Here is a 461,373-nt window from a genome sequence, read left to right on the forward strand (position 1 = left end):
TCCGCTATGCTAAAAGTTTACCGTTAATTTTTATCGTACTTTTAGGCAATTCTTGGTACTGGTTTTATGGTGCAACTTATCTCACACAAATCCCGCAGTTAACACAGCAAAACCTACATGCCAATGAAAATGTTGTTAGTTTATTGCTTACATTTTTTTCTGTCGGCATTGGCGTAGGTTCGTTACTGTGCCGTAAAATTGGCGGTGCAGAAGTGAATATCAAAATGGTACCGCTTGGTGCGATTGGCTTAACGCTATTTGCACTCTATTTAGCAGCTAGTTTGGCTTTTGTTCCAGAACGTACCGGTGATCTGATTGCGATTTCTGATATGTTTAATTCAGGGGCAATTTATTATCATGTCATGCTTGCAGTCACCTTATTGGGCATAAGTGGAGGTTTTTATATCGTTCCACTTTATGCCATGATGCAAGCCTATGCCCCAAAATCACACCGTGCGCGTGTGGTTGCGGCAAACAACATTTTTAATGCAATATTCATGGTTTCATCGGCAATTTTTTCTATTCTCATCTTAAGTATTTTGAAAATAGATATTAAAATCTTATTCTGTATCACAGCTGTGCTGAGTGCTATTTTTAGTACTTGGTTATTAATTCGTTTAAAACCATTAATAGCGACAACTCAGGTTTCTTTGGAGGACTAATATGCGTCAATATACTGGCATCGATAAATTGATCAATTCATTTGACCAAGCTTTAAGAAGTTTAGTACCTGGTGCAACTTCGGCACAAAGAAGCAATCCGTCCAATGCAGTCGAAACCAAACTGGCTGTCAGTGAAGCACGCCATGTTGCAGGCTTAATGCGCGTCAACCATAGTGGTGAAGTCTGTGCTCAAGCGCTTTATCATGGGCAAGCCTTAACGGCCAAACTTCCAAATGTACGTCGTGAAATGGAATTTGCAGCAATTGAAGAACAAGATCATTTGGCTTGGTGTGAAGATCGTTTAAAGGAACTCGACAGTCATACCAGTTTGTTGAATCCTGTATGGTACGGTCTTTCTTTTGGTATGGGTGCGCTTGCTGGCATTGCAGGTGATAAATACAGTTTAGGTTTTGTGGCTGAAACTGAACGCCAAGTCAGCTTACATTTACAACACCATATCAGTCAGCTTCCAGCTCAAGACGAGCGCTCACGTAAAATATTGGTGCAGATGAATGAAGATGAACTGCATCATCGTGATACAGCATTAACTGCTGGTGGTGTAGAGCTGCCTATTCCAGTGAAGATCACCATGACTGCTATTTCTAAACTGATGACCAAGACCAGTTATTTTATCTAATTTATCTAACAGTCTGATTTAACTGATTTACAAGCCCACTTGCTGGGCTTGTTTTTTTAGTATTTTAATAAGGTCTGCTTAACCCACATTTTGATGTAGAGATGTAGGTTAAAAATAAAAAATTACTCAGCAACGCCCAAAAGTAATTTAGCCGTATTCGGTGCCAATTTTACAGTTGCGACAGGCAATAAAGATGGATTGAGCGGATATTGAGTTCCATCAAATTTCAACATCACTTGCCCATGCTTTCGGCTATAAACCAGCACTTGCTTCCAACCATTATGCATATATGTTGTAGAGTAAACTGGCGTATCCACCAAGGTTGTTTTACTTAAAAAGTCAAACTGGTGATTAGATTTTCCTTGAAAGATCAGCATTGTACAACCACCAGACCCACACCAATCTTGCCCTTTTAAAAGCACGATGGCTTCATCTTGCCCATCTTGATTGAGATCATCAAATGCCACATCAAATAAAGCTTGATCTTGTGTATAAGCATTCACTTTTTGCTTAAGATTGTTATCCCGCTGTTGTAAGCTTTGCACTTCACTTACAGCTTGTACTGGTGTAACAGATTGTTCAGGTAAATGGCGACATGCACTAAATAAAAGCACACAACTGAATAATGCCAAGGGCTTAAAATACATTGTTTTTTAACCTATTTATTTTAAAGACTATAAAATGATAACTGGAAATTGATCTGCGGAATGTTTGAATAATGCATCCTCCCAAAGATCAGACATCGGCACTTTAACATCCAACGCCAATGGTAGTTTCTTTGGATTAAATTGCATTGCAGTTAAATGAGATCCCCATGCAATGAGATCAATATCCAAGGAAATTTGATGTGATGGGCGTACACGACCTGAGTCTGCTTCCATCTTTTTTAATAAAGACAGCATTTCATCTACAGACAGCTGACTTTGAACCAAACATGCAGCATTCCAATAATCTGCACCAATTCCATCACGGCATGGAATCAAATAGATTGGAGAAAATGACACCATTCCCAAATGGGCAATCTGAGCAAATGCTTTTTGAAAATTTTGTTGTGGATCGCGATTACTCGCTAGAGCTAGGGCGAATATCATTTCGGTGTCGTTCAAGACGAATTCCTACAGAATTTGCTTGCGGGATAATGGCAGGCTTACGGATCGTAATCATAATCGATTCAATAGGTGGAAAGGTAGAGAAAAGCGTATTCAACACTAATTTGGCCGCATGTTCGATCAATTTTGGCGCAGCTTCTTGAATCACTTTGGCAGAAATTTCACAAATTTCTGCATAGTTCAACGTATCGACCAATTCATCTGAGTTAGACGCTTGTTCTAAACTGGTTTGAATGTGGAGATCCAACATTAAAGGTTGGATAATTTGCCGTTCCCAATTGAAGCAGCCAATCACCGTCTCAACTTTCAACCCTTCAATGATAATTGCATCCATGACGTTTATAAATTCTCAGTTTAAATAAAAAAATACCCTTTTAAAAAAGGGCCAAGTAAGATTATACAATCAGACCTAGCCAGCTTTTCACAAAGGGAAAACATCTATATCAATGTTTTAACAACGATACAGGATCAATATTTTGCACCATCTGTAAACGTTGGTCAGCATAAATATCGGTATATGGCGCAAGAACACGCATAAAACGATCAAAATAGAGCATTTGCTTAAATAATAAGGCGAAGTCACGTGGGAAACGAATACCATGACGCTCGCCTACACCCACCATGTCCATCATGATGTCATTTAAATCAGATGGGTTTGACGTCATAATTTTTTGTGGATCCGCAAGCAGTACACCACTAAATAAACGTTCTAAATCTTCTGCCAAAACCTGAGTGTCGACTTGAGTACTGGTCATGCCCATACCCAACATATTTTCAGCCATCAACTTGTAATCAGTCTTTTGCAAAGCATCCATAAATGCCATACATGCTTGCCAAACTTCAGGTTTTAACTGTCCAACGATACCAAAATCAATAAAACCAATACGGCCATCTTCAAGCAACATCAGATTACCTGCATGCAAATCAGCATGGAAAGACTGGCATAACATCAAACTACCAAACCAAGTATTCATGGCGGTAATCAGCACTTGAGATGGATCTTTCGCGACCTTTCTCACTACATCAAAATCAGTCAGTGGCACGCCATACAAGCGTTGCATGGTAAGTACACGACGTGTTGAAAATTGATGATAGACCTTTGGTGCTGTTGCTGCGGTGTTTTGCGACACATTGAGATAATTCACAAAATCATCTAAATTTTGTGCTTCTTCAATAAAATCAACTTCACGTACCATCCGTGTTTTAATTTCATCAACAATATCGGCTAATGAAGCGAATTTTACTTTTGGAATTGCTTTTTCCAACACCTTTGTTGCCCAATGCAATACATTTAAATCGGTATAAAGAATAGTTTCTACACCTGGTTTTTGCACTTTAATTACAACATCTTCACCGGTCACCAATTTGGCCGCATGAACCTGAGCAATGGACGCTGAAGCAAGAGGCTTTTCATCGATGGATGCAAAGATTTCACTTAAATTACGTCCAGCAAATTCTTGTTCCAACACGTCTTGAACATAGCTAAAAGGTAAATAAGGCGTTTGATCTAAACAGCCTTGAAACTCTTCAACATATTCACGAGGAAATAAAGATGGTGTACTGGCAATAAATTGACCCAATTTAATATAAGTTGAGCCTAATGATTCAAAAGTTTCACGCATCAGTTTGGCATTACTTGGTTTTTCAGTGGCGTATTTAATGCCAGCTTTGGCTGCGATAACGGCAGTTACCCCAACTCGGGCAACTGAACGCAGACCATCTAAAAAGATATTATTTTTCATAATGTCAACATTAAATTGAATTTGTATAAGTGTAGCAAATTAATCAGCATTTGCAGTATGGCTTGCCTGACAGTTTGTACAATCTCTATCTTTTTCAAAGGCTAAAATTCGTTGTTTCATTGTTAATCCATCCCATAGCATCAATTTTTGTTTCAGTGGGGTTTTCGCTAAACCTAAATATAGAAGTGCATGATGTGCCTGTAAACTTGCCATGACATTGGGTGTGGTGGCCAATACACCAGAATCAGCACAACGTAGACTTTCATTATGTTGTTGCGCTTTGGGAAATAAGCATTCATAACAAGCTGAGTCACCGTCAACCATAAAAAGCTGACCTTGGAAACCAATCGCAGACGCACTAATCAGCGGGATATGCAGCTGGGTACAGATGTGGTTCACCAGATAACGGGTGGTAAAATTATCGCAACCATCTAAGACTAAATCTTGCTGAGCAATCAATGCCTGCGCATTATTTTCATCCAATTTACTGGTATAGCTTTCTACTTGGATAAAAGGATTAATTGTTTGCAATCTCTTGGCCAAGATCTCCGATTTATAAAACCCGACATCTTGCGCAATATAGGCAATTTGTCTTTGTAAATTACTGATTTCTACAGTATCAGCATCGATCAGACTAATTTTTCCAACACCTGCACGCGCCAACAATTCGGCAGTGGTACACCCTATTCCACCGCAACCAACAATCAGCACATTGGCGAGTTTTAATTTTTCCTGTGCCTCAATATCCCAACCATCCAGCAGAATTTGACGGGAATAGAGATGCATTTCAGATTCGGTAAGTTCTAGATCGTGTTCAAGCATTGGTGGATAAACTTTTCAATTTTAATCAGTATAAAGTAAAAATTTTATAGAGGAGCAATAACTAAAAATAATCTTTAATCCTTTGGGTTAAGTTTTAGCAATTCGCTCAATGTTTTCAACAGGTCATTTGCAAAATCATCATGATATGGTTCAACACAGAATACAGTTAGACTTAAACTCATTCCTTTTCTATAACCTAGCATTTTATGATATTTATTCTCAAAAATGATTCAAATATTGAAAAACTATAAAAATCAATCTACATTAATACAGAAAATTTTTTCAAGCTGGATAAAAATATGGAACTGGATCGTTACGACAAACAAATTTTAGAAATTTTAACCCATGAAGACATCAATCTAAATGAATTGTCAGAACGTATTAACCTGTCGGTAAGTTCTGTCCATCGTCGTATCAAACACTTGATCGAAACAGATATCATGACCAATCTAAAGCGTGATATTAATTTTGAAAAATTAGGCTTTAAATTACATGTCATTTTACAAATTTCCCTAAGCAAACATGATACTGACACCTTTGCTAAATTTTTAGAAGAACTCGAAAACATCCCAGAAGTGATTAACGCCTTTTTAGTGACTGGGCAAACCGCTGATTTCCTTGTAGAAGTTATCGCAAAAGATATGGAGAATTACAGTGAAATTTTACTCAAACGTATTGGTAAAATTGAGCACGTGGTTGCACTACATTCAAGCTTTGTGATTAAAGAATATAAACGCGTGTTTAATTGTACTGGCCTACTCAATCGAATTTAAATTATGTATTGAGCCAGTTTAGTTTCTACACGATGAATAGAATGCACTTAAAAGTTTACGAAGCAAAGTTGCTCTCATTAGTCTTAAACATTGGTTTTATGATGTTTTAAATAAGTAGAATTTAAAAATCAAAGATATCAGATTGTATTTGAATGGATCTTTTTATGAGATTTTATTTAGCCGAAGAATATCAACCACTATGTAATGCACGGTTTGCGTATTATCAAACTCAAATCAAAGCACTTTTAACCAATGCAGAGATTGAGCACATTGGCGCCTCTTCGATTCCAAATGCAATCTCTAAAGGAGATTTAGACATTTATATTGCAGTAGATCAATCTGAATTCAATGATGCCATCCAAAAGCTTTGCCACTTAAACTTTCAAGAAAAATTAGCAACACTGAGAACGGATCAACTGTGTATGTTAGAATCGCTCAATGGTGATGATGTCGCCTTTCAATTGGTTGTCAAAGGTTCTGAATTTGAGTCATTTATTCAGTTTAGAGATAAACTCAGGCAATCGCCTGAACTAGTGCAAACGTACAATAATCTAAAAAAGCGTTGTGAAAATTTAGATATGATCGATTATCGGATTGAAAAAAATAAATTTATTTCCGCTGTTTTAAATCAGCAATAAATTCTCTCAATAAAAAACGCACCCAAAGGTGCGATTAACATTCAATTAAATCAATATGTTGCATTTTTGTCGCACTCAATATTTTCATTTATTAAATTAAAAAAATAATCATGTTTTATTAAAAATTTATCATTATTGCACTGCCTGAATCACTCTTAACTAGATAAGATTTATTACTGATGCTCAGATTGTCAGTATCCGTAATGTTCTCTTTTAAATTCTGTACGAATTCCAGTAAATTAAGATTAACAAAATTTAAGGCTACCATAACAATTTGGGGCAAAATTTTGCCCATTAAGCTGAAGGTTAGATAAATTCATTTGTAGGGGAGCAACATTTGATAAATTTACATTTCCAATATTTGCATCAAGTCCATTTCCACTAATAATTCCACCAAGATCATTGGTTCTAGCAGGATATTGCTGTAAATAATCTCCAGCTTTCGTAGCAAATTGACCAAGCAATGGCTCAATACTTAATTTTTGGGTTGGTTCTACTCGACCTATACTGATAGGATCTGCAAGTGCTAACCACCAACCTGGCTGTGCAATATTTAAGGATTCAGAACCTGGCCACAATAAACTCTGATTTTGTAAGCTTAAAGATGCAGCCGAATTCACCTGTAAGCTATGAATAAAGCCAAGAGCTTCTTGAAAATTTACAGTCGCTTTCGCACCACTTACTGAACCACTCATTTTGATATTAGTAAATTGACGCCCTGTTGGTGCTGCTAAACAAGCTGGAATTAAAAAAACCGTGTTTTGACATCCTGTTATCTTAGCGTCTACGGGATTACCAGCTGTGTATACTGCTGTTGTGGTTCCATTTGCATCAAAGGTTGTTCTACCTATTGCTGGATAATCATTTCCTGTCCCTAAATTGATAGTTGGAATATCAACAGATGCAGATAAACCAACTGATGTCTTACGATTTCCTACAACAACAATTTGGGAGGTTTCAAAAGGAAGGTTATTCATTTCTGGAATACTGAATCCCCCTCCAGTTGTGATAAAACTTGCATTTGCTAATCCAATTGCAACTAAATTGCCTTTAATTGGATATGTAGCTAGATTCATAAACTGTGCAGCAGTATCGGCATATCCTTTAATTTTACTTTGTTCTGCAACAGTAGTACCAATACCTGACTGTACTTTCATGTATCCAGAGAAACTATTTAGTCCATTCGCAACAGATGAATTTTCTGTTCCCAAAGTCATCAGACCTAGTATTTTTTCGGCACTCAGTCTCAGTCCTACCATTTCTCTTGTTGATGACTGACCAGGATTTTTAATTGCAAACTCAATGAAAGGGTTGGTTAATTTTGCACTGGAACTTGCTCTGCCAGAATTAGTATCAGAAATACCACTTAAACTTAAATTATCAATATCAATGTCACATCCACCAGCCCCGTTCAATCCCCCACAACCTAGCTGTAATTTTTTAATATTAGCATTCAACTCTAGTTCTGCTTCCAAACCTAAGCGATAAAAACCGATATTCTGGCTACCGCCAGTACGCTGTCTTTCCAAGTTATCTGAATCATTAGGTGCAATAAAAGACATACTCATTAAAGCCTGACCAGTAGTCGCTGACATTTCACTTTCTGACATAGGTTGAAAAGTTTCAGAACTTGCATAAACTGAATGGTTGCTAAAACAGATTAACCCCAAAAAAGCATTTGATAAAAATACCTTTTTCATTATAAAAATCCTTTTTTCATTGTAAGAATACTTATTAGTTTAAAAATTCAAACAATTACTTTTATTAATAATTGCAATGTAATTTTGATGTAATTGTATACTTTTTTTTATTCTTCTCAAACTCTTTTTAATTTACCTAAACATTCTAATGTATAAAAATTTTGGCTATTGAAGACTGTGGTACATAACTAAAAAGAGAACCCCAGCATTGCCCACCGTAAGTAGGTTTTTATCTCAAAATCCGATCTTAAATTCACCATACGCAAGCTTTATAATTGTTTTGGCAAAATTTTCAGTGTTAACTAAAATCGACAGTGCATCAGAAATTTCATTCAGGCTAAAAGAGTATTCAAATCGTCCAATTTCAATTAGATCTTTGATTGATTGATCAACAGAAGCAATATTGATCTCATCTTGTTGAAGGATTTTATTTAAATTTAGTCAAATAAAAAATAACTTATAAACTATTGTTTTTTATTTAATAAATTAAATTTAAACACGTAATAATAAAAAACGCACCCAAAGGTGCGTTTTATCAACTCAAATCAGACTTAACTGTCTAATTCGGCCAATACTTCATCTGTGAATTCAACGTTGGTATATACGTTTTGAACATCATCAAGATCTTCAAACATATCAATCATTTTCACAATGAGTTTTGCTTGATCCACATCAGCAATCAATGCTTTTGTTGATGGGCTCATAACCACTTCTGCATTATCAGATTTTAAACCAGCAGCAGTCAAAGCATCTTGTACATCACCAAAACTTTCTGGTGTAGTGATCACTAAGATTTCATCTTCGTTCACTTCTATATCTTCAGCGCCAGCTTCCAAAGCCACATCCATGATTTTATCTTCCAAAGAAACATCTTCAAAAGTAATCTCACCACGTTTGGTAAACAAGTATGCCACTGAACCCGCCGTACCTAAGTTACCATTGGTTTTAGAAAAACAATGACGTACATCAGGCACAGTACGATTAAGGTTATCTGTCATGGTTTCTACGATAACCGCAACACCACCCACACCATAACCTTCATAAGTGACTTCTTTTAAATCATCGTTGTCTTCACCACCAGCACCACGTTGGATAGCACGGTTGATCGTGTCACGTGTCATATTCACTGAAAGTGCTTTTTCGACAACAGCACGTAGACGAGGGTTACTTCCCACATCAGGACCGCCAAGTCTTGCTGCTGTGGTTAATTCACGAATATATTTGGTAAAAACTTTACCACGACTTGCATCTTGTTTTGCTTTGCGATGCTTAATATTGGCCCACTTGGAATGACCCGCCATGCGAAATATGCTCCTGTAGATTGGCTTTATGCCATATCAAATTGCGGCAATTCTACCATAAGCACTTTTTTATGAGAAAGTGCTTATTTTTTAGATTTAATGTAAATTAAGAATTTTTTGCTTCAGGAATCACAATATCGAGCCCTGTATGTTGTTTATATAGACGTTTAATTTCTGCTAAGTCTTGATCTAGATCTGTTGGGTAAATTTTTCCAAAGATCCCACCCTGTTTTGTTTTTGAGTTTGCATACATCAAAACAATAGGAACACCAGCTGCTTTTGCGATATGCCAAAAACCAGTACGGATCGGTTTACGTGCTTGCCCTCGTTCTGCGCGAGTCGCTTCTGGCGCAATCACCAAATTAAATTCTTCATTACTCTGAAACAGATCAACCATTTGTGAAACGATGTCTTTGTTTGACTTACGGTCTACAGGAATACCACCAATTTTTTCTAAAATCGGTTTTAAAGGCCCTTTAAATAATTCTTTTTTAATTAAAGTATGGATTTTAATGTCATGAATTTGAAAAATTGCCAATGACAATACAGCATCCATCATGGATGTATGTTCAAAACCGATAATGACTTGTTTTTTTTCTAATACACTTTGATCAACTTCATATGACCAACCTGAGAGCTTAAAAGTAAGTTCTCCCAACATCTTTTTCATAAATACCTAACATCATAAAATCATAATTTGCGAATTGTCCGAGTAAAAGCTTAAAAAGACAATCTCTATTGTGCTTATTTTTTACATTTGTATATTTATTTTTGTCATTTTAAAGACTTGTTTTGCTATACCGAAATGGGTGATTAAAATGTAAAATCGTTAAATCCACCAATGTCATCTAACTCACTTTAGAACAAAAATATAAATTCTTCATAAAAAACATTCATATAAATTATAGTCTCAATAATAAAACTCAAATCAATATTCTTTATCTTGTTAAAATCATTTAGACTTTAGTCTTAATTGCGCCATAAGCTCAAAAATTTTACCTGCAAAAGGATTGCAATATGTTGATGCCTCTCTTTGGCGTAAGTGCCTTAGTCTTTGTTTTGATTTGTACATGGAGCGTATTTGAAATTTATATAGAAAAACGAAAAAAGTAATACTGCATATTATTACCGCTCAATAGCCACAAACTTCGCTAGATCATCGTATACCGCAACACACTCAGCAGCAGCTCTCATTGACTCAAAACTTAGATCATCGTTAAAAGCACTCGATTAATTTTCAATTGTGGTTAAGTTTCTAATCATTCGACTCTATTTCAGTCATTCTCACCAAAAAATAAATCAGACTCATCAAGCATTAAAACTGCTTCTAAAAATTTCGCTCGACAAAGTTAAAAAATCACTTTAAATAGATACACTTACTTCTAAAGCATATAAAATAAATGGGGATCTATGAATAATTTACTACATATCTATGCATTTTGTGTGGTTTTGCTTTTTTTTAAAATGCTTGCAATCTCTTGTTATCAAGGATTTTATCGTATAAAGAATAAAGCGTTTAAAAATACCGAAGATGCTAATTTTGTCAGTGTTCAAGCCAGACCCGAAGAACTACCACAAGTGACCAGAGCCAGCCAAGCTTGGGCAAATGATCTAGAAAATATTCCCGTGTTTTGGGTGCTTGGAGGGCTTTGTATAGCATTGAACCTAAGCAGTGATTTCATTGTCTGGGTCTTTTCTATTTTTACGATTACAAGAATCACACATACAGTCACCTATCTCAGTGCAATTCAACCATGGCGCAGTATTTCTTATGCTGTTGGAATAATCTGTCTTATTATTTTGGCGATTCAAATCGTAATCACATGTATTGGATTTTAAACAAATGCAAATCAATAGGCATTAACTGATCTTTTTATGCTTTATTCGCTGTTTTATAATCATTCATTTCTTTATAAGTTGTATTTTATAGCGGGGAAAATAATACAACTTATATCGATAATTCATCAAAAATATTCTATGAATAATAATTAAATTTAGATTTACTAATTTATCTTATAATTTTTTCAATATAATCAAAAGTAAAGTAAATTTATCAAAAAGTAAAACTATGTCACTATTTTGTAATACTTTATTTATATGAAAAATATACTTAAAAATACATTATTTTCAAACAACCCTATGATTTTATGTTTTTTATATTACTTTTCAATCATTATTAATTAACTTTTAAGTCTTAATACTGTTTTTAAATTAGAGTTTTTACTCTACTTATTGGTTATTTTATGTAATTTTAATAATCTCATTGTCAAGAAGACAGTGATTGTATTTAAAAGGATGAATCAAAGTGAAAATAAAAAAGATCTTTCAAAAAGCCATCGTTACAACCTCACTCTTGTGTATTGCGGGAATAAGCCAAGCTGAAGATTTTAAACGCTTCTCGGTTTCTTCAGGTTGGTTGCATATGTCATCAATGGGGAAAGCACAACCTTTTAGGATTAATACCTCTGTGGGTAATGGTACTAAAGCTGCTGTGGGGGTAATTACAGGCCAAACCATTTTAAATAATGTCGATCAATCTCGTATTGATGCGATGGACCCCAACCTAATTAGCTTGCTCAATGCACCAAGTAATGAAGAAGGACGATATTTATTTGATGACCTGCTGGATGTAATCATGGCAGACGACCCAACCTTAATCGACCAATTAACAGGAATTGCTGAAATCAATGGGATTGCCAATTGGTCAGCGGATGCTGGTTTGGAAGTTGAGGATGTAGACACGCTAGGTATGATGTTTACTTATAATGTCACTGACAATGTTGCCGTTCAATTGATTGCAGGGATTCCACCAAAAGTTGATCTAAAAGGGAAAGGTACTGTCTATGCACCCTTTTCAGCGACATCTCAGCCACTTCAAGGCTTAGTAGGCGATTTGTATTTAAAAAACAATCTTTTGATTACAGATTTGGATAGTTATAACACTGCTGCATCTGCTAGAGCTTGGACGCCTGCCATACAAGCGCAGTACTATTTTGGTAAATCTGGTGTCAATAAGTTCAGACCATTTGTAGGTGCTGGTTTAATGTATGCCTACTTCAACGAGATCGAAATCAATTCAGGGATTGAAAATGATTTGATACGTGCTGGACATATGATTCAAAACATTCATGATGGTAAAGCAGGTGCTTCTCTAGAAGGAAAACAATCAAGCGGCAACATGAAAGTTAAGGTAGATGCTACTGATGCCATTGCACCGATTGTTACTGCTGGTTTTACCTATGACTTTAAACAAAACTGGTTTGCGACTGCCTCTATTTCGTATGCGAAGTTAGACAATACTGCAACCATTACAGTCCTCAACACCAACAACAATGCAAAGCTTATTCAGGCTAAAACTAAAATTGAGATCGACCCACTAATCACTTACCTTGGTGTAGGTTATCGTTTCTAAGTCTATCTGTTAAAACCTGAAGCCATTACAGCAACTTAAATACTGTAATGGCTTCATTTATAATTAATTTCAAAAAATTACCATGTATAAAATTTAATTCATTAAGTAATTATTTTGGCTGTCTTGTAGCCTTTTCATTTCAGACCAAGACTCACCTTCCTATTTCATATAAGGTAAATATTCAAATCACATTTCAATAGGAAAGTATCAAATGACTTCTATCAATGTTGAAAGTATTAAGAATCATGCCGATGTTATTGCGTCTTGTGGAACCAAAGTTGGTGAGGTAGATCACCTTGTTGGAGCAGACCAAATCAAGCTGACTAAACATGGCGATGGACATCACCATCTCATCCCAACATCTTGGGTTGGTGAGATAAAAGGCGAAAAAGTTATCTTAACTAAAGATTCTCAAGAGGTTAAAGACACTTGGCTAGAAGTATAGATTTGGCCTATTACAACTGACATTATATTCAATTTTATAGGTGTCTCGTTCTGAAGTAGATTGACACTTATTTCATATAAAACGCTCGATGAATTTCATTGAGCGTTTTATATTTGATTAAATCTTATTTTTAAGACTTTCGTATCTTCATCTAACCTTAATTGGCGTTGTCTTTCGCCTTCATTGATAAGATCAAGGCGTTTGCCCCAGTATTGAATTGCATATTGATATTCACTCTTTTTGCTTGTTGATATATTTTCTATTCTAGAATTTATAAGTAGTAATATGGATAATGACTAACGGTGTAATATTTCAAATAACCCTATAAGTAAACTTTAAAAATCATCTTTAGGATGCTCTCATTTAGTTTTTGGAAATTAATAGTTTATTTAGCAAATAAAAAATCCACCGAGGTGGATTTAATCAGTTAAGAATGCTGTGTTTTTCTTTTCCCACCACCATCCTGCTTATTTACAGTCGCCCAAGCAATACGTGCTGCATCTTCATCTGAGCGACCTTGTTTTTTCTCACTTTCATAAATATGTTGAGCTTGTCTTTTCTGCTTTGCTGTATATGCTGATTTATCACCTACAGACATAATCACTTCTCCATATAACGTTAAATAAAAGCATTGTTTTTATAGCATGGATTATTTTATTCGCTGTTTAGTGTTGTAAGTACTTGTGAATTTAAACCCTGCTTGTTTATTTTAACTCAATATATAATACCAATTAACACTATGTTTTTATTTTAAAAATAACTAGCCATTATTTTAAAGCATCATTTCATTTAATACTTAATCTTTCATTTAATCTACATTGATCACTTTTGAACAACATTTATTCACACAGTATTGATGAGATTAGTCCACCATATAAATTAATCACTTGATAAATCTTAGAGGTTAATATGCAACATGATAACAACCCATCAACCGCTCAAGAAAGATCTGAAAAAGCACAAGAAAAGCGTAGAATCCCTAAATATATTTTACTCTTAGTGGGTCTATTTTTAATTGCGATTGTGATCTATATGCTTGCGAGCTGGCAAGGCTAAGTTAGAGTAATGTGCAGCTATTTTTAAACGACCTATTTTTGATTGTATAGTCCATAATTGATCTTGCTTGAAGAGACTTTAAATTGAGGTAATCCATAAAAGCTTGGTTTGCTATAGCTGCTGTAGACTTCTTTTTCTCGATATTTAATTGTTGTTGCTGCTCTAATATTTTTTGCTTTTTATGGTTGGGATTTATTCCTTATGCCATTTGTAGCAATTTCCCCTGTGCTAAGTCATGCGCTTTCCCTAGACTGATATTTCCATATAATCCAAAGTCGTGTGCACAGATTTACCAAGAACTTTCTTTCAGCGATAGTAAGTTTTATCGCTGTTATGTACACGTACAACAAAGCCAATCAACTCCTTGTCTCGATAAATCGCAGATCTAAGCTCCAATTGATCAATAAATGTCTTTGTCAGCTTTACTCTTGGTGTTGACCTATATAGAATCTCTAGCTGTCGCAATGCTAAACACTATATCAAGCTATTCTCTACAGTCTACTTGTAAAAAAAACTTGATAAACTCTAAAATCTTAGATAGTATTGCACACGTTCCAAGTAGTTGATAATTAATCAATTCACTTGATGAAGGGCCTGTAGCTCAGTTGGTTAGAGCAGCGGACTCATAATCCGTTGGTCCCCAGTTCAAGTCTGGGCGGGCCCACCAAATAAGATAACCACTTAGGTGCATTAATCCTAAGTGGTTTTTTAATATCTGCTTCTTTATTAAGTTATCTATAAGCAATTCAATAGGCTTCTTTCATAAGTCATTTCTAAACCATTGATCAACACACTCCTTGATCCTAACCATCAATACCAATATAAATCACTCAACATGATCATTTTTGATTTATGAAAGATCGAATAAAATGCGCATTAAATTTTTACGCAAAAAATAATAATTTATGCAAGACTAGTACTACGCCTACATAAAACAACAGCTCTATTTTATCAATGAGAATGCGATGGTTAAGCTATGTGGTCAGTTAATCTGTGTGTCTGAACAAGAATTAAATATCGTAATCAAGTATCTTCCAGAACATATCAAGTTAACCAGACAAGAACGAGGTTGTGTTTCTTTTGAAGTTAAACAAAGTCAAAATCCCTTAATTTGGGATGTGCATGAAGTTTTTGAGAGTCGACAAAGCTTTGAAAATCATCAACGTAGAATATCAGGTTCTGTGTGGGGAATTAAAACCCAACATATTCAAAGATTGTATGAAATAACCCTCGATTAAAGGGCTATCTCAAAAATTTAAACTTTGCCTAGCCTGCTCTATCCACTTATTCTAATTCTTTTAATATCGCCTCATTAAAGGCAGGAATATCATCTGGACTGCGCGAGGTAATGAGTACCCATCCACCCGTATTACAACGATGAACTTCTTCATCTACCCAGTTTGCACCTGCATTCTCTAAATCTATGCGAATACTTTTATATGAAGTCAAATTTTTATCTTTAATTCGTTCTGCATTGATTAAAGCCCATGGTCCATGACAGATGGCAGCAATCGGTTTCTTATGGTCTGTAAAGGATTGAATGATTTTCTTAGCATTCTCATCAATTCTCAATTGATCAGCATTGACCGTTCCCCCAGGAATAACCAGCAAATCATAATCACTTGGATCTACTTTTTCCAAAATCGCATGCGGACTATATGACACCGATTTTTCATCATCATGAACAACGGTTCGTACATCATTTAATTCAATCGCAGCGTGTATGCTTTCTATGCCCTTGCTCGTCAAGAAGTCTAAAGGTTTTTTAAGCTCATCATGCTCAACGCCAGAATTGGAAGTGATGAATAGTACTTTTTTAGTCATTTTCTTACTCCAACAATACGGTATATTTCAAGCTAACAAAAAATATGATTGTAGATGTACAAGTTTTAGCTTCTTATTGTTAAATGTTTTAGGATATTGTTTTAAGGCTTGTTAGATATCCTTTTTGTTATTCTATCTATACTGCTATTAAGCAACCTATGTATCAAACGATCAAATAACACTACAACAAAAACTACAGAAAAGACCAAAAATTATTCATTCAAAAAATGGCATAACTATTGCTTTTTCAAGTGACCTTTTAGTTATGAATCTCCTCAATGAAGCTCATTAAACGCTCTTTATTTTTACAAGTAATGATTGCATTGGTGATTGGCTGTTTATTCGGTTACTTTTTGCCTCATATTGCGATCAATTTTCAAGTGTTTGGTAATGGCTTTGTCAAACTTGTCAAAATGTTGATTGCTCCACTTATATTCTGCGTCATTGTGTTAGGAATCTATGGTGCAGGAGACTTAAAAAAAGCTGGGAAAGTAGGAATAAAAACGCTGATTTATTTTGAAATCATGACCACTATCGCTCTAATTTTAGGATTAGCCGCAGCCTACATATTTAAACCTGGGCATGGTATGCACGTGGATATTTCAAGTTTAGATGCGTCCCAAATGACCAAGTACAATGAAAATATCCATGCAGTTACAGGCGTATCTGATTTCTTTTTAAATATGATTCCTCAAACTGCTGTGGGTGCATTTACGGGGAATGATATTCTGCAAGTGGTTGTCTTTTCAATTTTATTTGGCGTTGCATTATCTATGCTGTCTAAAGATGTCAGTGAACCTGTCGCCTCTTTTATTGACAAAATATCTCAAGTTATTTTTAAAATCATGTCCATCATCATCAAACTGGCTCCTATCGGCGTTTTTGGTGCAATTTCTTTTACCGTAGCAAAGTTTGGAATAGAAACTTTACTTAATCTGGGCTATTTGGTTTTAATTTATTATGCAACTGTGATTTTCTTTGTGATCGTCATACTTGGTCTGGTATTAAAACTCTTAGGCTTCAATATTTTTAAGCTCATTCGCTATTTTAGAGAAGAAATCACCATTGTATGTGGAACATCATCTTCTGATTCGGTATTACCGCAAGTGATGTATAAACTAAAAAAATTAGGGATAAAAGACTCTATAGTAAGTCTGGTCATTCCTTCGGGTTACTCTTTTAACTTAGATGGCTTTTCAATTTATCTCACCCTTGCTGTTGTATTTATTGCGCAAGCGACAGGCGTTCATCTAACAATTTCAGACCTCATCATGATTCTTTTAATCACCTTGTTTACCTCAAAAGGAGCACATGGTATTCCTGCATCAGCAATCGTTGTACTCGCTGCGACTTTATCTAGCTTTCCTGTTATCCCGGCGATTGGCTTGGTATTGATCCTTTCAGTGGATTGGCTGATTGGTATTTTAAGAGCAGTAAGCAACTTGATTGGGAATTGTGTCGCAACTTTAGTGATTGGTGTATGGGAAAATGATGTTGATAAGAAACGTGTACATCAAATGTTAGATGATCCGAACTGGGCAAAAAATGAATTGGGCAGTTAAAACGCAATTAACACATAGTGGGGAAAAATTAGAGTTTTATCTTACAGCAAAACCAACGCGCTATTACCAACTATACTATAACCAACAGAATACGCTTTAGATAAAATCCTTTAACGCTATCTTAAGCACACATATTTCATAAAAACCATTTCCGCATTGAGTCGCTGAAATGGTTTTTTATAAATCATGGCATTTACTTAAACTAAAGTCCTCAATTGAAGACCACTCCAGAAAGCACAGCAAAAAGAATCGTACTGATCATCATGACGGATCATTTGATATGGCTATGCTGTCATTAGCCATACGGTAATGTCCCCATAATACAATCACCAACACCATATCCCCTGCGCATAATGCAACGAGAAAACCCGATCTTAGCCCATAGCCATCAACCATTTGTCCAGAGATTGCTGCGCCTAGTGCCACGCCAACATTTAACCCAGCCAGTAACCATGTCATACCTTCCGTCAGGCGATGTTTTGGCACAATGCGCTCAACCAGTGCCATTGCGACGATCATTGTCGGTGCAAAAAATATCCCTGCCAGTAAAACACTACTTGCCAGCATCGTAATACTATTCACCCATAATAAGGGTAATGTACTCGCTGCAGTTGCCACGCCTCCGAGTAATAAGAGATGCTGTAAAGACATTTTCAATTTAACTGCACCAAATAATAAGCCAGCTAAACATGAACTTAACGCATATGCAGAAAGTACCAAACTGGCAGCTGCAGGCTGACCAAGATGTTCAGCAAAGGCGACACTAACGATATCAATCGTGCCTACAATGATCCCCATTCCAACCATTAACAATGTCAGCAAGCGTATCTGAACAAGCATAATGATTGAGCCGGAACGCTTATGAGTTAAATCTTGTGTGTCGATTTGGGGTTCTGTACCTCGTTGTAACACCAGTAAAAAAACACCGATAATCAACAACAATGTTGCAACCAGTAAACTTGCTTGTGCTAACACTGCTATCGATAAGCCAACAGACAATGGCGGGCCAATAATAAAGGTGACTTCATCTAGTACTGTTTCTAGTGAGTAAGCGGTTTGTAATTGAGCTTGTCCAGCATATATTGCCGTCCAACGCGCCCTTACCATGGCAGATATACTGGGCATAAAACCCGCCAATAATGCCCCCACAAACAACGTCCAATCAGCTGCCCGCCACCATGAAGCAAATACCAATATCAGTAAACCGATACTGCTGATCGTTGTTACGATAGGCAGTATGCGGCTTTGTCCATATTGATCAACTAACTTTGATACTTGTGGCGACACTAATGCGTATGTCAATACGAATACCGCAGACACTGCACCAGCCAGCGCATAGCTCCCCCTCAGTTGAGATAACATAACAATGATACCGATGCCGGTCATCGGTAAGGCAATCCGAGCCAATAGACCAGCCAAAGCAAAACCTTGGGTACCCGTGATAAAAAATAGTTCTCTATATGGACCAATCATCAGACTCTCCTGAATACAATCTCTTGCAAACATATAAGGATTCAGTAAAAATACATACACTGCGTATGAATAAAGCATACATTCATACGCAGCGTATGTAAATAATCATACGAAGCGTATGTAAGGAGAAGTTGATGGTTCGTCGTACTCGTATTGAAATGGAAGAAACCCGTGCTGCACTGATTACGATGGCTCGAAAAGTCTTTAGTGAACGCGGTTATGCCGATACCTCAATGGATGATCTCACCGCACAGGCAGGTTTCACTCGTGGTGCGTTGTATCACCATTTTGGTGATAAAAAAGGATTACTGGCTGCAGTCGTTGCACAAATCGATCATGAAATGGATCAACGTTTAGATGTGATCTCCGAACAAGCTAAAGATATTTGGTCAGGATTTAGTCAGCGTTGTTATACTTATCTAGACATGGCAATAGAATCAGAATATCAACGCATCGTACTGCGCGATGCACGAGCGGTATTGGGTAGTGCATCTATAGATTCGCAACAACACTGTATTGATTCGATGCAAAGACAGATAGCGCAACTTATCCAGCAAGGAATCATTGAGCAAGCTGATCCGCAAGCACTTGCCTGCTTAATTTATGGTAGTTTAGCTGAAGCCGCGTTTTGGATAGCTGATGGTGAAGACCATAATCAAAGACTCAAGTCTGGAAGAACAGCACTAAACCTTTTACTCCGCGGGTTATTGATTAAAGTAGATCAATAAAAATTCTGATTGCTATGAATACAGGATTTAAATTGAAACTTGATATTCAGAATAATAAAGTCAGAGAGTTAGAATCGACATCCCTATTGTTGGCTTCAATTTAGGATTGGTTTTTAGCTTAAACCGATCCTGATTTTAACCATATACCTTTTGTCTGCTATACGATAAATTAACTGTAATTCTGAATTTTCGAGGTTTTTTTGAACTGGAATAATATAGAGATCCATTTTTCTCAAGTTGTTTTAAAACCATTTACATCTTTAGATGCTGATGAGGTATTTCAGCATATTACTCCCACCTTAACTCGATATATGGCTTGGGATCCTCCGCAAAACCGTCAAGAGTTTAATGAGATCTGGCATAAATGGCTAGAGAATATTAACGATGGGAATGAGTTAATTTTCGTCGTCAGAAACGTTGCTAATCATGAGTTTCTTGGCCTTGCAGGATTGCATCAAATACAAACGGAAACACCTGAATTAGGCATTTGGATTCGAGAAGATCGACATAAGTCAGGATTTGGTAAAGATGCGGTAACAAGCATGGTTCATTGGGCTTCAGTCAATTTGAGTTTTAAAAATTTTATTTATCCTGTAGCTGTTGAAAATTATGCCAGTCGTCATATCGCAGAATCTTTAGGTGGGGTTATTTCTGAATATAAAAAGAAACCTAAATATGATTCAGTGACTTATGTTATTCCTCCTCATACTGAATAATACAAATAGATAGATTAAATTGTTTATGATTTATTGATGCAGGATATAGAGTATCTTTGCAGTTTTATCATCAACTCTCGCGGTAATAGTGGCATTTTCATGTAAAAGTCGATACGATAATGAGAATTATTGTTATTTATATGGAATAAATCATGGCGCTGAATGCACATCGCACTTTTATTCAAGTAAAAGAGAAAATATATCTAGGTCCAAACTATGTTCGTATTATTTTTGACTGTGCAGATGTAGAGAAATTCAAATACACCAGTATTGGTGATAACAATAAAATTTTTATTCCAAGGCATGATCAAACTGCGATAGAAATTCCTGATTTTGATTTTAATCAGCGTAAATGGATTGTCAGTAATCCTGAGATGATGCCAGAAATTCGGACTTATACCCATCGAGATATTGATTTAGTCAACAAAACCCTAACCATCGAGTTTGCAATGCATGGTACAGATACGGTGGCTTGTCACTGGGCAGATCGTGCTCAACCTGGAGATCAAATTGGCGTAACCATGTCTACTGCCGCTAAAAATTCAATCCCTACAGGGCTGAATCATTATCTCATTATCACTGATGGGACTGGACTTGCAGTTACTCAAGCGATCTTAGAAAAATTAACAGCTGATGCCAAAGTATATGTCATTGCAGAAGTGGCAACTGTAGAAGATCAAATCGAACTACATACACAAGCTGATTTAGAGCAAACATGGCTGTTCAATCCAAACCCGCTTCAGCAAAGTTTATTGGCTGACGAATTGTTACGCCATCCTGAATTCATTAATCTACCAGCAAGCCGTTTTGCACATATTACCGCTGAACTACAAGCCGTACGCGCATGTCGTAATATCTTAAGAAAACAAAGTGATTGGGGCAAAGAGGATTGTTATGCCTGTTCTTACTGGCAGATTGGGAAAGCAGATAATGAACGGCAGTCTAAAGTGCTAGATGATTAAGCCCAAAGTGAATAAATGATCAATCCCGAAATCTGATTTATATTATTCTGAGTAGATGCGTTAAAACCTTATAAACTAGGGTTTATAAGGTTTTTCATTTAACTTACTCAACAATGAATATCGGTTTTTAATTCCCGTTTAAAATTTTTTCTAATAATGCTTTTTTTCCAACTCGATGTAAATTCAGTGCCAACAACTGCCCCTCATAAAAAGAGTCTTGCATAATAAAACAACGATATTCATTGATTTGATCTGTTAAACGATTGACAAGGTCTTCTGGACAATGTTCAACTAATTTTTTAAAGGCTTGATAGGACTCTTCAATTTTTCCAAGTTTGTATGCATTTAAGCACCATTCATATAGTGACCAAAATTTATAAATATCTTTCTTTAAAAATAAACGATTACCTTCCGGCATTTTTATTTCACTGGCTTGTTTGGCAAAACAGTAAGCCAATTCAGGATGATGATCCCAACTATGCCGTCTAGCCGAATGATACCAACACTCAGCTCTGTGTGGATCATGGGCTATTCCCATCTGCCAATACGATAGTGCATCTTTGTAATTTTTTTCACTTTCATAAAGTAAACCCAATTGCTCAAAACTACAGTATTTTTCATCATACCAACCTATATCTAATTCAGCCCGCTTTAGATACCATTCTATTGCTTTATCTATCTGTCCTGCATCTTTATATGATTGTGCACAATAGAATGCATAACGTGGTAATAAATCTGGATCATCACCAGAGATATAAGCCATTTCAAGGATTTTGGCATCTTTTAAGTATTTGTCTTTATCTAAACTCCGATTACCCTTTCGACCTGAAATAACGACATAAGCGCCTTGAACTTCCCCTACCTCTTGCTCATTTTTATTTTCTAAATATTCATGTAAAACACCGCGCCAATGATACTGAGCATTATTTTTAATAATGAGTTTTCTTAAATATTTTACCGAGAGATCTTCATTGGAAAGTTGAAAATAATAAGCATCTTTCTGTAAAGTCGGTAGACTTAACTCACCTGTTACTGAATCATCTGCATCAAAAATAAGAATGTAATCACTTTTTCCAAGACAAGCTTTTAAAGCAATATTACGGTTATAACTAAAATTTTGCCAAGCTTCATAAATTATCTCACCTTGAATATTTTTCGCTTTAAAAAAGTTTTCGATAATCTCTGGTGTACGATCACTAGATCCAGTATCTGAAATCACCCAGTAATCCAACTTAAAATGTTGACATATATTTTCTAATGTTTGTTCAATGATATGACTTTCATCTTTTACAATCATATTTAAGCAAAGTGACATATTTTTTCTCTTTGATTCTATTTACATACTTCTATATGAAAGAAACCTTGCATTGCAAGGCTTCTTGATGGATTTCTTTTAAGAACACTTAAATACTAGAATTAGAAATTCACTTTCCAACCAATATTTCCAATGAAATCGCTATAGTTATTACTACCCATCTGATATGAAAGATTAAACCATGCATAACTGTTTTTGCTTGTTTGCCCTTCAACACCAAATTTAACTTCACCCAAATTTGAGTTGCCAGAAATGCCATAGTAACTATTATCTAACTTCACAAGTTTGTCTTCAGAATTATAAATCCAATTTAATGCGACGTATGGGCGATAGTTTGAGCTAGCTGCAATATCTGTAGGGACCACAAGAAAGGCTTTTGCTCCAAGACGAGTTTGAATATTGCCCTTGCCTTCATCAATTAACGTACCTGTAGATTTTTCTTTAAATGAATCTAATCGAACATCTTGGTAAATAAATTGACCTTGTGGTTGAATCCAATAACTAACGCCTTCACTTTGTCCAAGTTTATAGCTAGAACCTGCTTCTATTGAGGCCGTAATTCCTGAAGAATCATATTTTTCTGTTCCAAAATCTTGTCCAGATACTTCATTTTTAAACTTACTCCACATTGCCCATGTATCGACATATGCACCAGTTTTTTCAGTCGGATTTTCAAACCAAGTTCCATACAGACCAAAGCCATAACCATCGAGTTTTGAAGATGATTTGTAATTTGTAATTGATGATTTGGAATCACTGCCTGCATTACCATAAGCAGCCATTAAGCCGACATTATATTCATCTTTTTCGCCAAAGTTTGCCAAACCTAAACCTGCATGTAAAACATAATGATGACCATCGGTATCAATCTGTCCAGATTTATCTTCAAATTCATTATAGCCCCCTACAGCTCTTAACCAGAGTTGACCGACATCATCTTTATTCATATTGGTGTATTCACTTGCACCAATACGATCTTCTAAACGATGGACAAATAAGTTATTGGCAATATTGGCATTAAAAGTATAACTACCAACCTCTGGGCGAATGACTGGTTGATGTGGACCTGTACTGCCTGTTGGACCAGTTGCTCCTGTATCCCCAGTTGCACCTGTAGAACCTGTGGCTCCAGTTGCACCTGTAGAACCAGTTGCGCCCGTAGAACCTGTGGCTCCAGTATCACCCGTTGCACCGGTAGAACCAGTTGCGCCCGTAGAACCTGTTGCACCCGTAGAACCCGTTGCACCTGTAGAACCAGTCGCTCCAGTATCACCCGTTGCACCTGTAGAACCAGTTGCGCCCGTAGAACCTGTGGCTCCAGTATCACCCGTTGCACCGGTAGAACCTGTGGCTCCAGTATCACCTGTTGCTCCAGTAGAACCAGTCGCTCCAGTATCACCCGTTGCACCTGTAGAACCAGTTGCACCTGTAGAACCAGTCGCTCCAGTATCACCCGTTGCACCTGTAGAACCAGTTGCACCTGTAGAACCAGTTGCACCTGTAGAACCCGTTGCGCCCGTAGAACCTGTGGCTCCAGTATCACCCGTTGCGCCTGTAGAACCAGTTGCACCGGTAGAACCCGTTGCACCTGTAGAACCTGTGGCTCCAGTATCACCCGTTGCACCGGTAGAACCTGTTGCGCCTGTAGAACCTGTGGCTCCAGTAGAACCTGTGGCTCCAGTATCACCCGTTGCGCCCGTAGAACCCGTTGCACCTGTAGAACCTGTGGCTCCAGTATCGCCCGTTGCGCCCGTAGAACCTGTGGCTCCAGTTGCACCTGTGGCTCCAGTATCACCCGTTGCGCCCGTAGAACCTGTTGCGCCTGTAGAACCTGTGGCTCCAGTATCACCCGTTGCGCCCGTAGAACCTGTGGCTCCAGTATCACCCGTTGCACCTGTAGAACCTGTTGCTCCAGTAGAACCAGTCGCTCCGGTAGAACCCGTCGCTCCAGTATCACCTGTGGCTCCAGTAGAACCCGTCGCTCCGGTATCACCCGTTTCACCTTTCATATTGAAACTTTCAAGATACCAATCACCATTCGCATGCTTATTTAACAGATATTCATAGCCGCCTTTTACAACACGGCGTTGTAAAAGAAATTCACCATTAGATACACCATCGATGTCATACATCAAAATGGATTCTTTTCCAGTTGGATCAACCAGATTTAAGTTATTGACCCAAACCCAATCAATACCTTTATCAATCACATTACCCGTAATTTTGACGTTATCTGTATATGATTTACCATCTACACCTAAATCACCACTCTGTCCAAGACCCGTTAAATAAGAGTCCATTAGCCAAGTATTATTTCCAGTTGTATAGTCGCCAGTAATGGTTAATTTGTCTCCAGCCACACCATTAGCCAGATCAATTTGAGAGTTGGATGCAACAACGTTTCCTTTTAAGTTAAAAGCAGATTGTGTATTTGTAAGTAGATTACTGCGATTCACATCATGAGCAACAAGTTGTGAATTTATTAAATTTAATGTTGTAAAGTTCGCTTGAGTACTATTTCCATTCGCTTCCAATTGCCAAGTCGCGTTATTTTTTAAATTGAGATTTAAAGTAGAGCTGTCTGTTTTATTTACAAGTCCCTGCATATATCCGTTTTCAAAATGATAATTGACTTGGCTTGGCGTTGTACTTGCTCCTTGAACATCAATCAAATACGCATTATTTCCCGTATTAGAAATCAGTGATGTGTTATCACCTCTAGCAGAGAAAATATAGTTTTTTTGGTTTGTTCCTACAGTAATTAAACTTGCCGTACTTGTAGCTGTTTTATTAATGATTAAATTATTAAATGTTGTAATTGTTTGATCTGTAGCTTGACTTGAATTACCACTAATATTAATAGCTTCCCTGCCTGCTTTAATCTCAGTACTAGAGGTAGCGGCATTGGCATCCAGTAAAGCGCCCTGCCAAATAATATCAATTGCAGAATCATTAAGCGCTTTAGTCGTATCTATGATCATTTTTCCTTTGGAGTATAAACGACCTTCGCCTGTACCAATTGCTGCTGTTTTCCCTAAACGAATAGCGTTTGCGCGAGTAGATGTACTCTCAATACTGATATTGCTATTATTTAAATGAACTTCTGGTACCACGCCACCTTGTTCAGAACCAGAAATATAAATTCCTATTGCATCATTTTTTTGATTTTTAATATCAATGTTTAAATCTTTATTCACCTCTACATAGCCAGCAGCACCATTACCAGAAGATTGTGGTGCTCCTTGAATTGCACGAATACCGACAACTAACGGATAATTTGATAAAAAGGATGGGTTATTATTTGCACTCATTTTAATATTTAAATTATCAAATATAGCTTTGGACCTCATCCCATTAAAAGCAGCTGTTTCTGCTGAATTAACACTTGACCCCACAACTACACCATAGTGCTCAAATCGTTCATTAAATGTTGGCCCTTTGGGTAAATCTAGCATGGTAAGATTCAATGTACCAATAGTTGAAGTACCCCCATGCGATACTCCCAGTCCTATTTTTGCAATATTATCCCCATTTGGATTGCTACTATTACTATCTAAATTTGTAATCGTGAGATCGAGTTTTTTTCCAGCGGCATTAAAAGAAGATGTAAAATTAGGTGCAGTTCCATAGACTGAAATCCCCCCCGATCCCTTGAGTGTTGTAGTTAAATCATTGGTCAGCGTTATGCTTCTGTTGGCATTTTGGCTATAAACTAAAAACCCAGTATTCCAAATACTTGTATTTCCTATTTCAGGTAAAATAGTAGATACCTCACAGTTAATATTTGCTCCAGTATTATTTGTATTATTAACCGTAACAGAGCCATTTGTTCCTTGCGTACACTCTACAGCTAAACTCGCTGAGGAAATCAGAACACCACCAATCAATAAAGTCACTTTCGATGATGATTTCCCTTTTCTCCCAAGCTCTGAACATACTACCCAAGCATTTAGGCTTACATTCCATATTAGTTTATAAATTCTATTCATGTGGTATTTCCTTGTATATTATTCTGTGATGTATTTTGCATTTTATAATTAACATATCAACAAAATAAAAACAACACAAATCACATACCACTATAAAATCAACATAAATTACAATTACTTATAAATGAATAAATTATACCATTTGATAGTATTTTCAAATAAAATAGAAAGCTGAAAAAATAAAAAAAACTGTATAAGATTTATTCAAAAAATAAACATAAAACCTTTGCCTGTGTAAAGAGTGAAGACCTTAAATCATAAGCATTACAGTGTTTAAAATAGACAGCACACATGTTTTTTGTATTCATGTAATCGCTCCCTCTTTTGAGACGTATAAAGATTAAATAAAAAATTCGGGAAGAAATAACTGTTGTGGCGCCGCTCATATAATCCATAGCAATACCATAGACAAAGCCAGACAAACATCAAAACCAAAACTATATTATTCAAGATCCAGCTATAGATACAGGCGATATCATTAATTTAATCTTTAAACCGTTTTCTCGTTCATATAGCGCCAATATCGCTTTGGTACATATTGAATATGTAGTTTAATGTTTTTCCGCGCTGAAATATTTACACTGTTAAAATAATCTTTCCAAAGCTGATCATATAGAACCTCTTGATGATCTAATTCAACACTAAAATCTTGACTAGAACCTTGATGAATCTTTTGATCAATCTCTAAGACATTCATATTGACTTGATGAACCTGTCTTAAATCATAATAGATACCAAAATCTCGTTTTTCATCATAAATAAGCCAGCGCTGGTCTTGATATCTGGCTTTAAAATGCTTTTCGATCAAAGGCAAAACATTGAAATCTGGCTTAACCAAGCTTAAAAATAATTCATCTTTACATTTTTTAAAGCGAACAAAAGCTTCCATACGGTGCTTTTCTCTTCCCACTTGTTTGGCCCATTTTGACAGTGCCAAAACATCTGGATGACCAAAATCTCGATCAATCGCTTTTTGAGCGAAGAATGCATAAACACTAAAATTAAACAGATGTTGAAAAGCATCTTCCTGTTCAGATAAAAAAGTATAGTAAAAGTTACGTAACCCACTTGCTGAAACTTTTAACTTTAGGCCTTGCCAAACTCTGTTGGCTTGAGCGTCATTGGATTCAACAAAAATCGTTTCATCAAATAAAGCGGCTTGAGTGTTGTTTTCACTTGAGACAATGACATCAAACTCTTTAAATTGAAATGCACGAAATACACAGCACAAAACCCCTGTCATGGTCCCATCAAAAATATATTTCGCCATTTAGAATAACAAATCCAACTGGGGTGAAAGTTGTTGAGTATATTTTGAATGCCCTGTCTGTAATATTTTCTGGCGAATTTGGCTGGGTAATTGATCTTTTAAAAATGGAGGGGTATCAGCACAACGAATAAAATGCATTGCCCTGTTATAAGCAATCCCCAATTTTTTGATTTGATCAATATGAATTTTACCAAAGCGACGTGCTTGAACAATTTTCTTAGCTGACCGGACCCCAATTCCTGGGACTCTTAAGATCATTCGATATTCAGCTTGATTGATATCGATAGGAAATTGTTCAGGATGACGTAATGCCCAACTCAGTTTTGGGTCGATATCTAAATCTAAATTTGGATGCTTTGCATTAACAATTTCATTTGCTTCAAAACCATAAAACCGCATTAACCAATCAGATTGATACAGTCTATTTTCACGCAGTAATGGCGGTGCTGAACCTACCGAAGGCAACGCTTTTTCTTCATCATTAATCGGAATATAGCCCGAAAAATATACCCGTTTGAGTTTAAACTCTTTGTAGTGACGATCAGCCATTAAGATAATATCCTGATCCGTTTCATTATGTGCACCCACCACCATTTGAGTTGTTTGTCCTGCTGGAACAAACTTCGGCACAGTTTTTATAATTTTTCTTTCATCTTTAAATTGAATCAAACGGTCTCGAACAATGCCCAAATCTTTTTGCACTTCATCATGGGTTTTTTCAGGGGCAAACTTTTTAAGACCTTCTGCGGTAGGCATTTCTAAATTGATACTCATCCGATCTACATAAAGCCCTGCCTCATGGATAATCTCCTGTGAAGCACCTGGAATTGTTTTCAAATGAATATAGCCATTAAAGTTTTCTTCTAATCGTAACTTTTTAACGACTTGTAGCATACGCTCCATGGTATAGTCTGCTGACTTAAAAATTCCTGAACTGAGAAACAGCCCTTCGATATAATTTCTTCTATAAAAATTAATGGTTAAATCAACAACTTCTTGTACCGTAAAAGCAGCTCGTTTGACATCATTAGAACGGCGAGAAACACAATATGAACAATCAAAAATACACACATTGGAAAATAAAATTTTAAGCAGCGATACACATCGACCATCTTCGGTATAACTATGGCAAATTCCAGCCCCAGTATTACCTAGCCCACTGTCTTTATTTTTGCGGTTACTGCCACTGGATGAACATGACACATCATACTTCGCAGCATCTGCTAAAATTTGCAGTTTTTCTCTAATACGCTCTGTCATCACTCACACCTAATTTTCCGAATGAACTTTAGTGATTATATAAATTATGAGCGGTCAACAATGGTGATTTCTTTATTGTTGCGACATCAGCTGTCGTATAAATATGAAGCATTAGGGTCTGTTGACAATTCGTCTATGTTTGCGACTACGTGTGTTTTTTAGGCGATACTAGGCGCGAAATACGTAATTTAGTCATTCTAAATGAGTAGTTCGTAACGACGTAGCGGCAAAAAACACGCTAGTCCCGAAGGGTTGTGGCTAAAATTATCTCAGCCTACGTTATGAAACTCGAAAATAGTCTCGCTATTCTCTTCGTTTCATGCCTTGCCTGCTCAATTTTAACCTACAACGCAAGCCATTTATGAAATGTCAACAGACCCTAAATAGAAATTATTGTGCTAGGAAAAACCTAAATTATTGCCCATTCAATTGAATGGACAATAATTTAAGCAGAAACAATTACATTTTTTAAGCTTGAGCGGAAAGTGGAACACCAAATAATCGATCAAAAGACCAATTAAAAATAAATGTATAAATTGGAATGATAACAATTAAAGCAGCATCTAATAAAAATGCCTCTAGAAAACTAATATTCATCCACCATGCAATCAATGGAATAAGAAAAACTACTAAGGTTAATTGAAATCCGATCGCATGAACTACACGGCGTTTTACTGTACGTTGACGTAAAGTTTGGCGTTTTTCCCATGCTTCAAAAATTAAGTTATAAATAAAGTTCCAGCTCACAGCAATCGTGGTAATCAGGAAAGCCAAAGGCCCTGTATGGGTTAATTGTGTACCCGAAAGTAGTGCCAGCCCCAAAGAAGAAATACCCAGTCCAATGATTTCATAGGTACTTACATAAATTACTCTACGTTTAAGACCTTGCATAAACTTACCCAAACAGATTTTCAAAAAAGCTATTTTAATTTCAGTTATAATAATAGATAAAGACAATAGCTTTCAGTTTGACTGATACCAATTATGAATTTCACCAGCGAAAATATAGAATTATTTGTAAAAGTACTGGATACAGGCTCTTTTTCTGCTGCGGCTCGTGCCTTAAATCGAGTACCATCAGCCGTCAGTATGGGTATTGCAAATATTGAAGCAGAATTAGGCTTACAACTGTTTGAAAGAACACCCCGCAAAGTGATTCCAACAGCGTCAGCACTTGCCCTAGCCCCACAGGCAAGGATTATCTCAGAACAATTAAAACAATTGAGTAAACATGCTTATGAACTGTCCTTAGGTTTGGAGAGTACTTTAAAAATAGGTGTTGTATCAGATGTAAATAATCAAAAACTTTTACAATCTATTGATAAACTTGCATCAAAATACCCACTGCTCAATATCGAAATCATTACTGCACCACAAGATGATATTTTGCATTTACTGTATTCAGAACAAATCACAATCTGTTTAGCGGGTTCAGGGCAACATATTAAAATGCAAGAACATTTGCAGTTGGTCAGCATGGAGGTTGTTGTTGCAACAATCTCTGCAAATCATGCCTTGATGAGTCAAGCAGTTCATCCTATTTATATTGAGGATTTGGTTAATGTTCGGCAAATTGTTGTTGCGAGTAGTGCGCTTGATATTGCAGATCTAAGATCGGTAATTGCTGCATCTTATTGGCGAACCAATGATCTACAAACGGCGATTGATATGGTTGAGATCGGCTTAGGATGGGGAAATTTCCCATATTCATTGGTCAAATCACATATTGATGCTGGGCGTTTAATCCAAATTGATTTTAAAAATACCTACAATCAACTTTCCGTTCCGATTTATCTGATTTGGTTAAAAGATAAAGCACTCCCTAAAGCATCGCGGGAATTAATCGAGTTAATTAGACAAAGTCTAAATGAACATAACGACGCATTGAGTAACAGGAACAGTCTTTGACTCAGCGCGCGTTAATGATTTTATTTTATCCAGTTTTCATTGTAAATTTATTAGAATTGAATGAAATTCTATAAAAAATTTGACTTGCGAAGCTCAGCACTTACAATACGCCTTTTAGATTTCTAGTATTACCTAAATCATGTCAAACGATCAAATTGAAGCACAAATTGTAGAATTAGACAATTTGCAAGAACACCGTGAAATTGTGACATTTATGCGTAGATCGTCACCGCTCAATACTTCACAACGTACTGCGCTTGAACAACATCGTGATTTAATTTTGGAATACCCTGTCGGCGATTTACGTCAACACTTTGAACATCCTGAACGCCCACTTACGGTAGAAATTGGTTTTGGTATGGGCCGCTCTTTGGTCCTGATGGCAAAAGCCAATCCTGAACGTAATTTTGTTGGAATCGAAGTGCATGTGCCTGGTATTGCGCAATGTGTTTATGAAGCAGGTATGGCAGAAGTTAAAAACCTACGTGTTTTAGATGCAGATGCAATCCAAGTTCTGCGTGAAATGCCTGACAATAGTATCAATACAGTTCAGCTTTATTTCCCTGATCCTTGGCAGAAAAAACGTCATTTTAAACGCCGTTTTGTTTCTCATGATCGTATGCCATTGGTTGAAGAAAAACTCGAAATCGGTGGTACATTCCATGCTGCAACAGACTGGGAACCGTATGCTGAATGGATGCTCGATGTTTTAGACAATCGTCCTCGTTTAGAAAATTTAGCAGGCAAAGGCAATAGCTATCCTCGTCCTGAATGGCGTCCACAAACCAAGTTTGAACGTCGTGGTATTGAGGCAGGCCATAAGATTAATGACTTTATTTTTAAGAAAATAAATTAATCCAAATCACTCTCCTTCTAAATTTATCTGTAGCATTAAATATCAAATATTTAATGCTATTTTTTTGTCTAATGTTGTCTATTTAAATTGGACTCATCCTAAAAGATTTTAGCTAGATTTTTTATGCTAAAAGTTAAGCTTTGTTCCCAATGCCAAGACCCAAGCATTGTTGACATCATGTGTTGCACCAGGGTGAACGATATATTGCAGGCTTGGGCGTAACATCAACCATTTTGTTGGATAATAACTATAATTTAATTCAATATTATATTCGGCATCAGCATTAAATTGTTTCTTGTCTTCTGCAAAACGATCATTGATATGAATACGATTCAGTGCAAAACCCAAATTATCCTCAGCTCGGCTGCTTATCACCCCATAATACTTTAAACCGATCTGTTGAGACTGATCCACCTTGTTGGTGGTACGGCTATGGAATGTAAAATTGGCAAAACTGTGTAAGCCCTGCTTTCCTACACCAACAGAAGTAAGTTGCTGGTCAAAGTTAAACCAAGCGCCATAAGTATGATTTTGTTGTTGCCTCGTCCGTATATCCTTTTGATTTTTAGCTTCATCTGCGCTGTTATACATTGCCCCTACACGATAAGTCCCTGCTAATCCATTGATTAATGATTTCGGTTGCCAGATCATCTCTATGGGAATGGTGATACCATCAGCGTGATGGGTACTCAGATTCCAGCCATGACGTTCTAAAGCATTTTGAGGGTTATATTCATAAACGCCGATTTGTACGGCCAGATCTGGGTGAAATTGATATTTTAAACGGCCACCCCATTGAGAAATTGGAGAGTTATACCAAATTCCGCTTTGCCATTTCCCCATTTGCGCAGCACAAAATGAATTATTTTGAAATTCACAAGACATCACATTGAAATCTGTACCCATTCCCAAACGCCCTAATTTAATACTGAGCCCCTGTTGTTTAAAATTTTTCTCCAAAGAAAACTCGGTCAGTCGACTTTTACTGTTACCACGACCATAATTTGCTTGAACATTGGCAATCTGTGGTGCAGATGGATCAGAAATATCTTCCGAAGATAAACTTTCTCCTTGTCTTGCTGTGATTGTTGCTCTTAATGTCATCCCCTCCCAATTTGCCAGCTTTTCTAAATCTAAAGTTGAACCAATTAAAAATTGACTGGCATATTTAGGATCATTCCCCGAATTGTAGCCACCATCGGCTAAATAAGCGCTGTCTACAATCAAGTTTGCATCTAATTTAATCCCTTGCGTTAAAAGTTCAGTCCGCATCCCCTGCCAATCACCAAACAAATAAGGACTATTTTTGTCTAAGCTGTGTTGAGCAGCATGCAACTGCATACTGAGCAATGAAACAAAAGGAATCATACATTTAATTAAATTTGACATAGGTTTACCTTAATTTTGCAAAGTCCATAATTAAAATAAATGACAGATGCTGGCTTTGCTGTTTGACAAGACATGGCTTAATTTTTGGATTTCTCAAAAATGTGAATGATGAATGCGAGTTAAATCAATCAAGGCTTGATTTAACTAAAAATGATTATTCCAATAGGTATTTGAAGGAATTTTTAAGCGCCTACGTGATCACCATAATCATGACAAAAACACCATCAAGCATGATTAATCATTGAAGTTTATTCATCATTAAGCCACTAGCTTGGTTGGACAAATCTTTGCTTGGCTGCGAGATAAGACAGATACAACACAGGTGCGACAAAGAAAGCGACACTCCAGAAATCTAGATACACATATAAAAAAGCACCTAAAAATGCGCCAATCACAAAACCCACCACAATGCTGAAACTGTGCTGTAACTTTTGCATATTGCTATGGTTCCGATCTCTTAAATAATTAGAAATATCTATACCTAACTGTGTTGTATTTCCCGTCATCATGGTGCTCGGACTAATATGTTTAATTAAGGTTTTACTTGAAGTGTTACGAATAGCTAAGGCGATCAGCCCTAAACCACCGGTAATTGCGACGGTGACACTATTGGCATCTTTAAACGGTTCAAAATATAAACCCGCAAGCATAAACCCAAGCAAAAAAATTGCTTCCCCCAAAAATAAATAACTTAAAGTGGTATGTTTTTGTACGCTACGATCAATCCAATATTTGGTGATGGCAACAGTCAGAATAAATAAGGGAATTGCCCCAAGCTTAATCCAAATCCCTGGCCCACCTTTGACCCAAGCAGCGCCGGCTAAAACTAAGTTTCCTGTGACATGTGCAGTAAAAAAACCAAACAGTGCGATAAAGCCAATGGTATCAATTGCGCCACCCACAATTGTCAATAACAAAGGATCTCGACATGTTTTCCAAAACCCACTCGGTGGCGTCGTTTGTACATTTTCCATGTTCTACTCGTCATTCAATAATTAATTAGAATTAGGATCTGTCAAAACCTAAGCTTTTTTATAGTTGTCCCGATTGATGTAAATCATCAGTAACAAAACTGGGGGAAGCAAAAATAACCACAGCAATGCAAATTTATATACGATTGCAGCAACTGCGCACCCCAGTGCAAAACTCAACATGGTTGGAAAAATTGCAACAATACTCTGTCGAATTTGCAGTCTTTTTTCCTGAGAAGGTTTGGAAAAAAGCTCAGCAATATTTAACATCAATTGTGTTGTAGCGCCCGTCATCACAGTTGTTGGTGATTCTTTTGTCCAATGGATACGATGCATCGCATTTTGAATCGCCATAGCCGCCACTAATAACATACCGACAGAGAAACTCATGACGGTATCGTATTTAGGAAAGGGTAAATAAAAATAGGAGCATACGGCGACAATACTAAGAAGCAAAAACATCAGCTTGAGAAAAAACGCATATGAACTGTTTTGATGGCGGATAAACTTTTGATCCAACAATTTTACCGATAAAACCGTAATACAGAACATCGGTAATGCTGCCAATTTAGCCCAAGCACCTGTTTGGCTCTCGGAGACTAAAGCCGCGCCTAATGTTACAAAATTACCTGTCACGTGGGCAGAAAATAAGCCATGCAATGCGAGAAAGCTTGCAGTATCGACATAGCCTGCATTGAAGCTCAATAATCTACTTAGTCTGAATTGCATCGTTTGCCCCTTTCTCCTGTTATTGCATCACCCTATCGTTAGGATAATAAGTTTTTAATCATTGGCATGAGTTGTTCGCCAATAACCATCCCCAATAAACCGCATAGGGCCACAAAAGGTGGTGCTGGAGATTTCACATTTAATAGGTAATACAACACGCCAACCAACAACCCAACGGCCAAAGAGATCAGATAGATTTTCATAAATTTCTCCCCAATAAAATTCCACCTAGTTTCAGATGGAATTTTTTAGGTTGGTTTTAAAAAGCAAAACAAGAACAGCCTAGTGCGCCCCAAAATGATTTTTTATCCTGATCATTGATAGGAACGTCAAGCATCCATGCATGCGAATGTCCATGCATGCCACAGCTGCTAGAACATGCACACACTGCTGAATTTTTTTGTAAGGGTTGTAAGGAAGGCGCATTACGATTTTCAGAGTGGCGCCACTGCCCGCCAAATCGCTTGACTGGTGACCAATCAGGCGATGCGGGTGGAATCGGTGGATCTTGTTGCTTAAATTCGGCACCCGCATAGACCACTTTACCGTCCATCACCGTCATGACTGATTCAATAAATTGAATTTCATCGTCCTCAACAGTGAGATAGTCATCTGAAAGTACAACAAGGTCCGCATGTTCACCTGCGACTAAAGCGCCTTTATTACTTTGCTCGCCTGAAAACCAAGCCGATCCTTTGGTCCATAGTCTTAGCGCTGTCTGACGATCAAGTAAGTCTTTCTCATCATATAAAGCAAAGCCACCCACAGTTTTACCTGTGGTTAACCATGCCAAACAGACCCAAGGATTATATGATGCAACACGCGTCGCATCTGTTCCTGCTCCCACTGGCACACCCAGCTCAAGCATTTTTTTTACCGGAGGCGTGTCTTTGGCTGCATCGGCACCATAACGCTGAACAAAGATTTCGCCTTGATATGCCATACGGTGTTGAATGGCAATTCCACCACCAAGTGCACCGATCCGTTCTATGTTTTTTTCTGAAACCGTCTCTGCATGGTCAATAATAAAACGGGTTTCAAATGGCTTTTTACCATTGACACGTTCAAAAACATTGAGCAATCGACTAATGCTTTCATCATAGGTGGCGTGAATTCGAAACGGCCATTTCTTCTCAGACAAATGTTCAACAATGGCTTCTAATTCCGTTTCCATTTTTTCTGGAAGATCTGGGCGAGGTTCATAAAAATCCTCAAAATCACCAGCTGACCAAGTCAGGTTTTCCCCCGCACCATTCATCATCAATAATGCATCGCCATCACCGGGAAACGTCATTTCTGTCCATCGTTGATAATCTTCTAACTCTTCGCCGGCTTTTTGTGCAAAGAGGTTATAAGCAATACGAACGGTCATTTGATCTTTTTCATGCAATTGATTGATCACTGCATAGTCATCTGGATAGTTTTGCCCGCCCCCTCCGGCATCAATCGCAGAAGTGACACCGAGTCGATTTAACTCACGCATAAAATGTCGGGTAGAATTCACTTGATCTTCGACGGGTAATTTGGGTGCCTTACCCAGTGTTGAATACAGAATTGCAGCAGAAGGCGTTGCCAATAATAAACCTGTTGGCTCGCCTTTTTCATTGCGCTCTATTCTGCCCCCGGGTGGATCAGGAGTATCTTTATTAAAACCTAAGACATCTAATGCTGCTCTGTTCAGCATTGCGCTTGCATATAGATGCAGAATAAAAACTGGGGTATCAGGTGCAGCTTTATTGATTTCAGCTAAAGTTGGTAAACGCTTTTCTGCAAATTGGAATTCAGTCCACCCACCGACAACACGGACCCACTGTGGTGCTGGCGTATTTTCTGCCTGCTCTTTGAGTAAGTTTAAAGCATCTTTAACAGTCGGTACTCCTTCCCAACGCAACTCCATATTATAGTTAAGCCCGCCACGGATAATATGGAGATGGCTATCATTTAAACCGGGAATAACGCGACGACCATTTAAATCAATCACTTTTGTCGAGGCTTTGGCCAACTTCATGATGCTATTTTCATCACCTGTGGCAAACACTTTTCCGTCAGCAATCGCGATTGCATCCACTTCAGGCTGTTTCGGGTCGAGTGTAGTAATTTTGCCGTTCTTAAGAATTAACTGTACATCTGTCATGTTCATCTCCATGTAGATGAATATTTATATCCATAAGGTTTATTTTGCTGACACAGGTGCAATAACTTCATGTTGCGTTGTGGTTCTTTCTGGCGCTTTATGTACCATGGTATATGCATAATCTACGCCCATACCGTATGCACCCGAATGTTCACGCACAATGTCCATCACTGCATCATAAGTTTCACGATGTGCCCAATCACGTTGCCATTCAAGTAAAACTTGTTGCCAGGTTACAGGAACCACGCCTGCTTGAATCATCCGTTGCATCGCATAATCATGTGCTTCTTTTGAAGTTCCACCTGAAGCATCGGCAACCATATAAATTTCATAATCACCTTCCAGCATCGCGCCAAAAGCGAATGTAATATTGCAAACCTCAGTCCATAAACCAGATACGATAATTTTTTTACGATGATTGGCTGCCAATGCATCACGAACCTTTTGGTCATCCCATGAGTTCATAGAGGTTCTTTCGAGCAAAGGTGCTTCAGGGAACACATTTAATAATTCTGGAAAAGTGTGTCCCGAAAAACTTTCTGTTTCTACTGTTGTAATAGTGGTCGGAATATTAAAAACCTGAGCGGCTTTAGCCAATCCCACCACATTATTTTTTAAAGTTTGACGATCAATTGACTGTACGCCAAAAGCCATTTGTGGTTGTTGATCAATAAAGATGATTTGACAGTTTTGAGGTGTAAGTTGTTCTAAAAATGCTTTATTCATTTTGATTCGCAACACATTTATAAAGGAATTTATATAAAAGCAAAAATACACGTAAACCACTAGACACTATTTTAAATACAAACTGTATCCTAAAAAGATACAATGATTGATCAGCATAGGATGATGCGTTACTTTAGGGGCTGTTGAGATTTCATAAATGGCTTGCGTTGTAAGCTAAAATTGAGCAGGCAAGGCATGAAACGAAGAGAATAGCGAGACTATTTTCGAGTTTCATAACGTAGGCTGAGATAATTTTAGCTACAACCCTTCGGGACTAGTGTGGTTTTTGCCGCTACTTCGTTACGAACTATTCATTTAGAATGACTAAATTTCATATTTCGTGCCTTGTATCATCTAAAAACCACTCGAAGTCGCAAACATAGACGAATTGTCAACAGACCCTGATCATTCAAGTGAAGAGTACTTTAAAATTAAATGGATAAATTAGACTGTATCAATACGTTTATTAGTGTCGTTGAATATGGAAATTTCAGCAGTGCATCACGTCACTTAGGCATTACCAGAGATCAAGTTGCGAAAAGAATTTGTCATCTGGAAACTATTTTTAATACAGTCCTGTTCATCCGCAATACCCGCAAAATGGATTTAACTCATTCAGGTGAAAAATTTTATCAACACTCTAAAGTCATTATGAGTGAGTTTGAATGGGCAACCAGTGACTTTACCCATGACCAGAAATATCCCGAGGGTAAACTCAGAATCAATGCACCTCATTCATTTAGACATACGCATCTTACCGAGATCATTTCTAAATTTATGACGCAGTATCCCAACATCAAAATAGACTTGTTTCTTTCAGATAAGTTCTTAAATATCAGTGAAGATCAATATGATATTGTTCTCAGAATCAGTCAAGATATTGATCAGCGTAATGCCCACCTGTTTAGTACCTATCATCGACATTTTTATGCAACTACAGCTTACTTTGAAAAATTTGGCGTACCCAATACAATCGATGAGTTAAAACAGCACAGTCTATTGTTGTATTCACAAACGGATTCAAGCACTAAAATTGTGCTGAGTAAGAATAAAAAAGAAGAGACTATTTACTGTACGCCAAAATTGACATGCAACAGTGGCGATTTCCTTTTAGATTTTTGTAAACAAGATCAAGGCATTATATTTTTACCCGATTTTTTAGCAAAAAAAGATCAAGATGCCGGAAAAATTATGCGTTGTTTAGAGGATTATCATTCAAAGCAACTTTATTTTATGCAATTACGCCTTCTCAACAAAAGATTCCAAAAAAAGTGAAGCTCTTTTTAGATCATCTCAAAAAACATTTATCTGATCGCTAATATATAAAGCACTTCAATAAAGCGTTGTGTATGCAAATACTCAGCATCTAAACTTGCAAACTTGACACAGATTTGAATTTTGGACTAAACACATTGTTCTGTAATCGGGTCTGCATATATTCAGCATAAACCGATAGTTTTTCATAAATATGTTCAGAATAAAACATATCTTCGACTAGGTTTTGCGCTTGAGCTAGATCATAAAGACCTGATAAATTTAAAATTTTAGCATTTATTTCTGAAAATTTACGACATAAAGCCACATGAAAATCATCTTTATATTTAAACAAAAGCTTCTGCATATTTAATTTATGATCATGATGATCTAATCGCAGATTTAGACCATCTTGATCATTTTCGGGATTTACCAAGAAAATTCGAACCTTAAAAAAACATTCTATTTCAAACAAATAATCTGGATTGATCGGTTGATCTGTAATTAAAAAGATACGATCAACTTCTGCCTGAGTCAGTGCTTTGAATAACTGAAAATATACGAACTCCTGCGCATCCCATGTTTGATCTTGTAGATCTAAAAATAAGTTTAAACTTTCTAGAACGACATCATCCTTGGTCAAGTTCATGGTTTTTTCAACCTGATAGTAAGGTTTTAAAATATCTTGAACTTGTGCAGTCAGAAGCGTTGAGTAAAGCACTGTTTGATTTAAATTCGCCAAAATAAACGGTGAAAACAAATAAGCCAAACTCAAATGATTTGAAGTAATTGCAGATTGGATAATTGCTGTACTTTTCTTTTTTGAAAATTCACGTAAGACTTTGGCACGCAACAATGTTGCTTCTAGATTTACAAATCTTTGATTGAGATGCTCTATCACATTTTCAGAGCAACCATGCTCACATAAAACTTGTGTGAGCACATTCAACTGAGTCGTCACAAACATATCCCTGCCTCATTCTATACTGCATCGCGTGCGACTATTTTGGAAAGAAATCAAAAAGAAATATAGCCACAAAATTTTAGAAAAAATATATAACAGATAGAGCTGTGCTGATTGCTTCTGTTATAGTTATTTTAAATACCCACTTGCATTGACCTATGTATAAATCTGAACAACTGGCCCATAGCCTAAAATTATTGATTGAAAATGGGACGTGGAAAGCACATGAAAAGTTACCCTCACTACGTCAACAGGTTGAACAGTCAGGTTTAAGTCTGATTACGGTGATGAATGCTTATCAAGAGCTCGAAGCGCAAGGCCTGATTTATTCAAAAGAAAAGTCAGGGTATTTTGTTGTCGAACAAAGCTCAGATCACCCGACTACATTACATGTGATTAATGAAACAGTTGAAATTAACTCAATTGTTTTCAAATATTTAAAATCAACCCAGTCTGAACACATTATCCCTTTAGGGTCTGCCTTTCCCAATAGCCAATTGCTCTACTCCGCTAAACTGATACAAACGCTTGGACAACTTGCTCGACAACGGCGTAGCTATGAACAAACACCCAGTCTACCACCCGGAAATTATCAACTGAGAAAAATTATTGCTCAAAAATATGCTATGCAAGGCATCCCCACGGATCCATCTGATATTGTGATTACGTCTGGAGGTTTAGATGCATTAAATCTTTCATTGCAAGCACTTACACAAGCTGGGGACTATATTTTATTACAGCAGACGATTTTTTATGGGGCATGGCAAGCGGCTGAACGACTTGGATTAAAAGTAATTACCATCCCAGAACATCCTGAACATGGCATTGATTTAGACGCATTCGAACAGGCAATTTTAAAATATCCAATTAAAGTATGTTTGATGATGTTAAACGGTCAGAATCCAATTGGCTTTACTGTGAGTGATGAAATTAAATTAAAATTGGCGAAGTTACTCAACCAATATCAGATTTATTTGATTGAAGATGATGTCTATGAAGAACTTTACTATGATCAGAAAAAACCCCTCTCGATGAAGTATTTTGATCAACAAAATTGGGTACTACATTGTTCTTCTTTTTCCAAAACATTAGGTGCAGGTTTTCGTATCGGTTGGGTCTATGCAGGTAAATTCTCTGAACATATTCAACACACTCAACTTATGAGTACCCTTTCAGTCAACTCATTTATCCAAAATGCTTTGGTTGAATATCTTTCCCATCGTCATTATGAAAAACATTTAAAAACTTTACGATCCACCTTACAACGCTATAAAAAACAATATTTTAATTATTTAAAAACTCATTTACCTGAACAATGTCATGTTAATTATTATCCTTCAGGGTACTTTTTATGGATTGAATTACCTGAACAAGTCGATAGTAATGAGATCTATCAGCGCATGTTAGAACACGGTGTCAGTGTCGCGCCGAGCAGCTTATTTAATATTAGCAATCAACAAAATCACTTTATTCGGATGAATTGTTCATTTGAAATGAATGAAAAGATTCAAAATGCATTAAACCAATTGATTTATATTATTGGTAAATCAGTGACGACATAAGCTGAATTTTTATAACAGATTCATCATTACTTACCTATCTGTTATAGTTTTTTTCTAATTTTTTGTATCTACAGTGTGAACACGTTTCTATCCATAATGAACCTATATTAAGCAGAAAGAGATTTTGCGATGAATGATGACAAAAGCCCTAAAAAACCACAATATGCTGATAGCTCGATTTCAGACAAAGCCTTTAAACGCATGATCATCTGGTTTTTTATCTACTGTAGCCTGTTTTGTATTGGTGTTATTGTCACAATCGGTGCAGATCACGCTGCTTTAAACTAGATCTCAATTGATTTAAAAAGATACGATTGATAAAACACTCACTTAATCAAGTGAGTGTTTTTTCTGTATCTGTTGGCTTAAAAGTGTATAGGCATCTTTAAGATCTTCCCGCCCCATATCCTGTAACATGCGCTGATGCATATTTAAAATATTCACATCTCCACGCCTTGCAGGACCCGTCTGCATTGTTTCAGGATCATTTTGAGTGGCTTTTTTTGCTGTTTCCAAAATTAATGGATACAGTAAATTAAAATCGACCTGCTGGGCATCGACAACTTGTTTAGCCATGTCATAACAATAATTTGTAAAATTACAGGCAAATACTCCTGCCAGATGTAAGCTCAGCCGCTGCGCTGAATTATATGGATAAACCTGATTACTTAGACTATTTGCTAGCGTTGTTAAAATAGACAAATCTTCTTGCAAAGCCGTTTCAATAAACAACGGGGTATTCTGCCAATCCACTTCACGTTCAAAGCTAAAAGTCTGTAAGGGATAAAAAACCCCAGATTTTACATGGTGTTCAGTCAATATATTGAGATTGGTACTGCCAGAAGTATGAACAATCAAAACATCCGAAAGTTGTGAATGAATCGTTTGGATGACTTGAGCAATGGCTTGGTCACTCACCGCAATAATTAATAAATCAATTGCAGGCTCTATACAATGCACAGCATCAATAGCCTGAGCATTCATCTGCTGGGCTAAGCGTTGTGCATTGTTTAAATCACGACTATAAATCTGAACAATATGATGTTGTTTTGACAATGCTTTTGCAAAATGTGTAGCAACACGACCTGAACCAACAATACTAATACGCATATCAACATCTAAAACTTTAAATATAGTTACAGCATGCCAATAAAAAAGGGATGAATCAATTCATCCCTCTCAGATTATGATGATTACATCAATTTAATGCATTGTTTAAATAAATAATTCGCTCAGCGGTACGTTTGTTAAAACACTTGGTATATTGCATCTCTTTATTTTGTTGAGACATCGCATCATCCCAATATTGACGTTGTTGCTGATAGGTTTCAATTTCACTGTCTGGAATATCACCAAAACTTTTCTGTGAAATGACTTTACAATCAACATCACGTTTTTCAAACCATTCTGTTTGATCTTGCTTAAATTGTGCTTTTTGTTCATCACTCAAACTGTCCCAAGTCTGGTTTAAACGATCAACTTGTTTGAGCTTTTCTTCATCTAGCTCTTTTTTGCGGATATCCATGGCTTTTTGTGCAAGCGCTGTTTGCTCTGCATTTTCAATTTGGTTGACCTGCTCGCGTTCACGCATATCTTTATTTTCTTTCATATAGGCTGCGTATTGCACCGCTTTTACCGTAACAAAAGTTACCCCTTGAATAACTGCATCCTGATTAAGCACATCAAGGGTTAAACCATCTTTATCTGTTTTCACAACATTGTAATTAAACTTGCCTTTTAACTGATCATTGGCTAGTACCAATTTAGATTCACCAGCTTCGATATACTCACGTATACTGCGATAGCCATCACCTTCACATCCCTCCTCACAATCTTGCCCAAATTCTGCATATGAATTTTCAGCACGCTGTTGTAAGCCTTTCGGGAATTGAACCACTAACTGACTTTCACATTCCAGTTGATTGGTTTTAGATGAGTCTTCAGTGATCGTACGAACATTCTTCACTTCAAACTTTAAAGCATTGTTAATTTTCTGAAGTAGTGCTTGGTCAGCTTCATAACCAGAATTTTTAATATTGTCTGCGACTTCACGCAAATACTCATCTTTCAAATATTTTTGAATTTGATTGATATTATCTTGATTGGTACAGCTCCACTCTGCAAGTTCAGCATTACCTTCATCTTTTTTCTTTTTGAAGTAATCACAGCCTGACAGCATCAAGGTACTAGAAATCGCAGCAATCATAAATAATGGGTTTAATGATTTATTCATTGTTTATCCGATCATATTTTTATGTGGCTCATTTAACCAAATAATTGAAGAATTTTCGAGTAAAAAATAAAAAGCTTCTGGATATTCAGAAGCTTTTTATACAATTTATGCCTGTTTTAACACCGAACATACCGCTCAAAAAGATTATGGCGTCGTTGCACCAAGTACTTCAAACTCGATACGGCGGTTTTTAAATTGCCCTTCTTTGGTTGAATTATCTGCAATTGGATTGTCTTGACCATGTCCTTCAGCAGTTAACTGTGAGGTATGTACGCCCTTTTCAACCAAATATGCAACAACCGATTTTGCACGTTTTTCAGATAATTTTTTGTTTGAATCCGCATTCCCAACATTATCGGTATAGCCTTTAACCACGAGTTTTGCATCTGGTAGTTGTTTTAACAAATTCGCTGCCTTATCCAAAATCGCTTTATTGGCTTCTGGAATACCTGAAGAACCTGTCGCAAAATTAATTACCTGTAAATTCAATGCAGCTGCAATATCATTTACATTTGCTTTATCCGCCTGAATGCTTGACAGCGCTTGGTCTGCTTGTGAGTTACTTGTATCTATATTTACAGCACTGCTTGTTGCAGCTGCATTTGCATCGGCTGTTTGCTCTACAGAAATATGTAGATTAGGAGCAATAGCTTTTAACTCATCTGCCAATTTTTGTGCTTGTGCTAAATCTGCTGTTTGAATGGTAAGTTGATCACCGATCCAAGCCAGTGAAATATTTGGAATGCCTTTAATTTTAGCCAACACCTGATCTACAGCATTTTGATCCGGCAAATCAGCGGCATAAGCACTGCTGGCTGTGAGTTGACAATGATCGGTTTGACCAAACACAGAGGCAATACTGGTTTTTAAACTGTCCAATAAAGATTGACTGCTCGATTGTGCCTGACAACTTGCTAATTTACCTTCAGCATCTGTTGAAATTTGCAGTTCAGCGGCTTGCACATCAGCAACAGCTTGTGAAGCACCACTGCTTACTGGATCACCCCCTACTGGTGGTTTGCTACTGCATTGTTTAAATAACAATGCGGCCAATCCGGCAATCACCAACAAAGCAATAATTGGCAATAACCAATTGGATTTTTTAGGTTCATCTTGGATCGAATTTGTTGTGATTGTAGACGTATCAAGGGGTACTGGTGTTGGAGATACACTTTGTACAGGTATCGGTGCCACAGGTTCTACAGGCGGGATAACTGCCTCAGCCACGGGTGCAGCTTGCGTTGTGGCTGCGAAACCAAGACCACCTACACTTAAACCCAATGTAGCAAATAATCCTGTTGCCCAAGCTGGCAAAGCATCCTGAATATTGTTCCATTGCACTTTGATAAAATCAAAAATTTCATGCTTATCATCTGAACCTGCTTGATCTGCAAGCAATGATAAAGTTGGAGCAATAGAGTGGTTTAATGTGGTTTCAATTTCTTGGGTTGGTGCATTGCCCGCAACCAGTCCTAAAAAATGTGTGACTGTTTCTGGTTGATGACTGAAAATATCGCCTAAGCGAGGATTTAGATTTTGTTGAAGTGTATTAATAAGTTCTGGTTTTGATTTTAAAACAGAGAGGAGAATGGGATAAAAGGCACTTAAAGCACCGATTTTTTCATCTTGAAACTGAAGATCACCCTGTAAAACTTTTGTGGTCACCCGTTCTTTTAGAAGCTCAATAATATTCATAATTTTGGACACTCCGATTTCATTGTTGTATTTGTCACATTAAAAATCATTTTATTGATCATTTTTTATTCTAGTGATTAAATTCTAATAGTTATAATAGCTTTTTGTAGCACAGCGTGTTCAATATCTATTTGAAAAGCCAGCTTATGCTGGCTTTTTGTTTCAATTTTTGCGCTTATGTAAATTTTACAGCTTAGGCAGTAAACGTTTGCAGTACTTTACCGACCATTTTTTGATTGATTAATGGCGTATTTTTTCCATGAGATAAAATACTGTCATTGTTAACAACCCATTCTAGATCTGGATCAACCAAAGCCCAACCCGACTCTTTGACCCAACGATCCGTCATATTGGCCACTTTTGCAGGGGCAAGCGTAACTTTTTCAACCCATTCTAAAGGCTCAAACAAACCTTCACGAACCAATTGCACCCCAAAAGACACATAGGTATCAAATGCGCTAATACCGGGTAAAGTCTCAGCAAAAGGCGCTAATTTCGCAGAACCACTCAAAGGTTCATGATGGGTACAAATCGCATCAATCACACCGTCTTTGACACCTTGACGCAGTAATTCTTTGTCTTTTTCAGCACGCAATGGTGGGCGCACATGTGCCAAAGAATTAAAACCATCAATCAAATGTTCTGTTAAATGCAATTGATGCATTGCAACATCTGCCGTCACAGGCAAACCTTTGCTTTTTGCAATTTTAATCAACTCTACAGATGCACCACTTGAAAGCAAACCAAAGTGCGCTTGGACACCTGTTGCTTCAATCATCAATAGGTATTTCGCAATAGCAACTGTTTCAGCCAGTGCTGGAATCATCGGTAGTCCCTGACGTGAGGCAATAAACCCCTCATGTACACAACCGTCTTTTGCGATCTGATGCTCTTCTGGATAAAACACCACGGTCATGTCTAAACCAGCCGCATATTCCAAGGTACGCAGAACCACATCATCATCTTTAAAAGTAGCATAGGCGTTTGAAACGGCAGTACAACCACCTTTTTTTAAACCTGCCATATTTGCGGGTTGTTTACCATTTAAACCTTGGGTTTGCGCACCAATCACTTGTAAATGAATACCACCATCTAACATGGCTTTTTCTACAAGTCCATGAATCAAAGCACCATTGTCTTGCACGATCGGCTTTGAATCAGGTGGGGTAAATACATGCAAAATACCATTTTCACGTGCCGCTTTACCTTCTGACTTCAAGGTACCATGCTGTTGCTGACCTGGCTCACGTAATCGTGCACACAAATCAACCATAGTCGGTATCAACCATTTGCCTTGTCCATCAATGGTATCCACGACATTGGCAGATGATTCGACTATTTTTCCATGTTCAACATAAACCGTTTGTACAGTGTCCGTTTTTTTAATTGGGTCTAAGACACGTACATTTTCAATTTTTACACTACTCATGACTTTATCCTTAACCTTAAACCGCAATCGCTTCTAACAAACCTTTCTCTTGCAACTGACCTTGCATTGCCAAAGCCAAAACAGCCATTCGCACCGCAATACCATTGGTCACTTGATGCAAAATTACCGACTGTGTACCATCAGCAATACTAGAATCAATCTCTACACCGCGGTTCATCGGTCCCGGATGCATAACAATACAATCAGGTTTAGCCATGGCAAGACGATCTTTATTTAAACCATACATTTTGTAAAATTCAGCTTGTGACGACAAAGCTGGTGAATCAATACGTTCATTTTGAATACGAAGAGTAATGATCACATCACAGTCTTTAATGCCTTCATCCATTTTATTGAACAATCGAACGCCTTCACCATATTCATCAAAACCACACGGAAGCAAAGTATTTGGTGCAATTACACGGATATCTTTACAACCTAAAGTCTGTAATGCTGCGATATCTGAACGTGCCACACGCGAATGCTTAATATCACCAATAATCGCCAGACTAATGTCTTCAAAATTCTTTTTCGTTTCACGGCGAATGGTTAACATATCTAACATTGCTTGAGTTGGATGAGCATGACGCCCATCTCCAGCATTGATGATTGCAACGTGTGGACAAACTGTTTCAGCAATAAAATGTGCTGCGCCTGATGAAGAATGACGTACAACAAAAATATCTGCTGCCATCGCTTCGAGGTTCCATAGCGTATCGCGCAATGTTTCCCCTTTTGAAGTACTTGATCGTGCGATATCAATGTTCAATACATTTGCAGATAAGCGTTTTGCAGCCGCTTCAAAAGTAGTTCGTGTACGTGTCGAATTTTCAAAGAATAAGTTCATCACTGTACGACCTTCTAAAAGTGGTGTCGTTATCAGTTGATTTTGATCATTTATAAAGGAATGGGCTGTATCTAGAATTTTGGTGAGGGTTGCTTTAGAAAGACCTTCGATGGTCAGGAAATGCTTTAAGTTTCCGTCATTATTGAGTTGAATCTGACTCGGTGTATGCAATGCCGCCAAGTGCATGAGAGATTCCTTAGAGGTTAAGTTAACGTATTATACAGATTTTCTTTTTCTTTGGCAGTTGAAGTTTTGGACAAATAGTCATAAAAGTCAGCGATCAAATTTTAAATTTGATCTGCTTTAAGTCTGCAAGTTTGAGTGTTAAGTTGATCAATTTTTCTCGAAGTTGCTGAATCATATTGAGGTAGTCAATATCTGATTGATCTTTTAACAGCTCAATATAAGCATCTATTCTCAGCAAGGCTTGATTACGCCATTTAAGTAATTCTGCTATGGGATGGTACTTCTGTGAATCAAAATCATGCAGTTGATATTCCGATATTTGTATATTAGTTAATGTCGCATCATATTCTTTTACACGTTTTAAGCACTTTAAGGTATCTTTTAAACGAAAGCGGATCTCGTGTTCACAAAGAAATTTTAAATATGGCAAATCCTGTTGAGCAGCAAAATATTGTGCCAATGGCAGAGTAAAATCCTCATAAGGATACCAACGCCCATGCGCACATGAGATCAATTCTTTATATTTTTTCTGTTCAACCCACAGTTTAAACACAACAGCCTTTGCTTGATGATAATGACTTAATCGCAGCTCAGTTTGTTGTGCCGACTCATCAGCCGTACCCACGTAAATCATTTGGTGGTTTTTTAAATATTTGCTAATTTCTGCATTGAATTTCGTATAACTCAAGTGATTGTCTCACAGCTTATCCTCAGCTTAAAAATACTATAAATGAGTTTTAATTTTTATCATACTTTATCAATTAAGCTCTAACGCTATAGCTAGAGCTTATTGCCCAACTTATCTCAATGCACCAATATAGTGATGTGAAACTTGTGCTCGATAAATTTCTTCTTCTGTTGCACCAGAAACATATGCGTCCTCGCTTTGTTCAACTTGGGTTGTCGTTACTGTATTCACAGAGGAAGCTGGTTGTTCCTGTTCTAATAAATGCTGTAAGCGCAAGGCATGACGATTTAATTCTGGATCTTGAGTCGCCAATGACATATCAATCACATACTGTGCATAGCTTTTATTATCCACTAAATACATCACATCAATCACACGCCCTGTCACACGTCTTAATCGCGTTAAGATTAATGCCCCAATGGAAAACGCATCTGCATGTGCAATAAATCTGCTGTTGTTAAGATCTTGCATAGAAATCCCCGTATTTATTAATTCATTAAAAATTCAATTAAATTTCTGAGCCAATACGATGGATAATTAAGCAAATTGTGTACCAAAATCACACCATAAAATGAATTAATAATGTATACACATTATTCTCTATTTAAACGCTTACCGACTAGAACCCACCCCACACATTGAGGACCTTCAAATAGATCTAGAAATTGCCCCGTATGCACTTTGCGCTCATCATGAACTATATTCAACCTGTCAAAAAACTCAGAAACGAGAATATAATTTCTCTTAATCAATATTTTAAATTAAATCAATTACATGAGAAAAATAAATTGTTTAATTCTAAAAATCTTGCAATGCCACACCTTACATTCAAAGTTTAAATAGCTTTGCGTAGGCGATGCCTCACTTTTCAGAGATGAAAAGTGACAAAAATCTTCCGTCGTGCGAGGGGTACGTCCTTTACCCCCGCCCAACGGCGACATCCCTGTCGCCCCACTATAGGATCACCATCTATGATTCAAAAATACAAAAATGAATTGATAACCAAGAGTTTCTAAAAGTTCATACAAAAACATAAGCTTCATTTATGATCAATGACTTGATGCAAATCAGTAATACTTCAAATATTTCAGAGCTTTGCTCAATGTTTCGATTTTTTTGCTTTTTAGTCATTTGACCTAGCCTATCAACTAAAACATCATGATTATCAGCGACACTATTCTGTTCAATACATCAGTGCAATTGTAAAAATAAATCCATGTTTAAGCCTTACATTGAATGTAAGAAAGTTAAATCAAATTTTAATGATAAAAATAGCGCCAACACATTTCCAATGAAATCAAAATTAATAACACACCCATCACGATATTAAAAAGACGTGCTCGATTTCCTGTATTTAAAAAGCTTGCTAACTTTTCACCAGCAATCCCCCACAGCAATAAAGATAGATAACAGACGACAAAATAAATCACTACAAAAACCAATAAAACAGCATGGATATGCCCCGTTGAAAATAGCCCTGTACCCGCCACTGCGGCAATCCATGCTTTGGGATTTAGCCATTGCATCAACGCACCCTGTATAAAGGTTGGTATTTTTGCTTCATTATGGGGTTGACTTGAGATAATGGTCCCTTTTGCACGTAGAATATTGAGTCCAATCCACAGCAATAAAACTGTACCTAAAATCGTGATCACATCAAGAAGTACAGGATAGATCACAATCATTTGATACAAACCAAAACAGACTGATGCCAATAACAAGGTAAAACCAATGGTCGCCCCTGAAATAAATGCAAAAGTTGCTTTTACACCATAATTCATACTGCTGGTTAAAATGGTCAAATTCACAGGTCCTGGTGAAATCGACATAGACAGCGAAAAAATAAACATTGAAACAATAAGACTGAGCATTTTTTAAATTCGTTATTTGATCTTATCTACATATTGATATTTGAATATATTTCAAGCAAAAAAACCAAATTTTTAACTGAATTTGGTACTTTTTTTAAAATTTCGGACTTAAAAGGCCATTCTATAAGTTTTCGTCATCAAAATACGCTAAAATACGCGATTGCTTTTTTAATGTCTTTGGAAATATTCATGAATTCGAAACCACGTCTTTCTACATATTGGGTTACCTGTGCAGATGGACTAGAAACCTTACTGCAAGAAGAAATTCAAGGTTTAGGGATTCAAGATATTGAAAAATTTCCTGGACGTTTGATCTTTAAAGGCAAACTCGAAGATGCATACCGTGTTTGTATGTGGTCACGTTTGGCTTCTCGTGTACTAACACCGATTCATGTTCATGAACTTGAATTTACCCATGACGCACGTGACGTTGCAGAAGAACTTTATGAAGGTGCGATCAATTTTGATTGGTCACTTATTTTTGCACCACAAAGTACTTTCGCAATTCGTCTTCACGTAGAACGTGATATTAAAGTCAACACACAGTTTGCGACTTTACGTGTTAAAGATGGTGTGGTTGATTCCTTCATGGAAGCTGTCGGTAAACGTCCAAGTATCGACATTAAACAGCCTGAAATTACCCTGTATGTGCTTGCTGGAAAAACTGAACACACCTATTGTTTAGATTTATCTGGAGATTCTTTACATAAGCGTGGCTATCGTCGTTTTATGACAGATGCGCCGATTAAAGAAAACCTAGCCGCCGCTATCCTACAAAAAGCACAGCTTAAACAACGCAATCCAGAAATTATTCTTGACCCAATGTGTGGTTCAGGAACCTTTATTATTGAATCATTGATGATCCTGACTGATCGTGCACCTGGTTTAGTGCGCCGTTTCGGCTTTAATGGCTGGAATGGACATGATCATGAGTTATGGATGTCGATTAAAGCTGAAGCAGCTGAACGTCATAAAGTTGCCCTAGAACAACCTTTACCTAAATTCTATGCCTATGATGCAGATTGGGAAGCAGTAAAAGCAACCAAACAAAATATTATTGCTGCTGGATTTGAGCAACAACTGGATCAAATTCAAATTGAAGAGCGTACTTTAGCAGATTGGCCTGATTTCCAAGCAGAAGGCAAAACTTCATTTATTGTCACCAACCCACCTTATGGTGAGCGTTTAGGGGAAAAAGCCTCTAACCGAGCTTTATATCTGGGTCTGTCAGCACTTCTACAAAAGAATTTCCCCAATCAACATGCTGCCGTTATCGCAGCGGCTGTTGAACAAGCTGATGTATTGGCATTTAACAATCCACAAATCTTACGTTTAATGAATGGTAAATTGCCAATTTATATTCGTTTTGGTGATATTAAGCCAGCAGCTGTGGTTAAACCCTTCCTTGCAGATTGGCAACCTCAACAATTTGAAAAAATTGAAGGCGCAGAAGACTTTACCAATCGTTTGCAAAAAAATATGCAAGCTTTGAAAAAATGGGCTGTAAAAGAAGATATTTATTGTTTACGTCTCTATGATGCAGATTTACCAGACTTTAATGTCGCTGTAGATTTGTATGGTGATCGTCTACATGTTCAAGAATATGCACCACCAAAAACCATTGACCCAGAAAAAGCCAAAAAACGTTTTAACCTTGCTTTGGCTTCAATCCGTGCCGTAACAGGTCTAGGTCGTGATGCGATCTTTATTAAAACTCGTGCCCGTCAAGAAGGTAAAACTCAGTACGCAAAACAAAGTACTGCATCTAAACGTTTTATTGTGCAAGAAGGTAAAGCCAAAATTTTAATCAACTTGACTGATTATTTGGATACTGGATTATTCCTAGATCACCGTCAAATGCGTCTACGTATTGCAGCTGAAGCTAAAGGAAAACATTTCCTGAACCTGTATAGTTATACTTCTACAGCAAGTCTACACGCTGCTTTAGGTGGTGCTGCAAGTACGACAAGTGTTGACTTATCCAATACTTATCTAAATTGGTCTAAAGAAAACTTTGTCTTGAATGGCTTAACGGTTGATCATCCGGATGAACAGCATCAATTCTTCTCAAGCGATTGTTTTGAATGGTTAAAAGAAGGTCATGAACAATATGACATGATTTTTATTGACCCACCAACCTTCTCAAACTCAAAGAAATTCTACGGTACTTTTGACGTGCAACGTGACCATATTTCTTTACTTAAACGTGCAATGAATCGTCTAACCACAGAGGGAACGTTGTATTTCTCAAATAACTACCGTGGTTTTGAGATGGACGAAGAAATCGATGCAATGTTTGATGTACAAGAGATCACCAATGAAACGATTGGCTTAGATTTCAAACGTAATCAAAAAATCCATAGAGCATGGAAAATTAAACACTTCCCTGTTTAATCATACTAGACCTCGGGCTTATTTATAAGCCACGGGGTCAATTTCATGTCCTATATAAAGTGTGACACGATCTTGGGTTGTAATTCGAACATCATGGCGTTGATATGGATTATAGCCAACCTCAATTATTCTATATTTTTCAAGTGGCTTTAAATATTTATCCCCAGGTTGATTTGGATCTGGGTCTTTTTTCTGCCACTCGAAATCAGTTAACACGGTAGAATAAATTTCATCTTTTTTAGCATCGTCTGACCTTTCCTGAGCAACTTGTTTATGCAGGTTATTTTGCTCTTCGACAGGTTGTTGTGCATTATCCTTGACAGCTTTAATAATAATGGGTGACAGTTTAACCACACCTACAGATTGCTCGGCAAGATCTTGATCATCTAATTTATCTGCCAATGCCTCTATCGAACTAAATGCCATCAAGAGAAAACCGAGTATTTTTAAATAATCAGATTTGTCCTTATCTTTGATCATCATGATCAACTTTTCCTTTCTTATTATTCCTCATTGAAAAACTATCAATTTTTGACCGTTTTTTCAATAAATTCATGAAAAACCCGATAATAGGTAAAACCGAAATAAACACGCATAAATATCTGATGATTAAAATAATATGATAAAAAGCCAAGACTATGCCAATTGCTGGTTTAGGATGGTTTATAAATCTATGCATCCCTATAGCTCTGGATGCTTGATTGAAGGATTAAACAGGCACTAAACCTTTGCATCAATTCTATGATGTGTAGTGTTTTCCCTATTATGCGAAAGTCTTAATGTGGCATTCTGCTGCTCAATCAACCTCATTTCCCCTTCACAAGTGCTATCCATCAAGATTACTTCCCCTTGCACCAATGCTTACACTTATGTAGAACGCGAAAATCCTACTGATCGGAATCTGTAACGCAAAAATATAAATGCTTATCCAATAAAAAAGCCAACCACCTTACGGTAGTTGGCTTCGGTTATACTGCTGGATAAATTAACTTAATTTTAATTTACCAAAATCAAGTTGACCATTTTCAGCACTGATTAAGATGGTATCACCTGCTGTAAATTGACCGGCAAGGATTTGCTGAGCCAATGGATTTTCAACCTGTTGTTGAATTGCACGTTTAAGTGGACGCGCACCATATACAGGATCAAAACCAGCATCAATCAGAATATCAAAGGCCTGATCATCGACTTTCAATCCAATGTCTCGTTCAGATAAACGTGAACGTAAACGATCCAATTGAATATCCGCAATGCCACGAATTTGTGATTTTTTCAACGAGTGGAACACCACCAATTCATCGATACGGTTAATAAACTCAGGACGGAAATGTTGTGATACGGCATTCATCACCGTTAAACGAACATCTTCATCACTAGCACCTTCACCGAGTTCACGTACATCACTTGAACCTAAGTTCGATGTCATCACAATCACGGTATTTTTAAAGTCAATCACACGGCCTTGTGAGTCTGTTAATCGACCATCATCCAACACTTGTAATAAGATGTTGAATACATCTGGATGGGCTTTTTCAACTTCATCAAATAACACCACACTGTACGGTTTGCGGCGTACTGCTTCAGTTAAAACACCACCTTCTTCATAACCCACATAACCCGGAGGCGCACCCACCAAGCGACTCACCGAATGCTTTTCCATAAACTCTGACATATCGATACGAATAATCGCATCATCACTGTCAAATAAGAAGTTACCTAAAGCCTTGGTTAACTCAGTTTTACCCACCCCTGTTGGTCCAAGGAATAAGAACGAACCACTTGGACGATTTGGATCAGATAAGCCCGCACGTGAACGACGAACTGCATTTGAGACAGCAACCACAGCTTCATCCTGTCCCACCACACGGTTATGTAAGAAATCTTCCATATGAAGCAATTTCTCACGCTCGCCTTGTAGCATTTTTGACACAGGAATACCGGTTGCAGCACTGACCACTTCTGCAATTTCATTTTCAGTCACTTTGGTACGAATCAGTTTCGGTTCTTCATTGACTTCCGCAACCTCTTCTTCATTCAAACGTTTTTGCAACTCTGGAATCACGCCATATTGCAAACGACTTGCTTCTGCCAAATCACCTTCACGTTGCGCTTTTTCAAATGCAGTACGTGCTTTATCAAGTTCGATTTGCGCCTGATTTGTACCATCGACTAGACGCTTTTCTGCAATCCAAATTTCTTCCAAATCACTATATTCTTTTTCAACATCTGCAATTTGTTTTTCCAAATGCTCAACTTCAGCTTTACTGACTGAATCTGCATCTTTTTTCACCGCTTCCAATTGCATTTTTAATTGGATTAAACGGCGGTCTAAACGGTCAAGTGGCTCAGGTTTTGAGTCAATTTCCATTTTGATACGTGATGCTGCTTCATCAATCAAATCAATCGCCTTATCTGGCAATTGACGGTCTGTAATATAGCGATGTGACATTTTCGCGGCTGCAATGATTGCAGAATCGAGAATTTGCACACCATGATGCGTTGCATATTTGTCTTTTAGACCACGTAAAATTGCAATGGTGTCTTCAACACTTGGTTCATCCACCAGAACTTTTTGGAAACGACGTTCCAAAGCTGCATCTTTTTCAATAAATTGGCGATACTCATCCAGTGTTGTTGCACCCACACAACGTAATTCACCACGTGCCAATGCAGGTTTTAACATATTACCTGCATCCATTGCGCCATCACCTTTACCTGCACCAACAAGCGTATGTAGCTCATCAATAAATAGGATGATCTCACCATCAAATTTAGCCAGATCTTTGAGTACTGCTTTTAAACGTTCTTCAAACTCACCACGGTATTTTGCACCAGCCAACAACGAGCCTAAATCTAATGATAAAACACGTTTACCCTTTAAGCCTTCAGGCACTTCACCATTGATAATACGCTGTGCCAGACCTTCCACAATCGCTGTTTTACCGACACCCGGTTCACCAATCAATACAGGATTATTTTTAGTTCGACGTGACAACACTTGGATGGTACGACGAATTTCTTCATCACGACCAATCACAGGGTCAAGTTTGCCTTCCGCAGCACGTGCCGTTAGATCTACGGTATATTTATTGAGTGAATCTCGCTGATCTTCATGGTTATTTGCCATAACTTGTTCGCCACCTCGAATATTTTCAATTGCTTTGCGTAGTTTGTCGGTTGTTACGCCTACACTGGTTAACAATGTTTTGGTTGCACCTGTTTCAGCAAGTGCCAAGATCACCCAATCCGTAGATAAAAATTCATCTCCTGCTTTTTGAGCAAAACTATCTGCCAAATTAAGCGCACGCACAGCTTCAGGATTTAAATTGATATCCCCAGTCGGTGTCCCAATTTTTGGCGCATCTGTTAAGGCTTTTTGCAGTTTTGTTTTTAACTCAGGTAGATTGGCGCCTGACTGTTGCAACAGGCTAAGATTGGATGGTTCTTCCAATAAAACAGAAAGAATATGAATACCCTCAATTGCGGTATTATCATTACCCATTGCCTGAGATTGTGCATCAGATAAGGCTTGCTGCAGGCGGTTCGTAAATTTTTCAAATCGCATTCTTGTTATTCCTCACAACAAATTTTGTACTTGAATAATAAATGGGAACGTTTTTTTCGATTTCAATAGCAATAGTGAATTAATTTATATATTTTTCAAAAACTTACCAAAACACTTGGAATAGATTTCAGTATTAATATCTGTGCTGAAACGTTATTTTTCAAGTAAGATGATGGAAAAATATAGAAGATTAGTTTTTTAAGCGTTTGTATTTTCAACGATATGCTTTTAGAGTAAGGAGTATTGAGAGATTTTAGTATAAGAACAATGTTGACTTTCGGTAAATCATTCTCTGTATTAATTGCAGTATCTGCACTGTATGCCTGTGGCTACAAATCGCCAAATAGTGAAGAATTTCCGCACCAACATATCCAGCAATTAACACCAAATATATCAGGCATAGAATTCACATGGTTTAAAACCTCTGATGATATGAATAGAAAAGCCATCAATGAAAATTTTATTGTCTACAATTGCCCTGAAAGTCATGTAAAACAAAATCCTGTAAAGAATTTTAAAATATGTACTTACGATCTAAATCATGATCAACAGATTCAGCCTCATTTCATTGCTGCGCAAACAAATCAATTGATCAATCAAATTGTCGCCTTAAATCACAATCACTTTCTCATCACTATAAAAACCTTTCAATCTGGTGTGAATGATCCAATGCAAGCTTATTTGTTCAATGCACAGACACAAAATTCAACGGCCATGACTTCATTTTCCTATACTGCATTTGCTCAGACAATTTTAGAGCAAATGGTGCAAGAAAAAATATATCAAAAGAAAGTCTTAGAATATGGCACAACGGTTTATTTTGATCCTCAATATATTTCGGCCAAAGCAACCGCAGAAGCTCAAAAAGAACATAAACAACAGCAGCAATCTGTAATCGAAAATTTCAAAGATATTTTTAGAGACAAGCCTGAACAACCAAAACGTGATTTTTCACCAGATGATTATCCTGCTCAACCTGCTGAACCTTTTAATTTAAAACTCATTCAACAGTTAAAGCTTTATCTACAACAGCACCAAGCAGAATGTTATTTAATTCTTAATCACGAAACACAGCTCTTAAAAACACCACAAAGTTATCTCTATAGTCGTGATTTTTCCAAATTTCTGCCACAGTTAGCAGATGAAATAAGACTGCCTGAATGCAAAAAGCCAGTAGAGTTATCCACTGTAAATGCCAAATATCTAAAATATCAAAGTATTGATGACGTTCAAGGTTCAGGAAATCATTATATATTCTGGTTTACACCGATTGGCTATGATGTATTTGAAATCAAACAACATGGGCAAAATAAACAATTTAAGCTGCCCATTGACACTGCTTGGATATATCAAATTAGAAATAAACTGATCATCTCGGTTGATCAAACTTACTACATCATTCCACTTTCTGAATGAAGCATTTTAACCGCATAAAAATTTTATGCTACGCAACCTATTAAGCTTTCAATGCATTTACACTTCTGACTTGGTTGCAGAACTTTGAGAAACCGCACTATTTGCTGCAACGCTTTGGGTAATCCATACATTTCCACCGATTACAGCGCCTTGACCAATAGTAATACGCCCAAGAATAGTTGCACCTGCATAGATCACCACATTGTCTTCTACGATTGGGTGACGTGCATATTCTTTTTGTAAACGCCCAGAATCATCAATTTCAAAACGTTTAGCACCAAGCGTAACGGCTTGGTAAATCCGCACATTTTTACCAATAATACAGGTTTCACCAATCACCACACCTGTACCATGATCAATAAAGAAACCTTGATCGACTTGTGCGCCTGGGTGTATATCAATGCCAGTTTTTGAATGTGCAATCTCAGCAATTAAACGTGCCAACAGTGACAAGTCTTTTTTATAAAACTCATGTGCAATACGATGGTAAATAATTGCCAAAATACCGGGATAACACAATAAAACCTCATCAACACTTCGTGCAGCTGGATCACCATCATAGGCCGCAATCACATCTGTATCTAAAATACGGCGTAGATCTGGTAATTTTTGTGCAAATTCACTGACGATACTTTGTGACAATACCTCAATCACATCGGCATTTTCGTTATGCTTTTTATATTTATAATCATAGGTTAAATTGAGTTTGACTTGCTCCAATAAGGAATGCAAAGTTTTCTCAAGTGCATGTGCAATATAAAAATTTTCACTTTGTTGGCGTAGGTCAGGTGGCCCCAGTCGCATGGGGAACAAGATGCCACACAGATCATTCATGATTTTCTTAATTTCATCTTTTGAAGGTAATTCCCTACCGCCAAAGTCTTTTAAGCTTTTACGTTGAGTACGCCATTCATTTCGAGCTTGTTGTAGCTCATCCACAATATTGGGGATATTCCATTGGGTCATATATTTACCTACTGAAATGACTTTTCACAATCCATGCGCTTAACATGAAATTTTATTATTCACTTTGAATGAACAGGGTCTGTTGGCAATTCGTTTATGTTTGCGACGACGAGTGTTTTTTAGGCGATCCGAGGCACGAAATACGAAATTTAGTCATCTAAACTAGTAGTTCGTAACGAAGTAGCGGCAAAAAACACTCTAGTCCCTCAACTACACTTTAGACTGCAAACAAAGCAGTGCTTTGTTCTTACTCTGGGTTATCGTTAAAATTATCTCAGCCTACATTATAAAACGCAGAAATAAGCTGGCTATTCTCCTTATCCCATGCGTTACGACATATACGCTCATGCTCATTTTAACCTACAACGCAAACTATAATATGAAATGCTAGCAGACCCTTGATACTATTTTATTAGCAATCTTGTAGATAAACATTCTTCGTATAAAGATATCTTTAAAAATCATTTAAACCTTATTTCAAAATAAGAATAAGCAATTCAATTTTTATTAATTTATTGAATATATAAAATCATTATAGTTGTTATCAATACATCTGATACATGATGACTTAGACGTGATTTAAGTCTGAAAAAGGCAAATGAAATGACAAGTTTAAATCAACAACACTTTACCGAATTAACAACGGCTCAAATTGAAAATATCTTTGAACAAGCAAAACAACGTGTTGAAGATCATTATCTAGAATTTACGGGAACGATTTTACCTCATGAAGCATGGGCTTTGTTTAAAGCAGGACATGTGGTGATTGTCGACGTACGCACCAACGAAGAACGTAAATTTGTCGGCTATGTAGAAGATACCGTGCATATCCCTTGGGCAACAGGAACTGCGCTGAACCGCAATCCACGCTTTGCCAAAGAACTTGAAACTAAAATTGGAAAAGACAAGATTATTCTTCTGCTTTGTCGCAGTGGTAAACGTTCCGCTGCTGCTGCAAATGTGGCTTTTAATGCGGGTTTTGAAAATATTTACAATATTGAACAAGGCTTTGAAGGCGACCTTGATGAAAATGATCATCGTGGTTCTTTTAATGGATGGCGTTTCCACAATTTACCTTGGCGTCAGGAATAAGGCTTTTGCTTTATTCCCCTTATGATTTTTATCAATCCTCGAAAATGGCAATAAAACGCACGCAATAAACCTCAAATTAATCCAATAAATATACAGCGCAATTAAACCCCAAGAGCAAAATTTTTACTTTATTGGAGAAGATAACAACAGCATTTTTAAATCAAACCAGTAATCAATAATTAATTTCCAATACCACCAAGGATTAAAACATGGCTAAGAACCAAGAAGTCACACGCCAAGCGTTGAATGATCAAGCAGCTCGTCAACTTGCCAATGCGACAAAAACAGTACCGCAACTCTCCACCATTACACCACGTTGGCTAACACATTTATTGCAATGGACCCCTGTTGAAGCGGGTATTTACCGTGTCAACAAAGTCAGCAATACCGATGACATTCAGGTGGCGTGTACACAACGTGATGAAGCAACACTTCCACAAACTTTTGTCGACTATGAAGTTAATCCACGTGAATACTTTTTAAATGGTGTTTCCACTGTACTGGATATTCATACCCGTGTTTCTGACTTATATAGTAGTCCTCACGATCAAATCAAAGAACAGTTACGCTTAACCATCGAGACCATTAAAGAACGTCAAGAAAGTGAATTGATCAATAATCCTGAATACGGCTTATTGGCAAGTGTTGCAGATGAACAACGTATTTCCACTTTGACAGGTGCACCCACACCAGATGATTTTGATGATTTACTGCGCAAAGTTTGGAAAGAACCGGGCTTCTTCTTAGCACATCCCGATGCGATAGCGGCTTTTGGACGTGAATGTACCCGTCGTGGTGTTCCACCACCAACCGTAAGCCTATTTGGTTCACAGTTCATCACTTGGCGCGGTATTCCACTGATTCCTTCAAATAAAATTCCAGTTGAAGACGGCAAAACCAAAATTATCTTGTTACGTGTCGGTGAAAAGCGTCAAGGTGTTGTTGGCTTATTCCAACCAGGTCTTGCAGGTGAACAGGCACCGGGCCTATCTGTACGCTTTATGGGCATCAATCGTAATGCAATCGCCTCTTACTTAATCTCCTTATATTGTTCTCTTGCTGTGTTGACAGATGATGCACTCGCTGTGCTCGAAGATGTGGAGGTAGACAAGTACCATGACTATCCAACAACTTACAAGTAATCAAGCCACTCCAGATATTTCTTCTGATCATATTGCTGATGCACCCATCAGTGAATCTGTCATTGCTCAATTGGCTGCTGAATTTTTTTCGGCTTTACCCAAACAAAACCCACAAGGTTTTAACTTTGATCTACCCGATCAACGATCTCAAGGTGTTAGCCATCAACCACAGCCTAAAGATCCTATTGCTGCATTGTCTGGACGTATACCTGCCATTGTGCAACAGGCAAATTTAAATCCAGATTCTACACATCACTATGTAGAACCGACCGCCGATCATCCTGAGCGTAGAATTCTATCTTCCTCGCCCATCGTTGGGGGTGCAAATACTCCTGATCCATTTGCTATCGGACAAAAGCTAGATTTGTCATTGAATCCTACACAAATCACACAACAGACTGCTCCATCAAACCTAACAACGACTGCACCACATCAAGCTCAATCAAGTTATTACTTTTTGGATCTGCCTCACCCTGAAGTTGCCAGCGCCCAAACAGTAAATACAAATGTGGCTCAAACTGATGTGCTTAAAAATCCATATGCTTTTGATGATTATCATGTGACTGATGACCAGCAATTAAAAAGTGTATTACAAGATCGTAACGACAAACCTGCAACCGCAGCGTCTGGTTATTATTTTCTTCAATCACCTACCATTGAAGCTCTTCGTCCGCATTCAGATGTGCAAATACCAGCGAATACTCAGAACTATCAACCCATTGATATTTTGCAAATCCGTCGGGATTTTCCCATCCTACAAGAACGTGTAAATGGTAAGCAATTGGTTTGGTTGGATAATGCAGCCACCACCCATAAACCTCAGGCGGTCATCGATCGAATTTCATATTTCTATCAACATGAAAATTCGAATATTCACCGTGCAGCACATGAACTTGCAGCACGTGCCAGTGATGCTTATGAGTATGCGCGTGATGTTGTGGCTCGCTTTATTGGGGCCGCTTCAGCAAAAAATATCGTCTTTGTTCGAGGTACAACAGAAGGTATTAATTTAATCGCAAAATCGTGGGGTAAACAGAATATTCAAGCGGGAGACGAAATCATTGTGTCCCATCTTGAGCATCATGCCAATATTGTACCTTGGTACCAACTCAGTAAAGAAACTGGTGCAAAACTCCGTGTGATTCCTGTAGATGATACTGGTCAGATTCAGATTGAGGAATTTGTAAAATTGCTCAATCCTAGAACCAAACTGGTTTCGATTACACAGGTTTCTAATGCCTTGGGTACTGTAACGCCTACTCAAGAAATTATTGCATTGGCGCATGCAGCGGGTGTGCGAGTTTTGATTGATGGTGCTCAGTCTGTTTCACATATGCCCACCAATGTTACTGCCTTAGATGCCGATTTCTTTGTGTTTTCTGGGCATAAAGTTTTTGGCCCAACGGGTATTGGCGCTGTTTATGCCAAGTCTGAATTACTTGATAGCATGCCTGTATGGGAAGGCGGCGGAAATATGATTCAGGATGTGACGTTTGAGAATGTGGTCTATCAACCTGCCCCAAATAAATTTGAAGCAGGTACGGGGAATATTGCAGATGCTGTTGGCTTAGGTGCTGCCTTAGAATACGTAGAAAGCATTGGAATCCATAACATTGCACGTTATGAACATGACTTGCTTGAATATGGTCAACATGCGCTACAAAGTGTTTCTGGTCTACGTCTGATAGGTACTGCATTAAATAAAGCCAGTGTGATGTCTTTTACACTAGCAGGCTATGAAACGGAAGAGGTCGGGAAAGTACTCAACCAATATGGTATCGCCGTGCGTACTGGGCATCATTGTGCCCAACCGATCTTACGCCGTTTCGGTGTTGAACGTACGGTACGCCCTTCTCTTGCGTTTTATAATACCACTGAGGAAATTGATTTATTGGTTTCAGTATTGCATCAACTGCGCCGTGCTAAACCTTATAAATCTTAATTTTAAACTTTAGCGTTTACTTTTTAGTTCTTAATGACTTTATTGATCGATCATAATCACATGCTTAATTAATTAGGCATGCGATTTTTCGAGGTGGTGATTGTATGATCTATTTTTGAATGGAATGTGTAATTCATCCAATGACTAAAAATATCCTCTCAATTCGATAAAACGCTACACTCCAACAAACTAATTAAGTCGCTATTTAGCTTAAATCAGATTGATTTACCATTATTTTTATCAACCTATTTTTGCAACATTTTTAAGACTATATTACTCATAACTTTAAAATAAATATATCGGCTGTACCTGTTAGTAAGGGCAGTAATTTTTCACGGATGTATTCTTGCTAAAATTTTTACTAATATGCTGGCTCCATATAGCGCGCTTTTTATCGAGCCACTGCAATGCTTCAACATCAGCTAAAGAGGGTTTCGGAGCAAATGGTTTGTAATCTGTCACAAATTTCCCCATCCAACAATAACCAAAAAAATTCTTAGGATCCGTATGGTCTTCTACAACATACTTTTCAGGAAATTGTTGTTCATACGCATACATTGAAAACAGTTTTGCTAATGAGGATTTATATATTGCATCAGAAACTACATTTTTTTTGGTTACATCAGCAGCTCGATATACTGGAATATCGTAACTAATAAACACTTCACTTGTTTCAATATATTTTTGTACAAAGTCCACTTCTGACTCATTTGCAGAACAACCCAAAGTAATAAAAGGTAGTAAAGCAAAGAGAGTTAATTGTCTAAAAATCATATTATTCTATTCATCTCTTATCATATTCTTGCAATTGGGATACTGAACCCTCACCTCGATACGTCCCATCCAAAGTTAATTGCTTAAGCATAGCTGGGTGATAATCAGTGTTAAAAATAGACTTAAAGGTTGCCCTATTTACATAAAGTGGAGAATAACCATTTTCTGCTAATTGCTGAATATTACTCATAGCTTCAGGTAATTTCAGGTTATTTTTAACACCTAAAGCTTTAAATATATCCATTAAGCCAAATGGCGGAACTTTCAAACGCAAAGAAAAAGTAGCTTTTTCAAACTGCATTACAAGCTTGGTCGCATCTTTCAAAGCATGTTTTCGCACATATTGTTGAAACTTTATATACATCATGGTGTTGAATGAAAGCTTATTAATCATTCCATCACCAAATTTATTTATGTCATATTCCAAGCCAAAGCGCAAAGCTAAGAAAAATTCTACCTTATTTATTTCTTGAAGTGCTTTCCAATGATCTTCGTCAAAGAAAAAATTGTAAGGTGCAGCAATGTAGTAATTACCAACTTTAAACGCTGGATTACACGTTACAGTGGGATAGTTACAAACTTCAATACCCTTAGGAAACATACCCTTATCAGTTACAATAACGTCAGCCATAATTTTTTACCCTAAGTCATCATCTAGTGGAGGCATTGGTTTAGAAAGGTCATAAATAATTAGCTCTACTTGTTCCTCTTGATCACCTGAATCAATATGAACTGTATTTCCATCTTCATCAGTTTTCCCCTCAATAACTTCACCGTTTGCACGTTTCAATTGGTATGGAAAATCAACCAACGGTTTCTGAGTAGCTTTATCTAATAATTGATACTGCAAACCAAAATTTGTTGAGATTACTTTATCTATAAAGCTATTTTGTAAAGGCTCTTTTGAGCCTGAAGAACGAATATAAAGAGAACCTTGACTTGTTCCAACAACATGATCTTGTTTAGGTAAAATTTTAGCTCCACAACTTAATAGATCGTCAACGTAAGCGACTGGTTTTCCGTCCATAATAATATGGTTATGACTCGGTTGTATTGTCGACCAGCATTTACACTTAGGACAAAAGTGACCATCCCCTGCACATAGAAATAGATTTCCCATTTGGGATGTTCGCTGTTGAGTTGCTTGAATGATGCCTCCATGATTTGTCATAGAGTTATGAATTGCAAAACCTTTAGCCATGATTAACACCTTCTTGGCACAAAAAGCCTTCAGGGGTCTTATCACCAATAAAGATATTTATAGCTACAGAGATGTTAGGGCTATCTACAATCTCATCACCATTCTCTAAGGAGCTTCCCACCAATGCAGCGGACTGACCATTTATAAGGCAACCCTTGCCAGCTCCTGAAATGATTTTAGAAATTGTCCCATCTGCGTAAATAACATCGTCACCAACTAAAGCAATAGGCAATCCACCTATTCGGCTTTGCAATGCACTCGCTTTAACTAACCCACCATTTTTAGTTTTAGCCCCATTTACCGCAAGGTAATAGATTTTTTTGGGCCTATGTCGAAAATAAAGCTGCTCTGCTTTTATTGTTTGCTTTATGTCTTCTTGAGACATCTGTTTGAACTGTTCAATTGGTAATTCATGTAAAAATTTAGGTTTCGTCATACTTAGTCCAATTATTGTTATTCAATGAAGGCATAAAGATTAAAACATAAGATCAAACATTAAGACAAATTTAATAGAATTGTTAATTATATTAAATAATGTAAAATTATTTACTCAAATTAATCACAGTCTTTTATCATGCTCATTTTCTAATTATCTGGCTTATTATGTTTATGGCCAATCGCTTTAAGTAATTCACTTACATCTGTCTTGTCTTATAATTTAACAATCACATGCTTGAGCATCTGAATAAAAAAGCGAGATACTACAAAAAATTAAACCTTGTATGTTATTTATGCCTTCAATCAAAAAACTTTTCCTACTATCTAGCTTAATTATAGCAACTCAAGCCTTCGCCTTACCTCAAGACTCACGTCGTGCAGGTGGCATAGCGGTTATTCCTGTTGCTAAAACTGTGTTAAATGTCACTTACCAAGATAAACCTGTCTTGATCGTGGATGGTGAAAATGCAGTAAATCATATTGTTTTTGGAATTCCGCTTTCAGCGCCATTGGGTTCACTGCAATTACAAAGCTCTACAGGCCCAATTAATATTGAAGTGAAGCCATTTAAATATGCTGAGCAACGCCTCAATGTAAAAAATCAGGATTACGTCAATCCAAATCAGGAACAACTTGATCGTTATAGCCAAGAAGCGAAAGAACAAAACAGTGTTTACAGCTCATTTAGCCCTGCACAATGGAAAGACTTTCCCAAATTTATCCGTCCTACAGCAGGAAAATTTAGTAATTCATTTGGTCGTAAACGTTTTTTTAATGGTGAAGAACGTGCTCCACATTCTGGTTTAGATATCCCTGCTCCCATTGGACAAAAAGTGGTTGCGCCTGCTGCGGGAACAGTGGTTGCGACTGGCAATTATTTCTTTAATGGAAATACTGTCATGATTGATCACGGACAAGGTCTGATCAGTATGTTTTGTCACCTCAGTAAAATCAATGTAGAAAAAGGGCAAATCTTGAAACAAGGAGATTTATTGGGATTGGTGGGTAAAACAGGACGAGTAACAGGCCCACATTTACACTGGGGAATGAGCTTAAATAATGCCAGAGTTGACCCACAATTATTTTTATCACCTTAATTTAGCAAGAAAAATGCGAAGAAACCTTTGAACGCTTGTTTCAAAAATGCTTATTTTTGAACAAATACACATTTTGTAATAATTTATTTTTTTAATTTTGATCGGATAAGTCACCAACTTAAGCAGCCAAAACACGTTAAAAAAAAGCCAATCTTTTGATTGGCTTTTTTAAAATTAATTCCGTTATTCCGCGGAAATAATTTCAAAATCATGGGTGATTTCAACACCACCATCTGACAGCATTTTACTTGCTGAGCAATACTTTTCGGCTGATAATTCAACAGCTTTAGCTACTTGCTTCTCTTTTACATCATGCCCTGTTACCACAAAATGTAAATGTATCTTCGTGAATACAGCGGGAATCGTGTCTGCGCGATCCGCTTTGAGCTGACAAACAACATTTGTTACATTTTGCCTAGATTTCTTTAAAATGGTCACAATATCGAATGAAGCACACCCACCAAGTCCCATTAATATGAGTTCCATAGGACGTGGTCCACGGTTTTCACCACCATATTCAGCAGAACCATCCATCACAATTTGATGACCACTTTCTGATTTTGCTTCGAAAGCAACATTCTCTAACCAATGAACGCTAGTTTGCATTGCAACTACCTAAAAAAAGCTATAAATTTACGGGGTACCTGTACACTAGCATAAAATGAGTTGATAAGGAATTTCATCTCTACTGCTTCTACGTGACGAGTTCAATTTAGATCAACAGATCTAGTTATTATCCAATTCGGAATTTTTAAGCATGTCTTCTAATTTTGCACAACTTAGTACAGATGCTTTGTCTCCTGGTCAACTACCTGAGTCAGTCAAAGCTTTGCTCAAAAGAGCCCACATCAATCGTTTTCCAAAACGCTCAACGATTATTGATGCAGGTTCAGAGTCAAAATCACTGTATTTAATTTTAAAAGGTTCAGTTTCAATTATTTTACGTGAAGATGATGAACGTGAAATTGTTGTTGCATATTTGAACCCTGGGGACTTTTTTGGGGAAATGGGATTATTTGAGCAGAATCCACAACGTACTGCGGAAGTAAGAACCCGTGACGTATGTGAAATTGCTGAAATTTCATATGACAATTTCCACGAAATTAGTAAACAATATCCTGACTTAAGTTATGCCGTATTTGCACAACTTGTTCGTCGTTTAAAAAATACAACACGCAAAGTAACTGACCTTGCATTTATTGATGTATCTGGTCGTATTGCGCGTTGTTTAATTGATCTTTCAGCACAGCCTGAAGCGATGATCTTGCCAAACGGCCGTCAAATCCGCATTACTCGCCAAGAAATTGGTCGTATCGTGGGTTGTTCCCGTGAAATGGTTGGTCGTGTTCTAAAAACACTTGAAGAACAAGGCATGATCGAAACCGACGGTAAAGCCATCCTTATATTTGATGTATCTTTGGAAGAATCTAATTTTTCTGAAGACGAACTAAGCACAGATGATGAATAAAGCTTGAGAACAAATTTGAGAATTTAATTCCTTAAAGAATTATGTTGAATGGGATAAATATCAAATATTGTCAAAAAGTTAAAATATAGTTTAAAAGCAAACTCCCGAGTTTGCTTTTTTCATGTTGCGATAAATACACAGAGAATTACTGTGAGCTGGTCTCATGACCATGTTATAAAACAAGACCAAGCTAAAATGAGCATTTTATAAAAAATCAGATAACTTTATCTTATTTTGATAATTAGAAACATTCTTTCACTTAGTTATCAAATTTAAATTACGTTATTATTCTCATAAGATACTGAATATTAATTTTGAAGGACATAAAATGAAGTCAAATCGTTTAGGGCATTCTGATCTTGTGGTCCCTGAAATTTGTTTAGGTACCATGACCTTTGGTGAACAAAATAATCAGAATGAAGCATTTGAACAACTTGCTTATGCACTCGATCAAAATATTCATTTCTGGGATACTGCTGAAATGTATCCCGTACCCCCTAAACCAGAAACACAGGGGTCGACTGAAAGCATCATTGGGAATTGGATTGCTCAAAACGGTCAGCGTGACAAACTTATCATTGCCACAAAAATTGCAGGCCCCCAACAAGGTGGCAGTCAAATTCGTGATGGGCATACCAAGTTTATAGAAGCAGAGATCAGTAGTGCTATTGATAGCTCGCTCAAGCGCTTACAAACAGACTATATAGATCTTTACCAACTGCATTGGCCACAACGCCCTGTTAACTTCTTTGGCACGTTGGGTTACAGCAATCAACTCGCAGCACGTACACAAGAGATTACCCCGCTTGCTGAAACCTTAGAAGCACTCTCAAAAGAAGTGAAAAAAGGACGTATTCGCCATATCGGCCTGTCTAATGAGACACCTTGGGGTACCTTAAAGTTTTTACATTTAGCTGAACAATTGGGCTTAGAAAAAATTGTGAGTGTACAAAACCCTTATAGTTTGCTTAATCGTACTTATGAAATTGGGATGTCTGAGATCGCACAACATGAGGGCGTCGGCTTACTTGCTTACTCACCGTTGGCCTTTGGTTACCTAACTGGAAAGTATCGCCACGGCGCACTCCCTGAAAAAGGACGTATTACGCTTTTTTCTCGCTTTAGCCGCTATAGCAATCCACAAAGTGATTGGGCAACTGAACAATATGCACAGCTTGCAGAAAAACATGGTTTAACACTTACCCAATTGGCTTTGGCATTTATTAAACAACAATTTTTTGTGAGTAGTACCATTATTGGTGCGACTACGCTCGACCAACTGAAAGAGAATATTCAGGCCTTTGATACCCAATTGTCTGAGGAAATTTTATTGGAAATAGATGCGATTCATCAGCAGCAGCCAAACCCCGCACCTTAAGCACTGGTTTTAAAACACGTGTTGTTCTACATTGTTTTCAATAAAAAAGGATGCATAAGCATCCTTTTCTATTCGATAGGTTTTATCAAAAAACTTATCTTCCGCCTCGTGCAGTATAAACTGCCATTGCAGCAGGTAAATTCTTTTTCATTGCATTGATACGATTGACATCAGATGGATGTGTTGACAGTAATGCAGAACCTTTTCCTCCACCCTGTTTCGCCATTTTTTCCCACAAGGTAATTGCCGCTTGAGGGTTATAGCCAGCTTTCGCCATCATCATTAAGCCACCCTCATCTGCACGACTCTCTAAACTACGTGAGTACGGTAAGCCTACCCCGACTTGGCTTCCCAAATCGAGCGCTGCATTGCCTAATTCACCAATTTGGCTGCCTGCATAAGATTTACCAATACCAACTGCAAGATTGGTCAACGCTTGCGCACCTAATTTTTGTTTAGAGTGTTCCTCTAAAGCATGGGTCATTTCGTGGCCCATCACCGCAGCAACTTCAGCTTCAGATAAATTGAGTCGATTTACAATCCCTGTGTAGAAAACCACTTTACCACCGGGTGCAACATAAGCATTGATTTCATCTGACTTAAGTACTGCCAATTGCCAGTCAAATCGTTGACCCGTTTGGTTCATTTGATCAGCAAAAGGTTTTAATCGAATAAATGCTGCATTTACTTTTTTATAAGTTGCAGAAGTTGTATCTAGAGTCTTATTCAAACGTGCTTCTTGCACTGTTTTATTAAAGCCTTGCGTTGCATTTAAATTAAGCGTTGCAGAATCAGCACCTGCCATATCTGCGATAGTTGAGCACCCTGAAATTGAAATGGCAGTCGCCGCACAAAGACTAAGCATTAATTTATTGTTCATTATAATCAACTCCATGGAGAACAAATAAAAGCATTGTGGATTATATGCAAATGTTACATAAGGATAAATCAATAAAATCCATTAATTCATATTAATTATGTAAGTGAAATATCACAAAAATTGAATCGCCAACCAATATATGAGACAAATTACATTCAGCGTCAAATATATGTTTTTCAATGGAATAATCTTTTGTTCTAAATGTTGATCATTTCTTTTGATCAACAAAAACGCATTCTGGATCAAAATAATAGGAACCAGTACACATGCAACCATCACACTCAAACCAAGCAATGCATTATTGATGATATTCAGATCATTGGTTTGTGCCTGAATAATCAGCATTGCGATCGTTGGAGCACCGCCCATAGCAAAAATCAGAGAATAAAATATCGTGCTCGATATATTCTTTTGCATCCTACAAACTCAATGTGTATCTAAAAATACATTTTAACAAGCTAAACTTGAAAACCTAGTCTAATTGATATCGACTTTAGTCTTTTTTAGCTGTAAATAAAAAGCCCGATTTACATCGGGCTTAGCGTTCTGCGATCAAATTACTTTTTAATCACAGATTGATAGATTTGCTTTGCTTCAACCATGTTTTTGTTTAAATCTGAAATACGGTCGTTATTTGATGGGTGCGTTGAAGTGAACTTCTGTACACCATTATTACTACCACCATCAATCTTGTTCATTTTTTGCCAAACGCTGATTGCTGCTTCAGGATTATAGCCAGCTTTCGCCATAAGCATTAATCCACCACGGTCAGCAGACGACTCTAAACTACGTGAATATGGCAAACCTACACCATATTTACTTCCGATATCTAAAGCTTGAGTGCCGACTGAGCCCAATTTATCGCCTGCATAAGTTTTGCCCATTTTCACAGCAAAATCTGTAATTGCAGTTGCGCCAGCACCACGTTTAGAATGCTCTTCTAAGGCATGGGTCATTTCATGTCCCATAATGGCAGCAATTTCAGCATCAGTCAGTTTCAATTGATTGACGATACCTGTAAAGAACACAACCTTACCACCAGGCATAACAAATGCATTGAGTTCATTGGATTTAAGCACGCTCAATTGCCAGTCAAATTTTTGACCCGTTTGATTTGCTTGATCAGCAAAAGGTTTCATCTTTAAGAAAACAGCATTAACTCGTTTATATGTTGCAGATGTTGTATCAAGTGCTTTTTGTGCCTTTGCATCTTCAACAAGAAGTTTATAATCTGCTGCTGCATTGAGGTTTAAAGTCGCAGAATCATTACCCGTTAATTCAGCAACAGTGGTACACCCTGTTAAGCCTATAGCCAACCCTAAGCCAAGTAATAGTTTCTTGTTAATCATTATTTTCACCAAATTTCATAGATCTTATTGCAAGCTTCAAAACGAAGCTCAGCTCTTAGCGGCTGAATTATGTTGTATTTTACAAAAAAAATCAAAATATAATCACACTTTATTTAAAACACCTAAAAAGAATAACAATAAAAAAGCTCCCGAAGGAGCTTTTTAAGATTGAATCAATTAAGCATCAAATGGATGACGCATCACAATTGTTTCATCACGATCTGGACCTGTTGAAATGATGTCGATAGGACATTCAATCAACTGCTCAATACGTTTTACATAGTTAATTGCGTTTTGTGGCAATTGATCCAATGATTTCGCACCAAACGTAGACTCAGACCAACCAGGCATAGTTTCATAAATTGGTTTTAATGTTTCAAATGCAAGTGCATCTGTAGAACCTACACAACCTGAATCTGCTGCTTCATAACCGATACAGATTTTTACTTCTTCCAAACCATCTAAAACATCAAGTTTAGTTAAGCAAATACCTGATAATGAGTTTACATCTACAGAACGACGTAAGATTTCAGCATCAAACCAACCACAACGACGCTGACGACCAGTCGACGCACCAAATTCCGAACCCACAGTACCCAAATGTTTACCAACAGCATCGCCAACATCATTGGCAGCATCATAAACAAGCTCAGTTGGGAATGGACCCGCACCTACACGAGTTGTATAGGCTTTGGTGATTCCCAAAACATAGTCAAGATGCAATGGACCAAGACCTGAACCAGAACTTACCCCACCAGCAGTAGTGTTCGATGAAGTTACATACGGATATGTACCATGATCAACATCAAGAAGTGAGCCTTGCGCACCTTCAAACATGATGTTTGCACCATCTTTACGATAGTCATGCAATGTTGTAATCACATCTAAAACTAATGGCTTAACCACTTCGCGCCATTGATCACAAAGTGCCAACACATCTTCAACTTTAACTGCTTCAACACCGAAGAATTGAGTCAATTGGAAGTTATGGTATTCAAGAAGCTCTTCAAGCTGTGCTTTAAGATGTTCGCCACCACGAACTAAATCCGCAACACGGATAGCACGACGCGCTACTTTATCTTCATAAGCAGGACCAATACCACGACCTGTTGTACCGATTTTGGCATTACCACGTTTCTTCTCACGCGCTTGATCAAGTGCAATATGGTGAGGAAGAATCAACGGACAGTTTGGAGAAATACGCAGACGTTCACGAACGGGTACGCCTTCTTTCTCAAGAATATCCATCTCTTTGATCAATGCTTCAGGTGAAAGTACAACACCATTACCAATTAAGCAAAGTACGTTTTCACGTAAAATACCTGATGGAATGAGGTGAAGAACTGTTTTCTTACCACCAACGACGAGCGTATGCCCTGCGTTATGTCCGCCTTGATAACGTACTACCGCAGCTGCTTGATCTGTGAGCAGGTCAACGATTTTACCTTTACCTTCGTCGCCCCATTGGGTACCGAGTACCACAACACTTTTGCCCATAATAGCCTCATTACATCATGCTGTTAAAATAGAAAACCAAATCGAATGACATGAACATTCAATCTGATACTTAAATTGTTTCGATTTTCCACTCACCTGCAACATTCACCATCTGGTGGGTTGCATTTGGAACTGAGTTTAAATCGTCATTACCCAATAATTGAATTACACTTAAACCTTGTTGACGTGCTACGGCAATCGCATCCAGCAAAGTGGATTCGGTACCTTTTGGTGCAACCACTTTTTCAATCTGCTGACGTTGACCCGCACTTAAGGAATACAAGTCACAAGAAAAGCCTGTTGCAGGACGCGCGCGTCCAAAGTGTTCACCAATACCATCATAACGACCACCTTGTGCCAACGGTGCAGCACGGTTCGGTGCATACACGGCATACATTAACCCAGTGTGGTAATGGTACGAACGAAGCTCTACAACATCGATACCAATATTGAGTTTTGGCCAACGTGCTTGGATTTCTGTATATGTTGTTTTAAGTACCTCAAAAGCATTTTTAAATGCTTCATCAGCAAAAATCTCTGCGCTAATATTCGCTTGCAATGCATCCAGATCACTTGCATAACGACCTAAAGCATAAAAATCAGAACCAAATTCTAAATCTTGAGTGAATTCAGCAAGTTCTGGTAGTGCTTTGCGCTGATACAAATCAGATAAGTGGCTTTCTGTTGATTTATTTAAACCCACATGTTTTACCAGACTTCTAAACAGTCCTACATGCCCTAAATCAAGATGGATACCATCAGCTAAACCCGCGGTATTAATCAGATTGAGCATCACGTCGATCATTTCAACGTCTGCGTCAATACTGTCTGATCCAAATAACTCTGCACCTAACTGAAGTGGTGCACGTGTGGTATTAAAACCTTGTGGTTTAGTATGAAGTACAGTTCCTGCATAGCAGTAACGCGCCACACCTTGTACTTGATGTACATGGGCATCAATACGAGCCACTTGTGGTGTCATATCGGCACGCACACCAAGTAAACGACCTGAAAGTTGGTCGATGACTTTAAAAGTGGCTAAGTCTAAATCTTGATTCGATTCGGAGAGAGAAGAAAGAGATTCGATGTATTCGATGAATGGCGTATACACCAGCTGATAACCTCGTGATGCGAGGAAATCTAAAGCTTCACGGCGCAATTTTTCAATTACTTGCGCTTGCTCTGGTAATACATCAGCTACACCATCAGGTAATAACCATGTCTCTGAAATGGGCATGTTGTAAACCTAAATCCTGTCAGCGCGGAAGTAATCCGCATAAAAAAATCGGGAACACACCCGATTTCTCTTATTTTAGCACGATCATCTGCGCCATGCATTAATAAAATAACTTTTGATGCCTAGATAATTTGACCACTTATGCATAATTTAGGCAAAAAACCATCTATTACACACTATCCCACTTCAATTCTTTGTATTTATTTAACTTTTCACACAAGTGTTGATTGCTATTTGCGTTGTTGAAAATATAATTTATTCGTTTAGAAAAACAGCATCTATTTAAAGCAACTGAAATACTAAAAACTGGGGAAGTATGGAACTACATAGCAACTTATATTACACGCATCCAAATACGGAAATCATGCAAAAGCTAGGCCGTTTATTTCAAGAGCATCGCGGTGAGCAAGACAAATTTATTGCTGTTGCAGTTGAGCTTAATTCACAATTGGGGCAAGAACTTGCAGAAGATCTTTTAAATACAGTTGACAATATTGAGTTTGATTTGGGTCCTGAATCATTACACGCTATTGCAGGCTATTCAGTTGCCCATTTTGTGCATGGTTCTTCAGGCGATGAGTTTATCGAAGCAATCTTACTTTTCTTAAAAGCATTGCTCCCTGAAATTCACACACTGGCTTGGGGTTGTGGGGATGATGACCCGTGGGAATTCTGGTTTAAATTTGAAGGCGATGAATTGATTCGTGAAGATGATGAACCTTTCAATGATCCTGAACAAGATGAAGAAATAAAATCCTCCATTTATACATGGTGGCATACAGGCTTACCTGAAAAAATCAAAGAAGGTTTCTTAAACCAAGCATAAATTTTTATTCAGATTTAAAGGGAAGTACAAAATCGAATCACTGTACTTCCCTGTTATTTTAACTCTTTCAACTATTTTAAATAGTCCTCGATACTGACCACTTGTGAAAACATTTGAAAGGCTGACAAACAGGCTGTTTGTACATCTTCTGCCTCAACCGTTCTGCCTGAATAGCTCAATTGACGCGTCGCTGTAGCGTCTGCAATGATCGTCGGTTGATAAGCAAATTCTGCCGCTGCACGTGACGTCGCATCAACACACATATGCGTCATCATGCCACTAATCACCAATTTATCAACATTCAGTCGCTCTAATTCTGCTCTTAGAGTGGTTTGAAAAAAGCTATTGGGATAATGTTTTTCAATCACAATTGAATCAGCCTTAACGCGTAAACCCGAATGTAGTGCTACACCCATCGTTCCTGCTTGAAAAAATGTAGCATTAGGTTGATTGGCAATATGCTGTATATAAATAATCGGCTGCTCACGCTTTATAAATAGATCTTCCAAACGATTGATGTGTTTTAAAGCCTGTTCCGCGCAGAACAACTCCATCTTCCCTTGAGGAAAATAATCGTTTTGGACATCTATCACTAATAATGCTGTTTGACTCATGGTGTTTCCCTAACCCTTGTGTTGATGTTTTTATAAGATTAATCAAAACAGCTGGCGATTTGCAGTCACTCATGAAAGAATAATCGATTAGAAACTTTCAAACTGAAAATTTGTTCAATTCACTATGTTGCCAAATGACCCAATTGACCTCAAAATTTTAAAAATACTAAAAACTGATTCTCGCTTAAGCAATAAAGAGATCGGAAAATTAGTACACCGTACAGGGCAAGCTGTAGGAAGTCGCATTGCGCGAATGCAAGATGAAGGAACGATTCAGAAATATACGATTACGCTACAGCATCAATCTACACAATTTATACGTGTGATGATGCAGAATAATGAATTTGAACAGTTTGAAGCATTTATCGCTCAATTTGAGTCAATTGAAAGTTGCTATAAAGTCTGTGGTTCCGCTTGCTATATGCTGGTTGCGCATTTTGATAGTCATGCAATCAATTTATTTATCGAGCAACTCTCTGAATGGGGACAATATTCAGTAGATAGTGTCGTAAGAGCAATTGAAACTCAGCCTTAATTTTTATACCCAAATCCATATCATGTAAGAATAACAAATGAAATCTTCAGAAAAAACATTACGCGAACATAGTAAATTTCTAAGTTTAGTACTTCGGCATCAACCAGAAACCATTGCAATCCAACTCGACTCCGAAGGCTGGACGGATGTACATATCCTTTTGCAGCAAATGATCAAACACAAAAGACCGCTTAAACTCGTAGAGTTGATTGAGGTTGTTGAAAGCAGTGATAAAAAACGCTTCCAGCTCTCACCTGACCAAAGCAAAATCCGCGCAGTACAAGGTCACTCTAGTGCTCAGGTTCAACGTGAGTATGCTGCTATCACGCCGCCCGATACACTTTTTCATGGCACAGCAACTCACTTTGTCGACAGTATTTTAGAAAAAGGCTTAATTTCAGGTGAACGTCATCATGTGCATTTATCTGCTGATTTAGTCACAGCCCAGAAAGTGGGACAACGACATGGCAAAGTCATCATTTTCATACTAGACACCAAACAGATGCACCAAGATGGTTTCCAGTTTTATTGTGCTGAAAATGGGGTTTGGTTGACTGAACAAGTGCCGATAAAATATTTAAAGTTATTCGAAAGCGAATCAAAAAACTAATCTAGCGGTAAGGCTGTGGTCTGTTTGATCTTTTGTAAAGGGATTTCAGTTTTGACATTCTGGATCCCTGGAATTTTATTTAAATGATTAATTTGAAATTTACGATATGCCTCTAAATCAGAAACCACAATACGTAAGAAAAAATCACAATCACCTGCCATAAGTTGACATTCAACAATTTCAGAAATATTCATAATGCTTTCGATAAATTGATTGACTGCTTGTTCATCCTGACTCTTTAACCAAATTCGTGCAAAGACTGTCAAACTGAGATCTACTTTGTGTGGATTGACCAATGCAACATATTGGTCAATGATCCCCTCATCCTCCAGTTGCTTTACTCGTCTTAAACAAGGTGAAGCGGATAAACCTATCTGTTCTGCCAATTCATTATTTTGTAGTTTTCCATTACGTTGTAATGCACACAGAATACGCCGATCTATCTGATCCAATTTCATAAAATTATTTCTAGCAGATAAAACTAAAAAATAACATATTCCAGCAATAATATTGCAAAAATTATTTTACAGGCAGCAAGTTTAGCGAAATATAGCGAATCATTTGGCATAAAATAAAAATCACCTTGTTTTAGCGACCATTGAGCGACTCATGTTAAGTTTTAAGAACACTACGACTGAACTGACCTATTCAATTGAATTTAGAGAGTTTGTACGTGGGCTTAAAACCTCTATTCCAATGCTACTGGGTATTATCCCTTTTGCACTGGTTTTAGGAACACAAGCAGCGCAAAAAGGATTTTCTGCCTTAGAAGTTCCATTGTTAACAGGACTCAATTTTGCTGGTGGTTCTGAGTTCGCCATTATTGAAGTTTGGACGCAGCCTCCTCAATTGTTGTTTTTAATTCTGATCACTTTCCTGGTCAACAGTCGCCATATTTTAATGGGCGCGAGTTTAGCACCCTATATTCGACATTTGCCCAATCGTAAAGCCCTTCCATTATTATTTTTTATGTGTGATGAGAGTTGGGCCCTTAGCATTACGGATTCACACAAACAAAACCCTCGCAATCCCTATGCAGGATTTAGTGTGTTTTTTTATATCGGCCTTTGTTTTGCGTTATATGTTATGTGGGTGGTTTTTACCACTATGGGAGTCGGCATTGGCTCTTTCCTTGGTGATGTCACAAAGTTTGGTTTTGACATGGCATTCCCCGCAGTTTTTCTGGTGCTTTTACGCGGAATGTGGAAAGGTTTTAAACCTGCACTGCCTTGGTTGATTAGTCTAATCGCTGCTGCACTGGCCTATTATTATCTACCCAAAGGCTGGTATGTATTGATTGGTTCTATTTCAGGAATTTTTGCTGCGTTCTTATTAATTGGAGATGAAGAATGATTCATATGACAACATTCATCGCCATTGTTTGTGTAGGATTAACAACCTATTTAACTCGAATCTTAGGTTATTTACTGTTAAAAAATAAACACCTCAGCAAAAGAACCACGCGAATTTTACAGGTGATCCCCGGCTGTGTTTTGATTTCAGTGATTGCACCCTACTTTGTTACGGATCAACCAGCCAACTTGATTGCAATTATCATCACACTGTTCGCAGCTTGTTATTTTTCATTATTGCCCACTGTACTGATCAGTATCATTGCAACAGGGATTTTGCGATACGTTATGCTTTAAGTGATCTGAATAGCCAATATCCCTGACTTGATGCAATTCAAAACCTCAATTAAGGTTTGAATTTTGCTGTAATATTTTAATTAATTCAGCGTTTTGAAACTCAACTTGAGTCAAACGTGTTGAGGTATTGTCTAAAACTTGCTGCTGTACATGCATTTTTTTAGCCAAATCTTGCATAATTTGTAAGGCCTGTTTGAGATGTTGCTCTTGTGCATGGATCTGTTGCTCATGATTCTGCACATGTTTAAGCCATTCAAGGTTTTCTTTCTTTAACTTTCCCATTTGCCAAATCACAAACATCATGGCCAGATAAAGAATCACAATAACCAAATATATAAAAAACATCATTCACCCCCAACAAAACACGTCAATCTTTGTCTTGATTAAACTCAAGTCATTAAAGTTATTTTAAAGTGATAAATATTAGATTAATAAAATGATTCACACAAATCTAACAAGCGATTTGCATAGCCCCATTCGTTATCGTACCAAGCAAACACTTTCGCCTGTTGCCCCACGACCATGGTTTGAGTCAGATCAACAATCAGTGAATAAGGTGAATGATTAAAATCACTTGAAACCAATTGCTCATCTGTGACAGACATAATTTCAGCATAATCATATTTTGCTGCTTGAATTAAGGTTTGGTTAATTAAATGAGCTGTTACAGGCGCTTTAGCAATAAATGTTAAATCAATGGCGGCAACATTAATTGTTGGTACACGGATTGAAAAACCATCAATACGGTTTTCCATTTTGGGCATGACTTGTTTTAATGCACCCAAAGCAGAAGATGTAGTTGGAATAATATTTTGTCCTGAAGCACGTGCGCGGCGTAAGTCTCGATGTGCATGATCCAGTACAGATTGATCTGCTGTGACCGCATGAATTTCAGTCATTAATGCGCTGTCAATTCCAAATGCATCATCAATAATTTTGACCAAAGGGACTAAAGCCTGTGTAGTACATGACACACCCGAAATAATTTGATCACTAGTTTTAACATCATGATGATTTACCCCATAAACGATGGCAGCATCAACAGTATCAAAAGGTGCTGCACCGATAATGATGCGTTTTGCACCTGCTGTTATATGCTGTGTTGCAGCGGCTCTTGATCGAAACAGCCCTGTACATTCTAAAACAACATCAATATTTAAATCTTTCCAAGGCAATAATTCAGGATTGGCTTGTCTTAAAATTTGCACTTTCAGTTTAATTTGTCGTGCGTCAATCGACATATAAAGCTGTCCATGTTCTTGTACGATATTCACTGCACCGTCAAAGCGACCATGGGTAGTATCGTATTTAAATAAATGAACCAGCGTTTCAACATCTGCAATATCGTTAATGGCAACAATTTCAAAATGGAAGTTTTTCGGATTTTCAAACCAAGCGCGTAATACATTCCGTCCAATTCGCCCGAATCCGTTTATTGCCACACGTTGCATCAGATGTCCTTTTACAGCCAAACTACTTTATGCGCTATATGTTATAAGATTTAGCGTGACTACTGTTAGAATATGCTTTATTTAGTCATAAAAATTTCTCAAAAATAATTTTTTGATTCAGCTAGGATAAAAATAAATGTATCCATCCATTAAAAATATTTTTAAACTAAATCAATTATTTTATCTTTACTGCATGATTTTACTAGCCTTTCTATACACACAACCAACACATGCACAAAATGCCTATTCAAACTGCTCAGAAACTCTGACTCAACAACTCATTCAAAAATTCAACTTAAACACACAACAAAATTTAGATGCGCGTTATCCTGTATTCCAAACCTGCTTAACGATCAGTAAACACCAACAGATTATTGCAATCAGCAATCCTGTTGCTATGCAATCTGACTTTGCGGATTATGATTTAAATTTATATTTGATCGATACCGCATCTTCAAAAATTTTAAATCATTATACTTATCCAAAAACCATCTCTTCCGATGCCAGTCAGTTTGAAAATTTAAAATTTGATATCAATCCTTACTCTAAAACTCCCCATACTCATGTTATTGGATTGGCCTTAACTTATGGGCATTCTGGGGGAATGTATTATACAATTCGTGAATTAAAACTATTTCAAATCAATGCTGCTAAAGTTCAGCTCGTTTTAGATAATTTTATGACTAATTACTCAGCTGGCGAAAGACCATCTCTATGTGAAAATAATGCACAAACCGAGACTCAAATTTTGCTTAATCCATTAAAACAGCAAAGTCATGGTTTAGCAGATATTCAATTAACTGAAAAATCCGAACGTATAACACTTGATGAGAAAAACTGTAAAACACACCGTATCGTCAAAAAACAAAGCCATATTATGAAATTCGATGGGAAAAAATATCGTTTTAAGCAGCTCAAATTTTTAGACTTTGGAATTTAATTAAATTTTGCAATTAAAAAGGTTAGATCATGAAAACATTACAAATTGTATTCAACACTGCATTGCTTTTGATTACTGGAAATAGTTTTGCAGCACCTTATCAACATTGCTCAGACCAACAGCAACAACAATTGATTCAACAATTTAAATTGGTCAATCAGCGTTTTGCCAATACTGAAGCCAAAACATATAAAAGCTGTATCCATTTAGACAATCAACAAAAAACTCAGCTTATTGCAATCAGTCAACCAATTGCTTATAAATCTTATGATGAAATGGAACATGATCTAAATTTATATTTAATTGACTCTTCTCAGCATAAAATTCTGCAAAAGTATAAAGCACCAGAAACTTTTTACTCAGATGCAGATCATTATGATGGTGCACAACTCCATACGACCCGTTTTTCAACATTAACTGATATTGATGTCGTGGGTATTGAAACTTCATCGTCGCATCAAGGTGGTTTCACTTATAGTCACAGTAATTTAACTTTATTTAAAGTTAATCCTAAACAACCCATCAAAGAAATTGGCGGTATCAGTATGAATGATAGCGGCGATGAACGAATTGGAAACTGTCCAGAGAATAGTAATTCAGAGGTCAGAAGTATCCTCATATTATCAAATAAAACGACACATGGCTTACAGGACATGATTTTAAAAGAAACCAAAAACCAGACCAAAACCAACTATAAAACCTGCACTTCGGTAAAAAAACAATATAAGCAACAACAAACGCTTAAATTTAATGGTCAAGTATATAAATTTCAGCATCATAACTTTTTAAGTATTGATCCTTTTTAAGCAAGCTTAAATCCGATAATGGCAATGTGGCTATATTTTAAATTTATACAACCAAAATTTACCCCAGACGAAAGTTGAAAATGTATAGAAATACCAATAATTCACCTTAAAATCATTGGTGGACACTACATTTTCCGTTATACTTTGGCGTTTTTAAAAATAAGCCCGTGTGGTGACTGAGCGCAAAAATCAGACTCAGCAACGCACTTTTAGCCAATACGAAAATTAAGGAGTGACTTGGTTGTGAGTACTCGTTTTATGACAACTGCTGAAATACGTGAAGCATTTTTGCGCTACTTTGAATCGCAAGGACATACACGTGTCGCGTCAAGTTCACTTGTACCTGCCAATGACCCTACTCTGCTTTTTACCAACGCAGGGATGAACCAGTTTAAAGACTGTTTCCTTGGATTAGAAAAACGTGACTATGTTCGTGCAACGACGTCGCAAAAATGTGTCCGTGCAGGCGGTAAGCACAACGACTTAGATAATGTCGGTTATACAGCACGTCACCATACATTTTTTGAAATGTTAGGTAACTTCTCTTTTGGTGATTACTTTAAGCGTGACGCGATTCGTTTTGCTTGGGATTTCCTTACAGGCGAAGAATGGTTAGCACTCCCTAAAGATAAATTATATGCCACTGTTTATCATACAGATGATGAAGCGTTTGACATTTGGAACAAAGAAATTGGCTTAGCTGCAGATCGTATTATCCGTATTGGTGACAATAAGGGCGAAAAATACGCTTCTGATAACTTCTGGGCAATGGGTGATACTGGCCCATGTGGTCCTTGTTCTGAAATTTTCTTTGACCATGGCGATCATATTTGGGGTGGCTTACCGGGCACACCAGAAGAAGATGGCGACCGTTTTATTGAAATCTGGAACAACGTTTTCATGCAGTTTAACCGTACTGCTGATGGCGTACTGCATAATCTTCCTGCACCATCTGTAGATACAGGCATGGGCTTGGAACGTATTTCTGCTGTTTTACAGCATGTCAATTCAAACTATGAAATTGATCTGTTTCAAGACCTATTAAAGTCTGCTGCTGAAATTATTGGTGTTGATACATCTGAAGCGGTTGCAACTGCACAAGCAAACAATAAACCTATTGAATACCCTGCTTCACTTAAAGTGGTCGCAGACCATGCACGTTCATGCTGCTTCCTGATTGCAGATGGCGTTAACCCTTCAAATGAAGGTCGTGGTTATGTATTGCGTCGTATTATCCGTCGTGCAGTACGTCATGGTAATAAAATGGGTGCAACGGGTACATTCTTCTACAAAATGTTGCAACCATTAATCGATGCCATGGGCACTGCTTATCCTGAGCTTGAACAACGTCGTAATGTGATTGAAGCAGCTTTGATTCGCGAAGAAGAATTATTTGCCAAAACGCTTGAACAAGGTTTAAAGCTGCTTGAAGGTGAGTTAGCCAACCTCAAAGATAAAACCATTCCGGGCGAAACCGTCTTTAAACTTTACGACACTTATGGCTTCCCTGCTGATTTAACCGCAGATATCGCACGTGAGCGTGAACTGGAAATTGACGAAGCTGGTTTTGAAGTTGAAATGGCAGCACAACGTCAACGTGCACGCGATGCAGGCAAGTTTGCTGTTGACTATAACAGCATTGTGAAAGTAGATAGCGAAACTCAATTTGATGGCTATGAAGCAACTCAAGGTCAAGGTCAAATTATTGCGATCTATAAAGATGGCGTACAAGTTGATGAAGTCGTTGAAGGCGATGAAGCACTAATCGTATTGAACCAAACACCGTTCTATGCAGAAAGCGGTGGTCAGATTGGTGATACAGGTCTGTTCAAAAACGATACTGGTATTTTTGAAGTTCAAGATACTAAAAAATCTGGTGGCGCGTTTGTTCACCAAGGAATCGTGACAATGGGAAGCCTAAAAGCGACTCAAAATGTTGAAGCAATTGTAAAAGCAGATCTTCGTGAAGCAACTGCACGCAACCACTCTGCAACTCACCTTTTACATGCTGCTTTACGTCAAGTATTGGGCGAGCACGTACAACAAAAAGGTTCGTTGGTCGCTTCTGACATTTTACGTTTTGACTTTGCCAATGACCAACCGGTGACATTCGAACAAATTCAACAGGTTGAACGTATTGTAAACCGCGAAGTAATTGCAAATACCGCCGTTTCTACTGAACTTTTAGACATCGATGCAGCAAAAGAAAAAGGCGCAATGATGTTGTTCGGTGAAAAATATGGTGATGAAGTTCGTGTACTTTCTATGGGTTCAATCCAAGATGAGAAAAATTTCTCTATTGAACTTTGTGGTGGTATCCATGTAAAACGCACTGGCGATATTGGTCTGTTTAAAATCACCTCTGAAAGTGGTGTTGCAGCAGGTGTTCGCCGTATTGAAGCTGTTACGGGTACCAAAGCGCTTGAAATCGTTCAAAAATTTGATGCAGATATTTTGCATATCAACGATTTATTAAAAGCACAGAAAGATCAAACTGTTGAAAAAGTTCAATCAACGCTTGAAACAGCACATCAATTGCAAAAACAAATTGAGCAATTGAATCAAAAATTGGCGAATTTCCAAGCCTCTGATTTAATCAGTCAAGTGACGGAAATTGCGGGTCGCCAAACACTTATTGCCACAGTTCAAGGACAAGATGCGAAGTCTGTTCGTCATCTTCATGACAGTGTCAAATCAAAATTAGATAATGCAGTGATTGTGCTTGCGGCTGTAGAAGGTGACAAAGTTAGTCTTATCGCATCTGTAGCTAAAGATTTCACTGCAAATCTAAAAGCGGGTGACATCATCAAACACTTAGCAACTGAGCTTGGTGGTAAAGGTGGTGGTAAACCTGACTTAGCACAAGGTGGCGCGCCACTAAACGAGAAGTTTGAACAAGTGATGGCAGATTTAACTGCTTGGCTTGCTCAAAAATAATACTTCACCTTTTGTGTAACTGACCCTAATGCCGATTAGGGTCATGGCTTATATGGAACAACTATGGCATTAATCGTTCAAAAATATGGCGGTACTTCTATGGGTACTCCCGAGCGCATTTTAAATGTTGCTCGTCGTGTAAAGCGTTGGCATGACCACGGCCACAAGGTTGTAGTGGTTGTATCCGCAATGAGTGGTGAAACAAACCGCTTATTGGCTTTAGCGAAAGCCATTACCGAAACCCCTGATCCTCGTGAACTAGACCAAATGGTGTCTACGGGTGAACAGGTAACGATTTCAATGTTAGCAATGGCGCTCAATTCAATTGGTGTTGAAGCTAAGTCACTCACAGGTCGCCAAGTTGGTATCAAAACTGACAGCGCGTTTACCAAAGCCCGTATCGAATCTATTGATACAGATGTGATGACAAATCATTTGGATGCAGGTCGTGTCATTGTTGTTGCAGGCTTCCAAGGTTTCGACATTGATGGCAATACAACAACTTTAGGCCGTGGCGGTTCTGATACTTCTGGTGTTGCACTTGCTGCGGCATTAAAAGCAGATGAATGTCAGATTTATACAGATGTGGATGGGGTTTATACCACTGATCCTCGTGTTGCACCTAAAGCAAAAAAAGTTGATCGTATTTCATTTGAAGAAATGCTTGAAATGGCATCTCTCGGTTCTAAAGTATTGCAAATTCGTTCTGTTGAATTTGCAGGAAAATACCAAGTGCCTTTACGCGTATTATCAAGTTTTGATAATGACAATGATGGCGCATTCGACGAAGATTTCAAAAACAATGTCGGAACACTAATCACTACTGAAGCGGAAGACAATATGGAACAGCCAATTATTTCTGGTATCGCATTTAACCGTGACGAAGCTAAATTAACAATTTTAGGTGTACCTGATGAACCAGGTATTGCGTCTAAAATCTTATCGCCTATTGGTGCTGCAAACGTTGAAGTGGATATGATCATCCAAAACGTTGAAGAAGATGGCACAACTGACTTCACTTTTACCGTGAATCGTGGTGAACTTAAAAAAGCCAAAGCAATCCTAGAAGAAACGGCTACAGCGATTGGTGCGCGTGAAGTTGCTACGCGTGATGACATTGTTAAAGTGTCGATTGTTGGCGTTGGTATGCGTTCTCATGCAGGTGTTGCAAGTAAAATGTTTACTGCACTTGCAGATGAAGGGATTAATATCCTGATGATCTCAACTTCTGAAATCAAAATTTCTGTGATTATTGAAGAAAATTACTTAGAACTTGCAGTTCGTTCACTCCATACAGCCTTCGGTTTAGACCGTGAACATGGCGAATCGAGTGCGCGTGCATAATTTTTGATCAAATATAGCTACTTATTCGCTGTTTTGACCAAGAAAAAATCAGAGCCACTATAGTGTTTTCTATAGTGGCTCTGTTATATTAGTTTTGAGGTTTTAGAGAAATTTCAATAGAGCAATGTGAAAATGAAAAACTTGTCACATTATTCTGTTAAAATTATCGGTGCTATTTAAAGTTGTGTTTTCTAGTTTTTAGAAATTCATCGCAGGTTTAGCGTTTAAGCAAGGAGATAAACATGCTGATTCTGACCCGCCGTGTCGGAGAAACTTTGATGATTGGGGATCAAGTCAGTGTTACTGTGCTTGGTGTTAAAGGCAACCAAGTTCGTATTGGTGTAAATGCCCCAAAAGAAGTTTCTGTACATCGCGAAGAAATTTATCAACGTATTCAACATGAGCGTGCTATGCACGAGCATTTGCAACATATTGATCAAGATTATCAGCCTTCTTTTGAAGATGATAATTCGCAAAACACCTATAATCGTTAAGATTATAGTTGTTTTGGAAACTAAAGCGGCTTTTAAGCCGCTTTAAATTTTTATTGATCAGTAAAAAACATCATCCGTTTTATTCAAGACCTAGTGCTTTTCTGACTGGTGAATAGCTACGACGATGTTGATCAATCACACCATGTTCAGCAATGGCTTCAAAGTGTGCTTTGGTTGGATAACCTTTATGTTTTGCAAAACCAAATTGCGGATATTGCTTGTCTAATTCAACCATTTCATGATCACGCGTTACTTTGGCCAAAATACTTGCCGCACTGATCTCAGCATGTAAAGCATCCCCGCCTACCACCGCATCACAGCTCATGCTTAAGCCTTTAGGAACTTTATTGCCATCTACAAGCACATGCTCTGGTACAGTTTTGAGTGCCTCTACAGCACGTCGCATCGCCAATAATGAAGCTTGTAAAATATTCAGTTCATCAATTTCTTGATGTGTTGCTTCAGCAATTGCCCAAGCAATCGCTTTTTCCTGAATTTCAATGAATAACTTTTCACGTTTTTTTTCAGTTAATTTTTTAGAATCATTTAAGCCTTGAATTGGCTTGTTTGGATCTAAAATTACTGCAGCCGCGACCACAGAGCCAACCAATGGACCTCGTCCTGCTTCATCTACACCAGCAACTAACATTTTCTTTCCTATCATAAAAGAAGCTCAACAGGTTTTATCTGAGTTTATACATCATCATCTTGAGATGATGACAGATTGAAAGCCCTTTTCTTTGTACATAAATTCAATCGACTGATCAAAATTTAGAATATTTTGCTTCGCGTGAATGATGCCATATAAAGAAAACAGCATCAGTCCTAAGACCATGAATTTATCAATATAGAAAAATCTGTATCAATAAATTCATATGTCTTTGATGCTTTAATGCAATTATCTCATCGCTTCCGCAACACATGCATTAATTGTTTTTGTCACCACATTTGAAACAATCGTAGCACGCGCTTGAGGGTCTAAAGCAGCTGTTGCCAAATCTACAGTACTGACACTTTGTGGTACTTTTTCACTGACACAACCACAAATTTCACTTTGTACATTGTTTTTCTGATCTGAAGTCATGACTTTTGTTGCAGTCTTCCAAGCAGGTAAATTATTCAGTTCAGTTGTACATTTCGCATTGATCGCAATTTTAAGCGCAACACCACCTAACTGCTGAGTTGTTGACGCTGCTGCAGCACCTGTTGGGTCATTGGTCGCGCAAGCCGATAGAGCTAAAGCGATTGAAGCAAGAAAGACAACGCGTTTTTTCACAATTTTTTCCTTTTTATGAGATAAAGCTGGGCTATTTTGCCTAAACTTATACTTGGATTAAACTAAAAATTTGAATAATCACCTCATTAGACGCTAAATGGATAAATATTTCACAATTATTGCTTTAAGCGTTGCAAATTTAAAACAATACGTTGAGTTTTTAGAACTGATTTCTTTTAATAAAATCCATATTATAAGCACTAAATTAAATCGGAATCTGTGTCATGCAACAAAAATCACAATACTATACAAGGACAGCACAATGGTTGCATTGGATTATGGCAATCATCTTTATTACCGCTTGGGTCATTGGTTTTTATAGTGGCAATTTTTTAAGCTATGATGTCGATGGGCCGTTTAAAGGTGATGTCATTACCTTACATAAGAATATTGCATCGGTGATTATCTTTTTGGTGATTATCCGTATCTTTTGGCGTTACACTCACCCTGCACCTGAACTACCTGAAACCATGTCACCATTGATGAAAACTTTGGCTCATTTAGGTCATTTGGGTTTATATTTCATGCTATTGGCATTGCCAATCACAGGATGTTTATTTAGCTGGAGTGCTGGTCATCCTGTGCCTGTATTGTACTTATTTGAGATTCCAAGACTTGTACAAGATAACCCCGATTTAACAGCGATTGTAAAACCTTTACATATTTATATTTCATGGGCTGCAGGCTTACTTCTTGTCGGACATGTTCTGGCTGCGCTCAAACACCATTTCATTGATAAAGACAATGTATTGAAAAGTATGACACGACAAGGTTAGTCGAACATAAATTAAAAAATCTAGCAAAGCACATCAAAACGGTGTGCTTTTTTATATTTTTATTGTGGTTTAAATTTATGCTGCTTAAATTCTAGATCTTTACTTTAATGCTTCCTTTGCACAACCTTTTAAACTATTCATCACCGCTTGTTGAATCAACTTATTTTTTGCAGGTTCATTAAACGTTGCCATAACCAGCTGTTTAGCAGGGACATCATTCAAAGCATTCTCACTGACGCAGCCACAGATTTTTTGCTGTGCATGTTGCTGTTGTGCAGCTGTCCATAAAAATGAGGATACTTGCCAAATCTTTGACGCTTTTAATTCACTGGCACACTGCTGTTCGATTAAAGGTTTTAACATCTTATGCGTAATCGTTTCTGTACTTGAATCAGCACATGCAACAGTCACAGGTAAAATAATGAATAAGGTTAAACTTGTTAAAAATTTCATTCTATTTTCCTCATGAAAAAAAAGCAGTGTTCACACACTGCTTTTATAGGCTTAAAGAATATAGCTTGATTTAAGCCAATTGATCAATTTGATTGTTCCATTTTTGCTTTTCTTCATTTGAAATAAATGATGCTTCAAATGAATTTTTTGCCAATTGCTTTAACTCTGTATTGGAAAGATCTAGCGCTTCAGCAATCGAAATAAAATTATCATTCATATAGCCACCAAAATAAGATGGGTCATCTGAATTGACAGTCACATGTACACCTTTTTGCAATAAACGGTGAATATTATGTTGTGCCATATCATCCACCACACACAATTTTAAATTGCTCAGTGGGCAAACAGTCAAAGGCATCTTTTCTGCAATTAAACGTTGCATCAGTGCTGGGTCTTCTTCTGAACGCACCCCGTGGTCAATACGGTTTACTTTTAATAAATCTAAAGCTTCCCAGACATATTCAGCAGGCCCTTCTTCTCCCGCATGCGCAACCACCAAAAAACCGTCTTTACGTGCTTGAGCAAAAACTCGTTCAAACTTAGCTGGTGGATGCCCAACTTCGCTTGAATCTAAACCTACAGCAATAATTTGATCTTTATATGGCAAGGCTTGCTTTAACGTTTCAAATGCTGCTTCTTCACTTAAGTGACGTAGGAAACACATGATCAAATGAGAGCTTATACCCAACTTTGTTTGAGCATCATCGCATGCACGCTGTAGGCCATTGATCACCGTTTCAAAGGCAACCCCACGGTCGGTATGTGTTTGTGGATCAAAGAACATTTCAGTATGTACAACTTTATCCTCTGCACATTTTTCAAAATATGCCCAAGCTAAATCATAAAAGTCTTGTTCATTGATCAGTACATTGGCACCTGCATAATAAATATCAAGGAAAGACTGTAGATTATGAAAGTTATATGCTTGTTTGACTTCTTCTACAGATTTATATGGGATATCAATTTGATTACGCTGAGCTATCGCAAACATCAGCTCAGGCTCAAACGTGCCTTCGATATGTACATGGAGTTCTGCCTTGGGTAAGGCACGAATAAGTTCTAATCTATTCACGTTTTTCCTCAAACTTATTAAATTAAATTTCAATCATCCAAATCGCTTGGATTCATTTCAATCTGATTAAAACAAAAAAGGGTGCAAACTTGAGTTTACACCCTTTTCTTACTTAAATTTATTAACCACCAAATGCAACGAATTTAATCACCCAGAGCACAGCAATGATCCAAACCATATATGGAACTGTTTTGGCTTTACCTGTAAATAATTTAACCAATGCATAGCTGATAAAGCCCATTGCGATACCGTCTGCAATAGAATAAGCAAACGGCATAAATACAATGGTTAAAAATGCTGGAACTGCCTCGGTAATATCATCCCATTCAATATTAATGATGCCTTGAATCATCAACACACCAACGAATAATAATGCTGGAGCAGTCGCAAATCCAGGAACAGATTGTGCCAGTGGTGCTAAAAATAAACACGCTAAAAATAAAATACCAACAACAACTGCAGTTAAGCCTGTACGACCGCCTGCAGCAACACCCGCCGATGACTCAATATAAGGCGTTGTTGATGATGTCCCCAAAGCAGCTCCGGCAACAATTGCAGTTGAATCAGCAAATAGCGCCTTTTTCAAACGTGGTAATTTACCGTCTTTCAGTAAACCAGCACGATGTGAAACCCCGACCAATGTTCCAGTTGAGTCAAATAAATCAACCAAGAAAAATACGAAAATCACACCCACTAAACTTACCGTAAATAAGTTTTCAAAATTCATTTGCATGAATGTTGGTGCAATAGAAGGGATTGAACCAACAACCCCTTTAAATTCATTTAAACCTAAAGCTGTTGCAATACCAGTGACCGCTAAAATACTGATAATAATTGCGCCACGAATTTTATAGTGGTGCATAATCACGATCAGGAAAAAACCCAGTAATGTCAGTAAAACTGTAGGTTGTTTTAAATCGCCCAAACCCACCAAAGTTGCTTGATTTGCAACAATAATGCCTGAGTTTTTCAATGCAACCAGTGCAAGGAATAATCCAATACCGCCACCGATTGCAAATTTCAATGACATTGGAATCGCATTGACAATGGCTTCACGGATTTTAAACATGCTAATTGCGATGAAGACAAGTCCGGAAACAAATACAGCAGCCAAAGCGGTTTGCCATTCAACGCCCATACCTAAACAAACGGAATAGGTAAAATAAGCATTCAGCCCCATACCTGGTGCAAGTGCAATCGGATAGTTTGCAACAACCCCCATGACCAAACAACCAATCGCAGCGGCCAAACACGTTGCCACAAATACGGCGCCATGATCCATACCTGTTTCTGAAAGAATCAATGGGTTAACAATGATGATGTAGCACATTGTTAAAAATGTCGTTAAACCTGCCAGTATTTCGGTTCTAAACGTTGTTTTGTTTTCGCTCAGTTTAAATAAGCGTTCAAGCAAACCCGCTGAAGGATTTGGATTCGTCATTGTTGAGCCCCTGTTAAGTTTGAGCTATTCGTTGATAAAATCGAGTTCATTTAAAAAAATGCTAAATGCCGTCAATTAAGGCCATAATTCAGCATTCAATAAACATACCAAAATGACATTTCCGATAAAAAACTTGAATTAAAAAAGCTGCAGATTAGCAGCTTTCGTTTTCTAGAAGGTTTAACGGTCGTTATCGATTACATATTACAAATTATAACATACAGTTTAAATAATTTTATCAATCTGACGCTTTTAGTCATCCAATTCATGTGAACTCAGAAGTTTAATGCTTTAAGGATATACAGTGCCTAAATCAAATCACAGTATTACTTACTTTGAGATGATTGTGATTATTAGGATTAGACTCAATTTTCCGAATGGTTAAATTCGCATCTTTGATAATATCTTGCATTTCTTGTTGTTTTTTTTGTTGCGAATCGACATAAGAAAAATAGCCTAGAAATATCACACTACTCAACACGAAAAAAGTTACAAGCTTTACCATTTCAAAATCAAATCAAGGTATAAATTTCGCTGATTATACACATAAACGTGACACAAATAACACTTTAACAATAAAATTGCCTGACAAATCACAAGTATTAACTTGCACTTTCATAGTGCATACTAAATTTTAGAGCCTGCTATACATCTAAAATGGTGCTATTTATTTTAAATAATGATTAAAAAACAACATTAAACTTAATCAATCAAACACAGCTTTTAAACACATAAAGCTTTCAATAACAGGAGTTTAGATAGCTTAACTCACACACTTTAAAATGCATGTAAGCTTTTAAAGTGTGTAAGCTTTTAAATCAGTAATGTTTAAATATGCTATTCAAATATTTAAGCCAAGTCACTTAAGTTTTTACATCGTGCCTTCAACTTATAGTGCCACCTAAGGCTGCAATCAGTTGGGCTGTATTTTTTAACTGCAACTGCTTGAGCTGTAAAGTTGCCTGTTCCGCCTGTAAGGTTAAATTCTGTGCTGTAACCACCTCTAAATAACTGACTAAGCCAGCATTATAGCGACGAGTTACAACTTGTTCATTTTCTAAAGCAAGTTTAAATAGTTGAGCCTGCTCAGATTGTTGCTGTTTAAAACTGGATGACTGTAAAAGCGCGTCTTCCACCTCTTTCCAGCCCGTTAAAACAGCCTGTCTATACGCTGCTGCTTTTTCAGCATAACTCGCTTGTGCTTGTGCAATCTCAGCCTTACGTTTTCCACCGTCAAATATCAATGCCGTTGTTTGTAAGCCCGTCGACCACAAATACTGTGGTGCTTGAAACAGTTGACTCAACACACGGCTATTTAATTCACCGGTTAAACCAATACTGACATCAGGTAACCATGCTGTTTGAGCCAAGCCCAATTGGGCATGTGTTGCCGCCAATTCACGTTCAGCACGGATCACATCAGGACGCTGGATCAGCATCCGACTTGGTAGCTGAGTGGGTAATACTGGAACTTGAAAGTGCTGTTTCTGTTTGGCCAATTGAAATTGAGCAACTGTTTTACCTTGTACCACAGCTAAAATATTTTCTTGTAAATCACGTTGCCGCTGGGTTTCTATCTGCTGGATTTGCACTTGCTTGAGCTGTGTTTCAGCCTGTATCACATCCGCACGCGCGATCATTCCAGCAACATATTGGTTATTTAAAATTTTGACGGAACGCTGATAACTGTTTTGGGTTTGTCGTAAAACATCCAACTGTGCATCCAGTATTCGGATATTCCAATAGGTTTCTGTGCCCAATAATTGTTGATTGAGTTTAATTGCGGCTAAGTCAGCCTGTGAAGCCTCTAAATTTGCCTGTTGCCCTTCAATCGCTTTAGCGACTCTGCCCCATAAATCAGGAATCCAACTGACCTGAACACCCGTCGTAAATTGGTTGTTTGGCGTACTGTCCTTTGTTCCACTACGTTGTGCAGAACCATTTAACTTTAAACTTGGCAAACGGTTAGCGCGTTGCTGCTCAAGTAAGGCATTGGCTTGTTGATAGCGTGCTTCAGCTTGTTTCAGACTCAAATTTTCTTGATTCAATTGTTGCATCAATTGACTGAGAATAGGATCTTGAAAGATTTCCCACCAAGTGTTGGCATTGACGTCTAAGCTTGAGGTTTTTTTCCAATTTAAAACAGCATATTTATAATGATCATCCGTTTGAAGGACTGGCACTTTATATTCAGGCGGATGCAACACAACAGTAGAATTGCATGCAGTCAATATCAAGAACACACTAAGGCACATGACATTTTTAACGATTAAACTCTGCATTATATTTTCCTATTTACCTCAATGAAGTGCGTATTTATTTTTTAATTTCAAACAAGATTCAGCACATTTTTCCAACACCAAATACAAGACAGGCGTTGTATACAATGTCAACAATTGACCCAAGGCTAAACCACCTACAATGACCACCCCCAAAGGCTGACGTAGCTCTGCCCCTTCTCCCCAGCTAAGTGCCAGTGGAATTGCACCCAGTAACGCGGCAGTATTGGTCATCAGAATTGGACGGAAACGAAGTGCTGCGGCAGATAAAATAGCCTGATATGCAGTCTTGCCTGCTCTTCTTTCTAATAAAGTAAAATCAATTAAAAGAATGGCATTTTTTACAACAATTCCGATCAATAAAAACATGCCCAAGAGTGCAATTAAGGTGAATTGGAAATTAAATAACCATAAAGTCAACAAAGCCCCCAAAGCCACTGCGGGTACTGTCGATAAAATTGTCAACGGATGAACCAGACTTTCATAGGTAACCCCGAGAACGATATAAATAAGTAAGATCACCACACAGACAAGTAACGGCGTAGATAAACCAGCCTGCAAACTTTCTGCCTCGACATCTTTATCTGTCATGATAAAAATTTCATTGGGTAACATGACTTCGGGTAAGACACTACGAATAGCTGCATCCGCTTGTTCATAGCTATAGCCTTGTTTAACCACATAACCAATCCCCATTGCGGCATATTGGTTGCGTCGATAAACCCGATCATTGGTGATGCCATAAGACCATGTGGCAAAATTACTGAGTGGTACAGCAATGCCTTGTTGGTTTGGAATGCGTACATTTGCCAGCGCTTCAGGGTGTTCAGTAAAGTGTTTATCGACTTCCATCACCACATAAAACTGTTGGGTTTGATCATAAATAGTCGAAATTTGGCGCTGCGAAAATGAGTTATTGAGTACACTTGAAATATTGTCTATATCCACACCCAAACGACGTGCTGCTTCACGGTCTATGTCTAAAGTCACATGCTGAGCACCTTCATCGCCCATGGTTTCAACTTCTTCTAACTCTGGAAGCTTCTGCATTGCCTGAGCAACTTTAGGTACCCACTGACGTAGCAACGTAACATCATCAGATTGCAGTAACAACAAATAATCTTGCCCACTTCCACTTGAAAATGGATCATCCAATTCTAGCTCCTGTTTGACTTGTGCAGAAAAAATCGCACCTGCCAGCCATGGGGCATTTTTTTTAATTCTGTCTACAATTTCATGTGAAGATTTGCCATCTCGCTCTGCTTTGGGTTTTAAACTCACCATTAAAAAAGAATTGGTGATTCCGCCAGCACCACCAGACGTACCAATCACATCTTTGACTGCGGGATCCTTTAATAGACTTTCGCTAAAGGTGGCGATTTTAGGCTGCATAATTTGAAAGGAGAAGCCATCATCCCCCCGAATAAAAGCTTCAACCCGTCCAGTATCTTGCTCAGGTAATACTCGTTTGGGTAATGTTTGATAGACATATACAGAGGCAGCGATTGCACCGCCCCATAGCAGAATGACCAAATAACCATGTTTAATCATCCATTTCAGTGAATGCAAATAGAGTTGACTCAAACCCTGCATCAAGCGATGGCTATAGCGATATAAAGCCTGGTGTTGATAACGCTCCAATGGTTTTAAACAGCGTGCAGATAAGCTTGGCGTAAGGACTAGGGAGACAAATACAGATAAAATAATGATAAAAATCAGTGTTAAAGAAAACTCTCTAAACAATCGTTCGATTACACCTCCCATAAATAGCACGGAAATAAAGATCACCACCAAAGCCAAATTCATTGCCAGCAAGGTCAGACCGACTTCTCGAATACCATTTAAGGCAGCCTGTATAGGCTGTTCACCCTGTTCTATATGACGTTCTATGTTTTCCAAAACCACAATTGCATCATCAACCACAAGTCCAATCGCAACAATCACCGCCATAATCGACAAGTTATTCAATGAAAATCCAGCGAGATAAACCAGACTGCATGCGCCAATCAAAGTCACCAGCAAAGCAATACTTGGTACAAGAGCACTTTGCAGACGACCTAACATCAGAGCAACCACAATAATCACCAAAAGCATGGAAAATAATAAAGTATCTCTTGCTTCATTTAAGCCTGCTCGAATAATTTCTGATCCATCCATCACTGTGGTCAGTTGCGAATCTGCTGGAATTAATCTGCTTAACTCTGGTAGTTTTTCTTTGATCTTTTCAATTGTGGCAACGGTATTTGCATTGGGCTGACGGCTGATTTTGATAATGACCGCGGGTTTACCATTGTGAAAACCACTTACATAACGGTTTTCGACCGAATCCTGTACCTCAGCCACATCTTTTAAACGGACAACGGTCTGACCATTTTGATGTACGATCAAATTGGCAAAATCACCCGCTTTTTTTAAATGACTTGGAAGCTCAACTTGCCAACGCAACTGTTCAGTTTCAATTACCCCTAAGGGTTGTACTGTATTACTTTTTACAATCGCTTCACGAACTTGCTCCAAAGACACCCCTTGTGAAATCAAGGCATTTGGATTGAGTTGAATTCGCACAGCTGGCATAGATGCCCCGTCAATGACAACTTCCCCAACCCCATTAATTTGCGCAAGATTTGGCTGCAGCTGATTGCTGGCAATTTCATAGAGTTTGCCCGCAGAAAGATGTTCTGAACTCAAAGCCAAATAAAAAATTGGACTCTGGCTTGGATTGATCTTGAAATATTCAGGAGGGCTTGGCATTCCAGAAGGCAGCTGTGACATCGCAGCATTGATTGCAGCTTGGACCTCTCTGGCGGCTTCATTGATGTCAGTGTTTAAATCAAAATGCAAAACCACTTGGGTTGCGCTTTGATTACTTGAAGAATTAATCGCTTTTACCCCTGAAACGCCCATCATGGCACGCTCTAACGGCGTCGCCACGGTGGCAGACATGCTTTCAGGACTTGCACCCGGTAAATTTGCTCGCACCACAATCGTTGGAATATCTGCCTGTGGTAAAGCGGCTACAGGTAAGCGAAAATAGGCCAATATACCCAATAATACAATTGCGATTCCCAGTAAAATACTCGCAACAGGTCGGTGAATAAAGGTCGAGAGAAAGGTCAAAACTCTCTCCTTGTCGTATCATGATCTGTGGGTAAATCATCTACAGATATATCTGAATTGGAGTGTTGCAATGAATATTGCAGACGATCAAAAAATAAATAAACCACTGGTGTCGTAAATAACGTCAGGACTTGACTTAAAATCAGACCACCCACCATGACGATCCCAAGAGGCTGACGTAATTCAGCCCCTGAACCCGATGCAAGCATCAACGGAATTGCCCCAACCAGTGCCGCAAGTGTGGTCATTAAAATTGGGCGAAAACGCATTAGTGCAGCTTGATAAATCGCTTGCTGTGCTGACAATCCGTCATGACGTTGTGCAGCCAAAGCAAAATCCACCATCATGATGCCATTTTTCTTGACCAGACCAATCAATAAAATGATTCCAATCAAGGCAATCATATCCAATGGCCGATTGACCATAAACAATGCCAACAAAGCACCAATTGCAGCAGAGGGCAAGGTAGAAAGAATGGTTATCGGGTGAATAAAACTTTCGTACAGAATACCTAACACAATGTACATGGTCACTATTGCTGCAATCACCAACCAGAACGTATGTTGTTGCGAGTTATCATAGGCAGCGGCTGCACCTTGCAGTTTTACTTTGACTTCTGGTGGTAAATTTAGACGCTGTTGTACGCGATCAATCGCTTTGATCGCATCCCCGAGCGCGACCCCTGATGCAAGATTAAAAGATATCCCATTGGCTGGAAATTGTGATTGCTGTTGCAGAATAATAGGCACGCGTTTTTGCACAATATTGGCAACGGAACTGAGTAATATCGGTTCTCCTTGCTTATTGTGAATATAGGTTTGCCCTAAAGCATTTATACCTTGAGTGAATGTTGGGTCAAGTTCTAAAACAATACGATATTGATTAGATTGCGTGTATAAAGTTGCAATCTGGCGCTGCGCAAATAAATTTTGTAAAGCTAAACTGATATCTTCAATGTTTAAACCCAAACGTGCTGCAGCATCTCGATTGACATCAATAAATGCTTGTAAGCCTTGTCCGCCCTCTTCACTGGTGACTTGGGCAAATTCAGCTTGTTGTCGTAAAGCATCAACAAATGTAGGGGTCCATTCGGCTAAATCTGTCGTTTTAGCAGCGCTTATACTCAGTTGATATTGAGTACGACTAATTTTATCTTCAATACTCAGCTCTTGTACTGGTTGCATCCAGCCTTGAATCCCTTCAACTTGAGCGAACTGTCCTCTAAGTCGTGCCATAATTTGATCTACAGGATCTCTTTCAGCATGCGGCTTTAGATTAATTAAAATACGTCCATTACTCAGTTTTGGATTATTGGCATCTATACCAATAAATGAAGACAAACTTTCCACAGCAGGATCTTTTAAGATCTGCCCCGCAAGTGCTTGTTGACGCTCACTCATGGCTTGGAATGAAATATCATCAGGCGCTTCAGTCACCACCTGTATGACCCCACTGTCCTGTACAGGGAAAAAGCCTTTGGGAATCATCCAATACAGCAGACCTGCTAAAATGACGCTACTCAACATCACCGCAAGAGTCAGTATTTGATGCCGAAAAACCCACTGTAAAGTTTTACCGTATTGCTGGATAATTCGATCTAGACTCCAGCGACTGTGTGAACTGGAATGATTTGCATTTTTTAATAAATATGCGCACATCATTGGCGTCAATGTGAGTGATACCACCAATGAAATTGCGATTGCTGCTGCTAAAGTGACAGCAAATTCATGGAACAGACGCCCAACCACATCCCCCATAAACAGTAATGGGATTAATACTGCGATTAGGGAAATCGTCAGGGAAATTAAGGTAAAGCCGATTTCTTTAGCCCCTTTGAGCGCGGCTTGTAATAAGCTTTCTCCGGCCTCTCGATGTCGTGCAATATTTTCCAACATCACAATTGCATCATCGACTACAAAACCTGTCGCAATGGTGAGTGCCATTAAAGTCAGATTATTGACAGAAAAGCCTAAAAAATACATGACGACAAAAGTACCAATAATCGACAGTGGTACGGCAATGCTGGGAATAATCGTAGCGGATAAATTTCTTAAAAATAAAAAAGTCACCATCACCACCAAGCACACGGCAAAAACCAATTCTTTTTGCACATCATCAATGGAGCTGCGAATACTCTCAGTTCGATCGGTTAACACTCGAATTTTGACATTTTCAGGCAGATTCTTTTGTAGTTCAGGCAATATTTGCTTAATCTGATCTGCAACTTGAATCACATTGGCATTCGGTTGGCGCTGTACATTGACTAAGATTGCAGCTTGACTGCCTGCCCAAGCCGCCATATAGCGATCTTCGCTCCCTTCTATGACTTTTGCCACATCTCTAAGACGTATCGGTGCGCCATTGTTCCAGCGTAAAATTAGATTTTCATAATCTGCAATCGAACGAATCTGATCATTGGCATCCAACATGGTGGTGCGATATGGTCCATCAAAGCTGCCTTTGGGTTGATTTGCATTGGCAGAATTAATTGCGGATCGCACATCTTCAGCACTCATTTTATAGGCAGCAAGTGCCGCAGCATTCATTTGCACGCGTATTGCTGGACGTTGCCCACCCGCAAGGCTAACCATTCCGACACCTGAAAGCTGAGAAAGCTTTTGTGCAACTCGGGTGTCCACCATGTCGTAGACTGTTGTTAAAGGTAAAGTTTCTGAGCTGAGGGCAAGGGTAATCACAGGAACATCAGCAGGATTTACTTTACGGTAAATCGGTGGTGCTGGTAGATCATTGGGTAATTTACTACTGGCGGTACTGAGTGCTGACTGTACTTCCTGTTCAACGACACCAAGCTCTGCGCTCAGTTCAAACTGCAAGGTAATAACAGATGCGCCCACTGAACTACTGGAAGACATTTGCTTTAAACCAGCAATTTTGCCCATTTCTCGTTCGAGTGGTGCGGTGATTGTGCGTTGTACCGTATCGGGATTGGCACCAGGTTGAAAAGTATAGACTTGAATAATTGGATAATCGACCTGTGGCAAGGCAGAAACAGGTAGCAATCGCCAAACCAAGAAACCACTCAACAGCAGTGCTATCATCAATAATGTGGTTGCGACTGGACGTAAAATAAAGAACCGTGAAATATTCATGATTTATCCAGCAGTTGGCTTGGCCGTAGAAATTGGCTGTTGATTTTCTGCAACAATTTGAACTTCTTTGCCTTCCGAAAGACGATCAATTCCTTCAAGTACTACTTTTTCGCTACCCTTTAATCCGTCTAAAACTTCAATTTGACCATTTGAGGTCATCCCCAGTTTTAACATGCGAATTTCGGCTTTGTTTTGCGGATTGATAATATAAACATAGCTGCCTTTTGCACCATGTTGTACGGCATCACTCGGGATACTGATTGCATTTTGAATGGTTTGAGTCTTTAAACGCACATTGACAAACTGATTTGGAAATAAAGCATCATCCTGATTTGTAAAAATTGCTTTTATTTTTAAAGTTCCAGTACTGATATCAATCTGATTATCTATTGCTTGTACATGCCCTAACGCTAGTTGTTTTTGTTCTGTTTTATCCCAAGCACTTACCAACACCTTATCGCCATTTTTTAAGGATTGACGCAGATTTACTAAATGGTTTCCTGCCACTGCAAATTGCACAAAAATTGGATGCACTTGAGTGATACTGACTAAACCAGCACTTTCATTGGCTTGAATAAGGTTGCCAGCATCTTTCTGCCTAAATCCAACCCGCCCCTCAATAGGTGCATAAATTTTAGTATAAGACAGCTGTAGTTTTGCAGCATCTACTTGCGCCTTGTTCGCCTGTATCTGACCTTTAAGCTGGTTGACCAGCGCCAATTGCTGTTCTACTTGTTGTTTCGCAATCGAATCTTGTTTAAACAGCAATTGATAGCGCTGCAACTCTGTTTCAGCATTGTGCAACTGTGCTAAATTCTGCTGCCGTGTTCCTTCAGCCTGTGCAAGTGCGACCTGAAATGGCGCTGGATCAATTTGTGCAAGGAGCTGTCCTTTTTTTACGGTTTGCCCTTCTTTAAAATAAATCTGCTGTAAAACCCCAGCAACCTGACTTTGTACATTCACAGTATGCGTAGGAATGACTGTACCAATTGCTTTGATTTCAACCTGTAAATCTTGTCGTTGTACTGGCACAGTTCGTACGGGTACAGGTTTACTCCATTGGCTATATTCCTCTACGGGTTTGGATGAGGTTTTTTTCCAATAGAAGCCTGCTAGTCCGAAAATAATCAGCAGCATAAATCCAATTAAATATTTAAACTTACGGCCAATAAAACTTTTTTTTGGGTTTACATTTACAGATGGCTTACTCATAAAAACTCTTATTCATACAGTCGCAGAACGATCAAAATTTACAATTGCGAAATAAATAAAGTGAAATTTCAAAGTTATTCATCATTTATCAATTAGATAATTAAAGTGAAATTTCACAAGTACCAACCACCCATCCCATTAATAATCAAGAATAAATAGTCTTTTAGCTCGCTAATTATCATGTTGCATTTTGTAATTTCTATTATTGCATTTAATAATCATTATCACTATCATTATTTTCAACACCTCCCTTTAACCAATAAAACTCCATGTTGTTGGCTTTTCAAACAGGCAACGCTTATGAATTTGAACGTACAAAAGCAGCAATGGTTTGATCATATTTATCAAGACCATCGAAATACTTTACTTTTGTGGTTCAAACATAAACTTCACAACCATCACCACTCTGAAGATCTTAGTCAGGAAGTTTTTTATCGTGCATTAAAAAGTAACTACTGTTTTGAAAATATTAGAGAACCCAAAGCATGGTTATTGGGAATTGCGAAACACGTGATTATTGATCATTGGCGCCACCAACAAGTTGAACACTTATATCTAGATGCACTAATACATACACCACAGGATGGCTATCCATCTGTAGAACATGAAATATGTATTCGAGAAAGTGTCTATCAAGTTCAACAAACGCTAGAAAAGCTACCCGAACGCGTCGCACAGGTTTTTTTATTATCACAAATGGAAGATATGACTTACCGCGCAATCGGTGAAAAACTTAATATTTCTGAAGCCACAGTAAAACGAGATATGAAACAAGCTTTTTTAGCCTGTTCTAGTATTTATACTACGACATTTAACTCATAATCTTTTTACTTATAAAACAAACGATTCAATAAAAATAAGTAGATAAAGCCGATTAGGTATATTTAAAAATCCATCTCGAACTTACATGACATCGATCTATTGATCATACAAATAGTTAAAACCCTCTCCCCTATTCGCGCCTGCTCGCTATTGTTGTTACATCCAACGATATCCCTCATTTAAATCATAAAAAAATGAGCTTTTTTTAAAATAAAAACGACTAAGTAGATGAATATGACTCATACGAGAATCTAATGAAGGAACATCAAAGCAAACATGCTTTAGCAATTGCAATTCGAACTGCAATTTGGGGCGGATCTATTTGTTTAATACATGGATCTGTATTTGCAGCACCGAACCCATCTGATGGCCAAGAACAAAACTCTACTCAGCTTCCTACCATCACTGTATCTGCCAATAATACCAATAGCCTTACAACCGAAGGCTCTGGTTTATATACCGCTAAAGCTACTACCGCATCAACAGGCTTGGCACTCAGCCTAAAAGAAACACCGCAATCAGTTAGTGTCATGACCCAGCAAAGAATGCAAGATCAAAACCTTACACAACTGACTGATGTTGCAAACCAAGTTGCAGGATTAACCGTTAGCCAGTCTGGAAATGTAGGTTCCGATACTTCACCAATTTATTCACGCGGTAAAAGTGTAGATAGCTATTTACTTGATGGTGTAAAACTTCTAAGTACCTACTCTTCTATTTTTCAAAGCCAAGACAGTGCACTTTTCGATAGAATTGAAGTGGTACGAGGAGCGACAGGTTTAATGACTGGTGCAGGTTCCGCCAGTGCTAGTATTAATATGGTTCGGAAAAAACCATTACAAGATTTTAAAGCATCAATCAGTACAGATCTTAGTTCATGGGATTCATACCGTTTCGATGGCGATATCTCAACACCTCTTAATCAATCGGGTACGCTTCGTGGACGTGCTGTCGTTGCTTATCAGAACTCGGACTCATACATAGATCGCTTCAATGAAGAACGCAAAGTGGCCTATGCGGTTGTTGACACTGATTTGTCAGATAAGACTCAAGCAAGTCTAGGCTTAAGCTATCAACAAATTTATATTACTGGACAAGCTCGTGGTGGTTTGCCTGCTTTTTATAGTGATGGGACACGAACAAACTGGTCGCGATCAGATTCAGCAGCACCCAGCTGGTCTTACTCAGATCGAACAACCACTTCACTCTTTGCTGATATCAATCATCAATTTAATGATAACTGGAAATTAAAGGCTTCATTAGCACGTATCATTACGGACTCAGATGAATTAGTTGGCTATGCAAGTGGTGGAACACCCAACAAAGAAACTGGTAGTGGGGTTTCGATTTATTCTACTCACTGGGCTTATAAACCAATTCAAGACTTGTTTAATGTCAGCTTAAACGGCTCATTTGATTTATTTAACCAAACCCATGATGTGATCTTTGGTTCAACATTAACCAGAAGTGAAAATAGCCAGCCGTACTTTACCAATTGGTGGATTGAGGGTTGGAGTGGAAATATTGATAATATATATAAATGGGATGGGAATACGCCTGCACGTCCAAATAATCCTGCCGTAGGATGGACCAAAGAAAATAATACAAGTTCATCATTTTATACCGCAGCTCGGTTTAAATTAAGTGATGATTTAGCACTGTTGCTGGGATCACGCTTAGAAAATTGGAAGTTAAAAAAAGAAGACAATAGCTATGAGAAAAACACAATTACAATAACCAATCGAAAAGAAGAAAATAAACTGATCCCTTATCTTGGCTTAGTTTATGATCTCAATCAAAATTGGTCTGCTTATGCAAGTTATACAAATATATTTTCTCCACAAGATCTAAAAACAAGAGCTGGGGATTATATAGACCCATTAGAGGGAAATAGTACAGAACTTGGAATCAAGGGTGCTTTTTTTGACAATCAACTTAATCTAAGTGGAGCAATCTATGAAAATAAAGAAGATAATTTTGCGGTCGCGATTCCTGAACAGCCAGATGGCTCGCATTTAGCACCTGATGGATCTCAAGCATATATAGCAGAATCTGGAACCAAGAGTCGTGGTATTGAATTAGAAGCCACAGGAAAACTCTCAGATACTTGGCAAATCTCCTCAAGCTTTGCCCGAAATTTAAGCCGAGACCGTAATGGCAAGCTATTAAACTCTAATATTCCAAGTAATACTGCCAAACTTTATACAACCTATAAACTTCCTTATCTTAATGAAGCAATAACAGTTGGCGGAGGTATTCGTTGGCAAAGTGAAATTCAATCAGCAGATCAGAAATTTACCCAGAGTGAATACAGTGTTGTTGATTTAATGGCACGTTATAAAATAAACAATAAATTAACAGCCAATCTCAATATAAATAATCTTTTTGATAAAAAGTATTATTTAACAACAGGTAATAGCTACTACGGTGCACCAATTAATTTTAGAATGGGGTTAAAATACGATTGGTAATTCGAAAAACTAATTATAATTAGTTAAACATTAGACTTCTTTCATAAGACCATTTTAAAACATAGATTGAGATAAAATCCCCCTCATCCTAGCCTTCTCCCACTGGGCATAGGTATCTACACAATTAAATCTATTTAAGTTAAATTGGAGAGCATGCTCTCCAATTTAACATTCCACACTTAGATAACCGATTAGTTAAACGCTACGGAAGTCTTGTAAAACTTAATATGAATCCACTTGCTTCATTAGCCCCAGCGCTTAAAGATATTGCCTCTACCCAAAAGACTAGCTTTGCTACAACCCAAGCAGTTTGGCGTTTCTTAAATAACGAAAACGTTTCATTTCAACAACTCAATCAGCCTCTTCAGAAACTTGCGCTTGAACAAATCGCTCTATCGAATCACCACTATGCCTTAGTTGCTCATGATTGGTCTCAACTACAATATTTCAAACATAACAACAAGTTAAATAGATTCAAAAGAACACATGCAAGTGACAAAGGCTATGAATTACAAAGCAGTTTATTAATTGATGCTGAAACGGGTTTACCCATTGCACCATTAGATCAAACTTTATGTGATGCTACTGGACGTTATTCAACATTTACTGATGGGCATAAAATAAAAGAAACCCACTTAAATGCACTATGTGAACAAATCGAACATATTGAGTCTTTACCAATAGAAAAGAAACTCGTACATATTATTGATCGTGAAGGAGATTCAATTGCTCATCTTAGATTATTGAATCAACAAGAACATTTATTTCTTATTCGAGGTAAAGAAGGAAATCGTGTTGAATATCAAGGAGAAGATGTTAAGTTAAGGGAAGTGTCAGACCAAATACCAACTACACAAACCCATACAATTCAATATAAAGGGAATTGCGAACAACTCTATGTTGGTGAAACTCAAATCAGTATTACACGTAATGCAAGACCAATGCAGAAAGACGAAACGGGAAAAAGAGTTCCACCACAAAAGGGAAAGTCATTAACCGTTCGACTGATTGTAGTTGAAGTTAAAAATAAGCAAGGAAAATCACTTTCTCGTTGGAGCTTATTAAGTAATGTATCATCAGAAATTCCAAGTATAGAATTGGCAACTTGGTATTACTGGCGTTGGAAAATAGAAAACTATTTTAAGTTGTTAAAACAGGCGGGCCATGACATTGAGTCATGGCTACAAACAACTCCGCAAGCGATATTAAGACGACTCTTAATTGCAAGTATGGCATGTGTGTTAACTTGGCGAATACAGCGAGAAAATGATGAGAAAAATTCAAGAGTTAGAGTCTTTCTAACACGTCTATCAGGAAGACAACAAAAAAGAGGAACAAGGGAAAGTGCTCCTGCAATTTTGGCTGGTCTGTCAATATTACTGAATACACTACAATTATTATCTGAACATTCGGTTGATGACCTTAAGCTGATTGCTGAAATTGCATTAGAGTCTCTACAAAAAGATGTGTAGATACCAATGCCCAGTGGGAGAAGGGACTTTCAATACCAATATGATTCACTCTACATGATCATTTTTTGATTTATCAAAGATCTTTATTGATTTAGCTTTAAATAAACCAATGAGTTAGATGTAGAGAAAGTTAACTTAAAGGTGACTTTCTCTACAAATTCAAATGTTATCAATATAACTAAAATTAACTCCTCTGCTGGTATACCTCATCTATTGTTCTTCTGTTGATTGTTAAACTACCTATATGGCAGTGAACCAGCAAAGATTCTGCAAGGTCACAATGTTTATTTTCTAAGCTGCCTATATGGCAGTGAACCTGAGCAGTTTGCATCTACGCGAACTATTGTATTTCTAAGCTGCCTATATGGCAGTGAACCTTGAGCAACCTCTAAATCTAATGTCATGGGTTTTCTAAGCTGCCTATATGGCAGTGAACTATAATTTTAAATCAAAAAATACGCTGATAACAGCAAGTTAAATATAAAAACCATAAAATACCCAAAGTTTTTTAAAAAATATATAACCTACTGATTTTATTAAACTATAAAATTATCAAAAAAATATTGGGGGAAATTTTTGGTGCGAACAAAAAATTCCTAAATACTGAAGATCATTCTTTACTATTTTATATACAGCACTTGATTCATCGAAATAAAATCACTTCCTAATAAAAATACATAACAAAAAACCATCCGAAGATGGTTTTTATAATACAAGATTTATTATTGAAGTGAAGTCAGTCTTCTCTTCAATATGATTGATTAGAACTTAAAGGTTGCGCCTACAAATACTTTTTGACGTTCAACGAAATATGCGTCTGCACCATTTGACAATTTTTTATCAAGTAAGTTAGTAAAACCACCACGTACAGTAAGCTTATCATTGACTTGATAATTACTTGCTAGATTTACGATTGTATGTGGTTTTTGCATCGTAGGAGTAGCGCTTTTATCAGTTAAATATTGCTTACCTAAATATTGCGCAGACAATTCTACATTGAGTGGATCTATCGGTTGCCAATTTAGGGCTGAATTTACCGTTAATTTTGAAGTGGTCAGTAAGGTTGCACCAGTATCTTCATTTTTTGCTTTTAAGAAATACGTTGCATTATTATTCCATTTTAGATTGTCTAAAACTGGGAAATTTACAACCATTTCTAGACCACGCGTTACTGCATTTTGAATATTTTCATTTCGAGTAAACCAAATACCACCTTCGTGACCTAACGGCGAATAAGTGATTTTATTTTTAAAATCTGTATGAAAGAATGTCAAACCTAAATCTGTACCAAAACCAGTATAATTTACACCAATTTCATAGTTTGTGCTTTCCTCAGGCTTAAGGTTTGGATTACCTGTCATAAAGCAGCTACCACCCGTATAGGTATCTGGCTTTTGCTTACTGTCATACCAAATTTTACCTCTTAACCCATTGCAACCATTCCCACCAGATTCAGTTGCCCCACCAGGAGATGATTCTTTCACAGTTGGTGCACGGAAACCTTTTGCGATCCCCCCTTTAATCACAAGATCATCCATTGGACTATAAACTAAATAACCTCTTGGACTATGATGCTCACCATATTTATCATCATGATCTAAACGATTCCCTACTGTTAATGTCAAATTATCGAGAAGTGAAATATTGTCTTCAAGAAATAATGCCCAATTTTTATTATCCACCTTAGGGTCGGTATAGCTTTTCCCATCCCAACTGCCACCAGGTAGAGTACCAATCGTATCAGTATTGGTTAATTCTTGTTTTTTCCATTGACCGCCAACAGTTAAGACTTGCTTAAACATTAGCTCAAATGGCATGGTTAAGCTACCCTCAACAATCAATTCATTTGATTTACTCGTAACCTTATTAATACTTGAATCATAATCATTGTAGTATGCGCTTAACTTAGATTTACCAATTGCCCACTCACCATCATGCGATACGCTAAATGAATTATGTTCTAATTTTTTAGCTCCCCAACTAGTCTCCTGTTCTGCACCTGTTTTGGCGTTAATTTGAGAACCTTTTTCATTCTTTTGAATACTGTGCCCTGCTTCAAAACTGAATGACTGTTTATCTGTTGCCTGATAGTGCAACATCGCATTGTAGTTTTGATCTTGAGAACCTGTGGTTCCGTTACCTGCTGAATATTTCTTATCTGCCTCTCGTTCAGTCATCCCTGCAGTCAAGCGCAGACCTAAGGTATCCGTTAATGGACCAGCAGCCATGACACCTGTTTGTAAAGAAGTTCCTAAATCAGACGAAGTTGTTGGCTGAGTATAATTTAAAGTGACATTACCGCCCCAAGCATTGGGAATCTTCTTAGTAATAATATTAATTACACCTCCCATGGCATCTGAACCATATAAGGAAGACATTGGACCACGAACGACTTCAATTCTTTCAATCATATCAGGAGTAATCCAGTTTAAATCCTGACGACCTAAATCTGGACGATAACTTACATCTCTTGAAGACCCGATGCGTTTACCATCAACTAAAATCAGTGTGTAATTGTCTGGTAAACCACGCAATTTAATCTTAGAACCTTCCTTCGAAGGACTAATTCCACCTGTTACCCCAGGGACTTTACTTAATAACTCTCCAAGACTACCCACAGGTTGTTTTTCGATATCTTCGCTTGTAATAACACTAATACTTGCTGGTGCTTCTTTAACATCTACTGCCTGACTACTCGCAGTCACTACAATTGTTTTTAACTTTGTCGCATCTTCAGAAGTATCTTTTGCATATACTGAAATTGACATTGCGGTGAGTATAGAAATTGACAGTGTTTGAAATCTTAATTGTTTATTCATGTTAATACGCAACTTAAATTAAGGAGGAATTGTGAAAGAATTGTTGCGCATTGTATTTGAGCAAAACACCAAATGCAATTGCTAATAATAATAATTATCATTTATTTAATTTTAATTTATGGTCAATTAACAGAAAAATACTTAATCATAATCATATGAAAAACAACGCTATAAAGATCAAAACCAAGCTGAAGTTTTGTCAAAAAAGAATTCAAAAAATCTATTTATCGTATTGTTTCTAGGCTTTATTTTCAAAAAAGAGCTTACAAGCCATAAAACGGCCTGTAAGCTCTCTTTTGCTTATTTACTCAATATCATCAAGCTCAAATTGGTCAGCTTTACAGAATCAAATATATTAAAAATTTATAAATATCAGAATCATCAATAATTAGTACAACATTTTTGATCAATCTTACTCAGTTTTCTCTGATTCAATATAAATAAGACCCGCTTTTCCCCCTAAAAAGCACAGTCCTATTTTTTTGATAAAATTGATAATTTAAATATTACTTTTTTGGTAAAGTCGGTTTAGTCGCGTAATCAACACCATGCTTTTCTAAATACTCACGAATCAGTTGGCGAACCACTTGTGAAGGCTTTAGATCCTGACGGTTGCACAATTCTTCAAAAGCTTCCTTTTTGTTCGGGTCTATCAAAATAGTTAATCTTGCTGTTTTATTTTCCATATCCCCAATCTCTTAATTTATTTAGAAATAGAATTCTAATAACATTTATGAGATTTTCAATGATATTTTTTTATTTTATGGTATTCATATTTATAACTTTACATTCATAGACTTAAGTCGACTATTTCACTCAAGATTTAACATCTTTATATAGCCTATATTCGGGCTGTATTTATATGCTAAATATGCATTCTATTTTCTTAGTATTGATGATTTAAAATGGCTATTACATCGTATCCAATATAATAGCCAATTGCTGCTTTTAAGAAAAATCTAACTCTTTTTCAAAAATTCGAAGTTCATGTCTTGCCATCGCTAAGTTTGATTTTTGGCGATCCAATACCAGATATAAAAATAAATCGCTATTCTTTTCAAGTGGACGTAATAAATGGTACTGCTTCCCGAGTGTGATCAAAACATCATCAATCGTATCTTTCAAATCTAGCGCTTTTGCTGTTTTAATTTTTGCTCTTAAAACTTCCGTATTTCCAGCAGCAGCAAGCTCTAAATCGATCCCCGTTCCTTGAGCGGCAAGTGATAATCCGCTTGTATAGTCTACAAGTGCTGCTGCTGTGAAGCCATCAATTTCAGCCAATGGATTTAAGTCAATTTTAGCCATTATTTTTTAACCCTTTTATTCAATATAAGATAATTTATATAGATTTATAACGCTATATAACCACATGAAAATATCATAAAATGATAATAAAATATTATATTATTATAATAATATGTGATTTTTTTAATATTTTTCAGCACCTTGACACAAAAAAGCCCTCCAATGAGGGCTCTATCAAACTTTTGTACTTTTTAACTCAGTGCTTACATCCTTATAGTAGAATTAGATCTTGCTCTTTTAGCGACTTTGATAATTTTTGTTTGTTTTATTTTTCTTAGGCAAATAGTAAATAAGAAATCAGAGAAAATAATTACAGACCCAAAATATCCAATTAATTTTTAAATCCAACACCATGATTGCATAGCATTTTTTGATAATAAAAAATAGCCAAAAGTACTCTTACTCAAAACCACAAAATTAGTCGTCATTCTGCTTGAATGATATTTTCATTTGTTTAAAAACCAAGCCTGATGCAATAAAACCGAGGCATCCAATAACGATAAACTCAACAATAGCTTCCGTTAAACCGAGAACAAAAAAAACTATGGATAAGACTACCGATACAGTAAAAACGATCTTCCCAAACATTAGAATTAAGCCACTTTAAAGATCAATGTTAATTTAACTATAAAATCATAGTATATAAGTTTTATGAAATTAAATAAGTAACTATAAATTTCTGTGTAATCGTCACTGCACTGAGCTCAATGATTGTCTATGTTTTGGATTTGTAGTCTTGCTTTAATCCGCTTTATTTTTATAGCGTTAGATGAAAATCCTATTTTTAGAAAAAATCTGAATAAATTATCAATCTATTAAATTTAACTGTCCATCCGTTATTTTTAAATTAAATGAAGTTAAGAATTTAGCAGTTCTGTTCTCTTGAAGGTCAATCCCAGAAATAACAACAGTAAATTTTCCTGTAGACAAGCTCTTAGTTTCTTTAAAGGTTTTATAGTTTTTTAAAATAACGCCATACTCCAAACATTGTTCTGATTTTAAAATGAATTCGTTTCCTATATTTTGAGTAGGCACATAGATGCTCCAAATAGCATCACCGTGGTATTTCAAAACACCGATACTTTGTAACGCTAAACCTTTACGGGCAATACTGCTACTCTGAAAGATAGACCCTTTAGGCTTGTATTTATCAACTGCGAAACATAAGTTATTGTTTTTTGTAGTCACGATTACAGGACCATCACCAACCCGATCAGCGATTGCGTTACTGGTAACTGTTAAGCTCAATAAAAACGTAAATAAAACTAATCTTAGATTATTTCTTTGGAAGATTGCTAACATCACTAGGATCCTTTAGAAACTCAGACAAGGTCAGTAGGAAGGCACTTTGAGGGTATTTTTTACTATAAACTCCAATCTGAAAAATATATAACATCGCATAATCAGCAATAATATCTGGTTGCTGTTCCATATTGTAATCACATAATTTTCGACTAGCATCTAAACTATAATCATATGGATTATATAATAATCCCCAAAGACTTTTTGGATGTAAAAGCAATCCTTTTCTTTTTACAGGGTAACCTAATTGATATTGCCAAACATGCCCCATTTCATGAATAAATAAATGCATAAAATTGGGATCGACCGAATAATCATCCACATACACTCCTATAGCATAGTACATTTGCCCATTAGGTGTCATTGCTGCATTATTTGGTTGTAGACCTAACCAAAGATATTCCTCATTATGAATAAATATTTTTGAATAATCGACACTTCCCTTAAACACTTTTTCTGCAATACTTACTTCGCCCTTTGTTAAAGGTCTTTTCGAAATCTCTAATATACATGTCTCTAATGAACTCCCAAAAGCCTTGGTATTTGTCGTAAAATCAAGTTCACTCCTTTTCTTTGGAATAAGTGGATTTTTTTCCTCACCATCGAATGTAACTTTCGTTATTTTAACAGATCCAACAGTTTCAATTCTTGCCGTTTTCCCTGCTGCATCTGTTATACCACTTCTCGTAGTCCCATCAGCTAACTTTAATTCATATTTAATATTTGCAAAAGGTTCTCCTTTTACAGTTTCAAATTGAATTTGAGTATCATGATCAGCACTCTTATTATTAAAAAAACTTTCTTCAACGTTTTTTGTACTATTATTCGGTAAAAAGTTAGAAAAACTGCCTAAGCCACCACCATTATCACCAACAACTAAATTCTGTTTAGGTAGTAATTTACAACCACATGATAGTAAATCATTTGCCCTTGCAGCAGACTTCCCGAAAACGTTCATGTGCGGATCACCAGTGACTATTGTCGCTACAACTTTATGCTTTGGACAAGAAGCTTTATCACCTACACAGGCTATAGGAATTCCTTCAACCAAAAATGCAGAATTACCAGTTAAAACTTTCCCACCACCAGTAGTAGGACAACCAATTGTTATATATGGTGTTGCCATTCTTTACCTTTAATTAATTTTTCTAATAATTAATATTCACATTTCTACATAATTTATATTATTAATTCAAGAAAAATATCTAAAAATAAAAAATACAGATAACATATATTTTCAAAGCTCCTCGTCCTAATCACTAAAAATAAACAAATTATCAATTAATTATGTTAATACAATCCTTTTTACACATATGCTTTTATACATATGATTTAATTGAATTCTTCTATTATTAAATAACAAGTTCCGAATATTTTTGTATAAGTTGATTTGATAAAATCTGAAAAGATAGTTTTTCTACAGCACATACTTCCCTCAGATACGTGCCATTTGGTTGCTAAAACACTAAAGTTACAAACTGTTCTACTACGTTTAGATTGCTGCATAAACAATACTTCAAATGCTTTAATCAAAAGTTTTACCCGCTACTCAAGATCAAAAAACACTTTTTTATCTCAAATTTTAGATGCACTTTTCATGTAAATCCGTATTGATGATCAGGAAATTATTGACCTTGTCATGATAAAATCATTTTTTAAAAGTAATTCAAAAATCGTTTGGAAGAATTTTTCATGAAACTTATAGTAATTTTATCTACTTTTACGGTTTTACTTTCCGGTTGTGCTGCAATGAGTGTTGAACAATGTAAAACTGCAAATTGGTTTAACGTTGGTGAAAAAGATGGCGCTGCTGGAAATAAATCCCACATAGATAAATACTATTCCTCTTGTAAAAAAGCCAATATTACTCCTAGTCAAAATCTTTATGAAATGGGTTACTTAAAAGGTATAGGGGCTTACTGTCAACCTGAAAATATCTTTTATGAAGCTTTAGAAGGTCGCGGTAATTTTAGAGTTTGCCCTGCAGAGAAACGTGAATCCTTACGTCATTATTATCAAGTGGCCAGTAACTTTTATCATGCGAATTCAGAATTTAATACTTCACAAAACAATCTAGATTACTATCTTGGAAAATTAGACAGCAAAGATCTATCTGCCAAAGATCGCGACGACTATAAAAAGAAATTATCTGATCTTCGTAGCAATAGCAGTCAAGTACGCTCACGTTATCAAGACGCACTTCGGAATCTGGAACGCTTTAAAGCTGAGCATGATCTCTATTAGTTTTAAACAAAGTCACAAACAACTACTCACGAGCGATTTCGAACACTGCTTTGGAATAAGTTATTCGAATAAAAAAGCCTCACATCACTGTGAGGCTTCCCCTTAATTTTGCGCTGATTAAGGATTATTGTATGTTTATTCACTATAATGAATTAACAATCACAGTTTTACTAAATAACGTGAAATGTGTCAATTTTAAATCATAAAATAAGCATACTTTTTCAACTATTCACCATCATTCAATGATACAGACTTGTTTTCTTAATGGAGTATCTCCTGCAAGATCGTCATTAGATGAACCAATACCATGTGTAATGCCATTTTCATCATAAAATGACAAAAATGTATAAGTTTTATTTTTATCACAGTCTACATAATTGATCATTTTCATATACTTAAAAGAATTACCCTGCCTATCCTTAGCGACTCTTAGCATAACTGCTTTATATTTAGGCTGGTCCAATTTCGGCTCTCTTTTTACAAGAAAAAGCGACTTTTTTATTTTAGATGTATGTTTATCATCTAGCTCTTTTTTAAACTTTTCAATATCTAATTTTTCTTCAAGAAAAGTTGGTTTTATTGGATCAGCAAAGCTAAATTTCGAATTCAATATAAGAAATGCCAAGAGAATTTTTTTCATCATTGATTTAAGTGTCATCTGCAAAAAAGTTCAATCACTTAATTTAAAACCCCAACTTTTGATGGGTACATTTGCGAATTAATTTTAAAGACTTATATCAATATCAATGTTGTCAGCAATATCAGAAACAATATCTTTACTCGTATTCACAATCAACCGACCTGTTTCCAAGATCAGATCAACGGCATCCAAAGGATTGATCGAATTCACGATATCATTCATTACGCTAGAATCTTTTTGCTCTGGTTGAGATTGCTGTTCTAAATCTTGATTTTCTAAATTATTCACTTTGTTCTTCCATAAGCCTCGCATAAGAATTCCACAATGAATTCAGGGGCTATTCAGTTGACTACATCACGATAGCAGAACTATGCCATATTGCCTCTACGCGGCCAATAGCTGACATCTATTCACTGATTTGATCCTGCAAGTGCAGAGTCTTAGATTGATCTTGTTGATATGTATCTTATTTTCGACATATGATTCAACCCACAATAAAACGAGACAGACTATTGAAATGATTTTCATCGTTGGGACTGCCTTGATTGAAAAATTAAACCCTAGAAAAAAGTAAAATTTGGTTCGTTTAGGTGATGGAATAAAGTTGTGGTTATTTCCTTCAGGAGACATTAAAACTTACAGTGTTTTAATTCCAAAAAACAGAAAATATTTTTTCTTTACCTGCATTTTTGATACTCACCTTGTAGCCCGCTTTCTTAAATTCTTCACCCAGATTAACGATGTCATGTTGTGCGAAATCTGTAGTGATATATTCACTTACAAACAACTCTCCTTCATCGGCTTTTAATCTAATTTGTGTTTTCAAAAATCTTTTAAGCTGCTCAATTGAAAAATATGGCGCTTGATTGGAATCTGTTTTAGTCTCATTCATTTTAGGTATTGGCATTTAAAAACTCACACTCGCAAAGTAAAAAAATATTATGAACAGCTTAACTTTGAATTGAGTATAAAAATTGAAATATCATGTATTCCATGTCATTTCATTTACATGATTATTTTTTAACAACTTTTAGACAATGATGACACACCGCCAACTCTCCGTCTTTACAATAATGCGTATCAATCACACGATGAAAGCCAAACATACATTTTAATAACTGGATCAAAATCTATCCCTCCATAAAGTAAAAAGCCCATCTCAAGATGAGCTTTTCCATTGAGCAGTTTTATTTTGGAAACCATACGCCAGTTGGCACATTTCCCAACAGGTGTACCAGTAAAGTTAAGGCAATAAATACGGAAAAGAAAAAAACGATGTTTATTGATTTGTCTATCATGATTTCACCCTCATTTTATTGTTGTTTCTTTTTTATACAATAAATTATGTAAAATATCAAACAATTTAAGTAACTTAAAATATATTTTTTACCATTTGTTAAAATAAATTATCAAACAATCAGAATAAAAAAATCATGGATTATCCAAAATGATCACCATTTCACTGTAACCCAAATGCAGCAAGGCAAAATTAAAAAATATAAAAAAAGACGCCTTAGCATCTTTCATTTATATGAAGTTTATTTAAACAATAATATTTAATTTTTTAAGTAAAAAATTTTTAATAATTTCATTCTCATCTAATAACATCAGTTCATCAGATACCCAAAAAATATAAAATACGTTTTTAAACTGAATCTTTCTTTTAAAATAGTTTGTTGTTGAATTGGGTAATTTGCCTTTTACTTTAAAAGACTTTTTATTATCATTTCCTAGCAACTTACTTCCATGCCAGGGACCGCCTATACAAATATTCATAAGAATTAATTTTAAAGATGTTGTTCTGAATTTACATCAAATCTATAAATAAACAACCTATACCTTCGTATAAATTTTAAGCAAAACAATAATAGGCCACATCATTGGATCAAATAGCGCATTATTTGAACTCCAATGATGTCAAGTTAGAAAGCAGAACATCCGTTTACAGTAGCTATTCCAAATATGAATTCATTCATATTTATTAAAAGTGTGCTTAAAATCACATTAAATCCTCAATATTCTTTCAATAAAGCTTAACTATTCAGCTTTCCATCGATACTAATATTCATTTTTCAAATCGTTTTATGCTTTTAGATAGAAGCAAGATACTTATCATTTATTGATTAGGCTAAAATTAATAAACCCACCTAAAAAATAGGTGGGTTTATTAAAGACTTAAATACCAAGTCAAAGTGAAAAGCACAACCTTCTTCACTGGTTAAATTTTACACAATTCATATTAAGATTCAAGAAAATATTTTACCTTTTGGTAAAGCTTGATATATGTATCGTAAATTTTATGTAACAGGCTGCTTAAATCCTTAGCAAATCGCCTAAGGATTGTCGGTCTAAGCGATCTAAAGCTTAAATTTTCATGGATTACAATAACCACGCGCTTGATTCAAATATGTCATATCACACATATAAAAACTGGATTCAACATATTGATTAAATATAATAATTTATAATTCAAAAACGTAGCCCCATAAATTTTCCAATCGCCCCGTAAGTGAAAGTAAATATGAAATATTTAGAGTAATAAGCCTATTACTATAATACTCATACATAAAGTCATTCGCTTTTTAAAAATTTTTTAAGCTTTGGTTATTTATACTTATACGATCATTAATTGGGTTTTGACAAATGATTGACAATCTCACCTATTTTGCAAAAGTTATAAGAGCATATTTTGTCTCAGATAAGCAATATTTAACCAAACGTTTTATTAATAAACTTGGCTATATTCCCAATTTTGATCAACCCAAAAGTTTTAATGAAAAAGTTACAGCAAGAATGATTTTTGAAAGAGATCCATTACATACCTTATTGGCTGATAAATTGGCTGTAAGAGAAGTGATCAGCAATAAAATTTGTTCTTCTCATCTAGTCCCATTGATCGGTGTATACCAATCTTTCAATGAAATTGACTTTAATCGACTGCCTGATAGATTTGTTTTGAAATGCAATCATGATAGCGGCAGCGCAATCGTCTGCAATGATAAGTGTCAATTTGATCAAAGAAATGCGGAAAACAAATTAACGCATCATTTAAAGCAAAATATGTATTTCAGGAAAAGAGAATGGCATTACAAAAATATTAAGCCATCAATTTTAGCTGAACAATATGTTGAATTATTGATTGACCAAGAAACTAAATTAACCATTACCACATGTAGAGTCCATTGCTTTGAAGGTCAACCCAAATTTATCGAAGTGGATGTACAAGATAGTCTCAAAAATGAATATTCAAATATTTACGATACATCGTGGACACTCCAACCATTTACAGTTGATTTAAAAAGCAATAGCCCTGCATATTTAAGAAAACCAGCTCGGCTAGGCATTTTAATTGAGTTATCACAAACGCTCTGCCTGAAATATGGTTATAGTCGAATAGATTTTTTGATATCAAAAAATAATATCTATTTCAGTGAAATAACCCTAACACCTAATGCTGGAAGAATGGTCATTGAACCCAAAGAATGGGATATGAAACTTGGTAGTTATTGGCATTTATTTTAGAATGATGTAAAAAATACCCACAAAGAGCTGGACTTGTGGGTATAAATCATAAAAATGAGTAAAAAACACACGAAGTTTAGTTCAATGAAAATATGACTTATTGCATGTAGTTTATATATCGCTACACAATAAATTTAAACTCAAATTTTCCTTTATAATCAATACTATCTAAATAATCTTTGATGTCATGTGCTATATTCTTAAAGGTTTCTAAAACATCACTTGGTGGATCAATAACGACTTCAATTTTATAATTTTCATCTTCTTTTTTTGTAGTATGTGTATATACGCCATCACAACTCATTTTTAATTTTAGATAATCCTCTAGCGTTTTAGTTAAATGATTTGTTACCAGCTCAATTCTTGAAAATTTGTGCATATCCCCTCTTTCCTAAATCACTAGTCATAACCAGATAAAGAATTTCGTATCTCCCCAATCAAATACTCTTTAACTTATCAGATAGACCAGTTATCCAGACGTTGGTGCTTAAGTTACGATTCACTATATCGTATTTTATAGATATACTAATTCAATCTTAGGTTGAAAATCAACTACTATTCTTTTGAAATTTCTACTATTTTGAGATTTAATGCCAATAAAAAAACCATTTTTAGTTATTTTCCCCTTCTATTCTTATATTTCCTAATATATTTATACCCATGTAGTTCTTAAAAAAGATTTTTCATAAATCAAAAAATGATCATGTTGAGTGAATCCGATTGATATTGAAAGTTCCTTCTCACTTTGGGAGAAAGCTAGGATGAGGAGGATTTTATGTTGATCTATGGTTTTAAAAAGGACTTATTCAGATGTCTAAAGTATAAAACTAAAAGTCATATCTACAATGGTTGCAACTGTTCATATTATTTTACTTAGCCTTAATCTAAGTGCGAGCCAGTCCATGTATGACCTAATTTAAGTACAACCTAATCTAAGTTTGATGAATAAAACACGAAAATATTTTATCTTCAAATGACAACAAAATCAAAAATGTTATTGATTTAAATGAATTAATATTTAGAAAACTCAGGATAGTGATTTTAAAACCAATGACAATAAATCATTTATCATCATGCGTTCATCTATTTTCATACAAGACTCATTTAGAGACGATTATAACAATATCTTAAAATTCTTATAACCAATAGACACTTAAATAAAAATTACTGATTAAATTAAGAAACTGATAGACATTTTTTAAAGTTTTTTAAATGAATACTTTTTGTTTCATAACATTTCCAGCATATAAGTCTATCCATAAAAGTGTTATAGTATAACAATTCAAAAAAGAGCTTTTCATGACAAATCCATATATCAATAGCAAGTTCTATATTTTAATTTTGGTCTTATTTATATCAATTATGACCACTAATGTAATCCACAATGACTTTTCAGACACCTTATTAACCATAATTAACTGTTTTATCATTATAAAAATATTACATGTATTGTCTATTCAACTTTTAAATACAATCTTTAAAATTTGCAGTCCTTAATTCATTTAAATTATACAGTTATATTTATTCAATATAGATAAATAAAATGATCTACAGCAACGGCCAAAATATTTAAAATAAAAATACTTATAAGTACAAATAAGTTTAGGAAATGCTAAAATCGTCAATTTAATTTTTATAGAAAAAAACCCTCAAATGAGGGCTCTTATACACTTCTTCTTAGTATCCAACAGTAAAACGTTGATTAATATGGTTGTTATTTTCAATTTCATCAGATAATGCTATTGCAAAATCTTCAGCTGAAATTTTACTGCCGTCTTTACCAATTATAAGTCCATCTTTGCCTAAACGAAATTCTCCTGTACGTTTTCCTGGACCAAACTCTGCCGAAGGTGATATAAAAGTCCATTCAATATCATCGACTTGTTTAAGTTTTTCAAGGAAATTTACAGCAGCTTCTGCTTCAGGTTTATACGCAGCAGGAAAGTCATCTGTATCCAATAAGCGTACATTTTTGTTGGGAATAGTCAATCCACCAGCACCACCAACAACCAAATAACGCTTAACTTTAGAATCCCGAATTGTGTTAATCAATGCATTCGCATCTAAGCCATGAAAAGGAACAGCACTTATCACAACATCTTGCCCTTTTAGAGCTTCTACAAGCGCTTCATGATCATTTAAGTCCACATCTACGGATAAGACACGCTCTGTATCTGGTACTTTATGTGTATTACGTGCGATGGCTTTAACGTAATGACCACGTGAAACAAGCTCTTCTAAAATACGTGAACCCGCCATACCTGTTGCACCAATTAAAGCAATCTTCATAATCGTTCCTCACTTATTTAAGATAATTCAAAAATCTTAATCAAATAGCTTTATAAACCATTAAATATAAAACTTATAATGTTTAAAATTTTATAAATAATTTACACATGAAATAATTAACAATTTATAGATTAAGATTGATAATCCATTATCACCTATATAACTCCATTTTGAATTATTAGTTAAGTTTATTTTCTGTCAAAATCATGTAAACATTGTCACTTTTTAATAGCTCTCATGTATAGGTATTTATTTTAAGTATAATGATTTTAGTAACTGGGTTTCACTTGAATAAAGTTTATGCCTTATTTTAAAATATACCTATTAAGATGGCTGAGTTGCCTTAGCTTCCCCCATTAAAGGTGGTCAAGAAACAGAAAAACGTTATGATTATTCACTTCCAGTAGCTAAACACACAGCCCTAAATTTTTGCATCTTTAAAAACTACCATGAGTGTAGCATCTTATATTCAGGATGTAGTTTTGATTAGTTAAGTTATTTTATGAGGTGACTCTTAATCACTTTAGACCGATTAAATTAAGGCTAAAATTATAAAAATGAATTGGAAAGCTTAGAATATTTGATTCAACTGCTTCTCATCATTTGTCGTTGCTGGCGAACTAATCCTAGCAGCATCTTTCTCTCAAGTATTTCTTCTTCAGAGAATGATAAAGAATCTTTTAATATTTCAATAGGTAATGAACTATTTTCAATCAAATAGCAGTCTTGATCAGTTGACCACTCTGAAATCAATGCTGCTTTTTTTCGCTTATGTCTATGATGCATATAGATACCCTTAATCAAAAACCTTATAGATTTATTTGCCGATCAACCCATTCCAAAAATTTATTTTTATTATTTATTTCAGGTGCGTTGACTATTACTATATTTTTTTTACTGCCAAATTTACCCGAGATTTTGTTTGGTTTCTCAAAATTGAACTCATCATCTGTGCCCTCATTTAAAGCTCTGAAATATTCAGCGATCTTCTCAAAATTTGTTTTACTATTAAAGTCAGGTCTTAAAAGTAAAAAATTATAAATTTGTTCTAAAACAAAATCATAGTTAATATTTTTCATAATGTGCTCAGTTCAAATTTATTTAAATGATTTAAGTACTTTCAAATTGATTATATCTAACGATAGAATGATTAAATTCTATCGTTAGATGGTTTATAGTGACTATACCTTTCCACGAGAAATAAAACCAATCACAGTAAGGATAACAGCTACAACTAATAGAATAACTGCAAAATCTTTTGAAAGACCTGCTACACCACCAAATCCTAAAAGACTTGCTATAAGTGCTATTACAGCAAAGATAATCGCCCAACGAAACATACTATATTACTCCCTAAAATATATTTTGATTTAAAATAACACTATAAATTAATATTTCAATTCAAGTGTTATTTTATGTGATTAAAATGTTCTAGTTTATAATATTTACAACTCAAAACCACATTAACACTTAAACCCACCAATTAAGATAAACTTATAATTCAAGATAAAAATAAAAAAAACATTAAAAATTACTTCTTATATAATTTATTAAGAATAAAAAAGCGATCGACATGTGTATCCTTTAATTTCGGCATAATCATTTTTATAATCAATAAAACAGAGCAAGAAATAAAAAGCATGACGATGACTTCAACCGAGTAACTTATCATGAATAAAAGGCTATAGAATCCTAAGAAGTAAGATAGACTTAGGAATACCTTTTGCAAATAAATTGTGATGAATACCCCATACAGTAAAGCTGATAAAAACAAGTTGAGTTTTTTATTCATCCCCAATTGATCAAAAATAATAATAAGCAATGAAATACTTAAAACAGAGACAATAAAAATAACAATATTTTTTAAAATTTGCATTTCATCCTCTCTCATTTCATATTTATAAAAATGCTCCCCCCTTAGTTGTCCGACTAAGGGGGAAGACTCCCCCAATACACAACACTTTTATTCAACGCATCATTTTTATAATGAATTATTTTAATTTAAGCGTTAGCGACAATCACCTTAAATTAATATTCAGATTTATAATAATGATGAGCACTTGTGGTGTATCTAGGCAGTATAAATAATATGAAATTTAGCGATATAATCCATGGCTTACATGATTGTGAGAAATTTCGTACATTTGTATGTTTTTTAACCACACGAAATTAAAAATATATTTATTAAATCTATTATTTTCAAATATTTAATTTTAACAATAGGCTAAATTTATTTTGTAAAGTAACAAAACACTCAAACAGTGTTAAAAAACTTTACATTTCCTGTTTCGACCCATTGGTACGATTTGTTAGCTTTTGATTAATTATCAATGTATTGTAGTCATCGTTACTAATCTTTCTATGTGAATACATAAAGCTTATTAATAAAATTAAAGCGTTAGCACTAGTTCGAAGTAATTATTTATCGTGGAAGCCTTCTAATGGAATTTGTAAGAGTTTTATATGCAAGTAAAGCTACGAGTACTCATCCAAATCTTAAGAATGATTTGATAGAAATTCTTAACACAGCTGTTGATTTCAACTCTCGTAATGAAATCACAGGTGTTCTTTACTATGGACATGGATATTTTGTTCAATGTCTTGAAGGTCATAAAAGTAAGGTTGATGATCTGTTTTATAATCAAATTTTAAAAGATCAACGTCATCAAAATTGTGAAATTTTATATTACGAAAAATGTGACATAGCTTTGTTTAAGCATTGGAATATGAAATTTGCCCCTGTCAATAAAAGACTTGGTGACTTTTTCCTAGAAAATCATCGTGATGATTTCAATCCATTTCTTCTTTCTAGTGAGACAATCCCTTCTTTTATCGACCTTTTAGCTGGGGAATACGCTATGGAACCATATAATTTTGATATCAATGAATAAGGTTTTTTATACGAATCTACGCAACTTGAGGAAAGATGTATGCTACTTCGATTGTGCTATGCGAGTACTCGAAATCAATTAGCCAATGACCTTATTGAAGATTTAAATGCTATCTTAAATACTGCGCGTGATTTTAATGGAAAAAATAAAATTTTTGGTGTTCTATACTATGCCAATAATCATTTTTTTCAATGTCTTGAAGGTGAAAAGTCTATAGTTCAAGCGTTATTTCAAAGTATAAAAAATGACGCTAGGCATAATAGCATTATTGAATTTGAAATCATGGATATTGACAAAATTAGTTTTAAAAACTGGTCAATGAAATACGTGCAAAAGTGCTCAAAAGTTGATTTATTTTTTAATCAGCTTGGATATGACTCATTTACGCCAGCTGCCCTCAATAATGCTCATTTAAATAGCTTATTAAATGAGCTTTTGAAAGAAAAGCAAACTCGAGTGCGTAAAAAGGTCGGTTTAAATCAGCGAGGAATCTCCTCTTTTCTTTAAATATCAAATGAGAGGGTTATGGACCCTCTCTTTTAAAGAATTTTAGAGTTTGACCGATTGACTCGCACCCAGTTGCTCTGATTCACCAGATATAGATGCTTTCTTCTAATTTAAAAAAGCGACAAGCTTCCCAGCGCCATTACAAACCGAGACTAATTAATGAATAGATTAATCTCTTGATGGCCGCTTGTTAAGTTTTCACTTTTAATTTCCTATACCTATAGAGATGTATTGTTACCATCCCTAAATAGATAAAATTAAATCGTTTTTTACATTAGGTTAATGTTTTAAATTATTATGAAAATTATTTATCTTTAATATAATTAAGTTTTATGAGTAATTCATTTTATTGTTATTATTAATACTAACTACTTTAAAGTTATAATTTTTATAATTAATATTTTCGTTTATTCTTGCATGATCAAGTTCATCCCATAATTCAAAGTAAAAAAATTCAGATGTGTCTGAGTAAATCCAAAACCATAAAGTAGACTCATCTTTTTTGACTGGGTCATAAATACTATCTTTAACTTTGACAAGTTTATGTAAATGAAATTTATCATCTTGAAGTACTATTTCATGAATACTCAATAGTATGATTCCTGCAATTTAAAATCATTTAGACTATAACTCATTTTTATTTCTTTTTTTTATTATGATTTTTTTAAAAATGTAATTTAATGATTAAATGTACATATATCTTTATATATGTAAGTTAAATTTAAGGTAGGTTTGAAGCACCTTAGTACTTAACTTAAATACGCCAAGCATTGCTACATGGTCTCGATATTTTTATTTTGTTACTAACTTATTGCAAATATGTTGAATATACCGCCATTTCCTGCAATTTTTCTGAATTCACGAATAATAGAGATGCAACAAAAGCAAAAAAAAAGACCTATAAGCTTTTGAATTGCTTATAAGTCTTTAAAAATCTTGGTAGGTATATCCAGACTCGAACTGGAGACCTCTACGATGTCAATTATCATATATTTTATTTATTTTCAATTACTTAAAAAATCCTGATGCAATTCTGGTGAAGTTTTTGAATTTTAGACCAGCATTTATATAGGCAATTAAAGCGTGTTCTCTCAGGGCAAATAATTTATTGAATCACCCACTTTGTTTGAACTTTTGGGTATGGTTAAAAAGCTGTAACTTTTGTAACCTAAATCAATAATCCTATATATCTATATGATTTATAAATACTTATTAACAATATACTACTGTAACTTTAGCGTAACTTTTCTGCAACTGGTTACACACTTTTACAGTAACCGAGAGTTACAAAATATATTATTAATAATCAATATCTTATATGGATTTCTAATTTTTAGGTTTCGCTAAGTTACACTATTAGTGTAACCGAGCAAGTCATTGTATTTAATAAATTAAAAATGCGTTTTAGTACCCTTTTGGGGTTCGGTTACACTTTTTGCGATTTTTATTTTTCTCCGTAGACCTTTCGATTTTCCTGTTTTTTAAAGGTTCTTTTTATAGAGTGCAGGGATCAGAAGAAATTAGGGAAATTATGCAGAACATCTTTTCTACCTACTTAACCTTTCCAAAGCCCTGTCTATAACAGAGCTTGGAAGGATTTTGAGAGTATAAAATTTAAAGTGAATCCGACACAAGAAGCCTGCAGGTGACGTGGGGGCTACCGCCCGCGCCAACCCTAAAACTGCAATTTCTTGTATATTTTTCAGTCAGAACACTTCAAGCCTTAAAATTCTCAATTTGTTGGTAAATTTCATAGATTTGCAAGTGTAGACCACACATGATGGCATTGAACTCATCACTTGGGATTCCAGCACATAATCCATTCTTGATATGGCTGAAATATGAAGCCCAAGCTTTTCTATGAAGTCAGTAACGTTCTCTAAGAGGTCCTTCTATATTCTTGGGAACATTGCCTTGTTTGAGTAAAAGAATCATTTTGCACCGCCTTTCACCCATTGGATGAGACGTATTTTAAAGCTTTGTTTTTGCGAAAAGTCTGGAGCAGTTAAACGTTGATAACAGATTTCATCTAAGCATAACAGTGCCTTAGTTTTTTTATTCATATTAGAATACCTGTGTTTGGTTTTGTTATGCCATCCCAGCGACCAAACTAGGGTGGCAGACCGAACGGGGTTGGTCGACCGTGAAACACAGGTAAAACGGCAGGCGTTAGCCTCCCCATCCGATCCACCATAACAACGGGTGTACCGAATTATAGACAAAAAAAATCCGCAAGTAGCGGTTGTCTACCATATGTTTCTAAACGAGCGACCAAACTCGACCACCATGTGGGTGGTATTTTTAGAGTAGCTTAGATACTATATGCGAGTCAATACTTTATAAAAATTTTTGAAATAGGTAAATAAGATGGCTTCAAAACACTATGAATTGAGTGATTCAGATAAAAAGCATTTGACAGAAATTGCTAAAAGACGAGTAGAAAGTCTTCTAGAAGGTCAAACCGATTCCTTAAAAGAAATTTTATATCGAATTTCAGCATCTCAAGACGGATCTAAAGTATACGCAACAATTATTTATGATCGTGGCATTGACCTTAACGGAAATACAAAATATTTTACACATTCTGCCAAAGATACTTTCGAACGCGTATACGATGTACACAAAGGATATGTTTGGCAAGTGCATTTTTTAGCGGGAGATTAATATGCAGGCGCTTCCTGAATACCACCTCGTCCATTTTGGTATTTAACGATTACCTCCTCAAAATTGAGGAGGTAAAATCTGGATCGCATTCGCGCTTTAAATTTTCAATCGCACGAATAACATTATCATGTCGTTTGCCAAAGATTTGAGCGACTTTAAGACTATCTGTTTTGATTTGTTCTTTTTCTATAAATACAGCTTGGTTTAATTCAAATAAATCGTTCATGATGCTGCCCCCTTCATCAAGTGAAGCAGTTTATCAATAAGCTTTGTTTTTGCGCAAAGTCTAGAGCAGTTAGACGTTCATAGCAGATTTCATTTAGACGAGATTGTGCTTGAGTATCAATATGCATAGTAGTATACCTTCAAGTTCAAAGGATATTTCTTCTGCAACCCCACGCCAATAGGGTGACAGACCGAACGAAGTTGGCGTACCGTTGAACTTAAAGCAAGGACGGTGGACACAAGTGTCCCATCGTCCGATCTACCATAACAAGGCACATCGAACCTTCAGACATAAAAATACCGCTTAAGCAGCGGTTTGTCTGCTTCAAATTCATAACGAGACGCCAATCTCGACCCACCATATGGGTGGTATTTTTAGAGTATCTTAGATACTATGTGTGGGTCAAGGGCTAAATTTACCAAATAAAGACCGGGTCTTTCTGAAACGTAATATTTGGATATCGTTAGTTGTAGCAAAATCCTGAATTTTATTAATAATCATATCTATATCATCGAAGTCACAATAAAAATAAATGCATACACCATTTTCTTCATCACTGCTAGTTTCAGCATTCCGTACATTTATTATTTCTTTAGTAAAATCTAATATAGCTAATACATCACTAAATATGGTTCCATCCGCAAAATATATCGTGATTTTTATGTTATATTTTTTATTATTCTTAATATCATTAGGCTGGGTATAACTATATTTTGAATTCATATTAACCGTTCTATCTTTTGCAATAGAATGCTTGATTCCTTGTAACTCAGACATCAAAACCTGAAAATACTCCTTGTCTCCAAAATTAGACGTATCTTGCAAACTTGCAGGATTCGTAATTGAAAGCAACTTAATTATTGAATTTACGCTTTTTCCGTCTTTTACTGCCTTTTTAGTTTCGTCCAAGACTTCTTGAATAGTTCTCTGATCAGCTAATACATCTCGATAGTCCAAACCATTACGATATTCCACATATCTGAAAATATTAATGTCAAAAATTCTAGGAGTTCCCTCTTCTTGAACAAGAATTGTTGGTTTATCGAAAGCTTGTCTTAATCCTAATTCAAAAAGTACGTTTGGGTTACGTGTGCTTAAATCACAAATTGCCATAGGCGATTCAAGTAACTTTTGAAGAATATCGAGCTGAATTAAGTTTGCTTGTTTCGTATCATCTGCACGAACTGGTTTATAACCTGCTGCACGACAAGCAGGTGCGAGAATGTCTTCATACACTCGTTTGAAGTGACCTTGCTTATAGTCAGGATGATCTGCAATAGGCATGATGATGAAACAATCATTATTTTCTGGCTGTTCTACTGTTGGTGCAGTTTCTGGAGTTTTTTTTGCTGTCATGGGTTTTTAAGTTTAAGATTTATCATTCCTTAGTAGTATCTTAGTTACTCAAAATAAGTCAATAATGTTATTATCTTTTTTTATAATTAAAAAGGGTTTCAAGTTTGAACACTACAACAGAACAAGCAGTAAAATTTCCTTGGATTAAAGATCAACTTCAAACAATTGAAACACCATTTAAAGATGACTTTTGGGGGCGTGAAGCTTTAGCAGAGCGATTGACCGATTACGTATCACGCTTACATGTTGGTGCAACAATTGCTATAGACGCTGAATGGGGAGCAGGAAAATCTTGGTTTGTTCAAAACTGGAAGGCCAAATTAGAACAAGATCAATTTAAGGTTATTTATTTAAATGCATTCAATCAAGATTATGTGGATGACCCTTTTTTAACTATTTCTATGGAAATAGCTAATGCTATAAAACAAGATACAAATGCTTTTGAATCCATAAAAGCAACTATTGGTCAAGCATATCGTGCAATTTTACCTAATTTACCTATGTTATTGTGGTATTTGACTACTTCATTAGTCGGTATTGGTGCAGTAGCTAAACCCGTAGCTGATGCCGTAGCTACTTTGAAATCTTCTGAAGAATTTGGAGAAAAAGCTGCGGAACTTTTAAATGAAAAACTCCAAGAACATCTTTCTGCCCAAGTTGAGAATTATGAGAATGAAAAACAATCACTAGACTACTTTAAAACTCAACTAGCTCAGATAACATCAGAACTTGATAAGCCGTTGATTTTTATTGTTGACGAGCTTGATCGTTGTAAACCTGAATTTGCAATTCGTCTTATCGAACGTATTAAACATTTTTTTGATATACCGAATGTTGCATTTGTTTTAGCAATTAATAAAACTCAACTAGAAGAAGCTATCAATAGTTTTTATGGTTTTACTTCTGCTTCAAACTATTTAGAAAAATTCATTGATTTTTCAATCTTGCTCAAAAATCAAGATATCAATGGAAGTCGATATCAAAAAATATTAGAGCAATATAATTATGACCTACAATTAAATATTGAAAATGAAATAAACGATTACTATACAAAAATTTGTATGGTTTATAAACCAAATCCTAGACAACTTTTACGTATTTTAAATAGATTTTCTCTATTAAAAGCAAGCTCTGATAATAGACAATCATTATTTTTATTTATCATACTAATTTATAGAGAACTTAACCTAATAGATAACTATTGTGAAGATGAATTCTTAAAAGATTTCTGTAAAAGACAAGAGTCTTTTTTTGCAAAGGGATTTATACATTTTAAAAGTAGTTTCGCTAGCTGGGATGTTAATCGTAATGGTGACCAACTTCTACACTTTCTCATTCAGATTATTTATAAAAGCGATTCTAACAGTTTATTTGAACCATTATTCCTTTATTTTGACGGTGTTAAGCTTAAAAAAATCAGACATCAACAAAATAAAGTTTTCTATTTCCCTTCTAATCTACAAGATCAAGATATTGATTTGGTTGAAGCCTGGTATAAATATATTTACATGATTACTGATTAACTTTGAATAGATATGGAAAATTTAGATAAGAACCTACCAATTATTCAGCAATTGCTAGGTGAGCAACTTGGTCATGTATTTGGTATAATTATAGTTATTGTGTTCTTATACAACTATTTTTTTAAATCAGAAATTTTTCAACATTTTTTTATTTTTATAAATTTCAAGTCTTGGAAAATATCTAAAGAAATCTTAGTTATTAATGAAATTATAAGCAATAGCTCTATTCACGCCACAACTTTAAAAAATTTAGAATACAGATTAAATGTTTTATATTTGCAAAAGTTTTTAAACATCAATGAACCTGACCTCAACAAACTTGAATACTTAAATGGATATAAAGACGTTAAGAAAGCCATTGTAAGATATAAAAGATGCAGTAAAAAATTAGTTTTCGTTTTAGAAAAAAATGCATTATTTTTAAGTGGAAAAAACTCCACAAAAATAACTGAAAAACAGGCTGATTTCATTATTAACTGGGCATTTTTATTCTATTTCTCATTAACTTTCCCGCCTGCACTTTGTATTCCGTATTTAATACATAAACAAGATAATAATTTACAGACAATAAATTATATTCTTTTGTATCCATTTACTTTTATTCTATTTTGCTCTTGGGTTTTTTTAGTTGCTTTTGTGGTACGCTTTTTTTTCCAACGAGCAAATGCCGTAAAATTACTTAATATGGATAGAATTTAATAGCTTATAACCGTTAAAATATTGGCAATAGCATTGAGTATTGATGCGCATTGCCAACTCAAAATCATAAGTATGGCCATAAACCCTATTATATATGTCCATATTCGTAAATTTTTACTTTGTGATAATTTATCCATTTTGAATTTAACTTCTTAAAAAATAAGCAAGTGCGCAAATAAATGGACTAGCAGCAACTAAAAGTATTGCCGTCCCAATACAGAATCTTAAATATGGAGATAGATTTCCTTCCATTTTCATGCCCTCTTTAGGATGAAATTTAAACTTACCTTTGGTAAACTTACTCATATGTTCTCATTAATTCTTTGACAATTTATGGGAAATAAAAAAACCCGAGACGCCACATCTTGAGTTTTTTGCTGTTTGATTTCATTATTCACTTTTTCATAAAGTCATTTAAGCGATCAGTTTTGTATCATCCCCTCTAACAAATTAAGGTTATTTATAAACTTCTGCATATGACTTGAAACTAATAAGGCTCAAACCTATCCATTCATTGATAGAGTCAGCTATACGATGTTGTAAAGGAATAATCTCCGCATTCCAATGAACTTCTGCCGCTTCTTTGATTGAACCAAAACCACCAGTATTGTTGGGAATAACCCCAAGTAATTGAGGCGGTGTTCGCATTGCTGCCAGTATGTCATCCCTGATCCTAGACAAAATAATGGACATGTATTCCCTCTAAAGCTAACGTAAAGTTAACTTTGGAGATGTAAAAATGGCTAAACGCTTTAGTCCAGAATTTAAACAACAAGCAATAGATTATGCACTTTCGAATTCACATGAGTCTGTAGCTACAATCGCCCAGAAATTAGGTGTCGGCTATTCAACATTAGATAAATGGATTCGTGAAGCTAACCCAACAGGTTCAACCAAACGTCAACTTTCACCAGAGCAACAGCGTATTCTCGATTTAGAAAAAGAAGTCAAACAACTCAGGGAGGTCAATGATATTTTAAAAAAGGCGCATGTGTACTTCCTGACAGATCATGCCAAGAAAAGTACACGGTAATTCAAGGTCTAGCTGTGACTGAGATTACGGTTTCTTCTGCCTGTAAATGTCTAGGTGTTAGCACTTCGGGATACTATGCTTGGCGAAAGCGACAGATGTATGTCAATCAGAAATATACTGATTTAAAAGCTGTTTATTGGCAGCACCATGCTCGCTTAGGAGCACCTTCATTGACGCATGACATGCATGATTTAGGTTACTGCATGAGTGAGCGTACAGTTGGAAGAATGTTGAAAAAACTAGGTTTACGTAGCAAGATTGCACGTAAATATAAGCATACAACAGATTCAAATCATCGCTTGCCCACAGCACCAAATTTGCTTGATCGCCAGTTTACAGTCATGCAGCCAAATAAAGTTTGGACAACAGACATTACTTATATCCGTACCAAAGAAGGTTGGTCGTACTTATGTGTGATGCTAGATTTATTTAGTCGTCGAATTGTTGGTTGGCAAACCAGCCATCGAATAGACCTTCAATTGGTGTGTGACACATTTAATTATGCGCTTGCACGTCAAGGCTATCCAACGAATATCATGGTCCATTCAGACCAAGGCAGTCAGTACTGCAGTCGTGATTTTAGAGCACTATTATTAACGAATAATTGTATTCAAAGCATGTCACGCAGGGGGAACTGCTGGGATAATGCAGTGACCGAGAGCTTCTTTCATACATTGAAAGGTCATGTGGTGCATGGCAGTCTGTTTGCAACTCGAAAAGAGGCGAATACTGTCTTGTTTGACTATATTGAGATTTATTACAATCGGGTCAGAAGACATTCAGCAAACGGCTGGTTAAGCCCAGAAGCCTTTGAACAGAAATATTTTAAGACTTTACAGGGATCGGTTGTCCACAATACTGTCTAGGATCACCCGTGTGATCGACTTGATATGCGCAAACTCGTCCTTTGCAGCAACTTCGGATACAGGTATAAGCTTGATACCATCTGGCTTTCCGCTTGGAGAATATAAAAATAGATTTCTAAAATTCCCTGGTCCCTTACTGTCTTTCAAAGCTTGGCGCAAATTATTGACATCATCCTCACTCTGTTGCGGATCGGTCAGATATAAAATAAATCCAGCATGAGAACCATTGTTGTAATACTTACGACGAAACAATGTGGCAGATTCATTTAATAAAGCTGACTGTATAGCCGCCAAGTATTCAGGTGTGCCATAGATTTCTTGATTGATATCACATTCACGAATCTGAAAAACCGTGTCACGCTCAAAATGATGATATTTCCAGTTTTCAGTTACCATCAGAAATTCTTTTGGATCTTGTTTACGACGCATATATTTTGCTAAAGGTGTAGTTATTTCCACGATTTGATTGGTACGGCTTTTAATGACTTCGATATACCCCGTACCAAATACAAGGAAATCCATCACCAATTGTTCAAATGCTTTTGTAGACATCAATTTGTTAGGTTTAAAAGCTGACACCAATTGATTACGCTTATAGATAATTGCGATCGATAAATAAGGTGTACTTCTAAAAGACTTTGCCAACCCTTCCAAACTCACTGGGGGTTCATAATACGTGCCATTCCAATACACCTGAAACATACTCATCAGATCATGCGTATTCAACACTGGTTCAGGATCACCAAAGGTAAATGCCTGAATACTTGATTGAGGACTAAAAGTTTCTTGGGATTGGATGTCATTCATTAAAAAATTTCCATTGCAGCAGTATTGTGGAAGTTACGCCCTTCAAGTGGTTCATTGGCAAAAACATGCATACACGACCATGCAAGGTCAGCATGCCCTACTTCTTCAGAACGTGAAGCTTCAAAAGTGAATTGTCGACCTGATCCAGTCATGGTCTTTTTAATCGCCATGAAGCTTTGCGCTACATCCGTCCAGCCTGCATCAAACTCAAACCGGTTTTGATTTAGTACATCCATTGTCTTAAGAACCAACATGGTTTTAACTTCGACGGAATAACTAAATGTTGTCAGTGCTGGGAAAAATTGTTTAACCAATTGAGCAACACCTGTACCCATACCGGTTGTATCCATACCGATATAAGTCACACGATAGTTTTCACAAACTTTTTTGATATAAGCAGCTTGTGCCTTGAAGTCCATACCTTTGAATTGATGACGCTCGAGCAGCCGAAATTTTGGGCAATTGATTGAGGGTGGCGCTATGATGACTAGCCCTGCACTATCACCGGTTTCAGCAGGATCATAGCCGACCCAAACCTCCTGATAGCCAAATGGTCGTAAGGCAAGTGGTTTAAAATCTCTTTCCCAAAGTACCCATGAATCAATCATGCATGCTTGCATAACAGATAATGGAAATACCGAATGCCCATCATCCATGAACATACACATTAATAAATTGGCAAAGCTTTCTGCCGAATACTCAAAGCGTAATTCATCTATATCAAACAGATCACAACCGCCTCGTTCAGCATCCAAGATTGTAACGATCTGACGCCAGATTTTATCTTCACAAAGACGACCATCTTTTAAAGCTTCATGACTAACATCAATATTCAGCCGTTTATCACGTGTACGACCCTTATTGAATATTTCTCCTGTCCAAAAGCTATAAGCTTCATGACTTTTTGATGAAGGGGTTGAAAAATAGGTTTTGCTCCAACGCTTGTGCATTGCCATACCAGACGCAACTTTTTGCAGTGTCTGGAAGCCATGTACCCAAAAATATTCATCAAAGTAAAAGTTACCGTGGAAGCCTTGTGCTGTTTTAGCATTTGTTCCTAGAAATATTAAATCTGAAGATGGACCTTCTTCAAAATTCAACGTAATAGGATCTCCCTGTAAATCCAAATCAATAGATTCAGCAGCAAAGGCTTTGATATAAGATTTAAATACATGAGCTTGGGCTTTCGATGCCGAGAGAAATATCTGATTACTCCCTCCTGTGATCGAATCAACGAAGGCTTCACGTGCAAAATAGTAAGTTGCACCGATTTAACGGCTTTTAAGAATATTTCGAGATCTTTGATTTTTAGCCCGATACCATACTTTTTGATAATCAAATAAACCTTCTGAGAAATCTTTTTGAACCTTTTCAATCATTGCCGGTGTAATTAAATTTCGCTTTGGCATCTTTTTCGGTTTGGCATTTCTATTCTTAATATTTGGATTAATATCCGATTCGTTTCCGTTTTCAGTAAGATATTTTTCTCTACGGGTATATTTATCTTTTTGTCGCTCTAGAAGATCAATTTCCTTGAGATCACCAGGAGTTTTTTTATCCAATAAATACAAAGTACACAGACGAGCTTCAAGTGCTTGTGCTGCCATGCCTTCAGGCGCTTCTTTATCCCACTCATCACGTGATTTCCACGAATGAACTGTTTTTTCATTTTCTTGCAAACATTCCGCAATACTACTGATACGCCAAACCATCCAGTAAAGAAACTTAGCCTTTACTCGGTTATCAAATGTGAGTTCAAAACGTTCATTGTCAAATGTATTCATGTGCTCATTAAAGCAATGCCAATATGACAATGCTTGAACTACATTTTGTTGCATCCCCTCTTACAAACTGTGCTTATTTACTAATTGTTCAGTGCTTTTGATCATGAAGCTTATTCAATGATTAACACAGAGTATTAAAAAAATATTCTTAACTATATAAAGATTGAATTTTTTTTGTTTAAAAACATTACATATTTTATTTAAAAAAAACAATTTACACAGGCATAAGCATGGCCCAGTAGAATAAATTATAAATTAAATTAAGAGGTTCTTTGAAATACTAAATACTTGCTTTGCCAACTATACAAAAAATTGATAAATTAAGCTTAGACCAAAACAGTTTAAAATAAAAGTGAAATGCTCTATTCTAAGTGTCCTAATTCAAATCCTCACAAGCATTTAAATTTTTGAAATCATAATGCAACTACTACCCTTAACTTAATAGCTTGAATTACAAACAATCGATAAAGATCATTTTAGTTTTTTTCAACAAATTAAACCATGCAACTTATTCAAAAAATTTATTAATCCAACTCTAAAATTCATTTATTTTTAATCATTTATGCATATCTTTTTACTGCGCGCCAATTGATACTAAAATCAGTGAAAATTTCATCATTTTTATCAAAAAAGATAACTCCCTTAAAATAACATCTATGAATCATTTCAAAATTAGTTATCTCTGAAGTGTCTTTAAACTTAAGATCCAAATTCCAGATAACTATGCGCAAATCAAAATAAATATCAATTTTATACTTATCATCTTCTTGTTGAAGAATTGAAATTATTTCTATATCTTCAATTCCTTCAAAAATGTTAACAGTTGAATCATAAATTTCATCAACTGGATTAATATTAGGTATTGCATTTAAATACGTATGTATTACATCCAATGAGTCATCAAATAAGATATCAGCTATAGATTGTTCAATTTCAGATTCAATTTCTGGTAACCATTCCTCTACAAAATCACCTAATTCTTGGCCGTGTAATTGATTACTAATTGTAAATTCAAAATTATGAGAGCTTTCTCTCAAAGTTTTATATTCATCATCAGTAAATCTGAAAATCACATCACCCCATGGTTTCTTCTCAACATTCCCGTCCAATTTCACAAGATCAAATTTTTTTGCACGCAGAAGATTCATAGGATTGTATTTTTTTAATTTTTCATATTGCGTATCAAAACTTAAGGTTAAAGCTTCCCAAATTAGCGTAACATATGATGGACCACCTTCAAATGAAGAGGAGATAATACCTATAACATTACCTTCTGAATCAACAACAGGTCCGCCACTCATCCCGCCCATAGTATCCATGTCTACTTCAAAACATGGGGCAGGCATTCTGCTACCACGTCCTTGTGGATATGCTTGAGTTACAATGCCTGATGACACCATTGGCGTTACAAGCATAGTACTATCTTCATTACCTTGATGCCTAAAACCAAAAGCCCAAACACGATCACCAATTAATGGTTGAGATATTTTCATAGGAGCAAGCATTAGTGGTTGGTTAATTTGTGGCTCTGAATTTAATGTACATGTAACAATAGATAAATCAGATATTAATTCTTGATGAACATCTTCTTGCTTTTTGCTTACTACTGATTTATTCGCAATTGGAAGCCAAGCCCTTGCTCCTGTAGATAAGAACGTCATAAACATAGGAGTTTGCTTTTTTAGATGAAACTCTTCTAGAACATGTGTTGCGGTCAATAAAAGCCCTGGAGCAATCATAACTCCACTACCAATAAAATGTGGTGTTTCTTCATCCATGTTAACTACGGCAACAAGAGAATCACCTGCTTCATGCAAGGATTCCATAGATCCTAGACCATCTGTTGCTGAATATTGCATATTGTTCCAATTCTTATTCAATGTAAATAATTTATCACTATTTTCTGTAATAAGAACTGAAAAAGGATCTTGAGTTAATTTTGTCATTTATTTATGCTTTTAAATAAAGTTTAAAAAAGTATTATACATAATAATCAATTAATTAATCTTATTAAAAATCACTCATAGCAATTCACAATTCTTGATTCATAAGAGTTGTAATTTTTTATTTTCTATAATAAATGCTTGAACTACATTTTGTTGCATCCCCCTCTTACAAACAGTGCTTATTTACTAATTGTTCAGTGCTTTTGATCATGAAGCTTATTCAATGATTAATACTGAGCAGTTAAAAACCATGTCACAGAAATCTAAATTTTTTCGGGTTGCAACTTAAGGCAATACGATTGACGGTCGCAAGATCGAACGTTCTTGGCTTGAAGACATTGCCCAAACCTATAACGTCTATACATATGGCGCACGTATCTGGGTAGAACATTTGCGCAGTCTAATGCCTGATTCTGTTTTTGGCGCTTATGGCGATGTCGTTGCTGTCAAAACAGAAGAAGTTGAAATCAACGGTGAAAAGAAACTTGCATTATTTGCTCAAATCGAAGCAACACCACAATTGATTGAGTTAAATAAAAAAAGCCAAAAAGTATTTACTTCGATTGAAGTCAATCCAAATTTTGCCAATACCGGTAAAGCATATCTTGAGGGAATGGCTGTCACGGATACGCCTGCTTCCTTAGGCACTGAAAAACTTCAATTCAACTCAATGGCAATGACCTTTGGCAACAATGCCAAAACCAATCTATTTTCTGTTGCCCTTGAAACTCAACTTGAGTTTGAAGATGACAGTAAAAATATCTTTGCAGGCATGCTACAAAAATTCAGTGATTTGTTTGCACCGGAAATCGAAAAACAAGGTACAGATGCAAAAGTAAATTTCACAGAAGTAAAAAAAGTCTTAGATCAAATTGCCGAAACTTTTGGAAAACAAAATACTGCTTTCGCCAACCTTCAAAAAGAGTTTGATGAACTAAAGCTCAAGTACAACGGGCTTGAACAAAACCATAACACGTTATCAGAAGCCTTCAATAAGCAACCTCACCCAAACCATCATAAGCGCCCTGAAAGTACTGGAAATCAGGGCTCAACCACTGCTGTTAGCTATTAATACGGAATTCTAAAACCATGCGTAACGATACACGAAAAAAATTCAATCATTATATGGGTGAAGTTGCTCGTATTAATGGAGTAGATAGTGCAGCAGTACTCTTTACTGTTGCACTATCTACTCCTGTTCAAAGCCTTGAACAAAAAATTCAACTCTCAAGTGAATTTCTAGGTCGGATTAATATTATTCCAGTAAACATCTTTACGATCCTGATCTTGCGGATGTTTTACTAAAAACGACAAAGCGAGGACGTCTTAGAACTCGTTAGGAAATAAAATACCCGCTCATGAGCGGGTTTATTTTTCTTTAAGCTACATGATTGAAAGCATCAATCAGATCTTGAGCATTCGGGTTATAGTAAGTATTCACTAAGACATCTATCTTTTTATGTCCGGTAATTTTGGCCAGAACTTCCACTGGTAACTTTTTAACTCTTACGAGTCGGCTGATCGCTTCATGACGTGTATCATGAAAATGTAGATCATTTAATCCTATCAATGCTTTGCGCTTCTCCTACATTAAACGAAAAGCATTTTCAGACTGAGGAATGACTTTATTGCCTGTGTGTTTTATCAGCGTTAAAAGTGCTTTGGCTTCTTCAGATAAAGGGACATTTCTAGGTTCCCCATTCTTTGTTTTAGGTAGATGAATATGATCTTTATGAACATCTTTCTTATGAAGTGAAAGAAGCTCTCCTCGTCTAACAGCTGTTTCTATAGCAAATAAAAATCCCCAAGCTACAAAATGTTGTGGTAGGACTGGTACGTCTCCCATTTCATAATTCATTGCTTTAAGTATTAAATCAATTTCTGAAGGATGAATACGTCGAGCACGTGCTTTTGGCTTCTTAGGTTTTGAAATCAACAACCAAGGATTTTCTTCTAATAGAAAAAGCTCTTTTTGGGCATAAGTAAATACTGCACTATAAAAAGAGATCTCTTTCAATACTGTATTTGCACCAACCTCAAGCGATCGCTTATTTCTCCAGTTGGTTAATTGTTTGGGATTAATTTCATAAATAGATGTTCGGGAGAGAAAACCAAATTTTTCATCAAATTTACTTAATTGCCCTTTCATCCAGTCACGTGAACTTCTTGACTCTTTAAATTGACCAACGTTGTTATAGTACTGATCTAACAATTCTCTAAACGTTATTTTGGGCTTTACGCCTTTTTCTTCATCATTTTGGGCAATTTTAGACTCTAATATTGTTCTTGCTGCCCATTGTTCACATTCTTTAATGGTATCACGTGTACAAGAGATTCTTTTTCCATCTATTTGAATTTGTATGCGGTAAGCATCACCACGTTTAATCGGTTTTGGTAACTTCATTCATCCTCATCTTGGTGCATTCTTGGTGAAGTCTAGTAATTATTTCTATGATTTTTTGATAAATCTAGTCAAAACAAAAAAATTCTAACCATAAAAAAAGGCTTACAAGTCTTTGAAAATACTTGTAAACCCTTTAAAAATCTTGGTAGGTATATCCAGACTCGAACTGGAGACCTCTACGATGTCAACGTAGCGCTCTAACCAACTGAGCTATACACCTGAAGTGCTGAGAATATTATTCATTTTTTAATAAGATGACAAGCCTTATTTCTTTACTTTTAATGCATTCGCACACTCTTTAAGCAATTTCTTGATATTTTGAATATCGTGTTGATTTTCATTACCTAAATAGACAATTTTTTGAAAAATCTGATTCACTTGCTCAAACAGATGTTTTTGTTCAGTCCTCAAGGCTAAACGCTGCATCCATTGTTGAAAGGTTTCTGATTCAGCTTTTTGATCAACCTCAGATAATTGATGATTAAATTGAGCAATGATTCGCTCAAGCGCTGACATTTGACGAGTGCGCCAAAATTGCGTCACACCCCAATAGAGCAACAGTAATCCAAGAATTCCAAAAATTAAAACCAAACCATAACTATAAGCCGATGTTAAGCCAAGCTTCTTCATCCAGCCGCTTTGCTTCTCTGCATCGTAACCAACAACCTTACTCTGCCATTGAAAACTAGCATAGTCACTCCAAACACGCAGCGTTCTAAGCAGCGATGAATGCTGAAAACGTAAATTTGAATAGCCCGCATCACCAAAAATCGAACGATCGTCATTCATCACATTTTGCATACCACGATCAATACGCATCGGCGCAATGATGGCTGTTGGATCAATACGTTGCCATTGCCCGTGTTGATATACCTCAGCCCATGCATGTGCATCTAACTGGCGTACTTCCCAACTTTGACCATCAGGAGACAGCTCACCACCTTGGTAGCCTGTGACCACACGCGCTGGAATTCCAACATAACGCATCAGCAAGACAAAGCTTGAGGCATAATGTTCACAAAACCCCTGCCGAGATTGAAACAAGAACTCATCAACGCGGTGATTCCCCAACCTTCCTGGGGCAAGTGTATAAACAAAATTTTCTTTCTTGTACCAGTTCAATACATTCTGAATATAAACTTCAGAATTGGACTGGCTCTGCTGAAACAGATTTAAAGCAAACTTCTGGGCCTGTAGATCACTCTTTTTCGGATAACTGAGATTATTTTTCAGCATCATCTGTTCAAAATGTGCATCCTGAATATCTCTAACCTGACTCCCCACCCACTGCAATTCAATTGGCTGGGTACGCTGTACCAGTCGTTTAGGTGTAATCGACCAGTCTTGGTGTAACTCAAAACGTTGTTCTATTGGAATCGACTTTTCCAAACCAGTAATCCATTGCTGACTTGGATCACTGGCAAGATATTGATAATGAAATCCATCAATCTGCCCTGCGATCTTGGAATAAGCTTTTACCTGTTTATTGGCAAACTCACTTGTCCACGTTGTACCATCATAACGATCAAGCACCATCGCTCGCCAATACAGCTCATTACGATTTGGCAATTGCTGCATATTGCCAATAACTCGAAATGCCAATGCACTTGACTGTGAAAGCTCAGCAATATCACCCGGTGACATGCGATCACTTAATCCCGTTACCGCTTTATTATTGGGAATGGGGATTTGCCAAAGTGGTGGCAAACGCGGGAAAAACATAAACAGTAAAACAAAGAATGGAAGCGCCAAAGCAATAAATTTAAGGATATGCAATGAATCACTTTTAAGTGACTGAAAAATTGGTTGCTCTATTTCAAAATTGGCAATTTGTACACGATACAGTCCAACCAAACAACTGATTAAACAACATAAAACTAACAGTGCCATCCAAAAGGCTTGGCTGTGTAAAAATAAACTGGCACTGACGAACAAAGCAAAGTTAAACAGAATAATAAAGTCACGCTTTGATTTGGTTTCCAGTGCTTTAGCAAATAAAAATGTGGAGAGAACGGCTGTGCCTGCTTCTACGCCTAAAAAAGTGCGGGAATCAAAGTAAATGATAAGTAAGGCTAAAAGTGCAAAAACTAATTTTGGGGTTTGTGTAAATAATCGAGGCAGATTATAGACTTGATGTTTATTGGTTTTGTCATAATACAGTGCCAAAGCCACGATATTCATGAGGAATAAAATAGACAATGCCACAGGCATATAAGCCAGCTGTGCCAGCCAAATCAAACTCAGCACAACTAAAATTGAAATTTGTATCGATTTATTCATTGTTCATCCTCATGCTTGCGCCAATAAGGTTTTGATATGAATATTGTGCTGTTCACCAATCCCGTTTTCAGTTTGTGCATGCGGTAAAATGATGCTGTACGGCGTTTCCGTCTGATGACATCGATCGACCAACTCCATCATAAAACTTAGCTTCTCTTCATGGTCTGCGCTTGGCATTTTGCTATATTCAATTTGCATCGCATGGGTATCAACCAAATCATCGAATTGCTTTACAAATAATCCTTGTCCACGCGCGGCCTGTTTCCAAGAAATGCTTTGCAATGAATCACCTGATTTAAAAGTCCTTAACTCTTTAAATTCATCTAAATCAGGTTCACCCGTATTGGAATAATTCTGTGATTGATGGGTTAAAGACTTCGCTTCAGGGGCAATCCAGTAACTGTCAGTTAAATAGATATAAGTCCATGCCCGCACTAAACCAAGCGGATAAGTGGAGTAAATTTGAATTGGGGGAACTGAAAATTCACCTCGTTGTTGTGGGATAAAATTCAATTCAAAACTTTGTTGTTTTTCTTCAAATAGAAAAGATTGTAATTGTTCATCAATTTTAAAGTTTAAAAACTTAGGCGTAGCACGGTCTTGTTGTAGGTTAATTCTCACTTTAAAAGCTTCATTGACCTTACCCACCTCATCGACAACCACATCTAATGTAATCGCATGTAATTGTTTAAAACTGAGATAGAGACTAATACATAAAATCGCACTGATTAAAAAACAAAAACCAAGAATTAAATTGTTGGCATAATTAATCCCAGCGATAAAAGTAATCAGAATAAGGACCAGATACAGAAAACCTTGCTGGTACATAAACACCAACACTTGGTTTTGTTTCAGTGTACGGGTTCCTGTATAGCGAAACCGAAGATGCAGCCATTTAACAAATCGTTGACCTAACATAAGCGTTTCCAATTAGCCCTTTACAGGAACTTTTTGCATAAGTGCTCGTGTCTCAGACTCACCTAATCCTATACGATGCGACACCACAGCAACAAACACTGCCTGTACATCATCTGCAATTACAAATTGTCTTTTTTCAATCAAGGCATAGGCTTGTGCTGATTTTTTTAATGCCAATAACCCACGTGGAGATAAGCCATGACGACCTTTACGTGTTTCTTCTGCTAGATCAAGCATATATTCAAAAACAATATCACTTAATGTAATTTGATTTACCACACATTGTAATTGCAAAATTTCTTGATGTTGGAAAATCGCTTGCAACTTTTCAATCAAATCATGGCGCGAGGTTTGCTGCAATAATAGTTTTTCTGCTGCGCGTGATGGGTAGCCTAAAGACAGTCGCATCAAGAAACGGTCAAGTTGTGACTCAGGCAAACTATAGGTTCCACTTTGAAAAAGTGGGTTCTGCGTTGCAATCACCCAAAATGGTTGTGGTAAAGGGTAACGTGTCCCATCTATAGTGACATTGCCCTCCTCCATTGCTTCAAGCAAAGCACTTTGGGTTTTAGGGCTACAGCGGTTAATTTCATCTGCAAGCAGAATTTGGGTAAAGATTGGACCATGTTTAAACTCAAATTGATGCTCTTTTTGATTAAACATATTGATCCCAATCACATCACTTGCCAGCATATCATTGGTAAACTGAATCCGTTGAAAATCGAGACCTGCAAGACGAGACAAGCTGCTGGCTAAGGTGGTTTTTCCAAGTCCGGGTAAGTCTTCAAAAAGTAAATGTCCACCAGCCAATAGACTACAGAGTGCCAGTTTAGTCTGATGACTTTTATCTAAAATAATTTGGTTGATTTGACTTAAAAAATCATCAATTTTTGGGTAAAACTGAGTGAGGTCTAAATTTGATACAGTGCTATGTTGTTCTGATGCTTTTACTTGTGTTGTTCCCCAAATCACCTTTTATTTCCCCAATAAAATTATTGTAACTTCCTTAACATACACGGTTTTAAGGAATACTCAATCTTGACTGCAATAAATCCTTATTTTCACTTGCTGAATACACTTCAAAATTTATAGCTTCCCCCATCAACCAAAATTTTAAACTTTTAATTTTGCGGCATGTTCTAACTTTGTTTTTAAATCGTGCGCACCAATTGAAAATTCACTTCCTGAAATTTCAGCCTGTTTAATCAATTCGATTAAGGTTTTATTGATAGGCGCTTGTTTACCTAATTGTTGGGCGAGCTGAACAACTTCGCCATTGATCCAATCCACTTCTGTTGTTCGCCCTGCCATTAAATCATCTTGCATAGATGAACGCGCCAAGGGATCGATTGCCAACATTTTACGGCTTAATATTTTAAAAATGAAATTGGGCAAACTGATTATTTTAGGCAATAGATGTGCCGAAATTGCTGTGAGTTTTGCTGGCTTAATTTGTGCTAAATCTAAGAGATATAACGTTTCTTGTTGCGCCATAGCAAGGCATTGTCGATATTGATAATTAGACAATTGTTGTTTTAATGGTAACTTTGACAAAGCATTGATTGAATTATTTAAATTCAGCAAAATTTTTGCCCATTGCACCGCAAGCATATCCTGATCAAAAACAATTTCTAATTCTGCTTGTTTAAAAAGCTTGGCTAAATCCTGTTGCTGAGTATATGCTTTTACATGCAACGCACCAGATGTCCCTTGATGAAAATGCCCAACTGCTTGAACTGCAACATTAAAAGGCACCATGCCTTCTAAAATCGAATGATGTTTTAAAATCCGCTTTAAAATTGGAACATTACTCAACCCGTTTTGAAAACTCACAATATAGGGTCTGTGTGCGCCTAAATTGTCATAAAGTTCCTTGGCCACTCGCTCAGTCGCAGCAGATTTTACACATACAAAAATAATGTCAGCATCTTTGACTATTTTAGGATCAACACTAAGCTGTAAATCATTTGCCGCGATTTTTATCGTTTTACCAGTGTAATCTGTCAGTTTTAAACCAGACGTCCTCAATTCTTCATATACACGAGGACGTGTAATAAAGCTCACATCAGCACCTACCGCTGCTAATCGACCGCCAATATAACATCCAATACTACCCGCACCATAAATACAGATTTTCATAGCAGTCTCCTTTCATTTATATCTATTGTACGATTCTAGCGGAGTTAGACTTTGCCAACTGTCAGTTATACGACAAGTCTAATCATGAAGTGCGCTGTTATTACGTTAAACCGATAAATCACTTCGCTCATCTTCAATAAAAAACGGCACCCAAGTGCCGTTTCTATTTAAGCTTTAAATCAACTTATACCTTCCATCAACATGGACACTTCTTCATTGTTCCACCAGCCGTTGGATAGCGGGCATCTACACAATAGCGATGAAAAGTCTTTTCATCCATTGCATCCATATCGGGATGATGCTTTTTCATATGTTCCAGATAATTTTGATAATCTGGAACACCTACCATCAAACGGAAACTTTGTTGTAAGCGTGTCCATAATGTTGCAATTCTAGACCAATTTTTAGGATTAAAAATTAGCTCCTTTTGCGACATGATGGTCATCTTGATGATTTTATAAATCACCGTTTTACCACCTTGAGCAAATTTAAGCTTCATCACTCACCTCTCACTCTATCTGCAATATCAACTTAGTGTGATTTAGAAACAGACACTTCTTCAGGATCTGCATATACCGCTGGAGCTTCATTTACTGTTGGGGTAGGACTTGCCAATGCACGACGAATTGCGCCAATAGCAGCAAACAGCATCACAATCGCAACAATCATAAAGAATGCACACAGTGCAGCATTGATTTGATTGGACAATACAATGGTTTGCATTTCTTCAAGTGTTTTAGCTGGTTTTAAAATTTCACCATTGGCAATTGCGGTTGAGAATTTATCCGCCTGAGCCAAGAATCCAATCTTAGGATTGGTATGGAAGATTTTTTGCCAACCCGCAGTCATACAGGTAATGAATAAGAAAATTGTTGGGATAATGGTGACCCATACATATTTCTCTTTCTTCATTTTAAATAAAATCACTGTCCCTAAGATCAAAGCCATTGCCGCAAGCATTTGGTTACCGATACCAAACAAAGGCCATAAGCTGTTAATACCACCAAGTGGGTCGACTACACCTTGATAAACAAAGAAACCCCATCCAGCAACAGCAACCGCTGTACCGATCATATTCCCCACAAAGTTGTGTGAGTTTTTAAGTGCTGGAACAACGATACCCACCGTATCCTGTACCATAAAACGACATGCGCGTGTTCCTGCATCGACAGCAGTTAAGATAAACAGCGCTTCAAATAAGATCGCAAAATGATACCAGAACGCCATCATTGAACGATTATTAAAAATATCCGTGATGATGTGAGCCATACCAATTGCAAATGTTGGCGCACCACCAGTACGCGAAAGAATCGTACTTTCACCCACTTCTTTTGCCAACAAGCTCAAAGTTTCAGGTGTAACCACAAAACCAAGTGTACGTACTGCTTCTGCTGCGCTTTCTACCGTAGTACCCAATACTGCCGCTGGCGCATTAATCGCAAAATAAACACCAGGTTCAAGCACTGTTGCACAAATCATTGCCATGATTGCAACAAATGATTCCATCAACATACCACCATAACCAATGACACGAATATTGACTTCGTTATCAATCAGTTTAGGTGTAGTTCCAGACGAGACTAAGGCATGGAAACCAGAAATCGCACCACAAGCAATGGTAATAAATAAGAATGGGAACATAGATCCAGCAAATACAGGACCAGTACCATCAACAAAATGCGTAACAGCTGGCATTTTTAACATTGGCATTGCAACAATAATACCCACTGCTAAACCTGCAATTACACCAATTTTTAAGAATGTTGATAAATAATCACGCGGTGCTAATAACAACCAAACAGGTAGAACTGAAGCCACGAATCCATAAATGATGAGTGCCCAAGTAAGTTGTGTTCCAGTTAAGGTGAAAAATGGTCCCCAATAAGGATCAGCAGCAACATTTCCACCATAAACAATTGCAGCCATCATTAACACAAAACCAATGATAGAAACTTCTGCAATCTTACCTGGACGGATATAACGCATATAGATGCCCATAAATAAGGCAATCGGTATCGTCGCTGCGATACTAAACACACCCCATGGACTATGTGCCAGCGCTTTCACCACCACCAATGCCAATACAGCAAGGATGATAATCATCACACCTAGCGCACCAAGCATCACCACCACACCAGCAAATGAACCCAGCTCTTGCTTTGCCATTTCACCAAGTGAGCGCCCATCTCGACGTGTAGAGATAAATAAAACCAAGAAATCCTGAACTGCACCAGCAAGAACAACCCCGACCAAAAGCCAAATTGTTCCTGGTAGATAACCCATTTGGGCGGCAAGAATAGGCCCAACCAATGGCCCCGCTCCTGCAATAGCAGCAAAATGGTGACCAAAAAGTACATATTTATTGGTCGGGACATAATCCAAGCCATCTGCTAAACGATGTGCTGGTGTTAATCGCCGAGGATTCAGTTCAAAAACTTTGGTCGCAATAAATAAACTATAAAAACGATAAGCGATGCTATAGACACATATCGCTGCAAGCACTAGCCAAACCGCATTGACATGCTCACCCTTGCTGACTGCAAGTATTCCAAAAGATACTGCACCAATTATGGCGACAATCACCCAGATCAATTTTGATAAGGGTGATGATTTTGTTTGAATATTTTCCATTAAAACCTCACATCTTGATTACAAAAAGCAGTTCCATTGTTTTTATAAAGCGTAATGCATTTCCGTGACTCATTCCTTGGTGACTCTACTCCTCATTTTTTTGTTTTCATCTAAGACTTTGGCATTAAAACTGGTCTGAATATGTACTATTAGCATGACATCACAGTGACTTAAATCGCGACTTTGTTATTTTTATCATCAATGTAATCATCTGACTCTCTGACTCTACTATTAATTATAGGCTGTCGATCTACGACTTTAGTCGAAAATTTAGCCGATACCCTCTATTTTTATAAAGGCTTGTACTTTTAAAAAGTCGTATACCAATTCAATCTATGCGCAATAAAAAAGGGATGATTTTCATCATCCCTCAGCGTCATCATTTTTCAATAAAATGATTAAGCACGCTCTAAGTAATCACCAGTACGGGTGTCTACACGAACGCTTTCTTCTTGCTGTACAAATAATGGAACACGTACAACTGCACCTGTTTCAAGTTTAGCTGGTTTACCACCACCACCTGAAGTATCACCACGTACACCTGGATCAGTTTCAACGATTTTCAATACAACGAAGTTTGGTGCACTAACGTTTAATGGAATACCATTAAATAACATAATTGTGCATTTTTCGTTTGAATCATCTTTTAACCATTTTGCAGCATCGCCCATTGCAACTTTATCAGCAGCAATTTGTTCGAAAGATACTGGATCCATGAAGTTCCACAATTCGCCATCGTTGTAGAGATAATCCATTTCTACTTCTACAATATCAGCTGCTTCTAAAGATTCACCTGATTTAAAAGTTTTTTCTAATACTTTGCCAGATCTTAGGTTACGTAGTTTTACACGGTTAAACGCTTGACCTTTACCTGGTTTTACATATTCGTTTTCCATGATTGAACATGGGTTACCATCAAGCATAACCTTTAGGCCAGCTTTGAAATCATTTGTAGAATAATAGGCCATGAAAGGCACACTCCGAACTTACTAATTTAAATCTCTACTGCGATGCTATCAGCAAATCACCCGATTTGTGACAGTGATCATTCCAAACAGCAAAGAATGTATTTTACATTTTTCGTATTCTAAATGAGCAATACATCGTGAAGCAATGAAAAATTACCCATGTTCGGTCAGATTGAGGGTAAAATCTTCGATTCATTGGTGATTCACAGCTGTTCAATACAAATCAGCTCTACTGAAAGCATTTTTCCAATGAAACATTTCAAATTGAGCCTGACAGATTCAATCTGAACAAGCAATACCATCCGCTTTCCCCTATCTTCAACTATTTATCGCACGTGGCATGTTAAATTACTTATATCAAGAGCAAAATTGGCAATCTCAACTCAGTGATTTAATTACTGATCCATTAGAACTGTTAGAAATACTCGAACTTTCTAAAGCACAGTTATTGTCTGGTGCAATCCTTGCGTCTGGACAATTTAAACTACGTGTGCCCCGTGCATTTGTCAGAAAGATGGAAGTTGGCAATCCCTTAGATCCGCTTTTACTGCAAGTTTTACCACATCATCTGGAAATGGAAGAACACGAAGGCTTTGTCACAGATCCACTTGATGAAGAACAAGCCAATCAAATTGCTGGGGTTTTACATAAGTATAAATCACGTTTTTTACTGACCCTCACCGGTGCATGTGCCGTGCACTGCCGTTATTGCTTCCGTCGTCATTTTCCATACCAAGAAAATTTACCTAAAAATGAAGACTGGTTGAACATTAAAGGCTATTTAGAGGCTCATCCTGAAATCAATGAAGTGATTTTAAGTGGTGGCGATCCATTAACTTTATCTAACCGAAAATTAGCCACTTGGATAGAACGTCTAGAATCTCTCAGTCAGATTAAGATCTTGAGAATTCATTCACGCGTTCCAATTGTAATTCCAGAAAGAATCGATGAAGAGCTGGTTTCTTTATTGAAAAACAGTAGGCTACGTGTAATTCTAGTGGTACACTCGAACCATCCTGCAGAATTAGATAATTTGACCTGTGCAAAGTTATCTCATTTAGCAAAACAAAATATTCTTGTGTTGAATCAAGCCGTTTTACTTAAAGGTGTGAATGATTCTGCACAAACTCTTGTTAATTTAAGTCAACGACTTTTTGAAGCACAAATTTTACCGTATTATCTTCATGTTTTAGATAAAGTAAAAGGTGCGCATCATTTCGATTTAGGGGCGGAAAAAATTGATCAGATTTATAAGGATGTATTGGCCAGTTTACCGGGTTATCTAGTTCCTAAATTGGTTCGAGAAGTCGCGGGAGAAAATAATAAAACACCGCTGTTTGGAGTCACAACCTTTTAAGAGTTGAAATGCTCATGATAAATAAAGAAATTTCAGAAATTTTTCAAAATATCACGGTTCTACAACGAGAAAGTCTAAGTTTTGCAGAAAATTCGGTGGCATCTGTCAATGCATGGGTGGCCACACTGTCTATTATGCAACTTGGCGATACCTCAGAGTCGGTCTTAAAAGCCATTTGTGAAATCAGCGAACTGGATTGTAGCGAAATGCTACGCTTTGATTTAATTCAAGTTTTACACCCAATTACCGAAAGCATTTTATCAAGCCTTGAAAAAAACATCTTAAATCAAGGTCTTTCTCAAAATGCGCGTATTGAACATATTATTGATTTATCCTCTAGAATTCGTACCTATTTTGCCAACGTCTATATCAATATTGTGCGAAGAAGTCATCAGACACTGGTTTCAAATAAATTCTCATTTTTTAATTTTAAACAAAAACGAAATTTACAAACAGCGCGTACACTTGCAACCTTTTATGCTTTAGAACAACTTGGTTTATTGTTGGTTCAACAGCAAATGCTCTACAGTGGTCCATTGACCCATCAATGGCTCACCACACATCATCTTTATGAGCTTGCGGTTAAAAACCAAGAATTTAATATCAATATCAACCAATTACAAGGTACACATTTTACCATTCAAAATATCCAGCAAGCTTATGCACAAGTGCTGCTTTTGGATATTTTTAATACGCACCAGATTCGCCCTTCAGAAACACAAGCGCTTTATCAATGTACTTTTGATTGGGTCAAACTGATCCAAATTTTACCAAGAGAAACCAGCTTATCGCGTTATGTGATTGATGGCTCTAAAGACGTTCCACCAATTTATAATCGCAAACAACATGCGAATTTCCGTACTTCTTTGTATATTTCTACACAGAATCTGCTTGAACATATTAATTCAACAATTCATAAAGACGAATATCTGTCTAAAAATGAGCAAATCTATTTATCTGCTGCGTTAAAATTTCATGTGCAAAATGTCTTGGGTACCACAACTGAACGTCAACATGAGCGTTATGAATACTCTGCACAACTTCAAATTTGTTTTAGCTTACAAACCGCACACTTCTATTTATCCAAAGCTAAGAATTTCTATGAAACACTTAATTTAAATAATAATTATGCATTTCAGTCTGAGTCCAATATTCATTCATCGATTTCAACAGGTTCAAGCACAGCATCGAACTTAGGACAAATCAAAACTTTAGACCGTGAAGCAAAACAGATCTATCAAACCCAAGTACTGGATATCAGTGTAAATGGTTATCGTATTCGCTGGTCAGATGAAACCCCACGAAATTTACGCACGGGTGAGTTTATCTTGGTCAATGAAAGCCTCAATGACAAATGGAAAGGTGCGATCATTCGTTGGATCAAACAATCTGTTAAAAAAACCTATGAAGTGGGTTTAGAGGTTTTAGCTCAAGACATCTACCCATGTGCGGTAAAAGTTCCAGCTGATCGTTCGACGATTAACTACCACCCTTGTCTTATGGTTCAAGTACAAAATTTAAATGAATCCAATGTTTCTATTATTTTGCCAAATTTACCGTTCTTCAAAGAACAGCAAGCAATTTATCTACGTTTAGACACTGAAGAAATTAAGGTGTATTTAACAAAAACATTGTTAATTACCCAGAGCTTTATTCAGTACGAATTTGAATTGATCAATGATGAAGAAAATGACCGCATTGATCAGTTCATTCAACACCAATCTGCCAATTTGAATAATCAAGATGTATGGGAAGCTTTAAAGTGAGAAATTTATTATTATCGAAAAAATTAAAACTCTCTGAAACTAGATTACTCATTATTGATGATAACCAGATTCGTTATAATCAAATTATTGATCTTTTTCAAAGTAAGAATCATCAAGTACAAGCGCTTTTATTAGATGATTTAAAAAGTTTTGAAAAACAACTCAATACCTCATGGGACTTGATTATTTTTGGTCGTGCTTATGACATCAAAATTGAGCAAGCCATTACCTTAATTCAAGCCTCTGCTGATATTGATCTGCCTGTTTTGTTCTTAAAACCTGAAGATTATCAAACCAACCAATATCAATCCTATATTCAAAAAGGCATCTATGATGTTGTTAATTTAGAATATACCGATCGTTTTTATATTAGCCTAATCCGTGCGTTGTCATATAGCCGTACCTTGCAAGCGAAAAAGCACCTTTTAAACGATCTTGAAAGTGCAAAAAATCAAGCTCAAGCCTTGGTTGAAGAACAACATAAAGCGATTGCCTTAATTCAGGAAGGTATCCATACCCAAGCCAATGCTGAATATTTAAAATTGTTTGGTCTAAAAGATGAAGCAGAAATTATCGGATTGCCTGTATTAGATATTTTAAAACCGAAGAATATCAATGATTTTAAACAACGTTTTAAAAAGATTTCTCAAGGTAATTTTGATTTAGCACGTTTTGAAATTGATACACTAAATAGCAATGCTAAATCTGAAAATCCATTAAAAATTGAATTTCTGCCTTCAGATGAAGAAGACTGTATTCAAATCACCATCGAGATCAATTCGGCAAGTCAAAAACCACAAACACAATCATCCGAATCAAATAAGAAAAGCATCAGTGCTGTCGCAACTAGTTTGCAAAAAATTCAGTACGCTTTAATTAATCAACCTGCCAAATCGAATGCATTGGTACTGTTTAGCTTTGCCGCTTGTCCTGAGAATATTTTAACTTCTCCTTGGAAAACAGCCGTTCAATACTTAGAAGGCTTTAAAAACTTTATTCAAGAACAAACCAATACCACGGTATATCAAATTGATATGTTGTTGTATGCAGTGATTTTACAAGCCGAGTCTGACACCATTTTAGAATCTCGTATTCATGGGCTGCATGCTTTAGAAAAACCTCAGTTATTGGAAATTGATGGTCATACCTACCCACTGAATATTAAGATTGGCTATTCAAACATACAGCAAAACAGCTTTACAGAAGCAAGTTTTAACGACGTTTTAGAACAAGCTTATAATCATCGTCTGGCAAAAAAAGACTCTGTATCCGAGCAACAATTAACGGCGACTTTACAAGACACTAAAATTGAATTGTCATTGCTTGAACCCAAATTAGATCAAGCAGAACCGCTGCAAATACAAAGTAACTCCATTGAATTTGCCCCGAAACCTCAAGTTGAAAATACAGCTGTAGAGAAACCAGTTCAAATTCAAGAAACGCCAGCACCACATATCTTTAAAACCTCCGCGATTCTTGGTCAAATTGCCCAATCGCTTGAAAAAGGTGAGATTCAGCTAAAATACCAACAGCTTTATGACAAACAAGATAGCAATTTAAATACCTATGAAGTCAGTAGCGGCTTTATTTTTGAAAATCAGTGGAAAAAAGTAAGTAATTTAATTGATTTAGATGATGATATTGAGCTTTCAATTAAATTAGATCGCTGGATTTTAGTCGAAGCATGTAAGCAATTACATAACTTTATCACTCAATATCCAGAAGCAAAATTAATCGTCAATTTAAATCGTCATGTGCTGTTCCATGACAAACAGTTCCCTGAGCTTATTTCTAAACTATTGACCATTGTTGGAAGCCGCCAATCTCATCCACTGATTTTACAATTTGATGAGGAAGATATTGCAAAAAATATCTTAGAAACTCAAAAGCAAATTGGTGTTTTACGTGATCATGGTGCCGAAATCTCAATTCGACGTTTTGGTTCGAGCATTTCAAGTGAAGCCATCTTAAAACAAATGGATGTGAGCTTAGTAACGCTAGATGAGAAGTTTACAAAGCAGCTTAATAGTGATGCGACTATGACGCAATTCCAGCATACTCTTGAAAAATATCATGCAATCAAGCCAATTGAATTGCTACTGAAAAATCTAAATGATATGAACTCTTTTGCAAATGCGTGGAATGTAGATGTCAGATTCTTGCAAGGTGAATATTTCCAAAAGAAACTGGATCACTTGACTGATGTTCAAGATCAATAAAGTCTAATACTAAAAAGGTTGAGCATTTAAAATGCTCAACCTTTTTTTAAATCTATCACTTAGTCTGATCCTGAAATAGATCAACATGAGATAAAATTTAGCAACAAAAAAACGGGCTAAAGCCCGTTTTTTATGTTTTGTCGTATTAACGCTTAACAGAACGTGACATACCAGCAAAACGTTGTTTGAATTTATCGATACGGCCGCCAGTATCAACATTCTTCTGTTTACCAGTATAGAATGGGTGACAAGCTGAACATACGTCTAGATAAAGTGTTTCTTTACCTAAAGCTGAACGAGTTTCGATAACGTTACCACATGAACAAGTAGCAACTAATTTTTCGTATTTTGGGTGAATATCGGCACGCATGGTCGATTCTCCTAAGTTAAGAAAGGTTTAGCTGTCATCGCAATTAACCACTCTCAAAATTTAATAAAACTTTGAGGAAAGCAGATTTAAATTAAAAACCAGCAGGTTAACACCACAACAGACCATTTCTTTTGGCCCACCGAGACTATAAGCGTCAGAGCTAAGCACAACAAGTGGGCAAGATTATACTCGAAATATTTATAAATTGCGAGCCAATCGATACTAATTTATTCGTCAGAATGTTTTTGCTTAGACCAGTAGTTTGCAATCACCCCACAAACCATTAACTGGATTTGATGGAAAATCATAATCGGTAACACAATCATACCTAAAGGCTGTCCAATAAATAAAATCTGCGCCATAGGCACACCACTGGCAAGGGTTTTCTTCGATCCACAGAAGAAGATTGAAATCTGATCTGCCTTGCTAAATCCAAGCCATTTGGGAACATACAACGCCAATAGCATAATCACCGTGAGTAGAATCGAACATGCCAAGGTGAGGTAAATCAATGTAGATAAGCTGACCTGATGCCATAAACCTGCCACCACTGCCCCACTAAATGCACCATAGACCACCATCAAAATCGAGCCTTGATCAAAAACTTTGACGATCTTTGGCATTTTCTGCATCAATGGAAATACATAGGGGCGTAATACTTGCCCTAGAACAAATGGAACCAACAACAACAAGGTGATTTCGATAATAGAAGAAGTTGGATCGTAATTATGCTTAGATTGACCGAAAATAAATATGCTCACCAAAATCGGAGTAATAAACATACCAATCAGGTTTGAAAATGAGGCACTGCATACAGCTGCTGCCACATTCCCTTTTGCAACAGAGGTAAATGCAATTGACGATTGTACTGTCGAAGGCAAAAAGCACATAAACAGAAAACCCCAATACAACTGTTGACCCAGCAAAGGTTCAAGCACAGGTTTTGCCATTAGTCCCAATAAAGGAAAAACCAAGAAGGTAAAAGCAAAAACCAATCCATGCAATTTCCAATGCAAAATCCCCTCAATCACGGCTTCACGTGATAATTTTGCGCCATGTAGGAAAAATAAAATTGCAATCGCAATTGTGGTGATTTTTCCAAAGATAAGCGCTGCCTGACCTGAAATCGGTAAAATAGAAGCTAAAACCACCATCGCGATTAAAAGTATCGTAAAGCGATCCAATGCTAATAATTTCAACATTTTCATAAGCAACGTCCTGTATTTTAAACATGAAAAAGCCCAGTAGTTAAATTTTACTATCGGGTAAAATTCAATCTTACTGAGCGAAATAAATAAAGCTACTCATTTGGCTAAATGTTCACTATTTATTTACAACACATATCAAGTTAATTTAAGGTCTAATAGACTTCTTTCATCAGTCCTTTTTAAAACCAAAAATCAACATAAAAGCACCCTCATCCTAACCTTGTTCCATAGGGAGAAGGAACTTTCAATACCAATATAATTCACTCCACATGATCATTTTTTGATTTATGAAAGATCTTTATTGATATGTCTTTGCCAAATAAACAATAGCCCCATCACTTTTAAATCATCAATTATTTCGTGCATCTTGATCTTGTTGGATCAATTCAATTTTATAACCATCTGGATCTTCAACAAAAGCAATGACTGTGACACCACCCTTCATAGGACCCGCTTCACGTACCACATTACCACCACGTGCTTTGATCTCGTCACAGGCTTTATAGGCATCATCGACACCAATCGCAATATGTCCATAAGCATTACCTAATTCATAACTTGCAGTATCCCAGTTATGAGTAAGTTCTAACACGGTATGATGTTCTTCATCACCATAACCCACAAATGCTAAAGTAAACCGCCCTTCTTCATAATCACGTTTACGAAGTAATGTCATACCGAGAACTTCAGTATAGAACGCTAAAGATTGTTCTAAATTGCCTACTCGTAACATGGTATGCAACATGCGCATGATTTATTTTCCTGTTTGATCAGATATCATCTGCCAATATAGGCAATACAGTTCAATATTTCAATTTATCTATATTTCAGCTGCTCAATGATGCCATCTTCTGGATTATTTTTAAGCAATAACCGCTTATTTTAGATAAACACTACAGCTTTATCTTTCGAGTAAGCTGTTTGAATGTGTTAGCAATCCAATGATTCAAACCACCTTCCGATAAAAAAAGCCTACTTTACCTATAAGATAAAGTAGGCTTTTTGTGATCATCATAAATCTATCTTGAGTAATTCAGTCGCTTACTCGATGGATTGACTCACCTTTTGTGCTTGATGTTCTCGCAATAATTTTCCAACCCATAACACAAGTAATAGAATCGGAATACCAATTAAGGTGGTCATTAAAAAGAATTTAGGATAACCAATGTGGGTGACAATTGTTCCAGAATACCCGCCTAAAATCTTAGGTGTAAGCGTCATCAATGAACTAAAGATCGCATATTGAACTGCTGTAAATGACACACTGGTCAAACTAGACAAGAACGCAATAAATGCTGCACCCGCTAAACCAGAAGCTAAATTATCGACAACAATGGCAAAATACAGCCAACCAGAACTATATTTTTCAATCACTTTACCCTTAATTTCAACGGCTGCAGAGGAATCCGCTTTGATCACTGGAAGTGGTTGAATATCCACATCGATATCACTTTTTATCGTTGTTAATTGATAGCTTTGTTGAGAACTTAATGCTGCTTGTGCGTGTTGATAATTGACTACGGCGATCACATTTTTTGAGCCAGAAGCATATAAGGCTTTACCGTCAATCGCACCACTAAACAAACCATCTTTATCTAATTTTGCAGGATAAGTTTTGCCATCGAGTTTAAGGGTAATCGGCTGATCTGGATTAAGCTCAGATATAGGTATTCCTGCAATCTGCCCCTTAACCACAATACTTTGCTTCGCTTCTGTTGCAGACAATTGATTGTCACTGGTAATAGGCAATAATTGAATTTGGGGCTTAGCATTGTCTTTTAAATAGGGCACCGTATATTCATTCGCGACAGCCTGTTCAACCAATGCTGCTTTGATATGAATGGTATTTTCCCCTACCAAATCCTGACGAGGCACAGAAACTTTCCAATAGCCTACTTCATCAGGTTGAGCTTGAAATTTCTTATCGCCAATCTGTACAGATACAGCTTGCATCGGTGCACCAGATTTTACCAATCCAATAAAGATCAAATTGGTTGAACTTGCCAAAACTGCACCGACAAACATCAATTTCATAATGTTCATACGTTGTGCAAGTAAGCCACCTAAAAAACCACCCAATAGGCTAAAAATAACTCCGTAAATTTTAACGGCTTCTGCAATTTGCTCTTTGGTGAAGTTTAAATCTTGATAGAAAACATTCGAAATAACACCCGCAATAATGTCTGAAATTCGATAGAAACCGATCAATAACAGTAGAACCAATGCCAGCTTTACCCCATAACGCTTAAAAAAATCAGCAATCGGGTTAACCCAAGTCTCATAGGCCATCTTTTTATTGACGACACCAAAACGAATCAACGATGTTGCAACAAGAATTGCACCAAAACCTGAGCCTAAAAAGCGTACCGCTTCCATTAAAAACTTCAGCAAGTTGTCTTCGACTTTCCAAGTCGCTTGCAGATATTGAACCATGTCATCGGAGTAAATATATAAACAAACAAAACTCGCCACTGCCAAGATAAAGACCAAAACTAAACGATAGTAATCAATATTTTTATAGTGTTTATCAACTCGATTAACCAAAGGTTCTCGGATTACTAAAGTGGTGATAATGCCCACTAGCATCACCAGCGCCATCGTTAAATAAGTATATTTCCACGCTTCATAAATATAGTTCCCTTTTGCAGTCCCCAAAGAAGCAGCAAGAAATAAAGCACCTGCTCCAGCGAGAATCATCCCTAAACGATAGCCTGCATTATAGGTCGATGCCAACACCGTTTGCATCTCGGTTTCAGCCAGCTCGATTCGATAGGCATCAATCACAATGTCCTGCGTCGCTGCGGAAAACCCCAGTAATACCGCCCCCACAGCCATTTGGTAAATATAACTTTGGCCCAAAGCAGGATCAGAAAACGCCATAATACAGATCGCACAGATAATCAGTACTTGTGCAATCAACAACCAAGCACGGCGCCGACCCAATTTTTTGGTGAGTATCGGGACGGGTAATTCATCAATCAGCGGTGCCCATACAAATTTAAAAGAATAGCCCAGCGCAGCCCAACTAAAAAAAGTCACTGCACTTTTTTCAATTCCGGCCTCACCTAACCATAAAGATAAACTTGAAAAAATGAGCAGAATAGGAATACCTGCTGAAAACCCAAGAAAGAGCATAATTGCAGCACGCCGATCGATAAAAGCGGCAAAAGCAGATTTCCATCCATTTTTTGCTGTGGAATTCTGCTCAGCTGATTGCTGAGATAGTTGCGTTGTCATTGCGTTGTTATTTTCTGAAAAATGAAATAGTGCTATTCAACCGCTTAATGCTTAGAGTTTCAATCACTTTTATGCAACTGATGAGCGCTTTTACAGATATTTCCGCTTTTGGCGCTTGATCTTTACCCCCAATCCTGTATACCTTTAACTTTTCAACCCATATAAGTTTTGGATTTCACCTGTGACCCAAAGACACGATCAATTAAGCTCTACTACTGTTTCAATTACGACGACTGCAACCCCAATACAAAAAACTGAAACGATTTTTCCATCTGCTTTTGATCAAACGGAAATTCAAAACACGTTGACACAAACCGCACTAAAATCAGAACAACTGACGCATATCCCGAATCTAAGCAAGATTCCTACCTCAACCAAGAGAATCAAGCCTTTAAATAATTTCTTAGGGCAAGATCGCGCCAGAGCCTCTGTAGAAGCAGGGATTGCTTTACCTTATTCAGGCTACAACATTTTTGCTGTGGGGACGGCAGGTCTTGGCAAAAGAACCATGATCAAGCGCTTGTTACAGCAGCATGCCAAAACCATGCAAACGCCTGATGATTGGGTCTATGTTTATAATTTTAAAAATGCGCGACAACCGATTGCACTACGTTTTCAAGCGGGTCAAGGCAGTAAGTTTCAAGCTTTAATCCACCAAGCATGGCAAACCATTCTCAAGCAACTTGAACGTCGCTTTAGTGCTGAAACTTATCACAATCGTATTGAACGTATTCGTCAAATCACGGGAAATGAGCAACAACTCGCTTTAGTTGAACTGACCAAAGAAGGCGAAGACCTCGACCTAAAACTGATTAATCGTAACGATGAACATATTTTTGTGCCGATCCATGTCAAAGATGACAAAGTATTGGAAATGTCACAGGAAGATATTAATGCGCTCGACAGTAAACAACGCGCAGAAATTAATTCCAATATGCGTTATATGGATAAAAAGCTTGAACGGCTTGGCCTTCAGTTAGGTGATTTGGAAGATGATGCACGTGATCAAGTTTCTGAACTGAATCGTGATATCGCCAAACAAGTGGTGATTCCTCGTATAGATTTGATTTTAAGTAAATTTAAAACCGTACACGGACTCGATCAATACTTAAAACATTTTGCAGCAGATATCATTGAAAATGTTGAAACGATTTTAGATCAAGAAGGCGAAGAATTCTCTCCTGCTTTATTTAATCGGGTTCCTTCACGTTACCAAGCCAATGTCGTGGTCAGCAATAAGCCAAACTCTGGTGCACCAGTTATTTTTGAAGACTTCCCAACACACTATAATTTACTGGGACATGTTGAACAGCTGACGCAAAATGGCACCATCACCACTGACTTTACTCTGATTCGCCCAGGTTCATTGCATCAAGCCAATGGTGGTTTTTTAATTTTAGAAGCAGAACAGCTGTTAGAACAGCCTTATGCATGGCAAGGGTTAAAACGTGCTTTAAAATCAGGACAATTAAAGCTGTCTTCTCTAGAGCACATGTTGACTTTAACCGGCAGTATTTCAATTGAGCCTGCATCTGTGCCGCTCAACTTAAAAGTGGTTTTATTGGCAGAACCTGAAATTTATTATGAAATTTTAGAACTAGAGCCAGAATTAGGCAGTGTTTTTAAAATTCGTGCTGATTTTACCGATACCCTGCAACGTAATGATGATAATGAACAAGCCTATATGCAACTGATTGCAGACTATGTTCAACAAGACAAATTACTGCCTTTTGATCGCTCGGCATTGGCAGCATTACTAACAGATTCAAGTCGCCAAGCAGAAGACCAGAGTTCATTGTCTTTACATGCTTTGACCCTAGGTGACTTGATCCGTGAGTCTCATCATCATGCTGCACAGTCAGATGAAAAGTTAGTCACCTCTCATCATATCAACACTGCCCTAAAACATCGTCAATATCGCTTAGGCTATTTAAGAGAGCTTTATTGGCAAGACTTGTCACGTGGTACACAACTGATTGAGACACGCGGCCATCGTTTAGGTCAGATCAATGCTTTATCCGTGATCCACTATGCCGATGTTGAATTTGGTTTACCGTCACGCTTAACCGCTTCGGTATATCAAGGTGGCGGTGACATTTTAGATATTGAGCGCAGTGTAGAACTTGGTGGTTCATTACATGCCAAAGGTGTCTTGTTGATGTCGAGTTTCTTAAAAGCTCATTTTGGTCGTGAACAGATTTTGCATTTCTCTGCTGCCCTCGCCTTTGAACAAAGTTATGGTCAAGTGGATGGTGACAGTGCCACGGTTGCAGAACTATCTGCATTGATTTCCGCAATCTGCCAATTACCTATTGATCAATCGTGGGCGATCACAGGTTCGATGAACCAATTGGGTCAAGTTCAACCAATTGGTGGGGTCAATGCAAAAATTGAAGGATTCTTCGATGCATGCAAACTCCAAGGATTGACAGGCAAACAAGGGGTGATTATTCCACGTCAAAATATGCAGCATTTAATGCTTCGCCATGATGTGATTGAGGCTGTCAATGAGGGTCAATTCCATATACATGCAATAGACACCATTGATCAAGCTTTAGAAATCTTAATGGCTCGACCTGTTGGGGCATTAGATAAAAAAGGTCGTTATACCAAAGGTTCAATCTATGCAGCAGTGATGGCACAGCTTGAATATTGGCAAGCCTTGGAAGATGGTGTTGAAATAGAGCACAAGCCAAAGAAAAAGAAAAAAAAGAACAAAGGGAAAAAACCGAAAAAGGCAGAAGCTGAATCAACAAGCATCATTACTGACGAAAACCAAGCTGAAGTTGCAGCAAAGCAAAATAAGCGCAAGTCAGCTTAAATTGCTTCTTGGTTAGACCTTAAATAGACAAAGCTTTGAATATTCAAAGCTTTGTCTTATATATTTGGGTGGTTTACTAAATATCAAAACCCAATATGCAAAAAACAAACATTGAAACAGCGCATCAGTCATGACGTAATCTCGTCTAGGCTGCAGATCAGCATAGCCAAGCGAAAACAAAATAATCTTAGCCAATAAAAAAGCACCTTCCGGTGCTTTTTCTACATCATCAACTTATTAAGCATCTGGTGCTGGGCTATATTGTTCAATCAATGGCTTTAATTCACCATTTTGGAACATTTCTAGCATAATGTCGCTACCGCCAATCAATTCACCATTAATCCACAATTGCGGGAATGTAGGCCAATTTGCAATTTGTGGCAAAGTTGCACGAATATCCGGATTTTCCAAGATATTTACATAAGCAAATGGACGACCAATTTGACTAAGTGCTTCAACTGCACGTGCAGAGAAACCACATTGTGGAAATTGCGGTGTACCTTTCATATAAAGAAGTACTGCATGTTTAGCTATTTGATCGCGAATTAACGCTTCTGTATCACGCGCTTGTTCAGTCATTGATTAAATCCTCAACTCATCTGCCTGCATTATACCTAAATCCACAATAAAGAATATGTCTAGACGATTATTTCCAATTTTATTTATATTAAAGCTTTAAATCTTGTGCATATTTTGGTTAGATAATCCTTTACCCTTTCCACTCCTAACAGATAAGAGTTAGTTATGAATAACATCACCCTCGCTCCGGTACAAACTGATCAACCTTCACATTTGATGCCTGTATTCAGCCGTCAACCGATCAGCTTTGTCCGAGGACGAGGTTCTTATCTTTATACTGAAAATGGTACTGAGTATTTAGATGCATTGACGGGTATTGCTGTGTGTGGCTTAGGACATGCTCATCCTGTTCTGGCTGAGGCTATTGCAGAACAAGCGGCTACATTAATCCATACCAGCAATATTTACGAAGTCGCTTGGCAAACTGCAGCAGCGCAAAAGCTGGCTGAAGTTTCGGGTATGGAAGAAATCTTTTTCTCAAACAGTGGTGCAGAATCAAATGAAGGTGCAATTAAAATTGCACGTAAATTTGGTCACTTACAGGGTGTTTCCAACCCAAAAATCATTGTTGCGGATCAATCATTCCATGGTCGTACCCTTGCAACACTTTCAGCTACGGGCAATAAAAAGGTTCAAGAAGGCTTTGCACCACTGGTTGAAGGCTTTATTCGTGTGCCTTTTGGCGATGTAGAAGCCATTGAAGAAGCCGCTATTCAGCATCCTGATATTGTGGCAATTTTGGTCGAACCGATCCAAGGTGAAGGTGGTGTCAATACCGCACCTCAAGGCTTTAGCTACCTTGAAGATATTCGTCGTATTTGCAACCAACATAATTGGTTAATGATGCTAGATGAAGTTCAAACAGGTAATGGCCGTACCGGTAAATACTTTGCTTATCAACACACCAATATTATTCCAGATGTTTTAACCACAGCAAAAGGCCTCGGAAATGGTTTTCCAATCGGTGCTGTGATGACACAAGGTCGTGGTGTTGGAGTACTTGCTGCGGGAAATCATGGCTCTACTTATAGTGGTACGCATTTAGGCTCTCGTGTTGTCTACACAGTGATTGACTTGATCCAAAAAGAAAACATCGTTGCAAATGCTGCTAAAATTGGAGCATATCTGGTCGATCAGTTCCGTGCTCAACTTGTGGAGCAAAATGTGATTGTGCGCGGTTTCGGCATGATGATTGGTATCGAATTACCTAAAGACTGTGCCGAATTAGTAAACATTGCACGTGATAAGCATCATTTAATTATTAACGTTACTTCAGGCAATGTGGTTCGTTTACTGCCAGCTTTGAATATGAATCATGAGCAAGCAGATGATCTATTAAAACGCTTAGTACCTGCAATTAAAGAGTTCCTTGCCTAATTGTGAATAAATACTTTAAGAGATTAACCCGTTAATCTCTTTTGGTTTTGTCATGAATGCTTATCAAATTGCAAGTATAGAAAAGCCGCTTTAAAGCGGCTTTTTTATTAGAACTTATTAGAATTAGAACTTTATGAAGCTTCTTGGAAAATTCTACCACCAGGCAACTGGCTAAAATATTGTTTCAAAGCATCCAAACAACGATGAATTTTCATCGGCTGCTGTTCACGCTTTAAGGTCACAGCACTTAAAGTGAAAGTTGGTAATTTCCACTCTGGAAGCACTTCAACCAATGTTCCGTTCATTAATTCTTTTTGCACATCTAAATAAAGGATTCGCGCAATACCATGCCCATGTTGGCACAATGATTTTGCAACAAATACGTTATTTGTCTGAAGGCGATGCTTCATTTCTAAATTAACAACTTCACCTGTTGCACCATGCTGAAATGAAAAATGTTGAGAATTTTTCATGATATTTATCGGAATCAAATCATGATTCTGTAAATCTTCAGGACGTGAAATAGGCGCTGTTTGATTTAAATAACTTGGCGATGCAACTAAGATCTGATCGACTCGTGCAAGTGGCATACAGCTCAAGTTATTCGCATCTTCGATTTTTGAAGACATGCGAATAGCAATATCTATACGCTCTTGAATCAAGTCGATATATTGGTTATCTGCTTCAAAATGAACCATCAAACCTCTATGTGCAGACATCCAATGCGATAAAGCAGGAACAACATGTGTTGCCCCTATTTCCGGGGTTGTCGCAATACGCAAATCCCCAACTAAATCATCGCGCAACTCATTAATGCGGATTTTTCCACGCTCTGCGGCAGCGAGCATTTCTTGACAACTGTGGAAAAAAGCTTGACCAGCCTCAGTTAAACTCAGCTTTCGCGTAGAACGATGTAGAAGTGTCACTTCCATTTCATGTTCTAGAGATCTAATTTGCTGACTAACCGCACTAGTCGTAATGCCAAGGTCACGCGCGGCACCACTAAAAGAGCTTTTTTCAACAACACAAGCAAATACACCCATTGCCCGAAGTTGATCTAACATAAATTTCCCTCTGAAATTATGAGCTGTTTCACACTTTTTTGTTCAAAACAACTCATTGTATTATACGAAGAAAATTACACTTTGCATTAAAATATTTAATTTATTGGTAAAATATTTGCTGGGTTTATCGGTTTTCCATCTAAACGTACCTGAAACTCCAACATGGTACTGCTAGCACCTGAAGATCCCATCTCTGCAATCTTCTGTCCTGCTGTCACAGTTTGACCACTTTTCACCAACATTTTGCTGTTATGAGCATATGCAGTAATGTAACCATCGATATGTTTTACTAAGACAAGATTACCATATTCTTTTAATCCATCTGCAGCATAAACCACCTGTCCATCCGCTGCGGCAAAAATTGGATCACCTTGATTCCCTCCAAAACGTATTCCTTTAATATTATTCGCAATATTATAATTTGCAATAACAGATCCATTTGATGGTTTTACCCATCTCAATTGGGTTGATTGTACTGTCGTCGTCGTTTGTACAGGCGGCGGCGTTACTGGCTGAGCCGTCGTTGTACCAGTTGGCGACGTCGGCTGCTGTGTTGGTAACTTAATCGTTTGACGTTGAATTTGCGGTTCATTGCTCGTCAACGGTTTCGTTGTAGATCGAGTGACATTGCCCCCACCTTTTTTCAAACGTAATGACTGGCCTACATAAATTCGATAAGGCGCAGCAATATCATTCATTTCAGCAACACTGAGATAACTCAAACCATAACGCATAGAGATTGCGCTTAAGGTATCACCAGAACGAACTGTGTAATAGTCAGGCGCAACAGCATAACGTGTAGGGTTATTAATTTGAGGCTTCGATGCACACCCAGTCACCACTATGGCAGAGGTGATTGCTATTGTGGACAAAATGATTTTCATCCATCGCTTAGGCATTTGAATTGGAAGTGTTGATCGAGCCAAAAGCATTGATTTCCCTCTCTACAATCTTAAAATTTAAAAATATTTGCTTAAGATTAGCAAAATACACACGCATTTCACTGTTTAACAGTGCTTTTTCACAAAGTTATAACACTCATACATCAAAATGACTATGTGAGAGTTGTGATTGTAGTGTTTCAAGAATTGTGTAATTGGTTGCATCCATCTGAATTGGGGTAATACTGACGCAACCATTGGCAATGGCAAAAAAGTCAGATTGCAGGTTTTGTGCATTTTTTTGCGGATCTGTCACCGCTTCACCCGCCAAACCAATCCAATAGACTTGACGACCACGCGGGTCAACCTGACTGGTTATCGGCTTTGATTGTATTCGACGCCCCTGATATGTAATTTGAGCCCCTAAAATTTCAGCGACATCGGGAATATTGATATTTAAGATATGTCGTGGAGGCAGTTCGGGTAAGCCTTTGGCAATAAAGCTGTAAACCCAGTTTGCAGCTTGTGCATAATCTCCAGGGTTGTCATAGGAACGTACATTACTGCCTGCCAATGAAACTGCGATTGCTGGCTGTTTCATCAAACGTCCTTCAAATGCCGCCCCTACGGTTCCAGAATAAAGGACATCGTCACCTAAATTCGCCCCACTATTGATTCCACTGACAACTAAATCAAACTCAAAATCAAATAAACCATTCATGGACAAATAAACACAATCAGCAGGTGTCCCATTGACTGCCCACATATCTGGTGCAACTTGAATCGGTCGAAGTGGTCGATCTAGGGTTAATGCACTTGAATAACCACTGCGTTCACTTTCTGGCGCAACAATAACAACTCGACCTAAAGGTCGTAATGCTTTTGCTAAAGCTTGAATACCTGGTGCAAAAACACCATCATCATTGGCAACTAAAATATTCACTAAAAGGTTCTCTGACTAAAAATTATTAAATGACTACTGAGTAATTTAATTCAAATTTATTGAACAATTATATATAGTTACTTACTCAATTTTAAATCTAATTTGTGACTATAAAGATGATTACACGTTCTCTTACTCATACTATTTCTATCGCTCTCATCACACTTTGCGCACAATCTGCATTTTCAGAAACATTAACTTCACAAGAATCTGATCGAATTGCGAAAGAAGATATTGCCGCAACACAGGTGCTTGCCGAAGTTTGCCCAGCGTTAATTGGAAACAACCCTGCATTTCAAACTAAAATTGCAAGTTTAACCCAAACCTTATTAAAGGATTTGTCCAAACCTACAACATTGACTCAGCTTCAACAAGATCCAGAATACCAAACTGTACTCAAAGAAGCACAAATCAGTGCCAAAGAAGTTGATCAAGCTGAACACAAAGCAGTATGTGCAGATGTACTTGAACTTCCACACTAAAATAAGATAAAAAACCTCCCCCCAATGCGATGTTAAAAAATCCTTTTTTGACATCTTTTGCATTGTTCAGTGTGCGAAAATTTCAAATAAATCTACAACATCGATACACTTTCTCTATATTTTTCACAGTTTTTACGTTTAATCTATGCAGATTCTCAAATTAAAAATTGATTAGGTTATTTATGCGTATGACGTTAAAAATGCTTACATTAAGCCTTGTTTCAGCAAGTGGTTTATTTATAACCCATGCTTTTGCCGCATCTGACAAAATCGAAGTCACCCAGCAACAAGTCTCTAAAGAAGAATTGGCTGCAATTTATGTATTGTCGGATATCTGCCCAAGTCTAATCAAAACAGATGCTGCATTTAATAAAGGTTTTGATCACTTGCTTAAAGACTATATGCCAAATGACAAAGATCCTAAAGCAACCTTAAAATCACTTTCCAAGCAAAAAGATTTCCAAAGAGCTTTAAAAGAAGCAAAAAGTGATGCTAAAAAAGCGGGTGATACTGAAAACACAGCAATTTGTAATGACATTAGTAACTATCAGTCATAACGATTTCTGCAATTTATCCAACAAATATTGAATTAGTTACAATAAGTAAGAAATAAGCCGACTTTCCTTATAGAAGTCGGCTTTGCTTTGCCCTAAAATGCTAGCCTGTTTGTGCTCATATAACGATTGGAACGACCTAGAATGACTCGAAAAAGCGCCATTGCTGCATTATTACTTTTACCTTCATTTTCTTATGCAGCAACCGTCTTAACCACTCCGCCAGAATTAAATAATAAATCGTATGTCTTAATGGACTATGAGACAGGTCAAATTCTTGCATCGAAGAATGAAAATGAAAAATTAGCACCTGCTTCGATGACGAAAATGATGACGAGTTACATCATTGAGCAAAAACTTCTTAAAGGCGAACTGACCGAAAGTGAAAAAGTTCGCATGAATGAGTCTGCATGGTGTCGTGGTAGCAGTACTGAATCTTGTATGTATGTGCCGTTAAATGGTACTGCAACAGTTTTAGAAATGTTACGAGGCATTATTATCCAGTCGGGTAATGATGCATCTAAAGCAATGGCTGAACATATTTCAGGTAATGAAGGTTCATTTGCCTATGCAATGAACCAAGAAGCCAAACGTGTAGGTATGGTCAATACACACTTTATCAATGCAACGGGTATGCCTGCTGAGGGTCACTACTCAACTGCAAAAGATATGGCGGTACTTGCTAAACATATCATTCATGACAGTTCAAAATATTATCCTATTTATTCTGAAAAAGAATTTACCTTCAACGGGATTAAACAAGGTAACCGTAATGCCTTGCTGTATACCGACCCAAGTGTTGATGGCTTAAAAACAGGTCATACCGATGAAGCAGGTTATTGCTTAACCACATCTTCAAAACGCGGCCCAATGCGTTTGATTTCTGTGATTTTTGGTGCACCATCGATGAATGAACGTGCCAGCCAAACACGCTCATTGTTAGCTTGGGGTTATTCAAACTTTGAAACAGTCAGTGTTCAACCTGCAAATCAAGTGCTTGCTAAAGCAAAAGTTTATTTTGGTAAAGAAAATGATGTACAAATTGGTTTAGCTGAAAACTTCAATGTGACCATGCCTAAAGGTCAAGCCAATGCCATCAAAACACAAGTCACTGTTCAACCCAACTTAAATGCACCATTAAAACAAGGTCAAGTTGTTGGTAAATTAACAGCAACTTTAGATGGTAAAGTGATTGCTGAAAAACCATTAGTGGCGTTAAAAGCTGTAGAAGAAGCAGGCTTCTTCTCTCGCTTGATCGACCATATCAAAATGTTCTTTAGCAACTTGTTCTAAGTTATTCGCTTAAACCTAATATTGAATTTATTAGACTAAAGCACAGGCATCCTGATCACAGATTTGGATGCCTTTTTAATTTATACTCGGTAAAAATACACTGGTTAAATTTTGCTTTTGACATGGAAGCCAACATGAAAAAAAATATTCGTTCGTATTTAGGCCATCATCCTAAAATTGATTCAACCTGTTATATCGATGATCTCTCGGTTGTAATCGGTGAAGTAATTTTGGCGGAGAATGTATCGGTTTGGCCTTTTGCGGTGATTCGTGCGGATGTCAATCACATTAAAATTGGCCGTTATTCTAATGTACAAGACCATTGCATGTTACATGTCAGTCATAAAAATGATGCAAAACCCAATGGCTCACCTTTAGTGATTGGAGAAGATGTGACCATTGGACATCATGTCACCTTACATGGTTGTACCATTGGCAACCGGGTTTTAGTGGGAATTAATACAATTGTTCTAGATGATGTGGTGATTGAAGATGATGTCATGATTGGTGCAGGCTCACTGGTTCCACCGCGTAAGCGCTTAGAAAGTGGTTATCTCTATGTAGGAAGCCCAGTGCAAAAGGTTCGCCCTTTAACTGACAAAGAAAAGGAATTTTTGCCTTATTCAGCAAGACACTATGTCAAAGTAGCAAATCATTATTTAGAAGCGAACGATTAACCATAGGATTAAAGCAAATACCTAGGCATGCTTAAAAACGTACTTGTTATTTAAATACATGTTGCTCAAGTAAATCTAATTCCACTGAACTACAGTGGAATTAGGCATTACATTTTGGATCAAACCGCTATTCAGAGACCTTGTAGTATTTGGTTAATTCTTCAAATACTGGTGCTTTGACATTGTCTTTTAAAATATAGCGGGTAATCACACCTTGATCTGTATGTATTTCCATAAAGATATTTTGCGAGCCTTTGAAGTCCCCCATTAGGTTGACTGGAATAAGCACACTGTTACGAGAACGATTTGCTTTAAATGCAAAATCAATTTCAGTTGGACCAATCACATTAAATGAGTGACTTTTTGCACCATCACTAAATACAACTTTTTCAATATTATATTTGGTATAGGAGCTATTTAAGCTGAGTTTCACCTTTAAAAAGTCTTTATGTGTCTCATTCCACACCACAGTGACGATTGGACAAAGTTCACTTGGCTGGCAAATTAATAATCCCTGTGTACCTACATTTGAAGTGGCATCATTAGGATTTGAAGCACACCCAGTGATCAGTAATACACCTAAAGGTATACATAATAATTTCTTTATCATACTTTTTAAATCCTATTGTATGCCCAAGAATTGGAATGGCTAAGCGATCTTAAAACAAGAACTGGCTTTACCTGTATAAAACGTTGCTTGATCAAGCCCCAATTCAAGCTTTTTTGATTTGACTATCTTTTATAGCCAATGTCTTTTAATTCTATCCAAAAAACATTCGACGATACAGTAGATTCAAACAAATAAAGTCTTTTATGTTTGAGTGGTGTACACCCGTAAATAGCGAATGTATTTAATTCTGTGTTGGGTATTAAGTCCTTTAATCATACAAACATATTGCGTATTACACTTAACACATCTGCACATGAATATTCTAGTCGTATATTGAGCTGGATCGATAGAGCCAAATACATCAGTTTATATAGTAATTTTTATGTGAAACATTCTGACCTATAACAAGCTGATATAAAATAATAGATTAATCAGTTAAAGCGCTGAGATTTCAGCTTCAAATGCAAGATAAGCAAACTCACCCAGAAGTATTTTGAGCATATTGTGGATACATCTCCGCTTAGGATGATCAAAGAAAATCCGCATGAACATAGCCACCACGTGCTAAATTTTGTAGAATAATGCTTTATCTCCCTTGGTGCTGGTCATGACCGCTTGGACACCCCACGTTACTGTTGCAACAGTTGTAGAAAAAGATGGAAAATTTCTTTTTGTAGAAGAATATACCGAAGGTGTAAGCCATACTGTGTTCAATCAACCCGCCGGGCATGTTGAATGTGGTGAAACTATTATTCAAGCTGCGTTACGTGAAACCATGGAAGAGACAGGATATGCAGTAGAAATCAATTCATTACTGGGGATCTATACCTATACCCCACCCATGTTTCCAGACCGCACTTATTTTAGATTTTGCTTTTTAGCACATGTGACTGAATACTTTCCAGACGCACAACTGGATACAGATATCATTGGTCCACAATGGATGACACTTGAAGAACTGCTTGAATCTGCTCGCGCCAGAAGTCCTTTGGTCATTAAAGCTGTACAAGATGCACTTTCTGGGCAAAAATACCCACTTTCGCTCATCTATGAGCACCAAAACTCTCCTTTAATTTCAAATTTGGATGCCTAATCCTATGCAACAACGTGTCATCGTCGGTATGTCGGGTGGTGTAGATTCATCTGTTTCTGCTGCACTTTTACTTCAACAAGGATATCAAGTTGAAGGGCTTTTCATGAAAAACTGGGAAGAAGATGATGGCACGGAATATTGTACCGCAATGGATGACCTTGCTGACGCACAAGCGGTGTGTGACAAAATTGGGATCAAACTCCATACTGCAAATTTTGCAATGGAATATTGGGATCGCGTTTTTGAACATTTCTTAGCAGAATATGCCGCTGGTCGTACACCAAACCCCGATATTCTGTGTAATAAAGAAATTAAATTCCGTGCATTCTTAGATCATGCTGTCAATTTAGGCGCGGATTTTATTGCAACTGGACATTATTGTCGTCGTGGCGAAACAACCACCAATTCAAAAGGTGATCAATATGCGCCTTTATTACGTGGTGTAGACAATAACAAAGATCAAACTTATTTTCTTCATGCGGTTCATGGTCGTGAAATCAATAAAACCCTGTTCCCAGTTGGTGAGATTGAAAAACCTCAAGTACGTAAAATTGCGGAAGAACTGGGTTTAGCCACTGCCAAGAAAAAAGATTCCACTGGGATTTGCTTTATTGGTGAACGCCGTTTTAATGACTTCTTAAAACAATATTTACCGGCTCAACCCGGGAAAATTGTCTTAGATACAGGAAAAGAGGTTGGTGATCATCACGGCTTAATGTACTATACGCTCGGTCAGCGTGGTGGTATTGGTTTAGGTGGACTCAAAGGCGCAGAAGAAGGTGCTTGGTTTGTTTTACATAAAGACATCGAAGGTAATCGTCTTGTAGTTGGACAAGGTCATGAACACCCACTGATGCAAAGTACCATTTTATGGTCTGAAACAATTGACTGGGTTGCAGGTGAACAAGCAATTCCTGACACAGGTTTCCGATGCACGGCAAAAACTCGTTACCGTCAACCTGATCAAGCATGTACAATTTATAAAGATGCAAACACGCCAAATGGTGTTCGTGTCGAATTTGATGAAGCACAGCGTGCCGTAACACCGGGACAAAGTGTTGTTTTCTATGTCGATGAAGTCTGTTTAGGTGGGGGTGTGATTCATCATACCAATGCACCAAAACCAGATTTTATTGAGTAATGATTAAAAATTATTTAAAGGAATTTAGGCATGGTTGAGTTGCCCTTTCAACAGCCTCAAACTTTGAATCAACGCCAAAACCGAGCTTTGGCGTTAGCAGCTGTGTTTCAAGCAACACAGCTGACGCATATGACTGCAATGTCAGGGCGTCAAAGTATTGGTGAAAGTGGTAATTTCTATTTTGAACAGCTCATCAAAGCCAGCCTCAATATCCGTGCCACTGCCAATTCATCAGGTCAAACTTTAGACTTCTTCAATCAATTGGCAGACATTTCCTTAGGTTTAAAAACTTTAGAAAGTAGCATTACACAACCTTTCTCAGCATCACCGAAATCTAGAATTCCTAAAATTGCCAATGCAAAACTGCCAATGACTTATGCCATGTCATTATTGGCCTTGGAAAAAAAAGTTTATAGCAATCCAAAGTTTGTTGAAATTATTGAACAATCTCAACAAAAAATATTAAAACAGCTGTCTTTTTTTGATAATAACTATTTACATCCAAGTATCATTGCCAATTTAGCACAGACCTATGTCGACACTGCTGGTCAAATTAACCCCCGAATTCTAGTCCGCGGTAATGCAGAAGCCTTTAAAGACTCTGCACATACCAATCGTATCCGTGCCAGTTTATTCACAGGCTTACAAATGGCTCACCTATGGCGTCAATTAGGTGGAAGCTCATGGAATATGATCTTTAGCAAACGCAAACTTCTTCAAGATATTCAAGATCTTGCTCGATTACAATATCAGGTTGTTTAATTTGATACTGTTCGAGTTACGCCATTCGCTCTAATTCCAAAATTTAAGGAATCTTTATGAACGCTTTAACCGCACTTTCTCCACTAGACGGACGCTATGCAAGCAAATGTGATGCATTACGCCCTTACCTCTCTGAGTTTGGTCTAATCCATGCTCGTGTGACTGTTGAAGTGCGTTGGTTACAAGCGCTTGCAAATCGTCCTGAAATCACAGAAGTTCCAGCTTTTTCTGCTGCAACCAATACCGCTTTAGATGCGATTGTTACTCAATTTTCTGAAGATGATGCTAACCGCATTAAAGAAATTGAACGTACTACTAACCATGATGTAAAAGCGGTTGAATATTTCTTAAAAGAAAAAATTGCACATATTGATGAGCTTAAAAATGCAGGCGAATTTATTCACTTTGCTTGTACTTCAGAAGACATCAACAACCTTTCTCACGCTTTGATGTTGAAAAATGGTCGTGAAGTGTTAGTTGTTGCTATGCAACAAATTGTTGATTCTATTGTGGCTTTAGCTGAAACACATGCAGAACAACCAATGCTATCACGTACCCATGGTCAAACTGCGAGCCCAACTACTTTGGGTAAAGAAATGGCCAACGTTGCATATCGTTTAGCGCGTCAAATCAAACAGTTTAAACAAGTTGAATTATTAGGCAAAATTAATGGTGCGGTAGGTAACTACAACGCGCACTACTCTGCTTATCCTGAAATCAACTGGCCTGCTCACTCGCAAGCATTTGTTGAATCACTCGGTTTAACCTTCAACCCTTATACAACTCAAATCGAACCACACGATTACATCGCGGAATTGTTCGATGCTTTACGTCGTTTTAACACAATTTTAATCGACTTTAACCGTGACGTTTGGGGCTATATCTCTTTAGGCTTCTTTAAACAACGTTTAAAAGAAGGTGAAGTCGGTTCTTCTACAATGCCTCACAAAGTCAATCCAATTGATTTTGAAAACTCTGAAGGTAACTTGGGCATTGCCAATGCAGTATTAGCGCACTTAGGCGAAAAATTACCAATTTCTCGTTGGCAGCGTGACCTTACAGACTCGACTGTATTACGTAACATGGGTGTTGGCTTGGCACAAAGTTTAATTGCTTTTGAAGCATGTTCAAAAGGTATTGGTAAACTTGAGCTTAATGCAGCACGTATTATTGAAGATCTTGATCATGCTCAAGAAGTATTGGCTGAACCAATCCAAACTGTAATGCGTCGTTATGCAGTTGAAAAACCATATGAAAAATTAAAAGCATTGACTCGTGGTCAAGCGATGACACGTGACATGATGGTTGATTTTGTCAATGGCACTGAACTTGAAGCTGTACCTGCTGCTGATCGTGCACGCTTAGCTGAAATGACCCCTGCAACTTACACAGGTAATGCTGCGGATCAAGCCAAACAAATTAAAGATTTGATTGCTAAAATCTAAGCTTTTAATCTTCTAAAAGACCTAAAAAATGCGAAGCCGATGCTTCGCATTTTTTTGCATTTTGATTACAATGCGCAGTAATAATTTTTAGAAAATACCATAATGATTTATCATGCCTTAACAAAAAAACATTGGCTTGTTCTTGCTATGCTTGCAATCGCAATCATTCTTGCCAGTATCAATCCTTTAGAATACCCATCCTACATGCTGCATCAGATTGGCACCTTACTCATGCTGATTGTTCTATTTTTCTGTTTAAAGAAAATAGGGCTGACATTTTCATCATTTTTATTGTACATCTTCTTCTTGGTGATTCATGTGATTGCTGCACATTATCTTTATTCTTATGTGCCTTATAATGATTGGTCAATCAAATACTTACACTTTGATCTCAATCAAGCAATGGGGTGGACACGTAACATGTTTGACCGCTTTGTACACTTATTCTATGGCTTATTTCTTTACCCATTTTTCTACCGAATTTTCCAAGTGTGGTTACCAAACTTAAAGCCTAAAACCTTATTTTTATTGGTCATTCAATTTGTTATGGCAACCAGTTTATTTTATGAATGGATTGAATGGTGGATTGCCATTGGCCTATCCCCAGAAGAAGCTGAAAACTACAATGGGCAACAAGGTGATATATGGGATGCGCATAAGGATATGTTCTTAGCCACCATTGGTGCAATCATAACAGGATTAGTCGCTTTAAAAGCTACGGCAAAAGAGAATCATCCTCAAGAATAAGGCCTCCCTCCCTTCCAATATACTCACTTAGCGATCAAGTTCTTGGTGAGTATAAAATCAACTGAGTTTTACTTTTGCAATCTCTGTTTATTCTCTAAGATATCGGGCAAACTGCGCTCGATCCAACCAATCAAATAGTTTAATTTTTCAGCCGCTTGTGCACCTAAAATCGTCAATTGATACTCTACTTTCGGTGGTACTTCAGGGTAAACCGTTCTCAATATAAAGCCATCTTGTTCAAGCACTTTTAATGTCTGTGCAAGCATTTTTTCGCTGATTCCCTCAATTCGATTACGCAGTTCGCTAAAACGTTGTACGCCATCATTTAAACAACGTAAAACCAATACAGACCATTTGCTAGTTAAATGCTCCAATATTTCTCTAGATGGGCACTGACTGGATAAAACTTGACCAATTAAATCACTTGAAGCATAGATGCTCATAAATTCTCTCTACACAGTAATTAGCTTACTTTTAGGTACGTACTTACATATAGTAAGTTTAATGATTATGATCATAACATCAAGTTTAAAAAACATCCAATTTAAATCATATTTAAAGGTGAAATTATGAAAATCGCAATTACAGGTGCAACGGGCCAACTTGGACAATTGGTGATCCAAGCCTTACTTCAACATACTGCCGCTGAAAATATTGTAGCGCTGGTTCGAAATATAGATAAAGCACAGTCGCTTAAACAACAAGGGATTGAACTTCGCCTATTTAACTATGATCAACCTGAAACATTGATACCTGCATTAAACCACATAGATAAATTACTTTTAATTTCAGCCAATGAAATTGGTCGTCGAACGCCTCAGCATAAAGCAGTTATAGAGGCAGCTGTCGCAGCCAAAGTTGAATACATTGCCTATACCAGCTTACTCAATGCAACAGATAACCCACTCGGTTTAGCACAAGAACATCGTGAAACAGAAGCTCTCATTCTGCAAAGCGGTTTGAAATATACTTTTTTACGCAACAATTGGTATAACGAAAATTATCTTGGCAACGTTAAGCATACTGCGGAAACAGGAACACTTTACGGCAGCGCTCAAAATGGAAAAATCAGTTCAGCTTCTCGTTTAGATTATGCCGAAGCTGCGGCCAAAGTCCTTGCTTCTGCAGGTCATGAAAATAAAACTTATGAGCTTGCAGGTTCAAATCATTTTACCCTTGCAGATTTAGCCTCTTATATCGCTTTGGCATCAGGTAAAACTATACAGTATCAAGATATCAGCCCAGAAGATTATACTCAGGCACTGCTTACGGCAGGGTTACCCCAAGCACTGGTAGCAGTTATTGTTGACGCAGATGTACAGACTGTAAATGGTGCAATGTATAGTGAAAGTAAAGACTTGGAACATTTGATTGGTCGTAAAACAACGCATATTCAGGATCAGGTTAAAGCTTTATTTTAGGTATTTTAAAGATGAGCATGGGCTTAAATACAAAATTTAAGCCCATGCTCTACTGAGTAATTAAGGATGAATATTTTTGATAGGAAAATCGATATTCATCTCCAGATCTGCGAGGGACTGTCTTTCTGTGTTGTACATGGTTGCACGGAACACCGCAATTTTTTTCATCGTCATTGGATCATTAATATTCAGTATTGGCTTAAGTTTATGCTTAACATATAAATGAATCACTTCATCAAATTCTAAATAAACCGGCCCATCAAACATAATTTTGATCGGAACTTGATAACGTCGTTTTAACTTAAATGGCACCGAAAGTTTAATCGGAATATCCACTTTTAAAGGAAATTGAGGCAACAGTTTATTTTGATAAACCAAGTCCGTAGTTGTTTCTAATGGCATTAGCGTTTCAATCTGAATATCAGTCTCATAATCAAGCTCAACCTCAATCAGCGTTGTCACAACAAAACTTAAATTAGCCAAATATTTGCCTTTCAAAGGTAAAGCCAACTCACGGTCAATCGTCAACTCAGTATCTAAAGCGCCTTGTGCATGTGTTTGTAAATAATTCCCCACATGGATTTTTGTCGGTAAAGATTCCGACAATTGAATTTGTGCGCTTTGTGCAGAAACCTGCATTGAGGCATGAATATTCAAATATAACCAAACGCACAGTGCAATGAGCAACACGACGCTGATAAAAGTGAACAACAAATTTCGTATAGATTTAAAGATCCACATTTCCATACCACCCTATTTTAAAGCTTCGGACTGTGGCTGTTGTGGTTCTACTGGCGGATGATCGCGACGTGATAGCCTTAAACTATTGAGCGGAATTTTAAGCTGCCCTTTTTCAATTTTTACCGGTAATGTATTTTGAACATCTACTGTTGCTTGAAGTGCTGATTTAATTGGAACATTGAGGTGGCCTTGAATTGGAATATTGGTTTTTAATGTCGCATCAAGTGGCACATGTAAATTTTCTTTAAGTAAAACCTTTACAGGCGCATCAAACTTTAAATGAATATTTTGGTTGAGTGGTACTTGTAAATTAATCGGCACATCCATATGAATCGGGATGTTCCCTTTTAACGGTAAAGTAATATCTTTGCCTAAAACAGTGACTTTAACCTTGGTATCAATCGGCATATCCTGATTGATTTTGATCACTTCATTCACAGGAATTGTGGTTTGAATTGGGACTTCATTATCAAAATACACATGTGGGGTTAAGGTTTGTGTAATCGGTAAGTTTAGCTTTTCATGAATAGGAATTTCAGCTTTCACTTTTCCTTGGACATCCACATCTAATGCGTCATGAATTTGTACTTTGGCTTGTAAAGGCTCTTTTAAATCGATACGTACAGCTTGATTTTCAAGTGGAATATAAATATTAAAATGTTTAAATACCCAGATTGCAATCAACACACCACACACTGTAGCAATAAGAATAAAGGCAACTCCTGCCATAACTTGCTTCAACTGCAAAATCCTGTCCTTAATTTTTATCCTTAATTATTTTTTATTTTAAATACTTATGTGAATTAATATGCGTTTTTATGTATAAAAGTCGAAGAATTTTGTTTAATTAATAAACAATTGATATTTAATCTACGAATTATTTAGAAAAATCAGCTAACCAATAGCACTGCACAATTGCTGTATTATTTTTATACTCAACACTCGTATCCCCTTTTCCATGATTTTGATTGAATTTTAAAGTTTTAAATCGCTGCTTTGCTGCTGTAGCACTCAGATCAAAATATAAATATTCATTGTATTGTTGCGCTGGACGACCAAAACTAAATTCTATTTTGCGAATAGGAATGCCAGCATAAGTGACATTTTTTAATTTATAAGTGGTTGAGTCATAAACCTGTTTATCCACATATTTTACATCAATCGTATAGTGTTCAAGTGGTGCAATCAGTTCTGTATTTTCATTATGAAAATCATATTGCTGCCGAATTGCACAGTTTTGTTCAAAACGATCTTTTAATAAAGGACGTAATTCTAGGGATTTGGCATGTGTAGCAAAACAAGTAAATAACATCATGATGCATAAGATCTGTGTTTTCATTTTATTTTCTCCATTTCATAAATAGTGATATGCAAATCCTGGCTTATTCAGCTGTATTTTTCTCAGGCCAATAACATTGTACAGTTGTTAATTTCCCTTGTTTTGTTATAACTAGCCCTGCATCTGCAACAATTTGTTTTTTATTCCACCCAATTTTATGAAATTGTTGTTTGGCTGAAGGCGTGGATAGATCAAAATACAAAATCTCGCTGAGTGTATGAGAGCGCCCCCAAGCAAATTCAATTTTTTTCACAACCAAGCCTCTATAAGTCGTATTTTTTAGTGTAAAAACCGTTGTTGCATATGCCTGCTGCTCTTCAAATTCTTCTTTAATAATGTACTTTTTTAGAATAGATTGAATTTCTTGATTTTTATCATGTAAATCATACCCATTCCGAACAGCACAATTTTTTTCAAAACGATCCTGCAACATAGGTGTTAAATCAAGTGCAGTATTTGCTGTTGCTGTTGCCACAGTTAATGAGCCTATAACACCTAGCCCGAAGATAGATAAATTATTGTTCATTTAGCTTTTCTCTAATTTCTTAATCAAATGTTTTTAGTCGAATTGCTGAGACAAATGGTAATTTTCATTTGAATTTAACCATATATCATCAATTTTGAATATAAAAAAAGGAGCTTCATTTGAAGCTCCTTTTCGACGACTCTTACAAATTATGCATTTGTTTCAGCTGGTACTTTCGGATAGCTTACGCCACATACTTGTTCAGCAATACGCAATACTTGGCAGCTATAACCAACTTCGTTATCGTACCAAACGTAAGCTGTTAAGCGGTTACCAGAAGTAATTGTTGCTTGTGCATCAAATACACCCGCTGTACGCGAACCAATAAAGTCAGACGATACAACTTCTGTAGAGTTGGTATAGCCAATTTGACCTTGAAGGTTAGAGTTGATCGAGATTTGACGAATATATTCGTTCACTTCTTCACGATCTACTTCTTTCTCAAGTGTTAAGTTAAGAATAGCAAGTGAAACGTTTGGTGTTGGAACACGTACTGAATTACCTGTTAATTTACCTTGTAACTGAGGTAATGCTTTCGCAACAGCTTTTGCAGCACCTGTTTCTGTAATAACCATATTCAGTGTTGCAGCACGGCCACGACGATCTGCTTTGTGATAGTTATCGATCAAGTTCTGGTCATTTGTAAATGAGTGAACAGTTTCCACATGACCATTGATCACTTTATATTTGTCTTCTAACACTTTTAAAACTGGTGTGATTGCGTTAGTGGTACAGCTTGCAGCAGAAATGATTTTGTCTGAATCAATGATGTCCGCTTGGTTAACACCAAACACGACATTCTTCATGTCACCTTTACCAGGCGCTGTAAGCACAACACGACTTACGCCAGGGCATTTAAGATGTTGAGATAAACCATCGATATCACGCCATTTACCTGTGTTATCAATCACTAGTGCATTGTCGATACCATAAGCTGTGTAATCAACTTCAGCAGGGCTAGACGCATAGATCACTTTGATAAAGTTACCATTTGCAATGATTGCTTCATTTTGCTCATCAACAGAAATTGTTCCTGCAAATGGACCATGAATTGAGTCACGACGTAACAATGAAGCACGTTTTTCTAAATCGCCATCAGATGATTTACGTACAACGATCGCTTTAAGGCTTAAACCACGGCCAAGACCTGATTGGCTAATGATTAAACGCGCTAAAATACGGCCAATACGACCAAAACCATAAAGAACAACATCTTTAGGCTCAACTTGCGCAGGACGACCTTCTAAAGATTGAACAGCTTGAGCAACAAATGCATCAATATCGCCACCCTTTTCTTTATATTCAACTGCAAGTTTACCTAAATCAACTTCAGCAGAACCGATATTATCTAATTTCGCTAAAGCTTCTAAAATAGGGAAAGTATGTACAACAGAAAGCTCAACATCCATCATACGTGTACGACGGTGTGCTTTAAGAATTTGAATTACTGAACGGTTCACTAAAGAACGACCGTACACAGAAGTCACAATGTTTTTTTCACGGTATAATTGACCGATTAATGCAATCATACGTTCCGCGATTTCTTCACGGTTTTTCCAGCGACCTTGGTGCTCTGCATGTAGGGCGATGATAGTGTCTTTGCTCACAGATACGTCCTCTATTTATGTATATCTAGACATGGATTTTTAAACCCCATAATTGTAATGTAATTCTCATTTAGTTGAAATCAAATCGTGATACATTTTTATAATATTTTGTCATACTGGGTATTTTATTTTAAATTATGCCTTGATCTCTAAACAATATTTTAGCCATTTCGATTTTTTACATCTATGTAGATTTTTAGTATTGATATTGACTTTAGCAGAGTAAGAGGAAAATAAACCAGATAACAATAAAGAAAAAACCAGACAAAAGAAAAAATAAAGCTGATGTAGCTTCGTTAAACATCCTATTATCGCGCTTAGTCTGAGCTTTCTACTCAGCCCCTAACACGCGCTTTAATCATCATTAATCGACGCATTAAATTCTTCCAAATCAAAATCAGCTAAATTTTCGGGCAGCTTCATTAAATAAGGAAAGCGAATAATACCATTGTCCCCTGAAGGAAATGCGTAATGGCGCTCCAATTCACTCATTGAAGTCAGGCTTTCAAACTCAATAAATACACTATACTTTGCTAAACCTTTAGGGACAGTTAATACCTCTAAATAGGTTTGTTTTTTTATCAACATTGCAGCATGGTTTGCTTGAACAATATCTTTTTCAACTTTCCCACCTTTGATCATTTTTTTTAACAGCGAGCCTTCTACTTCATTTTGTTCATTCTTTAATTGTTTAACATAGCTGTCTAAAGCCCTATAATCTTTCACTTGCTCAGCGATAATTTCTTGAAGTTTTCTAATTGGCTGTTGAGAACGTTCATGCATGACTTGCCACTCTCGCGGACTCATTGGAATAAAAATTTCATCTTTACGCTTTTCCAATAGCTTTAAATAAGCCAGCAGACGATATTCAAACAGTTGTACATGAGAATTAAAAAATAATGCGGGTTGTTCTTTAAAGTCACGATAATGCGATAAAATTTCAGAAAATATTCGATGTACACTCATAAACAAATATTCAAATTCTTCAATATGTGATAAATCGCTTTTAACCGCATTTCTTAAAGGCATCAATATATTGGCCGTGAGCAACTGTTCAATGGTTTTGATATGGTTTTGTGCAACCGTATCACTATTTTTCCCCACCATTCCAAGGGGTTCCATCAAAAATGGCAAGAGCTTGTTTTCTGTGAATTCTTCAAATTCTTGCACAATTTCAATCACATCTCTATGGACTTGATGCTGAATTGTGACCATTTTTTGAATCAAAAGATCCGTGCTATCTCGATATTCACTTTCACTCATTTGATCCGTATCGAGAACCAAACCCGTTACATAGACCTGATTTTTATATTCAATATTTTCTTCAAACAAAAAGCGTCGAATTGAATAAGGATTCTGTTCAAAATTTTCAATTGGTGCAATTAAATAGATAAATTCAGAGGTTTTAACAATCTCAAACTTACGAATCCGTTGTTCTCTTAAAATAAAATACTTAAAAAAAGGACGTTTCATTAATTCAGATGATTTGGTCAATAATGGCTTAAACCAATAACCCAATAATTGTTGTTTAATAAACACTTCAATAATAAAACATTTAATTTGATCAGAAGTTAAGTTGCGGATACCTGCTGGCGCTTCAATATTTAATGTACGGATCAATTTCGCCACATCTTGTAAAAAAACACGACGAATCAGTAATTTTTCTCGCTGCAAATTTAGATGATCATCCACCGAAATCAAATCAATTTGATACAACGCATTTTCTAAATAGTCTGCAATCTGAATACTATCTGTAATATTTTTTAACCAATTGATTGAGTTGCTCAGTTTGGTTGCAATGGAACGCATTCGCTCATTTTCAAAGGTATATTTTAAATTTTCTAATGAATTTGTGATTTTAAATTCAAAGCTGTTATTGCCTTTGTTCCATTGAATTTCTTTCGGTCTTAAAATTTGACGCTCAATCTCTTCGCGTATTTCGATATTGGCTTCGTCAAAAACATCACACAAAACCTGTTCCCAATTTAAATCGGTACTAGGCTCTAATTGCAATAAGGTTGCCCGTGTTTGATAGGGAATTATTGTTGTGTTCATAATATATTCTGCGTTTTTTTACTCAAAAACCAAATTAAAACATAGATTAATGAGATGAATTTAACACTTTTAAAAATTATAGTCCAACAATTATCAATTTATTTTTTCTTGATTAACCTATTCTTTCGTCTAATTTTTCGATATTCAAGGCTAAGTTTTTCCGTTTATTGTTTTGTTGATAGATATGCCAAATCCCCTCCAATACCAAAACACCTACAGCACACCAAATTGGAATATAGGTAAACCATTCATCTGCTGAAATAGACTCACCCAGCGCCAAGGATGCTAAGGCCAACAAAACAGGTTCTAAATAACTTAACAATCCAAATAAGACCATTGGCAAATGACGACTCGCTAAAATATAGCTCCCTAAACCAATCGCACTCAGTATTCCAAGCCCTGCAACCACAACGATTAAAACGGGTGCATCAGCAAATTTGCTATATGCATCTAATCCGGTTTGCGTGAAATAAATTGCGATGGGAATGCAAATTAAAATATCCCACCAAAAGCCACCTAAATTATCGGTTTTAATGGTTTTTCGAACCAGAAAATAAAGCGAATAGCCCAATGAAACACTGAGGGTTTCCCATGCAATACTGCCCAAACGCCATAATTCGTGCCCTACCCCAAGAACAGCAAAAGCAACGGCAACCATCTGAAATTTTGATAATTTCTCTTTATAAAAAATGCTACCAGCAAGGACGAGAACCAAGGGTAAAAGAAAATATCCAAGCGATACTTGTAAGCCCCGCCCATTCATCGGCCCCCAAAGGAAAAGCCAGAGTTGGAAACAGGTCAAGATAGAAGTGATGATCAATAATAGTAATAAAGCAGGTTGTTTGACCATTCGACGGTAAATGGTTTTGACATGAACAAAATCACCGCTCAATAACATAAATAAGGTCAGGAACGGTAAAGTGGCGATAATCCGCCAACCAAAGGTTTGTTGACTATCTAGATCGCCCAGCAATTTGGTATAAAAGTATAAAACCCCAAATGTTACAGATGCCAATACAGACAATACGACGCCCTTAAACATCTGTCGCCTCACGGTGATTTTCAAATAAATTCTTAGGCATTATAAACATCTTCACCCAAAATTAATTTGAATATTCAATTATTTTTCCAAACTCAAGATTTGCAAATATTGAAATATTCAAAATATATCGGCTTAAATTTTTGATTAGTCTTGCGCGTTCTGCTTGGTTCGAATCAGATCTTTTAAGTTAAAACCGACAGTCTGCGCATAACGAAGAAATTCAGTCACTTTTGCTTCATCTGGATGAGGATCCCTAGACAGTAGCCACAAATATTTTCGCTTCGGTTCCCCCACCAATGCCATTTGATAACTTGAATCAATTTTTAATACCCAATAATCACCACGGCCCACGGGCATCCAACGAATCGCTTCTGGAATAAAACTCACTTTAAATTTTGAATTAAATGGCTCATTACTGATAAATGCTTCACCCAATGAACGTAATTCTTGTCCATTTTGATCTACACATCGATTATCAACTGCAACATTGCCATATTCATTCACGGTATATCGTGCAGTCACATCTGACTTACAATCTTTTTGAAAATACATTGGTTTACGGGCGATTTCATACCATAGCCCTAAATATTGACCCAATTCCAATTTTGGAATCGCAGCTAAAGTCGAATTTTCCGCATAGACTTTTGGATAAAAAAAGCTGGAAAAAACCACCCCGAATACGATTATTAATTTTTTAAAGTCATAGGAATTGGGTAATATTTTGAATAATTGCACCTTATACCCTCAGCATTACTTTTTACTATTTATTATAAAATAATCAGAAATTTAAACTTAGACTGTAGCTTTATGTATCCTTGTTCAAACTAAAGCTACAGCAAGTACCAAAGTGTAATCATCCCACAAAGAGATAATTATTTTAACATTCTGGTTTTTAAACGCACAATTTCGTCACGTAATCGCGCAGCTTGTTCAAATTGTAACTCTTTAGATGCTTTTAGCATTTCTTTTTCAAGCTTGCTAATGTGCTTCGTAAAGAGTTTTGGATCAGATAAAATGTGACGTTCATCCGCAGTTAACGCCTGATGCTGGTCACTTATACCTGCTTCAATTTCATCATCACTGATCACTTCACCAGTATCAATTTCTTTAATTGCTTGACGTACAGCACTGCGCGGAATAATGCCATGCTCTTCATTAAATTGAATTTGTTTGGCCCGACGACGATCAGTTTCATCTATGGCTTTTTGCATCGAATCAGTTATACGGTCAGCATATAGAATCGCCTTACCTTTTAAATGACGAGCAGCACGACCGATGGTTTGGATCAATGAGCGTTCGGAACGAAGAAAACCTTCTTTATCTGCGTCAAGAATGGCAACCAACGATACTTCTGGCATATCCAGACCTTCACGCAACAAGTTAATCCCGACCAGAACATCATGAACTCCTGTCCGTAGTTCGTGAATAATTTTGACACGCTCAACGGTATCAATATCTGAATGTAAATAAGCCACCTTCACCCCATATTCTTTTAAATATGAAGTTAAGTCCTCTGCCATACGTTTGGTTAAGGTGGTGACTAAAACACGTTCATCGAGTTCTTTACGGATATTAATTTCTGAAAGCACATCATCCACTTGAGTCAATACGGGACGTATTTCAATTTCTGGATCGACTAATCCAGTTGGACGTACTACCTGCTCTGCAACTTGTTCAGATTTTTCCAGTTCGTATTTCGCAGGTGTTGCACTGACATAAATGGTGGTTGGAACAATACGCTCCCATTCCTCAAATTTCATCGGACGGTTATCCAATGCACTAGGTAAACGGAAACCATAATTGACCAAGTTTTCTTTACGTGAACGGTCACCTTTATACATTGCCCCAATTTGTGGAACAGTCACATGCGATTCATCAATAATCAGTAACGCATCATCTGGGATATAGTCAAATAATGTCGGAGGTGCTTCACCCGCTGGACGACCAGATAAATGCCGTGAGTAATTTTCAATACCATTGGTATAGCCCAACTGTTGCATCATTTCTAAATCATAACGGGTCCGTTGTTCGATCCGCTGTGCTTCAAGGAGTTTTTCATGTTCTTTAAAGAACACTAAACGATCGGCCAATTCATCACGAATCGTTCCAATTGCACGCTGCAAATTGTCTTTTGGCGTTACATAATGACTTTTGGGGTAAATTGTTATACGTGGTGCTTTACGGACCATTTTCCCGGTAATTGGATCAAACCATCGAATTGAATCAACTTCATCATCAAACAACTCAACCCGAACTGCATGTTGGTCCGATTCAGCAGGGAAAATATCGATAATTTCGCCACGAATACGATAGGTACCGCGTAAAAATTCCAGCTCATTACGGGTATATTGCATTTCAACAAGTCTGCGAATAATGTCATCACGACTAATTCTATCCCCTTGTACAATATGCAATAACATACTCATATAAGCATTGGGATCACCTAAACCATAGATCGCGGATACTGAAGCGACAATAATGGCATCACGGCGTTCTAATAAAGCACGTGTAGCAGAGAGACGCATCTGGTCAATGTGATCATTGATTGCTGAATCTTTTTCAATAAAAGTATCCGAAGATGGTACATAAGCTTCAGGTTGATAATAGTCATAATAACTGACGAAGTATTCAACTGCATTGTTTGGGAAAAATGCTTTAAATTCGCCATATAATTGTGCAGCGAGGGTCTTGTTATGTGCCATGACAATGGTTGGACGTTGCGTTTGTGCAATCACATTTGCCATGGTATAGGTTTTCCCAGAACCCGTTACACCGAGTAGAAGTTGGTCGTGAAAACCTTTATTTATGCCTTCGACTAATTTTGCTATTGCCTGTGGTTGATCCCCAGCAGGTTGATAATTTGTAACAAGTTCAAAAGGTTGATGTTCACTCACAATAATTCACTCTTTAACCAATCGGGAAGAAGCCACAGTAGTTTAACAGAAACCAATTAAACCCATACATTGACACCTATTCTAGATGGGGCTTTTTACACAATATTCAACAAATACCTTGACCCTTTTTTATTTCAATAGCAACATGGAAACAAGCCAATTAAAAGATTGAAAAACATGACATATCACTATCATGATGAAAGCATAATCAAAACTTTGCCAGAAGATACTGTGTTTGTTTTTGGTAGTAATATGGCGGGTACTCATCAAGGCGGTGCGGCAAAAACAGCACATTTACATTTTGGCGCAACCAAAGGTGTTGGACGTGGCTGGGCAGGACAAAGTTTTGCTATACCGACCATGAATGAACATTTACAACAAATGCCACTTTCGCAAATTCAACACTATATTGATGATTTTAAAATTTATACAAAAAATCACCCGAAGATGAAATATTTTATTACGTCGGTGGGTTGTGGTGTTGCAGGCTATAAAGTCGAAGAAATCGCGCCGATGTTTAAAGGTATTTCACGCAATGTGATCTTCCCTGCTTCATTCCGTCCATTTGTAGAAAAAACCTTGCCTAAGCTCACGCAAAAATTACTGCATAGTTTTTTAACTGATGACGTCATATTTAGTTCAGATATAGAGCAAAAGATTCAAAGCTTAGATTTAACTGAAGCTGAAAAAAGCCTTGCTACGATTATTCTCAATACGCCAATGTATCCTAACGACAGTAATGGTCGAGATCGTATTTTTGAAATACAAGATATCCTGCACAATTTAAATGGAAAAATATTTGAATTTCAATCTAATTCAGAAGGTTCAATGATTTTTGGAGGGGCTATTTTAGCGCTTTTAGAACTTTATAATTTAAATGAAACAGACTTTATTGCAGTATGGACTGGTCAGCGTACCATTGCTGCACCAAAAGCAGAACATCGGGCTAAAAAGTAAAATGCTTTGATTATTTTTAATTGAACAACTATTTATGTTAAGTTTTTACTTATGTTATATAGTTAAGATTAAATTAATAAACAATTTTTTGGAAAATATATGGAGCAAATGGATTTAACAATATTTGATTTGTCTCCAATTGCCATGTGGCTACAAGATTTTAGTGGTATAAAAAAAATATTTGATGAATGGACCGCGCAAGGTATTTCCGATATTAAGCAACATCTATTGGAAGATACTAGCCGTTTAAAACCTTGTTTGGCGGCGATCCGCACCATTCATATCAATAAAAGCACCCTGATTTTATATGAAGCTGATGATTTAGCGGAGATTTTAGAAAAATTTCCAGAAATGCATACAGAAAATACTGAACTCTTGCATATCCAATTTTTTTCAGCGCTTTGGAATAAAGAAACAGATTGTTCGATTCAAGTGGTCAACCTTAGCTGCAAAGGCAAAAAAATTGATATCCAACTTAGAGCCAATATTTTAACGGATGCGAAACAAAGCTGGGATCGAGTTTTATTAACCACGGAAGATATCTCTCAGTGTCAAAATGCACGTCGGATTGCAGAATCCCTATTTTTGCATTCACCCACTGCCCTCTGGGTCAAAGACTACAGCAAAATAAAATCATTATTTAATCAATTAGTAGCGAATAATGTCACTGACTTAGATCAATATATTCAGCAAAATCCAGATTTTCTATTTCTTTGTTTTGAAAGCATCCGATCAGTGGGTGTAAATCAAGCTTTACTGGACTTATTTAATGCCGACAACGAACAACATTTTTATCAGCATTTAAATCATATTTTTAGAGAGAATTATCAACAAAATTTTCACAAACAATTATTACACTTATGGAATAATCATCATCAACTTAAACGAGAATGTGAATACCAGTCAATCAATGGAGATTTGCTGCATGTACACGAACAGTTTGTTATTTTTCCAGATTCAAAACATAACTGGGATACCGTGCAAATTGCCTTTACCGATTTAACTGAACGAAAAAAATTAGAAGATCACCTGCAACATGCCAGTAAACATGATCAATTAACGCAGTTATATAATCGAACATTTTTTATCGGTGAAATTCAACGCTTACAATCTCAAAAATTTAATTCACTTTCATGTATGTATTTAGACATCAATGGTTTAAAAAGAGTGAATGATTTACAGGGACACCATGTTGGCGACTTACTGATTCAACGTTTTGCACACCTGTTAAAAAAATCCACCATCAAAACACCTTATTCTGTTTCACGCATTGGGGGTGATGAATTTGTGATTCTTATGCCTGAATCAAATCATCTGCATATAGAAACATTACTGAAGATCATTCAACAAGAATTAGAGATAGATCGAGTGAACAATCCTCAACATCCAATTCATGTGGCGATTGGTTATGCGACAACAAGCCATTATAAAAATATTGATGATTTATTAAAAAAAGCAGATCAAATTATGTATCAAGATAAGCAAGCATATTATTTATTAAATACAGATTAATGCCTTTTAAGAATTAAAGAAATTAATTGAAAATAAACAACATCAAAGTAAATCCAATGAAAGGATAACCAGCGATCATAAAATACAATAAGTAATAAATAACTTGGATTTTATTATTTTATATCGCTCTTTTTTAGGATATATTTCAAACATTCTAGATCACCGCTCAACACACGAGAATCTTATAATGGAATTTTCTGATTCTTCTATTTTTGATATATCACCTACCCCGATGTGGATAGAGGACTATAGCGAAGTAAGAGAACAATTTGATCAGTGGAAAGGCCAAGGAATCACAAATCTTCAAAGCTTTTTAGAAGAAAATCCAGATCAGATTACGGCTTGTGCACATAAAATTAAGATTCTTCATGTCAATAAAAAAACCTTAGATTTATTTGAAGCCAGAAATCAACAACACCTGTATCAGAACTTAAATATTATTTTTCAGAAAGAAATGCTGCACTCACATATCAAAGAGCTGGTTGCACTTTGGAATGGAGAAGCTGAATTTTCAAACACCACGGTCAATTACACGATTTCGGGAAAAAAATTAGATATCAAATTACGCGGTATCATCATGCCGGGTTCAGAAGCCAGTTTAGACCGGGTTTTAATCACCACTGAAGATATTACTGACTATCAGAATGCGCGCCGTTTAGAAGAAAAAAATCGCCAACTGGCAGAATCTCGCTTTATTTACTCGCCGACTTCATTGTGGGTTGAAGATTTTAGCCGTGTAAGGCTCCGTATAGATCAACTCCGTGAAATTGGTATCGAAGATTTTCGCACCTTTTTAGATGTGCATACCGACTTTGTAAACCAGTGTATAGAAGACATCATCTTATTGGATGTCAATCAAGCAACCCTTGATTTATTTAAAGCCAAAGACAAAGAAACCCTGTTTAAAAACTTAAACAAAGTATTTGCAAAAGAGATGTATCAAACTTTCCGTGAGCAACTGATTGAACTCTGGAATGGTAAAATTCATCATCAACGTGAAGCTGTAAATTATGCACTGGATGGTTCAGTACGAAATGTATTACTTCAATTTACTGTTTTCCCGGGTTATGAACATGACTGGAGTCTAGTGCAAGTTGCATTGACTGATATTACTGCACGGAAAAAAGCAGAAACCTATTTGGAATATCTGGGTAAACATGATGTTCTGACTAAATTATTCAATCGTTCGTTCTATACAGAGGAAATTAATCGTTTAGAACGTGGTGTATTGCGTCCGACTTCAGCCATTTTTATTGATATGAACGGTTTAAAAGCCATCAATGATCAGTTGGGTCATGATGTTGGTGATGAATTATTGCGACGAATGGGCAATATCCTGACTCGTACCATTGCCAATACAAGTTATACCGCTTCCCGTATTGGTGGAGATGAGTTTGTGATCCTTATGCCTGCGGCAAATGAACAGACCGTCGAATCAATGATTATGACCATTGAAGAATTACTCAATATCGACAATCAATATTATTCGTCACAGCCTATTAGTATTGCCATTGGTTATGCAACAACATCTGCAAATGAAAGTATAGACAATATGTTGAAACGTGCAGATTTATTGATGTATCAAAAGAAAAAAAATTATTATGAATATGTCACGGAAATGTTAAATGGTAGTGCTTAATAATCCATAAGGATAAATGTTATAGCCTTAATAAAAATATTCTTTTTAATTCTTATTATAAAAATAGGTGCATCAAGCACCTATTTTTATATCTCAAACACTTAGCGTTTTCCCATCGAACGGCGTGTACCACGAGGTGGCATCCAAGTACGATCTGCATATTGCTCAGGTTTAGGACGGACGTTGTTGTGGGCAACATCATCATCATTTTCTAAAGATGATGGCATTGGAAATGGTAAATTCACCAATGGCTTCTTTTTGGGAGTATTTTGGGTGCTCATGTGATTCACTCAATTTTAACTGGCTATATTGTACGTAAATTTCAGCTTTGATGCGAGTGCTCTTAAACTTTCGCTTTTATTTGTATTCTCTTGATACATTAATTTCTGCTTTTGATGAATATTTATTGAATTTGCATAGATATTAGACGACCAAACATGAAAAATTAGGCTATGATAATGTGCTTTTTATTTTTTTAATCCCTATAAGAAGGAATAATGCCGTGGACGTACGTCTCTCTGATCGTGTAAATGCCATCAAACCGTCTCCAACGCTTGCTGTTACCAACAAAGCTGCTGAATTAAAAGCTGCGGGTAAAAATGTAATCGGATTGGGCGCTGGCGAACCAGATTTTGACACCCCACAACACATCAAAGATGCTGCTATTACAGCGATTAACAACGGTTTTACCAAATATACCGCTGTTGATGGTACACCAGGCCTTAAAAAAGCAATTATTGCGAAACTAAAACGTGATAACAATCTTGACTATGCTGCAAATCAGATTTTAGTGTCTTGTGGTGGTAAACAGTCTTTCTTTAACTTAGCACTTGCTTTGTTAAACAAAGGTGATGAAGTCATTATTCCAGCGCCATATTGGGTAAGCTATCCAGATATGGTGATCATTGCTGAAGGTGTTCCTGTCATCGTGAAATGTGGTGAAGAACAACGTTTCAAGATTACACCTGCTCAACTAGAAGCTGCGATTACAGACAAAACACGTTTGGTGGTTTTAAATAGCCCTTCTAACCCAACAGGCATGATCTACAGCAAAGCTGAGCTTGAAGCTTTAGCAGAAGTGCTTCGTAAATATCCTCAAGTTTATGTTGCTTCTGATGATATGTATGAGCCGATCCGTTGGGATGATGAGTTCTACAATATTGCGACTGTAGCGCCTGATCTTTATGAGCGTGTTATCGTGCTTAACGGTGTATCTAAAGCATATGCAATGACTGGATGGCGTATCGGCTATGCAGCAGGACCTGCAAAATTGATTGGCGCAATGAAAAAAATCCAATCACAATCAACTTCAAACCCAACTTCGATTTCACAAGTTGCTGCTGAAGCTGCATTGAATGGTCCTCAGGATGTACTTCAACCGATGATTGAAGCATTCAAACGTCGTCATGATTTAGTTGTGAATGGTTTGAATGAAATTCAAGGGATTAGCTGCTTACCTGCTGATGGCGCATTCTATGCTTATGCCAACATTCGTCCTTTGATTCGTGCAAAAGGTTTAAAATCTTGCACAGAATTCTCAGAATGGTTGTTGGAAGAAACTGGTGTTGCTGTTGTTCCTGGTGATGCTTTTGGTTTAGGCGGCTATATGCGTATTTCTTATGCGACTGCAGATGAAGTACTTGTTGATGCACTTGCTCGTATTAAAAAAGCTGCAGATTCTATTGACGGTATTGATGCAGCAATTGCTTCAATCGCAGCTGAAAAAGCAGCACAATAATACTAGTTGGTTTAAATAAAAAATGGGTGTATTGATTACACCCATTTTTTTATCTTTGTTGATCTTACTTATCAACAAGCTTCTATATTTTTTGTAAATCAATCTTTGAGGAGCAAGCCCGTGGTATTGTCTCCATCATTTCCAGTACCGTAATGATCTATACGTACAGTATCAACTTGCACAGTAGATGTGTTTGCCGCATAGTACTTTTCATGATCGACTAATAATAACCCTGTGGTATTGTCTCCATCATTGCCTGTGCCATAATGTTCAATTCTCGGCTCCTTATTTTGATCAAGTTTTGAATAAGGCACCAGTTTTATTGGCTCTTTCAATAAAAGACCTGACGTATTATCTCCATCGCTACCTGTACCAAAGTGATCAATGCGTATTTCTTGCGTATTTTGATGTGATGCAAAACTTAAACTTGAAACACTACAAAGACCAATAACAGCTAATCTGATTAAAGTTTTCATGTCATTCTTCCCATTGAGATATCATTTCATTCTAGAGGCCGAAACTATACAATTCACGGTCTTGGGAATTACATTTATGACATTAATCAATCTAAGCAAGTCTTTAATAAAAATCTGAAATCTAGCCTAAATCTTTAAGTTTTATTGCTGTTCCAGATCAGTTTGGCTAAGTACGATTCAGTGTTAAAACACGTTTAAAGCATAAAAAACTAAAGTTGATCATTTGTATTTATTGATCACTTTGTATCAATGACGCTCTAAATACTTTTGGTGCGCATCCGTATGTTTGTGTAAAAGCACGAGTGAATGCTGCTTGTGAGCTATACCCTACTAATTCAGCAATTTGAAAGATATTTTTGTCTGTCTCTTTTAGAAACTGACCTGCCAGTCTCATCCGCCAATTTTTTAAATATTGAATTGGTGAAACTCCCACCAGTTCTACAAATTTTTTAGCAAAACTTGAACGTGATTGATGGGTGGATTGAGCCAAATTTTCTACATCCCATGCATAAGCAGGACGATCATGCAGCAAAGATAATGCTTTACTAATCGTGGGATCACGTAAAGCAACAATCCAGCTTTTATGTTCAATGGTTGCCTTTGCCAACCAAAACCGTATTGACCACACCAATAGAAGATCAATGATACGTGAAAGCATCACTTGACTACCAAGGCTAGGATGTTCAAGCTCAAGCTTTATCGCAGCAACAGTCATTGGCACCCATTCTGCAATTTTATCAGTATCATTGTGCGATGGGACATGGATATAGTGAGGCAACCCCTCGATTATAGCTTCACCATAAATTCCACTAAGTTTAAAAATACAGCTAATCACAGCGGCTGCTTGGTTTTCAGCATCCAGCAATTCAATCGTGTGTTCTCCAGCCGAAGGTAGAACAATAATATCCCCTGCTTTTAAAACCAGATCTAGATTAGTGCATGCAACTTTAAGTCTGCATGTCGCCTGCTGAACGATATGAATATATGCGTAATCCTGTTTAAAGCTTAACTGTTGTTGATCTGTAAATCGTGCGAAGTCATAGATCTCACCAGATATTTTTGCAAACTGATAAATATCAAAGAATATATCCGTTAAAGCACTTTTTTCAGCATATTCATCTCTCATTTTTTGTCACAATTCCTAAAAAGTGTTTCTGCAAAAACATTGGTGTTTCTGTTATTGTTAAAGTGAATTTAAACATGAATAATCGTTTATAGAAGCTTTTTTGAGTATAAAAATTACATCCTATATCTATCCAATCTTTATACAGAAAGTCTTCAATCATTTAGCTCAACAAATACAATAGCATTTAGCTAGGAGACACACATGAGTAATAAACCGACAATTATATTCGTACACGGATTTTGGGGAGGCGCTGCTCATTGGAGTAAAGTGGTAACTGAGCTGGCTCACCGAGGATATGAATCATTACGTGCAGTAGAACTCCCGCTTAGCTCACTGGCTGAAGATGTTGAACGAACAAGAAAAATGATTGCGCAAGTTAAAGGAGATGTGCTTCTGGTTGGTCACTCATATGGTGGCGCTGTAATTACTGAAGTTGGCAATCAAGCAAATGTGGTAGGTCTGGTTTATATTGCTGCTTTTGCGCCTGACTCAAACGAAAGCCCTGGTGGCATTACCCAACAACATTTACCTGAAGCTGCACCAAACTTAGAACCAGACAGTGATGGTTATCTCTGGCTTAAAGCAGATAAATTCCATGAAAGTTTCTGTCAGGATTTAACCAAAGATGAAGGGTTTGCAATGGGTGTCACCCAAAAAGCGCCAGTAGCAAGCACTTTTGCCGATACGATTTCCACGCCAGCATGGAAAACGAAACCATCTTGGTATCAAATCTCGACTCAAGATCGAATGATCCACCCTGAAAATCAAAAAGTCATGTCGGCACGCTTAAATGCAAAAAAAGTGATTTCGTTAGATGCAAGCCATGCTTCTTTGGCATCACATCCAAAAGAAATTTCAGACTTGATTGAGGAAGCTGTCAGCTTTCTTGCTCAATAAATGATGAATGAATAGAGGGAATCAAAGGATTTCCTCTATATCTTAGACCCATTTAAAACTTAGATTTATTGAAATTCAATTTGGCTATATAGATGTCTAAATTAGAATTCAGTAAGAAGACCGCTTTGATATGGTTTCAATTCCTCAAATAGAGATAAAACCTCTACAATATTTTAAAACCGATGCTCCAACTTTAAACTGACATTGTGTTTATCATAAGAATATAGCCACTCTACATTGCTGTTATTTTGATTATATTGATAAGTGAGATTAGGTGTTAAACCATAAAAAGCCCAGCGTGGTGCACTTAGAATCAAAGTATAATTTTGTTCAAAATCCTGTCGTCTAGCCTCCAACACTGGAGTAAATTTATCAAATTGACGCCAACGGAAAGAACTAAATAAATTTGCGTTAAAACCTGAGTCAAAGTTTTTGGAAAGGCCTAAACGCACGCCTTGTTGTTGATAAGCCGTAAAATATTGTTCTTGGGTATTATGGTCGACAAAATCCAGCCCGCCAAATAGCGTCCAGTTTTTCGGTAAAATTTTCCAAAAGGTTGAATAGACTGAATATTCCACGCCATCTTGGCCTTTATACTGGGAATAATTTATATCTTTCATTTCGGCTTCTAACTTGACAGCTTTGTCGTTAGAGATAAAACGCATCCACTCACCCCTTAGCCCATAGGCACTATACAGCGGGTCGTGGGCATAGTATTTATGTTCAAATACGGGCGCAATCAAGACTTGATTACGTTCGTTGTAATAACTATAACCCGCATTTAAGTTAAAAGTTAATTCATTATAATCAGCCTGCTCTGGATAAACTTGACCATAGAATAATCCACGCAATGCAATGCCATGTTGTCCAGAAAGCGACCATCGTTTAGTTAAGGTGGCTTCATAGTCCAAACCTTGCGCACTGATCGCATCAGGTGTGCCACGCTTTAATTGTTCAACAGGCACTACTTCCTTGGTCACTGGGTCAATTCCGTAGTAAGTAATAATGTCGTATTTATCGGAAGCATTATTGATATTGCTAGCATAACGTGAACCAAAAGCCAATGAACCATGCCATTCATCTCGTTGTTTAAGCCCTTTGAGATACATCTCTACGGTTTGACCAATACCTTGGGCAGCGGGATCTGTAGACAGGGCTAGTTGAGATTGAATCTGCTGAAATAACTGTTGACCTTGCTGATTTTTTTGTTGTTCCGTGTAAATACGAGCCAGTTCAAGTTGAGTCATTAAATTATTCGATTGAATCTCTAAACTGTGTTTTAGTTTACTCTCAGCTAAACTTAAATTCCCCTGTGTTCGTGCCATGACGCCCTCAGCGAACTCAGTCAAAGCCTGATCATAATTTGGAAATTTTTTATATTTTTCAAGATAGCTTAAAGCCACTTGCCATTGTTTTTGCATCACTGCCAAGTAAAGTGCATATGCGACTTCTGCGGGTTCATCCTTAACCACATATTCTTGACCTTGTATGATCAGATTCGGTAATGCTTGTGTGTTTTTAGGGTCTTCTGATTTGAGTAGTTTCTTATCATTTTGATATTGCTGTTGGCTAATTTCCTGATTTAACCTGATACTGGTATCATCCGCTGCATAAACACATTGTCCACACTGCAATACGGCACCAAGCAATACTATTTTTTTCATCTATAAACTCACCAGATAGAATAAAAAAAGAAAGACTTACCGAAGTAAGCCTTTCTCATTTAAATCATTATTTTTTTCCACCAAAAGCAACGTCATGCACATTATTGTTAAATGTTGCAATTCCAGCTAAGCTGCTTTGGCTATTATAGAATTGACCTGAAACTGTCCCTGCACCAGCTGACGGATTAGTCGTCCAAGATGCATTTGAACCACTAATCGTTGCGTCGTTATTAATTGTTGCAGTACCCAAATTAAAGGTACGTGAACTATCGCTCAATGAACCCGTTAACTGTTTGGTTGCAAAGTTAGCGGTAAAAGTACCTGACAATAAATTAGAGCCATTATAATTATTGACACCTTGAACACTATAATTTGCAGTACCTGTAGACGGTACGCTGGTATCTGCATCTTTACCATTGTAATAAACAGTGTGTGTTGCTGGATCAACCGTACCTAAACGCTTACCGCTGGCATCTTTGGCTTCGGCATTCCACTCACCAAACCAGACGTCTTGTGTAGGCACTTGTTTGTAATTAGCATAACCAATCCCAGCATGAGACGCTGGAAGCCCAGGTAAGTACGGGCTTAGACGTACAACACCATTGCCATCTGCATAGCCATTAAAACCTGAGAATGCAACAATTGCACCGTTATAAAGAGTGTTAACACCAAAACCAACACCTGAGTTTGGATGAGTCGGTCCAAGTGAACCTGTAGAACCAACTACAATGTTACCAATATCACTTGATTCACCTACAACAGCTGCTTGTGCAACACCGACTAAACCAACAGATAGTAAAATAGCCAATGAGATTGATTGAAGTTTCATTTTAAGTTCCTCGATTTGAGTTTAAAGTTTTATCATTAAGAATAAAAACAAAAGTCTTAATGATTATTATTAAAATAAAACATGTGCTGCACTGATTTTAATATTTAAATTCAAGTGTAAAATCAAGGAGTACGTGTCTTATTTTCCACACATTTATTGCATTTGGTGTGCAATAAATTCGGTTAATTACCTCTAAGTTCCTTAAAACTTATGGGTAATGCTTAGCTTAAATGTTCGACCTGGTGCTGCAATTGCCGAACGAGTTAATGGATCAATATAGAATTCGTCAGTGAGATTAGTCCCCACCAGTTCAAATAAGGTGTCTTGTTTAAGTCGATAATTGATATAAGCATCCACAATGGTCATTGAGTTCCATGCCAAAGGGGTATTGGCGTAATAACTCATCTCTATATCGTTATAGTTTTTAGTTTCAGGATTTTCATACTTATGGTGATAGCTCGCACGAGTTCCGACTTCAAGTTTTTGATCAAAGAATCGTCCACCAAGTGTTAAATTAACTGAATATTTTGGGGTTGCCATACTGACTAAATATCCGCCTACAAATCCATCATCAACACAACGATTTAATAAAAACTGGTGGCTCGCCCCTAAAAGCATCGCTGAGTTTTCATCACAAACTTTATTTTTAAAACGATAATTGGCACTTAAGTCAGTAAAGAAACGCCCATTGTCAAAGCGACTTTGCAGTTCTAATCCTTCTGTGGTAAGGCTATCGACATTGCTAAATGCCAAAGTTGGACTACGTTCAATCGCATTCTTGGTTTTGTTATAGTAATAAGCCAACTTAATATCTGCATAACTGCTATTTTTAAATAACTCAGATAGATTATGAACATAGGCAAGTTCATAATTTGATGCATGCTCTGGTTGTAACTTATAACCACTTAAGGTTCCAGAAAACCCAAGCGTGCTTTCAAACATACTTGGCATTCTATAAGCTTCGCTATAACGTAAATACATTCGACTATTGGGGCTAAAATTAACCGTTGCTGAAGCTGTCGGTGTCCAACCATGATCTTTGCTTTTTTGCACACCTGTTTTGGTTAAATCAATATCTTCATAACCGCTAGGAATGCCACTACCAGAATAATATCCATAATCCCGACCTTGTACTAAGGTCCCATTTAAAAAGGGATTATTGGCAATGGTTAATTTTCCACGGTTATCCATTTTGTAATCAATTTTATTAGATTTCTGATAAATTCGACTTAAAATTCGAGCCTGCTTGCGCTCCTCAGTCCAACCTTCCGCTAAAGCAAGAGCCTCAATACTTTCTCGTGTTTGCTGTTCAAGTTCTGGTGTCATATTTGGGCGTTTAGTAAAATAAGTCATACTTAATGCCGTGGCTTTTTTAATCAGGCTAAACTGGGGATCACCCGCATTGAGTCGTTCATTAAGAAAATCATCAAAGGCCCAATAGTTTTGATATCTTGCACCTGCGTTTAAATTCAGCCATGAGACAGGTTGATAGTCAAAGTTAAAATTAAATTCTTTTTCTTCTCGACGACCTGCTCTCGGTAACATCCTATAACCCGAATTTGTTCCGTTAATATTCGGGTCTTTATAAATATCATCCGAACTGAGTTTTTCTTTTTGAAAACTCCCCCCAACAGTTAAACCCAGATTAGACAGCAATTTAAACTTATTACTTAGGGTCATTCCTTGACGAGTATTGTCTGAGTTTGCGGTAGCACTGTTCACAAAAACACCCAAGTTTGCATTGGTATCATTGGGAAATCCACCTGAACTATAGGTATGACTCTTGGTATCAGTCCGCCAAATATTGCCGTAGAAATCGACTAAATTATTATTTTGAGGTTTATATTTGTATTCCATATTATAGGCTTTAGAGTCGATATGACTTAAAGGCCATTGTGGTACCCCTGCTTTATTTTTGACGACTTCACCCCAAGCAATTCGTGAAGGTAAAATTTCTCCATTGATGATTGAACTGTCCCGATAACCGAACTCTAAACGCTGTTCATCTGTAGGTTTCCACGCCGCTTTTAACAAATAAGATTCTGTTTCAAGGGATGTATTGGGAACTTCTGTACCTCCTGGGTAAACTTTGGCAAGGTATGGAACGTAATTAAATCGTCCTGTGGCAGGTTTATCATAAAAATCACTGCCATTTTTCCCTGCAAAGTGATTGCCTTTATTACGATAAGCATAAGCAGCCAAAACTTCAAAATTATCACTACGTCCTGCCAAAGCAATACGTGTTGCAACATCATCGCCTGAATAAATATTATTTTCTTTATTTTGTCGTGCTACTTTAAATAAGGATGGATCATAATAAGGCTCGAACACTGGATTGCCTTGCCAGTCCGTTCCTGTAGCTGGATAATTTGGATTATCGTAAATGCTTTGACCAGTTAATAGTTGTGGTTCTCTAGGTTTCACTGCATTGCTGCTGGTTTCTACTTTTATCTCCCCACCAAAATTTTTACCTTCCTTTAAAACATCATCTACAGCTAGAGTATGAATAATGACCGCACCACCCACACCTGTATTTACATTGCGTGTGATGGAAGGCCCCTTAATGACTTGTAGCCCACCGATTAAATTAGGGTCAATATAACTCCGATTATTCGCACCGTTATAACCACGCCATACAGTGAGTGCCTGTTCTGTCCCATCAATAAGGACAGGAACGCGGCCCGGCCCTTGAACACCACGGATACTTGGATCTAAAGCACCACTGTTTCGGGCATCACCACTGTATACGCCGACCATTCCCTTGAATAAGTCTGCTGGCTGAGCACCTTTATATCGTTCTATTTGCTCTTTGCTGGCATAGACGCTAGAAATATCTTGATCATAAACATCATTCTGCCCTTTTGTATCACGACTGACTGTGCCAAAAACAGTCATTGGGCTAAGTTGTACGACATTTTCTTGATCAGCTATCATCGGCTGAGATTGTACTGGAATGGGTCTAATTTCAGCTTTATCCACATGCTTCAATATATAGCCATTTCTTACTTTCACCACAGTAAACTCGGTTGCTGCTAAAATATGTTGAAAGCCATTTTCTAAATTATATTGTCCACTTAAACCTAAGCTACTTTTACCTTTGAGCTGATTTGCATCAATTGCAATCGAGGTCCCCGCTTGCTCGGCAAAGGTATTCAGAACACTGGCAAGTGAACCCGCTGGAATATGATATGACTGCGTTTCTGTACTGAGCGCATAAGTGCTTTGTGTCGCGACTGTTGTTGCTACACCCACACAAACGAGATGAATCGCCAATGCCAATGATGTCACTTTGAAAGAATATTTTGGATGCTTTTGACCGCAAACAGCTTCACTCATTTTACGCCCCAGTAAATGTAAATAAGAATCATTCAATATATTAAATTAAATGTATTCTTAATATTTGCTTCTACTTACTATGACGTACAAGAAATGAAAAAGTGGAACCGTTTATTCAAAATAAATTTAAATGATCTATCTTTTATTTTAACAAAATTATTATTTGTCATATTTATCAATCATTTTTAAAAACGATATATATAGTCAACCTTTCAAAAGGTCAGACACAAAAATATAATTCCTCTTAATTAATATTTTTAATTAAATCAATTGCATGGAAAAATAAATTGTTTGCAATGCCACAACTTACATTCAAAGTTTAAATAGCTTTGCGTAGGCGATGCCTCACTTTTCAGAGATGAAAAGATACCGTCTTAACTGTCAAGCAAATTATTTAAGGATTCATGCCTTATAATTTGCCTGATAAGGTTGTTGGTTTTTAAGAACACCATAGCAAAGATGAATTAACTTTCGCATAGCAGCAGCAATCGCTACCATTTTAGTTTTCCCTTTCGCTAAGAGCCGTTCGCTCAACTCTTTAATATGAGGATTGTACCGAGTTGCAACAATGGCAGCCATATATAAACCCGATCGAATTTTAGGTGAACCGGCTTTAGATAAGCGACTTTTTCCAAGCACAGAACTACCAGATTGTCTGTGAATGGGAACTAAACCCACAAATGCAGCAGCTTGGCTTGCTTTTTCAAAAGAATGAGCACGTAAAAAAACAAGCATTAATAAACTGGTCCGCTCAGCAATTGCTGGAATGCTTTCAAGAAGTTTTTGATCACGTTTAAGCTCATGGTCTTGATCAATATGGTTTTGAATTTGTGTATCTAGATTCTGAATTTGCCTAGTTAATGATTTAATATTGGTCTTAATAGACTTTAAAATTGGTACAACTATTAGAGTGGAGTTTGCTTTTTCCAAACGATTTTGTTCACGTTTTAAGTCGTTCGCAAGACTTGACCTTCTATCTAATAAAGCATTGAGCAATCGGATATTATCAGGAGTGGGTTGCCATAAATGTAAATCTACAGTCATTGCAAATCGCGCCAATACTTCACTATCGATTTTGTCAGTTTTATGAAGCTTAGAGATACTTTGAGCAAAATATCGAGTACGGGCTGGGTTAGCCACACAAACTTGAAATTTTAAATCAAATAAAAATTGAGCTAACATTTCATGATAGACTGATGTTGCTTCCATTAAGGCTCTAGTTTCTTCAGCAACAAGACCAAAACGATTTAACCATGATAACAATTGATGAAATCCTTTATTGTTATTGGAAAAGCATTTAGTTTTTATTTTTCCACTAGAGTCATCAAGAAATAAACAACAATCGAATTTAGCTTTAGAAACATCAATGCCAAGATAAAACATAGCTTCACCTAATTATTGATTGAATTAATATTAAAAAACCACAGTCTTTTCTTGTGAATGCAGCATCAAAGTGCTTAGTTACCGTCCAGATTTATGTCAGTGGTTAGGTGTAAATTGTAGGTTTAATCTTTTCAGGAAACTCGAAGTTTTGATGACAAACCAAACTCTACAATTTACGTGTAGTGATAGCTAATCACTACAAAGAACAAGATACAAGATGACAAAAATCTTCCGTTGGGCGAGGGGTACGTCCTATACCCCCGACAAACGGCGACATCCATGTCGCCCCACGGTAAGATCACCATCTAGGATTCAAAAGCACAAAAAATGAATTGTTAACCAACAGTTTCTAAAAGTTCATACAAAACATAAGCTTCATTTCGGATAAATGACTTGATGCAAATCACTTGTATGAATAATTAGACAGTTTGATCATATTTTATCCTAAAATTTAGGCCTAATTTAAAGCTAAACATCATGATTCAAACCAAGTGCTTAAATCATGCTGTTTATTGCAAAGTCACAACTGTGAAATATGGGGTGATTTGATAGACATTTAGCTGAGGGAATACACTGCTTAATAATTGCAATGCACTTTCGGTATGATCTAAAGGTAATACAGCATTGACCTTAATTTTTTCTAACTTTGCAGCGTTAAATATAATTTTTTCTTTGCTGTTTCGATTCAACTCATTGAGCACTTTTGACAAAGACATATTTTCAACAATCAAATGCCGTTGATTCCATTTCTGCTGTTCATTATATAAATTAAAAGTATGTATAGGTTGTATACCATTTCGATCAAGTATGACTTCTTGCCCTGCTGTCACAATCACAGGAGATGCTTTGGTTTGATCTAACTCTTGTTTTGAGGACTGCACTTTCACTTTGGAATGTAGCATTTTAAGCCCAGTCGCGTCTGGCTGATATTGAACACTAAATGCAGTTCCCAATGCTTCAATTTGACCATGTTGGGTTTTGACAATAAAAGGACGGGCTTTGTCTTTGGCCACATCTACAAATATTTCCCCTTGAACCAACTCCACAACACGCTGATTTGCTGAGAAGTCTAGATTAACCGCACTCTGACCACTGAGTTTAAGTTGTGAACCATCTGCTAAGGTTTGGGTTTTCCATTCTCCCGCATGATTTTTAATATCAGCGGTTAGATATGACACTGGATGATAAATAAAATAACTATAAATACCCCCTACACAACACAATATCACCGTCAAAATTCCACCATAGCGCATATTTTTTTGCTTGCGGGCACTATGTAAACCTGTTTTTAATACAGATTGGGTCATTTTCTGTTGTTGTGGATTCTGTACCAGTTTTTGAATCGAAGTAATATATTGCTCGATATCTTGAGCAATTTTTTGGCGTTGTGGACTCTTGCTTTTCCAAGCATCAAAATCTGTTTGCGCTGTTCTTTTGAGTAAGTCATCATCGGTACTCAGCAGCACAATCCATTCCGCTGCTTCTTCGATTAATTTTTGCTTACTCTTCTCTTCTTCAATCATTTACTCAAACAAATCCTTCTCTTGTTTCAGTGCGTAGCATTGCACGAGGCACGTTGCTAGATATTTTTGAATCATCTTGGTTGAAACACCAATGATTTCTGCAATTTCTTTATGGGTTAAACCTTCAAAATAATGGAGCACAAAAGCTTGTTGTGCTTTTTCAGAGACGCGTATCAAAGCCTGACAAATCTGGTCAATCGCTTGAACAACCTGAAGCTGATCTTCTGGTGAAGGAATTGTATCCAGAATATATTCCATCTGACTTAATTCATTCAGATAGGCTTGCTCTATGCGCTTACGGCGCACCTGATCAATCATTAAATTTCTGGCAATGGTCACCAGATATGCACGAGGCTCTTTTACTCCAAAAAGTTCATCACGCGTTTGCAGAATTTTAATAAACGTATCTTGTACCAAATCTGCGGCTTGCTCACTATTGCCTACTTTTTTTCTAAGCCATTGATGCAACCAAGATTGGTGATTACGGTACAATTGATCTACAAATGCAGGATTTTTATTCACAATAGGATCAACTCTTTGATGGTCTGTTAAATGATAATAATTATCATTTAAATGTCAAGATACCCTGAGAGAAAATCCCCGTATATATGATTATTTTTTAGTTCATGTACATCCTTATGCTCTATTTGATCATTTAATATACTTAAAAAATAAAGTTAAATTATCAATAGTTAATGCCCATTGAACCTCAATATCTTGGTTATCATTCAGTTTAAATTCCGATTTATTATTTATGGATATTTTTATCATAAAATAATCCACCCTTTGACATGTTGTTTTAATAACTACAATAAGGACAAGAGGGTTTTTCTATAACCAGATGATATGAACTTGCACCATGTTCTAAAATAAGTCCTCGAATTTGCTGCTCTAAAGCCTCATCATTAATTTGTTGCAACTGACTACACTTTTTACAATATATTCTCATATTGGTTTGACTTCCCTTGAATGAATATAATGCTTGTTCACTGCCCAGCTTAAACTTAACCAACAATCCTGCTTTAACAAGCTGTTTCAGGGTTTGATAGACACCAGCAAAAGATAACTTTTTCACTTTTAAATCTGGACTATACAAAATTTCGGCTGCTGTCAGCTCTCGTTGTGCATTTCTTAAAATATTCAGTACAGTTAATCGTGTTGTAGTTACTTTTAAATTTGCTTGCAACAGCAAGCGTTTAAGTTCTTCAGTATTTTTATAATATTCAAAGATTTCCATCCTAAGATTATCCTCATTTATGCTTTTAACCACATCCATAATTGCACACAAACCATTATCACAACAATGGTCCCTACTGCCCATGGATGAGGCACAGTCCAAATTAAAATGCCAGCAGCCACACTCATACTGGCCAAAGAAAACAGTTTTACTTTTACGGGCAAAGTTCGTTTGAGTTGCCATTGCTGTAAAATTGGAGCAATGACCTTATTATTAACAATCCACAGATGCATTCGCTGCGAACCCTTTGCAGCAAACAATGTCGCCAAAAAATAAAAATCAAACGTAGGCAAACCAGGAACCACCAAACCGATCGTCCCTAAGACCAGACATAACCCTGCCAGTGCAATACAGATCCAGCGAACCAACCATGACTTCGCCAGTCTCGGCTCCGACATAGAAATACTGGTATTTAGATTGGTCTCTGACCCCGTTTGCTTCATTGCTTGATTTCCTTTATCCATCATCAATTATTTATTTCAGTGTTTTTAATTGTGCTAAAAGTTCACCAAAACGATGAAAGCCTTGCATAGCCCCCTCAATAATCAATTGCTGTTCCTCTAAACTAAAATTTGCATCATCTAGGGTTTGCTTGAAACGCTTCCACACTAATCCACGACCCTCTGGATATGCTGCTAAGTTACGTGCAGCAAAATCAGCATTAAAGCCAAATCTAGCCTGCGCCTCTTTGAGTAAAAATGCTGCGCCTAAAGTTGAACCTTCTGAAACATAAATCCAGCCCAAAGATTGTGGAAAACTAATTTCATCGGTTGCAATACTCTGCTGCTGAGGCGTTAAACCTAAATCAGCCAAGTCTTGTAAAGCTGCATCGGAACGCCCACGCACATCTAAATCGGGAATCAATTGTTCAACCTGTGAATCTTGATAAAGATGTTCAACATCTTTCTGAAAATAATATTGCGACAGGGTGAATTGCGCATAATTCTCTTTACTCTCAAACGCGCCTGATTGCTGCATCAAGATTTCCATACGTTCATGCTCTGCATGTGTTTCTTGTTTCAAGCGTTGCATTAAACTGCTACTGATCACTTTTTCTGTTGATGCGTTCATAAAAACTCCTAAATAAACCCTTTCATTGTTTAATGATCCAATCAGCGATTACGACCAAGCTTAAGCTGAATGGGAAAATCCACCACGATTGCCAATGCTTCACCATTGACAATATGTGGTTTAAATTTTGCTTTTTGTGCAGCTTGTATAGCTCTTTCATCCAAACTACTCATGCCTGAGCTTTGCTTTACTCTGACATCTATCGGCTGCCCTTGTGGATTAATTTTGATGGTGAGAACCAACAAGCGCTGCTGGTTTTGCAATTCGCGATCATCGTAATTAAGCTTGCCAAAGCTGAGTACATCGACCCGACTCACGGGAAGCGGTTGCTGTGGTTGAGAAGCAGAGGCAGCGTTTTGTTCTTTTTTATTGTCTTTGCCTGCTTCACCGCCTGCACGTTTGGCTATCTCATTTGACTGACCTGTAGCAGTCTGTTCAGTATTCGTAGATGATTTTGTTTCAGTGAATGTTTGCGTTGACTGACGATTTGATTCAGATTTACTTTCCGTCTGTTGATCGGTTGGTTTTTTTTCTTGTGCTTTTGTTGTCTGTTGTGTTGTTTGATCCATCTTCAACTTTTTTGACTCAGTACTGTGTATCACTTTGACCTGTTGTTGATGTTGTACCGCTGTTGCTACTGTAGATTGAGGCTGTGCTTTTGATTGCGTTGCAGCTTGCTCTGATGCCGTCTGCAGCTTTGTACTGCTTTGTTGTACAACATCGGTTTTGTTCAAGCTGATAAAACGAATTTGAATCGCATTTTCAGGTGAATGTGATTCAATACGAACATCTGTTTTTAAATAAGACAAAGACCATAACAACAATATATGACTGATCACTACCCCACAAAGCGTAGAGTATTTTTGCTTATCATTTGAAGCGAGAATTACAGCAGACATAGACTTAGATACAGCGCAAATAAATGTAGTGCATTTGCTGAGTGCAGAATAAAATCCTGTGTTTTTCCTGCCTGCTCAATCTATTGTATTGCGTTGTACTGTTCATGAATCCTTCCTGCTTCGTCTATCAGATCAATTGCCGTGAATTTAAAAAACACTGCCTTTATCTATATAGACGAATGAGAAGGCAAAAATGCCTAATGAGAAATGTAATTAAATGTAAATAAGAATGATTTAGAGGGGATAATTTGACGATAAAACAGTGGGCTACTGAACGTATTTATTTAAATGTAAAAAATAAACTTATATAAATAATCCAGTTAAAACAACTGAACTGTATATCTAAAGAAAACAATACGAGATAAAAATAATGGGAAGAATAATTAGGCATTCAAATAAATGCGATGGAGGACTTAGAAATATTGTAGAGAACAAATGCTTCATCCTCTACAAAACACAAGACTTAAAATTAAAAACTTAACGCAGAGCGCTTAAGGCAGTTTACGTACAGGTAAAGCTTTGCCACGTAATTTCTCAACAGCACTGAGGATAAACACAAAAAATACTGGCACAAAAAAGATTGCAAGTATCGTCGCACTGACCATACCACCAAAAACCCCTGTACCAATCGCATGCTGAGTTTCAGAGCTTGCACCTGTAGCAATCACCAATGGAATCACACCAGCGGTAAAAGCCAAGGATGTCATCAAGATCGGTCTTAAACGAAGTTTGGCAGCCGCAACAGTGGCTTCAATCAGAGTCATTCCTTCTTCTTTTAGCATTTTGGCAAATTCAACAATCAAAATGGCATTTTTTGCAGATAATCCAATGATGGTAATTAAACCTACTTTAAAGAAAATATCATTGGGAATCCCTCGGATCCATACTGCAACCACTGCACCAATCATACCTAAAGGTACAACCAACATCACCGACAATGGAATCGACCAACTTTCATAAAGGGCAGCAAGGACGAGGAAGACCACCAACATTGACAATGCCAATAAGAAATTGGTTTGTGCTTCGGACTGTTTTTCCTCCAAAGATTGCCCTGTCCACTCATAACCAATTCCTTTTGGTAATTGCTCAATCAATCGCTCCATTTCCTTCATCACTACCCCTGAAGAAACCCCTTCTGCGCCTGCCCCTGCAATACTCAATGATGGTCGTCCATTATAGCGATTGTACTGCTGCGGAGACTGTGTCCACACAGGTGTAACAATCTCAGACAGTTTAACCAGTGCTCCAGTCTTATTAACCACATTCAAATTTAGAATATCAGTGACTTTCATCCGTGAATCGGCATCGACTTGAACAATCACTTGCTGCATTCGTCCTTGATTTGGAAAATCATTGACATACATTGAGCCCATTGAAGATGAAATGGTGTCTGTCACATCAGCAAAATTCACACCTAAAGCTTCTGCCTTATTCCGATCAATTTTTAAATCGACATTACTGCCTGGTGGTAAACCCTCTGGATAAACATAAGCCAGTTTTTTACTGGTTGCTGCAAGACCAATCAACTGTGCTTGTGCCTCATTCAAAGCTTGCATTCCAAGATTACCGCGATCTTGTAAACGTAAAGTAAAGCCCGAAGTTGTTCCCATTTCTTCAATTGCTGGCGGTAAAACAGACATAATCGTACCTTCTGCACTGTCTGCCATGGCCGCATTTACAGCGTTAACCTCATCTGCAGCGGAGGTATTTCTGCCTTTGAAATCTTTTAAATTTGTAAAGGCAATGGCAGTGTTATTGCCAGAACCACTAAAGCCAAACCCGAGTACAGAGACATTTTCTTTAATACTTTCTCTGCTTTTTAAATGTTCCTCAAACGATTTTACAATGGTCAATGTCCGCTCTTGACTGGCATCTGCAGGCAATTGAAATGAGGTGATAAATGAGCCTTGGTCTTCTTCTGGTAAAAAAGCGGTTGGGATCGATTTAAACGCAAATAATAAGAAACCTGTCAGAACAACAAATACAATCATCACAGTAAAAATGTGTTTCAATAATTTCACTAAAATTGCTTCATACTTTTTATTGACGCGGTCAAAAAAGCGATCAAACCACGCAAAGAAGCCTTTTTTCTGATGATCGGCTTCAATCGGTTTTAACAAGGTTGCACAAAGTGCAGGGGTTAAGGTCAGTGCTAAAAATGCCGAGAATGCAATGGATACCGCCATGGTCACGGTAAATTGTCTATAGATAATCCCGACCGAACCACTGGCAAAGGCCATCGGTAAAAAAACCGCCACCAGTACCAAGGTTATCCCGATGATTGGACTGGTAATTTCTTGCATTGCTTTAGAGGTGGCATCAACAGGTGATAAGCCTTCCGTTGCCATGATGCGTTCCACATTTTCAATCACCACAATCGCATCATCGACAATAATACCGATGGCTAAAACCATACCAAACATGGTTAAAACATTGACCGAAAAACCACTGATCAACATCACTGCAAATGTGCCTAAAAGTGCAATCGGTGCAACAATTGAAGGGATCAAAGTGTAGCGAATGTTATGTAAAAATAAATACATGACAAGGAAAACCAACACCATTGCTTCCAGCAAAGTCATGATTACTTTTTCAATCGAAATTTTAACAAACGGCGCAGTATCATAAGGAATCGAATATTGCATCCCCTTTGGTAAAACCTTGCTCAACTCCTCAACTTTTGCTTTGACCGCTTCAGATGTCTTGACTGCATTCCCGCCTGGGCTCATTTGAATCGCCAAAGCGGTTGCTGGTTTTCCATTTTCTAAAATAGAAAAACTATAGGTTTGCGCCCCAAGCTCCACTCGTGCAACATCTTTCAGTGTGACTTGTGCGCCACTCTGATTGGCACGTAGGGTAATATTTTGAAATTCTTCGACTGTACTTAATTGTCCTTCAGCCGTTAATGGCAGTGTAATCATCTGTCCTTGGACCGCAGGCAAACTCCCGACACTTCCCGGAGATATCGGCGTATTTTGTGCTTGAATGGCATTTGTGACATCTTTAATCGACAGCTGATAAGACACCAGTTTGTTTGGATCTATCCAAATACGCATGGCTTTTTCAGATCCAAAAGATTGGATACGTCCAACCCCTTCAACCCGTTTTAATTCTTCAACCACATTTCGAACCAAATAATCACTTAAATCAATTTCTTTAAATTGATCATTTGGTGAGTTGATTCCGACCATCATCAGAAATCCAGAAGATGCCGCTTCAACAATCAGGCCTTGCTGTCTAACAGATTGTGGCAATCTCGGTTCGATAGACTTTAGTTTATTTTGCACATCTACCTGAGCCAACTCTGGATCAGTCCCCGGTTTAAATGTGGCAGTAATACTCGCTTGACCACTGGCATCAGAGGTGGCGCTGTAATAAAGTAAATTCTTTACTCCTGATAACTCTCTCTCAATCAAGGTGACAACACTATCATTCAAGGTTTCTGGTGTTGCTCCCGGATAAGTTGCATAGATACTAATCGAAGGTGGTGCAACTGAGGGAAAACGAGAAATCGGCAACTTTGGAATACTTAAGACACCAAACAGAATAATAAAGAGTGCAATCACCCAAGCAAAGATTGGCCGTTTAATAAAGAACTGCGATATCATAATTTTTCTCCTATATTCGGAGAAGACTGACCTGCCGTGCTTTGATCACTGCCCTTATTTTGTGCTTGCGTGCCCCCAACATCGGTTATGTATTGCGACTTCCACTGGGTTATTTTTAAAGGCTGTTCTGGCTGTTGAATTCGATCATGCCCCTCAACGATGACTTTTTCCCCTGCTTTAATTCCACTATTCACCACATAGAAACCTTTATATAACTGCCCTAAACTCACTGGACGTGTTTCAGCAGTCTGATTTGCTTTTACAATCAGCAGTTGTGCTTGACCTGAAATATCTCTTTGCACGGCTTGTTCAGGGACAAGTAAGGCATTGGGTTGTGATGCTCTGTTTAAACCAACTCTGACATACATCCCTGGCAATAATTTCCGTTGAGGATTATTTACTTCCACACGGATAGTCACGTCACCCGTATTAGGATCTACGCTGGTATCTGAGAATAAAATCTTTCCCGTCACTGGATATAATTTACCCTGACTATTGGATATGCTGACCTCAGCACCGCCACGTTGTAATAACGAACCATCACTCAAACGATCTTGCAATTGCTCATATTCAGAGATTGATTGTTTAACATCAACATAGACTTTATCTAACTGATGTACCAAAGCCATTGGATTGGTATCGCTGGTGCTGACCAATGCACCTTCGGTGACCAGCAACTTACCAATTTGACCTGAAATCGGGGCGCGTACAGTCGCATAACGTAAGTTTAAATTTTGTCGTGCCAATGCTGCCTTGGTTTGAGCAACTTCAGCCAAAGCCTGTTGATAAGCAGCTTCCGTATTATTAAATTCCTGTTTACTAATGGCATTGGAAGGAAGCAGTTGTCGATATCGCTCCTGTTGGGTTTTTAGACGCACTACTTCTGCCTGTGCTTTTGCCAATAAAGCCTGATTACTATTGACATCTGCTTGAAGAATTTCCGAATTGATCTTAAATAAGGGTTGTCCAGCCTTAACTTCACTGCCTTGGGTAAACAGCACCTTTTCAATAATTCCGCCAACTTGTGGGCGAATTTCTGAAATTCGATAAGCTTGTACACGTGCAGGTAAATTTTCAATCAAATGAATATCTTGCTGTTGAACAGTATAAATACTGACTTTGGCTGGCGCAGCCTGCTGTACTTGTTCTGCTTCAGCATTTCCTGAGCGATTACATCCAGTTAACGCACTCCCACTTATAACAACCAATAAAATAATAAAAAAATAAGGCTTAGGCATCATCTGCACCCAGAGTTCTAGATATGACGATTATTGGCAATATTTGTGTACTTAGCGTCACTAAAGTGTGGAGATTGTGTGGATATAGCCACTAAAAATAAATTATGATGGTGTTATATCCATTTTAAAGTATCCAGTAATGGGCAATATTTCTTTTGCGTCTGATCCAGCCAGTAAACAAATTTTAGTCGTTGAAGATGATTATGATATCGGCGATATTGTGGAGCATTATCTGAAAAAAAATGGCTTCAATGTGCTCAGAGCGCTTAATGGACAGCAAGCCATCGAAATACATGCACAGCAACAGATTGATCTGGTGATTCTTGACGTGAAATTGCCGATCTTAAATGGTTGGGAAGTTTTAAATCATATTCGTCAATCCAAACAAACCCCTGTAATTATGCTGACCGCATTAGATCAAGAAGTGGATAAAGTCACAGCACTTAGAATCGGCGCTGATGACTTTGTGGTAAAACCATTTAATCCAAATGAAATTATTGCCAGAGTTGAGGCAGTATTGAGAAGAAGTGCAATGTCATCTCAGGCGAAAGCCCAAATCATTAGCTTTAAATCAATTGAAATTAATACAGAAACACTTTGTGTATACATTATCAAAGAACATTCGAAAGCACTGTTAAACCTTACCTTAACGGAATTTAAGATTCTTGCGTTGATGTCGCAAGCACCCTACAAGGTTTTTACCCGATCAGAATTAATGAACCATTGCTTGCCTGATGGTGATGCCTTGGAGCGTACTGTAGACAGTCACATCAGTAAATTACGTAAAAAACTGGAAGATCATCATCAAACTGACTTACTGATCAATGTCCGTGGTGTTGGCTATCGTTTAAGGCAAAATGATGAAAAATAATATCGGAATTAGCCGCCAGCTGATTATCACCATGGCCAAAGTGAGCTTATTGACCACTTGTTTTTCCTTGATTTTTGGCTATTTGACTTATTTTGTTGCCATCGAGTTTAAATTGGTCTCACTTGAACAATTAAATTCCGAAGACTGGTCATTTAATTTTGTTGATCTCACTTGGATTTTATTGGTGACTTTATTCGGTTCACTAACTTCTGTTTATTTAGGATTAAAATTAGCGCAACGCTTTATCGCCCCGCTAAATTCTTTAGCCATTGCAGCAAGAGAAATTAGTTTGGGCAATCTTTCCGTAAGAGCACAATTGGACAATCCCTCTTCTGTCGCTGAAATCACAAAGATGATCAATGACTTTAATCGTATGGCAGAAAAACTGGAAATCTCAGTCAACAATGCATCTATTTGGAATGCCGCAATTGCACATGAATTAAGAACACCTGTGACTATCTTACAAGGTCGCTTACAAGGCGTGCTTGACGATATATTCACCCCTGATAAAGCCCTATTAAAAAATTTGCTCAATCAAGTTGAGCAGTTGTCATTTTTAATCGAAGATCTAAGAACCCTAAGTCTGGCAGATAATCAACAACTTCGACTTAACCTAGAGTCAGTTTGTCTATCTGACGTCATTACACAATCTGTAAACTTACTTCAAGACCGTTTTGATCAAGCAAAATTAGTCATCGAAACCAATTTATCAGATCAAGCCTGTTTTTTTGACCGACAACGGCTTGAACAGATCTTAATTGCATTATTTGAAAATGAAATTCGTTATGCACAGGCAGGGATTTTACGGATTAGCACCCAAAAAAAATCAGAAGGTTTGGTTTTAACCATTGAAGATCAAGGACCCGGTATTGCAGATCAGCATATCCCCTTTATATTTGATGCGTTTTATCGACTTGAAGAATCCAGAGGCAAGAAGAATGGTGGCAGCGGTTTAGGTCTATCTGTTGTCAATGCAATTATGATCGCGCATGAAGGTCGCATTGAATATTCCAAGTCACAAGCTTTAGGGGGAAGTTGTTTTAGTATTTTATTTAAGCCCGATAATTTAAATAAAATATGAGATCAACATCCAAGTATAAAATCGACTCATTTAAACAAACATTCAACTCATCTGTTTTAAATTGACAACTATCAACAACTATAGACAGATAACATAGCGGCCTGTAGCTGATCAAAGCGCTATCCAAGCACATTTCTATGGCTATTGGTCTATGGTTATTGAAGCAAATTTGATTTTAACCTAGCGTAATTTTCTTTAACCGGTAATCCAATGTTGCCCGACTAATTCCAAGCATACGGGCAGCTTCTGAGACATTCTGCTGGCTTTTATCCATTGCGCTACGAATAATATTTTGTTCAAGTTGATCTAAAGAGAAATTCTCACTAAATAAATCCTCTACATTGATCAGCGATTGTGCAGTTTCACCCACTGCTTCTAAATCCTTATGTTGAGGAAACAAACTGTCCAATTTAATTTCCTGTTGATGATCGGTCAGTAAGGTGGCTCTTTCCAATAAGTTTTCCAACTCACGAATATTGCCAGGCCAATCATATTTCATCATAAAGTTTTTCGCTTTATCACTGAGCCCTTTTAGGGTCTTGTTATACATATTTTCAAAGCGTGCCAAAAAGTGATTAATCAGCAAGGGAATATCTTCTCTTCGCTCACGTAAAGGCGGAATAATCACAGGAAAAATATTTAAGCGATAATATAAATCTGCACGGAATTTCCCATCTTTAACGGCCTGCTCTAAATCCTCATTGGTCGCAGCAACAAGTCTGACATCGACTTGGCGGGTGCGACTATCTCCTACCCGTTCAAATTCACCTTCTTGCAGCATACGTAATAACGCAGCTTGTGCACGCGGTGAAAGCTCAACCACCTCATCTAGAAAAATTGTTCCGCCATGAGCACGTTCAAATTTTCCCATTCGAGATTGAACCGCACCAGTAAATGCGCCTTTTTCCACCCCAAACAGTTCTGACTCAATCAGATCAGGAGGAATACAGGCACAATTCACTGCCACAAATGGTTGCGCTTGGCGCTGACTGCCATTATGAATACCACGTGCAAATGCTTCTTTGCCAACGCCTGTTTCACCTTGTAATAAAACTGCGACTTTACTCCCTGCTGCTTTTTTAAGTAGATCACAGACTTTTCGATAGGCAACGGACTCACCTACCGCATTAAACATGGTGTAATCACTTTCAGCATCGGTATAGATATTTTTCTTTAATTGATTGAGTTCTGCCTGTAAGGCAATGATTTCGTCCGAGACAGCATCGGGTGACATAAAGCGAATCAACTCATCGGCATTTTCCCATTCACTCAACGGCTTTCCAATGATTCGACAATGCTCATCACCTTGAGCAACGCAATGTGTCTCTTGATAGATAATGGTCTGCCCCATGACAAAGCTGCTATAGCCACAGGCATAGCCCAATAACATCCAACAAGCAGGTTGGTCCGAAGCACCAAATTCACTTAAATGCACCTCTGCCTCAAATGAATTAAGCCAGTTAAAATCAGCATAAAACTGTTTTAAATCATGACTTAAATGCAGCTCATTGACTTCAACCTGTACCATGCCACGGATGCCATGCATTTGCGGTCCAGCCATAAAAGCTTCTGCTTCATTTAAATTTGGTCGTAGTTTTGAGGTCACTTCTGCATCGCGCATGCCAGCTTGGTAACCACAACGAATAAAAAAGCGTTTGGTGCGTTCAAGCCCCAGCATTTGATAGAGATCTTTTCTTAAAAAGCCCAGAATACTGGTATGCATTAACAACATCCGATTTTCATCAAACCAGATTTGTCCGTGTTGAGCATCAAAAACGATTTTATCGAGTAAATCTTGAATATCTTTGTTCTGTTCCAGTATTTTTTTATATACCTTCACATCTTTGGCTGGGGGCATGATATATCCATCCTTGGCTATATGTCGTTGTGAATGCAATCTTGATATTACCTAATTCTGACCCAAAAGCTTCACTACCTTTTCTTATATTTTCATACCTTTAAGGTATATTGTATTTATTTTAACCAATATCAAGTCTTTATTGGTTTTTATAAACATTAACTCGACCTTTCCCATCAAAATCACTGTTTCATCTTTTGATGAAATCAGCATCTCTTTAGGTTCATTATTTGATGAAAATAATGCTGTCGTACTTCATATCCTCATGAGCAAAAAATAATAAATAATTGAATTTTAATTAAATTTTAAAGTTGGCACGACTTTTGGAATATCTAGAGCAAACCTAGCACATGAGCATGAAGCTCTACATCGAAATTGTTTTGATGTTGATAAAAGGATAAGCACATGATTGACGCTAAACAGCCTACCGCATTGGTCAAATATATCCGTATTACTGGTGAGCGGAATGCCAAATTTGTCGAGTTCGATTTTGCCATTCAAGATCCTACGCTTTTTGTTGAACTGATTCTCCCCCAACAGGCTTTCCAGCATTTTTGTGAAATTAATCATGTCATTGAAATGACCGCAGAACAACAAGCTTGGAACGATGCCCAGGAAGATAAATGGCGTTATGGCATTGAACCGACTGTTTTAAATCATGCTCGCCAACATTCTGATCAAGAAGATCAGGCTTAATTCTACAAGGAGAAGCTAATGACTTTAGAAATTAAAACATCCAATTTGCAACCGATTCGTCAGACTTATGCGTATATCGAACGCCGTTTTGGAGCCAAGCCCGCAACACGCTACCAAGAAGTCAGCTTTGATATTCAAGCTTCGACAAACTTTCACTATCGCCCCTTGTGGAAGCCAGACAAAACCTTAAATGATAAAACCCATACCGCTTTGCAAATGCAAGATTGGTATGCATTTAAAGACCCTCGCCAATTTTATTACGGCGCTTATGTGCAACATCGTGCACGTCTGCAAGATACCGCTGAAAGTCATTATGCTTTTTTTGAAAAACGTCAGTTGGTCAATAATCTCAGTGATGAAGTGAAACAAAAAATCATCCATTGTTTATTACCTTTTCGCTATGTCGAACAAACAGCCAACTTACATATGATGTCAGGCAGTGCCTATGGTTATGGCACTGTCATCACCCAAGCATGTATTTTTGCAGCAATGGATCGTCTCGGTATGGCGCAATACATTTCACGTATTGGCTTAATCCTCGATGGCAATACAGGTGAATCATTACAGCAAGCCAAACACGCTTGGCTAAATGATGAAACTTGGCAACCCTTACGTAAACTTTGTGAACAAAGCCTAACCGAACAAGACTGGTTCAAACTTTACATTCTGCAAAATCTGTTGATTGACAGCATGTTACAAGAGCTGGTTTTTGGACAGCTGGATGAATGGCTGGTTGAAAATGGCGGGCGTGATATTGCCATTCTTACTGAATTTATGAAGGACTGTTTAACTGATTTAGCGAAGTGGTCAGACAGTGTTTTAAAAACTGCTATTTCAGAATCTGAAGACAATAAAACCCTGATTCAATCATGGATCACGGAATTACTACCCCAAGTTAAGCAAGCATTTAGTGCTTGGGCACAAACTGCACTGACGGATTCTGGGATTGATTCAGGTCTAAATAAGATCTCTGAACGTAGCAAAAAAGCCGGCAACATTTTACTCGATTTAGCAGCATAAGGATTTGCCATCATGACCTCTAAAGTTTATTTAGCATTGCAAGACAATGACACCTCACGCTACATCATTGAAGCGATTGAACAGGACAATCCTGAAGCAACAATTCAATATCTTCCCGCGATGATTCGGGTCGAAAGCACTGGCGAACTGGTGGTACGTGCAGAAACAGTATCAGAAAAACTTGGGCAAAACTGGGATATCCAAGAACTACAACTCAACATGATTACCTTGGGTGGCAATGTTGATGAAGATGATGACAGTTTTACCTTGAAGTGGAACTAAGCCGTACTTTCCCTAGATTTAAAGCATAAATAGCAGGCAGCTGCATGTAAGTTAAAGGATGATCAAAATGAATAGCCAAGCCAAAGTAAACAATAAAAAGCTCAATGCCAAAGAACGTTATCGGATACTCACCCGTGATCTAGATTGGGACTTTTCCTATGCAGATCGTAAAGATGCCTTTCCGTATGAAGAGTTTGAAGGCATCAAAATTACCGACTGGTCGAAATGGGAAGATCCTTTCCGTTTAACCATGGATAACTATTGGAAATACCAAGCAGAAAAAGAAAAGAAGCTATATGCCATTTTTGATGCTTTTGCACAAAACAATGGGCAAATGAATGTTTCAAATGAACGTTATGTCAATGCGATTAAATTATTTTTAACGGCAGTAACTCCGCTTGAGTATCAAGCTTACCAAGGCTATGCCCATGTTGGGCGTCAGTTTAGTGGCATTGGTGCACGTATCGCCTCGCAAATGCAATCCATTGATGAATTACGTCATGTACAAACCCAGATTCATGCGATGAGCCATTACAACAAGTTCTTTGATGGCTTCCAAGACTGGGCACATATGCATGACCGTGTCTGGTACTTGTCTGTACCTAAATCATTCTTTGAAGATGCACGTTCAGCGGGGCCTTTTGAGTTTTTATTGGCAATCAGCTTTGCCTTTGAATATGTCCTTACTAACTTATTGTTCGTTCCTTTCATGTCGGGAGCAGCTTACAACGGTGATATGGCGACCGTAACATTTGGCTTTAGTGCACAATCAGACGAAGCACGCCACATGACGCTAGGACTGGAAATCGTAAAATTCTTACTGGAACAGCACGAAGATAATGTGCCAATCGTACAAGAATGGATTGATAAATGGTTCTGGCGAGGAACTCGCCTGCTGTCCATCGTCGGCATGATGATGGATTACATGTTGCCAAATAAAGTCATGTCATGGAAAGAAGCTTGGGAAACTTATTTTGAAGAAGCAGGTGGCGCTTTATTTAAAGACTTAAGTCGCTACGGGATTCGTATGCCGAAATATAGTGAAGTGATTAGCAAAGAGAAAGAACATGTTTCGCATCAAGCATGGTGGATTTTCTATAACTTCGGTCATGCAGCAGGCTTCCATACGTGGATTCCAACAGATGAGGAAATGGATTGGCTCTCAGAAAAATACCCTGACACGTTTGATAAATACTACCGCCCACGTTGGGAACTTGCTCGAAAAATGGAAGCTGAAGGTAAACGCTTCTATAGCGCGGGTTTACCTCAATTGTGCCAAGTGTGCCAAATTCCAATGACCTTTACAGAAATGGATGGCGACCCAACACTATTTAGCTATCGTGATTCAATTTACAAAGATGAGCGTTATCACACTTGCTCTGATGGTTGTCATGACATTTTTGAACGCGAACCTGAGAAATACATCCAAGCGTGGTTGCCTGTACATCAAATTTTGCAGGGTAACTGTGGTGGTCCAGATTTAGAAAGTATTTTAAGGGATTACTACAACTTTAATGTCGGTGCAGACAATCTCGATATTGAAGGTTCACCTGACCAACAGCGCTGGAAAAAATGGAAAGGCAACGCAGCTTAAACCCTCATCCAAAAATTAAAAAATAAGCAATGGATGTTGTCTAATTCGACAGCATCCGCTCAAGGATTTATTCAAAAGTTTAAGGAAATACACCATGACTGTACAAGCGATTGTTGAAAAATATCAATTTGAACCACTAGATCTACAACAAAATTACGGCGAAAACATGTTGTTGTTTATTGGTTGGGATCATCACACCCTATTTTGTTCGGCACATGCTTTTGTGGTTTCACCAAAACAAAGCTTACAAGCCTTGATCGATGGGCAAATTCAGGCGGGTTTTGAGCAACATCCCGATTTTAAACATATTGATTGGTCTAAAGTTGAATTCCGTTTAAACCGCAATCTTTTACAGGCTGATTTTTCTAAGTCCCTAGAAGATTTGGGTTTTGATCATAAATCTCTCCTGCGCTTTGTAACGCCTGATCTAACGGGTTACCAAGGCACACATGTTTAAGGAGAACACAGATGAGCTATCAAGTCACGATTGAACCAGCAGGAACCATCATTCAAGTTGAAGAAGATCAAACCATTTTAGATGCAGCATTGCGTCAAGGTGTTTGGTTGCCCTTTGCTTGCGGACATGGCACTTGTGGTACATGTAAAGTTCAAGTCACAGACGGTTTTTATGATGTTGGTGAAGCCTCGCCTTTTGCGCTTATGGACATTGAACGTGAAGAAAATAAAGTGTTGGCTTGTTGTTGCAAGCCCGAATCTGACATGGTCATCGAAGCGGATGTGGATGAAGACGAGGATTTCTTAGGCTATTTAGTCCAAGACTACCAAGCCAAAGTCATTGAAATAACGGATTTATCGCCGACGATTAAAGGTATTCGACTTCAGCTTGATCGACCAATGCAGTTTCAAGCAGGCCAATACATCAATATCCAACTCCCTAATATTGAAGGAACCCGGGCATTTTCAATCGCCAATACACCGAGCGAAGCAAATCTGATCGAATTACATATTCGTAAAGTGCAAGGGGGTGCTGCAACACGCTATGTGCATGATGAACTGAGTGTTGGTGAAGAAATGGCGCTTTCAGGACCTTATGGACAATTTTTTGTGCGTAAGTCTGATCAGCAAAATGTCATTTTCATTGCAGGTGGTTCAGGGCTTTCAAGCCCTCAATCGATGATTCTGGATCTTTTAGAACAAGGTGACACCCGTATCATTTATTTGTTCCAAGGTGCACGGGATGTTGCTGAATTATATAACCGTGAAAAATTCGAACAGCTTGTCAAAGAATATCCAAATTTCAGATACATCCCTGCCTTAAATGCGCCTAAGCCAGAAGACCAATGGACAGGGTTTACAGGTTATGTACATGAAGCGGTTGCCAATTATTTTGAAAATAAATGCAGTGGGCACAAGGCATATTTATGTGGCCCGCCACCGATGATTGATGCCGCCATCTCCACCTTGATGCAAAGCCGTTTATTTGAAAAAGACATCCATACTGAACGCTTTTTAAGTGCGGCAGATGGTGCAAATGGGCAATCACGTTCGGCACTTTTTAGACACATCTAAAGTTGAGTGTTTGAACCCTTAAATTATCCAATATAGCAACACCAGCGTGAGTGATCTGTACTGATTCCAGATCGCTCTCAAGATACTCATGCCAAATACTCATATCAATCAAAGGAAGATGATGATGAATAGACAACAAATCGATAGCCTCGTTCAGCAAATGAATGTCGCGACAGCAACAGGTGAAGTCAATCTGCGTGTTCAGCAAATCGTTGTTCGTTTACTTGGTGATTTATTCCAAGCCATTGAAGACTTAGATATGTCTCAAACCGAGCTTTGGAAAGGCTTAGAATATTTGACAGATGCAGGCCAAACCAATGAACTGGGACTTTTGGCAGCAGGTCTCGGGCTAGAACATTACTTAGATTTACGTGCAGATGAAGCAGATACTAAAGCCGGTATTACAGGTGGAACACCACGAACAATTGAAGGACCGCTTTATGTTGCAGGTGCGCCTGAGTCCGTTGGCTTTGCTCGTATGGATGATGGTTCTGAATCTGCGCACGTCGATGCCTTAATCATTGAAGGCATTGTCACTGACACTGCTGGACAGATTATTCCCAATGCAAAAGTAGAAATCTGGCATGCCAACAGTTTAGGCAACTATTCATTCTTTGATAAATCTCAGTCTGCATTTAATTTACGCCGCAGTATTTTCACCGATACACAAGGTCAATATATCGCTCAAACCACCATGCCTGTCGGTTATGGCTGTCCACCTGAAGGTACAACACAAGCTTTACTCAATTTGTTGGGTCGACATGGTAACCGCCCTTCGCATGTTCACTACTTTGTCTCTGCACCGGGTTATCGCAAACTGACCACTCAATTTAATATTGAAGGTGACAAATACCTTTGGGATGACTTTGCCTTTGCTACTCGTGATGGACTGATCGCTACTGCGCTGGATGTAACGGATCTCACGAAAATTAAACAATACAATTTAGATAAAGCCTTTAAACACATCAAATTTAATTTCCAATTGGTCAAAGACGCTGATCAAGTCCCCTCTACAGAGGTTGATCGTCGTCGAGTAGCCGCTTAGTCAACAATGTAGTGATACTAAATCCGTTTAACTACAGCTACCTGCAATAAAAATATCATTGAAAAGGATTTTCTATGAAACAACTGATGTTCAAACTTTCAGTTCCATTGATGCTCGGTTTAACCAGTAGCATTGCCTGTGCCACAGAAAATGGGGCTGACTCATTTGCCCTCGGTGCTGAAGGTATGATGGCAGGCGCACTACCACCTGCTGGCGTGTATCTATTAAGTTATTATCAAAATTACCATGCTGGAAGTTTTGATAATGGCCCAGCGAATTTTCATTTAGATGTAAATGCCTTTATACCCCGTTTGGTCTGGATGACAGAACAAAACTATTTCGGTGGTCAACTGGGTTTCTATGCCATACAGCCTATGGTTGATCTCAGATTATCTGCAGCGGGGATGTCAGATCATAACACTGCCTTAGGTGACTTAATGTTGGGGTCAATGTTAGGTTGGCATCAAGGAGATCACCACTGGATTGCTGCGATAGAAACAGTACTCGCTACAGGTCAATATGATAAGGCCACAGCACAGCAGCCTTTGGTCGCCAATATTGGCAAAAACTACAATACTGTTCGACCGATTTTTGCCTACAGCTATGCGCCAAAAAATGGTTTAGATATTTCAACTAAAATTTCTTATAGCTTTAACACTGAAAATGATGATACCCAATACAAATCTGGGGAATATTTTGCTGGTGATTATAGTCTTGGATATAAACTTACTGATCAGGTTAAAGTGGCTGTTGAAGGCTACGCTTTTAAGCAAACCAAGTCAGATAAGCAACAGGGTGAAAATATTGCGATGCGTGGACAAGTTTTGGCAATTGGTCCTGCAATACAATATCAAGATAAAAACTGGTCAATTGAAGCAAAGTATTTAAAAGAAACTCATGTTGAAAATCGCCCTGAAGGCCATACCAGTGTATTAAAATTTGTTTGGGCTTTTTAGTGGCTATGCTTTGCGTTCAACAGTATTTGTTTTTTTGTGCTGATGCTCAAATGTAGATGTTAAATCATACTCTTAACCAGTCATTAACGCCGAATGAAACTCATTCGGCGTTAATTTAGAAACCGTCAATTCGGGTTAAAGTAAAGCTGCAATATATCAACATAAATCACTTCGGTTTACGCCAATAATCATTTATAAATCTAATACCAATCTTTTGCCTTTGGCACGAGATACACAGATCATCATCGATTGCTGTGATGCCTTTTCATCATCACTCAAATACTGATCAAAGTGCTCTGCCTCACCGTCTAGGATTGCAGTTTCACAGGTACCACACACCCCTTCACGACACAAACACTCAACATCAATATTCAGTGCTTCAATCGCCTGTAAAATAGTCTGGTTGCCTTGAACTTCAACTTGCTGATTAGATTTCGCCAAAACCACAGTAAACGCTTCACCATCTTCAGGTACGGTTGAAGCAAATTGTTCCCAATGAATATATTCATCTCGATAACGATGAAAATTACAACGATCAATCACCGCATCAATCATTGGCTTTGGCCCACAGACATAAACGTGTGTGCCCTTTGGCTGTGCGGAAATTAATTGATCGAGGTCAAGGCATTTCCCTTCTGAATCGATATAACTAAAAATATGTTCAGCATGTTTTTGTTTGAGCTCTTGCAACAGTGCAGCATGCTCTGGCGAACGATAGGCATAATGCAATTCGTAATCTGCCCCACGTGCAGCCAACTCATCCATTTGCGGCACAAAAGGCGTAATCCCAATCCCACCCGCAATTAAAATATGTTTTGCGCCATTTTCAGCCAGCGGAAATAAATTTTTAGGTTCTGAAATCAGAATTTCACAGCCTTCATTGCATTGCTCATGCATATAGACCGAGCCACCTTTACCTTCTACATCTTTGCGTACGCATACTTGGTACGTGCTAAGATCCTGAGCACAGCTCATCAGTGAATAGGCATTGGAAAGCTGATCATTCATTTTAACAATGATATGACTGCCCCCATTAAACTGAGGAAAATTTTGTCCATCCTGACGTTTAAATGTAAACCGTTTGATCAATGGTGTAAGTTGCTCTACCCCTGTGACCACTGATGCAAACATTTCATAATGACTTGCCATGTCTAAATCCTCTTTACCACATGTTGCTTTTTTAAGTACTTATTCAAGCGCTTTCTCATTGGAGGGCAGCGTGTTGGATGATCATCAATGAATGTCCAACACGCCTTTATCCTATAGCCCTAAACACATATATTTAATGGTCATGAATTCTTCTAAGCCATACTTAGAACCTTCACGGCCTACCCCTGATTGCTTCACACCGCCAAACGGGACCACTTCATTTGAAATTGCAGTTGAGTTCATCCCCACCATGCCATATTCGAGTTGTTCTGCGACACGCCAGATCCGTGAAATGCTTTCGCTATACACATAGGCTGCCAAACCAAAGATGGTGTCATTGGCTTGGGCAACCACATCTGCTTCATCACTAAATCGAATCAGTGGTGCCACTGGCCCAAAGATTTCTTCTTTGACAATTTCCATGCTTTGATCCACATCAGTAAGCACGGTCGGTTCAAAGAAGGTCTGTCCAAGTGCATGCTGTTTACCACCACAAGCCACTTGTGCACCTTTTTTACGTGCATCATCGATTAACTGTTGTGCTTTGAGGACGGCTTTTTCATTGATTAAAGGCCCTATCTGTACATTTTCTTCAAGACCATTACCAATCTTAAATTTTTCAACTTCTTGCACAAACTTCTTAGTAAATGCCTGATAAACCTTGTCATGTACATAAATACGGTTGGCACAAACACAGGTTTGCCCTGCATTACGGAATTTGGCAAAAATTGCACCTTGTACTGCTTTATCTAAATCTGCATCATCAAAAATAATCAATGGCGCATTTCCACCAAGTTCGAGCGCAAGTTTTTTAATCGTGTCTGAACATTGCTGCATCAATAAACGACCAACAGGTGTTGAGCCAGTAAAAGTCAGTTTTTTGACTTTTTCATGACTGGTAAATACTGCACCGATTTCTTGTGACTGACCTGTTACAACATTGATCACCCCAGCAGGGATCCGTGCCATTTCTGCAAGTTTTGCAATGGCCAAGGCGCAATAAGGCGTTTCATTGGCAGGTTTAATCACAATCGTACAACCCGCAGCTAAAGCTGGCGCAGCTTTACGGGTAATCATGGCGATTGGGAAATTCCAAGGGGTGATCGCTGCAACCACACCTACAGGTTCCTTGGTAATGATAAAACGCTGTTGATTGTTGGTGGTAGGAATCACATCACCATAAACTCGCTTGCCCTCTTCTGCGAACCATTGAATAAATGAAGCAGCATATTTCACTTCACCTAAAGCTTCAGCCAAAGGCTTACCTTGTTCAATGGTCATGATACGAGCCAATTCGTCAGCATGTGCCAATACCAACTGATACCAAGCCAATAATAAATCTGCGCGTTTTTGTGCAGTTAAGGCTTTCCACGTTGCTAAGGCTTGATATGCAGCATCAACAGCGAGGCTTGCTTCTACTGCCCCCATATTGGGAATAAGCCCAATCTCTTCACCTGTTGCTGGGTTGGTGACGGGTACAGTGGCATTGGATTGTGCATTGATCCACTGACCATTTACCCATCCGCGTTGTTGAAATAGCGGACTACCTTGCAAACTTGACATGTCATGATCCTATGATTTGAAAGCAAGGTACGACTTTATTTGCCGCACCTTTAACTTGAGTACTTCTCTAAAAAACACATGATCGAGCTGTTGGCCCCAGTGATATTTTGAGAGGCTCCCTTAAATGATTATTTGTGATATTGCGCAACGAGGTTTTGGAAATAAGCAATGCCGTGTTCACTAATCCCAGAACGTTGCTTATCCGTCATGATTCGCCCTTGACCGCGATAACCACGTGACTTTAAGCCACGTTGCACACTTTCAACCAGATTTAAATCTTCTGGGCGGAAGACATTACGATACCATTCAATCAAATCTTTTTGGTCTTGAGTCAGTTCTTCATTGGTAAAGTAAATATCATAATGTTGTAATGTCGTTTCAGCATCTACAGGAAATTCATAGATCACGGTCATAAAATTACCGCCTGGTGGCACATTAAACATGGTGCAAGGCCATGTCCAAAAACCACTAAAGGTTGGATCTTGTACAGATGGATCCAGCTTGAAGGATTTTTCTGAAGAACGTGCATAACCGTATTGCAAGGTCCAGTTTTGATGTGTGGTATGCCAATATTTATCCACCTGAACAGAATCGGCAAAGCCCGGATGCGCAGGACCACAGTGATAACATTCCATATAGTTATCTACAATCACTTTCCAGTTCGCTGGTGTTTCCGTCACAAAGCGTGCTGCAAGTTTTAAATCTTTGATGACCGCACAAGTTTCATTGAGCTTTTGTGCAAACTCAGGCAATTGATCTTCAACACAAGTGGCATTTTCATCCATATTGATAAAGATAAAACCGGCATACTCTTCAACTTTTACAGGCACCATACTTGAGTTTTGTTTATCAAAGGATTCAACATGATCACAGTTACGTGCCAGCGCCAAACTTCCGTCTAGCTTAAATGTCCATGCATGATAAGGACAGGTAATCACATTCTTCGCTTTACCACTGCCACTTAACAACTCATGTCCACGATGCGGACAAACATTATAAAAAGCCCGTAATACGCTGTCTTTACCGCGAATCACAATAATATTTTCACCAATGACCTTACGGGTAATATAGTCATTGGCTTGTGCCACTTCACTGCCGTGTGCAACGCAAATCCAGCTTTTTGCAAAAATTTCTTCTTTTTCACGCTCGAAAACCTGAGACGATGTATAGAACACTTTGGGAAATGTCCAAGCAACGTCTGGGTTTGAACAGAAATCTTCTGGTAATTTTTCAACTGCATTCATGTTTTTACTCCATTAAACTCTTTTTTGTCCTAACGACCGTTTGTTTAAAATTGGCTGATGTTCAAATCAATTGAACATTGGCTTTAACGAACTCAGCATGCGCTGATATAAATCTTGCACCACAGGGCAGTCACGTACTAAACGCAAACTGCCATGTAGTAATCCTTTACCGAGATAAAATTCGGTTGCAATATTGGCCTGTTTTAACTTGTCAGCAAAAATACGCCCATCATCACTGAGAGGGTCATACTCAGCAACGGCAATAAAACTACGGGGCATATCAGAAAAATCCTGTGCCAACAGTGGTGATAAACGTAAGTCCTGCCAGTCGCTTGTATTTGGCGCATAGGCTTGCAAGTAATCATGCATATCCGCTAGCGACAGTAACGGTGCATCTGCTTGCTGCTGACAGGATGCCGTATCAAAACCACTACTCAAACATGGATAAATCATTGCCAGACCACAGGCTTGAGCACCTGTATGTTGTAATTGCACTGCAAGTGCAGCCGCTAAATTACCGCCCGCACTGTCCCCCATCAAAACAATTTGATTTGGATTAATCTTCCATTGCAGGCCATGTTGATAGAGCCAGTGATATACCGTTTCACAGTCTTCATATGCAGCTGGAAAATGGTGTTCTGGTGTTAAACGATAATCCACACTCAGCACAGCAACATTTAAATCACGACATAAATAGCGAGTGATAAACTCATGTGAATCAAGATTTCCCACCATCCAACCACCACCATGAAGATATAAAATACATGGCCAACCTGTCGCTGGTGCTTCGCCCAGTGGTGAATACAACCGAACATTGACTGGATGATTGAGCTGCGGCACAGTTTTATCTTCAATATTGACCGTACCATCACGTGGTAAGGTGTAATGTAAGCACATCGCATCATACGCAGCCCGAATAGAATCGATATCATTATCCGCCGGTGAATAAATGCTGCTCCAATACACCAGACTTTGCATTTCTTCACTCAATCTATAGTGCATGCTCGGTTGTTGTGTCATGACAATTCCTTTTGACTGGTTTTATCCGCAGTGGGTTCAATTGCAACATCAATGTGCATATGTTTATTTGCATCTGTTTGATCTAAAGATTCCAACTCACTAAAACTCATTTGCTCTATCAGATGGGATGGAACCTTTGAATAATCCTCAATCAACCATTTCACCAAGCCATAGGTCTGTATCAAAATAATCACAATGAATGGCAAGGCAGTCACAATGGTCGCAGTCTTCATGGTGTCCAAAGGCGCTTTAGAGAAAATCATTGCAATCGGAACAAGGGTTAGCATCACACACCAGAACAAACGTGCATTTGGTGATGGGTCTTGCCCCTCACGTAAGCCACGGGTACAAGTTGCCGACACTGCATAGCCCACAGCATCCATATGTGCTGCAAGAAAAATCACCATAATCCCAAGGAAAATCCACATCATCAGCTTGCCAGCAGGCAATAAACCAAGCAGTTGGCTAATCGCAACTTCACCACCTTGTTGGCTTAAAACTTGTGGCACATTGACCATACCGTGAATAAAGTTATAGACACTGTAGTTTTCAAACACCCCAAAGATGAACCATAAACCAACGCTACCACCGATGACCATGGCAAGAATCACTTCTTTGATGGTACGTCCCTTTGAAACACGCGTTACAAATAAGGCCACACCCGGTGCATAAGAAATCCACCATAACCAATAAAATACGGTCCATTCACGGGTGAACTTTCCATCGCCCATTGGGTCGGTAAATAAACTCATATCGACAAAATTGGTTGCCATTAAGCCAAAGCTCATCAGCGAGTTATTCATAATGAATTGGGTCGGCCCAAAGCACAGCACATAAATCGCAAACAACACCACACCTAAACACACCATATGGCTGAGACGTTGCATGCCCTTATCCATCCCCACATAAGAACTCAGAGCGAATAAAATCGATACTGCAAAAATAATCACCACTTTGGTCATAAAGGTATTGGGGATACCTGTCAGCTGCGACAAAATATTGGTAAAAGTCACCGCAGTCAGCACCAAAGAAATTGTTAAAGCACCGAACATACACAACAAGAACATCAGATCGACAAGGCGCCCAACAGGTCCAGTTGCCTTAAAGCCAGTGACCGCTTCAATCATTGAAGCCAAACTCAAGCCTTTATTCTTTCTGACATGGTAGCTATAACACAGTGAAATTGAAGCCAGCGCATAGATCGACCAAGCACTCAATCCCGAATGAAAGAATGAGTAAGCAACGCTATATTTCAATGCTTCTGCAGATTCAGGAGTTAAATTTAAACCCGGTGTTTGATAATAATAAGCCCAGTCTAAGAAGCCCCAATATAAGGTCGAAGAACCAATACCCGATAAAATGAACATGAAAATCCATGACATAGTACTGTATTGCGGTTTGCCTTCACCTAATTTGATTTTTCCATATTTACTGAACGCCAAAGCAAAGGTAAAAATAATTGATAAAAATGCAAATAAAAGCACTGGTGTAGTAAAAACAGATGTTGTCCACTTCATCCATTGAGCAGCAAGCTGTATAGATTCAGTCGAATAAATTGCCAAACCAGCCACCGAAATAAACACAACGGCAAGACTGGTTATTGCAAGTGTCTTATCTGTATAAAGTTTTGTATTTTGATTATCCATATCCATTCAATCCATCTTGGATCCTGATTGTTTATTCCCTAAGCGCGATTACTCCATCGCGAATAAGTCCATTTTTTGATGTGTTACAAATGCTGCTATCGCATCTCCAACGTCGTCCGTTTTGGCTGTTCCACCCACATCTGGTGTTTTTGGGCCATGTAGCAATACATGTTCAATCGCCTGCATAATCTCTTGACCTGCTTGAACCACCTGTTCGTCGCCATCTGCCAAGAAATCCAACATCATTGCGCCAGACCAGATTGCAGCAATTGGATTGGCAATTTTTTGACCATAAATATCGGGTGCAGAACCATGTACAGGTTCAAACAACGACGGGAAATTACGTTCTGGATTTAAGTTTGCAGAAGCAGCTAAACCAATCGTTCCTGTACATGCAGGTCCCAAATCCGACAAAATATCACCAAATAAGTTTGAAGCAACCACGACATCAAAACGTTCAGGCTGTAACACAAAACGCGCGGCCAAAATATCGACATGCTGTTTGTCTGCCTTGATTTGTGGATATTGTTTTGCCATCTCATCAACACGTTCATCCCAGTACGGCATACTGACTGCAATACCATTTGATTTGGTTGCAGCGGTAACTTTTTTAGCATCGCGTTGATTGGCAAACTCAAAAGCATATTTCAAAATACGGTCTACACCATGACGGGTAAACACAGCTTCTTGTAAAACAAACTCACGCTCAGTACCTTCAAAAGCCTTACCACCAATCGCAGAATATTCACCTTCGCTATTTTCACGTACCACGTAGAAATCAATATCCCCAGGTTTTTTACCTGCAAGTGGGCATTTCACCCCTGGCATTAAACGTACTGGACGTAAATTCACATATTGGTCAAAACGACGACGGAACTGTAGCAATGACCCCCAAAGAGAAATATGATCTGGCACTTTTTCAGGCCAACCCACTGCACCAAAGAAAATCGCATCGTATTGCTGTAAAATTTCAAACCAGTTGTCGGGCATCATTTTTCCGTGTTCAAGATAGTAATCACAACTTGCCCACTCAAACGCATCGAACTGTAGCGCTATGCCATATTTGTCTGCAGCTGCCTTTACAACCTTGATCCCTTCTGGTAGAACTTCTAACCCGATTCCATCGCCTGCAATCGTCGCAACTTTATACTTTTTTGCCATAACGCTCCCTTACACCTTTGGTTAATATCCTTAGCTGTAAACATGCTATTTTCAGCAAAAATGATCAATAATAAAACTATCACCCCAATGGACACGGATCGTGAATAATCTACCTAACCTATCGGATTTAAAGGTTTTTTGCACAGTCGCAAAACGTAAAAGTTTTGTTGATTCTGCTGAGGAACTGGGTGTTTCGCCTGCGTTTATTAGTAAGCGCATCAACATTTTAGAAAACAATTTAAACTGTAAATTGTTTCATCGTAGTACCCGTCATGTCAGTTTGACTGAAGATGGCAAACTGATTTTGGAGCGAGTTGCTCATATTTTGGATGAATTTGATGAAATCAGTGAGTTGGTCAATAACCCTTTAAGTACCCCCACAGGGCATCTGGATATTGTCAGTAGCTTTGGTTTTGGGCGGAAACACGTTGCACCGATTCTGTCTAAACTGCTGACCATGTATCCAAAATTAGAAATTCAGTTTGATACAATTGATAATACGAAAGATTTAATTCAACACAGTATTGATCTGGATATTCGGATTGGCAATGAAATTGCACCCAATATGATTGCCAAAAAAATGGTTTCTAATTTCCGAATTTTTTGTGCTGCACCAAGCTATTTACTAAAAAATGGAATGCCTGAAAGTTTAGACGATTTGCGTAGTCATGATTGCTTAACCATCAGTGAACGTGACCAATCCTCGGTATTATGGAAATTACGCCACGCTTCAGAAGATATGTCGGTACATGTCACCCCACGTTTTATTTCCAACAATGGTGAAATTATTCACCAATTGGCAGTCGAAGGTCATGGCATTATCTTACGTTCAATTTGGGATGTTGCAGATGAGTTGATTAGCGGTCAGTTACAGCATATTTTGCCTGAATACTGGCAAGATGCCGATGTATGGGCAGTCTACCCGTCACGTTTAAAAAGCTCGTCTAAATTACAGACCTGTATCCTGTTTATCCAAAATGAATTACAGAATCGATTGCAGCATGTTCAGAACCTATCACGTGGACAACTGATTCAACCGGTAGAATCGGTAACACAGCACGCTGAAAAGGTATTTTTATAATCGAGATCAGCTGCCTGCTTTCTTTTTTTAACAACATCATGCACATTAATTCAATCATGAACATGCAGGCAGCATATGAGCACGGCAATATTTGGCCTTATTTTAATCGCAGCGGCATTTCACGCTACATGGAATGCTATTGTCAAAGCAGGCGCAAATAAATTTTTAACCACTGTACTGGTGACTGCATCAGCAGCAGTTTTAGCAGCGCTACTGCTGCCCTTTTTCCCGATACCACATCGCGCTAGTTGGCCTTATATTTTGGCCTCAACGGGAATACAGATTCTCTATTTTGGTATGGTTGCCAAAATCTATCGTGTCGCTGACATGGGACTAAGCTATCCACTGATGCGTGGTACTGCACCGCTTATTGTGGCAGTTTTAGGGACATTCTTGCTGCATGAAACATTAGAACTTAATGCTTGGCTTGGGATCATTACCATTTCCATCGGCATTTTATCTATGATCTTCGCGACCTCTCAAACAGGAAGAAAAGGAATTGGCTTAGCCTTGCTCAATGCAGTCTTGATTGCTGGCTATACCTTGGTGGATGGTCATGGTATTCGTCTCTCCGGATCACCCATTTCCTATATCTTATGGAGCTTTGTACTCTCAGGTCTGATCTTTTTTATGTTTGCCTTAAAAATGCAATATCACCAGATGGGTGATTATTTTCGTCATAATTGGCATTTCGGTTTAATCGGTGGGATTGGCTCATTTTTCTCTTATGGACTTGCATTGTGGGCGATGACACTTGCACCAGTTGCTATTGTTGCCGCACTGCGTGAAACCTCGATTTTATTTGCTACGCTAATTTCGATTTTTATTCTTAAAGAGCAAGTTAATACGATACGTATTGTCTCGTCATGTATTATTTTGATCGGGGCATTGATCCTAAGAGCTGCCTAACCCTAACAGCCGTTTATTCCTAAGTACCAACTATTCCTAAGAATGGCTGGCGTAGGCAGAATCGAAAGAACCAGCCTATTTTAAATAGACTGGTTGATCTTCAATGTTAATTTTAGAAGTAATAACCAAGTGATAAGTAAAATAATTTATTCCACTGATTACTGTCGCCTTGTGCAAGACCGTTGGCACTGCCGCCTGTCATTGGATCATTACGACTCCAAATATACTCGCCCTGAATCCCTACGGCCTTGTAATTAAAATACACTCCAGCAATTAAACGATCTGAATCTTGATAGCCCTTTTGATCTTTAAAGAAACGGCTATAGGACAGATAAGGTTTAATATTTTCCAACTGATAAAAGGGTTGAGCCAAAGTGTAATTAATTTCATTGGCCATAAATTTGCCTTTATTGGCCACTTGGTAGGGATAATCAAATGCCCCGATGGTTGAGCTATTTGGCAGAAGATTATCGGCATTTTTAATGTTCTGTTCACCTGCAAGGAAAAGCCATTGCCATGCTTGATAATTGGTTGTACTAAATACACTCCATGTACTTCGGTGACCATCTTGCTGCGTGCGATTATTTTCCAGATCTGAGTACCAGAATGAACCACCAATCTCAGTTGAAAACTTTTGCGCTGGGTCCAACTCAAATTTTCTAGATAAGCGAGTCACCCACATATTTTTTTCATCGATATCTGTGCCTTGGCTTAAATCATCGGCTTGAACGAAGTTACCACTATAGCGACTTGCGTCTTTGGATGTCCCTGTATAGTTACCGCCATCTGTTGGATAAAAACCTAAAATAAAATTGTATTGATCATTTTTAAACTGATACTTGGCACCTAGATTTTGAATATCTTCTAAGCCAACTGTATTTAGCAAGGTTTCATAATAGCTGTTGCCCCACAGTCGACCAAATCCAAAATCAACTGATTGAAAGCCCACGGTAAAGCGTTGTTGGTCTGAAATTTTATACCCAGCCCAAGCATCTTTTAGAAATAATCCGTCACATAAGCGGCTGTATTGGTAACAGCGTAGATCTAATGAGGCAATCCAATTTGGATTTTCATAACTCAATACTGTTTTAATATCTGCAAGCTGCCAGTCCTTATTTTTAGAACCTTCATTTGCCTCAACGATATAATCTTTGTACATATATCGGGTACGGATTGCGCCGGAAAGTTTAAGTTCACCTGATTCTGTTTTAGGGTCACCTATACTTAAATCTGCTGCAAAACTAGGCATGCTGACCAAAAGCCCCATTGAACCTATAAATAGAAATAACTTCTTCATTGTTGTACATCCTTGTTTAACCTCATATAAAAATGAAGAATTTATGTACAACAAACAATGGGCAAACTATAAAGTCGGAATTTACAGACTGTGTTTAATGCGGATTGATTCAATCACGATAAGGAGGTAAAAAACTGTGATTTTTAGGTTTTATTGAAAAACCAAACTTATGGCAACGATTCAAATCAAAGCTTCTTAAAATCAATAAAATCGTTTGAATTTTGATTACATGCAGCTAACTTTGATGTACTTTTATAAACAGAAATCTGCCAGACATTAATGTCATCATAGCTTAATGGAATACCTGCTGGAGTCTTTGCGAATTTTCCTAATGGATATAAAATAATTAGAGAAAAATCTTCTCTAAAAAACCTAACTATAAGTATTTTTTAATTCTATTTGGTACTTTGCTTAAAAGACCTAATTTTTTCATCTCGGCATAATATATAGCGTAGTTTTTCCTAGCAAGCAGTTCATTTTTTTGTGCGACATATATATCGGCAATATTTAAGTAAGCTACTGCTCTACTTGGATCTAGCTTTATAACATGGTTTAAAATGTTTAAAGATTCATTATAATAACCTAATTTATATAAATAAAATGCAGAATCATTGAGCTCTTGAATATCATTTTTGCTATATACAGGCAATTGGCAATTTATGCTTTTGATTATTTCATCTATTTCTAATCTTTCAGACTTTTTCATTTTTTTTAAATTTTGGCTTGTTGAATAATTCATATAAACAACTGCGCCTCTTCCCCCACCTACATCAGCCTCCCAAATAGGTAGATCTTTTTGCTTATCCCACTTTCCAGCACACATACCACTTAACATTGTCGGAATAGCATCCACAATCACTTTATTTTTATGATTAATAATTAAACAGTAACGTTGATCTTGATCTGAAATCGGTAATGTCAAAAATTTATATTTTTTAGTGATGTATGAATATTCAGGAAAGGCATCTTTCGATGAAAGACTAAAATTTGCATCACTTAAATTTAGCGGACTGCAATTTTTATAGCTTAAAAAATCAGGAGTTGCATGTACTGAAAAAATTGTACTATTTAGCAATATAAAGAGCATTTTCTTTAGCATTATCGTTGTCCTAATGTTTATATCTTTATTATATGTACAGGTTCATTCATTGGCACATAAAATTTGTTACTTTATAAAGTAATTTAGAGGCTACATGCTGTTTTAATTTTCTTAGGCCGATAAAGTGTAATATTCCAATCAATTTCATTTTGTCTCAATATATCGCCATCTTTTAGTTCAGAATTTCCTATAATACTTTTAGGAATAGACACTTCTAATTGATTTTGGTTTCTACAAAAAATTTGACTAAAACCTTCACTCCTTAGATATATCCATCCTCTTTGCTTAATTTTACTAATTTTTAAATTATTAAATGATTTTAAATCCATATTTTTAGACTTAATTTTAAATATTACATACTCAGCACCAGCTGAGTTATAATAAGTCATATTTTCAGGGTTAGCTTCACCAAAAATCATATTAATTTCATGAGTAGAATCTTTCTGATTCTCTGAAATATTTTGATTTGAATCAGGTTTCACTTCTGTACAACCACTAATGTATACTAAAGAAAAAATTATTAATAAATATTTTAACATTTCAATCACCTAAACCAAGTCTATTTTTTACTTTATTAACAACTTGTTCTAATAGAATAGAATTACTTCTAGTAATATCAACTCTATTTCCATTAGTTAATGATATTTCAGCGCTTATAGTATTTTACAACTAAACTGTACTCATCTACAATTTCTATAGTATAAATGAGTACAATATTATCCTCGTTTAATTGATTCTAAAAAACATCATCATAAAACAACATTTACATTAAAATGAAATCTTATTTTCACTAGTATTATTTAGTTTATTTAAATTTTTAGTTGCTAATTCAAAACCATTCTCAGAAGCTATTCGATACCAATATTCAGCTTTTTCTATATTTATTTCTGTACCTTCACCATATTCATACATACATCCTAAATTATTTTGAGCTAATGGGTCATTTTTTTCGCAGCCCTTTCAAAGTAATCAAATGCTTTTTGTAAATCTTTTTCAACTAAAGTACCATCATAATAAATAAATCCTAATTCTGTAATAGAGGATGTAAAACCATTACTTTCAGCAAACAATAAATTTTCCATCATTTTTTCTGTTTCTTTTTCATTTTTATAGATAGTGCCTAACAGATGCGCAGCTAAATTACCCCCAAGTTCCTTCGCCGAAATAAACCATTTTTAGCACTTATTAAACCCCCTTGTAAATAATACAAATAACCTAGTGAATAGTGGGCTGGTGAAAAACAATAATTAGCGGATTTATTTAAATAAAACTCAGCAAGCTCATAATTTTTCAATCTATCTTTTCCAATCAAATATGAGTATCCATAATAATAATCCACATAATAACCATCCTTCATTTTTTGAATATCTTCATCAATTTTATTTTGATTCCCCTGCAAAGAATATAAACTCATTATAATTATTTTCTTTTCATTCAAATCATCAACTTTAATACATTTAGCATATAAAATATTAGACCACATTAAAAAAACAAAATAACATATAATCTCATAAATCAACTCAGTATTAAAAAAAATGAAAAAACAAAAATTAATAAAAAACAAATCTGTATGAAATATAAAAATTTTAGCCTTTTTGCATAAAAATCACGATTATCAAAATTTTTAAAAACTATTTTATAAAGATACTTAGTATGTTGAAAACTTTTCAAGTTGAAATCCAAATAATCTTTTGCAATATTTTTACTAATAAAATATTTAAACAAATAAAATCGAACTGTACAAAATAAAACAACATAAAGCAGCAGTGATGATAAAAATAAAATTAAAATGAATTCATCCGACATTTATCTTAACCTCAAAAACTTAAAGATCCTTGTTGAAGAATTTGTTGATTTCTTTTTAACTGCTTGTGATCGACTACTGTTTTTTGATCGACCATAGAAATTCAATACCATTTAAGCCTCTATTATTAAAAATATTTAATTCTTACTTCGATTTACCACCACAAGAAATAAAAAACGTGATCAGAAATATATTTTACCTTTTTAAGTATCTTGAGTATGATGGTACTAAATATTTTATATTAATACTTATAAAATAAAAATAAAATATAAATAAAATTGGTGCTAAAAAATAGAATCGCGTATAAAATGAGAAAAAAACAATAATTCCACCAACAACTAAATAAAGATAAAAAACAATACTTTAAGTAAAAATTTCCCTTTTGAATCGAATGATTTATTGCTCTCAAGATAGCTATACACATTGTATGAAAGAAAAAATAAACCTGCATAAGAAATAAGACAAGGAATAATCATCAATATAACTAAAGCAACCAAAAACCTTAAAATTGATTCATCAGGTAAGAAAATTAAAACAAAAAAAAGCAAATATAAGAAAAAAACACCTATATAATAATAGTATTTCAAACCATTATAATCTGATCTATTTAAAATTAATTCATCTCTATTTCTCACAATACCCACATAATACTTTATTAACTCCTGTTTACCACTTCATCAAAGCGAAACTCTATACTATATATTCCCCCTTATTAATCCCACTGCTACTTTCCTACAGCTAATTGTATTTAGTATATAAAAGTTTTTTTATCGTATGCTATTGAATGTAAACACCACTATTAATCTTTTACCACACAGCTTATATTATTTTTAGCAGTAGTATAATTTAAAGTTATTGAAACTTTTTTATAAAATTGATAAGTAAAATAACCAGTATTGACTCCATCCATTTCTTTTTTATAAGTTGGAAATGTTACACCAATTGCTTGATTTTGTTTACAGAAAAGCTCACTAAAATTATTCTTTTCAACTAAGACCCACCCCTTTTGAGCAAGCCTTGGTCTTACCTCTTTCAAATAAATCTCATTATCAAAAAAACCTATTCTTTCTATAAAATAGAAAAAATCTGAAGATCTAACTGATTGAGTATCATATAAAACTAAATCATAATTTGAGAAAATGTATTGCATTTCTTTTAAATACTTAGCTTTATTTACATCTACTTTAGTTTCTAGTTGTTCTAAGCTTTGACCCTGTTCAAATTTTGATTCATTACAACCTAACAAGATTGTTGAAATAATTGATAGTAAAATAAGTTTTTTCATCATAATCCCCCAAATGAACGCATCAGCCCTATTGCATAAGGTTCTGTATCTTTAGTATTACCAATATGTTTACTATGTGAAAAATCAAAATATGTTACACCAGGAGTTGAAAAACCACCCCCTGTGTTAACCGCAATTTTACCACCTTTTGCTATCGGCATATCAACTCCTGCTGCTAAACCAAAAGGCCCACCGTATGATAAACCAAATGATTCTCCGCTCATTGCAGAATCTGTCAAAGTCGCTCTATTTAATTTAGAATCCAACTGCCCCAAAGAAAAACCTAAACAACCTGCACCAATTGCAGATTTGCCAGATAATTTATCATAGCTTGCTTTAGTAATCCCAATTCCACCATAAATATTCCCATTGTGTACATTCAGCCCTACACTTCCACTCCCGACATAATAACTTCCAGCGCAAATTAAATAGTCGATTTCAATATTACATTTTCCACTTGGGCATTTTGATTTGTTGTCATTGTATTTCGAAGGGATTTTGTATCCTCCTAGTAAACCACCAGAATATGGTTCTTTTTTATTTTTCGGAACAGGTTGATTATAAATTTTTTGTTGACCAATCCAATAATCACTTACTTTTGTAACGCCCCATTTACTCTTAGCTAACTGAGTTTCATTTGCTTTATTCTTTAGAACAGAAGCATTATTCGCTGCCATCTTTTCCTTTTCACTCTTTGCCATCAATCCCATCGGATCCACCCACTGATTTGGATCACTTACATAAACAGAATTATTTAACCCTCCATCTAATCCAATTGGATCTTTACTTATATACCTTGCGCTAAACGGTTCGTAATAACGATAACGGTTATAGTGTAAACCTGTTTCCTTATCGTAATATTGCCCCTGAAAACGGATATTACTTTGTTCCAATGGATTGTCTTGGTTTGTTGTATTAATTTCTAAAGCTGTGCCCCATGTATCCTGTTTGATTTCCCAAACAGACTCGCCTAACTCATTACTCAAGGTTTGTGGTGTACCGACTTGGTCGCAGTGATAAAAGGCAACACGTTCTAATTCAGCTTTATTCTTTCTGGTTTCAGTTTTCCATACAGGATCTTTATAAATCGAATAGGGTACGTTTTGGAATTGACGATAGTCAGGTGTTTCTATCAACTGAATAAAGCCAGCATAACCTGTCTGTAATAGTGGTACAAAGCTATTCGGTTCATAGACATAGTGTTTGGTGTAGTCTTGCTGTTTTGATTGATTTTGGTTTGCTTGATATGACTCCCATATCATTAGATCACCATCCCAACCAAATAAGGTTAGGCTGTGGTCTGTTTGGTTATTCTTAAATAATCGTCTGCCAAAAACATCATAACCATAATCAGTAATTTGACCATTGTTGTCACTTTGAATCAGACGATTTAAGTTATCCCAAGTGAGTTTTAAAGTCTGACCGGCTTGAGTGGTTTCAATCACGTTGCCTTGTGTATCATATTTATAATGTTTGCCTTGATACTGGCTAATCAAGTTATTTTTCACTTGTGCAGCTTGAGTGGCAATCGGATCAATTAAGTTCCCCGCAGGATCAAAACTAAAGCTTTCCGATTTATATGGGTTTTGGCTTTTGATTAAACGTCCGATTGGATCATATTGGTAATTTAACTTTCCTAGGCGACTATCATCGACTTGAGTCAGCAAATAGTTGTTATCATAGTGATAATGGCGTTCTGCTTGAAATTGTACCCTGTCCGTTGTTTCTTGCTCTGGGCGAATGACTTGTGAGCTAAGTAAGCCCACATCATTATAATTCTTGGTTTGCACTAAACCATTGGCCAGCAATCGTATGGTTTCACGATGTAAATCATCGCGTTGGAATGCCACCATATCTTGTTGGTTAAAAGCAATACCATAAATATGCCCTGATCCATAACTTAGATTGGCTTGTACTTGTCCATCTGGTCGAATGGTTTGAGTCAAATTCCCCAATTCATCGTACTCATAACGTAATACTGCTGTGAGTGGGGTTAGATTTGCTACTTTATAGTGTTGATGCTCACGTACCAATTGTCCGAGTTGATTGCGATAAAAATCAATTTGGCTTTCTGTATTGGTCGCTTTACTGAGTTGATTATTTAAGTTGTATTCAAATTCTTCAACTTGACGATGTCGAGTTTGCAAATGGGTATAGGTTTTTGACGCGATCGAACCATCCGTATGATAGCCGAATTGAGTCAGAATATTTGGTTGGCGGATTTGAAATAAAAATCCATTGTCATGATATGTAAAATGCTTTTCTTCACCATCAAAGGCTTGTTCACGCACCAATTGCCCAAAACGATTATAGTCAAATAAATATTCGGCATGGTTTTGATTGCTTAGTTTTTGAATTCGACCTTGTTTATCCCACTGGTAACCGATTTGGTTTCTATTGGCATCGACCCGTTGCGCTAATAGCCCGACTTGATTGTATTTATATTGGGTGATTAAGCCTTTACTATCAGTATGCTTAAGTAAACGCCCTTCTTCATCATGTTCAAATTGTTCTTTTAATCCATCAGGATAAATGATTGCTTGTAACTGTCCTCGGTCTTTACCTTGAGTACTGTAGAGATACTGAACCTGTTGTGCATCCGCAGAGGCTTGTGCCGTCAGTGTACCGTCTTCATCATATTCCCAAGCACTACTTTTCCCTGAACAATCGGTATACGACACCATCTGTCCAAGATCATTATATTGAATTTTCTTTGAGCCACCTTTGGCATCAATCACTTCAACCAATTGGTTGTCATTATTATATTTATACTGGGTGATATGTCCTAAAGGATTAATGTCTTTGCTGACATTGCCATCAGCATCATATTGTTTTTTCCAGATATTGCCTTCTGGGTCCTTAGTTTCAGTCAGATTACCATTTTCATCATAGGCAAACAGGATAATGCCACCATTTGGCTGTACAATTTTCACCAATTGATCTTGAACGTTATAGACTTGCTCTGTTTCTAAGCCTGCAAAATCAATTTGACGCGTAATCCGTTTTTGACTATCTCGAGATATCCACTTTTCACGACCATCGGCTAAACGAGTACGATAGGTAAAACCGTCTAAATCAAAATAATAATAGGTTGGAACTTCATAAGCATCATAGACGGCCACTTGACGCAAACGTGGATGCCATTCTAAACGGGTTTTAAAACTACCATCATCTGCCCATTCCTCAATCGCCTTAGCTTTGGGTGCGGTAGAGTCATATCGAATATTTTGCCCACGCCCAGTACGGTCTGTATAACGGGTCAATTGATGGGCATGGTTATATTCATAACTGCGTGTATGTCCATTTTGATCAATGGCTTTGATCAGATTGCCTTGTTGATCATATTCATAACGTGCCAATGCTTCCACTTGATCATCGACAAATGCGGCAATGACTTTGGCTTGTTCATTAAAAGCAAATTTGACTAAGTGTTTAGCACGCTTCAATTGAAAATCAATCGCCTGTAAATAGGCAAATTGTTCAAACAGTAAATAGGTCAGAACCACCTTTTCATCAGTCCGATCATTAAATTGTTGAACGAGGTGATAATGTTTTCCAGCATTAAAACTATGAAAATGGAAATTCCAGTCTGAACCAAAATTCAGCAATAAATCTCCATCGTCATGTGGCGCGACACTAAAGCCTTCAAAGGGTACGTAATATTTTTCATAAACGATCGAAGCAGGCAGTTGATGTTTGCGTCCATTGCTGTCGATAAATAAATACCCATTTTGATTTTGTATGATCACATTGGAAAATGGCATCATCCAACGTGCGCCGATCATACTGTGGTCAAACTCATTCATTTGAGAGTTATATTGACGACTAAAGGCAAAACCAACTTTAGGTAAATAAAAATCTGAATGATTAACCCGCTCAGCACCAATCGCATAACTGATACTATGTTTGGTTGCTGAGTCACTCGGCATTGAATCAGCTAGTTTGGTAGCACAAATCGGATCATTTAAAGCATCAGGTTGTAAGGTGACAAACTCTAAAATATCACCATTGATATGCTGCTCATGTTCGCCTGTTTGGTTTAACGGCACACTGGCTGTGGCTTTTTTACCTTGAGTTTGGATGGCTTTTAGGGTTTCTTGAATCAACCAAGCAAGGCTATATTGAGTTCCTGCATTGCTTTGTTGTTGAATCACTGTAGCAAGTTGTGGTGTCGCCTTAAGCACTTCTTCTGTTAATCGTGTTGCGATATTCGGGGTCATCTTTGCGGTCATATCAGCTTGTGCAGGTGTACCCAACAAATCAATCAATGGCTGTGCCCAATTGCTAAACTGCTTGCTGGGATCACGTTTTTCAGCTGTGGCTCCCGCTGCAGCAACGCTGGGTAATCCAGCTACAGCACTGCTGCTAAAGGCTTGGAAAATTGAAGTCCCCAGTGTCGTTGCACTCGACAATAAACCTGATAATTTATCTTGTGTTTCTTGTAGGAATTTTTCTAAATCGCCTGCCATCTGCGCATTTAAGTGTAGTTGCATACGACGTAAATCAGCTTCTTTGATTTTGCCATTGGCTGGGTATAAACATTCGGCCATTAAACCCAACATTGGACGTAAAGCTATACGCACATGTGCTTCTGTATTCGGTTGTAAAAATAAACCGATTAAGTTCATGCTTAACAATGCCGATTGTTGTACGCCTGCCTCAGCTTGTTTGGGTTCAGTGGCAAATAAAATAAGGTCTAAAACACTGCCGGATAATGCAAAGATATTAGCGACTGTCGCTACATTGGCGCTTGCTTTGATCTGTTCTAGGCTGGTATTTCCACAAGCCTGTAAATAGTTTTGGATTTGATGCGCGATAAACTTATGGTCTTCTGTATGCGTCAGGCTGGCCAAATTAAATACTGCCAACTCTACCGCTGGCTTGGTCTCTTTAGCAGTTGGTTGTTGCTGTGTATTTGACCCTGCGGTCTGATTTTTACTGTCTATAAATGCCATAAGCTTAACCTTAATACGTTCTAATTTTTAATTTAATTTCAATCAATTAAAATTCAAAAAAATGTTCAATTATTTATTTCGCGCGTTATATACATCGGGTTGTTCAGCAGCCGTTTTTCGCACAGTCACTTGTTTGGTGACATAACGAGACTCTTCCAGATCCATCCGTACCACATCCTTATCCATATCATAAATCGACTGCGGTTTTTTCACGTCGACTGGTGCTGTCGCTTGTGGAGTCTGCTGAGTCAAAATTGGCGCAGGCTGACTGATTTGTTGAGGAATATTTTGCGGGATCGTGGGTACTGATGCATCGCCTTTTCGAGTGGTAATGCTATAGGTTAAGAAGCGAGAGAAATATTCATCTTTTTTAATAAAATCATCCATCACTTTCATAGGGGCATCTAACCCATTTTGAGCAGCGCCAAATGACTCTGCAACAAAACCTTGCCCCAGTGACGACCCAAATCCTGTTCCAGCAGTTATATTAGAAACCAAACCACTGTTCTGTTGAGCAAACAATGCTGAGGCTTGGTCTTTAAAGAAATCGATGCCTTGATCTTTAATGTTTTGCAGGGATTGACTTGGATTGGCAATCATCTGTCCCACATTCATCATCTGTGACGGAGATAAATTTAAATTCAATGCTGAAGAGACTGAACCTAATGCACTTTGAGTAAATTGTTCTTTAAATTGTCCCAAGCTTTGTGTGCCTAAGTCTTTTAAAGCGTTTTTGCCCATATCTTTCAATGAGTCAGCATTCAAAGAGAATAAATTGTTTTTGAGTTGAGACATCATATTTTGTCCCACTGAATTTAAAGCATTTTGTGCAAAGCTTGTGGCACCACCGACTACTTCTTCTGACCAAGTATAATCACGGTTAAAATGACTTGCTTTATCCCATGCACTTCGTGGATCAGTTTCAAATTCAACTTTGGCAGGGCCAGGTGCAATACCTGTCACTTGGGCAAAGCCATTGCCATCCAGCTTGCCAGACACTTGCTTGCCAAATGAATCAATCACTTTAAAGCCGGTTTGTTTAAAGAAGTCTTGCCCACCATAGCTTTTTAATAAGTCGAGTGCGCCTTTAAGTGGATTCGATGGGGGCAGTTGTGCTGATTTACTCACACTGGCACCCGGCTTAAATGTGTGCTGCCCTGCATTCACCTCAAACTTACCGCCTGTTTTGGGGAAAATCCCTGAACCATTTAGGGCAATCTGTGAGGAACCGCCTGTAATCAACACTTCTTTTGGACTACTGATTTCTATCCGATCTTCTGTAGACGAGATGGTAATCCCCAGTTTGGCAAATACATCTAAAGCATCTGACTGTGCTTGAATTTCAACTTTACTCTGTGCTGCAATGGCTTTAATGCCACCTTGTGCAGCAAATAGGCTTACTTTGCCTAAAGCTTGCCCCAAAAGATTCTTTTGGGTACTCAAGTTGATGCTATCTCCCGCAGTATGGTTAATGATGCCTGTGGCTGAAAGATGGATATCTTCAGGGGTACTTAAGGCAATCCCATCAACAGAACTGAGTAACATGATGGCTTTTTTATACTTGGCAACATCTTTTTCAATTTCTTCTGCAAAAGCTTTGAGTTGCTCAATCGATTCTATTTCATCCGTCTTTTGATTCTTGGCAATATCGCTTAAAGCTTTACTGTTGGTTTGACTGCCTTCAAGTTGCTTTTTGGCAAGCTCTGAATCAAGGTGATCACCTTTAGCTTGGTCTTGTTTATAGGTCGAAAGTAGTAAACCTTGCCCTGCGCGAACGGCTCCCCATTGGTCAGTTCTGAGTTCAAAACCTTCTCCACGATCATCACTTTCTGCTTTGTCTTTGGGATAACTTAGTTTGCCCAAGTTGAGTTGGCTGGCGGCATGACTACTCTGTAACTGGCTGCTGATTTGGCCAGTAGTATCGTCAAACCTCAGTTGATTATAACCACTACCTTGATACTCTCGACTTTTGATTCCTGCCAGTTTCTTGGTATCAGGCAGTTTGCCTTTGTCATCAAACTTACTTGGATGACGTTGTGCTTCATGGATACGCCCAACCACAAATGGACGGTCAATGTTGCCATCAAAGAAATCAATCACAACAATCTCACCGATTCTCGGTAAGAATCGCGCCCCATAGCCTTCACCTGCCCATGGGGTCAGGACATCGACCCAAGCTGAATCTGTGTCATTGTCATTAGAACCCGCACCGCCATCATGGGTATTGTCTTCATTACGGCTAAACAGGAAGCGAACTTTAATACGTCCCCATTCATCAACATGGATTTCTTCTCCACTTGGCCCCACTACTTTGGCCCGTTGGGGTGATGCAATCGGTCGGTGTTGTAATGGGTTATAGGCTGGAACCGTGCTGATGTTACGACGTTGAATGGTTAAATTGCTGGCTTGACGTTCATCACTCGTGTTGCTGGTGATTTGACTTGTTTGCCAATTGCTTTGTTGGACTAAAGCGGTGACTTGATCGGTGAGATCTTTGGGTAAGTTATTTTGGTTATAAAAGCTTTTAGCCGTGATTAAAAATTCTTTGTCTGCACCTGAGTGTTGGTCAATCTCAGGGTGTTCATTCAGTTCAAACCAATAACCAACATGTGCATCGCGCACTGTTGACGTTGCTGTAAATTGTTTGGCTTGTGAATCGTAATAGTTACTGAGGTTTTGATTAAATTTTTCAATTTGACTGTTGCCCGATGGCGTTGCACCATCTTCACCATTAAGGTCTTGTATCCATGCAGGGCTAAAGTGCCATGCTTGTTCTAAAGCTAGACTGGCATTGTCATAATTTTCACTATGGCTGTGTTTACTTTGGACACTGCCAGCGCCTTCATCAATATCCAATACATCAGCTTGCCAACGTTGGATATGCACCGAAGTCGGTTGAATGGAACGCTGACCAATAAAATTGGTAATTGAATCAGTTTTTTCTACGGCGCTGCTTCTATGGAAGCGAATATTGCGGCGTTCTAAGGCACTAAATTGCGAATTATCATCAATTAAACGAAGCTTTTGTGCTTGGATTTGTTCTGTTGAGCTCGACACTTTAAGTTGTGCTTCATCGATCAGCCAGTTAATCCCTTCACTTCTCATCAAACGGGTCAGGAAGTCAAAGTCACTTTCAGATGCCTGCATAATGAATGGACGCACATCATAGTCTTTGCTCAGTCCACTCTTATCTAAACTCAAACTTGAGGCAAACAACGGACTGCGTTGTGCCCATTCTTGGAACACGGTTTGGATCACATCCACAACCGACTTATTCATAAATACTCGAGAGTTTCTACGGTGTTTCCAAAGTGCTGTTGGGTCTTCTACAGTCAAACGATAGATGGTAAGAGAACCATCAGATGCGCCAATATCGGCTTGGGTCACAATCCCTGAAATACGGGTTAATTCGGATTTATCTGTGACGATATCAATCGCAACTTGAGTTCCAATAAAGCTTTTTAAAGGGATAGTTGCTGACGTTGCAAGACAGATGAGTTGAAGTCGAACACCCTCATTGATTTGATGTGTTCCATCAATGCGTTGTAGAAACACTTGCTGGCTCAACGCCGAATTAGAAAATTGTACGTGAATCGCACGTTTTTGTGCTGATAAGCCAAGCTGCTCCAAAGCAGCGTAAATATTGTTAGACATGCGTTATTATTTAATTCTAAATTGTGATCGATTGTACTAAAAAATTCAGGGCTTTGTCTATACAGACCTGTCTACATTGCGCTTAATATTTAAGCAAAAACACATATATTTCTATTCTGAGCTGCATAATAGATAAAAATTTCTCATTGTTTTATCAAATATTTATCTAAAAATACTCCTTTGCTTAAAACACGATTATCACACTGAGCTGATGTTTGACTCTCTTTATTTCGATTTGGTCGATTGGCATAATGTGTTTTAAACAGTATGAGTAAACTAAACAGCTTTGAACTGAGCTTATGCCACTACAATCTGCAAAAGTCCTAGAAATAGATCTGCCCTTTTTTTAAGAATGCATCATAAATATGAATCACGATTTTCTATTATGATTTTTGGTCTCTATGGTTTTATAGCGGCAATTCTCTTTAATAAAAATAAATGTGATAGCGATCCGCTTTATAAATTTTTTCTAATGATTGATTAACAATTTTAATCAAATGGTCATCTAATTTCACTATAATTCAAGCCAATAATTAAATATAAACCATATTTATCAAAAACTTATAAAACAATATCATTACTTACTCCCCCCAGTTTACTCTTCAATAAAATTACAAAACACAACAAATTTCACGTAAATTTTAATAATAACAAAACCAATAATGATTATCATTTGCAACAGATAAAACCAGAGAATTCTAACGATGATCCATAACAATATTCTCGATTGCATAGGTAAAACTCCTTTAATCAGACTCTCAAGGATGTTTACCGATCAATCCATCACCGTTGTCGCAAAAATGGAGTTACTCAATCCAGGTGGAAGTATCAAAGATCGACCTGCATTGTATATGTTACAAGAGGGGCTTAAATCTGGCCTCATTCATAAAGATAGCCACATTGTTGAAAGTTCATCGGGAAATCTAGCAATTGCACTTGCTATGGCATGCAAAATTTACGGCCTAAAATTCACTGCCGTGATTGACCCCAAAATTGCTTCAGCCAACTTGCAAATGTTGAAGCTCTATAAAGCCAATATCGAAATGGTCTCTGAAAAAGATCAAAACGGCGGTTATTTAAAAACAAGAATCGATACAGTACAACGACTTTGCCGCCAGTTGCCCAATGCTGTTTGGATCAACCAATATGCAAATCCCAACAATTGGAAAAGCCACTATTATGGTGAAGCAGAAGAAATCATAAATCAAATCGATCGCAGTATTGATTACTTGGTTGTTGGTGCAAGTACTTCTGGAACAATCATGGGCGTATCTCGCCGCTTAAAAGAAAAATTCCCGCATTTAAAAGTTATTGCAGTCGATATCGTCGGTTCTGTTCTCTTTGGTGGTCACTCAGGCCCACGTGAAATTCCGGGTATCGGTGCAAGTACCGTTCCAGCCCTACTCTCCCCAGATGAAATAGATGATGTCATCTATGTTGATGATTATGAGTCAGCTTTAGGCTGCCGAGAACTCCTCGAACATGAAGGCATTTTTGCGGGTGGATCTAGCGGCTCATCTATTTCAGCAATAAAAAAACTTATCCCGACCATCCCGTCTGGATCATGCGTTTTAACCCTTTTAGCAGACAGAGGCGATCGTTATTTAGATTTAGTTTATGACGAAGAATGGTTCGAAATGATCAAGAGAAGACATTTCAATAAAAATCATCTCAATCAAGAAAATTTTACTTTGCAATCCGTTGTTTAACTCCACTTTTTAGGAAATATTTATGAGTAATTTGGCTAGCCTTCGTTACCTTAGTCAATCAGATTTACTCCATCTTGGTGCAAATCACAGTAATTCGTTTATCGAAGCAATTACTGAAGGCCTCACACTTCACGCAAATAAACAGTTTGTACAACCCTTAAAACCCTATTTACGTTGGCAAGGTGCGGACCATATTGCAGACCGAATTATTGCCATGCCGTGTTATTTGGCTGGAAATGATCCTATTGCAGGGATCAAATGGATTGGCTCTCGCCAACATAATCCTAAGAAATTTAATATTCCTCGTGCCAGTGCCTTAATTGTTTTAAATGACGCTGAAACAAATTACCCCGTGGCAATCATGGAAGGCAGTTTAATTAGTGCGATGAGAACAGCTGCAATTACTGGTGTATCAATTCAATATCTCGCCAAAAAAGACTTCTCAGATATCAGCGTGATTGGTTGTGGTCCGATTGCCCAAATGCAAATCAAAACGGTCTTAGAACAATATCCACAAGTTAAAAAAATACATTTATTTGATCTAAACCCTGAAGCCGCAGAAAAACTTAAAGCTTTATTTATTGGCGAATATCCAAATCTTCAAATCGAAATTCATGAAACTGCCAAGTCGGCGATCCAACAGGCAGATGTATTAATCACTTGCACAGTATCTGACAAACCCTATATCCCGTTTGAATGGCTTAAAAAAGGTTGCTTCGTTTCAAATATATCAATCATGGATATTGAACCAGAAGTTTTCCTCAAAGTTGACAAAGTGATTGTGGACGACTGGGATCAATCCAATAGAGAAAAGAAAGTCATCAATGTGTTGGTTGAAGAAGGTTTATTTAGCCGTGAAAAACTACATGCTGAACTAGGTGACATCATTATTGGGCATAAAAATGGCCGTGAAAATGATGATGAAATCATTTTACTCAACCCAATGGGTATGGCGATCGACGATATTGTTTGTGCGAAATGGTTTTTCAATGCTGCACAAAAACAAAATATTGGCACAGTTTTGCCACTTTTATAATTATAGGAACAATGCACATGTTAGATCGGATTTACACAACACAACTTCAGAAAACTATAGATGCGCTCTATATGGAAAATTATGGTGAGTTCAGAAACCATATTGTCTATAAAAAGCCTTATCTTGTAATACATCTGAGTAGTGAGTTGGAACTACATTTCAACTGCTTAAAAGTAAATAGTGTAAATCCTTTCTATATCACAAAAGCAGAAGTTTTACTTCATAACACGTTGAGTCAACAGACCACTGAGATCGCGATTGCTGACGTTTTCAATTATTTAACTCAATCCTCATGGTGGCCATCAATCAACCACCAAAAAGCCATTACGTATTGGCATGATAATTTAGTTACTGCTGAAAAAATTCCTCAAATCTTACAATCCGCACTTTCTTTTTCTTCGCCACTCATAATGAGTGAACAACTTTCGCTTGTCGCTGACCGTGCATTTCATCCATTTGCACATGCGAAAGGTGAACTCAGTCCACTCATTACTCAAAAAGAAATTGAAGTGTATTGGTGGGCATTTAAAAAAGCAGATGTCATAAATAATATGGAATCCATTCCACATGATGAACTGGCTCTCCCTGCTGAGGAAAAAAATCTTATTATTGAAAAAATGCAGGCTCTCTCAAATGAATACCTTGCAATACCTGTACTTAAAACACAGCATGACTATTTAAGATTTCAAGAAAACAAATATCTAGGGATTGACCTCGGCCTTGCCACTGCAATTGGTTGCCCAACATCCTCGCTACGAACTTTAATCAATCACTTAAATTCAAATCAGCACTTAAAGCTCTCGACCAATGCCAAAACTTTGGGTGCTATTCGCTCTATGCCTGCTCGATATTTAGCCAACGGTCATGCGGCATATGATTTTCTCAATGATGTCATCGACAAAACACCATCGTTAAAACATCAGCTCTTTTTAAGCAATGAAACCCATTGGTGGGTCTTGGGAAAACAAGAACCGCTGGTACAAAATTTAGGTGTTATCGGCTGTCAAGTGAGGCATTTACCTCATTTTTGCCAAGAAAAAAATATAGCACCAATTAGCATGTCTGCTTTAAGTTGTCCTTATATTGATCCATGGCAAGCTTTAGGTATAACAGGTGACAAATGGAACTTACTTAAAGATTTGAGTACCCATTTTATTCACACTTTTCTCACACTGTGGTCTTTTGGTGTTATGCCTGAGTGTCATGGTCAAAACACCCTAGTATGTTACCAAGACAATCAATTTAAATGCTTTATTCTGCGTGACCATGACACCTTAAGAATATGCACCCCTGCGATTCAGGACAGTGGTTTTGTTCCGCCAGTCTATAAAATTGATACCAGTACGCCAAACAATCTTATTTTTAATAAAAATGAGGATTTATTTAATTATTTTATAACCCTCGGGATACAAATCAACCTATACCCTATCGCATTAGCAACATTGAAATATACCGATCATACTGAAATTGATTTCTGGGAAATGATCCAAGCGATTATTGTCAACTTTATAGAAACTGCCGCGCTTTCTGAACAATCGAAAAACTGTATTCAAAAATATGTTTTTGAAAGTAGCCATTGGCCATTCAAACAATTACTCACCCCTTTATTAGCCCAACAGGGTGATTCAACAGGGATGCCAAGTAAAATTGGTATGACGTCAAATCCCTACCATGCTTTATTCCAATCTTGCTATGAGACCATGGATATCTAAATCATGCGTTCCTCTCGCCTAGATCATTTGATTATTTTACTGTGTCAATTTTTTTCGACTTTTGGCTTGATGGTCTTAATACCGATCATGCCGCTATATATGGAAAAATTAACGGCGCAAATGGCAACACCCGCCATTTGGGCAGGTATAGCGCTGTCAGCATCAGCTCTAGGGAGTCTATTTACAGCCCCACTTATTGGTCATCTATCAGATACATTTGGGCATAAAAAAGCACTGTTACTTTCCTTGGCTGGTTTCTGCATTTCTATACTTTTAATGGCGGGAGCACAGCATCTATTTGTGTTTATTTTTGCCCGTATTCTATTAGGATTTTGCGGTCTATCCGTGATTCTTTATGCCTATACCTCTTACTTGTCTAGCGAGCGACAACGGGGTCTTGCCTTTGGACAGCTCCAAAGCAGTGTCGCACTGGCCTGTCTATGTGGTCCGGTACTCGGGGGCATATTTATGGACCATTGGAAAGTTGAAACCTTACTCAATGCCACAGCATATATTGTCATCGTTTTAATCTTAGTTGCTGCCATTTTATTGAGCCAACCTGTACAGACATCTGTCACTGAACCCGATAAAAAACCATCAACACTGCAATCCTTTGATCGAACAATTTTTTCTTGGCTCAGTGCGGGAACCTTTGTCCAAGCTGGCGGGTTCGGTTTAGTGTCCTGTTTTATCTTATATATCAGTGAAATCAGTCGAAATATAACTACCCCCTTATCTATTGCGAGTTTAACAGGAACAATCCACGCACTTTCATGGGGCGCTGCATTTTTTGCTGCAACCTATTGGGGGAAACGCAACGATGCGAGAGGCGATTCATTTCATAATTTTGTCAGCGCAACACTGATCTGTGGAATCACGGTTCTGGCTTTGACATGGACCACTAATATTTGGTTAGTGCTGCTCTTAAGACTCATACAAGGTTTCTGTTTCGCTGCACTTATTCCCTCTATTTTTCATACGATTTCGTTAAAAACAGATGCAAGAAATCAAGGAAAAGTGATTGGTATTTCAAATAGTGCCTTTGTTCTCGGTCAACTGTTTGGACCGATTGCGGTCACCCTCACATACTCATTTTTCAATATCACTGCCGCGTTAATTTGCACTGCATTATTTTTTATTGGTGCTGGATTAATCGTGACTTTAAACAAATTTTTAACCAATACAATTTTAGAAGAGGTACAAGAATGAACCCGATCATTACCACTGATGCATGGTCTTACAAGCTTTTTGAACAATACTTGAATACTTTTTTTCGTGAACTTCAAGTTCAACTCGAACAGCATATTCTCTCAGAACAGGCTTCACCTTTAGTAATACATGACGCAAATAATTCACCCTATTTTTCATACCCATTTACTGCATCTAACTCAATCATCTATGGTGCGATACAGCATTTCTCAAGCACAGGTTATCATCGTTACCAGCGCTCTTTTTGTGTATTCAATACTGAGGATAAGACTGTCACAAGTCTGACTGATCCTAAAGTGTTGGTTAAAATGATAACCGATGAGTTAAAGTTAAATCAGCGATTTAAAGATAAAAAGCAAAATCAAAATCTCTATGCAGAAATCGCAAACAGTATCGAAAATACCAAATTTTTTTTAGAAAACAGCGTAGATCAAATAAAGCCTAAACTGGCCTCTAGTTTTCAATCTGCTGAACAAGGCATGTTATATGGACATCCATTTCATGTGACCTCAAAAGCCAATCTAGGCTTTTCTAAAGAGGATATGAAAAAGTATAGCCCAGAGCTAGGTGCGACGTTTCAGTTACACTACTTCGCAGTGCATTCATCCTTAATCCAAAAACTTGTCAGCGATAACAATGTTGATCAACTGATTGAAGAAGACGTTTTGAAGCATGCACGACAGCGCCTTAAAGATGACTTCGAAAATTATGAACTTTTGCCTACACATCCGTGGCAAGCAAACTTTTTACTCCTACACCCTTCCTTAAAACGCTATTTAGAAAATCATGAGGTTCGATATTTAGGTGCTTTAGGACAAACCGTTTGGCCTACATCTTCAGTACGAACTGTTTGGTTACCGCAATCTAATATTTTTTTAAAACTCTCCATTGATGTGCGTATTACTAGTTTTATTCGTAACAACCCTATGGATGAAATGGAAAGAGCGATTGATGCCAGTAAAATCATTCTTAAGCATCAGATCAATCAACACTATAAAAATATGCTTATTCTTCCAGAGCTTACAGCCAAAACTGTCAAAATCCCTGAGTTAGAAAGTTCTTTTGGCATTATATATCGCGCAGGATTAACTACGGAAACGCTTGAAAATACTCGAATGCTAGGTGGTTTAGTCGAGGAAAATGAGCATCATCAGATCCCCTTAATGGCGTTTATTGATCAGGCCGCACAAGCCCAAGGATTTCCAAATAGTCACTCAAAAGCCTTTCTTGCTGATTGGTGGAAACAATATATTCAAGTTTCCTTGGTTCCACTGATTGAATTGTTTGCAAATAAAGGGATTAGTGTTGAAGCCCATATGCAAAACAGTTTGATGGAATTTAAACAAGGCTTCCCTGCTCGACTGATTATTCGTGATATGGAAGGGATTAGTGTGGTTTCTGAGATGCTCAATGATCATTCCTCAGTCTCTGAAGATAGCACTGTTTGGTTTTCTCAAAAGGATGCATGGATTTTTCTGCAATATTATTTAGTCATCAATCATATTGCGCATCTGATTAGTGCGATATCAAGAGTAAGCATTATTGAAGAAAGTGAACTTTGGCAAACCACCAGACAAACCCTGATCGATGAAAACTTCTCAGATAAAGCACAGCACTACTGCAACCTTTTGCTTAACTCTCTCACTTTACCTATTAAGGCAAATATGATGAACACCTTATATCACAGTGGTGGTAACCCGATTTGGATTGATATTGAAAATCCGATTTATAAATACAGAGGCGCTCAAACACTAACCCCACTTCAAGCTACGGAACAAATTGATTATAAAGTCCAAGCGGAAAGACGTGTCATCGGGCAATTATTAGAAGCATTAATCTTTGAAAATGCCTTTAACTACGAAAAATCAAATGGGCAAATTAAATTCTTTATTTCAGATGATCTTTTTTATAGCTGCGACGCTAAACAACATTTTAGTTTTAACCGAATTAAATTAAATCCATCGAGTTTAGTCCGTTATGATGCCGTTCAAAAGTCATCAAGCAATCCAAATTTAAAAGCATTATTGGCTGATTTAAAACATATTATTGATGCAGATCCAATCAAATGGCAAAGCTTTAATGATGAGCTCAATCTTACCTATGTCAAACATGCACAAACACTGGGTCTATCACCCAACCAACCATTAAGAACACTGTCATATATTGAGCAAGAAGCCCGTATAAACAATGCACATCTCTATCATCCAAGTTTTAAATCTAGAATAGGCTTTGATCTTAAGGAAAATCAAAAATACTCACCTGAATTATCCCAAGGATTCTCTGTTCAATGGGCTGCTACTCATAAAAGCTTATGCAAATTGGTTTTGAGTGAAACGATCAACTTAAATCAACTGTATAAACAGCATTTTTCAGACAAAGACCTTCACGCAATCCGTGAGGAATTGACAGCACATCAAGTTGATTTCAATGATTATATTCTTAGCCCCATTCATCCTTGGCAATGGGATAAAATTATTGAATTGTATTATCAAGATGCAATCAGCAATCAACTGATCATTCCATTGAAAATCGCTGGACCTACTTATTTACCGCAACAATCAATCCGAACATTATCAAACATCACGGATATTTCAGCGTTATCACTAAAATTAGCGATGAATTTAGTTAACACGTCGACCTCTCGTGTTTTAGCACCACATACTGTGCAAAATGCTGCAAAAATGAGTGACTGGCTGTATAAAATCGTTGAGCAAGACCATATTTTAGAAAAACAACGTAAACCCGTTATTTTAAGAGAAATTGCTGGACTTTCTATCAATCAGCCGATCGCCTTAGCTGTTCAATATGGCGCACTGGCCTGTATTTGGCGTGAAAGTATTTATCATTATCTCAATGAAGGTGAATCAGCAACACCAGTTACAGGTCTAATGCAACTTGATACTGACCAAAAACCGCTGATAGACCACTGGATCAAACAATACGGGATCGAGTTTTGGTTAGAGAAATTATTAAAAAATGCCTACCTGCCAATTATGCATATTTTATGGTGTCACGGCTTAGCATTGGAATCTCATGCACAAAATATGGTGTTAATTCACAAAGATGGTCTACCTGTTAAAGCTGCTCTAAAAGATTTCCATGATGGTATTCGCTTTAGTCGTCATTTGTTAAGAAATCCAGAGCTATTACCCGAGTTACAAGACGCACCTAAAGAACATGCCAAAATTAACCCGAATTCTTTTTTAGAAACACACGCAGCAAATGAGTTAAGAGATTTTACCCAAGATGCTCTTTGGTTTGTCAATCTAGCGGAATTGGCCATATTTTTAAACACGCATTATGATTTTGATGAAATCAAATTTTGGACAATGTTAAGATCGATCATCAATCAACATAAAGAAAAGCATCCAGAATTTGCACAAAGATATGAATTGTTTAACTTTACAGATGACACCATCGATATTGAACAACTTGCAAGTCGTCGCTTCCTACCTGAAATCCGATTAAGAGTACAAACCACCCCAAATCCGTTGAGTTTAATTAAGGAAATTGAATATGAATAAAACTTCAGTTCCCTTTAAAAAACGCATGGAAAATGGTGAGTCACTGTATGGCATATTCTGTTCTATTGCCTCGCCAATTCATGTGGAGCAATTGGGGCTGGCTGGCTATGACTTTATTATTATTGACTTGGAACATACTTTATTTAGTACATCCCAAGTTGAAAGCATGATTTTAGCCGCTAGAGCCATGCAGCTTGATGTATTGGTTCGAGTCCCCTTAACCGCCAATCACTTGATCTTACCTTTACTCGATGCTGGCGTGACTGGAATTGTATTACCACGTATAGAAAATGCACAACAAGCCCAAGAAGCTGTGAATTATTGCCACTACATGCCCCTAGGGCAAAGGGGCTTAAATTCAACTCGGTTAAATCGCTATGGCATGCAGAGCTTAACTGATTTTGTGCAACACGCACACAAAGAAACAGTTGTCGTCGCAATGATTGAAAGTTTAGCTGGTGTAGCAAATATCGATGAAATTTTAGCTATTGATGGGATCGATATTATTCTTGAAGGTGCGGCAGATCTTTCTCAGTCTATGGGCGTTCCTTGGGAAACGCGCCATCCGCAAGTTCAAGCAAAGATCCAAGAGATATATAGCAAAACTCAGCAACAGGGTAAATATTTCTGCGCAATTCCGCGCCAGCCTGAAGATATTGCGTTGTGGAAACACCAGTCTGTAAAACTTTTTGTGCTCGGTGATGATCGCAGTATTACCCGCCGAGCACATCAGATTCATATTGATTCATATAAAGAAATTGTATAGATCTCTAAACCTTGAGTGGTGTATCAGCTATTCCACTCAATTAAATTTAAGCTGAATATAAATGTTTTATTGTTTGTTTATTTGTTACTGTGAATTACAATCATTCTCAATTATACTTTCGTCAATTTAAAGCAATCTCAGGGTGAGATAAAAGGAAGCAAGATGAAAAGCAACAAAATTTTTAATAAGAAGTCTGATGTAAAAAAAATCATTCCACTTATATCAATTGGTGGGTTCATCTTTTTATCGCAATCCTCTTTTGCTATTTCACCCACAGAAGCTACAGATACAGAGAACAAAGCTGCAGTGCTTCCGACCATTACTGTCAGCGCATCACGCTCAGATGAATTCTCCTCTTCTGCAAAACAAGTGACCAAATTAGATGAAAAACAAATTGAATTTCTAAAAAATGCGTCTTCTGGAAATATCGCCACTGTTTTAGCCAAAGTTGTGCCTGGCTTATCTGATTCAAGTCGTACAATTACCGATTATGGGCAAACTTTACGCGGACGTAATGCCTTGATCTTGGTTGACGGCGTACCCATGAATTTGACACGTGATACATCAAGAGGTCTTTCATCAATCGATCCTCAAAATATTACGGGGATAGAAGTCATTCGAGGCAGTAATGCGATTTATGGAAGTGGTGCTGCTGGCGGAACGATTTCAATCACCACCAAAGCGGCGGGCGGTGAACCGACTGCAAAAACTGTGATTGGGCTACAAAGCGCTTTGACCAACTTTCGTACAGATGCTTTAAGTGGAGATATTCATCAATATTTTTCTGGAAGCTTAAATAACTTTGACTATGCATTTGATTTTGGCTATCAACGTATTGGTAGTCCATACGATGCCCGAGGCGATCGTGTTGCACCAGAACCAAGTCAAGGTGATTTATTTGATGCGGATGCATATAGCGTAGGCGGTAAACTTGGCTATCACATTGACGACAACCAATATCTACAATTTGCAGCAAATTACTATAACGCTGAACAAGATTCTGACTATGCCTCTGACCCAAGTGTAGCAAAACTTCCTGCAGGTAGCGTACCTGCGAAAGCAATCAAAGGGCTTAAATTAAAAGACCAGAATAAAAATGAAAATCAAATCTACAATTTAACCTATAACAATAAAGATTTATTTGGCAGCAAAGTTGACGCGCAAATCTATTACCGAGACTTTTTTACTCGCTTCTCGCCATTTGATGCCCGTAAAGTCAGTACACGTGGTGGAAAAGTCGATCAGGTTTATCAAAACAATAATGTTCTTGGTAGTCGCCTAACCGTAAACACCCCACTAGAATTTTTAGGTGATACGTCAATTGTTTGGGGTGGCGATTTTAGCCGTGAAAAAAGCGAAATGCCTCTAGACACGTTTGATCCTACAATTTATGACCAATCTGGTGGTTTAGAATTTGTTAAAAATGGAAAACTAATCTATTTACCGGAATTAACCACCCAAAGCATCGGTGGTTTTGCGCAATTAAAGCATAATTTTAATGAGCAATGGTCTGCTGAAGTTGGTACACGTTATGAAGACAGTTATGCAAAAATAGATAGCTTTGTTCCATTATCACAATTAGGCAAACCAAATCCTTATACCGTTAAGGGTGGTAAAGTGACGGCCGATGCATGGTTATATAATGCCAATGTCACCTTTAAGCCAACAGATCAGCACTCAATTTACGCATCTTTTAATCAAGGTTTTCAATTGCCCGATGTAGGGGTGGTGATCCGTAATGCAACAGAAGGATTTAACTTAGCATCATCATTCCTTGAACCGGTTAAGGTGGATAATTACGAGCTCGGTTGGAATGGTCATTTTAATAATTTTAGCTCAAGCTTAGCGGTGTTTCAGTCAACGTCAGATCTGGGTGGTGTTCAATCCTTTAACAATGGCTTGATACTGACGCGTACCAAAGAAAAAGTGACTGGTGTAGAAGCGACTCTTGATTATCTTGATGATGCAAAAGTATGGGGAACTGGAGGAAGTGTTACATGGATGAAAGGCCGTGAAACCCCACAGAACACCAATACAGAACAAGACATGACGGGTTACCGTATTCCACCTTTAAAAGTAACAGGATACATTTCTTATAGCCCAACAGACACATGGACCAATCGTTTACAAGCGACATATTTTGGTTCAGAAGATTATCGCTTAAACGGTGTCAACAGTTTTGGACGTTATGATGTTAAATCATATACAACTGCAGATTTAATCAGTAGTTTTGCCCTCAACAAAAAAGATACCGTTACGATTGGCTTAGAAAATATGTTTAACCGTAAATACTATCCTTTATACAGCCAACTTCTCCGTACCAGTAATAACACCAGCCATCTGCTTGCATCAGGTGCAACATTGAAAGTGACTTATAGTCATAAATGGTAAGATTTGATAATAATGCCTTATAGAGATCTATAAGGCTTTGTTGTTTTTTTATATTGTCTAGTCAAGAAATTGGCTGAATTTTGCATTTTTTACATTTTTGTATTAACATTTTTATACTAACAAAAAGCGATGCAGTGATGGAAATTGAATTTTCATGGGATGAGCATAAAGCAGAAATAAACTTAAAAAAGCATGGTGTAACTTTTGAAGACGCAGTACTGGTTTTCTATGATGCTTATGCCTTATACCATCAAGATCGCTTTGAAAATGGTGAATATCGCTGGCAAGCGATAGGTTTGGTATATGGGCTGGCTGTTTTACTGGTTGCCCATACTGTAAAGGATCATGATGGGATTGATCATATCCGTATCATTTCGGCACGTCAGGCAGAGAAAAAAGAGAGGAAAAAGTATGAGCAAAACCGTTACTTACAAACTGGATTTGAATAATCCACCTACCTTGTCAGATGAACAAAAAGCAAGACTTGAAACTTTGGCTGAACATCCAGACAGCAAGATAGATTTTTCAGATATTCCTCAACTTGATGAAAAATTTTGGAAAAATGCTGTGCAAAATCCCTTTTACAAGCCCACCAAGCAAGTGACTACTGTCCGTATTGATTCAGATGTTATGCAATGGCTAAAATCTCAAGGCAAGGGCTATCAGACCCGTATGAACAAAATTCTTCGAGATGCTATGCTTCAAGAATTAAAGAACAATCCTTGAAAATGCAAACGAGATTTTATTTTTAAACGATTCCAATAAAATCAAAATACGACCTAAACTCACATGACAAAGAACAGCAAAAAGCCGGCAGTATTGAAACGACCGGCTTTTTTAATTTTGAACCACAAACTATTTAACTATTTATTACGATAAACAATAAATTACGCGCTTAATTCAACTGCAAGTGCTGTAGCTTCACCACCACCAATACAAAGTGTTGCAATCCCTTTGGTTTTACCTAAGCGTTTTAAAGCATGGATCAAGGTCACAATGATTCGTGAACCTGATGAACCCAGTGGATGCCCAAGTGCGCAAGCACCGCCATTAATATTGACTTTTTCAGGATCAAGTTTAAATGCATCAATTGCAGCCATAGTGACCATGGCAAAAGCTTCGTTAATTTCCCAAAGATCAACATCGTCTACAGACCAACCGAGATTTTTCAGTAATTTTTCAATTGCGCCCACAGGTGCAATGGTAAACTCTTCAGGATGTTGGGAATTGGTTGTATAGCCTTTGATTTCTGCTAATACAGTTAAACCACGCTTTTGCGCTTCTGACGCCGACGTGATCAGTAGTGCAGATGCACCATCACTGATTGAGCTAGAGTTTGCAGCAGTAATCGTACCATCTTTGGCAAATGCTGGTTTTAAGCTTGGGATTTTATCAATCTTGGCATTTTCAGGATTTTCGTCCACATCTACAGTGATCTCCCCCTGACGTAGCGCCACTTTAACAGGTGTGATTTCGTCTTTAAAATAACCTTCTGCAATCGCTTTTTTTGCACGTGTCAGTGAGCGAATTGCAAACTCATCCATTTGCTCACGGCTATAGCCCTTTTTATCCGCCATTTCCTGTGCAAAACTTCCCATTGCACGCCCTGTACCCGCGTCTTCCAAACCATCAAGGAACATATGATCAATCACTTGACCATGCCCCATCCGATAACCTGAACGTGCTTTAGGTAATAAATACGGTGCATTGGTCATAGACTCCATCCCACCGACGACAATAATTTTGGCACTTCCTGCTTTAATGGCATCGCTGGCTTGCATTGCAGCTTTCATCCCAGAACCACAGACTTTATTGATTGTGGTTGCGCCAACATGATCTGGTAAACCCGCTTTTCGCATCGCTTGACGTGCTGGACCTTGTTTTAAACCCGCAGGTAATACACAGCCCATAATCACTTCATCAATATCAGCAACAGGCACATTGGCTTGTTCAATAACTTTTTCAATGACGACTGCACCCAAATCCGGTGCAGATAAGCTTGCAAAACTGCCTTGAAAACTTCCCATTGCAGTACGACGAGCAGCGACGATGACAATCTTTTCCATTCGAGTTCACCTTGTATTTTAAATGCGTATACTTTTGAAGCGGGTATTTTTGAAAATAGCATATCCATTGATAACATGTCTAAGCCGCCAAAGCGACTTAGCATTTAAACTTGGCTGGTTAAATTAGAATTTTAAGCTCGCTTTGTCACAATCAAGCCACAGCGAGATTTGAGGTGATCAGTTCTACCCCTGTTGCCGCCTGAATTTGTTCTAGGCTTACATCTTTGGCCAATTCAATCAACTCAACACCTTGGGGAGTGATATCCATCACCCCTAAATCCGTAATTATACGGTTTACGACCAGTCTACCCGTAAGCGGTAATGAACATTCAGCGACAATTTTAGGACTACCATCTTTAGAACAGTGTTCCATTAACACCACGACTTTTTGAACACCTGCAACCAAATCCATTGCACCGCCCATGCCTTTTACTTTTTTCCCAGGGATCATCCAGTTGGCTAAATCTCCCTTTTCGGAAACCTCCATTGATCCTAAAATGGCAATATTGACCTTACCACCACGAATCATGGCAAAAGATTCAGCACTAGAGAAAAATGCAGCACCCTTACGTGCAGTTACGGTTTGTTTACCCGCATTAATTAAATCTGCATCGACAGTAGCTTGTGTTGGAAATTCATCAATCCCCAATAAGCCATTTTCAGATTGAAGCCAGACATTGATATTGTCAGGAATATAGTTTGCAACCAAGGTAGGTAAGCCAATGCCTAGATTGACATAAAAGCCATCTTTAAGCTCTTGCGCTGCACGTTCAGCCATTTCATTACGCGTCCAAGCCATGATTAAATCTCCGTCTTCAATGTCAATTGTTCAATTCGTTTTTCAGGCTGCGCATTTAAAACAATACGACTTACATAAATGCCCGGTAAATGAATTGAATCTGGATCTAACTCACCAATTTCAACAATTTCTTCAACTTCGACAATGGTCAATTTGCCAGCCATTGCACACTCAGGGTTAAAGTTTCGTGCAGTCTTACGAAAAATTAAGTTGCCAGCTTTATCTGCCTTATAGGCTTTTACCAAAGCAATATCTGCAACCAATGCTTGTTCGAGTATGTAATCTTTACCATCAAATTCGCGAACTTCTTTGCCTTCGGCAATCAATGTCCCAACACCTGTTTGAGTAAAGAACGCTGGAATGCCTGCACCACCTGCACGTAACTTTTCAGCCAAGGTGCCTTGAGGTGTCAACTCAACTTCAAGTTCACCATTTAAATATTGACGTTCAAATTCTTTGTTTTCACCGACATAGGATGAAATCATTTTTTTAATTTGTTTGGTTTGTAAAAGCTTGCCTAGACCAAAATCATCCACACCTGCATTGTTAGAAATACAAGTTAGACCCGTTACACCAATTTCTTTTAAGGCATCAATCAATGCTTCTGGAATACCACATAATCCAAAACCACCCACTGCAAAAGTCTGGTTGTTTGCAACCACATCAGCCAAAGCTTCATGTGCATTCGCGACAACTTTGTTCATCGTTTTAACTCTATGTCCTTTAGAATTATTATTATTAACATCGAGCAAATTATTTTAGAAATTGATTCTTTCAAATGTCTAATGAGTAAAACTCATTAATCTGATTTTATCCTGAAATAGTGGACTTTATGATGGGCTAACATTCTTTTTAAAACTGATGTGCCAATATCGTTTCAATAAATTGCGAAGAAATATTAGAAAGTTCAAAATCTTTTTTATAAATGATCCCAACCGAAAGATTGACATTGCCCTCTTCAATTTCAACCAAGACATTATTTTCTTTATCGATATAATTTTGAAAATGACGTGGAATCGCACTGACCCCCATACCAAAAGCCACAAAATGCGACAATGAACTAATCTGATGACACTCAAGTTTTAAATCTAAGATCATATTATTTTGTGAACATTTCTCTTCCACCACGTGTCGAATGATCGAAGGTTTCTGTAAAGTGATAAAAGGATAAGCATACAGCTCACACCATGTCACACTTTTACGCTGCGCCAACTGATGATCCTTGGGAAGTAGTGCTAAAAAATCTTCATTGAAAAATGGCTTAAAAATTAATTGATCATTGTGTTGCGGTTCAAAACAAATCCCAATTTCAAAAATGCCCTCTTGGACTTTTTCAATAATTTTTTCATTGGGAATATCATGGATTGAAAAATTGATATTGGGATGATTCGTATTAAATTCATGCAGTACAGCAGGTAAAACTGCATGTGTTGCGAAAGGCATCGAGGCAATATTCAATGTGCCACGATGTAATTTAAAACGCTGTTTGACATCTCTTTCCATGTCTTCCCAATTTGCCAAAAGTTTTTTAGCAAATGGAATCAACGAATTTCCCTCAGCAGTAAGATCCACACGGCGGGTATTGCGCTTAAACAGCTTGCCACCCAACTCATCCTCTAAACTTTTGATACTTAAGCTTAAAGCAGATTGACTTAGGCAAAGTTCATTGGCAGCATTGGCATAATTCAATGTCCGAGCAAGAACTAAAAAAGCTTTTAACTGTTTGAGTGTCATACGGCAACCTAACTGATTTATAGCTCTATAATACGCTAAACCAAGCGAGTTTTGATCCTAAAATGAGTCATTTGAGCTATCGATTTGCTTATAGAATAAGATATCAATCCATGCTAGCTGATCTCGTTTTTGCTCAGATTGATGTCTTAATGAAAGTTTTTAATTTGTGTGATCTGTAAAAAATATGTCTATGCATTTAAATCAAAGCAAAATCGATATAAGACGTATTTCAAGCAACATACTTGTCAATAAAACCACTGCTGTAAATAAAAATTAAAATGCTCAATATATACTCATTCATCTGCACTTCCAATTTGGCTTTTTTCTTTTGCTTATCTATGACCTATTGCGCAAAAACCTCATGAAACTTGTTTCTATTCATTAGTTTTCCATATTGACTCATAAATATTTTCAAACAATGCCTCGAATAATTTGGATTATAGTTTTATCCATCATTTGGAAATGGATATTCCAATTTATAAGTCTGGACGATTTATAAAAGCTAAATTTATTGATCAATATTAATTTCTCTAGATATCCATTTTTATTGGTTTCACTCACTAATGCATTTTTATGATTGAGATAGCCTTGTCGTGATTTGAGATAAAAACAAGGTGGGTTTTGACATATATTCTTTAAGGACGGAGTAAAAATATGTGGGAACTGGGTATAATTTTACTTTCTCTTGGCTTGTTGATGTACACAGCCTACAGAGGATTTTCTGTAATTCTCATGGCACCGATTTGTGCCTTATTGGCCGTCTTGCTGATTAACCCTGCCAACGTTTTACCATTTTATTCTGGTGTGTTTATGCCAAAAATGGTGGGCTTTATTAAAGATTATTTCTTGGTGTTTTTGCTGGGTGCGATTTTTGGTAAAGTTGTTGAAATGTCTGGTATTGCTGAATCCATTGCCAAAACGATTGTTAAATTAATTGGCTCTAAAAATGCAATGCTTACCGTTGTTCTGCTAGGGGCAATTTTAACCTATAGCGGCGTCAGTTTATTTGTCGTGGTTTTTGCAGTCTATCCCTTTGCAAACCAATTATTTAGACAAGCAAATATCCCTAAGCGTTTGATTCCTGGCACGATTGCACTGGGTGCTTTCTCCTTTACTATGGATGCCTTACCAGGTACACCTCAGATTCAAAACGTTATTCCAACCACATTTTTTGGAACCAATATTTATGCAGCGCCATTTTTAGGGATTATCGGTGCAATCTTTGTTTTAGGTGTTGGTTTAACTTATCTGGAATGGCGTCGTCGTGTTGCTGCTCGCAATGGAGATGGCTTTGCATCTGGTATTACTTTAACAGAAGCCGAACTTCAACAATTCGAAAATCAATCTCAGCAACAAGATAATGGTTCTGGTCTACGTCAATTCATGGCATTTGTTCCCTTAATTTTAGTTGCAGTGATGAATAAATATTTATCTACAGCAATAAAAACATGGTATCCAAATGGCTTTGATTTTAATGCGCTTGGACTCGCAAATTACACTGTCGATGTCGCAAAAACGTCAGCGATTTGGGCAGTTGGTTTGGCTTTAATCGTTGGGATTATCACTGCGATTATGTTCGATTATCGTCGTGTTTCAACCAGCTTTAAAGAAGGTGTAAACGCAAGTATAGGTGGTTCTTTACTCGCTGTGATGAACACTGCATCTGAGTATGGTTTTGGTGCAATCATTGCCGCTTTACCGGGTTTTGCTGTAATCAGTCATGCTTTAGGTCATACATTTACCAATCCACTAGTCAATGGTGCAGTCACCACAACCGTTTTGGCAGGGATTACAGGTTCAGCATCTGGCGGTATGAGTATTGCTCTCAGTGCCATGGCTGACCAATATAATACAGCTATTGCTGCAATGGGCATTCCTGCTGAAGTGATGCATCGTATTGTTGCAATGGCATCTGGCGGTATGGACACCTTACCGCATAACGGTGCCGTGATTACCCTACTTGCTGTCACTGGACTTACACATAAACAATCTTATAAAGACATTTTTGCCATTACCATCATTAAAACAGTTGCAGTATTTGTCGCAATTGCTGCATTTACATGGTTTGGTATCGTCTAAGTTTATCTTCAAAATGAACACAGGGAGTCAATAATGAGTCAACTTCTCAAAGATAAAGTTGCATTTATCACAGGTTCAGCAAGTGGTATTGGACTTGAAATTGCCAAAAAATTTGCCCTTGAAGGTGCAAAAGTGGTGATTTCGGATATGAATGCGGACAAATGTAATGAAGCAGTTTTTGCCTTAAAAACTGATGGATTTGAAGCCTTATCTGCACCTTGTGATGTTTCAGATGAAGATGCTTATGCTGCTGCTATTGGTCTAGCACATAGCACCTTTGGTCGTTTGGATATTTTGATCAATAATGCTGGTTTTCAACATGTTGCTGCCATAGAAGAGTTTCCAACTGCCATTTATCAAAAACTACTGAATGTCATGCTGGTGGGTTCTTTTATTGGAATCAAACATGCATTTCCAATCATGAAGGCTCAAAACTATGGCCGTATTATCAATATGGCTTCGATCAATGGTTTAATCGGCTTTGCTGGAAAAGCGGGTTATAACAGTGCCAAACATGGGGTGATTGGTTTAACTAAAGTTGCAGCGTTAGAATCTGCTCGTGATGGAATCACGGTCAATGCGTTATGTCCTGGTTATGTCGACACACCTTTGGTACGTGGTCAAATTAAAGATTTAGCCAAAACCCGTAATGTCAGCGAAACAAGTGCACTTGAAGATGTCATTTTAGCCATGGTGCCACAAAAACGCTTACTCAATGTTGAAGAAATTGCAGATTATGCCGTTTTCTTGGCGAGTGAAAAAGCAGCGGGCGTGACGGGTCAAGCAGTGGTTATGGATGGTGGTTATACCGCTCAATAATACAGTTGATGATTGCAATGATCATGAATTTATCTCTATGTAAATCAGCTAACTAGATGTAATACATATTCATTTGTAGGGGGAAATCCTCCCCTACTGTTTTTTAGTTTTTCTATCTTTAGTTTTTATCAAAGTGAAAGGCTCACTTTGTCATGTGTCATAGCGAGACAATCCAACGTTCTCAGGTTATTCAAGGAAAATGAATATATGAAACCCATAAATAAAGTTGCCATTATCGGTACTGGTGTTATTGGTGCAAGTTGGGCAGCATTCTATTTAAGTAAAGGATTTCAGGTGAGTGCTTTTGATCCTGCAGCTGATGCAGAATTAAATTTAAAAAATAGAGTTCAAACCTATTTACTTGATCTGTTCGAATTGGCTGAAGAACAAACCACCTCTTCTGATCATTATGTTTCAGACACTTTAAAAAATCTCACTTTTTATCAAAATCTAGCAGATGCGGTAAAAGATGCCGATTTTATTCAAGAAAATGGACCTGAGCGAATTGATCTAAAAAAAGACTTATATGCACAGCTCACACAAAACTGCCCCAAAGATAGCATTATCGCCTCAAGTTCATCTGGCTTAAAAATCTCAGATATTCAACATGATTGCCTATACCCTGAAAGAATTGTACTGGGCCATCCTTTTAATCCGCCACACTTATTACCATTGGTTGAGATTATTGGTGGAGAAAAAACCCAAGCGAACTATATCCATGATGCTTTTGAATTTTATAGATTATTGGGGAAAAAACCGATTTTAATTCAGAAAGAAGTCAAAGGCCATGTCGCCAATCGTTTACAGTCTGCAATTTGGAGAGAAGCGTTTTATCTGGTTTCTGAAGGTGTATGTAGTGCAGAAGATATTGATATCGCCATCACCAATGGCCCCGGATTACGCTGGGCAATATTTGGACCTTATTTAAATATGCAGTTGGCCAATCAACATGGATTTAAAGCTGCTATGCATCATTTAGGTGAACCGATGTCTGAATGGTGGGCTGATATGCACCCTTATACCTTGTCTGAAGAAAAAATTGAGATGCTGAATGAAGAAACTCAGCAGTTTGTTAAAAAACTAGGCGATAAGAATCTTCAATTACTTCGTGATCAGGCATTACTGCGATCTTTAAAGATGCGTAAAGAATTAGATTTGCCTTAATAGGGTTTTACAAAAGTGAGCTTCATTGATTCTCCAGAATTCTCATCTGGAGAATTTAGTCTTCAAAAATTTAGCCAAGGGAATCAGGATCATTGACCTTCCCGATCCAAAATTGAATCAACAGATCAAAGCACCCCAAGCAACAATTTCAGACTGAACCTTGTTGCTTATTTTTGAACTACATCAAAAATGCCCATCAGCTTTTAGATTGTTCGAAAATTCGAATAGACATGCCAAGTTTCATATCATTATTCTTCTACTAAAAACAGCTATCGTTCTCTTATTCGCTACTTTAATCATTAAGTCGCCAAAATAAGGGAAGTATTATGCTCAACAATAAAATAAAGTTAAAACAAATGTGGTAAAGCAATTTCAGTACAACGAATGAAAAATACAAACAATTCCTAATTCAAATGGTGACCCAATATGCGAACTTTCTATACGATTCTCATCGGTATAATACTATTCCTTGTAATGCTTTTTATAAGTCGAATATTACGTGGTCGTTTTAACCCGACATTATTTTTTATTCTGTTCATCTTGATTTGGTTTGTAGCAATGAGCTGGAATATGTATATGGGCATACAAGCGGGATATGCGGTTAAAGAAGAATTCTTAATATTTTTACTTAATTTTGGTATTCCTTCTCTTCTCGCAACTTACTTCATATATAAAAAATAAAAGCTCTATTTAGCTTGCTAAGGTTAAAAACCATCATGTAAACAACAATCAAAACTAGTGATTACTTATTATAAAGCACTCTCTAAAGAGAGTGCTTTTTGAGTTAATTTTTACTGGTTAAACATGATTAGGCATAGATTTGATCAATTAAAATTAGCTTTCCTTTTTTCGATAAAGGCCGCAACACCCTCTTTATAATTGTCTGATTGTCCAGCAATACGCTGTAACTCTCGTTCCAACTGTAACTGTTCAGCCAAAGTATTTTGCGAGGCAGTATTTAAGGCCTTTTTAATTAGCGAAATCGAACTGCTTGGTTGCTCTGCCAAACGTTCTGCCAATTCAATCACGCCCTGATCAAAAACATCATCTTCATAGACCTCCCAAATAAGCCCCCAACTCAAGGCTTTCTGAGCAGATAACTTATCCCCGAACATGGTCAAACCTTTGGCTCGGGCAAGCCCCACCAGATGTGGTAAATTCCACGTCCCACCTGCATCTGGGATTAAACCGACTTTGCAAAAAGACTGTATAAAAGCAGCAGATTGCTTGGCCACAACAATATCGCAAGCCAAAGCCAAGTTCGCCCCTGCACCAGCCGCTACGCCATTGACCGCAGCCACAACAGGTTTAGCCATATTGGAAATTTTAACGACTAACGGATTATAAAATTTTTCTAAGGCAGCACCTGCATCATAATCAGCTGCACTTATCACCTCTTTATTTCTGGCTCTTAAATCCTGACCCGCACAGAAGCCCTTGCCTGAACCAGAGATTACAATGGCTTTAATCTCAGTAGAAACCGCCCACAGGTCTAAAATTGCAGCAATTTCACGATGCATTTGCTCATTAAAACTATTCAGCACCTCAGGACGGTTTAAGGTTAAATAGCCCACCCGATTTTCCTGACGAATCAAAATATGTTGAAAATCCATTTATTTTTACTCATTTAAATAAAAACAGCCTGACCCTGCTTAAAAAGCAAAGTCATCTTGTTCTAATTCCATTACCGCTTCAGCACCTGATGCAATAGCAGCCGCATGACTTTGGGTCCGGTGTAATAATTTTTGAAAGAAAAATTTAGCTGTGGTTAATTTAGCCTGATAAAATTTTTCGTCCTGTGTTGCTTGACTTAACTTTTCATCTGCTACTTGTGCCATACGTGCCCAAAGATAAGCAAACACGACATAGCTAGAGAAATACAGATAATCAACTGAAACAGCGCCAATTTCTTCTGGGTTTTGCTGTGCTTTTTGGGCAACACTGTCTGTGATTGATAACCACTGTTGCTTGAGTTCCGCCAGTTTTTCCAGATAAGTTGCCAATACAGCATTTGATTGGTTGGCTGCAATAAACTGCTCTATTAAATCAGTCATATTTTTTAATAGTTTGCCATCCGACTTGAGCACCTTACGTGCCAGCAAATCTAAAGACTGAATCTCTGTGGTTCCCTCATACAAGGTTGAGATACGGGCATCACGAACAATTTGCTCCATGCCATGTTCAACAATAAATCCATGCCCACCAAAAATTTGTACGCCGTGTTTTGCTGCTTCATTGCCTGATTCAGTTAAAAAAGCTTTGGCAATCGGGGTTAAAAATGCCAACAATTCATCTGAGATTTTCTGTTGTTCAGGATCATTGGATGTTTCAACAATATCAACATGCTGAGCCAGAAAATATGCCAGTGCTCGACCACCTTCAGAAAAGGCTTTTTGCGTCATTAACATCGAACGCACAGCTGGATGCACAATAATCGGATCAGCATTTTTATCTGGGTATTTTGCACCTGATAAAGCGCGCATCGCCAAACGTTCTTTGGCATAACTCAGCGCACCTTGAAATGAAATCTCCGAAGCCGCCAACCCTTGTACAGCTGTTCCAATACGTGCTGTGTTCATAAAGGTAAACATACAATTTAGCCCACGGTTTTCAGGTCCAATTAAATAGCCCTTGGCCCCATCAAAATTTAAAACACAGGTTGCATTGCCATGAATCCCCATCTTGTGTTCAATCGCACTACAGATAACCTTATTGCGATCTTGGCAATCACCTGCATCATCGAGGTTAAATTTAGGCACGATAAACAGTGAAATCCCTTTGGTCCCCGCTGGTGCTTGTGGTAGTCGGGCTAAAACAATATGAATAATATTTTCTGAAAGGTCATGTTCCCCAGCAGAAATGAAGATTTTCTCGCCGGTAATTGCATAACTTCCATCTGAGTTTGGTTCGGCCTTAGTTCGGATCAAACCTAAATCTGAACCTGCATGTGATTCAGTTAGACACATTGTCCCTGTCCACACGCCACTAATCAGTTTGCTTAAAAATTGTTGTTTCTGTACTGCTGTACCATGATGTTCAATGGTGCGCATTGCGCCATGCGATAAACCTGGATACATTGCCCAAGCCCAGTTAGAACCACACAGCATTTCTGAGATTGCAATACGCAATAAAGTAGGTAGACCTTGACCGCCATACTCAGGATCCGCCGTCAGTGAGGTAAAACCCAATTCAGTATATTTATGATAAGCCTGTTTAAATCCCGCTGGGGTTGTAACAACACCCTGATTTAAATGACAACCTTCCTGATCACCATTTTGATTGATGGGTGCAAGCTCATTTTCACAAAAGTCTGCTGCGGCATCTAAATATTGATTGATCAATTCACGACTGACCGTTTCCTGATATTTGGGTAGTTTTTGGTAGTTTTCTTCTGTTTGCAGCATTTCATGCAATACAAATTGCATATCACGCAGTGGTGCTTTGTATAAAGGCATAGTGTTTCCCTTTCAGTTCTTCTGCCGATGATGCAGATAGAGATGATTTCCCTTAGATGACAATTTTATTTTACGATTGCTTAAAAATATCAAATAAATTTCTTATTGCAAAATTTATTTTCATTTTTATTAGTTAAACTTATTCAAAAATACCGCCAAAAATATGACAAACCGACACAACAAGCTGTATTTGAACAATAATATTTAAATAAATCAAAATTCAAGCATAATATTTGATTAAAAAATAATTTTGTATAGCAAAATATTATTTCGTAAAATTAAATTTTATAGTATGGTAATTAGATCGCTTAACACTCCAAGGATGATTTATGGATAACCCTCAATACACAGGTCTTGAATTCTTAACTGCTTTAAAAAATGGTGAAATTTCAGCGTCGCCCATGGCGCAAACCATTCCTATGCAGTTAATCGAAGTTTCTAAAGGCAAAGCGACGTATAAGGTTACGCCAAGTCAAGCGCATCGAAATATACAAGGAACAATCCATGGCGGTTTTTGTGCGACTGCTTTAGATACTGCAACGGGAAGTGCAGCACATACCTTGCTGGAACATGGCGTGGGTTATGGCACGATTGATCTCAATGTGAAAATGATTCGCCCAATGCAGATCGATACCGCCTACTACGCACAAGCTGAACTGATTAATGCTGGACGTAATATCATTACCACAGAAGGTAAAATTGTGGATGAAAATGGCAAAATTTATGCGTTTGCGACGGCAACACTGATGATCATACGAAAATAATAAAAAGACTAAGCCCTTTTGTGGCTTAGTCTTTTATCACTGTTTTCTTCATGGCATAAAAATCTATTCGGTCAATTATAAAACTTAGAATTGCCATGGCTAAACCCACAACCACACAGACACTCCATCCCCAATGTTTCCACGTGTAGACCGCAACCAAAGAACCCAGCGCAGCACCACCAAAATACAGTGTCATATAAATAGAATTAATTCGAGAACGTGCTTGTGCTGAAATTCGGTAGACCAGATTTTGGTTAAGTACATGAAAGGCCGATAAACCAAAATAAGCCAAAATCACACCTCCTGCATAAGCCAGCAAAGACTGCTGGGCAAAAAACAGTGGAATCCATGCCAGTACCAATAACCACATACAAATCAGTGCAACTTTATTTTCCAATCCTTTGGCAATTTGTTTTCCCGCCCAAGGGGTTGCAAACACACCCGCCAAACCAACTATGCCAAATAAACCAATTTGGAAATCATTAAAATGATAAGGCGCATTGGCAAGAATAAAAGTCATGGTGGTAAAGATCAGCGCCAATATACCGAAGCCGATCCCACCTGCCAGACCACGGCGAATTAAATGTGGCTGATCAACGGCCAATGTAAACAATGAACGATAAATTTGCAGCACTGTTAATTGATGAGATTTTCGAGCAACGGGTAATTTAAGCCACATCACTACTGCAAAAGCTAAAATCACCATACCACTGAGTAAATACACCGCATGCCATGACCAAACGGTCGAAAGTAAGCCTGCGATTGATCTGGCCAAGAGAATGCCTAAAAACAAGCCACTCATCAGTGTTCCGACAATTTGCGGGCTTTTTTGAGGGCTCGCCAAACCAGCAGCAAACGGTACCAAGACTTGTGTCGTAATCGAAAAGAAGGTGGCTAAAAAGGTAAAACCATACAATACGGGCAAACTTTGGCTTAAAGAAAGTCCGATCTGGGCAAAACCTGTGCAGCACATCAACAGACAAATATAGCTACGCTTTTCAAAAAAATCACCGAGCGGCACCAAGATAAACAAACCAACTGCATAAGAGAGTTGACCAATCACAATTGTTAAAGCGACTTGTTCTGCATTGACCTGTAAGGCTTCTGCAATAGAATAAATCAAAGGCTGGTTATAATAGTTCGAACCCGCACAAATCCCACATGCCATTGCCATGATGAAAATAAAGCTTTTTGACAAGATATGCGTTGTGTCAGGTTGAACTATTTTTTCCATTGCGCAGCTCACCTTATTTTAGAATTTGTACATCGACACAAAGTTAATGCGGGAAACATCTGCTGTTCTTCCATCAAACACTTCACGCTTACCTTGATGATATTCCATACCAATATCAATTTGCTCAGCAGGTGAATAAAACAGATTGGCAGCATAATCCGTTAAACGCTTATTTGCGTCAGGATTGAGTTTTGCATAGGCTGAATCATCATCAAAATCAAAAATCGATGCAGATAAATTTGCACGCCATTGCGGATTAAATTTATATGAATAACCAATATTTAAGCTATTGAGTTTATTCATCTCTAAATCTGTTTTTTGCGCATTTAACGAAAAATCACCTGCCGCATTTAAACTGGTTGCATTTATCAGGCCAGTTTGTGTGGTATATGGCATGAATTTTTGATCACCCACAATATATTGATAATTCGCCTGTACAGATTGCGCTGGGCTTAGTTGGTATTTTAAACCTGCACCCGCGCCCCAACTGACTTTTTTAACCGTATCTTTCGCAACATCTACTGATTTTTCATTGACAAAACCTTGAGCCAAAGCCGTTAAGGCACCTTCTTTTACCGTATATCGACCTGTCAATGTCGGGAATGCTGAAACCCGAGATCCAGTGTATTCCAATGCGACTTTTAAATCACTCTTGCCATTTATCTTCCAGTCATAGCGCACTTGAGGTGTACGGGTATAAGAGGTTCCCATAAACTGAGTATAATCGACGGACTCTGTACGTGTTTCCATATTGGACATCAAAGACCATGTTTGACCGAAAGTCCAATCTTTATAAGTAAAGAAAGCATGACGAATACGGAATTTACCATCGCCTGTACCCATGTTGGCACTGTCAAAGAAATCGGCTTCAATATTTCCAGTTACAGCCTTATCTGGACTGTTGAAATACACCCCGATTCGACTGGCATTGATCATGGCATCTGAGCGGGCATGATCGGAACGCTTGTCACTTTCAAACGGAGTCCGGTTTAAGCTATTGGTGGTTCTTCCTCCCGAATCTGGTGAGGACTTAAAATCAACTGCAGCATCAAGTCGAGCAATTCCATAGACTTTAACATTGTCTGTCCAAGTCACCCACGAAGGTGCTATTGGTTTCGCGGTTTCAAGTGCTTTATTTTTTTCTACATTTTCTTCAATTTTTGCTTGTTTGACCTGCAAATTATTTTGTGACAGCTTTTGAGCTTCGAGTTCTGCTTTGAGTTTTTGCAGCTCTGTCTCTAACAGATTAATCCGTTGTTCTGCTGTCACTGGCGAATTTGCAAAAATAGTCCCTGAAGCCACAGCGCAAGCTGTAGCTAAAATTAATTTTTTCATCTTTTAATCCTTAAAGAAGCTTTTTTTTCCTACGCTTATAAACTAAGCGTCTCGTGCATCTATCAACGGGCAGCCCGTTACTGCCTGTAATTCATCAAAACTCAGTCCCGAAACCATTTCAGTGACAAAGGCTTTGTGATCTTTTAATTCAATAATGCATAAATCGGTATAAATACGATCTACACACTGCTCCCCTGTAATGGGATAACTCAATACATCGACAATTTTAGCTTCACCCTTTTTGGTGACATGCTCCATATAGACATAAATTGACTTGGCTCCCACCGCTAAATCCATTGCACCACCTACAGCGGGGACATCATCAGCTTTGCCAGTATGCCAATTGGCTAAATCGCCATTCACTGCGACCTGAAAAGCACCAATCACGCAGATATCCAGATGCCCACCACGCATAATGTCAAATGAATCTCCGTGATGCATAAAGCAACCACCATCCAGTAAAGTCACTAACTCCTTTCCAGCATTGACCAAGTCCTCATCTTCTTCACCTGCTTTGGGTGGCGGGCCAAAGGCCAAAACCCCATTTTCTGAGTGTAGAAAGATTTCTTTGTCTTGAGGTAAATACTTCGCAACGTTGGTGGGTAAACCAATACCTAAATTGACATAAGCTCCTTCGGGAATATCCTGAGCAATCAACTGAGCGATATCTTCACGAGAACGTTTTTGAACTGACATTAGATATCTCCTACTTTGACAACATGCTGTACAAAAATCCCAGGTGTGATAATGCACTCAGGATCAAGGCTTCCTAGATCTACCGTATGATTCACTTGAACAATGGTTGTTTTTGCCGCTTTTGCCATAATCGGGCCAAAGTTCCGTGCTGCCTTACGATAGGTCAAATTCCCCCAACGATCGGCTTGATCGGCATAAATCAAAGCAAAGTCAGCTTCAAGCGGATACTCAAGTACATAGTTTCGACCATTAATGGTTCTGGTTTCTTTGCCTTCTGCGACTTTTGTGCCATAGCCTGTCGGTGTAAATATTGCACCTAGACCTGCACCTGCCGCTTGAATACGACAGGCTAAGTTGCCCTGTGGAACCAGTTCTAATTCAATCTTTCCTGCACGATATAAGTCTTGAAATACGGTCGAACCCGCTGACTTTGGAAATGAACTGATCATTTTTCTGACACAACCTGCAATGATCAGCTTGGTCAAACCACGATCACCAGAGGCAGCATTGTTATTGACAATGGTCAGCTCTTTTTTACCTAAATCGATTAAGGCTTCAATCAGTTCCGCAGGCTGACCTGTCACACCAAAACCACTGGTCATGATGGTTGCACCATCAGGAATTGCCTTTAAAATCGGTTCAATGTCACTGGTGATTTTATTTATCATTTCGCTTGCCCCTTTTCATCCTTAAATTGACGTGACAGGTCAAATTGTCACTCTGCCTTTTGCGGGTTAAATAGTCGGTCTTTAATAAATAACAGTGGAATTACACCGCATATAAAGTACGCTCCAGCCATCACCAACAGTCCTAAACCAATCGAACCATGTTGTGATAAATAACCGATGGTTAATGGTGAGAAAATTGAAAGTACTTTACCGATGTTATATGCACCGCCAACCGCCGAGCCTCGAATTGAGGTTGGAAAACTTTCAGTCATATATGTGGCATTGATTGCATACGGTATGCCGTATAGAAAACCAAAGAACAGCATGAGCCATAAAATATTGGCAGGCGTGTTAAGGTAAACAATCACGGGAATAAATAGAGCTGTGCCAATTGTGCCGAATGCAAATACAGCGCGGCGACCCAATTTATCCGCAATAATCCCAGCAATAATTTTGGCAAACATCATGATTAAGAAAGTGCCGACCATATACATCGCCATTTCTTTAAACTTGATTCCTAGATCAGATTCCAAATAAGCCGGCAGCCAGTTACTCACCCCGTAATAACCAAATTGCAAAGCACCAGTACTCAAAATCCACAGCACAAACATGGTGCCATGTTTCTTATCTTTCAAAATTTCCCAATACGGATTCTGACGTTTAACAGGCTGTGCATTTTGTGGCGTTGCAATGACTTTTAATTGGCGCGCTTTTTTCCATGACTCAGGCTCAGGTACGATAAAATGCATCAGTACTGATAAAATAATCGGGGTAATTGCAAGCCAATATAGGAAACGCCAGCCATGTTCAGGAATAATATGACCTGCCAATAAAGTCGCAAGTAAAGACCCCAAGGTATAGCCCGTCATCAGTGTTGCCAACACTGTAGAACGATGTTTGGTCGGTACCATTTCAGACATTAAAATATTACAGGCAATATAAAGTGCGCCTAAGCCCATTGCACCGACTGTTCTTAAAATCGCAAATTGCATATATGAATGGGTAAAACCCAATGCACAGGTCAGAACAGAAGAAAAAGCAATAAAGAATACAATCACGCGTACTCGGCCAAAGCGATCACAAGCCCATCCACCGACTAATCCCCCCACAGCGGAACCTAACAGTGTCAAACTGCCCAATGTTCCTGCTTGTACACCGCTCAAATGAAACTCAGCCTTTAAACTGGTCAAACTTAACGCTAAAAAGCCTAAATCTGCGCCATCACAAAGCAAAGTAAAAAATGCAAAGATAAAGGCCGTAATCCAAATCTTTTTGGGCGTCTGAATCACCTCTCCAGCACCATTATTACCGCTATTATTTTGTGTAACTGTTTCCGTTGTCATGTCCATATCCTCAGAAGGAATATGAGGCATCCCCTGCCTCATGGCATCTAATTGTTATTAGGCTGTAGCGTCCCTAATCATGTTTTTTGCGATAATCAATTGTTGAACTTGCGTGGTTCCTTCATATAAACGGAACAAACGCACATCACGATAAAAACGTTCAATGGCATATTCACTGATATAACCAGCACCACCGTGAATTTGTACGCAGCGATCTGCGACCCGACCACACATTTCAGTGGCAAACATTTTTGAACAAGATGCTTCTGTACTAATGTTTTCACCATTATCACGGCGACGCGCAGCATCGAGCACCATACATTTGGCCGCGTAAATCTCAGCTTTTGAGTCTGCAAGCATGGCTTGGATCAATTGAAAATTAGCAATCGGCTGACCAAATTGTTTGCGCTCAATGGCATAGTGAAGTGCGTCATTTAACATCCGTTCAGCCACACCGACGCTATATGCACCAATATGTAAACGACCTTTATCTAAAACCTTCATGGCTGTTTTAAAACCAATACCTTCAATCCCACCAATCAGTGCTGATGCTGGAACGCGGCAGTTTTCAAAAATCACATCACAAGTATGAGAACCCTTTTGTCCCATCTTTTGATCGATTTTTCCCAAACTAATCCCAGGCGTATTGGCTTCAACTAAAAATGCAGAAATACCACTTGCACCTTTAATATCAGGATTGGTCCGTGCCATCACGGTAAAAGTAGCAGCATGTGGTGCATTGGTAATAAAGCGTTTAGTGCCGTTTAAAACGTAAAAATCACCATCCTTGACCGCATTGGTTTTTAAAGAGGCAGCATCTGAACCTGCCTCAGGTTCGGTTAAGCAAAATGAACCAATAATTTCACCGCTGGCATAACGAGGAAGATATTTTTGTTTTTGTTCTTGTGTGCCATCAATCAAAATCGCACTTGAACCAATACCATTGTTGGTACCAATCAGTGAACGGAATGCTGGTGAAGTTTGTCCAAGTTCAAATGCAACATTCACCTCCTCTTCCATGGTAATTCCCAATCCACCATATTCTTCTGGAATGGTTAACCCAAACAAACCTAATTCACGCATTTGTTGCACGATATCCTCAGGAATTTTGTCCTGCTCGGCAACCTCATGTTCACGTGGAATCAATTCATTTTTTACAAAGTCACGAATTGTTGTGAGCAACTGTTGCAACATTCCTTCATCACGGATCATCTATGATCTCCCTTCTTTTGTAGCTTCATTGCACCCATCAGCTATTCCAGCTGGGTAATGGATACCCTGTTTTAAATCTTGTTTATTGCGAATGTGTTTCATAGTACGAGATTAAAAACACAAATTTCAAGCTTTTTTGAAAATTAATTTCATTAAGCGAAATTTTACGATATACCAATATTAAATATCAATCACTTAGAAAAATATGCTGACGATAAAGTATCAAGAGGCATAAAAAATACTTGAAATAAATTTCAAAACACGCATTATTAAAGAAACATAGTTTTGATCTGCGAAACAAGGAATCAAAAAATGAGTGAAATAACAGGGAACAGTTTCATTGAAGTTGACTATTCTGTTCAGAAAGTAGCGATCGTGAAGATTAATCGTCCAGAGGCTAAAAATGCCTTAAATACACAGGTACGTCAGCAACTGGCTCAAGTGTTTACTGAGTTAAGTTTTAATGACCAGATCCATGCCATTGTGCTTACAGGTGGTGAAGAAGTTTTTGCCGCAGGGGCAGACTTAAAAGAAATGGCAAGCGCGACCTCCACAGAAATGTTGCTACGTCATACAGAACGTTATTGGAATGCAATTGCGCAATGTCCTAAACCCGTGATTGCTGCTGTAAATGGTTATGCACTGGGTGGCGGTTGTGAACTTGCCATGCATAGCGACATTATTATTGCAGGTAAAGGCGCAACTTTTGGTCAACCTGAAATTAAAGTCGGTTTAATGCCTGGCGCTGGTGGAACCCAACGTCTCTTCCGTGCAGTGGGTAAATTCCACGCGATGCGTATGATCATGACGGGTGTAATGGTCAAAGCAGAAGAAGCATATAGCATTGGACTGGTTTCCCAAGTTACTGAAGATGACCAGACCATCTCAACCGCTATTCAAATGGCGCAAAATCTGGCAAAAATGCCACCCATTGCCCTGCAACAAATCAAAGAAGTTGCTTTAATGAGCGAAGATGTTCCATTAAATGCAGGTTTGGCATTGGAGCGTAAATCATTTCAATTGTTGTTTTCGACCGAAGATAAAAATGAAGGCATTCAAGCGTTTATCGAAAAACGTAAACCTTCATATCAAGGCAAATAAGTTTAATTGATAACAACAATGGAATAGAAATGGCTAGAAAAGTATTGATTAGTGCAGGCGGTTCAGGGATTGGACGATGTATTGCAGAAGCATTCTTAGCGCATCACGATGAAGTTTTCGTTTGTGATATCAATGCAGAAAGCTTAGCGCAATTCCAAAAGACCTACCCTGCACTACATATTTATGCATGTGATTTATCTAACCATGATGAAATCAAATCTATGTTTAGTGATGCCATCAGCAAACTGAGGCATATTGATGTTCTGGTCAATAATACAGGGATTTCTGGCCCAACCATTGCAGCAGAAGAACTGAGTTTTTCCGATTGGAGTGCGGTATTAAACCTTAATTTAAATAGTACCTTTGCTATCACCCAACTCGCCATCCCCTTTTTAAAACAGTCGGAAGCAGGTGTCATTATCAATATGTCATCGATCGCTGGACGTTTGGGTTATCCATATCGTTTGGCTTACGCGACCTCTAAATGGGGATTAATTGGTTTTACCAAAACATTGTCGATGGAACTTGGTGCAGACAATATTCGAGTCAATGCCATACTTCCAGGTGCAGTGGATGGGGAACGAGTTCAACGGGTGTTACAAGCGCGTGCAGATGTCGCTCAAACGTCCTTGGATGCCGTTACGCAAAATGCACTTAAAAATCAATCGCTCAAATATTTTGTCAATCCAAAGCATATTGCCGATTTGTGCATATTTTTAGCCTCGGAAAGCGGTTGCTCTATTTCTGGACAAATTTTACCGATTGATGGTGATAAACAATGTCTGAGTTAACCCACCAGACTGTACTGATTTCTTTCGTTTCTATTTTTTCCGTCTCTAATTTTTCGTTTAATCTGGATCAGTTATCAGGATGATCGACATGACTTATGATATTCAAAGCATGGCTGTAATTGGTGTTGGCATTATGGGCAGTGGTATTGCTCAAATTGCCGCACAATCAGGTCATACCACTTATTTATATGACACCAAAGAAGGTGCTGCGCTACAGGCCAAAGAAAAGCTGGCAGCAACATTTCAAAAGCTGGTCGATAAAAATAAAATCAGCGCTGAACAGGCGGAAAATGCCAACAAACATTTGATCGTTGCAGCGCAACTTGAAGATTTAAAAGCCTGCGACTTGATTGTGGAAGCGATTATTGAGCGTTTAGATATCAAACAAGCGTTGATGCAACAACTCGAAGAGATCGTTTCAGACACCACTATTTTAGCCTCAAATACTTCATCGCTTTCAATCACAGCCATTGCAGCAAACTGTAAAAAACCACAACGTGTAGTCGGTTTCCATTTTTTTAATCCGGTACCACTGATGAAAGTTGTGGAAGTGATCCAAGGATTAAAAACGGATCCACGCATTGTAGCTGCATTAAATGAGCTATCACGTGCATTTGGTCATCGACCTGTTGTTGCCAAAGATACCCCAGGATTTATTATTAATCATGCGGGGCGCGCCTATGGCACCGAAGCGTTAAAAATCTTAAATGAAAACGTCTGTGACATCAGTGAAATTGACCGCATTTTAAGAGATGGTGTTGGTTTTAGAATGGGACCATTCGAACTCATGGATTTAACAGGACTGGATGTATCACATCCTGTAATGGAGTCGATTTATCATCAATACTATGAAGAAGCCCGTTACAAGCCCAATCCATTGACCAAAAAAATGCTTGAAGCCAAACAACTTGGGCGTAAAGTTAATCAAGGCTTTTACCACTATGAAACAGGCACAAAAACAGGTGAAAAACCTGCACAGTTTGTTGAGCGTTTAACAGACTATCCAACAGTTTGGATTGCAGCTGATTTTGCTGAAGATAAACAACAACTGGAAGATTATTTAATCCAGCAAAATATTGTCTTAGATACAGGTTTAGAACCATTACCTGAGAGTTTATGTTTACTCGCTTGCTACGGTGAAGATACCACCCAAGCAGCGACACGTTTAAAAGCCAATCCACAACAAGCTGTTGCCATAGATATGCTATACGGCATAAGCAAACATAGAACGTTAATGCCGTCATTGGCGACAAGCACTGAGTATCGTCAAGCAGCCCACTCTATGTTTAATTTAGATGGTGCTATGGTCAGCATGATTGCTGAAAGTATTGGCTTCGTGGCACAACGTGTTTTAGCCATGGTGATTAATTTAGGCTGTGATATTGCACAACAAAATATTGCCAGTGTCGATGATATCAATGCCGCAGTCCGTTTAGGTTTAGGCTATCCCTTTGGCCCTATTGAATGGGGCGATCATATCGGTAGCCAAAAAATCTTACTCATTCTCAATCGTATCTCAACACTGACCTATGACCCACGCTATCGCCCTAGCCCATGGTTACAACGTCGTGTCGCATTAAATTTACCGCTTACTTTTAATTCTGGATTTTGAAAAGGAACTTCTCAATGTTAAATGCCTATATTTATGATGGTTTACGTAGCCCGATTGGTCGTCATGCAGGTGAGCTTGCTTCAGTACGTCCAGATGATTTAGCTGCGGCAGTTTTACAAAAGCTCCTTGAAAAAACTGGGGTTCCGGGCGCAGCGATTGAAGATGTTATTTTAGGCGATACCAACCAAGGTGGTGAAGATAGCCGTAACGTTGCCAGAAATGCCCTATTAATCGCGGGCTTACCTGTGACTGTTCCCGGCCAAACTGTAAACCGTTTATGTGCAAGTGGTTTGGGTGCTGTGATTGACTCTGCACGCGCCATCACCTGTGGCGAAGGCGACTTGTATATTGCGGGTGGTGTAGAAAGCATGTCACGTGCTCCATTTGTGATGGGTAAAGCTGAAACTGCCTATAGTCGTGAGGCCAAAATTTACGACACCACAATTGGCTCACGCTTTCCAAACAAAAAGCTGATAGCGCAATACGGTGGTCACTCAATGCCTGAAACTGGTGACAATGTCGCAGTTGAGTTTGGCATTACCCGTGAACAAGCAGATTTATTTGCTGCCCAATCACAAGCCAAGTATCAAACAGCCAAACAAGACGGCTTTTTTACTGGTGAAATTACCCCAATTGAAGTCTTTCAAGGCAAAAAGTTACCGCCAAAACTGGTTTCTGAAGATGAGCACCCTCGCCCAAGCTCAACGGTTGAAGCCTTAACCAAATTAAAACCATTATTTGAAGGTGGTGTCGTCACTGCTGGAAATGCATCGGGTATTAACGATGGTGCTGCTGCATTACTCATTGGTTCCGAAGCAGCGGGACAAAAATATGGCTTAAAGCCAATGGCAAAAATCTTGTCAGCAGCGGCAGCAGGTATTGAACCTCGTATTATGGGTGCTGGCCCAATCGAAGCAATCAAAAAAGCCGTTGCACGTGCAGGGCTAACTTTAGATGATATGGATATCATTGAAATCAATGAAGCTTTTGCTTCACAAGTATTATCTTGCTTAAAAGGTTTAGATGTTGATTTTAATGATCCGCGTGTCAACCCAAATGGTGGTGCAATTGCCATTGGCCACCCACTTGGGGCTTCTGGTGCACGTCTTGCACTGACAGTGTCGCGTGAGCTGATCCGCCGCAATAAGAAATATGCTGTCGTTAGCTTATGTATTGGCGTAGGACAAGGCTTAGCCATGGTGATTGAAAACGTGTCATAACATTGACTGTTTAATCACTAACCGAGTATCCATTCATCACAACAGCGCAGTGATGAATGGATTTATTTTGCAGAGCGAAATATAATAGCCAAACTGTTGCTTTATTATATTTGAGTATTGAATGTCTCAGAATTCAGAAACTGAACAACCTATAAATTTTGATGAGATACGTCTTGATCCTATTTCACATATTCATCGGGAAAATAACCCCCAATTTATCGCTTCTTTAGCACGTGGTTTAGAGCTATTACGTTGTTTTTCTGCCAACAATCAAGTCTTGGGTAACCAAGAACTGGCAAAAATGACGGGTTTACCGAAACCAACCATTGCGCGGATAACCAATACCTTAGTGTCATTAGGCTATTTAAAACAACTACCTAATTCCACCAAATATACCTTGGATATCGGTGTTTTATCTTTAGGCTATGCAGCCTTGTCCAATATTTCTATCCGTAATATTGCACATCGCTATATGGAAGAAATGAGCCAATATGTACAAGCACCGGTTGCGATGGCAACCCGTGACCGTTTAAACATGGTCTATATCGATGTGGTTCAGATCGAAACTGCTTTAAATATGCGCCGTCCCATCGGCTCAACCCTACCCATTCACAGCAGTTCCATGGGTCGAGCTTGCTTGGCGGCTACACCTGAACGTGAGCGTAATTTTTTACTGGATGCGCTTAAACAAAAAAATGCTGAAAACTGGCCTGCAATTAAACGTTCTTTAGAACGAGCTTTCCGAGATTATCAAGATTACGGATATTGCCTTTCTTTAGGTGAATGGCATAAAGAAGTAAACTCTGTTGCTGTACCTTTAGTCAGCTCCAAACATGGTCTTTATGTGTTTAACTGCGGTGCACCAAGTTTTCATTTAAACCCTGAAAAACTTGAAGGTGAAATTGGACCCCGTTTAATCCATATGGTGCACAACATTCAAGATGCTTTGAGTGAAACGCCTTAACAACGATGTTTAAAATCAGATGCTTAAAATCAGCAGATACATGGTTGTGTGAATTAAAGTTCCGATTTCATAATGACAAACCATAGGCATGATGAAAAACACTCTCTATACCCCAACCATTATTTTAATGGCAGTTGCAGCAGGCATCTGTACTGGTGGGAATTATTTTAGCCAACCACTGATTCATTCCATTAGTCTAAGTTTAAATTTAGCAGATACAACCACAGCATGGGTGCCTACTTTAGCGCAAATCACCTATGCAGCAGGTCTGCTATTTTTAATGCCTTTAGGCGATATTCTCGAAAAGCGTAAGTTGTTATTTATATTTATGCTGCTTGCCTCAATTGGGCTAATTATTAGTGGTTTTTCCCACAATATTTATCTGTTAATGCTCGGTACCATCATTACAGGATTATTTTCTAGTTCAGCCCAACTGTTGTTACCACTGGCTGCCAGTCTGGTTCCAATTCAACATAGTGGTCGTGTTGTTGGATTTTTACTGAGTGGGCTAATGATGGGTGTCTTATTGGCACGTTCATTATCAGGGATGATGTCGACGCTTTTTGCTTGGAATGTTATTTATCTGCTCAGCGGTTTTTTATTATTGCTCATTGCGATTATTTTGTACCGTAATATTGGCTTATTTCCTCCAACCAAATCTGAAAATTATCTCAAAACAATTCACTCACTGCCGCAAATCTTTATTCAAAATCGTCGCCTAAGAATCAGAACCTATATTGGTGGATTAACCTTTGCCTGTGTAAGCTTAACCTTTACCACCATGTCTTTACTCTTAGCTCCTGCGCCTTATTTTTTCAGTGATTTTACGATTGGCTTATTTGGGTTTGTCGGTGTTTTAGGGACATTCGTTGCCAATTTTTCAGGTAAATTTATTGATCAAGGCTATATTCATAAAATTTCGATATGTTGTGGTATCGGTCTGATTTTAAGTTGGCTATTGTTTTTGTTGCTCTCTTATCATTTTATCTTTTATATCATTGCCTTACTTATCCTTTATGCTTCGCTCTCGGCTGTTCATGTCACCAATCAGAGTATTGTCTTTAAGCTTAACCAACAATTGCGTTCACGTTTCAATGCCATCTATATGACAGGTTATTTCGCTGGCGGTGCTTTAGGGACTACGAGTGGAAGCTATGCATGGAAACATTTTGGCTGGACAGGTGTATGTATCTTGGGCTTAGTTTTTGCCCTGCTGTGTTTATATTATTGTCTTACAGATGCTAAAAATCAGCACAACTCATAGTGTTGTGCTGATCTTTAAAAGCAGTCTTTCATCATCGAGATAAAGCTGAACTCAAATAGATGTTTATAAAAGCCCAAATAAACGTCCACGAATAATGTCTTCTGCATCTTTTACAATACGGTTGACCAGTTCATCACATGTCGGAATGTCATGGATCAGACTAGCAACCAAACCACATGACCATGCCCCAGCATTGACATCACCATCGATCATCACTTTAGGATAAACACCTGCAACTTCTTCAATGATATCTTCAAATTTAATCTGGTCACCAAGTGCTTTTTCTTTGGCTACAATTTTTTCTACAGCCGCATTATTCATAACACGCTCAGTATTACGTAAAGCACGCATAATTAAACGAGTATCTCTTTCCGTAGCATTCAGGATCGCTTGTTTTACATTTGCGTGTACTGGCGCTTCTTGAGTTGCAATAAAACGCGTTCCCATATTAATGCCATCCGCCCCCATGGCTAAAGCGGCAGCAAGTGAGCGTCCATCAGCCATGCCACCTGATGCAACAAAAGGAATTTCTAAGGTATCGGCAGCTAAAGGCAATAAAATCATATTCGGTACATCATCTTCACCGGGGTGCCCACCACACTCAAAACCATCGACAGAAACAGCATCACATCCAATTTTTTGAGCTTTTAGACTATGCCGAACCGAAGTACATTTATGAATCACTTTAATTCCAGCAGCCTTTAAATAAGGCATGACCTGTTCAGGATTACGGCCTGCTGTTTCTACAACTTTTACCCCACCCTTAATAATTGCCTCAACAAAACCCGGATAATCAGGTGTATTGACTGTGGGTAAGAAAGTTAAATTGACACCAAAAGGCTTATCGGTCATTTCTCGACATCGGGCAATTTCTTTTGCTAGATTTTCAGGTGTTCGCTGGGTTAAACCGGTAATAATGCCTAACCCACCCGCATTTGAAACTGCAGCAGCCAGCTCGGCAAAACCGACATAATGCATACCGCCTTGAATAATCGGATGTTCAATTCCAAATAATTCTGTAATTTTGGTTTTCATATTCTTTCCACTCACTATTTTATATTTAGAGGCTCATTTCTTAGCATCCTATGCTTGTCGATGATTTATTAAATCTGATCGATCATGAGTCCACTGTATTCTCACTTTGTTTGCAAGGTGACGAATTTAAACAAGCTCTGAGTACCTTGATGAAAAAAAACACCCATTTTTCGTAAGCAAACTATTTAACATGCATCTTATTAAAAAGGCCAACAATGTAGATCGTTGCTGGCCTTTCAGTTTTAAAGCAATAAAATTAGCTAATTTCAGTGCGGATATTATTCACCATGTGGAGAAGACGCGGTGCAATATCCTCTTCAAGTTTTTCGCGGTTCATAATAAAGCTTGGTCCGCCGCAGTTAAATACCAGTAGACCATGTTGTTCATGAATCAAGGGGACTGCCACTGAATTGACATCTTTATGCCATTCACCAATTGAAAAACAATAACCAAAATCTTGATAATCTTTAAATGCCTTATCTAAATCACGGTTAATCTTGATCCAATCGTCTTTATGTTTGCTACGGATTGCATCAAGTAAAAACTCTCTTTCATCTTCAGGCATTGCAGCCAGACATGCACGTCCCATTGAACTTAAATGAATCGGTAAATAAGTACCGACTTGGCGACGCATGGTCATATTGCCCTTGCCTTGTACCACATCCAAATAAATCATATTTAGACGATCACGCGTTGCCATTGCCACAGCAGCACCCGCATAATCCGCTAAGTTTTTCATATAGGGATGTGCAATATTACGGATAGACACATTAGAAAGCATGGAGTAACCAAACGCCAAAACCCCAACTGAAAGTTGAAATTTGCTTGAATTTGGGACCTGCTTGATATAGCCCAAACGTGACAATGTGTGCGTTAAACGGGTAATGGTCGGTTTAGGCAAACCCGTCATTTGTGATAACTCTTGATTACCCAAATGCTGATGTTTTGGGGTAAAGCAACGTAAGAGTTCTAAACCACGTCCTAAAGCTGTAATAAATTGACGATCATTTTCATCTTGCATATCTTCAATCGGATGCAATAACTCATGCCTCAAAGGCGCTAATAATTTTTCTGTTTGTTCTGCATCTACGGCATCATTCATGGTTATACCAATTCACATATTTGTTTCGCACTGCGAAAATTATAATCTATTTTTTCTATAAATAGCAAAAAGCAATCATCTGATTCACTTTGAAAATAAAACGATGCATCCATCTCGATGTGAAAAGTCTAAATTTGCTTATTTTATTGAAAAAAATGGCTTTAGACTGCTCACATCATCTATTTAAAAACTATCCTATCACCCCTTTGGCTTTTAACTCATCAAGTTTTGCTGGAGAGATAATACGGCCTAAGATTGTTTGAGTATGTTCGCCCAATAAAGGAGGCGCATTTCTATACTCTACAGGTGTACGTGAAAGCTTAATCGGAGAACCGACCACAGTAAGTTTTTCACGTTGAGGATGTTGCATTTCTACTAACATCTCTCGCGCAATCACTTGAGGTTCATTAAAAGCTTGTTCTAGATTATTAATCACACCAACAGGCACTTTAGCAGCATAAATTGCACTCACCCACTCATCGGCAGTCTTGCTTAAAAAATGCTTTGATAAAATTTCTATCACTTCATCACGATGCTTAACACGATCTGCATTACGGGTAAATCGAACATCATTGGGTAACTCTGGCAAACCAATACTTCTACACAGTTGGATAAACTGGGTGTCATTACCACAAGCAATGATAAACTCTCGGTCAGCGGCTTTAAACAATTGATAAGGCACAATATTGGCATGTGCATTGCCATAACGTACCGGCACTTTCCCAGATGAAAGATAATTCATTCCCTGATTTGCCATTGTAGCAATTTGCACATCAAGTAAAGCCATATCAATATGTTGCCCTAAACCTGTTACATGACGATTGAGCAAAGCAGCTTGTATGGCAATGGTTGAATATAGTCCTGTTGATAAGTCTGAAAATGCGACACCTACTTTTTGCGGACCACCACCGGGCAAATCATCTTTTTCACCCGTGATGGACATCAGTCCACCCATTCCCTGAATGATAAAATCATAGCCAGGTTCTTCTGCTCTCGGTCCATTTTGACCAAAACCCGTAATCGAGCAATAAACCAGTTTAGGATTAATTTCTGATAAAGAAGCATAATCCAAGCCATATTTTTTCAAAGAACCAGCTTTGTAGTTTTCAATGACCACATCGGTATCTTGAATAAGTGCTTTGATGAGTGCCTGCCCTTCAGGATTTGCAATATCTATTGCAACAGAAAGTTTATTGCGATTGGTCGACTGATAATAAGCGGCTTCTCGTGTCTCTTGACCAGCATCATCTTTCATCCAAGGTGGTCCCCAAGAACGCGTATCATCACCTAGTTTCGGTCTTTCAACCTTAATCACTTCTGCGCCTAAATCGGCAAGAATCTGTCCACACCACGGTCCAGCCAGTACTCGACTTAAGTCAAGTACACGAATTCCATTTAAAGCACCCATGTTTATTCCACTAACCTTTGATTAATTTCCTACAGGAAAATTTATTTAATATAAATTTCGCATAGCGATATATATTTTTAATATACACAGAAAACTTTAAAAATAAAACTTAATTTTTTCATCAAAAGTGATGATTTTTATTCAACAAATATAGATTAATTAAATCAAATAATTAGCCAACTGAAAAACAAGCACAATATACCGCATTGCGAAATTAATTTTCAAAATATATTGTTTTCTACTGATCCTTTGATTACTATCGCATCAATATGCAGGGTTTTAGCAACATCTCCTCGATGTTTTCAACATGTTGTACAAAGGACAAGACTATGATTCGAGATCAGGAAACACTCAAACAACTGGTAGATATGATTCGACAGTTTGTAGATGGTGTCCTTATTCCTCATGAGAATGAAGTCGCAGAAACAGATCAAATCCCTCAAGCCATCATTGAGCAAATGAAAGCTTTGGGTTTGTTTGGACTGACGATTCCAGAAGAATATGAAGGTCTTGGCTTGACCATGGAAGAAGAGGTGTCTATCGCTTTTGAACTTGGACGTACTTCACCTGCCTTTCGTTCACTGATCGGCACCAATAATGGAATCGGTTCGAGTGGCCTGATTATTGATGGTACCGAAACTCAAAAATCATTTTTCTTGCCCCGTTTAGCACGTGGTGAAGTGATCAGTTCTTTTTGCCTAACTGAACCAGATGCAGGCTCAGATGCTGCCTCTTTAAAAACCAGCGCAGTAAAAGAAGGTGAGTTTTATATTTTAAATGGCACCAAACGCTTTATTACCAATGCACCTCATGCAGGGGTATTTACGGTGATGGCACGAACCAATCCTGACATTAAAGGTGCTGGTGGAATTTCTGCTTTTATCGTAGATCGCAAAACCGCAGGAATCTCTCTGGGTAAAACAGATAAAAAAATGGGGCAAAAAGGTGCCCATACCTGTGATGTGATTTTTGAAAACTGTCGGGTTCCTGCCTCAGCACTGATTGGTGGTGTCGAAGGTGTAGGATTTAAAACCGCAATGAAAGTCTTGGATAAAGGTCGTTTACATATAGCCGCAATCAGTGTCGGTGCTGCCATACGTATGTTAGACGATACTTTAAAGTTCGCCCTTGAGCGTAAGCAATTTGGGCAAGCGATTGCTGAATTTCAACTGATTCAAGCCATGCTTGCTGACTCCAAAGCAGAAATTTATGCAGCGCAATGTATGGTTTTAGATGCGGCAAGACAACGTGATGCTGGGCATAACGTTAGCACAGAAGCATCATGCGCAAAAATGTTTGCCACTGAAATGTGTGGTCGCGTGGCCGATCGCTGCGTACAGATTCATGGTGGCTCTGGCTATATCAGTGAATATGCCATTGAACGTTTTTACCGAGATGTACGTTTATTCCGTCTCTATGAAGGCACCACCCAAATTCAACAAATGATTATTGCGCGAAATATGATTCGTGCTGCGTCTTAATTAACTTTTAGGCACTTTAAAACGATTTGAAGTGCTGTAAATCAAATGTAGGTAATGGATTATGGCGACAAACTACAATACGCATCTCTCTTCAATACAACCTCATACTTGGAAAATTGCATTTATTTTTGCATTTTTAGCCTTGTTGGTGGATGGTGCCGATCTGATGCTGCTGTCTTATAGTCTCAACAGTATTAAGGCAGATTTTGGTTTAAGTTCCGTTCAGGCAGGTATGCTGGGTAGTTTTACCTTGGCGGGTATGGCTGTTGGTGGGATATTTGGGGGATGGGCATGTGACAAATTTGGTCGAGTACGGATCGTGGTTATTTCTATTCTCACCTTCTCACTACTTACATGTGGACTAGGCTTTACCCAAAGTTTTCTTGAATTTGGTCTATTACGCTTTTTTGCTTCTCTCGGACTAGGCTCGCTTTATATTGCCTGCAATACCTTGATGGCGGAATATGTACCTACACGTTACCGTACAACGGTATTGGGTACCTTACAAGCAGGTTGGACGGTTGGCTATATTGTTGCAACGCTACTCGCTGGATGGATTATTCCAGATCATGGCTGGCGTATGCTGTTTTATGTTGCCATTGTACCTGTATTGATTGCTGTTTTAATGCATCTTTTGGTACCAGAACCACTCGCATGGCAACAGTCTCGTTTACAACAACCAACACGTGATAAAAATTCTGAGGAAACTTCAGCATTTAAACTGATTTTTAAAGATAAACGAAATCGCAATATGTTTATCTTGTGGGCGCTCACAGCAGGCTTCTTGCAATTTGGTTATTATGGGGTAAATAACTGGATGCCTTCATATCTAGAAAGTGAATTAGGCATGAAGTTTAAGGAAATGACCGCATATATGGTCGGTACCTATACCGCCATGATCCTCGGTAAGGTCCTTGCGGGGATGATGGCTGACAAACTTGGTCGTCGCTTTACTTATGCCTTTGGTGCGATTGGGACCGCTATTTTTCTACCACTGATTGTTTTTTATAACTCACCCAGCAACATTTTATATTTACTGATCGCTTTCGGATTTTTATACGGTATTCCTTATGGTGTAAATGCCACCTATATGACGGAAAGTTTCCCAACAGCGATTCGTGGTACAGCGATTGGTGGTGCCTATAACGTGGGGCGTCTTGGTGCAGCACTTGCGCCTGCAACGATTGGCTACTTGGCATCGGGTGGTTCTATTGGTTTAGGTTTTGTGGTGATGGGAGCTGCTTATTTAATTTGCGGCGTTATTCCTGCCCTATTCATCAAGGAAAAACTCTACGATCCGCAAAAATCGTAAAAGTAGACCTTGTAAAATCAGTTATCCCATTTTAAAGCCAGCTAAATCTAGCTGGCTTTTTTGTGGATATCATTTTGAATTTGCTCATCAAGCAGCCCTTTTTTGATGCTTTTTTATTTGATATTTTTACCCCAATAAATTAAAATACCGCTAAGCGAAATAGGATTTCTTTTTATGAAAGATTTACAACGAGAGTCAATGGAGTTTGACGTAGTGATCGTAGGCGCAGGCCCTGCGGGTCTTTCTGCTGCGATTAAAATTCGTCAATTAGCGCTTGAAAACAATCTTCCAGACCTTTCCGTCTGTGTGGTTGAAAAAGGCTCTGAAGTCGGTGCGCATATTCTTTCTGGTGCTGTACTTGAACCTCGTGCAATCAATGAACTTTTCCCTGACTGGAAAGAACAAGGTGCACCTTTAAATGTACCTGTGACTGAGGACAAAACTTATTTCCTCATGTCTGCCGAAAAGTCACAAGAAGCACCACACTGGATGGTGCCTAAAACCATGCACAATGATGGTAACTATGTTATTTCATTGGGTAATGTCGTGCGTTGGTTAGGTCAAAAAGCGGAAGAGTTAGAAGTTTCTATCTTCCCTGGCTTTGCTGCTTCAGAAATCCTTTATCATGAAGATGGTTCTGTAAAAGGCATCCAAACTGGTGATATGGGTATTGGTAAAGATGGTGAACCGACGCATAACTTTACTCCCGGCTATGAACTTCATGCGAAATACACAATTTTTGCAGAAGGTTGCCGTGGACACCTTGGTAAACGTTTGATTGCAAAATACAACTTAGATCAAGATGCTGATCCGCAACATTACGGTATCGGGATCAAAGAACTTTGGGAAATTGACCCTGCTAAACATAAACCAGGTTTAGTAATGCATGGTTCAGGCTGGCCTTTGGCAGAAACAGGTTCTTCAGGCGGCTGGTGGTTATATCACGCTGAAAACAACCAAGTGACCTTGGGGATGATTGTTGATTTATCTTATGAAAATCCACACATGTATCCTTTTGCTGAAATGCAACGTTGGAAAACACATCCACTGATCAAGCAATATCTTGAAGGTGGTAAGCGTATTTCTTATGGCGCACGTGCAGTTGTTAAAGGCGGTCTAAACTCTCTGCCTAAACTAACCTTCCCAGGCGGTTGCGTAATTGGTGATGATGCTGGTTTCTTAAACTTTGCTAAAATCAAAGGCTCTCATACTGCGATGAAATCAGGTATGTTATGCGGTGAAGCTGTATTTGAAGCAATCCAAGCGGGTCATGAGAAAGGTGGCGATTTAGCGGTTGCGCGTGTCGCTGAAGGCGAAGATTTCTTTGCCAAAGAATTGACTGCATATACGGACAAGTTTAACAACAGTTGGTTAAAAGAAGAGTTACATCGTTCGCGTAACTTTGGTCCAGCAATGCATAAATTCGGTTTATGGATGGGTGGTGCATTTAACTTTATCGATCAAAATATCTTTAAAGTGCCATTTACCCTACATGACTTTGCACCTGACTTTAGTGCATTAAAAACTGTAGATGCTGCGACATTTAAACCTACTTATCCAAAGCCAGACGGTAAATTAACCTTTGATCGTTTATCTTCTGTATTTGTATCGAATACCGTACATGAAGAAAATCAGCCAGCTCACTTAAAGCTGACCGATGCTTCGATTCCAGTCAATGTCAACTTACCAAAATGGGATGAGCCTGCTCAACGCTACTGCCCTGCTGGTGTTTACGAGATTATGGAAAATGATGATGGTTCTAAGCGCTTCCAGATTAATGCTGTAAACTGTGTTCACTGTAAGACTTGTGATATCAAAGATCCATCTCAGAATATCACATGGGTAACACCGGAAGGTGGTGGTGGGCCTAACTATCCAAATATGTAAGCTGGATACTTAGGACGATGCTTTAATGCTGCTCACCACTAAACATGCGAGTGTTTAGATAATTTTGTGTAGTATTAATAGCGTCTTTTACCCCAATTTGTCGAGTGATATAAGCTCTTCATTTTCATTATTTAGGTAAGCTTAGTTCCCTAGGGAGCTAAGCTTGAAAGACCAAATAGAATAAGTCTTGGCTCAAATTAAGTTGACTATAACTTAATTTTGCACTTTAATTTTATTGATTAAAAGACACAAATGATTGAAAAAATGATGAAATTTAAAATTAAAAAACTGCTGTATCCTCTGATTATTCTTACATTGTTCCCCGCTACAGTTGTATTTGCAGAAAGTTTTGAAGCGCTACTCGAAAAAGCCAACAATGGGGACGTAAAAGCGCAATACCAAGTGGGTTATCTTTATAGCAGTGGCAATCAGGGTGTGTCCTTTGATGAAGAAAAAGGTGTTTTTTGGTTTAAAAAAGCCGCTGAAGCGGGTGATGCAAAATCTCAACTTAGTTTAGCAATGAGTTATTTATGGGGATCAGGTGTCAGTAAAAATTCCCGTAAAGGTATTGAATGGCTGACCAAATCTGCAAATCAGAACAATGCCATGGCACAATACAATTTAGCTGAAGAATATGCAGATGGGAAAAATATAAATAAAGATCAAGATCTTGCAAATTATTGGTATCTTAAGTCGGCTGAAAATGGTGATGTGTCAGCACAATTTAAATTGGGATCTCTATACTTAGATGGAAATTCAGGTCTGCCTCAAGATATCAACAAAGCGAAAGCATGGTTAAAAAAAGCCGCAGATCAAGGCTATGAATTAGCGCAACGGCAATTGGCTGCACTATGATTGAAGACAATAAAACCACGACCTTACTACTTTATATAATTAATTTTTAATGATTATTTATTTTGACTGATAGTTTTTCAAATCAGCGGTTTTACAACATTTAAAACCTCATGACTTTTAACAATTAAACAAATACATTGATCAAAAATGGCTTTTGAATTTTGTATAAATTCATCTTCCATCGCATCTAAATGTAAGTGGCTTTCTTTTTGGACTTTTTTGTACAAAGCAAATAAATCATGCTTATACTGAGACTTACAACTGAGATTGAAATCCTTAAGTTCTTGCTCAAGTTCTAAGCGCATATTTTCAATAAAATGCTGACGTGAAGCTTTATTATTCTGAATATAAAATAAGCGTGTTTGTTCATAAGTGCCTTTATGAAATATCATTTCATAAATTTTCATCGTAATACTTACCTATATATTCGTATTATTACTCTTAAAATACAGCTCATACAAATGCATTATTTAATAAAATTTATCTGAGTCCGTATTGAGATAATATATTTTCTGTCTTTTATAAATATCTTTATCCATTGCTTTTTTATTCAGCCTTAAAAACTCCTATTTCCCTTGGGGAAAGGAAATAGGATCAAGGCATCAAGAATCTTTAAAAAAAGATCTCCCTCTAATTCTGTAGAATTTATCACATTAATCTTCAATTAATCAATACACCATCAACATAAAAACAGACAGTTCTGTATATTTTTGTTTAAAAAATATTCATTCGCAACCAAAGTGACTTGTTTATTTACATCGGCGTTTAAAGTTTAATCAGATTAAATTGTAGAGCTGGATAGATTCAAATTGTTGCTATGCTAAAACCAATGATATTACAAAAGTGTATTTGAATATCATGTATTAAACTATTACGAATATAAAACTTTCCGAATATGCCTAAAGCATATCCAAGGCCTTGTTATAAGCTGATGGTGCTCATTTTTTTAAGCCTAGAAGTATTTTGGTTTTATTAAACAGCTCAACATGCTTACTTTTAAATGATTTCAACATCTATTTGGAAGCATATTGAGGGCTTTTCTTTTTTTCAGATTAACAATCAAATTTTAATTATTTTTACCATAAAAATTAACACTCTAAACTCAGCCTAATTTTTTAGAAAACCAAGTCGACACGTATGTCTCATAAAAATCTGCTTACTACACTTTCCATTGCATTATTCAGCCTTTCAATTTCAGCATGTAATAATAATGATTCCGACCATTCAAATACTGTGGTGGAAACCAAGAAACAACCAAACATTTTATTCATCATGGCAGATGATTTAGGTTATTCGGATTTAGGCGCTTTTGGTGGAGAAATACACACCCCAAATATTGACGCACTGACCAAAGAAGGTCGGATTTTAACGGACTACCATACTGCCCCGACCTGCTCACCGACACGTTCACAATTGATTTCGGGGACAGACCATCACTTAGCGGGCATTGGGGCTATGGCTGAGCTCACCCCTGCTCACTTAAAGGGCCAACCGGGTTATGAGGGCTACTTAAATGAGCGCTCACTCTCAATTGCAGAGGTGCTTAAAGATAATGGCTACCGAACCTATATCAGCGGAAAATGGCACCTCGGTTTAACCGCTGAAACCAACGCACATGTAAAAGGCTTCGATCACTCATTTACGCTATTACAAGGTTTAGATTTACACTTTAAACAAGCGCCTAGTGCCTACAAACGTAATGCCACCTATACAGAGGATGGCAAAGTTGTTCCAATTTCAGCCTTACCCGATGATTTTTTCTCAACCAATTACTTCACCGATAAGCTAATTAGCTATTTAGAATCAGGAAAAAATTCAGGCAAACCATTCTTTGCCTATGCTGCTTACACAGCACCTCATTGGCCATTACAAGCCCCAGCTGAATATCGTGACCGTTATCGTGGCGTGTACGATGCTGGTTATGATGTGATTCGTAATGGTCGTATTGCCCGCCAAAAACAACTTGGTCTAATTCCAGCCAACTTTACTGCAGCCGAACCGATTGCGACACAAAATGCACCACAAAAATATGGCAAATGGAATGAACTTTCCGCTGAGCAAAAAGTATTAGAAGCACGCAGAATGGAAATCTATGCGGGAATGGTTGAAAACCTTGATGCCAATATTGGACGCGTGATTGAGTATTTAAAACGCAATAACTTATACGACAATACTTTAATTTTCTTTGTTTCAGATAATGGGGCTGAAGGCTTTATCCGTGGTAATTATGGAGCCGAATCAGGTTTTGATAATCGGGTGAGTAATGTCGGTACATCCAGTTCTTATCACTATGTCGGTCCGCGTTGGGCTGAAGTCAGTGCTGCGCCTTTCCACTTATGGAAAGATACTGCAGGTGAAGGTGCAACCACAGCACCAGCCATTGTTAAACTTCCTCATCAAAACAAAGCGCAAGCAACCTATCATGGTTTTGCTTCAGTGCTCGATGTTTTCCCAACCGTTTTAGATTATGCCAATATTGCCGTCCCACAAGGTCAATATAAAGGCCGTCAGATTAATACCCCAAGTGGCTACTCTTGGAAATCGGTGCTTGAAAATAAAGCGCAGACGATTCGCCCTGTAAACTTTAGTTTTGCTGATGAATTGCATGGCAGTAAATATGCACGTCAAGGCGAATGGAAAATTGCTTTACAAGGTAAAGCAGAGCTAGGAACGGGAACTTGGGAGTTATATAACTTAAAAAATGACCGTGGTGAAACCCAAAACATTGCACAAAATAACCCAGCAAAACTACAAGAACTGCTTGATGTATATAACAAATACACCCAACAAAATGGAGTCAAGGAATACAACATTCAATGAAGTTTAGCCCTCTTTTAATTGCACTGTGTAGCCTGTTCCTTGTAACAGGCTGCAATAAGGTTACGACCGACTCGCATCATTCTCCCAAACAAAGCAGTAAAGCTTCTACACCGCTTGGTTCATTACAGCAATGCGAACACTATTCAGGTTTACCCGATGCGTGGCAAAAAAAGCCAACAGCGGGGATGGTTTGGATTGCCAAAGGTTCATTTCAGCTCGGCTCCGATAAAGCCTATCCCGATGAACTTAATTTTGGGCAAAAACAACGTCAAGTTGAGGGTTTCTGGATCGATCAAACCGAAGTGACTGTGGCGCAATTTAGCAGTTTTGTAAAAGCCACAGGCTATATAACCGATGCAGAGCAACAGAAACAGGCGGCTGTATTTTCACCAGATACCAATAAGCCTAATCAGTGGTGGCAACTCAAGTCTGATTACACTTGGAAAACGCCCAATGGCGCTTCGGGTCAAGCTCCACGCCCTGCTGAACCTGTTCGCTATGTGACCAAAAATGATGCTGAACATTATGCAGTTTGGTTAGGACGAGATTTACCTACTGAACCAGAATGGGAATATGCTGCAAAGGCGGGCTCAAAAACCGATACGCCACTGCATCAAGCGCCTCAGGATGCCCATCAACATCCACAAGCCAATTATTGGCAAGGTGAATTTCCATTGCATAATTCTGTAGAAGACCATTTTTCAGGTGTAGCACCTGTCGGTTGCTACCCTGCCAATGCGTTCCAATTGTTCGATATGATTGGTAATGTTTGGGAATGGACCTCTTCTGTATATCAAGGTGCGCATGATCAACATATGGGAAATTATACGGATCTGCGTCAGCAAAGCATCGCAGCAACCCAATATGTGATTAAAGGTGGTTCTTTCTTATGTGCTTCAAGTTATTGCTCTCGTTATCGAAATAGTAGTCGATATCCGCAAGAGTTTGATTTGGCCGCAACGCATGTGGGGTTTAGAACAGTATTACGCACCCATCAATGAGACAAAGATAAGCTAAAATCTAAAGATATGGCGAATTTATACACTTAAATATAAATTTGCCTACTTTAAGAAAGAAAGGTTGAAAAGAACAAAGCAACACTTAACCACTTTCGCTAAAAATCAGTGCTTATACACGTTTACGTTTTTCAATCATCTTGCCAAATACCAATCCCAATTCAAACAACATCCACATTGGAATTGCCAGCATGATCATCGAAATAGCATCTGGTGGCGTGACAAACATTGCAATAAAAAAACAGCCCACAATAATAAAGCGTCTTTTTTCCACCAACGTTTGCGTACTGACCAAACCGATTAAAATCAGTACCAGTGTAATAATTGGAATTTCAAAAGTGACCCCAAACACCAAAAAGAGTTTTAAACAAAAACTTAAGTAACTGTTAATGTCCGTCATTGGCGCAACGGTATCAGGTGAAACACTGATAAAAAAATGCAGAATCGAAGGCAAGGCAATAAAATAGGCAAAGGCAATTCCTGAATAAAACAAGCAAATACTGCTCAATAACAATGGGAATGCCAGATTCTTTTCTTTTTCATACAACGCAGGTTTAATAAATGCCCAAATCTGATAAATAATGAAAGGCATCGCCAACATCAGCGCAATAAAGAAATTCAGTTTAAAAGGTGCCATAAATGTTGCAGTTACATCTGTAGCAATCATGGTCGAACTGGCAGGTAATTGGGCACGTAATGGTTCAGATAACATTGAATAAGTTCTGTTTGCAAATGGCAACAAACAGAAAAAAAGCACAATTAATACCCCGATAATTTTAAACAAATGCTGACGCAACAGCATCAAATGTCGGGTGATCGGCATTGCTTCAAGCTGAGTCGCTTCTTCAGAAGCTTGCTCTTGGAGCTGCGGTATCATTGACGTCATACGGCCACCTTCAATTGCGATATTGATTTGGAATGAACAGGAACAATGCTGAGTTTGTCATCATTAGATTTAGCCTGTTTTAGCCAAATACTTGGCAAATAAACAGTAGGAATAGCACGTGAGACCGGTTGATAAATCTGCTTCACCCTCAGCTGGGCTATTTGCTGTTCTTTTAATTGCGGTTGTTCTAATTGCTGTTTCTCTAATAGCGCTGGCGCTTGTTCTTGCTGTATAGCATCTCCAGGCATAGCCGATAATTGCTGTAGCTCATGCATCTGCGCCTGCATTTTTTGCTCTAATTCTTGAATGCGCTGCATCTCATTCTGCATCTGTTCGCGCAATTCGGATAAGCGTAATTCACGGTCAATGTCGTTCTGAACATTGCTGATGAGACGTTTCAATTTACTGTACCATTTCGCAACAAAACGCGCAGCTTCAGGGAGTTTATCTGGCCCTAACACCAACAGCGCAATAATCCCAAAAACCAATAATTCAGAAAATCCGACATCAAGCATGTGTTAATTCTCCAGTTTTAATGCTTTACCGTAGAGTTCACATCAGTATTGCTATTTTGATGTTCCTGTGTTCTTGGTTCATTCAGTGCAGCAGCGGTTGTTTCATCATCTTGAATTGATTTTTTAAAATCCTTCACCGCACCGCCGACATCTTTACCTAAATTTTTTAATTTAGATGTGCCAAAAAGTAAGATCACCACAATTGCAAAAATAAGTACGTGCCAAATCGATAATCCAGCCATGTTTTTTTACTCCTGATATTCTTGTGTTATTTCATTATGTGTACAAAGACAGCTAAACCCTGCACTACTGAAGAAATGATGTGATAGCAATCACATCTAAATCTTCTTCAGTAGTCAGGCGATATAAAATTAAATAGTCTTTTGTTAGGCAGTTTTCTTAATCGAGCGGGCATTGACCAATTGATTATTCAACACCACTTGATGCCCACGTTTTGTATCCACAGTATATTGCGGCTCTTTAATGGTATCGACATAGATCCAGTCCGCTTGAACCTGCGTTGCAGTAAAGCTGACATTCAGATAACCACGTTGATTTAGATTGGTATAATCCAACTCATCAATCAGTGTGGTAAACGCCATTTCAAACTGCTGTAACTGTTCCACTGGAATATTGAGATACTTTTCAATTCCCGGTGATGACACCGAACTTGTCGCCAGCTCGACACCGACAAAATCACCCGCCTGACTATACAACTCTGATGACCATGCATTATGGGTATCACCTGCCAGCACTACGACCTTCTTGTTCAATGCTTTTAAAGTGCCATACAGAATTTCTCGTTCAACATAATAACCATCCCAAGCATCTAAATTATAAGGTGCGACAGTGGTTAAACGTGCCTTTTCAATTGCTGTCAATGTTGGATCGCCCTGTAGCACACGCATTTTCAGTTGCACCAACTCCATAATCATCGTATTGATTTGATTTAAAACCTCTTGAGTTGCATTTCCACTTAGAACAGCGCTCAACGGTACCAGTAATTCAGCAGGGATTAATATCTTACCCATCAACACTTGCTGACCCAATACATTCCAAGTTGCCTTGGATTGAGCCAACTTTTGCTGTAACCATTCACGTTGGGTATACCCCATTAAGGTTCGATTCTGATTGGTTAAGTCAGTCTGAAAACGTTGAAAATCCATACCAGAAGCGGTGATATAATCGGTATATTCCAGTTGCTTATCTCTGGCAAGGATACGGGTATCTAACATGGTCAATTGCACCAGTGTACCAAAGTCAAACTGGCGATAAATATTGAGATGATCATTTGCGGAAATAGGACGAATCGGCATCCATTCAAAGTACGCTTGTAATGCTGCAAGTTTACGATCGAGGAAAGACCCTTCATTGGCTTGGTGATTTTCAGCACCATCTCGCCATGTATCATTTGCCAACTCATGATCATCCCAAATCACAATAAATGGGTGACGGTGATGCAATGTTTGTAAATCTTTGTCTTTACGATATAACGCATAGCGTTTGCGATAATCATCTAACTTGATAATTTCTTGATTATTGTCCGCAGCCAAAGTACGTCCTAACTTCACTGCATCTTCTGTTGCATACCCACCTTGACCATATTCATAAATATAATCACCCAAATGAATCACCACATCAACATCTTGCTTGGCCATTTCACGATAAACATAGAAATACCCTGCTGGATAATTCGCGCAAGAACATACCGCAAAACTGACCTTGGTCGGATTGATTGGTAGTGTTTTGGTTTGTCCAACTGGTGAAAATTTATTGCCAAAGCTAAAACGATAGAAGTAGCGTTGATCTGGTTTTAAGTTTGTGGCATCAACTTTCACCGTGAAGTCTTGTGCTTTTGCTGTGGTGACTTTGTCTGTTTTAATGATTTGCTTGAATTGATCATCTAAAGCAATTTCCCAAGTCACTTGCAAACGTGCGCTGCTATCATTGGGCGTTAAGCGTGTCCATAAAATCACGCGATCTTGTAAAGGGTCTCCACTAGCAACCCCATGTTCAAAATTGACTTGTAGTGTTGTTGATTCTCGATCTGAACTGTCATTACATCCCGTAAAACCCGCAGATAAAGACAGTGCACCAAAACCGAATAGGCTTTTTTGAATAAGTTCTCGTCGTGTAATTTTGGCTGTCATACTTTACTCCTTAAACTATGGCTAGATTACAAATACTAAATAAGACCTAACTTTATTTATTCTCTACGGTCCCATTAACTAGATTGATTCATTGAATACACATGCATTAATTGAGAATATCTAGCGATTTTTCCGTATCATAAATTTTTTCCAAACTGATAATTCTCCGCTTATCATATCTGTCACTAAAAATTTCTTTTCTAAGCGCTTCAATTGATTTTTCCTGATCAAGCATATTTAAATCACGCTGCAAAATTTCACCTCGCTTTTGCATATATATTTCTGCTTGGTTTTTAAATTGCGCTCTTGATTGATCAACAGATTCCATCCGCTCGGTCACTTCAGGACCAAACACTTTTAACCGCTCCTTGCGTATCTCTTCCTGTGAACCTCCTCTATTTTTTATTTCCTGAACTTTACGAGATACATCGTTAAAGTCTTTATTAAACTTTATGGCCTTTCTCGATTTTTCGGGCAGGTTGCTTATCGCTGTATTGAGTTCCTGTTCGATTTCATCATCTGTCATCCCTGTAGATTGATTTATTTTTAATACAACCAACTCATAATCTTCAATTTTGTCACTTGCACCAAATAATGCCTTTATCTCAAAGGGAGTGAAAAATCTTGCTCGGATAGATCGAATCGCATCTAACAGTCTTTTCGCATTTATATAATTCGCTTGATTTTTCGAATGTGCCTTATGGGTTAAAATGACCTGATCGGTATATTTGACATACCTAATCCATAAATCCTTTACGATACTTTGAGTCGGATCAACCAACAGCTTATTGAAAAAATTTAAACCAAAATTGGTAGGATCAGATTCAGTTGGATTATTTTTTAGTAACTTATCAAAACAATCCTTGGTCATATTATCCAAAACAAAAGTTTGATTTGTATCAAAACTTAATTCACAGTAAATATTCCCTCCAAACGCATCAACCGCAATGGGTATAAAACCATTGCTTGGTTTTATACCACCTATATTTAAAGCGGTCGCTTGATCTGGCTTTAAATCCTCCTGATTATTTGTCTGTTTATCTATTGGCTTAAATACAAGCCATAGAAAACAAACAATAACCACTAGAAAAAAAGATGAAACTAAAATACTTTTTTTCATTTAAAATCCCTGATTTTTTGTTTTAAATAAAATCAAGCTATATTTATTCTTTATAGATCAATATAGCCCAAAGTCAATCACATATTATTTTTCTTTAAATAATTTGCATGATCTTTTAAAACATCAATTGGGTTTGGAATTGTTGCCCATTTCGTCGGTGTTTGAACCCAACCCCAATTCCAAGGCCAGCCTGAAACTGAGAATGATTCATCGTATTTACTAAATGTTCCTGACTGTTCTCTATGTTTCCAGTTATAAATTCCTTTTAAGTTTCCTAGACGACTACTACATACCGAGACCGTACCATCATGTGCTTGGTTGGGAAATAAATTTACCACTTCATCAATTTTTCCCGTCCATGATGTCATATAAATAGGATAGGAATTTCCATCGGATCCTTTGATAAAATATCGATCAGGTGTATTGGGTAGATTATAATCGCTTGGATTAGCTGTCTGTTTTAGACATTGAGCAGAAATGGGAATACCTTCAGGGAATAAAGTATTAAAATCTTGCATACTTTTGGCACTATTGGCTCGGATCCCTTCAAGCAAATTAATATAATTTAGACTGTTACGACGATAATCTTCATCTGGTAATTTTCTAACACCCTCACCGCCCCACACCCAGAACGAGGTGTTGGCATTAAAGGTTTTAATATCATTTTCATCTAATCTGCCATCAATTATAATTTTATGAAGTGCACTTAAAAAATCATGTCTATAAATGATATTTTGCAAAAAATTCAACACAGACTGTAGCGAAGAATAAGGCAACATACTGCTAATATCTAATTTCCCAGTTGCTTCATATTCTTGGATATTTTGATCAGCAAATGGACTTCCCCGATGTGGAGAACCAACAGTCGCGATGGAGGACACCAACTCAGGTTTAACCCCAAGCGCATAACGGGACGTTGGTCCCCCTTGACTATGCCCTACTAAATTAAATTTAACGTCATCACGATAGTAAGTCGTTTGAATATACTGTAAATGCTTGATTAATTCTTCACCACGATATTCATTGCTATTTAAAGGACTTATAGAAACTGCTATCGCTGGTGTGGACTGTTCAGCCAATTGAGTTAATGTTGAGCCCCAGTAGTCATAAATAGAAAATTTTCCTAAAAACTTTACATGTTCTGCCCCAGCTAAGCCATGTACAAGCACAATTGGTTGAGGACTATTTTTATTTTCATAGCTGTCTACAATTGGATTTACATTAAAACCCGCAAAAGAATGGCTTGAATAAACTACTGTTGCAATTAAAAATACCCACTTAGATAAAGTAAAATCTTGCATACGTACTCCAATTTATAAAAATTTTCTTGTCATGGTCTATATCGTCGTCTCAAACTAAAATACATACCAAGATTCACAAATCCTTCGTGCTGTCTTATCGATTGGTATTGATTTAAATCATTTCTTAAAGTTATAAAAGTTGTGGAATTTTATTGATAAATATTCACAACACAGTGTTAAAGTATAAAATTTAGAAATATGCGTATTGACATTTCACCACGAATTCATTGACAAATTACGACAAATATAAAGACTGATATGTATAAAGTATTTTCTTTTAGGGTTTTAGTAAATTCAATTGAATTAAACATACAAATAAAAATCACTTGAATAATAAAAAACTTATTATCTTAAATGCTTAATTATTATTTATGATGATCAAAAAATTCAGACTATAAATAAAAAATTAAAATCATACCGTCCAAGGTTATTATTTAATTTTCATTTGATTAATATAATAAATACAACCAAACCAACTCATTATTTATACAAGTGATTTATATCTAGTCATTGAGCATAAATAAAGCATATATTTTTGTATAAACTTTTAGAAACTATTGGTTATCAATTCATTTTTTGTACTTTTGAATCATAGGTTGTCCTACCATAGGGCGACATGGATGTCGCTGTTGGGTGAGAGTACATATTTTGAAATGCTTCATTTTTAAACGCTTCATTTTTAAATATAAATATCCCGTCTCACATATCTAAGTGACTAATAATTAATAAATTACAGATCAAAATCAATAATAATTTTAATCACATCTGCAGGTGCCGATGCCGCCAACTCAAATGCTTGAATACTTTGATTAAAATGAATTTTTTTTGAAATTAACGGCTTCACATTAATTTGACCAGAAGCGATCAGCGCAATAGAACGCTCATAATCATTTGCATAACGGAAAATTGAAATCGTCTCAATCTCTTTGACCTGCATGGCAACAATATCCATCAGCACAGCATGTTGTGGCATTCCAACAAAAACCAGTTTGCCCGCAGGTTTTAGACAATCGGGCGCTGCTGCAATTGCGCTTGCATGACCACTACAGTCAACAAATAGGTCGACACCACCAACAAAGTGCCGTTGCACAAAGCACTTTAAATCTTCCTGTGCGACATTACATGCAATTAAACGCTCACCATAATGCTGGACTAAAAAATCCAGCTTCTGTTGTTTTATATCCGTGATGATAACTTGACTACAGCCTGATGCGAGTAATGCTAATGCCATTAAAGCACCAATCGTCCCTGCACCAGTAACCACGGCAGTATCTCCAGGTGAAATACCCACTTTGCGAGCCACATGTACACCTGAGGCCAAAGGTTCAACCAACACTGCTTCTTCCAGACTGACATGATCTGGTAACTTAAAGGTTAAGTTTGCAGGATGAACCACAGATTCACGCAATACACCATGTACAGGCGGGGTTGCCCAAAACTGAATATTCGGATCAAGATGATACAGACCCTGCATCGCTTCTGGAGAATTTGGCTCAAAAACCCCAGGCTCCATACATACACGATCGCCTATTCTTAAATGTTGAACTGCTGAACCTACTTCAACAATGATCCCACTCGCTTCATGCCCCAGAATCATTGGTGCATTGACAACAAAATCACCAATTCGACCATGCTGATAATAATGTACGTCACTGCCACAGATACCCACTTTGGCAATTTTAATGCGTACATCAGTTGCGCTTAGATATTCATTGATCTCAATATCACGAATTTGCAGTTTATCTTTTTCTTCCAGTACCAATGCTTTCATTGTGATTGCTTCCTTGGGTGTTGTTTTCCGTTGTTGCTTTTTTTTGTTTTTGACTTTCTGCTGCTACTGACTTATTCCACTGGGTTGTGTAGCAATGGTTGATGACATTTTTAATTGAGTCATATTTTCAATTGAGTCGTATTTTTTAAAATGAGCGATCTTATAAGACCACTCATTTTGAATAATCAATTAAAGCCTTACCACCAATATTCCAATTGAGCACCAAAGTTTGAACCACGATTCACATTGTGAAAATTGTTATTCGGCATCACCAAATCACGCATTTTTTGCTCATTATCGTTCCAAAATGCATAGGTATAATAAAGACGCAGTTCTGGGCGATCATAATAGCCTGTGCCCTTTATCGACCAGGTTGGTGCCAATGTCAATTTGGTCAGATTACGGGTTTGGTCATTGGCCTTAATTTGGTCATAGCCAATTTCAGTGGAAATTTTAAAATGATCTTGAACCACATATGCCACCCGAGAGCCTACTGAAATCCAATCACGATCTTGTTGATTCTTTAGTTGGTCTTTTTGGTAAATAAATTGAGCTTGTCCATTGAATTTCTTACTGTCTGAGGTCCAATCCAAGATTTCAAGAAAGCGCAGTGAAGAAGTATCACGATCCAACTCAGGGTTACCGGTATAACTCAGCCCGATCCCAGCGCCTTGACCATATTGTAGCGCCACGGTATTTTTACCATTCAATACCTCAGCCGTGACATTTTGCACGGTTAATGCCCAGCCCATCTCATCTGCATCAATCAATGACAAACCTGTATTGATTGTATTTTTAGAACCGATTGGAATCCCTTTCACTGTCACATCATGTCGATTGATATATTTTTCCTGAAATACATTATCTTTTCGGGAAAACACATAACTTAAGAACAAGTCATTGATTTTATAATCATCAATACCGAAGCCAGTAGCACTCTGATTCCAATAAAAGAAATCAGTCATGTGAATGTCATTACGTTGATAAAATCGCCTACCTGCCCAGAGATTTGCCCCATTCAGATAGGAAATATTTCTCCAATCCAAATAAATTTGATTCATTCGGGTAAAACCATTGTCGTCATTAAAACTTAATGTTTGCCCATATTGGTTATAGAACTGAAGCATTCCTTTGATGTTCAGTTCGGAATTATCTTTTAATTTGATCAGGTTTTGTTGGGCAAAAAACTCACCGTATTGTTCACATTCATTGCCAAGACGATACTTGGTCGGCGCCCCTGTGAGTCGAAAACACTCTTGTGTTTTGCCATTTTCAGTTGCACCGATTCCCGTACGGAAATAGCCACCAAATTCGATCGCAGATGCAATTTGCGACAATAAAAAAACCGCCGTTCCAACAATCCATACGTTTGTTTTCATGTTAAATTCCTTTTTTAAGCATGAGTTTGCCTTATCCCTCTGATTCATTCAGTTGGATGGAATAAAGAGCACACTCATTAAAATTATATTTATTTCAATTCAATTTAGAGTTTAATAATGAGATAAAATCATCTCCTTTAATTCATCTCATTGCCTTTATTTTCAAGCACATTAGGCTTGATTTTTACTTAACGTAAATCCACAGGAAGCAAGTCTTCCGCAATGTTTTGATAACACACAGGACGCATAAAGCGACGAATCGCCAGCGTGCCTACAGAGCTTGCACCAAAGTTTGTTGAAGCTGGATAGGGTCCGCCATGAACCATGGCATCACATACCTCAACCCCAGTTGGGAAACTATTTGCAAGAATACGACCTGCTTTACGTTCCAGTACAGGCAGTAATTGACTTGCAACGTGATGATCTGCTTGATCAAGATGAAGCGTACAGGTAATCTGCCCCTCAAGGGACTTCGCCACGTGCATCAATTCATCGATATTTTTAACAATAACCACTAAACCCAGCGGTCCAAATACCTCTTGTTCTAAGGTCTTATTCTCCAGCCATGCTTTGCCTGTTGTAACAAACAGATAAGGACTCGCATTACGCAAATCACTGCTTGAACTAAAGACTTCACTTACCCCTGCTGTATTTGCCAAACGTTTTTGCCCTTCACGATAAGCCTCGGCAATCGCATCGGTTAACATAACCTGTGCTGGAACAGATTCAAGTTTTTTTACAACAGTTTGAATATACGTATCTGCTGCTAAACCTTCGATCAACACGGCGACCCCAGGATTGGTACAGAATTGACCTGCGCCTAATGTCAATGATTCCGCCCAGCCTTTGGCAATTTCAGCACCACGATTGGCAATTGCATTTGGCAAAATAAACATTGGATTAACAGAACCCAATTCGCCAAAGAACGGGATCGGTTCTGGACGTGCAACACAAAGATCATATAAAGCACGTCCACCACGCAACGAACCTGTAAATCCAACCGCTTTAATCAACGGATGTTGTACTAAGCTTTGACCAACATCTAATGCTCCACCGTGGACTAAACTAAATACACCAGCGTGCAGTCCACATTTTTCAATCGCAGCATGAATCGCTTCAGCAACAATCTCCGCTGTACCTGGATGTGCCTCATGTCCTTTAACCACAACTGGACACCCTGCGGCCAATGCCGATGCTGTATCCCCGCCTGCCGTTGAAAATGCCAGCGGAAAATTTGATGCACCAAACACTGCAACTGGACCGATTGGGCGTTGCATCAAACGAATATCTGGACGTGGCAGTGGCTTTCGATCCGCAAGTGCAACATCATGCCGGCGATCCAAAAACTCACCTTTCAAGATATGTGCAGCAAAAAGTCGCAGCTGCCCCACAGTACGCCCACGTTCTCCTTCCAGTCGAGCCTTGGGCAACCCTGTTTCTTGGGTTCCAATCTGGGTAATCGCATCTGCTCGAGCTTCGATTTCATCAGCAATGACATTGAGAAAAGTCGCGCGCTGCTCAAGCGTTGAGTAACCATAAGTGCAAAAAGCATCTTCTGCCGCTTGGCACGCTTGATTGACAAGTTCACGATGACCGACAGAAAAGCGAGATACTGAACCATCAATCGGGTTATTGGTAAAAGTCTGATCAGTCGCAATCCACTTCCCTGCGATTAAGTGCTGACCATGTGGTTGAAAAGACATTGTGCTTGTTCCTCGATCAAGTTGAGTAAATTAACCAAAATAACGGACGCGGAAAGCATCAATCAGTACTGCAATAAAAATCATGATTCCTCCAATCATTCCGACATAAAAAGAAGGCACATTGATAATTGCAAGTCCGACCTGAATGATCGTGAGTAGCAATACACCACCCAATACGCCTTTCACATTACCACGGCCACCAAATACACTGACACCACCAATAATGGGCGCCGCAATCGCATAGAGTAGATAGCTTGAGCCTTGATTTGATGTAATCGCCATTTGCCATGAAGCCAGTAAGAATCCCGCAAGAGCAGCAAGAAACCCAGAAATGGTATAGGTCATAATTTTGATACGCTTCACTCGGATTCCCGCAGAGAGTGAAGCAGCAGGATTTCCACCTACAGCATAGATTGAACGACCTAAAACGGTATGTTTCAACATCACGCCAATAATCAGCAACATGATCAAAAATACCACCGGCATTAATTGCCAGGTCCCGAGGGTTGCTTGCCCAATCCAGGTATAAGCTTCTGCAAAATTATTCAGCGTTTTGCCTTGTGTTAAGGCCAAAAGTGCACCTTGAAGGATGATCATCATTGCTAGGGTTTGGATCAACGCAACCATTTTTAGTTGGGTGATACACCAACCATTAAAGAACCCAATAAAAGTACCGACCAATAAGCCCAGTAAAATCGCGGCAAACCAAGGTAATCCCCAATCAGAATAAGCAAGTGCACCCACAGCAGCGGAAAAACCTGCATTTGCTGGAATTGAAAGATCGATTTCAGCAATCAACAATGGCAATGCGACAGCCAAACCCAAAAGCCCTAAAACGGTTGCCTGCACCATAATATTTTGCAAATTAAACACGGTAAGAAAGTATTCATTAAATGCACCAAAAATGATGACCAAAGCGATCAACCAAATCCAGACCACGTTGTGGAGCACCCAACCTAAAATTTCGCGGGTATTTTTCTTTGCTGTAATGTTGGTGATCTTATTGTCTGCTGCTATTTCATTACCCATTGCATCTCTCCTTACTCATTGCATCTATCCTTATGATTGTCTCGTGACATCACGCCTGAACGGATGCGCGTAGACGGTCGACGGTAATCTCCTGACCCGTCAATGTTTCTTTTACAGTCCCTTGATCAAAAATACACACCCGGTCGACCACACGAACCAATTCGTCCATATCGGTTGAAACAATGATGACCGCAACACCAGCACGACTAAGTTCATCAATGATGCGCAATACATCTTGTTTCACCCCAATATCAATTCCACGTGTCGGTTCATCCACCATCAGCAATCGTGGCTTTGCTGCCAACACTCGCCCCAAACACACTTTTTGTTGATTACCACCACTCAATGTATCCACTGCATATTCAGCATTGGGGGCTTTCACCCCCATTGCGTTAAAATAATGCTGAATCACCGAATCCTCTGCCTGTTGATCGATAAATCCCAATTTTGAGCGTTGTGATAAAGAAGAAAGCGCAATATTCGATCCAATTGACATCTGTCCCACCGCCCCATCATGACGACGATCATCAGAAAGATAAGCAATTCCCATATCAAAGGCTTCATGTGGAGATGTTGCTAAAGCTTGCGCATCTTCGCCATGCATTGAGATTGAGCCTTTTGCAGGATGCAATCCAAAGATTGCCCGAGCAATTTCTTTGGCACCTGCGCCAGGCAAACCTGTAAATCCAATCACTTCGCCTGGACCAATGTTCAGTTGTTGCAAGGCCAAATCTTTGCCATATATATTTTTTAAACAAACAGCAGGGATTTGACCGGTGTAATCACATCGCTCCCGTTGAAAAAGCGCAAGATCTCTCCCGATCACCAACTCAGTCAGTTGTTCAGAACTCATGTTACTCACATTGTCAGAACCACCTGCCAAACTGCCATCACGTAATACAGTCACCGCGTCACAAATTTCAAGAATTTCGTCGTTGTAGTGTGAGATAAAGATAAACGTTACCCCCGTAGCTTTTAATTTATGCATAAAATCAAATAACTGACGGCGATCAGCAACGGTTAATGCCGCTGTTGGCTCATCCAAAATAATCACCCGACCACCAGAGAACATCGCCCGTAGAATATTTAACTTACGTCGTGCCACCGCATTTAAATGCCCTGCTAGCGCTTTGGCATCGATATTGGTTCCTTCAAGCATGCGACTTGCATTACCACGCAAAGTTTTCCAATCGATAAAGCCTTTTTTATTCGGCCAGATACCCAACATCAGGTTTTCTTCTGCGGTCATGTTGTCAATGATCATTGGCTCTTGTGTCACCAAGAAAACCCCAGCGGCTTCCATTGCTTTGACATCAACATGCTGAAGTACACGACCATTTAAAATAATTCGCCCAGATGTAGGGGTGACTTGTCCCGAAATAATGCCAACCAATGTGGATTTACCTGCACCGTTTTCACCCAGCAAGCCATGAATAGAACCTTTACCAATCTCAACCGTGACACCGCGTAGTGCTTGAACCACACCATAACTTTTAGTCACATTCTCAATGCTTAGGATCTTCTCATTAATAGCCTTATCAATATTCCGTTCATGTAATCCCATTTTTTCTCTCAACATTGCTTATTTGTCATCACTGGAACAAGTCTGCTTTACTCAATACGAATTAAGCATAGGGAATGCCCCAATCCTTCTCAGCCACTGCCCCCCAATGTCTTGCATCACTTGCATTGTCCTTATTGATGACAAAAGCTGGAATAATCAGTGTTGGTCCTGTTTTACCTTTTACGATGACGCCTTTTTCCCAAAAGTACTTGGTGTTGTGGTATTCACCCAAAGGCACTTCTGCATTTTTCAATGAATGCTTAGTTAGCATTTCAACCGCAATCTCACCATAAGCAATTGGGTCTTGAGATACACATGCATCCATATAGCCTTCCTGAATCCATTTCAAAGCAATTGGCTCACCATCAATCGTCACGAAAATAACATGGCCTTCCTCACCGACCTTCTTCCAGCGATTTCTTTGTTGCAATGCAGTCGCAATACCGCGTGCAGGAGAGTCAGAAGGTGCATGTACTGCATCTAGATCAGGATGCTCAGATAAGGTAGATAAAGTTACCGCCAGCATTTTTTCCAGTTGCCCTTCAGTCGGTCGAGACAAATAGGTAATTTCTGGGTATTTCGCAAAAACTGAATCCATGCCTTCTTTACGTAAACGCCATGCCACAGAAGCCAAAGCACCAAAACAATTTAAGACTTTACCTTTTGGCTTTCCGTACTTTTTGACCAGACGACTTACAATTTCCTCTGCAGCAATGACACCGCCTTGAAAATTATCAAAACTCACAGTAATTGCGACATCACCACCATCCGCAGGCGTATCGATGATACCGACAGGAATTTTTTGCTGGTTATAGCGCTGGATGGCAGAAACAATCGCCTGACTGTCTATTGAATCTGAAATAATCGCCGATGGTTTTGATAAGAGTAAGCTCTGCCACTGCTCAAGCTGACGGGTACTGTCAAAGTTTGCATTGGTGGCTTGAAACTCGCCTGAGTTGGCTTGCACCGCACGTTTAACCGCTTCTTCCTGAATCACAAAGAAGTAGTAATCAAGACTTTTATTGGAATATGGAATTGAAAGACGAGTTGCGGTTGATGTAGAACGACTACATCCTATCAACCCTCCCCCCAAACTCAGTCCTATACCTGCTGCAACTGCGCTTTTAAATAGATTACGACGGGTTATTCCGCCCTGATTTGATTTTGTCATTGGAATATCTCCTTTATTCCTTATTTATTAAATCTAGTAATACTATATTTTTAATTAAACTGTCAATAACATCCCATACAGAATATTTAAAAAATAATCTTTAGATACAATAAATAGATACTTAAAATTAAACAAAAAAAGCTTAAATATATAATAAACACGGATATTTAAGAGAAATATCAACCATTTTATTCTGGTAAATCGATTTTAGTTTTATAACAACAAAATATAGTTTTACTATATTATCGCATTTTGACGTAAGAGGTCCCATCAAAACACGCCACCACCATCCCCACCGCTTCACGGGTAAACAGACCATTTTCGACCACACCCGGAATTCGATTAAGCTCAATCTCTAATGGTGATGGATCTTTGATTATTGGCCCACAATGGCAGTCTAGAATAAAATGACCACTGTCTGTTATAACGGGTTGTCCATCACGCATTCGACGTTCAATCCGTATATTGTCAATACCATGTTGTGCAAGTACACGTTCAACCATTGCTAAGGTTTGCTTCCATGCAAATTGCACCACCTCAACTGGAAGCGGAAAGCCACCCAAACAATCGACAATCTTGGTTTCATCACAAATACAGATCATTTGTTTGGAAGCATGAGCGATGATCTTCTCCCAAAGCAAACAAGCACCGCCGCCTTTGATCATATTAAACTGATGATCAACTTCATCTGGACCATCAATAGTCAGATCAATTTCACCGATCTCATTGGGATCCGTAATTTCAATCCCCACCTGTTGTGCCACCTCAATGGTTGAACGAGAAGTGGTGGTACACGTCAGGGTTAATCCATGTTCTCGGATGTGTGCACCCAACTCTCGAACAAAAAAATGCGATGTCGTTCCAGAACCTAAGCCCAATTTCATACCATCATGGATAAAATCCTGAATTACTCGGCGTCCTGCTACTTTTTTTGCCTCATCCTGTTGATTACTCATTCAGTACTCCTGTTACTTACGCAGCTTCACTGCTACTTTTTAATTGATCAAATCTTGTCCGTGTGCCATAAATCAAGCGCCGGCAATTGATCAGGAAATTGACTACCACTTGCGATTGCAATGGCAGTGACTAACATATTGGTCACCAGATGATGGTTCAGACGTGAAGCCAACGGCGTCATAAGCTCGGTATGCTCATAAGGCTGCACGGCAATCAGCACATCTGAAATCTGTGCCAATGGACTATCATGTGCCGTAATCGAAACCACTTTTGCACCACGTTTACGGGCAATGCTGGCAATCTCAACCATTTTACGCGTATGTCCAGACTGCGAATAAATCAAAATAACTTCTTCAGGTCTGGCGCTATCGGCATGAATACGTTGGTGCTTTGTACCAAGCAAGGCCTGACAGCGGATACCCAGTCGTTGAAATTTATGTTCTGCATCCACAGCATTAATTTCAGACATTCCTGTGGCATAAATGCCAACCCAATTTGCTGCTTGTAGGCAACCTGCTCCCGCCGTGATTTGCTCTGGTACTAAATCTTCAGCCAAGCGCTGAATTGCATTCAGGGAATTACGGCAGGTTTTCCGCACAATATTTTCAATACTGTCATTGGGAATAATTTGCTCATAAGCAAATGGTGCAGATGGCACTAAGCTCTGCGCCAATTGAAGTTTTAAATCCTGATAACCCTCAAAACCAAAACGGCGGCAAAAGCGCATAATAGTTGGATCACTGACAGAACAGACTTCAGACAGACTCGCCATACTCATCTGGATCACTTCAGATGGTGATGTCACCACAAAATCAGCCACACGTCGTTCAGCACGATGCATGTTTTCACTTTCTTGAAGAATCCGCTGTAACAAACTGACGGTCATACCATTACACTCCTAGCCGCCACTTGACAGCACATCAAATCAAACTTGTAATAAATCCGCCAAACGACTTAAACGTTGCTTGGCAGAAATTTCCACTTCTGGGCCACCGCCCCAAGGTACAACAAAAAAAGGCACATCGGCACCCACTGCAGCTTGTTGATCAATGGGTGTATCGCCCACATATGCCCAGCCACCAGAAACCAAATTCATCGCGTCCGCCACAGCCAACAAATGTTTTGGATCTGGTTTACAGGCAGGTACCGCATCCGCACCCAAGGCTACATCAAATAATTCAGATAAGCCCAATTGCTGCAACACTTTAGCAGTGATTGCATGGGTTTTGTTGGTACAAATGCCCAATTTTATCCCAGCCGATTTTAACGCCTCAAGATCTTCACGTACGTGTGGAAAAATTCGGGTATGCCCCGCAGGATTGGCCAGATACGCCTGTTGGTAACATTGTAGAGTTTGCTGTAATGTTACTTCGTCATAGGCAACATCCAATTCATCTAAAATATCGATAATCAGCCGACGTGGACCATTGCCAAGAAATTTTTCAACAAAATGCGCCTCAAGCTTGGGCCAACCATTTTGAGCAAAGCCAATATTTAAAGCCTCCGCAATATCAGGCACACTATCAATCAGCGTGCCATCTAAATCAAAGATAAATGCAGAATAAGCAGTCATAAAAAACTCCTGAGAATTATTGGTCAAAAATTGGAGAACTTAACGCGGTAAGCGTTTGCCCCAATACGGGATAGAGACTGCGATACATTTCATGCGCTTGTGCATACACCTCAGCGACTGCCAAATTTGGCTGTTCTCTAGAAATTGCCCGAAAGTTTTTGATTGCACTTTGTGCATCGGGCCAAATCCCCATTGCCAAGCCAGCAACCAATGCAGCACCAAAGGCGGCACCTTCAGCAGCACCATCGGTTGTCACCACCTCACAACCAAATACATCGGCCTGGATTTGTCGCCAAAGGGTAGACTTTGCACCACCCCCAGAAGCTTTAATCACATGCTTTTCAATCCCTAATGGCTGCATTAAGGAATACATATCCGCCAAGGCATGCACCACCCCTTCCATCACAGATCGAGCAACATCACCACAACCATGTCGCGCAGTGAGACCGATAAGTGCACCACGCGCTTTAGGGTCGGCATGTGGACAACGCTCACCATACAGATAAGGTAGAAACAATAAACCCTTTGCACCCGCCGTACTCGCTGTTGCTTTGGCAACAATTTGCTCAAATGAAAGATGTTGCCCGTCAGCAATATGACAAAAATTCTCACGAAACCAATTCATTGCACTGCCAGCATTGAGAGAGACACCCATACAATGCCATTTATCAGCAGCCACATTGCAGAAAACCTGCAAACGACCTTTCGGATTTTCTTGTGCTGTATCTAAGGCAGCAGCGAGGATCCCACCTGTACCAAGTGTAGTTTGCAATTCACCTGGCTCAATCACCCCAGAACCAAAAGTCTGAATTACCGAATCCCCCCCCCCACCCGCGACAGGCAATCCTTCTGGAAGACCAAAGAGTGCTGCGCCTGCTGCTGAGACGCGTCCTGAAATCACTTGTGATTCAAATACCGGTGGGAGTATTTCAGGATCAATTCCTATCTTTTCAATCAAGCCCATCGCCCATTGTCGTGCACGCACATCAAACAAGCCTGTGCCAGAAGCATCAGAAACCTCAGTGGCAATCACCCCAGTCAGACGTAAACGCAAATAATCTTTCGGGTTCAGCATGCTACGCATACGCGCAAACAGTTCAGGCTCATGGCGTTGCATCCAAAGAATTTTGCCACCGGTATAGCCCACCAACATTCTGTTATTGGTTGCCGCAAGCAAGCAATCTAAGCCACCAGCAGCCACGACAATATCATCACATTCAGCTTGATTACGTTGATCATTCCATAAAATGGCTGGGCGTAAAACTTGCTGTGAAGCATCAAGTGGAACCAAACCATGCATCTGCCCAGACAAGCCAATACACAATATTTGCACTGGAGGCGCTTTGGCCAATGCCCCTGCGACAGCCTGACGTGCACCCTCCACCCACAATTCAGGATCTTGCTCTGTCCAACCTGGTCGAGGTCTAGACAATGGATAAGTTGCGATATCGGCTGAAACAACTTTTCCTTCAATATCGATCAATAAAGCCTTACATCCTGAAGTTCCTATATCTATCCCTAGAAGTACTTGCATAAATCAATTCTCCACGCCGTGGTGTAAACGAATATGTTTGAAATTAAAATATTCAAGCAATCCTTCACGACCATGTTCGTAGCCAACGCCACTCTGCTTACGACCACCATAAGCAGCATTCATTATTCCAGCATCAACGTTATTGATCGCAACATTGCCATAATCAAGACCCGCTGAAACCCGATGAATTTCTATCAAATTTTGAGCATAACAATAAGCTGCTAAACCATAAGGTGTATCATTGGCATAGCTGATTGCCTCATCCAAATCATCAAAAGGTGCAACCCCAACCAAAGGACCGAACGTTTCTTCGCACATGACTTGCATACTATGCTTACAATCCGCGATCACAGTTGGACGAAAAAAATGTCCTTTGGCATATTGGGTCCCCTCTGGTGCTTTACCACCAGCCACCAATCGTGCACCTTTAACCAAAGCATCTTGGAGATGGATACGCGTTTTATCCAAAGGTTCAGCAGATGCCATTGCGCCGAGATCAGCAGCTGGATTTTCCAAGCCATTATCGACACTCAATGCATCAGCCGCCGCTGCAAGTTGAGTAACAAACTCCTCATATACTGCGCGATGTACATAGATGCGATTAATCGCAATACAGATTTGCCCACAATTACGGAAGCTACGACGTGCTGCACCTTTGACCGCTGCATCAAGATCGGCACTCGCAGTGACAATCATTGGGCAATTGCCACCCAACTCTAAAGACAGTCGCTTCACTTGTGGGCAGCTTTGTTGAATATGCAAACCCACTGCACTTGAGCCCGTAAATGCAATTTTATCCACTTGCGGATGCTCGACCAGTGCCTGCCCCACTTGTGAGCCTTTACCTGTCAATACATTGACTACACCTGCAGGAATACCTGCTGCATGACATTTTTGTGCAATTGCCAAAGCAGTAAATGGCGTCAATTCAGCAGGTTTAATAACGATGCTACATCCAGCAGCAAGGCTGGCACATAATTTCCATCCAACCAACTCAGCGGGATAGTTCCACGGTGTAATTGCAGCAACCACACCAATCGGTTCACGTACCACTAAACTTTGGAATCCTTGTTGATCATTGGGAATAATTTCACCATGCACTCGCGTGGCTTCTTCAGCATAAAAATGACATGCTTCAGCGAGTTTTAGAATTTCACCTTTTGCTTCATTAACAGGTTTGCCTTGTTCCGCTGTCATGATCATTGCCATATTTAAGGCATCCGCAGCAATAAGATCGCCTAAACGATGCAAAGCGATCGCACGCGTTTTTGGCACAAGCTTAGACCATGAAGCAAATGCATGACGTGCAGCAGAAACAGCCGCATCAATCTCATCCGTTGTTGCTGCAGCAATATGACCAATCACCTCACCCGTTGCAGGGTTTAGCACAGGCAAGCGAGGTCCTTTACCTTTAGAAAATTTTCCGTCGATATATAAAGTACTGTCGAGTACAGCGATTGATTCAGCTAAAGCATTATTTTTCATCATTTACTTCACGCCTTCCTATGCGAGTAATCTTGTTATTCATTGTTAAAATATATAGTAATACTATTTTTATGCAAGAATAATTTATAAATTATCTAAAAACCCTTTGGAAAAACATCAAAATCAACAATAAAAATAAAATAATTTATAATTAAAAAACAAATGAATATATTAAAAATTTATTAATGTAAGTGAATAATCTCTGCATATACTTAATACACTACTTGACCAAAGCTAAAATTAAAAAGTAGTATTACTAGATAGAACAAATGATAAACAAAGGAAGGATTCTCCATGTTACCCACATCACTCAACAGCGCCAAATTGGTTGGACGTGTTTGGCTTCCTCACAAAGGGCCATCGGTTGTCATCTTACGTGACAACATACTGATTGATGTTACTGAGTCAGTCATCTCAATAGCTGATTTTCTTGACCATGATCCTACTGGTCGTTTTGACCAACTCACTGGTGAAGTACTTGGAAAAATTGAAGATTTAGTGCTTGATCCTACAGAAATGGGTTACCACGCAGATCGTCCTTGCTTACTTGCACCCTGTGACTTTCAATCCTTAAAAGCTTGTGGGGTTACTTTTGCCAAAAGTATGGTTGAACGTGTCATCGATGAACGAACCTCTGGTGATCCTGCTCGTGCCGAAGCATTACGTCAACGTATAGGTACACTGATCGGTGGCAGTTTATCGAATATTCAAGCAGGTTCTGAACAAGCAGCCGAAGTTAAAGCGACCTTGATTGCTGAAGGTTTATGGTCACAATATCTCGAAGTCGGGATTGGGCCAGATGCCGAAGTCTTCACTAAGTCACAACCCATGTCTGCTGTAGGTTATGGCGCACAAGTGGGGATTAATCGGATTTCAGCATGGAACAACCCTGAGCCAGAAATAGTGTTGGCGGTGGATAGCCAAGGCAATATCCGTGGTGCAACGCTGGGCAATGATGTCAATCTACGCGATGTTGAAGGTCGTTCAGCGCTATTACTCGGCAAGGCAAAAGACAATAACGCATCATGTTCAATTGGCCCGTTTATTCGTCTATTTGACTCAGATTTCACCCTTAGCGATATTGAGAATGCCACGCTTCACATGTCTGTAACTGGTGCAGAAGATGGTTTTAGCATGTCGGGACAGTCCAATATGGCGGAAATCAGTCGTAAACCCGCGCATCTGGTCGCACAAACCTACAATGACTCGCATCAGTACCCAGATGGCTTTATGTTATTTTTAGGCACAATGTTTGCGCCAACACAAGATCGAGAAGGTCAAGGTTCTGGCTTTACCCATAAACCAGGTGACGTGGTCGAAATCTCAACTCCGCTTTTAGGCACATTACGCAATACGGTTGTTTATGCTGATCAAGCGCAACCATGGACTTATGGAACCCGTGCACTGATGCGTAATTTAGTAAAACGAGGAGTGCTCTAATGAAATTAGTGGTTACTGATCAAGCCTTTGGCAATACACGACATGAGCAAGCAGCCGCACAAGTTGCTGGGGCAAGTTTTGCAGCATTTCAATGCCATAATGAAGCAGAAACAGTACAAGCCGTTGCAGGAGCAAATGTAGTACTCAACAACTTTGCACCCATGACCCATCGTGTGATGCAGGCCATGGCAACTGGTGCAACCATTGTACGTTATGGGGTTGGTGTCGATAATGTTGATCTCGTCGCCGCAAAACAACTTGGGATACAGGTATGTAATGTACCTGATTATGGTATTGAAGAAGTCGCTGATCATGCAGCTGCCATGACCTTGATGATGGCACGTAAACTCAATCAATATGACCAAGGTATCCGCGCAGGTGAATGGAAGATCGACCAAATGGTTACAGGTATTCGTTCGTTGCGTAATACCACTGTAGGTTTAATCGGGCTAGGACGTATTGCGAAAGCTTATGTCTCACGCCTCGCTGCCTTTGGTTGTCATATAATTGGCTTTGACCCATATGTCACCGAAGCGCAAGCAAAAGCACTAGGCGTTCACCTGATGTCACAGGATCAAGTGATTTCTTCTGCCCATGTTTTATCGCTACATGTTCCACTGACTCCTGCAACACGTCATTTAATTGATGCTGAGGCGATGGCAAAAATGCCTCAGGGTTCAATCATTATCAATTGCTCAAGAGGTGGATTGATTGATGAAACAGCATTAGCCGCAGCCTTGCTCAGTGGACAAATCTCAGGCGCAGGACTCGATGTCTTTGCACAAGAGCCATTACCAGCAGACTCGCCTTTACGTACAGCACCTCATTTAATCATGTCTCCACATGCAGCGTTTTTTTCTGATACATCGGTAGATACCTTACAGCGCTTAGCCGCTGAAGAAGCATTACGCAGTTTACGTGGTGAATCGTTACGATGCCCACTCATCACATAAAATGGAAAAGACAAAGAGAAAAGATATGGATTATCGCAAGAAAATGGACTTAAGCAATAAACTGGCACTGGTCACAGGTGCAGGTCAAGGCATAGGCGCAGCAATTGCTGAAGCACTTGCTGCGACAGGCGCCGAAGTTATTTGTACCGACATCTTACTGGATCGTGCAACAACAACTGCACAAGCGTTAAAGGCCAAGGGCTATCTTGCGCGTGCGGAAAGCTTAGATGTCACGGATAGTGCAGCGATTAACGCGCTTGCTCAAGCATTACCAGCGCTGGATATATTGGTATGTAATGCGGGCATTGTGACGAATACCCCAGCTGAGCACATGACAGATGAGGAGTGGGATAATGTCATCAACATCAACTTGACTGGCATCTTTAAGACTTGTCGTGGCTTTGCCCGTCAAATGCTGGATGCTGGGCGAGGATCGATTATCAATATTGGTTCAATGTCAGGACAGATTGTCAACGTGCCACAACCGCAATGTCACTACAATGCCTCAAAAGCAGGCGTGCATCATTTAACGAAATCTCTTGCAGTTGAATGGGCTCAACGTCATATTCGAGTGAATGCTATTGCCCCCACCTATATTGAAACACCGTTATTAACAAACCTTGAAAACCAAGATCACATAGTCAATCAATGGCTGGATATGACACCAGCTAAACGTATGGGGCAAGCGCATGAAATTGCGTCTATTGTGCAATTTCTGGCTTCAGATGCCTCAAGTCTAATCACAGGTTCAATCATTACGGCGGATGCTGGCTATACCTGTATTTAAAATTAACACGCTCAATGCGATCTATTAAGCTTGGGCCTAACTCGAAAATAAAGAAGATGATCTTATTCAAGCATTGGAACAGAATCAGATTATGGGGTATGGTACAGATATAGTGGATCAGCAATCCAGTTGAGCGGCTTGTTGTTTAATCAAGCCGAATAGCCCAAAGCAACTCAAGCCTCATCTGCTTAATTTATCCATTACAGGAGAGATGACTAAAACAACCACTGAAACATGGCAATGATTATTTTCAATGCTATTTCGATATTAAAAAACGATTTAAACAAGAATATTCCAAGGATTAAACGGAATTTAATTGACTGGACAAACAAAGTGAAAATGATGCTGAAAGAGAAAAAATTCTTGTGAATTTATTGAAATTTTCTCTTTTAAAAACTTAACTTATACCCTACTCGCTCAAAACCTATTCATTTTAAATGCACTGCTTTTAAATGTAAGACCCTAAATGATTAGGTTATTTAAAACAATGAATTGAATCAATGGATGTTGATATCAATACAGTAAAAATCAATTCTCATGGACAGGAATAACAAGGGAGAACACTATGGCTGGTTTATCAATTTGGCATGTGATCATTTTTGCAATTGTGGTTATTTTATTATTCGGGACCTCTAAGCTTAAAAATATTGGTAAAGATGTTGGCGGCGCAGTCAAAGACTTTAAAAAATCAATGCGTGAGGAAGAAAACATCACATTAAAAGAGACCAACACGCTTGAACATGAGGAGACTAAGAAACCATCCGACTCAACCATTAACAGCTAAGTTTAGGGATGATATAGATGTTTAATGTTGGAATGTCTGAACTTTTTGTGTTTGGCATTATCGCTCTTCTGGTACTTGGGCCAGAAAAACTGCCAGAAGCCGCTCGTTTCGCGGGGAAATGGTATGCCAAACTCATGCATTTTGTGAACAATGCCAAACAAGATATTGACCGTGAACTCGGGTTATCCGAACTACGTGAGCAAGTCCAACAAGAAATGCAGCGTATGGCCGAGCTTGAACAAAAAATGCAATCCCAACTTGCTGAACTTCGGCAGCAAACAGAGGCAAGCGACGCTAAACAACAGCTACAAAGCAGCGCTACTGAAAAAACAACTAAGTTTAACAGTTTGATTTATTGTGATTTGTTGAGTAATCAAGCGTATTACTCAGTATTTACACCCTATTATTTACAAAACTATTTACAGCATCAACCACCATCTAATGATCATCAGACAGAGCCTAAAGCCTCATCTCCAGTAAAATTAAAGGTGATTGCATGAATACACAGCTCCCTCAATCTTCATCACCCGCTGTGATTGCAAAAGACCTACCGTCTGAAGAACTACAGCAAATGCCACTGATTGAACATTTGGTGGCGCTTCGTCAACATTTGTTTAAAACGGTAGGGGTTCTATTCGCACTATTTTTTTGTTTATTGCCTTTTGCCAATCGAACGTATCAACTACTCTCAGAACCGTTAAGAGCACAACTTCCTGCCAATTCATCCATGATCGCAACAGATGTTACTGCAACATTTATGGCACCATTTAAGCTTAACTTTTTTGTGGCGATTCTGCTGGCAATGCCTTTTATTATTTATCAGCTCTGGAGCTTTATTAAACCCGCACTTTATGAAAAAGAAAGATCACTGGCACTCCCCTTGTTGTTCGGTAGCATCCTATTATTTTACGCAGGGATTGCCTTCGCTTACTTTATTGTACTGCCTTCTATTCTGCATTTTTTCATCAGTGTCTCTCCCGAAACCGTCGCACCCATGACCGATATCAATAGTTATCTCAGCTTTTGTTTAAAGTTATTTTTGGTGTTTGGGGTAACTTTTGAAATTCCAATGATCACACTTTTATTGATTTTGATTGGTGTGGTTAGCACTCAGAGTTTAATTGCAAAACGCCGCTTTATTATAGTGGGCTGTTTTTTTATCGCTATGTTTGTAACACCACCTGATGCAATTTCCATGATTATGCTTGCGATCCCAATGTGGTTATTGTTTGAGCTAGGTTTATTATTTGGAAAATTACTGGAAAAGCGAAGAAAGCTCTAAACTCATCCAAATAGCTTAAAACACTTAACCTAAAATCTGAAACTAAACCCAAAATTTAAACTTAAAAAACTTATAATCAAAGAAATGGCATGCTCATCAATGAGCATGCCATACAAGATTATGCAATTTTAATAATCGGTTTGAGTGTAATACCCTTGTGACTATCTATCGCAGCTTGATTGATTTCATCAAATGCATAGAATTTTACAAGTTGGTCAAATGGAAATTTCCCTTGTTGATATAAGCGGACTAACTCAGGGATAAATTTCTTGGGCGAACCACTCCCCTCAACGACGCCTAAAATCGTTTTCCCACCCAATAACAGATCATTTACATCAAATTGTGCAGTTGTGCCTAATTGAGGTGCACCTACCACGGCGATTTTGCCTAAAATACCCAGCGCATCAACACCTTGTTTTAATATCTCAGGTCGCCCAGTAGATTCCAAGGCAAAGTTGACTCCACCATCAGTAATCTCTTTAATCGCAGCCACAGGATCTTGAGTTTTACTATTGATCACATGAGTTGCACCCAATTGTTTTGCCAATTCCAAACGTGATTCAACAATATCAACAGCGATAATGATCGAAGCACCACACACTTTTGCCGCAAGTAAAGCACTTAGACCAACAGCGCCAGCACCCCAAGTCACAAAACTACTGGCAGGTGTCACTTTTAAGGCATTTATACATGCGCCAGCACCTGTTTGAATACCACAACCTAATGGTCCTAATAGTTCGATTGGTACATCTTTAGTCACTTTAACCGTGTTATTTTCACGACTTAAAGCATAGGTTGCAAAGGAGGATTGGGCAAAAAAATGATCATTAACCACGCCATGATCATGGGTACAAAGTGCATGATTCCCTTCTGAATCTGCCCCACTAAAATTTCGTCCAAAAAACTCTGAACAATAGGCAGGATTACCAGTATTACATTGGGTACATTTCCCACAATAACCATAGCTTAAAACCACATGATCGCCGACTTGAAGCTCGGTTACGTTAGGGCCAATCGCCTCAATAATTCCTGACCCTTCATGTCCAAGGACGGCAGGCAGCGGTACCGGATAATATTGATCACGTACAATCAAATCGGTGTGGCACATTCCTGTAGCAACCACTTTTACCAATACTTCATCACCTTGCGGCTGACGTATTTTTAAAGCTTGCAGCTCAAAGTCAGCACCTTTACATGGGGTCACTGCGGCAATAATATCTTTTAATTCACTCATGGTATAACGTCCTGTCATGATTTATTTAATTGTTTAAAAAGGATAATGTGGCGCTTGAGCCTGTACTGTAATCCATTGCCACTGGGTAAATTCATCGGCATTGGCAGGGCCGCCAATACGCGTACCATTACCTGATGAACCAAAACCACCAAATGGATTGACCGTTTCATCATTTACGGTCTGATCGTTGATATGTAGCAAGCCCACTTTAAGCTGCGCACCGAGTTGCATACCACGTCCCACATTGGAGGTAATAATGCCTGCTGAAAGCCCATAATCGCCGTCATTGGCTAGTTCAATGGCCTGTTCATCTGAGCTAAACGGGATCAATACCGCAACAGGACCAAAAATCTCTTCACTAAAAATCGAATTATTTGCAGTCACATCTGTCAGTACAGTCGGTTGAAAAAACACCCCATCGGCATGTCCACCGATTTCCAATGTTGCGCCTTCTTTAACCGCAGCACTAACCAATTGTTCTACACGTTGCGCTTGTTTGGCATTGATCAATGGCCCAATAGTGACATTCTTGTCACTAGGATTGCCCACCACAAAATTCTGCACTTTTTCAATGACACGCTGTTTGACCTGTTGATAAATTTTTTGGTGAATCAAAATCTTGCCAGAGGTCATACAAATCTGCCCAGAATGTAAAAATGCACCCCATGCAATATTTTCTGCTGCCAACTCAATATCCGCATCATCCAAAATAATCAGTGAGTTTTTCCCACCCAGTTCTAGAGAGACTTTCTTTAAGGTCTTTGCCGCATTCGCCCCAACAATCCGTCCAACTTGGGTTGATCCCGTAAATTGGATACTGGCAATATTTTGATCCAAAGTCAGTGCTTCACCAACTTCTGCCCCACCTGGCAATACATGCAGCAGCCCCTTTGGCAATCCTGCAAGTTCAAAAATCCGTGCAATCACATAGCCACTGCACACTGCTGTACGCTCATCAGGTTTTAACACCACCGCATTACCAAAGGCCAAAGCCGGTGCCACAGCACGTAAAGCTAAGTACAGTGGAAAGTTAAATGGAGAAATGACCCCAACAACACCTAAGGGCAAGCGTTTCGCAATACTTAATTTGCCATTTTGCGTAGGTAATAATGTGCCCTGTTCAGTTGCAGGTGAAGCAATACAATGTTTAAGCACTTGAATCGCAATACTCACTTCAAAGCCTGCTTTCAGTTGTAATGAGCCACTTTCCTTAACCAGCCACTCAATCACTTCCGCTTGATTTTCTGTCAGTAAAGCAGCAGCTCGCTCAAACACTGCCTGACGCTCTTGATAATTTAAAGCCCACCACTGTTGTTGAGCGGCTTTGGCTTGTTGTGCAGCACTCACCACATCAGCGGCAGTGGCATAACCGATTTCACCAAGCACTTGACCTGTTGCAACCTCAATCACACTGTAGATGTCTTGGGCTGACTGCCATGAACCGTTAAATAATTTTTTATCCCAAAGCTCTTTTGTGAATATAGACATTATGACCTCTTCAAAATTTATTTAGACAATTGCTTTACTGTTCCAACTGCATCCTTGTAAAAATGACGCAATCAATGTGTTACACCTGCTTTAAATTAAAAAATGTAAAACACACGAAAATTTAGACCGTAATCTTTCTTAAATCCGCTTTCTGTTCGTGTGTCTGAAAGCAACTGTGCACTTAATTGAGTTTTTGCATTCAGCATTTGCTGAAACTCCAATCGCGCTTGTTGCTTTTCCATGTTCTGATCCAGTTTGATTCCATCCAGCTGTTGTTCACCCCCATAATTTGCGGCATAACCGAAGGCGATTCTCTGTTTAGAATTCAAGTCGTAACGTAAGTTAAATTGAGTTTGATAGCTGGTCGCTTGTGAAAGTGTTTGATCACCCTTTCCTGCTTCATCGTTGTCTCCATACCAAATCACATCTTGATAAAGTTCAAAAGCAAACTTGCCATATAGCGGCTGTACCCATGCAAGTTGAAGATCATACTTAAATCGGTTTTCGCCTAAATTCACCGCATCATTTCGATCATATTGCCCAACTGGCAAATAAATAAATGGGGTAAATGCCAGATAACGACCCGATGAACCTTGTTCAGGTTGATTAATCAACCAAAATGCAGAAGCAATTACTGGATCTGCAAAACCTGAGGCATTGTTTAAATTAGTATCGCCAATTTGCGTATGCCGTATTGTTCCAAATGGTAAAATTATTTGAGGTGTTGCACGTAAACCAGCGATGTCGGTGTAATGAATTAAGCGCGTGATAGCGATATCCGATTTAGATTCAGCTCTGGTTTTTTCACCATTTTGGTAATAACCCTCCATTTGACTATGTTGATAATAGAACACACCTGCATTGGTGCCTTTTGGCAACGCTGTATAATCCCCCACGTTTACGCCAATCGCATGGCTATACTGTACAAACATGCCACTCAACATAAGAAGCAGGCTATTTTTATTGCTAAAACGCATCATCTATTCCCTTTAGTTTCAAGCATCCTTTTCACTGCTCATTGCACTTGTTTAAATTTTGAATCAAAAATCAATCTATTTATCCATGACGAATCGACCATCTACACTTGATAAATCGATTGATAGATTTGTTTTAATCAAATATGAGCCATAGAATATTTGCAGTTAGCGTGCCAATATTTTTATAATTAATAATCATGGACTTAAAACAAGGTTACATTTCCAATGTCCAATAAATGGACAGCATTGAGAAAGCGCTGTCCAATCAATGGACAATCGCTGAGAGCCTAAAACAAGGATGGGGGGGTAAATATGAATAAGGATTAAAAACAAGAATTAGGGTTAGTTAAGTTTAAAAATAATGCGTACGTAATAAGTTGATATTTAGGAAACTTTGAGTTGCCCAAGCATGATGAACAATCAGTAAAAAAAGATCAAAGCTATTCCGAAAAGACATAACAGACTGTCCCAAGATCAAGCTTTGGATGGAGTAAACGTTGCAATAAAATCAGTATTAATTGCCAATATATTTATAAATCGTTGTTCTTGAAATGTTTAAGCGTTTCGCTGTCCTTGCGATATTGCCATTTTCTTCTTGTAACACCTGCACAATCATTTGCTTGGTCAAGCTATTTAAGTTTTTATTTTCATCTAATATCAGTTGCTTACTTTGCTGCTGAATCGCTAAATCAGCTTCAGGTAAATATAAATGATTTAAAATTTCACTGTCTTTAAATGCTGCGGATAGCTTCACTACATGAATTAATTCACGAATATTTCCTTCCCATGCGTGCCTATTAAATTGTTGTTCTACATGGCTCGACCATTGTGCTATACCAAATTGATCCAGAACGTGATGTAAAATGATCTGTTTATCTTGACGTAAGCGCAAGGGTTGTAAATGTACCTGAAAACCGCAAATACGATAATATAAATCACGGCGGAATGACTGCTGTTGTATTTTACTTTTTAAATCCTGATGTGTTGCACATAACAGTTTAAATGCTGACTTGATCGGTTTACGTCCTCCGACCCGATAGAACTGCTGATCTTGTAACACTCTTAAAATTTTTACTTGTAAATGTAACGGCAAATCACCAATCTCATCGAGAAAGAGTATGCCTTGATCCGCCAGTTCAATTAAACCTTTTTCGCCTTGCCGTTTAGCACCTGTGAAAGCGCCGCCTTCATAACCAAATAATTCTGCTTCAAGCAAATGATCTGGTATTGCACCACAATTAATTGAAATAAAAGGTAAATCTACATCGAGCTTCTGATGTAACTGCTGAGCAAAATGATCCTTACCTGTGCCAGTTTCTCCGGTAATCAATACAGGAATATCAGCTTTTAATGCTTTCAGCGCTTGATCAAGCAAATGCTGTGTCGTGATTTTGCTTGTTTTATTCTGCAACTGCCCATTCACACTAAGTAGCTGGGCATAAAAAAACGCATGGTCAAAACTTTGAATTAAAAAACAATCACTCGAATTTAATGGATTCAAATGCTCAGTGAGTAAAAAATGATCCATTGGTTGCTGCAACAATTGCTCAATAGAACAGTTCAGCAATTTCAACGCCATTTGGTTGGCTTTGAGGATTTTTCCTGATTGATCCAATACGATCATGCCCGTATAGGCATTGTCCAGTAAATCTTTGGAATGTTGAAAATAAAGGACCCGTTGATCAGGTTGTAGCGCTGCCTGAATAATCTTATTTTCCAAAATATAACTTTGGAAAAGTAAGTGACGCAACCAATTGCTCGCCAAAAGCCCTTGTGGTGAAGTGATATCTAAAGCACCGAGTACATCACCACAGCCATTGAATATCGGAACCGATGCACAAGAATAATTCGAAAATTCATCCAGATAATGTTGATGCCCTGTCATGATCATAGGCTGTTTAGACATCACACTACATGTCGGTGCAATCGCACCAAACACAGAGGGCTCAATAATACGACCCGTGCATAAATAATGATATTGATCATCTAAATCAGGATTGTGACGTTCAGCAATAATTTTAAGCTGATGATTAATTAAGAAAACAATAACATCCTGTTGCCCAAATAAGCGCCAGACATCATTTAATACACCTTCAGCCAATGCAGCTAATTTTATATCACCCTGTGAAAGGTCAGCGACAGGAAACTCGTCTAAGTCAGTGATTTTGGAGAAAGGACTTAAGCCCGAATTTTTTGCACTTTCCCAAAGCTGTAAAATAGGTGAATCTCGTTGCACAAGCTCTGGCAGTTCTCCAGTATTGTAAAAGTTATATTTAATATTTTGCCAAGAAAATTCAGATAACCCATCCATAAGCCTATTCCAAATCCAGCAGTTGCTTTCGATCATCCCCTTGATGATCCCAATATAAAATCACCCTCTCTAGAATATGACAAGGGCTAAATACAATTAAATATGTAGCACAACATCTGCACTATCACAAAATCCTATACGGAGATTTAAAATAAATATCCATATAAATCAATTATATTACACATTACATACTGTCTTTAAATACCGCCTAGACTTCATTTTTAAATGTTATTTTTCAATCTAAATAAAATGAAATCAAACAATATGTTTAATCAATGAAATCATAAATGGCGCAAATAACACCATGATGATCCCTGAAATAATCATGGATAGACTGGCAATCACCCCTTCCAATTCATGGCGTTGTCTTGCTCGCGCAATCCCCATCGCATGAGCGGCATTTCCTAGAGCAGCGCCTTGTGCAATACGGTTTTTATAGCGCATCCATAACAGTAAAAAATCACCAAATAACATTCCCACTAAGCCGGTTATGACCGTAAACAAGGGAATTAAACTGATTGAGCCGCCAATCTTTTCAGTCAACTCCAAAGCAAATGGAATAGAAATCGAACGTGCCAAAAGACTATTTTTCAAAATTTCGTCGAAATTGAATATACTTGCCAATAGCCAGCTACTTAAGATCCCCACCAGCATAGACACACTAGAACTGACGATTAAAACGAAAAAATACTGTTTGACGATCGCTCTATAACGAAATACAGGAATCGCAAATGCCACTGTAATTGGTCCTAACATGGCAACCAAATATTGGGTGTATAGGTAATAATCTTGAAAGCGATGCTGAAATATAAAGATCAAAATAATACTGAGACTCGGCACCACAATAATCGGAGAAAAATATATTTTCTGGGTAAAAACAAATACGCGCTTTGCCAAGAAGTAACACAGTACCGTCCACAGCAAGTAAAAAATTCCCCACAACTCCGTCATTCCATATCATCCTGTTGCAAGAATATTTTCACCATCAACACAGAGCTTGCCATCACCAAAGCGGTACTGAGTAAAATCACCAGAAATATTTTCCAACCACTGATTACAAGCAATTGCTGATACTGAATCACACCGACCACTGGCGGAATAAAAAACAGTAACAGCTCACCCAACAGAATATCGGCACCTAGACTCACCTTTTCCAAATTGAGCCATTGCGTTTGCAATAAAATCAGCAATATAAAAAAACCTAAAACACCTGATGCAATGGGTAAATTCAACAGTTTTTGCAACATATATGCAAAACCCCAAATCGCTATAATCAAGCTGATTTGGTAGCTCGCGCGCTTGATGGTGGTTAACTCAGATATTGTATAAAACACTGTCATTTACATCCGTATATTCATCATGACTCAAGCTAAATTTAAAGGTACATACCTTTTTTAACTTAAAATTAAGTGATATATCCGTAGTTTGCAGTGCATTAAAGAAAAAAAATAGCTACAAAAGCAGCCGATAAAAATATAACAGTTTAGCCATGTTTTAAAAATCTGTTATATTTTTTCTCCTCATTTTCTGTACCTACATCCCAACTAAATAATGGTGCAAGATCATAATAATTATTTCTAAGTAGGTAGTTTTTATGGAACGATCTATGGTTTTTTCCAAACTTAATCATGACGGTCATGGGTCTATAGCGGTCCAATGCCTCAAGCAACGATGGGGCATGCAATGAGTCTCGGATTAACTGCACTAGAACTGGCAAGAATTCAGTTTGCTTTCACTGTGTCTTTTCACATTATTTTCCCTGCAACCTCTATTGGTTTAGCCTGTTTCCTTGCACTGCTGGAATGGAAATGGTTGCGTACACAAAACCCAGTTTACAAAGACCTTTTCAAATACTGGATTAAGATTTTTGCTGTTGCATTTGCTATGGGTGTTGTTTCAGGCATTGTCATGGCCTACCAGTTTGGTACCAACTGGAGTGAGTTCTCGCGTATCTCAGGGAGTGTGACGGGGCCATTGCTCACCTATGAGGTTTTAAGCGCATTTTTCTTAGAAGCAGGCTTCTTAGGAATCATGCTTTTTGGTTGGGGCCGAGTCACCGCAAAGGCACATTTTTTTGCCACACTTATGGTCGCCATTGGAACCTGTATTTCCATGTTCTGGATTTTATCCTCTAACAGTTGGATGCAAACACCACAAGGCTTTGCAATAGAAAATGGCATCATTGTCCCGACAGACTGGTGGGCAATTGTATTTAACCCCTCGTTCCCCTATCGCTTTGCACATATGGCAACAGCTGCATTTTTAGTGTCTTCATTATTGGTTGTGGGCACAGCTGGCTGGCATCTGCTTAAAGGTCGTCGTGATGAATTAATTAAAAAATCATTCTCTATGGGTTTATGGATGGTGCTGGTAACCTCTTGTTTACAAGTGGTTATTGGCGACAACCATGGTTTAAACACCTTAAAACACCAACCAGCGAAATTGGCAGCAATTGAAGGACACTGGGAGACCAACCGTGACCATGCGATGCCACTTCTGCTGTTTGCAACACCAAATATGCAACAAGAAAAAAATACAACTGAATTCGGTATTCCCTATTTAGGCAGTTTGATTCTAACCCACTCCTTAGATGGCGAAGTCACTGGATTAAAGGACTTTGCAGCTGAAGATCGTCCAAATGTAGCCATCGTGTTCTGGAGCTTCCGTGTCATGGTGGGTCTTGGCATGTTAATGGTATTGCTGTCTTTAACAGCCTTATGGCTACGCAAAAAGAATCGGCTATACGAGTCTACATGGTTTCATAAATTCGCTATTGTGATGGGCCCAACGGGTTATATCGCTTTACTCGCAGGTTGGGTTACAACAGAAGTAGGAAGACAGCCTTGGGTGGTTTATGGCGTATTACGTACCAAAGATGCGTTATCGCATACCGTAACAGCAGACCAAGTGGGACTCAGTCTGATCATTTTTGTACTGGTGTATACCGTTGTATTTGGTGCAGGGATTTATTATATGTTCAGACTCATGAAATCTGGACCTGAGTTTTTAACTCATTTAGATCCTGAAATAACCAGTTTAGGGCATTTTAAAACCCCATTACGCCCCCTCAGTGCTGTGGATGATCCAATCGATGGACAACAAGCGCCGCTAGATCAAAATAAGGAGAAACATCATGATTGATCTCGCTTTAATATGGGTCGGCATTATCGGTTTAGGTGTACTGATTTATGTAGTGATGGATGGCTTTGATTTAGGCATTGGAATTCTCTTTCCATTTATTCCAGACCGACAAGAACGTGATGTCATGATGAATACGGTCGCCCCTGTCTGGGATGGTAACGAAACATGGATGGTGCTTGGCGGCGCGGGATTATTTGCAGCCTTTCCGCTGGTCTATTCTACGGTACTCTCCGCTTTATACCTTCCCATTATATTTATGGTGGTCGCATTGATTTTCCGTGGTGTTGCCTTCGAGTTCCGCTTTAAAGCAACTCGAACCAAATACTTATGGGATCAAGCCTTTATTTGGGGATCGATCTTATCTAGCTTTTTCCAAGGGGTTATCCTTGGTGCATATATCCAAGGTATTCAAACCACTGCGGGTATTTATAGTGGCGGTGTATGGGATTGGTTTACCCCTTTTTCACTTTTCACTGGTTTAGGTGTTGTTGTCATGTATGCCACTTTAGGTTGTGGCTGGTTAATTTTAAAAACGGAAGCGCGTTTACAAGACATCATGTATACGCTGATGCCAAAGCTGTTAATCACATTAATGATTATTTTTGCTGCCGTCAGTATCTATACCCCGATCACACATCCTGAAATTGCCCAGCGCTGGTTTGCATTACCAAACCTTATCTATTTCAGCCCTGTGCCTATTTTAGTTGTACTCTTTTCTGGTTTAATTTTACATGCCTGTAAGCAACGACATGAGGTCAAACCTTTTGTTTATACGCTGGCATTGGTTTTTCTGGCATTTACTGGATTTGTAATTAGTTTATGGCCCAATATCATTCCACCTTCAGTTTCAATTTGGCAAGCCGCTGCACCAGAATCAAGTCTTAAATTTACCTTGGTCGGTGCGGCAATTCTGATCCCAATTATTATCGCTTATACCTTCTTGTCTTATTGGGTTTTCCGAGACAAAGTCCGTATTGGTGATGAAGGCTATCATTGATCAAGGAGTTTTAGATGAACAAATACACCAAACAACTCAACCCTGCAACATGGTTTATTTTGTTGTGGTGTTTCGGTTTTGCAGCATTGGCTTTAATTGCGGGTTTGTTTAGATTAATGCTTAGTTTTGCCTATTAGGCATATACCTGTTGATGATCTGACTAGCGAAGAAAGGATAAGTATTTAACTATGCTTATCCTTATTTATAGCCAAACCACCTAAATATTTATACAACTGATTTGCATCAAGTCATTGATCAGAAATGAAGCTTAAGTATTTGTATAAACTTTTAGAAACTGCTGGTTATCAATTCACTTTTTGTGCTTTTGAAGCATAGATACTTATCCTATCGTGGGGCGACAAGGATGTCGCCGTTGAGCGGGGGTATAGGATGTACCCCTCGCTCAATAAAAGATTTTTGTCCCTTTTTATCTCTAAAAAGGGAGGCATCGCCTACGCAAAGATATTTAAACTTTGAATGTAAGGTGTAGCATTGCAAGCTTTTTAGAATCAAACAATTTATTTTCTCCATACAATTGATTTAATTAAAAATGTTAATTAAGAGAAATTATATTCTTGTGTCTCAGTTTTTACAGGTTAACTATACTTGGACGCTTAAATGTCCTGACTACTAAAGATGATGCCCCTTATTTTTAATAGAGGGCATCACTCGATTTATCGGATTGAGCAAAAATTAGAATTTAAAGGTATAGGTTGTGATAAAACGATTTTCCACAAAATCTTTGCCTGGCATGTTTCCAACACCATATTTAATATTGGCATCAATATAGCGCCATTCCACTCCAAGCCCCTTTAACCGTCCTTCTGGAACAGTATAGTTTACAATCAAATTTTTCTCGGTTTCTTTATTATCCTTAAAGCCAGCCCGATAAATGTCACTACCATTTAAATAACGCAAGGTCAGTTTCAAGCCCGGTACGCCATGATCTTTAAAGTCATAACTATATAAGGCATGCCAAGTAAACTCTTTCGCTTTATAAAAAGCAATTGCAGACCAAGTCTGTAAATATCCTTGCGGAACATAACCATTTAAAAGTGGAATATTGTCCTCACCCATATGCTTTTGCACACCCGCTAAAAAGGTATTTGGGCCATGCTGTGCACTCGCTTGTAATCCTAGAGATTGAACATCGATGTTTCCAAAATAAGCATCGCCATCCTCTTTATAATTAAAATAGCGCGCATCTACTTTTAGCTTAGTCTCATTGACTTTTTCTGTATAAACCGCATTGAAATAGTGTTGTTGATAAATATCTTCCAACTGACCAAACCAGTATGAACCAGTGAAGTTTGGGGTAAACTTATAGTCTAATCCGATAAAATTTAAACCATCACTTCTTTTGTTGGGATCTGTGGAGTTGCCCAAAGTGAATTTTCTATATTCATCATCATCTCGGGCATTGACATGGGTAAAACGACCTGCGGACAGTTTTAAATTTTGAATGTCTTGGCTTTCTAACATTACCCCAGCATAGGTCGTCACCAATTGTCGAGAATCATCAATAAATAAAACTGGTGTTTTTGGAAAAAGCTCCCCCATTTTCAGCTCTGTATTTTGATATTTAAGTTTTAAGGTGGCACCTAATTTTAAATAATCCCGTGCTTGTTGGGCTTCACTTTTGTCATATTTAAAAACGGTATCTAAACGTTCATCATAACGATTATTTAAACGTAGGGCATATTGAAAACCAAAATCCAAACCGACTTGTAGCGCAGTGTCGCTATAACCCGATTCAAAGCGCCCAGATGCCGCCTGCGACCAACTGCCGAGGTCATGTTTGGTATCTTCGTAGTCACGTTCATTATAGAAATTGCGTAAATAAATACTGGTGTTACTCTCTTCTAAAAACTCGGCATAAGCAGCATCTATACTCAGACATCCAAACAGCGTATAAAGTGCAACTCGTTGAGTTCTATAAAGCAGATCTAGCTTTAACATGGGAAATCCTTTCCTGAATCTTTGAAATTCTTGTTGTGTAAGTTCTAGGGTGTTCTTTGTCTTATCCTCCAGACAAAACTTTTGCACTTCCTTAAAATATAAATAAATTCAAAACGATATAATTAAGGGAATACATCAGCACTACCCATTATCAGAATTATTAATGTAATTTTCCATGTATAATGTGGTATATGTTTATACCTTTTCAGTCATACCACTGCTATTTTAAACCTAGATAAACAATTTTTTGCTGTATAAAACCCCATATTAAGATATTGAAAAATAAATATTTTTTACTGTTTTTTAATGATCTAACAACATTGTTATTTTCAAGCTATAGCATGACAGCATCACAGTTTTATCATTTGAGCGGGTTAAATATACCTTTTAAGTATTTAAAGATACCGAATTCAGTCTAGATAAGGGGATTACATTCAATTAAGGTATATAGAAGGATTTATGAACCAAGCAAGATTAGGAATGATGCTGGCTCAACGCACAACATATCTTAAAAGATATGACGCAAGCCAGCATTATGGCAAGATTAAGGAGATAGCCATGACAGCCAATAATATTAGAATTTTCGAAACGGAAGAAGTACAGAATTTCATTAACCTACTCAGCGGACTTGAGCAAGACGGTGGAAATCCTCGTACTAAGCAAATCATTCATCGGGTGGTTTCTGACTTATTTAAGACCATTGAAGATTTAGAGATTTCTTCTGACGAATATTGGGCTGCAATTGCATATTTAAACCAGCTAGGTACCAGTCATGAAGCAGGCTTACTTTCTCCTGGTTTAGGCTTTGACCACTTCCTTGATATGCGTATGGATGCAATTGATGCCGCTTTGGGTATTGAGAACCCAACCCCGCGTACCATTGAAGGCCCACTTTATGTCGCAGGTGCACCTGTTGCCCAAGGTTTTGCTCGTATGGATGATGGCAGTGATCCAAATGGTCATACCCTGATTTTGCACGGTACAATTTATGCTGCAGATGGTCAACCACTGCCAAATGCACAAGTTGAAATATGGCATGCCAATACCAAAGGTTTCTATTCACACTTTGACCCAACTGGCGAACAACAGCCTTTTAACATGCGCCGTACCATTATGACAGATGCTCAAGGTCAATACCGTGTACAAACGATTCTGCCTGCAGGTTATGGCTGTCCACCAGAAGGCCCAACTCAACAATTGTTAAATCAATTAGGCCGTCATGGTAATCGTCCTGCACATATTCATTTCTTTGTATCTGCAGATGGTCATCGCAAACTCACCACGCAAATTAACGTTGCTGGCGACCCGTACACCTATGATGACTTCGCCTACGCAACACGTGAAGGCCTTGTTGTTGACGCAATCGAACATACAGATGCAGCAGCGATCCAAGCCAACGGAGTTGAAGGTCCATTTGCCGAAATGGTATTTGACCTCAGACTTAGCCGTCTTGTAGATGGTGTTGATAACCATGTGGTTGACCGCCCTCGCCTACAAGCTTAATTCAGCTAAAAGTCATTTTGTGAATCTTGAAATCAGGCGAGCTGTAACGGTTTAGCCTGATTTATTTTATGGAAAAGATATTTAGATGGATATTCATACTTTTGATGCAGCAAGCAATACTATTTTAGCCGTTGTACCTGAAGATGCGAAAGCTCTGGCTCGACTGCGCGCCATTCTACAGGCAGGTCAATTTCCGACGGTTACAGTGATTGGCAAATATAATCATGGTAAAAGCCGACTGTTAAATGAGCTTATTGGTCAAGATATTTTCTCAGTTGCGGATAAACGAGAAACGGTAGCCCTCTCCGAACATCTGCAACATCAAATCCGCTGGTTAGATGCACCAGGTTTGGATGCTGATGTGGCGACAATCGATGATCAACTTGCTCAAGATGCGATGTGGAATAAAGCAGATATTCGCCTAATGGTGCATTCGGTACGTGAAGGTGAGTTTGATCCTTATGAATTACATTTATTCCAGCAATTCGAGCAAGATGCAAAGCAAACCCAACGTCAAAGCTTACTGCTGCTTACTCAAATTGACCAGATTCCAGATCAAGCCGTTTTAGCACAGATTATTGATAGCATTCAAAATCAAGCACCAAATGCAACGATACGACCTGTATCAGCTACACGGCACCGTCAAGGTATCGAAAATTCCAAACCCGTACTGGTACAACGCAGTGGTATCCCCGAACTACAACACACACTTCATCGGATGCTTGAGCAAGTCCCCGCAATACGTCAATTTGAAAAAAAACAGATCATTGTTGATCTAAAAACGCGCTTATCCCAGCACCTAGAAACCATTCAAAGCAACATTCAGCAACTTACAACAAGCTTACAGCAGCAACGCCAAAATTTTGAGCGTGATCTCAATCAAATATTAGATAAAGTGCGTCAAGATTTACAACCGGTCCTACAGATCTCTGGGCAGGATAATTCGCTAGAACCAGATTCTTTTGCCAATATGTATAAAGTAACCGCGGGCAAACGTGATCGTAACCGTATTCAAGTGGCTTATTCTCGTGCCTGTATCGAAATCAATAGCCATCTGGTGCACTATGGTGTGGTGGGTTTACCCGATACGCAAAAAAGTAATGTCCGCAGTCTAGATACGGTCATGGTTGCGGTGATGGGTGTTTCAGTTAAACTGCGTAAGGATCTCAATCTTATTTTTGTCGAAGAATCAGGTCGTCAGCGTTTACGTGGTGAATTTGCCCATTATTTTGAATTGTCTTCTGATCGAATGCAGTTGCAACAACAATTACTTAATTTGCAGCAGCAACAGCAGCTCATCATACAAGCTCAACAAGCATCAACCACTTTGGAGCAGGTATAATGACCGTCCATGATTCGCATGATTCGATTCAGACGCTGATTGCGAGTAGCAAAGCTTTTGATCAGCATGAACAGGACATCATCCTGCATTTAAATAAGATGCACACTTGGCATCAGCAACTGGCGATCAATCTTAATAAACAACGTATCAATCCCATTGGACTGACATCATATAGTCAGATTGCCCAAGACATCGCCGTACTCAATTCGCAGCTTGAAAGCTATCTCAGCCATTGGGAAACACAATTAGAAACCCTACATGCTGCACAATCCATCGCAGATCATTTTGACGATAAGATTATTTTGCTAATTTTCGGAAAATTCAATGCGGGTAAAAGTTCATTCTGTAATGTATTGGCAGAGTGTTTTCACAGACGCCAGCAAAGCGTTGAATATTTTTATCTCGACTCAGGTCAAATTATCCATAGTCAGGAGCGTTTTAAAGAAGGTGCCACAGAAACCACCACACGCTTACAAGGGGTTTGTTTAGCAAACAACCTCATTTTATTGGATACCCCAGGACTTCATTCCGTTACGCCAGAAAATGCAGCATTAACCCAACGCTTTATGGATAGTGCGGATGGTGTCCTTTGGCTCAGTAGTTCCTCCTCACCCGGTCAAGTCAAAGAATTAGCGGCTTTGGGGCAGGAATTACGCCGACATAAACCGTTATTGCCAGTGCTTACACGCAGTGATTATTTTGAAGAAGATGAAGTCGATGGCGACATTTGCCAGATTCTATGCAATAAAACCTCTGACCAACGTTATCTGCAAGAAACCGATGTTCAAACCCGCGCTATTGACCAACTGATCGCAATGCAAGTTGATCCTGTACTGTTGCAATCGCCAATTTCAACCTCGTCTCAGATGTTAAAAAATGCGGATTTCAATGATCAGGCCATGCAAAATGCAGGTTTTAATCGTTTATTTGATGCACTTTTACATTTGATCCAACCTGCTCTGGCTTATAAACAGCGTAAACCTGCGGAAGCCTTGTTACATCATTTACAAGAGCAAATTCTAGCCCCCTTACAACTTAAAGTTGTGCCACAACTGCATCAATTACAGCAGCAGCTAAGCAATGCTATGAGCGCTTTGCTGCAACATAAACAGCAAATCATTACGCAAACATGGCGCAGTATGATTGCAACCCTGCCAAGCTTATTAGAGCAACATGCCGAGCAGCAAGCAGTGGATGAATTGTATAGTGCATTGACCCAACAGGCTCAACAGCTTCTATCACAACATATTGCAAATACTTTATCGGATTATCAACTGCAATATGCCCCTCTCAGTCCGTTACAGTTTGCTAAGCATCTGGCGTATGAAGTGATTCATGCTGATGATGCAACTGAGATCTTGGCCATTGGCCATGACCGTTTATATACTGAGATCTCACATAGTTTATGGCAAAAGCTTGATCTATATAGCGATGAAGTTACTGCACAATGCCAAGAACTGCTGAGCAATCTTCAAGAGCAAATTGCCATCATCCAGCAAGGCTTAATCAATGACGAACAGGAACTGCAATACATTGCGAATTCATTAAGAATGCAAGGATAAACACCGATAATGTCATTTTAAAATCAATATGTTAAAATCATGGTTTCAAATCATTAACTCAATAGGTCTCATTCATAAATCAAAAAATGATCATATTGAGTCAATTAGATTGGTATTAAAAGTCCCTTCTCCCATTGGGCATAGGTATCTACACAATTAAATCTATTTAAGTTAAATTGGAGAGCATGCTCTCCAATTTAACATTCCACACTTAGATAACCGATTAGTTAAACGCTACGGACGTCTTGTAAAACTTAATATGAATCCACTTGCTTCATTAGCTCCAGCGCTTAAAGATATTGCTTCTACCCAAAAGACTAGCTTTGCTACAACCCAAGCAGTTTGGCGTTTCTTAAATAACGAAAACGTTTCATTTCAACAACTCAATCAGCCTCTTCAAAAACTTGCGTTTGAACAAATCGCTCTATCGAATCACCACTATGCCTTAGTTGCTCATGATTGGTCTCAACTACAATATTTCAAACATAACAACAAGTTAAATAGATTCAAAAGAACACATGCAAGTGACAAAGGCTATGAATTACAAAGCAGTTTATTAATTGATGCTGAAACGGGTTTACCCATTGCACCATTAGATCAAACTTTATGTGATGCTACTGGACGTTATTCAACATTTACTGATGGGCATAAAATAAAAGAAACCCACTTAAATGCACTATGTGAACAAATCGAACATATTGAGTCTTTACCAATAGAAAAGAAACTCGTACATATTATTGATCGTGAAGGAGATTCAATTGCTCATCTTAGATTATTGAATCAACAAGAACATTTATTTCTTATTCGAGGTAAAGAAGGAAATCGTGTTGAATATCAAGGAGAAGATGTTAAGTTAAGGGAAGTGTCAGACCAAATACCAACTACACAAACCCATACAATTCAATATAAAGGGAATTGCGAACAACTCTATGTTGGTGAAACTCAAATCAGTATTACGCGTAATGCAAGACCAATGCAGAAAGACGAAACGGGAAAAAGAGTTCCACCACAAAAGGGAAAGTCATTAACCGTTCGACTGATTGTAGTTGAAGTTAAAAATAAGCAAGGAAAATCACTTTCTCGTTGGAGCTTATTAAGTAATGTATCATCAGAAATTCCAAGTATAGAATTGGCAACTTGGTATTATTGGCGTTGGAAAATAGAAAACTATTTTAAGTTGTTAAAACAGGCGGGCCATGACATTGAGTCATGGCTACAAACAACTCCACAAGCGATATTAAGACGACTCCTAATTGCAAGTATGGCATGTGTATTAACTTGGCGAATACAGCGAGAAAATGATGAGAAAAATTCAAGAGTTAGAGTCTTTCTAACACGTCTATCAGGAAGGCAACAAAAAAGAGGAACAAGGGAAAGTGCTCCTGCAATTTTGGCTGGTCTGTCAATATTACTGAATACACTACAATTATTATCTGAACATTCGGTGGATGACCTTAAGCTGATTGCTGAAATTGCATTAGAGTCTCTACAAAAAGATGTGTAGATACCAATGCCCATTGGGAGAAGGCGAGGATGAGGGGATTTTAGGTTGATCTCAGCGCAGACATATACTCGATTAATCCCCATCGAGTTGAAGTGGAATCCCTTCTTCTTCAAAGACTTGTCGAATACATTCTAAAATCTTAGGCAAATAAGGACTTTGATCCATATTTCTCACGGCTAATGAAATAGGACTATAGGCCTCTATATCCAAAATCGGAATATAGACCAGATTTTTCATGCCTATTTCACTGGCGCTTTCAGGAATAATGCATATCCCTTCCCCTGACGACACCAAACCCAAAGCCATATGGATTTCTCGAACTTCAACCATATCTTTCGGTACCAAGCCTAATTCGGTAAAAATAGATTGAATCAAGGTTGAAAAATTAGGCTTTTGTGTGGCTGGATAAGAAAAAATAGGTTCATTGATAATTTGCGATAAATAAATACCTTTATCGATATAACTGGTTAAATGATGATTTTTATGCGCGGCTAATTTTAATTTCTCTTTGTACAATAAAATGCGCTTAATCGATGGATCACTAATTCTTAAACGGCCAAAGCCTAAATCTATTTTACCGAGTTTGAGTGCTTCAATTTGATCCTTGGTACTATATTCAATCAGCTCAACCTGAATATCAGGGTTATTTTGACGAAATAAATAAATTACCTGAGGCAATAACGCATACAGCAATGAACTGACATAACCAATACGGACAATTGTATTCATTGAACTAATACGCTTCGCCATTGAGGTGGCTTGCGCAGTATGAGTCAAAATTTGTACCGCATGTTGGTAAAAGAATTGCCCTGCTTCTGTTGTTCTTACTGGACGTGTGCCACGCTCAAATAAAAGAATACCGAGTTCTTCTTCTAACTTTTGAATCTGACGGCTCAATGGCGGTTGAGCAATACATAATTTTTCTGCAGCTTTGGTAATACTCTGCTCTTCGACCACCGTAACGAAATAACGAAGATATCTTAATTCCATCTCTCTAAATCCCTTTTATATACCTTTTAAGTATCTAAAAATACCAAAATCGGCCTAGTTAAAGATATTACATTAAATTAGGGTATATAAATAGATTGATACTTAAGAAATAACCACGATGTACAAGTCCATAGAAACGCTGTTAATCGAAATTCCAACGATACGTCCTCACAAGATGGCCGTTGCGACAATGCAAACCCAAACCTTGGTCCTGATTAAAATCACGACTGAAGATGGTTTAATTGGCTGGGGTGAAGCGACCACAATTGGCGGTTTAGGTTATGGCGAAGAAAGCCCTGAAAGTGTAAAAACCAATATCGAAACCTATTTTGCGCCATTGTTAAAAACACTGTCTGGTGCCAATATTGCCCAAACAATGCAAGTGATCCATCGTAATATCAACGGTAATCGTTTTGCGAAATGTGCTGTTCAAACTGCATTATTAGATATTCAAGCACAACGTTTAGGTCAACCCCTGAGTGAAATTTTAGGCGGTCGCTTACGTGACAGTATTCCTGTGCTTTGGGTTTTGGCATCGGGTAATACTGAAAAAGACATTGCCGAAGCAGAAAAAATGATTGCGTTAAAACGTCACAATGTCTTTAAGTTAAAAATCGGTTCACGTCCTGTTGAACAAGATGTTGAACATGTATTGGCAATCAAAAAAGCCTTGGGCGCAGACATCTCAATTCGTGTAGACGTTAACCGTGCTTGGTCTGAACTGAATGCAATTAAAGGGATTCAAATGCTTCAAGATGGTGGCGTTGACCTGATTGAACAGCCTTGTGCAATACATAATATTGATGCTATGCAACGTCTTAGCCGTAAGTTTGATATCGCGATCATGGCAGATGAGTCGTTAACAGGTCCACAAAGTGCTTATAACTTGGCAAAAACCAATGCAGCCTCAGTTTTTGCGGTAAAAGTTGCGCAATCTGGTGGTCTGATTGAAGCATGCGAAGTCGGTAAAATTGCCAATCTGGCAGGTATTGATCTTTATGGTGGCACTATGCTTGAAGGTCCTGTTGGAACAATTGCCTCAGCACATGCCTTCTCTACATTTAGCAATCTCGCAGCGGGAACTGAATTATTTGGCCCACTGCTACTGACTGAAGAAATTTTAAAAACACCGCTTCAATATGGCAATTTTGAGCTCAAAATTCCAACTGGTCCGGGCCTCGGCATTGAACCAGATGAAGACAAAATCGACAACCTACGTCGTCAATAATTCAAGGAGCTGACATGCTTTTCCAAGTACGAATGGATGTGCACATCCCCCTCGATATGCCCGTCGAAAAAGCCAATGAAATTAAAGCAATTGAAAAGGCTTATTCACAAGATTTACAACGTCAAGGCAAATGGCGTCATATCTGGCGTATTACAGGCCAATACTCAAACACCAGTATTTTTGATGTAGAGAGCAATGAAGAACTCCACAATATTTTACAGGGATTGCCTTTATATCCTTATATGAATATCGAAGTGACTGCCTTAAACCGTCATCCGTCTTCAATTCGAGAAGATGACCATTAAGCAGCGGGTGTAAATTCATTGACCAAATAACTGTGAGATAAGTTCTTTCTCACAGTTTTTTAAGTTTCTATACATGTCTATCTTTGCTAATGCGGTATGTATAGAAATTTAAAAACATGGATAAAAGGTTCGTCTTATGATTGATAAAAGTAAGCTCTCGTTGTCTGAGGTTCTGTCACACATCAAAGATGGTGCAACCATTATGATTGGTGGCTTTGGAACAGCAGGACAGCCCGCAGAGCTGATCGATGGGCTGATTGAACTTGGCGTTAAAGATCTGGTGATTGTCAATAACAATGCAGGCAATGGCGATTACGGTCTGGCTAAACTGCTTAAATCGGGTGCAGTCCGTAAAATCATTTGTTCTTTCCCACGTCAGTCTGACTCTTGGGTATTTGACGAACTCTATCATGCGGGCAAGATCGAACTGGAACTGGTTCCTCAAGGTAATCTCGCGTGTCGTATTCAAGCTGCTGGAATGGGTTTAGGTGCAGTATTTACCCCAACAGGCTTTGGCACCTTATTGGCAGATGGTAAAGAAACCCGTCATATCGATGGCAAAGACTACGTGCTTGAATATCCAATTAAAGCAGACTTTGCACTGATTAAAGCACATCAAGGCGACCGTTGGGGCAACTTGGTTTATAACAAATCAGCACGTAACTTTGGTCCAATCATGGCGATGGCTGCAGATGTCACCATTGCACAGGTTTCAGAGGTGGTTGAATTGGGTCAACTTGATCCTGAGCATATTATTACCCCAGGGATTTTTGTTCAGCATGTGGTTGCAGTTGATGCAACCAATGGTAATGGAGAATAACAATGAGCTACCAAAAACTAAGCCGTGACCAAATTGCTGAACGTGTTGCCCAAGATATTCCCGATGGTGCTTATGTCAATTTAGGCATTGGTTTACCGACCAAGATTTCAAAATATCTGCCAACAGACAAAGATGTATTTCTACATTCTGAAAATGGTTTATTGGCTTTTGGTCCCCCACCCGCCAAAGGTGAAGAAGATCCTGAGCTGATTAATGCTGGCAAAGAATATGTGACCATGCTAACGGGTGGCTCATTTTTCCATCATGGTGATTCCTTTGCCATGATGCGTGGTGGACATCTGGATATTGCTGTATTGGGTGCATTCCAAGTGGCAGCCAATGGCGATCTTGCCAACTGGCATACCGGTGCGCCAGATGCGATTCCTGCGGTGGGTGGTGCAATGGATTTGGCTGTAGGGGCCAAGAAAGTCTTTATCACCACCGATCATGTGACCAAGCAAGGTGAACCTAAGATTGTTGAAGAACTGACTTATCCAGTAACAGGTAAACATTGTGTTGATCGTATTTATACTGACTTATGCGTGATTGATGTGACCGCAGATGGCTTAAAAGTGCTTGAAAAAGTTGCAGGTCTGAGCTTTGAAGAGTTACAGGCTTTGACGGGTGCTCAATTGATTGATGCGACACAGGGATAATAAATCTCCCCTAACCCCTCTTTAAAAAAGAGGGGAACTCCTCCCTTTAATAAAGGGAGGCTGGGAGGGATTTTAGATAAAGGAGAACACATGAAAAACGCTTACATCATAGATGCCATCCGTACCCCATTTGGTCGTTATGCTGGTGGTCTTGCACCAGTCCGTGCAGATGATCTCGGTGCTATTCCAATTCAAGCATTGATACAACGTAATCCAACGGTAGATTGGCAGCAAGTCGATGATGTGATTTATGGCTGTGCCAATCAGGCCGGTGAAGACAATCGTAATGTCGGGCGTATGTCAGCATTATTGGCAGGTGTGCCCTATCAAGTGCCAGCGACCACTGTCAACCGTTTATGTGGTTCGTCACTGGATGCGATTGCCATGGCAGCTCGCGCCATCAAAGCCAATGAAGCAGATTTAATTATTGCGGGTGGTGTAGAAAGCATGAGCCGTGCGCCCTATGTGATGGGCAAGTCGGACAGCGCTTTTGGACGTAGTCAAAAGATCGAAGACACCACCATGGGCTGGCGCTTTATCAATCCAAAACTCAAAGAATTGTATGGTGTGGACAGCATGCCACAAACTGCTGAAAACGTAGCAGAACAATTCAATATTAACCGTGCGGATCAAGATCAGTTTGCGCTAAACAGCCAACAACGTACTGCGGCAGCACAAGCTCAAGGCTTTTTCAAAAATGAGATTGTGCCTGTCACTATTCCACAGCGTAAAGGTGATGCTGTGCTTGTGGATACAGATGAACATCCACGTGCATCAACCACTTTAGCCGCTCTGACAAAACTTAAAGGTGTGGTCAAAGCTGATGGTACGGTCACGGCGGGAAATGCGTCTGGGATTAATGATGGTGCAGCAGCATTATTGATCGCCTCAGATGAAGCCGTAGAAAAATACCAATTAAAACCACGTGGCAAAATTATTGCAGCAACCACAGTGGGTGTTGAACCAAGAATTATGGGCTTTGCACCAGCGCCTGCAATCAAGAAACTGCTTAAACAAGCTGATCTTAGTTTAGCGCAAATGGATGTGATTGAACTAAATGAAGCCTTTGCTGCCCAAGCTTTGGCGGTAACCCGTGATTTAGGTTTGGCAGATGATGATGCACGTGTCAATCCTAATGGTGGGGCGATTGCTTTAGGTCATCCTTTGGGTGCATCAGGTGCCAGACTGGTGACGACTGCCTTAAATCAACTTGAACAAATCAAGGGTGAATATGCCTTATGTTCAATGTGTATTGGGGTGGGACAAGGTATCGCGCTCATTATTCAACGTGTTGATCAAAATTAAGGAACGAGCAATGCCAACTTTTCAATCAGCGGATGCACAAATTAATTATCAAAGTTTTGGAAACCCTAACTCCCCTGCACTGGTCTTTTCAAATTCCTTAGGGACCAACTATGGCATGTGGCAAAAGCAGTTCAATTATTTTAAAGAACGTTTTTTTGTCATTTGCTATGACACCCGTGGACATGGTTCTTCATCTGCGCCACAAGGTCCTTATACCTTGCCCCAATTGGCTGAAGATGTGATTCGATTACTGGATCATTTAAATATTGAAAAAGCCAGTTTCTGTGGCATTTCTATGGGGGGATTAACAGGTCAATGGTTAGCCATCCATTATCCACAACGATTTAATGCTGTTGTTATCAGCAATACCGCAGCAAAAATTGGACAAGAACAAGCATGGCTAGATCGTGCTCAACTAGTCCGAGAACAAGGTTTAACCAACATCGCAGCAAGCGCTGCATCACGTTGGTTTACAGATCCCTTTATCCAAAGTCATCCTGCAATTGTCAATAATCTGTGTAACGACTTAAGTGCTGGCAGCGCAATAGGTTATGCCAATTGTTGTGAGGCTTTGGCTAAAGCGGATGTCCGCAATCAACTCAAAGATATCACGATTCCAGTTTTGGTCATTGCAGGAACGCAAGACCCTGTAACTACAGTTGCAGATGGGCAATTTATGCAACAGCACATTCCACAATCCCAACTTGTGGAAATTCAAGCATCGCATATTTCAAATATTGAATGTCCTGAAGCTTTCAATGCTGCACTTGAAAAATTTCTCTCAGCAATTTTTGCGACTGAACTTTGACACTTTATCTTTGCCACTTAATTTTTGAAGCAGCATAAAGGGATAGAACATATCCCTTTATTTTTTGGCATTTCATCAAGACTTGATAAAGCATATTTAAAATAAAATGATGAGATAAATTAAGCCTCTTTATTTAAAAGTATAAATATATACCCACAAAGTAATAGAAAATTACATATAAAAATAACAATCATTTTATTTAATCAGGACCTGCATATCGATAAATCTGTTGTTTTTAGAAAACATCTAAAAGCATTTCTTTCCCAACACTCTATTTCTCAACAATAATGAAAAGGATATTTCAATTGAAAAAAAGCCCCTCAAATAATCAACTGAGCGATAAACACCACTTAATCAAATTAGGTGTTTTAAGTTGTTTATTGCTTGCAGGATGTAGTTCATCCTCTCGTTTAGAATCAAACCCAGTGCAAAAACAGGTCACGATTCAACGTGACAATTTTGGCACACCGCATGTCTATGCCAAGGATACTTATGGTCTTTTTTATGGCTATGCTTATGCAGTCGCAACTGATCGTTTATTTCAAATGGAAATGTCAAAACGTACAGGTTTAGGCACTGTTGCTGAAGTGCTCGGTCCTGACTATCTACAGTATGATATTGCAACCCATAGTCGTTTTAATCCTGAACAGATTAAACAACAAATTGCCCGACTTTCTCCTGAAGATCGTGCCATTTTCGATGGTTATGCTGCTGGTTTTAATAAGCGTGTCCAAGAGGTTTTGGCCAATCCAGAGCTGATGCCTAAAGAGTTTATTGATTACGATTTTAAACCATCAACATGGCAGCCAGAAGATATCGCAATGGTCTGGGTCGGCTTAATTCTCAATCGCTTTTTTTCAGCCAGTTCAGAAGTCTCAAATTTAGATTTACTGACTCAACTACAAAAAGAAAAAGGTCCAGAAACAGGATTAAAAGTTTATCAGCAATTACGTTGGTTAGATGATCCGAGTGCTCCTACAATTATTCAATCTAAAGCAAAACCACAAGTTTCAGCACGTCAGCAACACATGTTAAAAGGTATAGCGCCTATCTCTGACCAAGCAGCCAAAAACTATTTAGCTCAAGCACGTATAGCATTGGGTAAAAGTGTGGTTGATGGCGTCCCTACAGCCAGTAATGCTTGGGTGGTCACAGGAGATAAAACGGTAGAAGGCCAAACGGTTTTATATAATGGCCCTCAACAAGGCTGGTACACGCCTGCAATTACTTATGCGGTTGGGTTACATGGTGCTGGCTACAATCTCACTGGGATTACCCCTGTCGGTCTACCTGCTATTTTATTTGGAACCAATGGAAAAATTGCTTGGGGTTCAACTGTCGGTTCGCTTGATACCAATGACGTCTATCAACTTAGCTTAAATCCGAGCGATCCAAAACAGTATCGTTATCAAGGCAGTTATATTCCCTTTGAACATCAACAGATCAAGATTAAAGTCCGTAATCAGCCAGACCACGTTTTAGATGTGTATCAAAGTAAACAAGGCTTTGTCAGCACATGGGATGAAAAAAATCATACCGCCTATGCACAAAAACGTAGCTGGGAAGGTGTAGAGATTGAAACTTTATTGGGTTGGGCCAATGCAGCAAAAGCGAGCAACTGGCAAGAATTCCTAGATCAAGCCAAACGTGTCGCGGCTTCGATTACATGGTTTTATGCAGATACCCAAAATAATATTGGTGTCGCTGCATTGGGTCGTTTACCGATCCGTCCTGAAAACCAGCATATTCAACTGCCTGCTCAAGGTGATGGCTCAATGGAATGGCAGGGTTTCTATGATTTCTCACACAATCCCAAAGCCTATAACCCTGAAAAAGGCTATATTAGCAGTTGGAACAATAAAGCTTATGCGGATTTACGTTCCGATTCCTCCAACTTCTCTCATGTTGACCGTGTCAATGAACTGATTGAACCCCTAGAAAGTAAAGTAAAATTAAGCCAACAAGACATTTGGGATATCAATAAAATGGGCGCTTGGTCGGATCTGAATGCGCGTTATTTTATTCCCTATATGGTCAAAGCTGCACAAAGCCCGAACGCCTCACCTCTGGCAAAGAAAGTTGCACCAATATTGGAGAGTTGGGACTTCAAACTTCGTCCTGACAGTGAGGCTAAATTCTATCAAGGCGCAGCACCTGTCATTATGCGTACATGGCTCAATCAGATGATTGAATTGGTGCTTAAACCAAATTTATCCGAAAATATTTATGCACGTTACACAGATACCTTTTACCCAGTAAATAATGACCCACGGAGTACACAACCTGCCAATGCATCCAAACTAATCTGGAATGCACTGCAAGGCAAACAAGCCAGCGTTGTTCAAACCGTTGATTTCTTAAAAGGACAATCAGCAGATGATGTGGTGTTAACTGCCTTAGAAAACACCTTAATTCAGCTTTCAACACAATATCATTCAGACCAACCCAATGATTGGAAAATTCCTGTTGCCACAATGGGATTTTCCAACAAAAACTCAGTGGGTATTCCATGGGCTGATCAGGCGCATCAACAACAGCTGAGCACCTATGGGAATACAGGGAGTGCAACCTTTAGAGTGGTACTTAATCCCAATCAAGTCAGCATGTGTTCAATTCTTGCACCTGGTCAAAGTGGATTTATTCATCGCAATGGAAAGACTGATGCACACTTTGCCGATCAGCTGCCATTATTTGAGAACTATCAATGTAAGGATGATGCGGTAAGCCAAAAGCAAATTGATCAAGCAACACAGCAAAGTATGACTTTAACTTATTAATTTTTACTCGAAACAGCCCAATATATGCATATAGTGGGCTGTTTCGATTTTAAAGCTTGTTCAATCCATCATTTATGAAAATGATGTACATACCGGAAAATCATGCTGGTTCCTTGTGGTCGATTTTCTGCATCTTGTTCAAAATAAGCATTTGCAACAAGATGGTCATGGGGAGAAAAACTATACATCGCCCCTGGACCGATCGCCCAGACCTGTTCACGTCGTCCTTTGACATTTTCACCATCCACCTGTGTATCGGTGATTTGATTGAGCCAATATCCATTTATTCCTAACCGAAGCCGTGGTGTGATTGCATAACTACTTTCAAAGTTGGCATGTAATGCTTGCCCAGCCTGTATGTCTTCAGCATTCCCAAAACTATAATTTGGATCATTATTCTTAAAGTTATAAAGATAGTGTAGACGTGTCGAAAGCGTCCATTTGGGATTCAGCCAATAGGTTGCAGCCCAGTATGGATCAAGTGACACTGCATTGGCACCAGGGTTTATATCCTTATTATGATCATATTCACCTGTAGGTAAATTGATTTGAAATTCAAAACGATGGGAAAACTTAGGCCCGTCTTGCCCCATCACTGGATCAAATTGGATAAAAGGGCCGATAATAATGTCGCCCAATCCCCTATTTGCTTTAATGGCTTGATTATTGAGGCCATCATCCACATCTACATGTGCCAGCACAGGAATCACCATATTTAAGCCAAGATTACCACTGCCCAATTTGATATCTGACATATAACTGATTTGCTGAACAATCGATTGATAATCAATCTCTGACTTAGGGAGTGCGATCTTGTTGCCATGCGTATCACGAATACTATCCGCGCGATAATTCTGAAAATAGGTTTGTGCATACCAACCACTACCTGCTGGAACTGCACCATCTACAAAACTCGATAGACCTAAATTCACAGTTGGCAGATCACTGGCAAAGCTTGTATGCGTAATAAAAATAAGACCCAGTATTTTCTTATTCATCATCAATATCCTTATTGTTGAGGCAAAATCCTCCTACAGGTAGCAATTCATACTGCTACCTTTTTCTAACTGGATTTGCCTGTTTAAATAATATTGTGCATTTTTAATAGCGGATCATCACTGACTTTAATTCAGTGTAATCCTCAATAAATGCGTCTGAAAATTCACGACCTAGACCAGATGCTTTGACACCACCAAAAGGAACAGCAGGATCAAGGAACGTGTGCATATTCACCCAGACTGAGCCTGCTTCAATTTGTGGAATGAGCCGCAAAGCTTTCGCTAAATCATTGGTCCATATACTTGCAGTTAAACCAAAACGAGAATGATTCACCATTGAAATTAACTCTTCATCACTTTCAAAAGCAATCACATCCACCACAGGTCCAAATGTTTCCTCAATAAATAAAGGATCATCAATACCCCGCACTGTTAATAAAGTTGGCTCTACAAAATAGCCTGTTCCTGCAATGACTTTACCACCACAAATGATTTGATTATTTTGATGAGCAAGATCCAGATAATGTTTAACCTTCTCAAAATGTGGCTTATTTGAAAGTGGACCAAACATAGAGGATTCATCCAGTGGTGAACCTATTTTAAATTGTTGAAGAGCTACGGCTGCTTTTTGAATAAACTCTTCATATTTAGAGCGATGCACAAAAAAACGTTCTGGTGCTGCACACACTTGACCTTGATGAACAAAACTGGCTTGTAAAAGTGTTGGTAAAATTTCATCGATTTGAGTATCTGCTAAAATCGCAGCTGCATTTTTTCCGCCTAGTTCTAAGCTGACACGGGTTAAATCGTTATGCATCGCTTGTTTGCCAATCGCAATTCCTGTAGGTACAGAACCTGTAAACGAGACTTTTTTAATCTTTTTTGAGTCAATTAAATATTGGCCAGTTTCTCCTGTGCCTGTGACAATATTAATCACACCTGCGGGGATGCCTGCTTCTATTGCAAGCTCGGCTAAACGTAATAATGAAAGTGTTGTGAACTCACTAGGTTTAAGCACGATTGTACAACCCGTTGTCAATGCCGAACCAATCTTCCAACATCCGATCATCAAGGAAAAATTCCACGGCACGATCCCTGCCACAACCCCAACAGGTTGACGCACCGTATAAGCTGTATATTTTTCACCATTGGCTGAGGGAATAGAAGGTTGCATGGTTTGACCATGAATCTTGGTGGCCCAACCAGCAAAATATCTTAAAAACACGACAGTCTGAGCAACTTCTAAGTGTCGAGAAAGATTAATCAACTTGCCTGTAGTCAAAGTTTCTAGTTGTGCTAATTCCTCCGCATGCTGTTCAACCAGATCAGCAAGCTTATTCAACTTTTGCCCACGTTCGTAAGGTGATGTATTGGCCCAAGCATTTAGAAAAGCATCTTGCGCACTGTTTACAGCGGCCTCAACATCGGGTTTAGTCCCAATTGCAATACTTGAAACAGGCTGTTCCGTTGCAGGGTTAATCAGCTCAATTCGAGTCCGCGTATCATCGACTTCAATATGTTGGCCATGAATAAAATGACCGTGTTGACGTTGCAAAAAAGTTTGGACACTCGCTAAAATTTGTACTTGGTTCATCTTATTATCCTGTGTTCTATATAGAAATCTTGGCAATTTAGGTTCAGCAATCTCTATGAGATTTAGTTATGCATTTAGAATAAAGTCAGCACCGCGCTCACCAATCATGATGGCAATGGCGTTGGTATTTCCACTTGGTACTTGTGGGCAAATGGAACAGTCAATCACGCGTAAATTTTGAAAACCATACACTTTAAGGGTTTGGTCAGTAACGGAGTCTTGTGAAGAATTGCCCATTTTACAGCTGCCCGCGGGATGGTAGACCGTTTTAATATTTTGACGCATCCACAGATCAATCGCAGCAATGTCATCGGGATCAATATTTGCTGGTTCAATAATATCTTTGACTATAGATTTTAATGCAGGCTGTTGTAGTAAACGTAGCCCTGCCTGAACCGCGCGGATATTGGCATCAATATCTTCTTGATGACCTAAATAGTTTGGATCAATGATCGGCAAAGTATTTGGGTCTTTACTGCTTAAACGTAAACTGCCTCGTGCTTTGGGTTGTACATGTCCAACCTTAATGGTGAGACCATGTTCTTGTGCCACTGCTTTTTCACCTGGCGTATTATCAAAATTATCCAGTACTGGCAAGAAATGGAACTGTACATCAGGTCGGCCATGGTTATTGGTATCAATAAAGCCACCACCTTCTAAAATATTAGACGTTAATAAACCAGAACGGGTAAAGCGCCATTGTAAAAAGTGCCGTAGTGCTTTTAAACCTTGATCTTCCCCAAGCAAGCTATTCTTGGTTTTAACAGTTGCATTCACTGACATATGTAGATGATCATGAAAATTCTCACCCACAGGTAAGTCTTGAATACATTCAATGCCCAGTTCATTTAAATGCTGTTTTGGGCCAATTCCTGAGAGTAATAAAACTTTTGGACTACCAATTGCACCAGCACTGACAATAATTTCTTTGCTTGCGTGTACAGTAACAGCAGATTTTCCAGCAATGCTATAGGTTACGCCTGTCGCCCGACCAGCATGTGTTTCGATTTTATGGACCAGTGCATCGGTCACCACAGTAAGATCTGCAAGATGTTCAACCGCTTTTAAATAGGTTTTTGCAGTACTGGCTCTTTCACCATGCAGGGTTGTGGTTTGATAAAAGCCGACACCCGCTTGATCCCATCCATTGAGATCATTGCCATATTTCATCCCCATTTGCTGACCAGCTTGGATACAAGCAAGTGTTAAAGGATGACGATAACGATTTTCACTGACAGGCAAAATACCCTCTTGTCCGTGATACTCATCCGCAAGGCTTTCATTCTTTTCAGCTTTTTTAAAAAATGGAAGCACCTTTTGATAAGACCAATTGTTGCAGCCCCATTCAGATGCCCATAGATCATAATCCTGACGTTGTCCACGACAGTACACCATGCCATTGACAGAGCTTCCTCCGCCAAGGACTTTACCTTGTGCAAGAATCATTTCACGGTGATTACAATGCTTTTGTGGAACCGTCATATACGGCCATGATTTTTGTTGAAATACTTTGATTACTGTTGCTGGGATCGTATGGAACATACTATTGTCCTTCGTCCCCGCCTCTAAAACCAGCACTCGTCCTGCTTTTGCTTGTAATAATCGTGCTGCGACCACACAGCCTGCCGACCCTGCCCCAATAATAATATATTCATATTCTGCTTGCATCATGCTTGCCTACTCATCTAATTCCTTGAATAAGATTTCACCATGATTACAGCGGATGTTCTTGTTTAAATGTGACTCACTTTATGCAAAATTGTGACATTGACAGCAGATCTAAATTTCATTGACTACATTTTTAAGCGATATTGTTTCGGTGAAAGCCCGATCATCTTACGGAATAATTTTGAGAAATGAGCACTGTCACCAAATCCCCACTTCAAAGCAATTTCAGTAATCGACAGACTTTTATTTTTGCCATCTTTTAATTCATACTGAATTTTTTCGATACGATGCATTTGAATAAACTTGTGTACAGATTGCTGTTGATGTTCAAATAATCGGTGTAAATGCCGAAGTGAAATCCCTAAGTGATTTGCGATCATTTGTGCATTTAAACTTTGCTGATTGAGATGTTCAAAAATAAATCGCTCTGCTTTTATTTTGAGATGACTGGAAATTTCAATATTTTTATAGTTAATTGTCGGTTTGATTAAAGCAATCAAGGCATCTTCAAAAGCATTGCCATCCTCTTTTGCATACCAAAGTTCAATATTTTCAGGTGATAGATTTTGCAACATACCTTTCAGCAAATGCCCACTCATATTGGAAGTGTTTAATTTGCCAAAATGATCAACTGTAATGCCTTGCTTGAATAATTTCTCACGCGATAAATGCACTGAAACATGACTAAATAAACCTTGTGGATACATATCAATCGTTTCATCAGGATCAAGTAAGGTAATCTCTCCTTCATTTAAATCAATATTTTGCTCTTTATAAACAATCCGCATCTTGCCTGTGTACTGAATTACCAAAAAACAGAAACGATCTTTCACTCGATCAGGCATACCACTTTTTCTGCAAATATGACTGGCATTACTTTTTATAAAAGCAACCTCTGTCTCACCCAATAGGAAGAACTTTACTTCACCAATAAATAAATTATTTTGTTTATCAAAGGTCGTTTCAAAATCACCACAAACCTTTTGAATAGATTGCTTCCACTGCACAATTTCATTTTCTTTAGCTTGATTCATATCCATTCCCCTTGGACAGATCGATTCAATAATTTGAGTAGCTTTGCTTTGTCTTTTCCAACACCATTAAAAATTCTATCTCAATAAATCCAAATAACCGACAAATTCATCTAGATATTTGTCGGTTAGTTGATGTTTATACAATCCCCGCAATATCCTTTAAAATTTTAATAAAAATTTCCTTTTCATTTTCAGGATATTTTTCAAAAACTTCATTTTGATGGCTATCGGCAATATCAAACAGATAATGTGCGGTTTTCTTACCCTTTTCCGTTAACTTAAAAAATCCATCCGTTTCAATCAATAAACCATCTTTTTTTAAGATAAGCGCAGCTTGTTCGATCTCACGCATCGGCATGGCAATATCACGTGGTAAATCTGCTTTATTGGATGCGGTACCACTGCCTAACACCAATAATAATCTTGCTTCACTGGTGCGAAATCCAGTGATTAACTGCTTCGGAATATAATCGGTCTGATAAAATTTAAACGCCCGACTCATTAAATAGCAGACATTACTATATAAATGCCCTTGATGTAATTCGCCTAAGTCTTCTGCTTCTACAGTATCTTTAAGCTGTAATAATGGATGAGGAATCACGCCTGAATACGCACCTTGGTGATACACCAACGGACTACGCCCTTGATCATGAAACTTAACGACTTTGCCAATAATAATCCAGTGATCACCACCTTCAATAATTTCATGTCGCTCACATTCAAACACTGCTGAACAATGGTCTAGAACTGGTGATTGACCTGCACCAACCTGATAACTTGTGCCTTCATACTTATCGATATTGCGACGGGAAAACTTATTGGATAACTCAATTTGAGAACCCGATAAAATATTTACCGCAAAATGCGTAGCTTGCTCAAATACAGAAAAACTCGATGATTTTTTATCGATACTCCATAAAATGAGTGGTGGGTCTAAAGACACTGAGTTAAAACTATTTGCAGTGACTCCAACCTTCTCGCCTTGCTCATTTTGTGCCGTCACAATGGTCACACCTGTAGCAAAATTACCCAATGCCCGTCTAAATTGCATTGGATCTATTTTGATTTCATCCATTGATTTTAATGAATTCATTATTCTCTCCTGAATCTTTTATCCTATTTAGCTCGGTATCTGAAATTGCTTCGTCCTGTTAAAAGCAATTAAATATCCAGTACCAATCGTGCTGACTTTGCACGGGAACAGCACACCAGTATTTGTTCATTACTGGCTTTTTCTTCATCAGTAAAATACACATCACGATGATCAGGCTCACCTTCGATCACATCGCACATACAGGTTCCGCAGACGCCCTGTTCGCAAGACATTTCAATCTCAATCCCTTCACGTGCCAGTGCTTGCAGAATGGTTTCTTCGGCATTGACCATGATGATCTTGCCGCTACGCTCAGCAACAACTTCAAATGCATCACCGTTGGTTTCAACCTCAACCTGAAAATATTCCTTATGAATCTGTTGCTCAGGAAAATTTTGCGTCAATGCCAAATTAATCACCCAATCCATAAATCCATTGGGACCACAGGTATAGATATGGCTTGCTTTGTCTATGTCCTGAATGGCAGATTGAAAAAACTCGCGATGGCTGGCCCCTTCCGATTTAAAATGAAAGGTGGTAAAGGGCGCCAATACACTATTTCTAATTTCATCGACAAAGGCACATTGCTCTGGGCTTGCCCCGCAATAATGCAGTTCAAAAGATGCATTTTCTTGTACCAATTGATAGGCCATAGTGATCAAAGGAGTAATTCCAATCCCCCCACCCACCAGTACAGCATGTTTGGCTTTGACTAATGGAAACAGATTTTTCGGTTCACTGACCTGTATTTGCATACCATCTTTTAAATCATCAAAAGCCGATACTGAACCACCACGCGATTCTGGATCACGTAAAATCCCCAGTCTGAATATGCCAACATCTTTTGGGTTTTGGCATAGTGAGTACTGACGCACCATACCATTGGGTAAGTGCACATCAATATGCGCACCTGCTTCAATTTTTGGTAATGTGGCAGAATTTGCAGATTCAAACTCCATGACTGCAACATTCCCACCTTCTACATGACGGTTTCTGACGACCACGTTATAGAGTGTAGCCATGATTTATCTCCCTTTTATGCATCTCGCCCAAGGCTTAACGCATAAATAATCCACCGTTAATATCCCACGTCGCCCCAGTGACAAAAGCTGCGTTTGGACTTGCCAACAAGGCACAGGTTTCAGCAATAAATTCCATACTACCTAATGCTTTGACTGGGATATTTTGAATAAATTGCGCCATTTTCTCGTCAGATACCACACTGTGTACAATCGGTGATTCCATTGGCCCAGGTGCTATGGCGTTTACAGTCACACCTTTAGCAGCAAACTCTTTGGCAAATATTTTGGTCAAAGTCACAATTGCACCTTTGGTTGCAGCATAGTGAGCGCCTGTCGCAGTGCCTCCATTTTGCCCTGCCAATGAAGCCATATTGACGATACGGCCATAGCCTTGATCTGCCATATATTTGCCAATAATCTGACACGCTTGAAAGGTTCCTCGCTGATTCACTTGGGTGATCCAGTCAAAGTCAGCTGCAGTAATCTCTAAAACAGGAGTTGCCTTAGTGACCGTCGCATTATTAATCAACACATCCAATTTGCTGAATTTTTGTTGAATCCACTGCACTGCAGCATGAAAATCTTGCTCAACTGAAATATCCAGTTTTAACGCAAACATATTCTCCGCATTAGGACTACGTGCTTTGGCATTTTCAGCCTTTTCTAAGCTGCTGGCAGAGACAATCACTTGATGCCCCTGTGCTGCAAAATATTCGGCGATCACATTCCCTAAACCAGATGCTGCGCCCGTGACTAAAACAACCTGTTTCATTTTTGCGCTCCTAGAGAATGTAACTAATACCCGCCAAAGTATCGGTCGAGTTGACTAAGTTGATAATTTTACGATTGATCTTAAAGCCTTGTTCTGGATCACGAACCAAATGAAAAATCACATCTGCGGTGTAATGTTTCAAGCTTTCCTTACGGAATTCACGAAGGTTTTGTGCACAGCGTAAAATGATTTCACCATCCTCATCTTTTACGACACGGATACGTGACACGCTACGGACGGTATTGGCTTTGGGTGCAGTCGAAATCGCTTCACCATTTTCCAAACGTTCGACCCGTAATGTACGCATATGATTGTTGTCATAGGCATAGTTCAAATTATTTTCATAATCCTTGAGTGTCGGATCAATCGGAATGATATACACGCCTTTTTCATTCCAGAGATTGAGCCATTCACGGTATTCACTGTGGTCTAACATGTCAGCTTCAGCCCAAACAAAAGCAGTCACTTCATTTAATAATTGCAAATTCATGTTCATGCTACTCTCCTTAAGCCGTCATCATCTTTTTCCACTGCTGATAAGCAGCGCGCATTCCAGTTTCTGCACTGACATCGCTCTTTAAGCCATCTTCAGTTTTTACTTCTCCGGGTAAACCACGGTTCAACATGATCCATAAATCATGACCAGCATTGGCACCATGTTGCACACGTTCCCACGCTTCTGAGTCATCAGGCGTACCGAAACCAAATGGACCTTGGAAATGTTCATGTAGACGTAAGCGATATTGATTGGCAATCTGTGGACCACCATCCATCGTGATCACAGAATGGTGAATTTCAGTTTCATTGACTGAAATCGGTTGCATAACACGGAAGAACGCCATTGAACAGGCAATGTTCGGGAACAGGTTTAAGTTAAAACCAGAGCCACCCACAGCACGTACAATACGGCGTACTTCAAGTTCTTCATGCCCTTCATCACGTAACGCTTGAGCAAGCTCTTCAAAACGTTCCTGAATTGGGCGTTCCATCAACGCTTCATCTAAATCCACCAGCTCAGGAATCATCACCATGACACTGTGACCATTGCCTAAGTCTTCAACATAGCCAGGTTGATTTTCAAAGTTAAATAGCTCTTCAGTCTTCTCATCGACTGAACTTAAGAACGACTTATGTACCAAGGGGAAATGATAAGCATCGGTGGTATTTTCCAGCTGGATTTTCCAGTTGCCTGGGAAACGGAAACGATGTTCACCCAATACTTTAATTGGATAACCTGCGCCTTGTTTCATAAACAAATCAATCCATTTTTTCGCAGCGCCCAAGAAATCCGCTAAAGGCTCAATATCATCTTTAAAGGTGGCGAAAATCATACCGTTGTATTCTTCAACACGTAGGCTAATCAATGGAAACTCTGATTTATCCAGACACTCACCGTAACTTTCAGGCGAAGGTACACCACGCAATGAACCATCCAGTGCATAGCTCCATCCGTGATATGGGCAAACAAAACTGTTGGTTTTGCCTTTTTTATGTTCACATACCGTTGCTGCACGATGGCGGCAACGATTGAGCAATACATGGACTTTTTTCTTACGGTCACGTACAACGACCACAGGTTGCTTACCAATATTAATAGTTTTATAGCTACCACCATCTGGAATTTCGCTGGCATGTGCCACCCAAACCCAAGTGCTGTAATAAATCTTTTCCATTTCATCATCAAAGACACGCGCATCTTTATATAAAGAGGTATGTGCACGATCACTTTGAACTAACTCACTGTAATCAATGTTAATATTCTGCATTGGAATAATACTGTTCATATCCATTATCCTTTTCAATTTATCCATAACTTATTGCTGAGACGGTACTGGCAATATCGCTGTACTGTTCCAGTGAGACACGGGGCGACTAAAAATATTTTCAGTCTGAAAATGTTTGATCTTCCATAGACCATCGGTTTGCTGTTTAAATTTCACACTGAGTTTTGCGGCATTTAAATGGCTATCTCCATTGAGAAAGGTCGAGGTTTGCAACATCAACCAGCTTGCATTGGCCTGATCGCCTGCAATATAAATTTGTTCTGAGCTGACAAAATGCGCATTCATCACAAAATGTGATTCGGCTTGGGTATAGCTTTTAAACATGTCAAAAATGGCTTGCCATGAAGCATAGCGACCAAAAGATTGCGCATATTTCTCACCAATTCCTTCCCAAATACTGTCCTGATCAAATAAATCCATTAATTCATTGAGGTCAGTCTTGGCATTTAATCCATCACAAATTTCCATATAACGATGAATACAATTACGAATCGCGTTTTGCGCTTCGAGCTGCTCTAAGCGTTGTAAGATAACGGTCAAATCCATCTTGCTATTCATGTCATATTCATCCTTGGACATCTCGTGATTATTTAAATTCGGCTTATAAATAACCGGGTGCTGGCTGCATACCAAAGCTCACCAAAGCGGCATTTTGTAAAGTGGCATCGCCCATAAAGGCATGCTGAGTCACCACATTGGTATCATTCACAAAACGGCTAAATGGGTTATGGGTATAAATTGCAGTCATGCCCGCCAGCATTTGAATTTTGCGCGTTACACGTGCGCAAACTCGAGCAACATGGGTACAAGACAAACGCATCTCACTGATCTGTTCTGGCGTTGGCGTACCACCTGCAATAATTTCATTCCAAACGATTTGCATAGTGTCGTAGAACCAAACACGTGCTGCTTTAAACTCAGCTTCGACTTGGGCAAATTCATATTGGGTGACTGGGCGACTGGCAATTTCAGCACCACCTGTAATGGATGATTTCCCTGGCGCTAACTTTTGGAATTCTTCCAACGCTGCTGCTGCAACACCGATCCCGACCACAGTTAACACCTGTGTTGCCAACGACAGTGATGGATATTTAAAAAAAGGTTCCGAAAGTTTGGACGGTTCACCACGGATAAAGGTCCAGTCATTGTTTACAAAGACATTATCCACCAACAGATCATGACTGCCTGTTCCCTTTAAACCGACCGTATCCCAAGTCATTTCGATTTGCGCTTGTTTTGCAGGAATAATTGCTAAACGAGGGAGACCTTGTGTGGTGTTATTGACCTGTGGACTAATCCCCACCCCAATAATATCGGCCCCCATACAACCACTTGAAAATTTCCATCGACCTTTTACCACCACGCCATCAGCTCTTAAATCTGCGGGTTGTGGTGGAAAAATACCTGCTGCAAATACAATATCTGGGCTCTCTTTATATAATTCTTCAAGCGTTGCTTCAGGCAGGCTACCCAAATAGGCAGGGCTCATCCCAAAACTCGCAACCCATCCCACGGATCCATCTGCTTTAGACAAACGTTCAATCAACTCACAAAACTGTTGAGGTGACCATTCATTGCCGCCAAAACGTTTCGGTACCAATGCACGATAGACACCAATCTGTTTCAACTTATCGATGATGTCTTGACTCACATACGCTTGGTTATCGAACTCGCCTGTACAAGCACGTTCTCGAATCTCCTGACAGAGTGCTTCTAATTCCGTTATTGTTGTGTCCATTACAAATTCCTTTGTCGATAAATTATTCATTACCCAACTCCTTGTCATTTATTGCGCGGCATCCACGATATATTTCGCAATTGCACACACCAGCTCATCCGAATTTCGTTTCGCCACGATTTGTAAACCCACTGGTTGTCCTTCGCTGGTTTTGAGCGGTATTGAAATTGCAGGATGACCAGATAAATTGAATGGACGCACCAATGAAGTTAAGTTCAACAGTGCAACCATATGTTCTGCATCGATTAATTTGGGTGGAATTTGCGGAAGGGTTGGCAGTAACACGGCATCATATTTTTCCAATAAGCCATCAATTTCATTGATAAATTGTGCTTTGACCACTTCCGCCTCTTTTACTTGTTGCGCAGTGGTTTGCGCAGATTTGAGCAAGCGAGCATGGATATCGTCACCCAGCAAACCAGTTTTGGTTAACTCACCATACGCCTGCCAATTTTCATAATTAATGATTTGCATCCCTGCATCATAAGCAGGTTCAAACCATTCAGATTTCACTGGTGTAGCTGACAGATTCACCTGAGCAAGAAATTGCTGAATACAGTTCAATACCGTTGGGTTCGCATTTACCTCAAGCCAAGCCAGTTTCGGCGTATGCACTAATTTTTCCAAAGCATGGAAACTTGGATCAATTATCTGCATCGCGGTTTCAATCATTGCAACCGAAGCGGCAAATGGTCCCACGCAATCCAGCGAACTCATGGCTGGATGTATCCCTTGACGACTGACGCGATTGAATGTCGGCTTAAAACCATACACGCCACAACATGCCGCTGGCATACGAATTGAACCACCAGTATCGGTACCTAAAGTAAAATCAGCCAGACCTGCGGCTACGGCAGCAGCAGACCCACTTGATGAACCACCTGGAATAAGATCAGGATATTGAGGATTGATTGCAGTGCCAAAAAAAGGATTGATCCCCGTAATTCCAAAAGCTAACTCATGTAGATTGGTTTTTGCAGTAATTTGGCAATCCGCTGCCAAAATACGCTCTACCACTTCTGCATTTTTTGTTGCAGAAGGCTTATCCATCAAGGCTTTGCTTCCGATCATGGTCTTTAGACCTTGAATATCAATGGAATCTTTCACCATGACTTTTAAAGCACCGCGTCCTATTTGTACGTCTTGTACAACAATATTCATTCACTTTTCCATGTATTTTTGTACTTAATACCAATATCGGAAAAAGTAATGTAATTGTCAAGATGTTTTTATCAGAAAGAGCAAAGATTTTTTCTTTAATTTTTGTATAATGATGAATATTCATCTTTATAAAGTTATCACTTTGCTATGCTTACTCATTTAGAACAATTTCTACCTAATAATGAACCTAGCAGTTTACAAAGCTATCCTTTCTTTTGGATTTCTCAAGTGAATGGTAAATATACACAACTTATTGAAAAGTCAATAAAAAAACTAGGTATCGACAATACACGTCGTAAAATCATTTTAAGCACCAATGCTTTGCAACAAGCCAGTATTACCGAAATTGCCAACCTCTCTACCCTTAAATTGACCACAGCAACCAAAGCCATTTATCGCTTGGTTGAAGATGATATTGTGCAGGTTTTTTCGTCAGAGTCTGATGAACGTATTTCGATGGTCAAGCTCACAGACAAAGGCAAAGAACTAGTGGAGCAGATCAATCAAATCAGCCAAGTGACTTTATCTGGGATTTTAAATGCCTTTGAAGATGAAGAATTGCATCAGTTAAATGCACAGTTGAAAAAGCTATTCAATTTGATGCCATCAAGCTAAAAGCTGTAAATAAACGCCCATTAGCTGAATGCAATGGGCGAATTGTTCAGTTCATCACGTTGTGGACTGTAAAATATTAAACGGTGGTTTTAACTTACTTTTTTCAATTCGATCTGAAAAGGTCCGCAAAACATCTTGTTTATATTGATGAATATCCACATCCGCATAATTATAAAAGCCCTGCTTTTCACGAAGGCCATTACGCTGCTGCCGCATATTTTCCGCAATAATTTCAGGTGTACGAAAACGCTCACCCAGCTCTTTTTGCAAATATTGCGAGGCATAATACAAAATATCGCCACCGCCCCAATCAATAAACTCCAATAAGCCTAAAACAGAAAAACGCAAACCAAAACCAGTACGAATAGCAATATCAATATCTTCTGCCGAAGCGACTCCATCTTCAACCATACGTGCCGCTTCATTCATTGCCAATGCCTGAATCCTTGGCACGATATAGCCCGCCTTGGCATTACAAACCACAGGTACCTTACCAATCGCCTGTAGAAATTGCTTAAGCTGAGACAACACCTCATTTGAGGTCTGGTCAGAACGGCTTAACTCCACCAAAGGCATGAGATAAGCAGGATTTAGCCAGTGTGCATTGACCACTCGCTCAGGATGCGAAATCATTTGCGCAATATCCGTCACTAAAAATGTGGAGGTGGTCGAAGCCACAATACACTGCTGTGAAAGATATTGATCCAGCCAAGCAAAAATTTCTTGTTTGGCTTGTTTTACTTCTGGTACAGCCTCAAGGATCAACGCACAGTTTGGCAATATGCCTGTAGCAGCCTGTTTAGATAAAATCGCAATCTTATCCAAAATAAAATCTTGCTGCTCCGCTTGAATAAACTGAATTTTCTCAAGCAACTTTAACTCTTGCTGTAAATCAGCACGAATTTGAGTTTGATATTGTTCAAATTCAGCTTCACTGCGCTGTTTTGCATCAATCAAATCAACGTTTAGTCCTGCATAGGCAAAAGCAATCGCAATAGCTTTGCCCATACGTCCAGCACCAAGCACCGCAATTTTTTCGATCATCTGCATTTTAGACTCCTTGTTGCAAAATCGCTTGCAGTTCTGCTGGGCTTTTATCCGCAAGACCTAAACGCTCAAAAGTACGTCCTTGTTGATATAAATCCTTACCCGTGACCGCTGACGCGATATTCAACAATCCTTCAGCAACAGGGGTTGCAACACCAGCCCAACGTCCCACAGAAACTAAAAAAGATAATCCTAAACGAGTGTCTTCTAACATATAGCGATGTGAATCTAAGTCGATATCCTCGCGCCAGTCACCGCTGTCGGTTAATTTTCCATGTGCCCCACGTCCATACATCCATTCATCACCCTCACCTTCATGATTATAATGATCCGCCAAAGGAAAATGTGGTGCGACATATCCCAATGCTTCACGTACTTGTATTCGTTCCGCATCGAGTTGATTGGTGACACGACGAATTGAGGGTTGAGTACCTTCGTTATGAATATCCCACGCTTCAAAATGTTCAAGTGGACCCGCATTCATCAAAATCAGAGGTGGATGAATAATGGGGCCAGCATTCATCAATGCCCCACTTAAGCTGTCCTCAACGGGTTCAACGCTAGGATAAGCCTGCTTAAGCACTTGAAATGCCTGTTGTGACAATACGCTTGGAAATACGCCTGTGGGTAACCGGGTCGCATAACCACTAATCACAATTTGATTCACCCCATGTTTACGCACCAAATAAGGCAAAGTCCCAGTTTCTGCAAATGCCACTTGCGCAGTGTTGCCTGCTTGTTGCATCGCCTTGGCAAAGATAAAACTACCAAATGTCGCTGGTGGCAAGTACACCACTTGCCCTGCTTTAAAAAATGGCGCTGCTTGACTGGCTAAATCATCATGTGTGGTCGCAGGTAATGGAATAATAATCAACTCAGCATGTTCAATGGCGCGTTGCAAATCATCAGACAAATTAATCTGACTCTTTTCAAAACCCACCGTCACAGTGCGATCGCCCTGATAATCTTTAATCTTTAATTGCCCAGTGGCAGCAAGTTGTTGTAAAGCATCTGAATCACGGCGCCATAACAGCACCTCATGCCCTTTTTCAGCCATTTCTGCCGCAGCTGCATAACATCCATGACCGCCACCTAAAACTGTAATTTTCATCATTGCTCTTCCTGATTTATTTCAATTCATCATAGAAGCGCAATAACCTGCTGGCTTATCCAAACACGCAACATGTGTTCAGTTTACGAAAGCATTGTACTCATTTGAACAGGACTCATTTTTAAAGTTTTAGAAGGCAAACACCCAAAACGTTTTTTATACAGCGTAGAAAAATGCCCTAAACTTTGGAAGCCATGACGCAGCACAATATCCGTCACTGTTTCATTGGTTTGAGCTTGCTGTAAAGCCTGATGTACCCGTTCAAGTCGCTGATCGCGGATATACTCGACTGGGGTTTGTTGTAAATACTGGCTAAAGCCTTTTTGTAATGTGCGGATCGACACCTCACAACACTGACTTAAATCTGCTAATGAAATCGGTTGTTCTAAATGATTCTGAATATATTTTTGTGCTTTTTTTAGATAGCCGGGCAAAATATGCTGTCTTTGCAAATTAAGCTGATCACTATAGTTATTTGGGATCTTTAATAAAATCAGTTCAATTAAATACTGGGTAAAACTCGCAGAGATAAAGCTCCAATTTTGAATATGATAATAGGCATGGCACAAATAATTGAGGGTTTCAATAATCGAGTCTATGCCTTCTTCGGTACAGGACAGGCTCATATCAAAGATAACCGGTTCATGACTGGTATGCCCCAACATTTTAAACAATTGGGTTTCTACATCATGTTGAGCAAGTTTTAAAATAATATTTCGGCAATGCTGATTGGTCTGGATTTGCTGTTGAGTATGCGGATGCGTAATCGACATAATCCCGACTGACTGTAGCACCTGTTGGTCTTCTATACCGACTTTGCATTGGCCTTCCAGTGTCAAACGAAATAAATAAAAATCAGAAACCTCATCAATGGTGATTATCACAGGAGCACTATATTTAAGATCGTACAAGGCACAATTTCCAAAGCGAAAACCATTTAAACGGGTATTTAGCGGTTCACGCACTTCCACCTCAAAACGATGAGGGCTTAAATAATAGCTGACCTGATCTTTAATGGTTTGATAATCATCCGATTTAAACAACAGCAGCTCATTTAGATAATCCAACTTGAAAAACTGTTCCATCCTTTCACTCCCTGATTATGGATTGACCAAACAAGTCACAAAGCCCATTACAAAGAATGGGCGTTGTGACTGATTGAGAACACCATTAAATTAAGAGGCATGTTCCTGCTGCATACTGGCACTAAATGCCTTACAGCCCTTTTTCAATAAGATAAATGCCAACACACATGAAATCGTACCCACGATAGACAAAGACATCCCCACCATCAGTGGATTTTCAAAGATTTTATCTGTAATCAATGCCACCAACGTGGTACCGATTCCAACCGCAACCAAATTACTGATCAGCAAAAATACAGCTGAGATTTGTGCGCGCAACTGATTCGGTGCCAGCATTTGCATTGCTGTGGTTGAAATTGGCATTGGGAAAGAGGCAAAAAACATGGCAGGGACCAGAAATACCACAGAAAGCCACAGCTCATTGACTTGGGTAAACACCATAATTGGTAAAATTAATCCCACAATTCCAATCACACCGGTAATCATTGGCGCGTCCTTACGTCCTTTTTGAATAAACCAGTCATTGAGCCAGCCTGCACAGAATACGCCAAGAATATTTGCCACCAATAACACCGTGCCTAGCATATAGCCTGCTTCTGTCGGTGTAAGGCCAAACTTACGCATGTAAAATGCTGGTGACCAACTAATCAAGCAATACAGCGCCATTGCATAGAAAGTAAAACCTAAATAATGGCAAGTAAAAGTACGACTATGTTTTTTGATAAACTTAAACGCATCTTTCATGCTGGTCTTTTCAACTTGACCTTGTGCATTTAAGCGCTGACCTTTACGTTGCGGTTCTCTCACTGTAAGTAACACCAGAAAGCCAATAAACACCCCAGGTAAGCCCACGATAATAAATGCCGCCTGCCATGCTCTTAATGCACCAAATAAAGGAACCTGAATGGTATCCATATTTTTAAGCAAGCCAATCACATAACCACCGACCAGAAAAGCAATCCCTCCACCGACAAATGAACCAATTGAATATACTGCAACAGCACGGCCTAATTTGTCCTTACTGAACATATCACTAAACATTGAATACGCCGCAGGAGATAAAGCAGCTTCGCCCACTCCAACCCCCATACGGCTTAAAAACAGTTGAATAAAGTTTTTACTTAAGCCACAGAATGCCGTTGCAATGCTCCAAAACACTACCCCGACTGCAATAATTTTTGGTCGAGAAAATCGGTCTGCCAAATAGGCCAGTGGCAATCCCATAAAGGCGTAAAACAACGAAAAGGCGAGACCATGTAATAGACTAAATTGGGTATCTGACAAACCTAGATCAGCCTTAATCGGTTCAATCATCAGTGCCAGTATTTGCCGATCTATAAATGAAAATATATAAGCCAACATGCAAAGTGAAACAACATACCATGCATATGTATTTGAATGAGAGCCTGTTGACTCTGGTGAATGAGTATCCATTTTTCTTCCTTGTCCATGCATTTTTATGATTAGTATCTTTAAGAAGATGTCGCGTATTTAAGGAAATATCCATTTCCTATCCACCTTCTTGATAAAAGCTTAACCCACTATAGTTATTTTTACATGTAATTTTCCATGTTATTTTAAGTATATAGTTATACCTTTTACTTCACAATGCTCAACTCGAACAAATTTATTTCATTTAAAATATTATATATCAATAAGATAATACATTTTTAAATTGTAAATTACTTTTGGGAGCATTCTCGGAACATACGTTAAAAATTTAATTTTAAAATAATATTGAATTTTACATTTATTTTTACATAATATAGAAAATACACCTCTCATAGGAAATGGATATGCCGCTGTCAAAACAAGATGCAATTGAAAGTATACATAGCATGCACGTACTGATTGAACGTATTTTTAACGGGAAACATACAGAACAAGATCTTCCCCTACTTATTGAATATTTTTCCGATCATTTTGAGATGGTCGGTGCAGCTGGAAAGCGCTTTTCCTTAGCCGATGTCAAAGGTCTGTTTAGCAATAATCAGGGCAAGATGCCAGATCTACAGATCGAAATTTATGATGAACAAATTTTAATGCAAAGCGAACAAAGCATTGTTCTCACCTATACTGAAAAACACACCAAGGAATCAGGAATTCTAGTTCGACGTTCTTGTGCGCTGATTGAAGAAATTCAAGGAAAAATGCAGTGGAGTTACTTACAGGAGACTTTTTTACCTTAAATAGCGGTCAGTCATAATAACTCCATTATTCAATGCAACGCTTTAAGTTCAATAAGATATCAATTTAGAATATAAATGATTGAGTTGCGACTTAAAGCTTAGCTCTCCGTTTTTCGCAAACACTTTGTCCATTTTCATCCCCATCATTAAAATTTTACTTAAAAACAAAATTACGGCGAAGCTCACTTAAAAAACATTATTCATTTCAAAAGTATGCATCTTGTTATGTGTAAAACTGATTCAACAATCCTATCGCAATCTCCTCAACAAAAATGTATCTAAGCATTTAATCTGCATAAAGTGGATAAACACATGGAAAATCTGGATAGAGCCCTTCTTTAAATCGCGGTTCAATCAAACAAAGGACTGATTGGACAGAGGAAGAGCCCATGACTGCACGTAACCTCGCCGAATGGCAAAATTTTGTACACAGCTGTATCGATTTTCGACCAAATGATGGTGTTTATCGGATTGCTCGCGATATGTTTACCGAACCAGAACTGTTTGATCTCGAAATGGAGCTCATTTTTGAAAAGGTCTGGATTTATGCTTGCCATGAAAGTGAAATTGCCAATAACAATGATTTCATTACAGTACAGATTGGCCGACAACCGATCATTATCAGCCGTGATGGTAAAGGCGAACTACATGCCATGGTCAATGCCTGTGAGCATCGTGGTGCAACCTTGACCCGTGTGGCCAAAGGCAATCAGTCTGTATTCACCTGCCCGTTTCATGCTTGGTGTTATAAGTCGGATGGCCGTTTAGTCAAAGTCAAAGCGCCAAATGAATATTGTGAAGATTTTGATAAATCCAGCCGTGGTTTAAAACAAGGCCGTATTGCCAGCTATCGTGGATTTGTTTTTGTCAGTCTGGATACTCAGGCCACAGATTCACTAGAAGACTTTTTAGGTGATACTAAAGTGTTTCTTGACTTGATGGTTGATCAATCACCAACAGGTGAGCTTGAAGTATTACAAGGTAAATCTGCTTATACTTTTGCAGGCAACTGGAAACTACAAAATGAAAATGGTCTGGATGGCTATCACGTTAGTACCGTGCATTATAACTATGTTTCCACCGTTCAACATCGCCAGCAAGTCAACGCAGCCAATGGCAGTGAACTCGACACACTCGATTACAGTAAATTAGGTGCGGGTGATGCCGAAACTGACGATGGCTGGTTTAGCTTTAAAAATGGGCATAGTGTGCTGTTTAGCGATATGCCAAATTCAGCAGTACGTCCTGGTTATGATGTGGTGATGCCTTATCTACTGGAAAGATTTGGGGAAAAATGCGCTAAATGGGCCATGCATCGTTTACGTAACCTCAACCTTTATCCAAGCCTGTTCTTTATGGATCAGATCAGTTCACAACTGCGTATTGTCCGCCCAGTGGCGTGGAATAAAACTGAAGTTATTAGCCAATGTATTGGTGTGAAAGGTGAATCAGCGGAGGCACGTCGTAACCGTATTCGTCAATTTGAAGACTTTTTCAATGTATCAGGATTGGGTACACCAGATGATCTGGTGGAATTCCGCGAACAACAAAAAGGCTTTCAGGGGCGTTTAGAACGCTGGAGTGATATCTCACGTGGTTATCACCAATGGAATTATGGCCCATCACAAAATTCACAAGACCTTGGTATTGAACCGGTGATCACAGGACGTGAAATTACTCATGAAGGACTATATGTCAACCAGCATGGTCACTGGCAACGCCTGCTCCTCAATGGACTCAATAAAAAAGCACTTAAGATGCAAGAAGTCACTTTTTTAAATCAATCTGTTACGGATGAGGTGTAACCATGTCTCTAGAACTTCATTTTGCAGTTTCTCAATTTCTTTATAAAAAAGCGGAACTGTGTGATCGCTATGATTGGGATGCTTATCTCGAACTCTATGATGAAGACAGCGAATATCATATCCCACAATGGATTGATGACCATCACTACGTTGAGGATCCCAATCAAGGCTTGTCCTATATTTATTACCCCGATCGTTCAGGACTTGAAGATCGTGTGTTCCGTATCCGCACTGGAAAAGCAGCTTCTGCAATGCCTTTACCGCGCACTCAACATAATATTCACAATGTACAAGTAAAGACTCAAGAAGATGGTTTGGTCGAGGCAAAGGTAAGCTGGCGCACGCTTTATAATCGTCAGGGCCTTGAAGGATGCTTTTATGGTCATGCCACTTATTTGCTCCGTCCAACTGAAGATAGCTTCCGTATTCGTCGTCAACACAGCGTATTGCTTAATGACAAGATAGATTCGGTTCTCGATTTCTATCACGTCTAAGGAGAAATACAATGAGTCATTCTGTTGCACTCAACTTTGCCGATGGTAGAACATTTTTTATCGCGGTACAGGAAGACGAATTGCTGTTAGATGCAGCAGTTCGTCAAGGAATCCACCTCCCGCTCGATTGCCGTGAAGGTGTTTGTGGAACCTGTCAGGGGAAATGTGAAACGGGTATTTATGAACAAGAATATGTCGATGAGGATGCATTAAGCGAACGTGATTTGGCTGAACGTAAAATGCTGGCTTGCCAAACACGGGTTAAGTCTAATGCTGCTTTTTATTTCGATCATAGTTCCGAAATCTGTAATGCGGGTGAAGCTTTAAAAATTACCACGGTGGTTACTGCTGTTGAATTGGTTTCAGAAACCACCGCGATTTTGCATCTCGATGCCAGTAGTTTTGACAAGGAACTGAATTTTTTACCAGGTCAATATGCACGTTTACAAATTCCAGAGACTGACGATTGGCGTTCTTATTCATTTGCCAATCGTCCCAATGCCAACAATCAACTTCAGTTTTTAATTCGTCTGCTGCCAGATGGTGTAATGAGTAATTATCTCAGAGAACGTTGTCAGATCGGACAAAGTCTGATGATGGAAGCACCTTTAGGTAGTTTTTACCTACGTGAAGCTGAACGCCCTCTGATCTTTATTGCAGGTGGTACAGGCTTATCGGCTTTTTTAGGTATGCTCGATAATATTGCTGATCAGCCAAATCAACCCTCAGTGCAACTCTATTATGGCGTCAATACAGAAGCCGATCTATGTGAACAAAAGCGTTTGATCGCCTATGCAGAAACGATCAAAGACTTTAGTTATCATCCGATCATTTCAAGCGCCTCAGAACTATGGCAAGGAAAATCAGGTTATATCCATCAACATCTAGATAAACAACAACTTCAACAACAACGCTTCGATATGTACTTATGTGGCCCGCCACCGATGATCGAAGCCGTCAAATCTTGGCTAGATGAGCAGTCTATCGAAGATTGTTCGATTTACAGTGAGAAATTCTTACAGAGCAATACAGTTAGAACTTAGTTTTAACAACAAAATGCGTGTCATATCTTAAGATATGACACCAACTCACAGCAGGGTTAAGCTCAAGATGATTCAAATCTTATTTGGGCAACAAAACTTATTAAATAGCGAAATCATAGGATGATTTATTGATGGAATTTGGATATTTTTTCTACGTCATCTGAATATTTCAGTTTTGTGATATCCTGATATTTAAAATAATATGAGAGTTTTTAATATAATCATATTATTCAATAAGTTACATCACTAAAAACAACTAAAAATAAATTGATCATTTTAGTCAGATTTGCTATACATAGAGATAGATCTTAAGGAATAGGATCATATAAAGAGTACAAAGCATGATCAACGCTATCCTTTATTTTTTTAAAAATACCATAACGTTTTTATTGATTTGATCACGCCAAACTAGACTAAAAATATGTTGTATCGAGGTATTTTACTTGGTCTATTTTTTGCTTAACTCTTTATATCACTGCCAGCCACTTAAAGTTTTAAGTATTGTTTAGTGCATTTTTAATCAGGTCATCATGTGACATAAAGATTAGCTGTAATAAACAAGCCAGCCAAAAGGAATATTTATGAGTCAGGTCGATCCTACTATGGAATTCAATGGACGTCATTTACAGCAATGTCCCATTTTTTCATCGCAAAACTTAGTCTTTCAGCATCAAGACTTGGGCGAAACCTGCAAAAGTGTTGGGCAAATCTTCAAGCCACATCTATTAAAAATCGTACAACAACAAAACGATTTTCACTCATCCATGCACCATCTTAAAGCAGGACGATTATCCATCAGTCGTCTTGAATACAGTGCCGATGTCTATATTGAACCTGACCATTTAGAAAAATTTTATCTGATTCAAATCCCAACACAGGGATATGCAGAAATTGAAATGAATCAACAAAAATTTATTTCTTATCCGCAAGTTGCCTCTCTAATTTCACCCGAACAATCGCTAAAAATGCGCTGGCATGCCAACTCCCCACAGCTGATTCTCAAAATTGATAAAGATGACCTTTTACAGCACTGCCGCCAGCATCTTCCAGACGCACAGCAGCACCCTCCTATATTTGAACCCAAGCTTGATCTTTCTACCCAAGGCGGTGCTTATTTTTTCCAATTGATGCGTACATTGATGGATGCGCTTGCTTGTGAACAGCATCCTTTGCATCACCCAATGGCATTTAAGCAGTTTGAATCCAGTCTATTTAATGCCCTGATTTACGGCCAAGCCAACAGCTTATTGCATCAAATCGATCAGTACCGAGAAAAAGCCATTTCACCTTATTTTGTCAAACGTACTGAAGCCTATATGCGTGAAAATCTACACGCAAATTTAACCATTGAACAACTGGCTGAACAGGCAGGCGTAAGCGTACGTACCTTGTTTGCAGGATTTAAAAGCTTTTTAAACACCACGCCAATGTCATATTTAAAAGAGTTGCGTTTTGAACAAGCGCATATGGAACTGCTACAAAATGAGCATGTCTCAGTCACAGATGTCGCGTTTAAATGGGGCTTTAGTCATCTTGGGCGTTTTTCTCAGGAATATAAACGTCGTTATGGTGAATTGCCCTCTTGTACACGCCGTAGCACCCTTGAACAGCAAGATCTTAGGTTTAAGCCGTATTCTTAAGCAACCGATGATTTTTAGTTAAAGAGATTTTATTCATTATAAAAAATTAAAAAACCTATTTAGACGTATCTAAATAGGTCAAGTATATCTGTCAGTATGTTGCCATAGCGTTTCAAATTAGAAGTGATGAATATAGCGTAATTGCAAACGAGTTCCTTCAGGACGATTTTTTGCATCCTGTTCAAAATAGGCATTTGTCACGATATGATCATGTTTAGAAAAGCTATACATCGCTCCCGGTCCAATCGCCCACACTTGTTCACGTGTGCCTGTTAATTTTTCACCCTCTACTTCCGTGTCAGTAATTTGCTTGAGCCAGTAACCATTGATCCCTAAGCGTAATTGTGGTGTAAGCGCATAGTCGATTGCAAAATTGGCATGGATCGCTTGCCCTGCCTGAATATCATCTGCAAGACCGAAGCTATAATTTGGATCATCATTTTTAAAATTGTACAAATAGTGCAGACGTGTAGAAACCGTCCACTTTGGATTAAACCAATAAGTTGCTGCCCAGTATGGATCAAATGAGACGGCATTATTGCCCGGATTAATATTTTTATTCTGATCATATTTCCCTGTCGGTAAATTGACCTGAAATTCAAAACGTTGTACGAATTTGGGCCCATCTTTGCCCATGACTGGGTCAAACTGGATAAATGGCCCAATCATCAGATCACCAAAACCCCCTTGGGCTTTAATCGCGGCATTATTTAAACCATCATCCATATCCATTTTACTGACAAATGGAATCAGCACATTCAATCCTAACGATGCGTGTTCACCTACACGCACATCGGACAGATAACTAACTTGTTCAACAATGACTTGATAATTTAAGTCGGTCTTGGGTAAAGCTAACCGATGAGCTTGATTGTCTTTTAACTTGTTCGAATCATAATTTTGCAGATACGTTTGAGAATACCACCCCGGCCCAGCAGGCAGTCCACCATCCAGAAAACTGGTCATGCCCAGATTCACTGTCGGCAAGTCATATGCCTGTGCTGCAACCGCTGTTAAGACCACTGTTCCAGCAAGAAAACCTCTTTTGATCACATTATTTTTCATTTTCGATCCCCGAAAAAAATCACGATCAAAATTGATCGTGATTGTTGCTGTTAAATACTCAGTTCTGGATGCGCTGCAGCAATACGATACTTGCCCGCATGAAACACCAAAGGCTCACCAATACGATGTTGATAATGTTCAATCTGACCAATAAAAATCAGATGATCCCCCCCTTCATATTGATTTACGTTTTTACATACCAATGTTGCCAATACATCTTCTAGTAACGGTAAACCGCGCTCACACTCACGATGTGCAATGTTGGCAAACTTATCCTCTGAACCACGGGCAAAATGCCCTGAAAGTGAGTGATGTTCTTGTGCCAGCATATGAATCGCAAAATATTCGGCCTCAGTAAAATCCAATAAACTTGGTGCAGTCTTTGACAAACTCCACAAAATCAGCGGCGGATCGAGTGACAGTGAAGAAAACGAGTTGGCTGTCATCCCAATTTTTCGTCCATCTCGTCCACGGGTTGTAATCACCGTAACCCCTGTAGCAAACTGCCCTAACAGGTTGCGGATTTCTCTTGGATTTTCCGTATCAATCGGTTTTAAATCCAGTTCCTGCGATGTGTTGATATTCATACCATTCACCTTTGACTTTGCTTCCCTGTTAAGCCACTTTTTGACAGCTTTTCGATTCGATAAAACGTTGCGCCTGTTCTGGATCAAACCACCATGGAGCAAAATTGCGTGGATTATCAAAATTATTGGCAATACTCGAAGCAATGGCATGGTTCTGCTCAGCCGCCGCCAAAAGCTCAATCATGTGCGGTTGTGGAGGCAACAATAAACTGTTGGTCCAAGCCACGACTTTTTCGGCATATACCCAATAACGTTCAAATGTCTGTTGCATCCATTCATCTGTAAATGTTTGATTGTCATGCGCTAAAATGGCATCGAAATAAATTTTGCTACACTTGGCAGCATTGTTTGAACCTTGCCCAGTGATTGGGTCGTTCACCACTAACGCATCGGCCATACCAAAAACTTTACGACCAGATGGCAGGGTTAATATCGGTTTACGCACTCCCGGTGGAAAACGTCCAGACAGATAGCCACCAGCGTCGGTTAATTCAATATTTTCACAACGTGCTGCTTCCCAAGGCACATATTTGTTTAAAATATCTTTACTCATTTGCAAATGCAGTTCTGGTGTTTTTGCATCTTGCCAGCAATCCATCGGCCCACCAGGAATGCCTTCAAACACCATAATTTCACAAGCACCTGTAACTGTAAGCGCAGGAAAACAGAAATATTCACCCACTTCTGGAATCACGTTAAAAGTCACCCGAGAATACGGTGACATCTGCTTCATACCTGTCACATAGGTCAAAGCAAGCGCGCGTTGTGGCTTATCAAAACAACTACGCGCTTCATCACGCTCGAACTGTTTAACCACTTCCCCCTTACCTGCGGCCAGTAAGACCAGCTCATATTCAGCAGTGAGCTGTTCCAGTTCCTCTATTCCAACATCTTGAATAATCAACTGACCGCCACGACGCTCAAACATTTCCATCCAGTACGGCATCTTGACGCGCTGATCTACCGATTGTGCATAACGCTCCAATCGCGCACTCCATGCAAAGGCAGGCTGTTTTGTTTCTGGGTTGACCAGTGTAAATCCAATCCCTTCAACCGCTGGACATTGCTCTTCCCAAAAATTAAGTCCAACATCACGCTCTGTTTGCAAGGCTGTGTGAAACATACACTGACTCGACATGACCTTGCCCTGACGAATTTCATCACCAGTACGGTTGGTGACAATCGTCACCTCATAACCTGTGTCTAATAATCCTAAACCGAGCTGCAATCCAGATTGACCCGCTCCTACTATAGCGATACGACGCATCATGGTTCTCCCATATTTTTTAATTCATTGAGTGTTTTAAATGTTTGATTTGCTATCACGCTTCATCGGCTAAACGTGGAATAGCTGGTTGATTCCCTTCAGGCCCCATGACGGAGTAACCACCATCGACGGCATAATCTGCGCCTGTCACAAAACTTGCGGCTGGCGAGAGTAAAAACAGCACCACATTGGCCACCTCTTCGGGATGACCTAGACGTCCCAGTAAATGGTAGTCAGCTGCTACGGCATCAGCTTTGCTTCGGTTATTGCCACTGATATCGGCAATCACCCGTGACCATGTCCAACCAGGTGATACCGAATTAACCCGCACCCCATCTGCTGCAAAATCCATCGCCATGGACTGGGTGAGTTGTCGCATCGCTGCTTTTGAAACGGGATAAAGCCAACGTCCTGTTTGTGCAAATTTGGCGGAGATCGAGGTAAAATTGACAATCGCACCATGCTTGGTTTTTAAATCCTCATAAAACGCACGGGTCAGTTCGACGGCTGAAAGCAGATTAATATTCAATGCTTGTAACCAGTCTTCACGTGAGGATTTAAAGCCATCATCCAGATAGGTACAGGCCAGATTGACCAAATAATCAACTTTGCCAAAGCTGTCGTGAATTGTTTTCACTGCGTTTACAATCGCCACATCACTGCTTAAATCAGTTTGAATAAATTGCGCCTGCCCGTGCATGGCATCTGCCACTTGCTGTCCTTGTTGGTCAATATCCAGAATAATGACTTTTGCACCTGCATCGACCAGTGCTCGAACCACGGCCTGACCAATCAGGGTTGCACCGCCACTGACCACAGCGATTTTCTGATTCAATTGAATATCCATATTCCACTCCTGATAGTTAAAACGATTTGCCTTCGCTGCTTGACCAAGACGGCATGAGGGTATTGGATGGCAAATCTTCATCCAGTAGTTTTTGAGCAGTTTCTACACCAGCAACAGGTAGTCCTTTAGGATTGAGTAATCCAATTTGAACCAGAACAGATGCCTGATCCCAGTAGATATGTTCATGGCAGAGTTTTGGGCCACGAAACTGAATCACACCCAACATTGGAATCTCAACATACTTTCCTGTTGGCGCGACACCCGGCAGTAACCAGTCAATTTCACTGTCATGGGTAAAACTCATAATGAATTCATCCACCACCTGTGTTGAACCGACAGTGCGGGAGATCGATGTAATCTTCATATCTTTTGGATTTTGATGAACGAAGTGATATTGATAAAAGCGGGCAAGTTGGCTATATCCCACACCGCCTGTCAATGTTGGAATATGATTAACATAGGGTTGCGCCACCATGGTTGCCATAGTGGCAGGTACATCGCGTGTATCAAATTCATAACGGATATGCGCTTCCCAAAGTGCAACCAAATCATAGACTGGTCCGATACTTTGATGCAGTGCGGTAATACTGCGTTCATGAGCAAAACGTGCGGAAGGTTTGTGATAATGTTCGCTGTTTGGTCGGGCAAAGGCATGATCTACACCCTCATAGACATAAGCCTGAACATTGCTATATTGGGCGACAGCATCCAATATCTTTTGGCGTGCCTCTGGCGGTGTAAACTTGTCTAATTCAGCAATATGTAAAACTACACGACCTTTGGCATTTTCAAGTTCATTGAGTGTCTTCTCGATTCCTACCCCGTAATACCCCACAGCACAGGCCACTTCAGGAATACGACAACCTGCCAGATACGCCAGTTTTCCACCCAGACAATACCCAACGACACCTAATCCTGCACTGGCATCGCAACTCTCTAAAGTTTTGAGAAAATTTAAGCTATCTTGAATATCTTCTACACCTTGATCTTCATCATAGTGTTGATAAAGCTCGAAGGCTTTTTGAAAATCTTGCTCGGTATAACCCAGTTCAATGCGGGGTGCAGTCCGCCAGAATAAATCTGGTACCAATACGGTATAACCTTCCTCAGCCAAAAAATCAGCCTTGATACGCATTGCTGCATTCACACCAAAAATTTCTTGACACAGTACAATTCCAGGCCCTTTTCCGCCCTCTGCAATTGCCAAATACCCAGCAAATGACTTTCCTGTTTGTGTTTTTACTTCAATATATTGACCTGACATTTCATCCACTCCAGACCTAACCGTTAGCGTTATCATGTCTGTGAAAGGTATTTAACGTCTGTCCAAAATCTGCGAGGATTATCCAATCAGTGCGGAATACTGTGAAAGATGAAAATTCATTGCATAAAATTTATTTTAGAAATCATTAGATTTTTTTCATAAAAAAAATGAGCATATTGAGCGAATCATTTTGATATTGAAATTGCCTTTGGGCTGAGGCGAGGATGAGAGGGCTTTTATGTTGAATTATGGTTTTAATAAGGACTTATGATAGAAGCCGATTGCCACTTTTTATAAATATCTTGTCATCTACTATTCTGAACAACATTATCTTAAACAAGATTTTGCTCACCACATCAATAAGCCATAGTTAAATAAGTAAATCTGCAATTTTGCAAAAGTTCTCAATAAAAGCCATTGTTAAAGTCCATCTCACTTAGCAATACATTGCAACAATACCCTGTTGTTCAGTAAGCTATGTCTAACGCTACATGTAATGCACGCTTCTGTGCGATTCGTCCAACTTCTATAAAGCTGATTCTACCAAGCTGAGTGAATATATTAGACATGGTTTCTGATTTATTAAATTCTAATATGCACCCTGCATTTTCTGACAACAATCAAGTTCGTGTAGTAACGACTTTTTCTGAACTTGTAAATACGACATTTCAAGGCGAGATAAATGCCATTTGTTGGAATAGAGATTTGCTGGGTGATTTTAAAGAAATTGTGTCTAAACTTGAGTTAAAAGAAAATATTACCGAAGTTTCCACTGAAGATCTTTTAGCACTACAACTTTCAGAAAAAGGCATTTTGGCAAGAGATGTCATCTTAAGGGATATACAGCTTCTAACTGATTTCGGTGCATCACCTTCACTGAATTTACTTAAACATTATGAACGGGATCAAGATCTGGATTTCATTTCTACAGATGTATATTCGTATCATGTTGATCGTTCGCCCATTGAAACAGATACTTTTTTATGTACCTATCATGGCGCTGCCAGTGACATCATCTCCAATGATCAAGTGGAACAAAAGATTTTGATCCCAGAAATCAGGGAAAAGCTTAAAGCATTACATGACGGTCCTGAAGCAGAATTTGAAACCTTTCTGCAAGAGTATTTTTTTGATCTGCATTACCAGCCGAAACCCAACTCAGAACCTGTAAATTTAGGCTCAGGACATCTTTGGCGCTTAGCGGTAGATCATCCAACACAACAGGTTTTACCTTGCGTTCATCGAGCGCCCGTTGAAAAGGATGGCGAGTATAGGTTGTTATTAATTTGTTAGATCATGCCCCAATACAGCGAATAAGTAGAGAAAAATTGCCTCTTGAGATGACAAGCCTAAAAAGAATGATCAAAGCACGCGCTTGTAAATAATGCTGTGTAATTCCATTTTAAAAGAATCAACGACTCGCACTTTAAGCAAGAGACTAAAGTAGTTTATTAAACGCTTTCCAATTTTGGAAAGAATCAGGTTAAAAGCGCGAATGAATTAATAGATTATATTTTTACTCGATTCTTGGTTTCACTTGGATTCTCTCCAAATTCTTCACGATATTCATGCGAAAAACGACCCAAGTGATTAAATCCCCAATCAAAAGCTAATTTTGAAATGGAAATATTTTTATCCATAGAGGTACTTAAGGTCTTATAAACTTGTTGTAAACGATATCTACGTAAAAAAGTCAAAGGACTTGTTCCATAATACTGTTGAAATTCAGCATATAATTTAGACTTTGATACGCCAGCTAATCTTAGCAAATCTTCTGCACGAATCTCTTCATGGGCATACTTCTGAATATAGTCGCATACCTTACGTAAATATTCTGGCACTTGTTGATCAGATAAGGATCTTAACAAGCTTGAATAATTATTTTCTTGCGAGAGTAATAAAGCTTTAATCAGGAAATTTTCATAATCCTCTGACCAAAGTTGTAAGCCCTGCATACTTTTGTATTGAGATCGCAGCAACAAAAAATGATCAATATTTTGCCACCACATCCCGATACCCTGATCAATCTTCAAACTCATTTCAGGATTAAAAACCACGGGTTCATCAACAGACTGACGTAGTAATTCGCCTAACACCTTCTGCATACTTTTTTCAGGAATAACCACTTGATATTTTTTACAATCTTTATCAATCGCTAAATCCTGCAAATCTGCATTAGATAAAATTAGCCCTTTATCAGCACTGGAAATGTAATTGGTGCCATTGATTGCTAAAGTCTGCTTACCTTGAATCGGCAAGCTAATACTATATGCCCTTAAATTAGACGTGTTAATGAGTACATTTGCACCATAGCTGATCTTACCGATCGCCATACGCTTGTGGGGTAATCGAATCCCTTCATAATGGAAATCTAAGACATTTCGACCGCATGTATCTAAATGATGCTCCCCACATATTGAGGACATTAAACTGTGTGCAAATTCTGCCTGACGGGAATAGTGATTTAGATCCATCTCTTGGCTTAGTGATAACATATTCTTTTCACCTAGCTAACGCTCAATACTTGTTAAGGGGCAAATTACGTGCCAATTCCTTCACTTAAAATATTAAACTGTGTTTATCCATAAACAATGTAGAAAATCAATTTTGTATCTTTCTTTATAACAAATTTAATTGAGAACTTATATACAATTTGAGTATGAAATTATTACTAAAATAAGTCCCCTTGCAAAAAATCTCCAGCATTTTAAAATCTGACTACAACGTAAAAAACATTATTTTCTTTAGCTCGTGATTAAAAACATATGCATATATTAAAATATCTAAAAAACCAACACTCCCATCATTTATACTGCATATTTAAGCCATCCTCAACATAATAAAAAATTATGAGGCTATTGACTCTAATTCACCTTAACTTGTAGCGATACTCAATATAACCTGCAATACTTATCATTATTTATTAAAGCTTACATCTAATACTCAAAATTATTTAAAATAATTCGACCTCTATTGAATAAATCAAAAAATAAGTATATTAAGAAAATCATACTGCTATTCAAAGTGCCTTCTCCACGTTGAAGAAGGCGAGGATAATGGTTTATATGTTGATTTATGCTTTTAAAAGAACTTATGTAACAAAATAGCTGATAATTACCATTGATAACGAAGCCTAAATAAATGCAGATCAGGCGTTGCTTTACTATCACTGGTATATAATCGTTCATAGTCAAAACCAATACCATAATTAAAGCGCAAAGCCATGCCTACTCCGAAATCACGCCTTGAAAAATCTTCACCTTGAATATATTTAATGTGATCTCCCATAACATAAGGCTGTATCGATTGAATGCCATAATTTTGTACTTTAAACTTATATCCTGCATAGTATTCAATACCATAGGCTTCAGTATCCAAATAATGTTCTACGCCATAAGGCGCTGGCTGATTGCGCGCAAGATTATTCGGCACTAAATTCTTATACCATCCTGCTCCCACTCCCCACATCCACTGACCATCAAAATAATATAAAGCTGTAGCGATTATATGTTGGGATAGATCATTATTATCTTGTGAATCAGATAAACTGACTTGATTATGTTTATAAGAAGTTCCCCAATTTAAATTTTTGCTCAAATGAACATCCGTTGCGATCTCTTCACCTGATTTCAATTTATAGTGGAAGTTGTTCAGTGATGTTTCATCTCCAAATAAGTACGCTGCATAAAAATCAACATATTGATTTTTCTTTTCATAACGTAATGTTTTACTTGAAACTAAGGTTCCATCAAAAAATGAAAAAGGACTCCACGTAGAAACTTGGCCCAACATATCGTAATCCCAAAGATCTGTTTTCACTCCAACGACATCATGGTAAATGCTATACATTTTGCCAAACTTTAATGTGCCATATTGAGAATTTTCCATACCCACATAGGCTTGAATCGTTGTGAACTCTTCATCATTCTTAGCATAATGACCATCCCAGTCTAAGATTTTTGGCAAATTGAAATAATTTTGATACCCTACAATTAAATGTGTATTTTCATTCAATTTATAATCAAGATCTAAATACATACGGCTCGCAGCACTATAACCATTTCTACGATATTTTTGACTTTGATTATTCGCATTATATTGATCAAAGTTTAAAGCTTGTAAGCGCATGCTCCCATGTGTTTTAACTGTCAAACTATCTTGATCAGAAAAAATTTGATCTTGATGAATCAGCTCAACTTCAGCAAATACTGTTGTTGCATTTAGTATTACCCATGTGAAACAAGCAATTTTTAATGTATTTTTTAACATTTCTACATCCTTGTTATTCAGATTTAAATCGTTAGACTATCCTTTCTAACCATGATGAAATTTATAACAATTAAATATTATCCGTGTATTTTAATGTAATATAAAAATTATGATTAAAATTTTCTGAAATTTTTATTCATTCAAATCAGAACTTCAACAAACATAATATTACAATCACATTTACGGCAAAATATTCAAAGCATCAATATTTTAGAATTACTTATACTACTAGAGTGTTTTTAATAATTTATTCGACAATCCCCTATTAATATGCGGATTATTAAAACCCAATATCACATTTATTAGAAATTTTAGAAAAATATATTAATACGACTTTAGGATCATCTCATCGATTTTATGTGTTATTAAGAACCAAATTCCTCTTGGTTTATTCTTTTCAAAAAAACCGAAATGGATAACCAATTCGGTTTTAGATTGCATATCGTCATCAAACTATTTTTTATGAATATTCCCTTGATTCTGAATAAATTCAGCAATATTAATTACATCAAGATCCTCACTCGCATGGACAGGACCTTTAAACTCACGCCCAGCTGTTGTTTGTAAATATTCACTATTAATTTTTTCATTATCGGGCCAAATATGATTCAATACCAATCCCTTAGCCCCCATTTTCGTAGCAAAGGCACCTACACCTAAGGTTGCTTTATGATTACGAGGATCTGTTCCTGAAATAATCGCTGTATGACCATCTAAAATCTGTGTCGTCATGGTTTTTTCTAAAGGTGTACCTGCAAACACTGCTACAGCTGCATTTACATCCATCACTTCATTAATCAAAATGTCGGTATTTTTACCCAAACGAAGTAAATTTTCATTTGGAGCAGTATCACCACTAAATGTGACCGATCCATATTTAGTATCAAAGCGATAAGACCAAGCTGGATATACCAGTGGATGCTGAGCCAATGCTGCTGTCACTTTTACATAATCATCTTGATAGACCTGTATCGGGTTCATCACAGGTGACATATTGCTAGGACTGGCATTTTTAGGTGCAGGTAATGCCATAATGTTTAACATCCCTTGACCATTTGTTCCGGTCAAATCTCGTGGATGATCATCTGCACGACGTACTGTGTGAATTGCATTATTCATGTCATAAGCATTTGCAGCAAAATGCAGCTGCATTAATTCTTTAATGCCTGGCGTTGGGTCTTCAGCATGGATTAATTTAGTATTTGGTAAATGACCAAATCCAGCATCATCACCTAATTTACCATTCGAGTCAGCACGATCTGGTCCAACCAATGCAATTTCTTGTTTGCCATATTTCCAATTAGGGAAGTTAACATTCACAAATGGATACAGATCATCCACATGATCAGAGTGCAAGTGTGTAATAAAAATTCCACGCACATCGCCAAAATTCAGACCACTTTCATAAAAGCGTTGTACCAAACCTGATCCTGCATCAATAACATAGACTTGACCATCTACAACCAGCGCTGTTGATGTCGCAGCCCTTAGACTTGGGAAAGGTCCTGCTCTAGTCCCCAACATAACAAGGTACATTCCTGTGCGTGGCGGTGGAGTCGCTCTAACTCGTTTAGCTTGACGCTGCAAGTAACTTGGTGTCGCACTCTTTAAACTCTTTGATTGTGTATCAGTACGATTAAACGCTTGTTCATCTGCGGCAAAACTCAACTGGCCAATAAAACAAGTGGAAATAGCAACACACAAATATTTTTTTAAATTTTTCATATTAATTCCCTTTATATAAAACAGTCTTTAAAAATCACAGCACATCATTTTCTGTAATTTCATCGATTACGGTATTTTCAAAGCAAAACTATTGAGTTAATAGCGTTAGTTTTCTATTAATCTCAGCCAGTAAGAGAATCCTTCACTTAAGGTTTTACATTTTACTCATCATAATTTTAACAATCATTTTTGAACAATCTTTCTAATTTTTAGGTTAATTACAACGATATTTTGAATAAAATTTAAATAATAATGAAAAATTACTCATTATATTCTATTTTATAAACTCCATCCTATTCACTGGGTCTAGCTAACATTATGCTACTCAGCTATATAAAAACTTAATGTCATTAGACCTCAATAATTTGCTTGATGTTTAACATGCTATCTTGCATTGTTATAAGGCTATTGCTTATCATCCATTCCACGCTTTAATAGACAGCGAATTGTTTTATTATTATTCCATTCGTTCAAGAAATTTTCTTTTTAAACCAATAAATTATTAATAGAACCATTAAAAATGAAATACCAAACTGCAATGTTGATTTAAACTCGTCAGTAAACCAAGTGGTAATCGTAATGCTAAATATACTGATCAAACCTAATAATGAGATAAGCCGACTCGCTGGAATTTTAAATTTCAGTACTATTTGATGGCTTGCAAGATGTTTTCGGAAAAATATATGTGTTACAAAAATACTTCCCCATGTAAATAATGCACCAAACATGGAAAGTGCAATCATGATAGGAAATGCTGACTCTGGATTAATGCTATAAACTACACTCGCAACTCCAATCCCTATTGCAGAGAGCATTAATGCATTTATGGGCACACCATTGCTGCGGATTTTTCCAAAGATTTTTGGAGCATCTCCTGCACGTGATAAACTAAAAAGCATACGGGTTGAAATGTAGAGCATACTGTTCATCGCTGAAAGTGCGGCCACAACAACAATAGCGTTTAAAATACTGTCCGCATATGGGATACCGACCAGTCTCATGACTGTGACAAACGGACTGGTTGCATCTTTTCCAATCAATTCAGTCCATGGTACTAGTGTCACAATTAAAAATAGTGACAGTAAATAGAATAGAATCAACCGTACAGCCGTACTCTTAAATGCATATTTTACCGCTTTTTCTGGATCAGCAGCTTCACCTGCTGCCACAGCAATCATTTCAATACTGAGATAACTAAAAATAGAAATAATGACACCAATCCAGACCCCACTAAAACCATTTGGGAAAAATCCCCCATGACCAGTTAAATGAGCCGTGATATGGCTTTGCTCAGTATTTTGCGTGAGAATTCCAATTGCGAGTAATATAAATACAATAATGGCAAAAATCTTAATGGTAGAGAACCAATATTCAACCAATCCAAAGGCTTTGACACTATAAGCATTAACCGCGAGCAAAGTCCCTGAGAAAAACACGATCCAGAACCAAGCATGAACATCTGGAAACCACATTTTCATATAATCAGCGACAGCGGTAATTTCAGTACCAACCGCAAGAACCATACAAGCCCAATAACTATAACGCACTAAGAACCCAGCTAATGGACTAATATAATGTTCTGCATAAGCTCCAAAAGATCCTGAGGTCGGGTGCTGAACCGTCATTTCTGCAAGACATGCCATCAGTGCAAAAGCGATTAATCCACCAATAGCGTAACTGACAATAACTGCAGGACCTGCATAACTAATCGCAAACTTACTCCCCATAAATAAGCCAGTACCAATCGCACCACCAATGGCAATCATACTCATTTGCTTTGCAGTCAATTTTTTATGTAGGCCCGATTCCCTAGTTTGAATTTCATCAAAATTATTCATAAACCCCTCCTGGGTAAATGTATTTTTGTTTATAAAGCAACTTAGATTAAGTGACTTGCCCGCGAACTTGATATTCGCTGTTCTCCCATTCACCTAATATCATGACTTGCTTTAGGTGCTGTACAGCATCCCAAATATCAACAAAACCGAGATATAGAGGGGTGATTCCAAAACGTAATACTTCAGGTTCTCGATAATCACCTATTACCCCGCGCTTAATTAATGCTTGGATAATCTCATAACCAAATTGATGTTTATAACTCACATGACTACCGCGATGTTTATGCGCAACTGGGGTAATCATTTCGAACCCAAAGTCAGCGCATTCTTGCTCGACTAAAGCCATAAATAAATCTGTCAGCTTTAAAGATTTTGTTCGAATTTTATCCATACTGGTATTGAGGAAAATATCTAAACCACACTCAATGAGACTCATTGAAATAATACTTTGAGTGCCACATAAATAACGACGAATACCTACGGCTGGTTCATAGTTTTGAGCCATATCAAAAGGTTTGTTGTGCCCCCACCATCCAGATAAGGGTTGCCAAAACCTATTGTGATGTTTCGGATTAACCCAAAGTAAAGCTGGAGAGCCAGGGCCACCATTTAAATATTTATAAGTACATCCAATCGCAAAATCACTATCTGTCTGATTTAATTCAATCGGAACAGCACCAACAGAATGACAAAGGTCCCAAATAATCAAAGCACCTTGAGCATGAATCTTTTGATTAATGTCGTTCATGTCATACAAATAGCCAGTACGATAATTCACATGTGAAAGCACCACCACAGCAACATCGTTTTGATTTAAGAGTACATCTAAGTCATTTTCGTTTTCAATTAATTCCAAACGATAGCCTTGATGAATAAGATCCAAAAATCCTTCAATGATATAAATATCCGTTGGAAAGGCATCTTTTTCAGCAATAATTACTTTACGTGAAACATCCTTTTCTGCTTGAATTTTCACAGCTGAAGATAAGACCTTAAAAAGGTTTAATGTCGTTGAATCGGAAATAACTGTTTCACCAGCATTTACACCAATTAATTCAGCAACTTTATCTCCCAGACGGGTAGATAATCCCCACCAATCTGCGGTGTTCCAGCTATTAATCAGGTCATTGCCCCATTCCTGAGAAATAACCTGTTGTGCTAAATCTAATGATTTGGCGGGTCGAGCACCTAATGAATTACCATCAAGATAAATAACATTTGTTGGAAGTGAAAATTCGTTTTTAAATTGTGCTAGCGGGTCTTCCTTATCCCAAACTTGACATTGTTCACGTGTAATCATGTTTTCTCCTTTTGAAAATCGCCCTTTATTTAGTTAAATATTATCATGATGAAAATATGATTTATTCGATAGTATCTAGTCATTTTCTTATATTTTGATATATAATTCTAATTAAATGGATTATATTTGAAGGATATCCCATCATGGATTTAGATGTTATTGATCTTAAAATTCTAAAACTGTTGCAAGAAGATGCACGCTTAAGCAATCAAGATCTGGCTGATCTTGTGCACTTATCTGCTTCTGCTTGTCATCGTAGAGTAAAGATTTTGGAATCAAATGGAATTATTGAAAAATACCAAGCGAAAATAAATTATGCGAAATTGGGTATCAAAATAGAGGCAATGGTAGAAATCAAGTTGGCTCATCTTACAGATGAAGATCATCACACCTTTATGACTCAAATTAGGGATTTTGATGAAGTAATCAACGTTTATATTATTACTGGCGAATCTAACTATGTTTTGTGGGTAGCAACAAAAGACCTAGATTCTTTTTCTCAATTTATCATCAATAAGCTCAATAAGATTAAAGGCATTATGAATATAAACTCGAAGATCGTTTTGAAAAAACTGGTGCAAAAGAGTTTGATTTAAAATTCACTTAATTTTATTATCAACTTACAATAAAAGTATTAACAATATTCTAATAAAAATTTAGGAAGCCTTCTGATAAATATTTTTCCGTTTTTTTTTCTTACTTTTGGCTATATCTTGAGCTAATCATTATTTTGACATCTGGATATATTCCAACTGTAGTTTGAATTGACTAAATATATCTAATTTAATTAGACTTCATTAATGAAGTCTAATTAAATTTTCCATATAAAAGCACATTAAAAAATTATTTTTCCTAAATTAAAGAAATTACTCTTACTTTTAAAAACTAGCAAACCATCTTGAAACGTCTTTTAAGAAATAATCTGGTGGGTAATGTCCTTTTAAACTTCCACCTCCAGAATACTGACCAAGTTGATAAAGAGTCAATCTTACAGGTGCGACCTGACATTGGGTGTATTCAGTTGTTTCGTTTGATAGTTTTTTAGTCGAAGAGGTTTTACATTTATGATTATCTAACCAAAATGTATTCTGCTCTTTTCCAAACAATCCATTTGGACTCTTACTGCCAAAAAAATCATCTGCCAAGCCAAATACAGTCCAAACTGCAGGATTACCTTTGCACTTAACAGCATTATTATTATCATCATAAAACCAATATGGACTATTGGCTGCAACTGGTGCAATTGCTTTAAACTGATCTCCTAGCGAACATCCAACTACAGCAGCCATATCGCCTCCCCAAGAATGCCCAGTAACAAATATTCTTGTTGAATCAATTGAATAGTTACGCTTAACTAAAGAAAGTAATTCCTCAGTAAATTTGATATCATGATTTCCAGAAAAATCCCCACCGTTTGGCCCTAAGGCCCAACCTTTATCGACTCCCCAACGCCATTTTTGATCAGGATAAATAAAAATAGTATCAGGCATATTTTTTTCCAATCCATGAGCCGAAGAACTCCATCCCTGTCCAAACCAATCCTTCATTTCTTTACCTGTAGTATCTGTTCCCGCAAAAACCAATACCAACTTATATTTTTTCAATGGAGTATAATTTTTAGGTAAAGTAACGAAATAACTTCTATTTCCTCCAGCAGCTTCAGAAAAGCTATTATTCAGTTGCCCACTTGGGGGCATAGCCGCAAAAACCATATTAGTAAATAAGAAAAATAATATATTTATCTTAAATAAAATTTTTAAAATACGTTTTTTTCCCATATCATTCACCTAATTTTAAACATCATATAATTTAAGAGCCATATCTAGATTAAAATTAATATATTTAAAATATATTAATAATATAGCAACATGAAACAACCCAATCTTGAAAATCATTTAAATATAAAATTGCACAACAAGCTTCTTAAAGCTAAAAATATTACAATCCTTTTTAAACGATCATAAATTCAATAACTTTCCTGTTAATATGTCTTCCTAAAAAGAAAAATCTGGTACCACGACTAACTCGAAGATAACTAAGCATTCTTTTTCTTTTTAAAATAAGGAGCAAGTAAAGAATCCCAAGCATCAACTATTTGTTGATATTCATGTTCACAGTCTTCAGCACGTTCCTTATGAAGCAACTCATCATTTATAAGACTCTGGAAGCTCTTCGGATCAGAACCGTAAACGTAACAAAGAAAATTTACAGCACGTTGTGCATCTAAAGAATGTGAATCATAAAAAAGTAAATCATCCAATGAAGTCGCTCTTCTTGCAGCAAGACCATAGGTATCTGAAACTGTAAGAAGGTACTCTTTATCTTGATCGTCATAAGTTAAAATATATGCTGCCAACTGATCTGCTACATCTTCTTCTCTACCCGTAATTTTTAAATCGAGCTCTGCAATAAGGGCGTGTCCAGTTTCATGGAATAAAGTTCCCACAGCACTTTGATATAACTCATTTTCTAATATGACACCTGAATCGCCAGCTTCAGTGAACATTTTCCTTTCTTCTGCACCCAATTCGTAACATAGTTCAATTGTTTTCTTATCACTGTCATAAAATGCATTCGCTTCATTACACTCTTTTGCAATAACTTTGATATCAGAGGGAATATTAACAAAATCATTCATTTCTTCAGTATAGCCTTCTAATAATTTCCGACTACGCCAAAGACCTTCCTCAATTCTATTGTCTGCATTTAGAGCAGGTTCATAAATTGGGATAAATTTTCCTTGTAAAGTAGGTACCTTACTTGATGCCTGTTGTTGAGTATTTGTAGATTTACTGTCTGAACTATCATTACAAGCCGTCAGGCCTAACAGCGTTATGAATGTAACAGAAAATAATCTTAAAATTTTGGAGTATTTTAAAACATCATCTTTCATATATAGATTTCCTTTTTAATTAAAAGTATTTGAATATTAATCAAAGATAAAATTCAAATAAAAAATAGATTATTAAATTCTCACATTTAAAAAAATCATTTCAATAAAAATAATAAATACCCTCTTAATCATCAAAAAATTTCATCGATATCTTTTCTTTCAATTTAAAAACTAAAAATTCAAAATCCATTACAGATTTTATTTTAGTTAAAAAATCCTCTATGCAATTATTTCAAATATTTTAGCAATGCTTATACTGATACCAATTAATTGCATTTTTAATTAATAAATCAGTTGCATCTATGAATAAATCCGGGTGTATTTTAATCCAATCTTCTAAAATTAGAGGAATTTCTGTACATGCAAGAAGGAACTTTTTATCATCTTTTAATGTATAATTTTTAATAATGCTGTTCATTATTTCTTTAGCTTTTGCATATTCTCCAGCTTTATACTTATAAATGCTTTCCATTATTAGATTCTGAAAAACAGAAGAAGGAATAGTGAAGTTAATTTTATTATTAACAAATTCCTTTTGATAAAGTTGAGTACTAATTGTAGCCGTAGTCGCTAAAATACAGACTTCATGAATATTACTATTTTTAATATATTGAATAGCTGATTCAACAATACTAATCATTTTTGTATGAGTAGATTCTTGCAACCGATCAAACCAAAAGTGGGCAGTATTACATGGAATGATTATACATCCAACATTGGCATTTTCTAAAATTCGCAAATATTCAACCATCTTTTCTAATGGTTTATCATTTTTATTCAAAATGGATTTTGTTCTATCAGGTATGTCTGGAATACATACAGTTATGACCGGAATATGTTCTTGATCACAGTTTGCTCTAGTATTTTTAATAATTTTATTCATGGCATCAACTGTCGCCTGTGGCCCCATTCCACCTAAAATTCCAATTGGTTTATTCATATCCATTTCCGAGCAATTACTATATGAACTTAGCATTGCAAGAAAAAAATCTATCAGTTTGCAAAAAATAGATGTAAAATCCAAAAAATGCATAAGCATTCTATTTGTATTTTTTAAATTTTAATATTAAATTATTGATTTAATTATATTAATTAAATCTAGGCATTATATAATGATGCGTAATTTGCATAGCTATATTAAAAAATGCATAAGTTTTGCATCATTTTAATGCACTCTTTGGGGAATGATGTTGATATTTAAAATACCTTTTAGTTTAATCATTATGATTAACTAAAAAATAGGCTAAACAATAATATTATTTTTGTATAAGCATATTAAATGATTATAAATCTATATGATTTTATTTTAATGATTTTGACTGTATGAATATCTTCACTTTTTTGAGTTATTGGTGTGTACAATAGACTGATATAAACATTATTATTAGATCAGAGCTACAAACTTAAAAGTACAATTATTTAAAAAACTAAAGTGCTAGGGATTTATTTCCATCTATGTAATTTCCCAATCTATAGCTTTAACAAAACTCCATAATCCTTCTGATGCGGCATTCAATCTAGAACTACTTCTATATAAATATATATCAACAGATAACACAGAGTTTTTTAGAGGAATAACCATGAGTTCATTATTTTTAAGTTCATCTTGGATACTGTAATCTGGCAACCAGCCCACACCATATCCCCCTTTAATCATATCTTTAAGTAAGATACTCATTGATGATACAAACGTAGTACTAAAAGAATGAGATTGATGTTCTTGAAGAAATTTATTTACTTTCTTTCCCATATAACTATCATCGGTATAATTCATTAAAGGAAGCGAACCATCTTCAAGGGAAAACTTAGGACACCCTAAATGATTTGGGGCCGTAACTAAATATAATTTTGCTGAGAAAAGTTTATGACATAAAAATTGAGTGTTCATAAGCTCATCATCATAAAAAGAAGCGATAAAATCACATTTCCCATTTCTTAGATGATCAACTGTCTCATTTACATTGATTGACTCAACATAAAAGATTTTTTCTTGATAATTTTTTAAATTCCCCAAAATTTTAGGAAAAATATATCCTGCTAATGAATGTGCTGAAGCTATAGTTACTCTACTTCTTATATCATTAGTACCTTTAATTTTATCGATGTTGTATTCAAAATCATCTAATAAACTTCTTACATGTAAAAGAAATAGCTTGCCCTTTTCTGTCAATTTTAGAGGAGATGTATCCCTGTCAAAAACCTCAAATCCCAAAGAGTTCTCTAAAGTCTGAATACGTCTACTTAAAGAGGATTGCGAAATATTTCTTATATCTGCAGCAACTGTAAAGTTTCGATACTTTTCTAAAACAATAAGATCATACAACCACCTTAACTCTATGTTTTGTATCATAAAAACTTACTACCCATTTATAACTAAATTTATACTTTAGCAATGAAAAGTCCACAAAAATATGACATAACTCATTTATTTTGAGCTACTGCCAAGACTGGTTCTACAAAGTTATCATCTCATGATTTAATCAAAAATGAATATAGAAAACTCTTTACTTAAGATTGTCACTAAATGGCTTAAATATCTATAATTTCCTATATTTAATTTTCCAATAGTTAATATTATTTCTGCTAATCCTTCTTTATCAAAATTATTAGATTTTATTAGATCGTAAAGAAAATTAACAAGCTCAGCAAAAATGCTTATTTTTTGACTATAACCTAATTATTTATAGCTAAGATTCTAAAAAATATACTTAAAAAAGCCATTCATTTTAAATTAAGCAATATTTATAATAGCGTATATTCTAAAAATTGGTTAATAATTATCAAAAAAAAAAAATCCCTAGCAATAGAAAACTGATATTAAAATTATTTTTTTATTTTTTAAAAATATTAATACATTAATTTTCCACATAATATATTATAATTTATAAAAGTCTGCATTAAGTATTAGTTATGACATTAGAAATTCGATGGATTGAAGACTTACTTGCTCTAGAGCAAGAAAAATCAATTTCTCAAGCAGCAGAGGTACGACATGTCACACAATCTGCATTTACACGGAGAATTCAGAACATTGAAAATGCATTTGGATTCCAAATTCTAAAAAGATATAGTAAAAATATTGATTTTACCGAAGCGGGACAAATTTTATTGGCTTCCTCAAAAAATATCCAAAACCAACTTAATGCAACAATCAACTATCTTGAAAAAAATATTAAAAATAATGAATTAAATATAAGGTTTGCTGTATCACACTCCTTAACAACCCAATTTTTCCCACGATTTATCAATGATTCATTAATAAATTTAGAAGATTTAAAATTAGAAATTATTGCATCCAACTTCAAACAAGGGCTGGGTTTACTCAAAGATGGCTCTTGTGATTTATTAATTTGCTATTGCGATCAAAAAACATTACAGCAACTTGATCTTTCTCTTTTTGTCTTTCATAAAATTGTGAAAATGGAAATACTCCCTGTTACTGCACTTGATAATGGTATTCCTAAATATTCAATTGATCAGCCTTTCCCCCTATTGGCATATAGTAAACAAGCATATTTAAGAAACTGCGTTGATGAGGTGATTGAAAAAAATCTAAATTATCGAACTCTATATGAAACAGATAATGCCAGTGATTTAAAAGAATTAGTTATACAAGGTTTGGGTATAGCATGGCTACCAAAATTATTAATTGAAAAAGAGATCTCCGAAAACAAATTAAAAATAATAGATAACAAAAACTATAATACATCTCAAGATGTCTACATTATCAGACACAAAATTATTATTTCAAATAGTATTAATCAGATATGGAGATCAATAACTGCACCAAAAAAATAAAAAATTAGCATATGGTATTTTAATTATGATCTTAAAAATCCGCATCAACATAGTGATCATTAAATTAAGTGACAAATACAACATCAAGCTTACTATTTAAAATCACTGTTGATACTCTTTTTTAGTAGGTTATTTATATGCTACATAAAACAGATTAGCAATTATCTGCTAATCGATTTACTGGGGTAGCATTTGAGTCAATCACTTCATTCTCTTGTTCAGCATGCTCATATTTATCGCCTTCTGTACGAGCAATTACAGCAGTTGCAATACTATTGCCAATGACATTAGTTGCAGTACGTCCCATATCTAGAAATTGATCGATTGCTAAAATTAATAAAATACCAGCTTCAGGCAATTTGAACATGGCTAGAGTTGAAGCGATAACGACAATAGATGCACGAGAAACACCAGCAATTCCCTTACTGGTTATCATTAACGTAACTAGAATTAAAGCCTGCTGAGTCCAGCTCAAATCAATATTATAAGCTTGTGCAATAAACAAAACAGCAAATGCCATATACATCATAGACCCATCAAGATTAAATGAATAACCTAATGGAAGCACAAAGCTGGTAATTCGTTTAGGAATCCCAAATTTGTCTAAAGCCTCCATCGTTTTTGGGTATGCTGACTCACTACTGGCTGTAGCAAATGCCAATATGGTAGGCTCGCGAACCACTCGCATCAATCTAAATACATCTTTTTTCAAGAAGATGTAGCCGAATGAAATGAGGATCATCCAAAGAATCAGTAATCCGATATAGAATTCTCCAATAAAAATACTATAATCAAGAATTAACCTAGGTCCTTGAACTGTAATGGCAGAAGCAATTGCCGCAAAAACCGCAACAGGTGCAAAAGCCATAACATAATCTGTAATGCGGAACATGACTCGACAAAGCTCATCAATAATCCGGCCAATTACAGTAGCTTCATTTTCGTGCTGAACATAGGCTAATGCGGAACCAAAGAAAATTGAAAAAACTAGAATTTGCAAAATCTCATTATTCGCCATTGCTTCAGCAAAACTGCGTGGAAAAATATGAGTAATAAAAGTTTGTAGACTTAAACCTGATGCACTAACACCAACATCGATAGCTTGCTTCGGAATAGTCAGGTTCATTCCAGCACCAGGTTGGAAAAAATTTGCTAGACTCATACCGAGTAAAAGTGAAAGTAAAGATGCCCCAATAAACCAACTCATAGCTTTTAAGGTAATTGATCCTAAAGAAGATGACTTTCCCATTGATACCAAGCCAGAAACAATTGTTGCAAATACTAAAGGCGCAATAATCATTTTAATTAATCTTAAAAAGACATCAGTGACAATCTTGAAGTATGAAGAAATTTCAGTTGCTTGTATGGTATTTAAATTACTATGGCATACCCAACCCACCAATACTCCTGATATCATTGCAATCAAAATATATTTGAGTAATTTTTTTTGATTCATAAAACAAATTCCTTCTTTAATATTATTTACATCAAAATTTTGATCTTACATACAGACTTTGATGATTATCCATTTTGGTTACATAGCGATGGCTTTACTTTTTCGTTAAAAAAATTGGCTCAACAATCCGCTGTCGCAAGTGTTGCTTTTTTTTTTATAAAACGACAATGCAAAAATTAAATCTTGTATGCAAATAATGCATATTTTTAACCACACCTTATCATTACCAAAACAGTTATTTTTTAATTCATCTATTTGTTAAAAATCGAATACAAATGATGTATTGGAGCAATCTCATTTCATTTTATTATTTTAAATCATAATATTAGATAAAATTTAAAATTATAAGCTTGAATTACAAATTTCGTCTACCTTAGTACTTACTTTAATATTTGCTCTATTAGTTTTTGATTAAACCCTGCTACCTTGATGTGCTTTAAAAGAGCTTTAATTTCTCTTGCAGTCATAACTATTCTGACATTCATTCAATAAGAGCATATTTATTGGTCAATAAGGGTCTTTAATTTAGGTACTTATTCCAATCTTCTCCACCTTTGGCTTGTAGTTCTACTACCGCTGTTTGTTCAGTTTTTTTCTTCTCTGCTTCCGCTTTTTTTTGCTGGTTTTGACTATAGGTTCTTTATGCTGCCGTAATAGTTGAAGTTGTTTATTTATGTGGGACCTATCTTGAAAAACGTAAAGCTCTGATGTCTGACTGGGCTAAGTTTTATGATGCATAAAAAGAATACTTCTGCCGTTTAAAGCAGAAGCATTATTAGACTTATTTAGTTAATGATGGACATACTATTTAGAAATATAGAACTTACACAAAATAATTTACAATCTCATAAAAAAGCCTTTTCTTACTTATTCTGTTCTTTTAACTTCACACATTCTTCCCAGTCTTCTAATGGAATGTTATATGTATCCAACTCAGCTTCGTTTAACTCACTTACGCCTTTCATAAACAATCCAGGCCAATAATCATCTTTTGGAATATATGCAAATGCAAAATCAATTTTACCCTCTTCCGTTAAAGAAATTTTAAAATGTGTCCATTTTTCTGTAAAGGTTTCTAACTCCCTTAACTCCTCTATTAAAGATATTATTTTATCTCCAATTTCACCTGGCATTTTATCAAAGTCAAATGAATCTTTTTTACCATTCTGAGTTAACCATTCAAAACCACATGAATTCGTGTCAGGATAAATATATCCTTCACAAAAAATATTTTTTGCTTCTTCTGCCATTATTTACCATAGCAGTTCACTGATTTTTTGATATATTTCCTGCTCATTCATAAACTATTTTCTATTTTAAATATTTCAGATCGTTGGAAAAGGATGATCTTTCAAATAACTTTCAACTTCATTTTCCTCTAATCCTTTAACACCGTTTTCTAACCATTTATTAAAATAGTCGATATTCCAACGATATGCTCGCCCATCCTCATCAAGTACTAGTTCATCTGTATGTCCAATTTTTTTTAGAAAACGAATGTGACTTACTGCATACGCATATTGTTCTATTTCCACTTTTGATTTAGGTATATTGTTAATCGAATTCGTTGTATAAGGTGATTCTTCACTTAAAAGATCCAACAAATCACTATACCGTTCTAATTCAATCATTTTATTTACAAATTTTTTGAGCATTTTATTTTCTCTCAATAGATACTTTTGGCATCACACTATTACAATAAGATACTTTAGTAATAGAACTTATATCCTAAATTAATTTAGTGTCATAGCGACTATCTAACACCACAAAGGGTTCAGCAACCTCCTCCCATACCTGACGTGCCATGCTCTGCCATTTAGCCATATCATTTATATAATCTCGTGGCCCCCAACCCTCTGGTTTCATATATTGAAGATGTTGCCTAATCAATTTAACGGACAGGTTAAAATCATCTTTGCTTAAATCTTCAAAAGTATAAAATTTTAGATACTCCCCTTCTTCGGGTTTTATACTTTCATGTAGCTGCGGATAATTGGGTAAAAAAACTTCATCCAGTAAATCACCAAATGCATCCCAATAATGACTATTTACAAAGTCCCCTGTTCTTTGAAAATTTGATGCTTTTTGACCCTTATCATTCATTCCAATAAATAAACTTGCGCCCATAATTATTGCCTGAAAATTATAAAATGGTTATGTCGAGATAGTATCTGGATTTTTCCAGTTTTCGCATCAACCACAATTATACTCTTTTCATAAAAATTATTTATCATTGTATTGTTGCTGCTGCCTCCGAAAAACTAGATGCTTCCTTAGCTATCATTTTCTAGCCAAGGAAATTCTGGGATACATTTAAATTCTAAATGTGCTTTTTTTAATTCTTTGATAATCTTTACAATTTCAATAGCTTTACCTTCATAAATAATTGGCTTTAAATTATCTAACAACTTTTTTGCTTCTAAAAAAATTTATATTAGAAATATTGGCAATTAATTTAATATTTGAGCTATCTGCTTTTTCTTTATTTAATAAATATATCTTATATAAATTTTCATCTAAATTAATTTGAGCGATATATGTGGTAACAATAGCCCATTGTTGGCAATTATCACAAAATAAGCCACTTAGATTACCTGAAATTAAACTTTTTAATTTACCACCACAGAATTCACAAGTTTCACTTATTATTTCCTATTAATTATTTTTATTTACTTAATACTTCTTTTAGTGAATCAGTAGTTTTCCATTTTCACTAACAGTCATTATTAAGACAAATATAGAACTGCAACTTTAGCTCCTGCTGCTTAAAGTCCTGCAGTTAAGACTTGATTACTATTCGCCACAGCTACTACTCCAAGTACCATAGCACCTATATAATAAAACTCCCAATCTCATCAGGAAGATAAATACATTTGCCAGCCAATATACCATTATCATCAAATATAAAACTATTTTCACTTTTAGATAATACATAAGCTAATTTATTCATGATTTTTATTGTTTCGGGATCTCTACTTTTTGAATGAATATCATACATATAAAAATATAAAACATCATCTTCTTTTTTATCAGGAAAGCAACTTAAAATTAACGACTTACCTAGCACCGTATCCTTTAGATCACTTAAAGTTGTTTCAATATTATAAATATCGACCCAAACTCTCGCCTTTAAAGTATCTATATATAATTGCTTCTGATCTTCATCAAAAATTAACTTAACATCTGAAATATTGTTTTGTTCTAGTTGATTTTTAATAAAATTAAACAAAAAAATAGATGAAAAATTATTTTTGCATGGAATTGAGTACGAAATCATAAATTAACCCTATTCACTTCATAAAATTAAACCTATCAATAATCAATTGCAGGATATCTGACTCTAGAAGCTCCTTAAAATATAATTTTATCACATTCTAATTTTTACGAAAAAGAAACGCCCTAGGTACAAAAGATATCTTCTGCATCTTTCAATTCTTCTAATATATCATCTCGAAGAGGTATACTTCCTTTTTGCTTACTTTTCATATTTTCATAATGAGTTAAAAACTCATCTGGCAATCTTACTCTATATTTTTTTATCTAGTGAATGATTATAGCATCCCAGACATATATTCCATCCGTCAATATGATATTTGGAACTTGATCAGCTGAATTATATGGATCTATGGTTGGACTCACAAACTCTAAGATTGTACTCCCTGATTCTAGGTATGCAACTATCTCATTTGCCAAACTTTCAGATAATTTAAATTTATTATCTTCTATACTAGGCCTACTTAGAGGTTGGTCTTGATAATACCTATCACGATACAATACTAGATTCTTCATAATTTATCTCCCTAGTTCTCTTTCTCTGGATAAAACATTTTCCATTCGGGTTTAATTTCTTCCCAATATGTAAGTTACTTTGCATATCACTGGGCATTAGAATCAAAACAAGAAATAGCTTAAATTCATCAAAGCTTGCTTGGAAGAAAACAATAGATAAAATTCCAGTTAAATACCATAAGCTTGTTCGAGGCATGGTATAAGATGAATAATCTGTTCTTTATCCTCTGGGTTATATTCAGCATATGCTAATGCTATTATTTCAAAGACTTCAACAAACATTTTAACAGGTACTGTACCATCCAATTCTTCATTAAAATAGAACTCTACAATATCTACTCTTTCCCCATCATCTGTAACATCATTCGTGAATGAATAATCTGCCACCTCTTGAATACTAGCTCCTTCCTTTCGGATAGCTAACTTAATCATATCAATAAAATTATCCTTTCCAGCACATGTACTAAAATAATCCATAAAATATGATAATAAAGGTTTTGCTTCTGGGTATTTTTGTAAAATATCATCCCAATTATTATCAAGCCAATTATTCATAGCCGTTCATACTTTTTCTAAACCTCTTAGTGTTTTAACTATAAGAAAAAAACATAACTATCTTCTTCCTCTTGTATTTCTAAGTTTTTTATTATTTTCCCATTTGATGAATAAAGAACAAAAGATCCCATATCCATATCATCTTCATCTGGAATATAAAAATCTAATTTATCTTTTTTTGCTATAGTTTCCAAATTCTTAATTATAATATCATTATCCAGTTTATCTCCATCAATTATATTTACTAATAAAGAAACATCCCCTTTACAAAATTGATAAGTACATATTACATTGAACTTATTAAAATCTTGAACTTTATTTTCTGGAGTAAATTCTTCATAATCAATAAGACAAAGATCATCTATTTCTAAATTTAAAATATCTATTAAGATACTCCTTAGATTATCTAGATCTAAATTTTGCTTAATGTAAAAATCTATCATTAAAATCTACTATTTTTTGGATTATATGGTTAATAACTTACTTTAGACTTCTTGCATTAGTCAAAAAAATGCGTATTCTGTGCCAATCCATATTTGCTCCAAATATCAATTGACTAGCTTTTATATTAATAAATCATAGAGGTCTTACTATCATGTGATGATATGTATGTGTACATCTATTTAAACTTTAAATACAAGCTGTGACATTACACAATTTACAATCATATAAATTCATTTCTATAAAATAGAATAAGTTTCATGATTTATAAAGCTTAATCTTATTTAAAATTATCTAAAAGATTACATTCGCAAGAGCCCTATTATCTTGGTATAGATAGTGTATCATCATATCGATCATCTTTTGTAACTAACGGCTCAAGTAACTCAAACCAAACTTGCTGAGCTCTAGATTTAACTAACTGGACATCAGTAATCCAAACTTTTTCTCCCCATACCGCCTCTTTTAACATAGGCATATATGCACGAATCAATTTAATTACTAAATTAAAATCATTAGAAGATAATTCTGTAAATGTATAATATTCAAATAATGAAAACTCATCTCTTGCTATTCCATCATAGAATTCAGAATAGTTTAATAAGAAAACCTCCTCTAGCAACACACCAATGGCATCCCAATATGTCGAACTCATTTCACATTCTAGTACATCAAAAAGATGATCTTTATATGTATGTCTTCCAATATAGATTGTACTCATGATTACCTTTAAACATTTTATTTATCCCTACGACAATGTAATGCAACAATCACTCTTATTTTTTCAGAACTGAAATAAGTTTGACATATTTTTCATCATTTCCTTTTAAAATTATTGGTTATTTATTTTTTAATCATAGGGTTTTAAGCTGCTAAGCGATTAAAATAAGTATTTATCTGATTATTTATTAAAATTCTATCAATTGTGAAATCTAAATTTTCAGATACAACAATATACTTCCTTAGCTCTTCAGGAAAATCTTCTATAGAACCATATATTGTTGGCATTAAATATCTAAAATAATCACCCATAATTGTTTCACCATTATACCCAATTGGATAGTCATCTCCTTCTTTATTCCCTTCAATCGCATGATATACAAAAAAACCTTTATTAGCTGAAAGATTAACTTCACTATAATTTCTATTTTCTTTTAAATCAGCTAACAAATCCTTTTCCAATAATTCTTTAGATATTTCCTTATTCCTCCATTTAGAGAAATAATCTACAACAAAGCTCCCTAATTTTTTTGGTGGATAATTAGGATATCTATCAGACTCCTCCCATATAAACTCTGATAAATAATCTAAATAATTTTCGATATTATCTATCTCTAGTAGTTTTTTTGGTAAATCACCAAATGAATTGTTAACTAAAACCGCTATTTTTCCGTTTTTATCCATTGCAAACCAAGTATATATAAACCCAAACTCAGGTTTCCAATCTACATTTAAGTTACTCATTATTTTGTTCCTTTTGGCCAAGCACTTTTCCGCTCAAACAACTCCATCATAAACCATAGCATATTGATGTTCGTTCAGTATAATTTGGGGCAGTACGTACAGCTTCAACAACTTGCTCCATATTCGTATGGTAATACCCCCATTTTTAATTCAACAGCATAAGTGAAAAAAACCGAAAGTTTCGGCTTTCGGGGTTTTTCTAAATAATGACTTATGAAAGAGACCAAATATGTTCCATGAAAAGCCTTGTTCTGTAGTATTTTATCTTGGAAACCGATATGTTACAGATATCAAGGCTTTTTTGTACCTATTTTTAGGTCGAACTCAGGTTACTATAATTTTAGTAATTTTCTTTTTTTCTATAAAACTCAACAAGAATATTAAAGTCAGAATCTTTTAAATATTTCTCATCACCAATAATAATTTCATAATTGACTGTGTAATCTTCATGCTCATCCTCTAGTAACATTTCAAAATTTGATAGAATCTCATACTGAATATTTTCCAGATCATCTTCATTTTTTTCCCTCAATAAGAAATATAATGTCAAAATGTTTTTCTCAACTGAAAAGTAAATTCTTCTAAAATTATCAGAAATCTCACCTAAACAACTACGACTTAAAAAAAATGTTATTTGATATATATTCATAATTTCACCTATTTAGGACCTTTAGGACTATAAGGAACTATACTCACTTTTTTCGTTCCTTTTATAAGAAAATAATTAGTAGAAGATTCAAACTTGTCCCCCACTTTATTAATAGTGGAATACACTCCATTTACATCATTATATTTCACAATAGGTTGCCCTTGTTTATTATATCCTACAATTGAAGTATTTCCTTTATGAAAAGCATCTAATACTTTTTGTGCATCCTGAACATTATTGAAATAACTACCATGATCATGTTGAGAGTCACCCAATGTATGCTTTCGTTGTGATTGCGCAATTGTCGTATCAATTTGTTTACTGAGACGTTCAAATATTGGATCATATTCCTGCTTACCACTAGGTTTATTACTCCAAGAATCACTATCACGATAAATATTATTTTCTTCAATTGTTTTTGAGCTACCTGTAGTTTTTACTCCTTTAGGTAAAAATGCCCCTGTAATCATACCAAAACTTCCTGCCGCATCCATTGCTGCAAAAGCCCTATCGACCATACTTAGCTGTTCATTTGTCAGTATTGATTGACCTGTAGTTGAATCATGAAGTCCTTTTACTAAATTTGCCAATGGGGCTGTTAATGCTCCTCCTTGCGCTAAGGCCCGTGAAGAGTCAAGGTCTTTAATTGAATTAATCACTTGGTAATTGAGTGGTAATAATTTTGCCTTTAAAACTCCATTTTCTTTAACAACGAGGTATTGTAACCCAGCACCAATGATTTCTCCCTCTTTGTAATTTGACCCATTGAGTATTAATATTTCAGGTGCAGTTTTCATTGCATCTTTTGCATTATTGGTTAAAACCATATTTACACATTGCGCATGACTACAACTTCTTAAAGCCTCTAAATATTCAGTATTTTTCTTACCATCATATTTTTTACCATCAGGAGTCAAAATTGCATATAAATTATTCTCCACCGCATTCTGCCCAACAACGCCAGCAAGCTGCGCATTAAATGCTGAATCTCCAACAGTTCCACCAACCACAGCTCCTATCGCTGCAGTCAGATCTCGAATTTGAGTCTTCACATCTTCTGGTAAAAGGTTCGGTTGGAACTCTCCATTGACATCTTGATATTCTTTTTTGTCTTTGTATTGATTGGTGAGATAATCCGCTGCTGCTTCACTTGCAACCGCTGCACTGCCTCCTGCTGCTGGATTACCGCCATTTACATAGGCAAGTGCTGCTCCCAATATCGCATGGGCAGCCAACTGAGCAGCTTTGTTTTTGTCCTCTCCATGACCTAACTCTTTTCCAATAATATTTGCTGCATATGGTGCAAGGGCATTGGCTGCAACTTGTAAATCTGTTTGACCGCCCAATGCACCTGTAACAGCCATAGTTACAGCATTGACTGCTCGACTTTTATCTCCCCCCATACCCCAGTCTTGGGCTGTTTCTGAAGCTTGTTTATAACTAAGCGAATTATTTTTCAGAAGTTCTTGTTTTTCAGCTTCATTGTTTGAGTTTTGATACTTATTCCAATCTTCTCCACCTTTGGCTTGTAGTTCTGCTATCGCTGTCTGTTCAGTGTTTTTCTTCTCTTGTTCCGCTTGTTTTTGCTGATTTTGACTATAGGTTCTTGTTGCTGCCACAATAGTTGAAGTCGCATCTGCTACAGTTTTTTGCTTGTCGATAATCTCTTGTAGATTTGGTAATGTGTCTACACTTCGATGTGCTGTACTGGCATCACTATGGATCCCTAACGCTGTAGTCGTTGTGGCTTGACCACCAATCGTGATATTACCTTCGCTTAAGGTTGCACGAGTGACACTACTGTCTTTGTCAGATTCATGCTGTGGTAAGCTTGGGCTAAAGGTCGTGCTATCTCGCCAATTGACGTTATTGGTATATTTATTTCCCTGATTATCTGTTTTGGTTTCTTCTCCAAAGCGTGTTCCACCAGATAAACTCACCGAAGTCGCATCATAACTGCTCTTATTGTTGATATCGCTAAACGTCAAACGATTTGCAGTCAAATCATTATTTTCTTTCTTCGCGGTAGAAACAATTGCACCACCTTTAAGATCAACTTGATCAGCTTTGACATGGTAACCACCATCACCAGCGAATAGGCCTGCTTGCTGATTCACACTATTGGATGAACCGTTTGCACTACTGTTCGATAGATTTCCAGACGCTTGCCATGCTGTACCCAATGAAGCTTGGAGACGTGCTCCTGCACCACTTTGATCTATCTTTTGTTCAACTTGGTCTTGTTGACTGATGATACTGAGCTTGCCCCCCACATCCACATCAATACGATTTGCTGTGGCTTTAGCGCCAGCCAAAGTTGTATCACCCTTACTCGTCAAACTCACTTTATTGGCTTCTAATGTTGTTTGACTATGCGTATTACGATCAAGCTGATTACTGCCTTTACCATAGCCTGCCTCAGCATAGATATACGCACCTGTTTGAGCCCCGACCGATGCACCTACACCGACACTTAAACCAGCATTACTATTTTTACCCTGTGCCTTTTCTTGGCTTTGTCCTGATTCTAAAAGAATATTTTTAGCCGAATCTAAGCTTATTGTTTCTTTCGCTTTGACTTGAGTATTCTGTAAATGAATATCACCTGCTGTACTGGTGAGATTGACGTTACCACCCGCACTGATCTGGTTTGGTTGTGAAGTCGCATAACTATTGCTTTGTTGATTTTTACTGGTACTAAAACCTATACCAGCCTCTGCTTTAGCAACTGAACCGCCTTTAATGTCACTATAACTTTGATAAGCTTGCGCACCCGCTGCCAATCCCTGTAAAGCTTGGGTACGATCATCTGCGGCATTGCCTTTAGCGGCTTTGTCTGCCGAACCCAGCAAATCTAAAATTGGTGAACTTATCCGTTTAAATACACCGACTTTTAAATCTTTCGATGAACTGTCTGAGCTTCCAGTATTGTAATCATCCAATACACTGATTTGTTTTGCAGTAATATTGATATCTTTATTGGCAACAATATCTGCAACTTGCTGATTATAGTGATTGCCTGCCTGAATATTGACATTGCCCTCTAAACTTCCGACTTGGCTACGTTGCTGTTCAATACTTTGACTATTGCTTTGGTTTTTACCCTTCATATAGCCATAAAATTGTTCAGTATCTGAAATCTGAGCACTACCAATGCCTTTATTTGAACTGCTTTGACTTTGGCTTTGACTACTCTGTGCTGATTTAATATTGACATCATTCGCAGCATTGATCTTCACATCACCTTGTGAAGCGACTGAACTGCCGTGGATATTGATGTCACCTTTTTCTGTTTGTAATGTGGTTTTTCCACCCACAGAAAGTTGTGTACCTGTAACCTTATCTACATTTCCTTGACCTTTGTCTTTATTATTATAAACACCTGCAGGCGCAGCCCAATTTCGTGTGTCAACACTAAACCCACTTTGTTTACTATTTGCAGTCTGATCTTGACGATCAGTCACATAGTTCAAGTTAATGTTATCTTTTGCATGTAACAGTGCATCACCTTCAACAGCGAGTTGTGCACCTTGGCTATTTATATTTCCGCCTGTTGCAATGATATTTAAATTACCTTTCGCTTCTGCTTGAGTCACAACGGCTTGAGTATTTGTATAGTTACTACTTTGATTGGATTTTTGATTTCCTGCAGTCAGCACAATAGGCGTTTGTGCGGCCATCAATGCTTTATCAACAGCATCCGCTCGTGACATCACCTGACCTACAGCACTATCACTAAATTGACCATTATCGGCATTTTTCTTATAGGTTGAAGCCGCTGCTGTTGCAGGTGAATAGGTTAACCCAACTGAAAAACCTGAGTTTTTACTCTGTACGTTGGTGTGTTGATTATTGCTTTCATATCCTGCATTTAGATTAACATTAGCGCCTTGTAGATTCAGGTCTTTGCCTGCACCCAAAATAGCGGCTTCCGCTGTCAAATCCTTGCCTGCTAGAATATTGGTATTTCCTTGCGTGCTTATAATTTTACTTTGCAGTAACTCAGTTGATTGATTATCCTGCTGAGCTTTTACATTTGATTTACCGTAACCAATACTGGCTACACCACCTGAGAGGCTTGCAGTAAAACCAGATTTTTTAACACGCTTTTCTGACTCATTTAGGTATTGGTTTTCAGCACCTACAATACTGACATTTTCTTTGGCCTGAATTTGTGTTAATTCATCTGAAATTATTTTACTGCCTTGTATCTTGATATTTTTGGCATCTAAAATAACTTGCTTACCATCAACAGTACTGGCTATGCCCTCATCTGACTTATCTTTTCGGTAAGTTTGGGTTGTTTTACTGCTTAAAAAGCTCTTTTTCTTCACTTCATCTGCATGTTCAACTGTACTACGAGCACGCCCTTCTTGAATATTGAGTTGTTCATCAGCACTTAAAGTCGTCCGACCTAGCACACTACTGACCTGAGAACTTGTAATATCAATATTTTTCCCAGTCAGGGTTAAGTCACCTTTTGCAACGATTTGATTACCTACATCTTGTTGCGTTGTACTAAAGTCATAATTTTTATTATTTTTATAACTATTGTTAATCCACTCTGTTTGTAATGTCGCTAAATTTACATCCCCTTGCGTTTGTAGAATGGTTGAACCATTGCTATTTAAAATTTCTGCGCCTTTCAATGTGGTATTACCAGCCACTTTGATATTTAAAGTCGTTTTTAAATTATCACTACCTTCCACTGAGCTAGTCTGGTTATTACCCACATAGATCCCTGCTTTGCGATCTATAGCGGTAAAACCATAATTACTCTGGCCTTTTTGTTTATTATTACTGGTCAATGTACTATTTACATTTAAATTTCCGCCAATATCAAAAGATGCTGCTTCTTTTGCAACAATCTGGCTGCCAATATTGTTTAAATCATTTTGCGTTTTAATCCCAACACGATTGGCTTCCATTCGTCCAGCCAATTGGTTGACATTATTTGCATTGATGATCAGTGCTTCACGGCCAGCGATCGTCGCTTGATTAAGCACATCACCGTTCATATTCAGTTGCACTTGATCAGCACTGATCAAAGTACCATCACCTTTTAAATCACCCGGCCTTGCTCGAACATAAACTTGTGGAACCAATACTTTACTGCTTGTACCATCTGCCAATGTGATGGTTTTTTCTTCTAACCACACAATATCACTGGTAAGCTGTGCAATCTGAGCAGCAGTTAAAGCAATTCCAGGACGTAAATTATAACTTTTAGCAAAGGTTAAGCCGTTGTTCATTAAAGCTTTATATTGCTCTTCATCACTACCATAACCAGATAAAAAACGATGCCCTGTCAACTGTGCAATTTGATCTTGCACCAAACGTTGCTCATAAAAACCATCACCTAGACGTTTTTGTTGATTTGCTGGATCTAAACCAAGTGCACTCAGCATATAATCGGATGATAGCCATTTTTTATATTGGCTAAATGCTGGATCAGTTTCTACCAAATACTGCGCTTGGCTATCTTTGGTTGTGCTATACAATGCATTACTTGGTAAGGTAATTGTCTTTTGTTCTACACTACGCACCTCATAGTCAGATGCTTTGTCTACCCCAGACACCTGCTTGTCTAAAGCATTTAGCTGTTGAGCTGAATCAACTTTTTGATTTTCAGTTGGTTGGACTTGCTGTTGTGAACCATTCGGATCTAGCTCACCAAGCTGCTGATTTTGTGCATTTTCTGATTGTTTAACATTGACCTGTTGTCCAGCATCCACTGCAACTTGCTTTTGTTGAGCCTGTTGTTTGGCATATTCAAGTGCTTGCGCTTTTTTGGAACCTGTTACATGCACTTGAACAGTGTCATTGGTCTTGTCTTTAATCTCTGTCGTTGGAACAGCAATAACTTTATTGCCACCATAAAGGCCACTTAACTGATATGGCTCTGTCTCGTCAGCAGGCGCATAGACCATTGAACTCTTTCGACCAGAATCATAAAACCATTTTTTTGGATTTTTAAATTGAATGAGTTTATTTGCTAAATAGGCTTTGTTATCAATATCAGTTCCTTCTACCTTTAATACTCCTGCTGCAAGTATTTGGCTCTGATCATTTACGATATGATCAGATTGAAGCAACATATTGCCCCCACTCAATATTTGCCCAGGGGTACTGGTTAATACTTCGGGAACATAGGTTTCTTTATCATATTCAAAAATATTATAGGTGCGTAAACGTCGCCCATCACTTAACACAAGCCAGTAAAAACCGCCGTCTCTCTCCAGCTCAACAAGCAAATCCGCAACATCAATCCCAGGATGTCGATTATCCTCATAACTATGTACAAATTTGGAAGACTCTAATACTTGATGTACTGAAAAATTATCATTTAAATTTTGAATTTCTTTTGCAGTGAGTCGCATATTGCCTTGAGACTCAATGGTTGCACTACGATTATTAATCAGTTGGGCTTGACCTTGTGCTTGATAATTACCATCCAGTGAGCCCCCAACATTTAATTGCCCCATACTCAATATCCAAGCATTGTCTTTTGAGTCACTATTGATCAAACCTCCTGCTTGGTTATTTAAAATATCAATCCCTAAATCAATATCTCCACGTGAAGCAATAACTGCGCCTGAGGAGGAACGAGCAGAGCACTGCTCTGCTCCGACGCAAGATCCGTTCGATTTGTTATTTAAGGTCTGTGCTTGTATAGCAATATGATCACCATAAATTTTAGCACCATCATTCCAGACTAAATTTGCTTTTAAGTGGGTTAACTCACCATTAATTAAACCTTGATTATGTAGCACATCGTTGGCGATTAAATGCGTTTCAATACTGCTAATACTCGCCCCAGTTTGATTTAAAATATTCTGAGCATTTACAGTAAGGCCTTTGCCAGCACTTAGGACAGATTGATTGATGAAATCGTGTTCGCTATTGATTTTGAGTAAACCATTGGCACTCAGTTCATCACCTTGCTGATGTGTATAACTTTGCTTTAAATTCAATTCAGCATCACCAAGGCTAATGATTTTACCTTGATTGATTAAATTGTTCGCACTGATTGCTAACCGATTTTGCGCGATGAGTTCCCCTTGAGTATTATTAATATTTAAGGTTTTTTGAGAATCGCCAATCAATAATGTCCCTAGGCTCGTCACACTGCCTTGTTGATTATCAAAGTTCTGCTGAATCAAAAGTGATGCATCTTTGCTTGCTCTAATTCCACCAGATTGGTTATTTAACTCACGTGCATTTAATTGGATATTTTGAGCATCTAAACCACCCAAAATCGTATCATCTAAATTTTGTCGATTGTCGATCACTTGCGCTTGGATTGATAAATCCTCAGCAGCAACAATATGGCTGCCTTGACCACTGTTGTTCAATTGGTCGGTATGAATTTGAATATTTTTTAATGCTTGAATTTGACCTTGGTTATTCAGCACCCCACCTGACTGTTGTTGAGCAATTGTTAGATTGCCTTGACTATTGATTTGTCCTTTTTGATTGGATAATTGCTGTGCGCTGATTTCTACATCATCTGCTGAAGCAAGAATGCCGTTATCATTTAATAATTGTTGGACATGGGTTAAATTAAGTTTTCCTTGGCTGAGTATTCCACCACGAGCACCAGAATTTTGATTCAACAAATCATGCTGATTGGTATCGATGCTTAATTCAGAATTAGATTGGATCAAACCTGAATTATTGTTAAGTAAGCCAGTTTTTAGCAAAATTTGATCTGCTAAAATTTTACCTGATTCATTATTCAATGTTTGTAATTGGCTGTCTAAATTCAATTTTTCTAGTGATGAGATTTGCCCTAAGCGATTATCAATCCCTTGAGCAACAACATTTAATCCTTTACTTGCAAATAATTCGCCTTGATGATTATTCAATGCACCTTGTACAGTTAAATCTGCGCGTCCCTGTTCTGATTGAATAATGCCTTGCTCATTATTTAAATCTGTACTGTTTATCTGTAGATCTTTTTGTGCAGCGATTGTACCTTGCTGATTTTGAATTGCTGACTGTGCCAACAGTTGTAGTTGATCTTGGCTATAAATTATTCCAGATTGATTATCTAAAGTGTTTGTTTCAATCTTGGTTTTTAAAATACTCTGTATTTTACCTTTTTGATTATTGATTTGCTGCGCTTTTAAATTCGCTTCTTGTTGCGCAAATATTTCACCTGACAGACTACTCAGCTCATTGTCTACAGATAAATTTAACGAACCTTGTTCTGCTCTGATTTTACCCAAATCATTAAGCAATGACTGTGAGGTTAAATCAATCTGTTTAGACGCAATAACCCCAGAAGTATTATTCACTTGACCAGTGGCTACAATCTTAGACTGATCTTGTGCATAAATCACACCAAGATGATTGTCTAATGTAGCGGTATTTAGGTGTAATTTTTGACCCGCTACAACTTTACCTTCAACATTATTCCAATGACCACTATTCATTGTTAAGTCTTGCGCGGCTGAAATCTCGCCTTTGATATTGCTTAATTGATTGGCAATATCGAGCTGCATTGCAGATTGCTGTGCAATTAATTTACCAGCATTATTTGATAATGAAGCTGCATTTAAATTAAATCCTTGGTTAGCCGCGATCACACCATCTTGATTGTTAATATGCGCTAAAGCATTTAATTTTAATTGACCCTCTGCATAGAGTGTACCAGCAGTATTATCCAAAGATTGAACGGTTAAATCAGCATGTTGACCTGCTTGAATTTGTCCATTTTGAGAAGATAGATCCTGTGCAGTGATCGCAACATTTTTTGCTGCCACAAGAATGCCTGAATCATTGTTTAAATTTTGCTGAGTAATAATATTTAAATGTTGTTTTTCAGAGCGTATTTGCCCTGAAGTATTATCTAATGATTGAGCATTAACTGAGATATTGTTATTGGCAGCAATTGTACCAGACTGATTTTCAATTCCCCCGTCTATATCTAAGTTTAAGCCTTGATTAGAAAAAATTGTTCCAGATGCATTGTTTAAACTTAGACTTTGAATACTGATATCTTGATTAGACAGCAGTTTTCCACGTTGATTATCCAGCGCCCCAGTGATACTGAGATCAAGATTTGACTGTTCGGATTGAACTGTACCCTCTGTATTATTTAATGATTGCGCCTTTACATATACCGCTTGTTTGGCTGCTAAGATACCTTGCTGATTATTAATGCCATGTTTTGCAATGATATTAAGCGAATCGTCTGTATATACAGTACTTTGTGTATTGTTGATATCATCAGCTTTTATCCCCAGTTGTTTATCTACAAGAAGCTTACCTGCATTGTTATTCAGTTGAGTAACATTCAGCTGAGCGCTACCAGCAGCACTAATCACACCTGAGCTATTATTCAATGTTTGTGCAACATTCACTTTTAACTGCCCATTAGCATCACTTTGAAGCAATTGTCCTTGTTGATGGCTCAGTTCAACCGCATTCAGATCAATATTTTGTGCAGATGTAAGCGCTTGGTCTAAGTTAGCAATTCCTAGATCGAGTTGTAGATGGCTGTTACTTTGGATTTTGCCTTGTTGTCCTTGTATGTTTTGTGCTGTGATTTTTAACTGTTGATCACCTGCATGTAAAATTTCACCTGCAACCGAGTTCAGTGTATTGGTCTTGATTACAGTACCTGTAGCATTACTGATAATCTGCCCTGCATTGTTATCAATTCGATTTGCGACATCTAAAATAAAATCATTTTTACCTGTGTGTTGAATTAGACCTTGGTTGTTATTCAACTGTGCTGTATTAATATTGACCTGTTTTGCACTATATTGCCCTTTTTCATTGTCAATACTTTGTGTTGCGGTTAAATCCAGTTGCTCATCTGCAATAATTTTTGCATTGCTGGTATTCAGTTGGGTTGTTGCAATGTTGATATTTTTGGCTTGGCTTTCACTTTGACTTAAGTCTGCTGTTTGAGCTGCTTTAATTTGCAACTCAGCACCTGCCAAAATTTTCCCTGCCAGCTGAACCTGTTGCGCATCAATATTCAGTGTGGCATCTGTATTGCTTAGTTTCCCATCTTGATCAAGACCTGCGACCCATACTGCATTTTTATCACTGGTGATCGTATTTGCTTGAACTGTGATTTTATTCTGTGCAGCAAGCTGACCATGCTGTTGTAACTGATTCACTGTTAAATCAGCACTATTGCCAGCATAGATTTGCCCAGTACTTTGTAACTGCTGAGCATTCAATTTAAGATTTTGCGCAGCAATCAGATTACCTGCTGAATCCTGCATCGTACCATTATCAATTTGATCAATATTGATGTTTAGATCTGCTGTTTTGGATTGAATTGTACCCTGTTGATTGTTTAAACTCTGACCTGCCAGGTGTACATTCTGTGCCGAAATCTCCCCTTTACGATTGTCTAAAGTTTGAATAGACAGCTTGGCATCCGCATTGACTGAACCGATTACGCCTTGGGTATTATTGGTGTTCGCAGAATTTAGAGTTAATGCATCCGCAGCAAGAATTTGACCTTGGCGATTATCAATCTCAGCTGAATTTAAGTTGAGTGTCTTGGCGCTTTGTAAACGGCCTTGATCGTTATTTAATTGTTGTGCGGTTAAATCAAAGCTTTGATTGGCATTAATTACACCTTTTTGATTATCCACCTGTTGTGCAGTGATATTCACCACATTCACAGTGAGTTTACCTTGTTGGTTGTCAAAGTATTGCCCATTAAATTGCAATTCAGGCAGTTGAATTTCACCACCATTGTTTTTAATACTGCCTTCAACTCTAAGATTGATTTCAGCATTGTTGACAATTGCACCTTCTACATTGGCAATATCTTGAGCAATCTGAATATTTCCTGCTTCAAAAGTTTTTGGTGTCAGGTCTGTGGGTGCAACTTCAACCGTACTTGAGTCTTGCGCTGAAGACTGTTGCTCAGGATCAGTCACACTTGGCGATGTGGTTCCACCTGGTGTTTGCCCTGTCCCACTAGGATCGACGGTTGCCTGACCAATTAAGCCCTGAGTATTGTCTAAGTTTTTTGCAGCAATGTTGAGTTGTTGCTGACCTGTTTGCTCGATTTTACCTTTGTTATTGGTTAAGTTTTGCGCAGTAAAATCAATTCGTCCTGCGTTGATCACTCCCTCATTATTATCAATCTTGCCTTGAGCATTGAGCTTAATTTCATCACGAGTCGCAATCAGCCCAGTGTTTTGAATATTGTCGGCTTGAATCTGTATTTGTTGTTGTGTACTACTGATATTACCGCTGTTTTTTACATTGCTTGCCTGAATTTGAATTTGATCTTTATTGGCAATCATATTGCCTGTATTGGTTAAGTCACCATTGGCATTTAAATACATTTGACCTGTCGTGGCATTGAGTGAGCCTGCATTACGCACCCCTAAACCTTTTTCAGTACCGACCAAATAGATTTTCCCAGCATACATCCCACCTAATTTTCCAACATCAAGAGCAAAGCTCAGTGTAGGTGAAGACGTGGTACTTGTCGTTGCAGTAATCTTTACTGAGTTCTGATCTTGAACATTGATGTCGTTTTGACCCAACACGGTTTTTAGTTCATTGGCATATAGACCCGCATTGACATTTAAAGCATGTGCATAAATATCGGTATAAGGGGTTAAGCTTCCATTTAAGCCTTTCCCTTCAATCGTGACTTGCCCTTCACGTACTCGGAATGAATCAAGATAACCTTGATGCATTACTGCTTGACCTGTGGTTAAGGTAAAACGATCTGCGTTAATCACCCCACAACCATCACAGATCAAGCCAGATGGGTTGGCAATTACCACTTGCGCTTGTTTACCCGCAACCTCCAAATAACCCTTTAATTGACTCGGATTACTGCTGTTCACTTCATTCAGGATCACCTTGGCTTCATCACCTTTGGCGAGCCATGGATTGCCTTGTACCCAGCCACCCAATTGGGTTTGGGTATTATTTCGTGCGTTATTTAGAATCGCACCTTCCTGACCCACATCAAACTGGGTATAGGTATTACGTGATACACCACCTGCACTTGGGGTTTGAATATTAACTTGGGTCAAACCATTGCTGCTGTTGAGAATGGTGGCTTGTTGTGAGTTTGGTGCTGATCGATCTGCCACAATTTGACTTTCAGCAATCGTCGCCATCGGCAAGGTGTAAATTGCTGCACCCAATAGGCTCACCACAGCAAAATTGACAGGATTGAGTTTTTTATAGGTGATTGAAGATGCACCCGTGACATCCTCTATTTCGATTTCACCAATGCTATGTGATTGCCCCGCTGTTTTTGTACGGCTTTTTACAATCTCAGCAACCGCAATAAACATGCCACGTGCTTGACTAAAAATAACGCGATAACGATTCTTATTCATAATGTTTTACCTAAATGTTTTAATATTTTTTCAAGATTGAATGTTGCATATGGACATTGGATGTAATGGATTAATACATCCAGTTCAGGCTAAATCCTGTCGTCACATTGTCTGTTTTAAAGTGGTCTGGTTTTTTTAACGGCGTCCCAACAAAAACGTCATAATTGACCGATTTTAAGACTTGCCCACGTAATCCAAAGGCAGCACCCATTAAACTTGTTCCCAGCAATGGATTTGGTTCATGTGCGGTTTTACCCCCAACTTCACCATAGTCAATTCCTGTGTACCATTGCATCGGAAGCTTAAACATCGAGCCACTGATTTCATTACGGACTAAAAAGCCGTTATCTGCCAATAAAGTTTGTTCACCATCAAACCCTCTTACGGTATAGCGATTCCCAATCGAGAATCGATCTTGTGGGGTCAGTGGTTTTTTACTGTACTGCGTTCGCCATTCAGCAAGATACTGTAGCGATTGATTACCAACTTTAAATGGGACTTGCAGACTGGCATTGGCTTGTAAAATACCGACATGGGTATAGGCTTCGCCAAATTGCTCTTCAGGTGCATGCATTGCATTAAATGCACCTGTACCGCGTTTATAGGTTAAATTGCCTGTTAAAGTCGCATTGGCTAGATATTCTGTATGATCCAAACTGGCTTTCCAGCCACCGGTTTTTCGACGTTGTACTTCAATTTCTACATCATTGATGAAGTTTTGTGATTCCCGATACCATCCTCCCACACTGGCGGTGGTTTTTCGTTTGGCATCACGGTAAAGTACCCGAGATAAATCTGCCCCAATCAGTTTGCTTTTGCCGCTATAGCTATAACTTTCACTGGCACCTGCAACCGTTTGGTTATAATCAGACTGGCTATAACTGGTGCTGAGTAACCAATATTTGAGTGGAATGCTATAACTTAAATAATAGCCGTCCGTTCCGCGTTTACCTTGATCTCCCCCACCCAAATCATGGTTATAACTGCCATAAAACAAGTCATTTGCAGTAAACAGATGGTCTAAAGATAAGGTTGCTGTGCCTTGGTATTTCCCAGTTGAATCTGAGCCTGCATCATCAACACCTAAATGAATCCGGTAGGGTTTTGATTGTTGCCATGCCAACTCTAAATCACTATAGCCAGGTTGGTTACGCTGTTCTGAGGGTTTGATTTTAAAGTCAGCCTCAACAGTCGGCACGCGTTTAAAGTTTTCTAAACCTTGTTCAATATCCCGAATATTTAAAATATCCCCAGACTGAACAGGCAAGGCGTTAAATTTGTGAGCACGCTTAGACGTCCCTTGAACAAATTGAATTTGATCTACTTTCCCAGCAATCACTTGCAGTTTAATCTCACCTGAAGCAATGTTCTGTTGAGGTAACAGCATGCGGGTGGTGACATAACCATGACTAATAATACTGTTTTGAATTAGATCTAAGGCTTGGTTTAAGCCTTGTACCCCAATACATCGGCCAATGAGATTATGTTGGCCTTGCGTGACGGGACGCATCGCAAAAGTAAATTGACGTGCATCATCCCCAATCAATACAAATTTTTTAATTTTAAAACACACGTCTTCGCTGTTTGATTTTAGATATTTCAGTTGTGCTTGGGTTTGAAGTTGTTTTTCTAGTCCCGTTTGCACTACAGCTTCGGGCTGTAATTGCTTTTGTAATGCTTCATCACGTTGTTGCTGACGTTGAGTAGGATTTAACGTCAAAGTTGGATTTGATGGTGGTTCCGCAGCCTGAGTCGTTGTTGCTAAAATCGTTAAAAAAACAGCTAAAGAAACTTTATTTAATTCTAAATTTTTCATGTCAATAGTAATTGTGATGTATTTCACGTTTTATTATTTCGAAATTATGACATTTTGTAAATAGGACAAGCTGTATAGATTAGCTTAATTTATGCTTTTTTCACTTTGACTTCATTTGAGTAATTAAAAACCTAGACCTATTAAGCTTCTCCTCTCGCTCTTCTTTAAATAAAGATTAAGCATTATTTTAAATATTTATTATTTATCAAAAATTTAAACAATTTCATTTTTTTTAATTTTAGTTTTTTCCACTCTTTTAACGCTGAGGTAAGCCGCATTGTGATTGTAATAATTTTAAGTATTTAAGTTCTATACATAGCTGAGTTAAATACATATTAAAACCATGAACCAAAGTAATTTTTAAAAATTTTTAAAGAATACCCTGAGATGTATAATTTTTAAGCGACCAGAAGCCTTCGTCTAATGAGCTTGAGTATTTTTTTAGCAATCATCTATTTTTCATTATTCTAAGGCCCACACTAATTGTAAATTCAGCCAATATGATTAAAATGTTTGAACTAAAATCATCTTACCCCTACTTTATCTGGGTCCAAGATGCATACTTAACTAGAAAAATGAGTAGAATAAATGACAGCCTGGCAACGACTGGCAATAGAACCCACTTCAGATCAACGGGAAATAAAGCGGGCTTATGCAAGACAACTGAAAACCATTGATCAGGATACGCAAGCTGAGGCTTTCATTTTACTAAGAGAAGCCCTTCAGGAAGCACAGGCTGAAGCAGAAATGATGGCCTATGAATCTGAATACGAAGAAGATGTAACACCGTCAATTATTTATGATGTCAATGTAACGACGGATACCGACATATCTTCAACTACATCTACTCAAATTGAAATATTATTTGTAGATCTTGAACAACAGATTACCTCACAAAATATTAAATTTAATATAACGGATGCAATTATACAATTTGGGATCGCCTTACAGGCTGTAAGTGATCAAAGTGTAAAGACAGAATATCTGGAACGATTAAAATATTTATTACAGCAGTTTCAGTTGGAAGACTTCTTTGAGCTTGCCAGTTGTACCGCTATTACAGATCCATCTGCTTTAGAAGATACTGTAATTCATCATGATCAGGAATACTCATATCACCAGACCTCAGCAGATACGGATATCCCTGATCATGAAAGTGCTTCACCTTTAGCTCAGCTTCATCAGGTTAGCGATGCACTCTGGGATCAGAATATTAGTGATACTGTATTTGATAAATTTACCCAATTACTCACTGAGCAATCTGAGCTGACACTGGCCCAGCAGATTCAAATCAAGGATCAGCTCCTCGGACCTCTTGCTGAAATTGAAGCTGATGTGCTAAATCCCGAATATTCACGCTTCCTTGATCTGTGGAATACTATCTATTCAGATGATATTCATCATTACGATTATGCTTACTATAGCAATGTTTTGCAGTCTAAATTGGACACTTATCAGAGCAACAAATTATTGCTGCAAAGTTTACCATCTGAGCGAAATCAGCTATTACAGCTACTGTCAGGTCCACAGAAATTCCAGCCTTTCCGCATGCTTAAATTGCAAAGACAGCTTGGCAAAGATCATCCTCAGCTCAAAATAATGGATCTCCTTAACCAGTTTCATTTACCAAATACTGAGCAGAATATTAATTTCAGTTTTCTAAAAAGTTTAGCTGTAAACAAAAAATTTATTGTTATTGATCTAATATTTGCGATGAGTACCTTTGTCTTTTTGCAGACATTTTGGGGAAAGCAGCTCACAGGAGCAGCCATTTTACTGAGCACAGCAGTCTTCAGTTTACTTTTTATTTTTCTGATTCAGCCTGCTTTTCATGCAATCATGACGACAGATTCAGATCAAGAAACACGACTAATCCGATTCAGTCAAATCTGGTTTCTAACTGGATTGGTTTTGTGCAGTTTTATCCATTGGTTCAATCCTACCCTACATCAGGTTCTAAGCTATGGTTGGATACTTCTTTCTGTCTTTTTATTTGGTTGCCTGCAACTGGTCGCAAGGCCTGATATGAATCAACTGCTGCAAAGTAGCTATATTCATTTCGACAGATGGATGATATTGGCTGGTCTGGCTACGCTGTGTGGTGGCTTCGCATTTATATATTATACCGTCGGACATCCGAACTATCCTTGGTTACTGGTATATAGTTTAATTCCTGTTGGTTTTTTACTCTTACCAGACTCTTTTCGACCACTGTTCGCTATCTTTGGTTACCGCAAGCAACAGCATAATTTAACGGATAAGGCTATTTTCTACAGAAGCATTGGTATTGTGTGTCTACGCCTAATCTGGATGTTTAGTTTTACCTATTTTCTCGTATCTGCTCAATCCCAACCCTATATGTATTTAGGTTGTATCGGATTCGCGGCTTTACTCCTAACAACCCTCAACACCAGAAAATTCTCTTCGTGCTTAAAATACCTATCCTATCTCGGGATAATGTACCTAACACTTATGACCTATATTATCCCTTTGGTCATAGGTTCTTATCTGTTTCTTAGTATAAAAACTAAACGGGAACAGAATATTTCATAAGGAAATACAGGACATCAGTATAATTAGCTGATGTCCTACAAGATTGATCATCAATACTCATCAAAGAGCTTCAGGTCTTCAATTTCATTGAGAAATTTCTCGAAATACTGACGTACTTCTCTGATCTGCCTATCATCCTGTTGGTTCAGTATTTGGTGAAAATGCTGAGTGCGCTCCCCAATCTGTAAACGCAGATCGCCAGTATGTTCGCTATATAAGCGTTCGGCACGAAGTAATAGGCTTTTGTTCACTAAATTTTCACGCGGATGAATCTTTAAATCCTGCAACTGTTTACGGGCCTTTTCGACTTGTTCTTTAGACATAGTACTCTGATGATTAACAACCACTTTCTGTAAATTCTCACCTGTGGCTGGGATATGAACATCTACATCAAGAACACCATTGGGATTATAGGAAAAACGCACCTCAATGGATAAGCACTCATCATTGGCTGGTAAAGCAACTGTTAATTCCCCTAAGAAAATATTTTCACTGCATAGCCGATGCTCACCTTGATATATCTTTACGAATATCTCGCGCTGTCCTTTATTCATTGCAGTATAAGTATTGACTCGACTCGCAGGAATCACAATATTACGTTCCAAAATTGGAGAAAACTGATCATCTGATCCCACTGCTATACCCAAACTAAATGGGCAGACATCTGTCAACACAACTTCTTTGAGCGTTTGATCCTTAGCCTTTAGCCCTGCTTGTATCGCAGCGCCACGCACAATTGCTTCATCTGGCTGTATGCTGGTGGATGGAAATCGACCAAAAAGTTTGGTGACAAGTTTACGAACAGCAGGTATTCGAGTTGCTCCACCAACCATGATAATCTGATCAACCTGTTGTGGTAAAATCCGCGCATCCCTTAAAGCCCGTTCAAGTGGTCGACGTAACCGCATTAATAATGATTCAGCCCAATTGGTCAGATCATGCTGGCTAATATCCAGACTCGCTTCCTTACCATCCCATTTAAAAGTGAGTTGGGTTTGGCTCTCTTTACTCAGTACATGGAGGGTATGCTGCGCTCTCGCCTTTAAAGCGATCTCAATATCATGAGGTATAGTACTTTCTGTAAAATTAAAAACATGTGAATGTTGCTTCCAAAACTGCTTTATCAACAGCTGGACAAAATCATCACCACCAAGATAATTGTCTCCTGCACTGGCACGCACTTCGATGACACCATCGAATAATTCAACAATGGATACATCAAATGTGCCACCACCTAAGTCGAAAATCAGGAAACAACTGTCATCAGTCTGTCCAAGTCCATAAGCAAGTGCTGCTGCTGTTGGTTCATTGATTAATCGACTGACTTTTAAACCAGCCAATTCTGCTGCGGCAATAGTTGCCTGTCGCTGGATATCATTAAAATATGCAGGCACTGAGATCACCGCTTCATCAATCTCACATTGCAAAAACTGTTCAGCATCTTGTTTTAGAGATCCTAAAATAAGCGCAGAAAGTTCAGTCGCAGAAAAATCCTGCTGCCCTAGCTTCAGCCGTTTTGCTGTTCCCATCAATCGCTTGAAACTGGTAAGAACCTCCCTGCCACTACTTCTCAGTTCTAGTGCAGCCTGACCGATAAGCATCTGCCCCTGTTCATCCAGTGCAATTGCTGAGGGTGTTAATTTAGTGCCATAAACGTTTTCAATAATTCGTGCTTGACCATTCTCAAACACACTGACTAAGGAATTACTCGTTCCAAGATCTATTGCTATTAAGGGTTTTAATGCTGTCATTGTTATCTGGTATTTTAATGAAAATAGAAATTAAGTTTATAGCTATTCTAGTAGATCAGAATTACTTTTAGCAACTGAATACACAGGATAAATTGATTCCGTATAACGCCTTGTAAAACAGCCAATTACAGTGTACTCAAAGCGCTAAAATGACATAACACCATATTTTAGATGTTTAGAAGAGTCATAAGAGTTCTTGTTTGATTCGTTCACATCCCCCACTTAAATCACCAAAATTTCAAAGGATGAATTAAATTAAACCCAATCGACAATCATCATAAATGCCAAATGGTATCTGTTAACAGTTTGACTTCCTCGATATCATGAGTCACATATAACATAGGAATTTTAATCTCATTCTTTATTTGTTGAAAGAATGGAATAATTTCAGCTTTATGCTCTGCATCTAAGGCGGATAAAGGTTCATCTAATAGCAGAATATTCGGCGAATATAAAATCGCACGGCCCAATGCCACGCGTTGTTTTTCGCCTCCAGAGAGGTGTATTGGCATCCGATCAAGCAGATGGCTCAGCTTTAATAATTCAACGATATAGTCCAACTCAAACTGACGTCGATCAATATCAATTCGGTTATATCCAAACTTTAAATTCCCCATAACATTTTTATGTGGGAATAATTGGGCATCTTGAAAGACTAAACCCACACGGCGTTTTTGAGTGGGGATATTGATTTTTGTTTGATGATCAAACCAAGTATCTCGGTTCACTTTGATCCAGCCTTGTTGTGGCGTACGTAAGCCAGCTATCGCATTTAAAATGCTGGTTTTACCTGAACCAGAATGTCCAAATAATCCCACAACACTTTCATCAGATTTAAATTGCTGATTTAAATTAAATTTATCAAATTTCAAGGTTATTTTAAAATCAAAATGCATTACGTTAACTCTGTTTTTTCTTTTGATAGCGGTGAAACCACTGTGCAAACCATAATGCCAAAAATGCCACAGTCAATGAAATCATAATCAGACGTTGCAATGCATGATTCATATCAGGCTGTTGCATCAAACTATACATCGCAAGCGGTAGAGTTCTGGTTTCACCCTCAACATTGCCCACGAAGGTAATAGTTGCGCCAAACTCTCCTAAACTACGACAGAAACATAAAATTGCACCAATTAAAATACCGCTACTCGCTAAAGGCAAGGTCACATGCATAAAAGTTGAAAATGCAGATGCACCTAAAGTTTTTGCAGCCATTTCTAGCTTTTGATCAACAAGTTCAATCGCCAGACGAATCGATTGTACCAATAATGGAAATCCCATCACTGCCGAAGCCAAGACTGCACCTTTCCAATTAAATGCAAAATCTAGGCCGAACTCCGTTAAATATTTCCCTAAGAAGCCGCGATTACCAAAAGCTTGTAAAAGTAAAAAACCTGGCACAACTGGCGGTAACACCAAAGGTAAAAAAATCAATGTTTCAAATAATGATTTTCCGAAAAAATCTTTACGTGCCAAAATCCAGCCAACGATAATGGCTGGAATCAAGCTAAAAATCAGACAAAAACCAGCAACTTTACAAGAGAGTTTTAAGACTTCAATTTCTGCTGGTGACAGTACATCAAACATAACCGATTTCTAATTGAGAACGCTAAAGCCATATTTTTTAAATATAGTTTTAGCTTCATTACTTTGTAAATATTGATAAAACTTAACAGTTTCAGGAGTAGCTTTTACCATCCCCATTGGGTAAACAATTGGTGTATGCGTGTTTAACGGAAACTCAGCAATAACCTTAACGTCTGGACTAATTGCAGCATCAGTTAAATAAACAATCCCCACATTACATTCACCACGTGCCACAAAATTCAGTGCAACGCGAACATCTTCAGCTTGAACTAAACGCGGCTGAATTTTTTCCCACCACTGCAATGAGGTCAAAGCTTGCTTCGCATACTTTCCAACAGGAACACTTTTGGTATCGCCTGTACAAAGCTTGCCTTTAAATGCAGTAGTTGGGTCAAAGGATGGGGTCATTTTGAATTGTATGTTTTGATTTTTCGGGCTAATCAATACCAAACGATTACCAAGTAGATTCTTTCTATTTTTAGGGTCAATCAATTTTTTATCTTGTAAATAATTCATCCACTGCTCATCGGCAGAGATAAACAAATTGGTTGGTGCCCCTGCTTCAATCTGTTTTGCCAATGTCGATGAACCTGCATAAGATGTTTTAATTTTTATATTATTTTTCTTTTCATATTTTTGATCTAGTTCTGCTAGAACATTGGTTAAACTGGCTGCAGCATAGACTGTGATTGTATCTTCTGCATAAGCATGGCCCATGGCAAGCAAACTTAAACTAAATAAAATTTTTTTCATCGACATCTTCCTTTGAATAACAAAAAATTGTTCGCTAAGCATTACTGACTATAAAGGACAAAACCGTCACCCCGACAAAAGCTTGCCAATGTGAGACCTGAAGCTTGTGCCATTTCTATTGCCATACTGGTAGGCGCAGAAATTGTTGCAAGTAATGCAATATTTAATACAACACATTTTCTAATCAGTTCATAACTTGCTCGACTGGTCATCACCACAAATCCTTTTGACAGATCAAAGTTCTCTGCTGAGATATGACCCAGTAATTTATCTAGCGCATTATGTCGTCCAACATCTTCAAAAATAGCATGAATGTTCCCCTCCACAACCCAAGCAGCAGCATGCGCTCCGCCAGTCACAGCAGTAATCTTTTGCTGGTTTTTTAATTGTTTGATTGCGTTAGGAATTTCTCTTAACCATTCTGATTGAATTGTAGAACTAATTTTTGGTAATGAAAATTGAAGTTGCTGAAGACTTTCTATACCACATAAACCACATCCTGTTCTACCAATCAGCATTCTGCGATGTTCTTTTAGTGCCATAAAAGCTTTTGATGAAATTTTCATCTCAACTTGTATACCAAAATTGTTGTGAATAATATCAAGCGAGTAAAGTTCTTTTAAACTTGCAATTATTCCTTCAGAAAGGCTAAATCCTTTTGCGAATTCAGCGATATCAGTTGGTGTAGCCATCATCACCGCATGAGATATACCGTTATAAACCAATGCAATCGGATATTCTTGAACAACCTGATCAAACTGAACATCTGTTTTATCTTGATCAAATCGTGTAATTTGAACTGACGCATAACCTGAAAATTGTGGTTCCAACTTGAGCTTTCCTTACCATTCAGGATAGCAACCACAGGTTACTATCCAATTTCACATATCCTGCAATAAACCAGTAAATAATTAAATCTCAACCTTTTTTTCTGCATTCTCAGGATCAACTTCAGTAAATAAATTGAAGTGCTCAGGTGCATCGCCAGCATGTAAAATAACAGGAACACTTTTTGAAGCTGGAATCTTGGCAAATTGATCATGACTTGAAAGCGCAACCAGTGGATTGGTTTCAGGATAATAAGCGGCCAGACTTCCTGATGGAATGTTATAGGGAACGATTCGGAAACTTTTCACGACTCTTTTTACCCCATCAGAGAATACACTTTCAATATCAACCCATTGATCAGCAACAAATCCTGCTTCATCAATATCTTGTTGATTTATAAATAATACACGGCGCTGACCAAACACACCTCTATAGCGGTCATCTAGGCCATATAAAGTGGTATTGTACTGATCATGCGAACGAATCGTCATTAAAGTGTAGACTTTGCTCTTCGTATACTGGGCAGAAAATTGATTTTCTTGATCGTTATAGACTTGGGTTAATGGCGTAATCAGGAATTGTGCTTTACCCACAGGGGTATTCCAAACTTTAACATTGGCAGGATGAATAAGATGGAAACCACCCGGTTGATAGGCTCGCCCATTGAAATCTTTAAATTCCTCAAAAACCTCTTCAATAGAGTCACGAATACGATCATAGTCCTCAACATACCAACGCCATTTAATTTTAGAGTCAGGTAACGTCGCTTCAGCCATTCGTGCAACAATATCAGGTTCAGAAAGCAAGTTCTTTGATGCAGGTTCATTGCGCCCAGCGGATAAATGAACATCACTCATTGAATCTTCAACTGAGATCGCCTGATTCCCTTTCAGTTGCTTATCAAGTTCGGTACGACCTAGACATGGAAGAACCAAGGCGTCTTTACCACACACGAGATGGCTACGATTGAGTTTTGTTGCGATATTTACCACCAGTGAGCAGCGTTTTAGCGCTTCTTGAGTATATGGGGTGTCAGGTGTCGCAACTGCAAAATTCCCGCCTAAAGCAATAAAGACCTTAACATCGCCCTCATACATCGCTTTAATCGTTTCTACCACACCATAGCCATGTTTGCGTGGCGATTTAATGTTAAAAACACGATCAATATCATCCAGCATTTTTGCACTTGGTAATTCATTGATTCCCATGGTCCGATCACCCTGCACATTACTGTGCCCACGAACTGGACATAGGCCTGCTCCAGGACGACCAATCTGTCCTTTCGCCAAAAGTAAATTAGCCAACATATGAACATTTGCAGTACCGTGTCTATGTTGTGTTATGCCCATTCCCCAACAAAAAATTGAACGCTCAGACTCGCAAAACATTTTAGCAATTGATTCTAAGTTTTCTGGAGAGAGGCCTGAATACTGATAGATATCACGCCATTCTGTTCGGTCAACTTCTTTTAACATTTCATCAAAACCAACGGTATTCTCAGCAATATACTGCCGATCAAATACCCCTGTTTTACCTGCGAGTATTGCCTGTTTATCCCATTCATGAAGATGCTTCATCATACCTAACAGAAGCGCATAATCTCCGCCAATTTTCGGCTGGAAATAAAAACGACTAATGGGCGTACTGCCATTCGTCATCATCTCAATTGCTGCTTGAGGATCCTGAAAACGCTCTAATCCACGTTCTTTGATTGGATTAATCGCAATAATATTTCCACCTCTACGCGATACTTCACGTAAAGTTCCTAACATTCGAGGGTGGTTGGTACCAGGATTATGCCCAAAGCTAAATACCGTATCCGCTTGATCAAAATCATCTAAAGTAACGGTCCCCTTGCCAAGCCCAATTGAATCTTTCAAACCAATACTGGTGGTTTCATGACACATATTTGAACAATCAGGGAAATTATTTGTTCCATAACTTCTGACAAATAACTGGTACAAGAAAGCCGCTTCATTGCTTGCCCGACCAGACGTATAAAATGCTGCCTGATCTGGATGATCCAAAGCTTGAAGATGTTGAGCGATAAGCTTAAATGCATCATCCCAAGAAATTGGGACATATTTATCTGTAGCCGCGTCATAACGTATTGGATCTGTGAGTCGCCCCAAATCTTCGAGGTAAAAATCATTTTGCTCAGCTAACCAACTCACCGTGTGATGCGCAAAAAATTCTGGAGTAACTCGTTTACTGGTTGCTTCGAATGCAACAGCTTTTGCACCATTTTCACAAAAGTTAAATACGTGCGTATCTTTTTTCTCAGGCCATGCACAACCAGGACAGTCAAAACCTGTCGGCTGGTTAATATTCATTAATGTAATTGAGCCTTTGGCAAAGACTTCTTGCCTTTTTAAATTTCTGGCAACACTCAACAAAGCGCCCCAACCACCAGCTGGGTGCGTATAGGGTTCGATACGCGCGAAATTGGTATTCTTCTGAATATGGCGTTCTTGGCCTTCTGTTTCAGGTTTATTTTGTTCTAAATCGTTCATTTGAGTGCCCTCTTTAATGGCTTATCTGATTAAAAAATCAGCTCAAGAAAAAATTCATTTACTTTACATGGTAACTTTTCATAATAATCATTCATCATTCTTATAACTTAAGCTGCTTAATTTACAACGACTTAATGAGAATGTGAATTCAAATGAAGATGTTTATGCGAAACATCGTCATCTTTTCGGATACAACAGCCAGCGACATATTCACTGGAACCATCTGAGTAAAACTCTTCCTTCCAGACTGGAACTTCATGTTTTACACGTTCTACAGCCTCTTCACACGCCATAAAAGCTTCTCTTCGATGCGGCGCATAAGCCACTGCGATGATTGCTTTGCCTCCGATTTCTAGAGCGCCAATTCTATGAATGACCTGAATATATGATACTGCATATTTGTTTTGTATTTCTTGCTCAATTGCACGAATCATTTTTTCAGCAATGGGCGTATAAGCAGTATATTTTAGTGCCTTAACACTGCGACCTTCATGATGATTTCGAACCGTTCCAATAAAAATTCCAATACCACCACACTCAGGAAAATCATCGATGGTTTTAAAATCATCTAAACTCAGATCCGTTTCCTTAATCCGAGATCCATTTGTCATGTTAGCCTCCTGCTACAGGGGATAATAAAACCAATGTACAATGGTTTGTTAATCGATGTCGACGGGGAATAATTTCTTCACCAATCGCACATGCGCACTTCTCTAAAAGACTAGAGCAATCAGGATATTGATCAGAAATTTGCTGCAAAATTTCTAAGACCATACTATTTTCAACACAAGAAAAATTTAAATCTTTAGGTAACAGCCTTTCAATTGCACCATAAGTTTCAATCTTAATTTGAATCTCTGCCATTTAACACCTTTACTTAAGCTTAGCGCCACAACGAGTATTTAGGGTGAACTAAATTGATTTTGAATGACTGAATATATGTAATTCTTCACGGTATAGTCTTAACTCCTGTTCTGAATTAATGCTATGGAAACTTATAGGGCTTTCGTATTTAACGACTTGTGGCGTTAAATCATCAAAGCACTTTCGAATACTTAATTGCTCGTTGGCCAAATGCTTTTCGAGCGTGGCTAAGCTGTCTCTTTTTAACAAACAAAATGGGTAAAGGTTTTGTTCGTTTATAGAGATAAATACAGCTTGAGAATTTTCTGCATCCAATAAAGTTTGATGCATTTTTGATAAGACATCTGTAGGGATAAAAGTAATATCGCAAGGAATAAACAGAATATAATCTGTAGTTACATGTGTCCATGCGCTTTTCATTCCCATTAATGGCCCTAAAAATCCCGCCTGATCATCTGAAAAACAGGCTATTTCAGCGATGATCTCCTGATAAACAATACAGTCCTGATGACTATTTACCCAAATTTTCGCAACCTCATCACAAAATTGATGATAGATTTTAAGCAATTGCATTTCATGATCAAACTGCTGCAAAAGTTTGTTTTTACCTTGCATCCGTCTAGCTTGACCACCAGCTAAAATGACTAAGTCAGTATTTGGATATTGAGACATTTTATTGTTACCCAAGCGTATCAGACTCAAAATACTAAAGACGAATGAACTCAATGAATTTGGGGCAATTTTCAGCATTGTTAAACACTGGAATTCGACCAATGACATTCGCTTCACTTAAGTTACTTAGCATATGCGATTGCTGTTTTTTGAGTTTTGAAACACTAAGTTGCCCTTGCTCATCAACATTCAATTTCATACGCAACAGTTGCTCCCGACTATCACCCTTTACAGCCTCAATTAAGCTCGCCTTCTCCCATTCTGGTTTGGCTTCTTTTAAACCTTGCATTGCTTTAAGCAAAGTGAACACATGGATTTCTAAACAAACAAATACTGCTGCTGGGTTACCCGGCAACCCTAATAAATAGGAAGACTGGTTTGGTTTTTTATATTCAGCAAAATAAATCGGTTTGCCTGGTTTCTGAGCAACTTGCCAAAAAATTTCATTTGCCCCTAATCCAAGAGAAACAGGACGAATCAAATCATAATCTCCAACTGAAACCCCGCCAGTCGTGATAACTAAATCGTAATGATCTAAGGCATTTGCTAAAGCCTTTTTCAAGACAATTTCGTCATCTATCACATGTTCTAAATGGATCGAGTAAAAACCTCTTTCCTTCAACCATGTTAAAACCATTGGCGAATTCGCATCAAAAACCTGAGCGCTATTATCAAGACTTTTGCTGACTTCATCGCCTGTAATCAATACAGCAATACGAGGATGGTTAAAAACACTGACCTCTTTTACCCCTGCCATACTTAGTGATGCAACTAAGCCACTTTTTAGATATTGGCCCTGCTTTGCCAATATTGTCCCAATAGATAATTCTTCGCCTTGATAACGAATATCCGTCCCTTTGTTAAGCGCTTGATTTAAGCTGATTCGGCTATCTAGTTTAGATACTATTTCTTGTCTGGCAACTGTATCAGCCGACTCTGGTAATTTACCGCCTGTAAAAATTCGAACACATTGTCCAGACTCGATCTGGATATATTCTTCAATACCTGCGCGTATTTCTCCAACCAATTCAAACACGGTAATACCAGCAAGAATATCTTCACTTTTTAAGGCATAGCCATCTACTGCACTCTGAGTAAATAGAGGTAATGCAATCTCAGACAGAACATCTTGTGCCAGATAATGTTGATGTGCTTCTACCAGTGGCAGAGTCTGAACCGCTCGCGGTTCAACCGTAGAATAAGCTGCCAATGCTTGATCTAAACCTATTAATCCTTGACCAGAACAACTCATTCATAACCTCCTGGGTGTGGTAAGTCTCGACATACATCAAAGATATGCACCAAGGCAGGTAAAATCGCTGCCATAGATTCAGATGCGCCACCACGACTGCCTGGTAAAGTAATGACCAGTGAGCGGTCAATAAAACCAGCAACACCACGAGACATTGCAGCATAAGGTGTCCGTCTTTGACCAAAAGCACGAGCTGCTTCCATCAGGCCATTCAGCTCTCTTTCCAATAATGGTTCAATCGTATCGACAGTAATATCGCGCTTACCTATGCCTGTCCCACCCACCGTAATGATGCATCCATAAGATTGCACCAATTCTGAAATCAATTGTTTTAATTGCAAAGGCTCATCAGCGATGATTTGATAGTGAATTGGATCAAACCCAGCCTCAGTTAAGGTTTCAACCACAGAACGTCCTGCAGTATCAGGTTTTTTACCAGAAGCGACGCTATCTGATAAAACAATGACCGCAGCTGATACAGCTTGTCGAAGATGGCGTTTAAAGTGCGACTTCCCGCCCTTTTTCAATTCAAGCTTGCAATGACCAATCATCAGCTCATCTGGTTCACAATGCGGTTTCAACATGTCATAAATCGTGAGCGCAGCCAGACTTGCGGCAGTTAAAGCCTCCATTTCAACACCAGTTGGTGCAATCGTTTCTACGGTTGCCGTAATCTTGACGCGATCTGCTAGTATTTCAAAATCGACATCAGCTCGATAAATAGGTAAAGGATGACAAAGCGGAATAAGCTCATCAGTACGTTTGGCTGCAAGAATCCCTGCGATTCGTGCTGTTTTTAGTGCATCGCCTTTTTCAGTATTACCCTCTGCTAATAATTGTAAACAATGCGGAGGCGCGAATAACTCTGAACTTGCAGTAGCAATACGATAACTCTCAGGCTTCATGCCTACATTTTTCATAAAAAATCCTGTCAATTTAAATAATACACAACTTCACAATAAGCGATTCATTTCAAATAAAAAAAGCATATACAATTCTATCTCTATGTATAAAATCAACCGCCAATAGAATGCATACTAATCTTACGAATAGGTGCAGCTTGGTAAGCAATATATCCTGCCTTTTTTTGCCAAACCGTATCCAAAATTGTTGCTATCAATTGTTTTCCCTGAGCTTTATCCAATAAATGTCGAACAGAAATACCTGTATTGGCAAACAAACATGTAAATAACTCACCGGTCGCGGTTAAACGCAAACGATCACAACTTTGACAAAAAGGCTTGCTGATGGTGGAAATAATACCCAGTTTAAAACGTTGATTGAGTGTATATATTGTGGCTGGGTCATTATTTCGCTCTAATTTATCGATGCGAAAATGTGGCGAAAGTATATTGATAATGTCATCCTCAACCACGACTTTCTCACGCTTCCAATGCTCAGGTTGATCCAATGGCATGTATTCAATAAATCGTAGTTCAAAGTCATTTTGATAAGCCCACTCAGTTAATGACAATATTTCCTGATGATTCTGTCCATACAGCAAAACACAGTTGAGTTTAATTGGGATATTTGCAGCGTTTGCCGCCTCAATTCCTTTTAATACAGGCGTTAAGGGTTTTTGAGTCATTTTAAAAAAGGTGGCTGGATCAATACTGTCTAAACTTATATTTAGATCATCAAGCCCAGCTTGTTTTAGCTCAACTGCATATTTTTCTAAATAATAAGCATTCGTCGTCATTGAGACACGTTGTAAACCTAAGGGTCTTAACTTATTAAGCGTATAAATAAAATTCACGAGCCCTTTTCGCATCAACGGCTCGCCACCCGTTAAACGAATTTGAGTAATGCCAAGCTTAATCATCACTTCGCAAAATCTATAAAGTTCTTCAAAACTTAAAATATCCTGTTTAGCTAACCAGGTCGGATGATCAGGCATACAATAACTGCATTTAAAATTACATCGATCAGTCAACGAAATTCTTAGTTTTCTTTTGTGTCTTTGAAACTGATCAACTAATTTCGATTCAGGTAAATGTGCTGATAAAATAGATTCAAACTGGCTTTTTGTTTCAGAGCTTATGCTTACAGAGCTTTGTTTTGATACCTTCATCGTTTTATTTCTCAGCACTTAAAAACAGTTTTGCTTCGTTAAAGTTGCGTGGCAAAAATAGATAAAACCAGCAATAACGCCTAATCTAGGTACCCTACACTTGCTCATTCAAAGCCTAATCAACCTTTCTTATTGAACTTTGTTGTAAAACCAGTCCGTATGGCCTTGTTCAGCAATATCATTCACAGATCAACAAACTCGTACCTAAAACCTATCATACAAGCCATTCATCTTCTACTGCCAAGCCCCGATAAATCGATGAAATCTTTTAATCTTCTTTGATCCAAAACGTGGTCGTATTTACCAACGCAAAGGCAAACATAATAGAAACACACCATCCAGGATATCTTGGAGCAAAAGATATCTTTTACGTTGGCAATCTCAAAGGTGTTGGTCGAATCTTTCAACAAACTTTCATCGAAACCTACAGCAAAGTCGTTCGTAAGCTCTATACAACGAAAATACCGATTACAGCAGCAGATCTTTTTAAATGATCCTGTATACCATTTTATCAGTCACAGGATCTACCAATGCTGCGTATCCTGACAGATAGAGGTACTGAATATTGCGGTAAGGTTGAACAACATAATTATGAGCTATGTTTAGCTATCAATGATATTGATCACACAAAAACAAAACCAGCACTCCCACAAACGAATGGAATATGCGAGCGTTTCCATAAAGACGATCTTGCAAGAGTTTTATCAAATTACATTTAGGAAGAAGCTATATAGTACATTAGCGGAATTACAAGCGACTCTAGACGTTTGGCAAAATTCTATAATACTGAACGAACTTATCAGGAGAAAAATGTGCAGTGGTCACACACCACTAGAAAGATTACTGAAGGGAAGCGAATTTAGGCTGAAAAGAATCTAGCTCAAATTTAACCTGACAGACACACTAAAAAAGGGTAACTGTCAGATCAGGTTTGAGCTAGTACATGTAAATTTAACAGAAGTAATTTCTGAGCCATTTCTAATAAAACTTAGTGAATTTAACAAAACAAATATAATTCTTTAACTTTACCTATTTCAAATAGCATCTTTATTAAAATCTTTTCTCCATTGTATTGGACTCATACCAAACCAAGTTTTAAATGCTCGGTTGAAAGAACTTTGTTCGTTATAAGCGAGTAAAGCTGATATCTCATTAATGTTCAATGACCTGTCCTCAAGGTATTGTAATGCCAGTCCTTTTCTAACTTGGTTAAGACGTTGCTTAAATGTATAACCTTGTTTTTGTAATTTGTATTGAAAAATTCTCGTAGGAAGACCTACTTTTTTGGAAACATATTCAATATTGATATTACCTTGATGAATAGCTTTGATAATATTTTGTTGCACCAATTCATCAAATGAATTCACTTCTGGTAGCTCAATCAACAAAATGTCTGCTTGCCTATTTAAAATATTTTTTAAAACAGGATCAGCCTTATTTATGGGCAACTCTAAATTGCTTTTCGCAAAAAGCATTCTTGTTCTATTTTTCGAAAACTCAATATTACAATCAAAATATTTTTCATAAGTACGTGGATTTTTGGGTCGATCGAATACAAACTCCACTTTGTTCAACTTCACAACATTGGGTGCTACAATGATGTTTACAATATTAAAAAATATAGCAATCATTGTCTCATCCGCTAACTTACCTGCTTTAAAGTTTGCATCAAACTCCCATGACACAACAAGGCTTTCATCTTCAATAGAAACTTCCATTTGCATAAAATCATAACAAAGCCTTTGATATTTAATAAAAAAAGGCAGTGCATCATATAAGCTTTCACATGATAAGCCGATGTATCCTAAAATACCTAAATGTGAAGGTTTTACATATCTAGCAATTTCTAATCCTAGAGATGGTCTATTATATTTTTCTTCAATTGCTTTCAACATTGCTAACCATTCAGTGAATGGAATTCGTTTGTCTTCATACAAATTGTTTGCAATTTTAGCGACATTTAAATTTTTTTTTAAAATAAAAAGCTCTAACAAATCAATTAAACCGCTCGTCACAGACTTTAAACTATAAATACGCTTCATCTTTAATTTTCCCTGTACATCTAAAAAAGATTAATCGCTAAGCATCAGATTTTATTAGAACATATAGAACTATACCAAGGTTCTATATCATTAGCTAAATGGGTTCAGATTTCTCTGAAAGTGAATTGCATTACCATCATCATCAAGAAAATCAAAGCTAAGTGTATATAAATTATCATTTTTATTAAGTTCACCAGCTATTTCATAACGTTTAGTTGAATACGGGTAGCACATCATGTCCATTTCTGATTGTATATATATTTTTTGAGAAAGACTTTCAATTTTTAAGTTGATCAATGAAGCATGATAAGGCGTGGGATTTTCACACTCGATATAATTTTTTTTATCTTGTTCAACGATTTTGAAATGTATTTTTTCTACAATCATTTCAGGCAACATTTTTGCGATCTGTTTAGGACGATAAAATAATTTAAGCTGAGTATTCATTGCTAAATTCATATACGCAGCTTGATCGCTATGGCGCTTAATCATTGGTATTTCATATAGATTTAACCAAAAAACAGTCTCTCTATCGTTTGGTAGAGCCTTGCCATTATACAAAATTCTAAGCCCGTGAATGTCATTTGATGCGAGTTTTACAAAAGGTGGTAATATTAGAAACGGCATATTATTAATATCAGGATCCCCTTCTCCTTGATCAACCCATGTTTGTAGAATAATAGGATAGTCATTAGTATTTGCTAACATTAGACTTTGCTCATGCTCACCGTCCTTAAAAACTATCCGTGTTTTAGCAGCCAATACCCCAGCTTGACATAGAAATGAATAAAACAAACAAATACATAATAGTGTAAATTTTGTTATTTTCATTACTGCACCTTAATTAATACATATGCTGTGGAATTAACTTTTCCAGCTTTAATCGGTTCAGTTCCAGGTAGTTTTTTTAAGATTGCGGTAAAATTATGTAGATAATGCGTATAGCCTGATTCTGTTGATGCCCCTGTTTGTGCTCCACTTAGTACAGGATACCAACCTGCAGCTGTACCCCCACCTGCTAAACCTGGCTGACCAACAAAATTCATATCTGTCCCAGTATTTGTGTTTTTTAAGAAAATTCCTACACCTTTTGCTGATTGTGCATCAGTATAATTATCTGAGAGTAAAGCAGTCACACCATTTTGGGCATTTACTAAACCTAATTGTTGTGCTGCTGCAAATGCACCATTTGAAGTCTGTATTCCAATAGCAGTCTGATTACTTGCTGTACCTGAAGTAACTTGATTGGAACATTCAATAGATACATTAAAGTTCTCTTGTACAGATTGATTTGCACCAAGCGCTAGAGTATTAATCGTATTGAAAAAAACAATAGGAGTCGCATTGCGAGCAACACAAGTTGGCTGATTCGAAAGTGAGTTTCCAGTGCGCATTCCATAGCCTATCCCATTATTTACTCCCCAAAATCTATAATTTGTATTCGAATCTTCTCCAACATTATCACTGGTTAAACCTGGTCCTTTTAATTGAATATATGCATTAGGCTGTATACAAGTATATGAACCCACCGTGATTTGATTGTCTATACCAGTTCCACAATAAGCGCTACCTGAACCAGACTGAGGTGCTAAACGGCTAACTCTATAGAGTTCTGCATAAAGCGATGGGATATCTTGTAGTCTAATTCGTATTTTACTTCCGACAGTTTGGTAATTTTTGACTGGCAAGGATTTCCAATAGCGAGTTAAAACTACCCCATCCATTGTTTGTTTAAGACCAACATACTTATAGTAAGTTGCATATACATTGGGAAGCCCATCATAGAGTCCACCCAAATCCCAATAGCCCCCTACTCGATCATCGCCATTTGTAGCAACCAAAAATTGGATATTCGGTAAATCTGTAAGGTCACACTCCCAAAATACTGTCGAGGCATTCGCTCCACCATAGGTATAACTTGTTGGAGGAACAACAGCACTCCCCATTAAACTCCCAATAGGTTGTAAATATAAACTTGTTAAGTTTACATTTCCAAACACAATGGGTGCAGTAGTACCATCAGTTGCTAGAAAGTTTCCTACTTTTGTACAGTTAGCATGGGCAAAGATAGATAAAAAGAATCCCAATAAAATTAATATTTTGAATTGTATGCGGATCATTTCAACTCTCCAGATTTACACGTTTCTTCCAGACGAATAATCGTTTGTTTAAGAAGTTCATCATTCAGCTGATAATGAACATCACATTTCTGATCTGATTCTTCGCCCCATTTGACAGTTAGAACCCCTTGCTTTGCTGGAGTACGAACATACATTTGACCACTTTGCCCCACCATTCCAATCACATTATTTTGCAAATCAATTACATCAGCACCTAAAGGAACAAATTCATCAGCATCCAATTTTGCTTGGATGAGTAATGGATAACCCATTCTGGTTTTAAACTTTACTTTTACCGCTGCACCAGCATAGGGAACAATACGTTGATCATTTGTTTCAATCTCAACACGATCAGAAATGCCTTTTGGTTCTAATGAAATATTGTTATAGCGATAAGGTGTAATTGCAGGAATCAGCGCATAACCTTGATGATTAATTCGTGTACCTTGACCATTGAAGAGTCGTGCACCTTCAGCGCCTTTGGCTTCAACTAAAGCAAAAGTTTCACCAAGGTATGGACCAAATGTGATCCCTCCAGAATGCACCGCTAATGCGCCTTGCAGATTAGTTGAAACTTGCCAGTAGTTATCACTCATTGAAGCATTTAGACCTAAATTACTATTGTCTAGACGTTTATTGAGATTTGTATTCCAAGTCGTCACTTGCATATTTTGATCATGGCTGAGACCTACTGCATAATTCAGTGATTGATCCTGAGTTAAGGAACCAGACAATGTACTTTGATAAAACTCTTTAGCGTTTTCAGCATGTGAGTAAGCTAAATCTAAATTCGGTAAATTTGCTTTTTTGTATCGTCCTAAAGGAAAGCTCAAGGAAAGATTCACTGAGGTATCTTGACGATTATCAAGTAGTTTTGAATCTATTTCATCAAATCTATTGTTGATGATATTGTCATAAGCATAACGTTGTCGCATTACAGCCAGATTGAGCGTCAAACCATTTTGAAATGCTTTGCCGTATCCAATTTGTGCCTGCACATCATTATCACGACCATCACGGTAGTTTTGTGCTGATCCTGATAAAAATAATATCCCGTAATCACCAAGGCTTTGGTTCAGCGTAATTTCAAAACGGGAGCGTTGTTGGTAAGTCGATGACTCCCAACGATAACCATGTTTATAAGAATTCCTCAGCCCAATAACATCGCCTAGATCTCTATATCCTTCAGTTGAATAACGATAGCCTGCTAAAGATACTGTCGTGTTGGTAGGCTGAAAAGTCTTACTATAGGTCAGGTTAGTCATCCAACCTGTTATTATATTCTCATCAGGTAAACTTGCTCTAGAGTAAGTTAAGTTAGCACCAAAAGCACCGATATGTGATGCATATGTTCCGCCTAAGAGGCCAGCTTGATAACCATCTGCTAGCCGTAATCCTGAATTTAAAGTGACGCTATTACTTATTCCTCGTTGATAAGTAAGATTAGAGAAAAAAGTGTCCTCTCCAATATCACGAGTTTTCCCTACATCTAAGTTATAACGTGAAGCACCTAAACGTAGAGACTCAGGTACAGCTGAAAATGGAACACTAAACTGAGAAATCGTTCCATCAGCTTCTCTAACTTTAACGATTAAATCACCATTAAAATTTGTAGGATATAAATCAGAAATTTTAAACGCGCCTGGCGCTACTGTTGTCTGATAAATCTCCTTACCATTTTGCAATATAGAAACATTTGCATTGGTTTTAGCTATACCTTGAATCGTTGGTGCATAGCCTCGTAATGAATCAGGTAACATCCTTTCATCGGAACTAAGGCTCAATCCATTAAAACTTAACCCTGAGAAAAACTTTCCAGAACTATAGGTCTGCCCTAAAGTCAGTACACCTTGAATAGGTTCTATAGGGCGAGAAATATAACTACGAATATTGGTCCATTTTGTCCCTATTTCTGGACTATAATTAATATTAGACTGTTGACGATATTGCCATTTTCCAATGTTTACACCACCATTTAATGATACGTATGCAGCAGATTGAGTCTGCGAATGGTCGTGTAATTGATATGAAGTATGATAATAATTACCCAGATAATTGATAAAGCCAATACTTTCACCCGCATCCCATTGGGATGCATTAACATAACCCCGTGGAATATTATGCATATCATTTTGAGGGATACTAATATCAAGTCGAAGCTTTTCAAAATTAAAATCTATTGAGCTGGATTGAATATAATTTGATAAGAGAACACATTGATCTTGCTGTTTTTTAATATTTATCAAAATTTGCTCTGAAATTCCTAATTTTTCTATAGCAACTAAATCAAAACATGGTGAAATATTTTTTTGTTGGTCTTCTACAAACTTTAAATCCATACGTTCAATAATTTGCTTGTTAACAAAAACATCCACTTTGTAAAAGCCTGGCAATATATCTTCTTTTTCACTTAGACGTTCTAATAGCTTAATTTGATGATCAGATTGTCCACGGAATAATGCTTGATCAAATATATATTCACCATCGTTATTAACATGATCATTTGCATCGGCAGAATTATTACCACCAATCAAGTAACCTACTAAAAATATAGACAATAAGCTTCTACGGCCAAAATATTCAGCAAACATAATATTATACTCGCTTATTATTTATCCAGAGGAATCTCGTGGACGACTAAAGCACCATAATCATTAACAAGGGTAAGTTTAATTTTTGAATCTTTTAAACTATGCGTATTATTATTTATTACCCAATTAACTTTAGCTTTTGGAGCAATTAAGTCATTTTTTTTCACCACGATTTCGCTATTTCCAGCAATCAAACTTAATTCTTTAATATTCACATAATATTCAGACGAATTTTGAATGTTTAATTGCTTTTTTGTTCCATCATTTTCCAAGGCAAATTGAACTTTTTTATAAGCATCTGCTGTAGAACCTTTCAAATTTTTAGGACGGTAAAAAACCTTGACACGATTCTTAAATACAATCATTAAACGGCTACTATCGCTGTCTTGTTTTTTTAGCGCAGGAAACTCAGAAAAATTCAAATAAAACAGTGACTCAACATCCTTTGAGACATTTTCCTCACCCGTAAATATTAAGCGTACAGTTTGTCCAGTATTTGGATTTATCCGGAAAATCTGTGGACTAACAACAAAGGGAGCTTTGCTTTTTTCAAGAGTAGAGTCTTCATCCCCTTCATCTAGCCAAATTTGTACAAGGTTTGGATATTGATCTTTATTTTGTAAGTAAATCGTCTTTTCATTTTGGCCATCAGGAAAAATTACACGTGTTCCTGTAAGAACTACACCTGAGAAGGCAGCGGACATTATGGTTAAGCCACCAATCAAAATATGACTTTTTATAATATTGACGATCCACCTACTCATTTTTACCACTCCAACCAAAAAATTGATTGATCTGCTACTTAAGTAGCAGATCAGATAAAACCCTATTGATAGCTTAAGGTGTATTCAACAACTGAGGTCACAGCACCTTGTGTTGCACCACCAACTTCAGAAATATAACGCGCACCAAAATCATGGCTGGCACTTGTTGCACCATTGAGTAATTTCAGACCTTCAACAGCTGTTGGCCCATTTAAAACAACTGAAGTTGTTCCAGCAGCTTCTTTAGTCAACTGAATCGCAACATTAGTAGCAGGATTAACTGTTGCTACATTGCCTAAATTGCCACTCGTAGTTACTGAGTGACCTAAAAATTTTGTTTTAATATCAAGATCTGAGCTAGGTGCAGTACATCCTGTGACATTAATCGTAAAAGGTGTCAAACCTGCTGTGGCACCAGAAGAAGTTAACGTATTTGCTGATACCGTAGGTAGTAAAACCACGCCATTGGTTCCACCATTGATTGAAGCCTGACAGGTTTGATCTGTGACTTCCCCTTGAAATGTTACAGTCGGTGCAGCATTTGCAAGTCCTGTAACCATTATGCTCATAGTTGCTATTGCTAGAAAACGATTTACTAAGTTCATGAATACACCTTTAAATGATAAATAAAGCAGAATGGAACTATGGGGATAATAATCTTTAAGCGATAAACAATTCTTTACATTTCACACAAATTACTTATACATTTAAAACAAATTTTCTTAAAAATTTAAATAGAAATTTATTATTTTAAAAAATTATTTATTTAATTCAACTAGATAAATTTACTCAAAACCCACAAGAAAAAGAGTGATAAGTTTAACAAAAATAATAAAATACCCAATACAAGACAAATTATTGAATTTTAATAATGACTTAAAGAAATAAAATGAAATCAATCATATTTATCAGTTTATTATTCAAATTTATTTATCAAATAACTTGATAAATAAATATTTTTCAAACTAAAATAAAAACAATCAAACGCTAAAAAGGAAATAACCTGAATGAATTTTTATAAATCTATTGCTACAGCCTCAATAATCTTCGTATCAATTAACACTTCAAATGCTCAAAATTTTCAATCATGCGAATCAAAACAACAAGAAATCGAAAGTAAATTAAAAATTGCAATACAACATAATAATACATACGAAATAAATGGTCTTAAAAAAGCACTAAAAGAAAATCAGATACATTGCAATAATGTGACATTAAAGCAAAAAACAGACACTAAAATCAAAGAAAAAGAAATTAAAATACAAAAACTTAAATCAGAAATACAACTAGAGCAAAAATCTGGAAATTTAAATAAGATTAAAAAGAAAGAACGTAAAATTGAAGCCTTAGAAAATGAAATAAAAACATTAAAATCTCAATAATTAAAAAGGGAAATTCAGTTCCTTTGAACTGAATTTCCAATATACCTTAAATATTTTCCTTATCTAAACTCATTTTTAAAGTAAAATATAAATATTCATAATCTTTACTTGTCGCTTCTTTCAATACTTTTTTAATTTGTCCATCATTCCAACCTTGATATTTAACTCTCGTTAAGAAGATAGAAATGAGAATAAATGCATGATCACCTTTCCTTAGATAAGTTCGATTATATTTTCGTTTAACCTTTGTGCTTGATTTTGACAAAACAATAATTACTTAAAAAAACTGGACGTTAAAGTTTAAAATTATTGATTATTATTTTCTTTACATCTTAAACATTTTGTTTATCATCTAAAACAAAAATGCTAAATAATCAGAAAAATTCTATAAATATAAATACCTTACATTAAAACCATTAATCATACTACCATTTCAAATTAAGTAATCAATTGTTTAACTTCCAAACATAAATAAATATAGATGCTTTAATTTAGCGTAATTAATTGTTTTTAAAAAATATTGATCATCTAATAATAAAAACGGAGTCCTACTAGATGAGCTTTAAATTCCAGTCCATGATCTCAAAATTCTCAATAGTGGTTTTGGACTTCCGTAGTAAATCTTGATCCTTTTCCTTCAAAAATAAGGGAAATAACCTTTTTCGGTATACCATTATTTTCATACTAACCTTTGATTTTAACTCCAATAATTTTCGATTCCATAAAAATGATTTCGACCATTTGCAAAGTGCGTAGAATGATAAATTGATTGCTGCACTTTTCATTCCAAGGAATTAAGAGATATTGGATTCACCCAAGAGATATCATTGACAATATTCCAGGCTATAAACATTCGAATGCCTTTACCAACAAACAAAGACTTATTTTAGAATATGCGGAAGCAATTAATTTTTTTCTGAAAAAATTGAAACGGTTAGAGAGAGTTTAACTGATCATTTTAATGAGAAAGAGCTAGTTGACCTAACGGCAAGCATTTCTTTGATGGGAGCATTAAATAGATTAAGAATCACGCTAGGTGATAGAGATTAATCAAACAATCGATATAGTAAAAACTTCATAGCCCTCACTTAAGGGCTTTTTAGGCAGTTACAAAGACTCTCCATATTCTATATAGCCATCTTCTACTGCAGGAATAATTTCTACAAGCTCAAAATATGGAGTCGAAAATATTTCTGAGTCTCTAAGTGCATCTATTACAAAATAGTATTCCTGTAAAGATGATGTCTCGAAAACTGCAATATCGCTAGCACGAGCATTAAATGCCTCTGCATCATACCAACGGACTTTAACAGATTTATATTTTTTCAATATTTCTTGAATTGTCTTTTCACCTAAGTTATTACGATATTCTCTGGGCAGTGCAAGCCAAGTGGGCAATGCCTTTAAATGAATAAAAAAAGTAAATATTTTAGACATAGTTTCTCCATTAATTATTGATTTCAATTGATATATGATTTTGCTTGTAATGAGTGAGTGACCAAATCATTATATGAGTCATTACTCACATTTAATACTCGCATTTTTTACCATGACAGAAACCTTTCCAAACCCACGTAAAAGGCCGCGACAAGCGCGTTCAGTAATCACATTTGATATAATTCTGGAGGCAGCAGCTCGCATTCTTGAATCAGATGGATTCTCTGGATTTAATACCAATATTGTGGCAGATACTGCTGGAGTGAGTATTGGTAGTCTGTATCAATACTTTCCTTCAAAAAATGCATTAATTGTTGAACTCATAAGACGAGAAAGAGATCAACTTTATAATAGTGTCTTAAAAATTATTGAACAAAATGAGCGGTTAGATTTAAAAACGCTATTGAAAATGATTATAGAAAGAGCAGTATTTCATCAATTGAGTCGTCCTAATTTAGCGTTAATACTTGAATCTGCCTCAATATTTATCGGAAAAGATTATGAAGAAGAGTCTTTTCAATACAAATTAGAGGAAATATTGTCTAATCTTCTATCTAAATTTCAAATTACTGATGCACTCAAGACTGCAAGAGACATTATCGCCATCAGTAAAGGGATGATTAATACAGCGGGTATGACTGGTGAATTTGATGTAGAAGATCTACAGCGACGAGTTGAAAGAGCAATATATGGTTATTTAGCCCTTATATAAAGATAAAACTGAGCAGTCCAAGTCTCAATTTTAACAATATCACTTTTTAAGATATCCCCCTTCTTCATCTTATCAATAGTACGAGCAGATCATGCCATTTTCTTTTTGTTGCTAATTTCCGCACTCATCTTCGGATTCCTTTTTGTGAATCAGCCTCAATTTGTTAAGATGACGACCGAGAGAAACCAATTTGTTTCCTCACACATTGTTGACTCAATTTTGGCACGAACAAAAGTACTCTAAAGCTATGCTTTTTCCTTTGCTTAGGTCAGATTTGCACAGAAGTTGTTAGAATTGGTTAGATTGCCAAACTTTCAAAATAAACTTATTTATTATTTAAATTTAGAGATTTAACATACATGAATAGCATGGAAACAATGGCTGACTTATCCTCCCACACCCCTATGATGCAGCAATATCTAAAAGTAAAAATGCAGCATCCACACTCTTTAATGTTCTATCGCATGGGCGATTTTTACGAACTGTTTTTTGACGATGCTAAAAAAGCCGCAAAACTTTTGGGTATTACCCTCACTCATCGTGGTAAAGCCAATGGTGAACCTATTCCAATGGCGGGTGTTCCATACCATGCTGCAGAAGGTTATTTGGCGCGTTTAGTTAAAAAAGGCGAAGCGGTTGTCATCTGTGAACAAATTGGTGAAGTCACAGGTAAGGGACCTGTTGAACGCGGTGTAGTACGAATTATTACCCCTGGAACATTGACCGATGATGCCCTGTTAACCGCAACACAAGCATCGAATCTTGTTGCAATCTGCTTTCAACAAAACCAAATTGGTATGGCACTGCTGGATTTAAGTGCGGGTATTTTTAAAGTTCAACAACAAGATTTTAAATCTGAAAGCTTGGCGATTGAATTGGCTCGCTTAATGCCAAGTGAGATATTGGTCGATGAAGACATAGTCGACCCAAATATTATTGAAGATATTAAACGACAAATTGAATGCCCGATTACCAAACGGCCTAATGTCGATTTTAATTTAAATAACGCACAAAAAACCTTATGTGACCAATTCGCAGTTTCCACACTTTCTGGTTTTGGTATTGACCATCTACCCTTGGCTAAAGCGGCTGCTGCTGCACTGATTCATTATGCCAAAGAAACTCAAAAAACTGCGTTACCACATATTCGTTCAATTAAATTAGAACAAAGCTCAGATTTTATTGCACTTGATCCTGTTACACGCCGTAATTTAGAAATTATTGATCCTTTATTTGAGCACGGCACTTCGCTGTTTAGCTTAATCAATGACTGCCAAACCGCAATGGGCGGACGATTACTGGCACGTACCTTGATGCAGCCCATTCGTGATACTCAAATCTTAGATGCACGTTTAGATGCAACGGATACTTTACTCAAAGGCTACCATGAAAGTCCTGTTCGCTTAGTCTTAAAAGAAATTGGCGATATTGAACGGGTTTTAAGCCGTGTTGCACTTGGCAGTGCACGTCCTCGTGATTTGGTGCAGCTTCGTCAAGCATGTGCACAAATCCCATTCTTAAGACATGCAATCCAACCGATTCTTGAGACTCAGCAATCTAAATTGATTGTACAATTGAATGAAGAATTGGGCGATTTTAATGGATTACACCAACGTTTACTGTCTGCGATTGTTGAACACCCACCTGTATTATTGCGTGATGGCAATGTAATTGCAGAAGGCTTTGATGATGAGCTCGATGAACTGCGTAAAATCCGTGATCACGCAGGCCAATTTCTGATTGATTTAGAAATCAAAGAGCGAGAAAACACGGGCATCAATACCCTGAAGATTGGTTATAACCGTGTTAGTGGTTACTATATCGAACTCACCCGTGCTCAAGCTGAACAAGCGCCTGATCATTACATCCGTCGTCAAACACTGAAAAATGCCGAGCGTTATATCACCCCAGAATTAAAATCTTTTGAAGATAAAGTACTTTCCAGTGAATCACGTGCACTTGCGCGAGAAAAACTACTCTTTGAAATGTTACTGGAAGAATTAAGAGCAGATATTGCCAATTTACAAATGATGAGTGCATCGATTGCCCATATCGATTTATTGGCAAACTTTGCCCATCAAGCCCGTTTGAATAATTGGAACCGACCTGAATACAGCCCAGAAATCGGGATCAAAATTACCGCTGGTCGACACCCTGTAGTTGAATCACTCAGTAAAACGCCATTTACCCCCAACGATACCCTACTCGATTTCAATCATCGTATGGCGATCATTACAGGGCCAAACATGGGCGGAAAATCGACCTTTATGCGTCAAACTGCACTGATTAGTTTGCTGGCGTATTGCGGCAGTTTCGTCCCTGCTAAAACAGCGAAGTTAGGACCGATTGACCGTATATTTACTCGAATTGGCTCTGCTGATGATTTATCTACGGGTAAATCTACCTTTATGGTGGAAATGACCGAAACATCTCAAATTTTGCACCATGCAACCAATCAGTCTTTGGTGCTTATGGATGAAGTTGGTCGTGGTACAAGTACTTATGATGGACTATCTCTAGCTTGGGCATGTGTGCTTGATCTAACCAAACGAATCAAATGTCTATGCCTCTTTGCCACACACTATTTTGAATTAACTGAGCTTTCAAAAGAAGTGGCAATTGATAACTACCATGTGACGGCCAAAGAGTTAAATGGTAATTTGATTCTATTGCATAAAGTTCAACAAGGTCCTGCCAGTCAAAGTCATGGTTTACAAGTTGCAAAACTTGCGGGGATCCCTGCGGGGGTGATTAAAGAAGCGCAAAAGCGTTTAAAAATTTTAGAGAAACAACAACAGCAACAATTGCAATCCGTTGTGCAAAATGACTTATTTGCAGAAGTTGAAACCGTTGAACCTGAAAAGCTTGAACACATCATTGAGATTGAAAAAGTCGTTGAAGTTGAAAAATCATCACCTGTACTCGATGCTTTAGCAAATATTGATGTCGATGATTTAACCCCTCGCCAAGCGCTAGATCACCTCTATGCATTAAAAGCAGCACTAAATGCATAAGCAGTAACAGCTTTCCAGTCTAAGTAAGTTTGAAATTCTCTACTTAGGCTGGAAATAACTTGAGTCTATTGATCTTTAAATAGCAATCTAGACGATAATTTAAAGCACTCCATAATGAGTAATTGAATGCTAAGTTTTAGGAGAATAATATCAATATTTCACTCAAGCCCCTGCAGCTTTCCGATATAGATCTCATTTGGCAACATATTGATCGACGTGAATTAATCACTCAAATGTATCTACAACAAAAGCAAAAATTACATTTGGTCGATTGTTTTTATGATGTGCAAAGCTGGGGTGAATATCATTTAGAAAATGATCCCCCGTTGTTAAAGCAGCATCTTATTCAAGGTGGACTATGTGTGGGTGCATTCAATCAATTGAATCGATTAATTGGTGTGCAACTGGTATCCAATCAAGTCATCAAAGATTATCCAGATGCGAAGCTATTACAATATTTTTATGTCGATGCAAATCATCAAGGTCTTGGTCTTGGTACACAGCTCATGCACTCTGCGATAAAATCAGCTGGGCAACTTGGTGCACAACAACTGTATATTTCAGCAACACCAACCCAGCGTACTGTCGACTTTTATCTTAAACAAGGCGCGCAGGTCTTAGAAAAACCTGATCAGCAATTATGGGAATTAGAACCCGAAGATATTCATCTTATCTATACATTGTCATGATCTAACGGATACTAAAAATACAGCTCTAAATAATTCTAAAGATGATGGCTGACTAAAAAACCAGCACACGAAGGTAATAACCCCATTTCGCTTCTGTGATTTAGTCTCATATTTATGTTCTTTTTTGAATATGTTTAGCATTTTTTCACCTATGGCCACATCAAAATAACAGCGCATATTTTAAAAAATGCATAATTCTTCACAAGTTAGGAGAATTTTCTATAAAAAAAATTGATTTAGCAGGTTCTTCTATATTAAATATCAATAAAAGCAATTGTTAGTTTGCGGCGTTTTCCCTAAAATACAGCATTATTAATTAGAACCATATTTTTAGGTAGCTGACGCCATGACCTTTGTTGTCACTGAAAATTGTATTAAGTGTAAATATCAAGACTGCGTAGAAGTATGTCCAGTAGACTGTTTTTATGAAGGTCCAAATTTCCTAGTCATTAGTCCAGATGAATGCATTGACTGTGCGCTATGCGAACCTGAGTGTCCTGCAAATGCAATTTTCTCTGAAGATGAACTCCCTGAAGGTCAAGAAGTATTTATTGAACTAAATGCTGAACTTGCTCAAAAATGGCCAAACATTACTCAAATCGGTGATCAACCTGAAGATCGTGAAGAGTGGAATGGTAAAGCCGATAAATTACAATACTTAGAAAAATAAGTATTGTATAAAAAAGATCAGCTTAGGCTGATCTTTTTGCATTTTAATATGTAAATTGTACATTTATTTGCAATTTATCCATAATACACGCACCAAACTAGACTAAAATACCCCGTTACTTGCTTTAGCTAATATTGAGAATGAAATTTATTTTGAAAGGTTTACTTGCTGTCGGTGTTACTACAATGATTCTGGCTGGATGTACATCTTCCCCTCAAAAGAATCCAACAATTAGCACGTCGCATGGTCAGCGTATTTACATCCCCGAAGAAAAAATTACGATTGAGCGCCCCATTCCTCCTAAAACGATGCCTTCATCTTATCGCCAATGGTTGATCTATGGCGACAATCAGTCACGTGCACGTGATTATGAACGTTTTCTTGAACAAAATAATGCTGGAAATATTATTCCTAGTTTTGAGTTATTTAAAACTGCACGGGATTGGGACAAGTGTGGTAAGTCTGAATATATGATTCCAAGCCGTGAGCTTTGGAGTAATCAATTACCGACATTAAAAGTATTTAAATACTTGGTTGCCTCTAAAGTTCTGACTGATTTTACCGTAACCTCGGTATATCGAGACTTACCTTTAAACCAATGTGCGGGTGGTGCTGGATCTTCACGTCACTTATTCAATTCAGCCATTGATTTCCGTATTGGGCCAGAAAATCCGCAACCTCAAGATTATGCCTATATCGAACACACCAAATTCAAATTATGCCAGTTCTGGTCGCAGTATGGCCAAAGCTTAAACATGGGCTTGGGACTGTATGCTTCAGGGCAAATCCATATTGATACTCAAGGATATCGTACTTGGGGACCTGATCTCACCCGTAATAGCTCAATGTGTAATTTTTAATACCCCATATTCAATTTAAAAGAGATCAATAAGATCTCTTTTTTTATGACCAAGCATTTGATCATAAATGAAGCTTATGTTTCTGTATGAACTTTAAAAACTAGGTTATTAATTCGTTTTTGTTCTTTTGGATTCTAGATGGTTATCCTACCGTGGGGCGACATGGATGTCGCCGTTGGGTGGAGGTAAAGGACGTACCTCTCACCCAACAAAAGATTTTTGTCATCTTGTATCTTGTTCTTTGTAGTGATTAGCTATCACTACACGTAAATTGTAGAGTTTGGTTTGTCATCAAAACTTCGAGTTTCCTGAAAAGATTAAACCTACAATTTACACCTAACCACTGACATAAATCTGGACGGTAACTAAGCACTTTGATGCTGCATTCACAAGAAAAGACTGTGGTTTTTTAATATTAATTCAATCAATAATTAGGTGAAGCTATGTTTTATCTTGGCATTGATGTTTCTAAAGCTAAATTCGATTGTTGTTTATTTCTTGATGACTCTAGTGGAAAAATAAAAACTAAATGCTTTTCCAATAACAATAAAGGATTTCATCAATTGTTATCATGGTTAAATCGTTTTGGTCTTGTTGCTGAAGAAACTAGAGCCTTAATGGAAGCAACATCAGTCTATCATGAAATGTTAGCTCAATTTTTATTTGATTTAAAATTTCAAGTTTGTGTGGCTAACCCAGCCCGTACTCGATATTTTGCTCAAAGTATCTCTAAGCTTCATAAAACTGACAAAATCGATAGTGAAGTATTGGCGCGATTTGCAATGACTGTAGATTTACATTTATGGCAACCCACTCCTGATAATATCCGATTGCTCAATGCTTTATTAGATAGAAGGTCAAGTCTTGCGAACGACTTAAAACGTGAACAAAATCGTTTGGAAAAAGCAAACTCCACTCTAATAGTTGTACCAATTTTAAAGTCTATTAAGACCAATATTAAATCATTAACTAGGCAAATTCAGAATCTAGATACACAAATTCAAAACCATATTGATCAAGACCATGAGCTTAAACGTGATCAAAAACTTCTTGAAAGCATTCCAGCAATTGCTGAGCGGACCAGTTTATTAATGCTTGTTTTTTTACGTGCTCATTCTTTTGAAAAAGCAAGCCAAGCTGCTGCATTTGTGGGTTTAGTTCCCATTCACAGACAATCTGGTAGTTCTGTGCTTGGAAAAAGTCGCTTATCTAAAGCCGGTTCACCTAAAATTCGATCGGGTTTATATATGGCTGCCATTGTTGCAACTCGGTACAATCCTCATATTAAAGAGTTGAGCGAACGGCTCTTAGCGAAAGGGAAAACTAAAATGGTAGCGATTGCTGCTGCTATGCGAAAGTTAATTCATCTTTGCTATGGTGTTCTTAAAAACCAACAACCTTATCAGGCAAATTATAAGGCATGAATCCTTAAATAATTTGCTTGACAGTTAAGACGGTATCTTTTCATCTCTGAAAAGTGAGGCATCGCCTACGCAAAGGTATTTAAACTTTGAATGTAAGGTGTGGCATTGCAAGCTTATTTATAAGCAAATAATTTATTCTTACAGGCAATTGATTTAATTAAAAGAGATTATATTCTTGCGTCTAAGTTTTTGACAGATTGACTATATTTTAGATCAAAACACCCTTAAATAAAAAACGCCCGATGAAATTCATTGGGCGTTTTTTGAAATAAAATCAATCTATTTCAAACGTCAATCAACTGGATATCAATCTAGTCAATTGCAGGCGTATAGGTACCATCAGCAATTGCATCTTTAATACGGTCAGCTTCTTCTAGCACCAAGGCAAGAAGATTCTTCACGTTTTCTAAAGTTGCAACTGGACTTAAAGTGGTCATTTTCAAAGATTGAACCTGTCCAACTTTAGTTACACCAATATTGGCTTCACCACGCGCAAATAATTCATCTGCAACGTTTTGGTTCAAAGTATCAAGCAATTCAACTGGATAATTATCAGGTATTACACGGAATAATACCGATGCAAATTGTGGATCAACCAGCATTTCCAACCCAGCAGTAGCATTGATGTAATCTGCCACTTCACGAGTTAGCTTAACGCCATGGTCAATCATTGAACCATAAAGCTCTTCACCTAGGTTTTCAATCGTCATCCACAATTTCAATGCATCAAAACGACGTGTAGTTTGTAGAGATTTAGACACTAGGTTCGGTACACCATGTTCTTCATCATAAGCAGAATTTAAATATTCAGCTTCATAATGCATAAAACGATAGTTCGCTTCATCTTTCAACAAGAACGCACCACATGAAATACTTTGGAAATAATGCTTATGGAAATCCAATGTAATCGAATCAGACAATTCAATACCATCAAGCATTGAACGGTAGTCATTCGATAAGATCAGTGCACCACCCCATGCTGCGTCGATATGCATCCACGCGCCATATTTATTGGTGATTTCACGCACTTTCTTTAATGGATCAATCGCACCAGCGTCGGTTGTTCCAGCAGTTGCAACAACACAAGCAACAATTTTACCTTCAGCCTGTAAATGCGCCATGGTTTTTTCGAGCGCATCAACATCCATCTGTGCATTTTCATTGACTGGAACAGTCACCACAGATTGGAAGCCCATGCCCATCATTGCCATGTTCTTTTGCACAGAAAAATGTGCATTTTCAGAACAGATCACTTTGACATTACGCATGGCATCACTTGGAACGCCATCACGCTGCACAGACCAAGGCAGACCATTTTCGTCTTTCCAGTTCTTGGCAATACACCAGTCACGCGCTAACAATACGCCCATCAAGTTAGATTGAGTGCCGCCAGAGGTGAACACACCTGCTTGACCTGCACCATAACCTACTTTTTGACGCAGCCAGTCGATCAATTGAACTTCCATCAAAGAACCTGCTGGGCTTTGATCCCATGAGTCCATTGATTGGTTGGTCGCATTAATCAAGACTTCAGCAATTTGACTTGTCACCATGGTTGGGCAATGCAAATGTGCTAAAGAGTGTGGATGATGTACTTTCAAACTTTTGTTCAGGAAAAGCTCAACCATACGCTCAAGCGATTGGTGTAAACCTAGACCTTGTTTAGACGGTGCAAAAGAAATCGCTTCACGAAGTTCTTTAATGCTCCCACCTGTATACATTTTGTCATTTTGCAACCATGCTGCGACCGCTTTAGTCGCCTCACCCATTGCTGACTCATAGTCAGCAATAGATTGAGCATCATTGCAGAGTAACGCTTTACGATGTTCTGCAAAATCTACCATGAATTAAGCGCCTCGAACTGCAATAAGAGCCTCTGCAACCGCTTTCTTAAAGCGCGCAATAGCTTCTTCACATTCTTCTTGAGTAATGATCAATGGGCAAAGTAAACGAATCACTGTACCGCTACGGCCGCCTTTTTCTAACAATAATTTATTGTTAAAACATGCCGTTTGAATTGCAGCAGCCAATTGTGAATCCGCAGGAAGAGAACCCATATGATCCGCTTGCTTACGCTCATCCACAATTTCGATACCGATCATTAAACCGCGACCACGAACATTACCAATACATGGGAATTCTTGCGCTAATTTTTTCAATTCAGCTTGTAAGAAATCACCACGTTGTTGCGCATTTTGTGCAAGGTTTTGCTCTTTAATGGTATTGATCGTTGCAAGACCAGTACCCATTGCAAGTTGGTTACCACGGAAAGTACCTGTGTGACCTGCAGGTTGCCAAGCATCAAACTTACGTTTAATACCCAAAACAGCCAATGGTAAGCTACCACCCACTGCTTTTGACATCACCACAACATCAGGTTCAATACCAGCATGTTCAAAAGCAAACATTTTGCCTGAACGTGCAAAGCCCGCTTGAACTTCGTCCAAAATCAACACAATGTTATGACGCTCAGTCACTTCACGGATTTTTTGCAACCATTTCGCAGGTGCTGTAACCACACCGCCTTCACCTTGAATTGCTTCAAGAATCACAGCTGCAGGCTTAGTTACACCGCTTTCGACATCTTCAATGAAGTTTTCGAAATAATAAGTTAAGGCATCAACACCTGCTTCACCGCCAACACCCAACGGGCAACGGTATTCATGCGGGTATGGCATAAATTGTACGCCTGGCATTAAGCCATTTACCGCATTTTTAGCAGATAAGTTACCTGTCATCGCTAACGCGCCATGAGTCATCCCATGGTAACCGCCAGAGAAACTGATAACTGTATTGCGACCTGTATAGGTTTTCGCCAATTTAATCGCTGCCTCTGTACCATCTGCACCAGATGGGCCACAGAACTGTAAGCAATACTCTTCTTGCCCACCCGGAAGTTGTGCAAGCAGTGCTTCAGTGAAAGCATCTTTTAAAGGCGTTGTTAAATCTAAAGTATGTAAAGGGAGACCACTCGCTAAAGTGTCTTGAATACTTTTAATCACCGCAGGATGGTTATGGCCTAATGCCAATGTTCCTGCCCCAGCTAAACAATCGAGGTACTTTGTACCTTCAACATCGGTAACCCAACAACCATGTGCTTCCGCTATCGCTAACGGTAATTTACGTGGATAACTACGAACATTCGATTCCATCTGACTTTGGCGAGTCAAGTAGTATTCGTTTGTGGAAGTGGCAGCAGGATTTACAGAAGTAACGCTCATATCGAATTACCATCTCTGATATGGGTTGAAAGAAATAAGTCGGGTGACTTGTGGTCCTTTGACTCGGTGCTTTATAGAAATCTAGTTAGAGTGCTTTTAATCTTCATAACTAGGAGCGCGATAATACAGTTTTTTACAAGAAAATAAATATCTTTTATGTACTTATCCACACTCCATTTATCGAAAAAAACATTTAGCTAAATCTAATTGGTTATTATCATCATACTATGTGACAAAGCAAAGAAAAGCCGATAATTAAAATCACTTTATAAATCTTAACCCTTCTGATCACTTTTTATCACAACCAATCTCGATAAGCTTTTAATTTTTAAAATATTTTAATCAAAACAAAATTGCAATTTATATGCAAATTATTACAAATGCACCACAAAATCTGCCATAGTTTTCCGCAAACCAGATTTATGATTAAAAACAGATTCAATTTATACAATATATCTTTCGGTCATAAAATTTAGTCAAACAATTTTAAGGATTCATTATGCGTTATTTAGCTTTAACTACTTTACTCTTGGGAACCACACTGAGCACAATGACGATGGCAGCAGAAAATGACCCGTTAAACTACAATATTGTCAACGTTCAAGCAGATGCGACACGTCAAGTGTCTAATGATGAAATGCATGCTGTACTTTTTATTGAGAAAAACAACAAGCAACCTGCTGAGTTATCTTCTCAAATTACCCAGTTAATGAATCAAGCCATTAGCATTTCGAAAAAGTATCCACAAGTTAAAGTCGAAACAGGTTCACAAACCACTTATCCTGTTTATGACAATGACAACCAAAAATTGAAAGAATGGCGTGGTCGTGCAGAAATTCAAATCGAAAGTAAAGATTTTAAAGCGGCAAGCCAGTTAATCAACGAGTTGCAAACCAGCTTCCAAACACAATCGATTAATTTCACAGTGTCTGATGAACAACGTAAAAAAGTTGAAAATGAATTGATGGTTGAGGCTTCAAAGAACTTCCAACAACGTGCGCAAATTTTAACGCAAGCATGGAATAAATCGTCTTATAACTTGGTCAATATCAACATCAATACCAGCAACTCTTATCCGCAACCAGTATATGCAGCGCGTGCATCTATGGCTAAGTTCGAAGCTGCCGATGCAGTTGGTGGTCAGAACATGGCCGCTGGTGAATCAAAAATCACAGTCAATGCCAATGGTTCGATCCAGTTTAAATAAGCTTTTGATTATTATATAAACCGTGCTTATGCACGGTTTTTTGCTATTGCACTATATAAATTTGCGATTGCAATATAAAAAAGTGAATATTTGATTAAAAAATCTATTAATTTGAATTAAACAATAGTTTTAAATGATAATCATCCTGATTTAAAAATATGCTTGAAGAGATTAAGATACGCACAATTTCAAATGCCTATCTCTTTATGAAAATTTCAAGCCATAGAACACCTGACTTCGCCCTGTTTAAACCCTCACATCTCAGCCTTGCAATTGCTGTTTCACTTAGCTTTATATCCAATGCTGCTTTTGCCGAAGACAATCAAGAAACTTCAACACAAACACTTAAAACAATCACCGTACAAGCTGAAGGAAACTGGCTTGAAGCAGCCAATGCTGAAAAAGTTCACAAGCATGCAGGTGCACGTACCATTATCGATCGTAAAAAAATGGACGAATCTGCGGTGACCTCTATCCGTGATGCGCTAAAACAAGTGCCAGGGGTTCAGGTTCAGGATAGCAATGGCACAGGGGGTAGTGATGTTTCACTCAATCTGGGTGTGCGTGGCTTAACCTCTCGCCTCTCACCGCGCTCCACTGTGTTGATGGATGGTGTTCCATTATCCTTCGCGCCTTATGGTCAACCACAATTGTCTATGGCACCTGTTTCAATGGGCAATATTGAATCTGTAGACGTTGTTCGTGGCGCAGGTTCAGTCCGCTTTGGGCCTCAAAACGTGGGGGGAATCATCAACTTTAATACCCGTGCAATCCCTGAAAAACTATCAGGCTCTGTTGGTTTAACCACAGAATTCGCCACAGGTACCGACCAACTCAAGTACAGCCCAAACCTCTTTATCGGCGGTACTATGGATAATGGTTTAGGTCTTGCGCTATTTTATTCAGGAACCAAAGGAAATGGCTATCGCGAAGCCAATAACGACATAGATATTGATGACGTCATGTTAAAGTCGTCATATCAGTTTACAGATGCAGATTCGATTGCACTTAATTTGCATCATTATGAAGGTCGTGGCGAAATGCCAGAAGGCTTAACGACTGCGGATTATGCCAAAAACCCATACCAGTCAAACCAATACCGTAACTATTTTGCTGGCCGTCGTTCAGATGTTTCTGTTAAATACAGCCATAAAGATGAACTCAATAACTTTGAAATCCTTGGTTATTATGTCGACTCATTCCGTACCAGTGATCTTGAATCGCCAGATAAAAGTAATAAAGCCAATAGCATTATCAGCAACTCACCGCGTGATTATAAATATTTTGGCATTGAACCACGTTATTCACGTGCCTACACTTTAGGCAATATGAATAATGAAGTCACAGTTGGTTATCGCTATTTACAAGAAGACAGTTCAGAGTTTTCGGGTCGTACAGCGCCATATAATACTGTAACAGGAACGCCAGGCGAACGCCTTGCCAACACCAGCAGTGAAGGTGGAACCAAAGCGCATGCCGTATATATTGATAACCGTTTTGGTCTCGGTGCACTGACCATCACTCCGGGTGTACGATTTGAGTCTATTAAAACCCATAATGATTATACCGCCTACCAAAATGGTAAATTCATCAATACAGTACATCCAAAAATAAATTCTGATGAATTTTTACCAAGCCTTGCAGTGCAATATAATTTCAATGAACAATGGAATGTCTTTGCCAATGCAGCGGTTTCTTTTGGTCCTCAACAATATAACCAATTAGCTAAAGTTGAAGGAATCAGTGCTGTTACCACTTTAGATGGTTTACATCCTGAAAAATCCAACAACTATGAAATCGGTACAAAATACCTCGGCAATGGTTTAAATGCTGAATTTACAGTGTTCTATTTAGACTTTGATAAAGAGCTATCTCTAGAGCGTACAGACGTTATTGGTACAGGCATCTGGACCAATTTAGGCGCAACGACTCATAAAGGCATAGAACTCGGTCTAAGTTATGACTTTGGCAACCTCTATGACTCTCTGCAAGGCTTAAAAGTCTATAGTAATTATACATTTACAAAGGCTGAGTCTGAAGCAGGTAAATTTGCTGGTAAGGACTTACCTTTTTATTCACGACATGTTGGAAATTTAGGCCTTGGTTATAGCTTTGACAAATGGTCTGTCAATGCAGATATGTTTGCTCAATCTAAACAACATGCGCCAGGTTCAGGCAATGTTTACCAAACTGTTGAAACGGCAGATGGTCGTACTGGTGATATCCCGGGTTACTCAACTTTTGCGGTACGTACTGGTTATGATTTTGGACAAGATTTTTACGGTTTAAAAGTTGCTGGTGGGATTAAAAACCTATTTGATCAAGAATACTTTACTCGCTCATCTGACTCTACAGGTGGTAAATACGTAGGACAGCCACGTACTTTCTATCTACAAACTTCTGTTGATTTCTAATTTTTTGAAAAACTTGTAGATTTACAACGCATTTAAAACTAAAGCGCTAATCTCATAGATTGAGATTAGCGCTTTTTAATTACTTTTATTTGAATATATTCTATGATTATTCTCTTAAAATAGCAGTTAGAACAATCTGTAATGGAATACGAGACAATACTTCTGAGTTTAGGCTTCTTCGCTTTTTGTGCGGGTTTAATTGATGCTGCGGTGGGTGGAGGTGGATTAGTGCTACTCCCAGCACTAATGCATGCCTTTCCCAATCAAAGTCTCGCCACAGTTTTTGGAACCAATAAAATCATTGCCATGGCAGGCACTGTATCTTCTGCATTTGCTTACTTTAAGAAAGTTACTATAAATTGGAAACTTATACTACCCACAATGTTGGCAGCATTTATATTTTCTTTTTTAGGTGCAATGTCAGTTTCGTTGATACCTAAAGAGTTGATGCGTTATATCGTATTCTTTTTACTGATCTTGATTGCGATCTACACCTTTGCCAAAAAAGACTTAGGTAAAATCCATACTGTGTTACAGACGGGTAAGAAAGAAATTGCGTTAGGTTTATTTTTTGGCGCCTTAATTGGATTTTATGATGGAATTTTTGGCCCTGGGACAGGCAGTTTTTTACTCTTTCTGTTTGTGAAAGTATTTGCTTTTGATTTTTTAAATGCTTCTGCATCTGCCAAATTGGTCAATGTCGCCACCAATATTGCTGCCATGTTTTTCTTTATCCCTTCTGGGCATATTTTATGGATGGCTGGCATCATTTTAGCAGTTTGCAATGTTTTAGGCTCACTTGCGGGTACAGCTTTAGCCTTTAAATATGGAAGTGGTTTTATTCGTATTTTCTTTTTAATTTTACTGGTATTTTTAATTGGCCGAATGGGCTATGACTTATTTATCGGTTAGTCATTCATACTAAATATAAAAATTGAATGAAGCCCACCAAAATGCGGGCTTCTAAACTAAGATTATAAAAAACTTCCTATGGAAGTTTTTCCAAAAATTTAAATCTTTTCAGCTTTATCTAAAAAGTATTGTGTGGCTTCAGTTAAATCCATATCTAATTCATTGGCAATAATGGCTAACCACCAAACACATTCACCTAACTTATGCTGCAACTCTTGTTGAGCATCTCCTTTGTGTAGCCACTTCCCTGTCTGCGCCATGACTAATCTGCCAACCAATCCAGCATCAGATAAAAATGCCAACGCATCCTCTTGCACTGTCCATTCAGCATGATGATTTATTCGCTCTAGCTCATGATAACGTTCTCTAATTTTTACTGAACGTGCTACAACCTCATCAACCGTTATTTTATGATCCATCATTTTGCTCGTTTAAAAATTAGAGCTTACTTGATTTTGTAAAATTGATTCGATTAGAAATGTAATGCGTTCAAAATTGAGTGTCTAGCAATAATCGCTATTGATACACTTTTTATGAGTGAAGCGTTCAAACATAATTTTATAAAATGATTTTTCTCAAAAAAGCTAAGTAAAATCAGGGCGCACCCAGCGTTCACTCATATGCCAATTGACCAGATCAATAGCTGCATCACTTTCTAAAAATTCATTTTCATCTTCTAAAGCATCTTCATTCAGCTGATATAAGTCATTGTCTAAATCATCTGAAAATTGTTGAAGTAAATCGGTAATCGAGTTTGCGACCAAAATCCCAACATCATATTCATGATCAATAAAGATCACTTGGCCAATTTGACCAACGGCGGTGGGTGCTAAATCCACATACAAACCTGTGCGCCCACCATCGTGCGCAAACTGGACCCAATCCCGATGGTGGGCATTGGTTGGATTGATTTGTGGGTCAGCATGTTGAAGAACAAACAACTCATCAACGAGATCCGCAAGATCAGCACGTTTATTTTCAATATTGGTCAGCGATAAAAATTCCATACCATAAAATAAACTGCCTAAATTTTCCTCTTCATTCATCCCATTATGCCAACAGTACAACTGTTTAAAATCATCAGGTAAATGTTTAGAAAGCCTTTGTTCAAATTGTTCTATATCTGAAATACTTGCCGCAGGATTGAGTGATTGATTTGCGATCTTTGCAGCATGTTGCACTAACCAATTTTGTATATTTTCTAATTGTTTTTGAATCATGTTCTTCTCATATATCTTAGGGTCTGTTGACATTTCATAAATGGCTTGCGTTGTAGGCTAAAATTGAGCAGGCAAGGCATGAAACGAAGAGAATAGCGAGACTATTTTCGAGTTCCATAACACAGGCTGAGATAATTTTAGCCACAACCCTTCGGGACTAGAGTGTTTTTTGCCGTTACGAGTTACCTTGCGAAACGTTGTTTCTCATCATTTAGAATGCCTAAATTTCATACTCCGCGCCTAATATCACCTAAAAAACACTCGCAGTCGCAAACGTAGACGAATTGTCAACAAACCCTTATAACAGTCAAATAAACTTTACTGAAAAACCAAATCATTGACAATAAAAAAGCCACTTAAAAGTGGCTTTAGCTTTAGCAAATCAACTATTTTTTAAATGGAAATGCATATTTCACAATACGTCCAAGGACTTGACCATATTGCTTAAACAAACTTGCATTGTTGTAGTTTAAACCATACTTTTTACATACCGCTTCAACTTTAGGCGCCATTTTACGATAGCGACGAGCAGGTACTTCAGGGAATAAATGATGCTCGATTTGATGGCTCAAATGACCTGTCAAAATATGAAATGCTTCTGAACCAGTTAAATTCGAAGAACCGCGAATCTGGCGCATATACCAATGTCCACGACTTTCATCCTGTAAAACAGTTTTAGGGAACACTTCGACATCTTTGGTAAAGTGACCACAGAAAATGATACTAAATGTCCAAATATTACGGATACCATTGGCAACTAAATTACCTGTAAATACAGGTAAAGCTGCCGGGCCAGCAATCACAGGAAAGAAAAGATAATCTTTAAAAAACTGTTTACCAATTTTCTTTTGAGTCGGCTTCCACTCTTCTTTAAATTGCGCCCACGTTTTACGTTTATAAACCAATTTACCAATTTCAAGGTTTTGAATCGCAACGCCCCATTGGAACAATAAACAGAATGGAATTGCATATAAAGGCTGCAATAAAAAACCCGGTTTCCACCGTTGTTCTGGGAATAAACGCAATAAGCCATAGCCAATATCATCATCCATCCCTTTGATATTGGTATAGGTATGATGCTTATAATTATGGGTCTGGCGCCAGTTGTCAGAAGTTCCAACAATATCCCATTCGTAAGTTGTACCTTTAAAGCGTGGATCATTCATCCAATCATATTGCCCATGCATAACATTATGACCGAGTTCCATGTTTTCCATGATCTTGGCAAAGCTCAGTAAACCTGTACCAAGTAACCATGCTGGTGGGAACCAACCCGCAAATAAACATGCTCGGCCTAAAATACTGCTATAACGAATAGCGGCATATACTTTTTTGATATATTTGGCATCTTTTTCGCCAATATCATCTAAGACTTCTTGCTTAATCGCATCTAGCTCGCGCGCTAAAGCATCAAGCTCAGTCTGGGTCAGTTCACGGTTTTTGGTGTTTTTAAAATATTGAATTTTAACTGGCATATTCATGATAAAACTCGCTTAAAGATCAATAACTAAATCAGTTTTGGCAGTATTTACACAAATTCTCAGCAAATTATTTGGTTCAAAATTTTCTTGACCATTGACTAAGTTTTTTGTGGCACCCTGTGCTTTATTACACGCGCATTTATTGCAAATCCCCATTCTACAACCATGTTCTGGTTTGATATTTTGTTGTTCTAAGCCAACTAAAATGGCTTGACCTTTGGGGATTGCAACCACTTTATTGGATTTGGTTAATGTGACATTGATAAAACCTGTGTCATCAGAAATCACGGGGCTTAGGCTAAATGCTTCGCTTTTGAGTACTTTGGCCTGTTCAAATAATTGTTCAGCTGTTGCCACAAAACCTGAAGGACCACATACATACACTGTGCTTTGCTCAAGATTTTTAATGATATGTAAATATTCATTATTTAAACGTGCATCCGCAGGTACTTCTTGGGTATAGAACACATCAAATTTAAAATCGGGATACTGTTGGACTAATTGCTCAAACTGTTGTTTAAAGGCAACGTCTGCATTTTTTTTAACCCAATACATTAAATGTACTGGCTGACGATCAAGCTGCTGGTTGGCTGCCAATGCCTGAATCAAGCTATACATCGGCGTAATACCACTGCCCGCAGCGACCAGAATCAATGGACTGACAACTTGAGGCAATAACATATCACCATAAGGTCGACCAAATTCAATCACCTCACCCACTTGGGCATGTTCAAACAACCAGTTACTCACAATGCCTTTTTCTACTTTTTTTGCCGTGAGTAATACATGTTGCGTATCTAATTGAGTCAGACTATAGGTACGTTCATAACGACGACCATTGATTTCGACAGTGATTGGATGATGCTGCCCGGCTAACCCCATTTTAAACAAACGGTTAATTTTG

388 protein-coding genes, 2 tRNA genes and 8 pseudogenes (2 of these 398 only partly in view) are annotated in these 461,373 nt (G+C 37.8%); 151 read left to right on the plus strand and 247 right to left on the minus strand.

Annotation, left to right across the window (positions count from 1 at the left end; translation table 11 throughout):
* Window positions 1–662, plus strand: partial view of an MFS transporter gene (locus tag ACQ7EO_RS12340; protein WP_004720991.1) — the 3' portion only. It extends 658 nt beyond the left edge of the window; 662 of the gene's 1,320 nt are visible here — the last part of the coding sequence; its start codon lies off the left edge, out of view; it ends in the stop codon at window positions 660–662.
* Window position 663: 1 nt separating this feature from the next.
* Window positions 664–1,299 carry a 2-polyprenyl-3-methyl-6-methoxy-1,4-benzoquinone monooxygenase gene (coq7, locus tag ACQ7EO_RS12345; protein WP_004720993.1) on the plus strand — a complete coding sequence of 212 codons (636 nt, stop codon included), beginning with the start codon at window positions 664–666 and terminating at the stop codon, window positions 1,297–1,299.
* A gap of 122 nt (window positions 1,300–1,421) precedes the next feature.
* On the opposite strand, the gene ACQ7EO_RS12350 is transcribed toward coq7, so the two are convergent.
* The 5 genes from ACQ7EO_RS12350 to ACQ7EO_RS12370 all read right to left on the minus strand — a co-directional run bounded on the left by ACQ7EO_RS12350 (window position 1,422) and on the right by ACQ7EO_RS12370 (window position 4,972).
* Window positions 1,422–1,946 (minus strand): hypothetical protein, encoded by a 525-nt coding sequence (locus ACQ7EO_RS12350; protein WP_434277458.1) that lies wholly within the window; start codon window positions 1,944–1,946, stop codon window positions 1,422–1,424.
* A gap of 27 nt (window positions 1,947–1,973) precedes the next feature.
* Window positions 1,974–2,405: a 2-amino-4-hydroxy-6-hydroxymethyldihydropteridine diphosphokinase gene (locus ACQ7EO_RS12355; protein WP_016539512.1), complete on the minus strand. Its 432-nt coding sequence runs from the start codon at window positions 2,403–2,405 to the stop codon at window positions 1,974–1,976.
* Entirely contained in the window at window positions 2,362–2,742 is a 381-nt protein-coding gene (folB, locus tag ACQ7EO_RS12360; RefSeq protein WP_434277459.1) for a dihydroneopterin aldolase, read from the minus strand. The genes ACQ7EO_RS12355 and folB overlap by 44 nt, the downstream gene beginning before the upstream one ends.
* A gap of 109 nt (window positions 2,743–2,851) precedes the next feature.
* A complete protein-coding gene (locus ACQ7EO_RS12365; RefSeq protein WP_434277461.1) occupies window positions 2,852–4,150 on the minus strand; it encodes an ABC1 kinase family protein in 1,299 nt (432 codons plus the stop codon).
* A 39-nt stretch (window positions 4,151–4,189) separates the two neighbouring features.
* Window positions 4,190–4,972: a HesA/MoeB/ThiF family protein gene (locus ACQ7EO_RS12370; RefSeq protein ID WP_434277462.1), complete on the minus strand. Its 783-nt coding sequence runs from the start codon at window positions 4,970–4,972 to the stop codon at window positions 4,190–4,192.
* Window positions 4,973–5,271: 299 nt separating this feature from the next.
* Between ACQ7EO_RS12370 and ACQ7EO_RS12375 the strand changes: the two genes are divergently transcribed.
* Window positions 5,272–5,745 (plus strand): Lrp/AsnC family transcriptional regulator, encoded by a 474-nt coding sequence (locus ACQ7EO_RS12375; RefSeq protein WP_004721004.1) that lies wholly within the window; start codon window positions 5,272–5,274, stop codon window positions 5,743–5,745.
* Between the two features lie 164 nt (window positions 5,746–5,909).
* A complete protein-coding gene (locus tag ACQ7EO_RS12380) occupies window positions 5,910–6,383 on the plus strand; it encodes a GrpB family protein (RefSeq protein WP_434277464.1) in 474 nt (157 codons plus the stop codon).
* A 245-nt stretch (window positions 6,384–6,628) separates the two neighbouring features.
* Here the strand turns inward: ACQ7EO_RS12380 and ACQ7EO_RS12385 are convergent, their stop codons facing one another.
* The 3 genes from ACQ7EO_RS12385 to ACQ7EO_RS12395 form a co-directional block, all read right to left on the minus strand.
* Window positions 6,629–8,083, minus strand: coding sequence for a hypothetical protein (locus tag ACQ7EO_RS12385; protein WP_434277465.1), 1,455 nt, complete (start codon window positions 8,081–8,083; stop codon window positions 6,629–6,631).
* A 551-nt stretch (window positions 8,084–8,634) separates the two neighbouring features.
* The gene (locus ACQ7EO_RS12390; RefSeq protein ID WP_004821088.1) at window positions 8,635–9,384 is read right to left on the minus strand and encodes a YebC/PmpR family DNA-binding transcriptional regulator; all 750 of its coding nucleotides are present in this window, start codon (window positions 9,382–9,384) and stop codon (window positions 8,635–8,637) included.
* 106 nt (window positions 9,385–9,490) lie between these two features.
* On the minus strand, window positions 9,491–10,054 hold the full coding sequence (locus ACQ7EO_RS12395; protein ID WP_004721021.1) for a 1-acyl-sn-glycerol-3-phosphate acyltransferase: 564 nt from the start codon (window positions 10,052–10,054) through the stop codon (window positions 9,491–9,493).
* Between the two features lie 740 nt (window positions 10,055–10,794).
* Between ACQ7EO_RS12395 and ACQ7EO_RS12400 the strand changes: the two genes are divergently transcribed.
* The 3 genes from ACQ7EO_RS12400 (at window position 10,795) to ACQ7EO_RS12410 (ending at window position 13,241) form a co-directional block, all read left to right on the plus strand.
* Window positions 10,795–11,223 carry an MAPEG family protein gene (locus tag ACQ7EO_RS12400; RefSeq protein WP_434277466.1) on the plus strand — a complete coding sequence of 143 codons (429 nt, stop codon included), beginning with the start codon at window positions 10,795–10,797 and terminating at the stop codon, window positions 11,221–11,223.
* Between the two features lie 466 nt (window positions 11,224–11,689).
* Window positions 11,690–12,796, plus strand: coding sequence for an OmpW/AlkL family protein (locus ACQ7EO_RS12405; RefSeq protein WP_004821080.1), 1,107 nt, complete (start codon window positions 11,690–11,692; stop codon window positions 12,794–12,796).
* A 211-nt stretch (window positions 12,797–13,007) separates the two neighbouring features.
* Window positions 13,008–13,241 carry a DUF2171 domain-containing protein gene (locus tag ACQ7EO_RS12410; protein ID WP_004721027.1) on the plus strand — a complete coding sequence of 78 codons (234 nt, stop codon included), beginning with the start codon at window positions 13,008–13,010 and terminating at the stop codon, window positions 13,239–13,241.
* A 427-nt stretch (window positions 13,242–13,668) separates the two neighbouring features.
* Here ACQ7EO_RS12410 and ACQ7EO_RS12415 read toward each other — a convergent pair whose 3' ends face one another.
* Entirely contained in the window at window positions 13,669–13,839 is a 171-nt protein-coding gene (locus tag ACQ7EO_RS12415; protein ID WP_303576226.1) for a hypothetical protein, read from the minus strand.
* A 311-nt stretch (window positions 13,840–14,150) separates the two neighbouring features.
* Between ACQ7EO_RS12415 and ACQ7EO_RS12420 the strand changes: the two genes are divergently transcribed.
* From ACQ7EO_RS12420 to ACQ7EO_RS12430, 3 genes are all read left to right on the plus strand, one after another.
* The gene (locus tag ACQ7EO_RS12420) at window positions 14,151–14,297 is read left to right on the plus strand and encodes a hypothetical protein (protein ID WP_167468940.1); all 147 of its coding nucleotides are present in this window, start codon (window positions 14,151–14,153) and stop codon (window positions 14,295–14,297) included.
* A gap of 590 nt (window positions 14,298–14,887) precedes the next feature.
* Window positions 14,888–14,964, plus strand: a tRNA-Ile gene (locus ACQ7EO_RS12425).
* 298 nt (window positions 14,965–15,262) lie between these two features.
* The gene (locus tag ACQ7EO_RS12430; RefSeq protein ID WP_239045773.1) at window positions 15,263–15,535 is read left to right on the plus strand and encodes a putative quinol monooxygenase; all 273 of its coding nucleotides are present in this window, start codon (window positions 15,263–15,265) and stop codon (window positions 15,533–15,535) included.
* 46 nt (window positions 15,536–15,581) lie between these two features.
* Here ACQ7EO_RS12430 and ACQ7EO_RS12435 read toward each other — a convergent pair whose 3' ends face one another.
* Window positions 15,582–16,121: a type 1 glutamine amidotransferase domain-containing protein gene (locus ACQ7EO_RS12435; protein WP_151802038.1), complete on the minus strand. Its 540-nt coding sequence runs from the start codon at window positions 16,119–16,121 to the stop codon at window positions 15,582–15,584.
* 278 nt (window positions 16,122–16,399) lie between these two features.
* On the opposite strand from ACQ7EO_RS12435, the gene dctA reads away from it, so the two are divergent.
* Window positions 16,400–17,683 (plus strand): C4-dicarboxylate transporter DctA, encoded by a 1,284-nt coding sequence (gene dctA, locus ACQ7EO_RS12440; protein WP_303578117.1) that lies wholly within the window; start codon window positions 16,400–16,402, stop codon window positions 17,681–17,683.
* A gap of 261 nt (window positions 17,684–17,944) precedes the next feature.
* Here the strand turns inward: dctA and ACQ7EO_RS12445 are convergent, their stop codons facing one another.
* Window positions 17,945–19,156: an MFS transporter gene (locus ACQ7EO_RS12445; RefSeq protein ID WP_434277468.1), complete on the minus strand. Its 1,212-nt coding sequence runs from the start codon at window positions 19,154–19,156 to the stop codon at window positions 17,945–17,947.
* Window positions 19,157–19,290: 134 nt separating this feature from the next.
* Between ACQ7EO_RS12445 and ACQ7EO_RS12450 the strand changes: the two genes are divergently transcribed.
* The 3 genes from ACQ7EO_RS12450 (at window position 19,291) to ACQ7EO_RS12460 (ending at window position 21,562) form a co-directional block, all read left to right on the plus strand.
* Complete coding sequence (locus ACQ7EO_RS12450) at window positions 19,291–19,884, plus strand: TetR/AcrR family transcriptional regulator (protein ID WP_434277469.1); 594 nt, start codon at window positions 19,291–19,293, stop codon at window positions 19,882–19,884.
* A 200-nt stretch (window positions 19,885–20,084) separates the two neighbouring features.
* Complete coding sequence (locus ACQ7EO_RS12455) at window positions 20,085–20,600, plus strand: GNAT family N-acetyltransferase (RefSeq protein WP_303578115.1); 516 nt, start codon at window positions 20,085–20,087, stop codon at window positions 20,598–20,600.
* A 152-nt stretch (window positions 20,601–20,752) separates the two neighbouring features.
* A complete protein-coding gene (locus ACQ7EO_RS12460) occupies window positions 20,753–21,562 on the plus strand; it encodes a siderophore-interacting protein (RefSeq protein WP_244015763.1) in 810 nt (269 codons plus the stop codon).
* A gap of 127 nt (window positions 21,563–21,689) precedes the next feature.
* Here the strand turns inward: ACQ7EO_RS12460 and ACQ7EO_RS12465 are convergent, their stop codons facing one another.
* From ACQ7EO_RS12465 to ACQ7EO_RS12485, 5 genes are all read right to left on the minus strand, one after another.
* Window positions 21,690–22,877 carry a glycosyltransferase gene (locus ACQ7EO_RS12465; protein WP_303578114.1) on the minus strand — a complete coding sequence of 396 codons (1,188 nt, stop codon included), beginning with the start codon at window positions 22,875–22,877 and terminating at the stop codon, window positions 21,690–21,692.
* A 101-nt stretch (window positions 22,878–22,978) separates the two neighbouring features.
* A complete protein-coding gene (locus ACQ7EO_RS12470) occupies window positions 22,979–26,866 on the minus strand; it encodes an autotransporter outer membrane beta-barrel domain-containing protein (RefSeq protein WP_434277471.1) in 3,888 nt (1,295 codons plus the stop codon).
* Window positions 26,867–27,356: 490 nt separating this feature from the next.
* On the minus strand, window positions 27,357–28,136 hold the full coding sequence (locus ACQ7EO_RS12475; protein ID WP_270385629.1) for a TIGR03915 family putative DNA repair protein: 780 nt from the start codon (window positions 28,134–28,136) through the stop codon (window positions 27,357–27,359).
* The gene (locus ACQ7EO_RS12480; RefSeq protein WP_004821029.1) at window positions 28,137–29,396 is read right to left on the minus strand and encodes a putative DNA modification/repair radical SAM protein; all 1,260 of its coding nucleotides are present in this window, start codon (window positions 29,394–29,396) and stop codon (window positions 28,137–28,139) included.
* 468 nt (window positions 29,397–29,864) lie between these two features.
* Window positions 29,865–30,287: a PACE efflux transporter gene (locus tag ACQ7EO_RS12485; RefSeq protein ID WP_434277472.1), complete on the minus strand. Its 423-nt coding sequence runs from the start codon at window positions 30,285–30,287 to the stop codon at window positions 29,865–29,867.
* 93 nt (window positions 30,288–30,380) lie between these two features.
* On the opposite strand from ACQ7EO_RS12485, the gene ACQ7EO_RS12490 reads away from it, so the two are divergent.
* Window positions 30,381–31,304: a LysR family transcriptional regulator gene (locus ACQ7EO_RS12490; RefSeq protein WP_434277473.1), complete on the plus strand. Its 924-nt coding sequence runs from the start codon at window positions 30,381–30,383 to the stop codon at window positions 31,302–31,304.
* 139 nt (window positions 31,305–31,443) lie between these two features.
* Window positions 31,444–32,160 carry a tRNA (guanosine(46)-N7)-methyltransferase TrmB gene (trmB, locus tag ACQ7EO_RS12495; RefSeq protein ID WP_004821023.1) on the plus strand — a complete coding sequence of 239 codons (717 nt, stop codon included), beginning with the start codon at window positions 31,444–31,446 and terminating at the stop codon, window positions 32,158–32,160.
* A 126-nt stretch (window positions 32,161–32,286) separates the two neighbouring features.
* On the opposite strand, the gene ACQ7EO_RS12500 is transcribed toward trmB, so the two are convergent.
* From ACQ7EO_RS12500 to ACQ7EO_RS12525, 6 genes are all read right to left on the minus strand, one after another.
* Window positions 32,287–33,549, minus strand: a complete 1,263-nt coding sequence (locus ACQ7EO_RS12500; protein WP_434277474.1) for a carbohydrate porin — start codon at window positions 33,547–33,549, stop codon at window positions 32,287–32,289.
* Between the two features lie 266 nt (window positions 33,550–33,815).
* On the minus strand, window positions 33,816–34,523 hold the full coding sequence (locus ACQ7EO_RS12505) for a YoaK family protein (RefSeq protein WP_434277476.1): 708 nt from the start codon (window positions 34,521–34,523) through the stop codon (window positions 33,816–33,818).
* 48 nt (window positions 34,524–34,571) lie between these two features.
* The gene (locus tag ACQ7EO_RS12510; protein ID WP_434277477.1) at window positions 34,572–35,249 is read right to left on the minus strand and encodes a YoaK family protein; all 678 of its coding nucleotides are present in this window, start codon (window positions 35,247–35,249) and stop codon (window positions 34,572–34,574) included.
* A 38-nt stretch (window positions 35,250–35,287) separates the two neighbouring features.
* Entirely contained in the window at window positions 35,288–35,452 is a 165-nt protein-coding gene (locus ACQ7EO_RS12515) for a DUF1427 family protein (RefSeq protein ID WP_004721074.1), read from the minus strand.
* Window positions 35,453–35,508: 56 nt separating this feature from the next.
* The gene (locus tag ACQ7EO_RS12520) at window positions 35,509–37,383 is read right to left on the minus strand and encodes an amidohydrolase (RefSeq protein ID WP_434277479.1); all 1,875 of its coding nucleotides are present in this window, start codon (window positions 37,381–37,383) and stop codon (window positions 35,509–35,511) included.
* A 39-nt stretch (window positions 37,384–37,422) separates the two neighbouring features.
* Entirely contained in the window at window positions 37,423–38,109 is a 687-nt protein-coding gene (locus tag ACQ7EO_RS12525) for a hydrolase (RefSeq protein ID WP_004821006.1), read from the minus strand.
* A gap of 435 nt (window positions 38,110–38,544) precedes the next feature.
* Between ACQ7EO_RS12525 and ACQ7EO_RS12530 the strand changes: the two are divergent.
* A pseudogene (locus ACQ7EO_RS12530) lies at window positions 38,545–39,428 on the plus strand (LysR substrate-binding domain-containing protein).
* Between the two features lie 47 nt (window positions 39,429–39,475).
* Here the strand turns inward: ACQ7EO_RS12530 and ACQ7EO_RS12535 are convergent.
* Window positions 39,476–40,330 (minus strand): hypothetical protein, encoded by an 855-nt coding sequence (locus tag ACQ7EO_RS12535; protein WP_004821003.1) that lies wholly within the window; start codon window positions 40,328–40,330, stop codon window positions 39,476–39,478.
* Between the two features lie 155 nt (window positions 40,331–40,485).
* Between ACQ7EO_RS12535 and ACQ7EO_RS12540 the strand changes: the two genes are divergently transcribed.
* Both ACQ7EO_RS12540 and ACQ7EO_RS12545 read left to right on the plus strand, forming a co-directional pair.
* The gene (locus tag ACQ7EO_RS12540; protein ID WP_434277481.1) at window positions 40,486–41,889 is read left to right on the plus strand and encodes a PLP-dependent aminotransferase family protein; all 1,404 of its coding nucleotides are present in this window, start codon (window positions 40,486–40,488) and stop codon (window positions 41,887–41,889) included.
* A 129-nt stretch (window positions 41,890–42,018) separates the two neighbouring features.
* Window positions 42,019–42,177, plus strand: a complete 159-nt coding sequence (locus ACQ7EO_RS12545; protein WP_004721086.1) for a hypothetical protein — start codon at window positions 42,019–42,021, stop codon at window positions 42,175–42,177.
* A 42-nt stretch (window positions 42,178–42,219) separates the two neighbouring features.
* Here the strand turns inward: ACQ7EO_RS12545 and ACQ7EO_RS12550 are convergent, their stop codons facing one another.
* The 8 genes from ACQ7EO_RS12550 to ACQ7EO_RS12585 form a co-directional block, all read right to left on the minus strand.
* A complete protein-coding gene (locus tag ACQ7EO_RS12550; protein WP_434277483.1) occupies window positions 42,220–42,999 on the minus strand; it encodes a Rossmann-like and DUF2520 domain-containing protein in 780 nt (259 codons plus the stop codon).
* Between the two features lie 88 nt (window positions 43,000–43,087).
* Window positions 43,088–44,122, minus strand: a complete 1,035-nt coding sequence (locus ACQ7EO_RS12555) for a hypothetical protein (RefSeq protein WP_004820998.1) — start codon at window positions 44,120–44,122, stop codon at window positions 43,088–43,090.
* 144 nt (window positions 44,123–44,266) lie between these two features.
* Window positions 44,267–45,817, minus strand: a complete 1,551-nt coding sequence (locus tag ACQ7EO_RS12560; RefSeq protein WP_434277484.1) for an OmpA family protein — start codon at window positions 45,815–45,817, stop codon at window positions 44,267–44,269.
* A gap of 193 nt (window positions 45,818–46,010) precedes the next feature.
* Window positions 46,011–47,246 (minus strand): dihydroorotase, encoded by a 1,236-nt coding sequence (locus tag ACQ7EO_RS12565; protein ID WP_004820993.1) that lies wholly within the window; start codon window positions 47,244–47,246, stop codon window positions 46,011–46,013.
* Window positions 47,247–47,262: 16 nt separating this feature from the next.
* Entirely contained in the window at window positions 47,263–48,279 is a 1,017-nt protein-coding gene (locus ACQ7EO_RS12570) for an aspartate carbamoyltransferase catalytic subunit (protein WP_434277485.1), read from the minus strand.
* A 94-nt stretch (window positions 48,280–48,373) separates the two neighbouring features.
* Entirely contained in the window at window positions 48,374–48,967 is a 594-nt protein-coding gene (locus ACQ7EO_RS12575) for a hypothetical protein (RefSeq protein ID WP_434277486.1), read from the minus strand.
* Between the two features lie 111 nt (window positions 48,968–49,078).
* Entirely contained in the window at window positions 49,079–49,438 is a 360-nt protein-coding gene (locus ACQ7EO_RS12580; RefSeq protein ID WP_034612908.1) for a hypothetical protein, read from the minus strand.
* A gap of 788 nt (window positions 49,439–50,226) precedes the next feature.
* Window positions 50,227–50,838, minus strand: coding sequence for a LysE family translocator (locus ACQ7EO_RS12585; protein ID WP_434277488.1), 612 nt, complete (start codon window positions 50,836–50,838; stop codon window positions 50,227–50,229).
* A 189-nt stretch (window positions 50,839–51,027) separates the two neighbouring features.
* Between ACQ7EO_RS12585 and rlmKL the strand changes: the two genes are divergently transcribed.
* On the plus strand, window positions 51,028–53,232 hold the full coding sequence (rlmKL, locus tag ACQ7EO_RS12590) for a bifunctional 23S rRNA (guanine(2069)-N(7))-methyltransferase RlmK/23S rRNA (guanine(2445)-N(2))-methyltransferase RlmL (RefSeq protein WP_004721106.1): 2,205 nt from the start codon (window positions 51,028–51,030) through the stop codon (window positions 53,230–53,232).
* Between the two features lie 18 nt (window positions 53,233–53,250).
* Here the strand turns inward: rlmKL and ACQ7EO_RS12595 are convergent, their stop codons facing one another.
* Both ACQ7EO_RS12595 and clpB read right to left on the minus strand, forming a co-directional pair.
* Window positions 53,251–53,715, minus strand: coding sequence for a hypothetical protein (locus ACQ7EO_RS12595; RefSeq protein ID WP_004820988.1), 465 nt, complete (start codon window positions 53,713–53,715; stop codon window positions 53,251–53,253).
* Window positions 53,716–54,217: 502 nt separating this feature from the next.
* On the minus strand, window positions 54,218–56,797 hold the full coding sequence (gene clpB, locus ACQ7EO_RS12600; protein WP_004820987.1) for an ATP-dependent chaperone ClpB: 2,580 nt from the start codon (window positions 56,795–56,797) through the stop codon (window positions 54,218–54,220).
* A gap of 267 nt (window positions 56,798–57,064) precedes the next feature.
* Between clpB and ACQ7EO_RS12605 the strand changes: the two genes are divergently transcribed.
* Entirely contained in the window at window positions 57,065–58,213 is a 1,149-nt protein-coding gene (locus tag ACQ7EO_RS12605; RefSeq protein ID WP_434277490.1) for a hypothetical protein, read from the plus strand.
* 57 nt (window positions 58,214–58,270) lie between these two features.
* Here ACQ7EO_RS12605 and epsC read toward each other — a convergent pair whose 3' ends face one another.
* Window positions 58,271–59,179, minus strand: a complete 909-nt coding sequence (gene epsC, locus ACQ7EO_RS12610; protein ID WP_434277492.1) for a serine O-acetyltransferase EpsC — start codon at window positions 59,177–59,179, stop codon at window positions 58,271–58,273.
* Between the two features lie 603 nt (window positions 59,180–59,782).
* On the opposite strand from epsC, the gene ACQ7EO_RS12615 reads away from it, so the two are divergent.
* The 3 genes from ACQ7EO_RS12615 to ACQ7EO_RS12625 all read left to right on the plus strand — a co-directional run bounded on the left by ACQ7EO_RS12615 (window position 59,783) and on the right by ACQ7EO_RS12625 (window position 63,355).
* Window positions 59,783–60,271, plus strand: a complete 489-nt coding sequence (locus ACQ7EO_RS12615) for a rhodanese-like domain-containing protein (protein ID WP_004820984.1) — start codon at window positions 59,783–59,785, stop codon at window positions 60,269–60,271.
* A gap of 209 nt (window positions 60,272–60,480) precedes the next feature.
* Window positions 60,481–61,413 (plus strand): family 2A encapsulin nanocompartment shell protein, encoded by a 933-nt coding sequence (locus ACQ7EO_RS12620; protein ID WP_004721119.1) that lies wholly within the window; start codon window positions 60,481–60,483, stop codon window positions 61,411–61,413.
* Window positions 61,388–63,355, plus strand: a complete 1,968-nt coding sequence (locus tag ACQ7EO_RS12625) for a family 2A encapsulin nanocompartment cargo protein cysteine desulfurase (protein ID WP_434277495.1) — start codon at window positions 61,388–61,390, stop codon at window positions 63,353–63,355. The genes ACQ7EO_RS12620 and ACQ7EO_RS12625 overlap by 26 nt, the downstream gene beginning before the upstream one ends.
* Before the next feature lie 312 nt (window positions 63,356–63,667).
* Here ACQ7EO_RS12625 and ACQ7EO_RS12630 read toward each other — a convergent pair whose 3' ends face one another.
* Genes ACQ7EO_RS12630 through ACQ7EO_RS12645 form a run of 4 tightly spaced genes read right to left on the minus strand, consistent with a single transcriptional unit; the run spans window position 63,668 to window position 65,766 of the window.
* Entirely contained in the window at window positions 63,668–64,129 is a 462-nt protein-coding gene (locus tag ACQ7EO_RS12630; RefSeq protein ID WP_303577058.1) for a hypothetical protein, read from the minus strand.
* A 10-nt stretch (window positions 64,130–64,139) separates the two neighbouring features.
* Entirely contained in the window at window positions 64,140–64,760 is a 621-nt protein-coding gene (locus tag ACQ7EO_RS12635) for a hypothetical protein (RefSeq protein ID WP_303577057.1), read from the minus strand.
* Window positions 64,761–64,766: 6 nt separating this feature from the next.
* Window positions 64,767–65,330 carry a PAAR domain-containing protein gene (locus tag ACQ7EO_RS12640; RefSeq protein ID WP_262085821.1) on the minus strand — a complete coding sequence of 188 codons (564 nt, stop codon included), beginning with the start codon at window positions 65,328–65,330 and terminating at the stop codon, window positions 64,767–64,769.
* A complete protein-coding gene (locus ACQ7EO_RS12645) occupies window positions 65,323–65,766 on the minus strand; it encodes a PAAR domain-containing protein (RefSeq protein ID WP_434277496.1) in 444 nt (147 codons plus the stop codon). The genes ACQ7EO_RS12640 and ACQ7EO_RS12645 overlap by 8 nt, the downstream gene beginning before the upstream one ends.
* A 295-nt stretch (window positions 65,767–66,061) precedes the next feature.
* On the opposite strand from ACQ7EO_RS12645, the gene ACQ7EO_RS12650 reads away from it, so the two are divergent.
* On the plus strand, window positions 66,062–66,865 hold the full coding sequence (locus ACQ7EO_RS12650) for a peptidoglycan DD-metalloendopeptidase family protein (RefSeq protein WP_406565193.1): 804 nt from the start codon (window positions 66,062–66,064) through the stop codon (window positions 66,863–66,865).
* A 183-nt stretch (window positions 66,866–67,048) separates the two neighbouring features.
* On the opposite strand, the gene ACQ7EO_RS12655 is transcribed toward ACQ7EO_RS12650, so the two are convergent.
* The gene (locus tag ACQ7EO_RS12655; protein WP_004721138.1) at window positions 67,049–67,471 is read right to left on the minus strand and encodes an OsmC family protein; all 423 of its coding nucleotides are present in this window, start codon (window positions 67,469–67,471) and stop codon (window positions 67,049–67,051) included.
* A gap of 151 nt (window positions 67,472–67,622) precedes the next feature.
* Between ACQ7EO_RS12655 and crp the strand changes: the two genes are divergently transcribed.
* Together crp and ACQ7EO_RS12665 are read left to right on the plus strand one after the other, a co-directional pair.
* Window positions 67,623–68,333 carry a cAMP-activated global transcriptional regulator CRP gene (gene crp, locus ACQ7EO_RS12660; RefSeq protein WP_004721139.1) on the plus strand — a complete coding sequence of 237 codons (711 nt, stop codon included), beginning with the start codon at window positions 67,623–67,625 and terminating at the stop codon, window positions 68,331–68,333.
* Between the two features lie 328 nt (window positions 68,334–68,661).
* Entirely contained in the window at window positions 68,662–69,711 is a 1,050-nt protein-coding gene (locus ACQ7EO_RS12665) for an NADP(H)-dependent aldo-keto reductase (protein ID WP_434277497.1), read from the plus strand.
* Between the two features lie 94 nt (window positions 69,712–69,805).
* Here the strand turns inward: ACQ7EO_RS12665 and ACQ7EO_RS12670 are convergent, their stop codons facing one another.
* The 5 genes from ACQ7EO_RS12670 to ACQ7EO_RS12690 all read right to left on the minus strand — a co-directional run bounded on the left by ACQ7EO_RS12670 (window position 69,806) and on the right by ACQ7EO_RS12690 (window position 74,674).
* Window positions 69,806–70,591 (minus strand): M48 family metallopeptidase, encoded by a 786-nt coding sequence (locus tag ACQ7EO_RS12670; RefSeq protein WP_004721143.1) that lies wholly within the window; start codon window positions 70,589–70,591, stop codon window positions 69,806–69,808.
* A 111-nt stretch (window positions 70,592–70,702) separates the two neighbouring features.
* Window positions 70,703–71,008 (minus strand): hypothetical protein, encoded by a 306-nt coding sequence (locus ACQ7EO_RS12675; RefSeq protein ID WP_004820960.1) that lies wholly within the window; start codon window positions 71,006–71,008, stop codon window positions 70,703–70,705.
* Between the two features lie 140 nt (window positions 71,009–71,148).
* Window positions 71,149–71,940 carry a M48 family metallopeptidase gene (locus ACQ7EO_RS12680; RefSeq protein ID WP_004820958.1) on the minus strand — a complete coding sequence of 264 codons (792 nt, stop codon included), beginning with the start codon at window positions 71,938–71,940 and terminating at the stop codon, window positions 71,149–71,151.
* A 177-nt stretch (window positions 71,941–72,117) separates the two neighbouring features.
* Complete coding sequence (locus ACQ7EO_RS12685) at window positions 72,118–73,437, minus strand: adenylosuccinate synthase (protein WP_004721148.1); 1,320 nt, start codon at window positions 73,435–73,437, stop codon at window positions 72,118–72,120.
* 70 nt (window positions 73,438–73,507) lie between these two features.
* Entirely contained in the window at window positions 73,508–74,674 is a 1,167-nt protein-coding gene (locus tag ACQ7EO_RS12690; protein WP_056510528.1) for an ATP phosphoribosyltransferase regulatory subunit, read from the minus strand.
* A 316-nt stretch (window positions 74,675–74,990) separates the two neighbouring features.
* Here ACQ7EO_RS12690 and ACQ7EO_RS12695 point away from each other — a divergent pair, with 316 nt between their 5' ends.
* Window positions 74,991–75,500, plus strand: a complete 510-nt coding sequence (locus tag ACQ7EO_RS12695) for a hypothetical protein (RefSeq protein WP_004820954.1) — start codon at window positions 74,991–74,993, stop codon at window positions 75,498–75,500.
* Between the two features lie 71 nt (window positions 75,501–75,571).
* Here ACQ7EO_RS12695 and ACQ7EO_RS12700 read toward each other — a convergent pair whose 3' ends face one another.
* The gene (locus tag ACQ7EO_RS12700) at window positions 75,572–76,114 is read right to left on the minus strand and encodes a cysteine hydrolase family protein (RefSeq protein ID WP_434277500.1); all 543 of its coding nucleotides are present in this window, start codon (window positions 76,112–76,114) and stop codon (window positions 75,572–75,574) included.
* A 124-nt stretch (window positions 76,115–76,238) separates the two neighbouring features.
* Between ACQ7EO_RS12700 and ACQ7EO_RS12705 the strand changes: the two genes are divergently transcribed.
* Both ACQ7EO_RS12705 and ACQ7EO_RS12710 read left to right on the plus strand, forming a co-directional pair.
* Window positions 76,239–76,649, plus strand: a complete 411-nt coding sequence (locus tag ACQ7EO_RS12705) for an Lrp/AsnC family transcriptional regulator (protein ID WP_004820950.1) — start codon at window positions 76,239–76,241, stop codon at window positions 76,647–76,649.
* Between the two features lie 37 nt (window positions 76,650–76,686).
* Window positions 76,687–77,259, plus strand: a complete 573-nt coding sequence (locus ACQ7EO_RS12710; protein ID WP_434277502.1) for an RNA 2'-phosphotransferase — start codon at window positions 76,687–76,689, stop codon at window positions 77,257–77,259.
* Here ACQ7EO_RS12710 and ACQ7EO_RS12715 read toward each other — a convergent pair.
* On the minus strand, window positions 77,256–77,717 hold the full coding sequence (locus tag ACQ7EO_RS12715) for an Lrp/AsnC family transcriptional regulator (RefSeq protein ID WP_096733928.1): 462 nt from the start codon (window positions 77,715–77,717) through the stop codon (window positions 77,256–77,258). The two genes, ACQ7EO_RS12710 and ACQ7EO_RS12715, sit on opposite strands and share 4 nt — an antisense overlap.
* Window positions 77,718–77,868: 151 nt before the next feature.
* Between ACQ7EO_RS12715 and ACQ7EO_RS12720 the strand changes: the two genes are divergently transcribed.
* Window positions 77,869–78,612 carry an AzlC family ABC transporter permease gene (locus ACQ7EO_RS12720; protein WP_004820943.1) on the plus strand — a complete coding sequence of 248 codons (744 nt, stop codon included), beginning with the start codon at window positions 77,869–77,871 and terminating at the stop codon, window positions 78,610–78,612.
* The gene (locus tag ACQ7EO_RS12725; RefSeq protein ID WP_419314646.1) at window positions 78,609–78,908 is read left to right on the plus strand and encodes an AzlD family protein; all 300 of its coding nucleotides are present in this window, start codon (window positions 78,609–78,611) and stop codon (window positions 78,906–78,908) included. Before ACQ7EO_RS12720 ends, ACQ7EO_RS12725 begins: the two co-directional genes overlap by 4 nt.
* 45 nt (window positions 78,909–78,953) lie before the next feature.
* Here ACQ7EO_RS12725 and ACQ7EO_RS12730 read toward each other — a convergent pair whose 3' ends face one another.
* Together ACQ7EO_RS12730 and ACQ7EO_RS12735 are read right to left on the minus strand one after the other, a co-directional pair.
* A complete protein-coding gene (locus ACQ7EO_RS12730) occupies window positions 78,954–79,253 on the minus strand; it encodes a hypothetical protein (RefSeq protein ID WP_434277504.1) in 300 nt (99 codons plus the stop codon).
* 83 nt (window positions 79,254–79,336) lie between these two features.
* Window positions 79,337–80,359 (minus strand): type I glyceraldehyde-3-phosphate dehydrogenase, encoded by a 1,023-nt coding sequence (locus ACQ7EO_RS12735; protein ID WP_419314640.1) that lies wholly within the window; start codon window positions 80,357–80,359, stop codon window positions 79,337–79,339.
* Between the two features lie 193 nt (window positions 80,360–80,552).
* Between ACQ7EO_RS12735 and ACQ7EO_RS12740 the strand changes: the two genes are divergently transcribed.
* The 5 genes from ACQ7EO_RS12740 to csrA all read left to right on the plus strand — a co-directional run bounded on the left by ACQ7EO_RS12740 (window position 80,553) and on the right by csrA (window position 86,880).
* Window positions 80,553–81,299 carry a hypothetical protein gene (locus ACQ7EO_RS12740; protein WP_419314636.1) on the plus strand — a complete coding sequence of 249 codons (747 nt, stop codon included), beginning with the start codon at window positions 80,553–80,555 and terminating at the stop codon, window positions 81,297–81,299.
* A gap of 29 nt (window positions 81,300–81,328) precedes the next feature.
* Window positions 81,329–82,105 (plus strand): hypothetical protein, encoded by a 777-nt coding sequence (locus ACQ7EO_RS12745; protein ID WP_434277506.1) that lies wholly within the window; start codon window positions 81,329–81,331, stop codon window positions 82,103–82,105.
* Window positions 82,106–82,348: 243 nt separating this feature from the next.
* Complete coding sequence (gene alaS / locus ACQ7EO_RS12750; protein WP_434277507.1) at window positions 82,349–85,042, plus strand: alanine--tRNA ligase; 2,694 nt, start codon at window positions 82,349–82,351, stop codon at window positions 85,040–85,042.
* Window positions 85,043–85,105: 63 nt separating this feature from the next.
* Entirely contained in the window at window positions 85,106–86,386 is a 1,281-nt protein-coding gene (locus tag ACQ7EO_RS12755) for an aspartate kinase (protein ID WP_004721171.1), read from the plus strand.
* 242 nt (window positions 86,387–86,628) lie between these two features.
* Window positions 86,629–86,880, plus strand: coding sequence for a carbon storage regulator CsrA (gene csrA / locus ACQ7EO_RS12760; RefSeq protein ID WP_004721174.1), 252 nt, complete (start codon window positions 86,629–86,631; stop codon window positions 86,878–86,880).
* Between the two features lie 79 nt (window positions 86,881–86,959).
* On the opposite strand, the gene rnhB is transcribed toward csrA, so the two are convergent.
* A complete protein-coding gene (rnhB, locus tag ACQ7EO_RS12765) occupies window positions 86,960–87,529 on the minus strand; it encodes a ribonuclease HII (RefSeq protein ID WP_004820802.1) in 570 nt (189 codons plus the stop codon).
* 249 nt (window positions 87,530–87,778) lie between these two features.
* Complete coding sequence (locus ACQ7EO_RS12770) at window positions 87,779–88,156, minus strand: hypothetical protein (RefSeq protein ID WP_434277508.1); 378 nt, start codon at window positions 88,154–88,156, stop codon at window positions 87,779–87,781.
* 224 nt (window positions 88,157–88,380) lie between these two features.
* On the opposite strand from ACQ7EO_RS12770, the gene ACQ7EO_RS12775 reads away from it, so the two are divergent.
* Window positions 88,381–88,932: a cytochrome b gene (locus tag ACQ7EO_RS12775; RefSeq protein WP_004721181.1), complete on the plus strand. Its 552-nt coding sequence runs from the start codon at window positions 88,381–88,383 to the stop codon at window positions 88,930–88,932.
* A 99-nt stretch (window positions 88,933–89,031) separates the two neighbouring features.
* On the opposite strand, the gene ACQ7EO_RS12780 is transcribed toward ACQ7EO_RS12775, so the two are convergent.
* The 7 genes from ACQ7EO_RS12780 to ACQ7EO_RS12810 form a co-directional block, all read right to left on the minus strand.
* A complete protein-coding gene (locus ACQ7EO_RS12780) occupies window positions 89,032–89,385 on the minus strand; it encodes a hypothetical protein (RefSeq protein ID WP_434277509.1) in 354 nt (117 codons plus the stop codon).
* 70 nt (window positions 89,386–89,455) lie between these two features.
* Complete coding sequence (locus ACQ7EO_RS12785) at window positions 89,456–90,457, minus strand: adenosine deaminase (protein ID WP_434277511.1); 1,002 nt, start codon at window positions 90,455–90,457, stop codon at window positions 89,456–89,458.
* Window positions 90,458–90,578: 121 nt separating this feature from the next.
* Window positions 90,579–91,898 (minus strand): NCS2 family permease, encoded by a 1,320-nt coding sequence (locus ACQ7EO_RS12790; protein ID WP_004820795.1) that lies wholly within the window; start codon window positions 91,896–91,898, stop codon window positions 90,579–90,581.
* A gap of 884 nt (window positions 91,899–92,782) precedes the next feature.
* Complete coding sequence (locus ACQ7EO_RS12795) at window positions 92,783–94,180, minus strand: efflux transporter outer membrane subunit (RefSeq protein WP_434277512.1); 1,398 nt, start codon at window positions 94,178–94,180, stop codon at window positions 92,783–92,785.
* 18 nt (window positions 94,181–94,198) lie between these two features.
* Window positions 94,199–97,294, minus strand: a complete 3,096-nt coding sequence (locus tag ACQ7EO_RS12800) for an efflux RND transporter permease subunit (protein WP_434277514.1) — start codon at window positions 97,292–97,294, stop codon at window positions 94,199–94,201.
* Entirely contained in the window at window positions 97,291–100,404 is a 3,114-nt protein-coding gene (locus ACQ7EO_RS12805) for a multidrug efflux RND transporter permease subunit (RefSeq protein WP_434277515.1), read from the minus strand. Before ACQ7EO_RS12805 ends, ACQ7EO_RS12800 begins: the two co-directional genes overlap by 4 nt.
* 3 nt (window positions 100,405–100,407) lie before the next feature.
* Entirely contained in the window at window positions 100,408–101,616 is a 1,209-nt protein-coding gene (locus ACQ7EO_RS12810) for an efflux RND transporter periplasmic adaptor subunit (RefSeq protein WP_434277517.1), read from the minus strand.
* Window positions 101,617–101,916: 300 nt separating this feature from the next.
* Between ACQ7EO_RS12810 and ACQ7EO_RS12815 the strand changes: the two genes are divergently transcribed.
* From ACQ7EO_RS12815 to ACQ7EO_RS12825, 3 genes are all read left to right on the plus strand, one after another.
* Entirely contained in the window at window positions 101,917–102,438 is a 522-nt protein-coding gene (locus ACQ7EO_RS12815; protein WP_434277518.1) for an RNA polymerase sigma factor, read from the plus strand.
* A gap of 254 nt (window positions 102,439–102,692) precedes the next feature.
* Entirely contained in the window at window positions 102,693–104,909 is a 2,217-nt protein-coding gene (locus tag ACQ7EO_RS12820; protein WP_434277519.1) for a TonB-dependent siderophore receptor, read from the plus strand.
* A 227-nt stretch (window positions 104,910–105,136) separates the two neighbouring features.
* The gene (locus tag ACQ7EO_RS12825) at window positions 105,137–106,381 is read left to right on the plus strand and encodes a transposase (RefSeq protein ID WP_262086299.1); all 1,245 of its coding nucleotides are present in this window, start codon (window positions 105,137–105,139) and stop codon (window positions 106,379–106,381) included.
* 761 nt (window positions 106,382–107,142) lie between these two features.
* On the opposite strand, the gene ACQ7EO_RS12830 is transcribed toward ACQ7EO_RS12825, so the two are convergent.
* The 5 genes and pseudogenes from ACQ7EO_RS12830 to ACQ7EO_RS12850 all read right to left on the minus strand — a co-directional run.
* Entirely contained in the window at window positions 107,143–109,200 is a 2,058-nt protein-coding gene (locus tag ACQ7EO_RS12830; protein ID WP_434277520.1) for a TonB-dependent receptor domain-containing protein, read from the minus strand.
* 506 nt (window positions 109,201–109,706) lie between these two features.
* A complete protein-coding gene (locus tag ACQ7EO_RS12835; RefSeq protein ID WP_004721206.1) occupies window positions 109,707–109,886 on the minus strand; it encodes a ribbon-helix-helix protein, CopG family in 180 nt (59 codons plus the stop codon).
* A 262-nt stretch (window positions 109,887–110,148) separates the two neighbouring features.
* A complete protein-coding gene (locus tag ACQ7EO_RS12840; protein WP_004721210.1) occupies window positions 110,149–110,505 on the minus strand; it encodes a hypothetical protein in 357 nt (118 codons plus the stop codon).
* A gap of 807 nt (window positions 110,506–111,312) precedes the next feature.
* Window positions 111,313–111,807 carry a hypothetical protein gene (locus ACQ7EO_RS12845; protein WP_434277522.1) on the minus strand — a complete coding sequence of 165 codons (495 nt, stop codon included), beginning with the start codon at window positions 111,805–111,807 and terminating at the stop codon, window positions 111,313–111,315.
* Window positions 111,808–112,660: 853 nt separating this feature from the next.
* A pseudogene (locus ACQ7EO_RS12850) lies at window positions 112,661–112,933 on the minus strand (PAAR domain-containing protein); the annotation flags it as partial.
* A gap of 566 nt (window positions 112,934–113,499) precedes the next feature.
* On the opposite strand from ACQ7EO_RS12850, the gene ACQ7EO_RS12855 reads away from it, so the two are divergent.
* Complete coding sequence (locus ACQ7EO_RS12855) at window positions 113,500–114,051, plus strand: DUF2799 domain-containing protein (RefSeq protein ID WP_004820776.1); 552 nt, start codon at window positions 113,500–113,502, stop codon at window positions 114,049–114,051.
* A gap of 235 nt (window positions 114,052–114,286) precedes the next feature.
* Here ACQ7EO_RS12855 and ACQ7EO_RS12860 read toward each other — a convergent pair whose 3' ends face one another.
* The 3 genes from ACQ7EO_RS12860 to ACQ7EO_RS12870 all read right to left on the minus strand — a co-directional run bounded on the left by ACQ7EO_RS12860 (window position 114,287) and on the right by ACQ7EO_RS12870 (window position 115,598).
* Window positions 114,287–114,709: a hypothetical protein gene (locus ACQ7EO_RS12860; protein WP_434277523.1), complete on the minus strand. Its 423-nt coding sequence runs from the start codon at window positions 114,707–114,709 to the stop codon at window positions 114,287–114,289.
* A gap of 66 nt (window positions 114,710–114,775) precedes the next feature.
* A complete protein-coding gene (locus ACQ7EO_RS12865; RefSeq protein ID WP_035371157.1) occupies window positions 114,776–114,979 on the minus strand; it encodes a hypothetical protein in 204 nt (67 codons plus the stop codon).
* Between the two features lie 358 nt (window positions 114,980–115,337).
* On the minus strand, window positions 115,338–115,598 hold the full coding sequence (locus ACQ7EO_RS12870; RefSeq protein WP_004820770.1) for a hypothetical protein: 261 nt from the start codon (window positions 115,596–115,598) through the stop codon (window positions 115,338–115,340).
* A 1,736-nt stretch (window positions 115,599–117,334) separates the two neighbouring features.
* On the opposite strand from ACQ7EO_RS12870, the gene ACQ7EO_RS12875 reads away from it, so the two are divergent.
* Complete coding sequence (locus tag ACQ7EO_RS12875; protein WP_434277526.1) at window positions 117,335–118,213, plus strand: ATP-grasp fold amidoligase family protein; 879 nt, start codon at window positions 117,335–117,337, stop codon at window positions 118,211–118,213.
* Between the two features lie 121 nt (window positions 118,214–118,334).
* On the opposite strand, the gene ACQ7EO_RS12880 is transcribed toward ACQ7EO_RS12875, so the two are convergent.
* From ACQ7EO_RS12880 to ACQ7EO_RS12900, 5 genes are all read right to left on the minus strand, one after another.
* Window positions 118,335–118,592, minus strand: coding sequence for a hypothetical protein (locus ACQ7EO_RS12880; protein ID WP_434277527.1), 258 nt, complete (start codon window positions 118,590–118,592; stop codon window positions 118,335–118,337).
* A gap of 1,298 nt (window positions 118,593–119,890) precedes the next feature.
* Window positions 119,891–120,502, minus strand: coding sequence for an NAD(P)-dependent oxidoreductase (locus tag ACQ7EO_RS12885; protein WP_434277528.1), 612 nt, complete (start codon window positions 120,500–120,502; stop codon window positions 119,891–119,893).
* Between the two features lie 585 nt (window positions 120,503–121,087).
* Complete coding sequence (locus ACQ7EO_RS12890) at window positions 121,088–121,288, minus strand: hypothetical protein (protein WP_434277530.1); 201 nt, start codon at window positions 121,286–121,288, stop codon at window positions 121,088–121,090.
* Window positions 121,289–121,311: 23 nt separating this feature from the next.
* Window positions 121,312–121,581, minus strand: a complete 270-nt coding sequence (locus ACQ7EO_RS12895; protein WP_004721225.1) for a hypothetical protein — start codon at window positions 121,579–121,581, stop codon at window positions 121,312–121,314.
* Window positions 121,582–121,683: 102 nt separating this feature from the next.
* A complete protein-coding gene (locus tag ACQ7EO_RS12900) occupies window positions 121,684–121,842 on the minus strand; it encodes a DUF1328 domain-containing protein (protein WP_004721227.1) in 159 nt (52 codons plus the stop codon).
* 1,101 nt (window positions 121,843–122,943) lie between these two features.
* Here ACQ7EO_RS12900 and ACQ7EO_RS12905 point away from each other — a divergent pair.
* Window positions 122,944–123,393: a BLUF domain-containing protein gene (locus ACQ7EO_RS12905; RefSeq protein ID WP_434277531.1), complete on the plus strand. Its 450-nt coding sequence runs from the start codon at window positions 122,944–122,946 to the stop codon at window positions 123,391–123,393.
* A gap of 39 nt (window positions 123,394–123,432) precedes the next feature.
* Entirely contained in the window at window positions 123,433–123,900 is a 468-nt protein-coding gene (locus ACQ7EO_RS12910; protein ID WP_434277533.1) for a BLUF domain-containing protein, read from the plus strand.
* A gap of 330 nt (window positions 123,901–124,230) precedes the next feature.
* Here the strand turns inward: ACQ7EO_RS12910 and ACQ7EO_RS12915 are convergent, their stop codons facing one another.
* Both ACQ7EO_RS12915 and ACQ7EO_RS12920 read right to left on the minus strand, forming a co-directional pair.
* Window positions 124,231–124,491 (minus strand): hypothetical protein, encoded by a 261-nt coding sequence (locus ACQ7EO_RS12915; protein WP_434277534.1) that lies wholly within the window; start codon window positions 124,489–124,491, stop codon window positions 124,231–124,233.
* Between the two features lie 1,340 nt (window positions 124,492–125,831).
* Window positions 125,832–125,963, minus strand: a complete 132-nt coding sequence (locus ACQ7EO_RS12920) for a hypothetical protein (RefSeq protein ID WP_434277535.1) — start codon at window positions 125,961–125,963, stop codon at window positions 125,832–125,834.
* Between the two features lie 304 nt (window positions 125,964–126,267).
* Here ACQ7EO_RS12920 and ACQ7EO_RS12925 point away from each other — a divergent pair, with 304 nt between their 5' ends.
* Window positions 126,268–126,564, plus strand: coding sequence for a hypothetical protein (locus tag ACQ7EO_RS12925; protein WP_434277536.1), 297 nt, complete (start codon window positions 126,268–126,270; stop codon window positions 126,562–126,564).
* 49 nt (window positions 126,565–126,613) lie between these two features.
* Here the strand turns inward: ACQ7EO_RS12925 and ACQ7EO_RS12930 are convergent, their stop codons facing one another.
* Window positions 126,614–126,790 (minus strand): Rha family transcriptional regulator, encoded by a 177-nt coding sequence (locus ACQ7EO_RS12930; protein ID WP_434277537.1) that lies wholly within the window; start codon window positions 126,788–126,790, stop codon window positions 126,614–126,616.
* A gap of 402 nt (window positions 126,791–127,192) precedes the next feature.
* Complete coding sequence (locus ACQ7EO_RS12935; protein WP_434277539.1) at window positions 127,193–128,146, minus strand: hypothetical protein; 954 nt, start codon at window positions 128,144–128,146, stop codon at window positions 127,193–127,195.
* 104 nt (window positions 128,147–128,250) lie between these two features.
* Here ACQ7EO_RS12935 and ACQ7EO_RS12940 point away from each other — a divergent pair, with 104 nt between their 5' ends.
* Complete coding sequence (locus tag ACQ7EO_RS12940; RefSeq protein WP_434277540.1) at window positions 128,251–129,669, plus strand: KAP family P-loop NTPase fold protein; 1,419 nt, start codon at window positions 128,251–128,253, stop codon at window positions 129,667–129,669.
* Window positions 129,670–129,681: 12 nt separating this feature from the next.
* Entirely contained in the window at window positions 129,682–130,368 is a 687-nt protein-coding gene (locus ACQ7EO_RS12945; RefSeq protein WP_434277541.1) for a hypothetical protein, read from the plus strand.
* 144 nt (window positions 130,369–130,512) lie between these two features.
* On the opposite strand, the gene ACQ7EO_RS12950 is transcribed toward ACQ7EO_RS12945, so the two are convergent.
* Both ACQ7EO_RS12950 and ACQ7EO_RS12955 read right to left on the minus strand, forming a co-directional pair.
* Window positions 130,513–130,674, minus strand: a complete 162-nt coding sequence (locus ACQ7EO_RS12950; RefSeq protein ID WP_171495536.1) for a hypothetical protein — start codon at window positions 130,672–130,674, stop codon at window positions 130,513–130,515.
* Window positions 130,675–130,824: 150 nt separating this feature from the next.
* Window positions 130,825–131,052: pseudogene (locus ACQ7EO_RS12955) on the minus strand (phage portal protein); the annotation flags it as partial.
* 55 nt (window positions 131,053–131,107) lie between these two features.
* Here ACQ7EO_RS12955 and ACQ7EO_RS12960 point away from each other — a divergent pair.
* A protein-coding gene (locus tag ACQ7EO_RS12960) for an IS3 family transposase (protein WP_434277542.1) occupies window positions 131,108–132,267 on the plus strand; the annotation gives its coding sequence in 2 pieces (ribosomal slippage) (window positions 131,108–131,354 and window positions 131,354–132,267; 1,161 coding nt in all).
* On the opposite strand, the gene ACQ7EO_RS12965 is transcribed toward ACQ7EO_RS12960, so the two are convergent.
* The 3 genes and pseudogenes from ACQ7EO_RS12965 to ACQ7EO_RS12975 form a co-directional block, all read right to left on the minus strand.
* Entirely contained in the window at window positions 132,235–133,074 is an 840-nt protein-coding gene (locus tag ACQ7EO_RS12965) for a phage portal protein (RefSeq protein ID WP_434277543.1), read from the minus strand. The two genes, ACQ7EO_RS12960 and ACQ7EO_RS12965, sit on opposite strands and share 33 nt — an antisense overlap.
* A pseudogene (locus ACQ7EO_RS12970) lies at window positions 133,074–134,858 on the minus strand (terminase large subunit domain-containing protein). Before ACQ7EO_RS12970 ends, ACQ7EO_RS12965 begins: the two are co-directional and overlap by 1 nt.
* 560 nt (window positions 134,859–135,418) lie before the next feature.
* A complete protein-coding gene (locus ACQ7EO_RS12975) occupies window positions 135,419–136,804 on the minus strand; it encodes a S1 family peptidase (RefSeq protein ID WP_434277544.1) in 1,386 nt (461 codons plus the stop codon).
* Window positions 136,805–137,102: 298 nt separating this feature from the next.
* Between ACQ7EO_RS12975 and ACQ7EO_RS12980 the strand changes: the two genes are divergently transcribed.
* Together ACQ7EO_RS12980 and ACQ7EO_RS12985 are read left to right on the plus strand one after the other, a co-directional pair.
* Window positions 137,103–137,876, plus strand: coding sequence for a GPO family capsid scaffolding protein (locus ACQ7EO_RS12980; protein ID WP_434279617.1), 774 nt, complete (start codon window positions 137,103–137,105; stop codon window positions 137,874–137,876).
* Between the two features lie 17 nt (window positions 137,877–137,893).
* Window positions 137,894–138,109 carry a P2 family phage major capsid protein gene (locus tag ACQ7EO_RS12985; RefSeq protein WP_434277545.1) on the plus strand — a complete coding sequence of 72 codons (216 nt, stop codon included), beginning with the start codon at window positions 137,894–137,896 and terminating at the stop codon, window positions 138,107–138,109.
* 73 nt (window positions 138,110–138,182) lie between these two features.
* Here ACQ7EO_RS12985 and ACQ7EO_RS12990 read toward each other — a convergent pair.
* The 9 genes and pseudogenes from ACQ7EO_RS12990 to efp form a co-directional block, all read right to left on the minus strand.
* A pseudogene (locus tag ACQ7EO_RS12990) lies at window positions 138,183–139,208 on the minus strand (tyrosine-type recombinase/integrase).
* A 143-nt stretch (window positions 139,209–139,351) separates the two neighbouring features.
* Window positions 139,352–139,428 (minus strand) — tRNA-Val (locus ACQ7EO_RS12995).
* Window positions 139,429–139,472: 44 nt separating this feature from the next.
* Window positions 139,473–141,488, minus strand: coding sequence for a transglutaminaseTgpA domain-containing protein (locus ACQ7EO_RS13000; RefSeq protein WP_434277547.1), 2,016 nt, complete (start codon window positions 141,486–141,488; stop codon window positions 139,473–139,475).
* 9 nt (window positions 141,489–141,497) lie between these two features.
* Window positions 141,498–142,406: a DUF58 domain-containing protein gene (locus tag ACQ7EO_RS13005; protein ID WP_434277548.1), complete on the minus strand. Its 909-nt coding sequence runs from the start codon at window positions 142,404–142,406 to the stop codon at window positions 141,498–141,500.
* 12 nt (window positions 142,407–142,418) lie between these two features.
* Complete coding sequence (locus ACQ7EO_RS13010) at window positions 142,419–143,378, minus strand: AAA family ATPase (protein ID WP_434277549.1); 960 nt, start codon at window positions 143,376–143,378, stop codon at window positions 142,419–142,421.
* 141 nt (window positions 143,379–143,519) lie between these two features.
* The gene (locus ACQ7EO_RS13015) at window positions 143,520–144,545 is read right to left on the minus strand and encodes a 2-dehydropantoate 2-reductase (RefSeq protein ID WP_434277550.1); all 1,026 of its coding nucleotides are present in this window, start codon (window positions 144,543–144,545) and stop codon (window positions 143,520–143,522) included.
* 196 nt (window positions 144,546–144,741) lie between these two features.
* A complete protein-coding gene (locus ACQ7EO_RS13020) occupies window positions 144,742–145,044 on the minus strand; it encodes a YbdD/YjiX family protein (protein ID WP_004721243.1) in 303 nt (100 codons plus the stop codon).
* A gap of 32 nt (window positions 145,045–145,076) precedes the next feature.
* Window positions 145,077–147,176 carry a carbon starvation CstA family protein gene (locus tag ACQ7EO_RS13025; protein WP_004820734.1) on the minus strand — a complete coding sequence of 700 codons (2,100 nt, stop codon included), beginning with the start codon at window positions 147,174–147,176 and terminating at the stop codon, window positions 145,077–145,079.
* Between the two features lie 398 nt (window positions 147,177–147,574).
* Entirely contained in the window at window positions 147,575–148,144 is a 570-nt protein-coding gene (gene efp, locus ACQ7EO_RS13030; RefSeq protein WP_004721246.1) for an elongation factor P, read from the minus strand.
* Between the two features lie 340 nt (window positions 148,145–148,484).
* On the opposite strand from efp, the gene epmB reads away from it, so the two are divergent.
* Genes epmB through ACQ7EO_RS13045 form a run of 3 tightly spaced genes read left to right on the plus strand, consistent with a single transcriptional unit; the run spans window position 148,485 to window position 153,486 of the window.
* A complete protein-coding gene (gene epmB / locus ACQ7EO_RS13035) occupies window positions 148,485–149,501 on the plus strand; it encodes an EF-P beta-lysylation protein EpmB (RefSeq protein ID WP_004721248.1) in 1,017 nt (338 codons plus the stop codon).
* Between the two features lie 14 nt (window positions 149,502–149,515).
* The gene (locus tag ACQ7EO_RS13040) at window positions 149,516–151,267 is read left to right on the plus strand and encodes a hypothetical protein (RefSeq protein WP_034612070.1); all 1,752 of its coding nucleotides are present in this window, start codon (window positions 149,516–149,518) and stop codon (window positions 151,265–151,267) included.
* Window positions 151,249–153,486 carry an EAL domain-containing protein gene (locus tag ACQ7EO_RS13045; RefSeq protein WP_434277551.1) on the plus strand — a complete coding sequence of 746 codons (2,238 nt, stop codon included), beginning with the start codon at window positions 151,249–151,251 and terminating at the stop codon, window positions 153,484–153,486. Before ACQ7EO_RS13040 ends, ACQ7EO_RS13045 begins: the two co-directional genes overlap by 19 nt.
* Before the next feature lie 145 nt (window positions 153,487–153,631).
* Here the strand turns inward: ACQ7EO_RS13045 and rpmE are convergent, their stop codons facing one another.
* From rpmE to ACQ7EO_RS13065, 4 genes are all read right to left on the minus strand, one after another.
* Window positions 153,632–153,856 carry a 50S ribosomal protein L31 gene (gene rpmE / locus ACQ7EO_RS13050; RefSeq protein WP_004721254.1) on the minus strand — a complete coding sequence of 75 codons (225 nt, stop codon included), beginning with the start codon at window positions 153,854–153,856 and terminating at the stop codon, window positions 153,632–153,634.
* Between the two features lie 227 nt (window positions 153,857–154,083).
* Window positions 154,084–155,064 carry a bile acid:sodium symporter family protein gene (locus ACQ7EO_RS13055; protein ID WP_004820726.1) on the minus strand — a complete coding sequence of 327 codons (981 nt, stop codon included), beginning with the start codon at window positions 155,062–155,064 and terminating at the stop codon, window positions 154,084–154,086.
* Window positions 155,065–155,413: 349 nt separating this feature from the next.
* Window positions 155,414–155,815 carry a lactoylglutathione lyase gene (gene gloA, locus ACQ7EO_RS13060; protein WP_004820725.1) on the minus strand — a complete coding sequence of 134 codons (402 nt, stop codon included), beginning with the start codon at window positions 155,813–155,815 and terminating at the stop codon, window positions 155,414–155,416.
* Window positions 155,816–156,105: 290 nt separating this feature from the next.
* Window positions 156,106–158,301 (minus strand): AmpG family muropeptide MFS transporter, encoded by a 2,196-nt coding sequence (locus ACQ7EO_RS13065; protein ID WP_434277554.1) that lies wholly within the window; start codon window positions 158,299–158,301, stop codon window positions 156,106–156,108.
* 181 nt (window positions 158,302–158,482) lie between these two features.
* Here ACQ7EO_RS13065 and ACQ7EO_RS13070 point away from each other — a divergent pair, with 181 nt between their 5' ends.
* Entirely contained in the window at window positions 158,483–161,122 is a 2,640-nt protein-coding gene (locus ACQ7EO_RS13070; protein WP_004820722.1) for a Lon protease family protein, read from the plus strand.
* Window positions 161,123–161,359: 237 nt separating this feature from the next.
* Here ACQ7EO_RS13070 and grxD read toward each other — a convergent pair whose 3' ends face one another.
* Complete coding sequence (grxD, locus tag ACQ7EO_RS13075; protein ID WP_004820720.1) at window positions 161,360–161,701, minus strand: Grx4 family monothiol glutaredoxin; 342 nt, start codon at window positions 161,699–161,701, stop codon at window positions 161,360–161,362.
* A gap of 165 nt (window positions 161,702–161,866) precedes the next feature.
* Here grxD and ACQ7EO_RS13080 point away from each other — a divergent pair, with 165 nt between their 5' ends.
* Entirely contained in the window at window positions 161,867–163,078 is a 1,212-nt protein-coding gene (locus tag ACQ7EO_RS13080) for an aspartate aminotransferase family protein (RefSeq protein ID WP_434277555.1), read from the plus strand.
* 131 nt (window positions 163,079–163,209) lie between these two features.
* Here ACQ7EO_RS13080 and ACQ7EO_RS13085 read toward each other — a convergent pair whose 3' ends face one another.
* From ACQ7EO_RS13085 to surE, 3 genes are all read right to left on the minus strand, one after another.
* Window positions 163,210–164,142, minus strand: a complete 933-nt coding sequence (locus tag ACQ7EO_RS13085; protein WP_004721269.1) for a LysR family transcriptional regulator — start codon at window positions 164,140–164,142, stop codon at window positions 163,210–163,212.
* A gap of 95 nt (window positions 164,143–164,237) precedes the next feature.
* Window positions 164,238–165,074, minus strand: coding sequence for a peptidoglycan DD-metalloendopeptidase family protein (locus tag ACQ7EO_RS13090; RefSeq protein WP_034613659.1), 837 nt, complete (start codon window positions 165,072–165,074; stop codon window positions 164,238–164,240).
* Window positions 165,075–165,180: 106 nt separating this feature from the next.
* Window positions 165,181–165,966, minus strand: a complete 786-nt coding sequence (gene surE, locus ACQ7EO_RS13095; protein WP_034613661.1) for a 5'/3'-nucleotidase SurE — start codon at window positions 165,964–165,966, stop codon at window positions 165,181–165,183.
* Between the two features lie 116 nt (window positions 165,967–166,082).
* On the opposite strand from surE, the gene ACQ7EO_RS13100 reads away from it, so the two are divergent.
* The 4 genes from ACQ7EO_RS13100 (at window position 166,083) to ACQ7EO_RS13115 (ending at window position 168,972) form a co-directional block, all read left to right on the plus strand.
* The gene (locus tag ACQ7EO_RS13100; protein WP_034613664.1) at window positions 166,083–166,448 is read left to right on the plus strand and encodes an MCR_0457 family protein; all 366 of its coding nucleotides are present in this window, start codon (window positions 166,083–166,085) and stop codon (window positions 166,446–166,448) included.
* 182 nt (window positions 166,449–166,630) lie between these two features.
* Complete coding sequence (locus ACQ7EO_RS13105) at window positions 166,631–167,005, plus strand: MCR_0457 family protein (RefSeq protein WP_434277557.1); 375 nt, start codon at window positions 166,631–166,633, stop codon at window positions 167,003–167,005.
* Window positions 167,006–167,146: 141 nt separating this feature from the next.
* The gene (gene dacC, locus ACQ7EO_RS13110; RefSeq protein WP_004820709.1) at window positions 167,147–168,295 is read left to right on the plus strand and encodes a D-alanyl-D-alanine carboxypeptidase PBP5/6; all 1,149 of its coding nucleotides are present in this window, start codon (window positions 167,147–167,149) and stop codon (window positions 168,293–168,295) included.
* A gap of 134 nt (window positions 168,296–168,429) precedes the next feature.
* Window positions 168,430–168,972: a gamma carbonic anhydrase family protein gene (locus ACQ7EO_RS13115; protein ID WP_004820708.1), complete on the plus strand. Its 543-nt coding sequence runs from the start codon at window positions 168,430–168,432 to the stop codon at window positions 168,970–168,972.
* A gap of 127 nt (window positions 168,973–169,099) precedes the next feature.
* Here ACQ7EO_RS13115 and ACQ7EO_RS13120 read toward each other — a convergent pair whose 3' ends face one another.
* On the minus strand, window positions 169,100–169,582 hold the full coding sequence (locus ACQ7EO_RS13120) for a hypothetical protein (protein ID WP_434277558.1): 483 nt from the start codon (window positions 169,580–169,582) through the stop codon (window positions 169,100–169,102).
* 607 nt (window positions 169,583–170,189) lie between these two features.
* Between ACQ7EO_RS13120 and ACQ7EO_RS13125 the strand changes: the two genes are divergently transcribed.
* The 5 genes from ACQ7EO_RS13125 to ACQ7EO_RS13145 all read left to right on the plus strand — a co-directional run bounded on the left by ACQ7EO_RS13125 (window position 170,190) and on the right by ACQ7EO_RS13145 (window position 174,770).
* A complete protein-coding gene (locus ACQ7EO_RS13125; RefSeq protein WP_004820704.1) occupies window positions 170,190–170,675 on the plus strand; it encodes an NUDIX hydrolase in 486 nt (161 codons plus the stop codon).
* A 4-nt stretch (window positions 170,676–170,679) separates the two neighbouring features.
* A complete protein-coding gene (gene mnmA / locus ACQ7EO_RS13130; protein ID WP_034613669.1) occupies window positions 170,680–171,816 on the plus strand; it encodes a tRNA 2-thiouridine(34) synthase MnmA in 1,137 nt (378 codons plus the stop codon).
* A gap of 30 nt (window positions 171,817–171,846) precedes the next feature.
* Window positions 171,847–172,578, plus strand: coding sequence for a high frequency lysogenization protein HflD (hflD, locus tag ACQ7EO_RS13135; protein ID WP_004820699.1), 732 nt, complete (start codon window positions 171,847–171,849; stop codon window positions 172,576–172,578).
* A 56-nt stretch (window positions 172,579–172,634) separates the two neighbouring features.
* Window positions 172,635–174,023, plus strand: coding sequence for an adenylosuccinate lyase (gene purB / locus ACQ7EO_RS13140; protein WP_434277560.1), 1,389 nt, complete (start codon window positions 172,635–172,637; stop codon window positions 174,021–174,023).
* 102 nt (window positions 174,024–174,125) lie between these two features.
* Window positions 174,126–174,770 carry a DUF2238 domain-containing protein gene (locus ACQ7EO_RS13145; protein ID WP_434277561.1) on the plus strand — a complete coding sequence of 215 codons (645 nt, stop codon included), beginning with the start codon at window positions 174,126–174,128 and terminating at the stop codon, window positions 174,768–174,770.
* 68 nt (window positions 174,771–174,838) lie between these two features.
* Here the strand turns inward: ACQ7EO_RS13145 and ACQ7EO_RS13150 are convergent, their stop codons facing one another.
* Complete coding sequence (locus ACQ7EO_RS13150) at window positions 174,839–175,213, minus strand: winged helix-turn-helix transcriptional regulator (protein WP_004721299.1); 375 nt, start codon at window positions 175,211–175,213, stop codon at window positions 174,839–174,841.
* A gap of 126 nt (window positions 175,214–175,339) precedes the next feature.
* Between ACQ7EO_RS13150 and ACQ7EO_RS13155 the strand changes: the two genes are divergently transcribed.
* Window positions 175,340–176,191, plus strand: a complete 852-nt coding sequence (locus tag ACQ7EO_RS13155) for an SDR family oxidoreductase (RefSeq protein ID WP_244015709.1) — start codon at window positions 175,340–175,342, stop codon at window positions 176,189–176,191.
* 60 nt (window positions 176,192–176,251) lie between these two features.
* Here the strand turns inward: ACQ7EO_RS13155 and ACQ7EO_RS13160 are convergent, their stop codons facing one another.
* The 9 genes from ACQ7EO_RS13160 to uvrB all read right to left on the minus strand — a co-directional run bounded on the left by ACQ7EO_RS13160 (window position 176,252) and on the right by uvrB (window position 186,395).
* Window positions 176,252–176,932, minus strand: coding sequence for a hypothetical protein (locus tag ACQ7EO_RS13160; RefSeq protein ID WP_434277564.1), 681 nt, complete (start codon window positions 176,930–176,932; stop codon window positions 176,252–176,254).
* A 12-nt stretch (window positions 176,933–176,944) separates the two neighbouring features.
* The gene (locus ACQ7EO_RS13165) at window positions 176,945–177,679 is read right to left on the minus strand and encodes an MFS transporter (RefSeq protein ID WP_434277565.1); all 735 of its coding nucleotides are present in this window, start codon (window positions 177,677–177,679) and stop codon (window positions 176,945–176,947) included.
* Window positions 177,680–177,809: 130 nt separating this feature from the next.
* Window positions 177,810–178,271, minus strand: coding sequence for a hypothetical protein (locus tag ACQ7EO_RS13170; RefSeq protein WP_434277568.1), 462 nt, complete (start codon window positions 178,269–178,271; stop codon window positions 177,810–177,812).
* Between the two features lie 43 nt (window positions 178,272–178,314).
* Window positions 178,315–178,797 carry a hypothetical protein gene (locus ACQ7EO_RS13175; RefSeq protein ID WP_434277569.1) on the minus strand — a complete coding sequence of 161 codons (483 nt, stop codon included), beginning with the start codon at window positions 178,795–178,797 and terminating at the stop codon, window positions 178,315–178,317.
* A 149-nt stretch (window positions 178,798–178,946) separates the two neighbouring features.
* Window positions 178,947–180,404: a glyceraldehyde-3-phosphate dehydrogenase gene (locus ACQ7EO_RS13180; protein ID WP_004721304.1), complete on the minus strand. Its 1,458-nt coding sequence runs from the start codon at window positions 180,402–180,404 to the stop codon at window positions 178,947–178,949.
* A 354-nt stretch (window positions 180,405–180,758) separates the two neighbouring features.
* A complete protein-coding gene (locus ACQ7EO_RS13185; protein WP_105712944.1) occupies window positions 180,759–182,459 on the minus strand; it encodes a hypothetical protein in 1,701 nt (566 codons plus the stop codon).
* Window positions 182,460–182,571: 112 nt separating this feature from the next.
* On the minus strand, window positions 182,572–183,501 hold the full coding sequence (gene rarD, locus ACQ7EO_RS13190; RefSeq protein WP_434277572.1) for an EamA family transporter RarD: 930 nt from the start codon (window positions 183,499–183,501) through the stop codon (window positions 182,572–182,574).
* 144 nt (window positions 183,502–183,645) lie between these two features.
* On the minus strand, window positions 183,646–184,236 hold the full coding sequence (locus tag ACQ7EO_RS13195; RefSeq protein WP_434277574.1) for a lipocalin family protein: 591 nt from the start codon (window positions 184,234–184,236) through the stop codon (window positions 183,646–183,648).
* Window positions 184,237–184,373: 137 nt separating this feature from the next.
* Window positions 184,374–186,395, minus strand: coding sequence for an excinuclease ABC subunit UvrB (gene uvrB, locus ACQ7EO_RS13200; protein ID WP_034613705.1), 2,022 nt, complete (start codon window positions 186,393–186,395; stop codon window positions 184,374–184,376).
* Between the two features lie 177 nt (window positions 186,396–186,572).
* On the opposite strand from uvrB, the gene ACQ7EO_RS13205 reads away from it, so the two are divergent.
* The 3 genes from ACQ7EO_RS13205 to ACQ7EO_RS13215 all read left to right on the plus strand — a co-directional run bounded on the left by ACQ7EO_RS13205 (window position 186,573) and on the right by ACQ7EO_RS13215 (window position 190,503).
* Window positions 186,573–187,352, plus strand: a complete 780-nt coding sequence (locus ACQ7EO_RS13205; RefSeq protein WP_004721311.1) for an A1S_2505 family phage non-structural protein — start codon at window positions 186,573–186,575, stop codon at window positions 187,350–187,352.
* A 108-nt stretch (window positions 187,353–187,460) separates the two neighbouring features.
* Window positions 187,461–188,864: a diguanylate cyclase domain-containing protein gene (locus tag ACQ7EO_RS13210; RefSeq protein WP_434277578.1), complete on the plus strand. Its 1,404-nt coding sequence runs from the start codon at window positions 187,461–187,463 to the stop codon at window positions 188,862–188,864.
* A 187-nt stretch (window positions 188,865–189,051) separates the two neighbouring features.
* Window positions 189,052–190,503, plus strand: coding sequence for a diguanylate cyclase domain-containing protein (locus ACQ7EO_RS13215; protein WP_434277581.1), 1,452 nt, complete (start codon window positions 189,052–189,054; stop codon window positions 190,501–190,503).
* 101 nt (window positions 190,504–190,604) lie between these two features.
* Here the strand turns inward: ACQ7EO_RS13215 and ACQ7EO_RS13220 are convergent, their stop codons facing one another.
* Entirely contained in the window at window positions 190,605–190,784 is a 180-nt protein-coding gene (locus ACQ7EO_RS13220) for a hypothetical protein (RefSeq protein WP_004721316.1), read from the minus strand.
* A gap of 221 nt (window positions 190,785–191,005) precedes the next feature.
* On the opposite strand from ACQ7EO_RS13220, the gene ACQ7EO_RS13225 reads away from it, so the two are divergent.
* Entirely contained in the window at window positions 191,006–192,241 is a 1,236-nt protein-coding gene (locus ACQ7EO_RS13225; RefSeq protein WP_004820670.1) for a pyridoxal phosphate-dependent aminotransferase, read from the plus strand.
* A 98-nt stretch (window positions 192,242–192,339) separates the two neighbouring features.
* Here ACQ7EO_RS13225 and ACQ7EO_RS13230 read toward each other — a convergent pair whose 3' ends face one another.
* On the minus strand, window positions 192,340–192,717 hold the full coding sequence (locus ACQ7EO_RS13230) for a hypothetical protein (RefSeq protein ID WP_004820668.1): 378 nt from the start codon (window positions 192,715–192,717) through the stop codon (window positions 192,340–192,342).
* A 229-nt stretch (window positions 192,718–192,946) separates the two neighbouring features.
* The gene (locus ACQ7EO_RS13235; protein ID WP_239045896.1) at window positions 192,947–193,843 is read right to left on the minus strand and encodes an AraC family transcriptional regulator; all 897 of its coding nucleotides are present in this window, start codon (window positions 193,841–193,843) and stop codon (window positions 192,947–192,949) included.
* 201 nt (window positions 193,844–194,044) lie between these two features.
* Here ACQ7EO_RS13235 and ACQ7EO_RS13240 point away from each other — a divergent pair, with 201 nt between their 5' ends.
* A complete protein-coding gene (locus ACQ7EO_RS13240; RefSeq protein ID WP_239045897.1) occupies window positions 194,045–194,740 on the plus strand; it encodes an alpha/beta hydrolase in 696 nt (231 codons plus the stop codon).
* A gap of 173 nt (window positions 194,741–194,913) precedes the next feature.
* On the opposite strand, the gene ACQ7EO_RS13245 is transcribed toward ACQ7EO_RS13240, so the two are convergent.
* The 12 genes from ACQ7EO_RS13245 to ACQ7EO_RS13300 all read right to left on the minus strand — a co-directional run bounded on the left by ACQ7EO_RS13245 (window position 194,914) and on the right by ACQ7EO_RS13300 (window position 211,531).
* Complete coding sequence (locus ACQ7EO_RS13245; protein WP_434277586.1) at window positions 194,914–196,404, minus strand: surface lipoprotein assembly modifier; 1,491 nt, start codon at window positions 196,402–196,404, stop codon at window positions 194,914–194,916.
* A gap of 67 nt (window positions 196,405–196,471) precedes the next feature.
* Window positions 196,472–197,233 (minus strand): Slam-dependent surface lipoprotein, encoded by a 762-nt coding sequence (locus tag ACQ7EO_RS13250; protein ID WP_004820661.1) that lies wholly within the window; start codon window positions 197,231–197,233, stop codon window positions 196,472–196,474.
* 201 nt (window positions 197,234–197,434) lie between these two features.
* Window positions 197,435–200,569, minus strand: a complete 3,135-nt coding sequence (locus ACQ7EO_RS13255; RefSeq protein ID WP_434277588.1) for a TonB-dependent receptor domain-containing protein — start codon at window positions 200,567–200,569, stop codon at window positions 197,435–197,437.
* A 402-nt stretch (window positions 200,570–200,971) separates the two neighbouring features.
* A complete protein-coding gene (locus ACQ7EO_RS13260; protein ID WP_434277590.1) occupies window positions 200,972–201,952 on the minus strand; it encodes an IS110 family transposase in 981 nt (326 codons plus the stop codon).
* 509 nt (window positions 201,953–202,461) lie between these two features.
* Window positions 202,462–203,475, minus strand: a complete 1,014-nt coding sequence (locus ACQ7EO_RS13265; protein ID WP_434277592.1) for a FecR family protein — start codon at window positions 203,473–203,475, stop codon at window positions 202,462–202,464.
* Window positions 203,476–203,997: a sigma-70 family RNA polymerase sigma factor gene (locus tag ACQ7EO_RS13270; protein ID WP_239045901.1), complete on the minus strand. Its 522-nt coding sequence runs from the start codon at window positions 203,995–203,997 to the stop codon at window positions 203,476–203,478.
* Window positions 203,998–204,274: 277 nt separating this feature from the next.
* Window positions 204,275–204,712 (minus strand): Fur family transcriptional regulator, encoded by a 438-nt coding sequence (locus ACQ7EO_RS13275; protein WP_434277595.1) that lies wholly within the window; start codon window positions 204,710–204,712, stop codon window positions 204,275–204,277.
* A gap of 17 nt (window positions 204,713–204,729) precedes the next feature.
* Window positions 204,730–205,155 carry a YbaN family protein gene (locus ACQ7EO_RS13280; RefSeq protein ID WP_434277596.1) on the minus strand — a complete coding sequence of 142 codons (426 nt, stop codon included), beginning with the start codon at window positions 205,153–205,155 and terminating at the stop codon, window positions 204,730–204,732.
* A 31-nt stretch (window positions 205,156–205,186) separates the two neighbouring features.
* Window positions 205,187–205,783, minus strand: coding sequence for a biliverdin-producing heme oxygenase (locus ACQ7EO_RS13285; RefSeq protein ID WP_434277599.1), 597 nt, complete (start codon window positions 205,781–205,783; stop codon window positions 205,187–205,189).
* A 41-nt stretch (window positions 205,784–205,824) separates the two neighbouring features.
* Window positions 205,825–206,682, minus strand: a complete 858-nt coding sequence (locus tag ACQ7EO_RS13290; protein ID WP_434277600.1) for an energy transducer TonB — start codon at window positions 206,680–206,682, stop codon at window positions 205,825–205,827.
* Between the two features lie 491 nt (window positions 206,683–207,173).
* A complete protein-coding gene (locus ACQ7EO_RS13295; protein WP_434277603.1) occupies window positions 207,174–210,290 on the minus strand; it encodes a multidrug efflux RND transporter permease subunit in 3,117 nt (1,038 codons plus the stop codon).
* A complete protein-coding gene (locus ACQ7EO_RS13300) occupies window positions 210,287–211,531 on the minus strand; it encodes an efflux RND transporter periplasmic adaptor subunit (protein ID WP_434277605.1) in 1,245 nt (414 codons plus the stop codon). Before ACQ7EO_RS13300 ends, ACQ7EO_RS13295 begins: the two co-directional genes overlap by 4 nt.
* A gap of 136 nt (window positions 211,532–211,667) precedes the next feature.
* Here ACQ7EO_RS13300 and adeR point away from each other — a divergent pair, with 136 nt between their 5' ends.
* Window positions 211,668–212,399: an efflux system response regulator transcription factor AdeR gene (gene adeR / locus ACQ7EO_RS13305; protein ID WP_004721351.1), complete on the plus strand. Its 732-nt coding sequence runs from the start codon at window positions 211,668–211,670 to the stop codon at window positions 212,397–212,399.
* Window positions 212,389–213,480 (plus strand): two-component sensor histidine kinase AdeS, encoded by a 1,092-nt coding sequence (gene adeS, locus ACQ7EO_RS13310; protein WP_434277608.1) that lies wholly within the window; start codon window positions 212,389–212,391, stop codon window positions 213,478–213,480. Before adeR ends, adeS begins: the two co-directional genes overlap by 11 nt.
* 175 nt (window positions 213,481–213,655) lie before the next feature.
* Here adeS and mobR read toward each other — a convergent pair whose 3' ends face one another.
* Window positions 213,656–215,338 (minus strand): phenol degradation transcriptional regulator MobR, encoded by a 1,683-nt coding sequence (gene mobR, locus ACQ7EO_RS13315; RefSeq protein WP_056512491.1) that lies wholly within the window; start codon window positions 215,336–215,338, stop codon window positions 213,656–213,658.
* Between the two features lie 405 nt (window positions 215,339–215,743).
* Between mobR and ACQ7EO_RS13320 the strand changes: the two genes are divergently transcribed.
* The 8 genes from ACQ7EO_RS13320 to ACQ7EO_RS13355 all read left to right on the plus strand — a co-directional run bounded on the left by ACQ7EO_RS13320 (window position 215,744) and on the right by ACQ7EO_RS13355 (window position 222,461).
* On the plus strand, window positions 215,744–216,034 hold the full coding sequence (locus tag ACQ7EO_RS13320) for a phenol hydroxylase subunit (RefSeq protein ID WP_056512494.1): 291 nt from the start codon (window positions 215,744–215,746) through the stop codon (window positions 216,032–216,034).
* Window positions 216,035–216,052: 18 nt separating this feature from the next.
* Window positions 216,053–217,054, plus strand: a complete 1,002-nt coding sequence (locus ACQ7EO_RS13325) for an aromatic/alkene monooxygenase hydroxylase subunit beta (protein ID WP_434277609.1) — start codon at window positions 216,053–216,055, stop codon at window positions 217,052–217,054.
* 12 nt (window positions 217,055–217,066) lie between these two features.
* The gene (locus ACQ7EO_RS13330) at window positions 217,067–217,336 is read left to right on the plus strand and encodes an MmoB/DmpM family protein (RefSeq protein ID WP_004721361.1); all 270 of its coding nucleotides are present in this window, start codon (window positions 217,067–217,069) and stop codon (window positions 217,334–217,336) included.
* 67 nt (window positions 217,337–217,403) lie between these two features.
* The gene (locus ACQ7EO_RS13335; protein WP_004820631.1) at window positions 217,404–218,930 is read left to right on the plus strand and encodes an aromatic/alkene/methane monooxygenase hydroxylase/oxygenase subunit alpha; all 1,527 of its coding nucleotides are present in this window, start codon (window positions 217,404–217,406) and stop codon (window positions 218,928–218,930) included.
* A gap of 94 nt (window positions 218,931–219,024) precedes the next feature.
* Entirely contained in the window at window positions 219,025–219,387 is a 363-nt protein-coding gene (locus ACQ7EO_RS13340; RefSeq protein ID WP_034615115.1) for a phenol hydroxylase subunit P4, read from the plus strand.
* 11 nt (window positions 219,388–219,398) lie between these two features.
* A complete protein-coding gene (locus ACQ7EO_RS13345; protein WP_034615118.1) occupies window positions 219,399–220,460 on the plus strand; it encodes an NADH:ubiquinone reductase (Na(+)-transporting) subunit F in 1,062 nt (353 codons plus the stop codon).
* 124 nt (window positions 220,461–220,584) lie between these two features.
* The gene (catA, locus tag ACQ7EO_RS13350) at window positions 220,585–221,505 is read left to right on the plus strand and encodes a catechol 1,2-dioxygenase (RefSeq protein WP_434277613.1); all 921 of its coding nucleotides are present in this window, start codon (window positions 220,585–220,587) and stop codon (window positions 221,503–221,505) included.
* 74 nt (window positions 221,506–221,579) lie between these two features.
* Window positions 221,580–222,461: a SphA family protein gene (locus tag ACQ7EO_RS13355; RefSeq protein ID WP_034615124.1), complete on the plus strand. Its 882-nt coding sequence runs from the start codon at window positions 221,580–221,582 to the stop codon at window positions 222,459–222,461.
* 192 nt (window positions 222,462–222,653) lie between these two features.
* On the opposite strand, the gene cntB is transcribed toward ACQ7EO_RS13355, so the two are convergent.
* From cntB to ACQ7EO_RS13385, 6 genes are all read right to left on the minus strand, one after another.
* Window positions 222,654–223,610: a carnitine monooxygenase, reductase subunit CntB gene (cntB, locus tag ACQ7EO_RS13360; RefSeq protein WP_434277615.1), complete on the minus strand. Its 957-nt coding sequence runs from the start codon at window positions 223,608–223,610 to the stop codon at window positions 222,654–222,656.
* Between the two features lie 111 nt (window positions 223,611–223,721).
* Window positions 223,722–225,173 carry an NAD-dependent succinate-semialdehyde dehydrogenase gene (locus tag ACQ7EO_RS13365; protein ID WP_434277617.1) on the minus strand — a complete coding sequence of 484 codons (1,452 nt, stop codon included), beginning with the start codon at window positions 225,171–225,173 and terminating at the stop codon, window positions 223,722–223,724.
* A 128-nt stretch (window positions 225,174–225,301) separates the two neighbouring features.
* Window positions 225,302–226,417, minus strand: coding sequence for a carnitine monooxygenase subunit alpha (cntA, locus tag ACQ7EO_RS13370; RefSeq protein WP_004721375.1), 1,116 nt, complete (start codon window positions 226,415–226,417; stop codon window positions 225,302–225,304).
* A gap of 66 nt (window positions 226,418–226,483) precedes the next feature.
* Complete coding sequence (locus ACQ7EO_RS13375) at window positions 226,484–227,437, minus strand: alpha/beta hydrolase (RefSeq protein WP_262779755.1); 954 nt, start codon at window positions 227,435–227,437, stop codon at window positions 226,484–226,486.
* On the minus strand, window positions 227,434–229,089 hold the full coding sequence (locus ACQ7EO_RS13380) for a BCCT family transporter (RefSeq protein ID WP_016539053.1): 1,656 nt from the start codon (window positions 229,087–229,089) through the stop codon (window positions 227,434–227,436). Before ACQ7EO_RS13380 ends, ACQ7EO_RS13375 begins: the two co-directional genes overlap by 4 nt.
* 42 nt (window positions 229,090–229,131) lie before the next feature.
* A complete protein-coding gene (locus ACQ7EO_RS13385) occupies window positions 229,132–230,244 on the minus strand; it encodes a tartrate dehydrogenase (protein ID WP_004721382.1) in 1,113 nt (370 codons plus the stop codon).
* Between the two features lie 100 nt (window positions 230,245–230,344).
* Between ACQ7EO_RS13385 and ACQ7EO_RS13390 the strand changes: the two genes are divergently transcribed.
* Both ACQ7EO_RS13390 and ACQ7EO_RS13395 read left to right on the plus strand, forming a co-directional pair.
* Entirely contained in the window at window positions 230,345–231,325 is a 981-nt protein-coding gene (locus ACQ7EO_RS13390) for a LysR substrate-binding domain-containing protein (protein ID WP_004721384.1), read from the plus strand.
* A 75-nt stretch (window positions 231,326–231,400) separates the two neighbouring features.
* On the plus strand, window positions 231,401–232,234 hold the full coding sequence (locus tag ACQ7EO_RS13395) for an EamA family transporter (RefSeq protein ID WP_434277619.1): 834 nt from the start codon (window positions 231,401–231,403) through the stop codon (window positions 232,232–232,234).
* A 112-nt stretch (window positions 232,235–232,346) separates the two neighbouring features.
* Here the strand turns inward: ACQ7EO_RS13395 and ACQ7EO_RS13400 are convergent, their stop codons facing one another.
* The 9 genes from ACQ7EO_RS13400 to ACQ7EO_RS13440 form a co-directional block, all read right to left on the minus strand.
* Window positions 232,347–233,531 carry a hypothetical protein gene (locus ACQ7EO_RS13400; protein ID WP_004820613.1) on the minus strand — a complete coding sequence of 395 codons (1,185 nt, stop codon included), beginning with the start codon at window positions 233,529–233,531 and terminating at the stop codon, window positions 232,347–232,349.
* A gap of 376 nt (window positions 233,532–233,907) precedes the next feature.
* A complete protein-coding gene (locus ACQ7EO_RS13405; RefSeq protein WP_434277622.1) occupies window positions 233,908–234,630 on the minus strand; it encodes a tetratricopeptide repeat protein in 723 nt (240 codons plus the stop codon).
* An 83-nt stretch (window positions 234,631–234,713) separates the two neighbouring features.
* A complete protein-coding gene (locus ACQ7EO_RS13410) occupies window positions 234,714–235,169 on the minus strand; it encodes a hypothetical protein (RefSeq protein ID WP_434277624.1) in 456 nt (151 codons plus the stop codon).
* Between the two features lie 229 nt (window positions 235,170–235,398).
* A complete protein-coding gene (locus ACQ7EO_RS13415) occupies window positions 235,399–235,542 on the minus strand; it encodes a hypothetical protein (protein ID WP_434277626.1) in 144 nt (47 codons plus the stop codon).
* A gap of 20 nt (window positions 235,543–235,562) precedes the next feature.
* Window positions 235,563–235,715, minus strand: a complete 153-nt coding sequence (locus ACQ7EO_RS13420) for an SEL1-like repeat protein (protein WP_434277628.1) — start codon at window positions 235,713–235,715, stop codon at window positions 235,563–235,565.
* Window positions 235,716–235,765: 50 nt separating this feature from the next.
* A complete protein-coding gene (locus ACQ7EO_RS13425; protein ID WP_434277629.1) occupies window positions 235,766–236,113 on the minus strand; it encodes a hypothetical protein in 348 nt (115 codons plus the stop codon).
* 1,120 nt (window positions 236,114–237,233) lie between these two features.
* On the minus strand, window positions 237,234–237,719 hold the full coding sequence (locus ACQ7EO_RS13430; protein WP_419328249.1) for a hypothetical protein: 486 nt from the start codon (window positions 237,717–237,719) through the stop codon (window positions 237,234–237,236).
* Window positions 237,719–242,674, minus strand: coding sequence for an RHS repeat-associated core domain-containing protein (locus tag ACQ7EO_RS13435; protein WP_434277631.1), 4,956 nt, complete (start codon window positions 242,672–242,674; stop codon window positions 237,719–237,721). Before ACQ7EO_RS13435 ends, ACQ7EO_RS13430 begins: the two co-directional genes overlap by 1 nt.
* A gap of 69 nt (window positions 242,675–242,743) precedes the next feature.
* A complete protein-coding gene (locus ACQ7EO_RS13440) occupies window positions 242,744–246,328 on the minus strand; it encodes a type VI secretion system Vgr family protein (protein ID WP_434277633.1) in 3,585 nt (1,194 codons plus the stop codon).
* A gap of 704 nt (window positions 246,329–247,032) precedes the next feature.
* On the opposite strand from ACQ7EO_RS13440, the gene sbnA reads away from it, so the two are divergent.
* The 9 genes from sbnA (at window position 247,033) to ACQ7EO_RS13485 (ending at window position 259,401) form a co-directional block, all read left to right on the plus strand.
* On the plus strand, window positions 247,033–248,037 hold the full coding sequence (gene sbnA / locus ACQ7EO_RS13445) for a 2,3-diaminopropionate biosynthesis protein SbnA (RefSeq protein WP_004820582.1): 1,005 nt from the start codon (window positions 247,033–247,035) through the stop codon (window positions 248,035–248,037).
* A gap of 22 nt (window positions 248,038–248,059) precedes the next feature.
* Window positions 248,060–249,073 (plus strand): 2,3-diaminopropionate biosynthesis protein SbnB, encoded by a 1,014-nt coding sequence (gene sbnB, locus ACQ7EO_RS13450; protein WP_004820581.1) that lies wholly within the window; start codon window positions 248,060–248,062, stop codon window positions 249,071–249,073.
* A gap of 17 nt (window positions 249,074–249,090) precedes the next feature.
* Window positions 249,091–250,785, plus strand: a complete 1,695-nt coding sequence (locus tag ACQ7EO_RS13455) for an IucA/IucC family protein (RefSeq protein ID WP_434277635.1) — start codon at window positions 249,091–249,093, stop codon at window positions 250,783–250,785.
* Window positions 250,786–250,788: 3 nt separating this feature from the next.
* Window positions 250,789–251,994, plus strand: a complete 1,206-nt coding sequence (locus ACQ7EO_RS13460) for an MFS transporter (RefSeq protein ID WP_434277636.1) — start codon at window positions 250,789–250,791, stop codon at window positions 251,992–251,994.
* On the plus strand, window positions 251,991–255,518 hold the full coding sequence (locus tag ACQ7EO_RS13465; protein WP_434277637.1) for an IucA/IucC family protein: 3,528 nt from the start codon (window positions 251,991–251,993) through the stop codon (window positions 255,516–255,518). Before ACQ7EO_RS13460 ends, ACQ7EO_RS13465 begins: the two co-directional genes overlap by 4 nt.
* Window positions 255,511–256,284, plus strand: coding sequence for an HpcH/HpaI aldolase family protein (locus ACQ7EO_RS13470; protein WP_244015663.1), 774 nt, complete (start codon window positions 255,511–255,513; stop codon window positions 256,282–256,284). Before ACQ7EO_RS13465 ends, ACQ7EO_RS13470 begins: the two co-directional genes overlap by 8 nt.
* A 162-nt stretch (window positions 256,285–256,446) precedes the next feature.
* Window positions 256,447–258,675 carry a TonB-dependent receptor gene (locus tag ACQ7EO_RS13475; RefSeq protein ID WP_434277639.1) on the plus strand — a complete coding sequence of 743 codons (2,229 nt, stop codon included), beginning with the start codon at window positions 256,447–256,449 and terminating at the stop codon, window positions 258,673–258,675.
* A 137-nt stretch (window positions 258,676–258,812) separates the two neighbouring features.
* Window positions 258,813–259,124 carry a BrnT family toxin gene (locus ACQ7EO_RS13480; protein ID WP_434277640.1) on the plus strand — a complete coding sequence of 104 codons (312 nt, stop codon included), beginning with the start codon at window positions 258,813–258,815 and terminating at the stop codon, window positions 259,122–259,124.
* Window positions 259,087–259,401: a BrnA antitoxin family protein gene (locus tag ACQ7EO_RS13485; RefSeq protein ID WP_270386616.1), complete on the plus strand. Its 315-nt coding sequence runs from the start codon at window positions 259,087–259,089 to the stop codon at window positions 259,399–259,401. The genes ACQ7EO_RS13480 and ACQ7EO_RS13485 overlap by 38 nt, the downstream gene beginning before the upstream one ends.
* A 161-nt stretch (window positions 259,402–259,562) precedes the next feature.
* On the opposite strand, the gene ACQ7EO_RS13490 is transcribed toward ACQ7EO_RS13485, so the two are convergent.
* The 4 genes from ACQ7EO_RS13490 to ACQ7EO_RS13505 all read right to left on the minus strand — a co-directional run bounded on the left by ACQ7EO_RS13490 (window position 259,563) and on the right by ACQ7EO_RS13505 (window position 263,274).
* A complete protein-coding gene (locus ACQ7EO_RS13490) occupies window positions 259,563–260,741 on the minus strand; it encodes a thiolase family protein (RefSeq protein ID WP_434277641.1) in 1,179 nt (392 codons plus the stop codon).
* Window positions 260,742–260,892: 151 nt separating this feature from the next.
* A complete protein-coding gene (locus tag ACQ7EO_RS13495; protein WP_270386621.1) occupies window positions 260,893–261,540 on the minus strand; it encodes a CoA transferase subunit B in 648 nt (215 codons plus the stop codon).
* Window positions 261,541–261,542: 2 nt separating this feature from the next.
* Complete coding sequence (locus ACQ7EO_RS13500; protein WP_004721433.1) at window positions 261,543–262,244, minus strand: CoA transferase subunit A; 702 nt, start codon at window positions 262,242–262,244, stop codon at window positions 261,543–261,545.
* A 148-nt stretch (window positions 262,245–262,392) separates the two neighbouring features.
* A complete protein-coding gene (locus tag ACQ7EO_RS13505; RefSeq protein WP_333664609.1) occupies window positions 262,393–263,274 on the minus strand; it encodes a LysR family transcriptional regulator in 882 nt (293 codons plus the stop codon).
* A gap of 654 nt (window positions 263,275–263,928) precedes the next feature.
* Between ACQ7EO_RS13505 and ACQ7EO_RS13510 the strand changes: the two genes are divergently transcribed.
* The 3 genes from ACQ7EO_RS13510 to ACQ7EO_RS13520 all read left to right on the plus strand — a co-directional run bounded on the left by ACQ7EO_RS13510 (window position 263,929) and on the right by ACQ7EO_RS13520 (window position 267,336).
* Window positions 263,929–265,353, plus strand: a complete 1,425-nt coding sequence (locus tag ACQ7EO_RS13510; protein WP_004721436.1) for a GntP family permease — start codon at window positions 263,929–263,931, stop codon at window positions 265,351–265,353.
* 33 nt (window positions 265,354–265,386) lie between these two features.
* The gene (locus ACQ7EO_RS13515; RefSeq protein WP_209826398.1) at window positions 265,387–266,172 is read left to right on the plus strand and encodes a 3-hydroxybutyrate dehydrogenase; all 786 of its coding nucleotides are present in this window, start codon (window positions 265,387–265,389) and stop codon (window positions 266,170–266,172) included.
* A gap of 207 nt (window positions 266,173–266,379) precedes the next feature.
* Window positions 266,380–267,336: a 3-hydroxyacyl-CoA dehydrogenase NAD-binding domain-containing protein gene (locus ACQ7EO_RS13520; RefSeq protein WP_419304799.1), complete on the plus strand. Its 957-nt coding sequence runs from the start codon at window positions 266,380–266,382 to the stop codon at window positions 267,334–267,336.
* Between the two features lie 824 nt (window positions 267,337–268,160).
* On the opposite strand, the gene paaG is transcribed toward ACQ7EO_RS13520, so the two are convergent.
* Both paaG and ACQ7EO_RS13530 read right to left on the minus strand, forming a co-directional pair.
* Entirely contained in the window at window positions 268,161–268,949 is a 789-nt protein-coding gene (gene paaG / locus ACQ7EO_RS13525) for a 2-(1,2-epoxy-1,2-dihydrophenyl)acetyl-CoA isomerase PaaG (RefSeq protein ID WP_434277643.1), read from the minus strand.
* 39 nt (window positions 268,950–268,988) lie between these two features.
* Window positions 268,989–270,791: an acyl-CoA dehydrogenase C-terminal domain-containing protein gene (locus ACQ7EO_RS13530; protein WP_434277644.1), complete on the minus strand. Its 1,803-nt coding sequence runs from the start codon at window positions 270,789–270,791 to the stop codon at window positions 268,989–268,991.
* Window positions 270,792–271,120: 329 nt separating this feature from the next.
* On the opposite strand from ACQ7EO_RS13530, the gene ACQ7EO_RS13535 reads away from it, so the two are divergent.
* Window positions 271,121–271,555 (plus strand): PaaI family thioesterase, encoded by a 435-nt coding sequence (locus ACQ7EO_RS13535; protein ID WP_004820541.1) that lies wholly within the window; start codon window positions 271,121–271,123, stop codon window positions 271,553–271,555.
* A gap of 25 nt (window positions 271,556–271,580) precedes the next feature.
* On the opposite strand, the gene ACQ7EO_RS13540 is transcribed toward ACQ7EO_RS13535, so the two are convergent.
* Genes ACQ7EO_RS13540 through ACQ7EO_RS13565 form a run of 6 tightly spaced genes read right to left on the minus strand, consistent with a single transcriptional unit; the run spans window position 271,581 to window position 278,043 of the window.
* Entirely contained in the window at window positions 271,581–272,789 is a 1,209-nt protein-coding gene (locus ACQ7EO_RS13540) for an MFS transporter (protein WP_434277646.1), read from the minus strand.
* A gap of 18 nt (window positions 272,790–272,807) precedes the next feature.
* On the minus strand, window positions 272,808–274,124 hold the full coding sequence (gene dcaP / locus ACQ7EO_RS13545; RefSeq protein WP_004820537.1) for an outer membrane trimeric porin-like protein DcaP: 1,317 nt from the start codon (window positions 274,122–274,124) through the stop codon (window positions 272,808–272,810).
* A 42-nt stretch (window positions 274,125–274,166) separates the two neighbouring features.
* On the minus strand, window positions 274,167–274,820 hold the full coding sequence (locus tag ACQ7EO_RS13550; RefSeq protein ID WP_434277647.1) for a 3-oxoacid CoA-transferase subunit B: 654 nt from the start codon (window positions 274,818–274,820) through the stop codon (window positions 274,167–274,169).
* Window positions 274,820–275,488, minus strand: coding sequence for a 3-oxoacid CoA-transferase subunit A (locus ACQ7EO_RS13555; RefSeq protein ID WP_004721455.1), 669 nt, complete (start codon window positions 275,486–275,488; stop codon window positions 274,820–274,822). Before ACQ7EO_RS13555 ends, ACQ7EO_RS13550 begins: the two co-directional genes overlap by 1 nt.
* 47 nt (window positions 275,489–275,535) lie before the next feature.
* Window positions 275,536–276,831 carry an MFS transporter gene (locus ACQ7EO_RS13560; protein ID WP_016539715.1) on the minus strand — a complete coding sequence of 432 codons (1,296 nt, stop codon included), beginning with the start codon at window positions 276,829–276,831 and terminating at the stop codon, window positions 275,536–275,538.
* Window positions 276,832–276,888: 57 nt separating this feature from the next.
* Window positions 276,889–278,043: an acyl-CoA dehydrogenase family protein gene (locus ACQ7EO_RS13565; RefSeq protein ID WP_166782698.1), complete on the minus strand. Its 1,155-nt coding sequence runs from the start codon at window positions 278,041–278,043 to the stop codon at window positions 276,889–276,891.
* Between the two features lie 312 nt (window positions 278,044–278,355).
* Between ACQ7EO_RS13565 and ACQ7EO_RS13570 the strand changes: the two genes are divergently transcribed.
* The 6 genes from ACQ7EO_RS13570 (at window position 278,356) to ACQ7EO_RS13595 (ending at window position 284,995) form a co-directional block, all read left to right on the plus strand.
* Window positions 278,356–279,144 carry an enoyl-CoA hydratase gene (locus tag ACQ7EO_RS13570; RefSeq protein ID WP_034614875.1) on the plus strand — a complete coding sequence of 263 codons (789 nt, stop codon included), beginning with the start codon at window positions 278,356–278,358 and terminating at the stop codon, window positions 279,142–279,144.
* 29 nt (window positions 279,145–279,173) lie between these two features.
* Window positions 279,174–279,935 (plus strand): SDR family oxidoreductase, encoded by a 762-nt coding sequence (locus ACQ7EO_RS13575; RefSeq protein WP_434277649.1) that lies wholly within the window; start codon window positions 279,174–279,176, stop codon window positions 279,933–279,935.
* Between the two features lie 88 nt (window positions 279,936–280,023).
* Complete coding sequence (locus tag ACQ7EO_RS13580) at window positions 280,024–281,547, plus strand: 3-hydroxyacyl-CoA dehydrogenase (protein ID WP_434277651.1); 1,524 nt, start codon at window positions 280,024–280,026, stop codon at window positions 281,545–281,547.
* A gap of 14 nt (window positions 281,548–281,561) precedes the next feature.
* Window positions 281,562–282,767, plus strand: coding sequence for a 3-oxoadipyl-CoA thiolase (locus ACQ7EO_RS13585; RefSeq protein ID WP_056512953.1), 1,206 nt, complete (start codon window positions 281,562–281,564; stop codon window positions 282,765–282,767).
* A gap of 121 nt (window positions 282,768–282,888) precedes the next feature.
* Window positions 282,889–283,731, plus strand: coding sequence for an IclR family transcriptional regulator (locus ACQ7EO_RS13590; RefSeq protein ID WP_004721464.1), 843 nt, complete (start codon window positions 282,889–282,891; stop codon window positions 283,729–283,731).
* Between the two features lie 88 nt (window positions 283,732–283,819).
* Entirely contained in the window at window positions 283,820–284,995 is a 1,176-nt protein-coding gene (locus ACQ7EO_RS13595; RefSeq protein WP_434277652.1) for an MFS transporter, read from the plus strand.
* Between the two features lie 63 nt (window positions 284,996–285,058).
* Here the strand turns inward: ACQ7EO_RS13595 and ACQ7EO_RS13600 are convergent, their stop codons facing one another.
* Window positions 285,059–286,030 (minus strand): NAD(P)H-dependent flavin oxidoreductase, encoded by a 972-nt coding sequence (locus ACQ7EO_RS13600; RefSeq protein ID WP_314340795.1) that lies wholly within the window; start codon window positions 286,028–286,030, stop codon window positions 285,059–285,061.
* 50 nt (window positions 286,031–286,080) lie between these two features.
* Here ACQ7EO_RS13600 and ACQ7EO_RS13605 point away from each other — a divergent pair.
* A pseudogene (locus ACQ7EO_RS13605) lies at window positions 286,081–286,206 on the plus strand (enoyl-CoA hydratase); the annotation flags it as partial.
* Window positions 286,207–286,286: 80 nt separating this feature from the next.
* On the opposite strand, the gene ACQ7EO_RS13610 reads toward ACQ7EO_RS13605, so the two are convergent.
* A complete protein-coding gene (locus tag ACQ7EO_RS13610; RefSeq protein WP_004721467.1) occupies window positions 286,287–287,132 on the minus strand; it encodes an IclR family transcriptional regulator in 846 nt (281 codons plus the stop codon).
* A gap of 190 nt (window positions 287,133–287,322) precedes the next feature.
* Window positions 287,323–288,540 (minus strand): CaiB/BaiF CoA transferase family protein, encoded by a 1,218-nt coding sequence (locus ACQ7EO_RS13615; protein ID WP_262781827.1) that lies wholly within the window; start codon window positions 288,538–288,540, stop codon window positions 287,323–287,325.
* A 329-nt stretch (window positions 288,541–288,869) separates the two neighbouring features.
* Between ACQ7EO_RS13615 and ACQ7EO_RS13620 the strand changes: the two genes are divergently transcribed.
* The 4 genes from ACQ7EO_RS13620 to ACQ7EO_RS13635 all read left to right on the plus strand — a co-directional run bounded on the left by ACQ7EO_RS13620 (window position 288,870) and on the right by ACQ7EO_RS13635 (window position 294,075).
* Window positions 288,870–290,021, plus strand: a complete 1,152-nt coding sequence (locus ACQ7EO_RS13620; protein WP_004820521.1) for an acyl-CoA dehydrogenase family protein — start codon at window positions 288,870–288,872, stop codon at window positions 290,019–290,021.
* A gap of 61 nt (window positions 290,022–290,082) precedes the next feature.
* Window positions 290,083–291,333, plus strand: a complete 1,251-nt coding sequence (locus tag ACQ7EO_RS13625; protein WP_004820519.1) for an MFS transporter — start codon at window positions 290,083–290,085, stop codon at window positions 291,331–291,333.
* A gap of 174 nt (window positions 291,334–291,507) precedes the next feature.
* On the plus strand, window positions 291,508–293,220 hold the full coding sequence (locus tag ACQ7EO_RS13630) for a 4Fe-4S dicluster domain-containing protein (protein WP_434277654.1): 1,713 nt from the start codon (window positions 291,508–291,510) through the stop codon (window positions 293,218–293,220).
* Window positions 293,221–293,484: 264 nt separating this feature from the next.
* Entirely contained in the window at window positions 293,485–294,075 is a 591-nt protein-coding gene (locus ACQ7EO_RS13635) for a tetratricopeptide repeat protein (RefSeq protein WP_434277656.1), read from the plus strand.
* Between the two features lie 77 nt (window positions 294,076–294,152).
* Here ACQ7EO_RS13635 and ACQ7EO_RS13640 read toward each other — a convergent pair whose 3' ends face one another.
* The gene (locus tag ACQ7EO_RS13640; RefSeq protein WP_004721480.1) at window positions 294,153–294,482 is read right to left on the minus strand and encodes a hypothetical protein; all 330 of its coding nucleotides are present in this window, start codon (window positions 294,480–294,482) and stop codon (window positions 294,153–294,155) included.
* 730 nt (window positions 294,483–295,212) lie between these two features.
* Between ACQ7EO_RS13640 and ACQ7EO_RS13645 the strand changes: the two genes are divergently transcribed.
* A complete protein-coding gene (locus tag ACQ7EO_RS13645) occupies window positions 295,213–296,895 on the plus strand; it encodes an arylsulfatase (RefSeq protein WP_434277657.1) in 1,683 nt (560 codons plus the stop codon).
* Entirely contained in the window at window positions 296,892–297,896 is a 1,005-nt protein-coding gene (locus tag ACQ7EO_RS13650) for an SUMF1/EgtB/PvdO family nonheme iron enzyme (RefSeq protein WP_434277658.1), read from the plus strand. The genes ACQ7EO_RS13645 and ACQ7EO_RS13650 overlap by 4 nt, the downstream gene beginning before the upstream one ends.
* 127 nt (window positions 297,897–298,023) lie before the next feature.
* On the opposite strand, the gene tatC (ACQ7EO_RS13655) is transcribed toward ACQ7EO_RS13650, so the two are convergent.
* The 17 genes from tatC (ACQ7EO_RS13655) to ACQ7EO_RS13735 form a co-directional block, all read right to left on the minus strand.
* Window positions 298,024–298,797: a twin-arginine translocase subunit TatC gene (gene tatC, locus ACQ7EO_RS13655; RefSeq protein ID WP_239045947.1), complete on the minus strand. Its 774-nt coding sequence runs from the start codon at window positions 298,795–298,797 to the stop codon at window positions 298,024–298,026.
* The gene (gene tatB / locus ACQ7EO_RS13660) at window positions 298,794–299,312 is read right to left on the minus strand and encodes a Sec-independent protein translocase protein TatB (RefSeq protein WP_434277660.1); all 519 of its coding nucleotides are present in this window, start codon (window positions 299,310–299,312) and stop codon (window positions 298,794–298,796) included. The genes tatC (ACQ7EO_RS13655) and tatB (ACQ7EO_RS13660) overlap by 4 nt, the downstream gene beginning before the upstream one ends.
* A gap of 17 nt (window positions 299,313–299,329) precedes the next feature.
* Entirely contained in the window at window positions 299,330–299,554 is a 225-nt protein-coding gene (tatA, locus tag ACQ7EO_RS13665; RefSeq protein WP_004721490.1) for a Sec-independent protein translocase subunit TatA, read from the minus strand.
* A 144-nt stretch (window positions 299,555–299,698) separates the two neighbouring features.
* A complete protein-coding gene (locus ACQ7EO_RS13670; RefSeq protein ID WP_434277662.1) occupies window positions 299,699–301,462 on the minus strand; it encodes an alkaline phosphatase D family protein in 1,764 nt (587 codons plus the stop codon).
* 106 nt (window positions 301,463–301,568) lie between these two features.
* Window positions 301,569–302,582 carry a lipase secretion chaperone gene (locus ACQ7EO_RS13675; protein WP_303577354.1) on the minus strand — a complete coding sequence of 338 codons (1,014 nt, stop codon included), beginning with the start codon at window positions 302,580–302,582 and terminating at the stop codon, window positions 301,569–301,571.
* A gap of 77 nt (window positions 302,583–302,659) precedes the next feature.
* Window positions 302,660–303,883 carry an alpha/beta fold hydrolase gene (locus ACQ7EO_RS13680; RefSeq protein WP_434277664.1) on the minus strand — a complete coding sequence of 408 codons (1,224 nt, stop codon included), beginning with the start codon at window positions 303,881–303,883 and terminating at the stop codon, window positions 302,660–302,662.
* 730 nt (window positions 303,884–304,613) lie between these two features.
* A complete protein-coding gene (locus ACQ7EO_RS13685; protein WP_303577356.1) occupies window positions 304,614–305,654 on the minus strand; it encodes an NAD(P)-dependent alcohol dehydrogenase in 1,041 nt (346 codons plus the stop codon).
* Window positions 305,655–305,851: 197 nt separating this feature from the next.
* Window positions 305,852–307,033: a maltoporin gene (locus ACQ7EO_RS13690; protein WP_434277665.1), complete on the minus strand. Its 1,182-nt coding sequence runs from the start codon at window positions 307,031–307,033 to the stop codon at window positions 305,852–305,854.
* A gap of 188 nt (window positions 307,034–307,221) precedes the next feature.
* On the minus strand, window positions 307,222–308,736 hold the full coding sequence (locus tag ACQ7EO_RS13695; protein WP_434277666.1) for an aldehyde dehydrogenase (NADP(+)): 1,515 nt from the start codon (window positions 308,734–308,736) through the stop codon (window positions 307,222–307,224).
* 30 nt (window positions 308,737–308,766) lie between these two features.
* Complete coding sequence (locus tag ACQ7EO_RS13700) at window positions 308,767–309,765, minus strand: ABC transporter permease (RefSeq protein WP_434277667.1); 999 nt, start codon at window positions 309,763–309,765, stop codon at window positions 308,767–308,769.
* Between the two features lie 49 nt (window positions 309,766–309,814).
* Entirely contained in the window at window positions 309,815–311,344 is a 1,530-nt protein-coding gene (locus tag ACQ7EO_RS13705) for a sugar ABC transporter ATP-binding protein (protein ID WP_434277668.1), read from the minus strand.
* Window positions 311,345–311,390: 46 nt separating this feature from the next.
* Window positions 311,391–312,500, minus strand: a complete 1,110-nt coding sequence (locus ACQ7EO_RS13710; RefSeq protein ID WP_004820493.1) for a sugar ABC transporter substrate-binding protein — start codon at window positions 312,498–312,500, stop codon at window positions 311,391–311,393.
* A 242-nt stretch (window positions 312,501–312,742) separates the two neighbouring features.
* Window positions 312,743–313,456, minus strand: coding sequence for a ribose 5-phosphate isomerase A (gene rpiA, locus ACQ7EO_RS13715; RefSeq protein WP_303577361.1), 714 nt, complete (start codon window positions 313,454–313,456; stop codon window positions 312,743–312,745).
* Between the two features lie 47 nt (window positions 313,457–313,503).
* Entirely contained in the window at window positions 313,504–314,343 is an 840-nt protein-coding gene (locus ACQ7EO_RS13720; RefSeq protein WP_004721513.1) for a MurR/RpiR family transcriptional regulator, read from the minus strand.
* 39 nt (window positions 314,344–314,382) lie between these two features.
* Complete coding sequence (locus tag ACQ7EO_RS13725; protein WP_434277669.1) at window positions 314,383–315,030, minus strand: HAD family hydrolase; 648 nt, start codon at window positions 315,028–315,030, stop codon at window positions 314,383–314,385.
* A gap of 16 nt (window positions 315,031–315,046) precedes the next feature.
* Window positions 315,047–316,564: a xylulokinase gene (xylB, locus tag ACQ7EO_RS13730; protein WP_434277671.1), complete on the minus strand. Its 1,518-nt coding sequence runs from the start codon at window positions 316,562–316,564 to the stop codon at window positions 315,047–315,049.
* Between the two features lie 3 nt (window positions 316,565–316,567).
* Window positions 316,568–318,052, minus strand: a complete 1,485-nt coding sequence (locus tag ACQ7EO_RS13735; RefSeq protein WP_419304747.1) for an aldehyde dehydrogenase family protein — start codon at window positions 318,050–318,052, stop codon at window positions 316,568–316,570.
* 291 nt (window positions 318,053–318,343) lie between these two features.
* Here ACQ7EO_RS13735 and ACQ7EO_RS13740 point away from each other — a divergent pair, with 291 nt between their 5' ends.
* The 6 genes from ACQ7EO_RS13740 (at window position 318,344) to tatC (ACQ7EO_RS13765) (ending at window position 323,295) form a co-directional block, all read left to right on the plus strand.
* Entirely contained in the window at window positions 318,344–319,489 is a 1,146-nt protein-coding gene (locus tag ACQ7EO_RS13740) for a fumarylacetoacetate hydrolase family protein (protein ID WP_434277673.1), read from the plus strand.
* Window positions 319,489–320,442, plus strand: a complete 954-nt coding sequence (locus ACQ7EO_RS13745) for a C-terminal binding protein (protein ID WP_434277675.1) — start codon at window positions 319,489–319,491, stop codon at window positions 320,440–320,442. The genes ACQ7EO_RS13740 and ACQ7EO_RS13745 overlap by 1 nt, the downstream gene beginning before the upstream one ends.
* A gap of 25 nt (window positions 320,443–320,467) precedes the next feature.
* Window positions 320,468–321,229, plus strand: a complete 762-nt coding sequence (locus ACQ7EO_RS13750; protein ID WP_434277677.1) for an SDR family NAD(P)-dependent oxidoreductase — start codon at window positions 320,468–320,470, stop codon at window positions 321,227–321,229.
* Window positions 321,230–321,794: 565 nt separating this feature from the next.
* Entirely contained in the window at window positions 321,795–322,013 is a 219-nt protein-coding gene (tatA, locus tag ACQ7EO_RS13755; RefSeq protein ID WP_434277678.1) for a Sec-independent protein translocase subunit TatA, read from the plus strand.
* A gap of 17 nt (window positions 322,014–322,030) precedes the next feature.
* Entirely contained in the window at window positions 322,031–322,513 is a 483-nt protein-coding gene (tatB, locus tag ACQ7EO_RS13760; protein ID WP_434277679.1) for a Sec-independent protein translocase protein TatB, read from the plus strand.
* Entirely contained in the window at window positions 322,510–323,295 is a 786-nt protein-coding gene (tatC, locus tag ACQ7EO_RS13765; RefSeq protein WP_419336137.1) for a twin-arginine translocase subunit TatC, read from the plus strand. The genes tatB (ACQ7EO_RS13760) and tatC (ACQ7EO_RS13765) overlap by 4 nt, the downstream gene beginning before the upstream one ends.
* Window positions 323,296–323,413: 118 nt before the next feature.
* On the opposite strand, the gene ACQ7EO_RS13770 is transcribed toward tatC (ACQ7EO_RS13765), so the two are convergent.
* The 6 genes from ACQ7EO_RS13770 to ACQ7EO_RS13795 form a co-directional block, all read right to left on the minus strand.
* Entirely contained in the window at window positions 323,414–324,529 is a 1,116-nt protein-coding gene (locus ACQ7EO_RS13770) for an NAD(P)-dependent alcohol dehydrogenase (protein WP_105714740.1), read from the minus strand.
* A 33-nt stretch (window positions 324,530–324,562) separates the two neighbouring features.
* Window positions 324,563–326,017: a benzaldehyde dehydrogenase gene (locus ACQ7EO_RS13775; protein ID WP_434277681.1), complete on the minus strand. Its 1,455-nt coding sequence runs from the start codon at window positions 326,015–326,017 to the stop codon at window positions 324,563–324,565.
* Window positions 326,018–326,112: 95 nt separating this feature from the next.
* Window positions 326,113–326,994, minus strand: a complete 882-nt coding sequence (locus ACQ7EO_RS13780) for a transporter (RefSeq protein ID WP_434277682.1) — start codon at window positions 326,992–326,994, stop codon at window positions 326,113–326,115.
* Between the two features lie 514 nt (window positions 326,995–327,508).
* A complete protein-coding gene (locus tag ACQ7EO_RS13785; RefSeq protein WP_434277683.1) occupies window positions 327,509–329,305 on the minus strand; it encodes a sigma-54-dependent Fis family transcriptional regulator in 1,797 nt (598 codons plus the stop codon).
* A 255-nt stretch (window positions 329,306–329,560) separates the two neighbouring features.
* Window positions 329,561–330,256 carry an LrgB family protein gene (locus tag ACQ7EO_RS13790; protein WP_434277685.1) on the minus strand — a complete coding sequence of 232 codons (696 nt, stop codon included), beginning with the start codon at window positions 330,254–330,256 and terminating at the stop codon, window positions 329,561–329,563.
* Window positions 330,253–330,645: a CidA/LrgA family protein gene (locus tag ACQ7EO_RS13795; protein WP_434277686.1), complete on the minus strand. Its 393-nt coding sequence runs from the start codon at window positions 330,643–330,645 to the stop codon at window positions 330,253–330,255. The genes ACQ7EO_RS13790 and ACQ7EO_RS13795 overlap by 4 nt, the downstream gene beginning before the upstream one ends.
* 343 nt (window positions 330,646–330,988) lie before the next feature.
* Here ACQ7EO_RS13795 and ACQ7EO_RS13800 point away from each other — a divergent pair, with 343 nt between their 5' ends.
* From ACQ7EO_RS13800 to ACQ7EO_RS13810, 3 genes are read left to right on the plus strand one after another with little or no spacing between them, the layout of a single operon-like run.
* Entirely contained in the window at window positions 330,989–332,446 is a 1,458-nt protein-coding gene (locus ACQ7EO_RS13800) for a cytochrome ubiquinol oxidase subunit I (RefSeq protein ID WP_434277687.1), read from the plus strand.
* Window positions 332,439–333,443 carry a cytochrome d ubiquinol oxidase subunit II gene (cydB, locus tag ACQ7EO_RS13805; RefSeq protein ID WP_056512861.1) on the plus strand — a complete coding sequence of 335 codons (1,005 nt, stop codon included), beginning with the start codon at window positions 332,439–332,441 and terminating at the stop codon, window positions 333,441–333,443. Before ACQ7EO_RS13800 ends, cydB begins: the two co-directional genes overlap by 8 nt.
* A 14-nt stretch (window positions 333,444–333,457) precedes the next feature.
* Window positions 333,458–333,580 carry a DUF2474 domain-containing protein gene (locus ACQ7EO_RS13810; protein ID WP_434277689.1) on the plus strand — a complete coding sequence of 41 codons (123 nt, stop codon included), beginning with the start codon at window positions 333,458–333,460 and terminating at the stop codon, window positions 333,578–333,580.
* 556 nt (window positions 333,581–334,136) lie between these two features.
* On the opposite strand, the gene ACQ7EO_RS13815 is transcribed toward ACQ7EO_RS13810, so the two are convergent.
* Window positions 334,137–335,402, minus strand: a complete 1,266-nt coding sequence (locus ACQ7EO_RS13815; RefSeq protein ID WP_434277691.1) for an OprD family outer membrane porin — start codon at window positions 335,400–335,402, stop codon at window positions 334,137–334,139.
* A 558-nt stretch (window positions 335,403–335,960) separates the two neighbouring features.
* On the opposite strand from ACQ7EO_RS13815, the gene catA (ACQ7EO_RS13820) reads away from it, so the two are divergent.
* From catA (ACQ7EO_RS13820) to ACQ7EO_RS13835, 4 genes are all read left to right on the plus strand, one after another.
* Window positions 335,961–336,905: a catechol 1,2-dioxygenase gene (gene catA / locus ACQ7EO_RS13820; RefSeq protein ID WP_004721555.1), complete on the plus strand. Its 945-nt coding sequence runs from the start codon at window positions 335,961–335,963 to the stop codon at window positions 336,903–336,905.
* Between the two features lie 85 nt (window positions 336,906–336,990).
* Window positions 336,991–338,247, plus strand: coding sequence for a GTPase (locus ACQ7EO_RS13825; RefSeq protein ID WP_434277693.1), 1,257 nt, complete (start codon window positions 336,991–336,993; stop codon window positions 338,245–338,247).
* Complete coding sequence (locus ACQ7EO_RS13830; RefSeq protein WP_434277695.1) at window positions 338,247–339,809, plus strand: dynamin family protein; 1,563 nt, start codon at window positions 338,247–338,249, stop codon at window positions 339,807–339,809. The genes ACQ7EO_RS13825 and ACQ7EO_RS13830 overlap by 1 nt, the downstream gene beginning before the upstream one ends.
* Before the next feature lie 259 nt (window positions 339,810–340,068).
* Window positions 340,069–341,313: a transposase gene (locus ACQ7EO_RS13835; RefSeq protein ID WP_244012863.1), complete on the plus strand. Its 1,245-nt coding sequence runs from the start codon at window positions 340,069–340,071 to the stop codon at window positions 341,311–341,313.
* A 72-nt stretch (window positions 341,314–341,385) separates the two neighbouring features.
* Here ACQ7EO_RS13835 and catM read toward each other — a convergent pair whose 3' ends face one another.
* A complete protein-coding gene (gene catM, locus ACQ7EO_RS13840) occupies window positions 341,386–342,303 on the minus strand; it encodes a cis,cis-muconate-binding transcription regulator CatM (protein WP_034617960.1) in 918 nt (305 codons plus the stop codon).
* 118 nt (window positions 342,304–342,421) lie between these two features.
* Here catM and ACQ7EO_RS13845 point away from each other — a divergent pair, with 118 nt between their 5' ends.
* From ACQ7EO_RS13845 to ACQ7EO_RS13875, 7 genes are all read left to right on the plus strand, one after another.
* The gene (locus ACQ7EO_RS13845) at window positions 342,422–343,531 is read left to right on the plus strand and encodes a muconate/chloromuconate family cycloisomerase (RefSeq protein ID WP_434277697.1); all 1,110 of its coding nucleotides are present in this window, start codon (window positions 342,422–342,424) and stop codon (window positions 343,529–343,531) included.
* A 14-nt stretch (window positions 343,532–343,545) separates the two neighbouring features.
* On the plus strand, window positions 343,546–343,836 hold the full coding sequence (gene catC, locus ACQ7EO_RS13850; protein ID WP_004820442.1) for a muconolactone Delta-isomerase: 291 nt from the start codon (window positions 343,546–343,548) through the stop codon (window positions 343,834–343,836).
* A 136-nt stretch (window positions 343,837–343,972) separates the two neighbouring features.
* Window positions 343,973–344,656, plus strand: coding sequence for a 3-oxoacid CoA-transferase subunit A (locus tag ACQ7EO_RS13855; RefSeq protein WP_434277698.1), 684 nt, complete (start codon window positions 343,973–343,975; stop codon window positions 344,654–344,656).
* A 2-nt stretch (window positions 344,657–344,658) separates the two neighbouring features.
* Complete coding sequence (locus ACQ7EO_RS13860; RefSeq protein ID WP_154131082.1) at window positions 344,659–345,312, plus strand: 3-oxoacid CoA-transferase subunit B; 654 nt, start codon at window positions 344,659–344,661, stop codon at window positions 345,310–345,312.
* A 90-nt stretch (window positions 345,313–345,402) separates the two neighbouring features.
* Window positions 345,403–346,617: a 3-oxoadipyl-CoA thiolase gene (gene pcaF / locus ACQ7EO_RS13865; RefSeq protein ID WP_434277699.1), complete on the plus strand. Its 1,215-nt coding sequence runs from the start codon at window positions 345,403–345,405 to the stop codon at window positions 346,615–346,617.
* 10 nt (window positions 346,618–346,627) lie between these two features.
* The gene (gene pcaD, locus ACQ7EO_RS13870) at window positions 346,628–347,425 is read left to right on the plus strand and encodes a 3-oxoadipate enol-lactonase (protein ID WP_434277701.1); all 798 of its coding nucleotides are present in this window, start codon (window positions 346,628–346,630) and stop codon (window positions 347,423–347,425) included.
* Window positions 347,426–347,712: 287 nt separating this feature from the next.
* The gene (locus ACQ7EO_RS13875) at window positions 347,713–350,202 is read left to right on the plus strand and encodes a penicillin acylase family protein (protein WP_434277703.1); all 2,490 of its coding nucleotides are present in this window, start codon (window positions 347,713–347,715) and stop codon (window positions 350,200–350,202) included.
* 68 nt (window positions 350,203–350,270) lie between these two features.
* Here the strand turns inward: ACQ7EO_RS13875 and ACQ7EO_RS13880 are convergent, their stop codons facing one another.
* From ACQ7EO_RS13880 to ACQ7EO_RS13935, 12 genes are all read right to left on the minus strand, one after another.
* Window positions 350,271–351,200 (minus strand): SphA family protein, encoded by a 930-nt coding sequence (locus ACQ7EO_RS13880; RefSeq protein ID WP_434277704.1) that lies wholly within the window; start codon window positions 351,198–351,200, stop codon window positions 350,271–350,273.
* A gap of 103 nt (window positions 351,201–351,303) precedes the next feature.
* The gene (locus ACQ7EO_RS13885; protein WP_434277705.1) at window positions 351,304–352,794 is read right to left on the minus strand and encodes an aldehyde dehydrogenase family protein; all 1,491 of its coding nucleotides are present in this window, start codon (window positions 352,792–352,794) and stop codon (window positions 351,304–351,306) included.
* Between the two features lie 66 nt (window positions 352,795–352,860).
* Window positions 352,861–354,462 carry a GMC family oxidoreductase gene (locus ACQ7EO_RS13890; protein ID WP_434279618.1) on the minus strand — a complete coding sequence of 534 codons (1,602 nt, stop codon included), beginning with the start codon at window positions 354,460–354,462 and terminating at the stop codon, window positions 352,861–352,863.
* Between the two features lie 125 nt (window positions 354,463–354,587).
* Window positions 354,588–355,496 carry a transcriptional regulator FeaR gene (gene feaR, locus ACQ7EO_RS13895; RefSeq protein WP_434277706.1) on the minus strand — a complete coding sequence of 303 codons (909 nt, stop codon included), beginning with the start codon at window positions 355,494–355,496 and terminating at the stop codon, window positions 354,588–354,590.
* A gap of 136 nt (window positions 355,497–355,632) precedes the next feature.
* On the minus strand, window positions 355,633–356,592 hold the full coding sequence (locus tag ACQ7EO_RS13900; RefSeq protein ID WP_171287945.1) for a p-hydroxyphenylacetate 3-hydroxylase reductase component: 960 nt from the start codon (window positions 356,590–356,592) through the stop codon (window positions 355,633–355,635).
* 65 nt (window positions 356,593–356,657) lie between these two features.
* Window positions 356,658–357,611 carry a PDR/VanB family oxidoreductase gene (locus ACQ7EO_RS13905; RefSeq protein WP_004721592.1) on the minus strand — a complete coding sequence of 318 codons (954 nt, stop codon included), beginning with the start codon at window positions 357,609–357,611 and terminating at the stop codon, window positions 356,658–356,660.
* Between the two features lie 34 nt (window positions 357,612–357,645).
* On the minus strand, window positions 357,646–358,383 hold the full coding sequence (locus ACQ7EO_RS13910) for an SDR family NAD(P)-dependent oxidoreductase (RefSeq protein ID WP_314338573.1): 738 nt from the start codon (window positions 358,381–358,383) through the stop codon (window positions 357,646–357,648).
* 10 nt (window positions 358,384–358,393) lie between these two features.
* A complete protein-coding gene (locus ACQ7EO_RS13915; protein WP_004721595.1) occupies window positions 358,394–358,879 on the minus strand; it encodes an aromatic-ring-hydroxylating dioxygenase subunit beta in 486 nt (161 codons plus the stop codon).
* A 10-nt stretch (window positions 358,880–358,889) separates the two neighbouring features.
* On the minus strand, window positions 358,890–360,167 hold the full coding sequence (locus tag ACQ7EO_RS13920; protein WP_434277708.1) for an aromatic ring-hydroxylating oxygenase subunit alpha: 1,278 nt from the start codon (window positions 360,165–360,167) through the stop codon (window positions 358,890–358,892).
* A 30-nt stretch (window positions 360,168–360,197) separates the two neighbouring features.
* A complete protein-coding gene (locus tag ACQ7EO_RS13925) occupies window positions 360,198–360,725 on the minus strand; it encodes a nuclear transport factor 2 family protein (RefSeq protein WP_154130239.1) in 528 nt (175 codons plus the stop codon).
* A 43-nt stretch (window positions 360,726–360,768) separates the two neighbouring features.
* Window positions 360,769–361,935 carry an acyl-CoA dehydrogenase family protein gene (locus tag ACQ7EO_RS13930; protein WP_105714294.1) on the minus strand — a complete coding sequence of 389 codons (1,167 nt, stop codon included), beginning with the start codon at window positions 361,933–361,935 and terminating at the stop codon, window positions 360,769–360,771.
* A gap of 18 nt (window positions 361,936–361,953) precedes the next feature.
* On the minus strand, window positions 361,954–363,066 hold the full coding sequence (locus tag ACQ7EO_RS13935) for an amidase (protein WP_434277711.1): 1,113 nt from the start codon (window positions 363,064–363,066) through the stop codon (window positions 361,954–361,956).
* Window positions 363,067–363,213: 147 nt separating this feature from the next.
* Between ACQ7EO_RS13935 and ACQ7EO_RS13940 the strand changes: the two genes are divergently transcribed.
* Entirely contained in the window at window positions 363,214–363,681 is a 468-nt protein-coding gene (locus ACQ7EO_RS13940) for a MarR family winged helix-turn-helix transcriptional regulator (protein WP_004721604.1), read from the plus strand.
* A 54-nt stretch (window positions 363,682–363,735) separates the two neighbouring features.
* Here ACQ7EO_RS13940 and ACQ7EO_RS13945 read toward each other — a convergent pair whose 3' ends face one another.
* The 4 genes from ACQ7EO_RS13945 to ACQ7EO_RS13960 form a co-directional block, all read right to left on the minus strand.
* Window positions 363,736–364,731 (minus strand): 3-hydroxybutyryl-CoA dehydrogenase, encoded by a 996-nt coding sequence (locus tag ACQ7EO_RS13945; RefSeq protein ID WP_434277713.1) that lies wholly within the window; start codon window positions 364,729–364,731, stop codon window positions 363,736–363,738.
* A gap of 1 nt (window position 364,732) precedes the next feature.
* Window positions 364,733–365,839 carry an NAD/NADP octopine/nopaline dehydrogenase family protein gene (locus ACQ7EO_RS13950; RefSeq protein ID WP_434279619.1) on the minus strand — a complete coding sequence of 369 codons (1,107 nt, stop codon included), beginning with the start codon at window positions 365,837–365,839 and terminating at the stop codon, window positions 364,733–364,735.
* A gap of 83 nt (window positions 365,840–365,922) precedes the next feature.
* Window positions 365,923–366,924, minus strand: coding sequence for a helix-turn-helix domain-containing protein (locus ACQ7EO_RS13955; RefSeq protein WP_434277714.1), 1,002 nt, complete (start codon window positions 366,922–366,924; stop codon window positions 365,923–365,925).
* A 90-nt stretch (window positions 366,925–367,014) separates the two neighbouring features.
* The gene (locus tag ACQ7EO_RS13960) at window positions 367,015–368,358 is read right to left on the minus strand and encodes a spinster family MFS transporter (protein WP_434277715.1); all 1,344 of its coding nucleotides are present in this window, start codon (window positions 368,356–368,358) and stop codon (window positions 367,015–367,017) included.
* 362 nt (window positions 368,359–368,720) lie between these two features.
* Here ACQ7EO_RS13960 and ACQ7EO_RS13965 point away from each other — a divergent pair, with 362 nt between their 5' ends.
* The 5 genes from ACQ7EO_RS13965 (at window position 368,721) to ACQ7EO_RS13985 (ending at window position 374,095) form a co-directional block, all read left to right on the plus strand.
* Window positions 368,721–369,113, plus strand: a complete 393-nt coding sequence (locus tag ACQ7EO_RS13965) for a hypothetical protein (protein WP_004820393.1) — start codon at window positions 368,721–368,723, stop codon at window positions 369,111–369,113.
* Window positions 369,114–369,502: 389 nt separating this feature from the next.
* Window positions 369,503–370,918, plus strand: coding sequence for an anthranilate 1,2-dioxygenase large subunit (gene antA, locus ACQ7EO_RS13970; protein WP_434277717.1), 1,416 nt, complete (start codon window positions 369,503–369,505; stop codon window positions 370,916–370,918).
* A gap of 2 nt (window positions 370,919–370,920) precedes the next feature.
* Window positions 370,921–371,412, plus strand: coding sequence for an anthranilate 1,2-dioxygenase small subunit (gene antB / locus ACQ7EO_RS13975; RefSeq protein WP_434277719.1), 492 nt, complete (start codon window positions 370,921–370,923; stop codon window positions 371,410–371,412).
* An 11-nt stretch (window positions 371,413–371,423) separates the two neighbouring features.
* Window positions 371,424–372,455 carry an anthranilate 1,2-dioxygenase electron transfer component AntC gene (gene antC / locus ACQ7EO_RS13980; RefSeq protein ID WP_434277721.1) on the plus strand — a complete coding sequence of 344 codons (1,032 nt, stop codon included), beginning with the start codon at window positions 371,424–371,426 and terminating at the stop codon, window positions 372,453–372,455.
* Between the two features lie 581 nt (window positions 372,456–373,036).
* Window positions 373,037–374,095, plus strand: a complete 1,059-nt coding sequence (locus ACQ7EO_RS13985; protein WP_004721620.1) for an AraC family transcriptional regulator — start codon at window positions 373,037–373,039, stop codon at window positions 374,093–374,095.
* Between the two features lie 117 nt (window positions 374,096–374,212).
* On the opposite strand, the gene ACQ7EO_RS13990 is transcribed toward ACQ7EO_RS13985, so the two are convergent.
* The 5 genes from ACQ7EO_RS13990 to ACQ7EO_RS14010 are packed head-to-tail and all read right to left on the minus strand — an operon-like array spanning window position 374,213 to window position 379,125.
* Window positions 374,213–375,160: a SphA family protein gene (locus tag ACQ7EO_RS13990; protein ID WP_434277723.1), complete on the minus strand. Its 948-nt coding sequence runs from the start codon at window positions 375,158–375,160 to the stop codon at window positions 374,213–374,215.
* Window positions 375,161–375,210: 50 nt separating this feature from the next.
* Window positions 375,211–375,747, minus strand: a complete 537-nt coding sequence (locus tag ACQ7EO_RS13995) for a flavin reductase family protein (protein WP_004721623.1) — start codon at window positions 375,745–375,747, stop codon at window positions 375,211–375,213.
* Between the two features lie 28 nt (window positions 375,748–375,775).
* Window positions 375,776–377,014 (minus strand): styrene monooxygenase/indole monooxygenase family protein, encoded by a 1,239-nt coding sequence (locus ACQ7EO_RS14000; RefSeq protein ID WP_434277725.1) that lies wholly within the window; start codon window positions 377,012–377,014, stop codon window positions 375,776–375,778.
* 55 nt (window positions 377,015–377,069) lie between these two features.
* Entirely contained in the window at window positions 377,070–377,861 is a 792-nt protein-coding gene (locus ACQ7EO_RS14005; protein WP_434277727.1) for an SDR family oxidoreductase, read from the minus strand.
* A 16-nt stretch (window positions 377,862–377,877) separates the two neighbouring features.
* Window positions 377,878–379,125 (minus strand): dienelactone hydrolase family protein, encoded by a 1,248-nt coding sequence (locus ACQ7EO_RS14010; RefSeq protein WP_434277728.1) that lies wholly within the window; start codon window positions 379,123–379,125, stop codon window positions 377,878–377,880.
* A 594-nt stretch (window positions 379,126–379,719) separates the two neighbouring features.
* On the opposite strand from ACQ7EO_RS14010, the gene ACQ7EO_RS14015 reads away from it, so the two are divergent.
* A complete protein-coding gene (locus ACQ7EO_RS14015) occupies window positions 379,720–380,418 on the plus strand; it encodes a DUF1826 domain-containing protein (RefSeq protein WP_434279620.1) in 699 nt (232 codons plus the stop codon).
* 215 nt (window positions 380,419–380,633) lie between these two features.
* Here the strand turns inward: ACQ7EO_RS14015 and ACQ7EO_RS14020 are convergent, their stop codons facing one another.
* From ACQ7EO_RS14020 to kynU, 5 genes are all read right to left on the minus strand, one after another.
* On the minus strand, window positions 380,634–381,620 hold the full coding sequence (locus ACQ7EO_RS14020) for an AraC family transcriptional regulator (RefSeq protein ID WP_434277729.1): 987 nt from the start codon (window positions 381,618–381,620) through the stop codon (window positions 380,634–380,636).
* Between the two features lie 619 nt (window positions 381,621–382,239).
* Window positions 382,240–383,394 carry a porin gene (locus ACQ7EO_RS14025; protein WP_434277731.1) on the minus strand — a complete coding sequence of 385 codons (1,155 nt, stop codon included), beginning with the start codon at window positions 383,392–383,394 and terminating at the stop codon, window positions 382,240–382,242.
* A 453-nt stretch (window positions 383,395–383,847) separates the two neighbouring features.
* Window positions 383,848–385,119 (minus strand): MBL fold metallo-hydrolase, encoded by a 1,272-nt coding sequence (locus ACQ7EO_RS14030; RefSeq protein WP_434277733.1) that lies wholly within the window; start codon window positions 385,117–385,119, stop codon window positions 383,848–383,850.
* A gap of 470 nt (window positions 385,120–385,589) precedes the next feature.
* A complete protein-coding gene (locus ACQ7EO_RS14035) occupies window positions 385,590–386,957 on the minus strand; it encodes an amino acid permease (protein ID WP_434277734.1) in 1,368 nt (455 codons plus the stop codon).
* Window positions 386,958–387,003: 46 nt separating this feature from the next.
* Window positions 387,004–388,257: a kynureninase gene (gene kynU / locus ACQ7EO_RS14040; RefSeq protein ID WP_434277735.1), complete on the minus strand. Its 1,254-nt coding sequence runs from the start codon at window positions 388,255–388,257 to the stop codon at window positions 387,004–387,006.
* A 143-nt stretch (window positions 388,258–388,400) separates the two neighbouring features.
* Here kynU and gigD point away from each other — a divergent pair, with 143 nt between their 5' ends.
* On the plus strand, window positions 388,401–388,853 hold the full coding sequence (gene gigD / locus ACQ7EO_RS14045) for an Lrp/AsnC family transcriptional regulator GigD (RefSeq protein WP_434277736.1): 453 nt from the start codon (window positions 388,401–388,403) through the stop codon (window positions 388,851–388,853).
* 282 nt (window positions 388,854–389,135) lie between these two features.
* Here gigD and ACQ7EO_RS14050 read toward each other — a convergent pair whose 3' ends face one another.
* From ACQ7EO_RS14050 to ACQ7EO_RS14065, 4 genes are all read right to left on the minus strand, one after another.
* Complete coding sequence (locus ACQ7EO_RS14050; RefSeq protein ID WP_434277737.1) at window positions 389,136–390,035, minus strand: alpha/beta hydrolase family esterase; 900 nt, start codon at window positions 390,033–390,035, stop codon at window positions 389,136–389,138.
* A 257-nt stretch (window positions 390,036–390,292) separates the two neighbouring features.
* Complete coding sequence (locus ACQ7EO_RS14055; RefSeq protein ID WP_434277738.1) at window positions 390,293–391,150, minus strand: DUF4344 domain-containing metallopeptidase; 858 nt, start codon at window positions 391,148–391,150, stop codon at window positions 390,293–390,295.
* Window positions 391,151–391,391: 241 nt separating this feature from the next.
* Entirely contained in the window at window positions 391,392–392,090 is a 699-nt protein-coding gene (locus ACQ7EO_RS14060) for an aspartate/glutamate racemase family protein (protein WP_434277739.1), read from the minus strand.
* A 513-nt stretch (window positions 392,091–392,603) separates the two neighbouring features.
* Complete coding sequence (locus tag ACQ7EO_RS14065) at window positions 392,604–393,500, minus strand: LysR substrate-binding domain-containing protein (RefSeq protein WP_166783546.1); 897 nt, start codon at window positions 393,498–393,500, stop codon at window positions 392,604–392,606.
* Between the two features lie 560 nt (window positions 393,501–394,060).
* Here ACQ7EO_RS14065 and ACQ7EO_RS14070 point away from each other — a divergent pair.
* A complete protein-coding gene (locus ACQ7EO_RS14070) occupies window positions 394,061–394,948 on the plus strand; it encodes a LysR substrate-binding domain-containing protein (protein ID WP_056515367.1) in 888 nt (295 codons plus the stop codon).
* 154 nt (window positions 394,949–395,102) lie between these two features.
* Here the strand turns inward: ACQ7EO_RS14070 and ACQ7EO_RS14075 are convergent, their stop codons facing one another.
* The 13 genes from ACQ7EO_RS14075 to ACQ7EO_RS14135 form a co-directional block, all read right to left on the minus strand.
* Window positions 395,103–396,404, minus strand: a complete 1,302-nt coding sequence (locus tag ACQ7EO_RS14075; RefSeq protein ID WP_056515364.1) for a dicarboxylate/amino acid:cation symporter — start codon at window positions 396,402–396,404, stop codon at window positions 395,103–395,105.
* Between the two features lie 863 nt (window positions 396,405–397,267).
* Window positions 397,268–397,654: a hypothetical protein gene (locus ACQ7EO_RS14080; protein ID WP_434277740.1), complete on the minus strand. Its 387-nt coding sequence runs from the start codon at window positions 397,652–397,654 to the stop codon at window positions 397,268–397,270.
* Between the two features lie 75 nt (window positions 397,655–397,729).
* On the minus strand, window positions 397,730–398,059 hold the full coding sequence (locus ACQ7EO_RS14085) for a hypothetical protein (protein WP_434277741.1): 330 nt from the start codon (window positions 398,057–398,059) through the stop codon (window positions 397,730–397,732).
* A gap of 73 nt (window positions 398,060–398,132) precedes the next feature.
* Window positions 398,133–398,531: a hypothetical protein gene (locus ACQ7EO_RS14090; protein WP_434277742.1), complete on the minus strand. Its 399-nt coding sequence runs from the start codon at window positions 398,529–398,531 to the stop codon at window positions 398,133–398,135.
* 146 nt (window positions 398,532–398,677) lie between these two features.
* Window positions 398,678–398,812, minus strand: coding sequence for a hypothetical protein (locus tag ACQ7EO_RS14095; RefSeq protein ID WP_434277743.1), 135 nt, complete (start codon window positions 398,810–398,812; stop codon window positions 398,678–398,680).
* A gap of 422 nt (window positions 398,813–399,234) precedes the next feature.
* A complete protein-coding gene (locus ACQ7EO_RS14100; RefSeq protein WP_434277745.1) occupies window positions 399,235–399,681 on the minus strand; it encodes a hypothetical protein in 447 nt (148 codons plus the stop codon).
* A 680-nt stretch (window positions 399,682–400,361) separates the two neighbouring features.
* Window positions 400,362–400,748 (minus strand): hypothetical protein, encoded by a 387-nt coding sequence (locus ACQ7EO_RS14105; protein ID WP_434277746.1) that lies wholly within the window; start codon window positions 400,746–400,748, stop codon window positions 400,362–400,364.
* A 38-nt stretch (window positions 400,749–400,786) separates the two neighbouring features.
* Window positions 400,787–401,191 carry a hypothetical protein gene (locus ACQ7EO_RS14110; RefSeq protein WP_239046004.1) on the minus strand — a complete coding sequence of 135 codons (405 nt, stop codon included), beginning with the start codon at window positions 401,189–401,191 and terminating at the stop codon, window positions 400,787–400,789.
* A gap of 320 nt (window positions 401,192–401,511) precedes the next feature.
* On the minus strand, window positions 401,512–401,910 hold the full coding sequence (locus ACQ7EO_RS14115; protein ID WP_434277748.1) for a hypothetical protein: 399 nt from the start codon (window positions 401,908–401,910) through the stop codon (window positions 401,512–401,514).
* 143 nt (window positions 401,911–402,053) lie between these two features.
* A complete protein-coding gene (locus ACQ7EO_RS14120) occupies window positions 402,054–402,653 on the minus strand; it encodes a hypothetical protein (protein WP_434277750.1) in 600 nt (199 codons plus the stop codon).
* A 340-nt stretch (window positions 402,654–402,993) separates the two neighbouring features.
* On the minus strand, window positions 402,994–403,302 hold the full coding sequence (locus tag ACQ7EO_RS14125; RefSeq protein ID WP_434277752.1) for a hypothetical protein: 309 nt from the start codon (window positions 403,300–403,302) through the stop codon (window positions 402,994–402,996).
* A gap of 8 nt (window positions 403,303–403,310) precedes the next feature.
* On the minus strand, window positions 403,311–415,646 hold the full coding sequence (locus tag ACQ7EO_RS14130; RefSeq protein WP_434277753.1) for a hemagglutinin repeat-containing protein: 12,336 nt from the start codon (window positions 415,644–415,646) through the stop codon (window positions 403,311–403,313).
* Window positions 415,647–415,716: 70 nt separating this feature from the next.
* Entirely contained in the window at window positions 415,717–417,462 is a 1,746-nt protein-coding gene (locus ACQ7EO_RS14135; protein WP_434277755.1) for a ShlB/FhaC/HecB family hemolysin secretion/activation protein, read from the minus strand.
* Window positions 417,463–418,050: 588 nt separating this feature from the next.
* Between ACQ7EO_RS14135 and ACQ7EO_RS14140 the strand changes: the two genes are divergently transcribed.
* A complete protein-coding gene (locus tag ACQ7EO_RS14140; protein ID WP_434277756.1) occupies window positions 418,051–420,015 on the plus strand; it encodes a molecular chaperone in 1,965 nt (654 codons plus the stop codon).
* A 50-nt stretch (window positions 420,016–420,065) separates the two neighbouring features.
* Here ACQ7EO_RS14140 and ACQ7EO_RS14145 read toward each other — a convergent pair whose 3' ends face one another.
* The 12 genes from ACQ7EO_RS14145 to moaA form a co-directional block, all read right to left on the minus strand.
* A complete protein-coding gene (locus tag ACQ7EO_RS14145) occupies window positions 420,066–421,766 on the minus strand; it encodes an Hsp70 family protein (protein WP_434277758.1) in 1,701 nt (566 codons plus the stop codon).
* A gap of 275 nt (window positions 421,767–422,041) precedes the next feature.
* Window positions 422,042–422,662 (minus strand): molybdenum ABC transporter ATP-binding protein, encoded by a 621-nt coding sequence (locus ACQ7EO_RS14150; RefSeq protein ID WP_434277760.1) that lies wholly within the window; start codon window positions 422,660–422,662, stop codon window positions 422,042–422,044.
* A 4-nt stretch (window positions 422,663–422,666) separates the two neighbouring features.
* Entirely contained in the window at window positions 422,667–423,356 is a 690-nt protein-coding gene (modB, locus tag ACQ7EO_RS14155; protein WP_434277761.1) for a molybdate ABC transporter permease subunit, read from the minus strand.
* Window positions 423,357–423,365: 9 nt separating this feature from the next.
* Entirely contained in the window at window positions 423,366–424,109 is a 744-nt protein-coding gene (gene modA / locus ACQ7EO_RS14160) for a molybdate ABC transporter substrate-binding protein (RefSeq protein ID WP_434277763.1), read from the minus strand.
* A gap of 41 nt (window positions 424,110–424,150) precedes the next feature.
* Window positions 424,151–424,939: a formate dehydrogenase accessory sulfurtransferase FdhD gene (gene fdhD, locus ACQ7EO_RS14165; protein WP_151803144.1), complete on the minus strand. Its 789-nt coding sequence runs from the start codon at window positions 424,937–424,939 to the stop codon at window positions 424,151–424,153.
* A gap of 81 nt (window positions 424,940–425,020) precedes the next feature.
* Window positions 425,021–427,450, minus strand: coding sequence for an FdhF/YdeP family oxidoreductase (locus tag ACQ7EO_RS14170; RefSeq protein WP_434277764.1), 2,430 nt, complete (start codon window positions 427,448–427,450; stop codon window positions 425,021–425,023).
* Between the two features lie 131 nt (window positions 427,451–427,581).
* Window positions 427,582–428,061 (minus strand): molybdenum cofactor biosynthesis protein MoaE, encoded by a 480-nt coding sequence (locus ACQ7EO_RS14175; RefSeq protein ID WP_434277765.1) that lies wholly within the window; start codon window positions 428,059–428,061, stop codon window positions 427,582–427,584.
* Between the two features lies 1 nt (window position 428,062).
* Window positions 428,063–428,314, minus strand: a complete 252-nt coding sequence (locus ACQ7EO_RS14180) for a MoaD/ThiS family protein (protein WP_434277766.1) — start codon at window positions 428,312–428,314, stop codon at window positions 428,063–428,065.
* 48 nt (window positions 428,315–428,362) lie between these two features.
* Window positions 428,363–428,986: a molybdenum cofactor guanylyltransferase gene (mobA, locus tag ACQ7EO_RS14185; RefSeq protein ID WP_434277767.1), complete on the minus strand. Its 624-nt coding sequence runs from the start codon at window positions 428,984–428,986 to the stop codon at window positions 428,363–428,365.
* A 34-nt stretch (window positions 428,987–429,020) separates the two neighbouring features.
* Window positions 429,021–430,238, minus strand: a complete 1,218-nt coding sequence (locus ACQ7EO_RS14190; protein ID WP_434277769.1) for a molybdopterin molybdotransferase MoeA — start codon at window positions 430,236–430,238, stop codon at window positions 429,021–429,023.
* The gene (gene moaCB, locus ACQ7EO_RS14195) at window positions 430,235–431,158 is read right to left on the minus strand and encodes a bifunctional molybdenum cofactor biosynthesis protein MoaC/MoaB (protein ID WP_004820356.1); all 924 of its coding nucleotides are present in this window, start codon (window positions 431,156–431,158) and stop codon (window positions 430,235–430,237) included. Before moaCB ends, ACQ7EO_RS14190 begins: the two co-directional genes overlap by 4 nt.
* Window positions 431,159–431,253: 95 nt before the next feature.
* Window positions 431,254–432,309, minus strand: coding sequence for a GTP 3',8-cyclase MoaA (moaA, locus tag ACQ7EO_RS14200; protein WP_434277770.1), 1,056 nt, complete (start codon window positions 432,307–432,309; stop codon window positions 431,254–431,256).
* 323 nt (window positions 432,310–432,632) lie between these two features.
* Between moaA and ACQ7EO_RS14205 the strand changes: the two are divergent.
* Window positions 432,633–433,199 (plus strand): annotated as a pseudogene (locus ACQ7EO_RS14205) (integrase core domain-containing protein); the annotation flags it as partial.
* A 144-nt stretch (window positions 433,200–433,343) separates the two neighbouring features.
* Here the strand turns inward: ACQ7EO_RS14205 and ACQ7EO_RS14210 are convergent.
* The 6 genes from ACQ7EO_RS14210 to ACQ7EO_RS14235 form a co-directional block, all read right to left on the minus strand.
* On the minus strand, window positions 433,344–434,351 hold the full coding sequence (locus ACQ7EO_RS14210) for an AraC family transcriptional regulator (RefSeq protein WP_004820352.1): 1,008 nt from the start codon (window positions 434,349–434,351) through the stop codon (window positions 433,344–433,346).
* Between the two features lie 90 nt (window positions 434,352–434,441).
* A complete protein-coding gene (locus ACQ7EO_RS14215; protein WP_434277772.1) occupies window positions 434,442–435,182 on the minus strand; it encodes a fimbrial biogenesis chaperone in 741 nt (246 codons plus the stop codon).
* On the minus strand, window positions 435,182–436,471 hold the full coding sequence (locus tag ACQ7EO_RS14220; RefSeq protein WP_434277774.1) for a fimbrial protein: 1,290 nt from the start codon (window positions 436,469–436,471) through the stop codon (window positions 435,182–435,184). Before ACQ7EO_RS14220 ends, ACQ7EO_RS14215 begins: the two co-directional genes overlap by 1 nt.
* The gene (locus ACQ7EO_RS14225; RefSeq protein ID WP_434277775.1) at window positions 436,468–439,062 is read right to left on the minus strand and encodes a fimbria/pilus outer membrane usher protein; all 2,595 of its coding nucleotides are present in this window, start codon (window positions 439,060–439,062) and stop codon (window positions 436,468–436,470) included. Before ACQ7EO_RS14225 ends, ACQ7EO_RS14220 begins: the two co-directional genes overlap by 4 nt.
* Window positions 439,063–439,079: 17 nt before the next feature.
* On the minus strand, window positions 439,080–439,826 hold the full coding sequence (locus ACQ7EO_RS14230; RefSeq protein WP_434277776.1) for a fimbrial biogenesis chaperone: 747 nt from the start codon (window positions 439,824–439,826) through the stop codon (window positions 439,080–439,082).
* A 62-nt stretch (window positions 439,827–439,888) separates the two neighbouring features.
* Window positions 439,889–440,431 (minus strand): fimbrial protein, encoded by a 543-nt coding sequence (locus tag ACQ7EO_RS14235; protein WP_270384586.1) that lies wholly within the window; start codon window positions 440,429–440,431, stop codon window positions 439,889–439,891.
* Window positions 440,432–440,833: 402 nt separating this feature from the next.
* On the opposite strand from ACQ7EO_RS14235, the gene ACQ7EO_RS14240 reads away from it, so the two are divergent.
* Together ACQ7EO_RS14240 and ACQ7EO_RS14245 are read left to right on the plus strand one after the other, a co-directional pair.
* Complete coding sequence (locus ACQ7EO_RS14240) at window positions 440,834–441,208, plus strand: DUF1090 family protein (protein ID WP_239046022.1); 375 nt, start codon at window positions 440,834–440,836, stop codon at window positions 441,206–441,208.
* Between the two features lie 770 nt (window positions 441,209–441,978).
* A pseudogene (locus ACQ7EO_RS14245) lies at window positions 441,979–442,258 on the plus strand (carboxymuconolactone decarboxylase family protein); the annotation flags it as partial.
* A 57-nt stretch (window positions 442,259–442,315) separates the two neighbouring features.
* On the opposite strand, the gene ACQ7EO_RS14250 reads toward ACQ7EO_RS14245, so the two are convergent.
* A complete protein-coding gene (locus tag ACQ7EO_RS14250; RefSeq protein WP_004820336.1) occupies window positions 442,316–442,645 on the minus strand; it encodes a darcynin family protein in 330 nt (109 codons plus the stop codon).
* Window positions 442,646–442,757: 112 nt separating this feature from the next.
* Here ACQ7EO_RS14250 and ACQ7EO_RS14255 point away from each other — a divergent pair, with 112 nt between their 5' ends.
* From ACQ7EO_RS14255 to ACQ7EO_RS14280, 6 genes are all read left to right on the plus strand, one after another.
* The gene (locus ACQ7EO_RS14255) at window positions 442,758–443,357 is read left to right on the plus strand and encodes a TetR/AcrR family transcriptional regulator (RefSeq protein WP_270384582.1); all 600 of its coding nucleotides are present in this window, start codon (window positions 442,758–442,760) and stop codon (window positions 443,355–443,357) included.
* Window positions 443,358–443,716: 359 nt separating this feature from the next.
* Window positions 443,717–446,371 (plus strand): DNA mismatch repair protein MutS, encoded by a 2,655-nt coding sequence (gene mutS / locus ACQ7EO_RS14260; protein WP_434277779.1) that lies wholly within the window; start codon window positions 443,717–443,719, stop codon window positions 446,369–446,371.
* A 155-nt stretch (window positions 446,372–446,526) separates the two neighbouring features.
* Window positions 446,527–447,060, plus strand: coding sequence for a GNAT family N-acetyltransferase (locus ACQ7EO_RS14265; RefSeq protein WP_434279621.1), 534 nt, complete (start codon window positions 446,527–446,529; stop codon window positions 447,058–447,060).
* Between the two features lie 346 nt (window positions 447,061–447,406).
* Window positions 447,407–447,730: a ferredoxin FdxA gene (gene fdxA, locus ACQ7EO_RS14270; protein ID WP_004721686.1), complete on the plus strand. Its 324-nt coding sequence runs from the start codon at window positions 447,407–447,409 to the stop codon at window positions 447,728–447,730.
* A 140-nt stretch (window positions 447,731–447,870) separates the two neighbouring features.
* Complete coding sequence (locus ACQ7EO_RS14275; protein ID WP_004721687.1) at window positions 447,871–448,590, plus strand: D-Ala-D-Ala carboxypeptidase family metallohydrolase; 720 nt, start codon at window positions 447,871–447,873, stop codon at window positions 448,588–448,590.
* A gap of 443 nt (window positions 448,591–449,033) precedes the next feature.
* The gene (locus ACQ7EO_RS14280) at window positions 449,034–450,014 is read left to right on the plus strand and encodes an IS110 family transposase (RefSeq protein WP_434277590.1); all 981 of its coding nucleotides are present in this window, start codon (window positions 449,034–449,036) and stop codon (window positions 450,012–450,014) included.
* A gap of 311 nt (window positions 450,015–450,325) precedes the next feature.
* On the opposite strand, the gene ACQ7EO_RS14285 is transcribed toward ACQ7EO_RS14280, so the two are convergent.
* The gene (locus ACQ7EO_RS14285; RefSeq protein ID WP_004721689.1) at window positions 450,326–451,858 is read right to left on the minus strand and encodes a pyridoxal phosphate-dependent decarboxylase family protein; all 1,533 of its coding nucleotides are present in this window, start codon (window positions 451,856–451,858) and stop codon (window positions 450,326–450,328) included.
* Window positions 451,859–451,861: 3 nt separating this feature from the next.
* Window positions 451,862–453,235, minus strand: a complete 1,374-nt coding sequence (locus ACQ7EO_RS14290) for a diaminobutyrate--2-oxoglutarate transaminase (protein ID WP_004721690.1) — start codon at window positions 453,233–453,235, stop codon at window positions 451,862–451,864.
* A gap of 499 nt (window positions 453,236–453,734) precedes the next feature.
* Here ACQ7EO_RS14290 and ACQ7EO_RS14295 point away from each other — a divergent pair, with 499 nt between their 5' ends.
* The 3 genes from ACQ7EO_RS14295 (at window position 453,735) to ACQ7EO_RS14305 (ending at window position 457,768) form a co-directional block, all read left to right on the plus strand.
* Complete coding sequence (locus ACQ7EO_RS14295) at window positions 453,735–454,442, plus strand: SIMPL domain-containing protein (RefSeq protein ID WP_004721692.1); 708 nt, start codon at window positions 453,735–453,737, stop codon at window positions 454,440–454,442.
* Window positions 454,443–454,648: 206 nt separating this feature from the next.
* The gene (locus ACQ7EO_RS14300; RefSeq protein WP_434277782.1) at window positions 454,649–456,856 is read left to right on the plus strand and encodes a TonB-dependent receptor family protein; all 2,208 of its coding nucleotides are present in this window, start codon (window positions 454,649–454,651) and stop codon (window positions 456,854–456,856) included.
* Window positions 456,857–456,997: 141 nt separating this feature from the next.
* On the plus strand, window positions 456,998–457,768 hold the full coding sequence (locus ACQ7EO_RS14305; protein WP_004721696.1) for a sulfite exporter TauE/SafE family protein: 771 nt from the start codon (window positions 456,998–457,000) through the stop codon (window positions 457,766–457,768).
* Window positions 457,769–457,866: 98 nt separating this feature from the next.
* Here ACQ7EO_RS14305 and ACQ7EO_RS14310 read toward each other — a convergent pair whose 3' ends face one another.
* The 4 genes from ACQ7EO_RS14310 to ACQ7EO_RS14325 form a co-directional block, all read right to left on the minus strand.
* A complete protein-coding gene (locus ACQ7EO_RS14310; RefSeq protein WP_004721698.1) occupies window positions 457,867–458,187 on the minus strand; it encodes a hypothetical protein in 321 nt (106 codons plus the stop codon).
* 165 nt (window positions 458,188–458,352) lie between these two features.
* On the minus strand, window positions 458,353–458,988 hold the full coding sequence (locus ACQ7EO_RS14315; protein WP_434277783.1) for an SMI1/KNR4 family protein: 636 nt from the start codon (window positions 458,986–458,988) through the stop codon (window positions 458,353–458,355).
* A gap of 386 nt (window positions 458,989–459,374) precedes the next feature.
* On the minus strand, window positions 459,375–460,469 hold the full coding sequence (locus ACQ7EO_RS14320; RefSeq protein WP_004721703.1) for a fatty acid desaturase family protein: 1,095 nt from the start codon (window positions 460,467–460,469) through the stop codon (window positions 459,375–459,377).
* A gap of 12 nt (window positions 460,470–460,481) precedes the next feature.
* Window positions 460,482–461,373, minus strand: the 3' portion of a protein-coding gene (locus ACQ7EO_RS14325; protein WP_434277785.1) for a ferredoxin reductase. It continues 176 nt past the right edge of the window; only the last 892 of its 1,068 coding nucleotides appear in the window; its start codon lies beyond the right edge, outside the window; its stop codon occupies window positions 460,482–460,484.

The organism is Acinetobacter sp. CE-15 (assembly GCF_051059255.1).
GTDB lineage: Bacteria > Pseudomonadota > Gammaproteobacteria > Pseudomonadales > Moraxellaceae > Acinetobacter > Acinetobacter guillouiae.

What these genes read in the sequence shown, in the direction of transcription:
- mobA (WP_434277767.1), bottom strand. Translation starts at nt 428,986, where the DNA reads ATGTCTCAATATCCAAATACTGACTTAGTCATTTTAGCTGGTGGTCAA.
- xylB (WP_434277671.1), bottom strand. Translation starts at nt 316,564, where the DNA reads ATGCAAGTACTTCTAGGGATAGATATAGGAACTTCAGGATGTAAGGCT.
- ACQ7EO_RS12825 (WP_262086299.1), top strand. Translation starts at nt 105,137, where the DNA reads ATGAATCCACTTGCTTCATTAGCCCCAGCGCTTAAAGATATTGCCTCT.
- ACQ7EO_RS14170 (WP_434277764.1), bottom strand. Translation starts at nt 427,450, where the DNA reads ATGAACGATTTAGAACAAAATAAACCTGAAACAGAAGGCCAAGAACGC.
- ACQ7EO_RS13630 (WP_434277654.1), top strand. Translation starts at nt 291,508, where the DNA reads ATGAAAGATTTACAACGAGAGTCAATGGAGTTTGACGTAGTGATCGTA.
- ACQ7EO_RS14250 (WP_004820336.1), bottom strand. Translation starts at nt 442,645, where the DNA reads ATGTCTAAAATATTTACTTTTTTTATTCATTTAAAGGCATTGCCCACT.
- ACQ7EO_RS13215 (WP_434277581.1), top strand. Translation starts at nt 189,052, where the DNA reads ATGGAATTTTCTGATTCTTCTATTTTTGATATATCACCTACCCCGATG.
- rpiA (WP_303577361.1), bottom strand. Translation starts at nt 313,456, where the DNA reads ATGAGTAATCAACAGGATGAGGCAAAAAAAGTAGCAGGACGCCGAGTA.
- rlmKL (WP_004721106.1), top strand. Translation starts at nt 51,028, where the DNA reads ATGAATTCGAAACCACGTCTTTCTACATATTGGGTTACCTGTGCAGAT.
- ACQ7EO_RS13710 (WP_004820493.1), bottom strand. Translation starts at nt 312,500, where the DNA reads ATGACAAAATCAAATCAGGGCGGAATAACCCGTCGTAATCTATTTAAA.
- ACQ7EO_RS12965 (WP_434277543.1), bottom strand. Translation starts at nt 133,074, where the DNA reads ATGAATGACATCCAATCCCAAGAAACTTTTAGTCCTCAATCAAGTATT.
- ACQ7EO_RS13275 (WP_434277595.1), bottom strand. Translation starts at nt 204,712, where the DNA reads ATGGAAATCTTTGAATATTATAAAAATACTGAAGAACTTAAACGCTTG.
- ACQ7EO_RS13915 (WP_004721595.1), bottom strand. Translation starts at nt 358,879, where the DNA reads ATGAACATGAATTTGCAATTATTAAATGAAGTGACTGCTTTTGTTTGG.
- ACQ7EO_RS13705 (WP_434277668.1), bottom strand. Translation starts at nt 311,344, where the DNA reads ATGTTGAGAGAAAAAATGGGATTACATGAACGGAATATTGATAAGGCT.
- ACQ7EO_RS13100 (WP_034613664.1), top strand. Translation starts at nt 166,083, where the DNA reads ATGATTACACGTTCTCTTACTCATACTATTTCTATCGCTCTCATCACA.
- dctA (WP_303578117.1), top strand. Translation starts at nt 16,400, where the DNA reads ATGAAGCTCATTAAACGCTCTTTATTTTTACAAGTAATGATTGCATTG.
- efp (WP_004721246.1), bottom strand. Translation starts at nt 148,144, where the DNA reads ATGGCCTATTATTCTACAAATGATTTCAAAGCTGGCCTAAAGGTTATG.
- ACQ7EO_RS13675 (WP_303577354.1), bottom strand. Translation starts at nt 302,582, where the DNA reads ATGAAAAAAAGTATTTTAGTTTCATCTTTTTTTCTAGTGGTTATTGTT.
- ACQ7EO_RS12430 (WP_239045773.1), top strand. Translation starts at nt 15,263, where the DNA reads ATGGTTAAGCTATGTGGTCAGTTAATCTGTGTGTCTGAACAAGAATTA.
- ACQ7EO_RS13610 (WP_004721467.1), bottom strand. Translation starts at nt 287,132, where the DNA reads ATGAATGATGCCGTAGATGCAGAACAAACAGAAAAATTATTAGCGCCT.
- ACQ7EO_RS12775 (WP_004721181.1), top strand. Translation starts at nt 88,381, where the DNA reads ATGCAACAAAAATCACAATACTATACAAGGACAGCACAATGGTTGCAT.
- moaCB (WP_004820356.1), bottom strand. Translation starts at nt 431,158, where the DNA reads ATGAAAAATGTAGGCATGAAGCCTGAGAGTTATCGTATTGCTACTGCA.
- ACQ7EO_RS13555 (WP_004721455.1), bottom strand. Translation starts at nt 275,488, where the DNA reads ATGATAAATAAAATCACCAGTGACATTGAACCGATTTTAAAGGCAATT.
- ACQ7EO_RS14030 (WP_434277733.1), bottom strand. Translation starts at nt 385,119, where the DNA reads ATGAAAAATTTAAAAAAATATTTGTGTGTTGCTATTTCCACTTGTTTT.
- dcaP (WP_004820537.1), bottom strand. Translation starts at nt 274,124, where the DNA reads ATGAAAAAATTAATTTTAGCTACAGCTTGCGCTGTGGCTTCAGGGACT.
- ACQ7EO_RS14110 (WP_239046004.1), bottom strand. Translation starts at nt 401,191, where the DNA reads ATGATAGATTTTTACATTAAGCAAAATTTAGATCTAGATAATCTAAGG.
- cntB (WP_434277615.1), bottom strand. Translation starts at nt 223,610, where the DNA reads ATGGCAAGTCATTATGAAATGTTTGCATCAGTGGTCACAGGGGTAGAG.
- ACQ7EO_RS12490 (WP_434277473.1), top strand. Translation starts at nt 30,381, where the DNA reads ATGAATTTCACCAGCGAAAATATAGAATTATTTGTAAAAGTACTGGAT.
- ACQ7EO_RS14190 (WP_434277769.1), bottom strand. Translation starts at nt 430,238, where the DNA reads ATGAGTTGTTCTGGTCAAGGATTAATAGGTTTAGATCAAGCATTGGCA.
- ACQ7EO_RS12380 (WP_434277464.1), top strand. Translation starts at nt 5,910, where the DNA reads ATGAGATTTTATTTAGCCGAAGAATATCAACCACTATGTAATGCACGG.
- ACQ7EO_RS13425 (WP_434277629.1), bottom strand. Translation starts at nt 236,113, where the DNA reads ATGTGGTCTAATATTTTATATGCTAAATGTATTAAAGTTGATGATTTG.
- ACQ7EO_RS12840 (WP_004721210.1), bottom strand. Translation starts at nt 110,505, where the DNA reads ATGGCTAAAATTGACTTAAATCCATTGGCTGAAATTGATGGCTTCACA.
- ACQ7EO_RS13280 (WP_434277596.1), bottom strand. Translation starts at nt 205,155, where the DNA reads ATGAAGCAAACGGGGTCAGAGACCAATCTAAATACCAGTATTTCTATG.
- ACQ7EO_RS13125 (WP_004820704.1), top strand. Translation starts at nt 170,190, where the DNA reads ATGACCGCTTGGACACCCCACGTTACTGTTGCAACAGTTGTAGAAAAA.
- ACQ7EO_RS14215 (WP_434277772.1), bottom strand. Translation starts at nt 435,182, where the DNA reads ATGAAAATAACAAAATTTACACTATTATGTATTTGTTTGTTTTATTCA.
- ACQ7EO_RS13650 (WP_434277658.1), top strand. Translation starts at nt 296,892, where the DNA reads ATGAAGTTTAGCCCTCTTTTAATTGCACTGTGTAGCCTGTTCCTTGTA.
- ACQ7EO_RS14220 (WP_434277774.1), bottom strand. Translation starts at nt 436,471, where the DNA reads ATGATCCGCATACAATTCAAAATATTAATTTTATTGGGATTCTTTTTA.
- ACQ7EO_RS12755 (WP_004721171.1), top strand. Translation starts at nt 85,106, where the DNA reads ATGGCATTAATCGTTCAAAAATATGGCGGTACTTCTATGGGTACTCCC.
- ACQ7EO_RS13920 (WP_434277708.1), bottom strand. Translation starts at nt 360,167, where the DNA reads ATGAACAGTATTATTCCAATGCAGAATATTAACATTGATTACAGTGAG.
- ACQ7EO_RS12595 (WP_004820988.1), bottom strand. Translation starts at nt 53,715, where the DNA reads ATGATGATCAAAGATAAGGACAAATCTGATTATTTAAAAATACTCGGT.
- gigD (WP_434277736.1), top strand. Translation starts at nt 388,401, where the DNA reads ATGGATTTAGATGTTATTGATCTTAAAATTCTAAAACTGTTGCAAGAA.
- ACQ7EO_RS12820 (WP_434277519.1), top strand. Translation starts at nt 102,693, where the DNA reads ATGAAGGAACATCAAAGCAAACATGCTTTAGCAATTGCAATTCGAACT.
- ACQ7EO_RS12350 (WP_434277458.1), bottom strand. Translation starts at nt 1,946, where the DNA reads ATGTATTTTAAGCCCTTGGCATTATTCAGTTGTGTGCTTTTATTTAGT.
- ACQ7EO_RS14320 (WP_004721703.1), bottom strand. Translation starts at nt 460,469, where the DNA reads ATGAATATGCCAGTTAAAATTCAATATTTTAAAAACACCAAAAACCGT.
- ACQ7EO_RS13295 (WP_434277603.1), bottom strand. Translation starts at nt 210,290, where the DNA reads ATGATATCGCAGTTCTTTATTAAACGGCCAATCTTTGCTTGGGTGATT.
- ACQ7EO_RS12485 (WP_434277472.1), bottom strand. Translation starts at nt 30,287, where the DNA reads ATGCAAGGTCTTAAACGTAGAGTAATTTATGTAAGTACCTATGAAATC.
- ACQ7EO_RS13595 (WP_434277652.1), top strand. Translation starts at nt 283,820, where the DNA reads ATGATGAAAAACACTCTCTATACCCCAACCATTATTTTAATGGCAGTT.
- ACQ7EO_RS12665 (WP_434277497.1), top strand. Translation starts at nt 68,662, where the DNA reads ATGAAGTCAAATCGTTTAGGGCATTCTGATCTTGTGGTCCCTGAAATT.
- ACQ7EO_RS13695 (WP_434277666.1), bottom strand. Translation starts at nt 308,736, where the DNA reads ATGTCTTTTCAACCACATGGTCAGCACTTAATCGCAGGGAAGTGGATT.
- ACQ7EO_RS12650 (WP_406565193.1), top strand. Translation starts at nt 66,062, where the DNA reads ATGCCTTCAATCAAAAAACTTTTCCTACTATCTAGCTTAATTATAGCA.
- ACQ7EO_RS14300 (WP_434277782.1), top strand. Translation starts at nt 454,649, where the DNA reads ATGAAAATTTCAAGCCATAGAACACCTGACTTCGCCCTGTTTAAACCC.
- ACQ7EO_RS14090 (WP_434277742.1), bottom strand. Translation starts at nt 398,531, where the DNA reads ATGGGCGCAAGTTTATTTATTGGAATGAATGATAAGGGTCAAAAAGCA.
- ACQ7EO_RS12365 (WP_434277461.1), bottom strand. Translation starts at nt 4,150, where the DNA reads ATGAAAAATAATATCTTTTTAGATGGTCTGCGTTCAGTTGCCCGAGTT.
- ACQ7EO_RS12675 (WP_004820960.1), bottom strand. Translation starts at nt 71,008, where the DNA reads ATGCAAAAGAATATATCGAGCACGATATTTTATTCTCTGATTTTTGCT.
- ACQ7EO_RS13080 (WP_434277555.1), top strand. Translation starts at nt 161,867, where the DNA reads ATGAATAACATCACCCTCGCTCCGGTACAAACTGATCAACCTTCACAT.
- ACQ7EO_RS14315 (WP_434277783.1), bottom strand. Translation starts at nt 458,988, where the DNA reads ATGATTCAAAAACAATTAGAAAATATACAAAATTGGTTAGTGCAACAT.
- ACQ7EO_RS13085 (WP_004721269.1), bottom strand. Translation starts at nt 164,142, where the DNA reads ATGTTAGATCAACTTCGGGCAATGGGTGTATTTGCTTGTGTTGTTGAA.
- ACQ7EO_RS13460 (WP_434277636.1), top strand. Translation starts at nt 250,789, where the DNA reads ATGCGTTCCTCTCGCCTAGATCATTTGATTATTTTACTGTGTCAATTT.
- ACQ7EO_RS12655 (WP_004721138.1), bottom strand. Translation starts at nt 67,471, where the DNA reads ATGCAAACTAGCGTTCATTGGTTAGAGAATGTTGCTTTCGAAGCAAAA.
- ACQ7EO_RS13485 (WP_270386616.1), top strand. Translation starts at nt 259,087, where the DNA reads ATGAGCAAAACCGTTACTTACAAACTGGATTTGAATAATCCACCTACC.
- ACQ7EO_RS12815 (WP_434277518.1), top strand. Translation starts at nt 101,917, where the DNA reads ATGAATTTGAACGTACAAAAGCAGCAATGGTTTGATCATATTTATCAA.
- ACQ7EO_RS12510 (WP_434277477.1), bottom strand. Translation starts at nt 35,249, where the DNA reads ATGCAATTCAGACTAAGTAGATTATTGAGCTTCAATGCAGGCTATGTC.
- ACQ7EO_RS13320 (WP_056512494.1), top strand. Translation starts at nt 215,744, where the DNA reads ATGATTGACGCTAAACAGCCTACCGCATTGGTCAAATATATCCGTATT.
- ACQ7EO_RS13355 (WP_034615124.1), top strand. Translation starts at nt 221,580, where the DNA reads ATGAAACAACTGATGTTCAAACTTTCAGTTCCATTGATGCTCGGTTTA.
- ACQ7EO_RS12710 (WP_434277502.1), top strand. Translation starts at nt 76,687, where the DNA reads ATGAAATCTTCAGAAAAAACATTACGCGAACATAGTAAATTTCTAAGT.
- catM (WP_034617960.1), bottom strand. Translation starts at nt 342,303, where the DNA reads ATGGAATTAAGATATCTTCGTTATTTCGTTACGGTGGTCGAAGAGCAG.
- ACQ7EO_RS13365 (WP_434277617.1), bottom strand. Translation starts at nt 225,173, where the DNA reads ATGTCAAGTTTGCAAGGTAGTCCGCTATTTCAACAACGCGGATGGGTA.
- ACQ7EO_RS12935 (WP_434277539.1), bottom strand. Translation starts at nt 128,146, where the DNA reads ATGACAGCAAAAAAAACTCCAGAAACTGCACCAACAGTAGAACAGCCA.
- catC (WP_004820442.1), top strand. Translation starts at nt 343,546, where the DNA reads ATGCTTTTCCAAGTACGAATGGATGTGCACATCCCCCTCGATATGCCC.
- ACQ7EO_RS12835 (WP_004721206.1), bottom strand. Translation starts at nt 109,886, where the DNA reads ATGGAAAATAAAACAGCAAGATTAACTATTTTGATAGACCCGAACAAA.
- ACQ7EO_RS12550 (WP_434277483.1), bottom strand. Translation starts at nt 42,999, where the DNA reads ATGCGTATTAGTATTGTTGGTTCAGGTCGTGTTGCTACACATTTTGCA.
- ACQ7EO_RS13105 (WP_434277557.1), top strand. Translation starts at nt 166,631, where the DNA reads ATGCGTATGACGTTAAAAATGCTTACATTAAGCCTTGTTTCAGCAAGT.
- ACQ7EO_RS13230 (WP_004820668.1), bottom strand. Translation starts at nt 192,717, where the DNA reads ATGAAAACTTTAATCAGATTAGCTGTTATTGGTCTTTGTAGTGTTTCA.
- ACQ7EO_RS13005 (WP_434277548.1), bottom strand. Translation starts at nt 142,406, where the DNA reads ATGTTAGGTCAACGATTTGTTAAATGGCTGCATCTTCGGTTTCGCTAT.
- ACQ7EO_RS13115 (WP_004820708.1), top strand. Translation starts at nt 168,430, where the DNA reads ATGAAAAAAAATATTCGTTCGTATTTAGGCCATCATCCTAAAATTGAT.
- ACQ7EO_RS14230 (WP_434277776.1), bottom strand. Translation starts at nt 439,826, where the DNA reads ATGAGTAGGTGGATCGTCAATATTATAAAAAGTCATATTTTGATTGGT.
- ACQ7EO_RS12905 (WP_434277531.1), top strand. Translation starts at nt 122,944, where the DNA reads ATGGAATTTGTAAGAGTTTTATATGCAAGTAAAGCTACGAGTACTCAT.
- ACQ7EO_RS13965 (WP_004820393.1), top strand. Translation starts at nt 368,721, where the DNA reads ATGCCGCTGTCAAAACAAGATGCAATTGAAAGTATACATAGCATGCAC.
- ACQ7EO_RS13910 (WP_314338573.1), bottom strand. Translation starts at nt 358,383, where the DNA reads ATGAAACAGGTTGTTTTAGTCACGGGCGCAGCATCTGGTTTAGGGAAT.
- ACQ7EO_RS13985 (WP_004721620.1), top strand. Translation starts at nt 373,037, where the DNA reads ATGAGTCAGGTCGATCCTACTATGGAATTCAATGGACGTCATTTACAG.
- ACQ7EO_RS13515 (WP_209826398.1), top strand. Translation starts at nt 265,387, where the DNA reads ATGAGTCAACTTCTCAAAGATAAAGTTGCATTTATCACAGGTTCAGCA.
- ACQ7EO_RS13575 (WP_434277649.1), top strand. Translation starts at nt 279,174, where the DNA reads ATGGCTAGAAAAGTATTGATTAGTGCAGGCGGTTCAGGGATTGGACGA.
- ACQ7EO_RS13740 (WP_434277673.1), top strand. Translation starts at nt 318,344, where the DNA reads ATGTTACCCACATCACTCAACAGCGCCAAATTGGTTGGACGTGTTTGG.
- ACQ7EO_RS12950 (WP_171495536.1), bottom strand. Translation starts at nt 130,674, where the DNA reads ATGAGTAAGTTTACCAAAGGTAAGTTTAAATTTCATCCTAAAGAGGGC.
- tatB (WP_434277679.1), top strand. Translation starts at nt 322,031, where the DNA reads ATGTTTAATGTTGGAATGTCTGAACTTTTTGTGTTTGGCATTATCGCT.
- ACQ7EO_RS13950 (WP_434279619.1), bottom strand. Translation starts at nt 365,839, where the DNA reads ATGAAAATTACAGTTTTAGGTGGCGGTCATGGATGTTATGCAGCTGCG.
- ACQ7EO_RS14295 (WP_004721692.1), top strand. Translation starts at nt 453,735, where the DNA reads ATGCGTTATTTAGCTTTAACTACTTTACTCTTGGGAACCACACTGAGC.
- ACQ7EO_RS13220 (WP_004721316.1), bottom strand. Translation starts at nt 190,784, where the DNA reads ATGAGCACCCAAAATACTCCCAAAAAGAAGCCATTGGTGAATTTACCA.
- ACQ7EO_RS13880 (WP_434277704.1), bottom strand. Translation starts at nt 351,200, where the DNA reads ATGAATAAGAAAATACTGGGTCTTATTTTTATTACGCATACAAGCTTT.
- ACQ7EO_RS12545 (WP_004721086.1), top strand. Translation starts at nt 42,019, where the DNA reads ATGAATGATGACAAAAGCCCTAAAAAACCACAATATGCTGATAGCTCG.
- ACQ7EO_RS12630 (WP_303577058.1), bottom strand. Translation starts at nt 64,129, where the DNA reads ATGATTTTTAGACAATTAACTCTCTTTGCTTTACTACCTTTTATTACT.
- ACQ7EO_RS13565 (WP_166782698.1), bottom strand. Translation starts at nt 278,043, where the DNA reads ATGATCCGTGATGAAGGAATGTTGCAACAGTTGCTCACAACAATTCGT.
- ACQ7EO_RS13285 (WP_434277599.1), bottom strand. Translation starts at nt 205,783, where the DNA reads ATGAACGCATCAACAGAAAAAGTGATCAGTAGCAGTTTAATGCAACGC.
- ACQ7EO_RS13335 (WP_004820631.1), top strand. Translation starts at nt 217,404, where the DNA reads ATGAATAGCCAAGCCAAAGTAAACAATAAAAAGCTCAATGCCAAAGAA.
- ACQ7EO_RS13380 (WP_016539053.1), bottom strand. Translation starts at nt 229,089, where the DNA reads ATGGATATGGATAATCAAAATACAAAACTTTATACAGATAAGACACTT.
- ACQ7EO_RS13455 (WP_434277635.1), top strand. Translation starts at nt 249,091, where the DNA reads ATGTTAGATCGGATTTACACAACACAACTTCAGAAAACTATAGATGCG.
- dacC (WP_004820709.1), top strand. Translation starts at nt 167,147, where the DNA reads ATGACTCGAAAAAGCGCCATTGCTGCATTATTACTTTTACCTTCATTT.
- ACQ7EO_RS13150 (WP_004721299.1), bottom strand. Translation starts at nt 175,213, where the DNA reads ATGAGCATCTATGCTTCAAGTGATTTAATTGGTCAAGTTTTATCCAGT.
- ACQ7EO_RS14285 (WP_004721689.1), bottom strand. Translation starts at nt 451,858, where the DNA reads ATGGTAGATTTTGCAGAACATCGTAAAGCGTTACTCTGCAATGATGCT.
- ACQ7EO_RS13420 (WP_434277628.1), bottom strand. Translation starts at nt 235,715, where the DNA reads ATGATGGAAAATTTATTGTTTGCTGAAAGTAATGGTTTTACATCCTCT.
- ACQ7EO_RS13790 (WP_434277685.1), bottom strand. Translation starts at nt 330,256, where the DNA reads ATGACGGAGTTGTGGGGAATTTTTTACTTGCTGTGGACGGTACTGTGT.
- ACQ7EO_RS12745 (WP_434277506.1), top strand. Translation starts at nt 81,329, where the DNA reads ATGAAAACATTACAAATTGTATTCAACACTGCATTGCTTTTGATTACT.
- ACQ7EO_RS13945 (WP_434277713.1), bottom strand. Translation starts at nt 364,731, where the DNA reads ATGCAGATGATCGAAAAAATTGCGGTGCTTGGTGCTGGACGTATGGGC.
- ACQ7EO_RS12705 (WP_004820950.1), top strand. Translation starts at nt 76,239, where the DNA reads ATGTTGCCAAATGACCCAATTGACCTCAAAATTTTAAAAATACTAAAA.
- ACQ7EO_RS12930 (WP_434277537.1), bottom strand. Translation starts at nt 126,790, where the DNA reads ATGAACGATTTATTTGAATTAAACCAAGCTGTATTTATAGAAAAAGAA.
- ACQ7EO_RS12855 (WP_004820776.1), top strand. Translation starts at nt 113,500, where the DNA reads ATGAAACTTATAGTAATTTTATCTACTTTTACGGTTTTACTTTCCGGT.
- ACQ7EO_RS13520 (WP_419304799.1), top strand. Translation starts at nt 266,380, where the DNA reads ATGAAACCCATAAATAAAGTTGCCATTATCGGTACTGGTGTTATTGGT.
- ACQ7EO_RS12975 (WP_434277544.1), bottom strand. Translation starts at nt 136,804, where the DNA reads ATGACAAAATTAACTCAAGATCCTTTTTCAGTTCTTATTACAGAAAAT.
- ACQ7EO_RS12395 (WP_004721021.1), bottom strand. Translation starts at nt 10,054, where the DNA reads ATGAAAAAGATGTTGGGAGAACTTACTTTTAAGCTCTCAGGTTGGTCA.
- folB (WP_434277459.1), bottom strand. Translation starts at nt 2,742, where the DNA reads ATGGATGCAATTATCATTGAAGGGTTGAAAGTTGAGACGGTGATTGGC.
- ACQ7EO_RS13990 (WP_434277723.1), bottom strand. Translation starts at nt 375,160, where the DNA reads ATGAAAAATAATGTGATCAAAAGAGGTTTTCTTGCTGGAACAGTGGTC.
- ACQ7EO_RS13585 (WP_056512953.1), top strand. Translation starts at nt 281,562, where the DNA reads ATGTTAAATGCCTATATTTATGATGGTTTACGTAGCCCGATTGGTCGT.
- ACQ7EO_RS13235 (WP_239045896.1), bottom strand. Translation starts at nt 193,843, where the DNA reads ATGAGAGATGAATATGCTGAAAAAAGTGCTTTAACGGATATATTCTTT.
- ACQ7EO_RS13185 (WP_105712944.1), bottom strand. Translation starts at nt 182,459, where the DNA reads ATGAACACAACAATAATTCCCTATCAAACACGGGCAACCTTATTGCAA.
- modB (WP_434277761.1), bottom strand. Translation starts at nt 423,356, where the DNA reads ATGTTTGATGTACTGTCACCAGCAGAAATTGAAGTCTTAAAACTCTCT.
- ACQ7EO_RS13240 (WP_239045897.1), top strand. Translation starts at nt 194,045, where the DNA reads ATGAGTAATAAACCGACAATTATATTCGTACACGGATTTTGGGGAGGC.
- ACQ7EO_RS13615 (WP_262781827.1), bottom strand. Translation starts at nt 288,540, where the DNA reads ATGGGTGCTTTAAATGGAATTCGTGTACTTGACTTAAGTCGAGTACTG.
- ACQ7EO_RS13265 (WP_434277592.1), bottom strand. Translation starts at nt 203,475, where the DNA reads ATGATTGAAGAAGAGAAGAGTAAGCAAAAATTAATCGAAGAAGCAGCG.
- ACQ7EO_RS12580 (WP_034612908.1), bottom strand. Translation starts at nt 49,438, where the DNA reads ATGCAAGATCTTAACAACAGCAGATTTATTGCACATGCAGATGCGTTT.
- ACQ7EO_RS13495 (WP_270386621.1), bottom strand. Translation starts at nt 261,540, where the DNA reads ATGGCTTGGACGCGTAATGAAATGGCTGAACGTGCAGCGCAAGAGCTT.
- ACQ7EO_RS13155 (WP_244015709.1), top strand. Translation starts at nt 175,340, where the DNA reads ATGAAAATCGCAATTACAGGTGCAACGGGCCAACTTGGACAATTGGTG.
- ACQ7EO_RS14100 (WP_434277745.1), bottom strand. Translation starts at nt 399,681, where the DNA reads ATGATTTCGTACTCAATTCCATGCAAAAATAATTTTTCATCTATTTTT.
- adeS (WP_434277608.1), top strand. Translation starts at nt 212,389, where the DNA reads ATGAAAAATAATATCGGAATTAGCCGCCAGCTGATTATCACCATGGCC.
- ACQ7EO_RS12505 (WP_434277476.1), bottom strand. Translation starts at nt 34,523, where the DNA reads ATGGAAAATGTACAAACGACGCCACCGAGTGGGTTTTGGAAAACATGT.
- ACQ7EO_RS13205 (WP_004721311.1), top strand. Translation starts at nt 186,573, where the DNA reads ATGACATATCACTATCATGATGAAAGCATAATCAAAACTTTGCCAGAA.
- antB (WP_434277719.1), top strand. Translation starts at nt 370,921, where the DNA reads ATGTCTCTAGAACTTCATTTTGCAGTTTCTCAATTTCTTTATAAAAAA.
- mnmA (WP_034613669.1), top strand. Translation starts at nt 170,680, where the DNA reads ATGCAACAACGTGTCATCGTCGGTATGTCGGGTGGTGTAGATTCATCT.
- ACQ7EO_RS12635 (WP_303577057.1), bottom strand. Translation starts at nt 64,760, where the DNA reads ATGGCTGACGTTATTGTAACTGATAAGGGTATGTTTCCTAAGGGTATT.
- ACQ7EO_RS13815 (WP_434277691.1), bottom strand. Translation starts at nt 335,402, where the DNA reads ATGTTAAAGCTAGATCTGCTTTATAGAACTCAACGAGTTGCACTTTAT.
- ACQ7EO_RS13090 (WP_034613659.1), bottom strand. Translation starts at nt 165,074, where the DNA reads ATGCTTTTGGCTCGATCAACACTTCCAATTCAAATGCCTAAGCGATGG.
- mobR (WP_056512491.1), bottom strand. Translation starts at nt 215,338, where the DNA reads ATGCCCCCAGCCAAAGATGTGAAGGTATATAAAAAAATACTGGAACAG.
- ACQ7EO_RS13000 (WP_434277547.1), bottom strand. Translation starts at nt 141,488, where the DNA reads ATGAATAAATCGATACAAATTTCAATTTTAGTTGTGCTGAGTTTGATT.
- ACQ7EO_RS12400 (WP_434277466.1), top strand. Translation starts at nt 10,795, where the DNA reads ATGAATAATTTACTACATATCTATGCATTTTGTGTGGTTTTGCTTTTT.
- ACQ7EO_RS13260 (WP_434277590.1), bottom strand. Translation starts at nt 201,952, where the DNA reads ATGTTTTATCTTGGCATTGATGTTTCTAAAGCTAAATTCGATTGTTGT.
- ACQ7EO_RS14275 (WP_004721687.1), top strand. Translation starts at nt 447,871, where the DNA reads ATGAAATTTATTTTGAAAGGTTTACTTGCTGTCGGTGTTACTACAATG.
- ACQ7EO_RS14255 (WP_270384582.1), top strand. Translation starts at nt 442,758, where the DNA reads ATGACAGAAACCTTTCCAAACCCACGTAAAAGGCCGCGACAAGCGCGT.
- ACQ7EO_RS14055 (WP_434277738.1), bottom strand. Translation starts at nt 391,150, where the DNA reads ATGAAAGATGATGTTTTAAAATACTCCAAAATTTTAAGATTATTTTCT.
- paaG (WP_434277643.1), bottom strand. Translation starts at nt 268,949, where the DNA reads ATGGATTTTCAACATATTTTGATTCGTCAGGAAAATCGGGTGGGCTAT.
- ACQ7EO_RS12830 (WP_434277520.1), bottom strand. Translation starts at nt 109,200, where the DNA reads ATGAATAAACAATTAAGATTTCAAACACTGTCAATTTCTATACTCACC.
- ACQ7EO_RS14035 (WP_434277734.1), bottom strand. Translation starts at nt 386,957, where the DNA reads ATGAATAATTTTGATGAAATTCAAACTAGGGAATCGGGCCTACATAAA.
- moaA (WP_434277770.1), bottom strand. Translation starts at nt 432,309, where the DNA reads ATGAAGGTATCAAAACAAAGCTCTGTAAGCATAAGCTCTGAAACAAAA.
- ACQ7EO_RS14000 (WP_434277725.1), bottom strand. Translation starts at nt 377,014, where the DNA reads ATGCGTCGTATCGCTATAGTAGGAGCGGGTCAATCTGGATTGCAGCTC.
- crp (WP_004721139.1), top strand. Translation starts at nt 67,623, where the DNA reads ATGTCTTCTAATTTTGCACAACTTAGTACAGATGCTTTGTCTCCTGGT.
- ACQ7EO_RS12525 (WP_004821006.1), bottom strand. Translation starts at nt 38,109, where the DNA reads ATGAATAAAGCATTTTTAGAACAACTTACACCTCAAAACTGTCAAATC.
- csrA (WP_004721174.1), top strand. Translation starts at nt 86,629, where the DNA reads ATGCTGATTCTGACCCGCCGTGTCGGAGAAACTTTGATGATTGGGGAT.
- ACQ7EO_RS14290 (WP_004721690.1), bottom strand. Translation starts at nt 453,235, where the DNA reads ATGAGCGTTACTTCTGTAAATCCTGCTGCCACTTCCACAAACGAATAC.
- ACQ7EO_RS12620 (WP_004721119.1), top strand. Translation starts at nt 60,481, where the DNA reads ATGGCTAAGAACCAAGAAGTCACACGCCAAGCGTTGAATGATCAAGCA.
- ACQ7EO_RS13855 (WP_434277698.1), top strand. Translation starts at nt 343,973, where the DNA reads ATGATTGATAAAAGTAAGCTCTCGTTGTCTGAGGTTCTGTCACACATC.
- ACQ7EO_RS12725 (WP_419314646.1), top strand. Translation starts at nt 78,609, where the DNA reads ATGATTCATATGACAACATTCATCGCCATTGTTTGTGTAGGATTAACA.
- ACQ7EO_RS12410 (WP_004721027.1), top strand. Translation starts at nt 13,008, where the DNA reads ATGACTTCTATCAATGTTGAAAGTATTAAGAATCATGCCGATGTTATT.
- ACQ7EO_RS13170 (WP_434277568.1), bottom strand. Translation starts at nt 178,271, where the DNA reads ATGAAAACACAGATCTTATGCATCATGATGTTATTTACTTGTTTTGCT.
- cydB (WP_056512861.1), top strand. Translation starts at nt 332,439, where the DNA reads ATGATTGATCTCGCTTTAATATGGGTCGGCATTATCGGTTTAGGTGTA.
- grxD (WP_004820720.1), bottom strand. Translation starts at nt 161,701, where the DNA reads ATGACTGAACAAGCGCGTGATACAGAAGCGTTAATTCGCGATCAAATA.
- ACQ7EO_RS12415 (WP_303576226.1), bottom strand. Translation starts at nt 13,839, where the DNA reads ATGTCTGTAGGTGATAAATCAGCATATACAGCAAAGCAGAAAAGACAA.
- ACQ7EO_RS13670 (WP_434277662.1), bottom strand. Translation starts at nt 301,462, where the DNA reads ATGACAGCCAAAATTACACGACGAGAACTTATTCAAAAAAGCCTATTC.
- ACQ7EO_RS12605 (WP_434277490.1), top strand. Translation starts at nt 57,065, where the DNA reads ATGTTGACTTTCGGTAAATCATTCTCTGTATTAATTGCAGTATCTGCA.
- ACQ7EO_RS14145 (WP_434277758.1), bottom strand. Translation starts at nt 421,766, where the DNA reads ATGACAGCATTAAAACCCTTAATAGCAATAGATCTTGGAACGAGTAAT.
- ACQ7EO_RS14060 (WP_434277739.1), bottom strand. Translation starts at nt 392,090, where the DNA reads ATGAATAAACCAATTGGAATTTTAGGTGGAATGGGGCCACAGGCGACA.
- ACQ7EO_RS13040 (WP_034612070.1), top strand. Translation starts at nt 149,516, where the DNA reads ATGATAAATAAAGAAATTTCAGAAATTTTTCAAAATATCACGGTTCTA.
- ACQ7EO_RS13530 (WP_434277644.1), bottom strand. Translation starts at nt 270,791, where the DNA reads ATGCCTTTATACAAAGCACCACTGCGTGATATGCAATTTGTATTGCAT.
- ACQ7EO_RS13415 (WP_434277626.1), bottom strand. Translation starts at nt 235,542, where the DNA reads ATGTATGAATATGGTGAAGGTACAGAAATAAATATAGAAAAAGCTGAA.
- coq7 (WP_004720993.1), top strand. Translation starts at nt 664, where the DNA reads ATGCGTCAATATACTGGCATCGATAAATTGATCAATTCATTTGACCAA.
- ACQ7EO_RS13065 (WP_434277554.1), bottom strand. Translation starts at nt 158,301, where the DNA reads ATGACAACGCAACTATCTCAGCAATCAGCTGAGCAGAATTCCACAGCA.
- ACQ7EO_RS13830 (WP_434277695.1), top strand. Translation starts at nt 338,247, where the DNA reads ATGACCGTCCATGATTCGCATGATTCGATTCAGACGCTGATTGCGAGT.
- rarD (WP_434277572.1), bottom strand. Translation starts at nt 183,501, where the DNA reads ATGTTTAAGGGCGTCGTATTGTCTGTATTGGCATCTGTAACATTTGGG.
- ACQ7EO_RS13795 (WP_434277686.1), bottom strand. Translation starts at nt 330,645, where the DNA reads ATGACAGTGTTTTATACAATATCTGAGTTAACCACCATCAAGCGCGCG.
- ACQ7EO_RS12925 (WP_434277536.1), top strand. Translation starts at nt 126,268, where the DNA reads ATGGCTTCAAAACACTATGAATTGAGTGATTCAGATAAAAAGCATTTG.
- ACQ7EO_RS13540 (WP_434277646.1), bottom strand. Translation starts at nt 272,789, where the DNA reads ATGGAAAAAATAGTTCAACCTGACACAACGCATATCTTGTCAAAAAGC.
- ACQ7EO_RS13690 (WP_434277665.1), bottom strand. Translation starts at nt 307,033, where the DNA reads ATGAAAACAAACGTATGGATTGTTGGAACGGCGGTTTTTTTATTGTCG.
- feaR (WP_434277706.1), bottom strand. Translation starts at nt 355,496, where the DNA reads ATGAATCAAGCTAAAGAAAATGAAATTGTGCAGTGGAAGCAATCTATT.
- ACQ7EO_RS14065 (WP_166783546.1), bottom strand. Translation starts at nt 393,500, where the DNA reads ATGATACAAAACATAGAGTTAAGGTGGTTGTATGATCTTATTGTTTTA.
- ACQ7EO_RS13505 (WP_333664609.1), bottom strand. Translation starts at nt 263,274, where the DNA reads ATGACACTCAAACAGTTAAAAGCTTTTTTAGTTCTTGCTCGGACATTG.
- ACQ7EO_RS12945 (WP_434277541.1), top strand. Translation starts at nt 129,682, where the DNA reads ATGGAAAATTTAGATAAGAACCTACCAATTATTCAGCAATTGCTAGGT.
- ACQ7EO_RS12695 (WP_004820954.1), top strand. Translation starts at nt 74,991, where the DNA reads ATGGAACTACATAGCAACTTATATTACACGCATCCAAATACGGAAATC.
- ACQ7EO_RS12640 (WP_262085821.1), bottom strand. Translation starts at nt 65,330, where the DNA reads ATGGCTAAAGGTTTTGCAATTCATAACTCTATGACAAATCATGGAGGC.
- ACQ7EO_RS14105 (WP_434277746.1), bottom strand. Translation starts at nt 400,748, where the DNA reads ATGAATAATTGGCTTGATAATAATTGGGATGATATTTTACAAAAATAC.
- ACQ7EO_RS13645 (WP_434277657.1), top strand. Translation starts at nt 295,213, where the DNA reads ATGTCTCATAAAAATCTGCTTACTACACTTTCCATTGCATTATTCAGC.
- ACQ7EO_RS13210 (WP_434277578.1), top strand. Translation starts at nt 187,461, where the DNA reads ATGGATTTAACAATATTTGATTTGTCTCCAATTGCCATGTGGCTACAA.
- ACQ7EO_RS14025 (WP_434277731.1), bottom strand. Translation starts at nt 383,394, where the DNA reads ATGTTAAAAAATACATTAAAAATTGCTTGTTTCACATGGGTAATACTA.
- catA (WP_434277613.1), top strand. Translation starts at nt 220,585, where the DNA reads ATGAATAGACAACAAATCGATAGCCTCGTTCAGCAAATGAATGTCGCG.
- ACQ7EO_RS14240 (WP_239046022.1), top strand. Translation starts at nt 440,834, where the DNA reads ATGAATTTTTATAAATCTATTGCTACAGCCTCAATAATCTTCGTATCA.
- ACQ7EO_RS12780 (WP_434277509.1), bottom strand. Translation starts at nt 89,385, where the DNA reads ATGAAATTTTTAACAAGTTTAACCTTATTCATTATTTTACCTGTGACT.
- ACQ7EO_RS14175 (WP_434277765.1), bottom strand. Translation starts at nt 428,061, where the DNA reads ATGACAAATGGATCTCGGATTAAGGAAACGGATCTGAGTTTAGATGAT.
- ACQ7EO_RS14135 (WP_434277755.1), bottom strand. Translation starts at nt 417,462, where the DNA reads ATGAAAAATTTAGAATTAAATAAAGTTTCTTTAGCTGTTTTTTTAACG.
- ACQ7EO_RS13620 (WP_004820521.1), top strand. Translation starts at nt 288,870, where the DNA reads ATGATTCGAGATCAGGAAACACTCAAACAACTGGTAGATATGATTCGA.
- ACQ7EO_RS13025 (WP_004820734.1), bottom strand. Translation starts at nt 147,176, where the DNA reads ATGGAAAATATTCAAACAAAATCATCACCCTTATCAAAATTGATCTGG.
- ACQ7EO_RS13725 (WP_434277669.1), bottom strand. Translation starts at nt 315,030, where the DNA reads ATGACTGCTTATTCTGCATTTATCTTTGATTTAGATGGCACGCTGATT.
- adeR (WP_004721351.1), top strand. Translation starts at nt 211,668, where the DNA reads ATGGGCAATATTTCTTTTGCGTCTGATCCAGCCAGTAAACAAATTTTA.
- tatA (WP_434277678.1), top strand. Translation starts at nt 321,795, where the DNA reads ATGGCTGGTTTATCAATTTGGCATGTGATCATTTTTGCAATTGTGGTT.
- rnhB (WP_004820802.1), bottom strand. Translation starts at nt 87,529, where the DNA reads ATGTTAGTTGCTGGTGTAGATGAAGCAGGACGAGGTCCATTGGTTGGC.
- ACQ7EO_RS14140 (WP_434277756.1), top strand. Translation starts at nt 418,051, where the DNA reads ATGACAGCCTGGCAACGACTGGCAATAGAACCCACTTCAGATCAACGG.
- ACQ7EO_RS12740 (WP_419314636.1), top strand. Translation starts at nt 80,553, where the DNA reads ATGATTTTACTAGCCTTTCTATACACACAACCAACACATGCACAAAAT.
- ACQ7EO_RS12540 (WP_434277481.1), top strand. Translation starts at nt 40,486, where the DNA reads ATGTATAAATCTGAACAACTGGCCCATAGCCTAAAATTATTGATTGAA.
- ACQ7EO_RS13345 (WP_034615118.1), top strand. Translation starts at nt 219,399, where the DNA reads ATGAGCTATCAAGTCACGATTGAACCAGCAGGAACCATCATTCAAGTT.
- ACQ7EO_RS12565 (WP_004820993.1), bottom strand. Translation starts at nt 47,246, where the DNA reads ATGAGTAGTGTAAAAATTGAAAATGTACGTGTCTTAGACCCAATTAAA.
- ACQ7EO_RS14115 (WP_434277748.1), bottom strand. Translation starts at nt 401,910, where the DNA reads ATGAGTACAATCTATATTGGAAGACATACATATAAAGATCATCTTTTT.
- ACQ7EO_RS12560 (WP_434277484.1), bottom strand. Translation starts at nt 45,817, where the DNA reads ATGAATATTATTGAGCTTCTAAAAGAACGGGTGACCACAAAAGTTTTA.
- ACQ7EO_RS13885 (WP_434277705.1), bottom strand. Translation starts at nt 352,794, where the DNA reads ATGAACCAAGTACAAATTTTAGCGAGTGTCCAAACTTTTTTGCAACGT.
- ACQ7EO_RS13720 (WP_004721513.1), bottom strand. Translation starts at nt 314,343, where the DNA reads ATGACCGTCAGTTTGTTACAGCGGATTCTTCAAGAAAGTGAAAACATG.
- ACQ7EO_RS13120 (WP_434277558.1), bottom strand. Translation starts at nt 169,582, where the DNA reads ATGATAAAGAAATTATTATGTATACCTTTAGGTGTATTACTGATCACT.
- ACQ7EO_RS13160 (WP_434277564.1), bottom strand. Translation starts at nt 176,932, where the DNA reads ATGTGGATCTTTAAATCTATACGAAATTTGTTGTTCACTTTTATCAGC.
- ACQ7EO_RS12420 (WP_167468940.1), top strand. Translation starts at nt 14,151, where the DNA reads ATGCAACATGATAACAACCCATCAACCGCTCAAGAAAGATCTGAAAAA.
- pcaF (WP_434277699.1), top strand. Translation starts at nt 345,403, where the DNA reads ATGAAAAACGCTTACATCATAGATGCCATCCGTACCCCATTTGGTCGT.
- epsC (WP_434277492.1), bottom strand. Translation starts at nt 59,179, where the DNA reads ATGACCCAATGGAATATCCCCAATATTGTGGATGAGCTACAACAAGCT.
- ACQ7EO_RS13775 (WP_434277681.1), bottom strand. Translation starts at nt 326,017, where the DNA reads ATGTCTATATTCACAAAAGAGCTTTGGGATAAAAAATTATTTAACGGT.
- ACQ7EO_RS12900 (WP_004721227.1), bottom strand. Translation starts at nt 121,842, where the DNA reads ATGTTTCGTTGGGCGATTATCTTTGCTGTAATAGCACTTATAGCAAGT.
- ACQ7EO_RS13375 (WP_262779755.1), bottom strand. Translation starts at nt 227,437, where the DNA reads ATGACACAACAACCGAGCATGCACTATAGATTGAGTGAAGAAATGCAA.
- ACQ7EO_RS12585 (WP_434277488.1), bottom strand. Translation starts at nt 50,838, where the DNA reads ATGCTCAGTCTTATTGTTTCAATGTTTATTTTTTCGCTGTCTATGTCG.
- ACQ7EO_RS12880 (WP_434277527.1), bottom strand. Translation starts at nt 118,592, where the DNA reads ATGCACAAATTTTCAAGAATTGAGCTGGTAACAAATCATTTAACTAAA.
- ACQ7EO_RS13810 (WP_434277689.1), top strand. Translation starts at nt 333,458, where the DNA reads ATGAACAAATACACCAAACAACTCAACCCTGCAACATGGTTTATTTTG.
- ACQ7EO_RS14235 (WP_270384586.1), bottom strand. Translation starts at nt 440,431, where the DNA reads ATGAACTTAGTAAATCGTTTTCTAGCAATAGCAACTATGAGCATAATG.
- catA (WP_004721555.1), top strand. Translation starts at nt 335,961, where the DNA reads ATGACAGCCAATAATATTAGAATTTTCGAAACGGAAGAAGTACAGAAT.
- ACQ7EO_RS14085 (WP_434277741.1), bottom strand. Translation starts at nt 398,059, where the DNA reads ATGCTCAAAAAATTTGTAAATAAAATGATTGAATTAGAACGGTATAGT.
- ACQ7EO_RS14125 (WP_434277752.1), bottom strand. Translation starts at nt 403,302, where the DNA reads ATGAATATATATCAAATAACATTTTTTTTAAGTCGTAGTTGTTTAGGT.
- ACQ7EO_RS13995 (WP_004721623.1), bottom strand. Translation starts at nt 375,747, where the DNA reads ATGAATATCAACACATCGCAGGAACTGGATTTAAAACCGATTGATACG.
- ACQ7EO_RS13325 (WP_434277609.1), top strand. Translation starts at nt 216,053, where the DNA reads ATGACTTTAGAAATTAAAACATCCAATTTGCAACCGATTCGTCAGACT.
- ACQ7EO_RS13020 (WP_004721243.1), bottom strand. Translation starts at nt 145,044, where the DNA reads ATGAAGCTTAAATTTGCTCAAGGTGGTAAAACGGTGATTTATAAAATC.
- ACQ7EO_RS12625 (WP_434277495.1), top strand. Translation starts at nt 61,388, where the DNA reads ATGACTATCCAACAACTTACAAGTAATCAAGCCACTCCAGATATTTCT.
- epmB (WP_004721248.1), top strand. Translation starts at nt 148,485, where the DNA reads ATGTTAAATTACTTATATCAAGAGCAAAATTGGCAATCTCAACTCAGT.
- ACQ7EO_RS13400 (WP_004820613.1), bottom strand. Translation starts at nt 233,531, where the DNA reads ATGAAGAAGTTATTTCTATTTATAGGTTCAATGGGGCTTTTGGTCAGC.
- ACQ7EO_RS14080 (WP_434277740.1), bottom strand. Translation starts at nt 397,654, where the DNA reads ATGGCAGAAGAAGCAAAAAATATTTTTTGTGAAGGATATATTTATCCT.
- ACQ7EO_RS13405 (WP_434277622.1), bottom strand. Translation starts at nt 234,630, where the DNA reads ATGCTAAAGAAAATGCTCTTTATATTGCTAAATAGTACAATTTTTTCA.
- ACQ7EO_RS13490 (WP_434277641.1), bottom strand. Translation starts at nt 260,741, where the DNA reads ATGGAAAAGATTGTCATCGTCGCTGCTCGTCGTACTGCAATGGGAAGT.
- antC (WP_434277721.1), top strand. Translation starts at nt 371,424, where the DNA reads ATGAGTCATTCTGTTGCACTCAACTTTGCCGATGGTAGAACATTTTTT.
- ACQ7EO_RS14005 (WP_434277727.1), bottom strand. Translation starts at nt 377,861, where the DNA reads ATGGATATTCAATTGAATCAGAAAATCGCTGTGGTCAGTGGCGGTGCA.
- ACQ7EO_RS13625 (WP_004820519.1), top strand. Translation starts at nt 290,083, where the DNA reads ATGGCGACAAACTACAATACGCATCTCTCTTCAATACAACCTCATACT.
- ACQ7EO_RS14305 (WP_004721696.1), top strand. Translation starts at nt 456,998, where the DNA reads ATGGAATACGAGACAATACTTCTGAGTTTAGGCTTCTTCGCTTTTTGT.
- fdxA (WP_004721686.1), top strand. Translation starts at nt 447,407, where the DNA reads ATGACCTTTGTTGTCACTGAAAATTGTATTAAGTGTAAATATCAAGAC.
- ACQ7EO_RS13925 (WP_154130239.1), bottom strand. Translation starts at nt 360,725, where the DNA reads ATGAATAGCAAGATGGATTTGACCGTTATCTTACAACGCTTAGAGCAG.
- ACQ7EO_RS12470 (WP_434277471.1), bottom strand. Translation starts at nt 26,866, where the DNA reads ATGAATAGAATTTATAAACTAATATGGAATGTAAGCCTAAATGCTTGG.
- ACQ7EO_RS12720 (WP_004820943.1), top strand. Translation starts at nt 77,869, where the DNA reads ATGTTAAGTTTTAAGAACACTACGACTGAACTGACCTATTCAATTGAA.
- ACQ7EO_RS14180 (WP_434277766.1), bottom strand. Translation starts at nt 428,314, where the DNA reads ATGGCAGAGATTCAAATTAAGATTGAAACTTATGGTGCAATTGAAAGG.
- pcaD (WP_434277701.1), top strand. Translation starts at nt 346,628, where the DNA reads ATGCCAACTTTTCAATCAGCGGATGCACAAATTAATTATCAAAGTTTT.
- ACQ7EO_RS13385 (WP_004721382.1), bottom strand. Translation starts at nt 230,244, where the DNA reads ATGGCAAAAAAGTATAAAGTTGCGACGATTGCAGGCGATGGAATCGGG.
- tatB (WP_434277660.1), bottom strand. Translation starts at nt 299,312, where the DNA reads ATGCTTGATGTCGGATTTTCTGAATTATTGGTTTTTGGGATTATTGCG.
- ACQ7EO_RS13395 (WP_434277619.1), top strand. Translation starts at nt 231,401, where the DNA reads ATGAGCACGGCAATATTTGGCCTTATTTTAATCGCAGCGGCATTTCAC.
- ACQ7EO_RS12715 (WP_096733928.1), bottom strand. Translation starts at nt 77,717, where the DNA reads ATGAAATTGGATCAGATAGATCGGCGTATTCTGTGTGCATTACAACGT.
- ACQ7EO_RS13290 (WP_434277600.1), bottom strand. Translation starts at nt 206,682, where the DNA reads ATGTCTGCTGTAATTCTCGCTTCAAATGATAAGCAAAAATACTCTACG.
- tatC (WP_239045947.1), bottom strand. Translation starts at nt 298,797, where the DNA reads ATGACGTCAATGATACCGCAGCTCCAAGAGCAAGCTTCTGAAGAAGCG.
- ACQ7EO_RS13745 (WP_434277675.1), top strand. Translation starts at nt 319,489, where the DNA reads ATGAAATTAGTGGTTACTGATCAAGCCTTTGGCAATACACGACATGAG.
- ACQ7EO_RS12435 (WP_151802038.1), bottom strand. Translation starts at nt 16,121, where the DNA reads ATGACTAAAAAAGTACTATTCATCACTTCCAATTCTGGCGTTGAGCAT.
- ACQ7EO_RS13590 (WP_004721464.1), top strand. Translation starts at nt 282,889, where the DNA reads ATGTCTCAGAATTCAGAAACTGAACAACCTATAAATTTTGATGAGATA.
- ACQ7EO_RS13835 (WP_244012863.1), top strand. Translation starts at nt 340,069, where the DNA reads ATGAATCCACTTGCTTCATTAGCTCCAGCGCTTAAAGATATTGCTTCT.
- ACQ7EO_RS13825 (WP_434277693.1), top strand. Translation starts at nt 336,991, where the DNA reads ATGGATATTCATACTTTTGATGCAGCAAGCAATACTATTTTAGCCGTT.
- ACQ7EO_RS12985 (WP_434277545.1), top strand. Translation starts at nt 137,894, where the DNA reads ATGCGTAACGATACACGAAAAAAATTCAATCATTATATGGGTGAAGTT.
- ACQ7EO_RS12460 (WP_244015763.1), top strand. Translation starts at nt 20,753, where the DNA reads ATGGCGCTGAATGCACATCGCACTTTTATTCAAGTAAAAGAGAAAATA.
- ACQ7EO_RS12885 (WP_434277528.1), bottom strand. Translation starts at nt 120,502, where the DNA reads ATGAAGATTGCTTTAATTGGTGCAACAGGTATGGCGGGTTCACGTATT.
- ACQ7EO_RS13735 (WP_419304747.1), bottom strand. Translation starts at nt 318,052, where the DNA reads ATGATGAAAAATAATGCTTTAGCTGAATCAATCGCTGTACTCGACAGT.
- ACQ7EO_RS12480 (WP_004821029.1), bottom strand. Translation starts at nt 29,396, where the DNA reads ATGACAGAGCGTATTAGAGAAAAACTGCAAATTTTAGCAGATGCTGCG.
- ACQ7EO_RS14225 (WP_434277775.1), bottom strand. Translation starts at nt 439,062, where the DNA reads ATGTTTGCTGAATATTTTGGCCGTAGAAGCTTATTGTCTATATTTTTA.
- ACQ7EO_RS12845 (WP_434277522.1), bottom strand. Translation starts at nt 111,807, where the DNA reads ATGTTAGCAATCTTCCAAAGAAATAATCTAAGATTAGTTTTATTTACG.
- ACQ7EO_RS13055 (WP_004820726.1), bottom strand. Translation starts at nt 155,064, where the DNA reads ATGAAAATGTTGAAATTATTAGCATTGGATCGCTTTACGATACTTTTA.
- ACQ7EO_RS13640 (WP_004721480.1), bottom strand. Translation starts at nt 294,482, where the DNA reads ATGAAAATTTATGAAATGATATTTCATAAAGGCACTTATGAACAAACA.
- ACQ7EO_RS12680 (WP_004820958.1), bottom strand. Translation starts at nt 71,940, where the DNA reads ATGATTAACAAGAAACTATTACTTGGCTTAGGGTTGGCTATAGGCTTA.
- ACQ7EO_RS13430 (WP_419328249.1), bottom strand. Translation starts at nt 237,719, where the DNA reads ATGAAAAAACTTATTTTACTATCAATTATTTCAACAATCTTGTTAGGT.
- ACQ7EO_RS13175 (WP_434277569.1), bottom strand. Translation starts at nt 178,797, where the DNA reads ATGAACAATAATTTATCTATCTTCGGGCTAGGTGTTATAGGCTCATTA.
- ACQ7EO_RS14020 (WP_434277729.1), bottom strand. Translation starts at nt 381,620, where the DNA reads ATGTTATCACTAAGCCAAGAGATGGATCTAAATCACTATTCCCGTCAG.
- ACQ7EO_RS13550 (WP_434277647.1), bottom strand. Translation starts at nt 274,820, where the DNA reads ATGTCAGTTCAAAAACGTTCTCGTGAAGATATCGCTCAGTTGATTGCT.
- modA (WP_434277763.1), bottom strand. Translation starts at nt 424,109, where the DNA reads ATGAAAAAAATTTTATTTAGTTTAAGTTTGCTTGCCATGGGCCATGCT.
- ACQ7EO_RS14310 (WP_004721698.1), bottom strand. Translation starts at nt 458,187, where the DNA reads ATGGATCATAAAATAACGGTTGATGAGGTTGTAGCACGTTCAGTAAAA.
- ACQ7EO_RS13015 (WP_434277550.1), bottom strand. Translation starts at nt 144,545, where the DNA reads ATGAAAATCTGTATTTATGGTGCGGGTAGTATTGGATGTTATATTGGC.
- ACQ7EO_RS13440 (WP_434277633.1), bottom strand. Translation starts at nt 246,328, where the DNA reads ATGTCTAACAATATTTACGCTGCTTTGGAGCAGCTTGGCTTATCAGCA.
- ACQ7EO_RS13435 (WP_434277631.1), bottom strand. Translation starts at nt 242,674, where the DNA reads ATGGCATTTATAGACAGTAAAAATCAGACCGCAGGGTCAAATACACAG.
- ACQ7EO_RS13145 (WP_434277561.1), top strand. Translation starts at nt 174,126, where the DNA reads ATGATTTATCATGCCTTAACAAAAAAACATTGGCTTGTTCTTGCTATG.
- ACQ7EO_RS13560 (WP_016539715.1), bottom strand. Translation starts at nt 276,831, where the DNA reads ATGACAACGGAAACAGTTACACAAAATAATAGCGGTAATAATGGTGCT.
- ACQ7EO_RS13580 (WP_434277651.1), top strand. Translation starts at nt 280,024, where the DNA reads ATGACTTATGATATTCAAAGCATGGCTGTAATTGGTGTTGGCATTATG.
- ACQ7EO_RS13570 (WP_034614875.1), top strand. Translation starts at nt 278,356, where the DNA reads ATGAGTGAAATAACAGGGAACAGTTTCATTGAAGTTGACTATTCTGTT.
- ACQ7EO_RS12730 (WP_434277504.1), bottom strand. Translation starts at nt 79,253, where the DNA reads ATGTTTTTTATATATTTGGTTATTGTGATTCTTTATCTGGCCATGATG.
- ACQ7EO_RS13635 (WP_434277656.1), top strand. Translation starts at nt 293,485, where the DNA reads ATGATGAAATTTAAAATTAAAAAACTGCTGTATCCTCTGATTATTCTT.
- ACQ7EO_RS12870 (WP_004820770.1), bottom strand. Translation starts at nt 115,598, where the DNA reads ATGCCAATACCTAAAATGAATGAGACTAAAACAGATTCCAATCAAGCG.
- ACQ7EO_RS13940 (WP_004721604.1), top strand. Translation starts at nt 363,214, where the DNA reads ATGCTTACTCATTTAGAACAATTTCTACCTAATAATGAACCTAGCAGT.
- ACQ7EO_RS13845 (WP_434277697.1), top strand. Translation starts at nt 342,422, where the DNA reads ATGTACAAGTCCATAGAAACGCTGTTAATCGAAATTCCAACGATACGT.
- kynU (WP_434277735.1), bottom strand. Translation starts at nt 388,257, where the DNA reads ATGATTACACGTGAACAATGTCAAGTTTGGGATAAGGAAGACCCGCTA.
- ACQ7EO_RS12895 (WP_004721225.1), bottom strand. Translation starts at nt 121,581, where the DNA reads ATGAAAAATATTAACTATGATTTTGTTTTAGAACAAATTTATAATTTT.
- hflD (WP_004820699.1), top strand. Translation starts at nt 171,847, where the DNA reads ATGGTTGAGTTGCCCTTTCAACAGCCTCAAACTTTGAATCAACGCCAA.
- ACQ7EO_RS12390 (WP_004821088.1), bottom strand. Translation starts at nt 9,384, where the DNA reads ATGGCGGGTCATTCCAAGTGGGCCAATATTAAGCATCGCAAAGCAAAA.
- gloA (WP_004820725.1), bottom strand. Translation starts at nt 155,815, where the DNA reads ATGCGCATGTTGCATACCATGTTACGAGTAGGCAATTTAGAACAATCT.
- ACQ7EO_RS13500 (WP_004721433.1), bottom strand. Translation starts at nt 262,244, where the DNA reads ATGAACAAAGTTGTCGCGAATGCACATGAAGCTTTGGCTGATGTGGTT.
- ACQ7EO_RS14075 (WP_056515364.1), bottom strand. Translation starts at nt 396,404, where the DNA reads ATGAATCAAAAAAAATTACTCAAATATATTTTGATTGCAATGATATCA.
- ACQ7EO_RS12450 (WP_434277469.1), top strand. Translation starts at nt 19,291, where the DNA reads ATGGTTCGTCGTACTCGTATTGAAATGGAAGAAACCCGTGCTGCACTG.
- ACQ7EO_RS12500 (WP_434277474.1), bottom strand. Translation starts at nt 33,549, where the DNA reads ATGTCAAATTTAATTAAATGTATGATTCCTTTTGTTTCATTGCTCAGT.
- ACQ7EO_RS13685 (WP_303577356.1), bottom strand. Translation starts at nt 305,654, where the DNA reads ATGAAAGCATTGGTACTGGAAGAAAAAGATAAACTGCAAATTCGTGAT.
- ACQ7EO_RS12810 (WP_434277517.1), bottom strand. Translation starts at nt 101,616, where the DNA reads ATGAGTAAGCCATCTGTAAATGTAAACCCAAAAAAAAGTTTTATTGGC.
- ACQ7EO_RS13860 (WP_154131082.1), top strand. Translation starts at nt 344,659, where the DNA reads ATGAGCTACCAAAAACTAAGCCGTGACCAAATTGCTGAACGTGTTGCC.
- ACQ7EO_RS13470 (WP_244015663.1), top strand. Translation starts at nt 255,511, where the DNA reads ATGAATAAAACTTCAGTTCCCTTTAAAAAACGCATGGAAAATGGTGAG.
- ACQ7EO_RS13905 (WP_004721592.1), bottom strand. Translation starts at nt 357,611, where the DNA reads ATGGCTACACTCTATAACGTGGTCGTCAGAAACCGTCATGTAGAAGGT.
- ACQ7EO_RS12375 (WP_004721004.1), top strand. Translation starts at nt 5,272, where the DNA reads ATGGAACTGGATCGTTACGACAAACAAATTTTAGAAATTTTAACCCAT.
- ACQ7EO_RS12475 (WP_270385629.1), bottom strand. Translation starts at nt 28,136, where the DNA reads ATGGCGAAATATATTTTTGATGGGACCATGACAGGGGTTTTGTGCTGT.
- ACQ7EO_RS13480 (WP_434277640.1), top strand. Translation starts at nt 258,813, where the DNA reads ATGGAAATTGAATTTTCATGGGATGAGCATAAAGCAGAAATAAACTTA.
- ACQ7EO_RS12520 (WP_434277479.1), bottom strand. Translation starts at nt 37,383, where the DNA reads ATGACAGATGTACAGTTAATTCTTAAGAACGGCAAAATTACTACACTC.
- ACQ7EO_RS12670 (WP_004721143.1), bottom strand. Translation starts at nt 70,591, where the DNA reads ATGAACAATAAATTAATGCTTAGTCTTTGTGCGGCGACTGCCATTTCA.
- ACQ7EO_RS12645 (WP_434277496.1), bottom strand. Translation starts at nt 65,766, where the DNA reads ATGACGAAACCTAAATTTTTACATGAATTACCAATTGAACAGTTCAAA.
- antA (WP_434277717.1), top strand. Translation starts at nt 369,503, where the DNA reads ATGACTGCACGTAACCTCGCCGAATGGCAAAATTTTGTACACAGCTGT.
- ACQ7EO_RS12735 (WP_419314640.1), bottom strand. Translation starts at nt 80,359, where the DNA reads ATGCAACGTGTGGCAATAAACGGATTCGGGCGAATTGGACGGAATGTA.
- ACQ7EO_RS12515 (WP_004721074.1), bottom strand. Translation starts at nt 35,452, where the DNA reads ATGAAAATCTATCTGATCTCTTTGGCCGTTGGGTTGTTGGTTGGCGTG.
- ACQ7EO_RS14010 (WP_434277728.1), bottom strand. Translation starts at nt 379,125, where the DNA reads ATGTCAGGTCAATATATTGAAGTAAAAACACAAACAGGAAAGTCATTT.
- ACQ7EO_RS12555 (WP_004820998.1), bottom strand. Translation starts at nt 44,122, where the DNA reads ATGAATAAATCATTAAACCCATTATTTATGATTGCTGCGATTTCTAGT.
- ACQ7EO_RS12860 (WP_434277523.1), bottom strand. Translation starts at nt 114,709, where the DNA reads ATGACACTTAAATCAATGATGAAAAAAATTCTCTTGGCATTTCTTATA.
- tatC (WP_419336137.1), top strand. Translation starts at nt 322,510, where the DNA reads ATGAATACACAGCTCCCTCAATCTTCATCACCCGCTGTGATTGCAAAA.
- ACQ7EO_RS13330 (WP_004721361.1), top strand. Translation starts at nt 217,067, where the DNA reads ATGACCTCTAAAGTTTATTTAGCATTGCAAGACAATGACACCTCACGC.
- tatA (WP_004721490.1), bottom strand. Translation starts at nt 299,554, where the DNA reads ATGGCTGGATTATCGATTTGGCACGTACTTATTTTTGCAATTGTGGTG.
- purB (WP_434277560.1), top strand. Translation starts at nt 172,635, where the DNA reads ATGAACGCTTTAACCGCACTTTCTCCACTAGACGGACGCTATGCAAGC.
- ACQ7EO_RS13700 (WP_434277667.1), bottom strand. Translation starts at nt 309,765, where the DNA reads ATGGGTAATGAAATAGCAGCAGACAATAAGATCACCAACATTACAGCA.
- ACQ7EO_RS13930 (WP_105714294.1), bottom strand. Translation starts at nt 361,935, where the DNA reads ATGAATAATTTATCGACAAAGGAATTTGTAATGGACACAACAATAACG.
- ACQ7EO_RS13875 (WP_434277703.1), top strand. Translation starts at nt 347,713, where the DNA reads ATGAAAAGGATATTTCAATTGAAAAAAAGCCCCTCAAATAATCAACTG.
- ACQ7EO_RS13340 (WP_034615115.1), top strand. Translation starts at nt 219,025, where the DNA reads ATGACTGTACAAGCGATTGTTGAAAAATATCAATTTGAACCACTAGAT.
- ACQ7EO_RS12875 (WP_434277526.1), top strand. Translation starts at nt 117,335, where the DNA reads ATGATTGACAATCTCACCTATTTTGCAAAAGTTATAAGAGCATATTTT.
- ACQ7EO_RS12920 (WP_434277535.1), bottom strand. Translation starts at nt 125,963, where the DNA reads ATGAATAAAAAAACTAAGGCACTGTTATGCTTAGATGAAATCTGTTAT.
- ACQ7EO_RS13255 (WP_434277588.1), bottom strand. Translation starts at nt 200,569, where the DNA reads ATGAGTGAAGCTGTTTGCGGTCAAAAGCATCCAAAATATTCTTTCAAA.
- ACQ7EO_RS12445 (WP_434277468.1), bottom strand. Translation starts at nt 19,156, where the DNA reads ATGATTGGTCCATATAGAGAACTATTTTTTATCACGGGTACCCAAGGT.
- ACQ7EO_RS12805 (WP_434277515.1), bottom strand. Translation starts at nt 100,404, where the DNA reads ATGAATATTTCACGGTTCTTTATTTTACGTCCAGTCGCAACCACATTA.
- ACQ7EO_RS13770 (WP_105714740.1), bottom strand. Translation starts at nt 324,529, where the DNA reads ATGAGTGAATTAAAAGATATTATTGCCGCAGTGACCCCATGTAAAGGT.
- ACQ7EO_RS12910 (WP_434277533.1), top strand. Translation starts at nt 123,433, where the DNA reads ATGCTACTTCGATTGTGCTATGCGAGTACTCGAAATCAATTAGCCAAT.
- ACQ7EO_RS13750 (WP_434277677.1), top strand. Translation starts at nt 320,468, where the DNA reads ATGGATTATCGCAAGAAAATGGACTTAAGCAATAAACTGGCACTGGTC.
- trmB (WP_004821023.1), top strand. Translation starts at nt 31,444, where the DNA reads ATGTCAAACGATCAAATTGAAGCACAAATTGTAGAATTAGACAATTTG.
- ACQ7EO_RS12795 (WP_434277512.1), bottom strand. Translation starts at nt 94,180, where the DNA reads ATGCAGAGTTTAATCGTTAAAAATGTCATGTGCCTTAGTGTGTTCTTG.
- ACQ7EO_RS13785 (WP_434277683.1), bottom strand. Translation starts at nt 329,305, where the DNA reads ATGGATGGGTTATCTGAATTTTCTTGGCAAAATATTAAATATAACTTT.
- clpB (WP_004820987.1), bottom strand. Translation starts at nt 56,797, where the DNA reads ATGCGATTTGAAAAATTTACGAACCGCCTGCAGCAAGCCTTATCTGAT.
- ACQ7EO_RS14280 (WP_434277590.1), top strand. Translation starts at nt 449,034, where the DNA reads ATGTTTTATCTTGGCATTGATGTTTCTAAAGCTAAATTCGATTGTTGT.
- ACQ7EO_RS12790 (WP_004820795.1), bottom strand. Translation starts at nt 91,898, where the DNA reads ATGACGAATCCAAATCCTTCAGCGGGTTTGCTTGAACGCTTATTTAAA.
- ACQ7EO_RS12385 (WP_434277465.1), bottom strand. Translation starts at nt 8,083, where the DNA reads ATGAAAAAGGTATTTTTATCAAATGCTTTTTTGGGGTTAATCTGTTTT.
- ACQ7EO_RS14130 (WP_434277753.1), bottom strand. Translation starts at nt 415,646, where the DNA reads ATGAATAAGAATCGTTATCGCGTTATTTTTAGTCAAGCACGTGGCATG.
- ACQ7EO_RS14050 (WP_434277737.1), bottom strand. Translation starts at nt 390,035, where the DNA reads ATGGGAAAAAAACGTATTTTAAAAATTTTATTTAAGATAAATATATTA.
- ACQ7EO_RS12615 (WP_004820984.1), top strand. Translation starts at nt 59,783, where the DNA reads ATGACAAGTTTAAATCAACAACACTTTACCGAATTAACAACGGCTCAA.
- ACQ7EO_RS12700 (WP_434277500.1), bottom strand. Translation starts at nt 76,114, where the DNA reads ATGAGTCAAACAGCATTATTAGTGATAGATGTCCAAAACGATTATTTT.
- ACQ7EO_RS14015 (WP_434279620.1), top strand. Translation starts at nt 379,720, where the DNA reads ATGCACCCTGCATTTTCTGACAACAATCAAGTTCGTGTAGTAACGACT.
- ACQ7EO_RS13535 (WP_004820541.1), top strand. Translation starts at nt 271,121, where the DNA reads ATGGATAACCCTCAATACACAGGTCTTGAATTCTTAACTGCTTTAAAA.
- ACQ7EO_RS12535 (WP_004821003.1), bottom strand. Translation starts at nt 40,330, where the DNA reads ATGTTTGTGACGACTCAGTTGAATGTGCTCACACAAGTTTTATGTGAG.
- mutS (WP_434277779.1), top strand. Translation starts at nt 443,717, where the DNA reads ATGAATAGCATGGAAACAATGGCTGACTTATCCTCCCACACCCCTATG.
- ACQ7EO_RS12890 (WP_434277530.1), bottom strand. Translation starts at nt 121,288, where the DNA reads ATGCATCATAGACATAAGCGAAAAAAAGCAGCATTGATTTCAGAGTGG.
- ACQ7EO_RS12570 (WP_434277485.1), bottom strand. Translation starts at nt 48,279, where the DNA reads ATGCACTTGGCGGCATTGCATACACCGAGTCAGATTCAACTCAATAAT.
- ACQ7EO_RS14150 (WP_434277760.1), bottom strand. Translation starts at nt 422,662, where the DNA reads ATGCATTTTGATTTTAAAATAACCTTGAAATTTGATAAATTTAATTTA.
- ACQ7EO_RS13300 (WP_434277605.1), bottom strand. Translation starts at nt 211,531, where the DNA reads ATGATGCCTAAGCCTTATTTTTTTATTATTTTATTGGTTGTTATAAGT.
- ACQ7EO_RS13045 (WP_434277551.1), top strand. Translation starts at nt 151,249, where the DNA reads ATGGGAAGCTTTAAAGTGAGAAATTTATTATTATCGAAAAAATTAAAA.
- ACQ7EO_RS13890 (WP_434279618.1), bottom strand. Translation starts at nt 354,462, where the DNA reads ATGCAAGCAGAATATGAATATATTATTATTGGGGCAGGGTCGGCAGGC.
- ACQ7EO_RS13510 (WP_004721436.1), top strand. Translation starts at nt 263,929, where the DNA reads ATGTGGGAACTGGGTATAATTTTACTTTCTCTTGGCTTGTTGATGTAC.
- ACQ7EO_RS12685 (WP_004721148.1), bottom strand. Translation starts at nt 73,437, where the DNA reads ATGGGCAAAAGTGTTGTGGTACTCGGTACCCAATGGGGCGACGAAGGT.
- ACQ7EO_RS13475 (WP_434277639.1), top strand. Translation starts at nt 256,447, where the DNA reads ATGAAAAGCAACAAAATTTTTAATAAGAAGTCTGATGTAAAAAAAATC.
- sbnB (WP_004820581.1), top strand. Translation starts at nt 248,060, where the DNA reads ATGAGTAATTTGGCTAGCCTTCGTTACCTTAGTCAATCAGATTTACTC.
- ACQ7EO_RS13680 (WP_434277664.1), bottom strand. Translation starts at nt 303,883, where the DNA reads ATGCAAGATTTTACTTTATCTAAGTGGGTATTTTTAATTGCAACAGTA.
- ACQ7EO_RS13465 (WP_434277637.1), top strand. Translation starts at nt 251,991, where the DNA reads ATGAACCCGATCATTACCACTGATGCATGGTCTTACAAGCTTTTTGAA.
- ACQ7EO_RS13955 (WP_434277714.1), bottom strand. Translation starts at nt 366,924, where the DNA reads ATGGAACAGTTTTTCAAGTTGGATTATCTAAATGAGCTGCTGTTGTTT.
- sbnA (WP_004820582.1), top strand. Translation starts at nt 247,033, where the DNA reads ATGATCCATAACAATATTCTCGATTGCATAGGTAAAACTCCTTTAATC.
- ACQ7EO_RS14070 (WP_056515367.1), top strand. Translation starts at nt 394,061, where the DNA reads ATGACATTAGAAATTCGATGGATTGAAGACTTACTTGCTCTAGAGCAA.
- ACQ7EO_RS13250 (WP_004820661.1), bottom strand. Translation starts at nt 197,233, where the DNA reads ATGAAACTTCAATCAATCTCATTGGCTATTTTACTATCTGTTGGTTTA.
- rpmE (WP_004721254.1), bottom strand. Translation starts at nt 153,856, where the DNA reads ATGCGTGCCGATATTCACCCAAAATACGAAAAATTAGTTGCTACTTGT.
- ACQ7EO_RS13935 (WP_434277711.1), bottom strand. Translation starts at nt 363,066, where the DNA reads ATGAATATTGTTGTACAAGACGTACAAATAGGACGCGGTGCTTTAAAA.
- cntA (WP_004721375.1), bottom strand. Translation starts at nt 226,417, where the DNA reads ATGAATGCAGTTGAAAAATTACCAGAAGATTTCTGTTCAAACCCAGAC.
- ACQ7EO_RS12465 (WP_303578114.1), bottom strand. Translation starts at nt 22,877, where the DNA reads ATGTCACTTTGCTTAAATATGATTGTAAAAGATGAAAGTCATATCATT.
- ACQ7EO_RS13600 (WP_314340795.1), bottom strand. Translation starts at nt 286,030, where the DNA reads ATGAAAACCAAAATTACAGAATTATTTGGAATTGAACATCCGATTATT.
- ACQ7EO_RS13410 (WP_434277624.1), bottom strand. Translation starts at nt 235,169, where the DNA reads ATGTTAAAATATTTATTAATAATTTTTTCTTTAGTATACATTAGTGGT.
- ACQ7EO_RS13800 (WP_434277687.1), top strand. Translation starts at nt 330,989, where the DNA reads ATGAGTCTCGGATTAACTGCACTAGAACTGGCAAGAATTCAGTTTGCT.
- ACQ7EO_RS12370 (WP_434277462.1), bottom strand. Translation starts at nt 4,972, where the DNA reads ATGCTTGAACACGATCTAGAACTTACCGAATCTGAAATGCATCTCTAT.
- ACQ7EO_RS12690 (WP_056510528.1), bottom strand. Translation starts at nt 74,674, where the DNA reads ATGCCCATTTCAGAGACATGGTTATTACCTGATGGTGTAGCTGATGTA.
- ACQ7EO_RS13960 (WP_434277715.1), bottom strand. Translation starts at nt 368,358, where the DNA reads ATGGATACTCATTCACCAGAGTCAACAGGCTCTCATTCAAATACATAT.
- ACQ7EO_RS13245 (WP_434277586.1), bottom strand. Translation starts at nt 196,404, where the DNA reads ATGAAAAAAATAGTATTGCTTGGTGCCGTATTGCAGTGTGGACAATGT.
- ACQ7EO_RS14120 (WP_434277750.1), bottom strand. Translation starts at nt 402,653, where the DNA reads ATGAGTAACTTAAATGTAGATTGGAAACCTGAGTTTGGGTTTATATAT.
- ACQ7EO_RS13780 (WP_434277682.1), bottom strand. Translation starts at nt 326,994, where the DNA reads ATGCGTTTTAGCAATAAAAATAGCCTGCTTCTTATGTTGAGTGGCATG.
- ACQ7EO_RS14210 (WP_004820352.1), bottom strand. Translation starts at nt 434,351, where the DNA reads ATGAAGCGTATTTATAGTTTAAAGTCTGTGACGAGCGGTTTAATTGAT.